Source organism: Aquamicrobium terrae, from assembly GCF_052978165.1.
The window spans coordinates 1290001-1734861 of the sequence record NZ_JBRKLZ010000001.1 but is presented as its reverse complement, the minus strand read 5'-3'; the positions used below and the strand labels follow the sequence as shown (position 1 = coordinate 1734861).

457 protein-coding genes, 5 tRNA genes, 3 pseudogenes and 2 riboswitches (2 of these 467 cut by a window edge) are annotated in these 444861 nt (G+C 65.8%); of the genes and pseudogenes, 245 read left to right on the top strand and 220 right to left on the bottom strand.

What is annotated here, in order from left to right; translation table 11 throughout:
* A protein-coding gene (locus tag ACVCNR_RS08745) for a LysE family translocator (RefSeq protein WP_447074435.1) crosses the window boundary here: on the top strand, positions 1–563 show its 3' portion. It extends 91 nt beyond the left edge of the window; the window shows 563 of its 654 coding nt (coding positions 92–654); its start codon lies beyond the left edge, outside the window; it ends in the stop codon at positions 561–563.
* Between the two features lie 90 nt (positions 564–653).
* Positions 654–1607 carry a DMT family transporter gene (locus tag ACVCNR_RS08740; protein ID WP_447074434.1) on the top strand — a complete coding sequence of 318 codons (954 nt, stop codon included), beginning with the start codon at positions 654–656 and terminating at the stop codon, positions 1605–1607.
* A gap of 97 nt (positions 1608–1704) precedes the next feature.
* On the opposite strand, the gene ACVCNR_RS08735 is transcribed toward ACVCNR_RS08740, so the two are convergent.
* Complete coding sequence (locus ACVCNR_RS08735; RefSeq protein ID WP_447074432.1) at positions 1705–3522, bottom strand: ABC-F family ATP-binding cassette domain-containing protein; 1818 nt, start codon at positions 3520–3522, stop codon at positions 1705–1707.
* A gap of 1 nt (position 3523) precedes the next feature.
* Positions 3524–4168, bottom strand: a complete 645-nt coding sequence (locus ACVCNR_RS08730; RefSeq protein WP_447074431.1) for a thiamine diphosphokinase — start codon at positions 4166–4168, stop codon at positions 3524–3526.
* 85 nt (positions 4169–4253) lie between these two features.
* Positions 4254–4367: riboswitch (TPP riboswitch) on the top strand.
* 42 nt (positions 4368–4409) lie between these two features.
* Here ACVCNR_RS08730 and thiB point away from each other — a divergent pair.
* The 4 genes from thiB to ACVCNR_RS08710 all read left to right on the top strand — a co-directional run bounded on the left by thiB (position 4410) and on the right by ACVCNR_RS08710 (position 9560).
* Positions 4410–5408, top strand: coding sequence for a thiamine ABC transporter substrate binding subunit (gene thiB / locus ACVCNR_RS08725; protein ID WP_447074429.1), 999 nt, complete (start codon positions 4410–4412; stop codon positions 5406–5408).
* Positions 5409–5586: 178 nt separating this feature from the next.
* Entirely contained in the window at positions 5587–7191 is a 1605-nt protein-coding gene (gene thiP / locus ACVCNR_RS08720; RefSeq protein ID WP_447074427.1) for a thiamine/thiamine pyrophosphate ABC transporter permease, read from the top strand.
* Positions 7188–7916, top strand: a complete 729-nt coding sequence (gene thiQ, locus ACVCNR_RS08715) for a thiamine ABC transporter ATP-binding protein (protein WP_447074425.1) — start codon at positions 7188–7190, stop codon at positions 7914–7916. Before thiP ends, thiQ begins: the two co-directional genes overlap by 4 nt.
* A 63-nt stretch (positions 7917–7979) precedes the next feature.
* On the top strand, positions 7980–9560 hold the full coding sequence (locus ACVCNR_RS08710) for a M48 family metalloprotease (protein ID WP_447074424.1): 1581 nt from the start codon (positions 7980–7982) through the stop codon (positions 9558–9560).
* Positions 9561–9625: 65 nt separating this feature from the next.
* Here ACVCNR_RS08710 and ACVCNR_RS08705 read toward each other — a convergent pair whose 3' ends face one another.
* Complete coding sequence (locus ACVCNR_RS08705; RefSeq protein ID WP_354199536.1) at positions 9626–9829, bottom strand: YdcH family protein; 204 nt, start codon at positions 9827–9829, stop codon at positions 9626–9628.
* A gap of 255 nt (positions 9830–10084) precedes the next feature.
* Between ACVCNR_RS08705 and ACVCNR_RS08700 the strand changes: the two genes are divergently transcribed.
* From ACVCNR_RS08700 to ACVCNR_RS08690, 3 genes are all read left to right on the top strand, one after another.
* The gene (locus ACVCNR_RS08700) at positions 10085–10264 is read left to right on the top strand and encodes a YdcH family protein (RefSeq protein ID WP_354199537.1); all 180 of its coding nucleotides are present in this window, start codon (positions 10085–10087) and stop codon (positions 10262–10264) included.
* Between the two features lie 457 nt (positions 10265–10721).
* Positions 10722–11978: a flavodoxin-dependent (E)-4-hydroxy-3-methylbut-2-enyl-diphosphate synthase gene (ispG, locus tag ACVCNR_RS08695; RefSeq protein WP_354199538.1), complete on the top strand. Its 1257-nt coding sequence runs from the start codon at positions 10722–10724 to the stop codon at positions 11976–11978.
* Between the two features lie 4 nt (positions 11979–11982).
* A complete protein-coding gene (locus tag ACVCNR_RS08690; RefSeq protein WP_447074422.1) occupies positions 11983–12834 on the top strand; it encodes a lytic transglycosylase domain-containing protein in 852 nt (283 codons plus the stop codon).
* A gap of 8 nt (positions 12835–12842) precedes the next feature.
* Here ACVCNR_RS08690 and ACVCNR_RS08685 read toward each other — a convergent pair whose 3' ends face one another.
* Positions 12843–15164, bottom strand: coding sequence for a response regulator (locus tag ACVCNR_RS08685; protein WP_447074420.1), 2322 nt, complete (start codon positions 15162–15164; stop codon positions 12843–12845).
* Between the two features lie 90 nt (positions 15165–15254).
* Positions 15255–16193 (bottom strand): polyprenyl synthetase family protein, encoded by a 939-nt coding sequence (locus ACVCNR_RS08680; RefSeq protein WP_447074418.1) that lies wholly within the window; start codon positions 16191–16193, stop codon positions 15255–15257.
* A gap of 141 nt (positions 16194–16334) precedes the next feature.
* Between ACVCNR_RS08680 and mtgA the strand changes: the two genes are divergently transcribed.
* Positions 16335–17051: a monofunctional biosynthetic peptidoglycan transglycosylase gene (gene mtgA, locus ACVCNR_RS08675; protein WP_447075665.1), complete on the top strand. Its 717-nt coding sequence runs from the start codon at positions 16335–16337 to the stop codon at positions 17049–17051.
* A gap of 133 nt (positions 17052–17184) precedes the next feature.
* Complete coding sequence (gene rpmF / locus ACVCNR_RS08670) at positions 17185–17367, top strand: 50S ribosomal protein L32 (RefSeq protein WP_056238174.1); 183 nt, start codon at positions 17185–17187, stop codon at positions 17365–17367.
* A gap of 153 nt (positions 17368–17520) precedes the next feature.
* Here rpmF and ACVCNR_RS08665 read toward each other — a convergent pair whose 3' ends face one another.
* From ACVCNR_RS08665 to ACVCNR_RS08655, 3 genes are all read right to left on the bottom strand, one after another.
* Positions 17521–17784: an ArsR/SmtB family transcription factor gene (locus ACVCNR_RS08665; RefSeq protein ID WP_447074416.1), complete on the bottom strand. Its 264-nt coding sequence runs from the start codon at positions 17782–17784 to the stop codon at positions 17521–17523.
* Between the two features lie 32 nt (positions 17785–17816).
* Entirely contained in the window at positions 17817–19142 is a 1326-nt protein-coding gene (locus ACVCNR_RS08660; protein ID WP_447075664.1) for an MFS transporter, read from the bottom strand.
* 72 nt (positions 19143–19214) lie between these two features.
* Positions 19215–19409, bottom strand: coding sequence for a DUF1192 domain-containing protein (locus tag ACVCNR_RS08655; RefSeq protein ID WP_354199544.1), 195 nt, complete (start codon positions 19407–19409; stop codon positions 19215–19217).
* Positions 19410–19578: 169 nt separating this feature from the next.
* Between ACVCNR_RS08655 and ACVCNR_RS08650 the strand changes: the two genes are divergently transcribed.
* From ACVCNR_RS08650 to ACVCNR_RS08630, 5 genes are all read left to right on the top strand, one after another.
* Positions 19579–20559 (top strand): NAD(P)H-quinone oxidoreductase, encoded by a 981-nt coding sequence (locus ACVCNR_RS08650; RefSeq protein WP_435521633.1) that lies wholly within the window; start codon positions 19579–19581, stop codon positions 20557–20559.
* Between the two features lie 136 nt (positions 20560–20695).
* Positions 20696–20836 (top strand): DUF1127 domain-containing protein, encoded by a 141-nt coding sequence (locus ACVCNR_RS08645; RefSeq protein WP_183825203.1) that lies wholly within the window; start codon positions 20696–20698, stop codon positions 20834–20836.
* 201 nt (positions 20837–21037) lie between these two features.
* Positions 21038–21706: a GntR family transcriptional regulator gene (locus ACVCNR_RS08640; RefSeq protein WP_354199546.1), complete on the top strand. Its 669-nt coding sequence runs from the start codon at positions 21038–21040 to the stop codon at positions 21704–21706.
* Positions 21707–21973: 267 nt separating this feature from the next.
* Positions 21974–22567: a biotin transporter BioY gene (locus tag ACVCNR_RS08635; protein WP_447074414.1), complete on the top strand. Its 594-nt coding sequence runs from the start codon at positions 21974–21976 to the stop codon at positions 22565–22567.
* Positions 22564–22995 carry a DUF1284 domain-containing protein gene (locus ACVCNR_RS08630; RefSeq protein WP_447074413.1) on the top strand — a complete coding sequence of 144 codons (432 nt, stop codon included), beginning with the start codon at positions 22564–22566 and terminating at the stop codon, positions 22993–22995. The genes ACVCNR_RS08635 and ACVCNR_RS08630 overlap by 4 nt, the downstream gene beginning before the upstream one ends.
* 15 nt (positions 22996–23010) lie before the next feature.
* Here the strand turns inward: ACVCNR_RS08630 and ACVCNR_RS08625 are convergent, their stop codons facing one another.
* Entirely contained in the window at positions 23011–25218 is a 2208-nt protein-coding gene (locus tag ACVCNR_RS08625) for an esterase-like activity of phytase family protein (protein ID WP_447074411.1), read from the bottom strand.
* A 233-nt stretch (positions 25219–25451) separates the two neighbouring features.
* On the opposite strand from ACVCNR_RS08625, the gene ACVCNR_RS08620 reads away from it, so the two are divergent.
* Positions 25452–26147 carry a DUF1013 domain-containing protein gene (locus ACVCNR_RS08620; RefSeq protein ID WP_447074410.1) on the top strand — a complete coding sequence of 232 codons (696 nt, stop codon included), beginning with the start codon at positions 25452–25454 and terminating at the stop codon, positions 26145–26147.
* A 60-nt stretch (positions 26148–26207) separates the two neighbouring features.
* On the opposite strand, the gene ACVCNR_RS08615 is transcribed toward ACVCNR_RS08620, so the two are convergent.
* The 6 genes from ACVCNR_RS08615 to ACVCNR_RS08590 all read right to left on the bottom strand — a co-directional run bounded on the left by ACVCNR_RS08615 (position 26208) and on the right by ACVCNR_RS08590 (position 29465).
* A complete protein-coding gene (locus ACVCNR_RS08615; RefSeq protein ID WP_354199598.1) occupies positions 26208–26618 on the bottom strand; it encodes a DUF6691 family protein in 411 nt (136 codons plus the stop codon).
* Entirely contained in the window at positions 26618–27046 is a 429-nt protein-coding gene (locus ACVCNR_RS08610; RefSeq protein WP_354199551.1) for a YeeE/YedE family protein, read from the bottom strand. The genes ACVCNR_RS08615 and ACVCNR_RS08610 overlap by 1 nt, the downstream gene beginning before the upstream one ends.
* A 13-nt stretch (positions 27047–27059) precedes the next feature.
* On the bottom strand, positions 27060–27404 hold the full coding sequence (locus ACVCNR_RS08605; RefSeq protein WP_447075663.1) for an ArsR/SmtB family transcription factor: 345 nt from the start codon (positions 27402–27404) through the stop codon (positions 27060–27062).
* A complete protein-coding gene (locus ACVCNR_RS08600; RefSeq protein WP_447074408.1) occupies positions 27401–28282 on the bottom strand; it encodes an MBL fold metallo-hydrolase in 882 nt (293 codons plus the stop codon). The genes ACVCNR_RS08605 and ACVCNR_RS08600 overlap by 4 nt, the downstream gene beginning before the upstream one ends.
* A 134-nt stretch (positions 28283–28416) precedes the next feature.
* A complete protein-coding gene (locus ACVCNR_RS08595; protein ID WP_447074406.1) occupies positions 28417–29247 on the bottom strand; it encodes a hormone-sensitive lipase in 831 nt (276 codons plus the stop codon).
* A 74-nt stretch (positions 29248–29321) separates the two neighbouring features.
* The gene (locus ACVCNR_RS08590) at positions 29322–29465 is read right to left on the bottom strand and encodes a hypothetical protein (RefSeq protein WP_447074405.1); all 144 of its coding nucleotides are present in this window, start codon (positions 29463–29465) and stop codon (positions 29322–29324) included.
* 40 nt (positions 29466–29505) lie between these two features.
* Here ACVCNR_RS08590 and ACVCNR_RS08585 point away from each other — a divergent pair, with 40 nt between their 5' ends.
* The 8 genes from ACVCNR_RS08585 to ACVCNR_RS08550 all read left to right on the top strand — a co-directional run bounded on the left by ACVCNR_RS08585 (position 29506) and on the right by ACVCNR_RS08550 (position 38138).
* Entirely contained in the window at positions 29506–31128 is a 1623-nt protein-coding gene (locus ACVCNR_RS08585; protein ID WP_447074404.1) for an AMP-binding protein, read from the top strand.
* Complete coding sequence (gene kynA, locus ACVCNR_RS08580) at positions 31125–31964, top strand: tryptophan 2,3-dioxygenase (protein ID WP_447074402.1); 840 nt, start codon at positions 31125–31127, stop codon at positions 31962–31964. The genes ACVCNR_RS08585 and kynA overlap by 4 nt, the downstream gene beginning before the upstream one ends.
* Positions 31965–32032: 68 nt before the next feature.
* Entirely contained in the window at positions 32033–33169 is a 1137-nt protein-coding gene (locus ACVCNR_RS08575) for an ABC transporter substrate-binding protein (RefSeq protein ID WP_447074400.1), read from the top strand.
* 197 nt (positions 33170–33366) lie between these two features.
* A complete protein-coding gene (locus ACVCNR_RS08570) occupies positions 33367–34287 on the top strand; it encodes a branched-chain amino acid ABC transporter permease (protein WP_354199558.1) in 921 nt (306 codons plus the stop codon).
* Positions 34287–35267 (top strand): branched-chain amino acid ABC transporter permease, encoded by a 981-nt coding sequence (locus ACVCNR_RS08565; protein WP_447074398.1) that lies wholly within the window; start codon positions 34287–34289, stop codon positions 35265–35267. The genes ACVCNR_RS08570 and ACVCNR_RS08565 overlap by 1 nt, the downstream gene beginning before the upstream one ends.
* Complete coding sequence (locus tag ACVCNR_RS08560; protein WP_447074397.1) at positions 35260–36009, top strand: ABC transporter ATP-binding protein; 750 nt, start codon at positions 35260–35262, stop codon at positions 36007–36009. The genes ACVCNR_RS08565 and ACVCNR_RS08560 overlap by 8 nt, the downstream gene beginning before the upstream one ends.
* A complete protein-coding gene (locus ACVCNR_RS08555) occupies positions 36006–36692 on the top strand; it encodes an ABC transporter ATP-binding protein (protein ID WP_354199561.1) in 687 nt (228 codons plus the stop codon). The genes ACVCNR_RS08560 and ACVCNR_RS08555 overlap by 4 nt, the downstream gene beginning before the upstream one ends.
* A gap of 507 nt (positions 36693–37199) precedes the next feature.
* Positions 37200–38138: a transposase gene (locus tag ACVCNR_RS08550; RefSeq protein WP_447073895.1), complete on the top strand. Its 939-nt coding sequence runs from the start codon at positions 37200–37202 to the stop codon at positions 38136–38138.
* A gap of 12 nt (positions 38139–38150) precedes the next feature.
* Here the strand turns inward: ACVCNR_RS08550 and kynU are convergent, their stop codons facing one another.
* The 4 genes from kynU to ACVCNR_RS08530 all read right to left on the bottom strand — a co-directional run bounded on the left by kynU (position 38151) and on the right by ACVCNR_RS08530 (position 42367).
* The gene (gene kynU, locus ACVCNR_RS08545) at positions 38151–39434 is read right to left on the bottom strand and encodes a kynureninase (RefSeq protein ID WP_354199562.1); all 1284 of its coding nucleotides are present in this window, start codon (positions 39432–39434) and stop codon (positions 38151–38153) included.
* A gap of 154 nt (positions 39435–39588) precedes the next feature.
* Positions 39589–40512 (bottom strand): ABC transporter permease, encoded by a 924-nt coding sequence (locus ACVCNR_RS08540; protein ID WP_354199563.1) that lies wholly within the window; start codon positions 40510–40512, stop codon positions 39589–39591.
* 5 nt (positions 40513–40517) lie between these two features.
* The gene (locus tag ACVCNR_RS08535; protein ID WP_354199564.1) at positions 40518–41297 is read right to left on the bottom strand and encodes an ABC transporter ATP-binding protein; all 780 of its coding nucleotides are present in this window, start codon (positions 41295–41297) and stop codon (positions 40518–40520) included.
* A gap of 83 nt (positions 41298–41380) precedes the next feature.
* Positions 41381–42367 (bottom strand): ABC transporter substrate-binding protein, encoded by a 987-nt coding sequence (locus ACVCNR_RS08530; RefSeq protein ID WP_447074395.1) that lies wholly within the window; start codon positions 42365–42367, stop codon positions 41381–41383.
* A 205-nt stretch (positions 42368–42572) separates the two neighbouring features.
* Between ACVCNR_RS08530 and ACVCNR_RS08525 the strand changes: the two genes are divergently transcribed.
* From ACVCNR_RS08525 to ACVCNR_RS08460, 14 genes and pseudogenes are all read left to right on the top strand, one after another.
* Positions 42573–43340, top strand: coding sequence for a GntR family transcriptional regulator (locus tag ACVCNR_RS08525; protein ID WP_447074393.1), 768 nt, complete (start codon positions 42573–42575; stop codon positions 43338–43340).
* Positions 43337–44305, top strand: a complete 969-nt coding sequence (locus ACVCNR_RS08520) for a pyridoxal-phosphate dependent enzyme (RefSeq protein ID WP_447074392.1) — start codon at positions 43337–43339, stop codon at positions 44303–44305. Before ACVCNR_RS08525 ends, ACVCNR_RS08520 begins: the two co-directional genes overlap by 4 nt.
* Positions 44306–44439: 134 nt before the next feature.
* A complete protein-coding gene (locus ACVCNR_RS08515; protein WP_354199568.1) occupies positions 44440–44964 on the top strand; it encodes a MarR family winged helix-turn-helix transcriptional regulator in 525 nt (174 codons plus the stop codon).
* A 163-nt stretch (positions 44965–45127) separates the two neighbouring features.
* On the top strand, positions 45128–47452 hold the full coding sequence (locus ACVCNR_RS08510) for a bifunctional salicylyl-CoA 5-hydroxylase/oxidoreductase (RefSeq protein WP_447074391.1): 2325 nt from the start codon (positions 45128–45130) through the stop codon (positions 47450–47452).
* Positions 47449–48225 (top strand): SDR family NAD(P)-dependent oxidoreductase, encoded by a 777-nt coding sequence (locus ACVCNR_RS08505; protein WP_447074390.1) that lies wholly within the window; start codon positions 47449–47451, stop codon positions 48223–48225. Before ACVCNR_RS08510 ends, ACVCNR_RS08505 begins: the two co-directional genes overlap by 4 nt.
* A 4-nt stretch (positions 48226–48229) precedes the next feature.
* The gene (locus ACVCNR_RS08500) at positions 48230–49072 is read left to right on the top strand and encodes an enoyl-CoA hydratase family protein (protein ID WP_354199571.1); all 843 of its coding nucleotides are present in this window, start codon (positions 48230–48232) and stop codon (positions 49070–49072) included.
* Positions 49073–49075: 3 nt separating this feature from the next.
* The gene (locus ACVCNR_RS08495; RefSeq protein ID WP_447074388.1) at positions 49076–50344 is read left to right on the top strand and encodes an acyl-CoA dehydrogenase family protein; all 1269 of its coding nucleotides are present in this window, start codon (positions 49076–49078) and stop codon (positions 50342–50344) included.
* Positions 50341–50790, top strand: a complete 450-nt coding sequence (locus ACVCNR_RS08490) for a RidA family protein (protein WP_447074386.1) — start codon at positions 50341–50343, stop codon at positions 50788–50790. The genes ACVCNR_RS08495 and ACVCNR_RS08490 overlap by 4 nt, the downstream gene beginning before the upstream one ends.
* Before the next feature lie 140 nt (positions 50791–50930).
* A complete protein-coding gene (relB, locus tag ACVCNR_RS08485) occupies positions 50931–51515 on the top strand; it encodes a type II toxin-antitoxin system RelB family anti-toxin (RefSeq protein ID WP_354199574.1) in 585 nt (194 codons plus the stop codon).
* A gap of 211 nt (positions 51516–51726) precedes the next feature.
* Positions 51727–52911 (top strand): acyl-CoA dehydrogenase, encoded by a 1185-nt coding sequence (locus ACVCNR_RS08480; protein ID WP_447075662.1) that lies wholly within the window; start codon positions 51727–51729, stop codon positions 52909–52911.
* 166 nt (positions 52912–53077) lie between these two features.
* A complete protein-coding gene (locus ACVCNR_RS08475; protein WP_354199601.1) occupies positions 53078–54076 on the top strand; it encodes an ABC transporter substrate-binding protein in 999 nt (332 codons plus the stop codon).
* A gap of 90 nt (positions 54077–54166) precedes the next feature.
* Complete coding sequence (locus tag ACVCNR_RS08470; RefSeq protein WP_354199575.1) at positions 54167–55234, top strand: ABC transporter ATP-binding protein; 1068 nt, start codon at positions 54167–54169, stop codon at positions 55232–55234.
* Positions 55231–56412, top strand: a complete 1182-nt coding sequence (locus ACVCNR_RS08465) for an ABC transporter permease (protein WP_354199576.1) — start codon at positions 55231–55233, stop codon at positions 56410–56412. The genes ACVCNR_RS08470 and ACVCNR_RS08465 overlap by 4 nt, the downstream gene beginning before the upstream one ends.
* Positions 56412–57179 (top strand): annotated as a pseudogene (locus tag ACVCNR_RS08460) (ABC transporter permease); the annotation flags it as partial. The gene ACVCNR_RS08465 and the pseudogene ACVCNR_RS08460, both read left to right, overlap by 1 nt.
* Before the next feature lie 49 nt (positions 57180–57228).
* Here ACVCNR_RS08460 and ACVCNR_RS08455 read toward each other — a convergent pair.
* The 5 genes from ACVCNR_RS08455 to ACVCNR_RS08435 form a co-directional block, all read right to left on the bottom strand.
* Complete coding sequence (locus ACVCNR_RS08455; protein WP_354199578.1) at positions 57229–57945, bottom strand: helix-turn-helix transcriptional regulator; 717 nt, start codon at positions 57943–57945, stop codon at positions 57229–57231.
* A 143-nt stretch (positions 57946–58088) separates the two neighbouring features.
* Positions 58089–58679: a DJ-1/PfpI family protein gene (locus ACVCNR_RS08450; RefSeq protein ID WP_354199579.1), complete on the bottom strand. Its 591-nt coding sequence runs from the start codon at positions 58677–58679 to the stop codon at positions 58089–58091.
* Between the two features lie 24 nt (positions 58680–58703).
* A complete protein-coding gene (locus ACVCNR_RS08445) occupies positions 58704–58979 on the bottom strand; it encodes a hypothetical protein (RefSeq protein WP_447074382.1) in 276 nt (91 codons plus the stop codon).
* A gap of 107 nt (positions 58980–59086) precedes the next feature.
* Positions 59087–60850, bottom strand: coding sequence for an SLC13 family permease (locus ACVCNR_RS08440; protein WP_354199602.1), 1764 nt, complete (start codon positions 60848–60850; stop codon positions 59087–59089).
* Positions 60851–60961: 111 nt separating this feature from the next.
* Complete coding sequence (locus ACVCNR_RS08435) at positions 60962–62875, bottom strand: propionyl-CoA synthetase (RefSeq protein WP_447074380.1); 1914 nt, start codon at positions 62873–62875, stop codon at positions 60962–60964.
* A 138-nt stretch (positions 62876–63013) separates the two neighbouring features.
* Between ACVCNR_RS08435 and ACVCNR_RS08430 the strand changes: the two genes are divergently transcribed.
* The 4 genes from ACVCNR_RS08430 (at position 63014) to ACVCNR_RS08415 (ending at position 65790) form a co-directional block, all read left to right on the top strand.
* A complete protein-coding gene (locus tag ACVCNR_RS08430) occupies positions 63014–63175 on the top strand; it encodes a hypothetical protein (RefSeq protein ID WP_447074379.1) in 162 nt (53 codons plus the stop codon).
* Positions 63176–63412: 237 nt separating this feature from the next.
* The gene (gene rplS / locus ACVCNR_RS08425) at positions 63413–63946 is read left to right on the top strand and encodes a 50S ribosomal protein L19 (protein WP_354199583.1); all 534 of its coding nucleotides are present in this window, start codon (positions 63413–63415) and stop codon (positions 63944–63946) included.
* 124 nt (positions 63947–64070) lie between these two features.
* Positions 64071–64868 (top strand): transporter substrate-binding domain-containing protein, encoded by a 798-nt coding sequence (locus tag ACVCNR_RS08420; RefSeq protein ID WP_447075661.1) that lies wholly within the window; start codon positions 64071–64073, stop codon positions 64866–64868.
* 106 nt (positions 64869–64974) lie between these two features.
* Positions 64975–65790: an amino acid ABC transporter permease gene (locus tag ACVCNR_RS08415; RefSeq protein WP_447074377.1), complete on the top strand. Its 816-nt coding sequence runs from the start codon at positions 64975–64977 to the stop codon at positions 65788–65790.
* A gap of 41 nt (positions 65791–65831) precedes the next feature.
* On the opposite strand, the gene ACVCNR_RS08410 is transcribed toward ACVCNR_RS08415, so the two are convergent.
* Entirely contained in the window at positions 65832–66545 is a 714-nt protein-coding gene (locus ACVCNR_RS08410; RefSeq protein WP_447074375.1) for a hypothetical protein, read from the bottom strand.
* A 93-nt stretch (positions 66546–66638) separates the two neighbouring features.
* On the opposite strand from ACVCNR_RS08410, the gene ACVCNR_RS08405 reads away from it, so the two are divergent.
* Both ACVCNR_RS08405 and leuC read left to right on the top strand, forming a co-directional pair.
* On the top strand, positions 66639–67196 hold the full coding sequence (locus tag ACVCNR_RS08405; protein WP_447074374.1) for a MarR family winged helix-turn-helix transcriptional regulator: 558 nt from the start codon (positions 66639–66641) through the stop codon (positions 67194–67196).
* Between the two features lie 248 nt (positions 67197–67444).
* On the top strand, positions 67445–68854 hold the full coding sequence (leuC, locus tag ACVCNR_RS08400; protein WP_447074373.1) for a 3-isopropylmalate dehydratase large subunit: 1410 nt from the start codon (positions 67445–67447) through the stop codon (positions 68852–68854).
* Positions 68855–68943: 89 nt separating this feature from the next.
* Here the strand turns inward: leuC and ACVCNR_RS08395 are convergent, their stop codons facing one another.
* Complete coding sequence (locus ACVCNR_RS08395) at positions 68944–69255, bottom strand: hypothetical protein (protein ID WP_354199588.1); 312 nt, start codon at positions 69253–69255, stop codon at positions 68944–68946.
* Between the two features lie 147 nt (positions 69256–69402).
* On the opposite strand from ACVCNR_RS08395, the gene ACVCNR_RS08390 reads away from it, so the two are divergent.
* On the top strand, positions 69403–70626 hold the full coding sequence (locus tag ACVCNR_RS08390; protein WP_447074371.1) for a GGDEF domain-containing protein: 1224 nt from the start codon (positions 69403–69405) through the stop codon (positions 70624–70626).
* Here ACVCNR_RS08390 and ACVCNR_RS08385 read toward each other — a convergent pair.
* Positions 70610–70981, bottom strand: a complete 372-nt coding sequence (locus ACVCNR_RS08385; RefSeq protein ID WP_447074369.1) for a hypothetical protein — start codon at positions 70979–70981, stop codon at positions 70610–70612. The genes ACVCNR_RS08390 and ACVCNR_RS08385 overlap by 17 nt on opposite strands.
* 358 nt (positions 70982–71339) lie before the next feature.
* Between ACVCNR_RS08385 and ACVCNR_RS08380 the strand changes: the two genes are divergently transcribed.
* The 6 genes from ACVCNR_RS08380 to ACVCNR_RS08355 all read left to right on the top strand — a co-directional run bounded on the left by ACVCNR_RS08380 (position 71340) and on the right by ACVCNR_RS08355 (position 76144).
* A complete protein-coding gene (locus ACVCNR_RS08380) occupies positions 71340–71735 on the top strand; it encodes a hypothetical protein (protein ID WP_447074367.1) in 396 nt (131 codons plus the stop codon).
* Between the two features lie 240 nt (positions 71736–71975).
* Positions 71976–72398, top strand: a complete 423-nt coding sequence (gene sdhC, locus ACVCNR_RS08375; RefSeq protein WP_447074366.1) for a succinate dehydrogenase, cytochrome b556 subunit — start codon at positions 71976–71978, stop codon at positions 72396–72398.
* Positions 72395–72790 carry a succinate dehydrogenase, hydrophobic membrane anchor protein gene (gene sdhD / locus ACVCNR_RS08370; protein WP_447074365.1) on the top strand — a complete coding sequence of 132 codons (396 nt, stop codon included), beginning with the start codon at positions 72395–72397 and terminating at the stop codon, positions 72788–72790. The genes sdhC and sdhD overlap by 4 nt, the downstream gene beginning before the upstream one ends.
* A gap of 3 nt (positions 72791–72793) precedes the next feature.
* Entirely contained in the window at positions 72794–74602 is a 1809-nt protein-coding gene (sdhA, locus tag ACVCNR_RS08365) for a succinate dehydrogenase flavoprotein subunit (protein ID WP_447074363.1), read from the top strand.
* Between the two features lie 11 nt (positions 74603–74613).
* On the top strand, positions 74614–75393 hold the full coding sequence (locus ACVCNR_RS08360) for a succinate dehydrogenase iron-sulfur subunit (protein WP_354199595.1): 780 nt from the start codon (positions 74614–74616) through the stop codon (positions 75391–75393).
* Between the two features lie 115 nt (positions 75394–75508).
* Entirely contained in the window at positions 75509–76144 is a 636-nt protein-coding gene (locus ACVCNR_RS08355) for a YceH family protein (protein ID WP_447074361.1), read from the top strand.
* A 101-nt stretch (positions 76145–76245) separates the two neighbouring features.
* On the opposite strand, the gene ACVCNR_RS08350 is transcribed toward ACVCNR_RS08355, so the two are convergent.
* The 4 genes from ACVCNR_RS08350 to ACVCNR_RS08335 form a co-directional block, all read right to left on the bottom strand.
* The gene (locus tag ACVCNR_RS08350) at positions 76246–77184 is read right to left on the bottom strand and encodes a transposase (protein WP_447074359.1); all 939 of its coding nucleotides are present in this window, start codon (positions 77182–77184) and stop codon (positions 76246–76248) included.
* Between the two features lie 369 nt (positions 77185–77553).
* Positions 77554–77991 carry an OsmC family protein gene (locus ACVCNR_RS08345; RefSeq protein ID WP_447074358.1) on the bottom strand — a complete coding sequence of 146 codons (438 nt, stop codon included), beginning with the start codon at positions 77989–77991 and terminating at the stop codon, positions 77554–77556.
* 166 nt (positions 77992–78157) lie between these two features.
* Positions 78158–78616: a YbaK/EbsC family protein gene (locus ACVCNR_RS08340; protein ID WP_354199775.1), complete on the bottom strand. Its 459-nt coding sequence runs from the start codon at positions 78614–78616 to the stop codon at positions 78158–78160.
* A 42-nt stretch (positions 78617–78658) separates the two neighbouring features.
* Positions 78659–79888 carry a ubiquinone biosynthesis hydroxylase gene (locus tag ACVCNR_RS08335; protein ID WP_447074357.1) on the bottom strand — a complete coding sequence of 410 codons (1230 nt, stop codon included), beginning with the start codon at positions 79886–79888 and terminating at the stop codon, positions 78659–78661.
* 402 nt (positions 79889–80290) lie between these two features.
* On the opposite strand from ACVCNR_RS08335, the gene tesB reads away from it, so the two are divergent.
* The 7 genes from tesB (at position 80291) to ACVCNR_RS08300 (ending at position 89398) form a co-directional block, all read left to right on the top strand.
* A complete protein-coding gene (tesB, locus tag ACVCNR_RS08330; RefSeq protein ID WP_447074355.1) occupies positions 80291–81157 on the top strand; it encodes an acyl-CoA thioesterase II in 867 nt (288 codons plus the stop codon).
* 299 nt (positions 81158–81456) lie between these two features.
* Positions 81457–81795 (top strand): P-II family nitrogen regulator, encoded by a 339-nt coding sequence (locus tag ACVCNR_RS08325; protein WP_354199778.1) that lies wholly within the window; start codon positions 81457–81459, stop codon positions 81793–81795.
* A 31-nt stretch (positions 81796–81826) separates the two neighbouring features.
* Entirely contained in the window at positions 81827–83164 is a 1338-nt protein-coding gene (locus ACVCNR_RS08320; RefSeq protein WP_447074353.1) for an ammonium transporter, read from the top strand.
* A 411-nt stretch (positions 83165–83575) separates the two neighbouring features.
* Positions 83576–84676 carry a porin gene (locus tag ACVCNR_RS08315; RefSeq protein WP_447074351.1) on the top strand — a complete coding sequence of 367 codons (1101 nt, stop codon included), beginning with the start codon at positions 83576–83578 and terminating at the stop codon, positions 84674–84676.
* A gap of 389 nt (positions 84677–85065) precedes the next feature.
* Complete coding sequence (locus tag ACVCNR_RS08310) at positions 85066–87726, top strand: DNA translocase FtsK (protein ID WP_447074350.1); 2661 nt, start codon at positions 85066–85068, stop codon at positions 87724–87726.
* A gap of 97 nt (positions 87727–87823) precedes the next feature.
* Entirely contained in the window at positions 87824–88504 is a 681-nt protein-coding gene (locus tag ACVCNR_RS08305) for an outer membrane lipoprotein carrier protein LolA (protein ID WP_354199781.1), read from the top strand.
* Between the two features lie 90 nt (positions 88505–88594).
* A complete protein-coding gene (locus ACVCNR_RS08300) occupies positions 88595–89398 on the top strand; it encodes an exodeoxyribonuclease III (protein WP_354199782.1) in 804 nt (267 codons plus the stop codon).
* Positions 89399–89511: 113 nt separating this feature from the next.
* Here ACVCNR_RS08300 and ACVCNR_RS08295 read toward each other — a convergent pair whose 3' ends face one another.
* The gene (locus ACVCNR_RS08295; protein WP_447074347.1) at positions 89512–89967 is read right to left on the bottom strand and encodes a cyclic nucleotide-binding domain-containing protein; all 456 of its coding nucleotides are present in this window, start codon (positions 89965–89967) and stop codon (positions 89512–89514) included.
* Positions 89968–90259: 292 nt separating this feature from the next.
* Entirely contained in the window at positions 90260–90943 is a 684-nt protein-coding gene (locus tag ACVCNR_RS08290) for a response regulator transcription factor (protein WP_354199784.1), read from the bottom strand.
* Positions 90944–91032: 89 nt separating this feature from the next.
* On the opposite strand from ACVCNR_RS08290, the gene ACVCNR_RS08285 reads away from it, so the two are divergent.
* Positions 91033–91629, top strand: coding sequence for a L,D-transpeptidase family protein (locus ACVCNR_RS08285; protein ID WP_447075659.1), 597 nt, complete (start codon positions 91033–91035; stop codon positions 91627–91629).
* 6 nt (positions 91630–91635) lie between these two features.
* On the opposite strand, the gene ACVCNR_RS08280 is transcribed toward ACVCNR_RS08285, so the two are convergent.
* The 5 genes from ACVCNR_RS08280 to tsaD are packed head-to-tail and all read right to left on the bottom strand — an operon-like array spanning position 91636 to position 95148.
* Positions 91636–92295: a class I SAM-dependent methyltransferase gene (locus ACVCNR_RS08280; RefSeq protein WP_447074345.1), complete on the bottom strand. Its 660-nt coding sequence runs from the start codon at positions 92293–92295 to the stop codon at positions 91636–91638.
* Entirely contained in the window at positions 92292–92717 is a 426-nt protein-coding gene (locus ACVCNR_RS08275) for an EVE domain-containing protein (protein WP_447074344.1), read from the bottom strand. The genes ACVCNR_RS08280 and ACVCNR_RS08275 overlap by 4 nt, the downstream gene beginning before the upstream one ends.
* A gap of 24 nt (positions 92718–92741) precedes the next feature.
* Positions 92742–93035, bottom strand: coding sequence for a YciI-like protein (locus ACVCNR_RS08270; RefSeq protein WP_447074342.1), 294 nt, complete (start codon positions 93033–93035; stop codon positions 92742–92744).
* 11 nt (positions 93036–93046) lie between these two features.
* On the bottom strand, positions 93047–94045 hold the full coding sequence (locus ACVCNR_RS08265; protein ID WP_447074341.1) for an NAD(P)H-dependent glycerol-3-phosphate dehydrogenase: 999 nt from the start codon (positions 94043–94045) through the stop codon (positions 93047–93049).
* Positions 94042–95148, bottom strand: coding sequence for a tRNA (adenosine(37)-N6)-threonylcarbamoyltransferase complex transferase subunit TsaD (tsaD, locus tag ACVCNR_RS08260; RefSeq protein WP_447075657.1), 1107 nt, complete (start codon positions 95146–95148; stop codon positions 94042–94044). Before tsaD ends, ACVCNR_RS08265 begins: the two co-directional genes overlap by 4 nt.
* A gap of 93 nt (positions 95149–95241) precedes the next feature.
* Here tsaD and hemC point away from each other — a divergent pair, with 93 nt between their 5' ends.
* From hemC to ACVCNR_RS08230, 6 genes are all read left to right on the top strand, one after another.
* Complete coding sequence (gene hemC / locus ACVCNR_RS08255; protein WP_447074340.1) at positions 95242–96189, top strand: hydroxymethylbilane synthase; 948 nt, start codon at positions 95242–95244, stop codon at positions 96187–96189.
* Entirely contained in the window at positions 96168–96905 is a 738-nt protein-coding gene (locus ACVCNR_RS08250) for a uroporphyrinogen-III synthase (protein WP_447075656.1), read from the top strand. The genes hemC and ACVCNR_RS08250 overlap by 22 nt, the downstream gene beginning before the upstream one ends.
* A 121-nt stretch (positions 96906–97026) precedes the next feature.
* Positions 97027–98424 (top strand): COG4223 family protein, encoded by a 1398-nt coding sequence (locus ACVCNR_RS08245; RefSeq protein WP_447074339.1) that lies wholly within the window; start codon positions 97027–97029, stop codon positions 98422–98424.
* Positions 98425–98427: 3 nt separating this feature from the next.
* Positions 98428–100143, top strand: a complete 1716-nt coding sequence (locus ACVCNR_RS08240) for a heme biosynthesis protein HemY (RefSeq protein WP_447074337.1) — start codon at positions 98428–98430, stop codon at positions 100141–100143.
* Positions 100143–100622, top strand: coding sequence for a tellurite resistance TerB family protein (locus ACVCNR_RS08235; protein WP_354199793.1), 480 nt, complete (start codon positions 100143–100145; stop codon positions 100620–100622). Before ACVCNR_RS08240 ends, ACVCNR_RS08235 begins: the two co-directional genes overlap by 1 nt.
* Positions 100623–100666: 44 nt before the next feature.
* Positions 100667–101377 carry a glutamine amidotransferase gene (locus ACVCNR_RS08230; RefSeq protein ID WP_354199800.1) on the top strand — a complete coding sequence of 237 codons (711 nt, stop codon included), beginning with the start codon at positions 100667–100669 and terminating at the stop codon, positions 101375–101377.
* A gap of 473 nt (positions 101378–101850) precedes the next feature.
* On the opposite strand, the gene ACVCNR_RS08225 is transcribed toward ACVCNR_RS08230, so the two are convergent.
* The 14 genes from ACVCNR_RS08225 to ACVCNR_RS08160 all read right to left on the bottom strand — a co-directional run bounded on the left by ACVCNR_RS08225 (position 101851) and on the right by ACVCNR_RS08160 (position 116531).
* Complete coding sequence (locus ACVCNR_RS08225; protein ID WP_354199794.1) at positions 101851–102432, bottom strand: CarD family transcriptional regulator; 582 nt, start codon at positions 102430–102432, stop codon at positions 101851–101853.
* Between the two features lie 406 nt (positions 102433–102838).
* Positions 102839–103177, bottom strand: coding sequence for a ferredoxin FdxA (gene fdxA, locus ACVCNR_RS08220; RefSeq protein WP_354199795.1), 339 nt, complete (start codon positions 103175–103177; stop codon positions 102839–102841).
* Positions 103178–103328: 151 nt separating this feature from the next.
* Positions 103329–103709: an RNA-binding S4 domain-containing protein gene (locus ACVCNR_RS08215; RefSeq protein WP_354199796.1), complete on the bottom strand. Its 381-nt coding sequence runs from the start codon at positions 103707–103709 to the stop codon at positions 103329–103331.
* Between the two features lie 21 nt (positions 103710–103730).
* Complete coding sequence (locus ACVCNR_RS08210; protein WP_447074336.1) at positions 103731–106922, bottom strand: helicase-related protein; 3192 nt, start codon at positions 106920–106922, stop codon at positions 103731–103733.
* Positions 106923–107038: 116 nt separating this feature from the next.
* Entirely contained in the window at positions 107039–108874 is a 1836-nt protein-coding gene (gene ilvD, locus ACVCNR_RS08205) for a dihydroxy-acid dehydratase (RefSeq protein ID WP_447074335.1), read from the bottom strand.
* Positions 108875–108919: 45 nt separating this feature from the next.
* A complete protein-coding gene (locus ACVCNR_RS08200) occupies positions 108920–109243 on the bottom strand; it encodes a 2Fe-2S iron-sulfur cluster-binding protein (protein WP_447074333.1) in 324 nt (107 codons plus the stop codon).
* Positions 109244–109305: 62 nt separating this feature from the next.
* Positions 109306–109689: a RidA family protein gene (locus ACVCNR_RS08195; RefSeq protein WP_447074332.1), complete on the bottom strand. Its 384-nt coding sequence runs from the start codon at positions 109687–109689 to the stop codon at positions 109306–109308.
* Complete coding sequence (locus ACVCNR_RS08190; protein ID WP_447074331.1) at positions 109686–110321, bottom strand: TetR family transcriptional regulator C-terminal domain-containing protein; 636 nt, start codon at positions 110319–110321, stop codon at positions 109686–109688. Before ACVCNR_RS08190 ends, ACVCNR_RS08195 begins: the two co-directional genes overlap by 4 nt.
* A gap of 110 nt (positions 110322–110431) precedes the next feature.
* Complete coding sequence (locus ACVCNR_RS08185) at positions 110432–111442, bottom strand: ABC transporter substrate-binding protein (RefSeq protein ID WP_354198054.1); 1011 nt, start codon at positions 111440–111442, stop codon at positions 110432–110434.
* Entirely contained in the window at positions 111439–112827 is a 1389-nt protein-coding gene (locus ACVCNR_RS08180) for an FAD-binding oxidoreductase (RefSeq protein WP_354198052.1), read from the bottom strand. Before ACVCNR_RS08180 ends, ACVCNR_RS08185 begins: the two co-directional genes overlap by 4 nt.
* Positions 112824–114071: an amidohydrolase family protein gene (locus tag ACVCNR_RS08175; protein WP_447074330.1), complete on the bottom strand. Its 1248-nt coding sequence runs from the start codon at positions 114069–114071 to the stop codon at positions 112824–112826. Before ACVCNR_RS08175 ends, ACVCNR_RS08180 begins: the two co-directional genes overlap by 4 nt.
* A 5-nt stretch (positions 114072–114076) precedes the next feature.
* Complete coding sequence (locus tag ACVCNR_RS08170; RefSeq protein WP_354198066.1) at positions 114077–114835, bottom strand: ABC transporter permease; 759 nt, start codon at positions 114833–114835, stop codon at positions 114077–114079.
* Positions 114836–114920: 85 nt separating this feature from the next.
* Positions 114921–115727 carry an ABC transporter ATP-binding protein gene (locus tag ACVCNR_RS08165; RefSeq protein WP_447074329.1) on the bottom strand — a complete coding sequence of 269 codons (807 nt, stop codon included), beginning with the start codon at positions 115725–115727 and terminating at the stop codon, positions 114921–114923.
* A gap of 3 nt (positions 115728–115730) precedes the next feature.
* Positions 115731–116531 (bottom strand): creatininase family protein, encoded by an 801-nt coding sequence (locus ACVCNR_RS08160; RefSeq protein WP_447074328.1) that lies wholly within the window; start codon positions 116529–116531, stop codon positions 115731–115733.
* A gap of 236 nt (positions 116532–116767) precedes the next feature.
* Here ACVCNR_RS08160 and ACVCNR_RS08155 point away from each other — a divergent pair, with 236 nt between their 5' ends.
* Both ACVCNR_RS08155 and ACVCNR_RS08150 read left to right on the top strand, forming a co-directional pair.
* Positions 116768–117727 (top strand): 2-hydroxyacid dehydrogenase, encoded by a 960-nt coding sequence (locus ACVCNR_RS08155; protein WP_447074327.1) that lies wholly within the window; start codon positions 116768–116770, stop codon positions 117725–117727.
* Between the two features lie 21 nt (positions 117728–117748).
* Positions 117749–118948 (top strand): NAD(P)/FAD-dependent oxidoreductase, encoded by a 1200-nt coding sequence (locus ACVCNR_RS08150; protein WP_447074325.1) that lies wholly within the window; start codon positions 117749–117751, stop codon positions 118946–118948.
* 41 nt (positions 118949–118989) lie between these two features.
* Here ACVCNR_RS08150 and lpdA (ACVCNR_RS08145) read toward each other — a convergent pair whose 3' ends face one another.
* The 6 genes from lpdA (ACVCNR_RS08145) to ACVCNR_RS08120 form a co-directional block, all read right to left on the bottom strand.
* Complete coding sequence (gene lpdA, locus ACVCNR_RS08145) at positions 118990–120654, bottom strand: dihydrolipoyl dehydrogenase (protein WP_447074323.1); 1665 nt, start codon at positions 120652–120654, stop codon at positions 118990–118992.
* Positions 120655–120665: 11 nt separating this feature from the next.
* A complete protein-coding gene (locus ACVCNR_RS08140) occupies positions 120666–121949 on the bottom strand; it encodes a 2-oxo acid dehydrogenase subunit E2 (RefSeq protein ID WP_354198039.1) in 1284 nt (427 codons plus the stop codon).
* 13 nt (positions 121950–121962) lie between these two features.
* Entirely contained in the window at positions 121963–124650 is a 2688-nt protein-coding gene (mdeB, locus tag ACVCNR_RS08135) for an alpha-ketoglutarate dehydrogenase (protein ID WP_354198037.1), read from the bottom strand.
* A gap of 181 nt (positions 124651–124831) precedes the next feature.
* Positions 124832–125299 (bottom strand): Lrp/AsnC family transcriptional regulator, encoded by a 468-nt coding sequence (locus tag ACVCNR_RS08130; RefSeq protein ID WP_354198035.1) that lies wholly within the window; start codon positions 125297–125299, stop codon positions 124832–124834.
* 630 nt (positions 125300–125929) lie between these two features.
* The gene (gene phbB, locus ACVCNR_RS08125) at positions 125930–126652 is read right to left on the bottom strand and encodes an acetoacetyl-CoA reductase (RefSeq protein ID WP_447074321.1); all 723 of its coding nucleotides are present in this window, start codon (positions 126650–126652) and stop codon (positions 125930–125932) included.
* 164 nt (positions 126653–126816) lie between these two features.
* Positions 126817–128004, bottom strand: coding sequence for an acetyl-CoA C-acetyltransferase (locus tag ACVCNR_RS08120; RefSeq protein WP_354198031.1), 1188 nt, complete (start codon positions 128002–128004; stop codon positions 126817–126819).
* A gap of 285 nt (positions 128005–128289) precedes the next feature.
* On the opposite strand from ACVCNR_RS08120, the gene phaR reads away from it, so the two are divergent.
* Complete coding sequence (phaR, locus tag ACVCNR_RS08115) at positions 128290–128892, top strand: polyhydroxyalkanoate synthesis repressor PhaR (protein ID WP_447074320.1); 603 nt, start codon at positions 128290–128292, stop codon at positions 128890–128892.
* Between the two features lie 99 nt (positions 128893–128991).
* Here the strand turns inward: phaR and ACVCNR_RS08110 are convergent, their stop codons facing one another.
* A complete protein-coding gene (locus tag ACVCNR_RS08110; RefSeq protein ID WP_447074319.1) occupies positions 128992–130185 on the bottom strand; it encodes a diaminopropionate ammonia-lyase in 1194 nt (397 codons plus the stop codon).
* A 106-nt stretch (positions 130186–130291) separates the two neighbouring features.
* Here ACVCNR_RS08110 and ACVCNR_RS08105 point away from each other — a divergent pair, with 106 nt between their 5' ends.
* The 3 genes from ACVCNR_RS08105 (at position 130292) to ACVCNR_RS08095 (ending at position 132893) form a co-directional block, all read left to right on the top strand.
* Entirely contained in the window at positions 130292–130792 is a 501-nt protein-coding gene (locus ACVCNR_RS08105) for an Lrp/AsnC family transcriptional regulator (protein WP_447074318.1), read from the top strand.
* A 66-nt stretch (positions 130793–130858) separates the two neighbouring features.
* A complete protein-coding gene (locus tag ACVCNR_RS08100; RefSeq protein WP_447074317.1) occupies positions 130859–131908 on the top strand; it encodes a dipeptidase in 1050 nt (349 codons plus the stop codon).
* A 127-nt stretch (positions 131909–132035) separates the two neighbouring features.
* Positions 132036–132893, top strand: a complete 858-nt coding sequence (locus ACVCNR_RS08095; RefSeq protein WP_354198021.1) for an RNA polymerase factor sigma-32 — start codon at positions 132036–132038, stop codon at positions 132891–132893.
* Between the two features lie 15 nt (positions 132894–132908).
* Here ACVCNR_RS08095 and trmD read toward each other — a convergent pair whose 3' ends face one another.
* Entirely contained in the window at positions 132909–133595 is a 687-nt protein-coding gene (gene trmD / locus ACVCNR_RS08090; protein WP_447074316.1) for a tRNA (guanosine(37)-N1)-methyltransferase TrmD, read from the bottom strand.
* Complete coding sequence (gene rimM / locus ACVCNR_RS08085) at positions 133592–134200, bottom strand: ribosome maturation factor RimM (protein WP_447074315.1); 609 nt, start codon at positions 134198–134200, stop codon at positions 133592–133594. The genes trmD and rimM overlap by 4 nt, the downstream gene beginning before the upstream one ends.
* A 100-nt stretch (positions 134201–134300) precedes the next feature.
* On the opposite strand from rimM, the gene ACVCNR_RS08080 reads away from it, so the two are divergent.
* From ACVCNR_RS08080 to ACVCNR_RS08070, 3 genes are all read left to right on the top strand, one after another.
* Positions 134301–135248, top strand: coding sequence for a tyrosine recombinase XerC (locus tag ACVCNR_RS08080; RefSeq protein WP_447074314.1), 948 nt, complete (start codon positions 134301–134303; stop codon positions 135246–135248).
* 45 nt (positions 135249–135293) lie between these two features.
* Positions 135294–136358 (top strand): TraB/GumN family protein, encoded by a 1065-nt coding sequence (locus tag ACVCNR_RS08075; RefSeq protein WP_447074313.1) that lies wholly within the window; start codon positions 135294–135296, stop codon positions 136356–136358.
* 150 nt (positions 136359–136508) lie between these two features.
* Positions 136509–136937 (top strand): hypothetical protein, encoded by a 429-nt coding sequence (locus tag ACVCNR_RS08070; RefSeq protein ID WP_447074312.1) that lies wholly within the window; start codon positions 136509–136511, stop codon positions 136935–136937.
* 65 nt (positions 136938–137002) lie between these two features.
* On the opposite strand, the gene lpdA (ACVCNR_RS08065) is transcribed toward ACVCNR_RS08070, so the two are convergent.
* The 9 genes from lpdA (ACVCNR_RS08065) to ACVCNR_RS08025 form a co-directional block, all read right to left on the bottom strand.
* A complete protein-coding gene (gene lpdA, locus ACVCNR_RS08065; protein ID WP_447074311.1) occupies positions 137003–138421 on the bottom strand; it encodes a dihydrolipoyl dehydrogenase in 1419 nt (472 codons plus the stop codon).
* An 82-nt stretch (positions 138422–138503) separates the two neighbouring features.
* Positions 138504–139022: a hypothetical protein gene (locus ACVCNR_RS08060; protein ID WP_447074310.1), complete on the bottom strand. Its 519-nt coding sequence runs from the start codon at positions 139020–139022 to the stop codon at positions 138504–138506.
* A gap of 11 nt (positions 139023–139033) precedes the next feature.
* Positions 139034–140293 carry a 2-oxoglutarate dehydrogenase complex dihydrolipoyllysine-residue succinyltransferase gene (gene odhB, locus ACVCNR_RS08055; protein WP_354198005.1) on the bottom strand — a complete coding sequence of 420 codons (1260 nt, stop codon included), beginning with the start codon at positions 140291–140293 and terminating at the stop codon, positions 139034–139036.
* A gap of 31 nt (positions 140294–140324) precedes the next feature.
* Positions 140325–143312, bottom strand: coding sequence for a 2-oxoglutarate dehydrogenase E1 component (locus ACVCNR_RS08050; RefSeq protein WP_354198003.1), 2988 nt, complete (start codon positions 143310–143312; stop codon positions 140325–140327).
* Positions 143313–143447: 135 nt separating this feature from the next.
* Positions 143448–144350 (bottom strand): succinate--CoA ligase subunit alpha, encoded by a 903-nt coding sequence (sucD, locus tag ACVCNR_RS08045; protein WP_447074308.1) that lies wholly within the window; start codon positions 144348–144350, stop codon positions 143448–143450.
* Between the two features lie 6 nt (positions 144351–144356).
* Complete coding sequence (sucC, locus tag ACVCNR_RS08040; protein WP_447074307.1) at positions 144357–145553, bottom strand: ADP-forming succinate--CoA ligase subunit beta; 1197 nt, start codon at positions 145551–145553, stop codon at positions 144357–144359.
* An 18-nt stretch (positions 145554–145571) separates the two neighbouring features.
* Positions 145572–146540: a malate dehydrogenase gene (gene mdh, locus ACVCNR_RS08035; RefSeq protein WP_354197997.1), complete on the bottom strand. Its 969-nt coding sequence runs from the start codon at positions 146538–146540 to the stop codon at positions 145572–145574.
* 253 nt (positions 146541–146793) lie between these two features.
* Positions 146794–148011, bottom strand: a complete 1218-nt coding sequence (zapE, locus tag ACVCNR_RS08030) for a cell division protein ZapE (protein ID WP_447074305.1) — start codon at positions 148009–148011, stop codon at positions 146794–146796.
* Between the two features lie 35 nt (positions 148012–148046).
* Positions 148047–148592: a protease inhibitor Inh/omp19 family protein gene (locus ACVCNR_RS08025; protein ID WP_354197993.1), complete on the bottom strand. Its 546-nt coding sequence runs from the start codon at positions 148590–148592 to the stop codon at positions 148047–148049.
* Positions 148593–148816: 224 nt separating this feature from the next.
* On the opposite strand from ACVCNR_RS08025, the gene ACVCNR_RS08020 reads away from it, so the two are divergent.
* The 5 genes from ACVCNR_RS08020 to ACVCNR_RS08000 all read left to right on the top strand — a co-directional run bounded on the left by ACVCNR_RS08020 (position 148817) and on the right by ACVCNR_RS08000 (position 153830).
* Entirely contained in the window at positions 148817–148978 is a 162-nt protein-coding gene (locus ACVCNR_RS08020) for a DUF1328 domain-containing protein (protein ID WP_354197992.1), read from the top strand.
* Between the two features lie 180 nt (positions 148979–149158).
* Positions 149159–150040: a diaminopimelate epimerase gene (dapF, locus tag ACVCNR_RS08015; RefSeq protein WP_447074304.1), complete on the top strand. Its 882-nt coding sequence runs from the start codon at positions 149159–149161 to the stop codon at positions 150038–150040.
* Positions 150040–151353 carry a tRNA (N(6)-L-threonylcarbamoyladenosine(37)-C(2))-methylthiotransferase MtaB gene (mtaB, locus tag ACVCNR_RS08010; protein WP_447074303.1) on the top strand — a complete coding sequence of 438 codons (1314 nt, stop codon included), beginning with the start codon at positions 150040–150042 and terminating at the stop codon, positions 151351–151353. The genes dapF and mtaB overlap by 1 nt, the downstream gene beginning before the upstream one ends.
* A 14-nt stretch (positions 151354–151367) precedes the next feature.
* Entirely contained in the window at positions 151368–153113 is a 1746-nt protein-coding gene (gene ftsY / locus ACVCNR_RS08005) for a signal recognition particle-docking protein FtsY (protein ID WP_447074301.1), read from the top strand.
* Positions 153114–153170: 57 nt separating this feature from the next.
* A complete protein-coding gene (locus tag ACVCNR_RS08000; protein ID WP_447074299.1) occupies positions 153171–153830 on the top strand; it encodes a septation protein A in 660 nt (219 codons plus the stop codon).
* Between the two features lie 25 nt (positions 153831–153855).
* Here the strand turns inward: ACVCNR_RS08000 and ACVCNR_RS07995 are convergent, their stop codons facing one another.
* From ACVCNR_RS07995 to ccmA, 4 genes are all read right to left on the bottom strand, one after another.
* Positions 153856–154431: a DsbE family thiol:disulfide interchange protein gene (locus ACVCNR_RS07995; protein WP_447074297.1), complete on the bottom strand. Its 576-nt coding sequence runs from the start codon at positions 154429–154431 to the stop codon at positions 153856–153858.
* Entirely contained in the window at positions 154428–154601 is a 174-nt protein-coding gene (ccmD, locus tag ACVCNR_RS07990) for a heme exporter protein CcmD (RefSeq protein WP_354197980.1), read from the bottom strand. The genes ACVCNR_RS07995 and ccmD overlap by 4 nt, the downstream gene beginning before the upstream one ends.
* A 91-nt stretch (positions 154602–154692) precedes the next feature.
* Entirely contained in the window at positions 154693–155358 is a 666-nt protein-coding gene (gene ccmB, locus ACVCNR_RS07985; protein WP_447074295.1) for a heme exporter protein CcmB, read from the bottom strand.
* A 183-nt stretch (positions 155359–155541) separates the two neighbouring features.
* On the bottom strand, positions 155542–156156 hold the full coding sequence (gene ccmA, locus ACVCNR_RS07980; protein WP_447074293.1) for a heme ABC exporter ATP-binding protein CcmA: 615 nt from the start codon (positions 156154–156156) through the stop codon (positions 155542–155544).
* 286 nt (positions 156157–156442) lie between these two features.
* On the opposite strand from ccmA, the gene acnA reads away from it, so the two are divergent.
* The 3 genes from acnA to ACVCNR_RS07965 all read left to right on the top strand — a co-directional run bounded on the left by acnA (position 156443) and on the right by ACVCNR_RS07965 (position 160792).
* Positions 156443–159133, top strand: coding sequence for an aconitate hydratase AcnA (gene acnA, locus ACVCNR_RS07975; protein WP_354197974.1), 2691 nt, complete (start codon positions 156443–156445; stop codon positions 159131–159133).
* A 166-nt stretch (positions 159134–159299) separates the two neighbouring features.
* Positions 159300–160076 (top strand): DUF1223 domain-containing protein, encoded by a 777-nt coding sequence (locus tag ACVCNR_RS07970; protein WP_447074291.1) that lies wholly within the window; start codon positions 159300–159302, stop codon positions 160074–160076.
* A gap of 332 nt (positions 160077–160408) precedes the next feature.
* Positions 160409–160792, top strand: a complete 384-nt coding sequence (locus tag ACVCNR_RS07965; protein WP_354197970.1) for a DUF2794 domain-containing protein — start codon at positions 160409–160411, stop codon at positions 160790–160792.
* 120 nt (positions 160793–160912) lie between these two features.
* On the opposite strand, the gene ACVCNR_RS07960 is transcribed toward ACVCNR_RS07965, so the two are convergent.
* From ACVCNR_RS07960 to ACVCNR_RS07945, 4 genes are all read right to left on the bottom strand, one after another.
* A complete protein-coding gene (locus ACVCNR_RS07960; protein WP_447074289.1) occupies positions 160913–161470 on the bottom strand; it encodes a GNAT family N-acetyltransferase in 558 nt (185 codons plus the stop codon).
* 106 nt (positions 161471–161576) lie between these two features.
* Positions 161577–162356: a Bax inhibitor-1/YccA family protein gene (locus tag ACVCNR_RS07955; protein WP_447074287.1), complete on the bottom strand. Its 780-nt coding sequence runs from the start codon at positions 162354–162356 to the stop codon at positions 161577–161579.
* A 234-nt stretch (positions 162357–162590) separates the two neighbouring features.
* A complete protein-coding gene (locus tag ACVCNR_RS07950; protein ID WP_447074285.1) occupies positions 162591–165143 on the bottom strand; it encodes an ABC transporter permease in 2553 nt (850 codons plus the stop codon).
* Positions 165140–165835, bottom strand: coding sequence for an ABC transporter ATP-binding protein (locus tag ACVCNR_RS07945; RefSeq protein WP_447074283.1), 696 nt, complete (start codon positions 165833–165835; stop codon positions 165140–165142). The genes ACVCNR_RS07950 and ACVCNR_RS07945 overlap by 4 nt, the downstream gene beginning before the upstream one ends.
* Before the next feature lie 64 nt (positions 165836–165899).
* Here ACVCNR_RS07945 and ACVCNR_RS07940 point away from each other — a divergent pair, with 64 nt between their 5' ends.
* Together ACVCNR_RS07940 and thpR are read left to right on the top strand one after the other, a co-directional pair.
* On the top strand, positions 165900–166556 hold the full coding sequence (locus ACVCNR_RS07940) for an arylesterase (protein ID WP_435521603.1): 657 nt from the start codon (positions 165900–165902) through the stop codon (positions 166554–166556).
* 117 nt (positions 166557–166673) lie between these two features.
* Complete coding sequence (thpR, locus tag ACVCNR_RS07935; protein WP_354197958.1) at positions 166674–167270, top strand: RNA 2',3'-cyclic phosphodiesterase; 597 nt, start codon at positions 166674–166676, stop codon at positions 167268–167270.
* Here the strand turns inward: thpR and ACVCNR_RS07930 are convergent.
* Positions 167216–167710, bottom strand: a complete 495-nt coding sequence (locus ACVCNR_RS07930; protein WP_447074282.1) for a low molecular weight protein-tyrosine-phosphatase — start codon at positions 167708–167710, stop codon at positions 167216–167218. The two genes, thpR and ACVCNR_RS07930, sit on opposite strands and share 55 nt — an antisense overlap.
* A 106-nt stretch (positions 167711–167816) precedes the next feature.
* On the opposite strand from ACVCNR_RS07930, the gene ACVCNR_RS07925 reads away from it, so the two are divergent.
* The 5 genes from ACVCNR_RS07925 to ACVCNR_RS07905 all read left to right on the top strand — a co-directional run bounded on the left by ACVCNR_RS07925 (position 167817) and on the right by ACVCNR_RS07905 (position 171230).
* Entirely contained in the window at positions 167817–168113 is a 297-nt protein-coding gene (locus tag ACVCNR_RS07925; RefSeq protein ID WP_354197954.1) for a 4a-hydroxytetrahydrobiopterin dehydratase, read from the top strand.
* A 91-nt stretch (positions 168114–168204) separates the two neighbouring features.
* The gene (locus ACVCNR_RS07920; protein ID WP_354197952.1) at positions 168205–168567 is read left to right on the top strand and encodes a YkvA family protein; all 363 of its coding nucleotides are present in this window, start codon (positions 168205–168207) and stop codon (positions 168565–168567) included.
* Between the two features lie 283 nt (positions 168568–168850).
* Positions 168851–169354 carry an invasion associated locus B family protein gene (locus tag ACVCNR_RS07915; protein ID WP_354197950.1) on the top strand — a complete coding sequence of 168 codons (504 nt, stop codon included), beginning with the start codon at positions 168851–168853 and terminating at the stop codon, positions 169352–169354.
* 158 nt (positions 169355–169512) lie between these two features.
* The gene (rlmN, locus tag ACVCNR_RS07910) at positions 169513–170745 is read left to right on the top strand and encodes a dual-specificity RNA methyltransferase RlmN (RefSeq protein WP_354197949.1); all 1233 of its coding nucleotides are present in this window, start codon (positions 169513–169515) and stop codon (positions 170743–170745) included.
* Complete coding sequence (locus tag ACVCNR_RS07905; protein WP_447074279.1) at positions 170742–171230, top strand: hypothetical protein; 489 nt, start codon at positions 170742–170744, stop codon at positions 171228–171230. The genes rlmN and ACVCNR_RS07905 overlap by 4 nt, the downstream gene beginning before the upstream one ends.
* Here the strand turns inward: ACVCNR_RS07905 and ACVCNR_RS07900 are convergent.
* The gene (locus tag ACVCNR_RS07900) at positions 171202–171843 is read right to left on the bottom strand and encodes a LysE family translocator (protein ID WP_354197945.1); all 642 of its coding nucleotides are present in this window, start codon (positions 171841–171843) and stop codon (positions 171202–171204) included. The two genes, ACVCNR_RS07905 and ACVCNR_RS07900, sit on opposite strands and share 29 nt — an antisense overlap.
* Positions 171844–171934: 91 nt before the next feature.
* Positions 171935–173200 (bottom strand): Glu/Leu/Phe/Val family dehydrogenase, encoded by a 1266-nt coding sequence (locus ACVCNR_RS07895; RefSeq protein WP_354197943.1) that lies wholly within the window; start codon positions 173198–173200, stop codon positions 171935–171937.
* A gap of 250 nt (positions 173201–173450) precedes the next feature.
* On the opposite strand from ACVCNR_RS07895, the gene ACVCNR_RS07890 reads away from it, so the two are divergent.
* Positions 173451–174677, top strand: a complete 1227-nt coding sequence (locus tag ACVCNR_RS07890) for an argininosuccinate synthase (RefSeq protein ID WP_354197941.1) — start codon at positions 173451–173453, stop codon at positions 174675–174677.
* 20 nt (positions 174678–174697) lie between these two features.
* Here the strand turns inward: ACVCNR_RS07890 and ACVCNR_RS07885 are convergent, their stop codons facing one another.
* Genes ACVCNR_RS07885 through ACVCNR_RS07875 form a run of 3 tightly spaced genes read right to left on the bottom strand, consistent with a single transcriptional unit; the run spans position 174698 to position 178347 of the window.
* Positions 174698–175759, bottom strand: a complete 1062-nt coding sequence (locus tag ACVCNR_RS07885) for an ABC transporter ATP-binding protein (RefSeq protein WP_447074276.1) — start codon at positions 175757–175759, stop codon at positions 174698–174700.
* Positions 175756–177336 (bottom strand): ABC transporter permease, encoded by a 1581-nt coding sequence (locus ACVCNR_RS07880; RefSeq protein ID WP_447074274.1) that lies wholly within the window; start codon positions 177334–177336, stop codon positions 175756–175758. The genes ACVCNR_RS07885 and ACVCNR_RS07880 overlap by 4 nt, the downstream gene beginning before the upstream one ends.
* Positions 177337–177342: 6 nt before the next feature.
* Positions 177343–178347, bottom strand: coding sequence for an iron ABC transporter substrate-binding protein (locus ACVCNR_RS07875; protein ID WP_447074272.1), 1005 nt, complete (start codon positions 178345–178347; stop codon positions 177343–177345).
* 190 nt (positions 178348–178537) lie between these two features.
* Here ACVCNR_RS07875 and ACVCNR_RS07870 point away from each other — a divergent pair, with 190 nt between their 5' ends.
* Together ACVCNR_RS07870 and ACVCNR_RS07865 are read left to right on the top strand one after the other, a co-directional pair.
* Entirely contained in the window at positions 178538–179320 is a 783-nt protein-coding gene (locus ACVCNR_RS07870) for a 3-hydroxybutyrate dehydrogenase (RefSeq protein ID WP_447074271.1), read from the top strand.
* 44 nt (positions 179321–179364) lie between these two features.
* Positions 179365–180480: a patatin-like phospholipase family protein gene (locus ACVCNR_RS07865; RefSeq protein WP_447074269.1), complete on the top strand. Its 1116-nt coding sequence runs from the start codon at positions 179365–179367 to the stop codon at positions 180478–180480.
* 12 nt (positions 180481–180492) lie between these two features.
* On the opposite strand, the gene ACVCNR_RS07860 is transcribed toward ACVCNR_RS07865, so the two are convergent.
* From ACVCNR_RS07860 to ACVCNR_RS07845, 4 genes are read right to left on the bottom strand one after another with little or no spacing between them, the layout of a single operon-like run.
* Positions 180493–181275, bottom strand: a complete 783-nt coding sequence (locus tag ACVCNR_RS07860) for an ABC transporter ATP-binding protein (protein WP_447074267.1) — start codon at positions 181273–181275, stop codon at positions 180493–180495.
* A complete protein-coding gene (locus ACVCNR_RS07855) occupies positions 181272–182273 on the bottom strand; it encodes a FecCD family ABC transporter permease (protein ID WP_447074265.1) in 1002 nt (333 codons plus the stop codon). Before ACVCNR_RS07855 ends, ACVCNR_RS07860 begins: the two co-directional genes overlap by 4 nt.
* The gene (locus ACVCNR_RS07850; protein ID WP_447074263.1) at positions 182270–183121 is read right to left on the bottom strand and encodes an ABC transporter substrate-binding protein; all 852 of its coding nucleotides are present in this window, start codon (positions 183119–183121) and stop codon (positions 182270–182272) included. The genes ACVCNR_RS07855 and ACVCNR_RS07850 overlap by 4 nt, the downstream gene beginning before the upstream one ends.
* A 35-nt stretch (positions 183122–183156) precedes the next feature.
* Positions 183157–185052 (bottom strand): TonB-dependent receptor plug domain-containing protein, encoded by a 1896-nt coding sequence (locus ACVCNR_RS07845; protein ID WP_447074261.1) that lies wholly within the window; start codon positions 185050–185052, stop codon positions 183157–183159.
* Positions 185053–185221: 169 nt separating this feature from the next.
* Positions 185222–185420, bottom strand: a riboswitch (cobalamin riboswitch).
* Between the two features lie 125 nt (positions 185421–185545).
* Between ACVCNR_RS07845 and purE the strand changes: the two genes are divergently transcribed.
* The 9 genes from purE (at position 185546) to cydX (ending at position 194995) form a co-directional block, all read left to right on the top strand.
* On the top strand, positions 185546–186043 hold the full coding sequence (gene purE, locus ACVCNR_RS07840) for a 5-(carboxyamino)imidazole ribonucleotide mutase (protein WP_354197923.1): 498 nt from the start codon (positions 185546–185548) through the stop codon (positions 186041–186043).
* A complete protein-coding gene (locus tag ACVCNR_RS07835; protein ID WP_447074260.1) occupies positions 186043–187140 on the top strand; it encodes a 5-(carboxyamino)imidazole ribonucleotide synthase in 1098 nt (365 codons plus the stop codon). Before purE ends, ACVCNR_RS07835 begins: the two co-directional genes overlap by 1 nt.
* Before the next feature lie 65 nt (positions 187141–187205).
* Positions 187206–187781 carry a tyrosine-protein phosphatase gene (locus ACVCNR_RS07830; protein ID WP_447074259.1) on the top strand — a complete coding sequence of 192 codons (576 nt, stop codon included), beginning with the start codon at positions 187206–187208 and terminating at the stop codon, positions 187779–187781.
* 232 nt (positions 187782–188013) lie between these two features.
* Positions 188014–188580 (top strand): GbsR/MarR family transcriptional regulator, encoded by a 567-nt coding sequence (locus tag ACVCNR_RS07825; protein WP_354197919.1) that lies wholly within the window; start codon positions 188014–188016, stop codon positions 188578–188580.
* Positions 188577–190340 (top strand): thiol reductant ABC exporter subunit CydD, encoded by a 1764-nt coding sequence (cydD, locus tag ACVCNR_RS07820; RefSeq protein ID WP_447074258.1) that lies wholly within the window; start codon positions 188577–188579, stop codon positions 190338–190340. Before ACVCNR_RS07825 ends, cydD begins: the two co-directional genes overlap by 4 nt.
* Complete coding sequence (locus ACVCNR_RS07815; RefSeq protein ID WP_447074257.1) at positions 190337–192031, top strand: amino acid ABC transporter ATP-binding/permease protein; 1695 nt, start codon at positions 190337–190339, stop codon at positions 192029–192031. The genes cydD and ACVCNR_RS07815 overlap by 4 nt, the downstream gene beginning before the upstream one ends.
* A gap of 68 nt (positions 192032–192099) precedes the next feature.
* A complete protein-coding gene (locus ACVCNR_RS07810; RefSeq protein WP_354197913.1) occupies positions 192100–193677 on the top strand; it encodes a cytochrome ubiquinol oxidase subunit I in 1578 nt (525 codons plus the stop codon).
* Positions 193678–193682: 5 nt separating this feature from the next.
* Complete coding sequence (gene cydB, locus ACVCNR_RS07805; protein ID WP_354197911.1) at positions 193683–194840, top strand: cytochrome d ubiquinol oxidase subunit II; 1158 nt, start codon at positions 193683–193685, stop codon at positions 194838–194840.
* 14 nt (positions 194841–194854) lie between these two features.
* Entirely contained in the window at positions 194855–194995 is a 141-nt protein-coding gene (gene cydX / locus ACVCNR_RS07800) for a cytochrome bd-I oxidase subunit CydX (protein ID WP_354197909.1), read from the top strand.
* Between the two features lie 35 nt (positions 194996–195030).
* Here the strand turns inward: cydX and ACVCNR_RS07795 are convergent, their stop codons facing one another.
* Complete coding sequence (locus ACVCNR_RS07795; RefSeq protein ID WP_447074256.1) at positions 195031–195501, bottom strand: Lrp/AsnC family transcriptional regulator; 471 nt, start codon at positions 195499–195501, stop codon at positions 195031–195033.
* Between the two features lie 106 nt (positions 195502–195607).
* Here ACVCNR_RS07795 and ACVCNR_RS07790 point away from each other — a divergent pair, with 106 nt between their 5' ends.
* The gene (locus tag ACVCNR_RS07790) at positions 195608–197080 is read left to right on the top strand and encodes an aminotransferase class V-fold PLP-dependent enzyme (RefSeq protein ID WP_447074255.1); all 1473 of its coding nucleotides are present in this window, start codon (positions 195608–195610) and stop codon (positions 197078–197080) included.
* 201 nt (positions 197081–197281) lie between these two features.
* Complete coding sequence (locus ACVCNR_RS07785) at positions 197282–197482, top strand: DUF1858 domain-containing protein (RefSeq protein WP_354197903.1); 201 nt, start codon at positions 197282–197284, stop codon at positions 197480–197482.
* A gap of 6 nt (positions 197483–197488) precedes the next feature.
* Here ACVCNR_RS07785 and ACVCNR_RS07780 read toward each other — a convergent pair whose 3' ends face one another.
* Positions 197489–198193 (bottom strand): Crp/Fnr family transcriptional regulator, encoded by a 705-nt coding sequence (locus ACVCNR_RS07780; protein WP_354197901.1) that lies wholly within the window; start codon positions 198191–198193, stop codon positions 197489–197491.
* A gap of 207 nt (positions 198194–198400) precedes the next feature.
* On the opposite strand from ACVCNR_RS07780, the gene ACVCNR_RS07775 reads away from it, so the two are divergent.
* The gene (locus ACVCNR_RS07775; RefSeq protein ID WP_354197899.1) at positions 198401–198844 is read left to right on the top strand and encodes a pseudoazurin; all 444 of its coding nucleotides are present in this window, start codon (positions 198401–198403) and stop codon (positions 198842–198844) included.
* Positions 198845–199010: 166 nt separating this feature from the next.
* On the opposite strand, the gene ACVCNR_RS07770 is transcribed toward ACVCNR_RS07775, so the two are convergent.
* From ACVCNR_RS07770 to ACVCNR_RS07755, 4 genes are all read right to left on the bottom strand, one after another.
* On the bottom strand, positions 199011–199910 hold the full coding sequence (locus ACVCNR_RS07770) for an SUMF1/EgtB/PvdO family nonheme iron enzyme (protein WP_447074254.1): 900 nt from the start codon (positions 199908–199910) through the stop codon (positions 199011–199013).
* 184 nt (positions 199911–200094) lie between these two features.
* Positions 200095–201213, bottom strand: a complete 1119-nt coding sequence (gene nirK, locus ACVCNR_RS07765) for a copper-containing nitrite reductase (RefSeq protein WP_354197895.1) — start codon at positions 201211–201213, stop codon at positions 200095–200097.
* Between the two features lie 235 nt (positions 201214–201448).
* Complete coding sequence (locus ACVCNR_RS07760) at positions 201449–203350, bottom strand: putative bifunctional diguanylate cyclase/phosphodiesterase (protein WP_447074253.1); 1902 nt, start codon at positions 203348–203350, stop codon at positions 201449–201451.
* A 137-nt stretch (positions 203351–203487) separates the two neighbouring features.
* Positions 203488–203563, bottom strand: a tRNA-Ala gene (locus ACVCNR_RS07755).
* A gap of 144 nt (positions 203564–203707) precedes the next feature.
* Between ACVCNR_RS07755 and ACVCNR_RS07750 the strand changes: the two genes are divergently transcribed.
* Together ACVCNR_RS07750 and ACVCNR_RS07745 are read left to right on the top strand one after the other, a co-directional pair.
* A complete protein-coding gene (locus ACVCNR_RS07750; protein WP_354197891.1) occupies positions 203708–203998 on the top strand; it encodes a YggT family protein in 291 nt (96 codons plus the stop codon).
* Between the two features lie 8 nt (positions 203999–204006).
* A complete protein-coding gene (locus tag ACVCNR_RS07745; protein WP_447074252.1) occupies positions 204007–204318 on the top strand; it encodes a DUF167 family protein in 312 nt (103 codons plus the stop codon).
* Between the two features lie 22 nt (positions 204319–204340).
* Here ACVCNR_RS07745 and ppa read toward each other — a convergent pair whose 3' ends face one another.
* The 5 genes from ppa to ACVCNR_RS07720 form a co-directional block, all read right to left on the bottom strand.
* Positions 204341–204874, bottom strand: a complete 534-nt coding sequence (gene ppa, locus ACVCNR_RS07740; RefSeq protein WP_354197887.1) for an inorganic diphosphatase — start codon at positions 204872–204874, stop codon at positions 204341–204343.
* A gap of 247 nt (positions 204875–205121) precedes the next feature.
* Complete coding sequence (locus ACVCNR_RS07735; RefSeq protein ID WP_354197885.1) at positions 205122–205628, bottom strand: GNAT family N-acetyltransferase; 507 nt, start codon at positions 205626–205628, stop codon at positions 205122–205124.
* 88 nt (positions 205629–205716) lie between these two features.
* On the bottom strand, positions 205717–206355 hold the full coding sequence (locus ACVCNR_RS07730; RefSeq protein WP_354197883.1) for a TPM domain-containing protein: 639 nt from the start codon (positions 206353–206355) through the stop codon (positions 205717–205719).
* Positions 206356–207165: a TPM domain-containing protein gene (locus ACVCNR_RS07725; RefSeq protein WP_354197881.1), complete on the bottom strand. Its 810-nt coding sequence runs from the start codon at positions 207163–207165 to the stop codon at positions 206356–206358.
* Positions 207166–207257: 92 nt separating this feature from the next.
* Complete coding sequence (locus tag ACVCNR_RS07720; protein WP_354197879.1) at positions 207258–207896, bottom strand: LemA family protein; 639 nt, start codon at positions 207894–207896, stop codon at positions 207258–207260.
* A 147-nt stretch (positions 207897–208043) separates the two neighbouring features.
* On the opposite strand from ACVCNR_RS07720, the gene ACVCNR_RS07715 reads away from it, so the two are divergent.
* The 5 genes from ACVCNR_RS07715 (at position 208044) to ACVCNR_RS07695 (ending at position 212679) form a co-directional block, all read left to right on the top strand.
* Positions 208044–208301, top strand: a complete 258-nt coding sequence (locus ACVCNR_RS07715) for a hypothetical protein (RefSeq protein ID WP_354197877.1) — start codon at positions 208044–208046, stop codon at positions 208299–208301.
* A 3-nt stretch (positions 208302–208304) separates the two neighbouring features.
* A complete protein-coding gene (gene pdxY, locus ACVCNR_RS07710) occupies positions 208305–209180 on the top strand; it encodes a pyridoxal kinase PdxY (RefSeq protein ID WP_447074251.1) in 876 nt (291 codons plus the stop codon).
* Between the two features lie 228 nt (positions 209181–209408).
* Entirely contained in the window at positions 209409–210053 is a 645-nt protein-coding gene (locus tag ACVCNR_RS07705; RefSeq protein WP_354197873.1) for a carbonic anhydrase, read from the top strand.
* A 76-nt stretch (positions 210054–210129) separates the two neighbouring features.
* Positions 210130–210543 (top strand): DUF4440 domain-containing protein, encoded by a 414-nt coding sequence (locus tag ACVCNR_RS07700; protein ID WP_447074250.1) that lies wholly within the window; start codon positions 210130–210132, stop codon positions 210541–210543.
* Between the two features lie 81 nt (positions 210544–210624).
* Positions 210625–212679, top strand: coding sequence for a M3 family metallopeptidase (locus tag ACVCNR_RS07695; RefSeq protein WP_447074249.1), 2055 nt, complete (start codon positions 210625–210627; stop codon positions 212677–212679).
* A 162-nt stretch (positions 212680–212841) separates the two neighbouring features.
* Here the strand turns inward: ACVCNR_RS07695 and ACVCNR_RS07690 are convergent, their stop codons facing one another.
* Positions 212842–213462, bottom strand: coding sequence for a TetR/AcrR family transcriptional regulator (locus tag ACVCNR_RS07690; RefSeq protein WP_447074248.1), 621 nt, complete (start codon positions 213460–213462; stop codon positions 212842–212844).
* A 73-nt stretch (positions 213463–213535) separates the two neighbouring features.
* Between ACVCNR_RS07690 and ACVCNR_RS07685 the strand changes: the two genes are divergently transcribed.
* Positions 213536–214819 carry an MFS transporter gene (locus tag ACVCNR_RS07685; RefSeq protein ID WP_447074247.1) on the top strand — a complete coding sequence of 428 codons (1284 nt, stop codon included), beginning with the start codon at positions 213536–213538 and terminating at the stop codon, positions 214817–214819.
* A 16-nt stretch (positions 214820–214835) separates the two neighbouring features.
* On the opposite strand, the gene ACVCNR_RS07680 is transcribed toward ACVCNR_RS07685, so the two are convergent.
* Positions 214836–215135: a hypothetical protein gene (locus tag ACVCNR_RS07680; RefSeq protein WP_354197071.1), complete on the bottom strand. Its 300-nt coding sequence runs from the start codon at positions 215133–215135 to the stop codon at positions 214836–214838.
* A gap of 212 nt (positions 215136–215347) precedes the next feature.
* Here ACVCNR_RS07680 and typA point away from each other — a divergent pair, with 212 nt between their 5' ends.
* From typA to ACVCNR_RS07655, 5 genes are all read left to right on the top strand, one after another.
* Positions 215348–217174 (top strand): translational GTPase TypA, encoded by a 1827-nt coding sequence (typA, locus tag ACVCNR_RS07675; protein WP_447074246.1) that lies wholly within the window; start codon positions 215348–215350, stop codon positions 217172–217174.
* A 292-nt stretch (positions 217175–217466) separates the two neighbouring features.
* Positions 217467–218081, top strand: coding sequence for a LysE family translocator (locus tag ACVCNR_RS07670; protein WP_354197075.1), 615 nt, complete (start codon positions 217467–217469; stop codon positions 218079–218081).
* A 116-nt stretch (positions 218082–218197) separates the two neighbouring features.
* Positions 218198–223000: an NAD-glutamate dehydrogenase gene (locus tag ACVCNR_RS07665; protein WP_447074245.1), complete on the top strand. Its 4803-nt coding sequence runs from the start codon at positions 218198–218200 to the stop codon at positions 222998–223000.
* Positions 223001–223289: 289 nt separating this feature from the next.
* On the top strand, positions 223290–223946 hold the full coding sequence (locus ACVCNR_RS07660) for a TerC family protein (protein ID WP_354197079.1): 657 nt from the start codon (positions 223290–223292) through the stop codon (positions 223944–223946).
* 333 nt (positions 223947–224279) lie between these two features.
* Complete coding sequence (locus ACVCNR_RS07655) at positions 224280–225662, top strand: MFS transporter (RefSeq protein WP_447074244.1); 1383 nt, start codon at positions 224280–224282, stop codon at positions 225660–225662.
* 37 nt (positions 225663–225699) lie between these two features.
* Here the strand turns inward: ACVCNR_RS07655 and purH are convergent, their stop codons facing one another.
* The 4 genes from purH to htpX all read right to left on the bottom strand — a co-directional run bounded on the left by purH (position 225700) and on the right by htpX (position 231727).
* The gene (gene purH, locus ACVCNR_RS07650) at positions 225700–227316 is read right to left on the bottom strand and encodes a bifunctional phosphoribosylaminoimidazolecarboxamide formyltransferase/IMP cyclohydrolase (protein ID WP_447074243.1); all 1617 of its coding nucleotides are present in this window, start codon (positions 227314–227316) and stop codon (positions 225700–225702) included.
* A gap of 98 nt (positions 227317–227414) precedes the next feature.
* The gene (locus ACVCNR_RS07645) at positions 227415–229139 is read right to left on the bottom strand and encodes a heparinase II/III family protein (RefSeq protein WP_447074242.1); all 1725 of its coding nucleotides are present in this window, start codon (positions 229137–229139) and stop codon (positions 227415–227417) included.
* Positions 229140–229289: 150 nt separating this feature from the next.
* Positions 229290–230684 carry an RsmB/NOP family class I SAM-dependent RNA methyltransferase gene (locus ACVCNR_RS07640; protein WP_447075655.1) on the bottom strand — a complete coding sequence of 465 codons (1395 nt, stop codon included), beginning with the start codon at positions 230682–230684 and terminating at the stop codon, positions 229290–229292.
* On the bottom strand, positions 230675–231727 hold the full coding sequence (gene htpX / locus ACVCNR_RS07635) for a zinc metalloprotease HtpX (protein ID WP_447074241.1): 1053 nt from the start codon (positions 231725–231727) through the stop codon (positions 230675–230677). The genes ACVCNR_RS07640 and htpX overlap by 10 nt, the downstream gene beginning before the upstream one ends.
* Before the next feature lie 104 nt (positions 231728–231831).
* On the opposite strand from htpX, the gene ACVCNR_RS07630 reads away from it, so the two are divergent.
* Both ACVCNR_RS07630 and ACVCNR_RS07625 read left to right on the top strand, forming a co-directional pair.
* Positions 231832–232044 carry a DUF1674 domain-containing protein gene (locus tag ACVCNR_RS07630; protein WP_354197091.1) on the top strand — a complete coding sequence of 71 codons (213 nt, stop codon included), beginning with the start codon at positions 231832–231834 and terminating at the stop codon, positions 232042–232044.
* Between the two features lie 276 nt (positions 232045–232320).
* A complete protein-coding gene (locus ACVCNR_RS07625) occupies positions 232321–233679 on the top strand; it encodes a TadE/TadG family type IV pilus assembly protein (RefSeq protein WP_447074240.1) in 1359 nt (452 codons plus the stop codon).
* 33 nt (positions 233680–233712) lie between these two features.
* On the opposite strand, the gene ACVCNR_RS07620 is transcribed toward ACVCNR_RS07625, so the two are convergent.
* Together ACVCNR_RS07620 and acs are read right to left on the bottom strand one after the other, a co-directional pair.
* Positions 233713–234450, bottom strand: coding sequence for an MOSC domain-containing protein (locus ACVCNR_RS07620; RefSeq protein WP_447074239.1), 738 nt, complete (start codon positions 234448–234450; stop codon positions 233713–233715).
* 9 nt (positions 234451–234459) lie between these two features.
* Positions 234460–236415, bottom strand: coding sequence for an acetate--CoA ligase (gene acs / locus ACVCNR_RS07615; RefSeq protein ID WP_447074238.1), 1956 nt, complete (start codon positions 236413–236415; stop codon positions 234460–234462).
* Between the two features lie 329 nt (positions 236416–236744).
* Between acs and ACVCNR_RS07610 the strand changes: the two genes are divergently transcribed.
* Positions 236745–237851 (top strand): branched-chain amino acid ABC transporter substrate-binding protein, encoded by a 1107-nt coding sequence (locus ACVCNR_RS07610; protein WP_354197098.1) that lies wholly within the window; start codon positions 236745–236747, stop codon positions 237849–237851.
* Positions 237852–237923: 72 nt separating this feature from the next.
* On the opposite strand, the gene ACVCNR_RS07605 is transcribed toward ACVCNR_RS07610, so the two are convergent.
* Complete coding sequence (locus tag ACVCNR_RS07605; RefSeq protein ID WP_447074237.1) at positions 237924–238601, bottom strand: YggS family pyridoxal phosphate-dependent enzyme; 678 nt, start codon at positions 238599–238601, stop codon at positions 237924–237926.
* 153 nt (positions 238602–238754) lie between these two features.
* Between ACVCNR_RS07605 and leuS the strand changes: the two genes are divergently transcribed.
* Both leuS and ACVCNR_RS07595 read left to right on the top strand, forming a co-directional pair.
* Positions 238755–241382, top strand: coding sequence for a leucine--tRNA ligase (gene leuS / locus ACVCNR_RS07600; protein ID WP_447074236.1), 2628 nt, complete (start codon positions 238755–238757; stop codon positions 241380–241382).
* Positions 241369–241947 (top strand): hypothetical protein, encoded by a 579-nt coding sequence (locus ACVCNR_RS07595; RefSeq protein WP_354197104.1) that lies wholly within the window; start codon positions 241369–241371, stop codon positions 241945–241947. The genes leuS and ACVCNR_RS07595 overlap by 14 nt, the downstream gene beginning before the upstream one ends.
* A gap of 60 nt (positions 241948–242007) precedes the next feature.
* Here the strand turns inward: ACVCNR_RS07595 and fsa are convergent, their stop codons facing one another.
* Positions 242008–242661, bottom strand: coding sequence for a fructose-6-phosphate aldolase (gene fsa, locus ACVCNR_RS07590; RefSeq protein ID WP_354197106.1), 654 nt, complete (start codon positions 242659–242661; stop codon positions 242008–242010).
* 90 nt (positions 242662–242751) lie between these two features.
* Between fsa and ACVCNR_RS07585 the strand changes: the two genes are divergently transcribed.
* From ACVCNR_RS07585 to ACVCNR_RS07545, 9 genes are all read left to right on the top strand, one after another.
* Complete coding sequence (locus ACVCNR_RS07585) at positions 242752–244935, top strand: primosomal protein N' (RefSeq protein WP_354197108.1); 2184 nt, start codon at positions 242752–242754, stop codon at positions 244933–244935.
* A gap of 22 nt (positions 244936–244957) precedes the next feature.
* Positions 244958–245659: an aspartate/glutamate racemase family protein gene (locus ACVCNR_RS07580; RefSeq protein ID WP_354197110.1), complete on the top strand. Its 702-nt coding sequence runs from the start codon at positions 244958–244960 to the stop codon at positions 245657–245659.
* Between the two features lie 67 nt (positions 245660–245726).
* Positions 245727–246122 carry an AGROH133_08824 family phage infection protein gene (locus tag ACVCNR_RS07575; RefSeq protein ID WP_447074235.1) on the top strand — a complete coding sequence of 132 codons (396 nt, stop codon included), beginning with the start codon at positions 245727–245729 and terminating at the stop codon, positions 246120–246122.
* Between the two features lie 234 nt (positions 246123–246356).
* Positions 246357–246917, top strand: a complete 561-nt coding sequence (locus ACVCNR_RS07570; protein WP_447074234.1) for a F0F1 ATP synthase subunit delta — start codon at positions 246357–246359, stop codon at positions 246915–246917.
* Complete coding sequence (atpA, locus tag ACVCNR_RS07565; protein WP_354197116.1) at positions 246917–248446, top strand: F0F1 ATP synthase subunit alpha; 1530 nt, start codon at positions 246917–246919, stop codon at positions 248444–248446. Before ACVCNR_RS07570 ends, atpA begins: the two co-directional genes overlap by 1 nt.
* Before the next feature lie 33 nt (positions 248447–248479).
* Positions 248480–249358, top strand: a complete 879-nt coding sequence (locus ACVCNR_RS07560) for a F0F1 ATP synthase subunit gamma (protein WP_447074233.1) — start codon at positions 248480–248482, stop codon at positions 249356–249358.
* Between the two features lie 71 nt (positions 249359–249429).
* Positions 249430–251070, top strand: a complete 1641-nt coding sequence (gene atpD / locus ACVCNR_RS07555) for a F0F1 ATP synthase subunit beta (RefSeq protein WP_354197120.1) — start codon at positions 249430–249432, stop codon at positions 251068–251070.
* 3 nt (positions 251071–251073) lie between these two features.
* The gene (locus ACVCNR_RS07550) at positions 251074–251268 is read left to right on the top strand and encodes a glutathione S-transferase (protein ID WP_354197122.1); all 195 of its coding nucleotides are present in this window, start codon (positions 251074–251076) and stop codon (positions 251266–251268) included.
* 5 nt (positions 251269–251273) lie between these two features.
* Positions 251274–251681, top strand: a complete 408-nt coding sequence (locus tag ACVCNR_RS07545) for a F0F1 ATP synthase subunit epsilon (RefSeq protein WP_354197124.1) — start codon at positions 251274–251276, stop codon at positions 251679–251681.
* 263 nt (positions 251682–251944) lie between these two features.
* Here the strand turns inward: ACVCNR_RS07545 and ACVCNR_RS07540 are convergent, their stop codons facing one another.
* The 3 genes and pseudogenes from ACVCNR_RS07540 to ACVCNR_RS07530 form a co-directional block, all read right to left on the bottom strand.
* Positions 251945–253231: an NAD(P)/FAD-dependent oxidoreductase gene (locus ACVCNR_RS07540; protein WP_354197126.1), complete on the bottom strand. Its 1287-nt coding sequence runs from the start codon at positions 253229–253231 to the stop codon at positions 251945–251947.
* A gap of 44 nt (positions 253232–253275) precedes the next feature.
* Positions 253276–253644: pseudogene (locus ACVCNR_RS07535) on the bottom strand (four helix bundle protein).
* Between the two features lie 41 nt (positions 253645–253685).
* Positions 253686–255107 (bottom strand): glutamine synthetase family protein, encoded by a 1422-nt coding sequence (locus tag ACVCNR_RS07530; RefSeq protein WP_354197128.1) that lies wholly within the window; start codon positions 255105–255107, stop codon positions 253686–253688.
* Between the two features lie 304 nt (positions 255108–255411).
* On the opposite strand from ACVCNR_RS07530, the gene ACVCNR_RS07525 reads away from it, so the two are divergent.
* On the top strand, positions 255412–257433 hold the full coding sequence (locus ACVCNR_RS07525) for a hydantoinase/oxoprolinase N-terminal domain-containing protein (RefSeq protein WP_447075654.1): 2022 nt from the start codon (positions 255412–255414) through the stop codon (positions 257431–257433).
* 254 nt (positions 257434–257687) lie between these two features.
* Here ACVCNR_RS07525 and yacG read toward each other — a convergent pair whose 3' ends face one another.
* From yacG to infA, 3 genes are read right to left on the bottom strand one after another with little or no spacing between them, the layout of a single operon-like run.
* Positions 257688–257906, bottom strand: a complete 219-nt coding sequence (gene yacG / locus ACVCNR_RS07520) for a DNA gyrase inhibitor YacG (RefSeq protein WP_354197132.1) — start codon at positions 257904–257906, stop codon at positions 257688–257690.
* Complete coding sequence (locus tag ACVCNR_RS07515; protein WP_447074232.1) at positions 257903–258538, bottom strand: Maf-like protein; 636 nt, start codon at positions 258536–258538, stop codon at positions 257903–257905. The genes yacG and ACVCNR_RS07515 overlap by 4 nt, the downstream gene beginning before the upstream one ends.
* Positions 258539–258559: 21 nt before the next feature.
* Positions 258560–258778, bottom strand: coding sequence for a translation initiation factor IF-1 (gene infA / locus ACVCNR_RS07510; protein WP_011579535.1), 219 nt, complete (start codon positions 258776–258778; stop codon positions 258560–258562).
* 417 nt (positions 258779–259195) lie between these two features.
* On the opposite strand from infA, the gene ACVCNR_RS07505 reads away from it, so the two are divergent.
* Positions 259196–260491, top strand: coding sequence for an NCS2 family permease (locus ACVCNR_RS07505; protein ID WP_447074231.1), 1296 nt, complete (start codon positions 259196–259198; stop codon positions 260489–260491).
* 105 nt (positions 260492–260596) lie between these two features.
* Here the strand turns inward: ACVCNR_RS07505 and ACVCNR_RS07500 are convergent, their stop codons facing one another.
* The 7 genes from ACVCNR_RS07500 to ACVCNR_RS07470 form a co-directional block, all read right to left on the bottom strand.
* A complete protein-coding gene (locus tag ACVCNR_RS07500) occupies positions 260597–261028 on the bottom strand; it encodes an NUDIX hydrolase (protein ID WP_354197138.1) in 432 nt (143 codons plus the stop codon).
* 1 nt (position 261029) lies between these two features.
* Complete coding sequence (locus ACVCNR_RS07495; protein WP_447074230.1) at positions 261030–261431, bottom strand: arsenate-mycothiol transferase ArsC; 402 nt, start codon at positions 261429–261431, stop codon at positions 261030–261032.
* Between the two features lie 46 nt (positions 261432–261477).
* Positions 261478–261963 carry a UPF0262 family protein gene (locus ACVCNR_RS07490; RefSeq protein ID WP_354197142.1) on the bottom strand — a complete coding sequence of 162 codons (486 nt, stop codon included), beginning with the start codon at positions 261961–261963 and terminating at the stop codon, positions 261478–261480.
* Between the two features lie 4 nt (positions 261964–261967).
* Positions 261968–263260: a histidinol dehydrogenase gene (hisD, locus tag ACVCNR_RS07485; RefSeq protein WP_447074229.1), complete on the bottom strand. Its 1293-nt coding sequence runs from the start codon at positions 263258–263260 to the stop codon at positions 261968–261970.
* A gap of 5 nt (positions 263261–263265) precedes the next feature.
* Positions 263266–263700, bottom strand: a complete 435-nt coding sequence (locus ACVCNR_RS07480) for a DUF2948 family protein (RefSeq protein WP_354197146.1) — start codon at positions 263698–263700, stop codon at positions 263266–263268.
* A 91-nt stretch (positions 263701–263791) separates the two neighbouring features.
* Complete coding sequence (gene murA, locus ACVCNR_RS07475) at positions 263792–265081, bottom strand: UDP-N-acetylglucosamine 1-carboxyvinyltransferase (protein WP_447074228.1); 1290 nt, start codon at positions 265079–265081, stop codon at positions 263792–263794.
* Positions 265082–265238: 157 nt separating this feature from the next.
* Complete coding sequence (locus ACVCNR_RS07470; protein WP_354197150.1) at positions 265239–265415, bottom strand: hypothetical protein; 177 nt, start codon at positions 265413–265415, stop codon at positions 265239–265241.
* A gap of 132 nt (positions 265416–265547) precedes the next feature.
* Between ACVCNR_RS07470 and ACVCNR_RS07465 the strand changes: the two genes are divergently transcribed.
* Positions 265548–265622 (top strand) — tRNA-Thr (locus ACVCNR_RS07465).
* A gap of 258 nt (positions 265623–265880) precedes the next feature.
* On the opposite strand, the gene ACVCNR_RS07460 is transcribed toward ACVCNR_RS07465, so the two are convergent.
* Positions 265881–265970, bottom strand: a tRNA-Ser gene (locus ACVCNR_RS07460).
* 548 nt (positions 265971–266518) lie between these two features.
* On the opposite strand from ACVCNR_RS07460, the gene rplU reads away from it, so the two are divergent.
* The 3 genes from rplU (at position 266519) to ACVCNR_RS07445 (ending at position 268193) form a co-directional block, all read left to right on the top strand.
* Complete coding sequence (gene rplU, locus ACVCNR_RS07455; protein WP_447074227.1) at positions 266519–267118, top strand: 50S ribosomal protein L21; 600 nt, start codon at positions 266519–266521, stop codon at positions 267116–267118.
* 90 nt (positions 267119–267208) lie between these two features.
* Complete coding sequence (gene rpmA, locus ACVCNR_RS07450) at positions 267209–267478, top strand: 50S ribosomal protein L27 (protein ID WP_354197172.1); 270 nt, start codon at positions 267209–267211, stop codon at positions 267476–267478.
* Between the two features lie 121 nt (positions 267479–267599).
* Positions 267600–268193: a GNAT family N-acetyltransferase gene (locus ACVCNR_RS07445; protein WP_447074226.1), complete on the top strand. Its 594-nt coding sequence runs from the start codon at positions 267600–267602 to the stop codon at positions 268191–268193.
* An 89-nt stretch (positions 268194–268282) separates the two neighbouring features.
* Here ACVCNR_RS07445 and ACVCNR_RS07440 read toward each other — a convergent pair whose 3' ends face one another.
* Positions 268283–269143, bottom strand: coding sequence for an endonuclease/exonuclease/phosphatase family protein (locus ACVCNR_RS07440; protein WP_447074225.1), 861 nt, complete (start codon positions 269141–269143; stop codon positions 268283–268285).
* Between the two features lie 108 nt (positions 269144–269251).
* Between ACVCNR_RS07440 and obgE the strand changes: the two genes are divergently transcribed.
* From obgE to ACVCNR_RS07400, 8 genes are all read left to right on the top strand, one after another.
* Positions 269252–270292: a GTPase ObgE gene (obgE, locus tag ACVCNR_RS07435; RefSeq protein ID WP_447074224.1), complete on the top strand. Its 1041-nt coding sequence runs from the start codon at positions 269252–269254 to the stop codon at positions 270290–270292.
* Between the two features lie 4 nt (positions 270293–270296).
* The gene (proB, locus tag ACVCNR_RS07430) at positions 270297–271430 is read left to right on the top strand and encodes a glutamate 5-kinase (protein ID WP_447074223.1); all 1134 of its coding nucleotides are present in this window, start codon (positions 270297–270299) and stop codon (positions 271428–271430) included.
* 20 nt (positions 271431–271450) lie between these two features.
* A complete protein-coding gene (locus tag ACVCNR_RS07425; protein WP_447074222.1) occupies positions 271451–272737 on the top strand; it encodes a glutamate-5-semialdehyde dehydrogenase in 1287 nt (428 codons plus the stop codon).
* An 86-nt stretch (positions 272738–272823) separates the two neighbouring features.
* Positions 272824–273414 (top strand): nicotinate-nucleotide adenylyltransferase, encoded by a 591-nt coding sequence (locus tag ACVCNR_RS07420; protein ID WP_354197281.1) that lies wholly within the window; start codon positions 272824–272826, stop codon positions 273412–273414.
* Positions 273415–273539: 125 nt separating this feature from the next.
* Positions 273540–273614: transfer RNA gene (locus tag ACVCNR_RS07415), tRNA-Glu, on the top strand.
* Between the two features lie 108 nt (positions 273615–273722).
* Positions 273723–274211 (top strand): hypothetical protein, encoded by a 489-nt coding sequence (locus ACVCNR_RS07410; protein WP_447074221.1) that lies wholly within the window; start codon positions 273723–273725, stop codon positions 274209–274211.
* 67 nt (positions 274212–274278) lie between these two features.
* Entirely contained in the window at positions 274279–274680 is a 402-nt protein-coding gene (locus ACVCNR_RS07405) for a DoxX family protein (RefSeq protein WP_447074220.1), read from the top strand.
* A 162-nt stretch (positions 274681–274842) separates the two neighbouring features.
* Positions 274843–275529: a hypothetical protein gene (locus tag ACVCNR_RS07400; RefSeq protein ID WP_447074219.1), complete on the top strand. Its 687-nt coding sequence runs from the start codon at positions 274843–274845 to the stop codon at positions 275527–275529.
* A gap of 83 nt (positions 275530–275612) precedes the next feature.
* On the opposite strand, the gene ACVCNR_RS07395 is transcribed toward ACVCNR_RS07400, so the two are convergent.
* Positions 275613–275951, bottom strand: coding sequence for a hypothetical protein (locus ACVCNR_RS07395; RefSeq protein ID WP_354197190.1), 339 nt, complete (start codon positions 275949–275951; stop codon positions 275613–275615).
* A 163-nt stretch (positions 275952–276114) separates the two neighbouring features.
* Here ACVCNR_RS07395 and ACVCNR_RS07390 point away from each other — a divergent pair, with 163 nt between their 5' ends.
* From ACVCNR_RS07390 to phoB, 7 genes are all read left to right on the top strand, one after another.
* A complete protein-coding gene (locus tag ACVCNR_RS07390) occupies positions 276115–279366 on the top strand; it encodes a response regulator (protein WP_447074218.1) in 3252 nt (1083 codons plus the stop codon).
* Between the two features lie 240 nt (positions 279367–279606).
* Positions 279607–280644 (top strand): PstS family phosphate ABC transporter substrate-binding protein, encoded by a 1038-nt coding sequence (locus ACVCNR_RS07385; protein ID WP_447074217.1) that lies wholly within the window; start codon positions 279607–279609, stop codon positions 280642–280644.
* A 78-nt stretch (positions 280645–280722) separates the two neighbouring features.
* On the top strand, positions 280723–282192 hold the full coding sequence (gene pstC / locus ACVCNR_RS07380) for a phosphate ABC transporter permease subunit PstC (RefSeq protein WP_447074216.1): 1470 nt from the start codon (positions 280723–280725) through the stop codon (positions 282190–282192).
* Positions 282189–283520 carry a phosphate ABC transporter permease PstA gene (gene pstA / locus ACVCNR_RS07375; protein ID WP_354197198.1) on the top strand — a complete coding sequence of 444 codons (1332 nt, stop codon included), beginning with the start codon at positions 282189–282191 and terminating at the stop codon, positions 283518–283520. The genes pstC and pstA overlap by 4 nt, the downstream gene beginning before the upstream one ends.
* A gap of 18 nt (positions 283521–283538) precedes the next feature.
* The gene (pstB, locus tag ACVCNR_RS07370; protein ID WP_354197200.1) at positions 283539–284360 is read left to right on the top strand and encodes a phosphate ABC transporter ATP-binding protein PstB; all 822 of its coding nucleotides are present in this window, start codon (positions 283539–283541) and stop codon (positions 284358–284360) included.
* 34 nt (positions 284361–284394) lie between these two features.
* Entirely contained in the window at positions 284395–285102 is a 708-nt protein-coding gene (gene phoU, locus ACVCNR_RS07365; RefSeq protein WP_354197283.1) for a phosphate signaling complex protein PhoU, read from the top strand.
* Positions 285103–285122: 20 nt separating this feature from the next.
* On the top strand, positions 285123–285812 hold the full coding sequence (gene phoB / locus ACVCNR_RS07360) for a phosphate regulon transcriptional regulator PhoB (protein WP_354197202.1): 690 nt from the start codon (positions 285123–285125) through the stop codon (positions 285810–285812).
* On the opposite strand, the gene ACVCNR_RS07355 is transcribed toward phoB, so the two are convergent.
* Positions 285791–287044, bottom strand: a complete 1254-nt coding sequence (locus ACVCNR_RS07355) for an ROK family protein (protein ID WP_447074215.1) — start codon at positions 287042–287044, stop codon at positions 285791–285793. The two genes, phoB and ACVCNR_RS07355, sit on opposite strands and share 22 nt — an antisense overlap.
* 233 nt (positions 287045–287277) lie before the next feature.
* On the opposite strand from ACVCNR_RS07355, the gene xylF reads away from it, so the two are divergent.
* From xylF to ACVCNR_RS07335, 4 genes are all read left to right on the top strand, one after another.
* The gene (gene xylF, locus ACVCNR_RS07350; protein WP_447074214.1) at positions 287278–288318 is read left to right on the top strand and encodes a D-xylose ABC transporter substrate-binding protein; all 1041 of its coding nucleotides are present in this window, start codon (positions 287278–287280) and stop codon (positions 288316–288318) included.
* A 325-nt stretch (positions 288319–288643) separates the two neighbouring features.
* Positions 288644–289960 (top strand): sugar ABC transporter permease, encoded by a 1317-nt coding sequence (locus tag ACVCNR_RS07345; protein ID WP_447074213.1) that lies wholly within the window; start codon positions 288644–288646, stop codon positions 289958–289960.
* An 11-nt stretch (positions 289961–289971) separates the two neighbouring features.
* Positions 289972–290772, top strand: a complete 801-nt coding sequence (locus ACVCNR_RS07340) for an ATP-binding cassette domain-containing protein (RefSeq protein WP_447074212.1) — start codon at positions 289972–289974, stop codon at positions 290770–290772.
* A gap of 93 nt (positions 290773–290865) precedes the next feature.
* Positions 290866–292479, top strand: a complete 1614-nt coding sequence (locus ACVCNR_RS07335; RefSeq protein ID WP_447074211.1) for a CHASE domain-containing protein — start codon at positions 290866–290868, stop codon at positions 292477–292479.
* A gap of 123 nt (positions 292480–292602) precedes the next feature.
* Here the strand turns inward: ACVCNR_RS07335 and ACVCNR_RS07330 are convergent, their stop codons facing one another.
* From ACVCNR_RS07330 to ACVCNR_RS07310, 5 genes are all read right to left on the bottom strand, one after another.
* Positions 292603–292851 (bottom strand): YMGG-like glycine zipper-containing protein, encoded by a 249-nt coding sequence (locus tag ACVCNR_RS07330; RefSeq protein WP_354197214.1) that lies wholly within the window; start codon positions 292849–292851, stop codon positions 292603–292605.
* Positions 292852–292962: 111 nt separating this feature from the next.
* Positions 292963–293265, bottom strand: a complete 303-nt coding sequence (locus tag ACVCNR_RS07325; RefSeq protein ID WP_447074210.1) for a hypothetical protein — start codon at positions 293263–293265, stop codon at positions 292963–292965.
* A gap of 168 nt (positions 293266–293433) precedes the next feature.
* Positions 293434–294483: a sensor histidine kinase gene (locus ACVCNR_RS07320; RefSeq protein ID WP_447074209.1), complete on the bottom strand. Its 1050-nt coding sequence runs from the start codon at positions 294481–294483 to the stop codon at positions 293434–293436.
* A gap of 155 nt (positions 294484–294638) precedes the next feature.
* Complete coding sequence (locus tag ACVCNR_RS07315) at positions 294639–294803, bottom strand: DUF1328 domain-containing protein (protein ID WP_082550044.1); 165 nt, start codon at positions 294801–294803, stop codon at positions 294639–294641.
* An 87-nt stretch (positions 294804–294890) separates the two neighbouring features.
* Positions 294891–295688 carry a response regulator gene (locus ACVCNR_RS07310; protein ID WP_354197221.1) on the bottom strand — a complete coding sequence of 266 codons (798 nt, stop codon included), beginning with the start codon at positions 295686–295688 and terminating at the stop codon, positions 294891–294893.
* A gap of 235 nt (positions 295689–295923) precedes the next feature.
* On the opposite strand from ACVCNR_RS07310, the gene ACVCNR_RS07305 reads away from it, so the two are divergent.
* Complete coding sequence (locus tag ACVCNR_RS07305; protein WP_435521584.1) at positions 295924–296115, top strand: NepR family anti-sigma factor; 192 nt, start codon at positions 295924–295926, stop codon at positions 296113–296115.
* A 3-nt stretch (positions 296116–296118) separates the two neighbouring features.
* The gene (locus tag ACVCNR_RS07300) at positions 296119–296667 is read left to right on the top strand and encodes a sigma-70 family RNA polymerase sigma factor (RefSeq protein WP_354197225.1); all 549 of its coding nucleotides are present in this window, start codon (positions 296119–296121) and stop codon (positions 296665–296667) included.
* On the opposite strand, the gene ACVCNR_RS07295 is transcribed toward ACVCNR_RS07300, so the two are convergent.
* Positions 296640–297041: a response regulator gene (locus tag ACVCNR_RS07295; protein WP_354197227.1), complete on the bottom strand. Its 402-nt coding sequence runs from the start codon at positions 297039–297041 to the stop codon at positions 296640–296642. The genes ACVCNR_RS07300 and ACVCNR_RS07295 overlap by 28 nt on opposite strands.
* Positions 297042–297194: 153 nt before the next feature.
* Between ACVCNR_RS07295 and ACVCNR_RS07290 the strand changes: the two genes are divergently transcribed.
* The 4 genes from ACVCNR_RS07290 (at position 297195) to ACVCNR_RS07275 (ending at position 299144) form a co-directional block, all read left to right on the top strand.
* A complete protein-coding gene (locus ACVCNR_RS07290) occupies positions 297195–297968 on the top strand; it encodes a Crp/Fnr family transcriptional regulator (RefSeq protein WP_354197229.1) in 774 nt (257 codons plus the stop codon).
* Between the two features lie 113 nt (positions 297969–298081).
* Complete coding sequence (locus ACVCNR_RS07285; protein WP_354197231.1) at positions 298082–298408, top strand: ElaB/YgaM/YqjD family protein; 327 nt, start codon at positions 298082–298084, stop codon at positions 298406–298408.
* Between the two features lie 13 nt (positions 298409–298421).
* Positions 298422–298883 (top strand): hypothetical protein, encoded by a 462-nt coding sequence (locus ACVCNR_RS07280; protein WP_447074208.1) that lies wholly within the window; start codon positions 298422–298424, stop codon positions 298881–298883.
* A gap of 81 nt (positions 298884–298964) precedes the next feature.
* Positions 298965–299144 (top strand): hypothetical protein, encoded by a 180-nt coding sequence (locus tag ACVCNR_RS07275; protein WP_354197235.1) that lies wholly within the window; start codon positions 298965–298967, stop codon positions 299142–299144.
* Positions 299145–299175: 31 nt separating this feature from the next.
* Here the strand turns inward: ACVCNR_RS07275 and ACVCNR_RS07270 are convergent, their stop codons facing one another.
* On the bottom strand, positions 299176–300078 hold the full coding sequence (locus tag ACVCNR_RS07270; RefSeq protein WP_354197237.1) for a diacylglycerol/lipid kinase family protein: 903 nt from the start codon (positions 300076–300078) through the stop codon (positions 299176–299178).
* Positions 300079–300317: 239 nt separating this feature from the next.
* Here ACVCNR_RS07270 and ACVCNR_RS07265 point away from each other — a divergent pair, with 239 nt between their 5' ends.
* From ACVCNR_RS07265 to ACVCNR_RS07245, 5 genes are all read left to right on the top strand, one after another.
* A complete protein-coding gene (locus tag ACVCNR_RS07265) occupies positions 300318–301727 on the top strand; it encodes a PRC-barrel domain-containing protein (protein ID WP_354197239.1) in 1410 nt (469 codons plus the stop codon).
* A 171-nt stretch (positions 301728–301898) separates the two neighbouring features.
* The gene (locus tag ACVCNR_RS07260) at positions 301899–302204 is read left to right on the top strand and encodes a GNAT family N-acetyltransferase (RefSeq protein ID WP_354197241.1); all 306 of its coding nucleotides are present in this window, start codon (positions 301899–301901) and stop codon (positions 302202–302204) included.
* Entirely contained in the window at positions 302201–302500 is a 300-nt protein-coding gene (locus tag ACVCNR_RS07255; protein WP_354197243.1) for a GNAT family N-acetyltransferase, read from the top strand. Before ACVCNR_RS07260 ends, ACVCNR_RS07255 begins: the two co-directional genes overlap by 4 nt.
* Positions 302501–302737: 237 nt before the next feature.
* Positions 302738–304021 (top strand): GNAT family N-acetyltransferase, encoded by a 1284-nt coding sequence (locus ACVCNR_RS07250; protein WP_354197245.1) that lies wholly within the window; start codon positions 302738–302740, stop codon positions 304019–304021.
* Between the two features lie 295 nt (positions 304022–304316).
* Positions 304317–304401, top strand: a tRNA-Leu gene (locus tag ACVCNR_RS07245).
* Positions 304402–304486: 85 nt separating this feature from the next.
* Here the strand turns inward: ACVCNR_RS07245 and ACVCNR_RS07240 are convergent.
* A complete protein-coding gene (locus tag ACVCNR_RS07240; protein WP_108606857.1) occupies positions 304487–305380 on the bottom strand; it encodes a LysR family transcriptional regulator in 894 nt (297 codons plus the stop codon).
* A gap of 228 nt (positions 305381–305608) precedes the next feature.
* Here ACVCNR_RS07240 and ACVCNR_RS07235 point away from each other — a divergent pair, with 228 nt between their 5' ends.
* The 5 genes from ACVCNR_RS07235 (at position 305609) to ACVCNR_RS07215 (ending at position 308990) form a co-directional block, all read left to right on the top strand.
* A complete protein-coding gene (locus ACVCNR_RS07235) occupies positions 305609–306343 on the top strand; it encodes an SDR family NAD(P)-dependent oxidoreductase (protein WP_052819068.1) in 735 nt (244 codons plus the stop codon).
* A gap of 13 nt (positions 306344–306356) precedes the next feature.
* Complete coding sequence (locus tag ACVCNR_RS07230; protein WP_052818859.1) at positions 306357–307124, top strand: SDR family NAD(P)-dependent oxidoreductase; 768 nt, start codon at positions 306357–306359, stop codon at positions 307122–307124.
* A 27-nt stretch (positions 307125–307151) separates the two neighbouring features.
* Positions 307152–307751, top strand: a complete 600-nt coding sequence (locus ACVCNR_RS07225) for an NADPH-dependent F420 reductase (protein ID WP_447074207.1) — start codon at positions 307152–307154, stop codon at positions 307749–307751.
* Between the two features lie 84 nt (positions 307752–307835).
* Positions 307836–308249, top strand: coding sequence for a nuclear transport factor 2 family protein (locus tag ACVCNR_RS07220; protein WP_052818858.1), 414 nt, complete (start codon positions 307836–307838; stop codon positions 308247–308249).
* Between the two features lie 108 nt (positions 308250–308357).
* Complete coding sequence (locus tag ACVCNR_RS07215) at positions 308358–308990, top strand: class I SAM-dependent methyltransferase (protein WP_052818857.1); 633 nt, start codon at positions 308358–308360, stop codon at positions 308988–308990.
* Here ACVCNR_RS07215 and ACVCNR_RS07210 read toward each other — a convergent pair.
* The 8 genes from ACVCNR_RS07210 to ACVCNR_RS07175 all read right to left on the bottom strand — a co-directional run bounded on the left by ACVCNR_RS07210 (position 308944) and on the right by ACVCNR_RS07175 (position 314051).
* Complete coding sequence (locus ACVCNR_RS07210; RefSeq protein ID WP_218142126.1) at positions 308944–309522, bottom strand: peptide-methionine (S)-S-oxide reductase; 579 nt, start codon at positions 309520–309522, stop codon at positions 308944–308946. The genes ACVCNR_RS07215 and ACVCNR_RS07210 overlap by 47 nt on opposite strands.
* Before the next feature lie 54 nt (positions 309523–309576).
* Positions 309577–310071, bottom strand: a complete 495-nt coding sequence (locus tag ACVCNR_RS07205; protein ID WP_447074206.1) for a Dps family protein — start codon at positions 310069–310071, stop codon at positions 309577–309579.
* Positions 310072–310269: 198 nt separating this feature from the next.
* Entirely contained in the window at positions 310270–310536 is a 267-nt protein-coding gene (locus tag ACVCNR_RS07200; RefSeq protein WP_447074205.1) for a hypothetical protein, read from the bottom strand.
* A gap of 166 nt (positions 310537–310702) precedes the next feature.
* A complete protein-coding gene (locus ACVCNR_RS07195) occupies positions 310703–310984 on the bottom strand; it encodes a DUF427 domain-containing protein (protein WP_052818854.1) in 282 nt (93 codons plus the stop codon).
* A 66-nt stretch (positions 310985–311050) separates the two neighbouring features.
* A complete protein-coding gene (gene grxC / locus ACVCNR_RS07190) occupies positions 311051–311323 on the bottom strand; it encodes a glutaredoxin 3 (RefSeq protein WP_052818853.1) in 273 nt (90 codons plus the stop codon).
* Positions 311324–311375: 52 nt separating this feature from the next.
* A complete protein-coding gene (locus tag ACVCNR_RS07185) occupies positions 311376–312641 on the bottom strand; it encodes a thiolase family protein (RefSeq protein WP_052818852.1) in 1266 nt (421 codons plus the stop codon).
* A 68-nt stretch (positions 312642–312709) separates the two neighbouring features.
* Positions 312710–313453: a ferredoxin reductase gene (locus ACVCNR_RS07180; protein ID WP_052818851.1), complete on the bottom strand. Its 744-nt coding sequence runs from the start codon at positions 313451–313453 to the stop codon at positions 312710–312712.
* On the bottom strand, positions 313446–314051 hold the full coding sequence (locus tag ACVCNR_RS07175) for a sulfite oxidase-like oxidoreductase (protein WP_052818850.1): 606 nt from the start codon (positions 314049–314051) through the stop codon (positions 313446–313448). Before ACVCNR_RS07175 ends, ACVCNR_RS07180 begins: the two co-directional genes overlap by 8 nt.
* Positions 314052–314656: 605 nt before the next feature.
* Between ACVCNR_RS07175 and ACVCNR_RS07170 the strand changes: the two genes are divergently transcribed.
* The 6 genes from ACVCNR_RS07170 (at position 314657) to ACVCNR_RS07145 (ending at position 318412) form a co-directional block, all read left to right on the top strand.
* Positions 314657–315670 (top strand): zinc-binding alcohol dehydrogenase family protein, encoded by a 1014-nt coding sequence (locus tag ACVCNR_RS07170; RefSeq protein ID WP_108606860.1) that lies wholly within the window; start codon positions 314657–314659, stop codon positions 315668–315670.
* A gap of 73 nt (positions 315671–315743) precedes the next feature.
* Entirely contained in the window at positions 315744–316175 is a 432-nt protein-coding gene (locus ACVCNR_RS07165) for a GlcG/HbpS family heme-binding protein (protein ID WP_004357630.1), read from the top strand.
* A gap of 62 nt (positions 316176–316237) precedes the next feature.
* Positions 316238–316528 (top strand): DUF1330 domain-containing protein, encoded by a 291-nt coding sequence (locus ACVCNR_RS07160; protein WP_011191344.1) that lies wholly within the window; start codon positions 316238–316240, stop codon positions 316526–316528.
* 151 nt (positions 316529–316679) lie between these two features.
* Positions 316680–317150, top strand: coding sequence for a peroxiredoxin family protein (locus tag ACVCNR_RS07155; protein WP_026227543.1), 471 nt, complete (start codon positions 316680–316682; stop codon positions 317148–317150).
* 3 nt (positions 317151–317153) lie between these two features.
* Positions 317154–317645, top strand: a complete 492-nt coding sequence (locus tag ACVCNR_RS07150) for a DM13 domain-containing protein (RefSeq protein WP_052819067.1) — start codon at positions 317154–317156, stop codon at positions 317643–317645.
* An 8-nt stretch (positions 317646–317653) separates the two neighbouring features.
* Positions 317654–318412, top strand: coding sequence for an MFS transporter (locus tag ACVCNR_RS07145; RefSeq protein WP_245327302.1), 759 nt, complete (start codon positions 317654–317656; stop codon positions 318410–318412).
* Between the two features lie 20 nt (positions 318413–318432).
* On the opposite strand, the gene ACVCNR_RS07140 is transcribed toward ACVCNR_RS07145, so the two are convergent.
* Positions 318433–319026, bottom strand: coding sequence for a TetR/AcrR family transcriptional regulator (locus ACVCNR_RS07140; RefSeq protein ID WP_052818849.1), 594 nt, complete (start codon positions 319024–319026; stop codon positions 318433–318435).
* A gap of 71 nt (positions 319027–319097) precedes the next feature.
* Between ACVCNR_RS07140 and bdcA the strand changes: the two genes are divergently transcribed.
* Together bdcA and ACVCNR_RS07130 are read left to right on the top strand one after the other, a co-directional pair.
* Positions 319098–319811 (top strand): SDR family oxidoreductase, encoded by a 714-nt coding sequence (gene bdcA, locus ACVCNR_RS07135; RefSeq protein ID WP_108606861.1) that lies wholly within the window; start codon positions 319098–319100, stop codon positions 319809–319811.
* Positions 319812–319830: 19 nt separating this feature from the next.
* Positions 319831–320484, top strand: coding sequence for an NADPH-dependent F420 reductase (locus ACVCNR_RS07130; protein ID WP_447074204.1), 654 nt, complete (start codon positions 319831–319833; stop codon positions 320482–320484).
* 313 nt (positions 320485–320797) lie between these two features.
* On the opposite strand, the gene ACVCNR_RS07125 is transcribed toward ACVCNR_RS07130, so the two are convergent.
* Positions 320798–321046 carry an RNA polymerase sigma factor gene (locus tag ACVCNR_RS07125; protein WP_197283317.1) on the bottom strand — a complete coding sequence of 83 codons (249 nt, stop codon included), beginning with the start codon at positions 321044–321046 and terminating at the stop codon, positions 320798–320800.
* A 138-nt stretch (positions 321047–321184) separates the two neighbouring features.
* Entirely contained in the window at positions 321185–322012 is an 828-nt protein-coding gene (locus ACVCNR_RS07120; RefSeq protein WP_447074203.1) for a HEPN domain-containing protein, read from the bottom strand.
* Here ACVCNR_RS07120 and ACVCNR_RS07115 point away from each other — a divergent pair.
* Complete coding sequence (locus ACVCNR_RS07115) at positions 321995–322822, top strand: MFS transporter (protein WP_245439687.1); 828 nt, start codon at positions 321995–321997, stop codon at positions 322820–322822. The two genes, ACVCNR_RS07120 and ACVCNR_RS07115, sit on opposite strands and share 18 nt — an antisense overlap.
* A gap of 30 nt (positions 322823–322852) precedes the next feature.
* Here ACVCNR_RS07115 and ACVCNR_RS07110 read toward each other — a convergent pair whose 3' ends face one another.
* The 8 genes from ACVCNR_RS07110 to ACVCNR_RS07075 all read right to left on the bottom strand — a co-directional run bounded on the left by ACVCNR_RS07110 (position 322853) and on the right by ACVCNR_RS07075 (position 328383).
* Positions 322853–323254, bottom strand: a complete 402-nt coding sequence (locus ACVCNR_RS07110) for a RidA family protein (protein WP_004099044.1) — start codon at positions 323252–323254, stop codon at positions 322853–322855.
* A 106-nt stretch (positions 323255–323360) separates the two neighbouring features.
* Positions 323361–323810, bottom strand: coding sequence for a hypothetical protein (locus tag ACVCNR_RS07105; protein ID WP_052819674.1), 450 nt, complete (start codon positions 323808–323810; stop codon positions 323361–323363).
* A gap of 89 nt (positions 323811–323899) precedes the next feature.
* On the bottom strand, positions 323900–324472 hold the full coding sequence (locus tag ACVCNR_RS07100; RefSeq protein ID WP_004099040.1) for a hypothetical protein: 573 nt from the start codon (positions 324470–324472) through the stop codon (positions 323900–323902).
* A gap of 94 nt (positions 324473–324566) precedes the next feature.
* Positions 324567–325535 (bottom strand): magnesium and cobalt transport protein CorA, encoded by a 969-nt coding sequence (locus tag ACVCNR_RS07095; RefSeq protein WP_052819672.1) that lies wholly within the window; start codon positions 325533–325535, stop codon positions 324567–324569.
* A complete protein-coding gene (locus ACVCNR_RS07090) occupies positions 325532–326236 on the bottom strand; it encodes a glutathione S-transferase N-terminal domain-containing protein (protein WP_003464969.1) in 705 nt (234 codons plus the stop codon). The genes ACVCNR_RS07095 and ACVCNR_RS07090 overlap by 4 nt, the downstream gene beginning before the upstream one ends.
* A gap of 140 nt (positions 326237–326376) precedes the next feature.
* Positions 326377–326916 carry a peptide-methionine (S)-S-oxide reductase MsrA gene (gene msrA / locus ACVCNR_RS07085; RefSeq protein ID WP_003464967.1) on the bottom strand — a complete coding sequence of 180 codons (540 nt, stop codon included), beginning with the start codon at positions 326914–326916 and terminating at the stop codon, positions 326377–326379.
* Between the two features lies 1 nt (position 326917).
* Positions 326918–327361, bottom strand: a complete 444-nt coding sequence (msrB, locus tag ACVCNR_RS07080; protein WP_004099035.1) for a peptide-methionine (R)-S-oxide reductase MsrB — start codon at positions 327359–327361, stop codon at positions 326918–326920.
* A 146-nt stretch (positions 327362–327507) separates the two neighbouring features.
* The gene (locus ACVCNR_RS07075) at positions 327508–328383 is read right to left on the bottom strand and encodes a LysR family transcriptional regulator (RefSeq protein WP_011191349.1); all 876 of its coding nucleotides are present in this window, start codon (positions 328381–328383) and stop codon (positions 327508–327510) included.
* 228 nt (positions 328384–328611) lie between these two features.
* Here ACVCNR_RS07075 and ACVCNR_RS07070 point away from each other — a divergent pair, with 228 nt between their 5' ends.
* The 3 genes from ACVCNR_RS07070 to ACVCNR_RS07060 are packed head-to-tail and all read left to right on the top strand — an operon-like array spanning position 328612 to position 331464.
* Entirely contained in the window at positions 328612–329844 is a 1233-nt protein-coding gene (locus tag ACVCNR_RS07070; RefSeq protein ID WP_052819671.1) for a bifunctional alpha/beta hydrolase/OsmC family protein, read from the top strand.
* Positions 329845–329876: 32 nt separating this feature from the next.
* Positions 329877–330461: a peptide-methionine (S)-S-oxide reductase MsrA gene (gene msrA, locus ACVCNR_RS07065; RefSeq protein WP_082178899.1), complete on the top strand. Its 585-nt coding sequence runs from the start codon at positions 329877–329879 to the stop codon at positions 330459–330461.
* The gene (locus ACVCNR_RS07060) at positions 330442–331464 is read left to right on the top strand and encodes a zinc-binding alcohol dehydrogenase family protein (RefSeq protein WP_197283330.1); all 1023 of its coding nucleotides are present in this window, start codon (positions 330442–330444) and stop codon (positions 331462–331464) included. The genes msrA (ACVCNR_RS07065) and ACVCNR_RS07060 overlap by 20 nt, the downstream gene beginning before the upstream one ends.
* Positions 331465–331860: 396 nt before the next feature.
* Here ACVCNR_RS07060 and ACVCNR_RS07055 read toward each other — a convergent pair whose 3' ends face one another.
* Entirely contained in the window at positions 331861–332355 is a 495-nt protein-coding gene (locus ACVCNR_RS07055) for a MarR family winged helix-turn-helix transcriptional regulator (protein ID WP_004099028.1), read from the bottom strand.
* Positions 332356–333128: 773 nt separating this feature from the next.
* Here ACVCNR_RS07055 and ACVCNR_RS07050 point away from each other — a divergent pair.
* Both ACVCNR_RS07050 and ACVCNR_RS07045 read left to right on the top strand, forming a co-directional pair.
* Positions 333129–333593: a YkgB family protein gene (locus ACVCNR_RS07050; protein ID WP_447075653.1), complete on the top strand. Its 465-nt coding sequence runs from the start codon at positions 333129–333131 to the stop codon at positions 333591–333593.
* A gap of 25 nt (positions 333594–333618) precedes the next feature.
* The gene (locus tag ACVCNR_RS07045) at positions 333619–334050 is read left to right on the top strand and encodes a DUF6314 family protein (RefSeq protein WP_447074202.1); all 432 of its coding nucleotides are present in this window, start codon (positions 333619–333621) and stop codon (positions 334048–334050) included.
* Between the two features lie 38 nt (positions 334051–334088).
* On the opposite strand, the gene ACVCNR_RS07040 is transcribed toward ACVCNR_RS07045, so the two are convergent.
* Complete coding sequence (locus tag ACVCNR_RS07040) at positions 334089–335048, bottom strand: YeeE/YedE thiosulfate transporter family protein (RefSeq protein WP_004099025.1); 960 nt, start codon at positions 335046–335048, stop codon at positions 334089–334091.
* Positions 335049–335074: 26 nt separating this feature from the next.
* The gene (locus ACVCNR_RS07035) at positions 335075–335674 is read right to left on the bottom strand and encodes a MarR family winged helix-turn-helix transcriptional regulator (protein WP_228722688.1); all 600 of its coding nucleotides are present in this window, start codon (positions 335672–335674) and stop codon (positions 335075–335077) included.
* 190 nt (positions 335675–335864) lie between these two features.
* Here ACVCNR_RS07035 and ACVCNR_RS07030 point away from each other — a divergent pair, with 190 nt between their 5' ends.
* Positions 335865–336761 (top strand): LysR family transcriptional regulator, encoded by an 897-nt coding sequence (locus ACVCNR_RS07030; protein ID WP_018429612.1) that lies wholly within the window; start codon positions 335865–335867, stop codon positions 336759–336761.
* On the opposite strand, the gene ACVCNR_RS07025 is transcribed toward ACVCNR_RS07030, so the two are convergent.
* From ACVCNR_RS07025 to ACVCNR_RS06880, 30 genes are all read right to left on the bottom strand, one after another.
* Entirely contained in the window at positions 336758–336994 is a 237-nt protein-coding gene (locus ACVCNR_RS07025; RefSeq protein ID WP_026227538.1) for a DUF2274 domain-containing protein, read from the bottom strand. The genes ACVCNR_RS07030 and ACVCNR_RS07025 overlap by 4 nt on opposite strands.
* Before the next feature lie 2 nt (positions 336995–336996).
* Positions 336997–338217, bottom strand: coding sequence for a TraB/TrbI/VirB10 family type IV secretion system protein (locus ACVCNR_RS07020; protein WP_018429610.1), 1221 nt, complete (start codon positions 338215–338217; stop codon positions 336997–336999).
* Positions 338214–339263: a P-type conjugative transfer protein TrbG gene (gene trbG, locus ACVCNR_RS07015; protein ID WP_011191356.1), complete on the bottom strand. Its 1050-nt coding sequence runs from the start codon at positions 339261–339263 to the stop codon at positions 338214–338216. The genes ACVCNR_RS07020 and trbG overlap by 4 nt, the downstream gene beginning before the upstream one ends.
* On the bottom strand, positions 339260–339943 hold the full coding sequence (trbF, locus tag ACVCNR_RS07010) for a conjugal transfer protein TrbF (protein WP_018429608.1): 684 nt from the start codon (positions 339941–339943) through the stop codon (positions 339260–339262). The genes trbG and trbF overlap by 4 nt, the downstream gene beginning before the upstream one ends.
* Complete coding sequence (gene trbL, locus ACVCNR_RS07005; RefSeq protein ID WP_447074201.1) at positions 339943–341307, bottom strand: P-type conjugative transfer protein TrbL; 1365 nt, start codon at positions 341305–341307, stop codon at positions 339943–339945. The genes trbF and trbL overlap by 1 nt, the downstream gene beginning before the upstream one ends.
* A 4-nt stretch (positions 341308–341311) precedes the next feature.
* Positions 341312–341701, bottom strand: coding sequence for a putative entry exclusion protein TrbK-alt (gene trbK-alt, locus ACVCNR_RS07000; RefSeq protein WP_447074200.1), 390 nt, complete (start codon positions 341699–341701; stop codon positions 341312–341314).
* 10 nt (positions 341702–341711) lie between these two features.
* On the bottom strand, positions 341712–342482 hold the full coding sequence (trbJ, locus tag ACVCNR_RS06995) for a P-type conjugative transfer protein TrbJ (RefSeq protein ID WP_018429605.1): 771 nt from the start codon (positions 342480–342482) through the stop codon (positions 341712–341714).
* Positions 342479–344935: a conjugal transfer protein TrbE gene (gene trbE, locus ACVCNR_RS06990; RefSeq protein WP_018429604.1), complete on the bottom strand. Its 2457-nt coding sequence runs from the start codon at positions 344933–344935 to the stop codon at positions 342479–342481. Before trbE ends, trbJ begins: the two co-directional genes overlap by 4 nt.
* A gap of 12 nt (positions 344936–344947) precedes the next feature.
* The gene (locus tag ACVCNR_RS06985; protein WP_018429603.1) at positions 344948–345229 is read right to left on the bottom strand and encodes a VirB3 family type IV secretion system protein; all 282 of its coding nucleotides are present in this window, start codon (positions 345227–345229) and stop codon (positions 344948–344950) included.
* The gene (locus tag ACVCNR_RS06980) at positions 345229–345561 is read right to left on the bottom strand and encodes a TrbC/VirB2 family type IV secretion system protein (protein ID WP_018429602.1); all 333 of its coding nucleotides are present in this window, start codon (positions 345559–345561) and stop codon (positions 345229–345231) included. Before ACVCNR_RS06980 ends, ACVCNR_RS06985 begins: the two co-directional genes overlap by 1 nt.
* Positions 345558–346541 carry a P-type conjugative transfer ATPase TrbB gene (gene trbB, locus ACVCNR_RS06975; protein WP_026227537.1) on the bottom strand — a complete coding sequence of 328 codons (984 nt, stop codon included), beginning with the start codon at positions 346539–346541 and terminating at the stop codon, positions 345558–345560. Before trbB ends, ACVCNR_RS06980 begins: the two co-directional genes overlap by 4 nt.
* A 169-nt stretch (positions 346542–346710) precedes the next feature.
* The gene (locus tag ACVCNR_RS06970; protein ID WP_018429600.1) at positions 346711–347145 is read right to left on the bottom strand and encodes a hypothetical protein; all 435 of its coding nucleotides are present in this window, start codon (positions 347143–347145) and stop codon (positions 346711–346713) included.
* Between the two features lie 8 nt (positions 347146–347153).
* Positions 347154–349139 (bottom strand): conjugal transfer protein TraG, encoded by a 1986-nt coding sequence (locus tag ACVCNR_RS06965; protein WP_447074199.1) that lies wholly within the window; start codon positions 349137–349139, stop codon positions 347154–347156.
* Positions 349140–349285: 146 nt separating this feature from the next.
* On the bottom strand, positions 349286–350440 hold the full coding sequence (locus tag ACVCNR_RS06960) for an epoxide hydrolase family protein (RefSeq protein WP_018429598.1): 1155 nt from the start codon (positions 350438–350440) through the stop codon (positions 349286–349288).
* An 89-nt stretch (positions 350441–350529) separates the two neighbouring features.
* A complete protein-coding gene (locus ACVCNR_RS06955) occupies positions 350530–352269 on the bottom strand; it encodes a relaxase/mobilization nuclease domain-containing protein (protein WP_018429597.1) in 1740 nt (579 codons plus the stop codon).
* A 244-nt stretch (positions 352270–352513) separates the two neighbouring features.
* Positions 352514–353275, bottom strand: a complete 762-nt coding sequence (locus ACVCNR_RS06950; protein WP_447074198.1) for a lytic transglycosylase domain-containing protein — start codon at positions 353273–353275, stop codon at positions 352514–352516.
* 3 nt (positions 353276–353278) lie between these two features.
* Complete coding sequence (locus ACVCNR_RS06945; RefSeq protein WP_018429595.1) at positions 353279–353626, bottom strand: DUF736 domain-containing protein; 348 nt, start codon at positions 353624–353626, stop codon at positions 353279–353281.
* Between the two features lie 45 nt (positions 353627–353671).
* The gene (locus ACVCNR_RS06940; protein ID WP_018429594.1) at positions 353672–354217 is read right to left on the bottom strand and encodes a S26 family signal peptidase; all 546 of its coding nucleotides are present in this window, start codon (positions 354215–354217) and stop codon (positions 353672–353674) included.
* The gene (locus ACVCNR_RS06935; protein ID WP_018429593.1) at positions 354214–354732 is read right to left on the bottom strand and encodes a DUF2840 domain-containing protein; all 519 of its coding nucleotides are present in this window, start codon (positions 354730–354732) and stop codon (positions 354214–354216) included. Before ACVCNR_RS06935 ends, ACVCNR_RS06940 begins: the two co-directional genes overlap by 4 nt.
* Positions 354729–354983 carry a hypothetical protein gene (locus ACVCNR_RS06930; protein WP_018429592.1) on the bottom strand — a complete coding sequence of 85 codons (255 nt, stop codon included), beginning with the start codon at positions 354981–354983 and terminating at the stop codon, positions 354729–354731. The genes ACVCNR_RS06935 and ACVCNR_RS06930 overlap by 4 nt, the downstream gene beginning before the upstream one ends.
* Complete coding sequence (gene parA / locus ACVCNR_RS06925) at positions 354980–355618, bottom strand: ParA family partition ATPase (RefSeq protein ID WP_018429591.1); 639 nt, start codon at positions 355616–355618, stop codon at positions 354980–354982. Before parA ends, ACVCNR_RS06930 begins: the two co-directional genes overlap by 4 nt.
* Positions 355619–355826: 208 nt before the next feature.
* Positions 355827–356714 carry a replication initiator protein A gene (locus ACVCNR_RS06920; protein ID WP_018429590.1) on the bottom strand — a complete coding sequence of 296 codons (888 nt, stop codon included), beginning with the start codon at positions 356712–356714 and terminating at the stop codon, positions 355827–355829.
* An 11-nt stretch (positions 356715–356725) separates the two neighbouring features.
* A complete protein-coding gene (locus tag ACVCNR_RS06915) occupies positions 356726–357007 on the bottom strand; it encodes a helix-turn-helix transcriptional regulator (RefSeq protein ID WP_447074197.1) in 282 nt (93 codons plus the stop codon).
* Between the two features lie 138 nt (positions 357008–357145).
* Positions 357146–357640, bottom strand: a complete 495-nt coding sequence (locus ACVCNR_RS06910) for a DUF2285 domain-containing protein (protein ID WP_018429588.1) — start codon at positions 357638–357640, stop codon at positions 357146–357148.
* On the bottom strand, positions 357615–357905 hold the full coding sequence (locus ACVCNR_RS06905) for a transcriptional regulator domain-containing protein (RefSeq protein WP_447074196.1): 291 nt from the start codon (positions 357903–357905) through the stop codon (positions 357615–357617). Before ACVCNR_RS06905 ends, ACVCNR_RS06910 begins: the two co-directional genes overlap by 26 nt.
* A 119-nt stretch (positions 357906–358024) precedes the next feature.
* Complete coding sequence (locus ACVCNR_RS06900; RefSeq protein ID WP_108609713.1) at positions 358025–358288, bottom strand: DNA -binding domain-containing protein; 264 nt, start codon at positions 358286–358288, stop codon at positions 358025–358027.
* A gap of 126 nt (positions 358289–358414) precedes the next feature.
* Positions 358415–358657 carry a helix-turn-helix domain-containing protein gene (locus tag ACVCNR_RS06895; protein ID WP_026227536.1) on the bottom strand — a complete coding sequence of 81 codons (243 nt, stop codon included), beginning with the start codon at positions 358655–358657 and terminating at the stop codon, positions 358415–358417.
* Positions 358658–358846: 189 nt separating this feature from the next.
* Complete coding sequence (locus tag ACVCNR_RS06890) at positions 358847–359176, bottom strand: DUF736 domain-containing protein (RefSeq protein ID WP_018429585.1); 330 nt, start codon at positions 359174–359176, stop codon at positions 358847–358849.
* Positions 359177–359751: 575 nt separating this feature from the next.
* Entirely contained in the window at positions 359752–360192 is a 441-nt protein-coding gene (locus ACVCNR_RS06885) for a hypothetical protein (protein WP_447074195.1), read from the bottom strand.
* Between the two features lie 144 nt (positions 360193–360336).
* Positions 360337–360504, bottom strand: coding sequence for a hypothetical protein (locus tag ACVCNR_RS06880; RefSeq protein WP_447074194.1), 168 nt, complete (start codon positions 360502–360504; stop codon positions 360337–360339).
* A 68-nt stretch (positions 360505–360572) separates the two neighbouring features.
* Here ACVCNR_RS06880 and ACVCNR_RS06875 point away from each other — a divergent pair, with 68 nt between their 5' ends.
* Positions 360573–360857, top strand: a complete 285-nt coding sequence (locus ACVCNR_RS06875; RefSeq protein ID WP_018429578.1) for a hypothetical protein — start codon at positions 360573–360575, stop codon at positions 360855–360857.
* Positions 360841–361401 carry a flavin reductase family protein gene (locus tag ACVCNR_RS06870; protein WP_018429577.1) on the top strand — a complete coding sequence of 187 codons (561 nt, stop codon included), beginning with the start codon at positions 360841–360843 and terminating at the stop codon, positions 361399–361401. The genes ACVCNR_RS06875 and ACVCNR_RS06870 overlap by 17 nt, the downstream gene beginning before the upstream one ends.
* 10 nt (positions 361402–361411) lie before the next feature.
* Here the strand turns inward: ACVCNR_RS06870 and ACVCNR_RS06865 are convergent, their stop codons facing one another.
* From ACVCNR_RS06865 to ACVCNR_RS06855, 3 genes and pseudogenes are all read right to left on the bottom strand, one after another.
* On the bottom strand, positions 361412–362347 hold the full coding sequence (locus ACVCNR_RS06865; protein WP_026227533.1) for a DUF2493 domain-containing protein: 936 nt from the start codon (positions 362345–362347) through the stop codon (positions 361412–361414).
* Positions 362348–362661: 314 nt separating this feature from the next.
* Positions 362662–363708, bottom strand: a complete 1047-nt coding sequence (locus ACVCNR_RS06860) for a DUF7146 domain-containing protein (RefSeq protein ID WP_018429575.1) — start codon at positions 363706–363708, stop codon at positions 362662–362664.
* Positions 363708–365588 (bottom strand): annotated as a pseudogene (locus ACVCNR_RS06855) (strawberry notch C-terminal domain-containing protein); the annotation flags it as partial. The gene ACVCNR_RS06860 and the pseudogene ACVCNR_RS06855, both read right to left, overlap by 1 nt.
* A 53-nt stretch (positions 365589–365641) precedes the next feature.
* Here ACVCNR_RS06855 and ACVCNR_RS06850 point away from each other — a divergent pair.
* From ACVCNR_RS06850 to ACVCNR_RS06840, 3 genes are read left to right on the top strand one after another with little or no spacing between them, the layout of a single operon-like run.
* Positions 365642–367189, top strand: a complete 1548-nt coding sequence (locus tag ACVCNR_RS06850) for a tyrosine-type recombinase/integrase (protein ID WP_026149763.1) — start codon at positions 365642–365644, stop codon at positions 367187–367189.
* Entirely contained in the window at positions 367183–368097 is a 915-nt protein-coding gene (locus ACVCNR_RS06845) for a tyrosine-type recombinase/integrase (protein WP_019053427.1), read from the top strand. The genes ACVCNR_RS06850 and ACVCNR_RS06845 overlap by 7 nt, the downstream gene beginning before the upstream one ends.
* Positions 368094–369110: a tyrosine-type recombinase/integrase gene (locus ACVCNR_RS06840; protein ID WP_019053426.1), complete on the top strand. Its 1017-nt coding sequence runs from the start codon at positions 368094–368096 to the stop codon at positions 369108–369110. Before ACVCNR_RS06845 ends, ACVCNR_RS06840 begins: the two co-directional genes overlap by 4 nt.
* On the opposite strand, the gene ACVCNR_RS06835 is transcribed toward ACVCNR_RS06840, so the two are convergent.
* The 3 genes from ACVCNR_RS06835 to ACVCNR_RS06825 all read right to left on the bottom strand — a co-directional run bounded on the left by ACVCNR_RS06835 (position 369100) and on the right by ACVCNR_RS06825 (position 373788).
* The gene (locus tag ACVCNR_RS06835) at positions 369100–370404 is read right to left on the bottom strand and encodes an Ivy family c-type lysozyme inhibitor (protein ID WP_447074193.1); all 1305 of its coding nucleotides are present in this window, start codon (positions 370402–370404) and stop codon (positions 369100–369102) included. The genes ACVCNR_RS06840 and ACVCNR_RS06835 overlap by 11 nt on opposite strands.
* 248 nt (positions 370405–370652) lie before the next feature.
* Entirely contained in the window at positions 370653–373196 is a 2544-nt protein-coding gene (locus tag ACVCNR_RS06830; protein WP_447074192.1) for a strawberry notch-like NTP hydrolase domain-containing protein, read from the bottom strand.
* A gap of 154 nt (positions 373197–373350) precedes the next feature.
* On the bottom strand, positions 373351–373788 hold the full coding sequence (locus tag ACVCNR_RS06825) for an antirestriction protein (protein WP_018429573.1): 438 nt from the start codon (positions 373786–373788) through the stop codon (positions 373351–373353).
* A gap of 240 nt (positions 373789–374028) precedes the next feature.
* Between ACVCNR_RS06825 and ACVCNR_RS06820 the strand changes: the two genes are divergently transcribed.
* Complete coding sequence (locus ACVCNR_RS06820) at positions 374029–374385, top strand: hypothetical protein (RefSeq protein WP_157632790.1); 357 nt, start codon at positions 374029–374031, stop codon at positions 374383–374385.
* A gap of 3 nt (positions 374386–374388) precedes the next feature.
* On the opposite strand, the gene ACVCNR_RS06815 is transcribed toward ACVCNR_RS06820, so the two are convergent.
* From ACVCNR_RS06815 to ACVCNR_RS06795, 5 genes are all read right to left on the bottom strand, one after another.
* A complete protein-coding gene (locus ACVCNR_RS06815; protein WP_018429571.1) occupies positions 374389–374622 on the bottom strand; it encodes a DUF6117 family protein in 234 nt (77 codons plus the stop codon).
* On the bottom strand, positions 374619–375020 hold the full coding sequence (locus ACVCNR_RS06810; RefSeq protein ID WP_018429570.1) for a hypothetical protein: 402 nt from the start codon (positions 375018–375020) through the stop codon (positions 374619–374621). Before ACVCNR_RS06810 ends, ACVCNR_RS06815 begins: the two co-directional genes overlap by 4 nt.
* A 97-nt stretch (positions 375021–375117) precedes the next feature.
* A complete protein-coding gene (locus ACVCNR_RS06805) occupies positions 375118–377262 on the bottom strand; it encodes a ParB/RepB/Spo0J family partition protein (RefSeq protein WP_018429569.1) in 2145 nt (714 codons plus the stop codon).
* Between the two features lie 175 nt (positions 377263–377437).
* The gene (locus tag ACVCNR_RS06800) at positions 377438–378631 is read right to left on the bottom strand and encodes a hypothetical protein (RefSeq protein ID WP_018429568.1); all 1194 of its coding nucleotides are present in this window, start codon (positions 378629–378631) and stop codon (positions 377438–377440) included.
* A 225-nt stretch (positions 378632–378856) separates the two neighbouring features.
* A complete protein-coding gene (locus ACVCNR_RS06795; protein WP_018429567.1) occupies positions 378857–379750 on the bottom strand; it encodes a LysR family transcriptional regulator in 894 nt (297 codons plus the stop codon).
* 89 nt (positions 379751–379839) lie between these two features.
* Between ACVCNR_RS06795 and ACVCNR_RS06790 the strand changes: the two genes are divergently transcribed.
* Positions 379840–380868: an NAD-dependent epimerase/dehydratase family protein gene (locus ACVCNR_RS06790; RefSeq protein WP_026227531.1), complete on the top strand. Its 1029-nt coding sequence runs from the start codon at positions 379840–379842 to the stop codon at positions 380866–380868.
* Between the two features lie 22 nt (positions 380869–380890).
* On the top strand, positions 380891–381391 hold the full coding sequence (locus ACVCNR_RS06785; RefSeq protein ID WP_018429565.1) for a hypothetical protein: 501 nt from the start codon (positions 380891–380893) through the stop codon (positions 381389–381391).
* A gap of 63 nt (positions 381392–381454) precedes the next feature.
* Here ACVCNR_RS06785 and ACVCNR_RS06780 read toward each other — a convergent pair whose 3' ends face one another.
* Genes ACVCNR_RS06780 through ACVCNR_RS06760 form a run of 5 tightly spaced genes read right to left on the bottom strand, consistent with a single transcriptional unit; the run spans position 381455 to position 384249 of the window.
* Positions 381455–381727: a hypothetical protein gene (locus ACVCNR_RS06780; RefSeq protein WP_018429564.1), complete on the bottom strand. Its 273-nt coding sequence runs from the start codon at positions 381725–381727 to the stop codon at positions 381455–381457.
* A 57-nt stretch (positions 381728–381784) separates the two neighbouring features.
* Positions 381785–382153: a type II toxin-antitoxin system RelB family anti-toxin gene (relB, locus tag ACVCNR_RS06775; protein ID WP_018429563.1), complete on the bottom strand. Its 369-nt coding sequence runs from the start codon at positions 382151–382153 to the stop codon at positions 381785–381787.
* A 1-nt stretch (position 382154) separates the two neighbouring features.
* Entirely contained in the window at positions 382155–382523 is a 369-nt protein-coding gene (locus ACVCNR_RS06770) for a type II toxin-antitoxin system RelE/ParE family toxin (protein WP_018429562.1), read from the bottom strand.
* Between the two features lie 12 nt (positions 382524–382535).
* On the bottom strand, positions 382536–382835 hold the full coding sequence (locus ACVCNR_RS06765) for a helix-turn-helix domain-containing protein (protein WP_018429561.1): 300 nt from the start codon (positions 382833–382835) through the stop codon (positions 382536–382538).
* Positions 382828–384249 (bottom strand): tyrosine-type recombinase/integrase, encoded by a 1422-nt coding sequence (locus tag ACVCNR_RS06760; RefSeq protein WP_447074191.1) that lies wholly within the window; start codon positions 384247–384249, stop codon positions 382828–382830. The genes ACVCNR_RS06765 and ACVCNR_RS06760 overlap by 8 nt, the downstream gene beginning before the upstream one ends.
* A 394-nt stretch (positions 384250–384643) precedes the next feature.
* On the opposite strand from ACVCNR_RS06760, the gene ACVCNR_RS06755 reads away from it, so the two are divergent.
* The 5 genes from ACVCNR_RS06755 to ACVCNR_RS06735 all read left to right on the top strand — a co-directional run bounded on the left by ACVCNR_RS06755 (position 384644) and on the right by ACVCNR_RS06735 (position 387603).
* The gene (locus tag ACVCNR_RS06755; RefSeq protein ID WP_354199053.1) at positions 384644–385231 is read left to right on the top strand and encodes a YqaA family protein; all 588 of its coding nucleotides are present in this window, start codon (positions 384644–384646) and stop codon (positions 385229–385231) included.
* An 18-nt stretch (positions 385232–385249) separates the two neighbouring features.
* A complete protein-coding gene (locus tag ACVCNR_RS06750) occupies positions 385250–385783 on the top strand; it encodes a disulfide bond formation protein B (protein ID WP_354199055.1) in 534 nt (177 codons plus the stop codon).
* Positions 385784–385893: 110 nt separating this feature from the next.
* The gene (locus tag ACVCNR_RS06745) at positions 385894–386487 is read left to right on the top strand and encodes an NADPH-dependent FMN reductase (protein WP_447074190.1); all 594 of its coding nucleotides are present in this window, start codon (positions 385894–385896) and stop codon (positions 386485–386487) included.
* On the top strand, positions 386484–387185 hold the full coding sequence (gene pyrF, locus ACVCNR_RS06740) for an orotidine-5'-phosphate decarboxylase (protein ID WP_447074189.1): 702 nt from the start codon (positions 386484–386486) through the stop codon (positions 387183–387185). The genes ACVCNR_RS06745 and pyrF overlap by 4 nt, the downstream gene beginning before the upstream one ends.
* 130 nt (positions 387186–387315) lie before the next feature.
* Positions 387316–387603, top strand: coding sequence for a DUF1330 domain-containing protein (locus ACVCNR_RS06735; RefSeq protein WP_354199061.1), 288 nt, complete (start codon positions 387316–387318; stop codon positions 387601–387603).
* A 98-nt stretch (positions 387604–387701) separates the two neighbouring features.
* Here ACVCNR_RS06735 and hslU read toward each other — a convergent pair whose 3' ends face one another.
* From hslU to hslV, 6 genes are all read right to left on the bottom strand, one after another.
* A complete protein-coding gene (hslU, locus tag ACVCNR_RS06730) occupies positions 387702–389012 on the bottom strand; it encodes an ATP-dependent protease ATPase subunit HslU (RefSeq protein WP_447074188.1) in 1311 nt (436 codons plus the stop codon).
* Between the two features lie 31 nt (positions 389013–389043).
* The gene (locus ACVCNR_RS06725; RefSeq protein WP_447074187.1) at positions 389044–390108 is read right to left on the bottom strand and encodes a hypothetical protein; all 1065 of its coding nucleotides are present in this window, start codon (positions 390106–390108) and stop codon (positions 389044–389046) included.
* Positions 390108–390707, bottom strand: a complete 600-nt coding sequence (locus ACVCNR_RS06720; protein ID WP_447074186.1) for a DUF2585 domain-containing protein — start codon at positions 390705–390707, stop codon at positions 390108–390110. The genes ACVCNR_RS06725 and ACVCNR_RS06720 overlap by 1 nt, the downstream gene beginning before the upstream one ends.
* Positions 390708–390846: 139 nt before the next feature.
* Complete coding sequence (locus ACVCNR_RS06715) at positions 390847–391383, bottom strand: GNAT family N-acetyltransferase (protein WP_447074185.1); 537 nt, start codon at positions 391381–391383, stop codon at positions 390847–390849.
* Between the two features lie 9 nt (positions 391384–391392).
* The gene (locus ACVCNR_RS06710) at positions 391393–391923 is read right to left on the bottom strand and encodes a GNAT family N-acetyltransferase (RefSeq protein WP_447074184.1); all 531 of its coding nucleotides are present in this window, start codon (positions 391921–391923) and stop codon (positions 391393–391395) included.
* On the bottom strand, positions 391913–392464 hold the full coding sequence (gene hslV, locus ACVCNR_RS06705; RefSeq protein ID WP_354199071.1) for an ATP-dependent protease subunit HslV: 552 nt from the start codon (positions 392462–392464) through the stop codon (positions 391913–391915). The genes ACVCNR_RS06710 and hslV overlap by 11 nt, the downstream gene beginning before the upstream one ends.
* 186 nt (positions 392465–392650) lie before the next feature.
* Between hslV and hisB the strand changes: the two genes are divergently transcribed.
* The 9 genes from hisB to coaA are packed head-to-tail and all read left to right on the top strand — an operon-like array spanning position 392651 to position 398409.
* Positions 392651–393250, top strand: coding sequence for an imidazoleglycerol-phosphate dehydratase HisB (gene hisB / locus ACVCNR_RS06700; RefSeq protein WP_354199073.1), 600 nt, complete (start codon positions 392651–392653; stop codon positions 393248–393250).
* A 2-nt stretch (positions 393251–393252) separates the two neighbouring features.
* The gene (locus ACVCNR_RS06695; protein ID WP_354199075.1) at positions 393253–393735 is read left to right on the top strand and encodes a DUF2628 domain-containing protein; all 483 of its coding nucleotides are present in this window, start codon (positions 393253–393255) and stop codon (positions 393733–393735) included.
* Position 393736: 1 nt separating this feature from the next.
* Entirely contained in the window at positions 393737–394387 is a 651-nt protein-coding gene (gene hisH, locus ACVCNR_RS06690) for an imidazole glycerol phosphate synthase subunit HisH (RefSeq protein WP_447074183.1), read from the top strand.
* Positions 394388–394397: 10 nt separating this feature from the next.
* Complete coding sequence (locus ACVCNR_RS06685) at positions 394398–394688, top strand: DUF1330 domain-containing protein (protein WP_354199079.1); 291 nt, start codon at positions 394398–394400, stop codon at positions 394686–394688.
* A 1-nt stretch (position 394689) separates the two neighbouring features.
* The gene (gene hisA, locus ACVCNR_RS06680) at positions 394690–395439 is read left to right on the top strand and encodes a 1-(5-phosphoribosyl)-5-[(5-phosphoribosylamino)methylideneamino]imidazole-4-carboxamide isomerase (protein WP_447074182.1); all 750 of its coding nucleotides are present in this window, start codon (positions 394690–394692) and stop codon (positions 395437–395439) included.
* Positions 395436–396272 carry an arginase family protein gene (locus tag ACVCNR_RS06675; protein ID WP_354199083.1) on the top strand — a complete coding sequence of 279 codons (837 nt, stop codon included), beginning with the start codon at positions 395436–395438 and terminating at the stop codon, positions 396270–396272. The genes hisA and ACVCNR_RS06675 overlap by 4 nt, the downstream gene beginning before the upstream one ends.
* Positions 396273–396291: 19 nt before the next feature.
* Positions 396292–397086: an imidazole glycerol phosphate synthase subunit HisF gene (hisF, locus tag ACVCNR_RS06670; RefSeq protein WP_354199085.1), complete on the top strand. Its 795-nt coding sequence runs from the start codon at positions 396292–396294 to the stop codon at positions 397084–397086.
* An 8-nt stretch (positions 397087–397094) separates the two neighbouring features.
* Positions 397095–397421, top strand: a complete 327-nt coding sequence (locus ACVCNR_RS06665; RefSeq protein WP_447074181.1) for a phosphoribosyl-ATP diphosphatase — start codon at positions 397095–397097, stop codon at positions 397419–397421.
* A 28-nt stretch (positions 397422–397449) separates the two neighbouring features.
* Positions 397450–398409: a type I pantothenate kinase gene (gene coaA / locus ACVCNR_RS06660; protein WP_354199089.1), complete on the top strand. Its 960-nt coding sequence runs from the start codon at positions 397450–397452 to the stop codon at positions 398407–398409.
* Between the two features lie 170 nt (positions 398410–398579).
* Here coaA and ACVCNR_RS06655 read toward each other — a convergent pair whose 3' ends face one another.
* The 4 genes from ACVCNR_RS06655 to ACVCNR_RS06640 all read right to left on the bottom strand — a co-directional run bounded on the left by ACVCNR_RS06655 (position 398580) and on the right by ACVCNR_RS06640 (position 401935).
* A complete protein-coding gene (locus ACVCNR_RS06655) occupies positions 398580–399191 on the bottom strand; it encodes an alpha-ketoglutarate-dependent dioxygenase AlkB family protein (protein ID WP_447074180.1) in 612 nt (203 codons plus the stop codon).
* A gap of 88 nt (positions 399192–399279) precedes the next feature.
* Positions 399280–399735: a peptidoglycan-binding protein LysM gene (gene lysM, locus ACVCNR_RS06650; protein WP_354199093.1), complete on the bottom strand. Its 456-nt coding sequence runs from the start codon at positions 399733–399735 to the stop codon at positions 399280–399282.
* Positions 399736–399806: 71 nt separating this feature from the next.
* The gene (gene arfB, locus ACVCNR_RS06645) at positions 399807–400244 is read right to left on the bottom strand and encodes an alternative ribosome rescue aminoacyl-tRNA hydrolase ArfB (RefSeq protein ID WP_354199094.1); all 438 of its coding nucleotides are present in this window, start codon (positions 400242–400244) and stop codon (positions 399807–399809) included.
* A gap of 80 nt (positions 400245–400324) precedes the next feature.
* Entirely contained in the window at positions 400325–401935 is a 1611-nt protein-coding gene (locus ACVCNR_RS06640) for a phosphoenolpyruvate carboxykinase (RefSeq protein ID WP_447074179.1), read from the bottom strand.
* A 13-nt stretch (positions 401936–401948) separates the two neighbouring features.
* Between ACVCNR_RS06640 and ACVCNR_RS06635 the strand changes: the two genes are divergently transcribed.
* The 6 genes from ACVCNR_RS06635 (at position 401949) to ACVCNR_RS06610 (ending at position 406074) form a co-directional block, all read left to right on the top strand.
* On the top strand, positions 401949–402224 hold the full coding sequence (locus ACVCNR_RS06635) for a hypothetical protein (RefSeq protein ID WP_354199097.1): 276 nt from the start codon (positions 401949–401951) through the stop codon (positions 402222–402224).
* Positions 402225–402258: 34 nt separating this feature from the next.
* The gene (locus tag ACVCNR_RS06630) at positions 402259–402960 is read left to right on the top strand and encodes a response regulator (RefSeq protein ID WP_354199131.1); all 702 of its coding nucleotides are present in this window, start codon (positions 402259–402261) and stop codon (positions 402958–402960) included.
* Positions 402961–402990: 30 nt separating this feature from the next.
* Positions 402991–404763, top strand: coding sequence for a sensor histidine kinase (locus tag ACVCNR_RS06625; RefSeq protein WP_447075652.1), 1773 nt, complete (start codon positions 402991–402993; stop codon positions 404761–404763).
* Entirely contained in the window at positions 404760–405233 is a 474-nt protein-coding gene (locus tag ACVCNR_RS06620) for an HPr kinase/phosphorylase (protein WP_447074178.1), read from the top strand. Before ACVCNR_RS06625 ends, ACVCNR_RS06620 begins: the two co-directional genes overlap by 4 nt.
* Before the next feature lie 146 nt (positions 405234–405379).
* Positions 405380–405781 carry a PTS sugar transporter subunit IIA gene (locus ACVCNR_RS06615; RefSeq protein WP_354199103.1) on the top strand — a complete coding sequence of 134 codons (402 nt, stop codon included), beginning with the start codon at positions 405380–405382 and terminating at the stop codon, positions 405779–405781.
* 17 nt (positions 405782–405798) lie between these two features.
* Positions 405799–406074 carry an HPr family phosphocarrier protein gene (locus ACVCNR_RS06610; protein WP_354199133.1) on the top strand — a complete coding sequence of 92 codons (276 nt, stop codon included), beginning with the start codon at positions 405799–405801 and terminating at the stop codon, positions 406072–406074.
* A 301-nt stretch (positions 406075–406375) separates the two neighbouring features.
* On the opposite strand, the gene ACVCNR_RS06605 is transcribed toward ACVCNR_RS06610, so the two are convergent.
* Positions 406376–406933 (bottom strand): HNH endonuclease, encoded by a 558-nt coding sequence (locus ACVCNR_RS06605; RefSeq protein WP_354199105.1) that lies wholly within the window; start codon positions 406931–406933, stop codon positions 406376–406378.
* A 127-nt stretch (positions 406934–407060) separates the two neighbouring features.
* A complete protein-coding gene (locus ACVCNR_RS06600; protein ID WP_447074177.1) occupies positions 407061–407702 on the bottom strand; it encodes a DNA-3-methyladenine glycosylase family protein in 642 nt (213 codons plus the stop codon).
* Positions 407703–407796: 94 nt separating this feature from the next.
* On the opposite strand from ACVCNR_RS06600, the gene gluQRS reads away from it, so the two are divergent.
* Positions 407797–408684, top strand: a complete 888-nt coding sequence (gluQRS, locus tag ACVCNR_RS06595; RefSeq protein WP_447074176.1) for a tRNA glutamyl-Q(34) synthetase GluQRS — start codon at positions 407797–407799, stop codon at positions 408682–408684.
* Positions 408685–408781: 97 nt separating this feature from the next.
* Positions 408782–409681 (top strand): DMT family transporter, encoded by a 900-nt coding sequence (locus tag ACVCNR_RS06590; RefSeq protein ID WP_447074175.1) that lies wholly within the window; start codon positions 408782–408784, stop codon positions 409679–409681.
* Here the strand turns inward: ACVCNR_RS06590 and ACVCNR_RS06585 are convergent.
* Positions 409648–410502, bottom strand: a complete 855-nt coding sequence (locus ACVCNR_RS06585) for a YihY/virulence factor BrkB family protein (RefSeq protein WP_354199113.1) — start codon at positions 410500–410502, stop codon at positions 409648–409650. The two genes, ACVCNR_RS06590 and ACVCNR_RS06585, sit on opposite strands and share 34 nt — an antisense overlap.
* A 74-nt stretch (positions 410503–410576) precedes the next feature.
* On the opposite strand from ACVCNR_RS06585, the gene ACVCNR_RS06580 reads away from it, so the two are divergent.
* The 7 genes from ACVCNR_RS06580 (at position 410577) to ACVCNR_RS06550 (ending at position 415931) form a co-directional block, all read left to right on the top strand.
* A complete protein-coding gene (locus ACVCNR_RS06580) occupies positions 410577–411416 on the top strand; it encodes an SDR family oxidoreductase (protein WP_447074174.1) in 840 nt (279 codons plus the stop codon).
* Positions 411417–411441: 25 nt separating this feature from the next.
* Positions 411442–411633 carry a twin transmembrane helix small protein gene (locus ACVCNR_RS06575; RefSeq protein ID WP_447074173.1) on the top strand — a complete coding sequence of 64 codons (192 nt, stop codon included), beginning with the start codon at positions 411442–411444 and terminating at the stop codon, positions 411631–411633.
* Between the two features lie 16 nt (positions 411634–411649).
* Positions 411650–412231, top strand: coding sequence for a cob(I)yrinic acid a,c-diamide adenosyltransferase (locus tag ACVCNR_RS06570; RefSeq protein ID WP_447074172.1), 582 nt, complete (start codon positions 411650–411652; stop codon positions 412229–412231).
* A gap of 34 nt (positions 412232–412265) precedes the next feature.
* Positions 412266–413036 (top strand): rhomboid family intramembrane serine protease, encoded by a 771-nt coding sequence (locus tag ACVCNR_RS06565; RefSeq protein WP_354199121.1) that lies wholly within the window; start codon positions 412266–412268, stop codon positions 413034–413036.
* Positions 413037–413247: 211 nt separating this feature from the next.
* Positions 413248–413997: an electron transfer flavoprotein subunit beta/FixA family protein gene (locus tag ACVCNR_RS06560; RefSeq protein ID WP_354199123.1), complete on the top strand. Its 750-nt coding sequence runs from the start codon at positions 413248–413250 to the stop codon at positions 413995–413997.
* Positions 413998–414020: 23 nt separating this feature from the next.
* The gene (locus ACVCNR_RS06555; RefSeq protein ID WP_354199125.1) at positions 414021–414950 is read left to right on the top strand and encodes an electron transfer flavoprotein subunit alpha/FixB family protein; all 930 of its coding nucleotides are present in this window, start codon (positions 414021–414023) and stop codon (positions 414948–414950) included.
* Positions 414951–415052: 102 nt separating this feature from the next.
* Positions 415053–415931 carry a 3-hydroxybutyryl-CoA dehydrogenase gene (locus tag ACVCNR_RS06550; RefSeq protein WP_354199127.1) on the top strand — a complete coding sequence of 293 codons (879 nt, stop codon included), beginning with the start codon at positions 415053–415055 and terminating at the stop codon, positions 415929–415931.
* 356 nt (positions 415932–416287) lie between these two features.
* Here ACVCNR_RS06550 and secA read toward each other — a convergent pair whose 3' ends face one another.
* Complete coding sequence (gene secA, locus ACVCNR_RS06545) at positions 416288–419014, bottom strand: preprotein translocase subunit SecA (RefSeq protein WP_447074171.1); 2727 nt, start codon at positions 419012–419014, stop codon at positions 416288–416290.
* 251 nt (positions 419015–419265) lie between these two features.
* Here secA and ACVCNR_RS06540 point away from each other — a divergent pair, with 251 nt between their 5' ends.
* The 6 genes from ACVCNR_RS06540 (at position 419266) to ACVCNR_RS06515 (ending at position 423493) form a co-directional block, all read left to right on the top strand.
* The gene (locus ACVCNR_RS06540; protein WP_354197653.1) at positions 419266–420174 is read left to right on the top strand and encodes a peptidylprolyl isomerase; all 909 of its coding nucleotides are present in this window, start codon (positions 419266–419268) and stop codon (positions 420172–420174) included.
* A gap of 154 nt (positions 420175–420328) precedes the next feature.
* Positions 420329–421570 carry a bifunctional glutamate N-acetyltransferase/amino-acid acetyltransferase ArgJ gene (argJ, locus tag ACVCNR_RS06535; protein ID WP_447074170.1) on the top strand — a complete coding sequence of 414 codons (1242 nt, stop codon included), beginning with the start codon at positions 420329–420331 and terminating at the stop codon, positions 421568–421570.
* A 5-nt stretch (positions 421571–421575) separates the two neighbouring features.
* Positions 421576–422343, top strand: a complete 768-nt coding sequence (locus ACVCNR_RS06530; protein WP_447074169.1) for a GNAT family N-acetyltransferase — start codon at positions 421576–421578, stop codon at positions 422341–422343.
* Between the two features lie 4 nt (positions 422344–422347).
* A complete protein-coding gene (gene mutT / locus ACVCNR_RS06525) occupies positions 422348–422761 on the top strand; it encodes an 8-oxo-dGTP diphosphatase MutT (RefSeq protein WP_447074168.1) in 414 nt (137 codons plus the stop codon).
* Positions 422762–422883: 122 nt separating this feature from the next.
* Positions 422884–423198 (top strand): hypothetical protein, encoded by a 315-nt coding sequence (locus tag ACVCNR_RS06520; protein WP_354197644.1) that lies wholly within the window; start codon positions 422884–422886, stop codon positions 423196–423198.
* Positions 423199–423316: 118 nt separating this feature from the next.
* On the top strand, positions 423317–423493 hold the full coding sequence (locus ACVCNR_RS06515) for a Flp family type IVb pilin (RefSeq protein ID WP_354197642.1): 177 nt from the start codon (positions 423317–423319) through the stop codon (positions 423491–423493).
* A gap of 68 nt (positions 423494–423561) precedes the next feature.
* Here the strand turns inward: ACVCNR_RS06515 and yihA are convergent, their stop codons facing one another.
* The gene (yihA, locus tag ACVCNR_RS06510) at positions 423562–424257 is read right to left on the bottom strand and encodes a ribosome biogenesis GTP-binding protein YihA/YsxC (protein ID WP_447074167.1); all 696 of its coding nucleotides are present in this window, start codon (positions 424255–424257) and stop codon (positions 423562–423564) included.
* Positions 424258–424496: 239 nt separating this feature from the next.
* Between yihA and ACVCNR_RS06505 the strand changes: the two genes are divergently transcribed.
* A complete protein-coding gene (locus ACVCNR_RS06505; RefSeq protein ID WP_354197638.1) occupies positions 424497–425771 on the top strand; it encodes a polyhydroxyalkanoate depolymerase in 1275 nt (424 codons plus the stop codon).
* A 139-nt stretch (positions 425772–425910) separates the two neighbouring features.
* Positions 425911–426531 (top strand): transglutaminase-like cysteine peptidase, encoded by a 621-nt coding sequence (locus tag ACVCNR_RS06500; RefSeq protein ID WP_435521594.1) that lies wholly within the window; start codon positions 425911–425913, stop codon positions 426529–426531.
* A gap of 51 nt (positions 426532–426582) precedes the next feature.
* Here ACVCNR_RS06500 and ACVCNR_RS06495 read toward each other — a convergent pair whose 3' ends face one another.
* Complete coding sequence (locus ACVCNR_RS06495) at positions 426583–427455, bottom strand: methyltransferase domain-containing protein (RefSeq protein WP_447074166.1); 873 nt, start codon at positions 427453–427455, stop codon at positions 426583–426585.
* A 197-nt stretch (positions 427456–427652) separates the two neighbouring features.
* On the opposite strand from ACVCNR_RS06495, the gene ACVCNR_RS06490 reads away from it, so the two are divergent.
* From ACVCNR_RS06490 to ACVCNR_RS06470, 5 genes are all read left to right on the top strand, one after another.
* On the top strand, positions 427653–428405 hold the full coding sequence (locus ACVCNR_RS06490; RefSeq protein ID WP_447074165.1) for a ComF family protein: 753 nt from the start codon (positions 427653–427655) through the stop codon (positions 428403–428405).
* 29 nt (positions 428406–428434) lie between these two features.
* The gene (gene grxC / locus ACVCNR_RS06485) at positions 428435–428719 is read left to right on the top strand and encodes a glutaredoxin 3 (protein ID WP_354197632.1); all 285 of its coding nucleotides are present in this window, start codon (positions 428435–428437) and stop codon (positions 428717–428719) included.
* A gap of 11 nt (positions 428720–428730) precedes the next feature.
* Positions 428731–429597, top strand: coding sequence for a carbon-nitrogen hydrolase family protein (locus tag ACVCNR_RS06480; protein ID WP_447074164.1), 867 nt, complete (start codon positions 428731–428733; stop codon positions 429595–429597).
* The gene (locus ACVCNR_RS06475; RefSeq protein ID WP_447074163.1) at positions 429594–430019 is read left to right on the top strand and encodes a DUF1178 family protein; all 426 of its coding nucleotides are present in this window, start codon (positions 429594–429596) and stop codon (positions 430017–430019) included. Before ACVCNR_RS06480 ends, ACVCNR_RS06475 begins: the two co-directional genes overlap by 4 nt.
* Before the next feature lie 157 nt (positions 430020–430176).
* On the top strand, positions 430177–431067 hold the full coding sequence (locus ACVCNR_RS06470; protein WP_354197626.1) for a DMT family transporter: 891 nt from the start codon (positions 430177–430179) through the stop codon (positions 431065–431067).
* A gap of 33 nt (positions 431068–431100) precedes the next feature.
* Here ACVCNR_RS06470 and ubiG read toward each other — a convergent pair whose 3' ends face one another.
* Positions 431101–431853 carry a bifunctional 2-polyprenyl-6-hydroxyphenol methylase/3-demethylubiquinol 3-O-methyltransferase UbiG gene (ubiG, locus tag ACVCNR_RS06465; RefSeq protein ID WP_447074162.1) on the bottom strand — a complete coding sequence of 251 codons (753 nt, stop codon included), beginning with the start codon at positions 431851–431853 and terminating at the stop codon, positions 431101–431103.
* Positions 431854–432054: 201 nt separating this feature from the next.
* Between ubiG and ACVCNR_RS06460 the strand changes: the two genes are divergently transcribed.
* The 7 genes from ACVCNR_RS06460 to ACVCNR_RS06430 all read left to right on the top strand — a co-directional run bounded on the left by ACVCNR_RS06460 (position 432055) and on the right by ACVCNR_RS06430 (position 443371).
* Positions 432055–433308, top strand: a complete 1254-nt coding sequence (locus ACVCNR_RS06460; protein ID WP_447074161.1) for an aspartate kinase — start codon at positions 432055–432057, stop codon at positions 433306–433308.
* A 75-nt stretch (positions 433309–433383) separates the two neighbouring features.
* On the top strand, positions 433384–435654 hold the full coding sequence (ptsP, locus tag ACVCNR_RS06455; protein WP_354197620.1) for a phosphoenolpyruvate--protein phosphotransferase: 2271 nt from the start codon (positions 433384–433386) through the stop codon (positions 435652–435654).
* A 117-nt stretch (positions 435655–435771) separates the two neighbouring features.
* Entirely contained in the window at positions 435772–436848 is a 1077-nt protein-coding gene (gene prfA / locus ACVCNR_RS06450) for a peptide chain release factor 1 (RefSeq protein ID WP_354197618.1), read from the top strand.
* A gap of 25 nt (positions 436849–436873) precedes the next feature.
* Positions 436874–437728, top strand: coding sequence for a peptide chain release factor N(5)-glutamine methyltransferase (gene prmC, locus ACVCNR_RS06445; protein WP_447074160.1), 855 nt, complete (start codon positions 436874–436876; stop codon positions 437726–437728).
* Between the two features lie 311 nt (positions 437729–438039).
* Positions 438040–438837: a DUF4167 domain-containing protein gene (locus ACVCNR_RS06440; protein WP_447074159.1), complete on the top strand. Its 798-nt coding sequence runs from the start codon at positions 438040–438042 to the stop codon at positions 438835–438837.
* 312 nt (positions 438838–439149) lie between these two features.
* Entirely contained in the window at positions 439150–441762 is a 2613-nt protein-coding gene (clpB, locus tag ACVCNR_RS06435) for an ATP-dependent chaperone ClpB (RefSeq protein WP_447074158.1), read from the top strand.
* 169 nt (positions 441763–441931) lie between these two features.
* Positions 441932–443371, top strand: a complete 1440-nt coding sequence (locus ACVCNR_RS06430) for a L,D-transpeptidase family protein (RefSeq protein ID WP_354197610.1) — start codon at positions 441932–441934, stop codon at positions 443369–443371.
* A gap of 53 nt (positions 443372–443424) precedes the next feature.
* Here the strand turns inward: ACVCNR_RS06430 and ACVCNR_RS06425 are convergent, their stop codons facing one another.
* Positions 443425–444861 carry the 3' portion of a M23 family metallopeptidase gene (locus tag ACVCNR_RS06425; protein WP_447074157.1) on the bottom strand. The gene runs 534 nt beyond the window's last position, so only the last 1437 of its 1971 coding nucleotides appear in the window; its start codon lies off the right edge, out of view — the gene reads right to left on this strand; the stop codon is at positions 443425–443427.

Genomic DNA, 444861 nt, shown 5'->3' with positions numbered 1-444861 from the left:
ACATCGTGGCACGCTCCATGGCGCAGGGACGCAAGGCCGGGCTGGTGTCCGACATCGGCATCCATTCCGCCACGCTGGTCCACGTCATGGCCGCGGCGCTCGGCCTTTCGGCGCTGCTTGCTTCCTCGGCTGTCGCCTTCTCGGTCGTCAAATATGCAGGGGCGGCCTATCTCATCTGGATCGGGCTGAAGAAGATCTTCGGCCGCGATGAGGAGGATGCCGACATCGGGGCGGGGATGAAGGCGCGCTCCTATGGGCGGCTGTTCCGCGACGGTTTCGTCGTCAACCTTCTCAATCCCAAGACGGCCTTGTTCTTCCTCGCCTTCCTGCCGCAATTCATCGAGGTCGAGCGCGGCCATGTGGCGATGCAGATCGCCTTTCTCGGCCTTGTGTTCACGCTGCTCGGCTTCATCAGCGACGGGTGCTATGCGCTGGCGGCCGGTGCGCTCGGCGAGCGGTTGCGGCAAAGCCGCGCCTATCTGCGCTTCGAGCGCTATGTCAGCGGCGTGCTGTTCATCGGGCTCGGCGTCAGCGCCGCCTTTGCCGGAAACAACCGCAAGTAGGATCGGCCCGTCGGGAATCGGGTCGAGCACGGCAAGTCCCTGTGGCATGGCTTCGGCCGGTGCGGCATGGTGGCCGTCATGAGGTGAGCGATGTCGAACGAAATTCCGGCCAACCGACCGATGACCCTGGCCGAGTGGGCGACACTTCTTTTCCTGTCGATCCTGTGGGGTGGGTCGTTCTTCTTCAATGCCGTCGCGGTGAAGGAACTGCCGGTGTTCACCGTGGTGGTCGGGCGGGTGGCCGTGGCGGCGGTGCTGATGCTCGGCCTGCTCAGGATCATGGGCCTGAAGCTGCCCGGCCAGCGGCGCATCTGGGCGGCCTTCTTCGCCATAGGTCTCCTCAACAACGCCATTCCCTTTTCGCTGATCGTCGGCGGCCAGCAGCACATCGCCTCGGGCGTCGCCTCGATCCTCAATGCCGCGACGCCGCTGTTCACCGTGCTGTTCGCCCATTTCCTGACGACGGATGAGAAGATGACGGGCAACCGGCTGGCCGGGGTGCTGGTCGGCTTTCTCGGGGTCGCCGTCATGGTCGGCCTCGACGCCGTGCAGGAACTGGGCAGCCATGTCACGGCGCAGTTCATGTGCCTGTCGGCCACCGTCTCCTATGCGCTGGCCAGCATCTACGGGCGGCGCTTCCGCGCCATGGGCGTGCCGCCGCTGGTGACGGCGACGGGGCAGGTGGTGGCGGCGAGCGTGCTGCTCGTTCCGGTGATGCTTTTGGTCGACCGGCCGTGGACGCTGCCGATGCCCGGCCTTGGCGCGCTCGGCGCAGTGGCCGGACTGGCGGTGCTGTCGACGGCGCTCGCCTATGTGCTGTTCTTCCGGCTGCTGGCCACGGCGGGCGCCAGCAATCTGGCGCTGGTCACCTTCCTCGTGCCGGCCAGCGCCATCCTGCTCGGCTTCCTGTTCCTCGGCGAAGTGCTTCTGCCGCGCCATCTGGCCGGCATGGCGCTGATCGGCCTCGGCCTTGCGGCGATCGACGGGCGGCCTTGGCGGGCGATGCGCCGGCGAGGTGCAGCCTCGGCTGCGAACAGGGGTTGATGCGTCGGTTCGTCGTCATTCCGGAAGCTTGCCGAGGATGAAAAAAACGGCGGCCAATCGCCACGCGACTGGGATGACGACGCGTGTTTGAAAGGGGCTACCCCTCCAGTTCCTCGCGCAGCATTTCCAGTTCCAGCCATTCCTCTTCCATCGCGGCCAGTGTCGCGCGTTCCTTGTCGAGGGCGGCAATGGTCTTCTGGAAGCCGACCGGATCGCGGTCATAGAAGCCCGGATCGGCGATCCGGTCCTCGAGCCGGTTGATCGTGTCGGTCGCCGCCTCGATCTTCTTCGGCAGGCTCTCCAGTGCGAATTTCTGCTTGTAGGACAGCTTTTTCGACGCGACCTTCGCCGTCTCCTGCGGCTTCGCGGCCGGCTGTTCCTCGTTGCCGGCGGTGCGGGTGCGCAGCTTGCGGTCGTCCAGCTTCGATGCGCCGCGCTGCGAAAGCATGTCGGAATAGCCGCCGGCATATTCGATCCAGCGCCCGTCGCCGTCGGGCACGATCACGATGGTCACGGTGCGGTCGAGGAAGTCGCGGTCGTGGCTGACGAGGATGACCGTGCCGGCAAAGCCCGCCACCAGTTCCTGCAACAGCTCCAGCGTCTCCATGTCGAGGTCGTTGGTCGGCTCGTCCAGCACCAGCAAATTGGCGGGGCGGGCCAGAACGCGGGCGAGCAGCAGCCGGGCGCGTTCGCCGCCGGAAAGCTCGCGCACCGGCGTGCGCGCCTGCTCCGGCTTGAACAGGAAGTCCTTCATGTAGGAGACGACATGGCGCTGCTCGCCATTGATGACGAGGCTCTCGCCGCGCCCGTCGGTGAGGTAGTGGGACAGCGTCTCTTGTGGATCGGCGGCATCGCGCTTCTGGTCGAGCGTGGCGATCTCCAGATTGACGCCGAGGCGCACGCTGCCCGTGTCGGGCGCAAGCTCGCCGGTCAGCATCTTGAGCAGCGTGGTCTTGCCGGCGCCATTGGGGCCGACGAGGCCGATGCGGTCGCCGCGCTGGATGCGGGTCGAGAAATCCCGGACCACGACCAGATCGCCGAAACTCTTGGAGATCGATTTCGCCTCGATCACCAGCTTGCCGGATTCGGCGGCGTCGCTGGCCACCATGGTGGCGGTGCCTTCCGCGCCCCTGTGGCCGGCGTGGCGCTGGCGCAGCGCCTGCAATTCGCCAAGGCGGCGCACATTGCGCTTGCGCCGGGCGGTGACGCCATAGCGCAGCCAGTGCTCCTCGCGCGCGATCTGGCGGCCGAGCTTATGCTGCTCGCGCTCCTCTTCCTCCAGAATCTTATCGCGCCATTCCTCGAAATGGGCAAAGCTCCGGTCCAGCCGCCTTGTCTGGCCGCGATCCAGCCAGACGGTGGCGCGCGAGACGCGCTCGAGGAAACGGCGGTCGTGGGAAATGACGACCAGCGCCGAGGCGGAACGGATCAGCTCTTCCTCCAGCCATTCGATGACATTGAGGTCGAGATGGTTGGTCGGCTCGTCGAGCAGCAGGATGTCCGGCTCCGGGGCCATGACGCGGGCAAGGGCGGCGCGGCGCGCCTCGCCGCCGGAAAGCTCGGCCGGTATTTCCTCGCCGGTGAGGCCCAGATGTTCGAGCAGATAGGTGGCGCGGTAGGGATCGTCGGCGGGGCCGAGGCCCGCCTCGACATAGGCGCGCACCGTGGCGAATCCGTCCATGTCGGGCGCCTGCGGCAGGTAGCGGATGGTGGCCGTGGGCTGGCGGAAGATCTCGCCGTCCTGCGCTTCGGCGAGGCCGGCGGCGATCTTCAGCAGTGTCGATTTGCCGGAGCCGTTGCGGCCGACCAGCGCGATGCGGTCGCCGGGGCCGACGGTGAGGTCGGCGCCGTCGAGCAGCGGCGTGCCGCCGAAGGTGAGGCGGATGCCGGCAAGGTTGAGAAGCGGCGGGGCCATGTCAGCCTTCCTTTCCGGCCAGCGGATGGGCGAGCAGCATGGCGCGGCCCTGTGCGAGTTCGACGCTGAGCGTGCCGCGAACCTCGTTCGACATGGTGAGCGACGAGCCGAACGGCACCGTGACCGAGGCCAGCTCCCATTTCGCGCCGCGCACGGTGAGGCCGGCCAGATCCGAAAAGCCGAGGATCGAAAACAGCGTGCCTTCGGCATAGTCGAAGGTTGCCGCCGCATGCGGCAGGGGCCGCCCTTCCTGCGTGCCGCTGGTCAGCAGCACGTCGACGCCCGTCTCGGCCAGCCGCAGCGCCAGCGCCAGATGCAGGAAGGCATGGTCGGCGCGGGCGCCGCCGAAGGCGCCGGCCAGCACCAGCGCGGTCGCGCCCTGTTCCAGCGCGATGTCCACCGCCAGTTCGCCGTCGGTGCTGTCCTTGTCGGAGGGGAATTGTCGCTTCGGCACCGTTTTCAGGCGTTCCGGCAGCACCGGGGGGGCGGAATCGAAGTCGCCCACCCAAAGCTCCGGCACGATGCCGAGGGTTTCGGCATGGCGGATGCCGGAATCGGCGGCGACGATGCGCGTTCCCGCGATCTGGCGGTCGAGGGCGGGGGTGCGGACAAGCTCGCCGCCGAGAAGGATGGTGTATCGGCTCATGGGACGAGGGCATTAGCAGCCCCGTCCGTGGAACGGAAGAGCGCCGCCTCTCTTGCGTCGCGGCGCGCGGGGGCCTATTTCTGAAAATGCTCTAACGGGGTGCCGGACGCGTCAACGCGGCCCGGCTGAGAGGCCTCAAAGCCAACCCGCTGAACCTGATCCGGCTTGTACCGGCGGAGGGATTAGAAGCTGTCGGACAGCCGGCGCCTCGACCCCCTGAGACGAAACCAAGGAGGCGCCGATGCGCACAGTGCTTTTATCCCTTCTGTCGGCTGCGGCCCTGTTGGCCGCCGCGCCCGCTTCGGCGCAAGGCAAGCTGACCATCTACACCTATGACAGCTTCACCGCCGACTGGGGCCCCGGCCCGCAGGTGAAGACGAATTTCGAGGCCGAATGCGGCTGCGAGGTCGATTTCGTCTCGGTGGCCGATGGGGTGGCCCTGCTCAACCGGCTGAAGCTGGAAGGCGCCTCCACCAAGGCCGACATCGTGCTCGGCCTCGACACCAACCTCACCGCCGAGGCGCGCGGCACCGGGCTGTTCGTGGCCCATGGGGCGACGCCGCAGGTGGATGTTCCAGGCGGCTGGAACGACGATATGTTCGTGCCCTACGACTACGGCTATTTCGCCGTGGTCTACGACACCGAGAAGCTGCCCAATCCGCCGGCCAGCCTCAAGGAGCTGGTCGAGGGCGACAAGGCGCAAAAAATCGTCATCCAGGACCCGCGCACCTCGACGCCGGGCCTCGGCCTGTTGCTGTGGGTGCGCGCCGTCTATGGCGACGAGGCGGGTGCTGCCTGGGAAAAGCTGAAAGGCCGCGTGCTGACGGTGACGCCGGGCTGGAGCGAGGCCTACGGGCTGTTCACCAAGGGCGAGGCACCGATGGTGCTGTCCTACACCACCTCGCCCGCCTATCACATGATCGCCGACAAGACCGAGCGCTATCAGGCCGTCGCTTTTTCCGAAGGGCATTATCTTCAGGTCGAGGTGGCCGGCATCACCATTGCCGGGGCGAAGAACCCGCTGGCCGAACAGTTCCTCGCCTTCATGACCGGGCCGGGCTTCCAGAATGCGGTGCCGGAAACCCAGTGGATGTACCCTGCGGCCAAGACCAGCAAGCCGCTCGACCCCGCCTTCGACAGGCTGGTGAAGCCGGCCAGGACCCTGCAATTCAACCCGCAGGAAGTGGCCGACAACCGCAAGGCCTGGGTGGACGAGTGGCTCGGCGCGATGGGCCGGTAGTCCACTTTTCGATGGCGTGCTTTCGTTCCTTTCCGGTCCCGTCTTCCCGACGCGTTATTGGCGCGGCGCGGTTGAGGGTTTTGCCGGCGGAAATGAGGCCTTTCATCTCCTTATTTTTACGCAATTCCGGACGGAAAACCGCTTCACACTTTTCCTGGAATTGCTCAATGGCCGCGCCATGACCGATTTCCGCATCACGGCCGGCATCGTGGCGCTGGCGGCGATCTCGCTGCTGATCGGCGGGGCGTTCGCCGGGCTGATCGTCGAGGGGGTGCGCGACCTGTCCGGCGCGGTTGCCGCCTTCGATCCGTATATGCTGAGGGTCGCGCGCTTCACGCTGTGGCAGGCGCTGTTGTCGACGCTGCTCTCGGTGGTTCCGGCGTTGTTCGTGGCGCGGGCTTTGGTTCGCCATCCGCATTTTCCGGGGCGCGGCCTGATCCTGCAACTCTTCGCCGTGCCGCTGGCGCTGCCGGCCCTCGTCGCGGCGCTGGGCGTGCTGGCGCTCTATGGCCGCGCCGGCTATTTCGCTGGCCTGCTCTCCGCGCTCGGCGGCGACACATGGCCGGGCATCTACGGGCTGTCCGGCATCCTCGTCGCGCATGTGTTCTTCAACCTGCCTTTGGCGACGCGGCTGTTCGTGGAAGCCCTCCAGACCGTACCGTCCGACCAGTGGCGGCTGGCGAGCCAGCTCGGCATGGGCGCGCGGGCCGGCTTCCGGCTGATCGAATGGCCGGTGCTGCGGCAGGCCCTGCCGGGCGCGGCCGGGCTGGTGTTCATGCTGTGCGTCACCTCCTTCACCATCGTGCTGACGCTGGGCGGCGGGCCGCGCGCCACCACGCTGGAGGTGGCGATCTATCAGGCGCTGCGCTTCGATTTCGACCCCGCCCGTGCCGTGGCCCTGACCGCCTTGCAGGTGGCGCTGACGCTGGCCATCGTCTTCGTGCTGACGCGGCTGGGGGCCAACACGGCGGCGGAGGCCAACCTGTCGGTGGCGCCGCGCCGCTTCGTCTCGGTCGGCGGGGGAGAGACGGCGCTCAACGGTCTCCTGATCGCACTGGCGCTGCTGTTCGTCGCCGGCCCCATGGCGGCGACGGTGGCGGCGGGCTTGCAGGCCGAGCTGGGCCGCCTCGTCCTGGAACCCGCGGTGCAGCGCGCCGCGCTGACCAGCCTCGTGCTGGCGCTGTTGTCGGCGCTGCTGGCGGCCGCCCTTTCCATGGCGCTGGTGATGGCAAGGCGGGCGCTTGCCCTGCGTGCCACCGGGGCGCGCCGGCCGCTGCTCGAATATGCCACCGATACGGGAGCCGGCTTCGTGCTGGTGGTGCCGCCGATCGTCGTCGGCGCCGGCTGGTTCATCCTGCTGCGCCATGTGGCCGATGTGTTCGCGCTGGCGCCGGTGCTGGTCGTCACCGTCAATGCGGTGATGGCGATGCCGTTTGCGCTGAGAGCCTTGCGCCCGGCCTATGATGCGGCGAGCGCCCGCCATGAGCGGCTGTGCGCGCAGCTCGGCATCGCCGGCTGGACGCGGCTTCGGCTGATCGACTGGCCCTCGCTGCGCCGGCCGTTGGCGACGGCGGCGGCCTTCGCCATGGCGCTGTCGCTCGGCGATCTCGGCGTGATCGCGCTGTTCGGCTCCGATGCGGTGCAGACCCTGCCCTATCTGCTGCTGGCGCGCATGGGCAGCTACCGCACCGCCGATGCGGAAGGGCTGGCGCTCCTTCTGGGGTTGGCCTGCCTCGCCCTGATGTTCCTGTCCAGCCGGCTGGCGAAGGAGACACGGCAATGACGCGCAGCGCATCATCCGGCGCCGAGGTGCGGCTGGACGAGGTGACGTTCAGCTATGGCGAGGCCGTGTTCGGGTTCGACGTGGCGTTCCGGCCCGGCTGCATCACCGCCGTGATGGGGCCGAGCGGATCGGGCAAGTCCACGCTGCTCAACCTCGTTGCCGGTTTCGAGACGGCGGCATCGGGGCGGGTGCTGATCGGGGACCGGGACGTCACCGCCGATCCGCCGGCGGCACGGCCGGTGTCGATGGTGTTCCAGGAAAACAACCTGTTCGCGCATCTCACGGTGGAGCAGAATGTCGGGCTCGGCCGCTCGCCGTCGCTGCGACTGAGCGATGCGGATCGCACGGCGGTGGCCGGGGCGCTGGAGCGCACCGGACTCGGCGGCAAGGGAAAACGCCTGCCGCGCGAATTGTCGGGCGGCGAGCGCCAGCGGGTGGCGCTGGCGCGGGTGCTGGTGCGGGAGCGGCCGGTGCTGCTTCTGGACGAACCCTTCGCCTCGCTCGGCCCGGCCCTGCGCGAGGACATGCTGGAACTGGTGGCCGGCTTGCAGGCCGAACGGGGCATGACGGTGCTGTTCGTCACCCACCAGCCGGAGGATGCGCGCCGCATCGCCCATGACATGGCTTTCATCGAGGAGGGAAGGGTGGCGGCGACGGGGCCGGTCGAGGAATTCTTCGGAGAGGGTGGACCGGAAGCTTTCCGACGCTATATCGGCGCTTCCTGAGCGCGATTGCATGGCCTTGCCCGGAAGCGGACATAATTTGCCATCAATGCGACATTAAGGAATATGGCAAGAGCGGTCGAATCGTGGCCGGCTGCCAATAAGGGGCACGGTCGCGGTCTGCGCCGCACGCGAGGAAAGGAAGCCCATCTGTCGTCCGTCCTGAACCCTGACCGGAGGCTGTCGTCGGCGCGGGCGCTCGCGCTGGCCGGTATCGTCGTGGCGCTGGCGGCCTGTCAGGCCATCGTGCCGCCGGACATGCAGGAATCGGCCTTCCGGCCTTCCGACAAGCCGGTGACGGTCGACAATGTCACCGCCAACAACAAGCTGGCGGAACTGGCACGGGCGCAGCACCCGCGCATCCTGGCGACCTATGGCGGCGAATATTCCGACCCCAAGCTGGAGCGCATGGTGGCCAAGGTGATCGGCGGCCTGACCACCGTGTCCGCCAACCCGACCCAGAACTACCGCATCACCATCCTCAACTCGCCCAATGTCAACGCCTTCGCGTTGCCGGGCGGCTATCTCTACATCACCCGCGGGCTTCTGGCGCTGGCCAACGATTCCTCGGAACTGGCGGCGGTGGTGGCGCATGAGATGGGTCACGTCACCGCCAATCACGGGTTGCAGCGGCAGCGGCTGGAGGCGGAAGAGGGGCTGGCCACCAAGGTCGTCTCCGACGTGCTGGGCGACAGCCCGACCGCCAAGGCGGCGCTGATCCGCGGCAAGCTGCGGCTGGCCCAGTTCTCGCGCAACCAGGAACTGGAGGCCGACGGCATCGGCATCAAGTCGGTGGGCGAGGCGGGCTACGACCCGTTTGCCGCCAGCCGCTTCCTGCAATCCATGTCGGCCTATACGGATTTCCGCTCGGTCAGCGGCGCCACCGACGCCAGCCTCGACTTCCTCGCCACCCACCCGAACACGCCGCAGCGCATTGAACTGGCGCTGCGCCATGCGCGGCAGTTCGGCCAGCCGGGCGTCGGCTCGCGTGACCGCGACAGCTACCTGGCCGGCATCGACGGGCTGCTCTACGGCGATACGCCCGACGAGGGCTATGTGCGCGGCAACACCTTCCTGCACCCGAAGCTCGGCATTTCGTTCTCGGTGCCGGACAACTTCATGATCGACAATTCGGCCACCGCCGTCACCGCGACCGGGCCGGGCGACATGGCCGTGCGCTTCGACGGGGTGACGCTCGACGCCAACCGCTCGCTGGGCGACTATATCCGCAGCGGCTGGGTCGCGGGCCTCGATACCTCGAGCGTGCGCGAGACGACGATCAACGGCAATCCGGCGGCCACGGCGCGGGCGCGTGCCGAAGGCTGGCAGTTCGACGTCACCGTCATCCGCGCCGGCAGCCAGGTCTACCGGCTGCTCACGGCGGCACCCGCCGCCAGCACCTCGCTGGACAGCGTGGCCGGCGTGGTGGGGGGCTCGTTCCGCATTCTCAGCCAGGCGGAACGGGACGCGCTGAAGCCGCTGCGCATCCGCATCGTCACGGTCCGGGCCGGCCAGACCATGGGCACGCTGGCCGCCCAGATGGTCGGCGTCGACCGCAAGCTCGACCTGTTCAGGGTGCTCAACGCGCTGGCGCCGGGAGCGACCCTTTCGGCCGGCGACAAGGTCAAGATCGTCACAGACAGATAGGTGTCGGCGCGGCCCCGCGCGCGGACTGGCCCGGCTTCAGGGCGGCCGTGCCGCCGGCTGCTTTTTCAGGCGATGATGTCGGGAATGATGCGGTCTTCGAGCGTACGCAGCTTGTCTTTCAGCGCCAGCTTCTTCTTCTTCATGCGCTGGATCTGCAAGGGATCGCAGCCCGTCGCCACCATGGCGTTTATCGCGGCGTCGAAATCGGCGTGGTCCTGCTTCAAACGCGCGAATTCGAGTCGAATCTCGGCCTGTTCCTGCTCGGACATTACCTACCATATGTAAATTTCGACGCCCGCAGCGCTGCCGCGGCGGGTATCCGATCGGGCGGGGAGCGGTCCGAAAACCACCCTCTGGCAAATCATTATCACATTTTGGTCCAAGGTGGAATGCAACGCTTATGCGTTCGACAACCGCTTCGGTTGATGGCACAGTGTCATGCAGCCGTCACACATGTGGGCCGGCAATGTAGGCGACAGGGGTGGCGGCTGCAGTCGAGGAAACCATGAAAGGGAGAACCAATCATGTCTCTTGCATCCCATCTTGACGAGCTGCAGAGGAAGCATAGCGATATCGAACGGCAGATCGATACAGCCATGCAGCACCCCTCCATGGACGATCTCCAGATAGCGGATCTGAAGCGGCGCAAGCTGGCCATCAAGGACGAGATTGAGAAACTCAGGACCCAACCCACCTCACATTGACTTCCCGCCGGCCTGGGGCGTCATGCGTCCTTCAGGATGCACTGGAACGCTCCGGCACTTTGATCGAGCATCGGAAACTCCGAAACCGATTTCCCTTTTCGGCCCGATGCTCTGCGGCCGGTGATGCGACAAATGACTTGTCGGCGGCATACTGCCGCCGGCTGGCATTTCCCGCTTTTCGCCAAATTCCAGGCTCATGAGGCAGTTCCGGAACGCCGTGCGACGCGGCCGAAGGACATGATTCGACATGGGGGCCGGCATTGGGCGCATCGGCGGCATTGACAAGACCGGCTCTCTCCTCCACCTCATGGCGGAGTTTCGCGTGCCTGTCCGTCGTGTCGGTCGGCCTCAATGCGCCCGCGTCGCGGCATCCGGCACGCAGATTTGATGCAGCAGGGCCTCTGACGTATCCGGCAGGATGCGCAACGCCCAGGAATACTATCAGAGGCAGCCGGGCATGACCGGGTACTATTCCTCTCCGTTCCCGCGCCGCGCTTCGGTCGGCGTCGATGTCGGCGGCGTCATGGTCGGCGGCGACGCACCTGTCGTGGTGCAGTCGATGACCAACACCGATACCGCCGATATCGACGGCACCGTCGCCCAGGTTGCCGCGCTGCACCGGGCCGGCTCCGAGCTTGTGCGCATCACCGTGGACCGCGATGAAAGCGCCGCCGCCGTTCCGAAGATCCGCGACCGGCTGGCGCGGCTCGGCATCGACGTGCCGCTGGTCGGCGACTTCCACTATATCGGCCACAAGCTGCTGGCCGATCATCCGGCCTGCGCCGAGGCGCTGGCCAAATACCGCATCAATCCCGGCAATGTCGGCTTCAAGGACAAGAAGGACAAGCAGTTCGCCGACATCGTCGAGATGGCGATCCGCTACGACAAGCCGGTGCGCATCGGCGTCAACTGGGGCTCGCTCGACCAGGAACTGCTGACCCGGCTGATGAACGAGAACCAGGCCAAGGGTTTTCCGATGACCGCCCAGGAGGTGACGCGCGAGGCGATCGTGCAATCGGCCATCCTGTCGGCGCATATGGCAGAGGAAATCGGCCTCGGCCGCAACCGCATCATCCTGTCGGCCAAGGTCAGCGGCGTGCAGGACCTGATCGCCGTCTATGCCGAGCTTGCAAGGCGTTGCGACCACGCGCTGCATCTGGGTCTCACCGAAGCCGGCATGGGATCGAAAGGCATCGTCGCATCGTCGGCGTCCATGGGCATCCTGCTCCAGCAGGGCATCGGCGACACCATCCGCATTTCGCTGACGCCGGAGCCCGGCGGCGACCGCACGCGCGAGGTGCAGGTGTCGCAGGAACTGCTCCAGACCATGGGCTTCCGCCAGTTCGTGCCGATCGTGGCCGCCTGTCCGGGCTGCGGGCGCACCACCTCGACCGTGTTCCAGGAGCTTGCCCAGAACATCCAGGAGGACATCCGCCGCAACATGCCGGTGTGGCGCACCAAATATCCGGGCGTGGAGCAGCTCAAGGTGGCGGTGATGGGGTGCATCGTCAACGGACCGGGCGAATCCAAGCATGCCGATATCGGCATTTCGCTGCCGGGTACCGGCGAGATGCCGACCGCGCCGGTGTTCATCGACGGCCAGAAGGCGGCCACGCTGCGCGGTCCCAACATCGCCGCCGATTTCGAGAAGATGGTTTCCGACTATATCGAGAACCGTTTCGGCATGGGGACCAGGGCCAAGGCAGCCGAGTAGCACCATGCGCCTGGCCGCGCCGCTGATCGCTGTCCTGATCGGCGCTGGTGCCAGCACTGCCGCGTGGGCCGATCCGCCGAAGCCGGCGCGGGAGCGGCTGATCGACCGGGTCTGCGACCTCATAGAATTCCATTCCGACCGTGCCGGCCTGCCGCGCGATTTCTTCGCCCGGCTGATCTGGAAGGAAAGCCGCTTCGATCCCAATGCGGTGAGCCCGGTCGGCGCGGAAGGCATCGCCCAGTTCATGCCGGGCACGGCGAAATTGCGGGGGCTGGCCGATTCCTTCGACATCGAGCAGGCGATTCCCGCCTCGGCCACCTATCTCGGCGAGCTGAAAGCGAATTTCGGCAATCTCGGCCTTGCCGCCGCCGCCTACAATGCCGGCGAGAACCGGGTGGCGCGCTGGCTGTCCTCCGGCGGTTTCCTGCCGCTGGAGACGGAAAACTACGTACTCGACATCATGGGCGAGCCGGCCGACAATTTTTCCGACAAGGCCTATGCCGGCAAGGTGCGGCCGCTGGATCCCGAGAGGGGGTTCGGCACGGCCTGCCGCAGGCTGCCGGTCTCGGCGCCGTGGACGGTGGCCATGGCCACGGTTCCGGTCAAGCCGTGGGGCGTGCAGGTGGCGGGCGGCTTCAACCGGGCCGTGGTCATCCGGCAATGGCAAAGGCTGGAGGGGCGGTTCTCGAGCGTGCTGGGCGGGCATGAGCCGGTGGTCAGCCGGGTGCGCTCGGCGCGCGGCCGGCGCGGCATCTATGCGGTGCGCATCGGGGCCGAAAGCCGCTTGGAAGCGGACGGCATCTGCCAGAAGCTGCGCGGCGCAGGCGGCGCCTGCGTGGTGCTGCGCAATCGCTGACCGTGCTGTCAGGCGGTTTTCGCGGTCACCGTCTCGCCCAGCCAGCTTCCGATCTTGGCCGCCAGCCGGTCCGGTGAAACCGGCTTGGGCAGGTAGTCGTCCATGCCGGCATCGAGGCATTTCTCGCGGTCGCCCTTGAGGACATGCGCGGTCACCCCGATGATCGGCACGCGCGCGCCGCTGGCGGCCTCCGCGGCGCGGATGGCGCGGGTCGCCTCGAAGCCGTTCATGTCGGGCATGGAGACGTCCATCAGGATCAGCCGGGGATTGAGCGCCCGGTGCATGTCGATGGCCGTGCGGCCGTTGCCGGCGATGCGGTAGCTGAGGCCGAGCCCGTTGAGGATCTGGCTGAACACGAGCTGGTTCACGTCATTGTCCTCGGCGATCAGGATGTCGATGGCGCCGCCGCTCAGGTCGTTGCCGGCCGCCGGCGCCAGCACCGGTGTCTCGGCGCGGCGCGGGGCGGGCGGGGCAGGCGGCGGCACCTGCTCGCGCACGAAATGGGCGGCGCCCTGCTGCATGCGCGCGTTCTGGATGGCGGAGACGATCGTGCCCAGCAGCACCGCCGAACGCGCCGGCTTGGTCAGATGCGCGGCGATGCCGTAGTCGATGATGAGGCGGGAAAAATCGACCTGATCGACGGAGGTCAGCAACACCACCGGGATGGCCGACAGGCGGCTGTCGCCGGCAATCGCCCGCGCCACGTCGGCGCCGTTCATGCCGGGCATCTGGTAGTCGAGGATGATGCAGTCGACCGAGGCGCCGATCTGGCAGGCCCGCTCCAGGAAGGCGAGGCCGACGGCGCCGCTCTCGGCCGCCGCGCAGTCGAAGCCCCAGCTGCGGAGCTGTTCGAGCAGGATGTCGCGGTTGACCGGATTGTCGTCGATGATCAGCACGCGCGCGCCGGTCACGTCGCCGGGCACCCTCTCGTCGTCGACATTCATGTCATGGACGGGCATGGGCACGCTGAACCAGAAGACCGAGCCGCGCCCGAGCTCGCTGCTGACGCCCATCTCGCCGCCCATCAGCTCCACCAGCCGGGCGCCGATGGCGAGGCCGAGGCCGGTGCCTTCATGGCGGCGGGTGGAGGAGGAATCGACCTGCGCGAACTTCTCGAACACGCTTTGCAGCTTCTCGGCCGGAATGCCGATGCCGGTGTCCTCGACGCTCACCTTGAGCATGGCGACGTCGTTGACGATCTCGCCGCTGACATCGACCAGCACATGGCCCTTCTCGGTGAATTTCACGGCGTTGCCGAGCAGGTTGGTGACGATCTGGCGGAAGCGGCCGGCATCGCCGACGACGAAGGGGGGCAGGCGCGGGTCGACGCGCACGATCAGCTCGAGGTTCTTTTCCGCGACGCGGGCGGAAACCAGCGTGGCGACGTCCTCCACCGCCTCGGCGAGGCGGAAGGGGGCCGGGCTCAGCGTCAACTGGCCGGCATTGATCTTGGAGAAGTCGAGAATGTCGTTGATGATGGTCAGCAGCGCATGGCCGGACTTCACGATCACGTCGGTGAAGGTTTTCTGGCGCGCCGTCAGGTCGGTATTGGCCAGCAATTCCGCCATGCCGAGCACGCCGTTCATCGGCGTGCGGATCTCATGGCTCATATTGGCGAGGAACTCGGACTTGGCGCGGTCGGCTTCCTCGGCCCGCTTCAGCGATTCCGCCGTCCTGGCGAAGGCGCGCCGGATCGCCTGTTCCATCGGTCGGAAGATCCACAAGGTGACGCCGGCCAGCGTCAGGGCGAAAAGCACCGTTCCCCACAGGAGCAGGTCGGAGATGCGCGCATCGGCCAGCCGCCGCTCGGCATCCATGGCGAGGCGGGCGCGCAACAGCAAGGGCTGCGCGAACAGCGTGTTCTGGTTGAGGACGTCACGATGGTTCCAGTCGTCGAGGGTCTTGGCCTGGGTCATCAGGGCGAGGTTGCGAGCCATGTCGCGCGCCGACCACATGAGGTCGCGGTTGACCGAGGCGGCGGCGATCGCATCCGCCGTGCCTTGGGTCAGGCGCGGCGACAGTGCCTCGATCTCGGCGGTGACGGCGTCGATGCCCTGCAATAGCTTGCGGGCATGGAGGCCCGCCGATCCGGTGAGCTCCTGCCTCGTGTCGGCACGCCAGACGCTGGCCGCGTTTTCGGCGAAGTTCGCCGCATTGTCGAGGCTGCCCGCGAACTCGGCCATGAGCGCGCTCAGCATGTCGACACGGTTGCGGTAGCTGTTGAAGTGATTGAGGGTTGCGATGAGGCCGACCACGGCCAGCGCCAGCACCATGAGGCCGGACAGATATCTTATCCGTACCGACCGGATGAATGACAAGTATTCCGGCATGCGCAGTCCCCAGCCCATCCACGCAAATGTAGCGGTCGGGATTACGCTCCATATACCATTAACAATCCGTTCCGGCCGGAACGGGCGTCCCTACCTGTCTCGCTGGGCGACGAAGCGCGCCGCCTGCTTCAGGATCGCGGCTCGTTCGCCATAGGGCTCGAGCAGGCTTGAGGCCTGTTCCACCAGTCCGTGAAGCTGGCGGCGGGCCCAGTCCGGGCCGTGCAGCGCGGCAAGCGTCGCCTTGCCGGCGGCGGCATCCTTGCCGGTCGCCTTGCCCAGCCGGCCGGCATCGGCGGTGACGTCGAGCAGGTCGTCGGCAAGCTGGAAGGCCAGCCCGATGGCAGAGCCGAACTCGGCCAGCCGCTCGCGGTCGCTTTCGGGAGCGCCGGCCACGATGGCGCCGGCCTCGCAGGCATAGCGGATCAGGGCGCCGGTCTTCATCGCCTGGAGGCGGATGATGCCGGCCTCGTCGGGCGCGTCGTGCTGGGCGGTCAGGTCGAGCATCTGGCCGCCGGCCATGCCGCCCTGCCCCGCCGCGCGGGCAAGGCCGCGCGCCAGCGCCAGCCGCGTCGCCGCCGGCAATGGTGCCGCGCCGTTGTCTGCCGCGTCGTCGCAGATGATGTCGAAGGCCAGCGTCAGCAGCGCATCGCCGGCGAGGATGGCGGCGGCCTCGTCGAAAGCCCTGTGGACAGTGGGCTGACCGCGGCGCAGGTCGTCGTCGTCCATGGCCGGCAGGTCGTCATGGATCAGCGAATAGCAGTGCACGCATTCCAGCGCCGCGGCGGCGCGCAGGGCCTCGATGTGACGGGCGCCGGCGCCGAACAGGGCGGCGCTTTCGACGACGAGGAAGGGTCGCAGGCGCTTGCCGCCATTGAGCACGCCGTGGCGCATGGCCGCCAGCAGCCGCTCGGGCCGGGCGATCTCGCCGGGCAGCAGATGCGTATCGAGAAGGCTCCGCAGCAGCGTCTCGACCTCCCGGGCGCGCGCGTCCAGCCGCATTTCGAAGGGGATTTCAGCGTTCGTATCCATGTTGGCGAGCGGTAGCCGACGCGCAGACATTGCGCAAGAAGCCAAGCACCTTTATGCGGGAAGGGTGTTGGCGGGAGCGACCGGGTGTCGGAACCGATCATAGAGCAGGAGACCGAGGGGCTGGTCCACCGGGGACAGAGCATGGTTTCGCGATCGAGGGGCAGGGCCGGGCGCAGAGGCTGGCTTCGCTCGCTCGTGAAGCTGGCGGTGCTCGTGGCGCTGGTGCCGGTGGTGCTGACGCTTCTCTACCTGCCGCCCTTCGTCCATCCGGTCTCGACCCTGATGGTCAAGGACCTCGTGACCTTCTCCGGCTATGACCGGCGCTGGGTGCCGCTGGACGAGGTGGCGCCGGTGCTGGCCCATTCCGTCATCATGTCGGAGGACGGCCAGTTCTGCTCGCATCCCGGCGTCGATCTCGCGGAGCTGCGCGCGGTGGTCAACGATGCCCTGGCCGGCGAGGGCGCGCGCGGGGCCTCCACCATCACCATGCAGACGGTGAAGAACCTCTTTCTGTGGCAAAAGCCGTTCACCACGCTGCGCAAGGGGATCGAGCTGCCGCTGGCGGTCTATGTCGACCTCGTCATGCCGAAGCGGCGGATCATGGAAATCTATCTCAACGTTGCCGAATGGGGGCCGGGCATCTACGGCATCGAGGCCGCCGCGCAGCATCATTTCGGCGTGCCCGCCGCCAAGCTGACGCGCCGGCAGGCCGCGCTTCTTGCCGTCACCCTTCCCAACCCGCAGGCGCGCAATCCGGCCAAGCCTGGGCCCGGCTTGCGCCGCCTGGGCAATCTGATAGAACGGCGTGCGGCGCGCTCGGGCGGCTATGTCGGCTGCCTCAAACCGTCGCGCAGCTAAAAAACTTGCTGCCCCCGCTGGCCAAAACGCTGCAGGCCGTGTATAGGCACGCCACTTTCATCTGGAATTTGGCCCGGCAGGCGGCCCTTGGACAAGGGCATGGCGGGCTGTTGAACACGAGCGGAGCATATCCATGGCCGTACCGAAGCGAAAAACCTCCCCGTCCAAGCGCGGCATGCGCCGTGCGGCCGATGCGCTCAAGGCGCCGACCTATGTCGAGGACAAGAATTCCGGCGAGATGCGCCGTCCGCATCACATCGACCTGAAGACCGGCATGTATCGCGGCCGTCAGGTGCTGACGCCGAAGGAAGGCTGATCTTTCAGCGCATTTTTTGCAGCCGGATGGACACGTTCGGCATTGCATGAATGCGGTTGGTTGAGATCGCCGACGAGTTCGAAGGCCGCCTCCGGGCGGTCTTTTCGTTTCTACAACCTGGCAGGCAGGTCGGTTCCCGCTATCGGGAACCCTTCAAACGGCCCAGAACTGGTCCAGCCACAGGTTGAGCTGGACGAAGCCGGTGTTGCTGATGCTGTAGACACGGCGGGTCCCGTCGGCCTGCGCCGTGACCAGCCCGGCATCGAGCAACACCTTCAAATGCTGGGAAACGGCCGGCCTCGAGACCGGCAGCCCGGACGCCAGTTCGGTAACCGTCTTCGGGCCACGCCGGAGTTCCTCCAATATATGGCGCCGGTTCGGATCGGCGATCGCCACGAATGCATCAGCAAGCATCATGGCATTAGTAGTGCGTCAAAGCCGCGGGATTCTCAACCATCGGTTTCATTTTTTGTGCGTGGGTCGAGGGTAAGCGACTGCGGCGTGATCGACCGCTCGACCGGCAGGGTGGTGAAGGCGTCGCGATCCTCGATCGGCACGGGAGCCCGGCGCCTGATGCGCAGCGCGGTGTAGCCGGCGATGCTGAGATGGGCCAGCGCGGTGGCCAGGAACAGGCTTTCGGGGCGCCACCACTCCATCATGGCGGCGGCGAACAGTGGCCCGATCATGGTGCCGAAGCCATAGAGGATGAGCAGCCCGCCCGAGACCTTGACGAAATCCTCCGCCTTGGCGTGGTCGTTGGCGTGGGCCACGGCGATCGAATAGAGCGTATAGGCGAAGGCGCCGTAGGCGCCGGTGAGGATCAGCACGAGCGGACCCAGGCGCGGCTCGAACAGGAAGACCAGCAGAGCGAAAAAGGCCGAGCCGGCCGCGGCGCCGGCCAACACGAAACGGCGGTCGGTGCGGTCGGAAAGCCGGCCGGCCGGAAGCTGCATGAAGGCCCCGGCAATGACGACGATGCTCATCATCAGCGCGATCTCGGCCGTCGAGATGCCGATGCGCGCGCCATAGACGGCGCCAAGCGTGCCCCAGGCGCCGTTGGCGACGCCGACCAGCAGGCAGCCGAAGGCGGCGACCGGCGAATTGGCGTAGAGGCCCTTGAGGTCGAGCGACACGTCCTGCAGGGGCTGGGGGTGCGAGGCGGTGGAAACGGCGGTGGGGATCAGCGACAGGCAGAAGAAGATGCCGGTGATCATGAACAGCGAGGCCGACCCGACGTCGCCCGCGGCGACGATCATCTGCCCGCCCATGATCGAGGCGTAGGTGACCATCATGTAGAGGCCGAAGACGGTGCCGCGATTCTCGTTGGTGGCCTTCTCGTTCAGCCAGCTCTCGATGATCATGAAGGCGCCGGCCATGACGAAGCCGGTGAAGGCACGCAGGAGGATCCAGGCATACTGGTCGATGATGAGGCCGGTGAGCAGGGCGATGATGGCGGCGCAGGAGGCGAAGGTGCCGAAGGCGCGCACATGGCCGGCGCGGCGCACGATGCGCGGGGCGAAGTAGCAGCCGAGCACGAAGCCCGTGGCCCAGGCCGTGCCCATCAGGCCGAGCGCGGCGGTGGAGAAACCTTCCATCTGCCCGCGCAGCGGCAGCAGCAGGCCATGCAGGCCGGAGGCGGCCAGCAGGAAGGCGGTGCCGCGCAGGAGGGACAGGATCGGTCTGTAGGCTGCAAGCATCTGGCGGTCCGGCGTCGAATCACGTCTGCTGACTATCACAGCGGATTGTTTCAGGCTTTTCGGCGGCGGTCTGCCCAGCCGGCGACCAAAGTGCGTCGCGATCCTTCAGGTCGACATGATGACCGGAACACGCTTTTTGCTGGAAAGGCCCTAGCTGCGGCGAAACAGCGCCTCCGCCGCCGAGCGGGTCGAGCCCTTGGCCTGCAATTCGGCCTCGATGCGGGCGATCTCGCCGCGCAGCGTGTCGATGCGCGCCCTCAACTCGTCCACCGAGAGCTTGCTCAGATCCTGGCCGATTTCATGCGGGCCGCTTTTCCTTGCCGGTTCATCGTCGAAGATCGCCATGACCGTTCCCCGAAAATCCTGTTGTCGCCGGCGCAAGCGGTTTGCCTGAGCCGGCAATCGGAATAGAAAGCCAAGCATAGATAGGGCAGTGGCGGCGTGCAAACAGGGGCGGCAGCGGCCGCGAGAGGGAGAAACGACCATGGCAACAGCGCATAACCTGCCGCAGACGATGACGGCGATCGCCATTTCGGAACCCGGCGGGCCGCTGGTGCTGAAGCCCGAGCGGCGCCCGGTGCCGCAGCCGGGATCGGGCGAAATCCTGATCCGGGTGCGGGCGGCCGGCGTCAACCGTCCCGACGTCGCCCAGCGCACCGGCGCCTATCCGCCGCCGCCGGGCGCTTCCGACCTGCCGGGACTGGAGGTGGCGGGCGAGGTGGCCGGGCTGGGCGAAGGGGTGGAACGCTGGCGCGTCGGCGACCAGGTCTGCGCGCTGGCGGCCGGCGGAGGCTATGCGGAATATGTGACCGTGCCTGCCGGCCATGCGCTGCCGGTCCCCGCAGGCTTCACCTTCAGCGAGGCGGCAGCGGTGCCGGAAACCTATTTCACGGTCTGGCACAATGTGTTCGAGCGCGGCGGCCTGAAGGCGGGCGAGACGCTTCTGGTGCATGGCGGCTCCTCCGGCATCGGCACCACGGCGATCCAGCTTGCCGCCGCGCGCGGGTCTCGGGTGATCGCCACGGCCGGCTCGGCCGACAAATGCGACATCTGCCTGAAGCTCGGCGCCGCGCGTGCGGTGAACTACCGCGAGGAGGACTTCGTCAAGGCGGTGAAGGAGGCCACCGAAGGCAAGGGCGCCAACGTCATCCTCGACATGATCGGCGGCGACTATGTCGACCGCAACTATGTCGCCGCCGCCGAGGAGGGGCGCATCGTCCAGATCGCGACGCAGGGCGGCGCCGTCGCCAGCGCCAATTTCGCCCGGCTGATGGCCAAGCGGCTGGTGCATACGGGCTCGACGCTGAGGCCGCGCAGCATCGAATTCAAGGCGGCGGTGGCTGCCGCGCTGGAGGCGGAGGTGTGGCCGCTCCTGGCCAGCCGCCGGGTGGCGCCGGTCATGGACATGATCTTCCCGCTCAAGGAAGCCTGGCGCGCCCATGAACGGCTGGAGAGCGGCGAGGCCATCGGCAAGATCGTGCTCGACGTGGCCTGAGCGCAACTCTCGCTTAACCTTTCATTTATGCTGCAATGCACAAACGCATTGCCGCTATGCAAAAGCGTCTGTTCAAGAATTGGGCAGAACTGCCTATATCAGCGTCATCGAATTCCTGAACGCTTTGGAGGCAAACATGAACCTGATTCAGTCTTACAAGAACTGGCGCCGCTACAACGAAACCGTTCGTGCGCTGAACCGCCTGAACACCCGCGAACTCAAGGATCTCGGCATCAATCGCGCCGACATCCCGTCGGTGGCTCGCGCCGCCCTCTGATCAAGAGGCGCATGCAAGCAGAACCGATGCTGGCGCGCCCATCGCGCCTCCGGTTCCAAGCCCGCTGGACCCAGTCCGGCGGGTTTTGTTTTTCTGCCCGCGAAATGGGCATTATGTTGCGCTGCACAAGATAGCGCCTTCCGAGCGCTGCCGGTATCCGGCTTATCGACATCGGCGCCGTCTCCCCCTTATCTATCGGCCATGGAATCGAGCAAGGACGACACCATTGCGGTGCGGATCGCCAAGGCGCTGGCCGAGCGCATCATCTCGGGCGCCATCGAGCCGGGGGCGCGGCTGCGGCAGGACCATATCGCCGAGGAGTTCGGCGCCAGCCATGTGCCGGTGCGCGAGGCGTTCCGGCGGCTGGAGGCGCAGGGCCTTGCCGTCAGCGAGGCGCGCCGGGGCGTGCGCGTCGCCGCCTTCGACCTCGACGAGGTGAAGGAAGTCGCCGAGATGCGCGCCGCACTGGAGGTTCTGGCGTTGCGCCATGCCGCGCCGCACCTGACCGCCGCCATCCTCGACCAGGCCGAGGAGGCGACGCGCGCCGGCGACCGTTCGCGCGACGTGCGCTCATGGGAAGAGGCCAACCGCACTTTCCACCGCCTGATCCTGACGCCCTGCGCCATGCCGCGCCTTTTGGCGACCATCGACGACCTGCATGCGGCCAGCGCCCGCTTCCTGTTCGCCGCCTGGCGCTCGGAATGGGAAACGCGCACCGATCACGACCACCGCGCCATCCTTGCCGCCCTGCGGCAGGGGCAGGTGGAAAACGCCGCCGCCATCCTTGCCCGGCATGTGCAGTGGATCGGCCAGCGGCCGGTGCGCATGCAATCGGGCGCCACGCGCGAGGTTTTTGCCATCGTCGGCTGATGATGGCCCGGCCGATTGGGCGCCGTTCCCGCGCTGGCGCGCACGCCTTCCGTTTTCGACCTGTCGTTCCTCGACTTCCCCGTTTTCCACGGCGGATCGCCATCTCATTGGTATGACACAGGAATTTCGAACCGAACGGCGATTTATCCGGGGCCCAAAATCTCTGTTTCGGCAGAGGCGGGCGGTGGAGGCTTGCCTCGCGGCCAAAAATATGGATTCGATGATAGATCAGAATCGAAAATTATCTATAATTCGGAGAACGAGCCCATGTCGCAACCCGCATCCCGCACCGCCGCGCCGGCCTTCAGCCCGCTCCGCCTGCAGGAACGTCCCTTGCTGTGGCAGGTGGCGGCCGTCGCCATCGGCACGCTGCTTCTGACGCTGTCGTCATGGATCGAGGTGCCGATGATCCCGGTGCCGATCACCATGCAGACCTTCGCCGTCACGCTGGTCGGCGCGCTCTATGGCTGGCGGCTGGGGGCGCTCACCGTTGTGGCGTGGCTGGCGGAAGCGGCCGTGGGCATGCCGGTCCTGGCCGGCGGCTCGGGCGGGCTTGCGCCCTTCGTCGGCCCGACGGCGGGCTATCTGTTCTCGTTCCCGATCGTCGCCGCCCTCGTCGGCTGGCTGGTCGAGCGCGGCTGGAATGCCAAGCGCGTGTTCCTCGCCTTTGCCGCCATGCTGATCGGCAACGGGCTGTGCCTGGTGCTCGGCGCGCTGTGGCTGGCCGGCATCGTCGGCTTCGAGAAGGCGATCGCGCTGGGCGTCACGCCGTTTATCGTCGGCGGCGTGCTGAAGTCAGCGCTGGCGGCGGCCACGCTCAAGCTGTTCCCGAGCGGAAAGGCGGAGCCGAAGGCCCCGTGACCATCAGGCTGCGGGCGCATCATCTCCTGTGCATGCTCACCTATGTCGGCAAGGGCTATACGCCTGCCTTCACGATCAATTACGACCGCATTGCCGAGCGATTGAGCCAGGGCGAGGAGATCGTGATCGTCGAGGGGCCGGACGATGTCTGCGCCCCGCTGCTGACAGAGGCCGAGCCGCATTGCTTCAATGACAGCGTGGCCGAGCGTGACCGGCAGGCGGCCCGCGATATCGGGGACCTGCTCGGCCGCCGGATCGGTGCGGGCGAGCGGATCGAACCGGACGCGATCCTGCTGGCGAAGCTGCGGGCCGGATTCGGGTCCGGCCTGACGCGCACCGCCTGCGCGGGCTGCGAATGGGCCGAGCTGTGCGGCGCCATCGTCGCCAACGCCTATACGGGCGTGAAGGTGGGCGGGCCGCCGTGCTGACGGCCCGCCTTCCGGTCAGTTCACCGCGGCGATGTTGCCGAGGCGGATGAACAGGGTCTCGCCGGAGGAGTCGTCGACGCCGTCATTGTCGGTGACGACGAAGGCCTCGCCGGTCTTGTCGATGGTGAAGCCCTCGACCTTGTCGACCACATAGCCGTTGGTGGCGGATTTGAGGTCGGGCAGCAGGTCGCGCACCAGCGTCTTTTCCACCAGCGGCAGCTCGCCGCCCAGTTCGGCCGGCCTGAAGCCGTCGAGCGAGACGGCGTAGACGCGTTTCACCTTGGCCGCGTCGCCGATCAGATTGTCGCGCTCGACGATGTAGAGCCTGCCGTCATGGGCGGTGATTTCCGACAGGCCCATCCAGCCGCTTTCGGCCTTTTCCAGCGGATAGCGCACCGCCGACCAGTCTTTTGCCTTCGGCTTGTAGGCGAGCAGCTTGACCTCGCCCTTGGGGTCGTCGCCCCATTCGCGCTGCACGGCGGCGATCAGCATCAGCTCGTCGCCTTCGCCCACGGTGGTGACGCCTTCGAGGCCGAAGCGGGTCTGGTGGGCGATCAGTTCGGCCGGCAGGGCGATCTCCTGCCTGATCTCGCCCTCGGCGTCGACGCGGAAGATGGCGTGCGGCACCAGCTTGGCGGCGTCGCCCTCATTGGCCAGCCAGAAGCCGCCCTCGCCGTCGGAGGCAATGCCTTCGAGGTCGAGCTTCTGGGCCGTATTGCCGCCGCGGGTGATGACGGTCTTGGCAACGATGCGGGCCGGGGTCTGGGTGGCGTCGATGGTGAAGATCGCCGGCTCGCCGCCATAGACCGAATCCGATACCGCATACAGCCTGCCTTGCGTCTCAGGGTCGGCGGCGAGGCCGGATAGCGCGCCCCAGCCGATCGGCAGGCCGTTGGCGTCGGGCTCGGACTGGAGCATCGGATAGGCGGCCTCGCCCTCGGCGCGCTCGAAGATCATGACATGCGAGCGGGCGCCGCCGTCCTCGACCAGGTCGGTCTCGTTGGCGGTGACGAAGAGGTTGCGGGCCGGCAGCGCCAGCAGACCCTCGGGGCCGATGCCCGATGGCAGGGCCTGGAGGAATTTCGGCTCCGCGCCGGTATCCTCGTAGACGCCGACCAGCGAGGCGCGCTCGGCGCCGACGAAGACCAGTTTCTGCTCGCCATAGCCATAGGTGCCGACCTCCATGCCTTCGGGCTCGATGCCCTTCTTGTTGCGGTGCTCGGGATAGTGGCCGAGCCGTGCCGCGATATGCTCGAAGCCGGCGCCGGATTCATGGAGCACTTCGCCGGCCTTGGAGAAGATGGTGAAGCCGCGCGAACCGCCCTTGTAGTCGCCCTCATTGGCAATGACGAGGCGGTCGTTGTCGAGCCACTTGACCGCATCGGGCTCGCGCAGCGCGTTCTCGACCTTGCCGGTGAAGGAAAGCCTGCCGTCCTTCTTCGTATCGACGTTTTCGAGCGTCACCGCTCCGGCCGAGAAGTGCGAGACGACCGCGCCGGTCTCGGCATTGACGATGGCGATGTGATTGTTCTCCTGCAGGGTCACTGCGATCTCGCCGGCCTCGTTGAAGTCGACGAATTCGGGTTCGGCGTCCTCGGGCGCGATCTCGGCAAGGCCGGTCAGCTCGACGGTGCGGATGGCGCCGCAATCGGGCATGCCGGCCTTCAGCGATATGATCTTCAGGTTGCCGGACGGCATTTGCGGGATTGCGCCGTCGTTCAGCTCCTCGTCGCGCTCGTTCTCGATGGCGACGGCGAGGAAGCGGCCGTCCTTGCTCAGCGCCACGGAGTCCGGCTGGCCGCCGAGATCGCAGGACGTCTCGACCGCCTTCGAGGCGATGTCGATGACCGACAAGTTGCCCGACGGCTCCTGCTTGCTTTTCGAGGTGTTGACGCCGGCCAGCACTTTTGCGCCGACCATCACGACCGAGGTCGGCTCGCCGTCGATCTTGACGATGCCGCCGGCCTTCGGCGCTTTCGGGTCGCTGATGTCGACGAAGCCGACGGCGCCCAGCGGGCTGTCGGAATAGACGAGCGTGTTGCCGTCTTCGGTGGCGGTGATGATTTCGGACGAGGTGGGCGTTGCCGGATCGGCGCCTTCGGGCAGGTTGGACGCGACCGGGAAGGTGGCGATCCGGTTGAAGACCTGGTCGGCGTGAGCCGGCAGCGATACGGAAGCGGCGAGTGCGGCCATTGCCGCGACAAGTGACGAGCGGGTGCGCATGGGACCTCTTTCCCTTCTGAGAAGATGCGTATTCCCTTTGTGCCACCGGTATTTCAGTGCGATGACGCTTCCACGACACTTGCATGACGATGCGCCGGCGGCGGTTTTCGCGCCGGATTTTCTTGCCCTCGGGCGCGAACGCGGTTATAGGGGCACGGATTTTCCCTTTTTCGGTGGCTTGTAAAACCACCGCCCGCGTAACGGGACGCGGGCGAACGAGAGGATTTTATTCGATGGCAAACACGCTTCTCATGCCGAAGGCGACGGCCGTCTGGCTGGTCGACAACACCGCGCTGTCCTTCGACCAGATCGCCCAGTTCTGCGGTCTGCACCCGCTCGAGGTGAAGGCGATCGCGGACGGCGAGTCGGCGCAGGGCATCAAGGGCATGGACCCGGTGATCACCGGCCAGCTCAGCCGCGAGGAGATCGCGCGCGGCGAGAAGGACCCGAACCATCGCCTGAAGCTTTCCGAGCCGAAGGTGCGGGTGCCGGAGACCAAGCGCAAGGGCCCGCGCTACACGCCGCTGTCCAAGCGCCAGGACCGCCCCAACGCCATCCTGTGGCTGGTGCGCAACCATCCCGAACTCAAGGATGCGCAGATTTCGCGTCTGGTCGGCACCACCAAGTCGACCATCGAGCAGATCCGCAACCGCAGCCACTGGAACTCGGCCAATCTGGTGCCGATGGACCCGGTGACGCTGGGCCTGACCTCGCAGATCGACCTCGACATCGAGGTGCAGCGCGCCTCGCGCAACCGTGAGCAACTGCCGCCGACCGGCGACACGCTGCTGCCGGCCTCGCTCACCGAGCGCCTGGACCCGCAGGCCGAAGCGCCGCGCGACGAGGATGCGGAGCTCGACGCCGATGCCGTCTTCGCCAAGCTCTCGGCGCTTAAGGGCGCCGACAAGGACGAAGACGACGAGGAATAGATCTCGCTCCCTATCCAACAAGAAGCGCGGGCCCCGACCCGCGCTTTTTTGTTTGTCGTTTCAGCGGCGGATGAGCCGCGTGGCGGCGATGCCGCAGGCCATAGCGGCCACGAAGATCAGGGCGGCGGGCTCGCCGAGCCCCAATGCCGGGATCGAGCCGCCGGGGCAGAAGCCGGCAATGCCCCAGCCGATGCCGAACAGGCCGGCGCCTGCCAAAAGCGGCAGGTCGATGTCCCTGCGCGCCGGCAGATGGAAACGCGCGTCGAGCAGCGGCGCCGGTCGCTTCAGCACCAGCCGGTAGCCGATGGCGGTGACGGCCAGCGCGCCGCCCATGACGAAGGCGAGCGACGGGTCCCAGCTTCCGGCGACATCGAAGAAGTTCAGCACCTTGGCCGGGTTGATCATGCCGGAAAGCGCGATGCCGGTGCCGAAGACGAGGCCGATCAGCAGCGCGACCAGGACGCGGGCCATCATATGCCTCCCAGAAGGTGACGCACGACATAGACGGTGATGCCGGTCGCGGCCATGAAGGTCAGCGTGGCGGCGATGGAGCGCGCCGACAGCCGCGCCATCCCGCACACGCCATGGCCGGAGGTGCAGCCGGAACCGAGGGTGACGCCGACGCCGACGAGCAACCCGCCGCCGATCAGCCACGGCGTTCCGGCCGGGCTGTCGAAGGGGATCGTGTAACCGGACAAGGCGATGAGGAGGGCAGGGGCGGCAACCGCGCCGACAAGGAAGGCGGCGCGCCAGCCCCAGTCGGCGGCCGGCGGCGGGAGGATGCCGCCGACGATGCCGGAAATGCCGGCGATGCGCCCGTGCAGGGCCATGAGCAGCACCGCTGCCAGGCCGATCAGCGCGCCGCCGGCGAGCGACAGGAAAGGCGTGAATTCGGTCATCTGCGCGGCTTTCTCACTGCGGCTGCGGGCACGGAACCTGGCAGAACAGGGCGTGCATGGTGTGGATGAAGGGCGCGATGCGCTGGTCGGCCAGCCGGTAGAATACCTGCTTGCCTTCCTTGCGGCTGACGATCAGCTCCGCCTCGCGCAGTTCGGCAAGCTGCTGCGACAGGCCCGGCTGGCGGATGCCGAGAAGGTCCTCCAGTTCGCGCACCGAGCGCTCGCCGTCGACCAGCGCGCAGCACACCAGCAGCCGGTCCGGGTTGGACAGCTTCTTGAGGAAGGCCGATGCCTCGTCGACATGGGCCTTGAGGTTGGCGGCCTCGCAGGACAGGGTTCCGGCAGCGGTCACGATCATCCCCATGGTGCGCCTTTCAGGAGGTCGAGCGGTATCTTGAGATAACGCGTTCCGTTGGCCTCCGGCTCGGGCAGGCGGCCGCCATTGGTGTTCACCTGCAAGGATTGCAGGATCAGCTTGGGCATCGGCAAGGTGGCGTCGCGCGCCTGGCGGGCGGCGACATAGTCGGCCTCGGTGAGATATTTCGACATGTGGGTGTTCTTCGCCTTTTGCTCGGCCACGGTCGATTCCCACAGCGGTTCGCGCCCGCCCGGCTGATAGTCGTGACCGGTGAAGATGCGGGTGTCGTCGGGCAGGGCAAGGATTGCCTGGATCGATGTCCACAGCGCCGAGGCGCTGCCGCCGGGAAAATCGGCGCGGGCGGTGCCGCTGTCGGGCATGAACAGCGTGTCGTGGACGAAGGCGGCATCGCCGATGACATAGGTGATCGAGGCCAGCGTGTGGCCGGGCGAGAACATGACGCGGGCCGGGATGGAACCCACCATGAAGGTGTCGCCGTCGGCGAACAGCCGGTCCCATTGCGAGCCGTCGGCGGGGAAATCGGGCCAGTTGTAGAAGCCTTTCCAGAGCTTCTGCACCTCGACGATCTTCTCGCCGATGGCGGTCGGCGCCCCGGTCTTCTGCCTGAGGTAGTGGGCGGCGGAGAAATGGTCGGCATGGGGATGGGTGTCGAGGATCCATTCGACGGCCAGCCCCCTCTCGCGGACGAAATCGAGGATGCGGTCGGCATTGGTGGAGGCGGTCTGGCCGGACTTCTCGTCGAAGTCGTAGACCGGGTCGATGATGGCGCATTTGCCGGTCGCCGGATCTGCCACGACATATTGCACCGACCATGTGCGCGGATCGAAGAAGGCGGTAACATCCGGCTTGTTGCTCATGCAGCGATTCCTCTGGCTTGCCGGTTGCTTGACCGGATCACATCTTGAAATCTGCATAAATACGATTGCAAAAAAATGCAATCGTTATTTCGCAAAAGAAGAGCCAGAGAGAGTGAGCCCGGAAAATGCGGCGGTCAGTCGCCAAGCAGGGTCCGGGTCAAGGCATGGTCCGGATCGGCGAGGCCGTCGATGACGTTGAAGTGATGCCGGTCGGGCTCGGCCACGGCGGCGGTGCGCGCGCCGAGGCCGGTCCAGATGTTGGCCAGCAGGGCGTTCTGGCGCAGGAACTCGGCCCGCTCGGCCCCGCCCACCCAGCAGGTGAGGCGGATGCCTTCGCGGGGCCGCAGCAGGGCCGGGCTCTCGGCCAGCGCCTCGCTTTCGTCGATGTGGAGCGTCTCGTTCATGCCGGTGCGCATCAGCGGCCGCAGATCGTGCACGCCGGAGATCGACACGACATGGCGGATGCGGGCCCGTAACGGCTCGGGCAGCGGCGCGCCGGCGCTTGCCATGCGCGATACCAAATGGCCGCCGGCGGAATGGCCGGTGAGCCGCAGCGGGCCGTCGATCTCGCCGGCTGCGAAGGCGATGGCGGACGCGATTTCGCGCACGATGCCGCCGATGCGAATGTCGGGGCAGAGCGTGTAGGAGGGCATGGCCACCGCATGGCCATGCGCGACCGGCCCCGCCGCCAGATGCGACCAATAGCTCTTGTCGAGCCCCATCCAGTAGCCGCCATGCACGAACACCACCAGCCCGCGCGGGGCGCTGTCGGGCAGGAACAGGTCGAGCCGGTTGCGGGGCGCCTCGCCATAGGCGAGGTCGAGCCTCGCCCGGCCCTGTGCCGCCAGCGCCTCGCGAAAGCTGCGCGCCGGCTCCACCCAGGCGGCCGGCCAGCGCTCGCCGCCCGCTATATGGGCGCCGTTGGTGTAGGCGTCGCTCCAGTCCTCGATATGGCGGCTCAGCATGCGTGTCTCCCCGGTCCGTTCGCTGTCGGCACAGCAAGCCGCGTCTGGCGGCTCGAAGTCAATTCCCAAGGCGATCAGCGTAGCGAAGAAACTTTAGGCTTGAAATAGTTTTCGGCCGGTGTCATTTTTTCTCCTGCGACCATGTCGTTGAACCCTTTCGGGAAACGCGCGTTGGGCTGGGAGAGGAACCGGCCCGGGAGCGCGGCGGTTTCCGCCATTACGGGTTCCGGTAGATGTCGCAGGGAGGATATCACGCTTATGCTTGGGCCTACGGCACATATCGACACCTTTACCCGTGACAACCTTCCGCCGCCGGAGCAGTGGCCGGAGTTCCTGCTCGACGGGTTCCGGTATCCAGAATATCTCAATGCCGGCTCCGAACTGACCGACCGCATGGTCGAGCAGGGTTTCGGCGACCATACCGCGCTGATCGGCAACGGGCGGCAGCGCACCTACAAGGAATTGTCGGACTGGACCAACCGCCTCGCCCATGCGCTGGTCGAGGACTATGGCGTCCAGCCCGGCAACCGGGTGCTGATCCGCTCCGCCAACAACCCGGCCATGGTGGCCTGCTGGCTGGCGGCGACCAAGGCCGGCGCCGTCGTCGTCAACACCATGCCGATGCTGCGCGCCGGCGAACTCGCCAAGATCGTCGACAAGGCAGAGGTTTCGCTGGCGCTGTGCGACACGCGGCTGATGGACGAGATGGTGGCCTGCGCCAAGGAAAGCCGCTTCCTGAAGAAAGTGATCGGCTTCGACGGCACCGCCAATCATGACGCGGAACTCGACCGCATCGCGCTCGGCAAGTCCGTGCGTTTCGAGGCGGTGAAGACCGGGCGCGACGATGTCGCCCTGCTCGGCTTCACCTCCGGCACCACCGGCGTGCCCAAGGCGACCATGCATTTCCACCGCGATCTCCTGATCATCGCCGACGGCTATGCGAAGGAAGTGCTCGGCGTGACGCCGGATGACGTGTTCGTCGGCTCGCCGCCGCTGGCCTTCACCTTCGGGCTCGGCGGGCTGGCGGTGTTTCCCCTGCGCTTCGGCGCCACGGCGACGCTGCTCGAAAACGCCTCGCCGCCGAACATGATCGAGATCATCGAGAAATACCGCGCCACCATCTCCTTCACCGCGCCCACCGCCTACCGGGCGATGATGAAGGCCATGGACGAAGGCGCCGACCTGTCGTCGCTGCGTGTCGCGGTCTCGGCCGGCGAGACGCTGCCGGGCCCGGTGTTCGAGGAATGGGTGCAAAAGACCGGCAAGCCGATCCTCGACGGCATCGGGGCGACCGAAATGCTGCACATCTTCATCTCCAACCGTTTCGGGGATATGCGCCCGGCCTCGACCGGCAGGCCGGTGCGCGGCTATGAGGCGCGCATCGTCGACGAGGATATGAACGAGGTGCCGCGCGGCACGGTCGGCCGGCTGGCGGTGCGCGGCCCGACCGGCTGCCGCTACATGGCGGACGAACGCCAGCGCGACTATGTGCGCGACGGCTGGAACCTGACCGGCGACTCCTTCATCCAGGACGAGGACGGCTTCTTCCACTTCGCCGCGCGTTCCGACGACATGATCGTCTCGGCCGGCTACAACATCGCCGGGCCGGAGGTCGAGGCGGCGCTGCTGGCCCATGACGATGTGGCCGAATGCGCGGTGATCGGCGCGCCGGACCCGGAGCGCGGCCAGATCGTCGAGGCCTATGTGGTGCTGGCGCACGGCAAGGCTGGCGATGCCGCCATGGCCAAGCTGTTGCAGGATCACGTCAAGGCGACCATCGCGCCCTATAAATATCCGCGCTCGATCCGCTTCCTCGATGCGCTGCCCAAGACGCAGACCGGCAAGATCCAGCGCTTCAGGCTGAGGGTGGAACGCCAATGAGCCAGCAACCCTACGATCCTTCCGCCGAAGGCGCGCAGATGTCGTTTCGGGGGCGCATGTCCTATGGCGACTATCTGCAACTGGAAAAGGTGCTGGATGCGCAGGCGCCGCTTTCTGATGCCCATGACGAGATGCTGTTCATCATCCAGCACCAGACCTCGGAACTGTGGATGAAGCTGGCCCTGCACGAGCTGCGCTCGGCCATCGCCTGTGTGCAGCGGGGCGAGGTGCGGCCCTGCTTCAAGATGCTGACGCGCGTGGCGCGCATCTTCGAGCAGCTCAACAGCGCCTGGGACGTGCTGCGCACCATGACGCCCAGCGAATATACCGAGTTCCGCAACGCGCTCGGCCAGTCGTCCGGCTTCCAGTCCTGGCAGTACAGGGCGATCGAATTCCTTGCCGGCAACCGCAACCTGGCCATGCTGGGGCCGCACAAGCATCGGCCCGAAGTGGTGGCGAAGCTGGAGGAAATCCTCGCCCGGCCCTCGCTTTACGACGAGGCGATCCTGCTGCTTGGCCGCAGCGGCTTCGACATCGGCGCCGATGGTGCGCGCAGCGACTGGCGCGAGACCCGGGCCGAAAGCGAGGCGGTGCTGGCGGCCTGGCAGGCGGTGTACAGGGAGCCGAACCGCTATTGGGAGCTCTATGAGCTGGCCGAGAAGCTGGTCGATTTCGAGGACTACTTCCGCCGCTGGCGCTTCAACCACGTGACCACGGTGGAGCGCATCATCGGCCTGAAGCGCGGCACCGGGGGAACCGGCGGCGTTTCCTATCTAAAACGAATGCTTGAGGTTGAACTGTTTCCCGAACTCTGGAAAGTTCGCACCCGGCTTTAGGGCATGATCCCGAAGGTTGGGGACTATCGAAAAACGTCTCTGGACGGGGAATCTGGGAGGAGAATGAAATGCGCAGCATAGTGACGGCGAGCCTGCTCGCCCTTTCGATGACGGTTGCGGGGCTGGCGCAGGCCGAGCCGGTGAAGATCGGCGTCATCACCACGCTGTCGGGCGGTGGCGCGGGCCTTGGCGTCGATACGCGCGACGCACTGGTGCTGGCGTTCAAGAAGGCCGGCAACAAGGATGTCGAGCTGGTCATCGAGGACGACGCGCAGAAGCCGGAACTGGCCGTGCAGATCGCCGAAAAGATGATCCAGAGCGACAAGGTCGACCTGATGACCGGCATCATCTGGTCCAACCTCGCCATGGCGGTGGTGCCGAACACGGTGGCGCAGGACGTCATCTATCTCTCGCCCAATGCCGGCCCGTCGGCGCTGGCCGGGGCCAACTGCCACAAGAACTATTTCAACGTCGCCTACCAGAACGACAATTTCCACGAGGCGATGGGCCAATACGCCAACCAGGACTACAAGAAGACCTTCATCCTCGCCCCCAACTATCCGGCCGGCAAGGATTCGCTGACCGGCTTCAAGCGCTACTACAAGGGTGAGCTGGCCGGCGAGCTCTACACGCAGGTCGGCCAGACCGACTATGCGGCCGAGATCGCACAGATCCGCGCCTCGGGTGCGGATTCGGTGTTCTTCTTCCTGCCGGGCGGCATGGGCATCGCCTTCATGAAGCAATATGCGCAGTCGGGCGTCGGCCTGCCGGTGCTGGGGCCGAGCTTCTCCTTCAGCCAGGACGTGCTGCCGGCCGTGGGCGACGCGGCGCTCGGCGTGAAGAATTCTGCGAGCTGGTCGAAGGACCTCGACAACGAGGCCAACAAGGAATTCGTCGAAGCCTTCCAGACCGAATATGGCCGCCTGCCGTCGATCTACGCCGCGCAGAGCTGGGATACGGCGAACCTCATCCTGTCGGCGCTCGCCAAGGCCAGCGTCAAGGACAAGGACGCCTTCCGCGCCGCCCTCAAGGAGGCGGACTTCAAGTCGGTGCGCGGCGAGTTCACCTTCAACACCAACCAGCATCCGATCCAGAACATCTATGTGCGCGAGGTGGTGAAGGAAGGCGACGTGCTGACCAACAAGATCATCGGCACCGCCTTCGAGAAGCATGGCGACGCCTATGTCGAGCAGTGCAAGATGTAGGTTTCTTTCTCCCTTGCGGGAGAATGAGTCGGCCCCTCACCCTTACCCTCTCCCCATTAAACGGGGAGAGGGGTTCTCCAACGCCACGGTCAGGTCTCCTCTCCCCGCATGCGGGGAGAGGATGCCGGCAGGCAGGTGAGGGGGCGGCGCAGCGTCACAAGCCGATCCATCGATAACCCACGCGGAACCCCTCGCTTTTGTCCATTGCCCTCATCATCGAACAGCTTCTGAACGGGCTCCAGCTCGGCGTCATGCTGTTCCTGATCGCCGCCGGGCTGACGCTGATCTTCGGCGTCATGGGGCTGATCAACCTCGCCCATGGCTCGCTCTACATGATCGGGGCCTTCGCCTGCGCGGCGGTGGCGGCGGCCACCGGCTCGTTCTGGATCGGGCTCGTCGCCAGCCTTGCGGCGGCGGCGGCCGCCGGTGCGCTGATGGAGGTGGCCGTCATCCGCCGCCTTTACGAGCGCGACCATCTCGACCAGGTGCTGGCGACCTTCGCGCTCATCCTCATCCTGTCGGAAGGTATGCGCTGGTTGTTCGGGTCCTTCCCGCTCTATCTCGACATTCCGCCGGTGCTGCAAGGCGCGGTGCCGCTGCCGGGCGGCGGGCAATACCAGCTCTACCGGCTGGCGATCATCGGCGTCGGCATCGTCGTCGCGGTCGGGCTCTATCTCTTGATTTCGCGCACCCGGCTCGGCATGCGCATCCGCGCCGGCGAAAGCGACCGCGAGATGATCGCGGCGCTCGGCGTCGACATCCGCACCCTCTACACCGTGGTCTTCGCGCTCGGTGCCGCCCTTGCCGGGCTGGCCGGCGCGCTGGTCGGGGCGCTGCAATCGGTGCAGGTCGGCATGGGTGAGCCGGCGCTGATCCTCGCCTTCGTGGTCATCGTCATCGGCGGCATCGGCTCGATCAAGGGGGCGCTGGTCGGCGCCGTGCTGGTCGGCGTGGTCGATACGATGGGCCGTTTCCTGCTGCCCAAGCTGCTGGCGCTCGCCCTGCCGGCCTCGCAGGCCAATTCCGTCGGGGCCGCACTTGCCTCGATGCTGATCTACATCGTCATGGCGCTGATCCTCGCCTTCCGGCCGCGCGGCCTGTTTGCGGGGCAGGCATGATGGCGGGCGTATCGCGCGAGACATGGATCAGCGCCGTGCTGGTCGCATTGCTGGTTGCCGTGCCGCTGGCGGCGACGGCGGCGGGCGAGCCGTTCTACGTCACGCTTGCCACCCGCATCGCCATACTGGCGCTGGCGGCGGTGGGCCTGAACATCGCGCTCGGCCTCGGCGGGCTGGTGTCGTTCGGGCATGCCGCCTTCTTCGGCCTCGGTGGCTATGTGGCCGGCATCTTCGCCGCCCACGCCTTCAACGGCGCCCCGCTGCCCTTCGGCTTCGCGGCCACCACGGCGATGCCGGTGATCTGGCTGGTGGCGATTGCGCTGTGCGGGCTGGTGGCGCTGCCCATCGGTGCGATATCGCTGCGCACCGCCGGCGTCTACTTCATCATGATCACGCTGGCCTTTGCCCAGATGATCTACTACTTCGCCGTCTCCTGGCCGGACTATGGCGGCGAGGACGGGCTGTCGATCTATGTGCGCAACAGCTTTCCCGGCCTCAATACGGCGCAGCCTCTGCCCTATTTCCTGCTTTGCCTCGGCCTGCTGGCGGCGGGACTGGTGCTGTTCTGGTGCATCCAGGGTTCACGCTTCGGCGCTGCGCTGGAAGCTTCGCGGCAGAACGCGACGCGGCTCGCCGCCGTCGGCATCACGCCCTTCGGCATCCGGCTCGCCGCCTTCGTCATCTCGGCCATGGTGACGGGACTGGCGGGCGCGCTGTTCGCCGACCTCAACCGCTTCGTCAGCCCCTCCATGCTGTCCTGGCACATGTCGGGCGAGCTGATCGTGCTCATCATCCTCGGCGGCAAGGGGCGGCTGTTCGGGCCGTTGGCCGGGGCCATGGTCTATGTGCTGTTCGAATATGCGCTGGGCGGCATCACCGAGCGCTGGCAGTTCTTCCTCGGGCTGATCCTGCTCGGCGTGGTGCTGTTCGCGCGCGGCGGTTTTCTGGGGCTTCTGGCCGGAAAGGCACGCCATGGCTGAGCCGATCCTGCAGCTCTCAGAAATCCGCAAGACCTTCGGGGCGCTGAAGGCCACCGACGGGGTGAGCCTCGACCTGCGCAAAGGCGAAATCCATGCGCTGATCGGCCCGAACGGGGCCGGCAAGAGCACGCTGATCCACCAGATCTGCGGGTCGATCCGGCCCGACAGCGGCACCATCCGCTTCCTTGGCGAGGACATGGCCGGGCTCGACATGGCGGCGCGGGTGCGCAAGGGACTTGGCCGCAGCTTCCAGATATCCTCGCTGGCCCCGGAATTTTCGGCGCTGCGCAATGTCATGCTGGCCGTGCAGGCCAGGCAGGGCTCGAGCTACCGCTTCTTCCGGCCGGTGGCGGGCGACCGCAGCCTGACCGGGCCGGCCATGGCCATGCTGGAACGCGTCGGGCTGGAGAAGCGGGCAAAAGTGCCGGCGGCGGAGCTGTCGCATGGCGAGCGCCGCCAGCTCGAAATCGCCATCGCTCTGGCGCTGGAGCCGAAGGCCTTTTTGTTCGACGAGCCGATGGCCGGGCTCGGGCCGGAAGGCTCGAAGCGGCTGACCGGCTTCCTAGACGGGTTGCGCCATGAAGCGCCGATCCTGCTGGTCGAGCACGACATGGACGCCGTCTTCGCGCTGGCCGACCGCATTTCGGTGCTGGTCTACGGCCGCATCATCGCCACCGGCACCGTGGCCGAAATCCGCTCCGATCCGGCAGTGCGGCGCGCCTATCTCGGAGACGCGGCATGAGCCTGCTTGTCCTCGACCGTGTCGAAAGTTTCTACGGGGCCAGCCAGGCGCTGTTCGGCGTCAAGCTGACCATCGAGGACGGCGAGGTGGTGGCATTGATGGGCCGCAACGGCATGGGCAAGACCACCACCATCAGCTCCATTCTCGGCCTCGTGCGGCCGCGTGCTGGCTCGATCCGCTTTGCCGGCAAGGAACTGGCCGGCCTGCGCCCGCATCGCATCGCGCGGCTGGGGCTGGGGCTGGTGCCGGAAGGGCGGCGCTGCTTCCCGAACCTCACCGTGGAGGAAAACCTGCTGGTGGCGGCGCGCGGCAGCGACTGGACGCTGGGGCGGGTGACGGAGCTGTTCCCGCGCCTCGGCGAACGGCGCAGCCAATATGCCAACACGCTTTCGGGCGGCGAGCAGCAGATGCTGGCCATCGGCCGGGCGCTGATGACCAATCCGCGCCTGCTGATCCTCGACGAGGCGACCGAGGGGCTCGCCCCGGTGATCAGGCAGGACATCTGGGCGGCGATCCGCAAGCTCAAGGCCGCCGGCCAGTCGATCCTGGTGGTCGACAAGACGCTGTCGGAACTGCTGCCGGTGGCCGACCGCTGCTTCGTGCTCGAAAAGGGCGTTACGGTGTTCGAAGGCACGCCGGATGCGCTGACGCCCGAATTGCAGGATCGCTACCTGGGGGTTTGACCAGCGCTCCGCGCGTCATCCCGGCCAAGGGAGCGTAGTGATCGCAAGCCGGGCTCCATGCCGGAACAGCAAGTGGTTATTCTGACAGACCGCGGCATGGATTCCCGACACTCTCCATTCACTTCGCTCATTTCGAGGCCGGGAATGACGGGAAAGTATAAGTACACTCGTCATTCTCGACGTTGGAGCGACCACAGGTGGCGGAAAGTGTCGGGAATCCATGCCTGAACCTTGAAGCGTCACGGAATGGATCCCGGACAGCCTGCCTTCGCTTCGCTGCGGCAGACTTCCGGGATTGTTTGATCGATATGGGGTAGGTTGAGCAGCGAGGCTGCGGGCCTGCAAACCCGCAGCCTCGGCGGCAGGCGACCGGTTCCGGGATCGGGCCGACACCCGACGTCATCAAGGTCTCTGCCGCCTTTGCACCCCCGCTTGGAGAGTTGATCGGGCCTCTGGCACACCACCACGCCCGCAAACAATCCGAAGCCTGCAAAGGATAGCACCGTCATGACCTTCCTGCACCATGCGCCCGTCCGCTGCCTCGGTGTCGATGTCGCCAGGGACCGGCTGGCCGTCGATGACGGCATCACGGCTGCGACTGTCGCCAACAGCCGCGCAGCCATCCGCTCGCTGCTCAGGACCAGCCGCCCCGATCTCGTCGTGTGCGAACCGACGGGCGGCTACGAGTTGCTGCTCCTGGAAGAGTGCCTGAGGGCCGGCATCGCCTGCCACCGCGCCGACACGCTCAGGCTCAAGGCCTTCATCCGCTCCTTCGGAACGCTGGGCAAAAGCGACGCCATCGACGCCGCGCAGATGGCCGCCTATGGACGCGAGCGCTGGACGAAGCTGCCCTTGTGGCAGGCGCCCGACGCCGACGAGAAGCAGATGCAGGCCCTCGTGCGCCGAAGGGCCGACCTGGTCGCATTCAAGGTTGCCGAGCAGAACCGGTCACGGGCACCCGGTGCCAGGGCGATGGCCGCCTCGTTTCGGGCCATGCTCGCAACAATCACCCGGCAGATCGCGGCGCTCGAGCGGGCGATCGCCGCGCTGGTGGCGCAAAACGCGGGCCTGCGCCACCGCGTCGCCATCTGCACCGGCATGAACGGCATCGGCACGGTCAGCGCCGTGACGATCCTCGCCCTGATGCCCGAGCTCGGCCATCTCCAGCGCCGACAGGCCGCAGCGCTGGCCGGCACCGCCCCGCACCCCAACGAGAGCGGCACAGCAAGGGGCCGGCGACGCCAGCGCGGCGGCAGACCGCAGGTCAGGACCGCACTCTTCATGCCGGCCTTGCGCGCCGCTGCCGGACAAGGCGAGTTCGCCGCCTTCTACGCGCGCCTCATCGCCAACGGAAAACCACCGATCCTCGCAATCGCAGCGACCATGCGAAAGATCATCATAACCCTCAACGCAAGGCTCAGAGACAATCAAAACCATCAGAGTTGATGACGAAGAGAGTTATGTCACCGCAGCGCGAACCGCGAAGCGCGGTTCCTTCCAGATGCCGCTTGACAGAATCTCTTCAAGGATGCCGACCGCATCCCACACGTCGCGATAGCTGGTGTAGAGCGGGGTGAAGCCGAAGCGCAGCGTGGCGGGGGCGCGGAAATCGCCGATGACGCCGCGCTCGATCAGCGCCTGCATCACCTCATAGGCGTTGGCATGGGCGAAGGACACCTGGCTGCCGCGCCGTGCCCGGTCGCGGGTGGTTTCCAGGGAAACCCCGTATTGCCCGCAGCGGGCCTCGACCAGCGCGATGAACAGATCGGTGAGCGCCAGGCTCTTTTCCCGCAAGGCCGTCATGTCGACCTCGTCCCAGATGTCGAGCGCGCCCTTCAGGGCCCGCATCGAGAGCACCGGCTGGGTGCCGCACTGGAAACGCTGGATGCCGGAGGCGCCGGCATAGCCGCGCTCCATGGCGAAGGGGCGGGCATGGCCCCACCAGCCGGAAAGCGGCTGGACGATGTCGTCGTGGTGGCGGCGGGCGGCATAGATGAAAGCCGGCGCGCCCGGGCCGCCGTTGAGGTATTTATACGTGCAGCCAACCGCGAAATCGGCCCCGACGGCGTCGAGTTCCACCGGCAGCGCGCCGGCGCTGTGGCACAGGTCCCAGACCGCCATCGCGCCGGCCTCGTGGATGCGCCGCGTCAGCGCCGCCATGTCGCGCAGCTCGCCGGTCTTGTAGTTGACATGGTTGACCAGCACGACGGCCACGCTGTCGTCAATCAGGTCCTCGATGGTGGGCGCATCGACGCCTTCCAGCTTCAGCGACGTGCCCGGACGGGAGGAAACGACGCCCTCGGCCATGTAGAGGTCGGTCGGGAAGGAACCGCCTTCGGCGACGATGACGCTGCGGCCGGGCCGCATGGCGAGGGCGGCATGCAGTGCCTTGTAGATGTTGATCGAGGTGGTGTCGGTCACCACGACCTGGCCTTCCGCCGCGCCGACCAGCCGGCCGATGCGGTCGCCGAGCCTGAGCGGCATGTCGAACCAGCCGGCGCTGTTCCAGGCGCGGATCAGGTCGTGGCTCCATTCCTGCCCGGCCGCCTTGCCGAGTTCGGCAAGTGCGGCAGAAGAGGCCGCGCCCAGCGAATTGCCGTCCAGATAGATCACGCCTTCCGGCAGCACGAAACGCGCGCGGAAGGCGCTGAGCGGGTCGGCCTTGTCCATCGCCCCGATGGCGGCCAGGTCGATGGCGGCCGGATCGATAGCGGCAGGATCGGCGGCGGAAACAGCGGACATGAAACCTCCTTGCGGGCGTGCCTCGGCGGGAGGCTTGCCCGGCTGTTGCGGTCGGGGCTGCCGGCGAAGCGCGGTGGCTTCGCCGGAGCGTTCTGGCTCTTGTCTTGACGCAATTCCGCGCGGGAAGCCGGATCCCGCTTTCCCGGGAATTGCCCTATTCGCGGAACGCTTCCTTGGCGGCGGCGGGGCCGCGCCCCCGCTTGAGGCTGGGCAGCGCCAGCATGGTCAGCACGAACAGGCCCGTCGCCAGCTTGAGGTCGGGCGGCGGCATGCCGGCGGCAAGGCACAGCGACACGAGCTGGTAGTAGACGATGGCGCCGACAAAGGGGGCCAGAAGCTGGCGCAGCACCGTCTGCTTGCCGGTGATCGCCTCGCCGATCATCAGCGCGGCCAAGCCGTTGATGAGCACGCCGATGCCCATGTTGACGTCGGCAAACCCCTGGCTCTGCACCATCAGCGCGCCGCCGGTGGCGGAGAAGGCGCCGGCCAGCCCGATGCCGCCGATGGTGGCGGCCCAGACGTTGATGCCCTGCGCCTCGGCCATGTCCGGGTTGGAGCCGACCGCGCGCATGGCGGTGCCCTTCTCGGTCTTGAAGTAGAAATAGAGCAGCGCGAACACGGCCAGAACCACGAGGCCGGCGACCACGATCTTCGAGGGTGGGAAGCCTGCCCGCAGGCCCGGCACCCAGTCATAGACGGTCGGGTTGCCGAATACCGACAGGTTGGAGCGGCCCATGATGCGCAGGTTGACGCTGTAGAGCATGGTCATTACCAGGATGCCGGCCAGCAGCGTGTGGATGCGGAAGCGCAGATGGATGAAGGCGGTGCAGCAGCCGGCGACGAAGCCCGCGGCGAGGGCGGCGGCGATGGCGGCCACTGGCGAGGCGCCGGCGACCAGCATGACCCCGCACACGCTGCCGCCGAGCGGGAAGGCGCCCTCGCTGGTCAGGTCCGGGAAGCTCAGCATGCGGAACGGGATCATGATGCCGAGCACGACGAAGCTCAGGATCAGGCTCTGTGCCAGCGTGACGGGAATGAGCGAGACGAAGCTCGACAGGGTGGTTTCGATGAAGCCCATTTTGGTCAGCTCGCCAGCAGCATGCGGTCGGTCTTGACGGAGAAATGGCCGATCAGGTCCACCACCGTGACGTTCTTCTTTTCCTCGCCGGCGATCTCCAGCTTCACCTTGCCGGCATCCAGCATGATGATGCGGTCGCCGAAATCGACGGCGTGCTGCATGTTGTGGGTCACCATCAGCGTGGTCAGCTTGAGGGAGGAGACGGTGCGGATCGTCGCCTGCATGACGATGTCGGCGGTGCGCGGGTCGAGCGCCGCCGTATGCTCGTCGAGCAGCAGCACGTCGGGCCGGTCGCTGACGGCCATGATCAGCGACAGGGACTGGCGCTGGCCGCCCGAAAGCAGTTCCACCTTGGTGTCGAGGCGGTTTTCGAGGCCGAGGCCGAGCACCGACAGGCGCTCGCGATATTCGGCGAGCCGGGCGGCGTTGAGGCCGGGGCGCAGCGTGCGGCGCCTGGCGCGCAGCTCGGCCAGCAGCATGTTCTCGGCCACGGTCATTGAGGCGGCGGTGCCGCGCATCGGGTCCTGGAACACGCGCGCCAGGCGGGCGGCGCGCTTGTGCACCGGCATGGCGGTAACGTCGTTGCCGTTGATGAGGACCTTGCCGGAATCGAGCACTAGCGAGCCCGAAATGGCGTTGAGCATCGAGCTTTTGCCGGCACCGTTCGAGCCGATGACGACCCCGAATTCGCCGGTGGCGAGCGTCAGGTTGAGATTGTCGAGCGCGACCTTCTCGTCGGGCTGTCCCCGGTAGAAGACCTTGCGCGCGGACCGGACTTCCAGCATCCGCTACTCCTGCGCGTTCTTGGAAGGCTTAAGAAAAAGGCGGCGCCTCCAGAGCGCCGCCATTTCCGGCGAAATTCTGCCCGTCAGTCGACGAAGCACTCGCAATTGTCGAGCGCGGCGGGGATTTCCAGACCGAACTCCTTGGCCGACTTCTTCGAGATCACCATGACATGGTCTTCGTAAGCCGGCTTGGACGGCGCGATGGACTTGGGGTCCTCGCCCTTGAGGATGCGCACGGCGATCTTGCCGGCGTTCTCGCCCACCTTGTTGTAGTTGACGGCGAAGCTTGCCGGCACCACGCCGTCGCGAACGGCGCCGTCGTCGGCGTTGACGATCGGGATGCCGGCCTGGCGGGCGGCGGCGGCAACGGCGGCGACCGCCGGCTGCAGCAGGTTGGAGGTGGGGACATAGATCACGTCGGCCTTGCCGGCGAAGGAGGCAACGCGCTGCTGGATCTCGTTGACGTTGTCGACACCGACGGCGACGATCTCGAAGCCGGCGTCCTTGGCCAGTTCGCGGGCGCTCTCGACCAGCGCGACGTCATTGGCCTCGCCCGGGTTGTAGGGGATGCCGAAGCGGGTGGCGTCGGGCATCAGCTCCTTGGCGAACTTCATCACCGCGGCGAGATCCTGAAGGTCGGAGGAGCCGGTGATGCCGTCCCCGCCTTCCTCCCAGGAGGGCGTCAGCTTGGCCGCGACCGGATCGGTGACGGCGGTGAAGACGATCGGAATGCCGGAGCCGGCGAGCGCCTTCTGGGCGATCTGGGAAACCGGGGTGGTGACGGTGTAGATCAGCTTCGGCTGTTCGGCCTGCAGCTTGGCGATCATCTGCGGCACCAGCGAGGCGTCGAAATTGGTGTGGCTTTCGGTGTAGACGACGTCCTTGCCTTCTTCATAGCCGGCCTCGGTAAGGGCCTTCTTGAAGCCTTCGATGGCGATGTTGAGCTGCGAATGCTCGCCGAAATTGGCGATGCCGATGCGGACCGGGTCCGCCGCCGCCGTCATGACACCAGCCAGCATGGCGCCGGCGACAACAATTCCGGACAGCCAGCCGGATTTCGACATGTTCATTGTAACCTCCCGAGACACAACCATCGGCGCTTTAATTCGCCTTGAGCGCGATCATACCGGCTTCGGAGGGCTTGTCAAACGCATATATATAGATCAGGCTGTTGCCCTTAATCATATATAATTTGGCTCTTTGGCCATTTCATATATAGTTTGCCGACGGGCGACCGGGGCGTGGCAGCGGCCAGCTACAGGTGCGGATGGCAGGATGCAGGAAGAAACCCACCCGAGCAAGACGGAGGCGGCCTACCGCCTGTTGCGGCGCGATATCCTCGCGACCCGCCTGAAGCCGGGCGCGCCCCTCAAGCTCGGCGCCTTGCGCGATGCCTATGGCGTCGGCTGGACGCCGTTGCGCGAGGCGCTGTCCAGGCTCGAGGCCGAGAAGCTGGTGACGGCCATTTCCAATCGCGGTTTTGCCGTGGCCCCGGTCTCCAAGGAAGAGCTGGAGGATCTGGCGCGGGCGCGCATGGTGGTCGAGCTGCCGCTGTTGCTGGAATCGATCGCCAATGGCGATGCCGAATGGGAGGCGGCGGTGGTCACCAGCCATTACCGCCTGTCGCGCTGCAAGATCGCGCCCGATGACCCGTCCGAGACTGCTGTCGACGAATGGGACGAGAAGCATACGGCGTTCCATGACGCCCTGCTGAGCGCCGCCTGCTCGAGCTGGCTGCTGCGCTTCCATTCGACGATTTCCGACCAGTTGCGCCGCCATCACCGCTTCCTCGGCCTGGCGCCCACGCTGCGTGCCGCCCAAGGCCGGCAGGAGGGCTACGAGAAGGCGGTGGCGGCGCTGCGCGAGGCGATGGGGATCGGGCATCACACGGCGCTGATGGAGGCCGCCCTCGACCGCGACATCGAAAGGGCGCGCAAGCTGATGGAAGAGCATATCGGCTATACGCTGCATGCCTATGTTCACGGCGAAACCGTGGATGCCCATGCCCTGCGCAGGACCAGAAGAGGGCTTGCAGCCGAATGAGCGATCCGCGGCGTCCGGCTTTGGCTGCGATCGAGGCGGCCAGAGAGCGGCTTGGCGCTTATATGCAGGCGACGCCGCTGGTGCCGCTGGGCCTCGAGCTGCCGGGCCGGCGCATCTTCCTGAAGCTGGAGACGCTTTCGCCGATCGGTGCCTTCAAGCTGCGGCCGGCGCTCAACGCGCTGCTGTCACGCGAGCGCGCGTGCTTGTCCGGCGGAATTGCGACGGTCAGCTCCGGCAACATGGCCTACGGCATGGCCTTCGCCGCCCACGCGCTCGGCGTGAAAATGGCGGCCTACATGTATGCCGGCGCGCCGCAGGCCAAGATCGACGGAGTGCGCGGCCTGGGCGGCGAGGTGCGTTTTGTCGGCATGGACGATTGGTGGCGCTACATCACCGGGGACGACCGCCCGCAGCTTGCCGAACTGTTCATCAACCCGGTCACCGATCAGGCGGTTCTCAACGGCAACGGCACCATCGGGCTGGAGATCGTCGAAGCCTTGCCGCATGTCGATGTGGTGTTCACGCCCTATGGCGGTGGGTCGATGACGACGGGCGTTGCCAGCGCCGTCAAAGCGCTGAAGCCGGCCGCGAAGGTCATTGCCGTCGAGGACGAGAGTGCCGCTCCGGTCGCGGCCGCACTGGCTGCCGGCCACATCGTCGACATCGAAACGAAGCCGTCCTTCATCAAGAGCATCGGCGGCCCTTCGCTCGTGCCGCAGCTTTGGCCCGTGGCCCGCGACCTGATCGATGGCGCGCAAAGTGTCAGCCTGGCGCAGGTGACGGACGCCATGCGCCTTTTGTTCTCGAAAACCAAGGTGGTGGCGGAAGGGGCGGGCGCTGCCTCGGTGGCGGCGGCACTTTGCAGCCCCCATGCGAAAGGTAATGTCGTGTGCGTGGTTTCGGGCGGCAATATCGACGCGGACGCCTATGGAACCGTGCTTGCCGGCAGCATTCCCCGGCCCTGATATGGCATCGACGCGTGATGGCTTGTCCCTCCCGGTCAATCGGCTCTACAAGGAGCCGGTGAATCTGGGAGCCCTTGAATCGGGGAGCCCCTGAAACTGGGAGCCTTGAATCCGGGAGGCTGACGACGCTCGACATGGACGACAGGAAGGACGGCGACAGCCAGGACGAATGGCTGGACGGGGAGACCAAAGTGCTGGAGGCGCCCGGCGACCACGGCGCCGAAATCCGGCTGTGGCTCAGGCTGCTCACCTGCACGACGCTGGCCGAGGCCGAGATCCGCCGGCGGCTGCGTGAGGAATTCGACTTCACCCTGCCGCGCTTCGACCTGATGGCGCAGCTCGAACGGGCCGAGAACGGCATGGTGCTGGGCGAGGTCTCCAAGCGCATGATGGTGTCGGCCGGCAACCTGACGGCGCTGGTCGAACGGCTGGCCGAGGTGGGCTATGTCAGCCGCACCGTCTCGCCGAAGGACCGCCGCGTGCAGATCATCGCCCTGACCGATGAAGGCCGCGCCGCCTTCCGCATCATGGCCGACCGCCATGGCGAGTGGATCGGCGACCTGTTCAAGGACCTGACCCGGCAGGACGAGACGGCGCTGATGGAGGCGCTCGGCCGGCTCAAGGGCTCGATCCGCTCCGCCCTTGCGGGCACGCAATAGCCGCATCCGCATCGGACCCAGGCCGCGCATGCCGTGCGCCGAAGCGGGAATTTTTGCGTCCCGCCAGAAAACTTTAAGCTTGAAGTTTTTTTCGGAATGCTCTTTCCTGTCAGGGTGACCGGTGCCGCGGGCGCTGCGCCGGGCCGATGACGGGAGGTGAAGCATGCGCATTGTCTGCATCGGAGGCGGACCGGCCGGTCTCTATTTCGCCCTGCTGATGAAGAAGCAGCATCCGCAGCACCACGTCACCGTGGTCGAGCGCAACCGGCCCTTCGACACCTTCGGCTGGGGCGTGGTGTTCTCGGACGCCACCATGGAATCGATGCGCCAGTGGGACCCGCAGACCGCTGCCACCATCGAGGACGCCTTCAACCACTGGGACGACATCGAGCTGGTGTTCAAGGGCCGCAAGATCCGCACCACCGGGCACGGCTTCGTCGGCATCGGCCGCAAGAAGATGCTCAACATCCTGCAGGAACGCTGCCTAGAGCTCGGCGTCGAACTGGTGTTCGAGCGCGACGTGCAGGGCGACGAGGAGTTCGCCGACGCCGACCTGATCATCGCCTCGGACGGCGTCAATTCGCGCATCCGCGCCAAATATGCCGATGTGTTCAAGCCGGACATGCAGATGCGGCCGAACCGCTATATCTGGCTCGGCACCGACAAGCGCTTCGACGCCTTCACCTTCGACTTCCGCCGTACCGAGCATGGCTGGTTCCAGGCCCATATCTACAAGTTCGACGACAACACCTCGACCTTCATCGTCGAGACCACCGAGGACGTGTTCAACGCCCACGGCATTGGCGAGATGGACCAGGACCAGTCGATCGCCTTTTGCGAGGAGCTGTTCGCCGAGACGCTGGACGGCGGCCGGCTGATCAGCAATGCCCGCCATCTGCGCGGCTCGGCCTGGCTGAACTTCGGCCGGCTGATCTGTGAGAAATGGAGCCATTTCAACGGCGACAGCCATGTCGTGCTGATGGGCGACAGCGCTCATACCGCGCATTTCGCCATCGGATCGGGCACCAAGCTGGCGATCGACGACGCCATCGAACTGACCCGCCAGTTCGACAGGTTCGGCCATGACGCGGCGAAGATCCCGGCCGTGCTGGAAGCCTATGAGGAGGTGCGCCGGGTCGATGTCGCGCGCATCCAGAATGCGGCGCGCAATGCCATGGAATGGTTCGAGGTCGTGGGGCATCGCTATGCCGACCGGCTTGAGCCGGAGCAGTTCATGTACTCCATGCTGACCCGCTCGCAGCGCATCAGCCATGAGAATTTGCGCCTGCGCGACAAGGACTGGCTCGAAGGCTACGAGCGCTGGTTCGCCACGCGCGCCGGTGCCCTGCCGGGGCCCAACGGCAGCGTGCCGCCGCCCATGTTCACACCTTACAAGGTGCGCGGGCTGACGCTTCATAACCGCATCGTCGTGTCGCCCATGGCTATGTATTCCGCCAAGGACGGCATCGCCGACGATTTCCACCTCGTTCATCTGGGCGCGCGCGCCATGGGCGGGGCAGCCCTCGTTTTCCCCGAGATGACCTGCGTGTCGCCGGATGCGCGCATCACGCCCGGCTGCCTCGGCCTGTGGAACGACGCGCAGGCGCAGGCGCTGAAGCGCATCGTCGATTTCGTGCATGGCCAGACGCCGGCGAAGATCGGCATCCAGCTCGGTCATGCCGGCCGCAAGGGCGCCACCAAGGTCGCCTGGGAAGGCATGGACGAGCCGCTGGAAGAAGGCGGCTGGCCGCTGTTTTCGGCGTCCGCCATCCCCTACCTGTCGCATTCGCAGGTGCCGGGCGCCATGACCCGGGCGGACATGGATCGCGTCGTGGCCGATTTCGTGGCGGCGACGCAGCGGGCCGCCGCCATCGGCTTCGACATTCTCGAACTGCACGCCGCGCACGGCTACCTGCTGTCCTCCTTCCTGTCGCCGCTGACCAACACGCGCGACGACGACTATGGCGGCAGCCATGAGAACCGCGCCCGCTTCCCGCTGGAGGTGTTCCGCGCCGTCCGGGCCGTGTGGCCGCAGGACAGGCCGATGTCGGTGCGCCTGTCGACCACCGACTGGCACGAGGGCGGCAACACGCCGGAGGATGCGGCGATTTTCGCCGAAATGTTCAAGGAAGCGGGCGCCGACCTGGTCGACTGCTCCAGCGGCCAGGTGGTGACCGATGACAGCCCGGTCTATGGGCGGCTGTGGCAGACCCCGATGTCGGACAAGATCCGCAACGAGGTCGATGTGGCGACCATCGCCGTCGGCGCGATCTCGGAAGCCGACCACGCCAATTCCGTCATCGCCGCCGGCCGCGCCGATTTGTGCGCCATCGCCCGCCCGCATCTGGCCGACCCGTCCTTCGTGTTGCACGAGGCGGCCAGGATCGGTTTTTCCGGCGTCGAGTGGCCGAAGCAATATCTGTCGGCGCGTACGCAATATGAAAACAATCTGGCCCGCGCGGCCGCCGAAGCGGCGGGCAAGAAATGAGCGCCCGACACGCCTTCGTCACCGGGGCCGGGACCGGCATCGGCCGCGCCAGCGCGCTGGCGCTGGCCGGCAGGGGTTTTGCCGTGTCGCTGGCCGGGCGGCGGGCCGGGCCGCTGCGCGAGGCAGCGGGTGAGATCGAGGCCGGCGGCGGTCGCGCGCTCGTCGTGGACGGCTTCGACGTGACCGACGAGAAGGCCGTCGCCGCCGGCACGGCGAAGGCGGTCGAGGCGCTGGGCGAGGTGGCGGTGCTGGTCAACTGCGCCGGCGAAGCGCCGTCCGCGCCGTTCGAGAAGACCGATCCGGCGCTGTGGAACCATGTCGTCGCGGTCAACCTCACCGGCACCTATCTGGTCACGCGGGCGCTGCTGCCCTCGCTGCGCAAGGTCCGCAACGCGCGCATCGTCAACATCGCCAGCACCGCCGGCATGACCGGCTATCCTTACGTCTCCGCCTATTGCGCGGCCAAGCACGGAGTCGTGGGGTTGACGCGGGCGCTGGCGCTGGAACTGGCGCGCACCGGCATCACCGTCAACGCCGTGTGCCCTGGTTTCACCGACACGCCGCTGCTCGACGCGGCCGTCGAGACGATCAGGGGCAAGACCGGCCGCAGCGGCGACGAGGCGCGCGCGACGCTGGCGCGGGCCAATCCGCAGGGCCGGCTGGTCGCGCCGCAGGAAGTGGCCGACGCCGTGCTGTGGCTGGCCGGCGAAGGCGCAAGCGCAATCACCGGGCAGGCCATCGCGGTCGCCGGCGGCGAAGTGATGGGAGGCTGAACCGATGACCAATGCCATGCAGGCCAAGCTCAAGCCGTTCAGGGACTATCGGCCGAAGCATTTCCGCTTCGAGACGGACGAGGATGGCCGGGTGGCCACCATCACGCTGAACCGGCCGGAGAAGAAGAACCCGCTCACCTTCGAAAGCTATGAGGAACTGGGCGACCTGTTCCGGGCGCTGGCGCGCGCCAGCGACGTGCGCTGCGTGGTGCTGGCGGGGGCGGACAACAATTTCTCCTCGGGCGGCGACGTGTTCGACATCATCGAGCCGCTGACCGGCATGAAGATGCCGGACCTCCTGGCCTTCACCCGCATGACCGGCGATCTGGTGCGCCAGATCCGCGCCTGCCCGCAGCCGGTGATCGCCGCCGTGGACGGCATCTGCGCCGGCGCCGGCGCGATCCTCGCCATGGCGTCGGACTATCGTCTCGCCACGCCGGAAGCGAAGACCGCCTTCCTGTTCACCCGCGTCGGGCTGGCCGGCGCGGACATGGGCGCCTGCGGCATTCTCCCGCGCATCATCGGGCAGGGCAGGGCGGCGGAGCTTCTGTTCACCGGGCGGGTGATGACGGCGCAGGAAGGCCACGACTGGGGATTCTACAACGAGATCGCCGCGCGCGACGGCCTGTTGAAGCAGGCGCAGGCCTTCGCTCGCCGGCTGGCCGACGGCCCGTGGTTCGCCCATTCCATGACCAAGAAGATGCTCGACCAGGAATGGTCGATGGGCATCGAGGAAATGCTGGAATCGGAAGCGCAGGCGCAGGCGATCTGCATGGCTACCGGTGATTTCCGTCGCGCCTTCGAGGCCTTCGCCGCCAAGGCCAAGCCGGATTTCAAGGGGAACTGAACCATGGCCGCGCATCCCCCAAGCCCGGCACCAAGCCCGGCCGCAAGCCCGGCCCCAAGCCCGGCCGCAAGCCCGGCCGCAAGCCCGGCCAAAGCGCCGCCGCGCGACCATCTCGACTGGCCGTTCTATGATGACGGGCATCGGGCTCTGGCGGCCGAGATCGACGCCTTCATCGCCGAAGGCGGCCTTGGCGCGATCGACCATCACGATGCCGACGCCGCCTGCAAGGCGCTGGTCAAGCGGCTCGGCGCTGCCGGCTTCCTGCGCCATTGCGTGCCGCTGGCCTATGGCGGCATGTCGCCCGACATCGACAGCCGCTCGCTGTGCATCTTGCGCGAGACGCTCGGCCATGAGGACGGTCTGGCCGATTTCGCCTTCGCCATGCAGGGGCTGGGCACCGGCGCGATCAGCCTTTCGGGCGGCGAGGAACTGAAACAGCAGATCCTGCCAAAAGTGGCGAAGGGCGAATTGATCTCCGCCTTTGCGCTGACCGAGCCGGATGCCGGATCGGACGTCGCGGCGATGAGTTGTGCTGCCCGCCGTGACGGCGACGCCTATGTGCTCGACGGCGAGAAGATCTTCATCTCCAACGGCGGCATCGCCGACGTCTACACCGTCTTTGCCCGCACCGGCGAGGCGCCCGGCACACGCGGCATTTCGGCTTTCGTCGTGTTCGCCGACACGCCGGGCTTCGTGATCGCCGAGCGCATCGAGACCATCGCCCCGCATCCGCTCGCCCGCATCCGCTTCGAGAGCTGCCGCATTCCGGCGAGCCAGCTTCTCGGCGCACCCGGCGAGGGCTTCAAGATCGCCATGCGCACGCTCGACATTTTCCGCCCCTCGGTGGCGGCGGCCGCGCTCGGCTTCGCCCGCCGGGCACTGGCCGAGGCGCTCGCCCATGCCGGCGCGCGCAGCATGTTCGGGGCGACGCTGGCCGACCTGCCGACGGCGCAGTCGACGCTGGGCGAGATGGCGACTTCCATCGATGCGGCGGCGCTACTGGTGGCGCGCACCGCCTGGCGGCGCGACGTGCAGAAGCTGCCGGCCACGAAGGAAGCCGCCATGGCCAAGCTGACGGCGACCGAGAACGCGCAATGGGTGATCGATCAGGCCGTGCAGATGTTCGGCGGTCGCGGCGTTCAGGTCGGCAACATCGCCGAGCGCCTTTATCGCGAGATCAGGGCGCTCAGGATCTATGAAGGCGCCACCGAGGTGCAGAAGCTGATCATCGGCCGCGAGCTGGTGAAAATGTCGAGACAGGAGTCGTCATGAGCGTGACCAAGCCCCAGGAACAGGCGCCGCCCGCAACCTCGCCCCTCACGCCCCATCGCATCTTGCAGCCCGAAGGCTGGGCCAAGCCGATCGGCTATTCCAACGGCATCGAGGCGCGCGGCCGCACCATCTTCGTCGGCGGCCAGATCGGCTGGAACGGGCAGTACAGGTTCGAGGCGCACGACCTTCCCGGCCAGATCCGCCAGACCCTGGAGAACGTGCTTGCCATCCTGCGCGAGAGCGGTGCGGGGCCTGAGCACATCACCACCATGACCTGGTACGTGACCGACCGGAAGGCCTATTCGGCCTCGCTGAAGGAGATCGGCGCGGCGTGGAAGGCCACCATGGGCCGCAACTTCCCGGCCATGGCCGTGGTCGAGGTCTCGGGCCTGATCGAGGACGAGGCGCTGGTGGAGATACAGGCCACCGCCGTGGTGCCGGACTGAGCCGGAACGGATGATGCGCCCGGCCCGCGCGGCCTGCCCCCGCGCGCGGCATGTCGAAATGACGTCATCACCTCTTTCCCTTCCCTCTGGTGTTCTATATTTTGACCAAAATGGAAGAAGCGACCGGGCTCGGGAGAGGGATGACAGACGATTTCGACATCGGCGCGCGCCTCAAGGCGCTGCGCACCGCCGCCGGCCTGTCGCAGCGCGAGCTGGCGGGGCGCGCCGGCGTGCCGCATGCGCAGATCTCGATCATCGAGAAGAACAAGTCGAGCCCGTCCATCGCCACGCTGCGCAAGATCCTCGGCGGGCTGGATGTGTCGATGTCGGATTTCTTCGAGGACGACCAGCGCAAGCCATACGGCCCGTTCTTCGGCGCCGACGACCTCAAGGACCTCACCTCGCGGGTGACGGCGCGTGCCATAGACCAGGGCAATGGCAGGCTTACGCTGCGGCAGATCGGCGACGCCAGGGCCTACAACCTGCAGATCCTGCACGAAATCTACGAGCCGGGCGCCGACACCGGCGAGGCCATGCTCCAGCATTTCTCGACGGAGGGCGGCTATGTGGTGGAAGGCGAGCTGGAACTGACCGTGGGCGAGGAGGTGCGCGTGCTCAAGGCCGGCGAATCCTACCTGTTCGACAGCCGCCTGCCGCACCGCTTCCGCAACGCATCCGATGCCGTCACCATCGTCATCTCGGCCTGCACGCCCCCCTACCTTTGACCAATGCCGCTCAATATAATGAGCGCGATGTTGCGCAGAATTTTGAACGATGCTAAGAGCCGTCACAGGGGTAAGATGACGGATGTCGCGGCAGTTATCTTGACGCAGGGGCGCGGGCTTCCTCAGTCAGTGATTTCCGAAACCAAGACCCGCAAGGCAGGCTGAGGAGGCGACCGCATTGACCGCTGAACACGGCAAGACATCTTCGAAAATGGCATCCTTCGTGTGGGACGATCCGTTCCTTCTCGAGGATCAGCTCAGCGAGGACGAGCGCATGGTGCGCGACGCGGCGGCGGCCTTCGCGGCCGACAAGCTCGCCCCGCGCATCGAGGACGCCTACATGGAGGAGAAGACCGACCCGGCGATCTTCCGCGAGATGGGCGAGGCCGGCCTGCTGGGCGTCACCGTGCCGGAGGAATATGGCGGGCTCGGCGCCAACTACGTCACCTACGGCCTGATCGCGCGCGAGGTCGAGCGCATCGACTCGGGCTACCGCTCGATGATGAGCGTGCAGTCGTCGCTGGTCATGTATCCGATCGACGCCTATGGCTCGGAGGAGCAGCGCAGGAAGTACCTGCCGAAGCTGGCCTCGGGCGAATGGATCGGCTGTTTCGGCCTGACCGAGCCGGATGCCGGCTCCGATCCGGGCGGCATGAAGACGCGGGCCGAGAAGATCGACGGCGGCTATCGCCTTTCCGGCTCCAAGATGTGGATCTCCAACTCCCCGATCGCCGACGTGTTCGTGGTCTGGGCCAAGCTGAAGGGTGAGGACGGCAAGGACGCGATCCGCGGCTTCGTGCTGGAAAAGGGCATGAAGGGGCTGTCGGCGCCGAAGATCGGCGGCAAGCTTTCGCTGCGCGCCTCGATCACCGGCGAGATCGTCATGGACGGCGTCGAGGTCGGCGAGGAGGCGCTGCTGCCCAACGTGTCCGGCCTGAAGGGCCCGTTCGGCTGCCTCAACCGGGCGCGCTACGGCATTTCCTGGGGCGTGATGGGCGCGGCCGAGGACTGCTGGCACCGGGCGCGGCAATACGGCCTCGACCGGAAGCAGTTCGGCAAGCCGCTGGCCGGCATGCAACTCTACCAGAAGAAGCTCGCCGACATGCAGACCGAGATCGCGCTGGGCCTGCAGGGCAGCCTGCGCGTCGGGCGGCTGATGGACGAGGGCAAGATGGCCCCGGAGATGATCTCCATCGTCAAGCGCAACAATTGCGGCAAGGCGCTCGACATCGCCCGCCTCGCTCGCGACATGCATGGCGGCAACGGCATCCAGATCGGCTACCATGTGATGCGCCATGCGCAGAACCTGGAGACGGTGAACACCTATGAAGGCGCGCATGACGTGCACGCCCTCATCCTCGGGCGGGCGCAGACCGGCCTGCAGGCATTCTTCTAGGAAAGACGGCCGGGCAGCTGCCCGGCCCTTTGCATTCGATGCGAATTGCTTGACAGTTTCGGGAGACGGTTTTTCGATCGGCAATCAGGGAAACGTGACCGCATAGGGAGGAAACATGCGTAAGCGAATTGGCATTCTGGCAATCGGCGGCCTGCTGGCCGCGGCGATGGGCGCGGCCGCGCCCGCGCAGGCGCGCGACCTCACGATCGTGTCGTGGGGCGGCAACTATCAGGACGGGCAGCGCGAAATCTATTTCAAGCCCTATGCCGAGAAGACCGGCAAGCCGGTGCTCGACGAAACCTGGGACGGCGGCTACGGCGTGCTGCAGGCCAAGGCGAAGGCCGGCAACCCGAACTGGGACGTGGTGCAGGTCGAGGTCGAGGAACTGGCGCTGGGCTGCGCCGACGGCATCTACGAGAAGATCGACTGGGCCAAGCTCGGCGGCGAGGACAAGTTCATCCCCTCGGCGGTGAACGAATGCGGCGCCGGGGCCATCGTGTGGTCGACGGCGATCGCCTATGACACAGAGAAGCTGGCCGACGGCCCGCAGTCCTGGGCGGATTTCTGGGACGTGCAGAAATTCCCCGGCAAGCGCTCGCTGCGCAAGGGGCCGAAATACACCCTCGAATTCGCGCTGATGGCGGACGGCGTGCCGCCGGCCGAGGTCTATGACGTGCTGGCGACCGACGAGGGCGTCGACCGCGCCTTCAAGAAGCTGGACGAGCTGAAGCCGAACATCGTGTGGTGGGAATCGGGCGCGCAGCCGCTGCAGTTCCTGGCCTCCGGCGAAGTGGCCATGGCCTCGGCCTATAACGGCCGCATCACCGGCATCAACCGCACCGAGAACCGCAAGTTCAAGGTGGTTTGGCCGGGCTCGATCTATGCCGTCGACAGCTGGGCGATCCTCAAGGACGCCGAGAACAAGGAGGCCGGCATGGACTTCATCGCCTTCGCCAGCCAGCCGGAGAACCAGGCCAAGCTGCCCCAGTATGTGGCCTACGGCCTGCCGGTGAAGGCGGCGGCGGAAATGGTTCCGGCCGAATACAAGGCCGACCTGCCGACCGAGCCTGAAAACATGAAGGATGCGCTGGCGATCGACGTCGATTTCTGGATCGACAACGCCGAAGCCCTGACCCAGCGCTTCAACGCCTGGCTGGCCCAGTAAGGCCGGCTTTCACAACGGCACGGGGCCGGCAAGGTCCCGTGTCCCGTCCCTTATCGCAGAGGGCTGCTCCCCGGGGAGCGGCGGTCGTCCTTGAGCCAGTCGAACATCAGATTTGAGAAGGTCAGCAAGTCCTACGGCACGCTGCGCGTCGTCGACGATCTCGACCTGACCATCGATCAGGGCGAGTTCCTCAGCCTGCTCGGCCCTTCCGGCTCGGGCAAGACGACCATCCTGATGATGCTGGCCGGTTTCGAGGCGCCGAGCGGCGGCACGATCTCGCTCGGCAGCCGGCGCATCGACCAGTTGCCCCCGCACAAGCGCAACATGGGCGTCGTGTTCCAGAACTATGCGCTCTTTCCCCATATGAGCGTGGCTGCGAACGTCGCCTTCCCGCTGGAAATGCGCGGCACGCCGCGCTCGGAGATCGACAGCAAGGTGGCGCGCGCGCTCGACATGGTGCAGCTCGGCACCATGAAGGACCGCCGTCCTTCTCAGCTTTCCGGCGGCCAGCAGCAGCGTGTGGCGCTGGCGCGGGCGCTGGTGTTCGAGCCCTCGGTGGTGCTGATGGACGAGCCGCTCGGCGCGCTCGACAAGCAGTTGCGCGAGCAGATGCAGCTTGACATCCGCGCGCTGCACAAGCGGCTGGGGCTCACCATCGTGTTCGTGACCCACGACCAGTCCGAGGCTCTGACCATGTCGGACCGCATCGCGGTGTTCAACCGCGGCAAGATCGAGCAGATCGGCACGCCCCGCGAAATCTACGACCAGCCGCGCTCGCGCTTCGTCGCCCAGTTCATCGGTGAGACCAATCTGGTCGAAGGCACGCTGGCCGAGGCCGGCGACACGGGCGCGACGGTGAAGCTGGAGGGCGGCGGAACGATCCGCGTCCAGCCTTCGGATATGGCGATGGATGCAGGCAGGATTCTCGTTTCGGTGCGCCCGGAGCGTATCCGTCTCGGGCCGGATGCGGCTTCGGAGAACAGCTATCCGGCCACCGTCACCGATGCCGTCTATCATGGCGACCATCTGCGCATCCAGCTCGACAACGGCGCCTTCGGTTTCGTGGCCAAGGCCGATCGCAGGACGGCGGAATTCAACCCCGGCGACAAGGTGGTGGTGTCCTTCGCACCGTCAGACTGCTGGATGCTGCCGACATGAGCGATACCTCGGCCAAGGGACGCCTCGGGGCATTGGCGCTGGTCGCGCCGCTGGTTCTGTTTCTCGCCATCTTCTTCGCCTGGCCGCTGGTCTCCATGCTCAAGGAGGCGGTGTCCGATCCGGTCGGCTCGCGCGCCTTCCCGCTCACCGCCGCCGTCGCCGGCGACTGGGACCGGCAGTCCGACCCGCCCCAGGAACTGCAGCAGGCCTTCATCGACGACCTGCGCGCCATCGACGACCAGCAATTGCTGGGCGATGCGGTGCGCCGCCTCAACAGCGCGCAGAACGGGTTCCGCACGCTGATGGGCCGCACCATGCGCGCCGTCGAGGAGCAGCCGCAAGGGCCGATCGACCTGGTCGAGGTCGACAAGCGGTGGGCCGATGCGCGGTTCTGGCGCGCGGTGGCCGATTCCACCAATCCCTATACCGACCGTTACCTGCTGGCGGCACTGGACTATGAGCGCGACGCCAGCGGCAGGATCGAGGCGCTGCCGGCGGAAGCCTCGGCCAACACGGCGATCCTGCTGCGCACGCTCGGTATCGGGGCGGTGGTGACGATCGCCTGCGCGCTGATCGGCCTGCCCTATGCGATGCTCGCCGTGTCCGTGGAGGGCTGGAAGCGCCAGCTCCTGCTCGGCGCGGTGCTGCTGCCGCTGTGGACCTCGCTTTTGGTGCGCACCGCGGCGTGGTTCATCCTGCTTCAGGAGCAGGGCCTGATCAACGACACGCTGATGTCGCTCGGCCTCATCAGCCGGCCGCTGCCGCTGATCTTCAACCGGCTCGGCGTGGTCATCGCCATGACCCATGTGCTTCTGCCCTTCATGGTGCTGCCGATCTATTCGGTGCTCCTGTCGATCCCGCGCAATTTGATGCCGGCGGCCGCCTCGCTCGGCGCGCCGCCGTGGCGGGCGTTCCTGCGGGTGCTGTTGCCGCTGTCGTTGCGCGGCGTGGTGTCGGGTTCGCTGCTCGTGTTCATGACCGCTATCGGCTACTACATCACCCCGGCGCTGATCGGCGGGGCGCAGGACCAGATGATCTCGTCGGTCATCGCCTTCTACGCCATCGGCTCGGCCAACTGGGGCATGGCGGGCGCGCTGGGCGCCATCCTGCTGGTCGCCACGCTGGCGCTCTATGCCGTCTACGGGCGGCTCTCCGCCGACCGCGCGGGGGGCCGCTGATGCGCGCGGCGAACCTCGTCAAGCTGCTGTTCGGCGTGCTCGCGGTGGTGTTCCTGGTGGCGCCGCTGGTCGCCATCCTGCCGCTCGCCTTCACCTCCAGCGTGTTCCTCACCTATCCCATCCCCGGCTATTCGATGCGCTGGTTCAACGAGCTGGCCAACGCCAATGTCTGGCGCATGTCGATCATCAACAGCCTCATCATCGGCACCGGCACGACGCTGCTGGCCGGCACGCTCGGCACGCTGGCGGCGCTCGGGCTGCGCAATGCCGGGCTGATCCTGCCCGGCCTGTTCCGCACCGCCTTCCTTCTGCCCATGGTGGTGCCGGCAGTGGTGCTGGGCGTGGGCATGCAGGTGTTCTTCGTGCATCTGGGCCTCGCCAATTCCTATGCCGGCGTCATCGCCGCCCACTCGGTGGTGGCTGTGCCCTTCGTCGTCGTCTCGGTCACGGCCTCGCTCGCCGGCATCGACCGGCGCGTGGAGCGGGCGGCGGCCAGCCTGGGTGCCGCGCCGTTCACCGTGTTCCGCCGCGTGACCCTGCCGCTGGCACTGCCCGGCATCCTGTCGGGCGCGGTGTTCGCCTTCGCCACCTCGCTCGACGAGGTGGTGCTGACGCTGTTTGTCGCCGGCCCAAACCAGCGCACGCTGGCGCGGCAGATGTTCTCCTCGATCCGCGAGAACATCAGCCCGGCGATCGCCGCGGCCGCGTTCCTGTTCATCATCGGCACGCTGCTGATCGCGGCGGTGGCGCTGCTGGTGCGGCGGCGCACCGAGCGGTTGAAGCAAGCAGGTGGTGGAGGTTTAAAAACGCGCCTCGCTACAGGCCGCTGGCGGTGGGGCCGGTGCCGTAGGTTTCGCGGTGCTCCACGGCGCGGTAGAAGTCGGCCAGCCGCTTGCCGGGCTCGGGCCGGAAGCTACGCTCGGCCTTGACCAGCGAGGTGATGCGGTCGATGCGGAAGGCGCGAAAGTCGTCGCGCATCTCGCACCAGGCGATCAGCGTCCACACCTTGCCCCAGAACCACAGGCCGAGCGGGCGGATGTCGCGCACCGTGGTGCGGCCGGCTTCGTCGCCATAGTGGAGGGTCAGCACCTGCCGCTTCTCCACGGCGCGCTCGATGATGTCGAGCGCCTCGCGGGCGCTGTCGCTCACCACCCAGAGCGGCGTGTGGATCTCGGTGCGGGAGATGCGGTCGCGCTCGGCCTGCGGCAGCACCGCGCCGATCTTGACCAGCGCCTCGTCCGCCGCACGCGCCATGGCGGCCCCGCCGAAGGCGCGCACCATGCGGGCGCCGGCGACCAGCGCCACGATCTCGTCACGCGTGAACATCAGCGGCGGAAGGTCGAAGCCTTCGCGCATCAGGTAGCCGACCCCCGCCTCGCCGTCGATCGGCACGCCGGTCGATTGCAGGTCGGCAATGTCGCGGTAGATGGTGCGCTCGGATACTTCCAGCCATGTCGCCAGCTTGTGGGCGGTGACCAGACGGCCGCCGCGCAAATGCTGCACGATCTGGAAAAGCCTGTCGGCCCTGCGCATGTGTCGCTCCCTCGGCGTTCGTGCCCCCGGCCGCCCCTGTCACCTGCTGACAATCTGCCCTCGCGCGGCCCTTGCCAAGCTTCTTTTGGCCAGGCGCCTTGTCACGGACGCCTTTTTGGCATGGCGCTGCTGACAGCATGGTGTCAGGAGATGTCGGCATGTTCGCGGCCGAACAGGGCGCGCATTTCGCCGATCTCGCCGCGCCTTTCGGGAAACAGGGCGGCCAGGAATTCGACGGCGAAGGTGCCGGGCGCCGAACCCGGTGCCGAAACGACCCGGCCGTCGGCCACCGCACGGGGCACGTCGCGATAGTTGGCGGCGCCGGCATAGCCAGGCAGATGGCGGGCAATCCAGCCGCGGCCGTTGCTGGTGTGGGCCGCGCTCTCGAACAGGCCGGCGCGGGCCAGCGCCAGCGTGCCGCCGCAGATGCCGCCGACCACGCCGCCGCGCGCGGCCACGGCTGTGAGCAGGGGGGCGACGTCGGGCGCATCGGCGCTCGCCCAGCCGTCGGAGCCGATCACGGCGATGGCATCGAGGTCTTCGTTCTCGCCCGCTGCCGCCGGCCGCTCGGGCGTCAGGCGGAAGCCGGCGATGGAGGTCACCGGCTCGCCGTCGGGCGTGAGGGAGACGGCCCGGGCGCCGAACCATTCGACGGCGGAGGCGGCCAGAAGGCCATATTCCCAGTCGGCGAAATGGGGAATGAAAAGAACGCCAAGCTTCTTGCGGTCAGGCATGATGCGGTCTCGCGGTCTATTTGCTCATGCCGGGCATTGTGGCGGGATCGAGGGCGCTATCCAAGCCTTACGATGCGGCCGCAGGGGCTGGGCCCCGACAGCGGCCTGCCTAGCCGCCGCCGGCGCATCGCCGTGCACGAGCTGGCCGTTTTCGTCGATATGCAGTTCCGGCCAGCCGATATCATCCCGGACTTCGGGGGGAAGGGCATTCAGCAGGCGGATGGTGCGTATCTCGCTGCGCCGGGTTCGTGCCAGTCGCACATAGTGCGCAAATGCGGAAAAAATGCCGGGGCTGGTCATGGCCGCTCTCCTTGCAAAAATGATGAAAGGCATCATCGCACAGGCCTGCTGACAGCCTTCTGTCAGCAACGGTCAGGGGGCCCGGAGAGAGGCCGGAAACCGTCCCGCTACAGCGGCCAGACCAGCATCAGCATGGGGACCGCGACAATGATGACCAGGAACGACAGCGGCAGGCCAAGGCGCGGATAATCGGAGAAGCGGTAGCCGCCGGGGCCCATGACCAGCGTGTTGCACTGGTGGCCGATGGGGGTGAGGAAATCGCAGCCGGCGCCGATGGCCACCGCCATCAGGAAGGCTTCCGGCCGGTAGCCGAGATTGGTGGCGAAGCCGGCGGCGATGGGCGCCATGACCAGCACGGTGGCGGCGTTGTTGAGGAAGGGCGTCACCATCATGGCCGCGACCAGGATCAGCGCCAGCGCGCCGTAGCCGGGCAGCATCTGGCCGAGATCGGCCAGCAGCGCGGCGAGCACGTCGGTGGCGCCGGTGGTGCGCAGCGAATCGCTGACCGGGATGAGCGCGGCGAGCATGACCAGGATCGGCCCGTCGACCGCGTCATAGGTTTCGCGCAGCGGGACGGCGCGAAACAGCACCATGGCCACCGCCGCCGCGAAGAAGGCGAGGGCGACCGGCAGCAGGCCGAGCGCGGTGGCGCCCATGGCCGCCACCAGGATCGACACCGGCACCAGCCCGCGCCGCACGCTGCCCAGAAGCACCTGCCGCTCGGCCAGCGGCAAAAGGCCGAAGTCGCGCAGGAATTGCGGCAGGGTCTGGCTGTCGCCGCGCAGCATGAGGATGTCGCCGAAATTGAGGGTGATGCTGCCGAGCCGCTGGTCGAGCCGCGCGCCCTTGCGCGAGACGGCGAGCAGGTTCACATTGAAACGGTCGTAGAGCATCAGGTGCTGGGCCGACCAGCCGATGAGGCTGGAATTCTGGGTGACCACGGCTTCGACGGCGATCGCTTCGGGATTGTAGGTCTTGTCGCGGCCGGCGCCGACATGCAGCTTGGCCTGCGCCACCAGGCGGTCGAGCGCTTCCTGCCCGCCTTCGATCAGCACGATGTCGTCCTCGTGCAGGATGGCGTCCGGCAGGGGCGCGATGCGCAGGCCCCCTTCGCGCAATATGGCGGTGATGGCGGCCTCGCCCGAGGAGATTTTCAGCAGGGCCGAGAGCGGCTTGTCGACGACGGTGGAATCGGCGGTGATGCGCGCCTCGGCCGAATAGTTCTCGATGTCGAGCGCGGCGTGGAGGTCGTTGTCGCCGCGCTCGCGGGCCGGCACCAGGAAATAGAACAGGGTGAGGAACACACAGCCCGCGGCGGTCAGCGCCAGGCCGACCGGGGTGAAGTCGAACATGGTGAAGGACGTGCCCGTCAGTTCCTCGCGCAGGCGCGAGACGACGACGTTGGGCGAGGTGCCGATCTGCGTCATCAGGCCGCCGAGCAGGGAAGCGAAGGCCATCGGCATCAGGAACAGCGAGGGCGAGGCGCCGGAGCGGCGGGCGAACTGGAAGGCGATCGGGATCATGATCGCCAGCGCCCCGATGTTCTTCACGAAGGCGGACAGGATGGCGACCGTCACCACCAGCAGCGCAAGCTGGGCGCGCACCGAATTGACGCCCGGCGCGTAGCGTTGCAGCGCATATTCCATGATGCCGCTGCGCGCCACGCCGGCGCTGACCAGCAGCGCGCTGCCGACGATGATGACGATGTCATCGCTGAAGCCGGAGAAGGCCTTGTCGAACGGCACCACGCCGACGGCCACGGCGGTGAGCAGCGACAGCGCTGCGACAAGGTCGTAGCGCAGGCGTCCCCATACGAAGGCGGCCATCATCAGGGCGATGACGGCGAAGGACAGGGTCTGGGGCAGTGTCAGCATGAATTTTCCCGAGCGGCACAGAAAAACGCCGCAGGGCGGCGTCGGGTTGCCGGCGAAAGGAAGATTATGCTGCCGCCCCCATGTCAAGCGGCATCGTTTTTCAGTGGCCTATTCCGCGCGCCCGATCCCGCGCGCCTTCAGCACCGCGTCGATCTCGTCCAGCACGGCGGGATCGTCGATGGTGGCCGGCATCTTCCAGTCCTGCCGGTCGGCTATCTTCTGCATGGTGGCGCGCAGCACCTTGCCGGAGCGGGTCTTGGGCAGGCGCTTGATGGTCAGCACCGTCTTGAAGGCGGCGACCGGGCCGATCTTCTCGCGCACCAGCGTCACCACCTCCTGCTCGATGGCGGCGGTGTCGCGGGCAACGCCCGCATTGAGCACCACGAAGCCGAGCGGCGCCTGCCCCTTCAGCGCATCGGCGACGCCAATGACGGCGCATTCGGCGACGTCGGGATGGGCGGCCAGTACCTCCTCCATGGCGCCGGTGGAGAGGCGGTGGCCGGCGACATTGATGATGTCGTCGGTGCGGGCCATGACGAACAGGTAGCCGTCCTCGTCGAGGATGCCGGCGTCGGCCGTCTTGTAGTAGCCGGGAAATTCGGCGAGGTAGGACTGGCGGAAGCGCTCGTCGGCCTCCCACAGGGTCGGCAGGCAGCCGGGCGGCAGAGGCAGCTTCAGCGCCACATTGCCGAGCGTGCCGGTCGGCACTTCGTGGCCGGCATCGTCCAGCACGCGGATGTCGTAGCCGGGCATGGCGACGCCCGGGGAGCCGTGCCTGACCGGCAGCAGGCCGAGGCCGACCGGATTGTGGGTGATCGGGGCGCCGGTCTCGGTCTGCCACCAGTGGTCGATGACCGGCACGCCAAGCCGCTGCTCGGCCCATTTGATGGTCTCGGGGTCGGCGCGCTCGCCGGCCAGGAACAGGGTGCGGAAGGCGGAGAGGTCGTATCTGCCGATGAACTCGCCCTTGGGGTCCTGGCCCTTGATGGCGCGGAAGGCGGTGGGCGCGGTGAACAGGGCGACGACGCCATGGTCGGCGATGACGCGCCAGTAGGTGCCGGCGTCGGGCGTGCCGATCGGCTTGCCCTCGAACATCACCGTGGTGCAGCCATGCAGAAGCGGCGCATAGACGATGTAGGAATGGCCGACGACCCAGCCGACGTCGGACGCCGCCCAGAACACCTCGCCCGGCTTGACGCCGAACTCGTTGTCCATGGTCCATTTCAGCATGACCATGTGCCCGCCATTGTCGCGCACCACGCCCTTGGGCTGGCCGGTGGTGCCGGAGGTGTAGAGCACATAGAGCGGATCGGTGGCGGCGACGGGCACGCAAGGCACCTCGGTGCCGGCGTCCTTCTCCCGCGCCACGGCCTCGGCGTAGTCTATGTCGCGGCCGGGGACGAGGTCGCAGGCAAGCTGCTCGCGCTGGAAGATGACGCAATGCTGCGGAGGATGGGCGCACAGCTCGATCGCCTCGTCGAGCAGCGGCTTGTAGGCGACGACGCGGTTCGGCTCCAGACCGCAGGAGGCGGAGACGACCAGCCTGGGCCGGGCGTCGTCGATGCGGGTGGCCAGTTCGCGCGCGGCGAAACCGCCGAAGACGACCGAATGGATGGCGCCGAGGCGGGCGCAGGCGAGCATGGCGACGGCCGCCTGCGGGATCATCGGCATGTAGACGATGACCCGGTCGCCCTTGGTCACGCCATGCCTGGCCAGCACCGCCGCAAGGGCGACGACCTCGCGGTGCAGCTCGGCATAGGTGAAGCTCTGCTTTGCGCCGGTGATGGCGCTGTCGTGGATCAGCGCGATCTGGTCGGCGCGGCCCCCGGCGACGTGCCGGTCGAGCGCGTTGTGGCAAGTGTTGCAGGTCGCGCCGGAAAACCATCTGCCGTAGACGCCGGCTTCCGCGTCGAACACCTTGTCCCAGGGGGTAAACCAGTCGATGGCGTTCGCGGCCTCGGCCCAGAATGCTTCAGGGTCCCGCTTCCATTCGGCGTAGACCTCATGATAACGCGATGCCATGCTCCTGGTCCCTCCCAATTCTCCTCGGCAGGTTTGTAGCCCTTGAGAGAGGGGGCGTCCATCTGACTAAGGGCCAATGGACGGCCTGCCGCAGGGATGGGCCTTTGACAGGAACGGAAGGGGCTGATCAAACGGGCCATGACCAAGATCCTCGCGCTCCTGATCCTCGCCATGATGGTGTTCCATCTCATCAAGCCGCTCGGTTTGCCGGGGCTGAGGCGGCGCGCCGACTTCTGGAAGCTGGCGGTGCTGGCGCTCGGGCTGATGGCGCTGGCCGTGGCGGCCGGTCACGGGCGCTGAGGACAGGGTGGGGGAAAGATAAGGTCGCGACCCCCGTGACAAAGCCTGCGGAATGGTGTATCGCCCCGGCCTGATCGGAGGAATGGGTCTTCCGGTCTGCGTCACCCGTCAATGAAAGACGGTGTAGCCGCCCCTGCCGAAGGTCTTCAAGGCTGACGGCATAGCCCAGCGGTGAAGGACTGCTGCGGCGAGAGCAGGGCGCTCTGGCTGTCGGAAGAACAAGAAGTGGATCTGAAGATGGATATCATCCGTCAGCTCGAGGCCGAGCAGGCCGCCAAGATCGAAGAAAAGCGCAAGCTGCCCGAGTTCCAGCCCGGCGACACCGTGCGCGTCAACGTGCGCATCACCGAAGGCAGCCGCACCCGCGTGCAGGCCTATGAGGGCGTCGTCATTGCCCGTTCGGGTTCGGGCCTGAACGAGAATTTCACCGTCCGCAAGATTTCCTACGGCGAGGGCGTGGAGCGCGTGTTCCCGGTCTACTCGCCGATGGTCGAGGGCGTCGACGTCGTGCGCCGCGGCAAGGTGCGCCGCGCCAAGCTCTATTACCTGCGTGACCGCCGCGGCAAGTCGGCGCGCATCTCGGAGAACACCGGCGTCCGCGCCCGCAAGCTGAACGAGGCCGAGCGCGAGGCGCTGAACGCCGAGAAGGCCCGCATCGAGGCCGAGAAGATCGCCGCCGCCGAGGCGCTGGCCGCCGAAAAGGCGGCGCAGGAAGCCGCCGAGAAGGCCGCTGCCGAGAAGGCTGCCGCCGAGGCCGCTTCGGCCGAGTAAGCAGCTTTTTGGCAAGAAATACCGGAAAGGCGGCTTCGGCCGCCTTTTTCGTTGGTTGCAAGGTGCGTCGCGCTGGATAAACTCCCCGCCTGAACGGGAGAGGAGCGTCATCGTGAAGCATCGCATGTCGAAGACGGGGCTTGTTCTGGCCGGCCTGGTGGCCGTGCTGATGATGCCGTTCGCAGCCGTGGCGCAGGGGCTGCCCGATCTCGCCGGCCGCAAGGTGGTGGTGGTGACGGAGAACGCCTATCCGCCGCTGCAGTTCATCGATCCCAAGAGCGGCGAGCAGAAGGGCTGGGAATATGACGCGATGGACGAGATCGCCAAGCGGCTCAATTTCGAGGTCGATTACCGCAACGCGTCGTGGGACGTGATGATCCAGGCAGTGGCGGACGGCCAGTACGACATCGGCATGGATGGCATCACCATCAATGACGAGCGCAAGGCCAAGGTCGATTTCTCCGACCCCTATATGCGCTCCGAGCAGTTCATGCTGGTGCGTTCCGACGAGAGCCGCTTCACCGACGCCAAGAGCTTCGCCGCCTTCACCGACGGGCTGATCGGCGCCCAGCCGGGCACGACGCCCTTCTACACCACGGTCTACAGCGTGCTGGACGGCAATGAGCAGAACCCGCGCATCAAGCTGTTCGAGACGTTCGGCGCCACCATCCTGGCGCTGATATCCGGCGACATCGACGCCGTGCTCACCGACGGCACCGCCGGCGAGGGCTATGTCGAATCCTCCGGCGGCGGCCTCAAGATGATCGGCGGGCCGCTCGGTTCCGAGGATTTCGGCTTCATCCTCGCCAAGGGCTCCGACCTGATCGCGCCGGTCAATGCGGCCATCGCCGACATGAAGGCGGACGGCACCCTGGAGAAGCTGACCGTCAAGTGGTTCCGCGACTACAAGATGGGCGAGTGAGCGGCGGCGCGGCAATGGCGGTGGCGTCGCGTTCGCGGCCGCCGCTCTGGCCGGGAAGGCGGGAAGGGGTGTAGGAAGCCTTTCCCGCATCAGCCCGAGCGTCTTCATGAAATCTCCCAAACGCGTCAGGAAAGCCGATTTCCCGTGGTGGCTGGTGGCGGCCTGCGCGCTGGCGCTGGCTGCCGGGCTGTCGATCGCGGTCAGCGACCTCTACGTGCAGGTCTTCGTCACCGTCTCGAAGGGCATCGGCATCACCGTCCTCGTCACGCTGGTGGCCTTCGTGCTGGCCTCGGCGGCGGGGCTCGGCATCGCGCTGATGGCGCTGTCGTCGTTGGTGTGGCTGCGGCAGGCGGCGCGGTTCTATGTCGAGATCATCCGCGGCGTGCCGATGCTGGTGCTGCTGTTCTGGGTCGCCTTCGTCGGCGCGCCGGCGCTGGTGGCGGCATGGAACGCCGTGACGCTGCCGTTGCAGGGGGCCGGCCTCGCCGAGCCGCTGATGGTGCGCGACGTGTCGCTGCTGTGGCGGGCGATCCTGGCGCTGGCCATCGGCTATTCGGCCTTCATCGCGGAAGTGTTCCGGGCCGGCATCCAGTCGGTCGATGTCGGGCAGGTCGAGGCGGCCAAGGCGCTGGGGCTGACGCGCATCCAGCGCTTCCGGCTGATCGTGCTGCCGCAGGCGATCCGCACCATATTGCCGCCGCTCGGCAACGATTTCATCGCCATGGTCAAGGACAGTTCTCTGGTCTCGGTTCTGGGTGTCGCCGACATCACCCAGATGGGCAAGATCTACGCCTCCGGCTCGTTCCGCTTCTTCGAGACCTACTCCATCGTCGCCTATATCTACCTGATCCTGACCGTCGGCCTGTCGATGGCGCTGCGGGCGCTGGAACAGCGCCTGCGGCGCGGCCAGGCCAGGGGCTGAGCCTGCGTCGCCTTCCGGTTGCGCAGGCTCGGCAGTTCAGGTCACTGCTTGACGATCCTGCCGGGCATCGACAGGTCGCCGGAGGCGATGTCGTGGACGGCGGTCACGCACAGGAGCGGCGCCTTGCCTTCCGCGTTGACCTGCAACTCTGCCGTGACGGCATCGAAGGAGACGTTCTCGCCATCCCTGACCGGTACGGTGACGCGCGCCGTCTTGCCCTGCAGGCTGGGCGACATGCCGGGGCTGTCGAGGGCGAGCGGCAGCATCGGGGCCGTCGGCGGCAGCACATCGACGCCGGGGGAGACATCGAGCACCTTGAGGCCGGCGCCGCAGCCGTCGTCCTTGCCCAGCACCACCCAGTGCGAGTGCCAGTCGGCGCCGTCATTGGCCGGGTCCCCGTCGCCGTTCTCGTCGAACAGCGGCGTGTCGTCGAAGTCCGGATGGGCGGTTATGGCCAGGGCGAGGATGCCGGACTTTTCCGCGAAGCCGACCGCAGAGGGATCGAAGCCGGTTGGCCACACATAGGCCGTCACCCTGGCGCCCTCCAGCTTGCCGGTCGCCTCGGGCTTTACGGATCCCGCCTCGCCGGCCACCTCCATCATGAAGGTCGAAAGCCGGCCGTCCGTCGTCGCGGACGCGGAGGTGATGTCGAAGGCGGCCGGCTTGGTCGGGTCGACCGCGCTCTTGATGTCATGCGCTATGGCTGGCGGGGCAGCGGCAAGCAGGGTTGCCGCAACGAGAATGGCGGGTTTCATGTGTCTCTCCTCCTATAGTATCGAGTCAATACTAATTGAGTAGCGCAACAGGCTCTGCATTGCAAGAATGGTATTGATACGATACCAAAGCCCATGGACACCGATGGCAAGACCGTGGAACTGATCGAGCGACTGGCCCGGCTGGTGACCAATGAGGGCCACGCGCACGGGCTGAAGCCGGTGCAGTGGGAGGCCTTGCGCTATCTGGCGCGCGCCAACCGCTTCTCGCGCACGCCCGGCGGCCTCACCGCCTATCTCGGCCTGACCAAGGGCACGGTTTCGCAGACCCTGATGACCCTCGAACGGGCCGGCCTGGTGGAGAAGACCGCCAATCCAGGCGACGGACGCTCGGTGCGCCTCGATCTCACCGCCGCGGGCGCCGCCATGCTGGACCATGACGGCATGGCGACGATCGGCAAGGCGCTGGAGGTTCTGCCGGAAACCGTGCGGGCGGACCTGCATGCGGGCGTCGCGGCGCTGGTCAGGTCGGTGCTCGATCTGAGGTCGGGACGGGCCTTCGGCATCTGCCGCGAATGCCGGCACTTCGCCGCAGACGCGCGGGGGCCCGGCCTCCATTATTGCCGGCTTTTGCAGGCGCCGCTCGAAGAGGCGGAGGCCGGCCAGATCTGCCAGGAGCAGGAGGCCGCCTGATCGGCAGCCGCGCGTCGATGCGGGCGATTGCCGTACCGGCAAAAGATTGATATTGAACGGGCGATGGAAGAACTGTTTGGAGACCCGTGCTACAAGGGTTTTGTGCTGCAGGACAAGAAGCGCCTGCCGGCACGGTTCTTCGCGTGGGTTTCGGGCTCGGCGACCAGCCGACTTCGCTAGAGCGCGCCTGATCGCCATCGGCCCGGCAACGGGCTTCTCCTGTTTTCCATATCGACGGATTTACGCAAATGAGCGCACCGCGCACCCTCTACGACAAGATTTTCGACGATCACGTGGTCGACCGCCAGGACGACGGCACCTGCCTGCTCTACATCGACCGCCACCTCGTGCATGAAGTGACCAGCCCGCAGGCCTTCGAGGGGCTGCGCATGGCCGGCCGCAAGGTCCGCCATCCGGAGAAGACGCTGGCCGTGGTCGACCACAACGTGCCGACCTCGCCTGACCGCGTCAATGGCATCAAGAACGAGGAAAGCCGCATCCAGGTCGAGGCGCTGGCCAGGAACGCCGCCGATTTCGGCGTCGAATACTATTCCGAGAAGGACCGCCGCCAGGGCATCGTCCACATCATCGGGCCCGAGCAGGGTTTTACCCTTCCGGGCATGACCATCGTGTGCGGCGACAGCCACACCTCCACCCATGGCGCGTTTGGCGCCTTGGCGCACGGCATCGGCACCTCGGAGGTCGAGCATGTGCTGGCCACCCAGACGCTGATCCAGAAGAAGGCGAAGAACATGCTGGTGCGCGTCGACGGGCAACTGCCCGAGGGCGTCACTGCCAAGGATATCATCCTCGCCATCATCGGCGAGATCGGCACCGCCGGCGGCACCGGCTACGTCATCGAATATGCCGGCGAGGCGATCCGTTCGCTGTCGATGGAAGGCCGCATGACCGTCTGCAACATGTCGATCGAAGGCGGCGCCCGCGCCGGCCTGATCGCACCCGACGAGACGACCTTCGCCTATGTGAAGGACAAGCCGCGCGCGCCCACGGGCAAGGCGTGGGACATGGCCGTGGAATACTGGAAGACGCTGAAGACCGACGAAGGGGCGCATTACGACAAGGTCGTGGAGCTCGACGCAGCCTCGCTGCCGCCGATCGTCACCTGGGGCTCGTCGCCCGAGGACGTCGTTTCGGTGACCGGCACGGTCCCCGATCCGGAGCTGATCGAGGACGAGAACAAGCGCAACTCCAAGAAGCGCGCGCTGGAGTATATGGGCCTGACCGCCGGCACGAAGATCACCGACATCGCCATCGACCGCGTGTTCATCGGCTCCTGCACCAATGGCCGCATCGAGGACCTGCGCGCCGTGGCCGCCGTCGCCAAGGGCAGACAAGTCAATCCGCGCGTCAACGCCATGATCGTGCCGGGCTCGGGCCTGGTGAAGGCGCAGGCCGAGGCCGAAGGGCTCGACAAGATCTTCATCGAGGCCGGCTTCGACTGGCGCGAGCCGGGCTGCTCCATGTGCCTTGCCATGAACGACGACCGGCTGAAGCCGCATGAGCGCTGTGCCTCGACCTCCAACCGAAATTTCGAGGGCCGGCAGGGCTTCAAGGGCCGCACCCATCTGGTGTCGCCGGCCATGGCGGCGGCGGCGGCCATTGCCGGCCATTTCGTCGATATCCGCGACTGGCAGTAAGGACGGTCAACGTGGTCAAGAAAAAGCCCCGCGCCATGCGCGGGGCTTTCTTCATTTCGGGATGGGTGCCGGGTCAGATTGCTGCCGGGTCAATCGGGGCGGCGCACGAACTCGTGATAGGAATCGCGGCGGCCGGGAACGTCCTTGCCGACCACCAGCGCCAGATGCGCCGCGTCGAACAGCCGGAACCATTCGTCCCATTCGACGAGCTCGTAGCCGCCGGCATTGGCGGGGCGCTCGGCCTGGCCCGTGTCGGCATAGGCGTGCTGGCCGAAGACCAGCCGCAGCATCGGCTGGGTTCCGGCTTCCGGGGATACGTCGACGATGGCCGGCGCGCCGGCGCGTGCCGCCGCCCAATCCCTGATCGTCTCGTGATCGATGAGTGTGACCGTTTCGGCCATGTCTGCCTCCTTCGCCCTGTAGGCGGATAACGCCGGCCCGGGGCCGGGGTTCCATGCCCGAGAATGGCACAAAATCCGGTGCGGAGCTTCCCGTTAACCGGTTTTTTGGCTGTCGTTGGGTAAACCGGGTATAAGAGGCGGGATCCTATGAGCGGCGCAAGTTTCATCCTGGCGATCAACTTGTTCCTCTCCGGCCTTCTGGCCGGGGCCTTCATGATGATCGCCGTTTACGATGCGCGTCGCATCTCGGCCCGCTGGCTGGTCGTTTCCAACCTCCTGTGCATGGCCTATCTGGTCGTCGAGTTCGGCATCCCCGCCTTTGACAATGCGCGCCTGCCGGTGGTGCTGGCCTTCGCGCTGTTCCTCGCCGCGACCATGGCCTACAATTTCGGCCTGGCCCGCAAATATGAGGTGGCGCTGGCCTGGGTGCCGATGGCGATGTTCTTCGTCGGCGCCAGCGTGTTCCTCTATTTCGCGCAGGAACTGCCGCGCCAGTCCACGGTTCGCATGATGGCCTATCAGGGGCCTTATGCGGCCATGCAACTGGTGGCGGCCTGCATCATATGGGCCTCCCGGCAGCGGCTGGAACTGATCGACCGGCTGCTCATGGGCACGCTCGTCGGCAGCGCCGCGCAATTCGCGGCCAAGCCCTTCCTCGCCCATGCGCTTGGCGGCTGGGGGAGCGCGCCGCAGGAATATCTTCAGACCGCCTATGCCATGGCCTCGCAATCACTGGGCACGGTGTTCGCCATGGCGGTCGCGGTGCTGACGCTGGTCGTGCTGGTGCGCGACGTGATGGCCGACGCCAACGCCCGCTCCGAGATCGATGCGCTGTCGCGGCTGTTCAATCGTAACGGTTTCATGACCCATGCCGACCAGGCGTTGCGCGAGGCGGCGCGCAGGGGCCTGCCGGTTTCGCTGGCGATCGCCGATCTCGACCATTTCAAGGAAATCAACGACGGTTTCGGCCATGCGGCGGGCGACCGCGTCATCGAGACGTTCGGCGGTCTTCTCGCCCGTTCGGCCGGGCGCGGCCATGTCGTGGGCCGCATCGGCGGCGAGGAGTTCGCCATCCTGATGCCGCAGGTCAATCTGGGCGGGGCGCGCCTGTTTGCCGAGGGCGTGCGCGGCGCCTTCAGCGACAGGCCTGTCGAAGGGCTGCCCCCAGCCCATCGCTGCACCGCAAGCTTCGGCATCGCCGAGATGCTGCCGCAGGAGCGGCTCGGCGACCTGATGCGGCGCGCCGACGAGGCGCTCTATGCGGCCAAGAAGGGCGGACGCGACCAGGTGCGCATTTCGCCGACGCCCCTGACGGTGCTGACCGGGGGAACGTCGTCCGATGCGGGGGTGAACCTCAACGGCAGGGGCTGAGTTCAGGCATCTCGCCGTCGGCAAGGCCGTACATATGGCTGCGGCCCTTGACGAAGACGGGCGGCCGGTAGCAGTCGGCCGACGCCCTTTCTTCCACCCTGTCGAGATAGATGACCTTCGGTTCGCTGGCTGCCGTGTAGGCAGCCATCTGCCGGGCCATGTGCCCCTGGCCGACGACGATGCGCTTGTAGCCGGCGGCGCTGTCGACCACGAGATTGCCGAAGGAATCGGCATAGACATGGTCGCCGTCCTGCCAGGCCGCGGCCGGCGCGGCGAAGCCGATGCACAGGACGGCCAGCGCGGCGAAACGGGCGACCGGCCGGGCCATGGCGGGCAGACGATGACTGTGGCGCATTGTTGCCTCCCTGAATGTGCGCCCCTTGCGCACGGACTTTGCTTCGGCTCAGCATTAACCATTTCTTAATCTTTGTTAAGATGCCCGGATGCGGCGCGGCGGCATCCGGAATTTCTGGCTGGTGCGATATGGATTGGCTCAAACTTCTGAAAGGACTGCGCATTTCGCGAAAATCCCGGGTTTTTGCGTCCGCAGGGCGATGCCGTACTTGATCCGCGGACATCGGCGCGGTTACATCGGGCGACATCCCGCAGGGGTGTTCGTGGTTCGGCTGCAGGCGATTGCCCCCGAATCGACTGCAACCGGAAGCCGATTTCGGGTTTGCTCCGTAGTTCCGCGCCCCCTGGAGGTGAAGCTGATGAATCTGTGCCGGATGGCGAAGGTGGCTGCCGCCTTGTTGCCGATCGTCTGCGCCGCCTGCGTCTCGAACCAGGGCGCGAAACCGCTTGAGGACAAGACGCTGATCGATCCGACCGATGGAGAGGGTTCGGCGGCCATGGCCATCGTCACCGAAAAGGAGACGGCGCAGCCCGGCACCGCCACCTACAATTGCGCGGACGGCAGCATGATGACCATCCGCAACCTGGGTACCGCGATCCGCATCCTCGGCCCCGACGGCGACGACGAGGAACTGCCGGCAGCCCCCGCCAACCAGCGCAGCCGCTACGGACTGGGCGTCGATGCCGTGGTGCTCGACGGGCGCGAGGCGCTGGTGGTGAAGGGCAGGCACCCGCCGCTCACCTGCACAAGATGAGTGTTTTGGTCAGGTTAAGTATTCGCGCGACTGATCTTGCATATCTTAATCGGTTGAAGGCTCGCCGGATTGATTACTCAGACTAAATTATGAATAGGAAACGGTTTTCCGGCTTTGACGCGGTGCAAAAAGAGTTCTAGAACGCCGCTATCCAAAGTCGCTTTCCAAGCTGGTCATGACGCATATGCGCCGGACTGTCCGTGCCGGGAAAGCCCAATGGAGGAGCCCAACGGGGGAGCCATGAGCCGTTCACCAGCCACCCACGCCCAGTCCAGACCACGGCCGCTGTCGCCGCATCTGACCGTCTACCGGCCCAAGATCACCATGACCATGTCGATCGTGCACCGCATCACCGGCGGCGCGCTCTATTTCGGCACGCTGCTGGTCGCGCTCTGGTTGATCGCCGCGGCCGGGTCGCGGGACACCTTCGACACCGTCAACTGGTTCTTCGGCACCCTGATCGGTCGGCTGATCCTGTTCGGCTACACCTGGGCGCTGATGCAGCACATGCTGGGCGGCATCCGCCATTTCATCTGGGATACGGGCGCCGCGCTCGACAAGCACACGGCCTCGAAGCTCGGATGGGCGACGCTGTTCGGCTCCATCGTGCTCACCGTCGCGATCTGGATCGTCGGCTACATGGTGCGGGGAGGCTGGGCATGAGCGGCTCTGGTAAAGACATGCGCACGCCGCTGGGCAAGGTGCGCGGCCTCGGCTCGGCCCATGAGGGTACCCTGCATTTCTGGCGCCAGCGCCTCACGGCGGTCGCCAACCTGCCGCTGTTCCTGTTCTTCGTCGGTTTCCTGGTCGTCATGAACGGGGCCGGCTACGACGAGGTGCGGGCGGCGCTCGCCCATCCCGCCGTGGCGCTGGTCATGATCGCCATGCTGTTGTCCGGCCTCTACCACATGCGCCTCGGCATGCAGGTCATCATCGAGGACTATGTCCACGGCGGGGGCTCCAAGCTGGCGCTTCTCATCCTCAATACTTTCTTCACGGCAGCGGTCGGGATCGTCTCGATCTTCGCCCTGCTCAAGCTTGCATTCGGAGGCTGACCGGTGGCCGCCTATACCTATGTCGATCACAAATTCGATGTCGTCGTCGTCGGCGCCGGCGGTGCCGGCCTGCGCGCCACGCTGGGCATGGCCGAGCAGGGGCTGAGGACGGCCTGCATCACCAAGGTGTTCCCGACCCGCTCGCACACCGTCGCCGCACAGGGCGGCATCGCCGCCTCGCTGAAGAACATGGGACCGGACCACTGGCACTGGCACCTTTACGACACCGTCAAGGGCTCGGACTGGCTGGGCGACACCGACGCCATGGAATATCTGGCGCGCGAGGCGCCGGCCGCCGTCTATGAGCTCGAGCACTACGGCGTGCCGTTCTCGCGCACCGAAGAGGGCAAGATCTACCAGCGCCCGTTCGGCGGCCACATGCAGAATTTCGGCGACGGCCCGCCGGTGCAGCGCACCTGCGCGGCGGCCGACCGCACCGGCCACGCCATCCTGCACACGCTCTACGGCCAGTCGCTGAAGCACCACGCGCAGTTCTTCATCGAGTATTTCGCGCTCGACCTCCTGATGGAGGAAGACGGCACCTGCACCGGCGTGGTGGCCTGGAACCTCGACGACGGCACCATCCACCGCTTCTCGGCCAAGATGGTGGTGCTGGCCACCGGCGGCTACGGGCGCGCCTATTTCTCCGCCACCTCGGCCCACACCTGCACCGGCGACGGCGGCGGCATGGCCGCGCGCGCCGGCCTGCCGCTCCAGGACATGGAGTTCGTGCAGTTCCACCCGACCGGCATCTACGGCGCCGGCTGCCTGATCACCGAGGGCGCACGTGGCGAGGGCGGCTATCTGGTCAATTCCGAGGGCGAGCGCTTCATGGAGCGCTATGCGCCGTCGGCCAAGGACCTTGCCTCGCGCGACGTGGTTTCGCGCTGCATGACCATGGAGATCCGCGAAGGCCGCGGCGTCGGCAAGAACAAGGACCACATCTTCCTGCATCTCGACCATCTCGATCCGGCGGTGCTGCACGAGCGCCTGCCCGGCATCTCCGAATCGGCCAAGATCTTCGCCGGCGTCGACCTCACCAAGGAGCCGATCCCGGTGCTGCCGACGGTGCACTACAATATGGGCGGCGTGCCGACCAACTATTGGGGCGAGGTGCTCAACCCGACCGCCGGCCAGCCGGACCGCGTGTCGCCCGGCCTGATGGCCGTGGGCGAGGCCGGCTGCGCCTCGGTGCACGGCGCCAACCGCCTCGGCTCCAATTCGCTGATCGACCTCGTGGTGTTCGGCCGCGCCGCCGCCATCCGCGCCGGCGAGATCGTCGACGCGAAGTCGCCGGTGCCGGCGCTCAACCAGGCGAGCTGCGACCGCATCATGGACCGCTTCGACCGGCTGCGCCATGCCGGCGGCTCGACGCCGACCGCCGTCATCCGCGAGCGCATGCAGCGCGCCATGCAAGACGACGCGGCGGTGTTCCGCACCCAGGAATCGCTGGAGAACGGCTGCAAGCGCATCTCGCAGATCTGGGGCGAGCTGAAGGATATCAAGGTCTTCGACCGCTCGATGATCTGGAACTCCGACCTGGTCGAGACGCTGGAGCTGGAGAACCTGATGGCCAACGCCATCACCACCGTCTACAGCGCCGAGGCGCGCAAGGAGAGCCGCGGGGCACACGCCCGCGAGGACTTCACCGAACGCGACGACAAGAACTGGCGCAAGCACACGCTGGCCCATCTCAGCCCCGACGGCAAGGTCACGCTCACCTATCGCCCGGTGCACACCGAGCCGCAGATCAAGCCCGAGGACGGCGGCATCGATCCGGCCAAGATCGCGCCCAAGGCGCGCGTGTATTGAGGATCTGAAAAATGGTCGAACTCACGCTCCCCAAGAACTCGCAGATCAAGCAGGGCAAGACCTGGCCGAAGCCGGAAGGCGCCACCAACCTGCGCGAATACCGCATCTATCGCTGGTCGCCGGACGACGACGAGAACCCGCGCATGGACACCTATTTCGTCGACATGGACGATTGCGGGCCGATGGTCCTCGACGCGCTGCTGTGGATCAAGAACAAGATCGACCCGACGCTGACGCTGCGCCGTTCCTGCCGCGAAGGCATCTGCGGTTCCTGCGCCATGAACATCGACGGCGCCAACACGCTGGCCTGCACCAAGGGCGCCGACGACATCAACGGGCCGGTCAAGGTCTATCCGCTGCCGCACATGCCGGTGATCAAGGACCTCGTGCCCGACCTCAACAATTTCTATGCCCAGCACGCCTCGATCGAGCCCTGGCTGCAAACGGTCTCGCCGGAGCCGGCGAAGGAATGGCTGCAAAGCCATGAGGACCGCGAGAAGCTGGACGGCCTCTACGAGTGCATCCTGTGCGCCTGTTGCTCCACCGCTTGCCCGAGCTACTGGTGGAACGGTGACCGTTATCTCGGCCCCGCCGTGCTGCTGCAGGCCTATCGCTGGCTCATCGATTCCCGCGACGAGGCGACCGGCGAGCGGCTGGACAATCTGGAAGACCCGTTCCGGCTCTATCGCTGCCACACCATCATGAACTGCACGCAGACCTGCCCCAAGGGCCTGAACCCGGCCAAGGCGATCGCCGAGATCAAGAAGATGATGGTCGAGCGCCGGGTCTGACCGGGGGCCGGGCAAGGGTTCGCGCCAACTGGTTTGCGCCCGCGCCCTGATCGTTTATAGCAGGGCCGCTGCCGGATTCCGGCGGCGGCCCTTGTCTTTTGCGGAGGTTGGTGTGGTGGACAGCGACGATTCCCTCATTCTCAGCGCGCTTGAAGCGCGCATTCTCGGCTGCCTCATCGAGAAGAAGGAACTGACGCCGGACGTCTATCCGCTGACCGCCAACGCGCTTCTGGCGGCGGCGAACCAGAAGACGGCGCGCGAGCCGGTCATGGCGCTGACGCAGGCGGATGTGCAGCGCGGCCTGAAGATGCTGGAGCAGAAGGGGCTGGTGCGGCAGATCTTTGCCTCGCGCGTCGAACGCTATGAGCATCTGATGGCGCAGAAATTCTCGCTGACCGTGCCGCAGACGGCACTGCTCGGCCTGCTCATGCTGCGCGGCCCGCAGACGGTGCATGAACTTCTGGCGCGCTCCGAGCGCATGGCCCGCTTCGCCTCCGCCGACGACCTGCGCGAGGAACTCGACATGCTGATCGGCAAGCGTCCGCCGCTGGTGCAGGAAATCGGCCGCGGTCCCGGCCAGCGCGAGGACCGCTACGCGCATCTGCTTTCGGGCGAGGTCGATGTCGCGGCCCTGGCAGTGGCTTCCGGCCCGGTCGTGGTGTCGGGCGATGCGGAACTCGAAGCGCGCATCGCGGCGCTGGAGGAGCAGGTGCGCCAGCTCACCGAACGGCTCGACGCGCTGGGGGCCTGAGCGTTTTGCAGATGGGTGGAAATATCCGGGTGGCTTGTTCCAGCCGATACGTCCGGCACTTTGCCGGGCGGGCACTTGTGCCGACAAACACCCCATCGTCATCAACTCTGATGGTTTTGATTGTCTCTGAGCCTTGCGTTGAGGGTTATGATGATCTTTCGCATGGTCGCTGCGATTGCGAGGATCGGTGGTTTTCCGTTGGCGATGAGGCGCGCGTAGAAGGCGGCGCACTCGCCTTGTCCGGCTGCGGCGCGCAAGGCCGGCATGAAGAGTGCGGTCCTGACCTGCGGTCTGCCGCCGCGCTGGCGTCGCCGGCCCCTTGCTGTGCCGCTCTCGTTGGGGTGCGGCGCGGTGCCGGCCAGCGCTGCGGCCTGTCGGCGCTGGAGATGGCCGAGCTCGGGCATCAGGGCGAGGATCGTCACGGCGCTGACCGTGCCGATGCCGTTCATGCCGGTGCAGATGGCGACGCGGTGGCGCAGGCCCGCGTTTTGCGCCACCAGCGCGGCGATCGCCCGCTCGAGCGCCGCGATCTGCCGGGTGATTGTTGCGAGCATGGCCCGAAACGAGGCGGCCATCGCCCTGGCACCGGGTGCCCGTGACCGGTTCTGCTCGGCAACCTTGAATGCGACCAGGTCGGCCCTTCGGCGCACGAGGGCCTGCATCTGCTTCTCGTCGGCGTCGGGCGCCTGCCACAAGGGCAGCTTCGTCCAGCGCTCGCGTCCATAGGCGGCCATCTGCGCGGCGTCGATGGCGTCGCTTTTGGCCAGCGTTCCGAAGGAGCGGATGAAGGCCTTGAGCCTGAGCGTGTCGGCGCGGTGGCAGGCGATGCCGGCCCTCAGGCACTCTTCCAGGAGCAGCAACTCGTAGCCGCCCGTCGGTTCGCACACGACGAGATCGGGGCGGCTGGTCCTGAGCAGCGAGCGGATGGCTGCGCGGCTGTTGGCGACAGTCGCAGCCGTGATGCCGTCATCGACGGCCAGCCGGTCCCTGGCGACATCGACACCGAGGCAGCGGACGGGCGCATGGTGCAGGAAGGTCATGACGGTGCTATCCTTTGCAGGCTTCGGATTGTTTGCGGGCGTGGTGGTGTGCCAGAGGCCCGATCAACTCTCCAAGCGGGGGTGCAAAGGCGGCAGAGACCTTGATGACGTCGGGTGTCGGCCCGATCCCGGAGCCGGTCGCCTGCCGCCGAGGCTGCGGGTTTGCAGGCCCGCAGCCTCGCTGCTCAACCTACCCCATATCGATCAAACAATCCCGGAAGTCTGCCGCAGCGAAGCGAAGGCAGGCTGTCCGGCATCCATTCCACGACCTTGCCGGCCAGAACAGCGACCAACCGTCACCTGCCGGCATGGATCCCGGCTCGCGGTCGCTGACGCTCCCTTGGCCGGGATGACGAGATGACAGCGGCTTCAGGCGAGCTTGGCGTCGAGCGTCACCTTGATGGCGCCGAGCGCCTTGGAGACCGGGCAGCCCGCCTTGGCCTGTTCGGCAAGCTCCTTGAATTTCGCCTCGTCGATGCCGGGCACCTTGCCGGTCAGTTTCAGCGCGCTTTCGGTGATCTCGAAACCGCCGCCGGCCGCCGGGCCGTAGGTGACGACGGCCTGCGCATCCAGCTCTTCGGCCGGCGTGCCGTTCTCGGCCAGGAAATGGGAAAGCTGCATGGCGAAACAGCCGGCATGAGCGGCCGCAATCAGCTCCTCGGGATTGGTGCCCGACTTGCCGGCCTCGTCCTGGAAACGACCCTTGAAGGAATAGGGCTGCCTGGCAAAGGCGCCGCTTTGCACATCGAGCGTGCCGGAGCCCTCGGTCAGGGAGCCTTTCCAGACGGCGGTTGCGTGACGGTTCATGACGGTCTCCTTCTTGTCAGACGGCAGGCGGTGCCTGCTCGGTGGAAGAGATAGTGCGTCCCGCCGGAACGGAAAGACAAGTGGCGGCTGGATTGAAACAGATGCAGCCAGGTCGAACGCCTTCCAGCGATCCCGAGAGCCGGTTCCCGCTTTTCAGGACCAGGGTCTATTGGCACACGTCGACCCATTCGGCGCCGGTGAGGGTCGCGAGCCGTTCGGTCGGCACGCGCACAGCCGCATTGGTGGCGCCAGCGGCCGGCACAACCTCGTCGAAGGCGCGCAACGAGACGTCGCAGTAGATCGGCAGCGGGGCGGGCAGGCCGAAGGGGCAGACGCCGCCGATGGGGTGGCTGGTCAGTTCCGTCACCTGCTCGGCCTCCAGCATGCGCGCCTTGGCCCCGAACTGGTCGCGGAACTTGCGGTTGTCGATGCGCGCCAGCCCTCCGGCCACGATCAGCATGGGCTGCTCGCCGGCCCTGAGGCAGATGGTCTTGGCGATTTGCGCCGGCTCCACGCCATGCGCCTCGGCCGCCAGCGCCACCGTCGCCGAACTCCGGTCGGTGACGATGACTTCAAGGTCGGGAGCATGGGCCTTGAAGAAGGCGCGTACGGTATCGAGGCTCATGTGGCCACCTCCTAAAACAGCAGGACTGGATGGAAAATCAGTTCAGATCGGCTCGCCCTTCAACAGCCGCGGCGTGTTGCCGGACAGGCCGGCCGCCTGGCGGATGAAGAAATCCTTCAGGCGCGGCAGGCGCTCGACGAGGCCGAGGCCGAAGTCGCGCGCCGCGCGCACGGGTGCGACGTCGTTGGAGAACAGCCGCGTCAGCACATCGGTGGTCACGCCCATCTGCACCGTGTCGAAGCGGCGCCATTGCTGGTAGCGCTCCAGCACGTCGAGGGCGCCGATGTCCTGGCCCAGCCGGTCGGCCTCGACGATCACCTCGGCCAGTGCCGCCACGTCTTTGAAGCCGAGGTTGAGCCCCTGGCCGGCGATGGGGTGGATGCCGTGGGCGGCGTCGCCGGCCAGCGCCACGCGCGGCGCGACGAAGCTGCGCGACAGGGTGAGGCCGAGAGGCCAGGCGCGGGGCTTGTCCTCGACGCGGATCTCGCCCAGCTCCAGCCCGAAACGGCGCTCCAACTCGGCCTCGAAGATCATCTCGTCGCCCTTGACGAGCCGCTCGGCCTCCTCGGTGCGCTCGGCCCACACCAGCGACGAGCGGTTACCCTTCAAGGGCAGTATGGCGAAAGGCCCGGCCGGGAAGAAATGCTCCACCGCGCGGCCGTTGTGCGGGCGCTCATGCGCCACGGTGCAGACGATGCCGGACTGGCCATAGTCCCAGTGCACGGTCTTGATGCCGGCCATGTCGCGCAGCTTCGAGCGCACGCCGTCGGCCGCCACCAGAAGGCGGGCGCGCAGCGTCGCCCCGTCGGCCAGATGCACGGTGATGCCGCCGCCGTCGGTCTCGAAGCCCTGCACGCCGACGCCCTGGATGATGTCGATGCCGAGTTCGGCGGCGCGCTCGCGCAGGGCGCGGTTGAGGTCGCAATTGGCGATCATGTGGGCGAAGGGCTCGCCCGGCGCCACCTCGCCGTCGAAGGTGAGGAACACCGGCCGCACCGGGTCGCCGGTGCGCGAATCGGTGATGATCATTTCGGTGATCGCCTGCGCCTCGGGCTCGATGCGGTGCCAGACGTCGAGCTGCTCCAGCATGCGGCAGGCGGCGGCGGCGATGGCCGAGGCGCGGCCGTCCTTCTGCCACACATCCGGCGGGGCGGCGTCGACCACCGCCACCGCGAGGCTCGGCCTTGCCTGCTTGATCGAGACGGCGCTGGCCAGCCCGACATAGCCGGCACCGGCGATCAGCACGTCGAGTTTCGATGATTGATCGGGCATTCCCGGCTCCTGCTGCGGCTGTCTTTTACCCATACCTACCAAATGCAGCCCGCCTGTTGGGAATTATTCCTCTGAATATCGGTATCATTCAGGCCGGTCTGCATTCTTTTGCGAAGGTTATCTCCATCCCTGACCTCTCTCCACAAGGGGGAGGCGAATCCGGCAGCGGCCCTGCCGGATCAAACATCGACCGTTTGGTCTGCGGCGATGATGCAATCGTCCCCCTTCCCCTTGTGGGGAGGGGGCAGGGGTGGGGATCACACCCAGGGAGAAACCGAGGCGAACCGCGAAGGAAGCGACATGGCATCCCCTGTCCTGTAAGCCATTAGCCTTGCCTCCACTTGACGGGCCGCCATGGCTGTTCGAAACCGGCTTCATCCTGATTGCGAAAAGGCGTGAATCATGACGGCGGCCATGGACGAGCTTCTTTCCATCCTCGACCTCGAGCAACTGGAGCACAATCTGTTCCGGGGCCGCAGCCCGGAAAGCGACTGGCAGCGCGTGTTCGGCGGACAGACCATCGCCCAGGCGCTGGTCGCCGCCCAGCGCACGGTCGAACCGGACCGGCACGTGCATTCGCTGCACGGCTATTTCATGCGTCCGGGCGACACCAAGCTGCCCATCGTCTACGAGGTCGACCGCATCCGCGACGGCGGTTCCTTCACCACGCGGCGCGTGGTGGCGATCCAGCACGGCCATGCCATCTTTTCGCTGGAGGCGTCGTTCCAGCACGACGAGGAGGGGCTGGAGCATCAGGTGCCGATGCCGCTCGACGTGCCCGAGCCGGACACGCTGATGTCGCAGAAGGAACTGATCGGTCGGTTCGGCGAGAACGTGCCGGAGGGCATCCGCCGCTACTGGGAGCGCCCGCGCCCGGTGGAGATGAAGCCGGTGATGCTCAAGCACTATACCAGCCGCGAGAAGCTGGAGCCGAAGCAGAACATCTGGATCCGCACCAGCGGGCCGGTGCCGGCCGACCGCGCCCTGCAATCGGCGGTGCTGGCCTATCTGTCCGACATGACGCTGCTCGACACCTCCACCTTCGCCCATGGCCGCGCCGTCTTCGACCGCGACATCCAGGCGGCCAGCCTCGACCATGCCATGTGGTTCCACCGGCCCAACGCGCTGGACAACTGGATCCTGTACACGCAGGACAGCCCCTCGACGCAGGGCGCGCGCGGCTTCACCCGCGGCGCGCTGTTCGCCCGCGACGGCACGCTGATCGCCTCGGTGGCGCAGGAGGGGCTGATTCGGTTGCGGAGGGGGTAGGGGTAAGGGAGTAGGGGAATAGGGCAGTAGGGGAGGCTGGCCGCTGTGCCGGCGCCTTTGCAGCCCGGCCGTGAGGGGACACCGGCTGTCGCATCAGCCTTGATTCTGTGCATGTCGACGAATCTGCCTAAAATTTAGGCTAACGCCGTATGCCCATCGGCGTCATGGGCGCCGGGTGGAAAATTTTATCCCTTTGAAATCAGCAGCTTGAGCTTCCGTTTGCGCAATTGGCATGGAGCTTGATTGGCCCTTTGTGCCGCCGGCCCGCGTCGGGCCGGTGCCAGCAGAGGGTGAAGCTGATGAAAATCGTGATGGCTGTCATCAAGCCGTTCAAGCTCGACGAGGTGCGCGAGGCGCTGACGGCGCTCGGTATCGAGGGCCTGACCGTCACCGAGGTCAAGGGCTACGGGCGCCAGAAGGGGCATACCGAAATCTATCGCGGTGCCGAATATGCCGTGAGCTTCCTGCCGAAACTCAAGATCGAGGTCGCGGTCGCCGGCGATCTTGCCGACAAGGCCGTCGAGGCCATCCGCGCCGCTGCCCGCACGGGCCAGATCGGCGACGGCAAGATCTTCGTCTTCGGCATCGATCAGGCCGTGCGCATCCGCACCGGCGAAACCGACACCGACGCCTTGTGAGCGGGCGCGGCGATTCACCATGGAGAGATCAATGAAGTTTCCTTCCACTTTCGGCCGTGCGGGCGTTCTGGCCCCGCTCGTCCTGCCGGCCCTCGCGCTGGCGGTGTCGGCGCAGGAGGCCGCGCCCGAGGCGGCTGCCCCTCCCACCTCCGCGCTCGACAGCGGCGACACCGCCTGGATGCTGGTGTCCACCATCCTCGTCCTGTTCATGATCCTGCCCGGCCTCGCGCTGTTCTATGGCGGTCTGGTGCGAGCCAAGAACGTGCTGTCGGTGCTCATGCAGTGCACCATGATCACCGCCACTGTCATCGTGGTGTGGGTGCTGTGGGGCTATTCCTTTGCCTTCGGCGGCGGCACCAGCCCCTATTGGGGCGGGCTCGGCAAGCTGTTCCTTATTGGTGTCGGGCCCGAATCGGAATCGGGCAGCATCCCGGAACTGGTCTTCGCCTGCTTCCAGATGACCTTCGCCTGCATCACTCCGGCGCTGATTGTCGGCGCCTTCGCCGAGCGGATCAAATTCTCCGCCCTGCTTTTGTTCGTGGTGCTGTGGGTGAGCCTCGTCTATTTCCCGATCGCCCATATGGTCTGGGATTCCAGCGGCCTGATCTTCGGCTGGGGCGCGCTCGACTTCGCCGGCGGCACGGTGGTCCACATCAATGCCGGCGTGGCGGCGCTGGTGGGGGCGCTGATGGTCGGCAAGCGCGACGGCTACGGCCGTGACAACATGGCCCCGCATTCGCTGCCGCTGACCATGATCGGCGCCTCGATCCTGTGGGTGGGCTGGTTCGGCTTCAACGCCGGCTCGGCGCTGGCCGCCAACGGCACCGCGGCGCTGGCCATGATCAACACGCTGACGGCCACCGCCGGCGCGGCGATCTCCTGGGCGGTCGTGGAAACGGTGGCGCGCGGCAAGGCCTCGATGCTGGGCGCGGCCTCCGGCATCATCGCCGGCTTGGTGGCGGTGACGCCCGCAGCCGGATTCGTCGGCCCTGTGGGCGCCATCGTGCTCGGCGCCGTGGCCTCGGCCGTCTGCTACTGGTTCGTCGCCGTGGTCAAGATCAGGCTCGGCTATGACGATTCGCTCGACGTGTTCGGCGTGCACGGCATCGGCGGCCTTGTCGGGGCCATCGGCACCGGCTTCCTCGCCTCCTCCTCGCTCGGCGGCGTCGGCTATGCGGAAGGTGTGTCCATGGCCGGGCAGGTGTGGACGCAGATCCTCGCCGTTCTGGTCACCATCGTCTGGTGCGGCGTCGTTTCGGCCATACTCTACAAGGTGGTCGACATCGCCGTCGGGCTGCGGCCCAGGCCGGAAGACGAAAGGCAGGGGCTGGACATCAGCGCCCATGGCGAGGTGGCCTATCACTCATAAACCACCACAGGGGAACATCCCGAAAGGGAGCATAAAGAAGTGGGTGAGTCGCGATCGTGTCGCGGCGTTCTTCGGGGCCGGCTCGTCCGGCCCTTCTTTTTTTGCTGATTCCGGTCCGATTCGAGGCCTCGGCCGCCCGGATTTTCCCCGCGCAAGGCCGCGATGGTTAACAAGTGGTTTCCGCGCCCGGCAAAATCGTGGCGTTTCTGCAACACACCTTTCGGATAGCAGCCGCAGAGGTTGTCATGGGTTGCGTTCGTTGTTGAACGCGGCGGCCCGATGGGTAATGTCGGTTTCGAAGGAGAGGCGCGGTGCGCGTCTTTTTCAGTAGTGGGGATGGGGCAGGGAACGCTGTCCTTCAGCAAAGAATAGCCCAGACCCGTTTTTGAACTTTTGACTGGAGGTCAGAAAATGAACATCAAGAGCCTTCTTCTCGGCTCCGCTGCGGCTCTCGTCGCAGTCTCCGGTGCGCGCGCCGCCGACGCTATTGTCGTGGCCGAGCCGGAACCCGCTGAATACGTCCGCATCTGCGACGTCTACGGCGCTGGCTACTACTACATCCCGGGCACCGAGACCTGCCTGAAGATCGGCGGCTATCTGCGCTATGACATCGGCATTGGTGACAACCACGGCCTGAGAAGCGTCGATAAGGAAGATGCCTTCAATGGCGTCGATCCTCTCGACGTTGACGTCAATGACACCTACTTCAAGCGCATGCGCGCCCAGATCACCCTGGATGCCCGTTCGGAGACCGAATACGGCACTCTGCGTGGTTACATCGCAACCTATTTGCAGCGCGATTCGTTCGAAACCAGCCGTACGATCGGCACTGATGTCTACGAGCCTTGGACGAATACCGGAACTGATGTGGTTCTTGAGCACGCCATCATTCAGCTTGGCGGCCTGACCATCGCCTACACCGACTCGCTGTTCGAGACGCTGACCGATTCGGCCGGCTCCGTCATCAACGATGATATCGGCGTCAACTACACCCCGGGCAAGACCCACCTGATCGCCTACACCTTCGACGCCGGCAATGGCTTCTCCGCTACGGTTGGCGTGGAAGAGGGTTCGGGCGACTTCACGCTTGACTCCTATGTCCCGCACGTCGTGGCTGGTGCCTCGTTCACGCAGGGCTGGGGCAAGATCGCCGGTGTTGTCGGCTATGATGCCGTTTACGGCGAAGTTGCCGGTAAGCTTCGCGTCGACGTCAGCGTCAATGAAGCTCTGTCGCTCTGGGTTATGGGCGGTCTGACCGACGGTGACAATGGCAGCTACTATGCGACTTGGGAAGGCGACTGGGCCATCTGGGGTGGTGGTCAGTACCGCTTCACCGAGAAGGCCGCTCTGGACGTCCAGCTTGCCTATGACGATGGCGACAACTTCGGCGCTGCCGTTGGCGTCAACTACGAACTCGTCCCGGGCTTCAACATCCGTCCGGAAGTCACCTATGCTGACTACGACGGCGACGACGGTTGGGGTGGTTACCTCCGCTTCCAGCGTTCGTTCTAAGATCGGTCTTACCGTCTGAACAGAAGAACCCGGCAGGCAACTGCCGGGTTCTTTCTTTTTTGTCGCCTTTCTCTCTCCGGCTGCTTCTTGGCTATCTTCCTTCGCGAGGAAGAAGAATTGGCATGGGCGTTTTTCCAGCTTAAGTTCCTTCCTCGGGGAAGAGGTGCCGAGCGTAGCGAGACGGTGAGGAGCCTTTACCCGTCGTCATCTGTGCTGTCCCCTGATCCCTCCTTACAAGGGGGCCGATAGGAGATGGGGCCTCTCAAAGGCGTCTTCTCCGCAGTCCGCGCTGCATGGTTAATGCGGCTTTAACCATCCCCTCGCTAGTTTGAGCCTCAGAGTCTGACCGGCAGTCATGCCGGCGCATCGCGACCGACGAGGATCAATTCATGCGTTCAGGGGCTACCGCACGGCTTGCGCTGGAAGAACCGGCCTATGGCGGCTTGCAGGCATTCGCGCGCCGGCAGGCCGGCCGGGCCACGGGAATCGCGCTGTTTTGCTTTGTCGCCTTCGGCGTCGCCAGCCTGGCGACGTGGAACGTCGCCGATCCCAGCTTCAGCCATGCCACCGACAATGAAGTCACCAACGCCATGGGCTATGCGGGCGCGGTGTTCTCCGATCTCGCCATGCAGTTCTTCGGCCTTGCCGCCGTCGCGGGGCTGGTGCCGGCCGTGGTCTGGGGCTTCCTTCTGTTTTCCGCCCGCGGCGTCGACCGTCTGCCGAAGCGGGCGCTCGGCTGGTTCGGCTTCTCCCTGCTTGCCGCCGCCATGGCCGGCTGCGTCACCCCGCCGCCGACCTGGCCGCTGCCGACCGGCCTCGGCGGCGTGTTCGGCGACATGGTTCTGAAAATTCCCGGCATGTTCATCGGCGGCTATCCGAGCGGGTTGTTCGCGACGGGTATCGCCATCGTGCTGGCGGCGCCGGCGCTGTGGCTGTTCGCCTATGGCTCGGCCCTGATCGCGCGCCGCAACGGATTCGCCGTCATGGAACCCGACGACGAGGAAGAGGTGGCCGATGCCGATTCGGTCCTGTTCGAGAAGGACGAGGACGAGGAGGACGGGCGCGGCAGCCTGCTGCTGGGCGTGCTCGCCCATTGGTGGCTGTCGGCCCGGGCGTGGATGCACCGTCATGCGCCGAAGCGCGCCGCGCATGACGACTATCTCGAGCCGCCGATGCAGCCGCGCGCCAGCGCCTGGCGCCAGGCGGCGGAACGGGTCGAATCGGCCGAGCTGGAAGAAATGCGCATGAGCCATGGCGGCCGCGCCCGCGTCGAGCCCGAATTCTTCGCCGAGATGGTCAAGCAGCAGCGCGCGCCCTCGCTCGATCCGCATGACAGCGATTTCTTCGACGATGGCGACGAAGGCGACCACTATTTTGGTGACGTGCCGCCCGCCCCGGGGCAGGCCACCCATGTCCAGTCCTTCCGCTCGCCGGAAGGGGCTGCGCGGGTGGCGGCGCCTGCTCCCCGGCCGGCGCCCGGGGCGCGCGTGCAGCGCGAGGCGCAGACCTCGCTGATCGGCTCGCACGCCTTTGAAATGCCGTCGCTGCATTTCCTGTCCAACCCGCCCAATGTGGTGCGTGACCCCAGCCTGTCGGCGGATGCGCTGGAGCAGAACGCGCGCCTTTTGGAAGGCGTGCTGGAGGATTTCGGCGTCAAGGGCGAGATCATCCAGGTTCGGCCCGGTCCGGTGGTCACGCTGTACGAACTGGAGCCGGCGCCGGGCATCAAGTCGAGCCGCGTCATCGGCCTGGCCGACGACATCGCCCGCTCGATGAGCGCCATCGCCGCGCGCGTCGCCGTGGTGCCGGGCCGCAACGCCATCGGCATCGAGCTGCCGAATTCCCGGCGCGAGACGGTCTACCTGCGCGAAATCCTCGCCAGCCGCGATTTCGAGACCAGCAAGGCCAAGCTGGCGCTGGCGCTCGGCAAGACCATCAACGGCGAGGCGGTGATCGTCGATATCGCCAAGATGCCGCACGTGCTGGTCGCGGGCACCACCGGCTCGGGCAAGTCGGTCGCCATCAACACCATGATCCTGTCGCTGCTCTACCGCATGACGCCGGAGCAGTGCCGCCTGATCATGATCGACCCGAAGATGCTGGAACTGTCGGTCTATGACGGCATCCCGCATCTTCTGACCCCCGTCGTCACCGACCCGAAGAAGGCGGTGGTGGCGCTGAAATGGACGGTGCGGGAGATGGAAGACCGCTACCGCAAGATGTCCAAGCTCGGCGTGCGCAACATCGACGGCTTCAATGCCCGCGTCGGCCAGGCGCAGAAGAAGGGCGAGCAGATCACCCGCACGGTGCAGACCGGCTTCGACCGCGAGACCGGCGAGGCGATCTACGAGACCGAGCATCTCGACCTCGAGCCGATGCCCTATATCGTCGTCATCATCGACGAGATGGCCGACCTGATGATGGTCGCCGGCAAGGACATCGAAGGCGCGGTGCAGCGGCTGGCCCAGATGGCGCGCGCGGCCGGCATCCACGTCATCATGGCTACCCAGCGCCCGTCGGTGGATGTCATCACCGGCACCATCAAGGCCAATTTCCCGACCCGCATCTCCTTCCAGGTGACGTCGAAGATCGACAGCCGCACCATCCTTGGCGAACAGGGAGCGGAACAGCTCCTGGGCATGGGCGACATGCTCTATATGGCCGGCGGCGGCCGCATCCAGCGCGTGCACGGCCCCTTCGTCTCCGACGACGAGGTCGAGAAGGTGGTGGGCCACCTCAAGCTTCAGGGCGTGCCGCAATATCTCGATGCCATCACCGAGGACGACGAGGACGACGACGAGCTTTCCGGCAAGGGCGGCTCGGGCGGCGGCGGCAATTTCGAGGATTCGGACGATCCCTACGACCAGGCTGTGGCGGTGGTGCTGCGCGACGGCAAGGCTTCGACCTCCTACATCCAGCGTCGTCTCGGCATCGGCTACAACCGTGCCGCCTCGATCATCGAGCGCATGGAGCAGGAGGGGATCGTCGGGCCGGCCAACCATGCCGGCAAGCGCGAGATCCTGGTGCCGACCGAGGAGGACAAGTTCTGACCAGCTTCATGGAACTTTCCGGCCCGGTCAAACTTAAGCCCAACTGAAAGCAGATACGGAATTTCGAAGGGCAGACGAGACGAGAGCGAGACGAACGATGAAACAGACCTTTGCCGCGATTGCCGACAGCACTCCCTCGCGCCGCCAGTTTCTTGGACTCGGACTGGCGTTCGCCGGCGCCGCCGCGCTCAATGTCGTGCCCGGCTTCCATCTGCTCGCTTCGGCCCAGGCCGCCGTTCCCGAGGCGGCGCAACGCATCGCCGACCATTTCTCGTCGGTGAAGTCGATGGCGGGCGAGTTCGTGCAGTTCGGCCCCAAGGGCGAACAGACCGGCGGCAAGTTCTTCCTCGAACGGCCGGGCAAGATTCGCTTCAACTATGAGGGGGCCTCGAAGTTCCGGGTGATCGCCGACGGCAAGTCGGTGGTCATCCTCAACCAGAAGCTGCGCACCTCCGACCTCTATCCGCTGTCGAAGACGCCGCTCAAGCTGCTGCTCGACAACCGCATCGACCTGTCGGGCGACAAGGTCCGGAGCGTCAAGCAGGAAGACGACCTCACCACCATCCAGCTTGCCGACAAATCGGTGTTCGGCAATGCCATGATCACCATGATGTTCGATCCGAAGACCTATGAACTGCGCCAGTGGACCATCACCGATGCGCAGGGCAAGGACACCACGGTGATGATCTTCAACGTGCAGGAAGGCGTGCGCTTCGCCGCCGACACCTTCGCCATCGACTATCGCGCCAACCGCGTGCTCAACAGCAAGGGTCCGTAAGGCGGCAGCACCTGTGGAAATTGTGACGGGGCGTGCGGCAAAGCGCGCCCCGGCTTGTTTTTGGGGCGCGGCGCTGACATGGTCCGCGCCATGTCGTTCGCCCTTGCCACCTGGAACATCAACTCCGTGCGCCTGCGCATGCCGCTGGTCGAGCATTTCCTGGAGCGGTACCAGCCGGACGTGCTGTGCCTGCAGGAAACCAAGTGCCCGGACGACCTGTTTCCGCTCAAGCCTTTCCGCAAGCTCGGCTATGAGCATTTCGCCATCCATGGCCAGAAGGGCTATCACGGCGTCGCCACCATCGCGCGGCGGCCGTTGGAGATTGTGGAGAAGCGGCGCTTCTGCGAGATCGAGGACAGCCGCCATGTCTCGGTGACGCTCGATGCCGGATCGCGGAAGATCCTGCTGCACAATTTCTACGTGCCGGCCGGCGGTGACGAGCCCGATCCCGAGATCAACCGCAAGTTCCGGCACAAGCTCGACTTCGTCGAGGAAATGCGCGCCATCCGCGCCGCCCATGACGAGGTGTCGGGTTCCATCCTGGTCGGCGACCTCAACATCGCGCCGCTGGAGCACGATGTCTGGTCGCACAAGCAATTGCTCAAGGTGGTCAGCCACACGCCGGTCGAGACGACCAGCTTCGAGGCGATGCGCGAGGCCGGCGAGTGGGTCGACCTGATGCGCCACGGCATTCCCTATGAGCAGAAGCTCTACACCTGGTGGAGCTACCGGGCGCGCGACTGGGAGGTCTCGGATCGCGGCCGGCGCCTCGACCATGTGTGGTCCTCGTCCAACCTGGTGCCCTATTTCGCCGGCTACGAGATCCTGCGCGAGGCCCGCGGCTGGGAGCGGCCGTCCGACCATGTGCCGGTGATTGCGCGGTTCGATCTCTGACAGGGCCGGATTTCGGGGGCGCAGGCTTTCTGTAGCCGTTTGCCCTGTTTGAAGGTTCCGGCATGGATCCCGGCTCACGCTCGCTTCGCTCCCTTGGCCGAGACTGGCAAGGGTCAGTCGTCGAAGCGGGGGGCCATGCCCTCTATCCGCGCGACCAGCCGCTTGAAGCGGTCGAGGATGCGGCCGTGCAGATGCACGGCGACGTCCGGATATTCCTCCAGGATGCGGCGGAACATGGGGCGGTTGAGCCGCAGCACCTGCGTGTCGGCCTGGGTATAGGCGCTGGTCATGCGGCGCGTGTCGGCGATCAGCGCCATCTCGCCGAGGATCTCCCCCGCGCCGGCCACGGCAATCGGGGTGCGGGCGGGATCGTCCTCGTGATAGAGGGCCACGCGGCCGGAGATGACGATATAGGCGCAGTCGGCCTCGTCCGCCTCGCGGTAGAGCTTGCGCTCGGCCTGCAACGCCGTCGTCTCGGCACCGAAGGCGAGCAGGCGCAACTGTTCCCGCGTGAAATCCGCAAAAAGCTCCACGCCAGACAGGATGCGGATGTCATCATCCAGCGCCATCAGCTATGTCCCCGTATCGACAGGCCGTTTTCCCCTTCTCCAGACGACCCGCCCCGAATCGTTATCGGTTAGTACACCTTAGAGCGCCGTGCGTCCTTTCGGACGCACAAAGGACGCTCTGACACTTTGATTGAGCATCGGAATAATCCGAAAGCCGACTACACTTTTCGGTCCGATGCTCCAGAGCGAGACGACTTTTCCTTGAATCGCCATCTCACCCCAAGTTTTTGTTTTTGACACATGATCTTGCGCGAAAAGTCTGCAACTTTTCGGGGATCATGCTCCAAATTGATTAAGGAACCAGCTTGTAGCCTCCACTTTCGGTGACGAGAATCTCGGCATTGGACGGGTCGCGCTCGATCTTCTGGCGCAGGCGATAGACATGGGTTTCGAGCGTGTGGGTGGTGACGCCCGAATTGTAGCCCCACACCTCTTCCAGCAGCACGTCGCGGGTGACGACCTTCTGGTCGGCGCGGTAGAGATATTTGATGATCGCGGCTTCCTTCTCGGTCAGCCTGATCTTGCCGCCGCGCTGGTCGATGAGCAGCTTCTGGCTGGGCTTGAAAGTGTAGGGGCCGACCGAGAAGGTGGCGTCCTCGCTCTGCTCGTGCTGGCGAAGCTGGGCGCGGATGCGGGCCAGCAGCACCGCGAAACGGAAGGGCTTGGTCACATAGTCGTTGGCCCCGGCTTCCAGCCCCAGAATGGTGTCGGAATCGGTATCGTGGCCGGTCAGCATGATGATGGGCGCCTTGAAGCCGCCCTTGCGCAGCATCTTCACCGCCTCGCGCCCATCCATGTCGGGCAGGCCGATATCCATGATGAGCAGGTCTATCAGGCCGTTGCGCACCGTCGATATGCCGCGCGCGGCGCTGGCTTCCTGCAGCACGTCGAATTCCTCGTAGAGCGACAGTTGCTCCACCAGCGTCTGGCGCAGGTCGTCGTCGTCGTCGACAATCAATATGGTCCGTGAGGTCATGGATCAGTCCGTTGCTCTTGGTACTCTGCGGCCACCAGTTGACCGATGCGGCTTTTTGCGGATGGTGACCGTTTCAATCGCCGATCACGCTGATTTGTTCCGTGGCCAGATCATACAAGAAAATACGCGGACGCAATGCCGCGACAGAAACTTTCCCCGGCAGCCTTGCCACCATGGTGGTGCGGGCGCGGCCGGGCAAGCCCTCGCAAGGGCTTTTGCAGGCCGGTCCGCTGGTGTTTGCCTGCGCGCTCGGCAAGGGCGGCATCACCTCCCGCAAGCGCGAAGGCGACGGCGCGACGCCGCTGGCCGCGATGCGCATCCTGTCCGGCTATTTCCGCAACGACCATTTCGCGGCGGCGCGCCGGACGCGCCTGCCGATGGCGGCGATCGAGGCCGGTCTCGGCTGGTGCGACGCGCCGCAGGACCGCAACTACAACCGCCCGGTGCGGCTGCCCTGCAAGGCGAGCCACGAGACCATGCGGCGCGCCGATCATCTCTACGACGCCTGCCTGGTGCTGGACTGGAACATCGCGCCGCGCAAGCGCGGCTGCGGCAGCGCCATCTTCTTCCATCTGGCGCGGCCGGGCTACACGCCGACCGAGGGCTGCGTGGCCATCAGCCGGCGCGACATGGTGCGGCTCTTGCCGCATCTGTCGCGGCGCACGGTTCTGAAGGTCGTTCGCTAGAGCCACCTAATTGCCGGTGAAGCGCCACACAGTGGTGCGCTTGACCTCGGCGTCCTCCAGCGCCCGCGTCACCGGCACTTCGTAGACGGCCAGTTTTTCCAGCCCGGATTTCGGCAGGTAGGAGCGGCCCGGATCGCCGACCAGGATTTCGGCGCCGCGTGCGCTGAGCGTTTCGAACCACGGCACCAGCCGGTCCGCGAAAGGCTTCTCGTAGAACACGTCGCCGGCCAGCACCAAGTCCCATCCCGCATCCGTGCCGATGAGGTCGGAACCGTCGAAGGCAATGGAAACGCCGTTGGCTTCGGCATTGAGGCGGATCGCCGTCTCGCAGAACGGATCGATGTCGGCGGCGGTGACCCGCGAGGCGCCGGCGTGCGCCGCGGCGATGGCGACGAGGCCGGAGCCGGAAGCGAAATCCAGCACGGTCCTGCCGCGCACGATTTGCGGATGGTCGATGACATGGCGGGCAAGGCCCTGTCCGCCGGCCCAGGCAAAGGCCCAGAACGGCGGCGGCAGGCCGATCTCGGCCAGTTCCTCCTCGGTGCGCTGCCACAGATCATGCGCCTCGTCGGCGAGGTGCAGGGCGATTTCCGGCACATGCGGGGGTGAAAGCAGTGCCGTGTTGGCGCGGATGAAGCGTTCAGCCGTCCGCGCCGTCAGCTTCATGGCGCGGGAACGAGGCCGCCCATGCGGCAGACTTCCTGCCACTCTTCGGGCGTAACCGGCTGTACCGACAGCCGGCCGAGGCGCACCAGCGCCATTTCCGACAGGGTCGGATTGGCCTTGATGTCGGCCAGCGTCGGCGGGTTGGGCATGTCGCGCACATAGCGGATGTCGACGCATTCCCAGCGCGGATCGTCGGTGGTGGTGTCGGGATGGGCAAGCGCGCAGACCTCGACGATGCCGACCACGTTCAGCCCCTCGTTGGAGTGGTAGAAGAAGCCGAGATCGCCGACCTGCATGGCGCGCATGTTGTTGCGGGCGGCGTAGTTGCGCACGCCGTCCCATTGCTCGCCCTTCTTGCCCTTCTTCTTCAGGTCGTCCAGGGAGAATTTGAACGGCTCGGATTTGAACAGCCAGTAATTCATGTCAGCCCCTCTCTCATCCGCTCGTCAGGCCGACGGCTTGTTGACGACCCAGTTCCACGCCCGCACCTCGACGCTGTCGAACAGGCCGGCGCCGGCATAGGGGTCGAGGGCGGCGAGGGCTTGCGCCTCGGCCTTGTCGGCCGCCTCGATGACGACGAGGCTGCCGTCCGGCTTGCCGTCGGCATCGAGGAAGGGACCGGCGAAGGCGAGCTTCTGGCCGGCGTTCAGCTCTTCCAGAAAGGCCAGATGGGCGGGGCGGGTGTCGAGGCGGATTTGCAGCGCGCCCGGCTTGTCCCTGCAGATGAGTGCGAACAGCATGTTCGAAGCTCCTAGATCTCGTTCTCGTGTTTCAACGGCCGCGTCATCAATGCTTCCACGGCCTGGTCGATGGTGACGGCGCCATTGAGCAGGGCGGCGACGGCCGAGATGATCGGCGCGTCGACGGCATGTTCGGCGGCAAGCCGGGCGGCGATCGCTGCGGTGGGCACGCCTTCGGCCAGCGGCCGGCCCTCGAGCGGCTCGCCGCGGCCGAGCGCCGCGCCATAGGCGAAGTTGCGCGACTGGGTGGAGGAGCAGGACAACATCATGTCGCCCAGCCCGGAAAGCCCCATCAGAGTTTCCGGCCGGGCGCCGAAGGCGGCGCCGAGACGGCGCAGTTCCACGAAGCCGCGCGTGACCATGGCGGCCTGCGCGCTGGCGCCCAGTTCCGCGCCGACCACCGCGCCGGCGGCGATGGCGAAGACGTTCTTCAGCGCGCCGCCAAGCTCGACGCCGGTGATGTCGTCGCTGGCATAGCAGCGCAGGTTCTGCGCGGAAAAGCGGGTGGCCAGATCCATGGCGAGCGCGTCGTCGCGGGCGGCGACCACCACCGCGGTCGGCAGGCCGCGCGCGACGTCGGCCGCGAAGCTCGGACCCGACAGCACCGCCACCGGATTGTCGGGCAGGATTTCAGCGACGATGGACGACAACAGGGCGCCCGTCTCGCGCTCGATCCCCTTGGCGCACAGCACCAGCGGGATGCCGGCCGGCATGTGCGGCTTCACCTCGCGGAGAACGGCGCGCAGCGACTGCGCCGGGGTCACCGCCAGCACGCAATCGGTGCCGCCGAGTGCCGCGCCGAGATCGGTGGTCGCGGCAATGCCGGTATCGAAGGCGATGCCCGGCAGATAGCGCGGGTTCTCGCCGCGGCCGATCGCGGCGCACATTTCGGCATCGCGCGCCCACAGGCTGACCGACTGGCCGGCCCGCAGCGCCGCGAGCGCCAGCGCGGTGCCCCAGGCGCCGCCGCCCAGAACGGCGGTGCGCGACGTTTCGGCTCTCTCGTTCATGCCTTGGCTCCCCGCCTGCCGGACCCGACCACCGGCGCCGAGACCTCGTCCAGCGGCCAACGCGAGCGCGGCACGAAGTCGAAGGCCCCGGTTTCGGCCATGTCGGCGTTTAGCCGCTCGATGCCCGCCCAGGCGATCATGGCGGCATTGTCGGTGCACAGCCGGTGCGGCGGGGCGACGAAGCGGAAACCGCTGTCGGCGCACAGGCGCTCCAGCGTTTCGTGGATGGCGCGGTTGGCGGCGACGCCGCCGGCCACCACCAGCGCCGGCGCTATTTTGTCCGGGTATTCCGCCCGAAAGCGCAGCAGGGCGCGCTCGACCCGGTCGGCCAGCGCATCGGCCACCGCTGCCTGGAAGGAGGCGCAGATGTCGGCCACGTCCTGCTCGGAGAGCGGCGCGATGGCCGCCGCCGCCTGCCGCACGGCTGTCTTGAGGCCGGAAAACGAAAAGTCGGGCTGGGCCGAGCCCTTCATCGGGCGCGGAAAGGCGAAGCGGGCCGGGTCGCCCCTGGCCGCCGCCTTCTCGACATTGGGGCCGCCGGGATAGGGCAGGGCCAGCATCTTGGCGACCTTGTCGAAAGCCTCGCCCAGCGCGTCGTCGATGGTCGTGGCCCAGCGGCGATAGTCGCCGACGCCGGCCACGCGCACGATCTGGGTGTGGCCGCCCGAGACCAGCAGCAGCAGATAGGGGAATTCGAGCCCGTCGGTGAGGCGTGCGGTGAGCGCATGGCCTTCCAGATGGTTGACGGCGATGAGCGGTTTTCCGGCAGCGGCGGCGATGGCCTTGGCGGTCATCAGGCCGACGATCAGCCCGCCGACCAGGCCGGGGCCGGCGGTGGCGGCAATGGCATCGACATCGGCCAGCGTGACGCCGGCATCCTCGAGCGCGGCCTCGACGATCCCGTCCAGCGCCTCGACATGGGCGCGCGCGGCGATCTCCGGCACCACGCCGCCGAAGGCCGCGTGCTCCTCGACCTGGCTCAGGATCACGTTTGACAGGATTCGGGGTGACAGGATTTCGGGGTGCGCCGACGCGTCGTCGAGCGCGACGACGCTTGCCGCCGTCTCGTCGCAACTCGTCTCGATGCCAAGCACGCGTATCAATTCGCCGCGAACCTCAAAGTTGCCCAGTGGCGCTTTCCCCGATAGGAGAAGGCCGACCACATCCGTCGCCGGGGTTACCATGGACCGCGTTTCATGCAAACCGTAATGAACAAGGGGCAGACCGTATTGAAGATAGGAACGCGCGCCAGCCCGCTGGCGCTGGCGCAGGCCCATGAGGCGCGCGCCCGGCTGATGGCGGCGCATGGGCTGGACGAGCAGAGCTTCGAGATCGTGCCGCTCACCACGACCGGCGACACCATCCAGGACCGGCCGCTGTCGGAAGCCGGCGGCAAGGGCCTGTTCACGCGCGAGCTGGAAGACGCGCTCTATGACGGGCGCATCGACATCGCCGTGCATTCCTCCAAGGATATGCCGACCGAGCTGCCGCCGGGGCTGGTGCTGCCGGTGTTCCTGCCGCGCGAGGACGTGCGCGACTGCTTCATCAGCCTCACCGCGCCGTCGATCATGGATCTGCCGCAGGGTGTGAAGTTCGGCTCGTCGTCGCTGCGCCGGCAGGCGCTGATCCGCCGCATGCGGCCCGACATCGACGTGGTGATGTTTCGCGGCAACGTTCAAAGCCGCCTGCGCAAGCTGGAGGAGGGCATCGTCTCCGGCACCATGCTGGCGCTGGCCGGCCTCAAGCGCCTGAAGATGGAACATGTCGCGACCGACATCATGCCGCTGGACGTGTTCCCGCCGGCGCCGGGACAGGGCGCGATCAGCATCGAACATCGCGCCGATGACGCACAGGTGGCGCGCATGCTTGCGCCGATCCACGACGCGGCGACGGGCCAGGCACTGGCCTGCGAGCGCGCCTTCCTCGCTGCCCTCGACGGCTCCTGCCGCACGCCGATCGCCGGCCATGCGGTGATCGAAGGGGATCGGCTGAGCTTCACCGGCCTCATCATCACGCCGGACGGCAAGACCTGGCATGAGATCGGCGCGGAAGGGCGTGCCGAGGAGGCGGCCGCCATCGGCGCCAGGGCCGGCGCGGATGTGCGCGAAAAGGCCGGCACGCAATTCTTCGAGGGCTGGTTCTGAGGCGCGTTCTGGTCACCCGGCCCGAACCGGGCGCCGCGCGCACGGCGGCCCGGCTCGCCGAACTCGGCTTCGAGCCGGTGGTGCTGCCTCTATCGCGCACCGTTTCCCTTGCCGTCGATCCCGGCTCCGTGCCGGCCGATGCCGGCGCGGTGGCGGTGACCAGCGCCAATGCGCTGCGCCATGCATCGCCCGACCTGATCGGCAGGCTTTCGCATCTGCCCTGCCATGCGGTCGGCGCGCGCACGGCCGAGGCGGCGCGGCGCGCCGGCTTTGCCGATGTCGTGGAAGGGCCGGGCGATGCCACGGCGCTTGCCGGGCGTATTGCCGGCATGGCTTCCGGCACGCTCGCCTATCTGTGCGGGCGGGTGCGCTTTCCCGGTTTCGAGGAACGATTGGCGGCATCGGGCGTTCGTGTCGATGCGCTGGAGGTCTACGACACGGTGACGATCGGGCACGACGATGAAAGCGTCCGCGAAGCGCTGGACGCGCGGCCGGTGGAGGCGGTGCTGCTCTATTCGGCCGTCGCCGCCGGGGCGATGCGCGGGCTTCTCCAGCGCGAGAGCCTGCGGCCGCTGTTCGCAGCGGCGGACTATTTCGCCTTGTCGGCGCGGATCGCGGCCGGCATGGGGAGCGAATCCGCCGCCATGGTGAACGTGGCCGAACAGCCTTCGGAGCCGGCCATGCTGGCGCTTCTGACGCAACGCCGGGAGAGATAAGATCGGGGGCGCGTCATCACACCGCCCCTTTTCACTGCCTTGAGGTGTGCTAGACCTCTAGTGAAATCCGACGCCCCTTTTTGAACTGCGATGGGGCGGCATGCAGAATTGGGGAGCCGGCATGGTCAAGACGCCGAAAACGCGCCATTCGAAAAGCAGTCGCGAGCCGGTGACCATCGATCTGGATGCGGATCAGGTGTCGCGGATCGCCAGGGACAAGGCGGCCGGGGAAGAGGCGACCAAGGCCGAGGCCACCCCGGAGCCGACCCCACCCGAGCAGGTTTCGCAAGAGGCCCCGCTGGCCGAAGAGCCCAAGGCGGAAACGCCTTTCGAGCCGCCGGCAGAAAGCCACGCGCAGGATTACAGTTTCAAGGAAGAACCCGCACCGCCGCCTGCCGAGGAACCGGCAAGGGAAGCGGATCGGCCCACGTCTTTCGAGGCCCAGCCGGCGCCGCCGCCCGAGCCCGCGCGGCGCGGCGGCATGGGCATGCTCGCGGCCGGCATCGTCGGCGGCGTCATCGCGCTGGCCGGTGCGGGTGCCCTGCAATATGCCGGGGTTCTCGGCGCTCCGGCCAATGGAGCCGCGAGCGGTGCAAGCAGCAGCCAGATCGCGGATTTGCAGGCGCAGATATCCGATCTTGCGGCGGCACGCGGCGAGGATGGCGCGACCCAGCAGGTCGAAAGCCTGTCGGCGGATGTCGGCCAGCTCAAAAGCGATCTGGCTTCCCTGAAAAGCGCGGTCGAGGCGGGTGCCGGTGCAGCCGACAATGGCGAGGCGCTGGCGGCACTGTCGCAGAAGGTCGAGCAGGTCGAGACGACCGTCAATGCGCTTGGCGAGGCCGCGCAGCCGGAGCCGGTCGACCTTGCCCCGATCAACGAGAAGCTCGCCGCCCTGGAACAGCAGGTGCGCGCTGCCGGCGAGACGGCGGAAGGCCAGCAAAGCCGTCTGGCGACGCTGGAGCAGTCGCTGGCCGCCGTGACCGGCAAGGTCGAGGAGCAGGCCGACCAGCCGAAGATCGCGCTGGCCATCGCCGCCTCGGCGCTGAAGTCGGCACTGGAGCGCGGCGCGCCGTTCAAGGCCGAGCTGGAAACCTTCGCGGCGATCTCGCCCGAGGCCCCGCAACTGGACGCCTTGCGCGCCTATTCGGAGAAGGGCGTGCCAACGCGCACCGAGATCGCCGCGCAGGTAGACGCGGCGGCCGATGCCATGGTGGCGGCGGACAATCCCGTCGACCAGAATGCCGGCTTCGTCCAGCGGCTGATGTCGAGCGCGGAATCGCTGGTCAAGGTGCGGCCGATCGGCGCCGTCGAAGGAGCCGGCGTGCCCGAGACGGTGGCGCGGCTGGAGGCGGCGGTGAACCAGGGCGACTATGCCAAGGCGCTCGGCGAATATGACGCCCTGCCCGAGCCGGTGAAGGCGGCGGGCGCGGATTTCGCGGCGACGCTCAAGGCCCGTATGGAGGCGGAGGCCGGGGTCGACGCACTGGTGGCCCAGACCATGACCGGGGGCGAAGGGTAAGACATGATCCGCATCCTGTTCTACCTGTTCGTCGTCCTCGCGCTCGGCCTCGGCTTTGCCTGGCTGGCGGACCGGCCGGGCGACATGGTCGTCACCTTTGGCGGCTATCGCTATCAGGTGAGCCTGATGGTCGCCGCCGTGGGCGTCGTCGCCGTCGTGGCCGCGACGATGATCGCATGGTGGCTGGTCAAGTCGATCTGGAACAGCCCCTATGCCATCGCCCGGCATTTCCGCGTGCGCCGGCGCGACCGCGGCTATCAGGCGCTGTCCACCGGCATGATCGCGGCCGGCGCCGGCGATGCCGTGCTGGCGCGCAAGAAGGGCAAGGAAGCGGGCAAGCTGATCAATGCCGACCAGGAGCCGCTGATCCATCTTCTGGAAGCGCAGACGGCGCTGCTGGAGGGCGACCACGATGCGGCGCGCCGCAAGTTCGAGGCGATGCTCGACGACCCCGAGACGCGCCTGCTCGGCCTGCGCGGCCTCTATCTCGAAGCCGAGCGGCTGGGCGACCGCAACGCGGCGCGCCACTATGCCGGCCGGGCGGCCGCCGCCGCGCCGCAGCTCGGCTGGGCGACGGAAGCGACCATCGAGGAGTTGGCGGCGCGCGGCCAGTGGGATGGCGCGCTGGAGCTGGTGGCGGCGCAGAAGTCGACGCGCCGGATCGAGCCGGCCGTGGCCAACCGCCAACGCGCGGTGCTGTTGACGGCCAAGGCGCTGGAACTGCTGGAAAGCGATCCGGCCGCCGCGAAAGCCCCGGCGCTGGAAGCCAACAAGCTGCAGCCGGAATTCGTGCCGGCGGCGCTGGCCGCCGCCAGGGTGCTGTTGCGCAACGACGACGTGCGCAAGGCCTCGAAGATACTTGAGGCGGCTTGGCGCGCGGGGCCGCAGCCCGAGGTGGCCGATCTCTACATCCATGCGCGGCCCGGCGATGCCGTGCTCGACCGGCTGACGCGGGCGCGCAAGCTTCAGGACATGAAGAAGAACAATGCCGAGGCTTCGCTCGCCGTGGCGCGCGCGGCCTTCGACGCCAAGGATTATCGCTCGGCACGGGCCGAGGCGGAGGCCTCCATCCGCATCGATCCGCGCGAGGGCGCCTATCTGCTGCTTGCCGATATCGAGGAAGCGGACACCGGCGACGAGGGCAAGGTGCGGCAATGGCTGGCGCGGGCGGTGCGCGCGCCGCGCGATCCGGCCTGGGTTGCCGATGGCGTGGTCGCCGAGCACTGGGCACCGGTGTCGCCGGTGACCGGCAGGCTGGACGCCTTCGAATGGCGTGCGCCGGTCGAGCGTCTGGGACAGCTGATTGACAGCGGCGATGCCCGGGAGAGTGCCCGGCCGACACCCGCCATTCCCGCTCCGGCGGTGGAGGAACGGCTTGTCGAAGAACGGCCGGGCGAGGTGGCCGAGGCGGAAATCATCGAGGCCAAGACCATGCCGGCGGCGACGACGCCCGTGAGCCCGGTTCCTGAAAAGCCGGCTCCTGAAAAGCCGTCTGCCGGGAAGCCCGACCCGGAAATCCCGGTGGTCGTCAAGACGCCGCCGAAGCCGGAGCCCACCCGGCCCGAGCCGGTGAAGCAGGCTGCGGCGACCAGGGTTCCGCCGCCGCCGGATGTCGAAAGCGCCCGCCGGCAGGATTTCATGCCGCGCCTGCCCGACGATCCGGGCGTCGACCCGGATGAGGAGCGCGAGCCCGAGACCGCGAGGTTCAAGCTGTTCTGATGTTCGATCGCTTTCTGTCTTTCCTGAAGGATATTCCCGGCGGTTCCGGCCAGCGCAACCGCGACGACGATCCGCGGGTGGCCGCCGCCGCGCTGCTCTATCACGTCATGAATGTCGACGGCGTGCGGCAGGATGCCGAATGGGAACGCTTCAAGGCGGTGCTCGGCGACAGCTACGCGCTGTCCGGTACCGAGCTGGACGAACTGGCGCTGGCCGGCGAGCAGGCCGACCGCGAGGCGGTCGATCTCTATGCCTTCACCAGCCTGCTCAAGCGCCATCTCGACATCGAGGAGCGCAAGGCTTTCATCACGCTGATGTGGGAGATCGTGTTCGCCGACGGCGAGCTGCACGAGCTGGAGGACAACACCGTCTGGCGCGTCGCCGAACTGCTCGATGTCGAGCGGCAGGACCGCATCGCCGCGCGCCGCAAGGTGGCGGCCAGCCTGCCGGATGCTGCGAAAATCCTTGATGAAGAATAGGCTTGGGCCATAATCGGCGAATCTTTGCCTGATTCTGCATCGTGATGCTTGCCAGAGCCCGCCCGAAGATACTGACCGTGCTGCATCAGGAGACGTCGAGCCCCGGCCGCGTCGGCCATATGCTCCTCGAGCGCGGCTTCGATCTCGACATCCGCCGCCCGCCGCTGGGCGATCCCCTGCCGGATACGCTGGACGGCCATGCGGGCGCCGTGGTGTTCGGCGGGCCAATGAGCGCCAACGATCCCGACGAGTTCGTCCGCCGCGAGACCGAATGGATGGGCGTGCCGCTCAGGGAGAACAAGCCCCTGCTCGGCATCTGCCTCGGCGCCCAGATGCTGGCCAAGCATATCGGCGGCAAGGTCGAGGGCCATGGGCGCGGGCTGGTGGAGATCGGCTGGTATCCGCTCAAGGCGACCGATCACGGCCGGCACCTGCTGCACTGGCCGGAAATGGTCTACCAGTTCCACCGCGAGGGCTTCACGCTGCCGGCGGATACCACGCTGCTCGCCACCTCCGAAACCTACCCCAACCAGGCGTTCCGTTATGGCGGCAATGCCTGGGGCATCCAGTTCCATGGCGAGCTGACGCAGGCGATGATGCATCGCTGGGTGGTGCACGGAGCGCATCGCTTCGTGCTGCCCGGTGCCCAGCCCGGCCGCGATCATCTCGGCGGCCGCCTGATCTGGGATATGCATCTCAAGCGCTGGCTGGGCGAATTCCTCGAGACGATCTTCGGCCACGCACCGGTGCGGTGAAGCATTTCAGGTTTCAGGTGGGCTTGCGCCTTATCTCCCTGCCTCCCGTAAACGGGGAGGAGGATGCCCCCATGGCGTTGCGGCCTTCTTCTTGCTTGGGGCGCCCCCACCCCTAACCCCCCAAGGGGGGAGGGGGACGATTTCGTCGATGTCGCTGCCACATTCTTGAGCTGCAATCTTCGACATGTGATGCCAAACGCCGACATCGCAGAATCCCCCTCCCCTTGCGGGGGAGGGGTTAGGGGTGGGGGTAATGCCCAGATGCGATAACCCTGCTGTGCCGGAGTGCGAAGGGTGCGCCGAGGGGCAATCCAGCCGGGACCGTGAAAGCCCCAGTCGCCGATTTTGCCCGGCAAAGAAAAACCGCGGGCCTTGCGACCCGCGGCTTGCTTGAATCCGGACGGTTCCTGGATGACGCATTTCCGAACGCAAAACCGTTTCACACTTTTGCTGGAATTGCTTCTGCCGATGGATCAGGCGGCTTCTTCCTGCTCGCCTTCCTCGTTGTCGGCCTTGGCGCCGCGCTTGGGACCCTTGTTGAGGTTCACCTCGATCAGGCGCACCGCCTCGGTCTCCGACATGCGGTTGACGGCGGCGATCTCGCGGGCCATGCGGTCGAGCGCGGCTTCATAGAGCTGGCGCTCGGAGTAGGACTGCTCGGGCTGGTTCTCGGCGCGGTAGAGGTCGCGCACGACTTCCGAGATCGAGATCAGGTCGCCGGAATTGATCTTGGCATCGTATTCCTGGGCACGGCGCGACCACATGGTGCGCTTGACGCGGGCGCGGCCCTGAACCACCTTCAGGGCGCGGTCGACATAGTCGGTCTCCGACAGCTTGCGCATGCCGATGGAGGTGGCCTTGGCCACCGGAACCTTCAGCCGCATCTTGTCCTTCTGGAAATCGATGACGAACAATTCCAGCTTGTGCCCTGCGACCTCCTGCTCCTCAATGGCTACGATCTGACCGACGCCATGGGCGGGATAGACGATGAACTCGCCGCTCTTGAACCCCTGACGCGTGGGAGCAGACTTCTTCTGCGGGGTGCTGGTTGCCATTACGCCATAGACTCCTTGTTGTGGCCGGCGACACGCCGACCGTACACAGTGGGGCCGGACCAGCCGGCATCTGCCGCGCAACAGTGAATTATCCGGGAAAAGCGGGGGGACCGTGGGGCGCTAAACGACCTCATGGTCCAGATTGCTCTGGTCCGGATTGGGAGATTCACCTTTCAGTGATTAGGGCGTTCGCGCCATCAATCGACGTTGTGTCACCGGCATGTTGGTTGATAGGTAACACAAAAAGTCGCAAGAATCAAGATTTTGCTGCACACGCTAACGGCAGTTGCCGTGCAGCGCAAGCATGCGTGCTATTCGAAAATGGGCAGCCGGGAAAATATTTGCCAAGCATGTCGCCCGAAAGTGAGAGCCGGTTTCGGGACAACCACCTGCGTAAAACAACAAGCTAGTCGCCTGCGCCCGGCTCGGCGGAGAAATACTTCTCCAGCTTGCCGGTCTGCCCGTCGAATTCCTCGGCCTCCGGCAGGGCGTCCTTCTTGACCGTCAGGTTCGGCCATTTGTCGGCATATTCGGCATTGAGCTGCAGCCACTGGTCGAGGCCGGGCTCGGTGTCGGGCCGGATGGCATCGGCCGGGCATTCGGGCTCGCACACGCCGCAGTCGATGCATTCGTCGGGATGGATGACGAGCATGTTCTCGCCTTCGTAGAAGCAGTCGACCGGACACACTTCGACGCAGTCGGTGTATTTGCACTTGATGCAATTGTCGGTGACTACATAGGTCATGCGAGGCTCCGTGCGTCCCCGGATATGCCAGTGTCGGGGCGCGTCATCGAGGGTGAGGTAACGCCTTTATCCAGCGCTTTCAAGCCGAAGCGCATGCGCTTTGGCGCCCCCAGCGGAATGGTTTTGCGCGTTTGCCCGAAATGGCGAGACGCTATTCCCGCCCGTGCAGCCTGTCGGTGAGACGGCGTTCCTTCTTGGTCGGACGGCCGCTTCCGGTGTCGCGCAAGGGCGCCTGCGCGTCCGGAATCGCCGCCTGCGACGGGGCTGGCGACAGGTCTTCATAGAGGGTGCGGGCCTCGGGCGCGGGGCCGCGGCGGGCACCGGTTTCGAGCACCTTCCAGACCAGGATGCGGCGGTCCAGCGTGATGGTCAGAACGTCGCCGGGCTTCACCGGATCGGAGGCCTGCGATGCTTTGTCGCGATTGATGCGCACCCGCCCGCTGACCGCCAGCTTGGCGGCGAGCGAGCGCGATTTCACCGCGCGTGCGAAGAACAGCCATTTGTCGAGGCGCTGGCGGTCGGCTGCAACCATCGTCCGACGCCGGCCCGCAGGCTACTTCTTGAGCTGGTCGCGCAGCGCGGCGAGCTTGGCGAAGGGCGAGTCCGGATCGATGCGGGCCGGTCGCTCCTCGCGCTTGCGCGGCTCGAACTTCGGCTTCGACGCGGATTTGCCGTCCGGCCGGTCGCCTTGCCGCTCGGGGCGCTCGCCGAACGGCTTGCCGCCCTTGCGGTTGCGATCGAAGCGGCGGTTGTCGCCGGCCTTCTGGCCGGGGGCACCGCCCTCGCGACGCTCGCCCCGTCCCTGCTGCTGGCCGCGCTGGCCCTGCCGGCCGCCGGGCCGGTGATGCTGGCGGTCGAAGCGGCCCTGGCGCCAGACCAGTACCGGCTTCGGCTCCTCGGCCGCTTCTGCCGGCTGGGGTTCGGTGGCGGCCCCGCTCGGCGGCTCCTGAACCGGTTCGGCCGCCGGAGCCTCGCCGGCCTCGGCCACCGGTTCCGAGGTTTCGGGCTCTGGCTCGGGCTGGGGGGCGTCGGCCTGTGCGGGCTGTTCCTCCTGCGCCATTTCCACCGGGGCCTGTTCGGCAGCGTCGGGAGTCGCCGTTTCGGCTTCATCGGCCTCCACAACGGCGGTGTCGGCCGGCGTTTCAGAGGCTTCGGGGACGGAAGTCGCATCACCTTCCGGCGCGGCTGCCTGCGTGGCCCCTTGGGCGGCCTGTTCGGCGGCCTTCGCCTCGGCAGCTTCGCGGGCGGCGGCATCGAACGCCTCGACCTTCGCCTTCACCTCTTCGGCCGGCTTCGGCTCGGCGCGGTAGCCGAGACCCTTGAGGATTTCCTCCATATCCTCGGCGGTGGCGCCGAGGATGGACATCATCGGCGGCGTGACCGTGAAGGTGCCGCCGTCGAAGGCGCCGTCGGGACGGGGCCCGAGGCCCGGCTTCCAGTTGATCGCCGGGCGGATCAGGTCGGCCAGACGCTCCAGAATGTCGACGCGCACGGCGCGGCGGCCGAGGCTGCGATAGCCGGCAAGCCGGTAGAAATTGCGGTCGAAGGCGGGATCGACGACCAGCGAGGTGCGGCCGGTGGCCAGCGCGTTGACCACGTCGCCGAAGCCGGCTTTTTCCTTGCCGTCGTTGTGCAGGGCCCACAGCAGCGTCACCAGACCGGCGGGCGCGGGCTTCAGCAGGGCCGGCACGAAGACGTGATAGGCGCCGAAGCGAACCCCGAGGCGGCGCAGGGCGGCACGGCCTTCCTGGTCCAGCGAGCGCATTTCCTCGGCGATGTCGCGACGGTTGAGAAGGCCGAGATTCTCGACGAGCTGGAAGGCGATGCCGCGGGCGATGCCCGAAAGCTGGTCGGCCGACTTCAGATCGACCAGCGGCTTCAGCAGGCTTTCGATCTGGAAGGCGACGAAGCGTTCGGCGCGCGCGGCGACCTTGTCGCGGGCCGGGCCGGTCAATTGTTCGTCGGCAAGCAGGACGAGGCGCGGGCGCAGCACGTCCTCGCCGGCCACCAGCGTGCCGATGGGCGCGCCGATCCAGCGCAGGACGCCGTCGGAGCCCAGCGCGATGTCGTTGTTGCCGGAGGCGGCGAAACGGTCGGCGCGGGTTTCGAACTCGGAGCCCAGCGCCTTCTGCGCGGCGGCACGCACCGCCTTGGCGGCCTCGCCGCCGGCGCTCTGGTCCGCGGTGAAGCGGAACCCCTGCAATTCCCCGACATGATGCCCCTCGACGAGGACCGTTCCGGCAGGGCTGATTTCGGCTTCAGACATGGTATTTTCTCTAAGGCGGCGCATGAGCACGGAAGTCCTGCGGTCTACGAAGCGTTTCGTCAACCGCTCATGCAGCGCATCCGACAATCTATCCTCGATTTCGCGCGTCTTTTCCTGCCAGTGTGCCGGATCGGCCAGCCATCCGGGCCGGTTGGACACGAAAGTCCAGGTGCGGATCTGGGCGATGCGGGCCGACAGCGTGTCGATATCGCCCTCGGTGGTGTCGGCGCGGCGCACCTGCTCGGCCATGTAGTTCTCATCGACATGGCCCCGCCGGGCGAGGTCCATGTAGATGGAGGCGATCAGGTCGGCATGTTGGGCCGGCGAGATGCGGCGATAGTCGGGCAGCGCGCAGGCGTCCCACAGCAGGGCCACCCGATCAGGCCTGCCGGCCAGCTTGCGGATCTCCTCGTCGCGGGAAAGATACTCCAGTGCCTGGGCATCGACGGCGGGCAGGGCGCGGGTCAGCCCTTCCACCGGCGCATTGGTCTCGATGGAACGGCGCAGCGCATCGAGGCTGGCGAAGTCGAAGGCAGCGGTGCGCCATTGCAGCACCTTCACCGGCTCGAAATCGTGGCTCTCGATCTTCTTGACCAGATCGTCGTCGAAGGGGTCGACGCGGCCGGTGATGCCGAAGGTGCCGTCGCGCATGTGGCGGCCGGCGCGGCCGGCGATCTGGCCGAGCTCGGCGGCGGTGAGCTGGCGGTACTGGTAGCCGTCGAACTTGCGGTTCTGGGCGAAGGCGACATGGTCGACGTCGAGGTTGAGGCCCATGCCGATGGCGTCGGTGGCAACCAGATAATCGACGTCGCCGTTCTGGTAGAGCGCCACCTGCGCGTTGCGGGTGCGCGGCGACAGTGCGCCCAGCACCACGGCAGCCCCGCCCTGCTGGCGGCGGATCAGCTCGGCGATGGCGTAGACCTCGTCGGCCGAGAAGGCGACGATGGCCGTGCGGCGCGGCAGGCGGGTGAGCTTCTTGGAGCCGGCATAGGCCAGATGCGACAGGCGCGGGCGGGTGACCACCGCGACGCCCCTGAGCAGCTTCTGCAAGATGCCCTGCATGGTGGCGGCGCCGAGCAGCAGGGTTTCCTGCCGGCCGCGCAGATGCAGGATGCGGTCGGTGAAGATGTGGCCGCGTTCAAGGTCGCCGGCAAGCTGCACCTCGTCGATGGCCACGAAGGCCGCGTCGGTTTCGCGTGGCATCGCCTCGACGGTGCAGACCGAATAGCGCGCGCCGGCGGGCTGGATCTTCTCCTCGCCGGTGACGAGCGAGACTTTCGCTGCGCCCACTTTCTCGCACAGCCGGGCATAGACCTCGCGGGCGAGCAGGCGCAGCGGCAGGCCGATGACGCCGCTTTCATGCGCCACCATGCGCTCGATGGCGAGATGGGTCTTGCCGGTATTGGTGGGGCCGAGCACCGCCGTCACGTCGCGTCCGGACAGGATAAGCGGCTGTTGTGTCTTGGGATGGATGTTCATTCGCCCGCAAAAGTCTCTGCAGCAGGGCATGCCCCTGGGCTGCGGCGTCTCCGACCCCAGACACATAGGCATTTATGTGCCCGGGTGAAAGGCAGAAGTTTTGCCGGGCGCGGCCGTTACTCCGGCAGTTTCCGGACGGCGCCCTTGTCTGCGCTTGTTGCGAAGGCGGCGTAGGCCTTGAGGGCTGTGGTGACGTTGCGGCGGCGTTGCTCGGCCGGCTTCCAGCCCCGGGCGTCCTGCTCGGCGCGGCGTTCGGCCAGCTCGGCCTCCGGCACGGCCAGGCGGATGGAGCGGTTTGGAATGTCGATCTCGACGATGTCGCCGTCGCGCACCAGGCCGATGGTGCCGCCAAGGGCCGCCTCGGGCGAGACATGGCCGATCGACAGGCCCGACGTGCCGCCCGAGAAGCGCCCGTCGGTGAGCAGCGCGCAGGCCGCCCCCAGCCCCTTCGACTTCAGGTAGCTGGTCGGATAGAGCATCTCCTGCATGCCCGGCCCGCCGCGCGGCCCCTCATAGCGGATGACCACCACGTCGCCGGCCTCGACCTCGTTGCCGAGAATGCCCTTGACCGCCGCGTCCTGGCTCTCGAACACTTTTGCGGGACCGGTGAAGGTCCAGATCTTCTCGTCGACGCCCGCCGTCTTGACGATGCAGCCGTCGACGGCAAGGTTGCCCTTCAGAACCGCCAGCCCGCCGTCTCTGGTGAAGGGATGCGCGGCCGAGCGGATGACGCCTTTCTCGCGGTCGAGGTCGAGGCTCTCCCAGCGCCGGTCCTGGCTGAAGGCCGTCTGGGTGGGAACGCCGCCGGGGGCGGCGAGGTAGAAGTCGCGCACCTTCTGGCTGTCGGTGCGCGAGATGTCCCAGTGCTCGATCGCCTGGCCCAGCGTCGCGGCGTGCACCGTCGGCTGGTCGCGCCTGATGAGGCCGGCCCTGTCGAGCTGGCCGAGGATGGCGAAGATGCCGCCGGCCCGGTGCACGTCCTCCATGTGGACGTCGGCCTTGGCCGGCGCCACCTTGCACAGGCACGGCACCTTGCGCGACAGGGCGTCGATGTCGGCCAGCGTGAAGTCGATCTCGCCCTCATGGGCGGCGGCCAGGATGTGCAGCACCGTGTTGGTGGAGCCGCCCATGGCGATGTCGAGGGTCATGGCGTTCTCGAACGCCCCCCTGGAGGCGATGGTGCGCGGCAGGGCGGTGGCGTCGTCCTGCTCGTACCAGCGCTGGGCCAGATCGACGATCAGGTGGCCGGCCTCGACGAACAGGCGCCGGCGGTCGGCATGGGTGGCCAGCGTCGAGCCGTTGCCGGGCAGCGACAGGCCGAGCGCCTCGGTCAGGCAGTTCATGGAGTTGGCGGTGAACATGCCCGAGCACGAGCCGCAGGTCGGGCAGGCCGAGCGCTCGATGGCCTTCACGTCCTCGTCCGAGACCTTGTCGTCGGCCGCCGCCACCATGGCGTCGACCAGGTCGAGCGCATGCTGCTCGCCCTTCAGCACCACCTTGCCCGCCTCCATCGGCCCGCCCGAGACGAACACGGTGGGGATGTTGAGGCGCAAGGACGCCATCAGCATGCCGGGCGTGATCTTGTCGCAGTTGGAGATGCACACCATGGCGTCCGCACAATGGGCGTTGACCATGTATTCGACACTGTCGGCGATGATCTCGCGCGAGGGCAGCGAATAGAGCATGCCGTCATGGCCCATGGCGATGCCGTCGTCGACGGCGATGGTGTTGAACTCCTTGGCCACGCCCCCCGCCTTCTCGATCTCGCGCGCCACCAACTGGCCGAGGTCCTTCAGGTGCACATGGCCCGGCACGAACTGGGTGAACGAGTTCACCACCGCGATGATCGGCTTGCCGAAATCGCCGTCCTTCATCCCCGTCGCGCGCCACAACCCGCGCGCCCCCGCCATGTTGCGGCCATGCGTCGTCGTGCGGGAACGGTAGGAAGGCATCAATCTCGTCCTTGGCTGTGAGCTATAGATTAAGGGTGCAGGCGATCATCCCTGCCGCTCGGGAACGCGGACCAGCAATCCCTGCATGTCGTCCGTCACCGTGATCTGGCAGGCCAGCCGCGAATGTTGCGGGTCCGGTTCATAGGCGAAATCGAGCATGTCGTGCTCCAGATCCGAGGAGGGGGGCAGTTTCTCCACCCATTCGGGCGCGACATAGATATGGCAGGTCGAGCACGAGCAGGCGCCGCCGCACTCGGCCTCGATGCCGCGCACGGCCTCGTCGCGGGCGGCCTCCATCAAGCTCATGCCGGCCGTGGCCTCGACGACGCGCCGGTTTCCGTCATGTTCAACGAAGGTGATCTGAACCATTGTCTTTCTCCCGCGATGCTGGAGCGTTTCCGCCTTGCGCAGCAATGCGCTTTTTCCCTGTTTCAGTGCGGCAGCAGCGCCATGGCCTCGACCTCGACCAGGAATTCCGGCCGGGTGAAGCCGGAGACGATCAACAGGGTCGAGGCGGGTTTTGTGGCAAGCCCGGCCACCAGCCGGTCGCGGACGGCCATATAGTCGGCCATGTGCTCGCGCCGCGTCACGAAGGCGGTGAAGCGCAGGACATGCGACAGGTCCGCCCCGGCCTCGGCAAGGATGGCCCGGATGTTGGAAAAGCAAAGCTCGGCCTGGGCCTCGACGCCGGCCGGGATCGTTCCATCGGCGGCGAGCCCGAGCTGGCCGGAGGTCACGATCAGCCGGCCCGAGGCCACGCCGTGCGAATAGCTGCCGAACGGCGCCGGCATGGCGGCGGGGGCAAGGGCCTTCATGGCTTTTCCTCTTCCTCTTTGGAATGAAGCCCGCAGCGTTGCAGGAAAAGCTGCGTCGCCTCGGCGACGATGCGGTCCGCATCGAGCGGCGAATGTTCCGGCTTGCCCATCAAAACGCGGGTCTGGGCCTCGTACTCGGCATAGTGCTGGGTCACCGCCCACATGTTGATCTGGAACAGCAGCGGGTCCACGGGCCGGATCTTGCCGCTGTCGATCCATTCCTGGATGACGCCGCTGGCCTCCTCGACGGCGCTCTTGAGATCGTTCCAGTGGGGCACCATTTCCGGTGCGCCGCGGGCGATCTCATTGGCGAAGAAGCGCGAGACGTCGGGATATTCCAGCGCATGCCGCACCTTGCGGTCGATATATTCGATGATCGCCAGCGCCGGGTCCTCGCGCGAGGCCGACAGGAAGAAGATGTCCTTCCACTGGGCGACGATCTCGCCGAGCACCTGCTGGTACAGCTCCTCCTTCGAGGAGATGTAGTAATGCAGCTGGGCCTTGGTGATGCCGGCCGTCTGGGCGATGGCCTGGGTCGAAGTCCCGGCCAACCCGTTGCGCGCGAATTCCTGGATCGCGGCATTGCGGATCGCTCCGTGGATTTCCTTCCGCTTTCTCTGGGCGCTGGTCATACGCTCCCCATGCATGCACAACGGTTCAGGTTCGGATCGATGCCGCGGCAGGCGCCGCGCCATCGATCGTCGCTTCGATTCGCGCATCCGGCCGCGCGGGGCGCATGCCCCTATTTGCCGGTCAGCGCGGCCTTGATGTCCAGACCCTTGCCATGGTTGACGAAGCGCATGTCGGCGACCTTGGACAGGTCGACGCTGCCTGCCTCGATGATCTTGCTTTCCACCGCCAGGTCGTAGAACCCCTTGATGCGGGCCTCGTCCATCGCCCCGATCCCCTTCTTTAGGGCGTCGCCCGAATCGATGATGCCCAGCCGTTCGAACTGTAGCATCTCGGCATCCAGCTTCTCGACGGTCATTTCCGGGTTGGCGGCGATGATGGCCTGATAGGCGGCGGTGCGGTCGCCGTAGAGATAGTTGTACCAGCCCTCGATCGAGGCATCGATGAAGCGCTGCACGAGATCGGGATTGGTTTCCACCAGCTCGCTGCGGGTCTCGATGATCGAGCCGTAGGTGCTCCATCCCTGGTCGGCCAGCAGGAAGACATCCACCTCGGCGCCTTCCTTGGCCGCATAGAGCGGCTCGGCGGTTCCATAGGCCTGCTGGACCATCTTCGGGTCGCTCAGGAACTGGGCGAGGTTGAAGCCGTAGGGGCGCAGCTGCTCGTTCTGGAAGCCGTGGCTGTCGACCATCCACTGCCAGAAGCTGAACTGGCCGTCCTTCGAGACGAGGACGGAAGGCGCCTTGGTCAGCGCGGCGAAGTCGGCATACTGGCCCTTGTGCGCCATGAACGCCTGCGGATCCTTCTGGAACAGGGCGGCGACCACGGTGGTCGGAATGTCGTTGCGTATGTTGTCGAACGCCAGGAGCAGATTGCCGCCCATCAGGAAGTCGAGCCGGCCGGCGGCCAGCATTGGCCGGGTGTTGACCTGCGGCCCGCCCATGCGGATCTCGACGTCGAGGTCGTATTTCTCGTAGGTGCCGTCCACCACGGCCTGGTAGAAGCCGCCATGGCCGCCCTGTGCCAGCCAGTTGGTGCCGAACACGACCTTGTCGGCGGCAAGGGACGGCCCGGCCGCGAGCATGAGCCCCAAAGCGGTTAAGAGGCTGGTGATGTGCTTCATGCGTGTTCTCCCATTTGGTTGTCGTCGACGCGTGCCATGTCGGCACTCCAGCCCCGGGTCTTGCCCGGGTTCATCAGCCCGTACGGATCCGCCAGCTTCTTGAACTCGATCTGCGTCTGGTCGATCTGCTTCATGCCGCCATCCTCGATGGTCACGACATGGGGGTTGAAGATGGTGCAGCCGTCCTTTTCCTCCAGCTCGGCGATCAGCCGGTAGGTCGCCGCCTCGCCGCGATAGCGCACCAGCGGCAGGGCGAAGATCTGAATCTCGCCGTCCATGCGGGCCATCTCGTGGTGCCAGTAGATCTCGTCGCCATAGCGGGCCATCTGGCGCAGGACCAGATCGGGATCGAAGGGGCGCGGATAGGCGACCTGCAGGTAGGTCCAACCCTTGTCGACCTTGAGGGCCTGCAGCGTGGTGTGGTTCCAGCCGCATTCATAGGCCGGCTGGAGGCCGGCGGCGCGGATTTCGGGCTTGCTCATGGCAAAGGAGATGCGGCCGCCGGCCGCCTCGGCGGCGGCGGTGAAGCGCTCCATCTCCTGCGGGGCGACCATGGCGAAGATCGCGTCCCGGTCGGCGGGGAACAGATCGCCCAGCTTGCTGTAATAGGGGGCGAAGCGGCGTTCGACCGCGGTCAGCAGATAACAGTCCATGCCCTGTTGCTGGGCGGAGCTGGCAAAGCGCAGCGCCTCGCCATAGCCGTCGAACAGGGCGGCGGCATGCACCCAGTCGGTGGCGCGGGTCAGGGCAAGGCCAAGCTCGACGACGATGCCGTTGGTGCCGTAGGCGTGCTGGACCTTCTGGATGTCCTCGCCGTGCAGCTCGATCAGTTTCGGCTCGGGCTCGACCGTGACCACCTTGACATAGGTGACGTTGCCGGGATCGCGCAGCATGCCATGGCGGAGCGAGCCGATGCCGCCCGAGCCGCCGGCGATGAAGCCGCCGATGGTCGCCATCTGCCGGGTCGAGGGATACATCAAGAGTTCCTGTCCGGTCTCGCGGGCGGCGTCGTCCAGCCGCGAGATGCGGGCCCCGGCCTCGACGTGGACATGGCCGCTGGTGATCTCGATCACCTTGTCGAGGCGGGTGAGGTCCATGACCACGCCGCCCTCCAGCGGCACGCACTGGCCGTAATTGCCGGTGCCGCCGCCGCGCAGGGTGAGCGGCACCCTGTGGCGGGCGACCAGCCCGGCGATGCGGATCACCTCGTCGACGCTCTGCGGCACCACGACGAGATCGCCGAGCTTGTCCTTGAGCTGGTCGTTGAGTATCGGACTGTACCAGAAATAGTCGCGCGACCGCGCGGCCAGGTAGTTCTCGTCGTCATGGAAACGGATTCCGTCCAACGCCGCCTTGAAGGCCGCCCAGTCGTGGCGTGCGCTCATGTCTGCTCTCCTTGATGGTGGTCGGCCAGGATGCGGCCGTCGCGCCAGACCGCCCGCGCGGCGCGGGGGCGGCTGATCGCGTCGGTGAGGTCGTCGGCATCCAGCCAGATGAAATCGGCGGGGCCGCCTTCGCTGACGCGCAGGCTGCTTCCCATCCAGTTGGCGGGGGTCTCGCTGATCGCATCGAGCCAGGCGTCGGGTTGCAGGTGGCCCAGAAGGGCGGCACCCCTGAACATGTCGCACAGATCGTAGTCGCCATAGGGGAAGAAGCCGTCGCGGACATTGTCCGAGCCGATCATCACCTTCATCCCCGCCGCCCGCGCCTCGTGCATGGGTGCCAGCCCGCGCAGGCGCGGGGTGCGCCCGCTTCCGGCATCCTGCAGATAGCTGTTGCAGCCGGGCAGCACCGTCAGGCCGACGCCGGCCTCGGCAGCCTGCCGAAGAAGATCACCGACCTCGCCCGGATCGCGCACCGACAGGGCGCAGCCATGGCCGCACAGGACCCGGCCGGCCAGCCCGCGTCGCGCGGTCTCGGCGACGATTGCGTCGATGCCGCGCGCGTCGGTGTCGAGCCCTTCGTCGACATGGAAGTCAAGCTCGAGGTCGTGGCGTTCGGCGAGGTCGAAGACATGGCAGAGCTTCGAGGCGAGATCGTCGTTGCGGTAGATGAAGGCGCCGAGGACGGCGCGGGCAGCCTTGACCTCGCGGGCGACCGCCTCGCCGATGTCGGCGAAAAGGTCGAGCGGGGTCAGCGATGCGAGCTGAAGCCGGACCCGGCCCTGCCATTCGCCGGCCAGTTCGCGCAGCACGTGCCATGCCGTGGGCGGCTCGGCCCCGTACCAGTCGAGATGGCTGCGCATCAGCGCGGTGCCGTGCCGGTAGGCCCGCGACAGCGCCTGCCCGGCGCGCCGGCGAAGATCGGCGTCGTCCCAGCCTGCGGCATCGGCCTTCATCATCTCGATGGCATGGAACAGCGAGGTGGCGCGTTCCGGCATGCGGGATGCGGTGAAGGTCTTGTCGAGATGGGTGTGGATGTCCGCCAGCAGCGGCATGACGAAGCCGCCGCCCTTTTCCGCCGACGGGGACAGGCCGGCAATGCGCCCGCCCTCGACGGCGATATCCCAGTGTCCTTCACGGCCGGCCAGGCGCAGGCCGGCCAAGTGCGGACCGGCACGCCCGGCGGTCGCCGGTTGCGAGGCGACCGGGCCGGTCGTGGCAAAAGTGGTTGGGCTGGCGTTGCGCATGGCGGCTACAGTTCCCGCTTGATTTCGCTCTCGTGCCAGTGACCGAGCACGGCACGCGACAGCCAGGCGGTGACGAGGAAGATCAGGATGCCCAGCACCGACACCAGAAACAGCGCGGCGAACATGCGCGGGATCTCGTTGCGGAAGCTCGATTCCAGGATGCGCGAGGCAAGGCCGGTGTTCTGGCCCGCGGTGCCGGCGACGAATTCCGCCACCACCGCGCCGATCAGCGACAGCCCGCCGGCGATCTTCAGCGCGGCCATGAAATAGGGAAGGGCCGAGGGGATCAGAAGGTAGCGCAGGCGTTGCCAGGGCGTCGCCTGATAGAGCCGGAACATGTCGCGCAGATTGTGGTCGGCGCTGCGCAGCCCGATGGCGGTGTTCGACAGGATCGGGAAGAAGGCCACGATCCAGGCGCAGATCAGCAGCGCGAAGAAGGTGTTGCTGACATAGATCAGGATCAGCGGCGCGATGGCGATGACCGGCGTCACCTGCAGGATGACGGCGAAGGGAAACAGGCTCATCTCCACCGTGCGCGACAGGGCGAACACCATGCCCAGAAGCACGCCGCCGACGATGGCGAGGCCCAGCGACAACAGCGTCAGCTTGACGGTGAAGGCCGCGCTCTGCATCAGGGTCGGCCAGTCCTGCACCAGCGTCCTGGCGATCAGGCTCGGCGCCGGGATCAGGTAGTGCGGCACCTCGTTGTACCAGACCAGGAATTCCCACAGGCCGAGCGCCAGTAGGATGGTCGAGACCGGCATGATGATGCGCAACTTGCGCTCGCGCCGTTCGCGCAGGATGCGGGGGTCGATGCCGGTGTTCGTGGCCACGGTGCCGGTTCCCTGTTCAATGGTTGATATCGACATGGTCCATGGTCCCTTCCAGCGCATTGCTGACCAGACGGCAGTTCTCGGTGTATTCGGGCGTCATCCGATGGGCGGCGGTGCGCTGATGGCCATCGGAGAGCGCGATGTCGTGCACGACCCGGCCGGGGCGCGCGGCCATGACGACGACACGGCTGGAGAGATAGACGGACTCGAAGACCGAATGGGTGACGAAGATCACGGTCAGGCCGTGCGAGCGCCACAGGCCGAGAACCTCGTCGTTGAGCTTGGACCTCGTCATCTCGTCCAGCGCCGCGAACGGCTCGTCCATCAGAAGCAGCTTCGGCCTGGTCACCATGGCGCGGGCGATGGAGACGCGCATCTTCATGCCGCCCGACAGTTCCCGCGGATAGGAATTGGCGAAATTGGCGAGGCCGACCATGGCCAGCGCCTCCTCGACGCGCGGCCGGGCCTCGGATCGCCTGAGCCCGTGCAGCTTGAGCGGCAGGTAGACGTTCTCGAAGACGGTCGCCCAGGGCATCAGCGTGGCTTCCTGGAATACGTAGCCGATGTCGTTGCCGTCGGAACCTTGTCCCGCCGGGTGCCCGTTGACCGAGATCGACCCGGATGAAACCGACAGCAGGCCGGCGACCATCTTCAACGCGGTGCTCTTGCCGCAGCCCGACGGGCCGAGGAAGCTGACGAACTCGCCCTTGCGGATCTGCAGGGACATGCCGCGCAGCGCGACGGTGCCGTTGCCGAACTGCTTGTGGACGTCCTTCATCTCGATGAGGACAGGGGCCTCAGGCCTGGAAATCTGGCAGTTCATCGCTCACCACTCCGGTCTGCTGTCGAGCCAGCCTGACGGCAGGCGGTCGATCTCGGCCATGGCCTCGACCAGCCTGCCGATGGCGTGGTCCAGCGTCGCCTCGCCTTTTTCGGCGGTGGCCAGATGGGCTTCGCCACAGGCGCCGGCGGTGCTGAGGTCTTGGGTCTTCCAGCCGGGCCTGGCGCCGCGCCCCAATCCGAGATGGCGGAACTTCTCGGCGAGGTCCTGGCCGCGGGAGCGGAAATCGCGCGCCGCATCCATGTTCACATTGGCGGGGTCGAGCGCCAGCATGACCGAGGTTTCCATGTCGCCGGCATGGATGCCGTGGCTGCGCTCGACATCGGAATAGAGGCCGTCGGGCATGCCGAAGCCGAACCAGTTGACCGCGAAGGCCAGCATGTCGTGGCTGACGCGCAATTGCCGGGTGACGATGTCCATCACCGGGATGTTGCCGCCGTGGCCGTTCAGCAGCACGAACTTGCGCACGCCGGAGCGCGCTACGCTGGCGCCGATCTCGGTGAGCACGCGGATCAGCGTCTCTGCCGTCAGCGTGAGGGTGCCGGGATAGTCGATGTGCTCGTCGCTCTTGCAGACCGACTGCGTGGGCAGGATCAGGACCGGGCTGGTTTCGGGCAGGGCCCTGGCAAGACGCCGGGCGACACCGTCGACGGTGCAGCTGTCCACCGACATGGGCAAATGCGGCCCGTGCTGCTCGATGGCTCCGATCGGAAGAACGGCGATGATGCGCTGGCGGTCGAGGGCGGCGAAGTCGCGGCTGGAGTAATCGGCCCAGAAACGCTTCATCGCGGGGCTCCCTTGCCGTGCTGGGCACCGCTGGGTGGCAATAATCCTATCATGATCTGTCCTCCTCCACGGACAGATAAACAAATTCATAGCAATTGGTCAAACTATTTGGTAGGATTTTTTAAAGATCCAGTAAATTATTGATTTTATTTGTTTTTCAATCTTTCCGGCAAAAGCGGTGGAGGCTGCGTGCCGGTACGGGGTCGCCAAAAGGGAGGCAAGATGGAGGAGAAAAGATGCGCCCGCGCCTGTTGATCACCAGGCCGCTGCCGGCCGCCGTCCATGACCGCGCCGGGGTGCTGTTCGACCTGACGATCCGGGATAGCGCCGGTCCCACCCGGCCGGCCGAGCTGGCGGATGCGCTGACGGAATATGACGCCATCCTGCCTTCGCTGGGCGATGTCTTTTCGCGCGATGTGTTCTCGGCCGTAGAAGCGCCGCGCTGCCGGATCCTGGCGAATTTCGGGGCCGGGGTGAACCATATCGACCTCGCCGCCGCCGCCGATGCGGAGATTGCGGTGACCAACACGCCGGGCGCCGTCACCGCGCCGACGGCCGATCTTGCCATGATGCTGCTGCTGATGAGCGCGCGCCGCGCCGGCGAGGGCGAACGTCTGGTCCGTTCCGGGCAATGGCGGGGCTGGCATCCGGTGGAGCTTCTCGGCGACGAGGTCGGCGGCCGGACGCTGGGCATCGTCGGCATGGGCCGGATCGGCCAGGAGGTGGCCCGCCGTGCCGCCGCCGGCTTCGGCATGGAGGTGCTGTTCCACAACCGTTCGCCGAAGCGTCCGCCGGGGCTGGAGGCCACGCAAGTGCCGCTGGACGAGGTGCTGGGCCGGTCCGACTTCATCGTCGTGACCCTGCCGGGCGGTGTCGGGACAAGGCATCTGATCGACGCAGAGGCGTTGTCGCTGATGCGGCCTCACGCGCATCTGATCAATGTCTCGCGCGGCGAGGTGGTGGACGAGGCGGCGCTGATCGAGGCGCTGCGCGAAAAGCGGATCGCCGGGGCGGCGCTCGATGTCTACGAGTTCGAGCCCGAGGTGCCGGCGGCCCTGCGCGAGCGCGACGACGTTGTGCTGCTGCCGCATCTGGGCTCGGCGACGCGATCGGCGCGCGAGGCGATGGGGATGACGGCGCTTGACAATCTGAAGGCCTTCTTCGGCGGCGGCGAGCCGGCGAACAGGGTCGCCTGAACAGGGGAGAGGAGGCAGGACATGACCCATATCGCGATACTGGGCGCGGGGCAGGCGGGTGCGGCGCTGGCGGCCAGGCTACGGGCGCTGAACTTCGAGGGGCGCATCACCCTCATCGGCGAGGAGGAGGCGCTGCCCTACCAGCGGCCGCCTTTGTCGAAGAAATACCTACTGAAGGAGATGTCGCTGGAGCAACTCCACCTGCGCCCGGAGCGGTTCTACGCGGAAAAGGACATCACCCTGTTGCGGGGGCGCAGGGTCACCGCCATCGACACGGCCGGCCGGCAGCTTCGCCTCGACGGGGAGAGCCTGGCTTACGACCAGTTGGCGCTGACCACCGGGGCCACGCCGCGCACGCTGCCGGCGTCGCTGGGCGGCGCCATGGCGGGCGTCTACGTGGTGCGCAATCTGGCCGATGTCGAGCGCATGGCGCCCGAGTTCGCGCCCGGGCGACGAGTGCTGATCGTCGGCGGCGGCTATATCGGGCTGGAGGCGGCGGCGGTGGCGGCCAAGCTGGGGCTGAAGGTGACGTTGGTGGAGGCGGCGCAGCGCATTCTCCAGCGCGTCGCCGCGCCCGAAACCTCGGACTATTTCCGGGCGCTGCACGCCGGGCAGGGCGTCGAAATCTTGGAAGGCATCGGATTGCAGAGGCTTGAAGGGGGTACGGCGATCTCGGTCGCGCTGTCGGACGGTTCGCGGCGCGAGGTGGATTTCGTCGTGGTCGGCATCGGCGTCATGGCCAATGACGGGCTGGCGGCGGCTGCGGGGCTGGCCTGCGAGAACGGCATCGTCGTCGATGCGCAGGGCCGCAGCAGCGACCCTTCGGTTTGGGCGGCCGGCGACTGCACGCGCTTTCCCTATCGCGGCGAGATGATCCGGCTGGAGAGCGTGCAGAACGCCATCGACCAGGCCGAGGCGGTGGCCGCCAACATGCTGGGCGCGGGGCAGGACTATGTGCCGAAGCCGTGGTTCTGGTCCGACCAGTACGACATCAAGCTCCAGATCGCCGGGCTGAACAGCAATTTCGATCAGGTCGTGGTGCGGCCGGGTGCCGGGCAGGCGTGCTCGCACTGGTATTTTCGCGAAGGCGAGTTGCTGGCCGTGGATGCGATGAACGATCCGCGCAGCTACATGATCGGCAAGCGCCTGATCGAGGCGGGGCGCTCGCCCCTGCCGGGGCAGGTGGCGGATGCCGGCTACGACCTCAAAAGCCTGATCTGACGGGCACCCGGCCACCGGCATTGCCGCTGCCGGGCTGTTCGCTACAGGTCGGTCAGCGTGCCCTCGAAGGCTTCGGCGGCAAAGCCGAGCGTTTCGGACAGCGTCGGGTGCGGGTGGATGGTCAGCGCGAGATCCGCCGCGTCGGACCCCATCTCGATGGCATGGCAGGCCGAGGCGATCAGTTCGCCCGCATTGACGCCGACGATCGCCGCGCCCAGCACCCGGCCGCTGTCAGGGTCGAGCACAAGCTTGGTCAGGCCCTCGCCGCGTCCCATCGACAGCGCTCGTCCGGACGCCGCCCACGGGAAGGTGGCGGTCTTCACCCTGCGCCCCTCCGCCTTCGCCTGCGTTTCGGTGAGGCCGGTCCAGGCGATCTCGGGATCGGTATAGGCGACGGAGGGAATGCAGCGCGGCTCGAACGCCGCCTTGTGGCCGCAGGCGACCTCGGCCGCCACCTTGGCCTCGTGCGTGGCCTTGTGGGCGAGCATCGGCTGGCCGACCACGTCGCCGATGGCGAAGATGTGCTTCTGGTTTGTCCGCATCTGCGCATCGACCGGGATGAAGCCCTGGCCGGTCACCGCCACACCCGCCGGCTCCGCTCCCAGTTCCGCGCCGTTGGGGCGGCGGCCGACGGCGACGAGGATGGCGTCGAACTTCGTTTGCCATGTCCCGGACGCATTCTCGAATGAAGCGGTGAGCACTTCGCCCGCCGTGACGGCGGTGACGCCGGTCTCCAGATATATGGCTTCGTAGCGGGCCTTGAGCCGGTTCGTCAGCGGCTTGACGATATCGGCATCGGCGCCGGGGATGAGCTGGCCCATGCGCTCGGCGATGGTGATGCGCGATCCCAGCGCATGATAGACCTGCGCCATCTCCAGCCCGATGATGCCGCCGCCGAGAACCAGCAGGCGCTGCGGCACGGCTTTCAGGTCCAGTGCTCCGGTGCTGTCGAAGATGCGCGGGTCGTCTGGCAGGAAGGGCAGCCATATCGGGCTGGAGCCCACGGCGACGATGGCCTGATCGAAGGTGAGGCGGCGCGGCCCGTCCGGCGTCGCCACCTCGACCTCGTGCGGCCCGGTGAAGCGCGCCATGCCCTGCATGGTGGTGACCTTGCGCCGCTTCGCCAGCCTGGCAAGGCCGCCGGTCAGCTTGCCGACGACGCTTTCCTTCCAGCCCCGCCCCGCATCGATGTCGATCTGCGGCGCGCCGAAGCTGACGCCATACGCCGCGCCCTCGGCCGCGTCGTCGACCAGCTTGGCGACATGCAGCAGCGCCTTGGACGGGATGCAACCGACATTGAGGCACACCCCGCCCAGGGTCTGCCGCGCATCGACCAGCGTGACCTTGCGGCCGAGGTCGGCGGCGCGGAAGGCGGCGGTATAGCCGCCCGGACCGGCGCCGATGACCAGCAGATCCACATGGTCGCCGCCTGCGGCAGCCGCTGCCGGTGTGGGAGCCGGCCGGTCGGCAAGCTCCTCCTCGATGCGCAGCGCCACGGTTCCCTGGCTGACGCGGTCGCCCACCTTCACCAGCACCTCGCGCACCACGCCGGCGCAGGGTGCGGGAATATCCAGAGTCGCCTTGTCGCTCTCCAGCATCAGGATCGGGTCATCGATCGCGATGCGGTCGCCGGGTCCGACCGGGACCTCGACGACGGTGACATCCTTGAAATCCCCGATGTCGGGGATGGCGATTTCTCTCGTCATGGCCGTTCCCCTCACAGGCTGATGCGCCGGAAATCGGACAGGATGTCCTTGACGAAGCCGAGGAAGCGGGCCGCCGCCACGCCGTCGACCGCGCGGTGATCCCAGGACAGCGACAGCGGCTGGATCAGACGCGGCTGGAAGGCTTCCCCGTCCCAGACCGGCTTGGTCGCCGAGCGCGTCATGCCGAGGATGGCGACTTCCGGCGCGTTGATGATGGGCGTGAAGTTCGTTCCGCCGATGCCGCCGAGCGACGAGATGGTGAAGGTCGCGCCCTGCATGTCGGAAGGCTTCAGCCGCCCGGCGCGGGCATCGGCGGCGAGATCGGCCATTTCGGCGGCGATCTCGCGCAGGCCCTTGCGGTCGGCGTCCTTGACCACCGGCACCACCAGCCCTTCGGGCGTGTCGGCGGCGATGCCGATGTTCCAGTATTTCTTCAGCACCATGTCGTCGCCGTCGAGCGACGAATTGAAGGCCGGATAGGCCTTCAGCGCCGCCACCGCCGCCTTGACCACGAAGGGCAGGATCGACAGTTTCGGCGCGCCGTCCTGCGCGTTGGCTTCCTTGCGGAAGGTCTCCAGATCGGTCACGTCGGCTTCGTCGAAATTGGTGACGTGCGGGATCATGATGGCGTTGCGCGCCAGAGCCGGGCCGGAAATGCGCACGATGCGCGACAACGGCTTGCGCTCGATCTCGCCGAATTTGGCGAAATCCACGCGCGGCCAGTCGGGCAGGCCGAGGCCGATGCCGCCATCCGTCGCGCCATTCGCGGCAGGGGCCTGCAAGGCCGCCTTGACGAAGCCCTGCACGTCCTCCCGGGTGATGCGGCCTTTGGGGCCGGTGCCATGGATGCCGGCAAGGTCCACGCCCAGTTCGCGGGCGAACTTGCGGATCGAGGGCGAGGCGTGCGGCGGCAGGCCGTCCTGTGCCGAAGGTGCCGGGCTTGCCGCAGCGGCGGGCGCCGGTGCCGCCGCGGCTTGCGGCACGGCTTCGGCCGGCGGTGCGGCAGCCGGGGCCGGTTCGGGCGCAGGCGCGGCAGACGCAGCCTCTGACCCCTGCCCGGCTTCTATCTCGGCCAGCAGCGTGCCCTCGCTCACCTTGTCGCCCATGCCCACATGAAGGGCTGTGATGCGCCCGCCGATCTCGGCGGGGACATCCAGCGTCGCCTTGTCGGATTCGACCACCACCAGCGTGTCGCCGGCGGCGATGGTGTCGCCGACCGCGACCGGCAGTTCGACGACCGGCACGTTACGGAAATCGCCCAGATCGGGAACCGCGATCTTCACCAGATTGCTCATGTCCGGCTCCTCCTCAGACGGTCCACGGGGCGGGCGCATCCGCCCGGATGCCGAATTCGGCGATGGCCTCGACAAGCACCTTGCGCTCGGCATGGCCCTCGCGCACCAGCGCCTCGATGGCCGCCAGCGCGATACTTTTGGCATCCACCTCGAAGAAGGCGCGCAGCGCCGTGCGGGTGTCGCTGCGGCCGAAGCCGTCGGTGCCGAGCGCGATGAAGCGCGCGTCGAGATAGGGCGCGATCATCTGCGGCAGGGCGCGCACATAATCGGTCGCCGCCACGATGGGCATGCGGCCTGACAACAGCCTTGCGGCATGGCCGATCTGCGGTTCCTCGGCGGCGGAGAGCCGGTTGGCGCGCTCGACCGCGCGCGCCTCCCGCGCCAGTTCCGTAAAGGAGGTGGCGCTGAAGACGTCCGAGGCGATGCCGAAGCGCTCAGTCAGCAGGTCGGCCGCCGCGATCACCTGCTGCATGATGGTGCCCGAACCCAGCAGCCGCACGCGGGTTTCCGCGCCCTCGTCGCCACGGCTGGCGAATTTGTACAGGCCCTTGACGATGTCCGCTTCCGCGCCCGATTGCAGCGAGGGCTGGGCGTAGTTCTCGTTCATCACCGTGACGTAGTAGAACTCGTCGGCCTGCTCCTCCATCATGCGGCGCATGCCGTGGTCGAGGATGACGGCCAGTTCGCCGGCGAAGGCGGGGTCGTAGGCGCGGCAATTGGGGATGGTCGAGGCGATCAGGTGGCTGGTGCCGTCCTGATGCTGCAAGCCTTCGCCCGACAGCGTGGTGCGCCCCGCCGTGGCGCCGAGCAGGAAGCCCCGCGCGCGCTGGTCGGCGGCCGCCCAGATCAGGTCGCCGATGCGCTGGAAGCCGAACATCGAATAATAGATGTAGAAGGGCAGCGTCGGCGTGTCGTGCACGCTGTAGGAGGTGGCGGCGGCGGCCCAGCTCGAGATCGCGCCGGCCTCGGTGATGCCTTCCTCGAGCAATTGCCCGTCCTTGGCCTCCTTGTAGTACATCATCGAGCCGGCGTCCTCGGGCTCGTAGAGCTGGCCCTTCGGCGCGTAGATGCCAACCTGACGGAACAGGTTGTCCATGCCGAAGGTGCGCGCCTCGTCGGCGACGATGGGCACGATGCGTGGGCCGATGCCCTTGTCCTTCAGGAGCCCGCCCATCATGCGCACGGCGGCCATGGTGGTCGACATCTCCTTGCCGTCGGCGCCGGTGGCGAACTTGCCGTAGCTGTCAAGCGCCGGCACCGCGATGCGCTTCTCGGGCGCCTGGCCGGGGCGGCGGGCGGGGATGGAGCCGCCCAATGTCGCGCGGCGCTCGCGCAGATAGGCCATCTCGCGGCTGTGCTCGGCCGGCTTGTAGAACTTCAGCCCCTCCAGATCGCTTTCCGACAGCGGCAGGCCGAAACGGTCGCGGAAGGCGACCAGCGCCTCCATGTCCAGCTTCTTGGACTGGTGGGCGGTCATGCGGCTTTCGCCGGCATTGCCCATGCCGTAGCCCTTCTTGGTCTTGGCGAGGATCACCGTCGGGCGGCCCTTGTGCGCCTTGGCGGCGGCAAAGGCGGCATGGAGCTTGCGGAAATCATGGCCGCCGCGCTTCAGCGCGTGGATTTCGGCATCGGTCATGTGGGCGACCAGGGCGCGGCTGGCCGGATCGGCATCGAAGAACTTGGCGCGGTTGTAGTCGCCGTCCTTGCTGCCGAGATCCTGATACTGGCCGTCGACCGTCTCGGCGAAGCGGCGCAGCAGCACCAGATCCTTGTCGCGGGCGAACAGCCCGTCCCATTCCGAGCCCCACAGCACCTTGATGACGTTCCAGCCGGCGCCGATGAACAGGCTCTCCAGTTCCTGGATGATCTGGCCGTTGCCGCGCACCGGGCCGTCCAGCCGCTGCAGGTTGCAGTTGACGACGAAGGTCAGGTTATCGAGGTTCTCGCGTGCGGCCAGCGTCAGGCCGGCGATGGATTCGGGCTCGTCCATCTCGCCGTCGCCGAACACGCCCCAGACGTGGCGGCCGGCGGTGCTGGCCAGTCCACGCCCTTCCAGATAGCGCATGTAGCGGGCCTGATAGACGGCGCTGATCGGGCCGAGGCCCATCGAACCGGTCGGGAACTGCCAGAAGTCCGGCATCAGCCAGGGATGCGGATAGGAGCACAGGCCGTTGCCGCCGACCTCCTGCCGGTAGTTGGCGAGCTGGTCCTCGCTCAGCCGGCCCTCCAGGAAGGCGCGAGCATAGACGCCGGGCGCGGAATGCGGCTGGAAGTAGACCAGATCGCCGCCGAAATCCTCGGTGCGGCCGCGGAAGAAGTGGTTGAAGCCGATCTCGAAGATCTCGGCTGCGCTGGCATAGCTGGCGATATGGCCACCCAGCTCGCCATAGGCCTTGTTGGCGCGCACGACCATGGCCAGCGCGTTCCAGCGGATGATCGAGGTGATGCGCTCCTCCAGCTCCAGATCGCCCGGATAGGAGCCCTGCTGCGCCACCGGAATGGTGTTGCGATAGGCCGAATAGGGCTGGCCCTTGGAAAAGACGCCATTGGCGCGGGCCACGTCGTCGAGCTGGCGCAGCAGGAACCCGGCGCGCTCGCTGCCCGAACTGGCGGCGACGGCGGTGAGGGCCTCGATCCATTCCTGCGTTTCGATGGGGTCGGTATCGGACTGGCCGCGCCGGTCCTGCTGAAAGTCGCTCATGCTGCCTCTTCCCAATGTTGCTGGCAGCAACTGTAACGGCGGGTACGGAAAATATGATGCCGAAAATGCTTTCAATGGAGTGTGTAACGGCATTGAGTGCCGCATTTCGCGCCATGCGTGGCATGAAATGCTGGACGGCCAGATAGTCTGGATGTTCGCCCGCCGCCTGCCTCCCGCGCGTTCAGACGGGCAGGGCGGTTTTGTACTTCACCTGCTTGAGCGCGAAGCTGGAGCGGATGTTGGAAACGCCGGGAATCTTGGTCAGTTCGTTGACGATGAAATGCTCCAGCGCCTTCATGTCCGGCACGATCAGGCGAACCAGATAGTCGCTGTCGCCGGTCATCAGGTAGCACTCCATCACCTGAGGGAAGGAATTCATCTTCTGTTCGAAGGTGCGCAAGGCCTGCTCGACCTGCTTTTCCAGCGTCACCTGAATGAAGACGTTGATCGACAGGTCGAGCGCTTCCGGATCGACCAGCGCGACATAGCCGCGGATGAAGCCGTCGCGCTCAAGTTGCTTGACTCGTGCGAGACAAGGTGACGGGGACAGCCCCACCCGCGCCGACAGTTCGACATTGGTGAGGCTGCTGTCCTTCTGCAATTGGGCCAGGATACGGCGGTCGGTGTCGTCGAAGGGGCGTCTTGGCATGTTGCGTTCCAATGTCAGGCATAGGCGGCATATTATTCTGGCATTGATGTCTGTGGCGGCGCAATGCACTGTTGCAACACGGTTTGCCGGTGAGGAATGACAGGTCATTTCAGCCCTGAGCGGGTGGTGGGGTATCCTGATTGCGCCGGTTTCGATGCCGTTTCGGGCCTGTGGAACGAGTCTGGAACGAGTCTGGAACGAATCGCTGACTCCTCCCGATTCATGGTTCGTTCACGGCTATATGTAGCTTTTTGCCGGATGGAGGCGGCTAGATGCTGAATCTTCCGAAGCGCCGTTTCGGCTGAATCTGGCGGAATCTGCGACATGGGCCGGCCGGGCTCGCCACGATGCGGCATCTTTCAACTTAATATATTGAAAAATAAGGAATTTCTTAATCTTCCTTAAGAATCTGCGAAGGCCTTGCCTGGGTTGCCGTTAACACCTCGATCAAAGACGGAACGAAACGGCGACGAATCGCTGATCGCAGAAGTTTCCCGTTTCGTTCGCTACCAGATGTTGTGGCTTGCACAGCTTGTCCACAGGCCGTGCACAGGCTGGATGTGGAAACGGCGCGGTTTGCCGCGCCGCGCCGTTAAGTCTTGCGTGCCGGATCGGCACAGTTTTTGACGATCAGGCGAGATATTGCCCGCCATTCGCCGTCAGCGTCGAGCCGGTGATGAAGCCGGCATCGTCGGAGGCGAGGAAGACCACGCAACGCGCGATCTCCTCCGCCTCGCCGAGGCGGCCGATCGGGATCTGGGCGACGATCGCCTCGCGCACCTTTTCCGGCACCGCCATCACCATGTCGGTGGCGATGTAGCCGGGGCAGATGACGTTGACGGTGATGCCGGCGCGGGCGCCCTCCTGCGCCAGCGCCTTGCTGAAGCCGATGTCGCCGGCCTTGGCGGCCGAATAATTGGCCTGTCCCATCTGGCCCTTCTGGCCGTTGATGGAGGAGATGGTGATGACGCGGCCGAACTTGCGGTCGCGCATGCCGGTCCACAGCGGATGCGTCATGTTGAAGACGCCATTGAGGTTGGTGCCGATCACCTCGTTCCACTGCTCGCGCGTCATCTTGTGGAACATGGCGTCGCGGGTGATGCCGGCATTGTTGACCAGCACCCCCACCGGGCCGAGGTCGGCTTCCACCTGGGCGATGCCCTCGGCGCAGGCGTCGTAATCGGCCACCGACCATTTGTAGACCGGAATGCCGGTCTCCTCGTTGAATGTGCGGGCGGCTTCGTCATTGCCGGCATAGTTGGCGGCAACGGAGTAGCCCGCATCCCTCAACGCTTTGGCAATGGCGGCGCCGATGCCGCGCGTTCCGCCGGTGACGATTGCAACCCTGCTCATGCTCTGGTCCTTCCGTGGTGATGCAGTAGGCGAGTGGTAAGGCAGTAGGTTAAGTAAGGCAGTAAGGCAGTAGGGCAGTAGGGCAGTAAGGCAGTAAGGCAGTAGGGAAACGGTCAGTTCGGGCTTCTTTACATATTGCCCTACTCCCCTACTGCCCTATTCCCCTAATTCATCCCCTCCAGGCACATGGCGACGCCCATGCCGCCGCCGATGCACAGCGTGGCCAGGCCTTTCTTCGCGCCGCGGCGCTTCATCTCGTAGACCAGCGTGTTGAGGATGCGGGCGCCCGAGGCGCCGATCGGATGGCCGATGGCGATGGCGCCGCCATTGACGTTGACGATATCGGGGTTCCAGCCGAGCCCCTTGTTGACGGCGCAGGCCTGGGCGGCGAAGGCCTCGTTGGCCTCGACGAGGTCGAGGTCGTTGACCGACCAGCCCGCCTTTTCCAGCGCCTTCTTCGAGGCCGGGATCGGGCCGGTGCCCATCACCGCCGGATCGACGCCGGCGGTCGCCCAGGAAGCGATGCGGACGATCGGCGTGAGGCCACGGCGCTGGGCCTCGGCCTCCGTCATCAACAGCACGCCGGCGGCGCCGTCATTGATGCCGGAGGCGTTGCCGGCCGTCACCGTGCCTTCCTTGTCGAAGGCCGGCTTCAGCTTCTGCATGGCATCGATGGTGGCGCCGTGGCGGATGTATTCGTCGTCCTCGACCACGGTGTCGCCCTTGCGCGACTTGACCGTCACCGAAACGATCTCGTCCTTGAACTTGCCGGCCTTCTGGGCGGCCTCGGCCTTGTTCTGCGACGCCAGCGCGAACCGGTCCTGCTCGTCGCGGGAAATCTGGAACTCACGCGCGACGTTTTCGGCGGTGATGCCCATGTGGTAGCCGTTGAAGGCATCCCACAGGCCGTCCTTGATCATGGTGTCGATCATCTTGTAGTCGCCCATCTTCACGCCGGCGCGCAGATGCTGGGCATGCGGCGAAAGCGACATCGATTCCTGCCCGCCGGCCACGATGACGCGGGCATCTCCGCTGGCGATCTGCTGCATGCCGAGGGCGACGGAGCGCAGGCCCGAGCCGCACACCTGGTTCATGCTCCAGGCCGAAGCCTCCTTCGGTACGCCGGCCAGCATCGCGGCCTGGCGGGCGGGGTTCTGGCCCTGGGCGGCGGTCAGCACCTGGCCGAGGATGACCTCGTCGACCTCGGCGGCGTCGACGCCGGCGCGGGCCAGCACTTCCTTGATCACGATGGCGCCAAGCTCATGTGCCGGCAGGTTGGCGAAGGCGCCGCTGAAGGAGCCCACGGGGGTGCGGGCGGCGCTGACGACAACGATGGCGTTGGAAGCGGACATGTTTTTCTCCGGACTTTTCAGGACGGCATTTCGACGGGTTTCCTTAACTTTTGTTGCCCTTTCCGAAACGCGAGTCAAACCGGAAATGCGGCCGTCACGCCGGCGCCGCCAGGCCGGCTCAGCAATGCTGCGCAGCATTTTGCACCGCCGTCGACCCGTTCATTTCTTCTGCACTGCACAAAATGACTTGGAGTCGCGTCTGTTTTGGGCCTATCCTGCAAGCAGTGGAAATCAGGCAGTAAGTGCTTGCTTACCAATGTGCCGAAGCTGATCGGGAGGACGCTGATGGCTGCGAAAGACGAACCGGTGATCATCAAGAAATACGCCAATCGCCGGCTCTACAACACCGGAACCAGCACCTATGTGACGCTGGAGGACCTGGCCACCATGGTCAAGCGCGGCGAGGACTTCACCGTCCAGGACGCCAAGAGCGGGGACGACATCACCCATTCGGTGCTGACCCAGATCATCTTCGAACTGGAAAACAAGGACGGGCAGAACATGCTGCCGATCCCGTTCCTGCGCCAGCTCATCGCCTTCTATGGCGACCAGATGCAGATGATCGTGCCGTCCTTTCTCGAACAGTCCATGCTCGCCTTCTCGAAGGAACAGGAGCGCTTCCGCGAGCAGATGAAGGATGCGATCGGCAAGTCGCCCATGGACATGATGAAGATGCCGACGCCGATGAAGGCGCTGGAGGAGCAGACACGGCGCAACATGGAGATGTTCCAGAACGCCATGCGCATGTTCACCGCCTTCCCGGCCGGTGCCGCGTCGCAGCAGGCGGACCCGCAACCGCGCAAGGAGACCGCGGAGCGGGGAGACGATCTTCAGGAACTGAAGGATCAGATCGCTGCGATGCAGCGCAAGCTCGACACGCTGTCATAGGCCGAGGCTGATATCCGGAAATGAAGCCGGCCGCCCTTTTGGACGGCCGGAAACAAGAGCTACAGGCGCGCGCCGGAGGCGGTGCCTCCGGTCGGCGCGTCATGCCGTTTCGAGCACCTTGTCGGGCGCGGTGCCGACGATGGCCTCGTAGCGGGCCTTGTCGGTGGCCGTCTCGGTGTTGATGAGGAAGATGCGCGCATTGCCGTCCAGGCCGAGCGCCGCCCTGGCTTCGGCGTCGCCGGCGGCGCGGATCAGCCCGGCAAGGCCGGCGCAGCCGCTTTCGCCGGCGACGATGGCCGGGTCGGAACCCTTCGGGCGCGCCAGGCGCCGCATGGTCTCGGCGGCGTCCTCCTCGCTCACCGTCATGAAGGCCTCGGCCTTGCGCGACAGCACCCGCCAGCCGACCAGCGACGGCTCGTAGCATTCGAGCATGGCCATGATGGTGGCCTCGCCATGCTCGACCTTGACCGGATGGCCGACGCGGGCGCTTTCCAGGATGCAGGCCGCCCGTTCCGGTTCGACGACGATGAATTTCGGCCGCTTGTCGCCGAACACGATGTCGAAATAGCCGGCCACGGCCGCCGCCAGCCCGCCGACGCCGGCCTGGATGAAGACATGGGTCGGCGGCTGCGGCAGGGCGCGCAGCGCTTCGCCCAGCATGGCCGTGTAGCCCTGCATTACCAGCGAGGGAATGCGCTCATAGCCCGGCCAGGACGTGTCGGAAACCACGGTCCAGCCGTTCTCCCGGCACACCCTTTCGGCCTCGGCGACGGAATCGTCATAGGTGCCCTCGACCCGGATCATCTCGGCGCCGTATTGGGCGATGGCGGCGACGCGCTCGTCGCTGACGCCCGAATGGACGAAGATCGCGGCCTTGGCGCCGACCATACGGGCGCCCACGGCCACCGACTTGCCATGGTTGCCGTCCGTCGCGCAGCCGAAGGTCATGGTTTCGGCGATTTTGCGCACCGCCGGCGATTGCAGGTCGGAAATATCGACCGGCTGGCCGAGCTTGCGGCCGGCTGCCTCCAGCACCAGCCGGATGACGGCATAGGAGCCGCCCAGCGCCTTGAAGCTGCCGAGGCCGAGCCGGAAGCCTTCGTCCTTGATGTGGATGGAGGCGACGCCGAGTTCCTTCGCGAGGTTGTCCAGCGCATGCAGCGGCGTCGGCTCGTGGTTGGGGCGATGCTGGAGGAAGCGCTCGACGGTGCGGGCTTCCTCGAGGCTCAGCGTCTCGGCATCGGCGGGATCGAGCGCCTTGTCATGGTCGGGGTGGGTGTTCAGGATCAGCATGGTTGCTCCTCGCTTCCGGGAGGCTGAAGTTTATTGCATCTACAGGGCTGGATTTCTTCTTTTCCTGCCGCCAGAATGCAAAAAACTCTCGATTTTGGGGACCGCCATGCCCGAACCGGCACCGGAAGGACTCGACCGCTTCGATCTGGCGATCCTCGCCATATTGCAGCGGGACAACACGGTGCCGCACCGGGTGCTCGGCGAGCGGGTGAACCTGTCGGCGGCGGCCGTGCACCGGCGTGTACGGCGCATGGAGGAAAGCGGCGTCATCACCGGCAATTTCGCTGCCGTCGATCCGGCCCGCGTCGGCCAGCCCATCACCATCGTGGTGGAGGTGCAGGTCGAAAGCGAGCGGCTCGACCTGCTCGATGCAGCCAAGCGCAGTTTCGCCGCCGACCCGGCCGTGCAGCAATGCTACTATGTGACCGGCGAGGCCGATTTCGTGCTCATCGTCACGGTCGCCTCGATGGCGGACTACGATGCGCTGACGCGCCGCCTGTTCTTCGAGAATCACAATGTGAAGCGCTTCCGCACGCTGGTGGTGATGGACCGGATCAAGGCCGGGCTTGCGGTGCAACTGCCGGACCAGAACCCGGAGCGAATCTGATAGTCTCCATCCCCGCACCAGACAATCCGGCCCCACACCAGACATTCCGGTAAGGACGACGCGCAAGTGACAGAATTGATACCCGTCTTCGACGGCCACAACGACACGCTGATGAAACTCTACGAGGCGGCGGAGCCGGACAAGGAAAAGCTGTTCGTCGAAGGCAGCCCGGCAAGCTGGCACATCGACCTGCCGCGCGCCCGCAAGGGCGGGCTGGCCGGCGGCATGTTCGCCATCTTCCCGCCGCCGCTGCAAAGAACCCGGCGCGGCAACGCGGCGCCGGGCACCGACGAACCGCTGGCCTCGGAACTCGGCCGGGCCGAGGCGCTGGACGCGACGGTGGCGATGGCCTCCATCCTGCTGCGGCTGGAGCGGGCCGGGGCGGTGAGCGTCTGCCGCAGCGCCGCCGATATCCGTGCCGCCATGGCCGCCGGCCGGCTCGCCACCGTGTTCCACATCGAGGGCGCCGAAGCCATCGACACCGACCTTGCCATGCTCGACGTGCTGCATGGCGCCGGCCTGCGTTCCCTCGGCATCGTGTGGAGCCGGCCCAACGCCTTCGGCCATGGCGTGCCGTTCCGCCTGCCGTCCTCGCCGGACACCGGCCCCGGCCTCACCGATGCCGGCAAGGCGCTGGTCAGGGCCTGCAACCGGCTGCGCATCATGATCGACCTGTCGCACCTGAACGAGAAAGGGTTTCGCGATGTCGCGGAACTGAGTGATGCGCCGCTGGTCGCCACCCATTCCAATGTCCATGCGCTGTGCCCGCATGCCCGCAACCTCACCGAATGGCAGCTCGGCGCCATCCGCGACACCGGGGGCATGGTGGGGTTGAACTTCGCCACTGGCTTCCTGCGCGAGGACGGCCGAATGGACCCGAACACCGGCCTCGATGTGATGGTCCGCCACATCGGCGCGCTGGTGGAGGCGCTGGGCGAGGATCATGTCGGCTTCGGCTCGGATTTCGACGGGGCGACGATTCCGGCTGCCATCGGCGACGTTTCGGGCCTGCCGCGCCTCATCGAAGCGCTGGCCGCCCATGGCTTTGGGCGCGAATTGATCGAGAGGATCGCCTGGAAGAATTGGGTGCGCGTCCTGGAGCGCACGATCGGATAGTCAACCCCTGGCTGTCATTCGGGCGGAACCAATCCGCCCCGCATCACGTTATGGCCGCGGTCCCGTACATGTCCGCAGTCTTGTCGCGGCATTCGGGCAGAAGTCGATCGGATGCCGGAAAGTCGCGATGATCCAGGACAGCATAGAACGCAATTTCATCCGCGCCGCCATGACCGCGCCCTATCTGGAGCGCGAGGAGGAGCAGGCGCTGGCGGTGAGCTGGCGCGAGCGGCACGACCAGGAGGCGCTGAACCGCATGACGGTGGCGCATATGCGTCTGGTCATCTCCATGGCGGCGAAATTCCGCAATTACGGCCTGCCGATCGGCGACCTCATCCAGGAAGGCCATGTCGGCCTGCTCGAGGCCGCGGCGCGGTTCGAGCCGGAGCGTGACGTGCGCTTTTCCACCTATGCCACGTGGTGGATCCGCGCCTCGATGCAGGATTACATCCTGCGCAACTGGTCGATCGTGCGCGGCGGCACCAGCTCGGCCCAGAAGGCGCTGTTCTTTAACCTGCGCCGGCTGCGGGCGCGGCTTTCCGCCGGTTCCGACACGCTTTCCAACGCCACCATCTATCAGGAGATCGCCACCACGCTCGGCGTGCCGGAAGCCGATGTCGCGACCATGGATTCGCGGCTTTCCGCGCCGGACAGCTCGCTCAACGCGCCGCTGTCGGGCGAGCCGGATTCGCTGGAGCGCATGGATTTCCTCGTCTGCGACGATCCTCTGCCCGACGAGGTGGCCTCGCAGGCCATCGACGTCGAACGCCGCACCATCTGGCTGAAGGATGCGCTGGGCGCGCTCAACCCGCGCGAGCTGCGCATCATCGAGGAACGACGCCTCAAGGACGACGGGGCGACGCTTGCCGAACTCGGCGAAGCCATGGGCATTTCCAAGGAGCGGGTGCGCCAGCTCGAGGCGCGCGCCATGGAAAAGCTGAAAGTGGCGCTGGTGGCGCGCAACCCGGAATTCATGGCCGCCTGAACCCGGCGGCGGCTTTTACTCTTCAGGCAGCAGGTCGGGGCGCCTTTCGCGGGTCAGCTTCTCGGCCTGCGCCCGCCGCCATGCCGCGATCCTGGCATGGTTGCCGGAGGTCAGCACCTCGGGGATCGTCCGGCCCTCGAATTCCTGCGGGCGCGTGTAATGCGGGTGCTCGAGCAACCCGCCTTCGAAACTTTCCTCCTCGCCCGACAGTTCGTTGCCCATGACGCCCGGAAGCAGGCGCACCACGGCGTCGAGCAGCACCAGTGCCGCCGGCTCGCCGCCGGAGAGGATGTAGTCGCCGATCGACACTTCCTCCAGTTGCCGGGCCTCGATCAGGCGCTGGTCGACGCCCTCGAAGCGGCCGCACAGGATGACCGCGCCGGGACCGGCGGCCAGTTCGCGTACGCGCTGTTGCGTCAGCGGCCGGCCGCGCGGGCTCATCAGCAGGCGCGGGCGCCGGTCGGAGGGCGGGGAAGCGTGGTCGATGGCGCGGGCCAGCACGTCGGCGCGCATCACCATGCCGGCGCCGCCGCCGGCCGGGGTGTCGTCCACGGTGCGGTGGCGGTCGGTGGCGAAGTCGCGGATCTGCACGGTCTCCAGCGACCAGGTGCCGGCCTCCAGCGCCCGCCCGGCCAGAGACATGCCCAGCGCACCCGGAAACATCTCCGGGTAGAGGGTCAGCACCGAGGCGGAAAAGCTCACCGGTTGCCTCCGGCATCCCTGGGGCCGCGCGGCCGGTCGGAGGCGTCGAAGGTTTCATCCTCTTCATCCGGACGGCCGTCCTCGTCGCCGTCGTCCACCAGCCCGGCGGCGACGGGATCGACGCGGACATAGCCTTCCGCGACCGACACGTCCGGCACGGCGGCCTGGGTGAAGGGAATGAGCACGCCCTTGCGGCCGCCGATCATCAGGTCGAGGATATCGCCGCCGCCGAAATTCTGCACCGCCAGCACCTTGCCGAGCACGGCGCCGGTGTCGTCGCGCACGTCGAGGCCGATCAGGTCGGCATGGTAGAACTCGTCCTCCTCCTCCGGCTCGGGCAGCACGGAGCGGTCGACGAACAGTTCGGTGCCGGTCAGCGCCTCGGCGGCGCTGCGGTCCCTGACCTCGGCGAAGCGCACGACGGCCACGTTGCCGGCGGGGCGGATGCTGGCGACCTGGAAGGAGCGGCCGTCCTGCGTGTAGAGCGGGCCATAATCGCCCAGCGCCTCAGGGTCGCCGGTGAAGGTCTTGACGCGCAATTCGCCCTTGATGCCATGCGGCGCGCCGATCACGGCCATCTGGACGGGGTTTTCGAGCTTGGCCATGACATTCGATCCTTGCAGTCTGGTGATGTCCTAGATCGGGGGCAGGGCCTTTTCAAGCAAGCTTCACCGCTTCCTAACCCGATCGGGTGAAGATGCGCGCATGAAGACACAGGAACAATTCCTCATTTCGGCCCGGCCGGACCTTCAGGCGGCGCGCGCCGAATGGCTTTCGGCGCTGGCCGGCGAGCGGCGGCTGTCGGCGCTGACGGTCGAGGCCTATGAGCGCGACACGCGCCAGTTCCTGCAGTTTTTGACCGGCCATTGCGGCGGGCCGCCGGGCATTGCCGATATTGCCGAGCTCAAGCCGGCGGACCTGCGCGCCTTCCTCGCCTCGCGGCGGGGCGCGGGGGCCGGGGCGCGCACGCTGGGGCGGGGGCTGGCCGGCATACGCTCGCTGCTGCGTTTCCTCGAGCGCCTGGGCATGGCGAATGCAGCGGGCGCTGCGGCCCTGCGCGCACCCCGGCAGCCGAAATCCCTGCCCAAGCCGCTGACCGCGCCCGACGCCAAGCGCGTGGTGGCGGCGGGCGAGCAGCTTGCCGAGGAGCCCTGGATCGCGGCACGCAACGCGGCGGTGCTGACCCTTCTCTATGGCTGCGGCCTGCGCATTTCGGAGGCGCTCGGCCTCACCGGCGGCGAACTGGCCGATGCGGGCGAAACCGTGCTGCGCGTGACCGGCAAGGGCGGCAAGACGCGGCTGGTGCCGCTGCTGCCCGTCGCCGCCAAGGTGGTGATGGAGTACCGGCGCCTGTGCCCCTATCACCTCGAAGTCGAACAGCCGTTGTTTCGCGGGGCGCGCGGCGGGCCGCTCAACCCGGCCATCATCCAGCGCGAGATGGTGCGTCTGCGCTCGGCGCTCAACTTGCCGGATACGGCGACGCCGCATGCGCTGCGCCATTCCTTCGCCACGCATCTGCTCGGCCGCGGCGGCGACCTGCGCACCATCCAGGAATTGCTCGGCCATGCCAGCCTGTCCACCACGCAGGTCTATACCGGCGTCGACACGGCGCGGCTGCTGGAAATCTACGAAGCTGCCCATCCGCGCGCCTGACGATCGGGTTAACGGTTTCGCCGCGATTTGACGGTAGGAAAGGGCATGACACGCACACTCGCCCTGGCCGACCGTACCGCCCTGTTCTGCCTCAAGTTGCTGGCGGGGCTGAACCTGCTGTTCTTCCTGTCCTTCCTCATCGTGCTGGCCATGGCGACGGGCAGGGCGCAGGCCGAGGCGATCGCCTGCGCCGGCGTCGACCTGATGGAAAAGCTCGAAAAGGACGACCCGGCCGCTTATGCCAAGGCGCGGCAGGAGGCGGACGCCGTGCTCAACGGCAAGGGCGTGCTGTGGAAGCTGGAGAAGGAGGGCGCCCAGCCGTCCTATCTGTTCGGCACTTTCCACCTGAGCGATCCGCGTGTCGTCACGCTGCCGGCGTCGGCGCAGGCGGCCTATGACGGCGCCGGCACGGTGGTAATCGAAACCACCGACGTGCTCGACCCCGCGCGGATGATGGCGGCCATGGCCAGTGACCCGGAACTGATGATGTTCACCGGCTCCGAGACGCTCACCTCGCAGCTCTCGGCCGAGGATGCCGAGGTCCTGAAAAAAGGTCTCGATGCGCGCGGGATCCCGCCGGCCAGCGCGGCCAAGATGAAGCCGTGGATGCTGCTGGCCATGGTGGCGGTGCCGCAATGCGAAGTCGACCGCCGGACCGCCGGCAAGGCGATCCTCGACGTCAGGCTCGCGCAGGATGCCACGGCGGCCGGCAAGGAACTGGGCTCGCTGGAGACGGCTGCGGACCAGTTGGGCGCCATGGCTTCCTTGCCAATGGAGTTCCACATGCAAGGGCTGCTGGACACCATCCGGCTGGGCGACGGCATCGACGACATGACGGAGACGATGATCCGGCTCTACCAGCAAGGCGATGTCGGCATGATCATGCCGATGTTCAACGTCGTCATGCCGCAGGCCGAGGATGCCGCCGGCTACGCCGCCTTCGAGGAAGCGCTCATCAACCGCCGCAACAAGGGCATGATCGCCAATGCCGGGCCGTATCTTGACAAGGGCAATGCCTTTCTCGCGGTCGGGGCCCTGCATCTGCCGGGGCCGGAAGGGCTGGTCGAGGGGTTTCGCAAGGCCGGCTATGCCGTGACCAGGGTGCCGTGAACCGGCCGGATGCCGGCCGGGCGACTGTTTTGCGCTGACGGCTCTTTGGGCGTTTTCTGCGCTTCCGGTGGCTGAAAAGGCTCCCGATGCAACCTGTCGGCGTTTCTTGCGTTGGTTTGGGTTGATTGATCCTTTTTTCAGGAGGACAGAATGGCCAATCCCAACACGCCGGGTCCGGACGATCCCCGTCCGCTCGATCCTCTCAACCCGGTGCCGCCGCATTCGACATCCGATCCGCGCCTCGATCCAGCTCCTCCTCCGCGCGGTGGCGGAAGCGGCTGGATCATCGCACTGATCGTCGTCGTGCTGGCGCTTGCCGCCTACTATATCTTCGCCGGCGGCGAGCAGCCGGCGCCAGAGGCGCCGCCACCCGCGGCCACCGAACCCGCGCCTGCGCCAGCCCCGGCCGAGCCCGCGCCAGCGCCTGCGGAGCCGGCTCCCGCGCCGGCCGAACCCGCCCCGGCTCCGGCCGAGCCTGCGCCTGCGCCGGCCGAACCGGCCCCGGCACCGACCGACAGCGCTCCGGCGCCCACAGAGCCCGCTCCGGCCGAACCTGCCCCCGAGCAGCCGGCGAACTGACGGCTTACCAAAAAACGGCCCGCCGATTGGCGGGCCGTTTCCTTATGGAATGAAGCGCCGGCCGGTCAGATATGGATCGGCTTGGCGAAGGTGGCGAGCGCCGCCTCCTTGACCGCCTCCGACATGGTCGGGTGGGCGTGGCAGGTGCGGGCGAGGTCTTCCGAAGAGCCGCCGAATTCCATCAGAACCGCCGCCTCGTGGATCATCTCGCCGGCGCCGAAGCCGACGATGTGAACGCCGAGCACGCGATCCGTCTCCTTGTCGGCCAGCACCTTCACGAAGCCGTCGGTGTGCTGCATGGCACGCGCCCGGCCATTGGCGGTGAAGGGGAACTTGCCGGACTTGTAGGCGATGCCGGCCTTCTTCAGCTCCTCCTCGGTCTTGCCGACCGAAGCCACTTCGGGGCTGGTGTAGACGACGCCCGGGATAACCTCATAGTTCACGTGGCCGGCCTGGCCGGCGATGATCTCGGCAACGGCCACGCCCTCGTCCTCGGCCTTGTGGGCGAGCATCGGGCCGGCCACCACGTCGCCGATGGCGTAGATGCCGGGCACGTTGGTGCACAGATGGCCGTCGGTTTTGACGCGGCCGCGCTCGTCCATCTCGACGCCGGCTTCCTTCAGGCCGAGCCCTTCGGTGTAGGGCTTGCGGCCGGTGGCGATCAGCACGACGTCGGCCTCGACGGTCTCTGCATCGCCGCTCCCCTTGGCCGGATTGACGGGCTCGAAGGTCACGGATGCGCCCTTCTTGGCCTTGGTCACGCCGGTGACCTTGGAGCCCAGCTTGAAGGTGAAGCCCTGCTTGCCCAGCATGCGCTGGAACTGCTTGGCGACCTCCCCGTCCATGCCGCCGAGGATGGTGTCGAGGAATTCGACCACGGTGACCTTGGCGCCGAGGCGGGCCCAGACCGAGCCGAGTTCCAGCCCGATGACGCCGCCGCCGACCACGACGAGGTTCTGCGGCACCTTGTCCAGCGCCAGCGCGCCGGTGGAGGAGACGATGACCTTCTCATCGATGTCGACTTCCACGCCGGGGATGCCGGCGACGTCGGAGCCGGTGGCGATGACGATGTTCTTCGTCTCGATCTCCTGGGTCTTGCCGTCCTCGCCGGCGACCGCCACCTTGCCGGCGGCGACGACCTTGCCGGTGCCGCGGAAGGTGTCGATCTTGTTCTTCTTGAACAGGAAGGCGATGCCGCCGACATTGGCCGACACGGTGGTGTCCTTGTGCGCCATCATCTTCCCGAGGTTCAGCTTCGGCGCGGGGATCTCGACGCCCAGCGTGTCGAAGGAATGGCCGGCCTCGGCGAACATCTCGGAGGCGTGCAGCAATGCCTTGGAGGGGATGCAGCCGATGTTCAGGCAGGTGCCGCCGAAGGTCTCGCGCTTTTCGACCACCGCGACCTTGAGGCCAAGCTGCGCCGCCTTGATGGCGCACACATAGCCGCCGGGGCCCGAGCCGATGACGACGACATCATATGCCATTTGTCCATTCCTTTCCTGCCGGCCGTTGCGGCCATTCCATTGAGGTCGCGGCGGCCGGACAGACGGCGCGCCGGTGAGAAAGCTATTCCTGGCAACCCTTCAGGGTGAAGATATCTCCGGGAAGCCGCGCATCGTCGACATCCTCGCCGAAGATGGAAGCCTGCCGCAATGTCGGGCCGAGATCGGGGAAGATCAATGTCTGCGGCGCGGGGGTGCGCTCGGCCGGGATCGTCCCGACTTTGCCGTCCTCGCCCGCCGCATAGACCGGGCCTTCCCAAAGCGTGCATTCGGCGATCTCATCGCCGGTCACGTCGCCCTCCGGGCACTGGTACATCAGCGACGCATAGGGGCGGGGCGTCTCCTCGCTCCACATGACGATGCCGTCGAGCTGGACGCCGATGCGCAGGTTCATCCGGAAGGTGTTGGTCACCACCATGGATTCCCCGGTCGGCCGGAAATCGAGACCGGCCGCGTCGGTCGCGTCGCCATAGACGGACAGTTCCATCGGGCAGGCCGCATGGGCGGCCGGCGCGGCGGCCAGCAGCAGGGCGGCAAGGCCGAGCAACGGGCCGCCCCGCCGGACAACAGGCTTCGCGGTCACGACCGCTGCCTTTACAGGTCCAGAACCAGACGCTCCGGATCCTCCAGCGTCTCCTTGATGCGGACGAGGAAGGTCACGGCCTCCTTGCCGTCGACGATGCGGTGATCGTAGGACAGCGCCAGATACATCATCGGGCGGATGACGATCTGGCCGCCGACGACCACCGGCCGCTCCTGGATCTTGTGCATGCCGAGGATGCCCGACTGCGGCGCGTTGAGGATCGGCGTCGACATCAGCGAGCCGTAGACGCCGCCGTTGGAGATGGTGAAGGTGCCGCCCTGCATGTCGGCGACCGAGAGCTTGCCGTCGCGCGCGGCGATGCCGAGGCGGCCGATCTCCTTCTCGATCTCGGCGATCGACATCTGGTCGGCATCGCGCACCACCGGCACCACGAGGCCCTTATCGGTGCCGACCGCCACGCCGATATGGGCGTAGTTCTTGTAGATGATGTCGGTGCCGTCGATCTCGGCATTGACCGCCGGAATCTCCTTCAGCGCATGGGTCACGGCCTTGGTGAAGAAGCCCATGAAGCCGAGCTTCACGCCGTGCTTCTTCTCGAACAGCTCCTTGTACTTGGCGCGCAGGTCCATCACCGGCTTCATGTCCACCTCGTTGAAGGTGGTGAGCATGGCGGCGCTGTTCTGGGCGTCCTTGAGGCGGCGCGCGATGGTCTGGCGCAGCTTGGTCATGCGCACGCGCTCCTCGCGGCCCTCGTCCTGGGCGGGGGACGGCGCGCGGGCGACGACCGGCGCTTCCGCCGGCTGCGAGGGCGCACCCTTGGCGATGGCGTCGAGCACGTCGCCCTTGAGCACCTGGCCGCGCTTGCCCGAACCTGCCACCTGATCGGCCGACAGCTTGCTTTCGGCCAGCAGCTTGGCGGCGGACGGCGCCGGCGGCATGGTGCGCTCCTCGATCGGGCCCTCGCCGGCGATCTGCGCCTGCTGGGCGGCGGCTTCCCTGGTGGTGGAAGCGGCGGTCGGGGCCGACGCCTGCGCCACGGCCACCTCCTGCTTCGGCGCGGGCGTGGCGCCCTTGCCTTCGCCGATGGTGCCCAGAAGCGCGTCGATGCCGACGGTCTCGCCTTCCTGGGCGGTGATCTCCACCAGCGCGCCGGCTGCCGGCGCCGGCACCTCGACGGTCACCTTGTCGGTCTCGAGCTCGACCAGCGGCTCGTCGACGGCAATCGCATCGCCGACCTTCTTGAACCACTTGCCGATGGTCGCCTCGGTGACGGATTCGCCGAGAGTGGGAACGCGGATTTCGGTAGCCATTGTGCCTGTCCGTTCTGCTTGTCTTGAATTGCTATTCGCCGAGCGCATCTTCGAGGAAGGCGGCAAGCTGCGCCAGATGCTTCGACATCAGGCCGGTCGCCGGGGAGGCGGCGGCCGGGCGGCCGGTGTAGCGCACGCGCTGGTGCTTGGCGTCGATATGGGCCAGCACCCATTCCAGATAGGGGTCGATGAACGACCAGGCGCCCATGTTCTTGGGCTCCTCCTGGCACCACACCATCTCCGCGTTGCGGAAGCGCGACAGCTCGGTGATCAGGGCCTTGGCCGGGAACGGGTAGAGCTGCTCGACGCGCAGCAGGTAGATGTCGTTGATGCCGCGCTTCTCGCGCTCCTCGTAGAGGTCGTAATAGACCTTGCCCGTGCACAGCACGACGCGGCGGATCTTCGAATCCTTCACCAGCTTGATCGGCTGGTCGCCCAGATATTGCGCGTCGTCCCACAGCAGGCGGTGGAACGAGCTTTCGCCCGACATCTCGGCGATGGTCGAGACGGCGCGCTTGTGGCGCAGCAGCGACTTCGGCGTCATCAGGATCAGCGGCTTGCGGAAGTCACGCTTCAGCTGCCGGCGCAGGATGTGGAAGTAGTTGGCCGGCGTCGTGCAGTAGGCGACCTGCATGTTGTCCTCGGCGCAGAGCTGGAGGAAACGCTCCAGGCGGGCAGAGGAGTGCTCCGGCCCCTGGCCCTCATAGCCGTGCGGCAGCAGGCAGACGAGACCCGACATGCGCAGCCACTTGCGCTCGCCCGACGAGATGAACTGGTCGAACACCACCTGGGCGCCGTTGGCGAAGTCGCCGAACTGGGCTTCCCACAGCGTCAGCGCCTTGGGCGCCGAGAGCGAATAGCCGTATTCGAAGCCGAGCACCGCCTCTTCCGACAGCATCGAGTTGATGACCTCGTAGCCGGCCTGTGCCGCCGAGAGGTTGTTGAGCGGAATGTAGCGGGTCTCGTCGCGCTGGTCATAGAGCACCGAATGGCGCTGCGAGAAGGTGCCGCGCTCCGAATCCTGGCCGGACAGGCGGATCGGGTTGCCGTCGAGCAGGATCGAGCCGAAGGCCAGCGCCTCGGCCGTGGCCCAGTCGATGCCGGTGCCGTTCTCGATCGCCTGGCGGCGGTTGTCGAGGAAGCGCTGGATGGTGCGATGCGCCTCGAAGCCCTTCGGCACCTCGGTCAGCTTCTTGCCGATCTCCTTCAGCGTCTTGACCGGAACGGCGGTCTTGCCGCGACGCAGCTCGTCCTGGTTGTCGGCGGCGCGCAGCCCCGACCAGGCGCCGTCCAGCCAGTCGGCCTTGTTCGGCTTGTAGCTCTGGCCGGCCTCGAACTCCTGCTCGAGGCGAGCACGCCAGTCGGCCCGTATGCGGTCGATCTCGTCCTGGGTGATCAGGCCCTCGGCGATCAGGCGATCGCCATAGAGCTGGACGGTCGTGTTGTGGGCGCGGATGGAGCGGTACATCAGCGGCTGGGTGAATGCCGGCTCGTCGCCCTCGTTGTGGCCGAAGCGCCGGTAGCAGAACATGTCGATGACGACCGGCTTGTGGAACTTCATGCGGAATTCGATCGCCACCTTGGCGGCGTAGACCACCGCCTCCGGATCGTCGCCGTTGACGTGGAAGATCGGCGCCTCGATCATCTTGGCGACGTCGGACGGATAGGGCGACGAGCGCGAGAAGCGCGGATTGGTGGTGAAGCCGATCTGGTTGTTGATGATGAAGTGCACCGTGCCGGCGACGCGGTGGCCGCGCAGACCGGACAGGCCGAGGATCTCGGCCACCACGCCCTGGCCGGCGAAGGCGGCGTCGCCGTGGATGAGCAGCGGCAGCACCTTGGCGCGCTCCTCCAGCGGCACGATCTCCTCGCGGCTGCGGCCGTAGAGCTGGTCCTGCTTGGCGCGGGCCTTGCCCATCACCACCGGGTTGACGATTTCCAGGTGCGAGGGGTTGGCCGTCAGCGACAGGTGGACCTGATTGCCGTCGAAAACGCGGTCGGACGAAGCGCCGAGGTGGTACTTCACGTCACCCGAGCCTTCCACGTCGTCCGGGGTGAAGGAGCCGCCCTTGAACTCGTGGAAGATGGCGCGGTGGGGCTTGGCCATCACCTGCGAGAGCACGTTGAGGCGGCCGCGGTGGGCCATGCCGAGCACGATCTCCTTCATGCCGAGCGCGCCGCCGCGCTTGATGATCTGCTCCAGCGCCGGGATCAGCGATTCGCCGCCGTCGAGCCCGAAGCGCTTGGTGCCCTTGTACTTGACGTCGATGAACTGCTCGAAGCCCTCCGCCTCGATCAGCTTGGACAGGATCGCCTTCTTGCCTTCGGCGGTGAAGGAAATCTCCTTGTCGGCGCCTTCGATGCGCTCCTGGATCCAGGCCTTCTCCTCCGGGTCGGAGATGTGCATGAACTCGACGCCGAGCGTCGAGCAATAGGTGCGGGTGAGGATGTCCAGCATCTGCCGGATGGTGCCGAACTCCAGCCCAAGCACATTGTCGAGGAAGATCGGGCGGTCGTAGTCGGCCTCGGTGAAGCCGTAGTTCTGGGGCGACAGCTCGTTATAGTCCTCGAGCGGCTTGGCGATGCCCAGCGGATCGAGATTGGCGTGGAGATGGCCGCGCATGCGGAAGGCGCGGATCATCATGATGGCGTGGACGGAATCGCGCGTCGCCTGATGGACGTCGGCATTGGTGAGCGGCGTGCCGGTCTCGACCGCCTTGTCCTTCACCTTCTTGCCGATGACCTTCTCGATCAGGCCCCAGTTGCCGTCGAGGGCGGAGACAAGCTCGCCATTGGCCTGCACCGGCCAGTTGGGCTTCTTCCAGGAAGCGCCCTCGGCGTTCTTCTTCACAACCGAGGCGTCGTCCTTCAGCGCGCCGAAGAAATCCTGCCACTCGGGGTCGACGGCGGACGGATCGTCCTGCCAGGCGGCATGGAGCGCCTCGATGTAATCGGCATTGCCGCCATAGAGGAAGGAGGTGAGAGAGAATTGGTCGTTGTTCTGGTCTTGTCTCGACATGTCGCTTCTTGAAGCCCTTTGCTTCAGCTCCTTGCGTTTACGGCTCGGCCGCATATGCCTGACGGTCTCGGCCGTCGCGAAATCCCTCTCCCCCTTGGCATTCGCGCCGGGCAGGAGAACCGCCCGGCGCGTCGATCAGCCCTTGATGGCTTCGACCAGGGTTTTCCCCAGTCGGGCCGGGGACGGCGAAACCCTGATGCCGGCCGCCTCCATGGCGGCGATCTTGTCTTCGGCTCCGCCCTTGCCGCCGGAGATCACGGCGCCGGCATGGCCCATGGTGCGGCCGGGAGGGGCGGTGCGGCCGGCGATGAAGCCGGCCATCGGCTTCTTGCGGCCACGCTTGGCCTCGTCGCGCAGGAACTGCGCGGCGTCTTCCTCGGCGGAACCGCCGATCTCGCCGATCATGATGATCGACTTGGTCTCGTCATCGGCCAGGAACATCTCCAGCATGTCGATGAACTCCGTGCCCTTGACCGGATCGCCGCCGATGCCGACGGCCGTGGTCTGGCCAAGGCCTTCGTTGGTGGTCTGGAACACCGCCTCATAGGTAAGGGTTCCCGAGCGCGAGACAACACCGACCGAGCCCTTGCGGAAGATGTTGCCGGGCATGATGCCGATCTTGCACTCGTCGGGGGTGACGATGCCGGGGCAGTTGGGGCCGATCAGGCGCGACTTCGACTTGTCGAGCTTCGCCTTGACCTTGACCATGTCCATGACCGGAATGCCCTCGGTGATGCACACGATCAGCTCCATCTCGGCCTCGATGGCCTCGATGATGGCGTCGGCCGCGCCCGCCGGCGGCACATAGACGACCGAGGCGGTGGCGCCGGTGCGTTCCTTGCCCTCGGCCACCGTGGCGAAGATCGGCAGGGTCTCGCCCTTGGCGCCGGTCCAGTTCTCGCCGCCCTTCTTGGGGTGGATGCCGCCGACCATCTTGGTGCCGTGATAGGTCAGCGCCTGCTCGGTGTGGAAGGTGCCGGTCTTGCCGGTCAGGCCCTGGACGAGAACCTTGGTGTCTTTGTTGATGAGAATGGACATCTGGGCTCAGTTCCCTTTCACGGCCTTGACGATCTTCTGGGCGGCGTCGTCGAGGTCGTCCGCCGAAATCACGTTCAGTCCGCTCTCGTTGATGATCTTCTTGCCCAACTCGACGTTGGTGCCTTCGAGGCGCACCACCAGTGGCACCTTGAGGCCCACTTCCTTGACGGCGGCGATGACGCCCTCGGCGATCACGTCGCACTTCATGATGCCGCCGAAGATGTTGACGAGGATGCCCTTCACGTTCGGATCGGCGGTGATGATCTTGAACGCCGCCGTCACCTTCTCCTTGGAAGCGCCGCCGCCGACATCGAGGAAGTTGGCGGGCTCGGCGCCGTAGAGCTTGATGATGTCCATGGTCGCCATGGCGAGGCCCGCGCCGTTGACCATGCAGCCGATGTCGCCGTCCAGCGCCACATAGGCGAGGTCGTATTTCGAGGCCTCGATTTCCTTCTCATCCTCTTCCGTGGTGTCGCGCAGCTCGACCACGTCGGCATGACGGAACAGCGAGTTGTTGTCGAAGGAGACCTTGGCGTCGAGCACGCGCAGGCGCCCGTTGGTCATGACGATCAGCGGGTTGATCTCGAGCAGGCTCATGTCCTTCTCGGAGAAGGCCTTGTAGAGCAGCGGGAACAGCTTCTTCCCGTCCTCGGCGGCGTCGCCGGCGAGCTTCAGCGCCTCGTTGATCTTCGCCACGTCGGCATCGGTGACGCCCGTTTCGGGGTCGATGGCGACGGTGATGATCTTCTCCGGCGTCGCCTCGGCCACGGCCTCGATGTCCATGCCGCCCTCGGTGGAAACCACGAAGGCGACGCGGCCGACGGAGCGGTCGACCAGCAGCGACAGGTAAAGCTCGCGGTCGATGTCGGCGCCGTCCTCGATGTAGAGGCGGTTGACCTGCTTGCCGGCCGGGCCGGTCTGCTTGGTCACCAGCGTGTTGCCCAGCATTTCCTTCGCATTGGCGACGACTTCCTCGACCGACTTGGCGAGGCGCACGCCGCCCTTGGCGTCGGGGCCGAGTTCCTTGAACTTGCCCTTGCCGCGGCCGCCGGCGTGGATCTGGCTCTTGACCACATAGAGCGGACCGGGAAGCTTCTTCGCCGCGGCTTCGGCCTCTTGCGCCGAGAAGATCGGCACGCCGTCGGCGACGGGGGCGCCATAGGCTTTCAGAAGCTGCTTGCCCTGATATTCATGGATGTTCATTTGCAAGCCTCTCCTTGGTTATTTCTGGGCGAGTTGCGGCGCGATGCCCGTGCAGGCCTCGGTGAGGCCCTGGACGGCGGCGACCGACTTTTCGAACATCGCCTGCTCGTCCTTGTTGAAGTCGAGTTCGATGATGCGCTCGACGCCGCCGGAGCCGATCACCACCGGCACGCCGACATAGGTGTCCTTGACGCCGTACTGGCCGTTGAGATGGGCCGCGCAGGGCAGGACGCGCTTCTTGTCCTTCAGGTAGCTCTCGGCCATGGCGATGGCCGAGGCGGCCGGCGCGTAGTAGGCCGAGCCGGTCTTGAGCAGGCCGACAATCTCGCCGCCGCCCTTGCGGGTGCGCTCGACGATGGCGTCCAGCTTGTCCTTGGAGGTCCAGCCCATCTTGACGAGGTCGGGCAGCGGCACGCCGGCAACGGTGGAGTAGCGCACCATCGGCACCATGTCGTCGCCATGGCCGCCCAGCGTCATGGCCGAGACGTCCTCGACCGAGACCTTGAACTCCTCGGCCAGGAAGTAGCGGAAGCGGGCCGAGTCTAGCACGCCGGCCATGCCCACGACATGGCTCTTGGGCAGGCCGGAGAACTTCTGCAGCGCCCAGACCATGGCGTCGAGCGGGTTGGTGATGCAGATCACGAAGGCGTTGGGGGCGTATTTGGCGATGCCGGCGCCGACCTGCTCCATGACCTTGAGGTTGATGCCCAGGAGGTCGTCGCGGCTCATGCCCGGCTTGCGCGGCACGCCGGCGGTGACGATGCACACATCCGCGCCCTCGATGCCGGCATAGTCGTTGACGCCGACATAGCGGGCGTCGAAGCCGTCGACCGGCGAGGATTCGGCGATATCCAGCCCCTTGCCCTGCGGGATGCCCTCGGCGATGTCGAACAGGACCACGTCGCCCAGTTCCTTCAGGCCGATCATATGGGCGAGGGTGCCGCCGATCATGCCGGAGCCAATCAGTGCTATCTTGTTGCGTGCCATGTCAGGATGAATTCCCTTTGCTGTGACGGCGCCGGGATGGCGTCGAGGTGGGCAGGCGGGATATGAGGGTCCCCCGCGAATTTTCGCCGCACCCCATAGCCCCGGTGTCAAAAAAATTCAAACGATTATTTCCGCTCCTGAAATTTCAATCGGTTAGAACAGGTTTGAATTACGTAAGCGTCAAAATTTTAACGTGTGTCCAGCGGCTGTTTCCGCATAGCAGGCGATTGTCACCAAAAGGTGACGGCACCGTTCAGGCACCTTCGGCCACCGTCGCGGTCCTTGGCGGCGGGGACGCGTCCGCGGTCGAGCCGTTGCGTTTTACCCAGGCGTCGCGCCAGTCGCGGCTCTGCATCTCGATGAGGCGCGAGGCGGTGCGGTCGAACTCGAAGGCTTCCGTGCCCTTGCGCCCGGCATAGAGGCCGGTCGGCGGCGCATCGGCGCTCATCACCAGACGCACCTGGTGGTCGTAGAGCACGTCGATGAGCAGGATGAAGCGCTTGGCCTCGTTGCGGCGGTTTTCGGCCAGCACCGGGACATGGTCGATGAAGATGGTGGAGTAGCGGGCGGCGATGGCGAGATAGTCGCGGGCGCCGAGCGGCTTTTCGCACAGGTCCGTGAAGCTGAAGCGGGCGGCGTCGCCGGCGGCGCGCGGCACCACCACGCGACGGCCCTTGACCGTGACGCTGGCCGGCGCGGTCGGATTGCCCTCGGTCATCGCCTCCCATGCGGCGTCGAGCGCCGCATCGGCGGCCGCGTCGGCCGGGGTGATGTAGACCGGCAGGCTGTTGAGCTTCTCCAGCCGGTAGTCGGTGTCGATGTCGAGGCTCAGCACCTCGGCATGGCGCTCCAGTATGGCGATGAAGGGCAGGAAAAGCTGGCGGTTGAGGCCGTTGTGGTAGAGATCGCGCGGGGCCACGTTGGAGGTCGCCACCAGCACCACACCATTGTCGAACAGGGCGGAGAACAACCTCGACAGGATCATGGCGTCGGCAATGTCGGTGACGGCGAACTCGTCGAAGCACAGCACCCAGGCTTCGTCGGCCAGCGCCCGCGCCACCGGCGGGATCGGATCGTCTTCCTTGACGGTGCCGTTCTTGCGCGCCTGCCGGTGCTTCTGGATGCGGTCGTGCACGTCGGCCATGAAGTCGTTGAAATGGGCGCGGCGCTTGGCACGGGCCGGGACCAACTCGAAGAACATGTCCATCAGCATGGTCTTGCCGCGGCCGACGCCGCCATGGATGTAGAGGCCGCGTATGCCGGCCTTCTTCTCGCGCTTGCGGGCGAACAGCCAGCCGAGGGCGCTCGACTTCTTGGCGAGCCGCTTGTCGGCGATCTCGTCGATCAGCACGTCGAGCCGGTCGGCGATGACGAGCTGGGCCTCGTCACGGCGCACCGCGCCCGTCTCGACCCGGTGCAGATAGCTCTGCCTGACGGTGGCGTGCGTCTGGAGGCCGTCACGCAGATGCATCTTTGCGGTCGCCCCTTTGCGGTCGCCCTTGCGGGTCAGCGGCTCAGCGCGATGGGCAGGCCGTTCGAGGTCTGGCCGTCGAAGCGGCCGCTGCCCGACGAGTAGAGGCGGGCCAGCGCGCCGCCGTCCTGATCGTAAAGGGTGAGCTGCTTGCCGGCCACGTTCCACGACTTGACGCCGTCGACCGGTGCGGGGCAGCGCAGCGGGCCGGCGCGGTAGCCCTGGCCGAACTTGGTCTGCGGCGTCGCCACCTTGCAGCTCTGGCCGCTGACATTGACCGTCCACACCCCGGCGACGCTGGCCGCCGTCAGGTCGGCCGCGCCGGCCGGCGCGCTGCCATCCGGCGGCAGCGCCGCGACCTGGGTGTTCTGCTGCGGGGCCGCCGGGAACTGCGAGGGATCGGCCGGTGCGCCGGGCCCGGTGGGCGGGGGAAGCTGATTGGAGGAAATGGTGCCGGAAGGCGACGGCTGGAGCGGTTCGGGCCGCACATTGTCCATGGAGGAGAAGCGTGAACTGGTGCAGCCGCTTGCCAAAAGGGCGGCGCCGATTGCCACGATCGCGCCCGTTTTCAAAAGTGCCATAACAACCTCCGCGGGGCCAGAACGGCGCCGTCCATGAATCCTGCCCCCTACCAATTCGGTGAAGGTGGCAGAATTTCAACGTCATATGGTTAAAATTGGGTTTGTTACAGAACTTGTTGTAATTTTGTCACGCGACGGCCGACCCCACCCGGCCGGTGCAAGACCCGGAACCTATTGGCATGCGGTGCATTTTCCAGCCGAAGCTTCATTCCGAGGGGTTCGCCATGATCAAATGGATTCTCATCCTGCTCATCGTCGCTGCCGCCGCCAGCCTGCTCGGCATGCCGGCGCTGGCGGGAGCGGCGGCGACCGGGGCGCGCATCCTGATCGGCATCGTGCTGATCATCTTCCTGCTGGTGGTGCTCGGCCTGTTCGCAGTGACGTGAGCCGCCGCAGGGCCGGTCCGCACTGGTAATTCCCGACCGTTTCCGCCATATAGCCCGCTAAAGCATGTCTCCCGAAAGCCGGCATCGGCTTGCGGGGACATGCGCGGAACGAAAAGCCGAAGCGCGGCAAGCGAATGTCCGTCCGCGGCGGCGCAAGGCAAGCTGGAAACGAAACGGAAAATGCCAGGCCCGGCACCCTTCGCCAAGATGAACGGCATCGGCAACGAGATCATCGTCGCCGACATGCGCGGCCGTGCCGATCGCGTGTCGCCGCAGGCGGCGCTGGCGCTGGCGGCCGACCCGGCCACGCATTTCGACCAGATCATGGCCATCCATGACGCCCGCACCGCGGGCACGGACAATTTCATCGAGATTCTGAACGCGGACGGCTCGTCGGCGCAGGCCTGCGGCAACGGCACGCGCTGCGTGGTGCAGACGCTGGCGGCCGAGACGGGCAAAAGCGTATTCACCTTCGAGACCGTGGCCGGCATCCTCAATGCGCGCCAGCATGAGGACGGGCTGATCTCCGTCGACATGGGCAAGCCGCGCTTCGGCTGGCAGGACATTCCGCTTTCGGAAGAGTTTCGCGACACGCGCATGATCGAATTGCAGGTCGGGCCGATCGATGCGCCGGTGCTGCATTCGCCCTCCGCTGTCTCGATGGGCAATCCGCATGTCATCTTCTGGGTGGACAAGGACGTCTGGTCCTACGAACTCGACCGTTTCGGGCCGATGCTGGAACATCACCCGCTGTTTCCCGAGCGCGCCAACATCACCATCGCGCAGGTGACCGGGCCGGATCACCTGACGATCCGCACCTGGGAACGCGGCGCGGGCCTGACCAGGGCCTGCGGTTCCGCCGCCTGCGCGGCAGCGGTTGCCGCCGCGCGCACCCGTCGCACCGGGCGCAGCGTTTCGTTGCAGGCGCCGGGCGGCCCGCTCCACGTCGAATGGCGCGACGACGACCACGTCGTGCTGACGGGCGCCGCCGAATGGGAGTTTTCGGGCAGCTTCGATCCAGCCACGGGTGCCTGGCAGCGCGATGAAGAGAGCGCGGCCTGATGAGCGACGGCGACACCACACAGGGTGCAAAGGGCCTTGAGGTCGTCACCTTCGGCTGCCGGCTGAACACCTACGAATCCGAGGTGATGCGCCGCGAGGCTTCCGCCGCCGGTCTCGGCGAACTGGCCGGTGGGGCGATCATCTTCAACACCTGCGCGGTGACGGCGGAAGCGGTGCGGCAGGCCAAGCAGTCGATTCGCAAGGCGCGGCGCGAGAATCCGGAAGCGCGCATCATCGTCACCGGCTGCGCGGCGCAGACCGGCCCGCAGGATTTCGTCGCCATGGACGAGGTCGATCTCGTTCTGGGCAACGAGGAGAAGCTGAAAAGCCACTCCTATCGCGCCTTGCCGGATTTCGGCGTCAACCTGTTCGAGAAGGCGCGCGTCAACGACATCTTTTCGGTGCGCGAGACGGCCTCGCATATGGTCGATGCCATCGAGGGGCGGGCGCGCGCCTTCGTGCAGGTGCAGAACGGCTGCGACCATCGCTGCACCTTCTGCATCATCCCCTACGGGCGCGGCAATTCACGCTCCGTGCCGATGGGCGCGGTGGTGGAGCAGGTCAAGGGTCTGGCCGGCAACGGCTATGCCGAGGTGGTGCTGTCGGGCGTCGACATGACCAGCTATGGCGCCGACCTGCCCGGCGCGCCGAAGCTCGGGCGGCTGGTGAAGGCGATCCTCGCCCAGGTGCCCGACGTCAAGCGGCTGCGCCTCTCCTCCATCGATTCCATCGAGGCCGACGACGAACTGCTCGAAGCCATCGCCACCGAAAGGCGGCTGATGCCGCACCTGCACCTGTCCTTGCAGGCGGGCGACGACCTGACGCTGAAGCGCATGAAGCGCCGGCATCTGCGCGCCGATTCCATCCGTTTCTGCGCCGAGGTGCGCAAGCTGCGCCCCGACATCGTGTTCGGTGCCGACATCATCGCCGGCTTCCCGACCGAGACCGAGGAGATGTTCCAGCGGTCGCTCGACATCGTCGCGGAATGCGGCCTCACCCATCTGCACGTCTTCCCGTTCAGCCCGCGCGAGGGCACCCCGGCGGCGCGCATGCCGCAAGTCCGGCGCGAGGTGGTGAAGGAGCGGGCGGCGCGGCTGCGGGCGGCGGGCGAGACCGCCTATCGCCGCCATCTGGATGTGCTTGCCGGCACCTCGCAATCGATCCTGATCGAGCGCGACGGGCTCGGCCGCACCGAGGGGTTTACCCTCGCCGCCATCGATGCCGGCCAGCCGGGCGAGATCGTCGAGGCGGTGGTGACGGGCAATGACGGCGCGCAGCTTCAGGCGGTGCCGCTCGCCGCGCGCGCGGCCTGATCCAAGGGGACGGAATGGCATTCGACTTCATCAAGAAGGTCTTTTCCTTCGGCAGGAAGGACGCGGTCGAGGAAAAACCCGACGAGACGGCCCCGCTTCCGCCGCTGAATTTCGACGCGCTGAAGCCGGCGCAGGGGAGGGCAGAGGGTGAGAGCGAGCCTGCGCCTTCGGAACCAACACCGGAAATCCGGCCGGAACCCGCACCGGAGACGGAACCCGTTCCGCCACCGGAACAGCCGGTAACCCCGGAGCCTCAACCGCAACCACCGCCGGCAGAACCGCAGGAGATTCCTCCGGAACCGGTCCGGCCGGAACCCGAACCGGCCAAACCCGAGCCGCCGGAAGTTCCCCCGGCACCCGCGCCTCAGCCCGATAAGCCTGAGATTCCCGCGCCCGCGCCGGAGGCTCCGAAGCCGCCGGCGGAAGTTCCCGCTCCACCGCCGCAGGAAGAGCCTGCCGCGCCGCCGGTCGAGGTCCCGGCCGAGCCCGAGCAGGTTCCGGCCGAAGTGCCGGTGGAAGTGCCGCCCTCTACCTTTATTTTGAGGGAAGGCGACGCCGAAGGCGCGGATGCCCCGGCGGAAGCGCTAGTGCCTGACACCTCCCACGAGGAGGGTGAGCCGGCCGCACCTGGCGAGATCGAGCAGGACATACCGGCTGCACCGGTGGAGGCCGTCGAGCCGCAGGCGGAAGTCGAGGTCTCAAGGAGAGACGAGGAACCTGAACCGGCCGCTGTCGCACCGCCGCCTGTCGAGATCGCCCCGGAGCCGAAGCCTGCCGCCGGCAGGGTGACGGTGACCAAGAAGGTCGAGCAGAAGCAGGAGGCGCAGCCGGCGCCGGTTGCGCGGAAATCCTGGTTCCAGCGCATGAAGGAAGGGCTGGCGCGGTCCTCGCGCGAGCTTTCCGGCAACATCGCCGGCGTCTTCACCAAGCGCAAGCTGGACGATGACACGCTTCAGGACCTGGAGGACGTGCTGATCCGCGCCGATCTCGGCGTCGAGACGGCGTTGCGCGTCACCGATGCGCTGGCGGCCAGCCGCTACGGCAAGGACGTCTCCGACGCCGAGGTGCGAGCGGTGATGGCCACGGAAGTGGAGAAGGTGCTGGGGCCGGTGGCCAAGCCGCTGGAACTCGACCTGTCGCACAAGCCGCATGTCATCCTCGTCGTCGGCGTCAACGGCACCGGCAAGACCACCACCATCGGCAAGCTCGCCGCCAAGCTCACCGAAGGCGGGCTCTCGGTCATGCTGGCGGCCGGCGACACCTTCCGTGCCGCCGCAATCGAGCAGCTCAAGATATGGGGCGAGCGCACCAATTCTCCGGTGATCGCGACGAAGCTCGGCGCCGATGCCGCCGGCCTTGCCTATGATGCCTTCGAGCAGGCCAAGGCGGCCGGCTCCGACGTGCTCATCATCGACACCGCCGGGCGCTTGCAGAACAAGGCCGAACTGATGGCGGAGCTGGAGAAGATCGTGCGGGTGCTCGGCAAGCTCGATCCGGAAGCGCCGCATACGGTGTTGCAGACGGTGGACGCCACCACCGGCCAGAACGCCCTCAACCAGGTCGAGATTTTCCGCAACGTGGCCGGCGTCAACGGGCTGGTGATGACCAAGCTGGACGGCACGGCGCGCGGCGGTATCCTTGTCGCCATCGCCGCCAAGCACAGGCTGCCGGTCTATTTCATCGGCGTCGGCGAGCAGGTGGACGATCTCGAACCGTTCTCGGCCGGCGATTTCGCCAAGGCCATTGCCGGAACGGGATAGAGCGCGGTATCGCGCAGGAAACGTGCAAGCGATCGATTTGACAGGTAGCGAGCCCCAATGAACCAGCCCCTCTTCGAGCGTGATCCTTCCGAAACCCGCAGTCGGGGCAAGGAAAGTATCAACCCCGTTCTCAAGCTGGCGCTGGAGCTGGGGCCGCTTCTGGTGTTCTTCTTCGCCAATTCGCGCGGCGAGTGGCTGGCCGGGAAATTTCCGCTGCTGGCGGATTTCGGCGGCCCGATCTTCATCGCCACCGGCCTGTTCATGGCGGCGACGGCCATCGCGCTGGCCGCGTCGTGGCTGCTCACCCGCACCTTGCCGGTGATGCCGCTGGTGTCGGGCATCGTCGTGTTGGTGTTCGGCGCGCTGACGCTCTATCTGCAGGACGAATTGTTCATCAAGATGAAGCCGACCATCGTCAACACGCTGTTCGGCGTCACCCTGCTCGGCGGGCTCGCCTTCGGCAAGTCGCTGCTCGGCTATGTGCTCGAATCCGCCTTCCGGCTCGATGCCGAGGGCTGGCGCAAGCTCACCCTGCGCTGGGGGGTGTTCTTCCTGTTGCTGGCGGTGGTCAACGAGATCGTGTGGCGGTTGTTCTCGACCGATTTCTGGGTTGCGTTCAAGGTGTGGGGCATCATGCCCATCACCATCCTGTTCACCATGAGCCAGATGCCGCTCATCATGCGGCATTCGCTCGACGAGGTTTCCGGGAAGAAATAGCTTTTCGGAAAGATCGCAACCCGCTTCAGGGCTGGGCGGCCAGCGCCTTCTCGATTTCGGGCATGAGCCTGCCCGTCACGGAAGCCGGCGTCAGCGGGCCGACATGCTTGTAGGCGATGCGGCCGTCCTTGCCGACGACGAAGGTTTCCGGCACGCCGTAGACGCCCCAGTCGATGCCGGCGCGGCCGTTCTCGTCGGTGCCGATCGCGGTATAGGGGTTGCCGAGCTCGGCCAGGAACTTCAGCGCGTTGGCGGGCTTGTCCTTGTAGTTCAGCCCGGTGACGGCGAAGCGCCCGTCGCGCGCCAGGTCCATCATCATCGGGTGCTCGTCGCGGCAGGGCACGCACCATGAGGCGAAGACGTTGACCAGCGTCACCTTGCCGGGGAATTCCTGCGAATCGAGGCCGGGCAGGTTCGTTCCAGGCAAGGGCGGCAGCCGCGTCGCGGGCGCCGGCTCGCCGATCAGCGCCGAGGGGATTTCGGAAATGTCGCGGCCGGACAGGAGCTGGGCGAGGAAGACGCCGCACAGGGCCAGGAAGATGGCCAGCGGCAGCAGCACCATCAGCCGGCGCGAAACGGGTTTCGGGGCTTGCGCGCTCATGGCTTCTTCGCTTGGCTGCGGTCGGAACGGCGGCGGATGCCGGCGGCTTCCAGCTCGGCCAGTTCCCGGCGGCGGGCGCGCTGGTCGAGCCATATCCAGCCGATCAGGCCGGCCAGCACCACGACGGTGATGCCATAGGCCGCCGCGACGTAGAGGTCGTGCGTGGTCACGGCCGCACCTCCTGCGCGCGCACGCCGATCCGGGACAGGTCGTTTCGCATAGCCATGGCTTTTCCTTAAACTTGGCCGCCCGGCCTTGCAATCAGTCGGAGCTGCGGCGTAACGCCAGTGCCGCGCCCAGCGGCCCGATCACCGCGAGGAACAGGGTCAGCGCCACCAGGATCAGGAACGGCTGGAGGAAGGGGGCGGGGTCCTCGACGGCGCCGTAGCTTGCCGAGACGCCGAAGATCAGCGCCGGGATGGTCAGCGGCAGCACGAGGATGGAGATCAGCAGCCCGCCGCGCGGCAGCGCCACGGCGACCGCGGCCCCGGCCGCGCCGATGAAGGTGATGGCCGGCGTGCCGGCAAGCAAGGTCAGCGCCGTGGCGCCGATCGCCAGCGGCTCCATGTTCATGAACAGGCCGAGCAGGGGAGCGGCGATCACCAGCGGCAGCACCGAGCCGGTCCAGTGGGCGAGGCATTTCACCAGCACGGTCAACGGCAGCAGGTGGCGGTCGGCCTCCAGCACCAGAAGGTCGAGCGAGCCGTCCTCGCGGTCGGCCTGGAACAGCCGGTCGAGGCCGAGCAGCGAGGCCAGCAGCGCGCCGATCCACAGGATCGCCGGGCCGATGCGGGCGAGCAGGTTGAGGTCCGGCCCGACGCCGAAGGGGATGGTGGCGATGACGGCGAGGAAGAAGACGATGCCGGTCAGCGCACCGCCGCCGACGCGCATGGAAAGGCGCAGGTCGCGCAGGTAGAGGGCTAGCATGAGGTGGTTTCCGCCCCGTACCCCCACCCCTTACCCCTCCCCACAGGGGGGAGGGGAGACGTCGACCTGGCCACCTTTCCAAAAATACCGATGCGACAGGCAGTTGCGGCGCAAAATTCCCCTCCCCCTTGTGGGGAGGGGTAAGGGGTGGGGGTCACGCCTTTGGACCGTATGGTCGGGTCTTTACCCATGTGGCACTTCCCCCATCTCCAGTGTTCGCACCCCTTCGAGCCCGAGCGGCAGGTGGGTGGCGGCGACGAGGATGCCGCCGGCCGCGCGGTGATCTTCCATCATGGCGGCGAGCCGCGCTTCGGACGCCTTGTCGAGCCCTGCGGTCGGTTCGTCAAGCAGCCAGACGGGCCGGTGGCTGATGAGCAGGCGGGCCAGCGCGGCGCGGCGCTTCTGGCCGGTGGACAGATAGCCGAAGGGCAGGTGGCCGATATGGCCGAGCCCCACCGCCTCCAGCGCCTCGGCGATGCCGAGTCTCGGCTCCCCCGCGAAGCTCTGCCAGAAGGCGAGGTTCTCGTTCACCGTCAGCGCCGTCTTCATGGCGTTGAGATGGCCGAGATAGTGGCAGGCGGCGGCCGGCGAGGGCCAGGCCTCGCCGCCGCCCTCGAGGCGGACCTGGCCTTGCGATGCCGGCAGGAGGCCGGCGACGACGCGCAGCAGGGTGGATTTGCCGGAGCCGTTGGGGCCGGTGACGACCAGCGCCTCGCCCTCTTCCAGCGCAAAGCCGATATCGGTGAACACGATGTCTCCCCCGCGTTCACCGCCCAGATTCTCGGCAATCAGCCGCATTCGCTCTCCTTTTCCGGCCCCGTGGCGGTGCAGCCTGGCGCTGCGTCAAAAATGCCCAAACACCGTCTAGAACTATTCCAGGATATTCTCTATATGCAGCTTACCAACCCCAGCGGTCGGGGAAGGCAAACCATATTGCGCCGAACCGGTGCGCGAGCCGCCTTGAACGGCCCGAGCGCTTGGGAGCGGACAGCGGAAATGGCCGTACCCGCACCTTTGCGCGTGATGAGCATGCCATCGGAGTCCGTTCCCCATCAGGCTGAACGACTTTAGGATGGGATCGCACGTGTCCAAATCTCTCGATAGCTTCAACTGCCGCCGCACGCTGACCGCTGGCGGCTCCGAATATGTCTACTACAATCTGGTCGAGGCCGAGAAGAACGGCCTTACCGGGGTTTCCCAGCTTCCCTATTCGATGAAGGTGCTGCTCGAGAACCTGCTGCGCAACGAGGACGGCCGCTCCGTCACCAAGGAATCGATCCAGGCCGTCGCCAGCTGGCTGACCGACAAGGGCACCGCCGGCGTCGAGATCGCCTATCGTCCGGCCCGCGTGCTGATGCAGGACTTCACCGGCGTGCCGGCGGTGGTCGACCTTGCCGCCATGCGCGACGGCATCGCCTCGCTCGGCGGCGATCCGCAGAAGATCAATCCGCTGGTGCCGGTGGACCTGGTCATCGACCACTCGGTCATCGTCGACGAATTCGGGACGCCGATGGCCTTCGCCCGCAATGTCGAGCTCGAATATGAGCGCAACGAGGAACGCTACAAGTTCCTGAAGTGGGGCCAGCAGGCGTTCCGCAACTTCCGCGTCGTGCCGCCCGGCACCGGCATCTGCCATCAGGTCAACCTCGAATATCTCGGCCAGGTCGTGTGGACCAACAACGAGGACGGCGAGACGACGGCCTATCCCGACACCTGCGTCGGCACCGATTCGCACACCACCATGATCAACGGCCTCGGCGTTCTGGGCTGGGGCGTGGGCGGCATCGAGGCCGAGGCGGCCATGCTCGGCCAGCCCGTGTCCATGCTCCTGCCGGAGGTGATCGGCTTCCGCCTGACCGGCAAGTTGAAGGAAGGCCTGACCGCCACCGACCTGGTGCTCACCGTCACCCAGATGCTGCGCAAGAAGGGCGTCGTCGGCAAGTTCGTCGAGTTCTTCGGCCCCGGCCTCTCCAACATGACGCTGGCCGACCGCGCCACCATCGGCAACATGGCGCCGGAATATGGCGCGACCTGCGGCTTCTTCCCCGTCGACGACGAGACGCTGCGCTATCTTTCCATGTCCGGCCGCGACGAGGCGCGCATCGCGCTGGTCGAGGCCTACTCCAAGGCGCAGGGCATGTGGCGCGACGACGGTTCGGCCGATCCGGTGTTCACCGACACGCTCGAGCTCGACCTCGGCGACGTGGTGCCGTCCATGGCCGGCCCCAAGCGTCCCGAGGGGCGCCAGGCGCTGGAGGACATCCCCGCCGGCTTCGCCAAGGCGATGGAGGCCGAGTACAAGAAGGCCGCCGAGATGCACAAGCGCTATGCGGTCGAAGGCACCGACCATGACCTCGGCCATGGCGACGTGGTGATCGCGGCCATCACCTCCTGCACCAACACCTCCAACCCCTCGGTGCTGATCGGCGCCGGCCTGCTCGCCCGCAACGCCAACCGCCTCGGCCTCAAGCAGAAGCCGTGGGTGAAGACCTCGCTGGCGCCGGGATCGCAGGTCGTGGCCGAATATCTGGAGAAGTCGGGCCTGCAGAAGGAACTCGACCAGATCGGCTTCAACCTGGTCGGCTTCGGCTGCACCACCTGCATCGGCAATTCCGGCCCGCTGCCCGGCCCGATCTCCAAGACCATCAACGAGAAGGGGCTGATCGCGGCCGCCGTGCTGTCCGGCAACCGCAACTTCGAGGGCCGCGTGTCGCCCGACGTGCAGGCGAACTACCTCGCCTCGCCGCCGCTGGTGGTGGCGCATGCGCTGGCCGGCACCGTCACCAGGGACCTGACCAAGGAACCGCTGGGCGAAGGCAAGGACGGCAAGCCGGTCTATCTGAAGGACATCTGGCCGACCACCGCCGAGATCCAGGAGTTCATCGAGAAGAACGTGACGCGCGAGCTGTTCGCCCGCAAATATGCCGACGTCTTCAAGGGTGACGAGAACTGGCAGAAGGTCAAGGCGCCGGAAGGCCAGACCTATGCCTGGGACGACAAGTCGACCTATGTGCAGAACCCGCCCTATTTCGCGGGCATGCGCGACGGCATCGGCAAGATCTCCGACATCAAGGGCGCGCGGGTGCTCGGCCTGTTCGGCGACAAGATCACCACCGACCACATCTCGCCGGCCGGCTCGATCAAGGCCGCCTCGCCTGCGGGCAAGTACCTGCTCGACCATGGCGTGAACGTTGCCGACTTCAACCAGTACGGCACGCGTCGCGGCAACCATGAGGTGATGATGCGCGGCACCTTCGCCAACATCCGCATCCGCAACCACATGCTGGGCGAGAACGGCAAGGAAGGCGGCTACACGATCCACTATCCCTCGAAGGAGGAGATGTCGATCTACGACGCCGCCATGGAGTACAAGAAGGAAGGCGTGCCGCTGGTGATCTTCGCCGGCGTCGAATACGGCAACGGCTCGTCGCGCGACTGGGCGGCCAAGGGTACCAACCTGCTCGGCGTGCGCGCGGTCATCGCCCAGTCCTTCGAGCGCATCCACCGCTCCAACCTGGTCGGCATGGGCGTCATCCCCTTCGTGTTCGAGGAAGGCACCTCCTGGGCCTCGCTCAATCTCAAGGGCGACGAACTGGTCGAGATCGACGGCCTGGAAAACATCAAGCCGCGCCAGAAGATGGCGGCCAAGATCACCTATGCCGACGGCACGGTGAAGCAGGTTCCGATCCTGTGCCGCATCGATACGCTGGATGAGCTGGACTACTACAAAAACGGCGGCATCCTGCAGTATGTGCTGCGCGACCTCGCTGCCTAATCCAGCTTTTCGCTGAACAAGGAAAGGCCGCCGGAGCCCTCCGGCGGCCTTTCACGTTTTATGTGATTTTTCTCACCGCAACGTGACTTTCCGTTGAGCGTGGCATCTGCCAAACAGGTCGGCAAACAAAACGAAGCCGGGCAAGCCGGCGGATTCGGACATCGCCATGCCAATCGGAACATCATTGCGGCTTAGCCTGATTGCGGTCGCATTGTCGGCATTTTGCGGCGCCGGCCTTGCCGCCGAGGCGGAACCGGGTTTCGAGAAGCCCGCCGGCGTGGTCGAACTGTTCACCAGCCAGGGCTGCAATTCCTGCCCGCCGGCCGACAAGTTCTTCGCCGAACTGGCCGGCAAGGACGATATCGTCGCGCTCGCCTATCATGTCGACTATTGGGACTATCTCGGCTGGCACGACACGCTGAGCAGCAAGGACAATACCGAGCGCCAATATGGCTATATGCGGGCCTTCGGCGGCCGTTCCATCTACACGCCGCAAGCGGTCATCAACGGCCGCACCCATGTCAACGGCGCCAATCGCGGCGCGGTGGGCGGCACGCTTTCCATGCTGAAATCGTCGGGCGGCGGCATGCTCGTGCCGATCCGGGTGACGCGCGACGACGAAAGCGTCGTCATCGAAACCGGGGCGGTCGAGCCGGGCGCGAATCTGCCGGAAACGGCGCATGTGGTGCTCGCCTATTTCGAGCTGCCGCAGACCGTGGAGATCGGCCGGGGCCGCAACCGGGGCCGGCAGATGACCTACTGGAATGCGGTTTCGTCCATGCAGACCGCCGGAATGTGGCATGGCAAGGCGCAGCGCTACGAACTGCCGGCCAGCGAAGTGCTCAAGAAGGGCGGCTGCGCGGTGCTGCTGCAGTCTGTGGCCAAGGACGGCCTGCCGGGACCGATCATCGGGGCAGCCTTCGTCAACAAGCCGAAACCATAATTCGGAGCGATTTCAAGGAATTGGTGCGGAGAACCTGGCCTTGGGAAAGCGAGGTTGGTTCGATCCGACTCAGGCCCGTGGGCGGGGGGCTTGGGGGTTACGAGCCAGTGCCGGACCGAACCGTCTCAGGCAACGAGGCTAGAGTCGTTTCACAATGGGGCGGGAGCACGGATAAAAAATGGCGAAAATGTGGCGCCGGATCACCAATTTCAACATGCTTTTACAAATGTAACCCGGAGCCTACGGAGGCCGTGGCATAGCCGGCATACTTGCAATTGGCGCCGGAAAGCGCGAACCTGCCGACAAAGCTGTTGCATTGCAAGGATTCCGGCATGAGCGAAGGCGGCGCAGGAGGAGAAGGAGACGCATCCGCAATACCTATTCCCCTGCACGAGGCGCGCCGCGAGCGCCTCGGCATGCCGGTGGCCTTCGACCGCCGGGAGCTCGACCTGATCCTGCGGCTCTACGGGCGCATGGTGGCGGCCAATGAATGGCGCGACTACGCCATCGACCATCTGGAGGACCGGGCGGTGTTTTCGGTCTATCGGCGCACCAGCGAGGTGCCGCTGTTCCAGATCGTCAAGGACCCGAAACTGGCCAGGCGGCAGGGCGCCTTCTCCGTGGTGGCGGCCGGCGGGCGCATCCTCAAGCGCGGGCACGAGCTGGCGCGGGTCCTGAACATCTTCGACAACAGGCTGAAACTGGTGAAGGCATAGGGGCGTTCAGCCGGACGATCGCGTTTGGCTGCGAAATGCGAACGCGGGCGGGTCCATTCCCGTCGGTCGGCGATCGAGTCCTCTGTATTCGGCAAGTCGCGGTCTGAAATGGACGAGGGTTCAGCCGTCCTTCAGCTTCCGCTCGGGCCATGAGTAGGGATCGGGCGGCCGCGCCGTCCCGCCGTTCATCTCCAACTGCATGAAGATCGTGTCCAGCCAGCGCCCGTGCTTGTAGCCGGACCCGGCCAGCACCCCGCTGTGCGCGAAGCCCAGTTTTTCATGCAGGCGCACGGAGGGGCTGTCCGGCCTGCCGTCGCCGATCACCGCCACGAACTGGCGAAACCCGAGGCGGCGCACCTCTTCGATGAGGGATTTCATCAGGGTCATGCCGATGCCGCGCCCCTTGGCTTCGGGCGCCATGTAGATTGAATCCTCGACGATGAAGCGATAGGCGGGGCGTGCCCTGAACGGGCCGGCATAGGCATAGCCGAGCACGGTGCCATCCTCGTCCGTGGCGACCAGAAAGGGATAACCCTTGGCGCGCAGCTCCTCATACCGGCTCCGCATCTCGGGGAGCGAGGGCGGCTCCAGCTCGTAGGTGGCGGTGCCGTTGAGGACGGCGTCGCGGTAGATTTCCGTGATGCGGGGAAGATCGGCCTCGGTCGCCGCGCGTATCATGAGTGTGTCCGGAACTGTGGAGGGCTGATCTTCTATACCGCTGCCCACGGCCAAAAGAAAAGGGCGGCCGTGAAGCCGCCCTTCGCTGTCACTGGTTCCGGCCGGTTCAGCGGCGGTCGCCCATGAACTGGAGCAGGAACATGAACAGGTTGATGAAGTCGAGGTAGAGCGTCAGCGCGCCCATGATCGACTTGCGGCCGGCCACGTCGGCGTCGTCGGCCTCGTAGTACATCTCCTTGATCTTCTGCGTGTCATAGGCAGTGAGGCCGGCGAAGATCAGCACGCCGATGGCCGAAACCGCGAAGGACAGGGCCGAAGACTGCAGGAAGATGTTGATGACCATGGCGATGATCAGGCCGAACAGGCCCATGATCAGGAACGAGCCCATGGCCGTCAGGTCACGCTTGGTGGTGTAGCCGTAGAGCGACAGCGCGCCGAAGGCGGCCGCCGTGGCGAAGAAGGTCTGGGTGATGGAAGCGCTGGTGTAGATCAGGAAGACCGACGACAGCGACAGGCCCACCAGGCCGGCATAGACCCAGAACGTGGTTTGCGCCGCGCCCACGCTCATCGACTGCACGCGGAACGACAGGAAGAACACGGCAGCCAGCGGGGCGAGGATCACCACCCACTTCAGCGGCGACGCGAAGATGGCGTAGCCGAAGGAGGTCAGCATCTGGCCGCTCGGCAGCGTGGCGACCGCTGCGGCCGGATTGTTGGTCGTGGCCAGCATGATCGTGGCAACGGCTGCGAGGCCGGTGATCAGCAGGCCCATGCCCATCAGGTTGTAGACGCGCAGCATGTATGCGCGCAGGCCCTCGTCGATGGCCATGTCGGCGCGGCCGTAGGGGGCCGTACGCGTCTGGTAATTGCGAAGGGGTTCAGCCATTGAAGTCCTCTGTTGCTTCTTGCCCCGTCGGGTGTCGGGCACATGCCCAGGCGCCGCTGGCGGGGCCTCCAGCATGCCTGCCCGAAATATGATGGTTCTTTTGGATTGGAACAAGACCCGTAACCCCCCGAAATGCTTCGTGAAGGCGGAAATCGCGCGTTTTTGATGGATGGAAGCGCAAAGATTACGCGGAATTAACCTCGCCGGGCACGGCGGGGCCCATGATTTCACCCATCACAGGTTGCGCAGCACGGGGGCTGCCTTGTGGCCCAGCACCCGCCATGTGCCGATCAGCCCGATGCCGACGGTCAGCACCAGCGCCAGCCCGATGGTGGCGAGGGCGACTTCGGCCGAGAACTGCGAGGGCAGTGTCATGATGCGGGTGACGACATACCAGGCCGCGACCCCGCCGGCGGCGAGGGCAAAGAGGGCGGTGGCGAGGCCGAGCAACATGTATTCCAGCGCAAAGGCGGAAATCAGCGTGCGGCGGGTGGCGCCGAGCGTCTTCAGCACAACCGCGTCGTGGATGCGGGCGCGGTTGCCGGCGGCCAGCGCCCCGGCCAGCACCAGCACCGACGAGATCAGCGCCACGCCGGCGGCGGCGCGGATCGCCGTGCCAAGCTCGCCGACAAGCTGGTTGACGATGTCGAGCGCGTCCTTGACGCGCACCGTGGTCACCGCCGGGAAGGCGCGGGTGACGGCGTTGAGGATGCGGGCGTCGTCCGCCACTGTCGCCGCGCTGTCGGAAAGCGTCGCCAGCCAGCTATGCGGCGCGCCGGCGAAGGTGTTGGGCGAGAACACCATGACGAAGTTGATGCCGAGCGTCTCCCACTGCACCTGCCGGAAATTGGCGATGCGGGCGGTGACGTTGCGGCCGAGCACGTTGACCGTCACCGTGTCACCGATGGAAAGGCCGAGTTCCTCGCCCTCCTGGGCCGAGAAGGAGACAAGCGGCTCGCCCGCATAATCCTTCGGCCACCAGCTTCCCCCGGTGAGCGAGGCGTTGCGCGGCTGCTCGGCCTCGTAGGTGAGGCCGCGGTCGCCGCGCAGCACCCATGCACCGGCCGGCGGAATGTCCAGCTCGCGCACGTCGGTGCCGTTGAGGGCGATGACGCGGCCGCGCAGCATCGGCACCTTGACCAGCGTGCCTTGCGGCGATTCCCGCGTGACCAGCGTGGAGAAGACATCGACGTCGGCGGCCTGGATGTCGACGAAGAAGAAGTTGGGGGCCTTTTCCGGCAGGCTGTCGGAGATCTGGCGGCGCAGATTGCCGTCGATCAGCGCCAGCGTGACGAGCAGCGTCAGCCCGAGCCCCAGCGCCAGCACCACGGACGGGGTGAGCGCGCCGGGCCGGTGGATGTTGCCGACCGCCAGCCGCAGCGCCGTGGAGTTGAGGCGCGGCGCCTTCCTTGCCAGCCATTGCACGAGGAAGGCCACCAGACGCAGCACGAGAAATGACAGCACCGTCGCCCCGACGAAGGTGACGGCGATGCGGCGGTCGTGCGCGGTGAAGACCGCCAGCGCGCCGAGCGACAGGGCGATGCCGGCCGCCGTCGCGATGTAGACGAGGCGGGGGCGGCCGCGGCCCTCGAAGCCGAGTTCGCGGAACAGGGCGGTGGCCGGCACGTCGCGGGCGCGGCCGAGCGGCAGGATCGCGAAGGCGAGGGTGACGAGGATACCGAAGGTGGTGGCGAGCGCGAGGGCGGCCGGGTAGATGCCGGCCTCGGCCGGCACCGGGATGATCGCCTGCAGCGCGCCGGAAGCGGCGAAAGGCATGAGGACGGCCAGCACCAGCCCGATGGCGATGCCGATGGCGGCGATCAGCATGGTCTGCACCAGATAGACGGTGAAGACAAAGCTTCCCGAGGCGCCGAGGCTCTTGAAGGTGGCGATCACGCCGCGCTTGCCGTCGAGATAGGCGCGCACCGCATTGGCCACCCCGACCCCGCCCACCACCAGCGAGGTGAGGCCGACCAGGGTGAGGAACTGCGAGAAGCGTTCGATATTGGCCGACAGCGCCGGCGCGGCGTTGGAGCGGGTGCGGATCGACCAGCCGGCTTCGGGGAAGGCCGCCCGCGCCTCTGCCTCCACCTGTTCGAGGCGGGTGTCGCTGGTGTCGGGCGCCAGCCGCAGCTTGTAGGAATGCTCGACCAGGCTGCCGGCGACGACGAGGCCGGAGGCGCGCAGGCCCTCCAGCGACACCAGCAGGCGCGGCGCGAAGCCGAAGCCCTCCGAGACGGCATCGGGCTCGCTCACCAGTTCGGCGCGCAACTCGAAGCTGGCATTGCCGAGCATGATACGGTCGCCGATCTTCAGGCCGAGGCGCTCGAACAGCAGTTGCGGCGCGGCCGCGCCGAAGCTGCCGGCCCTTTCGCCCAGAAGCGCGTCGCGATCGAGCGCCGGCTCGGTTTCCAGCGTGCCGTAGAGCGGATAGGCGTCGTCGATGGCCTTGACTTCGACCAGCGCCTGATCGGAACCGTCGGACAGGCGGGCCATGGAGCGCATGCTGGCGCTCTGCGACAGGTCACCGGCGGCGCGCAGGAAGGCGAGTTCGGCCGCCTCCGCCTCGCGCTGGTTGAGGCGGAAGCGCAGATCGCCGCCAAGCAGGGGCTGGCCCTGCGCGGCGACACCGTCGCCGATCGAGCGGGCGACCGAATTGACGCCGCCGATGGCCGCGACCCCCAGCGCGATGCAGGCGAGGAAGATGGCGAAGCCGGACAGGCCGCCGCGCATCTCGCGCAGCGCGAAGCGGAAGGCGAGAGCCAGCTGGCGGGCGGGCCTGGTCATGCGGTCGCCGTCAGCATGGGCTCGGCCTCGATGCGGCCGGAACGCATGGCGATGCGGCGCGAGCAGCGCGCCGCCAGCGCCGGGTCGTGGGTGACCAGCACCAGCGTCATGCCGCGTTCCGCGGCCTTGGAAAACAGAAGATCGGCGATCTGCCTGCCCGTCGCCTGGTCGAGATTGCCGGTCGGCTCATCGGCGATCAGGATCGGCGGGGAGGGTGCAAGCGCCCGGGCGATGGCGACGCGCTGCTGCTCGCCGCCGGAGAGTTCGCCCGGATAGTGGGTCAGGCGCTCGCTGAGCCCCACGGCCGCCAGTTCCTGCTCGGCCACCTTGAAGGGATCGGGATGGCCGGCCAGTTCCAGCGGCACCGCCACGTTCTCCAGCGCGGTCATGTTGGGAATGAGGTGGAAGGACTGGAAGACGATGCCGATGTTGCGGCCCCGGAAAGCGGCGATCTCGTCCTCGCTCCTGTCGTTCAGCGTCACGCCGGCGATGCTCACGCGGCCGTCATCGACACGCTCCAGCCCGGCCAGCACCATCAGCAGCGTCGACTTGCCGGAGCCGGACGGGCCGACGATGCCGGCGATCTCGCCCTGCCTGACGGTGAGGTGGATGTTCTTCAGCACATGGACCGACGATGCGCCTTCGCCGAGCGTCAGCGATACATTTTCCAGTTCGATGACGGCTTCTGTCAAAACGGATCGGTCCTATATGGAGGGGAAGCAGCAGGAAACGTCACGCACATATGGGGCCTAGGACATGGCTTTCAAATACAAGTTTTTGTGCCCTATCATGCTTGCGGGCATCATGTTTTTAGGCGCGGCGCTTTCGCTTGCCGCTCCGGCGCGGGCGGATGCGGTGCAGATCGTCGGTTTCGGCGACAGCCTGATGGCCGGCTACGGGCTGGGGCCGGGCGAGGGTTTCACCGAACAGTTGCAGGAGGCGCTGCGCGCCAAAGGCCACGATGTGGCGGTGGCCAATGCCGGCGTTTCCGGCGACACCACCAGCGGCGGGCTTGCCCGGCTCGACTGGTCGGTGCCGGACGGAACCGATCTGGTCATCCTCGAACTCGGCGCCAACGACATGCTGCGCGGCATCGACCCGGCGCTGGTGGAAGAAAATCTCGACCAGATGATCTCGCGCCTGAAGGCGCGCGGCGTCGACGTGCTCCTGGCCGGCATGCTGGCCGCGCCCAATCTCGGCCATGCCTATGGCGAGGCCTTCGGGTCGCTCTATCCCCGGCTGGCGCAGAAGCATGGCGTGGTGCTCTATCCGTTCTTCCTCGACGGGGTGGCGGCCGTGCAGGACCTGCTCAGCGAAGACGGCATGCATCCGAGCGCCGAGGGCATCCGCACGATCGTGGACAGGATGCTGCCGACCGTGGAGAAGGCGATCGCGGCGTTGCCGCAGGGTTGACGGGGAGGAACAGTTTCCCCCGCGGAATTTCCGTGGTGGAACAATTAGCTTGCTCCGCCGTCATATCGGTGTTTCGCTGACAGGTGAGAGCTTGATTCGAGGACAGGAGGCTATGCCATGCCGCGTCTTTTCACCGCCCTCGAAATTCCGCGCGATGCCGCGCTTTCGCTCTCGCTGTTGCGGGGTGGCCTTCCCGGAGCCCGCTGGATCGACGTCGAGAACTACCACATCACGTTGCGCTTCATCGGCGACGTCGAAGGCCATGTGGCGGACGACATCGTCGACGCGCTGGACCGTGTGCGCCGGCCTTCCTTCACGCTGACGCTGGCCGGCGTCGGGGCCTTCGGCCAGAAGAAGCCGCATGCGGTGTGGGCAGGCGTCGCCGCCTCGCCGGACCTGACGGCCCTTCAGGCCGAGATCGACCGCATCTGCCAGCGCCTCGGCCTGCGCGCCGATCCGCGCAAGTTCATGCCGCATGTCACGCTGGCCAGGCTGCGCAACGGCCATCCGGCCGATGTCGCCCGCTATCTTTCGGCGCGCGGCAATTTCGCCGCCATGCCCTTCAAGGTTGGCCGCTTCGTGCTGATGTCGTCACGCGATTCGGTTGGCGGCGGACCCTATATCGTCGAGGAAGCCTGGCCGCTGGCCGGCAACGGAACCTATCCGGCCAGCCGCGTCGACAGCGCTTCCGATGCCTCGCGGATCATGCGGTAGACCTTTTCGAAGCCGTCCGCATCGCCGCAATAGGGGTCGGGAACGTCGTGCATCGTTCCCAGCGCATAGTCCAGGTACAGATGGATGCGGCCATGCGCCTCGGCCGGTGCGATGCGCCGCAGGTTCTGCACGTTGGAGCGATCCATGCCGAGGATGAGGTCGAAGCGGCTGAAATCCGGCTCGGCGACGCGCCTTGCCGACTGGCCCGAAATGTCGATGCCGTAGCGGGCGGCGACCGCGATGGAGCGCGGGTCGGGCGCTTCGCCGGCATGCCAGTCGCCGGTGCCGGCCGAATCCAGCACGAAGCGGTGCGCCTGGCGCCTTTCCTCGACAACCGCGCCGAACACGCCCTCGGCCAGCGGCGAGCGGCAGATGTTGCCGAGGCAGACGAACAGGATCGCGCTTTTCGGCTCGGCGTCCGTTTTTGGTTTGGCGTCCATGGCGGCGGATCCTGAAGCACGTCGCATGTCGTTATCCCGAAACCGGTTCCCACTTTCGGGCGACATGCTTTATGTTTTCCCGAAGCGGATAACATGGAAGCAAGCCATGGCAAGAGAGAAACTGGCGCAGGATGTTCTGGAAGCGGCGCTCAAGGAGCGTCCCGACTGGAAAATGACCGATGACGGCAAGGCGATCGAGCGGCGTTTCGTCTTCCGCAATTTTTCCGAGGCCTTCGCCTTCATGACGCGGGTGGCGCTGAAAGCGGAGAAGATGGACCATCATCCCGAATGGTCGAACGTCTACAAGACGGTCGACATCAGGCTCACCACGCACGATGCCGGCGGCTTGACCGAACTCGATTTCGTGCTGGCGCGGCGCATCGATGCGATTTTCGGCGGCTGAGGCGCTGAAAATCTTGCAGGCGACAACCCGCCGCACCACATGATGCCCGAAGGCGGGCAGGCGGCCGGCCGGCGCAAGGAGACAAGGATACATGGCTGAAAGGACCGTTTTCGATCTCTTCGGCTTTGCGGACAAGCTGGGCGGCGAAAAGGAGGTGCGCGAGAAATTCTGGCGCACAGCCAAGCGGGCCGCGCGCCAGATTCCGTTCATGGAGGACGTGGTGGCCGCCTATTACTGCATGCTCGACAGGAACACCCCGCTCCGGGCCAAGGGCATCCTGATCGCGGCGCTGGGCTATTTCGTGCTGCCGACGGACGCCATCCCCGACATCATCCTCGGTTTCGGCTTCACCGACGACGTCGCGGTGCTGAGCGCGGCCATCGCGGCCGTGCGCGCCCACATCACGCCGGCGCACAAGGCCGCGGCAAAAGAAGCGCTCGCCGAAGATATCTGATCGCCGCCGGCGCGCGGCGTTGCCGGCAAGCGTGCCGATTTGGCAAAAAGTCAAATTCTTGCCTCTTTCCTCCATTCCAAGTCCCGCTCAGGGACGTCGTGCCGAGGCCAGCGGATGGGAAATTCGCAAGCGGACGCGCGGAGATGGCGGCGGTTAGCTATGGCGGAAGTGCTTTTCTTTGGCGGTCTTCACGCTTTGGTAACCCAGATTAAATCAAATTGAATGGATCGGGCAGGACGAGACGCCGGCCTGCTCCCACACCCTTTGGAATATGGGAATTACAATGCGCCGATTGATAGCTACAGTTTCTGGTCTGATCATGCTCGCCACCGCCTCGCCGGTCCTGGCCCAGCAGGCGACCAAGATCGGCCAGCACAATGCTTGGGGCACCTACAGCTACCAGGCTTCCGGCGGCAAGGTGTGCTATGTGCTGACCGTTCCCACCGACAAGCAGCCGCCCAGCCTCAACCATGGCGACATGTTCTTCTTCGTCAGCCAGCGTCCGGGCCAGCAGGTGAGCTACGAGCCGCAGTTCATCGCCGGCTATGATTTCCAGGCGAATTCCAAGGTGACGGTCTCCGTCGGCGACAAGTCCTTCACCATGTTCACGCGCGGCAAGTCGGCCTGGGTCGAGAACGCGGCCGACGAGCCGCAGCTTATCGCGGCGATGCGTGGCGGCGCCGACATGAAGGTGCAGGCCAAGTCCGGCCGCGGCAACGCCACCAGCTATGTATTCTCGCTGAAGGGCATCACCGCCGCGCTCAGTTCGATCTCGAACTGCAAATAGGGGTGCCGCATCAGGTAAGCGAAGGCCGGGCCCTCGGGTCCGGCCTTCTGCGTTTCCGGGTCGGAGCACATGACTTCGGCGCCGGCTTGTGCTATGCGGCGCCCTTCGCCGAAATCCGCTGCTGAAATCGGCCGCAAACCTCCTATATTGGGCCAGCCATGAGCCTTTCACTCGACCTCACATCCGCCGGCGCCCGCGATGCGCTGCGTGCTTCTCCCGCGCCGGAGAAGCCGACGCTGATCGGCCTGACGCGCGAGGAGATGGCCGAGGCGCTGGTCGGGGCCGGCATCGTGCCGCAAAAGCAGGCCAAGATGCGCGTCAGCCAACTCTGGCACTGGCTCTATGTGCGCGGCGTCTCCGATTTCGCCCAGATGTTCAACATCTCGAAGGAACTGCGGGCGGCGCTCGACCGCGCCTTCACCGTTGCGCGTCCGGAAGTCGTTGAGGAGCAGATCTCCAATGACGGCACCCGCAAATGGCTGTTCCGCTTCCCGCCGCGCGGGGCCGGCCGGCCGGTCGAGATCGAGACCGTCTATATCCCGGAAGAGGGGCGCGGCACGCTGTGCATTTCCAGCCAGGTCGGCTGCACGCTGACCTGCTCCTTCTGCCACACCGGCACGCAGAAGCTGGTGCGCAACCTGACGTCGGAGGAAATCCTGGCGCAGTTGCTGACCGCGCGCGACCGGCTGGGCGACTTCCCCGACACCGACACGCCGGCGGGCGCCATCGTGCCGGCGGAAGGGCGCAAGGTCTCCAACATCGTCATGATGGGCATGGGCGAGCCGCTCTACAATTTCGAGGCGGTGAAGAAGGCACTGCTGATCGCCTCCGACGGCGACGGGCTGTCGCTGTCGAAGCGCCGCATCACGCTTTCCACCTCCGGCGTGGTGCCGGAAATCTACCGCACCGGCGAGGAGATCGGCGTCATGCTGGCGATCTCGCTGCATGCCACCAATGACGATCTGCGCGACCTTTTGGTGCCGATCAACAAGAAGTACCCGCTCGAACAGCTCATCAAGGCGTGCCGCGAATATCCGGGCCTGTCCAATGCGCGCCGCATCACCTTCGAATATGTGATGCTCAAGGACGTCAACGACAGCCTCGACGACGCACGGGCGCTGGTGAAGCTGCTCAAGGGCGTACCGGCCAAGATCAACCTGATCCCGTTCAATCCCTGGCCCGGCACCAACTACCAGTGCTCGGACTGGGAGACGATCGAGAAGTTCGCCGACTACATCAACAATGCCGGCTACGCCTCGCCGATCCGCACGCCGCGCGGGCGCGACATCCTCGCCGCCTGCGGCCAGCTCAAGTCGGAATCGGAGCGCTTGCGCAAGAGCGAGCGGTTGGCGCTGGAGGCGATGATGATCGCCGGGCACGGCGAGGCTTGAGCGGCGTCCTCGCCGTCCTGCTGCGCTTCGCCGTGGTGCTGGCCGGCTATGCCGCCGCCTGCCTTGCCGCCAGCGCCTTCATCCATGTGCTGTTTCTCGGCTGGTCGGGCCTGGCGGAAGAGGAAACCCTGCCGGCCTTCACCACCGGCATGATGGTGTCGGTGCCGTTGCTAGCACTGTTCGTCGCCCATCTCAACTTCTGGCCGGCGGTCGTCGCCATCGCCGTTGCGGAGTTCCTCGGCAAGCGCGACTGGCTGTTCTATGCGCTGGCCGGCGGCTTCGTTGCGCTGGCTTTCGCCGGCCTGTTCCACCGCGGGGCGGAGTCCGGGGCCGGCTTCGGCGACACGGCCGTGCTGCTGGCGATGATCGGCGCCGGCGTCGTCGGCGGGCTGGCCTACTGGCTGACCGCGGGCCAATGGGCGCGCAAATGGCGCGGCGGCGCCGGCGAACTGCCGCCTACTTCGCCTGGGTCGTCAGGATCTTGAGCGCGAAGGCCGAGAACACGCCCGCGAACAGATAGTCGGTCACCCTTGTCAGGCGCGGGCTGCCCTTGAGCAGGGCGGCGAAGCGGTCGGCCGCGATCACCATGGATGCGGTGAAGGGCAGCGACAGCACGATGAACATCAGGCCGAGGAAGAACAGCTTGCCGGGCGCATGCGCATCATGCGCGGAGACGAACTGCGGCAGGAAGGTCATGAAGAACAGGATGATCTTCGGGTTGAGCAGGTTGATGCCGAGCCCCGTCGCCCAGTTGCGGGCCAGCGAGCGGGGCGCCCGGCCGCCGGTTTCCGGCGAGAAGGCGGAGCCGTGGCGGATCGCCTGGAAGGCCAGCCAGACCAGATAGAGCGCGCCGCCGATCTTGAGCGCGAGGAAGGCCTGCGGCGAGGCGACGATCAGGGCCGACAGGCCGAGCGCCACCAGCGCGGTGTGGAAGACGATGCCGGTCATGGCGCCCAGCATGCAGGCGAAGCCCGCCGCCTTGCCCTGCGACAGGGCCCGCCCGACGAACAGGGTCATGTCCGGCCCCGGCGTTATCGCCAGGACCACGGTGGCGATGGCGAACTGGACGAGCACGGTGGCGTCGGGGATGAACGGCATGGGCGAACCTGGCGACGGAGCATGAAAAGAAAAGGGCGCCGCATCGTGCGGCGCCCCCTTATAGCCCATCCGGTTTCCCGGTTCGAGTGGATCAGCTGTCGAAATAGCTCTGGGTGCCGTGGGCCTCGATGGCCTCGGCCAGGCGGCTCAGAGCATGGACATAGGCGGCCGTGCGCGGCGTGACGCCGCGGGACACCGACAGCTCCCAGATCGCCCGGCCCTCGCGCTCCATGATGGAGCGCAGCTTGGTGTGGATCTCGCCCAGCTCCCAGTAATAGCCCTGCTTGTTCTGCACCCATTCGAAATAGGAGACGGTGACGCCGCCGGCATTGGCGAGAATGTCGGGCAGGACCACGACATTGCGCTCGGCCAGGATCTCGTCGGCTTCCGGGGTCACCGGGCCGTTGGCGAGCTCCAGCACCAGGCGCGCCTTCACCGTATGGGCGTTGTGCTTGTGGATCATGTTTTCCAGCGCGGCCGGCACCAGCACGTCGCAGTCGACGCCCACCAGCTCGTCGGCGGCGATCGCCTGATGGCCGTTCTGGCCGGCCGTGTGGACGACCGACTGGTTGTTGTTCTTGGTGGCGACCAGGGTGTCGAGGTCGAGGCCGTCCGGTGCATAGACGGCGCCGCCGGAGTCGGAAACCGCCACGATGCTGTGGCCGTCGCCGGCGAGCAGCGAGGCGATGTGCTGGCCGGCATTGCCGAAGCCCTGGATGGCGATGCGCAGCTTGCCGGAAAGGCCGAGCTCCTTGGCCAGGTGGCGCACCAGATAGTAGCCGCCGCGGGCGGTGGCATCGCCGCGGCCGACCGAGCCGCCGAGCGCCAGCGGCTTGCCGGTGATGACGGCGGGCGAGCCTTCGCCGACGATCTGGCTGTACTCGTCGGCCATCCAGCCCATGATCATCGAATTGGTGTAGACGTCCGGGGCGGGAATGTCGCGGTCCGGGCCGATGATGCGCGAGAAGGCCTGGATGTAGGAGCGCGACAGGCGCTCCAGCTCGGCCTTGGAAAGCTGGCGCGGATCGACCTGAACGGCACCCTTGCCGCCGCCATAGGGCAGGTTCATCACGGCGCATTTGAAGGTCATCCAGAAGGCCAGCATCTCGACCTCTTCGGCCGTGGCGTCGGGATGGAAGCGGATGCCGCCCTTAGTCGGGCCGCGGGTGTCGTCATAGCGGCATCGCCAAGCCAGGAACGATTTTCGCGAGCCGTCGTCCATGCGGATCATCAGGCGCACTTTGGTGGTTTCGCGCGGATATTTCAGCTTCTCGATGACATCGGCGTCGACGTTCAGGTGCCTTGCGGCTTCGTCGAGACGGATAAGGGCGCTATCGAGAGGGCTGTCTTCCGGCATCATGAAATCCTGTCAGTTCGGGTGGTTGAGAAGCGGCCTGCCGGTCGCGGCGCCTGAAATGCACGAAATTGACGGGTTTCACAAGAAAAGGTTTCAGAACGCCTCCTCTTTGCGTCATTTTTGCACGGCCGGGCAAAGCCATCCGCCACCGGCAGGGAGTGCGGGCGCTTGTCCGGCGCTGCTTTCCTGCTATGAGTGCGCACGCAGTTTCGCGCCTCGCGCTCCCTTAGAACGAACACCGGAAACGCCCATGTCCAAGCTGAAAGACGTCAAGAAGGTCGTGCTCGCCTATTCGGGCGGCCTCGACACCTCCATCATCCTGAAATGGCTGCAGACCGAGCTGGGAGCGGAGGTCGTCACCTTCACCGCCGATCTCGGCCAGGGCGGCGAGCTGGAGCCGGCGCGCCAGAAGGCGGAGATGCTGGGCATCAAGGACATCCGCATCATGGACCTGCGCGAGGAGTTCGTGAAGGACTTCGTGTTCCCGATGTTCCGCGCCAACGCCCTCTATGAAGGCACCTATCTGCTCGGCACCTCGATCGCCCGGCCGCTTATCTCCAAGCATCTGGTCGCGATCGCCGAGGAAACCGGCGCCGACGCCATCGCCCACGGCGCGACCGGCAAGGGCAACGACCAGGTGCGCTTCGAGCTTTCCGCCTATGCGCTCAACCCCGACATCAAGGTGATCGCGCCGTGGCGCGACTGGTCGTTCAAGTCGCGCACCGACCTCATCGAGTTCGCCGAAAAGCACCAGATCCCGGTGCCGAAGGACAAGCAGGGCGAGGCGCCGTTCTCGGTCGACGCCAACCTCCTGCACTCGTCCTCGGAAGGCAAGGTGCTGGAAGACCCGTGGAGCGAGCCGCCGGAATATGTGCACCAGCGTTCCGTCTCGCCGTTCGACGCGCCCGATGCGGCGACCGAGATCGAGATCGAGTTCCTCAAGGGCGACGCGGTGGCGCTGAACGGCAAGAAGCTGTCGCCGGCCTCGCTGCTCGCCGCCCTCAACGATCTCGGCCGCGACAACGGCATCGGCCGCATCGACCTGGTCGAGAACCGCTTCGTCGGCATGAAGAGCCGCGGCGTCTACGAGACCCCCGGCGGCACCATCCTGCTCGCCGCGCACCGCGCCATCGAGTCGATCACGCTGGATCGCGGCGCCGGTCATCTCAAGGACGAGCTGATGCCGCGCTATGCCGAGTTGATCTACAACGGCTTCTGGTATTCGCCCGAGCGCGAGATGCTGCAGGCGCTGATCGACAAGAGCCAGGAAGAGGTCGAGGGCACGGTGCGGCTGAAGCTCTACAAGGGCAACGTCATCGTCACCGGCCGCAAGTCGGCAAAGTCGCTCTACCGCGACGATCTGGTGACCTTCGAGGACGACCGCGGCGCCTACGACCAGAAGGACGCCGAGGGCTTCATTCGCCTCAACGCGCTGCGCCTGCGTACGCTGGCGGCGCGCAGCCGCAACACGCGGTAAGGCCTTTCAGGTGGCGCGCATCAATCGAGCAGGTGCGCGCTGCCGCTGACCGTGAGGCGGGCGCTCGTGCCCACCTCCGGCGCGCCGGCCGCGGCACGGCGCAGGACAAGCGCGCCAGCCTCGCCCGCGCCATTGGCGACCCGCACGGAGAGCGTGCAGGTCGGCCCGCTGAACTCCGAGTCCGTTACGACAACATCCACGCCGCCCGCCGGGGCCGCGGCGCCGGCTTCGAGCCCGATCTGCTCCGGCCGCAGCAGGATTTCGGCCGCCTCATGCCGTACGGTGCTGTCGACGGGAACCACACCCAGCAGGCAATGGGCGCGGCCGTCCTCGATGCGGGCCGGCAGGATGATCGCCTCCCCGAGGAATTCCGCCACCATGCGGTTGCGAGGCCTGAGGTAAAGGTCGCGCGGCGTTCCCGCCTGGATGAGGGAGCCGGCGCGCATCACCGCCACCTGATCGGCGAAGGACAGCGCCTCGGCCTGGTCGTGGGTGACGAGGATGGTGGTGACGCCGGCCGCTTCCAGCACACCGGCGACCGCCTTGCGCATGGAGGCGCGCAGGCCCGTGTCGAGCGCCGAGAACGGCTCGTCGAGCAGCATCAGGCGCGGCTTGCGGGCCAGCGCCCGCGCCAGCGCCACGCGCTGCTGCTGGCCGCCGGAAAGCTGATGCGGACGGCGTTGCAGGAAAGCCTCGTCGAGGCCCACCAGCCGGACGAGTTCCGCGATCCGCGCCTGCCGGTCCGGCGCGTCGCGGGCGATGCCGAAGCCGATATTGGCGGCGATGGACAGATGCGGGAACAGCGCGCCATCCTGCGCGACGAGGCCGATGGGGCGCCGGTAGGCGGGCACGAAGGCATCGGGTCCGGCAAGCCTTGTGCCGTCCAGCTCGATGCTGCCCGCGTCAGGCCGCTCGAAGCCGGCGATGAGGCGCAGCAACGTGGTCTTGCCGCAGCCGGAGGGGCCGACGATGGCCGTGCGGCCACCGGAGGCGACGGCAAGGTCGACGCCGTTCACCGCGGCCACCTGGGCGCCGGAGGGGCCATAGCTCTTGCGCAGGCCGGAAAGTTCCAGAAAGCTCATTGTCCGGCCATCTTCTTCGATTGCACGTAAAGCAGCCATGTCAGCGGCAGCGAGGCCGCGACCATGATCAGCGCATAGGGGGCGGCGGCCGCATAGTCGATCTCGCCGCTATAGGCCCAGAAGGCGAGCGCCAGCGTGCGGGTGCCGTTTGGCGCCAGCATCTGGGTGGCGGTGAGCTCGTTGAGGATGCCGAGCGCCACCAGCGCCATGCCGGCGGCGGCGCCGGGCGCGGACAGGCGGATGGTGGTGGACCACAGCGCGTCGAGCGGCTTGCGGCCGAGGTTCATCGCCGCCTGCTCCAGCTCGACCGGGGCCTGGGCGATGGAGGCGCGCAGGCTGATGATGGCGCGCGGCAGGAACATCAGCATATAGGCGACGAGGATGGTGGCGAGGGTCTGGTAGAGCGGCAGTAGATAGCGCACCGTGAGCGTGACCAGTGCCAGCGCCACGACCACGCCCGGCAGCGCGCCGACCATGTAGTTGCAGCCTTCGAGAACGCGTTGCAGGCGGCCGGGCGCGCGGATCGACAGCCATGCCACGGGGATGGCGGCGAGCGTGGCGAGCAGCGCGCCGCCGAGCGCCAGCACCGTGGTGTGGCCGAGCGCTGCACTTATCTCGTCCAGGCGCCACACCTGAAGGCCGCCGGCCCACAGCCAGCGGGCGATGGTGTAGAAGGGCACGCCGAGCGACAGAAGCGTGACCAGTGCGAAGAGCAGCAGGCAGGGCCAGGTGGCGCGGCCGAGGCTGGCCGGTACAAGGCGGCGGGCCGCGCCGGAACCGACGCGGGCATAGCGCTCGTCGCCGCGCGCCAGCATTTCCAGCGCCAGCAGCGCGAAGCAGCAGGCGATCAGCACGCCGGCCAGCATGTTGGCGGCGGGGCCGTTGAAGGTGGACTGGAACTGGTCGACGATGGCGGTGGTGAAGGTGTCGAAGCGCACGAAGACGAAGAGCCCGTATTCGGCAAGCAGGTGCAGGCCGACCAGCAGCGCCCCGCCGCACAGCGCCAGTCGGAGCTGGGGCAGCACGACGCGGAAGAACACGCTCCATGGGCCGTGGCCGAGAGCCGCCGCCGCATCCTCCAGCGCCGGATCGAGGCGGCGAAGTGCCGCCGAAACCGGTAGGTAGAGGAAGGGGAAGTAGGCCAGCACCGACACCAGCACGCCGGCGCCGAGACTGTTGAGGCCGGGCACGATGCTGACCCAGGCATAGGAATGGATGAAGGCCGGCACGGCCAGCGGCGCGACGCACAGCCACGCCCACAGGCGCGCGCCGGGCAGGTCGCTGCGCTCGGTCAGCCAGGCGAGCGCCACCGAAAGTGCCGCGCAGGCGGGCACGGCCAGCACCTCGAGCAGCAGCGTGTTGACCAGAAGCTCGCCGACGCGCGGGCGGAAGATGAGGGCGGCGGCGGTTTCCCAGCCGGTCTGCACCGTGACCCACAGGATGAAGCCAAGCGGAATGAGCGCCAGCAGCGTCACCAGCACGGCGGCGAGCCCGATCCATGACAGGCGCAACGGGGCCGCACTCCGCCGGCTCGATGCCGACGCGGCAATCAGGGTGCTGTCGGCGGACGCCTGCATGAGGGCCTACAGCAGACCCGCGTCGGTCATCAGGTCGGTCACCTTGCGGGAGTTCAGCGTGTGTGGATCGATCTTCGGAGCCTGAAGGTCCTCCAGCGGCACCAGGCCGGCATTGGAAGCCTCGCCCTTGCCGACCGTGTATTCGTAGGAGGTGCCGTCGCGCAGTACCTGCTGGCCGGCCTTGCCGACGATCCATTTCAGGAAGGCCTGCGCTTCCTGCGGGTGCTTGCTGGAGGCGAGGACGCCGCCGCCAGAGATCGACACGAAGGCCCCGGGGTCGCCGTTCCTGAAATAGTGCAGCTCGACCTCGTTGCTGTTCTCGGCCGTGCGGGCCCGGTCACCGAACCAGTAGTAGTGATAGATGATGCCGCCGTCGATCTCGCCGGTGTTCACCGCCTTGAGCACGGTGTTGTTGCCGCGATAAGCCTTGAAATTGGCCTTCATCGCCTTCAGCCAGCCGGCCGTCACCTCCTCGCCCTTCAACTGCAGAAGCGCGCTGACGATGGCCTGGAAATCCGGCCCGGAGGGCGAGGCGCCCCAGCGGCCCTTCCATTGCGGATCGGCGAGGTCGAGCAGCGATTTCGGCAGTTGGTCTTCCGTCAGCTTCGTCTTGTTGTAGGCAAAGACGGTGCTGCGGGCGGCGATGCCGATCCACTGGCCGCTGGAGGGGCGATATTGGTCCTCGACCAGCGCCAGCGTGTCGGGATCGACCTGCGCGAACAGGCCGGCCTGCTCGACCTGCGTCATGGCCGGCGAATTCTCGGTCAGGAACACGTCGGCGGGCGAGGCCTTGCCCTCGGCCACGATCTGGTTGGAGAACTCGCTGTCCGATCCGTTGCGCAGCGTCACCTTGATGCCGGTGTCGCGGGTGAAACCGGCCGCCCACTCCTTGGCCAGGCTTTCGTGCTGGGCGTTGTAGACGATGATTTCCTTGTCCTGCGCCATCGCGGGCGCGGCCAGAAGCATCCCGGCAAGCACGCAAAGGACGGGGGCGGAAAGGATGGACGTCATGGAGGGCCTCTCAAGCGGAGCATTCCCGGACGAAGCGTGGAAGCTCATACATGATACTAGCAGTCAACATTCAAGCCGCAAAGAAGTCTCGACACATCGCTTTTTGACGCAGTTGGACTGGTCTTGGGCGCGGCGTCGATTATATTGCACTGCAACATTTTCCGTCACGGCATAGGCAAGGGGACCCGTCATGAACGCCAAGCGAACCGCAATCGTCACCGGCTCGACCTCCGGAATAGGGCTGGCCGTCGCCCGCGCGCTGGCGGCACAGGGCTGCAACGTCGTCGTCAATTCCTTCTCCGACAGGCCGGAGGATCATGAAGCGGCGGCGGCCATCGGCCGCGAGCACGAGGTCGAGGCGGTCTACATCAAGGCCGACATGTCGAAGCCCGCCGAATGCCGCGACCTCGTCTTGAAGGCCGCCGAGCGCTTCGGCTCGGTCGATATCCTCGTCAACAATGCCGGCATCCAGCATGTCGCGCCGGTCGAGGAATTCCCCATCGAGAAGTGGGACGCGATCATCGCCATCAACCTCTCCTCCGCCTTCCACACCATCGCAGCGGCGGTGCCGCTGATGAAACGGCAGGGCGGCGGGCGCATCGTCAACATCGCCTCGGCCCACGGGCTGGTCGCCTCGCCGTTCAAGTCGGCTTATGTGTCGGCCAAGCATGGCATCATGGGGCTGACCAAGACGGTGGCGCTGGAGCTGGCGCGCGAGCACATCACCTGCAACGCCGTTTGCCCCGGCTATGTGCTCACCCCGCTGGTCGAGGCGCAGATTCCCGACCAGATGAAGGCGCACAACATGGACCGTGACACGGTGGTGCGCGAGGTGATGCTGGAAAAGCAGCCGACCAAGGAATTCGTCACCGTCGAGCAGGTGGCGGCGACGGTGGTGTTCCTCTGCTCGGAGGCGGCCGCCCAGATCAACGGCACCCACGTCTCCGTCGATGGCGGCTGGGTGGCGCAGTAAGGACCCCAGCATTTTTTATCTTCACGGCTTCGGAAGGACCGCGCATGCCGGCCAACGGTGAAACTGCGCAGCGCAAGAAGATCAACATCGCCCTGCAAGGCGGCGGCTCGCACGGCGCCTTCACCTGGGGCGTGCTCGACCGCCTGCTGGAAGACGGGCGGCTCGACATCGTCGCCGTTTCCGGCACCAGCGCCGGGGCCATGAACGCGGTGGCGCTGGCCGACGGCTTCGTGCGCGGCGGCATGGAAGGCGCGCGTGCCAAGCTCGCGGAATTCTGGCGCGCGGTGGCGCGAAAGGGCCGCTTCAGCCCTGTGCAGCGGACGCCCTGGGACATGCTGTGGGGCAACTGGTCGGTCGAGAATTCGCCCGGCTATATCTGGTTCGACACCATGTCGCGGGTGGTGTCCCCCTATCTGGCCAATCCGCTCGGCCTCAACCCGCTGCGCGACGTCATCGAAGATGAGATCGACTTCGACAATGTGCGCTGCTGCGAGGCGATGCAGGTGTTCATCTCGGCCACCAATGTCGAGACCGGCCAGATCCGCGTGTTCTCCGATGGCGAGATCAGCACCGATACGGTGATGGCCTCGGCCTGCCTGCCGCAGCTTTTCCGGGCCGTCGAGATCGACGGCGTGCCCTATTGGGACGGCGGCTATGGCGGCAACCCGGCGCTGTTCCCCTTCTTCAAGGCGACGCAGACCGAGGACGTGCTTTTGGTGCAGATCAACCCGGTGCAGCGCGAGGGCGCGCCGACCAGCGCCGGCGAAATCCAGAACCGCATGGACGAGATCGCCTTCAACGCCGCGCTGCTGCGCGAATTCAGGGCGATCGCCTTCGTCAAGGAGCTGATCGCGGTCGGCCGCCTGCCGCATGGCGAATATCGCGACATCCGCATGCATCGCATCGATGCCGACGAGGCGTTCAAGGGCCTGTCGGCGTCGTCCAAGATCAATGCCGAATGGGCCTTCCTCGAATATCTGCGCGATCTCGGGCGCGATGCGGCGAGCGATTGGCTGGAAGCGCATTTCGATGCGGTGGGCGAGCGGCCGACGCTCGATCTTTCAGGCCAACTGGAAGACGGCATGAAGCCCCGGCCGTCGCCCGGCAGCCGGGTGAGCCGCTTCCTTGCCACGCGTAGGCGGCCGCCCGGCGCGGCCTAAATGAAGGGCCGATCAGGATTCGGGCGTGGCCAGATCGAGCGGATGCACGATCGGCGCGCCATCCGCCTCGCCGAACCAGGCTTCCACGCCATAGATGGCGCGCAGGCTTTGCGGCGTCAGCACGCTTGCCGGCGGTCCATCGGCCACGATGCGGCCCCTGTCGAGCAGGATCAGGCGCGAGCACCAGCGCGCCGCCAGCCCGAGATCGTGCAGCGAGGCCACCACGCTGCGGCCATCCGCGGCCAGGGAATCGAACAGCCGCATCAGGGCGATCTGGTGGGCGGGATCGAGCCCGGCCGTGGGCTCGTCGGCCAACAGCAGCGGCGTGTCCTGCGCCAGAGCGCGCGCGGCCAGCACGCGGGCCTTTTCGCCGCCGGACAGTTCGGTCGCGATGCGGTGGCGGAACGCTTCCACGTCCATGCGCCGCATGGCGGCGTCGACGATGGCGCGGTCCTTGTCGGTGAGCGCGGCGAAGCCCGGCCGGTGCGGCGAGCGGCCGAGCGCCACCACCATTTCCACCGGCACGGCCCAGGCGATCTCGCGCTCCTGCGCCAGATAGGCGACGCAGGCGGCGCGCTGGCGCGCGTTCATGGCGGCGGCGTCGGTGCCGCAGAGGCGCACCTGGCCTTGCGCGGGCAACAGGTTGAGCACCGAGCGCAGCAGGGTGGATTTGCCGGCGCCGTTGGGACCGATGAGGCCGATGAACTCGCCCGGCTGGACGGCAAAGCCCAGCCCGTGCAGCACCGGCCTGTGCCCGAGTTCCACGGAAAGGTTTTCGACCGAAAGCAGCGTCACAGCAGGCTCCTGCGGGTGCGGAAGACCAGCCACAGGAAGAAGGGCGCGCCGACGATGGCCGTCAGCACGCCGAGCTTCAGGTCGCGCTCTGGAGCGATGATGCGCACGAGGATGTCGGCGGTCAGCACCACGCAGGCGCCGCCGAGCGCGCTGGCCGGCAGCAGGCGCGACGGGCGCGCGCCGACCAGCGGGCGCAATATATGGGGCACCACCAGCCCGACGAAGCCGATGGCGCCGGCCACGGCCGTCGCCGCGCCGACGCTGGCGGCGGTGCCGAACACGGCGAGGAACTGCACCTTGCGCAGTTCGATGCCCATCGAGGCGGCGGTCTCGGAGCCGAGGGTCAGCGCATCGAGGGCGCGGCCGAGCGAGCCCAGCATCAGCCAGCCGACGAGCATGAACGGCGCCGAAAGCCAGACATGGACCATGGAGCGGTCTGTGAGCGAGCCGAGCATCCAGAACATGATCTCCAGCGCCGCGAACGGATTGGGTGACAGGTTGAGCGCCAGCGAGGTCATGGCTCCGGCAAAGCTGGTGACGGCGATGCCGGCGAGGATGACGATGAGCGCGCCGCCGCGCTGGCCGGCCAGCGCCTGCACCACCAGCACGGCCGCCACCGCGCCGGCGAGGGCTGCGAGCGGCAGGGCGAGCATAAAGGCGGCGGACAGGCCGGTATAGATGGCGAGCACCGCGCCCAGCGAGGCCGAGGCGCTGATGCCGAGCAGGCCGGGCTCGGCCAGCGGGTTGCGCAGATAGCCTTGCAGGGCGGCGCCGGAGAGGCCGAGCGTGGCGCCGATCATGCCGCCCAGAATGGCGCGCGGCAGCCTGATCTCGCGCATGATGAGGGCGACGCCGTCGGCCTTGTCGGAGAACAGCGCCTTCATGCTGTCTGCGAACGCGATGCCGGCCGGGCCGACCGTCAGCGACAGCAGGAACAGCGCCAGCGTGGCGGCGGCCAGCAGGGTTAGGAGCAGGGGATAGTGCCGGTCGGCGCTCATCGGCGCTCCTGCTTCGCCGCCGCGTCCTGCAGCATGAAGGCGGCATCGAGCGTGAAGGGCGCACCGCAGATCATCTTGGCCACCGGCAGGTCGATGGCGTCCTGCCGTGACAGGGCGCGAAATGCGGGATGGACGAGATTTTCCTGCGCCAGCGCGGGAGCCCCGTAGTCGCTGCTGGAACGGCCGATCAGATCGGGCTTCGCCATGATCAGCTGCTCCAGCGGCAGGCGCGTCGAGCCGGTGACGCCCAGCCTTTCGGCGATATTGACCAGCCCGGCTGCCGTGAAGATGTCGTTGGCCAGCGTGCCTGCGCCTGCCGTGTAGCTGTTCGGCTCGTAGAGGGCGATGGTGCGACCCGATGGCGCGCCGGCCCGGAGCCGTGCGAGGCCGTCATCCAGTTGCGCCACCAGTTCGGCGGCGCGCTCTTGCCGGTGCAGAAGCGCGCCGATGCGCCGGATGTTGTCGCGCACATCGGCGAAGGACCTGGCCGGGGCGAACTCCTCGACCCGGAAGCCGAGGCGGCGCAGCAGCCCGACCGTGGCGCGCGCGGAAAACGTGCCGGCCAGGATCAGGTCCGGCTCCATAAGGAAGATCTCCTCGGCCAGCGCGTGGTTGACCGCGAAGGCCCGCGCCTCGTCCGCCATGGCCGAGGCGCGCGGGTCGCCCGCCAGCGCCGAGACGGAATGGAGCTGGCCCGCGCCGGCGATCAGCATGGCAAGCTGGTCGGTGCAGACATTCATGGACACGATGCGGCGGGGGGTGGGCTCGGCCGCGAAGGTGGGCAGCGCCGCAGCCATACCCAGCACGGCGGCGACGAAACACGACAATGCTGTCCGCAAAATCATCATTGGCCGCGTTTCGCCGCTTGAGACATCGCCGTTGCCTAGAAGGACCGGGTGAAGCTCAGATTGAGCGTCCGGCCGGGTGCGCGGAAAGTTTCCTTCGTTTCATACTTCTTGTCGAAGATGTTCTGGGCAGAAAACTTAAGCTGCGACTTCTCGTCAATCGCGTAAATGGCGGAGAAGTCCGCCGTGATGTAGGAGGGAAGCCGCCTTGCGTTGAACTCGTCGGCGTAGCGTGACGAGACGTAGAGCAGATCGGCGGACAGGCTGAGGTCTTCCGTCGGGGTGTAGGTGAAGCCGGCACTGCTGCGGAAACGCTCGCCATAGGCGATGTATTTGCCGTGAGCGCCGGCGCTCCTGTTCAGGGGTTCGCGCACGTCCACCATCGCCCTTACGCTCCATTGCGGGTCGAAGCGGTGTTCCAGCTTGGCCTCGAAGCCGGTGACGCGTGCCCGGTTGATGTTGGAGGGTTGCCACGGACCGCCGGGATCGTTCGGGTCGATGGGGGCCCAGGCGATCATGTCGTCGGTATTGTTGCGGTACAGTGCCATGTCGAGTGTGGTCTGGTCGGCGATGCGCCAGTTCAGGCCGATTTCGTAGGAGCGGGATTCCTCCGGTTTGAGGTTCGGGTTGCCTGCATCGGGATAATAGAGGTCGTTGAAGGTCGGGGCACGGAAACCGGTCGAATAGGAGGCGCGGGCAACCAATCCATCGGTCAGCTCATAGCTTGCGCCGACATTGTACGTGGTGACGCTGCCGAATTGCTCGTTGTCGTCATAGCGCAGGCCGGTATCGACAGTGAGGCGCTCATACTCGAACGAATATTGGCCGAATACCGCGACAAGGTCCCGCTTCGTCTCCGCATAGGGCACCCCGGATACGGCGCTGTTCTTCACCGAGTCGCGATAGGCTTCGACGCCACCCTGGACGATATGGTGCGTGGCTCCGAGATCGAACTGCTTCTGGGTGGTCGCAAGCAGGCCGTAACGAAGCGTGTCGAAGTCGTCGCCGGCAACGCCATCCTGGGAAATGGAAGCGTAGTCGAGGGCTGTCGACAGTTCGACAGTCGAGGTCCAGCTCTCCGAATGGTCGAGCCGCGCGCCGAGCCGGCCGGAGAAATTGTCGGTGTGCGAGACGTTGCCGAACGGATCGTTGTCGAACTCGTTCCTGCCCCGCGTGTAAAGGCCGTCGGTGTAGATCGCGCCCGCCGCCATTTCCTTCGACAGGGAAAAATTGACCGAGCCTCTGGTGAAGCCGTCCTTGTCGAGGTCATGGCCGGGCGAGAGGCGGTAGTCGTAGCCTTGGGTGCCGAGGATGCTCGCGCCGAAGGAGTAGCGCAGGCCATCTTCGGTACCGCCTCCGACATTGCCCGATAGCGTGCCGCCCCAAGGGTGCATGATACCGGCCGTCACGCTGCCGCAGGCGCTTTTGCCCTCGGGACAGGGACCGCCCTGCTTGGTGATGATGTTGATGATGCCGCCAATGGCGTCGGCGCCATACTGCGCCGAATGGCCGCCTCTGGCGATTTCGATGCGATCGATGGAATCGAGCGGGATGCTGGAAAGGTTGAGTGTGCCCGCAGTGGCCGATGCGGCACGCACGCCGTTGACCAGTATGAGCGTCTGGGCCGCGCTGGCTCCGCGCAGCGACAGGCTGGAATCGGCGCCGAGGCCGCCATTCGATGTGGCGGTTATGCCCGGCTGGGTCTTCAGTAGGGAGAGCAAATCGAGCGCCGCCGATTTCCTGATCTCTTCTTCGCCGATCACCGTCACCGACGACGTTGAACGCTCGAGCGACGAAGCGCGCCGCAGCGGCGTGGTCACCACGATCGTGTCGAGCTGGATGGTGTCGTCGTCGCTGTTCGCGGATTGCTGTGCCCAGCCCGGGCCGGTCAGCGCCAGCGCGCATACGCCTGCGGCCAGAATTGTCGTTCTCATGGTCCTTACCCCCGAATGCCGGGCGTCTCGCGCCGGCGATTTCCACTTCAACCGCGGACCGGAAGGGCAGGGGGATCGCATGTTCCACCCGGCAGCCGTAAGGCACGCGGCAACACCTTGTCGTGTCACCGCAGCGGACGGCCGCGCCTGATCCCACCCCGTGATCAAGCATGGGTGACCGGAACCGGCAGGTCTCCTGACTTCCGCGTCGTCGCCTCCCGCCGCCTTCCCGGACCGTTGCGGCCCAGTGGCATATCGGGGAGAGGCTCGGCGGCTACAGTTGCGGGGGCAGTCGCGGCTTTGCCGATCGCTCGGCTGACCGTGTTCCCTTTTGATCCGTATGTGGAACCGATTCCAGGAGCGACGCTAACCACTGCCCGGCGGGCCTGTCAATTCCGGCAGCGGTGGCCAATGGTCCAGTTGCGGCATGGGTCGTCCTTGCGGGCCGGGGAAAATTCCGCTACGTCGCCGCTTTGCTGACGGGAGCAGGGCCTTGACCGACCACCAAGCCGATGTCGCCATCATCATGGGCAGCCAGTCCGACTGGGCGACCATGCGCCACTCCGCCGAAACGCTGGCCGAACTCGGCGTCTCCCACAAGAGCCTGATCGTTTCCGCCCACCGCACGCCGCAGCGGCTCTACGACTTCGCCCACGGCGCCAAGGCGGCCGGCCACAAGGTGGTGATCGCCGGTGCCGGCGGTGCGGCGCATCTGCCGGGCATGACGGCGGCGATGACGCCGCTGCCGGTGTTCGGTGTGCCGGTGGAATCGAAGGCGCTGTCGGGGCAGGATTCGCTGTTGTCGATCGTGCAGATGCCGGCCGGCATCCCGGTCGGCACGCTGGCCATCGGCAAGGCGGGGGCGGTCAATGCGGCGCTGCTGGCCGCCGCCGTCTTGGCGCTCACCGATGCGGCGCTTGCCGGACGGCTGGAAGCCTGGCGCGCGGCGCAGACGGACAAGGTTGCCCTCGAACCGAAGGATGATGCGTGATGCTGACGCCCGGATCGACCATCGGCCCCGGATCGACCATCGGCATCGTCGGCGGCGGCCAGCTCGGCCGCATGCTGGCCATGGCGGCCGCAAGGCTGGGCTACCGTATCGCGGTGCTGGAACCGCAGGAAGACTGCCCGGCGGCACAGGTCGCCAACCGGCAGATCGTCGCCGCCTATGACGATCCGGCCGCCCTGGCGGAACTGGCCTCGATCAGCGCCGTCGTCACCTATGAGTTCGAGAACGTGCCGGTGGAAGCGGCCGAGGCCCTGGCGGCGCGCGTGCCGGTGCTGCCGCCGCCGCGCGCGCTGGAGGTTTCGCAGGACAGGCTGGTCGAGAAGCAGTTCCTCAACGGCATCGACATCGCCACCGCGCCGTTCCTGGCGGTGGACGGCGATGCCGGGCTGGCGTCCGCCCTGCAGGCCTTCGGCGGCAGCGGCGTGCTGAAGACGCGGCGCATGGGCTATGACGGCAAGGGCCAGCGCGTCTTCCGAAACATGCTGACCGGCGGCTATGCCGGCGTGTTCGAGGCCATGGGCTCGGTGCCGCTGATCCTCGAGGGCCTGATTTCGTTCGAGCGGGAAATCTCGGTGATCGGCGCGCGCGGCGCCGACGGCAAGGTGAAGACCTACGCGCCGGCCGAGAACGTGCACCGCGACGGCATCCTGCGCAGCTCGACCGTGCCGGCGGCCATCGCGCCGGTGACGGCGACGGCGGCGCGCGACGCGACGGCAGCCATCCTGGAGGCGCTGGGCTATGTCGGCGTCATCGGCGTGGAGTTCTTCGTGCTGGACGACGGCTCGCTGCTGGCCAATGAGATGGCGCCGCGCGTGCACAATTCCGGCCACTGGACGGAAGCCGCCTGCACCGTTTCGCAGTTCGAGCAGCACATCAGGGCGGTCGCCGGCCTGCCGCTCGGCGAAACGCGCCGCCACAGCGATTGCGTGATGGAAAACCTGATCGGCGACGATGTGGCGCTGATGCCGCAACTGGTGGCGGAGCCCGACGTGATGGTGCATCTCTATGGCAAGGCGCAGGCGCGCCCCGGCCGCAAGATGGGCCATTTCACGCGCCTGAAAGACATGGTTGCCGACTGAGCACGCGCTTTTGTGCGGGCCAGTTCTTTTTCCTGTCGCAAATCCGTGCCAGGAATTGGCCGGAAATGTTGAGGGAGCCGACATTGGCTGGTTTGCGACGACTGCGGGTTCTCCTTGCCGTGCTGCTTGGCGCGCCGGCGCTGATGGGGGCCCACATGGGCGTGCAGCAATTGCTCGGCAATTTCCATGAAGTGATTCCGGGAGAATTCTACCGGTCCGGGCAGCCCGATCACGACGATGTCGCGCATTACGCGGAGCGCTACGGCATCCGCACCATCCTCAACCTGCGCGACGAGAAGCCCGATGCGGAGGCGCTGGCCGCGCGCGCCGAGGCCGAGCGGCACGGCATCCGCATCATCGACTATCCGATGTCCTCGGCGCGGCGCTTGCCCGTCGCCAAGGCGAAGGAACTGGCGGCCCTGATGCGCGATGCGCCCAAGCCGCTGCTGGTGCATTGCGACCATGGGGCCAACCGCACCGGGCTGGCCTCGGCCATCTACGCCGGCGCGGTTGCCGGCCACAGCGAGATGGCGGCCGAATTCCAGCTTTCGCCCTATTACGGCCATGTGCCGATCGAGGGCCTCGGGCGCTACGAGATGTATCGTTCCTGGGACCGCTTCGAGGAAACGATCGGCTTCTGAAGCCTTTTTGCAGCCAGACGGACTCGTCTGGCTAAGGCAAACGTGCTGGAACAGCGGGCAGCGTTCGCCGCAGCCCATGCTCAGGGCGTATTTCCCAAGAATGACAACAGGTTCGATCCCGATTCGGGGATCGGCGACCCTTCATCATGCGGGTGCGACATGCTGCCTGCCTTGATTTTTGTCATGTCTAGGCGTACTGAATTTTCAGAAATTTCTGAAATTACTGTGTGCCATGAATCTTCCTCCGCTCATCCAGTCCTTCGTGCTGCATTTCGGCGAAATGGGCAGCCGCTGGGGCATCAACCGCACCGTCGGCCAGATCTATGCGCTGCTCTATGTCTCGGCCGAGCCTTTGTGCGCCGACCAGATCGTCGACGCGCTCGGCGTGTCGCGCTCCAACGTCTCCATGGGCCTGCGCGAATTGCAGACCTGGAATCTGGTCGTGCTGCGGCACATTCCCGGCGACCGGCGCGATTTCTTCACCGCGCCCGACGACATCTGGCAGATCCTGCGCACCCTGGCCGAGGAGCGCAAGAAGCGCGAAGTCGACCCCACGCTGTCGATGTTGCGCGAGCTGCTCATGCAGCAGCCCGGCAGCGCGGAGGAACGCTTTGCGCAGTCGCGCCTTATGGAGATGAACGGACTCATCGAACAGCTCACCAACTGGTACGATGACGTGAAACGGCTCGATACGGAAAGGCTGGCGATGCTGCTCAGCCTCGGTTCCAAGGTGACGAAGCTGCTCGACGCCAAGGACCGCATCGTTTCCATCGGCCGCAAGCGCAAGGGACAGACTTGACTGCGCTCGATACAGCCATCGCCCGTCGCGCGGCTCCCGACCGGCCCGCTGCCGATGCATCCGCCCGCCCGGATCGTTCCGATGCGAGGCCCGGCAAGACGAGGCCGGCGGTGCGGTCGCCCGGCAGGCTGAGCATCGGCCTGCAGATCGCCGCTTCCTTTATCTGGATCGCGCAGGCGGGCCTGCTGGCGATGGCCGTCGGCGACATCGCCGCCGGCGGCGTCGCGGCTGCAGTGGTGGCACCGGCCGTCGCCGTCTTCGTGCTCGGCGTGGTGCGCGCGGTGCTCGACCGGGCCGGATCGCGGCTCGCCTTCACGGCTGCCCGGCGTGAGCTCGCCCGGCTGCGGGCCGAAGCCATAGCGGCGCTGGCGACGCGCTCGCCGCTCGATGCGTCGCGCCCGTCCTCCGGCTTCGTCGCCAGCACGGTGGCCGAGCAGGCCGAGGCGGTGGTGCCTTACCTGTCGCGTTTCCAGCCGTTGCGCTGGCGCGCCATGATCGTGCCGCTTGCCATCTTCGCCTGCGTGTTCCCGCTGTCCTGGGTGGCGGCGCTGATCCTTTTGGTCGCCATGCCGCTGATCCCGGTGTTCATGGCGCTGATCGGCTGGCGGGCCAGGGAGGCGAGCGAGCGCCAGCTTGCCAAGATGGGCGACATGAACGGCTTCCTGCTCGACCGGCTGCGCGGACTGGCCACCATCCGCAGCTTCGATGCGGTGGACAGCACGGCGGTCCGGCTGCGCCACGAGGCCGTTCTGCTGCGGCGCCGCACCATGTCGGTGCTGCGCATCGCCTTCCTGTCCTCGGCAGTGCTGGAGCTGTTCTCGGCACTGGGCGTGGCCATGGTCGCCGTCTATGTCGGCTTCCATTTTCTCGGCCAGCTCGAGTTCGGCGCTTGGGGCGACAAGCTGTCGCTCGGCCAGGGCGTGTTCATCCTGATGCTGGCGCCGGCCTTCTTCGAGCCGTTGCGCGACCTCTCCGCCGTCTGGCACGACCGCGCCGCCGGCGTGGCGGCGCTGGAGGCGCTCGAGAAGGTGATGACGGCCGGCGAGGCGATCGTGCCGGTCGATGAAACGGGGACCGGGCCGGCCGCAGCCGGCGGGGCGGCGTCCGTCACGCTCGACGAGGTGCATTTCCATCATGCCGGGCAGGGCCGGAAGGTGTTCGACGGGCTGTCGCTCGATATTCGGCCGGGCGAGCGCGTTGCTGTTATGGCGCCGAGCGGCGGCGGCAAGTCGACCCTGCTGGCGCTGATCGGCGGGCTGGCCGTGCCGCAGGCGGGCATCGTCCGCATCGGTGGCGAGCCGCTGCGCTCCGATACGGCGGGGCGGCTGCGCGCCGGCATGGCGTGGATCGGCCAGATGCCGCACATCTTCGCCGGCACGCTTCGGCGCAACGTCACGCTCGGGCGGCCGGACATCGGGCAGCGGGAAGCCGGCGCTGCGCTGGAAGCGGCACGGCTGGGCGCGGTGGCGCTTAGGCGCGCAGGCGCGGTGCTCGGCGAAGGCGGCGCCGGCCTTTCCGGCGGCGAGGCGCTGCGGCTGGCCATCGCGCGGGCGGCGGCGACGCAAGGTGCCGGCCTGGTGCTGGCCGACGAGCCGACCGCCCATCTCGACCGCCGCACCGCCGACGAGATCACCGACATGCTTCTGGAGGTCACCAAAGGCCGGACGCTGATCGTCGCAACGCACGATCCGGTGCTGGCGGCGCGCATGGACCGCATCGTCACGCTGGGCAATGTGCCAGCGGGAAGGGAGCGGGCATGAGCGGCATGCGGCACCTGCGCACCGTTCTGGCGCTGTTCTGGTCCGGCAACCGGCCGATGCTGGCCGCCGGGGCCGCGCTGGCCCTGACGACCGCCCTGGCGGGCATCGCCCTGCTTGGCCTCTCCGGCTGGTTCATCACCGCCACCGCGATCGCCGGTGCATCCTTGGCGACGGCTCTGGTCTTCGACGTGTTCGCTCCCGCTGCCGGCATCCGCTTCCTGGCGCTTGCCCGCACCGCCTCGCGCTATGGCGAAAGGCTGGTCACCCATGATGCGACGCTCCAAGTGCTGGCAAGGCTGCGCGAGCGCCTGTTCCGCGGTTTCGCCGGTGACGAGGCGGCGCGCAGGCTGGCGGCGCGGCCGGCACGGCTGCTGTTCAGGCTCACCGTCGATATCGATGCGCTGGATTCGCTTTACCTGCGCGTCGTCGTGCCGCTGGCGGCTGCCGTTGGCTCGGCCCTTGTCACCGCGCTGGTGCTGGGCCTCATCGCCCCGGTTCTGGGCGCGGGCATCGGTGGGGCGCTGATCGTGGCCGGGCTCGCGATCCCTGCCGCCGCGGCCGCCCGTGCGAAGAAGCCGGCGCGGCGACGCGCCCATGCGCTGGAGGTGCTGCGGGCGCGCACCATCGACCTGATGCGCGGCCAGTCCGACCTCGTCATGGCCAACCGGCTGGCGGCGCAGGCCGCCGCCGTCTCCGCCGCCGACGCGCGGCTGGCCGGGGCGGAGGATGCGCTGAACCGGATCGAAACCGGCACCGGCCTCGCCTTCGCCATTGCCGGCGCGGGGCTTGTGGCCGTCACGCTGGTCGCCGCCGCCATGCTGGCCGAAAACGGGGCCATCGGCGCGCCGGTCGCGGCCCTTGCGGTGTTCGTGGCGCTGGCCAGCCTTGAGCCGTTCACGGCGCTGCGCCGTGGCGCGCTGGAGTTCGGCCGGGTGCTGCTGTCGGCCCGCCGGCTGGGGCCGAAGCTGGAAGAAGCCGCCGGGACATTACCGCGGCCCTCCATGCCGTCGAACCTCCTCCACGCCGTCGAGATCGACGGTGTGACGGTGCGCTATGACGCTGCCGGGTGCCCGGTGCTCGCCGGCCAGTCGCTCATCGTCGGCAAGGGCGAGCATGTCGCGCTGATCGGCGCCAGCGGGGCGGGCAAGTCGACGCTGCTTTCCCTGATCGCGGGCGAGATCGCGCCGGAGGCGGGAACGGTCGTGACGCTGCCCGCCACACTGCTCACGCAGCGCAGCGAGCTTTTCCACGACACGCTGCGCGGCAACCTTGCCTTGGCGCGCGCCGATGCCGGCGAGGCCGGGATGCTGGATGCCTTGCATGCCGCCGGCCTCGGCCCGTTCGTGGCCAGCCTGCCCGACGGGCTCGATACCGTGCTCGGCGAGGGCGGCATCGGCCTGTCGGCCGGGCAGGCGCGGCGTCTGGCCCTTGCACGCCTGCTGCTGCGCGATACATGCGTGTGGCTGCTCGACGAGCCGACCGAAGGGCTCGACGGCGCGACGGCGCGCGACGTGATCGAGCGTCTCGATGCGCGCGCGCAGGACCGTGCCCTCGTGATCGTCACCCATGTCCGCCGCGAGGCGGAACTGGCCGATCGCATCGTGCTGGTCGAGGGCGGCCGGATCGTGGCCGATGCGGCGCGCGGCAGCGAGGGGCACGAAGAATTGCTCGGCCGGCTGCGGCCGGATTGAGCAGGTGATGACGGCGCCGGGTGAGTGCGCCGCACTAGCCAAGGAGGCCGGGAAAGCCGGACTTAGCCATGGAACTCGACATCGTCTCCCTGTCACGATTGCAGTTCGCGATCACCGCCCTCTACCACTTCCTGTTCGTGCCGCTGACGCTCGGCCTGTCGGTGCTGCTCGCCATCATGGAGACGGTCTATGTCATGACCGGCCGCGACATCTGGCGGCAGATGACCAAGTTCTGGGGTGTGCTGTTCGGCATCAACTTCGCCATGGGCGTGGCCACCGGCATCGTCATGGAATTCCAGTTCGGCATGAACTGGAGCTATTACAGCCACTATGTCGGTGACATCTTCGGCGCGCCGCTGGCCATTGAGGGGCTGATGGCCTTCTTCCTCGAGGCCACCTTCGTCGGCCTGTTCTTCTTCGGCTGGGACAAGCTGTCCCGGCTCGGCCATCTCGCCGCCACCTGGGCCGTCGCCATCGGCTCCAATTTCTCGGCGCTGTGGATCCTGATCGCCAACGGCTGGATGCAGAACCCGGTCGGCGCGGCCTTCAACCCGCAGACCATGCGCATGGAGGTCAACGACTTCTTCGCCGTGCTGTTCAACCCGGTGGCGCAGGCGAAGTTCGTGCATACGGTCTCGGCGGGCTATGTCACCGCGTCGATCTTCGTGCTCGGCGTTTCGGCCTGGTACCTCCTCAAGGGCCGGCACCTTGAACTCGCCAAGCGCTCGCTCACCGTCGCGGCCTCGTTCGGGCTGGCCGCGTCCCTGTCGGTGGTCGTGCTCGGCGATGAAAGCGGCTACCTCTCCACCGAGCACCAGAAGATGAAGCTCGCCGCCATCGAGGCGATGTGGAAGACGGAGCCGGCCCCGGCGGCCTTCACCGCCATCGGCTTCCCCGACCAGGAAGCGCGCAAGACCCATTATGCGGTCCATATCCCCTGGGCGATGGGCCTGATCGGCACGCGCTCGCTGACCACCGAGATCCCCGGCATCGAGGAACTGGTGCAGCATGCCGAGACGCGCATCCGCAACGGCATGATCGCCTATGGGGCGTTGCAGGAGATCCGCGCCGCCGGCAGCGATGCGGCGATCCCGGAAGCGGCGCGCGCCGCCTTCGAGGAACACGGCGCCGACCTCGGTTACGCGCTGCTGCTCAAGCCCTATCTCGACGACCCGACGCAGGCGAGCGACGAGCAGATCGCGCAGGCGGCGTGGGATACGGTGCCGAACGTGCCGACCCTGTTCTGGACCTTCCGCATCATGGTCGGCCTCGGCTTTTTCTTCATCGTCCTGACCGGCGTGTTCTTCTATCTCTCGGCGCGGCACCGGCTCGACCGCTATCCGTGGCTGCTGCGGGTCGCGGTGTTCGCCATCCCGCTGCCGTGGATCGCGGCCGAATGCGGGTGGATCGTCGCCGAGTTCGGGCGCCAGCCCTGGGTGATCGAAGGCGTGCTGCCCACCGCCGTGGCCGTGTCCAGCCTCGGCGCGCGCACGGTGCTGTTCACCATCGTCGGCTTCTCGCTGATCTATTCGGTGCTGTTCGTGATCGAGATGGTGCTGATGCTGGCCGCGATCCGCAAGGGACCGGAGCCCGATCATGCGCCGCGCGCCCGACTGGCGCCTCCTTCCCTCGCACCGGCGGAGTAGAAGACATGATCCTGCACGAACTCCTCGATTATCCGACCCTGAGGATCATCTGGTGGGCGCTGCTCGGCGTCCTCCTGATCGGTTTTGCGGTGATGGACGGCTTCGACCTCGGCACCGGCATGCTGCTGCCGTTCGTGGCCAGGACCGATGTCGAACGCCGCGTCGTCATCAACACGGTCGGCCCGGTCTGGGAAGGCAACCAGGTGTGGCTGATCCTTGGCGGCGGCGCCATCTTCGCCGCCTGGCCGCCGCTTTATGCGGTGTCCTTCTCCGGCTTCTATCTCGCCATGTTCGCGATATTGTTCGCGCTGATCCTGCGCCCCGTCGGCTTCAAGTTCCGGTCGAAGCGCGACAGCGTCGCCTGGCGCACTGGCTGGGACTGGGCGTTGTTCATCGGCGGCTTCGTTCCGGCGCTGGTGATGGGCGTGGCGGTGGGCAATGTGCTGCAGGGGGTGCCGTTCCGCTTCGGCACGGACCTGCGCATCTACTATGAGGGCACGACGCTGTTCGAGCTGCTCAATCCCTTCGCCCTGCTGTGCGGCCTGTTGTCGGTGGCGATGCTGGTCATGCATGGCGGTTCCTGGCTGGCGATGAAGACCAAGGACGCCGTGGCGGCGCGGGCCCGCCGGTTCGGCGCCGTGGCGGCGGTGGCGACCATCGTGCTGTTCGCCCTCGGCGGGTTGTGGCTATGGGCCGGCATCGACGGCTACCGCATCGCCAGCGCCGTGGTGACCGACGGCCCGTCCAATCCGCTCGCCAAGACGGTGGAGCGCGGGGCCGGCATCTGGTTCGAGAATTACGGCCGTCATCCGTGGATGATGATCGCGCCGGCGCTCGGCTTCCTTGGCGCGCTGGCCAATCTGGTGCTGCTGAAAAGCCGGCGCGAGGTGCTGCCGGAACTGGCCAGCGGCCTTTCGGTGCTCGGCATCGTCGCCACCGTGGGCGTGTCCATGTTCCCGATGATACTGCCCTCGTCGCTCGATCCGAACTCCAGCCTCACCGTCTGGGATGCCTCGTCCAGCCATCTCACGCTGTTCGTCATGCTGGTGGTGACGGCGATCTTCATCCCGCTCATCGTCGCCTATACGAGCTGGGTCTACCGGGTGCTGTGGGGCAAGGTGGACGAGAAGTCGATCAGCGACGGCAGCGGCCACGCCTACTGAGGAAGGAGAACAACATGTGGTATTTTTCCTGGCTGCTCGGCCTGCCGCTTGCCGCCGCCTTCGCGGTGCTCAACGCCATGTGGTACGAGCTGATGGACGATGCCGCCAAGGCGGCCGAGGCTGCGCCGCCGCCGGCCGCGAAGTCCGGCGACTGATCGGTCCGAAAGCCTGCAACTTTCAGGCTGATGCTCTATCGCACCCGCAGCAGGTCCACGGGGCGGCTGTCGATGATCGCCTCCATGGAGAAGTGGCCGGTGACGGTGGCCAGATCGAAGTCGGTGATGAGCTTCTGGTAGAAGGCGTCGTAGCCGGCCATGCCGCGGGTGACGACCTTGACCATGTAATCCCAGTCGCCGCCGATGCGGTAGAAGTCGATGACTTCCGGCAGCCGCTCGACATGCTTGCGGAAGCTGTCCGCCCACTCCTTGGAATGATGGCGGGTGCGGATCATCACCAGCACCGTCAGGTCGAGCCCCAGGGCCGCCAGGTCGATGTCGGCATGGGAACCGCGCAGGATGCCCTCGGCACCCAGCCGTTGCAGCCGCCGCCAGCAGGCGTTCTGCGAAATGCCGGCCCGTTCCGCCAGTTCGCGCTGGGACAGGCCGGCCTGCTGCTGGAGGCAGTTCAGGATTTTCAAATCTATCCGGTCGATTTTGCTCATATCTCGATCATATGACCCAATATTTAGATATTTGTGCATTAAACAGGTGAGGTTTCAACCAGAAATCCGCGTAAAATTCATCCCAATATTTCCTCGCGGAACAGGGATGGAGACAATGACGGCCTCGGCACAGTTTTGCGGCAGCCTGCTGGATCGCTTTCGGCAAAGCCTGGCGATGGAGGACATCGTGGCGGGGCTGCGCGCCGGCCTGATCGGGGCGGACGCCACCGTCGACGGGCCGTTCGGGCGCAAGCCGATGGTCTATGCCGACTATGTCGCTTCCGGCCGGGCGCTCAGCCAGGTGGAACGTTTCGTGCTGGAGGAGGTGCTGCCCTATTACGCCAACAGCCACACCGAGGCCTCCTGGTGCGGTGGCTTCATGACCCGGCTGCGGCGCGAGGCGCGGGCGGTCGTCGCCAGCCATTGCGGCGCGGGCGAGGACCACGCCGTCATCTTCACCGGTTCGGGCGCCACGGCCGGCATCAACCGGCTGGTCAGCCTGTTCGGCGTGGCCGATGCGGTGCGGGCCGGCAAGCGGGCGCGGGTCGTCATCGGCCCCTATGAGCATCATTCCAACATCCTGCCGTGGCGCGAGAGCGGGGCCGAGATCGTGGAACTGCCGGAGGGGCCGCAGGGCGGGCCGGACGTCGCCGCGCTCGAGGCCACGCTTCGCGAGCCGGGCGTGGCACCGACGGTCTGCGCCTTCTCGGCCGCCTCCAACGTCACCGGCATCGTCGCCGACGTGGCCGGGCTGACGAAGACGGTGAAGGCCGCCGGCGCGCTGATGGTGTGGGACTATGCGGGCGGCGGGCCCTACCTGCCGATGTCGATGACGGGCGATGGCGGCGCTTGTGTCGATGCCATCGTGTTCTCGCCGCACAAGTTCATCGGCGGGCCGGGGGCCTCGGGCGTGCTGGTGGTCCGGCGCGCCGCCACCGTGATCGACAGGCCGTCCCTGCCGGGCGGCGGCACGGTGCGTTTCGTCACCTCCGCCGGCCACGACTACAGTTCCAGCCTCGAGGCGCGCGAGGAGGCGGGCACGCCGAATGTCGTCGGCGACATCCGGGCGGCGCTCTCTGTGCTGGTCAAGGAGGCGATCGGGACGGAGCGGGCAGGGGAGCGCAACCGCGAACTCGCCCGGCGTGCCATGGAGGCATGGCGCGACGTGCCGAATCTCGAACTGCTCGGGCCGGCAGCCGGGGACAGGCTGCCGATCTTTTCCTTCCGCGTGCGGGACGGCAAGGGCGGCCATGTCCACCAGCAACTGGTGACCCGCATGCTGAGCGACCGGTTCGGCATCCAGGCGCGCGGCGGCTGTGCCTGCGCCGGCCCCTATGTGCTGCGGCTGCTGGGCATCGATGCCGCGCAGGCGGAGCAATTGCGGCAGGCGATCCTTGCCGGCGACGAGATGGCCAAGCCCGGTTTCACCCGGCTCAATTTCAGCGTGCTGCTCGATGACGCCAAGGTTGACTACCTCATCGAGGCGGTGAAGCAGGTGGCCGCCGATGCGCCGGATTACGAGCCGCGCTACGATTTCGATCCGGCCCGGGCGATCTTCTTTCCGCGCCTTTCGGCCTGAAACAGGTTTTCAGGAGAAGGCTTCTCAAGTTTGCGCGCGCGCAACGATCCTGCCTGCCCGATGCTTCATAATTAAAATACATCACCCGGAAGTGACCACCGGTTTCGGGACTGAAGCATGCATGGAAACACGGACCTGAAGCGGGCCGAGCGACGCTGAAAGATCGCCACGCGCTTCAGGCTTTGCAGGCGGTAGCGGATCATGAAGCGACATTTCGACCATGACATGACGATGGACGCCATCATGCGCCGGTGGCCGGGCACGATCCGGGTCATCCTCGGCAACGGCATGCTGTGCGTCGGCTGCCCGATCGCGCCGTTCCATACGGTCGCGGATGCGGTGCGCGAGCATGCGCTGGATGAGCAGACGCTGGTGGACGAGCTTTCCCGGGCGATGGAATGAGCCCGGTCAGCCCTTGCTGCCGCGCCCTTCCGCCAAGGCGAACAACTTGTGGGGCTCCACCACCGTCACCTTCTGGCGCCCGCTGCGGACCAGGCCCTTCTCCTCCCATGCGGTGAGAAGCCGGCTGACGGTGTGCAGCGTGGTGCCGGTCATCTCGGCGATGTCCTGGCGCGAGATGGGAAAGTCGATGAGGATGCCCTCGTCGGTCTTCCTGCCGGTCTGCTTGACCAGCCGCAGCAGGGCATGGGCCACGCGCTGTTCCACCTGTTCGGTCGCCATCTCGATCACGCGCTGCTGGGTCTCCTGCAGGCGCGCGCCCACGGTGCGGAAGGTGCCGGCGCCGAAATTGGGGAAGCGGGCGGCCAGTTCCGGCCACAGATTTCCCGGCCAGGCGAGCACCACGCAATCGACCACGGCGATGGCGGTGGCAGGGTAGGTGGTGCGGCCCAGCGCATGCGCTATGCCCATCAATTCGCCCGGGCTGATGTAGTGCACGGTGACCTGCTGGCCCTCGGGCGTCGTCTTGACGACGCGCACCCGGCCGTCCAGCAGCAGGAAGAAGGAGTGGGCTTCACCCTCCTGGTCGAAGACCGTATGGTCGCGGGCGATGCGCAGCGAGCGCGCCTGCCCGACGATGCCGTCGAGATCGGCCGGCTCTATGCCCTGGAAGAGGGGCAGTTCCGATATCAGGGAACGGTCCAGTCGGCTCAATGCTGCGTCTCCCAGCGTCGTTCGAACCCCGCGCCCGAACCGTTTCCGCTGCCGGCGCCACAATGTCACAGGCAATGGTGGCCGGGCAAGCCGCCTTAAAGGTGGCATTCCGGATCAAGTTTGTTCTACATCAACGTTATGGCCGCCCGCCGAGCCTAGACAGTGGCCAACGGTTCACCCCGTCAAGCAAGAAAAAAGGACAAGACCATGAGAAAGATCACCACCATCGCTGCCGCCTTCGCCGTTGCCCTTCTGGCAGGCGCAGCCCATGCCGCAGACCATCAGGTGCAGATGCTGAACAAGGGTGAGAAGGGCTCCATGGTCTTCCAGCCCGACTTCATCGTGGCCCAGCCCGGCGACACCGTGACGTTCGTGCCCACCGACAAGTCCCATGACGCCGAGAGCATCAAGGGCATGATCCCGGAAGGCGCGGAGCCGTTTAAGGGCAAGATCAACGAGCAGATCACCGTTACGGTCGAGAAGGAAGGCGTCTACGGCGTGAAGTGCACCCCCCACTACGGAATGGGCATGGTGGCGCTGATCGTGGTCGGCAAGCCCGTCAACCTCGAGGAAGCCAAGGCCGTCAAGCAGGTCGGCAAGGCCAAGAAGGTGTTCGCCGAACTGCTCGAGCAGGCCGCCGCCACGAACTGAGCGACTGCTGCGCTCTCGCGAAAAGGCCGGGTGGGACATCTTCCACCCGGCCTTTTCGTTGCCTGCAAGCCTACGACATCGGTAGTGCCGGGCCTGAATCACCGACCCCGGGAGTTTCGGCCGAAGCTCCCGGGGTCGGTTTTCCAAGCTGCGGGTGGTCAGGCTTCTAGAGCACGTCGCGACGCCACAGGGCGCGGAAGGCCGCGAGCCTGGAAGGACGTTCCTTGACCAGCCGGATGCCGAGATTGTCCGGGGGCAGGCCGGCCGCGCAGCCGCCGCTCTTGCCGTCGCGGATGAAGAAGGACATGTAGCCCCGGTGCCGGCCGCCGACGACGCGCACGCCGCAATTGTCGGTGCTGGCGTCGATCCGGCCGCGCTGGTCGAGCGCGGCGCGGCGGTAGCAGGTGCTGGTCCACTCCCACACATTGCCGGCCACGTCGTAGATCCCGTTCGAGTTGGGGCCGAAGTGACCCTGCGGCTTCGGCTGGGGATCGCTGCCGCGCGCGGCCTCGGCCTCGCTGAGGTAGCGGGCGATCCAGCGCGTGGCGGGGTTGGCGGTGTCCTCGATCTCCAGCGCCTTCTCGTCGAAGCGCTCGGCCGCCGCATAGGCCCATTCCTCGTCGGTGGGCAGGCGCCAGGTCTCGCCGGTTCTCTTCGACAGCCATTCGGCATAGGCCGTGGCGTCGCGGAAGTTGACGCCCGTCACCGGCAGGTCGTCGCCATCGGCAGGTGCCGGTGGCACCGCCTCGCAGGCGCCTTCGGTGACGCAGCGGGCATAGTCCCGGGCGCTGACCTGATAGGTCATGATCTCGAAGGCACGGCGGAAACGGACATGGTCGGCGGGCGGGTCCACGGGCCGCTCGGCATGCTGGAACTCGCCCGGCAGCCGGTAGGAGAGCTTGCCGGGGCTGACGGTCACGGTCTGCGGCGCAATGGTGGATATGGGGGTGGGCATGGGCGCAGGCGTGGCGATCGCCGCCACCGGCACATGCGCGGGAATGCGGGCGGCCAGAACCGCGGCCGGAATGGCCAGGGCGGCGGCTGCGAACAGGACATGTTTTTTCATGGTTGCGTCCTTGCCAGATCGTCATGCGTCTCGATCGACGCATGACAGGGTCTTTTCTGCTCATTTGGGTCCCGGGCTCTCTGCCCGGGACCCGGGAAGCCGGGGGTCCAAGAAAAAGGCCCGCCGGGAACGCCGGCGGGCCAGTCTGGTCAGGCGGTGGCCCGCCTCTCTGCCGCGCGGCAGCCTAGTTGGTCGGGATCGGGCCGGGAGCGGCGACCTGCATCATCAGGTCGTTGTCCCATTCGCCCTCGACCAGCACGTGGGCCGTCGCGCCGAGTTCCGCAGCCTCGATCAGGTTGTGGTTCACATAGGCGTAGATGCCCGGCTGCAGGAAGGTGTAGAGCGCAGCCCCCGCGGAACCGCCGCGGATGAACCAGGTCTCGAGGTCCCTGGCCGGCGGGTTGGAGAACTTGCCCTGTTCCCAGACATGGTCGCCGTGCCCGCCGATGAGGTGGGGCCGTGTATCGCGGTTAGCCTGGGCGTGGATGAACAGCACCGTCTCGCCGACCTTGGCCTTGAGCGCATTGTCGCCCGTCAAGGCTCCGACCTTGCCGTTGAACACGACGTGGGTCGGGATCAGGCCGCGCATCAGCTTGAGCGTGTCGTCATAGCTGTCTCCCAGCGACTCGTAGCGCTTGTAGTTGCCGCTCTCGTCGCGCGGGGCATAGAGGTCATGCTCGCCGATGTAGAAGATGCGGTCGTATTTCAGCGGCTTGCCGTTCTCGTCCTTCAGCCCGTCACGCGGCAGCACCATGATGGCGCCGCTCATGCCGGACACCACATGCCACGGGATCATGCCCGTCGGCGCGCAGTGATAGACGAAGGTGCCCGTGCGTGTCGCCTTCCAGCGCAGGACCGCCTGCTCGCCGGGGTTGACGTGGGTCAGTTCACCGCCGCCGAGCGCGCCCGTCGCGGAGTGGAAGTCGATGTTGTGCGGCATCTCGTTGGTCTCGGGATTGACCAGCGTGAGCTCGACATAGTCGCCCTCGTGCACGATCATCAGCGGGCCGGGCATGGAGCCCTCATAGGTCATGGCCTGCAAGGTGGTGCCTTCATTGTCGATCACCATGGGCTGTTCCTTGATGACCATCCTGAACTCGACCACCTTGGGTCCGCTCGTGGCGACCTGCTCGTGGGCATGGGCGAAGGGCGGCGGGACGAGATCGACCTTGACCCGCGGCAGGCTGGCGATGTCGCCCGCACGGGCCTGCGCCAGGGCGGGGGTCGCCACCATCGAGCCCAGGATTGCGGCCGCTGCCGCACCCGTGGCTGTACCCAGCAGTGCTTCGCGACGCGTCAACATGTTCTTATCTCCTTCTGGCATTGTGTTGCCTTTTGTTACAATCAGGAGGCTAGGCGCAGGCGGGTGACGGCTCTTTGCTGCAACGCAAACAATGTGTGCAGTGCGACAATTTGGCATGGGAAGCGCTGCGCCGTCAGCCGGGCGGCGGGCAGCCGGTGAAGCTGCAACGCATTCTTATATGTTTGTTTTTGCTGTTCTTTCGCGAGGCCTGCGGTGATGCCCGGCTTCGGAAGCCTCAGCTCGGCTGCGGCTGGCCTTGCCGCAAGGCCTGCTCCAGCGGCAGGGCGGCCGAGAACAGATAGCCTTGCGCGCAGGCGCAGCCCAGCGACTGGAGGATCTGCGCCTGGTCGGTCGTTTCCACGCCCTCGGCCATCACCTCCATGCCGAGCGTATGGGCAAGGTCGATGGTCGCCTTCATCAGGAGCCGGCTTTCCGCCCGGCATGTCAGATCCTTGGTGAAGCTGCGGTCGATCTTCACCTTCGAAATGCGCCCGTCCTTGAGCGAGGCGAGGGTGGAGAAGCCGGCGCCGAAGTCGTCGAGCGCGATGGAGATGCCGGCCTGCGCCAGCCGGGCGAGCTTTTCACCCACGCGTTCGGGATCGACCGGCGTTTCCTCGGTGATCTCGATCTCCAGCATGGAAGGCGGCAGGCCACGCGCGGCGAGGTCCTGGAGGATCATGCTGTCGATGTCGGCGGCCTCCAGCTCGCGCGGCGAGACGTTGATGGCGACGCGAAGGTCGGTCCGCCCGTCCCGCTGCAACTGCTCCATCATTGTGCAGCAGTTGCGGAACACGGTTTCGGTGAGCGATTGCAGCAGGCCGGTGGTGCGCGCGGTGGTGACGATTTCCGGCGGCGAGATCTGGCCATGCTCCGGATGCTGCCAGCGCAGCAGGCTCTCGAAGCCGACGATCTGCCGGGTGTCGAGCCTGACGATCGGCTGATACCAGCTCTGCAACTCCCCCGATTGCAGCGCGGCCTTCAAATCCCGCTCGATGCATTGCTGGCGGTTGAACGAACCCTCAAGCTCGGCGTCGAACATGCACAGCTCGTTTCGCCCGCGGTTCTTGGCCGTATAGAGGGCGAAGTCGGCCCGCAGCAGCATATGGGTGAGGCACGGACGCTCGGAGATGCAGATGCCGATGGAGGCGCCGACCTGCACGGAGTTGATGCCCGTATAGGGCCGGATGATGGCGGCGATGATCTGCCTGGCCAGATGCTCGGGGCTGGAGGGGGCGCTGGCGGCCACGAACAGCAGCGTGAATTCGTCACCGCCGATGCGCGCCAGCGTGACCCCCGGCGGCACCACGGCGTCAATGCGGCGTGCGATCTTCAGCAGCAGATCGTCACCGACGCGGTGGCCGTAGGTGTCGTTGACCGACTTGAAGCCGTCGAGATCGATCAGCATGGCCGTAAAGGGGCCTTGCGCCCGCTCGAGCCGGTTGACCGCCTGTTCGAGGCCGCGCCGGTTGAGCAGCCCGGTCAGCGGGTCTTCCCGGGAATTCTTCTCCATGTTCTCGGCATGCTGCCTGGCCTCGTATTTGAGGCGGCTGGTCTCGCGGAACCTCTCCTGCCCGAGGAAGGAACTTTTGGTCAGGCCGCCGAAGAACAGCACCACCGCGAAAGCCAGTATGTAGTCCTCCACCCCGCCCTGGATGACCATGCAGACCGTGACCGCGGCGAGCGGCGGCGCCATGAACAGGATGGGCAGCGCCGCATAGCAGGCGCTGTAGGACACCGCGCCGGCCGATATGCCGGCAAGGATGACCAGATAGACCGGCGCTTCCGGTACGGTGAAGGCTTCCGACAGGATGGCGACATGGGCCCAGGCGACGCCGCCCATGAAGGCGAGGACCATGTAGCTGTGCAGCCAGCGGGAGAGGCCGGCATAGTCCTGTTCCTGCTCCAGGGCTTCGCCGTGCGGTTGCCGCAGCGCCAGCACGATGCGCGCGCCGTTGATGAGATTGACGGCCACGAACCACAGGAGGGCGAACCAGTCGAACCCGGACATGAGCTTGACGATGAGGATGAGCACCGACAGGGCGGTGCTGATCGGCATGGAAATCAGCAGGCTGTTGCGCAGGTCGGCGAGCAGATCGCGCAGCACGCCCAGTTGCACTTCACTGTGTCTGGCTGGCATCGTGCCCGCACGCTTCATGAATCCCATTGCGCTCCGCAATAGGCCAGCAGGTTGAAGAACGCATTAACGGGATGACTAAAGGTCATCCGATCACCTTCTGCGGCGATGCGAAACGACGAATGCGGAAGAAGGAGAATTGGTGGAGCTGAGGGGGATCGAACCCCTGACCTCGTCATTGCGAACGACGCGCTCTCCCAGCTGAGCTACAGCCCCATCCAGAGGGATGGCGCATTTATGGGCCGAGGGCAGGGCCTGTCAAGCGAGCAATTGCGTCTTTCCCGCGCTCCTGCAACCGGCGGCGGGGACTTGCCCGGTCCGGCTGCAATGGCTACATGTCGACGACAATTGGAGACCTGCATGATCGCCCTCATCCAGACCCTCGTCCTGGCGCTCGATCTCTACTGGTGGATCATCATCGCCTCGGCCGTCTTTTCCTGGCTCTATGCGTTCAACGTCGTCAATCCGCGCAACCAGTTCGTCGGCACCATCGGCAACATGCTGTTCCGGCTGACCGAGCCGGCCCTGCGGCCGATCCGGCGCTTCATGCCCGATCTCGGCGGCATCGACATCTCGCCGATCATCCTCTTGCTGGCCATCTTCTTCATACGGCAGTTCCTGCTGATGAGCGTGGCGCCGCTGTTCCTCTAGGGCGCGCGGTGAACCTGCCCTGCAGGCTCCGCGACGACGGGCTCGATTTCTATGTGCGGCTGACGCCGAAAGCGTCGAAGGACGAGCTGTGCGGGGTGGAGACGGCCGCCGACGGCAAGGTTCACGCCAGGGCGCGGGTGCGGGCGGTGCCGGAAAAGGGCGCGGCCAATGCGGCGCTGGAAAAGCTGGTGGCCAGAAGCCTGGGCGTGCCGGCCTCCACCGTGGCGGTGGTGGCCGGGGGAACGGCGCGGCTCAAGACGGTGCGGGTGAGCGGCGCGCCGCAGCACTTGCAGCAGAAGCTGGCGCAGGCCCTGTCCTGATGGCAGGGCCCGCCTCAATATCTCACTTCGAGGCGCGGGCGCGCTCGATGCCCTCGAGGATCATCTGGCGGGCGCGGTCGACGCCGTGCCAGCCGCCGATCTTGACCCACTTGCCGGGCTCCAGGTCCTTGTAGTGCTCGAAGAAGTGCGCGACCTGATCGAGCGTGATCTGCGGCAGGTCGGTGTAGTCGAACACGTTCTCATAGCGCTTGGTGATGTGCGGGGAGGGCACGGCGATGATCTTCTCGTCCTCGCCGGCATTGTCTTCCATGATCAGCACGCCGATGGGGCGCACATTGATGACGCAGCCCGGCACCAGGGCGCGCGTGTTGCACACCAGCACGTCGACGGGGTCGCCGTCGCCCGACAGCGTGTGCGGCACGAAGCCGTAGTTTCCGGGGTAGCGCATGGGGGTGTAGAGGAAGCGGTCGACGAACAGCGTGCCGGCCTCCTTGTCCATTTCATACTTGATCGGCTCGCCGCCGACCGGGACCTCGATGATGACGTTGACGTCTTCCGGCGGGTTGTTACCGGTCGATATGGCGTCGATGCGCATGTCTGGGCCTCACTGACGTTGCTGAATTCCCGGAAGGCACCGGCAGGTGTCGCTGCGGGAATGAAGGTGGAAATCAGGGGTGGAGACTGCATTCGCTGACGAAGCAGCCCATCCTGGGGGTGGCAATAGCGGGGCTTGGCGCCGCAGGCAATGCGATGTGGCCGACAGTCTGCGGATTCGGCCGGAAAAAACGACGAAAACGGCGCGATTGCGGATGCGGGGACCGTTTGGAGATCGTCAGGCCGCCCTATTCCCAGACGAAGGCGATCTTCTTCAGGGCCTTGTGCTCGAACACCTCGACGCCCTCGGCGATGTCGCGGCCGCCGGCACCGGCATAGAAGGCGAGCGCGTTGTCGTTCTCCTCCAGCGCCCACACGACAAGCCCCTTGAGCCCATGGTCGGCGAGACGACGGCGGGCGGCGGCGAACAGGCGGCTGCCAAGGCCGATGCCCTGGTATTCGGGGCGCAGGTAAAGCTCGTAGATCTCGCCCTGCTGGGGAAGCTCGCGGGCACGGTTGCGGCCGATGGTGGCATAGCCGGCGATGACGCCGCCGATCTCCACCACAAGCACCGTGGCGGCGCGGCGGATGGCATTCGCCCACCAGTCGACGCCGCGGCGGTTGATCATCGAGGTCAGCGCCTTGTGGGGGATGATGCCGGCATAGGCGCCCCGCCAAGCCTCCAGGTGCACGCTGGCGATCGCGACGGCGTCGCGCGGCTCGGCTCTGCGGATGTCGATGGTCAAGGTGTTCATAGTTTCTTAACCATAATCCCCGGAATCGGCCAAAGGCAAGAGCGAGCCGGACATCCGGCGCATTCTTGCACGGCGGCCCGACGTGAGGTCAGATCTCGATCAGGTGATCGTCGAGTTCGTTCGCGTCGCCGGGCGAAACGGGGAAATGGACGGCGAGCACGGCGCCCACGGTCTCCACCGCCCGGACGAAGCCTTCGGCAAGGCGGTCCTGGCGGGCATGGGCGGTCAGGTCGTTCACCGTGTCTTCCCACAGGTCCGGGTCGACACGGCTGTCGATACCGACATCGGCGATGATTTCCGCATAGTGCTCGGCCAGCGAGACGAAGATCAGCACGCCGGTGCGGGCGGCGGTCCTGTGCACGTTGCGGCCGAGGAACTGGCGCAGCGCATTGTCGTGCGCGGCGCGATGGCGCATCTGCCAGGGCACGAGGTGGATGCGCAGCGCCGGCACTAGCCATAGCAGCGCAAGCACGGCAACGGCGGCGGCCAGTTGCTTCATGATGAAATGCGGCAGGCGGATCGACACCCACCAATATTCGGAGACGAAGGCGACGGCGAGGCTGGCCAGCAGGATGCCGATCATCGCCATGCAGGCGGCCGGGAAGAAATAGCCATCGCTCTGGCGGGCGACGACGCAGTAGATCTCGCCGTCGGTCTTCGCCTCGGCGGCGCGGATGGCGGCTGCGACACGCGCGCGGTCGGCCTCGCCTATGGGTCGTGTCGCCATCTACCAGCCTCCCGATGCGCCGCCACCGCCGGACGAACCGCCGCCGCCCGAGAATCCGCCGCCGCCGGAGGACCAGCCCCCGCCGCCCGACGACCATCCTCCGCCGGACCAGCCGCTGCCGCGCCTTGACCGGCGCGAGGAGCCGCTCCTGTTGACCTCGAACACCATGCCCAGCCAGCGATAGCGGCCGGGGCCGATCTTCTCGCCGAAGATCGGCGGCAGGATCGCCATGGCGAAGCCGCCGAAGAACAGGATCGCCCAGATGGTGATGAAGATGACCGGTATCCAGTCGTCGATGTCGCCGCTCCGCTGGTTGCGGGCGCCGCGTGCCTCGAGTTCCTCGGGATTGCCCTGGAGCACCATGATGATGTCGTCGACGGCCTTCTCGATGCCGCCGGAGAAATCGCCGGCGCGGAAGGCCGGCACCAGGTCGTTCTCGATGATGAGCTTGCTGTGCAGGTCGGTGAGCGTGCCCTCCAGCCCGTAGCCGACCTCGATGCGCATCTTGCGGTCGTCGCGCGAGATCAGCAGCAGGATACCGTTGTTCTCGCCGGCCTGGCCCAGCCCCCAGGCGCGGAACAGGCGGTTGGCGTAGGGTTCGATGGCCTCGCCGTCGAGGCTTTCGACGGTGGCGACGACGATCTGGTCCGAGCCCTGCCTTTCGAAATCCGCCAGCTTCTGCTCGATGAGGACACGCGTGGCGGCGTCCATCATGCCGGCCTGGTCGACGACGCGGCCGGTCAGCGCCGGCAGGGCAGCCGCCAGCGCTGCCATCGGCAGCAACAGGCCGACCAGCAGCACGGCTGCCATCCTCCGCCAGGCGGGAGGATGGGTTCGCACGAATGCGAGGGGATGCTGCCTCGTCACGTCCTGCCTACCGGCCCGGATTGCGCATCTGCGGCTCAGCCGCCCTGGCCGGTGCCGAAGTTCACCTGCGGGGCTTCCATCTTGTCCTCCGCCACGGTGAAGTTCTGGAACGGCTCGTTGGAGCGGAACCACAGCGTGGCCCAGATCACCGAGGGGAAGGTGCGCAGGGTGAGGTTGTAGTCGCGCACCGCCTGGATGTAGTCGCGGCGGGCGACGGCGATGCGGTTCTCGGTGCCTTCGAGCTGGGCCTGCAAGGCGAGGAAGTTCTGGTTCGCCTTCAAGTCCGGATAGTTCTCCACCACGGCGAGCAGCCGCGACAAGGCGCTGGTGAGGCCGGCCTGATTGTCCTGGAAGGCCTTGAAGGCCCCCGGATCGGAGAGGTTCTCGGGCGACACCGTCACCTGCGTCGCCTTGGCGCGCGCCTCGACCACGCCTTCGAGCACGTCGCGCTCGTGGCTGGCATAGCCCTTCACCGTCTCGACCAGATTGGGAATGAGGTCGGCGCGGCGCTGATACTGGTTGAGCACTTCGCTCCATGCCGCCTTGGCGTTTTCTTCCGCCGTGGGAATGGTGTTGTAGCCGCACCCCGCCAGCAGCGGCAGCAGGAAGGCCATGACCAGGAATGCCGGCAGGTTGCGCAGCGGGGAGGGGAGTGCGAGACGCTGGGCGAGCATGGAGGATGTCCCTCAACTGTGAATGGTGGACCAAGAAATAGCACAAAGAAGCGCGGAGAAAATGCCTGCCATGCGTCCTTGCCGTGCTATAGGCGAAAGACAGCGGCAATCGGCTCCGCAACAGGGTTGAGGCAAGGGTTCGAAGCCATGGCCACAGACAGGGACAGGCAGCGGGAGCAGGAATCGCGGCGCATCCTGAAAGGCGTCGCCGGCGAGACCGATCCTTCGGGCACGTCGCTTGCCGGGCGGGCCGCAAAAAGGGTGGGCGATCATCTGAGCGCCGCCGATTCCGATCCCTCCGACCGCATCGAGACCTGGGGCACGCGCATCGGTCGCGTGCTCGGCATGGTGATCATGATCGGCCTTGCCGTGTGGCTGTTCCGCCTCGTCTTCAGCAACGGATAAAGCATGACCTCACACCTTCCCGCGCCGAAGCCGGCGGTCATCGTCATTTCCAGCCATGTCGCGCGCGGCACGGTCGGCAACCGCGCGGCGGTGTTCGCGCTGGAGACGCTGGGCTTTCCGGTCTGGGCGGTGCCGACGGTGGTGCTGCCGTGGCATCTGGGGCACGGGCCGGGAACGAAGATCGTCGCGCCGCCGGAGCAGTTCGCCTCGCTCATGAAGGATCTCGAAGGCAGCCCTTGGCTGGGCGAAGTCAAGGGCGTGCTGTCCGGCTTCCTCGGAGATTGCCGGCAGGCCGAGGCGGTCGCCTCTCTGGTGCGGGCGGTGAAGGGGCGCAATCCCGACGCGCTCTATGTCTGCGATCCGGTGATGGGCGACCTGGACGGGCTCTATGTGCCGCAGGCGGTGGCCGAGGCGATGCGCGACCAGTTGATGCCGCTCGCCGATATCGCCACGCCCAACCGCTACGAGCTGGCATGGATGGCCGGGCGCGAGCTGGCCGACCTGCCGGCGCTGGCCGATGCCGCCCGGACCGCGCCGCCGGCGACGATGCTGGTCACCTCCTCGCCGGCCGCGGCCCGCGGCAGGGTCGGCAACCTTCTGGTCGACGACCGGCAGGCGCTGTTTGCCGAGCACGCGCTGGTGGACAACCCGCCGAACGGCGTTGGCGACCTCACCGCCTCGCTCTATCTGGCGCGCATGCTCGGGCAGGCGACGGCGGAGCAGGCGCTGCATTCCACCACAGCCTCCGTCTACGAGGTGCTCAGCCGGGCCGCGCAGCGCGGCAGCAACGAGTTGCAGATCGAGACGGACGCGCGCAGCCTGCTGCACCCTTCCGCCGATATCCTACTTCGCCGGCTGGAGCCGGTCGGCCAGCACTAGAGGAGCGGGCGTTCTGACGAATGCGGCCGCTGCTCTGGCTTGGTTTTCCAGCCGCTGCTGTGCAACGCCAGACGATTCCGTCTGGCTGCAAAATGCTCTAGCCGCGGCTTCCGGCACTTTCTTTGCCGAATCTGCGATTCTTCGTTGATCGTGGCGCCTTTTTGCCATTAGACCGGGCACAGCCCGATCAGGCTACCGCCATCCCAAACGGAAAGCACTCGCCCGGCCATGTCGCATCTTCCTGAGCACCTCCTCAACGGCTACCGCAGCTTCATGCAAGGCAGATACACTGCCGAGAGCGGGCGATATGCCTCGCTGGCCCGCGAGGGGCAGCATCCTGAGACCATGATCGTGGCCTGCTGCGACTCGCGCTCGGCGCCGGAAACCATCTTCGACTGCGGGCCGGGCGAGCTGTTCGTGCTGCGCAACGTGGCCAATCTGGTGCCGCCCTACGAGCCGGACAACGAGTTCCATTCCACCTCGGCGGCGCTTGAATTCGCGGTGCAGAGCCTGAAGGTGAAGAACATCGTGGTCATGGGCCACGGCCGCTGCGGCGGCATCAAGGCCGCGCTCAGCAGCGACAACACACCGCTTTCGCCCGGCGACTTCATCGGCAAGTGGATGAGCCTGATCGCGCCGGCGGCGGAAGCCGTGTCGGCCAGCACGCTGATGACCTCCAGCGAGCGCCAGACCGCGCTGGAGCGCATCTCGATCCGCTATTCGCTGGCCAATCTGCGCACGTTCCCGTGCGTCAGCATTCTGGAAGGCAAGGGGCGGCTGAACCTCTACGGCGCCTGGTTCGACATCTCCACCGGCGAATTGTGGGTCATGAACAAGGATACCGGCGACTTCGAGCGGCCGGAACTGGGCTGAGCCTTTCGCGTTACAGATAGAGCACGCCGTGTGAGGCGGCGTGCGCGATGTTCGTTCATGCCGGGAGGGAGAGGGCATGCCGGTCATGCGCATGGTGCTGGGGCTTCTTGCAGGCGCAGTCCTGCTGGCGGCGATTTCGGCGCGCGCCGATGAGGCGGTGATCGACCGCTGGTACGATGCGTTGCTCAAGGCCGACCGCGCGGTTCTGGCCGAATTGCTGACCGACGATGCGCGCATCAGCCTCGACGATCTCGATATCGTCCAGACCAAGGCGGAGTTCCTGGAGTCGATGGACGAGTGGGAGAACGCCGTGGCCGGCGGCACCATTCGCCATCGCCTGGAAAAGGAAGAGGACGGCGTTTCCACCGTCATGGTCTGCTACGACTTTCCCAACAACCGGATGCTGATGCAGGAGACCTTCGCCGTCAGCGACGGCCGCATCACGGCAAGCTCGCAGGCCGAAGTCGCCGACAATTGCGACGCCTACTGAGCCGGTGCCTGCCATGGTTGCACCGGGGCGGTGACAGGCCTACATCGGCGGTACGAGACTTCAACCGCCGAAAGCTGCTCCATGTCCCCTGAAAAGACCGTCGACCTTGCCGCTCATCCGCTCACGGCATGGAAAGGGCCGCTCGGCCTGCCCGATTTCGCCCGCATTGCGGACGACGATTTCAAGCCGGCGTTCGATGCGGCGCTCGCCGCGCACGAAGCCGACATCGACGCCATCGCCAACGGCAAGGCCGAGCCGACCGTGGAAAACACGCTGGCGGCGCTGGAGCTTTCCGGCCAGCCGCTGGAGCGGGTCTCGTCGATCTTCTGGTGCAAGGCCGGCGCCAACACCAACGAGACGATCCAGGCGCTGGAGCGCGAGATCTCGCCGAAGATGGCGCGTCACTTCTCGGCCATCTCGATGAACGAGAAACTGTTCGCCCGCATCGATGCGCTCCATGCGAAGCGCCACGAACTCGGGCTCGACGCCGAGACGCTGCGGGTTCTGGAAAAGAGCTGGAAGGGGTTTGTGCGCTCCGGCGCCAAGCTGGATGCCGAGGGCAAGAAGCGGCTGGCCGCCATCAACGAGGAACTGTCGTCGCTCGGCACCGGCTTCGGCCAGAACGTGCTGGCCGACGAGCGCGAATGGGCGCTGTTCCTCGACGAGGGCGACCTTGCCGGCCTGCCGGACTTCCTGAAAAGCGCCATGGCCGAGGCCGCCGCCCTGCGCGGCCAGAAGGGCCGCTATGCGGTGACGCTGTCACGCTCGATCTACGAGCCGTTCACCACCTTTTCCGAGCGGCGCGACCTGCGCGAAATTGCCTGGCGCGCCTTCACCATGCGCGGCCAGAACGGCGGCGCCAGCGACAACACGAAGGTGGTGCGCGACATGCTGAGGCTGCGCGCCGAGAAGGCGAAGCTGCTCGGCTATGACAGCTATGCGGCGCTGAAGCTCGACGACACCATGGCCAAGACGCCGAAGGCGGTGCACGACCTGCTCGACCCGGTGTGGAAGAAGGCGCTGGAGAAGGCCGCCGGCGACCAGAAGGAACTGGAGCGGCTGGCGGCCGGGGCGGGCAGCAACGAGGCCTTCGCGGCGTGGGACTGGCGCTTCTACCAGGAAAAGCTGCGCGCCGAGAAATTCGCCTTCGACGAGGCGGAGCTGAAGCCCTATCTCCAGCTCGACGATATCATCGCCGCCTGCTTCGACGTGGCCGGACGCCTGTTCGGCATCAGCTTCGAGGAAAGGACCGGCATCGCGGCCTGGCACGAGGATGTGCGCGTCTTCGTGGTGAAGAACAAGGACGGCTTGGAACGCGGCCTGTTCCTGGCCGACTATTTCGCGCGGCCTTCCAAGCGCTCCGGCGCATGGATGAGTTCGCTGCAATCCGGTTACAAGCTCGGCGAGGGCTCGACGCCGGTCATCTACAACATCATGAATTTCGCCAAGCCGCCCAGGGGCGAGCCGGCGCTGCTTTCGATGGACGAGGCCAAGACCCTGTTCCACGAATTCGGCCACGCCCTGCACGGCATGCTCACCGACGTGACCTGGCCGAGCGTTTCGGGCACCTCCGTCAGCCGCGATTTCGTGGAACTGCCTTCGCAGCTCTACGAACACTGGCTGACAGTGCCGGCGGTGCTGGAAAAGCACGCGCTGCATTACCGCGACGGCAAGCCGATGCCCAAGGCGCTGCTCGACAAGATGCTGGCGGCGCAGACCTTCGGAGCAGGTTTCGCCACGGTCGAGTTCACCGCCTCGGCGCTGGTCGACATGGCCTATCACGCGCGGCCGGACGCCCCGCAGGAACCGCTTCGTTTCGAGGCCGAAACGCTGGTGGGGCTGGAAATGCCGGACACCATCGCCATGCGCCACCGCACGCCGCATTTTTCCCATGTCTTCGCCGGCGACGGCTATTCGGCCGGCTACTATTCCTACATGTGGTCGGAGGTGCTCGACGCCGATGCGTTCTCCGCATTCGAGGAAACGGGAGACGCGTTCAACCCGGAACTGGCCGAACGTCTGCGCCGCAACATCTACGCGGCCGGCGGCTCTAAGGACCCGGAAGAGCTCTACACGGCCTTCCGCGGCAAGATGCCGTCGCCCGAGGCGATGATGGCGAAGCGCGGACTGGCGTAGGCCCGTACCGGTTCCTGTGCCGCAGGGGCCGCCGCGATGTTCCGGAATGGATCCCGGACAGCCTGCGCTTCGCTTCGGCTTCCGGGATGATGATCAAGGAAGCGAAGCGACCGCGAGCCGGGATCCATGCCGGAACCTCGACGAACGCCCGGCGGGGCAGGGCTAAGCGCCCGGCTTCACCACGCTCGCATCGATCAGCAGCGCCGCATTGCGGGCCACCGATCGCGCCGGGCCGCCGGCCCCGAAGAGCTGGCCTGAAATATAGGCGCCTTCGATCAGGAGAAGCAGGCCGTCGCCCAGCGTGTCGGCGTCGGCGGCACCCATGCCGCGCGCCATTTCGCGCAGGCGGCGGCGCAATTCGCGCTTGTTGTCCTCGCTGACCTTGCGGGCCGGATGGTCGGCTTGAGGATATTCCACCGCCGCATTGGTCATGCCGCAGCCCCGGTAGGACGGCGTTTGCGTGCGTTCCCCGACGCCGGTCAGGAAGGCGAGGATCTGGGCGCGCGGGTCGCCCGGATGGGCCGTTACCGCCTTGTCGAACCGCTCCCAGAATTCGCGGTCGTATCGCCTCAGATAGGAAGCGGCCAGTTCGTCCTTGGAGGAGAAGGCGCGGTAGAGGCTGGGCTTGGCGACGCCGGCCGTCCTGACGATCTCGTCGACGCCGATCGCCCTGATGCCCCGGCGGTAGAACAGGTCGCGCGCGACGTCGAGGATCTTCTCGGCCGCTGCCGGGTGGCGACCCCTTTCGGCCTCGTGGCCTTCAATTTTGTTGTCGTGTGCCATCAGCGAAGTTCACTTGACAATGTTACCGATCGGTACGTACAGCTTGCAGGGTTGAAACGTACCGGTCAGTTACATGATAGGCAGATCCGTTCCCTTTGGCCAGCGCTACGCTTTCGTGGTCGTCGCCGTCATCTTCCTGTGCCTGCTGATCGCGGCCGGTCTGCGTTCCGCCCCGGCGGTGATGATGCTGCCTCTGGAGGAAAGCCTCGGCTGGGGGCGCGACAGCATTTCCTTCGCCGCCGCCATCGGCATCTTCCTCTATGGCCTTGCCGGGCCGTTCGCCGCCGCGCTGATGGAGCGCATCGGCCTCAGGCGGGTGCTGCTGGCCGCACTGATCCTCATGTCGGGCGCTACGGCGTTCAGCCTGTGGATGACGCAGCCGTGGCACATGGTGCTGACCTGGGGCATCCTGTCCGGCATCGGCTCCGGCGCGGTCGCGACGGTGCTCGGCGCCACCATCGTCAATCGCTGGTTCAAGACCAATCGCGGCCTTGTCATGGGCCTGATGTCGGCGTCCAGCGCTTCCGGCATGCTGGTGTTCCTGCCGCTGCTGGCGGCGCTCGCGCAATCCGGCGGATGGCGGCCGGTGGCGCTTACCGTGTCCATCGCCACGGCCGCCCTGCTGCCGCTGGTCTGGTTTCTGGTGCCCGAGCGGCCTGCCTCGATCGGCCTGGTGCGCTATGGCGCCGCTGCCGATGACGCGCCGCCGGTGCCGCCCTCGGCGCGCGGAAATTTCTTCGTCCACACGCTGTCGACGCTGAAGCGGGCTGCCGGCACGCGCACCTTCTGGTATCTGTTCGCTACCTTCTTCATCTGCGGCTTCACCACCAACGGGCTGGTCGGCACCCATCTCATCGCCTTCTGCGGCGACATGGGCATCACCGAGATCCAGGCGGCCGGGCTGTTGTCGCTGATGGGCGTGTTCGACCTGATCGGCACCACCCTGTCAGGCTGGCTGACCGATCGTTTCGATCCGCGCAAGCTGTTGTTCATCTATTACGGCATTCGCGGCCTGTCGCTGATGTACCTGCCCTATTCGGGCTTTTCGGCCACCGCCCTGATCATCTTCGCCATCTTCTACGGGCTCGACTGGATCGCCACCGTGCCGCCGACGCTGCGCCTCTCAAATGAAGGTTTCGGCGATGCCGCCGGCCCGCTGGTGTTCGGCTGGGTGGTGGCCGGCCATCAGGTGGGGGCCGCCGCGGCCGCCTATTTCGGCGGCATCATGCACGAGTTGCAGGGCGACTACGAACTGGCCTTCCTGATCGCCGGGCTGACCGGCCTTGCGGCGGCCTGCATCTCGCTGCTGATCGATACCAGCAAGCCGGAATTCGATCCCGAACCGCAGCCGGCCTGATTGATCGAAGGCGGGTTCAGCCGGGGTAGCAGGAGAGGGGCACATTTGGCCACACTGCCTCGGCGCAGCCGGCCTCGCGCTGGCGCTTTTCGAAGGCGGCGCTGACCGGCCCGGTGACCATCGGGTCGACGCCGTCCGGCGCGTCGGAGAACAGCTGCTGGGCGGCGGTCACCGACAGCATCTTGTCCGCGCCGGTTTCCTTGGCCGTGGCCATGGAATGGGCGACGCCGCCCGCCAGAACGGCGGCCATGCACAGCGTGGCGAGGCCCAGCGCGATATAGTGGGGTCCGGTTCGCGATACAGTCGGCCTGGTCATGTCCAATCGCCTTTCGGAAAGGGCAGAAGGCACCCTTGGTTAACGAAAATTTATCGCATCCCGCCCCTTAACAAAGGGTAACCGGCGATTTCTTTGGCGCCCGCACTTTCGCAATTGCGAAAAAACCTGTATGAGCGCGCCAACCGAAAATGATGGCGCGGGCGGTCGACCCCGTTTCGGCCGCCGCCGTCAGCACCCCAGAGAAGACACCTATGAAGCTCCGTAACATCGCGATCATCGCGCATGTTGACCACGGCAAGACGACGCTGGTCGATGCGCTCCTCAAGCAGTCGGGCTCGGTCCGCGACAACCAGCGCGTCGCCGAACGTGTCATGGATTCCGGCGACATCGAGAAGGAACGCGGCATCACCATCCTCGCCAAGGCCACCTCGGTCGAGTGGAAGGACACGCGCATCAACATCGTCGACACGCCCGGCCACGCCGACTTCGGCGGCGAGGTGGAGCGCATCCTCAACATGGTCGACGGCGCCATCGTGCTGGTCGACGCCGCCGAGGGCCCGATGCCGCAGACCAAGTTCGTGGTCGGCAAGGCGCTGAAGGTGGGCCTGCGCCCCATCGTCGCCATCAACAAGATCGACCGGCCGGACGCCCGCGCCGACGAGGTCATCAACGAGGTGTTCGACCTGTTCGCGGCGCTCGACGCCACCGACGAGCAGCTCGACTTCCCGATCCTCTACGGCTCCGGCCGCGACGGCTGGATGGCCGCCAACCCGGAAGGCCCGAAGGACCAGGGACTGGCGCCGCTGTTCGACCTGGTGCTCGACCATGTGCCGGCGCCGAAGGTTGGCGACGGTCCGTTCCGCATGATCGGCACCATCCTCGAGGCCAACCCGTTCCTCGGCCGCATCATCACCGGCCGCATCGAGAGCGGCACGCTGAAGCCCAACCAGACGGTGAAGGTGCTGCACCATGACGGCTCGCTGCTGGAGACCGGCCGCGTGTCCAAGATTCTCGCCTTCCGCGGCATAGAGCGCCAGCCCATCGAAGAGGCGCAGGCGGGCGACATCGTCGCCATCGCCGGCCTTTCCAAGGGCACGGTGGCCGACACGTTCTGCGATCCGTCGGTGACCGAGCCGCTGGTCGCCCAGCCGATCGACCCGCCGACGGTGACCATGAGTTTCATCGTCAACGACTCGCCGCTCGCCGGCACCGAGGGCGACAAGGTGACCAGCCGTGTCATCCGCGACCGCCTGCTCAAGGAAGCCGAGGGCAGCGTGGCGCTGCGCATCGAGGAATCGGCCGACAAGGATTCGTTCTATGTGTCGGGCCGTGGCGAGCTGCAGCTTTCGGTGCTGATCGAGACGATGCGCCGCGAGGGCTTCGAGCTGGCCGTGTCGCGCCCGCGCGTCGTCATGCAGAAGGACGAGAGCGGCCAGCTTCTGGAGCCGATCGAGGAAGTCGTCATCGACGTGGACGAGGAGCACGCCGGCGTGGTCGTGCAGAAGATGAGCGAGCGCAAGGCCGAGATGATCGAGCTGCGCCCCTCCGGCGGCGACCGCCAGCGCCTCGTCTTCCTAGCTCCGACGCGTGGCCTGATCGGCTACCAGTCCGAGCTTTTGACCGATACGCGCGGTACCGCGGTGATGAACCGCCTGTTCAACTCCTACCAGCCCTACAAGGGCGAGTTGGCCGGCCGCACCAACGGCGTGCTGATCTCCAACGAACAGGGCGAGGCCGTGGCCTATGCGCTGTGGAACCTGGAGGATCGCGGGCCGATGGTCATCGATCCCGGCGTCAAGGTCTATCAGGGCATGATCGTGGGCATCCACTCCCGCGACAACGACCTTGAAGTGAACGTGCTGAAGGGAAAGAAGCTCACCAACATCCGCGCCGCCGGCAAGGACGAGGCCGTCAAGCTGACGCCGCCGATCCGCATGACGCTGGAGCGGGCGCTGTCCTGGATCCAGGACGACGAACTGGTCGAGGTGACGCCGAAGTCGATCCGCCTGCGCAAGCTTTATCTCGATCCCAACGAGCGCAAGCGCTTCGAGAAGCAGAAGGTGGCCGGCGCGGCTTGATTGCCGCTCACGGCCGCACCGCCGCTTTCGCGGCTGGTTCTGGCGAGGCTCGGCCCGAAACGACGTTCTGAACAGAAAAAAGCCCGGTGCCATTGGCGCCGGGTTTTTCTTATCGATTTAAGAGCAAGATCGCGTCTGGCCAGTACGCGGCAAATGGCTATGATGGCGCGCGTCGGCTGGGGGGCAATTCCAGAGATGGCGGAAACCGGTGTTCTGCCCGGAGTTGCGTGAAACAGGAGATTGAGCGTTTCCGTGTTCGCAGGAAGGCGGAAAGGCTCGCGGAGCTTGCGCAATGGACCTGACCTCTCTGTTCATTTTCGCCGCGGCGCTGTTCGTCGCCGCGGGGTCTCCGGGGCCATCGGTCGCGGCACTGGTCGCACGTGTCATTTCCGGCGGTCTGCGCGGCGTTCTCCCTTTCCTGCTCGCCATGTGGGTCGGCGAGGCCGTCTGGCTGTCGCTGGCGGTGTTCGGCCTTGCCGTGGTGGCGCAGACCTTCCATCTCGCCTTCCTCGCCCTGAAATGGGCGGGGGTCGGCTATCTGCTCTATCTCGCCTGGAAAATGTGGACGGCTCCGGTGGAGACCGGGGGCGGATCGCTGCCGCAGGCGGGTTCGCCGCTGAAGCTGTTCCTGACCGGCATGGCCGTCACGCTCGGCAATCCCAAGATCATGATGTTCTACCTGGCGCTGCTGCCGACCATCGTCGACCTCCAATCCGTCACCCTGCTCGGCTGGCTCGAACTGACGCTGACCATGGTGATCGTGCTGGTGGTGATCGACCTTTCATGGGCGCTGACGGCGGCGCAGGCACGCCGCCTGCTGAAGAGCCGGCGCGCGATGCAGATCGCCAACCGCATCGGTGCCGCGACCATGGCCGGCGCCGCCGCCGCAATCGCCGGGCGCTCGTAACAGGCATCACCCTACGTTCCAGTTCATAATTTCGATCGGTCCAGGGACCGTCGTCAAAAAGCAGCCATCTGCTACCATCATACAGCCGTTATTTCGCCAGGAGGGAAAAGCGTATCATGGCCATTCAGAAAGCCGAATCCGGCAAGCCGGCCACCGGCAAGGGCGGTGCGGCGGGCGCATCGGGCAAGAAGGAACGGCTTCTGGACTATCTTCTGGCGCGGGCCCCGGACGAGGATGTCGCGGCCTATGACCGGGCCGACCTGGAGCGCGCGGCGACATTGGCCGAAAAGGCGGTTGCCGGGCATCGCAAGGGCGAAAGCACGGTCTCGATTGCGCCCGATTCGGGCGTCTCGCGGCAGGGCCGCCCGGTGACGGTGATAACCGTCGTCAACGACAACATGCCGTTCCTGTTCGATTCCGTCATCGGCGAGATCAACGAGACGGTGGGCGAGGCGTCCTTCGTCACCCACCCGGTTCTCAATGTTCGCTACGGCGCTTCCGGCGTGGCCGAAATCCTCGGCGATACGGGCTCGCACAAGGGCGACAAGGACGGCGACCGGCTGAGCGTCATCCAGGTTCATGTCGGGCGCATGAGCGCCGAGGAGCAGGGCGCGCTGGCGGAAAAACTGGCCAGGACGCTGGAGCAGGTGCGCTCCGCCGTGCATGACTGGAAGCCGATGCTGGCCCGGCTCGACCAGGCGATCACCGAATTCCGCTATGCCCCGATCCCGCTGGACCGGGAGGCGGTGACCGAAGCCATCGCTTTCCTCGAATGGCTGCGTGACGACAATTTCACCTTCCTCGGCATGCGCGAGTACAAATACAGCGGCGGCGAGGAGAGCGGCACGCTGGAACTGGCCGACAAGGCGGGCCTCGGCATCCTGACCGATCCGGACGTGCTGGTGCTGCGCCGCGGCACGGAGGCGGTGACGACGACACCGGAAATCCGCGCCTTCCTGCATGGCCCCGAACCGCTGATCGTGACCAAGGCGAACGCCAAGTCGTCCGTGCACCGGCGCATCTATCTCGACTATGTCGGGGTCAAGACCTACACGCAGACGGGCGAACTGGCGGGCGAATTGCGCATCGTCGGCCTGTTCACCTCCACCGCCTATACGCGCTCGGTGATGAAGATCCCCTATCTGCGCTCCAAGGCGGGGACGGTGATCGAGAAGTCCGGCCTCAACCCGCACGACCATGCCGGCAAGGCGCTCATCAACGTGCTGGAAAGCTATCCGCGCGACGAGCTGTTCCAGATTCCGGTGCCGCTGCTGCGCAAGCATTCCGAAGCGATCCTCGGCCTCGTGGACCGGCCGCGCGTGCGCGCCCTCATCCGCACGGACCAGTTCGACCGCTTCGTCTCCGTGCTCGTGTTCGTGCCGCGCGACCGCTACGATTCGGAAGTCCGCGAAAAGATCGGCGCCTATCTCAAGACGGTCTTCGACGGGCGCGTGTCGGCCTACTATCCGGCCTTCCCGGCCGGCGGTCTGGCGCGCATCCACTTCATCATCGGTCGCTCCGGCGGCAAGACGCCCAAGGTCGAGCAGGCGACAATCGAGGCGGCGATCCGCGATATCGTGCGCACCTGGGAAGACGCGCTGCGCGAGGCGGCCGGGCCGGGGGGGGCCGATCCGCAGGTGGCGGCGATCGCCGGGCGCTTCCCGCAGAACTACCGCAACAGCTTCACGCCGGAGGTGGCGCTGGTCGATGCCGCACGCATCGCCACCATGGATGCCGGCAACCCCATCGTCATCGACTATTATCGCGACACCGGCCAGGCGTCCGAACAGGCTTCGCTGAAGATCTACCACCATGGCTGCCCGGTGGCGCTGTCGCAGCGCGTGCCGATCCTCGAAAACCTCGGCTTCCGGGTGATCAGCGAACGCACGTTTGAAGTCTCGGGCGACGACACCGACAAGGTGTTCGTCCACGACATGGAACTGGAGAGCGCCTACGGCAAGCCGGTCGACCTGTCCGACGGCGGGGCGCTGTTCGACGAGGCCTTCCTCGCCGTCTGGCACGGCGAGATGGACAATGACGGCTACAATGCACTGGCCCAGACCGCTGGCCTTGCGGCCGGCGAGATCCTGGTGCTGCGCGCCTATGGCCGCTACCTCCAGCAGGCCGGCATCCCGCAGAGCCAGGACTTCATCGCGGCGGCGCTGAACCGCTATCCCGAGATCGCGCGCGGGCTCTATTCGCTGTTCGTCGCGCGTTTCGATCCCGTCTCGCCGCAGGGCGACGAGGTGGCGGCGCGCCATCTCAAGGCCAAGATCAAGGATGCGCTGGAAGACGTCCCCAACATCGACGACGACACCATCATCCGCCGCTATCTCAACCTGATCGAAGCGACGCTGCGCACCAACCACTTCGTCAAGGACAAGCGCGAGCGCGGCCATTCGCTGGCCTTCAAGCTGAACCCGCGCGCCATCGACGGGCTGCCCGAGCCGCGGCCGTGGCGCGAGATCTTCGTCTACGGGCCCGAGGTCGAGGGCGTGCACCTGCGCTTCGGCCCCGTGGCGCGCGGCGGCCTGCGCCTGTCGGACCGCGCCCAGGACTATCGCACCGAGGTGCTGGGGCTGGTCAAGGCACAGCAGGTCAAGAACGCCGTCATCGTGCCGGTCGGCGCCAAGGGCGGCTTCTATCCCAAGCGCCTGCCGGCGAGCGGCAGCCGCGACGCGGTGTTCGAGGCCGGCCGGGCCGCCTATGTGAACTTCGTGTCGAGCATGCTGTCGATCACCGACAATATCGGCACCGATGCGGTCATCCCGCCGCAAGGCGTGGTGCGCCATGACGGCGACGACCCCTATTTCGTCGTCGCCGCCGACAAGGGCACGGCGACCTTCTCCGACACGGCCAACGCCATCTCCAAGGCCCACGACTTCTGGCTGGACGACGCCTTCGCCAGCGGCGGCTCGGCCGGCTACGACCACAAGGGCATGGCGATCACGGCGCGCGGCGCCTGGGAAGCGGTGAAGCGGCATTTCCGCGAGATGAACCGCGACATCCAGGCGACGCCGTTCACCTGCGTCGGCGTCGGCGACATGTCGGGCGACGTTTTCGGCAACGGCATGCTGCGCTCCGAACAGACGAGGCTGATCGCCGCCTTCGACCATCGCGACATCTTCATTGATCCCGATCCGGAACCGGCCTCCTCGTTCGCCGAGCGCCAGCGCCTGTTCGGCGTGCCGCGCTCGAGCTGGCAGGACTATGACAAGTCCAAGCTCTCCAAGGGCGGCATGATCGTGTCGCGTTCGCAGAAGTCGGTGACGCTGACGCCGGAAGCGGCGGCGGCCATCGGCATCGCCAAGACGGTGGCGACGCCGGTCGAGGTGATCCGCGCCATTCTGGCTGCTCCGGTCGACCTGCTGTGGTTCGGTGGCATCGGCACCTACCTCAAGGCCGCCGGCGAGACCAACCAGGAGGTGGGGGACCGCGCCAACGACGCCATCCGCCTCAATGCCGGCGAGGTGCGCGCCAAGGTCATCGGCGAGGGTGCCAATCTCGGCATGACCCAGCGCGCGCGTATCGAATACGCCCTCAGCGGCGGGCGCAACAACTCCGACGCCATCGACAATTCCGGCGGCGTCAACTGCTCGGACGTCGAGGTCAACATCAAGATTGCGCTGGCGGCGGCCATGCGCAAGGGCGCGCTGGAGCGGCCGGCGCGCGACAAGCTGCTGGCGAAGATGACCGACGAGGTGGCCGGGCTGGTGCTGGCCAACAACTACCAGCAGACGCTGGCGCTGTCGCTCGCCCGCCGGCGCGGCCTGGCCGACATGCCGCATCAGGCCCGCTTCATGGCGGCGCTGGAAAGCCGCGGCCTGCTCGACCGGGTGGTCGAGAATCTGCCCTCGGCAACGGTGCTGGCCGAGCGCGAGGCGCGCGGCGAGCCGCTGACGCGGCCTGAACTCGGCGTGCTGCTCGCCTATGCCAAGATCGTGCTGTTCAGCGACATCGTCGCTTCCGAGGTGCCGGACCATCCGCATTTCGAAGAAGATTTGATGAGCTACTTCCCGGACGCCATGGCCGAGAAGTTCGGCGAGGAAATCCGCAGCCACCGCCTGCGGCGCGAGATCATCACCCGCGTGCTTGCCAACGACCTCGTCAATCGCGGCGGCCCGTCCTTCGTCAACCGGCTGATGGAGACCACCGGCCGCAGCCCGGCCGACGTGATGCTGACCTTCGCGCTGATCCGGGAAGGGTTCGAACTGCCGGCGCTCTATGGCGAGATCGATGCGCTCGACAACCGCATCGACGGCGAATTGCAGCTCGGCCTCTACCAGACGGTCAGCCGACTGATCTATGTGAATTGCGGCTGGTACCTGAAGAACGAGACCGGCACGGGCGACCTCGTCCAGCGCATCGCTGCCCTGAAGCAGGCACGCGCGGTGCTGGAGCCGAAGTTGCGCGAACTGCTGCCGGCCATTTCGCGCGAGCGGGTGGAGGCGACGCACAGCGACCTTGTCGCGCAGGGCGTTCCCGAGCACCTTGCCGGACGGCTGGCGCTGGCGGAGTTCGCCGATCTGGTGCCCGACATCGTGCTCACCGCGCGCATGGCCGGCGCCGACATCGTTGCGGGCGCGCGGGCGTTCTTCGCGGTCAGCGAGGCCTTCCGCATCGCCCGCATCGAGGATGCCGCGCATGCGATCTCGCCGTCCGACTATTACGACCAGCTCGCCCTGTCGCGCGCCACCGACACCATCGACGCGGCGCGGCGCGGCATCGCCGTGGCGGCGCTGACCGGATATGCCGGAGCGGACGATCCGGTCGCTGCATGGCTGGACGCCGGCGGCGAGCACATCGCCGCCATCCGCGAGCGCCTGCAGGCGTTGACCGAGGGAGGCGACATCTCGGTGTCGCGCCTGTCGGTCGCCGCCGGGCTGATGAGCGATCTCTCGGTTCCGCGGGGCGCCTGACGGCGTTTCGCTGTCCGATTCATGAAGCAGCCGCCGGTCTGGAACGGGCCGGCGGCTTCTTATCGGACACAATTTCTCCTTGCGTTTCGAAAAGCGCTGACGTAGGCATGCGCCACCAGGCCGGGCCCCTCTGGCAGTCTCCATGACTGCGATGTCGGACTGGAATTCAATCCGGCGGCCTGGCTAAGATGTCTTCCACTCCAATCAGCAAGTGACGCTTTGCGCGGACTTCGGTCCGGCAGCGGTCGTTTGCGAGCCAGATCGCCCAAGCTGAACGCAAGGGTGCAGAATGACAGAATTTTTCACGCCTGAAGCCTTAACGGCCCTGTTTCAGGTCATCATGATCGACCTGGTGCTTGCCGGCGACAACGCCATCGTCATCGGCCTGGCCGCTGCCGGCCTGCCGAAGGACCAGCGCGCCAAGGCCATCCTCATCGGCATCATTGCCGCGACCGTGCTGCGCATCGGGTTTGCGGCCGCCACCACCCAACTCCTGCAGATCGTGGGCCTGCTGCTTGCCGGCGGCATATTGCTGCTATGGGTGTGCTGGAAGATGTGGCGCGAACTCCAGCAGAACCACGGCCATGAGACGCAGGCGGTCGAGGCGCTCACCGATGTGGACGTCGACAAGGACGGCACAGTCGCCGGTACCGCGCCGCGCAAGACCTTCGCCCAGGCGGCCTGGCAGATCATCATCGCCGACGTGTCCATGTCGCTCGACAATGTGCTGGCCGTCGCGGGCGCCGCGCGCGAGCACCCCGGCGTGCTGGTCTTCGGCCTGGTCCTGTCGATCGCCCTGATGGGCATTGCCGCAAGCTTCATCGCCGGCATTCTCCAGAAGCACCGCTGGATCGCCTATGTCGGCCTGATCGTCATCCTCTACGTGGCGGGCGAGATGATCTATCGCGGCACGATGGAGATACTGCCCTATCTTCAGGGAGCCTGACATCGATCCGGAGGCCGGGGCGGCATCGCCCCGGCCTTTTTGCCGGGCCGGCCATTTTTCCGTGCGAACGTGAAACCGTTCACATCGCTTCCGGTGCCGATCCGGTAATCCTTGTCTCGCCAGCTTGCGGACGGGCTATTCTGGCAAAGCCCCGCCTGAGGGGGGTAGTTGAGTTTCAGGCGGGGCTGTTCTTTTTTCCGGCTGTTGCCATGCAACGCCGCGGGCCGTCACCATCCTCTCCTCGTATTGCCCTGTGCCGCCACCGTCATTCATCTTTTGCACCATGATGAAAAACATGCAGACATGGCGCGCTGGCAGGCAAGTGGAGAGGGCATGACCGAAACCGATATTGGGGCGCGCAAGGCATCGCGTGCCGGCATCCGGGGCTGGATGCTGTTCGACTGGGCGGCGCAGCCCTTCTTCACCGTGGTCACCACCTTCATCTTCGGACCCTATTTCGTCTCGCGCATGGCGAGCGACCCGGCCGCCGGGCAGGCGGCCTGGGGCTATGGCGTCGCCGCGGCCGGCTTCGCCATCGCCATCCTGTCGCCGGTGCTCGGCGCCATCGCCGACCAGACCGGGCCGCGCAAGCCGTGGATCGGCTTCTTCGCGGCGATCAAGATCGCCTGCCTTTGCCTGCTGTGGCTGGCAATGCCGGGCTCAAGCCTGTTCTGGGTGGTGGCGGTGTTCTCGCTGGCCTCGGTGGCGGCGGAGTTCTCCACCGTGTTCAACGATTCCATGATGCCGCGCCTGGTGCCGAAGGAGGAGATCGGCCGCGTCTCCAACATGGCCTGGGGGCTTGGCTATCTGGGCGGCATGGTGGTGCTGATCTTCGTCGTGGCGCTGATGGCGGGCTCGCCGGAGACGGGCCTCACCATCGCCGGCCTCAAGCCGCTGTTCGGGCTCGACCCGGTGCTGGGCGAGGATGCCCGCGCCACCGGCCCGCTGTCGGCGCTGTGGTATCTGGTGTTCATCCTGCCGATGTTCCTGTTCACTCCCGATGCGGCGAAGGGCATACCCATCGCGCCGGCGGTGCGCAGGGGGCTTGCCGAGCTGAAGGCGACGCTGGGCGAGGTGCGGCAACGTCCCGGCATCTTCCGCTTCCTCGTCGCCCGCATGATCTACCAGGATGGCGTCAACGCGCTGATCGTGCTCGGCGGCGCCTTTGCAGCGGCGATGTTCGGCTGGTCGATCACCGAAATCGGCGTGTTCGGCATCATCCTCAACGTGGTCGCCATCTTCGGCTGCTGGGTGGCGGCGCGGCTCGACACCGCGCTCGGCTCCAAGGTCGTGGTGATGGTCGCGCTGGTGCTGCTGACCATAGCCACGGTGGGCATCGTCTCGACCGGGCCGGGCTACACGCTATTCGGCGCGCTGCCGCTTTCCGTCGAGGATCCGGGCGGGCTGTTCGGCACGGCGGCCGAGAAGGCCTACATCCTTTATGGCCTGCTGATCGGTGTCGCCTTCGGCCCGGCGCAGGCCTCGTCGCGCTCCTACATGGCGCGCAGCGTGACGGCCGAGGAAGCCGGCCGCTATTTCGGCATCTATGCGCTGGCCGGGCGGGTGACGAGCTTCGCCGCACCCTTCCTGGTGGCCACGGTCACGGCGCTCAGCGGCTCGCCGCGCCTCGGCATGGCGATGATCATCCTGTTCCTCGTCGCCGGCATGGCGCTGCTGGCCGGCACGCCCTATCCGGCTGACCGGAAAGAGCGTTGACGTCCTGCCCCCCGCCTTCGCGGCAGGGGCAGCATGATCAATGCCGGAAATGGCGGGTGCCGGTGAACACCATGGAGATGCCGTGCTCGTCGGCGGCGGCGATCACCTCGTCGTCGCGCATCGAGCCGCCCGGCTGGATGACGGTGGTCGCTCCCGCTTCGACCGCGGCCAGCAGGCCGTCGGCGAAGGGGAAGAAGGCATCGGAAGCCACGACGGAACCTTTCGTCAGCGGCTCGCCCATGCCGGCGGTCTCGGCCGCATCCAGTGCCTTGCGGGCGGCGATGCGCGAGGAGTCCACACGGCTCATCTGGCCGGCGCCGATGCCGACCGTGGCGCGGTCCTTCGCATAGACGATGGCGTTCGACTTCACATGCTTGGCGACGCGGAAGGCGAAGCGCATGTCGGCCATCTCGGCTTCGCTCGGCGCGCGCCGGCTCACCACCTTGAGGTCGAGATCGTCGACGACGGCATTGTCGCGGCCCTGCACCAGCAGGCCGCCGGCAACCGACTTGACCAGCATGCCGGCCGTGCGCGGGTCGGGCAGGCCGCCGGTTACCAAAAGACGCAAATTCTTCTTGGCGGCGACGATGGCCTGCGCCTCCTCGCTGGCCTCGGGGGCGATGATGACTTCGGTGAAGGTCTTGACGATCTCTTCGGCGGCTTCCGCGTCGAGCAAACCGTTGAGCGCCACGATGCCGCCGAAAGCCGAGACCGGATCGCAGGCGAGCGCCTTGAGATAGGCGTCCTTCAGCGTCGCTCCCTCGGCAACGCCGCAGGGGTTGGCGTGCTTGATGATGGCGACGGCGGCGGTGCGGGCGGGATCGAACTCGCCCACCAGCTCGAAGGCGGCGTCGGTGTCGTTGATGTTGTTGTAGGAGAGCTGCTTGCCCTGCAACTGGCGGGCCGTGGCGACGCCCGGCCGCTTGTCGCCGGTGAGGTAGAAGCCTGCCTGCTGGTGCGGGTTCTCGCCATAGCGCATGACGCTGTCCAGCCGGCCGCCGAAGGCACGCCAGGCCGGGTGCTCGATCTCCAGCGCCTCGGCGAACCAGCCCGAGATCGCCGCGTCATAGGCGGCGGTGCGGGCGAAGGCTTTTGCCGCCAGCCGCTTGCGGAAATCCAGCGACAGTGAGCCGGTGTTCAGCTCCATGGCGTTCAGCACGGCGGCATAGTCGTCCGGGTCGGTGACGATGGCGACATAGGCGTGGTTCTTGGCCGAGGCGCGCACCATGGCCGGGCCGCCGATGTCGATGTTCTCGACGGTGGCGGCATAGCCGGCGCCGGAGGCGCGCACCTCCTCGAACGGGTAGAGATTGACCACGACAAGGTCGATCGGCTCGATGCCGTGGGCGCGCATCGCCGCGACATGGTCCGCGTCGTCGCGGATGCCGAGCAGGGCGCCGTGGACGGAAGGATGCAGCGTCTTGACGCGGCCGTCCATGATTTCGGGGAAGCCGGTCAGGTCCGACACGTCGCGCACCGCAATGCCCGCTTCGGCGATGGCCTTGGCGGTGCCGCCGGTCGAGACCAGCTCGACCCCGGCTGAGGCCAGAGCGCGGGCGAAATCGACGAGGCCGGTCTTGTCGGAGACGGAGAGCAGGGCCCGGCGCACCGGCACCAGATCGGGAGCGGGAATGTTCTTGGAGGCGACAGCCATGCGCGCGGCCCTTCATGTTGCGGGAAGATGGCCGCGCCCTAGCACATGAGGGCGGCGAATCAAACGTGCGAATTGTTCCCGGACCGTCCTGTGCCGTATCAGCGGTGGAGGGCGGCCCCGGCCAGCCGCACCCTTTTCAGCCGCCAGCGCACCTCCGGCAGAGCCGAGGCATGGAAGGACAGCAGGAACTGGCGGCTGATGCGCGGGCCGGCGATCCCGGCGAAATAGATCGATTCCTCGACCTGCGGCGCGACGTCGGTGCAGGAGAACATCCAGGCATCGCCATTATCCGAAGCGAGCACGAAATGGCCCCCGGAATCGGTGAACAGGTTGATGTCGGGGTGGATGTGGAAGCGGATGGTGACCAGGTCCTGCCCGTCGTCGCGGGGGGGACTGCCGTCGCTTCGCAGGAAGCTGTCGCGGCCGACCAGGGTGCCGCCGCCGCTCATCAGGATCAGCTCGCGCTCATGCACAAGGCCGAAGCGCTGCGCATAGCCGTCATGGCGGGCGAGGAAGCCGTGCCGGTCGGGGCCGTCGCGGCGCTCGCAGTCGACATGCTGCGGCCCTCCGACCAGGGGCGAGCCGACAAGGCTCGACAGGCGCGAGGAATGGCTGAAGCGGGCCGAGGAGGTGTCGTTGAGCGTGGCCGTGGAATGGGCGGCGGTGGCGCGGGCCAGCGGCCGGAACTCCGGGTCGCCATAGGTGTCGACGCCTGCATTGACGATGAAATGGTGGCGGCCCGACGACAGCTCGAACGACAGGCAGCCGGCATGGGCGGCGCCCGCGACGTCGAGCGGCGGCGGGGCGCCGGTGTCGGCGATGACGGTGACGTCGCCGATCGACAGCCGCTCATAGCCGGAATGGGGCGCGTGCAGCAGCGGCGCGCCGGCCGTGTCGTCATGGCGCAATATGGCCGCGATGCGGTCCTGCACGGTGGCGCCCATGCCGTTGAAGCAGGCAAGGCTGCCGCCCTGGTGCTGGAAGAAGCGCAATGCCGGCAGCATGCGGTCTATGGCGCCCATCAGGGCGGCGGGCGGCTGTTCGGCCTGGTTGGCGTAGGTCTGGCGCAGCGGCAGAAGGTCGGCGAGGAATTCCAGAACCATCAGCGGATTGCGCGAGATATGGCCGCCATCGGGCAGGATCTGGCGGTCCAGTTCGTCGGCGAGATTGCGGCTGGCGTTGCGCAGCGCCGAGGCGGGAACCGGCAGCGAGAGGGCGGCGAAGGCCAGCGCGATGCGGGCGCGCAGGCGGTCCTTGCCGCCCGGCATCTCGCGGGCCATCGAGCGCAGATAGCGGATCTGCATGGCCAGCGACTTGAGGTAGGCGCGGTAGAAGGCAAGCTCCGCCCCTTGCAGCACGACGGAAGAATGCTGGAGCCAGGCAATGATGCGCTTGGCGGTCACGCCCGGCTCCCACGCGACACCGGAAATGTGGCTGCCATGCGCGGCGATCCAGTCCTTCACCAGCACCCGCGCATTGGCCGAGGCAAGGTCGGTGCTGGCGGCGCGCATGTGGCGTAGCCAGCGAAACCCGTGCAGGGAACGTTGCCAGCCCCGGTGGTGAACCTCGATCTTGAACGGCGATTCGCCGCCCGTCTCGACCAGCCGCCCCGAAAGCGGAAAGCGGCCGTAATAGATCTCCATGGCGATCTGCGGATCGGCCAGCCGCAGGTCCGGCGGGGCGATCAGCACCCGTTCGGGAGTGCGGCCGGAATAGCGCCAACGATAGGCCGGCCCGGCACGCAGATGCCGGCGCGCGTTACGCCAGAACGCCCGCGTGACCAGTGCCCACAGGCGTGTCATATCTGCGGCGGCGGGTGCCAATGCTGTTTCCGAGGCCTCAGTTTCACTTACAAACTATGCGATTCAATAGGTTATGCGAAGACGAATTCAAACCTGCACAACCGGGGCGGGTGCATTCTGTCCACATGCTTTCGTAAGTGGAGGCTTGCACAGGCGCGCAGGTGCCCGGCCTTAGCCGCGCTTCTTCAGCCTTGCGGCGAAGAAACCGTCCAGCCCCGACAGCGCGGGCGACCCCATGTCGAGCCCGGCGGGCGTGGTGCGCAGCATGCCCTCGGCCGTCACGAAGCCGGCGATGCCGGGGATTTCCTGCGGCGAGACCGGGTCCAGCTCTGCCCCGGGCGTGTCGGCAAGGAAGCCGGCGACCAGTTCCTCGCCTTCCAGCGGGTCGAGCGAGCAGTTGGAGAACAGGACGATGCCGCCGGGACGGATGAGGGTGAAGGCCCTGTCGAGCAACCGGCGCTGGAGGGCGGCCAGCCTGGCGATGTCTTCGGGCGTCTTGGTCCATGGCACGTCCGGGTGGCGGCGCACCGTGCCGGTGGAGGAGCAGGGCGCATCGAGCAGCACCGCGTCGAACAGCTCCGGCGGCGCAAAGTCCATCAGGTCGCTGTGGACGACAGTGGCCTTCAGCCCGAGCCGTTCGAGATTGCGGGCAAGGCGTTTCAGGCGGCTTTGCGAGGCATCGACGGCGGTAACGTCGGCATCGGCAAGGATGAGCTGGGCGGTTTTGCCGCCTGGGGCGGCGCACAGGTCGGCGACCTTGCGGCCGGCAATGTCGCCCATCAGCCGCGCCGGCAGGGCGGCGGCGGCGTCCTGCACCCACCATTCGCCATCCTCGAAGCCGGGCAGTTCGGTGACCGCGCTGTCGAGGCGCTCGACCCGCACCGTGCCGGTGGGCAGGACGATGCCGCCGAGACGTTCGGCCCACATCTGCGGCTCGGCCTTCACCGTGAGGTCGAAGGGCGTCTCGAGGCGGTGCGCGGCAAGGATGGCGCGCGCCTCGCCGATGCCGTAGGCCTGTGCCAGCCGCGCGGCGAACCAGTCCGGCGCATCGTCGGTGGCGGCAAGTGCTGTTCCGAGTTCCTGTTCCTTGGCGCGGGTCAGCGCGCGCAGGACGGCATTGACCAACCCGGCGAAGCGCTGGGTGCGCGGGTCCGACTTGGCGTGGGTGACGGCGAGGTCGACGGCGGCGCTGTCCGGCACGTCGAGGAACAGGATCTGGGCGGCAGCGATATGGAGAATGTGGGCAAGCGCCGTCGCATTGGCGGGCAGCGGCTTTTGCAGCCGTTTCGCCAGCAGCGCCGTGATGGTCGTGCGATGACGGAGCGCCGCGCCCAGCATGGCCCGCACCAGTGCGCGGTCGCGCATGTCGAGCGCCATATAATGCGGATGGCCGTGCTCGTTGTCGGTCAGCCCGTCGAGCGGCGTGCGGGCGTCGATGACCGCGCCGAGCAGCCGCACCGCCGCCTTGCGCGCGGCAAGGCCCGGCACCGAGGCCGGTGCCGGGTGGGGCCTGTTCTTGCTGGAGGGATGCCGCTTTCGCGCCGGTTCTGCCGGCTTCACGACCAGGGGCCTTTCGGCCCGGTGGGATTGCGGCCCCATGGGTTGGATTTCGGCTGCGGCTCGGCCGGCGGTTCGGCCTGGGGCTCAGCCTGGGAGCCGGCTTGCGAACGTCCGCCCCACGGGCCGGCATCCTGCTCTGCGGATGGAGGCGTGGGGCGGGGTGCATTGCGGGGAGCGGGCTGGCGCGCGCCGCCGCCGGAAGCTCCCCATTCGGCATCCATCGCCTGCAGGGCGGCGATGCGGTTGCCCGTGTCGGGGTGGGTGGAGAACAGATTGTCCATGCGCTCGCCGGAAAGCGGGTTGATGATGAAGAGGTGGGCGGTCGCCGGATTGCGCTCGGCATCCGGATTGTGGATCCGTTCGGCGCTGCGGGCGATCTTGTCAAGGGCGGAAGCCAGCCACATCGGCCGGCCGCAGATTTCCGCGCCTCGCCGGTCGGCGGCATATTCGCGGGTGCGGCTCACCGCCATCTGCACCATCATGGCGGCGAAAGGCGCCACGATCATCGCTACCAGCACGCCGATGAAGCCGAGCGGATTGTTGTTCTCGCGGTTGCCGCCGAAGAACAGGGCGAAGTTGCCGAGCATGGAGATGGCGCCGGCCAGCGTGGCGACGATGGTCATGGTCAGCGTATCGCGGTTCTGCACATGGGCAAGCTCGTGCGCCATCACGCCGGCGACCTCTTCCGGCGAAAGGCGCTGCAACAGGCCGGTCGTGGCGGCGACGGCGGCGTTCTGCGGATTGCGGCCGGTGGCGAAGGCGTTGGGCTGGGCATTGTCGATCAGGTAGACGCGCGGCATCGGCAGCCCGGCGCGCGAGGCAAGCTCGCGCACGATGGCGTAGTATTCGGGCGCATTGCGTTCATCGACCTCGACGGCCCGGTGCATGGCCAGCACCATCTTGTCGGCGTTCCAGTAGCTGAACAGGTTGGTCGCCGCCGCGATCAGGAACGCGATCATCATGCCGCCCGAGCCACCGATCAGATAGCCCACGCCCATGAAAAGCGCCGTCATGACGGCCAGCAGCATGGCGGTGCGCAATGTGTTCATCCGATACTCCCTGTGCCCTCACGCAAAGGGTCGATCCCTCGCGCAGGCTTCGCTATATGATGGGAAGCGAAAAGCCAGCTTTCAATCCATTTGGCAGGACGGACATGACGGATCAAGAGGGCAACGGACCGGCGGAAAGCCCGGAGCGCAAGGCGCTGAGCCCCGCGGCCGAGCGGGCGCTGAAGGAGGCGGCCGAGCGCCGCAAGGCCTATAAGGCGGCGGAGGCGGCACGTCCCAAGGAACTTGGCGGGCGCGGCGGCATGGAACCCGGCCGCTACGGTGACTGGGAAGTGAAGGGTCTGACCAGCGATTTCTGACGGCCGGTCTTCCTGACCCGTTTCGGCACGGTGCCGCCGTTCCGTTTCCGGACAGAGGCCGATGATCCGTCATTTCATGGTTACTGACCGGTAAATGCCGAATGGCCGGGAGGGCTCGCCGTTTATGCCCGGTTTACCATCGCCGGCAATCATATGATTTAGAAACAAGGGCTTGCGCCACGACCTTTGCCCCCCGGCGCCGGACAGGGCCGATCCGGCCGGAAACCTGCTTTGCCTTTCATGGCGGCTTCGAAGCCGTTTCAAGCGGAGGCAGCAATGAGACTTGGGGACATTCGCGACCGAATTGCCGGTTTCGGGCAGGATCGCAGCGGCAACTTCGCCATGATCTTCGCGCTGGCGTCGACGATGCTGGCGCTGGCGGTCGGTTTTGCCGTCGACACGGCGCAGCTCATGAATGCCAGGTCGGCGCTGCAATCGGCGGTCGACGCGGCCGTGACCTCCACTGCGCGCGACCTCACCACCGGCAATGTGACGGAGGAGGAGGCGCACGAACGGGTGATGACGTTCCTTGCCGCCAACAGCGCCGGCGGGATTCTCGCCCGGGACAGCATCGTGCTCGACCGTCTGGTCGTCGACCGTACCGCCAGGACGGTGACGGCGAGCGCTTATGTCGACGTGCCGCTCTATTTCCCGCTGTTCGGCCGGAGCAATGTGAAGCGCATCCACAATGAGGGAGCAGCCCTCTATTCCGACAAGCGCATCGAGGTCGTCATGATGCTCGACGTGACCGGCTCGATGAAGGCCAACACGCGCAACAGGACGAACAAGATCAAGGACCTGCGCGACGCATCGGCGGCAGCGGTCAACATCTTCCTCGACATGAACGCCGCCAGCAACGGGCGCGTGCGGCTCGGCCTCGTACCCTATTCGGAAGGCGTCAACACGGGCGTGCTGGCCCATACGGTGTTTCATGAAGCGGACGACAGCATTGGGAGCGCCGACGCCCCGCCCTCGCTCAACGCGCCGCGCGGCGTTGCCGCGAAGGACAATTGCTCGACGGAGCGGAAGAACGTGACGGGCAACGGCATCGACTATTCGGATGCGGGGCCGGTGACGGCCATGGTCAATCGCGACGACAGGCTCGTGCTGTGCCCCGCCGCCGCGCTGGTTCCCATGACCACCGACAGGAGCAGGCTGCTTGCCGCCATCGACGGTTTCCGGGCAGATGGCGGCACGGCCGGCCATATCGGCGTGCAGTGGACCCGGTATCTGCTGTCGCCGTCCTGGCGCTCGACGCTCGAGGCGGCGCAGCCCGGCTCCGGCCCGCTGAACTACAACGACAATCAGGCCAAGAAGATCGCCGTGCTGATGACCGACGGCGAGTTCAACGCCGGCTATGCGGGGGTACGGGCCCACGGTTCCACGCGTTCGGGGCAGGAGGCGCTTTCCACCAATGCGGCGCTGGAGCATTGCAAGCGGATGAAGGAGAACGGGATCGAGATCTTCACCGTCGGCTTCATGCTGGAGGACAAATATCTTGGCCTGATGCAGTCCTGCCCCACGCCGGATGCGGGCGGTATCCGGCATTTCTACCGGGCGGCGAATGGCGACGAACTCAAGGCGGCGTTCGAGGAGATCGCCGGCAATGCCGAGAAGCTTATCCTGACCAGATAGGCGGGGAAGGTTCCGAAACGGAAGAACCGCGCGTCAGTGCAGGCGCATGGCGTCGCCTAGGCGCAGGCGGGCAGGGCGCTCGACCCGGCAGTAGACGCCGAGATTGTGGGCGTTATGGCGCACCAGTGTGCGCAATATGCCCGGATCGTCGGGAATGCCTTCCTGCGAAATGATGGTGAAGCCGCAGCGCCGGCAGGGTTCGACGATGGTCAGTTCGAGGTCGCCGATGGACAGTTTGCGGCCGATCCATTCGGTTTCGGGGAAGCTGCCTTCGACCTCCGGCATGTCGACGAGGATGCTCGGCCGGAAGCGGCGGCGGTCCGGAATGCCGTCGGGGTGCAGCGCCTTCAGCCGCGCCAGCGAGGCGGTGGTGAGCAGGTGCACCGGCGCCTTTTCGTAGCGGGCCCGGGTGTGGGGGCCGCCATAGCCTTCCGGGTTCTCGCCCTCGAAGGGCAGGATCGCGGCCGTGAAATCGAGATAGTCCGAGATGGCGCGTTCGCTGCCGGGGCCGGGGGCTGGAAGCCACTCGCCCTCCGGCGTCAGGATGTGCAGGCGCCGCGCTTCGTCCAGCCTGGCCTTGATGCGGGGCGCCTTGTGCCATTTCGGCAGCCGGTCGGGACGGGCGATTTCGCCGTCGCTCGTGTCGATGAGACCGTAGCACCGGTCACCGTCGGCGCCGCCATGGCCGAAGTCGAGCGCGGGCAGGGCCTCGCCGCCGAGCGAGCTCGCCGGATAGCGCCACAGTTCCGCTACATGTCCGATATCGGCCATCGCTGCCTGTTACCCTGCTCTCTTGTTCTGCCTGTTGGCGATGAGGTCGTCGACGACCGAGGGGTCGGCGAGCGTCGAGGTATCGCCGAGCGAGCCGAAATCGTCCTCGGCGATCTTGCGCAGGATGCGGCGCATGATCTTGGCCGAGCGCGTCTTGGGCAGGGCCGGCGCGAACTGGATCTTGTCGGGCGCGGCGATCGGCCCGATCTCCTTGCGCACATGGGCGATCAGTTCCTTGCGCAGCTCGTCGCTGCCCGTCTCGCCCTCCATCAGCGTCACATAGCAATAGATGCCCTGGCCCTTGACGTCGTGCGGATAGCCGACCACCGCCGCCTCCGACACCTTCTCATGCGCCACCAGCGCCGATTCCACCTCCGCCGTGCCCATGCGGTGGCCCGACACGTTGAGCACGTCGTCGACCCGGCCGGTGATCCAGTAATAGCCGTCCTCGTCGCGCCGGCAGCCGTCGCCGGTGAAGTACAGCCCCTTGTAGGTCGAGAAATAGGTTTCCACGAAGCGGGCATGGTCGCCATAGACGGTGCGCATCATGCCCGGCCACGGCTCGGCGATGCACAGATTGCCCGAACCCGCCCCCTCGACCGTGTTGCCCTCATTGTCGACGATCTGCGGCACCACGCCGAAGAAGGGCCGCGTGGCCGAGCCCGGCTTCAGGTCGGTGGCGCCCGGCAGCGGGGCGATCAGGATGCCGCCGTTCTCGGTCTGCCACCATGTGTCGACCACCGGGCAGCGGCCCTCGCCCACCACGTTGAAATACCACTCCCACGCCTCCGGGTTGATCGGCTCGCCGACCGAACCCAGGATGCGCAGGCTGGTGCGCTTGCCCTTCTTCACCCATTCGTCGCCCGCTCCCATCAGGGCGCGGATCGCGGTCGGGGCGGTGTAGAAGATGTTGACCTTGTGCTTGTCCACCACCTGCCAGAAACGCGAGGCGTCGGGATAGTTGGGCACGCCCTCGAACATCAGCGTGGTCGCCCCGTTGGCCAGCGGCCCGTAGAGGATGTAGGAGTGGCCCGTCACCCAGCCGACATCGGCCGTGCACCAGTAGATGTCGCCGTCATGGTAGTCGAAGATGTACTGGTGGGTCATCGACACATGCACCAGATAGCCGCCGGTGGTGTGCAGCACCCCCTTGGGCTTGCCGGTCGAGCCGGAGGTGTAGAGGATGAACAGCGGATCCTCCGCCTTCATCGGCTCGGCCGGGCACGCGGGCGAGGCCTCCCTTGCCGCCTCGTCCAGCCACAGGTCGCGGCCCTCCACCCAGTTGACCTTGCCGCCGGTGCGGCGCACCACCAGCACCTTGCGCACCGTGTTGCCGGCCGCCGCCGCGATCTCGGCCGCCTTGTCGGCATTCTCCTTCAGGGGCACCTTGCGCCCGCCGCGCAGCCCTTCGTCGGCAGTGATGACCACGTCCGACTTGCAGTCGACGATGCGGCCGGCCAGCGAATCGGGCGAGAAGCCGCCGAACACCACCGAATGGATCGCCCCGATGCGCGTGCAGGCCAGCATCGCATAGGCCGTCTCGACGATCATCGGCATGTAGATGGTGACGCGGTCGCCCTTCTTGACCCCCTGCGCCTTGAGCACATTGGCGTAGCGGCACACCGCCTCGTGCAACTGGCGATAGGTGATCCGCTTGTCCTCGGAGGGATCGTCGCCCTCCCAGATGATGGCGACCTGGTCGCCGCGGGTGGCCAGATGCCGGTCGATGCAGTTGTAGGAGACGTTGAGCTCGCCGTCCTCGAACCACTTGATCGACACGTCGCCGTCGAAGGAGGCGTTCTTCACCTTCGTGTAGGGCTTGAACCAGTCCAGCCGACGCCCATGCTCGCCCCAGAAGCCGTCAGGGTCCGTCACCGAGCGCTCATACCACGACCGATACGTCGCCTCGTCAATCAGCGCGCCTTTGCGCCACGAATCCTGAACTCGGTGGATGGTCTCGGACATTCTCAGCTTCCCTCCGAAAAAGACTGCCCGCAGATCGGGCAAAATGCGGCCTCCTGCCGCGCGAAGTCGGGCGCATTATTAACATTGCGGGCACTACGGCAATATTAGACGTTCGATTGTCGATGCTTTGGGCCGCGACATTGTGCCGTTGACGGCGTCTTCGAGGACGCGCCGCATTTCTGGCCCAAGTGATGGAACCACCAATCCGGAAGGCCCTTTCCGGTGGGCGATTGCCAAGTCGCGGCACAGCCGCTATGCCTGAAAATCAGGACTTCGCCGAACCAGATCGGGTTCGCGCAAACGGGGTTCGGGTAACAGGGAGCAGAACCATGAAAAACAAGCTTTTGGCTGGCGTTGCACTGTTCGCATCGCTGGCATTCGCGTCCGGCGCGCAGGCCGATATCGTCATCGGCGTCGTGGCGCCGCTGACCGGGCCGGTGGCTGCCTATGGCGAGCAGGTGAAGAACGGCGCCGAGGCCGCGGTCGACAAGATCAACAAGGACGGCGGCATTCTCGGCGAGAAGGTCGTGATCAAGCTGGCCGACGATGCCGGCGATCCCAAGCAGGGCGTCTCGGCGGCCAACCTGCTGGTCGGCGAGAGCGTGCATTATGTGGTCGGCCCGGTCACCTCCGGTGTCGCCATGGCCGCTTCGGACGTGTTCGCCGAGAACGGCGTGCTGATGGTGACGCCGACGGCCACGGCGCCCGACCTGACGGCGCGCGGCCTGCCCAACGTGCTGCGCACCTGCGGCCGTGACGACCAGCAGGCCGAGGTTGCTGCGGCCTATGTCCTGAAGAACCTGAAGGACAAGAAGATCGCCATCGTCGACGACAAGGGCACCTACGGCAAGGGCCTGGCCGACGCGTTCAAGGCGGGCATCAATGCCGGCGGCGTGACGGAAGTCAGCCACAACTCGCTGAACCCGGGCGAGAAGGACCTGTCGGCGCTGGTCACGCGCCTGAAGTCCGACGGTGCCGAGGTGATCTATTTCGGCGGCTATCACCCCGAAGGCGGCCTGCTCGCGCGCCAGCTCGCCGATGCCGGCATCAAGGCGACGATCATCGGCGGCGAGGGCCTGTCGAACACCGAATACTGGGCGATCGGCAACGAAGCCGCTGCCGGAACCCTGTTCACCAACGCTTCCGACGCGCTGAAGAACCCGGACTCGGCTTCTGCCGTCGAAGTGCTGAAGGAAAAGGGCATCCCGCCGGAAGCCTTCACGCTCAACGCCTATGCCGCCGTTGAGGTGCTCAAGGCCGGCATCGAGAAGGCCGGCAGCGCCGACGACGCCACCGCGGTGGCCACGGCGCTGAAGGACGGCGGGGAAATCCCGACCGCCATCGGTAAGCTCACCTATGGCGAGAATGGCGACCTGACCTCGCCGAGCTTCTCGCTGTTCAAGTGGGAAGAAGGCAAGATCGTCGCTGCCGAATAAGCTTCGGCAGACTGGAATCGAAAGGGCCGGGGCTTCGTGCTCCGGCCCTTTTCAGTTGATCTTCCTTGGGGATCAACGGCTGCCGAAGATGGCCGAGCCGACCCGCACGCTGGTGGCGCCGAAGGCGACGGCCAGCTCGTAATCGCCCGACATGCCCATGGAAAGCTTCTCCACGCCGGCGGCGCGGGCGAGCTTTTCGAGCAGCGCGAAATGCGGACCCGGATTCTCGTCGGCCGGCGGAATGCACATGAACCCCTCGATGGCGAGGCCGTGCACCTCGCGGCAGCGCCCGACGAACGCGACGGCTTGCTTCGGCTCGATGCCGGCCTTCTGCGGCTCCGAGCCCGTGTTGACCTGCACATAGAGGCGCGGCGAACGCTCCTGCCTGGCGATTTCCTTGGCCAGTTCGGCGGCGATCTTCTCGCGGTCGACCGTCTCGATGACGTCGAAGAGCGCCACCGCCTCCCTTGCCTTGTTGGATTGCAGCGGGCCGATCAGGTGCAGTTCGATGTCGGGGAAATCCGCTTTCAGGGCCGGCCACTTGCCTTGCGCTTCCTGCACGCGGTTTTCACCGAACACGCGCTGGCCGGCCCCGATGACGGGGCGGATGGCGCCGGCGTCGAAGGTCTTGGAGACGGCAACGAGCGTGGCCGATCCCGGTTCGCGCCCGGCTTCCCGTTCGGCCGCGCCGATCTTCGCCTTCACCTGGGCGAGCCGTTCGACCGCATCGCCCGCAACCGCATTGTCCATGTCGAAATCCTGCCGTCCTGAAATGCCGATTTTGCCCCGTTGAGACGCCTTACGGTTGACGGGTCCCGCAAACCATGGTGAAGACCGGGGCATGTCCCCGCTGTCCGCATGCGTGCGGCAGCTTCCAGCATGCTTTTAAAAGAAAAACCGGTCATGGCAACCGAACGATACAATCCGCGCGCGTCCGAACCCAAATGGCAGAAGGCATGGGATGCCGAGAAGCTGTTCGAGGCGAAGAACGACGATCCCCGGTCCAAATATTACGTGCTCGAGATGTTCCCCTATCCGTCCGGGCGCATCCATATGGGCCATGTGCGCAACTATACGCTGGGCGATGTCGTCGCCCGCTACAAGCGCGCCAAGGGCTTCAATGTCCTGCATCCCTTCGGCTGGGATGCCTTCGGGCTGCCGGCCGAAAACGCAGCGCGCGACAAGGGCGTCAATCCGCGCGAATGGACCTACGCGAACATCGCGACCATGAAGGGACAGCTCAAGACGATGGGTTTTTCCTGGGACTGGTCGCGGGAGTTCGCGACCTGCGATCCGGGCTACTACCGGCAGCAGCAGCGGCTGTTCCTCGACTTCTGGAAGGCGGGGCTGGTCGAGCGCAAGGCGGCGAAGGTCAACTGGGACCCGGTCGACATGACGGTGCTCGCCAACGAGCAGGTCATCGACGGCAAGGGCTGGCGCTCCGGCGCGCCGGTGGAGCAGCGCGACCTGACGCAATGGTTCTTCAAGATCACCTCCATGAGCCAGGACCTGCTGGACGGGCTGGAGACGCTGGACCGCTGGCCGGAAAAGGTCCGCATCATGCAGCAGAACTGGATCGGCCGCTCCGAGGGCCTGCTGCTGCGCTGGAAGCTGGACCCGGCGACGGCGCCTGCGGGCGAGACCGAGCTGGAGGTCTACACCACCCGTCCCGACACCATCTTCGGCGCGTCCTTCATGGCGGTGTCGGCCGACCATCCGCTGGCCAGAAAGGCGGCCGAGGGCAACACGCAAATCGCCGCCTTCATCGACGAGGTCCACCATATGGGCACTTCGGTGGCGGCGCTGGAGACGGCCGAGAAGAAGGGCGTCGATACCGGCATCCGCGTCGTTCATCCCTTCGATCCGCAGTGGACCCTGCCGGTCTACGTGGCCAATTTCGTGCTGATGGACTACGGAACCGGCGCGGTCTTCGGCTGTCCGGCGCATGACCAGCGCGACCTCGACTTCGCCAACAAATACGGTCTGCCGGTCACGCCGGTGGTGAAGCCGGAGGGCGTCGATGCGGCGAGCTTCCAGATCACCGAGGAAGCCTATTCCGACGACGGCACGATGATCAATTCGGGCTTCCTCGACGGCATGAGCCCGGGCGAGGCCTTCGACGAGGTGGCAAAGCGCCTCGAAGGCACAGACTTCGACGGCCGGCCGCAGGGCAAGCGCAAGGTACAGTTCCGCCTGCGCGACTGGCTGATCTCGCGCCAGCGCTACTGGGGCTGCCCGATCCCGGTCATCCATTGCGACGCCTGCGGCGCCGTGCCTGTGCCGGCCGACCAGCTTCCGGTCGAGCTGCCCACCGATGTCGCCTTCGACAAGCCGGGCAATCCGCTCGACCATCATCCGAGGTGGAAGCATGTCGCCTGCCCGAACTGCGGCGGCGCGGCGCGGCGCGACACTGACACGATGGACACCTTCGTCGATTCGTCGTGGTATTTCGCCCGCTTCACCGACGCCAGGAACGACGAGGCGCCAACCGACCTCGCCTATGTCGACGGCAAGAACGGCTGGCTGCCGGTGCGCCAATATATCGGCGGTGTCGAGCACGCGATCCTGCACCTGCTCTATTCGCGCTTCTTCACCCGCGCCATGAAGGCGACCGGCCATCTCAACACGGTCGAGGAGCCGTTCGAGGGCCTGTTCACGCAGGGCATGGTGGTGCACGAGACCTACAAGGGCGCGCAGGGCTGGGTGACGCCGGCGGAAATCCGCATCGAGGAGGTCGACGGCCAGCGCAAGGCCCGCCTGCTTGCCGACGGCACCCCGGTGGCCATCGGCCCGATCGAGAAGATGTCGAAGTCGAAGAAGAACGTGGTCGACCCCGACGACATCATCGCCAGCTACGGCGCCGATACGGCGCGCTGGTTCATGCTGTCGGATTCGCCGCCCGAGCGCGACGTGATCTGGACCGAGGCCGGCGTCGAGGGCGCCCACCGCTTCGTCCAGCGCGTCTGGCGCCTGGTGTCGGATGCGGTGCCGGTGTTGAGCGATGTCGCGCCGAAGGCAGGGACCGAAGGCGACGCACTGGCCGTCTCGCGCGGCGTGCACAAGATCCTCAAGGCGGTGGGCGAGGACATCGAGCGGCTGCATTTCAACCGCGCCGTGGCCCGTCTCTACGAACTCACCAACCTTCTGTCGCCGCAGGTGGCGGCGGTGGGCGAGGGCAAGGCCGAGCGCGCCGGCGCGGTGCGCGAGGGGCTGGAGTTCCTGATCACCATGCTGGCGCCGATGATGCCGCATCTGGCCGAGGAGTGCTGGCAGGCGCTGCGCGGCGAGGGTCTGGTCGCCGCTCGCGCCTGGCCGGAATTCGACCCGGCGCTGGTGGTGGACAACGAGATCGTCCTGCCCATCCAGGTCAACGGCAAGAAGCGCGGGGATTTGACAATTGCCCGCGACGCAGACCAAGTTGCGGTCGAACAGGCGGTCATGGCCCTCGACTTCGTGCAGAAGGCGCTGGAGGGCAAGACGCCGCGCAAGATCATCGTCGTGCCGCAGAGGATCGTCAATGTCGTTGCCTGACACAGCCAAGCCGACGATGAAGGATAACGCCGGCCTTGGCCGTCTGCTGGCGGGGGCGGTGCTGCTGTCGGCGGCGCTGCTTTCGGCCTGCACGGTGCGCCCGCTCTATTCCAGCGCGCCGCTTGCCGTGGGCGGCCAGACGGTCGCGGTGGAGGAACTGGCGTCGATCTCGGTCAAGCCGGTCAGGACACGCTATGCGCAGCAGGTGCGCAACAACCTGATCTTCGGCCTCACCCACGGCAAGGGCGAGCCGGCGACGCCGGTCTATTCGCTCGATCTGGGCGTCACCGAGCTGGTGCAGTCGGCGGCTTCGATCCAGGTCACCAAGGATCAGGACGAACCCAGCGCCGGCATCGTGCAACTGACGGCCGACTACCGGCTGACGGAAGTTGCGACCGGCAAGGTCGTCGGGTCCGGCAGGCGGTCGATCTCGTCGTCCTTCGACCGCCCAAAGCAGGAATTCGCCACCTATCGGGCGCAGATCGATGCCGAGAACCGCGCCGCGCGCGAACTGGCCGAAGTGCTGCGTCTGGCCCTGGCCCAGGATCTCGCAAAGCGGAAATAACGATGGGCCGATCTGCGCCGCCGGTGCGCGTGGAGGCCCGGCGGCGCAGATTTGGTGCTATCAGCCGATCTTCTGGCCGGTCTTGGCCCAGTCGGCGAGGAAGGCTTCCAGCCCCTTGTCGGTCAGCGGATGCTTGACCAGCGAGCGCAGCACGGCCGGGGGGGCGGTGATGACATCGGCGCCGATCAGGGCGGCATCCTTGATATGGTTCACGGTGCGAACCGAGGCGACGAGGATTTCGGTCTCGAAGTCGTAGTTGCTGTAGATCTGGCGGATCTCGGAAATCAGGTCCATGCCCTCGATGCCGGTGTCGTCGAGACGGCCGACGAAGGGCGAGATGAAGGATGCGCCGGCCTTGGCGGCGAGCAGCGCCTGGTTGGCCGAGAAGCACAGCGTGACGTTGACCATGCGGCCTTCGGAGCGGATCGCCTTGCAGGCCTTGAGTCCGTCGAGGGTCAGCGGCACCTTGATGGCGACATTGTCGGCGATCCGGGCCAGCACCTTGGCCTCGGCCATCATGCCGTCATAGTCGGTGGCCGTGACCTCGGCCGAGACGGGGCCGGAAACGATGTCGCAGATCTGACGCGTCACCTCATCGATCTTGCCGCCCGATTTCAGGATCAGCGAGGGATTGGTGGTGACGCCGTCGACCAGGCCCATGTCGTTGAGTTCACGGATTTCCTTGATGTCGGCGGTATCGACGAAGAACTTCATTGTGGTCTCCTTGAAGATTCCGGCGTGCGGGGAGGGCACACGCGCTATCGGCCTTTGCTCTAGACCAAAGACGATGCAAGGTCACGCGCGATGAGCCAAGATTCGCCCTTTTCGTCCGCAGCACCCGTGCTGGTGCCCATGCCCGCAGAACGCCCCTACACCTATGCGGTTCCCGAAGGAATGCGCGTGGTGCCGGGGTCGATCGTGCGCGTGCCGCTGGGGCCGCGGCAGGTGGCGGGCGTCGTCTGGGACGGCGGGGCCGATGCGGTCGATGCCCGCAAGCTGCGGCCGATCGAGCAGGTGTTCGACTGCCCGCCGATCAACCGCGACATGCGCCGCTTCGTCGACTGGGTGTCGCAATATACGCTATCGCCGCCCGGCATGGTGGCGCGCATGCTTTTGCGCGCGCCGGAAGCCTTCGATCCCGAGCCGTGGACCGAAGGCATCAAGCTCACCGACCTGCGGCCCGACCGGATGACCGGCGCGCGCGAGCGGGTGCTGGCCGCTGCCGCCGATGGCTTTGCCTGGACGCGCTCGGGACTGGCCCATGCCGCCGGCGTGTCGTCCTCGGTGGTCGACGGGCTCAGGGAACAGGGCGTGTTCGAGACGGTGATGATCCCGCCGCGCCCGGTGGTTGCCGCGCCCGACACCGCCTATGCGACGGCGGCGCTGATGCCGGACCAGCGCGCGGCGGCGAACGATCTCCGGGCCGGTGTCGAGGCGGGCGATTTTCGCGTCACCCTGCTCGACGGCGTGACCGGCTCGGGCAAGACGGAAGTCTATTTCGAGGCGGTGGCGGCGGCGATTGAACAGGGCCGACAGGTGCTGATCCTGCTGCCGGAAATCGCGCTGACCCACGCCTTCCTCGAACGGTTCCAGAACCGTTTCGGCACCAAGCCGGCCGAGTGGCACTCCGACCTGCCGCCGCGCATGCGCGAGCGGGTGTGGCGGCAGGTGGCGGAAGGCACGGTGAAGGTGGTGGCGGGCGCGCGCTCGGCACTGTTCCTGCCGTTTCAGGAGCTTGGCCTGATCGTCGTCGACGAGGAGCATGACCCGGCCTACAAGCAGGAGGACCGCGTCTTCTACAACGCCCGCGACATGGCGGTGGTGCGCGCCCATATCGGCGGCTTTCCGGTGGTGCTGGCTTCGGCCACGCCATCCGTGGAAAGCCGGGTCAATGCCAGCCAGGGGCGCTATGGCCGCGTGGTGCTGTCATCGCGTTTCGCCGATGCGGCGCTGCCGGACCTGCGCACCATCGACATGCGCCGCTCGCCCCCGGCACGCGGCGGTTTCCTGTCGCCGCTGCTGCTGCAAAGGATGGCGGCGACGCTGGAAAAGGGCGAGCAGTCACTTTTATTCCTCAACCGGCGCGGTTATGCTCCGCTCACCTTATGCCGCGCCTGTGGCCACCGCTTCGGCTGCCCGGTCTGCTCGTCCTGGCTGGTCGAACACCGCTTTCGCGGCCAGCTCGTCTGCCACCATTGCGGCCACAGCGAAAGGCGGCCCGATGCCTGCCCCGAATGCGGCACGCTCGACCACCTCGTCGCCTGCGGGCCGGGTGTGGAGCGCATCGCGGAGGAGGTGGTGGCGCATTTTCCCGAAGCGCGCACCATCGTCCTGTCCTCCGACATCATGGGCGGCGTGCGGCGGCTGCGGCTGGAGCTGGAGGCCATCGCCAACGGCGATGCCGACATCGTCATCGGCACGCAGCTCGTCGCCAAGGGCCATAATTTTCCGAACATGACGCTGGTCGGCGTGGTGGATGCCGATCTCGGCCTCGCCAATGGCGATCCGCGCGCCGCCGAGCGCACCTTCCAGCTTCTCAGCCAGGTGACGGGCCGCGCCGGGCGCACCGGCAAGAAGAGCCTCGGCCTGCTGCAGACCTACCAGCCCGACCATCCGGTGATGCAGGCCATCGTCTCCGGCGATTCGGAGCTGTTCTACGAGCGCGAGATCGCCGAGCGCGAGCGCACCGGCCTGCCGCCGTTCGGACGGCTGGCCGGCATCATCGTCAGCGCGCCGACACGGGCAGAGGCGGAAGGGCACGCGCGTGGCCTGCGGCTTGCCGCGCCGAGCGCGTCGGATATCTTCGTGCTGGGGCCGGCCGAGGCGCCGCTGTCTCTGCTCAACGGGCGGCACCGCTTCCGGCTGCTCATACATGGCGAACGCCGCTCCGACATGCAGGGCTTCGTCAAGGCCATGCTGGCGGCGGGACCCAAGGTGCGCGGGCAGATCAGGGTGCAGGTCGATATCGATCCGCAGAGTTTCCTGTGAATTCTTCAGGAGGAGACAGGCAATGAAGACTATCGGCCTTCTGGGCGGCATGAGCTGGGAAAGCACGGCGATCTATTATCGCCTGCTGAACGAAGGCGTGCGGGCGCGGCTGGGCGGCCTGCACTCGGCGAAGCTGGTGCTGGTTTCGGTGGATTTCGCCGGGATCGCGGAGCTTCAGCATGCCGGCGACTGGCAGGGCGCGGGGCGGCTGCTGGCCGCGGCGGCGCGCCAGCTCGAAGCGGCGGGGGCGGAGTGCCTGGTGATCTGCACCAACACCATGCACAAGCTGGCCGGCGAGATCGAGGCGGCCGTCTCCATCCCGCTCCTGCACATTGCCGACGCGACCGCCGGGGCCATCCGGCGAACCGGGGTAAAACGGCCGGCGCTGCTCGCCACCCGCTTCACCATGGAGCAGGATTTCTACAGGCAGCGCTTGGCCGAGCGCCATGGCATCGACGTCGCGGTGCCGGACGAGGCCGGGCGCACCAAGGTTCACGACATCATCTATGACGAGTTGTGCCGGGGCACCGTGACATCGGATTCGAAGGCGGTCTATCTGAAGGAGATCGCACGCCTGCGGGCCGAGGAGGGGGCCGACGGCGTCATCATGGGCTGCACCGAGATCACCATGCTGATCGGCCAGTCCGATTTCGACATTCCGGTGTTCGACACCACGGCCATCCACGCCGAAGCGGCAATCGCCTTCGCGCTGGGTGACGCGTAGCTTGCGAATCTGTCATTTTGACGGGGGATGAAATCGCCGGCCCGTCCGGCAAAAGCGAGGGACCGCGATGCAATTTTCGTTTCCATGGCCAATGAGCCAGGGCGAATGGCTGGCTTGGACGAGCGCCGTCGTCACCGCCACGCTGGGTCTGCTCCTGTTTCTCGCGCCGGGCATCGGCTTCAGGCTCCTGCGCCTCCAGCCGCACCCCGACAAGCCGGAAGCGATCGCCGAGGGGCGCAGCCGTTTCGCCGGCTTCTATCTGGGGCTCGGCCTGTGCGCGGTGCTGCTCGCCCAGCCGCTGCTCTACATGGCGCTCGGCTTCTCATGGCTATTCACAGCTTTCGGCCGCATGCTCGGCATGATGAGCGACGGCGCCAACACGCCCTACAATTGGGCCGCCCTGATGCTCGATCTGCTGCTTGCGGCGCTTCCGCTGGCTTTTGCCTTCGGATTCCTGCCCTGAATCGCGGGCGCTGAAACGCATTCATCCAGAGGATGCGACAAAAGTGCCGGAATCCGCCGCCTTCCATGGATTGCGGTCTTGGGAGGCGTATGCTAGAGGGCAACCGACTTTCGGCTAGGGGAAGCGGAAGCCGTTCCCTTAGCTTCAAGAAACGTAAGCAAGGTCAAAGATTTAGCCAGAGTTCCCGCTCGCGCCAACAATCTGCGGCCTGTCAGACATGAGAAAAGACGGACCGTGGCCAAAACGTCCTCGCCAATCTCCGCCGTTGCCGAACGCTACGCCAGCTCGCTGTTCGAGCTTGCTCTTGAAGATAAATCCGTCGCCAAGGTCGAGGCCGCGCTCGGCAGCTTCGAGGCCATGCTGGCCGGCAGCGCCGACCTGCGCCGCCTGATCGAGAGCCCGGTTTTCGCCGCCGACGAGCAGGAGCGCGCCGTCTCGGCGATCCTCGACAAGGCGAAGATCGGCGGCCTCGCCGGCAATTTCCTGCGGGTCGTCGCCCGCAACCGTCGCCTGTTCGCCGTTCCCGGCATGATCCAGGCCTTCCGCCGCATCGCCGCCGAGCATCGCGGCGAGGTGTCGGCCGACGTGGCCGCCGCGCATGCGCTGACGGCGGCCCAGCAGAACGAACTCAAGGCCGCGCTCAAGAGCGTTGCCGGCAAGGACGTGGTCATCAACGTCACCGTCGATCCGAGCCTGCTCGGTGGTCTCGTGGTCAAGATGGGCTCGCGCCAGATCGATACGTCGCTCAAAACCAAACTCAATTCGCTCAAGCTTGCACTTAAAGAGGTCGGCTGATGGACATCCGCGCCGCGGAAATCTCCGCAATTCTGAAAGACCAGATCAAGAATTTCGGCAAGGAAGCCGAAGTTTCCGAAGTTGGCCAGGTTCTGTCGGTCGGTGACGGCATTGCCCGCGTCTATGGCCTCGACAATGTCCAGGCCGGCGAGATGGTCGAGTTCCCCGGCGGCATTCGCGGCATGGCGCTGAACCTCGAAGCCGACAATGTCGGCGTCGTTATCTTCGGTAACGACCGCGACATCAAGGAAGGCGACACCGTCAAGCGCACCGGGGCCATCGTCGACGTGCCGGTCGGTCCCGAGCTGCTCGGCCGCGTGGTCGACGCACTGGGCAACCCGATCGACGGCAAGGGCCCGATCAAGGCCAAGGAGCGTCGCCGCGTCGATGTCAAGGCGCCCGGCATCATCCCGCGCAAGTCGGTGCACGAGCCGATGTCGACCGGCCTCAAGGCCATCGATGCCCTCATCCCGGTCGGTCGCGGCCAGCGCGAACTGGTCATCGGCGACCGCCAGACCGGCAAGACCGCCATCATCCTCGACACCATCCTGAACCAGAAGGCCATCCACGACAGCGGCCCCGAGTCGGAAAAGCTCTACTGCGTCTACGTCGCCGTCGGCCAGAAGCGCTCGACCGTCGCGCAGTTCGTGAAGGTCCTGGAAGAGCGCGGCGCGCTGGACTACTCCATCATCATCGCCGCCACCGCTTCCGATCCGGCTCCGCTCCAGTACCTGGCGCCGTTCACCGGCTGCACCATGGGCGAGTATTTCCGCGACAACGGCCAGCATGCGCTGATCGGCTATGACGACCTGTCCAAGCAGGCCGTCGCCTACCGCCAGATGTCGCTGCTGCTGCGCCGCCCGCCGGGCCGCGAGGCTTATCCGGGCGACGTGTTCTACCTGCACTCCCGCCTGCTGGAGCGCGCCGCGAAGCTGAACGACGACAATGGCAACGGCTCGCTGACCGCCCTTCCGGTCATCGAGACGCAGGCCAACGACGTGTCGGCCTACATCCCGACCAACGTGATCTCGATCACCGACGGCCAGATCTTCCTCGAGACCAACCTGTTCTTCCAGGGCATCCGCCCGGCCGTGAACGTCGGCCTGTCGGTGTCGCGCGTCGGCTCCGCCGCCCAGATCAAGGCGATGAAGCAGGTCGCCGGCTCGATCAAGGGCGAGCTTGCCCAGTATCGCGAAATGGCCGCCTTCGCCCAGTTCGGCTCGGACCTCGACGCCGCCACCCAGCGCCTGCTCAACCGCGGTGCGCGCCTGACCGAGCTGCTCAAGCAGCCGCAGTTCTCGCCGCTCAAGACCGAAGAGCAGGTCGCGGTGATCTTCGCCGGCGTCAACGGCTATCTCGACAAGCTCGCCGTCGCCGATGTCGGCCGCTTCGAGCAGGGCCTGCTGTCGCATCTGCGCACGGTCGGCAAGGAAGTTCTCGACGGCATCCGCAAGGAAAAGGCGCTGTCGGACGATCTGCGCGCCAAGCTCAAGGCCGAGGTCGACGCTTTCGCCAAGACCTTCGCCTGACCCGGATCGCACGCGGACTATAGAGTTTGAAGCATGGCGTCACTGAAAGACCTTCGTAACCGCATCGCCTCGGTCAAGGCGACGCAGAAGATCACCAAGGCGATGCAGATGGTCGCCGCGGCGAAGCTGCGTCGTGCCCAGGAGGCTGCGGAGGCCGCGCGCCCCTATTCGGAGCGCATGAGTGCCGTCCTGGCCAACATCACCCAGGCCATCGGCGCGGGCGGCGAAGCCCCGGCGCTGATGACCGGCACCGGCAAGGACGACGTGCATCTGCTCGTCGTCTGCACGGCCGAGCGCGGCCTGTGCGGCGGCTTCAACTCGCAGATCGCGCGCTTCGCCCGCGATCACATCCGCAAGCTTCTGTCCGACGGCAAGACGGTCAAGATCATCTGCGTCGGCAAGAAGGGCTTCGACATCCTGCGCCGCGACTATGCGCAGCTCATCATCGAGCGCATCGACCTGCGCGAGGTGAAGACGATCGGCTTCGCCAATGCCGACGCGATCGCCAAGAAGGTGATCGGGCTGTTCGAGCAGGGCCAGTTCGACGTCTGCACGCTGTTCTACTCGAACTTCAAGTCGGTGATCAGCCAGGTGCCGACCGCGCAGCAGCTCATTCCGGCCGCCGCTCCTGCCGAAGCCGAAGCCGCCAACGGCAGCGCCGTCTACGAGTACGAGCCGGAGCCGAGCGAGATCCTTTCCGACCTGATCCCGCGCAACATCTCCGTCCAGGTCTTCCGCGCGCTGCTGGAAAACGCAGCCGGCGAGATGGGCGCCAAGATGAGCGCCATGGACAATGCGACGCGCAATGCCGGCGACATGATCAACAAGCTGTCGATCACCTACAACCGCCAGCGGCAGGCGCAGATCACCAAGGAACTCATCGAAATCATTTCGGGCGCCGAGGCGCTCTAGCATGCGGCGTGAAGGCCGGTCGCCTTCACCGGAGCATGTGACAACAAACGGACGAAAAAGGGCTAGAGACGATGGCGAAAGCAGCGACCCCCAAAAAGGCGACCGCTAAGACTGCAGAAGCTCCCGTGAAGGCGGCCGCGGCAAAGGCGGCGCCCAAGGCGGCAGTGAAGGCTGAGGCTCCCAAGAAGGCTCCTGCAAGGGGTGCCGCGGCGAAAGAGGCGGCCAAGCTGGTGGCCGAAGGCAAGCCGGGCAAGGTCGACACGCGTGGCACGACGGCGAGCTTCAATCTCGCCAAGGGCCCGAAGGGCAAGGTTCGTCAGGTCATCGGCGCCGTTGTCGACGTGCAGTTCGAAGATCATCTCCCGGCCATCCTGAACGCGCTCGAGACCGAGAATGTCGGCAACCGCCTGGTTCTCGAAGTCGCGCAGCACCTCGGCGAGAACACCGTGCGCTGCATCGCCATGGATGCCACCGAAGGCCTGGTGCGCGGTCAGTCCGTGGCCGACACCGGCGCGCCGATCTCGGTGCCGGTCGGCCCGGGCATGCTCGGCCGCATCATCAACGTCATCGGCGAGCCGGTCGACGAAGCCGGCCCGATCACCGCCACCGAGCATCGCGGCATTCACCAGCCGGCTCCGGAATATGTGGACCAGTCCACAGAAGCGGCGATCCTCGTCACCGGCATCAAGGTCATCGACCTGCTCGCGCCTTACGCCAAGGGCGGCAAGATCGGCCTGTTCGGGGGCGCCGGCGTCGGCAAGACCGTTCTCATCCAGGAACTGATCAACAACATCGCCAAGGCGCATGGCGGCTACTCGGTGTTTGCCGGCGTCGGCGAGCGTACCCGCGAGGGCAACGACCTCTATCACGAGTTCATCGAATCGGGCGTCAACCAGAAGGGCGGCGGCGAAGGCTCCAAGGCGGCACTCGTCTACGGCCAGATGAACGAGCCGCCCGGAGCCCGCGCCCGCGTCGCGCTCACCGGCCTGACCGTCGCCGAATATTTCCGCGACCAGGGCCAGGACGTGCTGTTCTTCGTCGACAACATCTTCCGCTTTACCCAGGCGGGTTCGGAAGTGTCGGCCCTGCTCGGCCGCATTCCCTCGGCGGTGGGCTACCAGCCGACGCTGGCCACCGACATGGGCGCCCTGCAGGAGCGCATCACCACCACGACCAAGGGCTCGATCACCTCGGTGCAGGCCATCTACGTGCCGGCCGACGACCTGACCGACCCGGCGCCGGCGACCTCGTTCGCCCACCTCGACGCGACCACGACGCTGAACCGCGCCATCGCCGAGAAAGGCATCTATCCGGCCGTCGATCCGCTGGACTCGACCTCGCGCATGCTCGACCCGCTGATCGTCGGCGAGGAGCACTACCAGGTCGCCCGTGACGTGCAGCAGACGCTGCAGCGCTACAAGTCGCTGCAGGACATCATCGCCATCCTCGGCATGGACGAACTGTCGGAAGAGGACAAGCTGACGGTGGCCCGCGCCCGCAAGATCGAGCGCTTCCTGTCGCAGCCGTTCTTCGTGGCCGAGGTGTTCACCGGCTCGCCGGGCAAGCTGGTCGCCCTTGAAGACACGATCAAGGGCTTCAAGGGCCTGGTCGCCGGCGAGTACGATCATCTTCCGGAAGCTGCCTTCTACATGGTCGGCGGCATCGAGGAAGCCGTGGAAAAGGCGAAGAAGCTGGCTGCCGAAGCTGCCTGATCCATGTCGGGTCGGGAGCTGCGGCTGGAGGACGCGGTCAACGAAACCTGCCCATGGTCGGGCAAGCCGATTTCGGCGGACTCGTTGACCGTCTACAAAGGCCACACGGTCGGTTTCTGTAATCCCGGCTGCCGGGACAAGTTCGCAGCGGCGGTCTCGCATTTCGAGGCGTCGCTGCCCGAGGCACCAAAGGCATAGGCATCATGGCTGAAGCTTTCCAATTCGAACTGGTCTCGCCGGAGCGTCTGCTCGTCTCCGAGAAGATCGAATCGGTCGTCATTCCGGCAACGGAAGGCGAGATGACCGTGATGGCGAACCACGCTCCGGTCATGACCACGATCAAGCCGGGCGTCGTCACCGTGAAGACGGCTGCCGGGCAGCAGGAGCGCTATGTGGTGTTCGGCGGCTTCGCCGACATCCTGCCGGCCGGCTGCACGCTGCTGGCGGAATCGGCCGTGGCCGTGAAGGACCTCGACCGGGACGATATCGCCCGCCGCGTCCAGGACGCCAGGGAAGATGTCGCCGACGCCAAGGACGATGCCGCGCGCACGCGGGCGGAGCAGTATCTGGCCCAGCTTACCACGCTGCAGGGCGCCCTTCAGGCCGCTTGATCCGGCCGAAAAAAACCTATGTGAAAAAGCGGGCTCGCCCGGCTTTTTTCATGGCCCCATGCCGCCTTCACAAGCGGATTGCTTCGGCAAAGTGGCCATGGCCAGCCAAAAATGCAGAACCCGCGCCCTTTGGTGAGGCGCGGGTTGTTGCCTGGGTGCTCGCGCACCGCGGTACTCGATACACGTGCCGCAGGTCCGCGACAATGCGGGGCAGTGGTGAAGATTGGTTTAACGGGTGCGAGGGTCCCGGCCAATGCGTCCTGTCAGATCCGGTCGCGCAGGGCGTACCAGTTGAGCGCCAGGAACAGCAGCGGGCCCCGCAGGCGCCGGCCGCCGGGGAAGGAGGGTATCTTCAGTTCCTCGAACAGCTTCAGCTTCTCGCGGTTGCCGGCGACGGTGTCGGCATAGAGCTTGCCGACGAAATTCGACAGCATCACGCCATGGCCGGAATAGCCGCCGGCCGAGATGACATTGGGCATCACCTCGCGCACGAAGGGCTTGCGCGGCATGGTGATGCCGACATAGCCGCCCCAGCCATGGGTGATCTCGACATCCTTCAGCGCCGGATAGATCTCGGCGATCTGCCTGCGGATATGGATGTGGATGTCGCCGGGGTCGGACACGGCATAGATCTCGCGGCCACCGAACAGCAGCCGGCCGTCCTTCGACTTGCGGAAATAGCGCACCACGAAGCGCGAATCGTCCACCGACTCTCCGCCCGGAATGACCGGACTGTCGGCGCCCAGCGGCACGGTCGCGCCGATGAAGGAGCCGATCGGCATGATGTGCGCGGCGCTGACCGGTTCCAGCGTGCCGCCATAGGCATTGGTGGCGATCAGGCACTTCTGTGCCGTGATGGTGCCGTAAGGTGTCGTCACCCGCACCTTGCCGCCGGTTGAATCTATGCCGGTGGCCGGCGTGTCCTCATGCACGTGCGCGCCGGCTGCGGCGGCCACGCGGGCGGTGCCGATGACCAGCTTGAGCGGGTGGATATGGCCGGTGCCGGTGTCGCGCACGCCGCCGAAGAAGCGATCGGAGCCCAGTCGTTCCGCGGTTTCCCCGGCATCCATGAAGGCGATATGCGGATAGCCAAAACGGGTGGCCATCAGCTCGGCATGGGCCTTGTAGTCGTCGACATAGCGCTTCTTGTGCGCCACAGACATCTGGCCGGGCATGTAGTCGAGGTCGATGCCGTTTTCCTGAGCGAAGTCCAGCAGGTGCGACTTCGCCTCCTCGGCAAGGTCGAACAGCGCCTTGGCGCGGGCAAGGCCATATTCGCCTTGCATCTCCTCGGGCCAGGCGCGCTGGCCGGTGCCCATCTGGCCGCCATTACGTCCGGAGGCGCCGTCGCCGAACCGGTGCGCCTCGATCAGCACGACATTCGTGCCGGCCCTGGCCAGATGCGCGGCAGCCGAGAGCCCCGTGAAGCCGCCGCCGACGATCACGACATCGCAGTTTCGGTCTCCATCCAGCCGGGGATATGCGGGCCTTTCACCGACGGTGTCTTCATACCATGAGCGGCCGGGTGAAATTGGGGATTGATAGGGCATTGTGATTACAAGGGAGTACGGGATAGGGCAGTAGGGCAGTAGGTTTAGCTGTCAGATAGCCTGCGGATCAGCAGGCGCAGCAGTTTGCCGACACTTTCGCTCATAGTCATGAGCGGATCGATGTCCTTATCTGTGGCAATTCCCACGCGCCCGGCAAGAAGCAGATGCGTTTCAAACTCCTTGAGCGATCACTGTGCAATCCTGAGAAACTGTTGGTAGGAGCCGTGATTTTCGCGCCCGAAACCCTCGGCAATGTTTGCCGGAACAGAGGACGCGGCACGACGGAGCTGACTTGTAAGACCATAAAGTTCTTCCTTTGGCCAAGCCTTGGTAATGGTGTAGGCCGCAGCGGCAAGATCCATGGCCTGTTGCCAGACGACGAGGTCGCGATAGGAGTTGATCCCGGCCTTCATGCCTGCGACTTTCCCCCTACTGCCCTACTCCCCCTGACCTCCTAGACATTCAACAACAGATACTCCCGCTCCCACGGGCTGATGACTTCCATGAAGGTCTCGAACTCGGCCCGCTTGATCGCGGCATAGGTGGTGGCGAAGGTCTTGCCGAGGAGGGCGGCCAGTTCTTCGTCGTGCTCGAACAGGTCGACGGCCTCCAGCAGTCCGCGCGGCAGGTCGATCTCGTCCTCGTTGGCCGTCGTCACCACGGGAGGCTCGGCCTCCAGGCGGTTGGTCATTCCGATCAGGCCGCAGGCGAGGGAAGCTGCGACCGCAAGATAGGGATTGGCGTCGGACGAGGGGATGCGGTTTTCGACGCGCCGCGCCGCCGGGTCGGAACGCGGCACGCGGAAGGCGGTGGTGCGGTTGTCGTAGCCCCATTTGTTGTTGACCGGCGCCGAGGCGGCCTGGGTGAGGCGACGGTAGGAATTCACATAAGGCGCCAGCATCACCAGCGCGTTCGGCACATGCTTCTGCATGCCGCCGATGAAGTGGAAAAAGTCTTCGCTTTCGGCGCCATCCGGGGCCGTGAAGATGTTGCGGCCGGTCTTCTTGTCGATGATCGACTGATGGATGTGCATGGCCGAGCCGGGCTGGCCCTGGATGGGCTTGGCCATGAAGGTGGCGTAGATGTTGTGCTTTAGCGCCGCCTCGCGGATGGTGCGCTTGAACATGAACACCTGATCCGCCAGCTCGATCGGGTCGCCGTGGCGCAGGTTGATCTCGAGCTGTCCGGCGCCTTCCTCGTGGATGAGGGTGTCGATCTCGAGGCCCTGGCTTTCCGAGAAATGATAGATGTCGTCGATCAGCTCGTCGAACTCGTTGACGCCGGCGATCGAATAGCCGGCGCCGCCGCCGATGGCGCGGCCGGAGCGGCCGACGGGTGGGGTCAGCGGATAGTCGGGGTCGGGGTTCTTGTGAACCAGATAGAATTCGATCTCCGGCGCGACCACGGGCTTCAGCCCGCGCTCGTCGTAGGCGGCGACGACGCGCTTGAGCACGTTGCGCGGCGTGAATTCCACCGAGCGCCCGTCCTGATGCACCAGATCGCAGATCACCGCGGCGGTCGGGTCTTCCTCCCACGGCACCACGGTCAGCGTCGAAAGGTCGGGCACCAGTTTCAGGTCGCCGTCATCCTCTGGATAGACGAAGCCGTTGCCGTCTTCCGGGTAGCCGCCGGAAATGGTGGCCATGAACACGGCGGACGGCAGGGCGAGCGAGGTGTTGGAGGTGAACTTGTTCGACGGCATCATCTTGCCGCGTGCGACGCCGGCCTGGTCCGGCGTGATGCATTCGATATCTTCGATGCCGCGCCACTCGAGCCAGGCGCTGACTTCCTTCCAGTTCTTCACCCCACGCAGGTTCTTGACGAAAGCTGGGGTGCGGGCACGTTTCGAGCGAACTTCCTTCTTGGCAGGCGGCATCAATCACCAAATGAGACAATGTTGCCGGAGTATGCCGCTTCGCCGCGAGGAAGGGAAGGGGGCTTTCTGCACCGGAAGATGGCGACCGGTTTGCGACGCCGATGTCGCTTATCGGGAGCCGTCGGCGGGCGTGCGGGCCTAAATTCGCTTGCATTGGACGGCAGCCGGCGCGATTGCTCGGCCTGTCGTCCATGGCGGCCCGTGCGCCGCCGACAATTTGCAGGTCTGCCGTGCCATCGTCCCTTCCTTCCCGTCTTCCGCTCTCATCCCTCGATGCCGGTGCAATGCCGGGGCAGGCGTGACCGTGTTGCCGCCGAACAGGCCGTCAAGCGGCGCGCTCTATCTGGGTATCGATACGGGCGGCACCTACACCGACGCGGTGCTGTGGTCCGAAGAGGCCGGGATCGTGGCCAAGGCGAAGTCGCTCACCACGCGTCACGATCTGGCGGAGGGCATTTCGGGTGCGGCCGATGCGGTGCTGGCCGAGTCCGGCATCGAGCACGGCGCGATCAAGCTGGTGTCGATGTCGACCACGCTTGCCACCAATGCCTTGGTGGAAGGGCAGGGCGGGCGCGTGGCGCTGGTGATGATCGGTTTCGGCGCGGAGGACCTCGCCCGCAACGGCCTGTCCGGCGCGCTCGGCACCGATCCGGTGATCTTCTGCCCCGGCGGCCACGACGTGCACGGCAATGCCGCCGAATTGTCGCTGGAGGCGCTGGAAGCGGCGCTGCCGGAACTGGAGCGGTCGGTCACGGGCGTGGCGGTGGCGGCCTATTTCGCGGTGCGCAACCCCGAGCACGAGATTGCCGCGCGCGACCTCATCCGGGCGCGCACGCGGCTGCCGGTCACCTGCTCGCACGAGCTGACCTCCAAGCTCGGCGGGCCGCGCCGGGCGCTCACCACCCTGCTCAATGCCCGCCTCATTTCCATGATCGACCGGCTGATCGCCGCCACCGAAGGCTTCCTGGCCCGGCGGGAGATCCAGGCGCCGCTGATGGTGGTGCGCGGCGACGGCGCGCTGATCACCGCGGATTTCGCCCGCACCCGGCCCATCGAGACGATCCTGTCCGGACCGGCCGCCAGCCTTGTCGGCGCGCGCCACCTGACCGGGTTCGACGATGCGGTCGTCTCCGACATCGGCGGTACCACCACGGATGTGGCCGTGCTCGATCAAGGCCGGCTCAGGCTCGACCCGGAAGGAGCGACGGTGGGCGGCATGCGCACCATGGTCGAGGCCGTCGCCATGCGCACCTTCGGCCTTGGCGGCGATTCGGAAGTGACGCTGCGCGACCATGCGCTGGCGACGCGGATCGAACTTGGGCCGCGCCGGCTGGTGCCGCTGTCATTGGCGGCGGTGCGCCATGGCGAGGTGGTGGACAAGGCGCTTTCCCGGCAGTTGCTGCAGCCCGCCGCCAGCCGGCTGGACGGCCGCTTCGCCATGCGCACCGGCGTGCCCGAAAGCGCTGCCTCGGGTCTCTCCAACACCGAAACGCGGCTTTATGCGCAGATCGCGGACGTTCCTGCCGCGCTCGACCGCCTGCTGGTCTCCACCTCGCAAGTCGCCACGCTCAACCGGCTGGTGGCGCGGGGGCTCGTGCATATCGTCGGCTTCACCCCGTCGGATGCGGCCCATGTTCTGGGCCGGCAGGCGAACTGGAACGCGGCGGCGGCGTGGCTCGGCGCCGAGCTGATGGCGCGCCGACGCAACGGCATGGGCCAACCGGCGGCGGACACCGCCGAGGGGCTCAGCGAGCTTGTGCTGGCCGCCGTGACCCGCCGTTCCGCCGAAATGATGTTCGAGACGGTCTTTGCGGCCGACGGGCTGGAGGAGGAGGCGCCGGTGACGCATGCGCTGGTGCAGCGGGCGCTCGACGGCAACCGCGGCATGGCGCGCCTGTCGATCGCGCTCGACCGGCCGGTGATCGGCCTCGGTGCTTCCGCCCATCTCCACTATGCCGGCCTGCCTTCGCTGGTCGGCAGCGCGTGCGAGATCGCCCCCGACGCCGATGTCGCCAACGCGCTGGGCGCCGTGGTGGGGCAGGTGCGCATGTCGGCCGAGGCGCGCATCAGCCAACCGGAGCCCGGCGTCTATCGCGTCAATGCCGGCGAACTGCTGGAGGATTTCGAGACCGAGGAGGAGGCGATGGCGGCAGCCGAACAGGCGGCCCGCGCCATTGCCGTCGAACTGGCCGGTCGGGCCGGCACCGACCATGCCCGCATCGACGTGAGCCGCGACATCAGGGATGCGGTGATCGAGGGCGAGCGCAGCCTGGTCGAGGCCTTCATCGTTGCCACCGCCGCTGGGCGTCCGCGCGTGGCGAGTTGATGTGGCAGGGCTGTCGCACTTGGCGCTACCCCCCACCCCTAACGCTACCCCCACCCCTAACGCTACCCCCACCCCTAACCCCTCCCCACAAGGGGGAGGGGATTCCGCGACGGCAGCGATTGGAACTGCATTGAAGATTGTAGCGGCGACACCGGCGAAATCGTCCCCCTCCCCCTTGTGGGGAGGTGGGGTATGATGACGCGCGGATGGCCTTGCCGTTTGCGGCGGGCGGTTCCATCTGAACCTGAATTGTGTCAGTCCTGCCTGTTGCCGCTGTCCGGCACGTCGTCGGCGTCTTCCTCGTCGTCGCGCACCGGGATGACATAGGCGCCCTTCAGCCAGCGATTGAGGTCGATGTCCTTGCAGCGCTTGGAGCAGAAGGGATAGGTATCGCGGGCCGAAGGCCGGCCGCATTCGGGGCAAGGCCGCTTTGGCCGCAGAGGTGTGACCTGTGCCTTGGTGTCGCCGGTCATGACACGCCTTGGGCCGGCCATCCGGCGCGGGTGTCGAAACCCTCGCCGGCAAGCAGCGCCACGGTTTCGTAGAGCGGCAGCCCGACCACGCTGGTGTAGGAGCCGATCAGCTTGACCACGAAGGAGCCGGCCAGCCCCTGCACGGCATAGGCGCCGGCCTTGCCGCGCCATTCGCCGGAGGCGACGTAGCGGTCGATGTCCTCGCGCGGCAGGCGCCGGAAGCGCACCCGTGTCTCGACCAGCTTCTGGCGCAGCTTGCCGGATGGGGTGGCGAGGCAGATACCGGAATAGACCCGGTGCGAGCGGCCGGACAGCAATTGCAGGCAATAGACGGCGTCGTCGATGGTCTCCGCCTTGGGCAGGATGCGGCGGCCGACGGCCACCACTGTATCGGCGGCCAGCACATAGGCCGGCGGCGCGTCCGCCTCGGCCTTCAGCGTGGCGAGAGCCTGCTCGGCCTTCTCCTTCGCCAGGCGCTTGGCCAGCGAACGCGGATGCTCGGCCCGCAGCGGCGATTCGTCGATGTCGGTCGGCAGAATGCGGTCAGGCTCGATGCCCGCCTGCTGCAGGAGCAGGATCCTGCGCGGCGAAGCCGAGGCAAGCACCAGCGTCTGCGGTTTGCTCCCAGCCATGCTTGCCTGCCCGGACGACTTTTACTTGAAACGGTAGGTGATGCGGCCCTTGGTCAGGTCATAGGGCGTCATCTCGACCAGGACCTTGTCACCGGTCAGCACGCGGATGCGGTTCTTGCGCATGCGGCCGGCGGTGTGGGCGATGATTTCGTGATCGTTTTCGAGCTTCACCCGGAACATGGCGTTCGGCAGCAATTCCGTCACCACGCCCGGAAACTCGAGGACTTCTTCCTTCGGCATTCGATACCTTTTCTCGGGTGATGATCCGGGACGTCGCCCGGATTTTGCGCGGAACCTATATGATAAAGCCGGCTTTGTGAACACGCTAATCGGCGCAGGCGCCAAATGCGTGCGCGCCCGGTGACGGGGAGATTCGCTGCCTCTCGCGGCCACGACCAGCGGTGGAAAATGGCGGTTTCCATTTCGACCGAGCGTTTACAAAAACGATAAACAGCTTTGAGCGAAATTCAGGTAGTTGCCACTTGAACCATCAAGGCAAGGGGCAGATTGTGCGCCGGATCGGGCAGGAGGAACCGGGCCGAACCACGGGAGGGCAGACTAACGCAAGGGAAGCGTTTGTCCAGTCTTGTGTGTCGGGCTTCTTGAAGGTTCATCCAGCCATCACTCGAAAGCCCGTCAGGAGAGGGAGGAGCACAAGTGCTCGAAGCATATTTCAAGATCAAGGAAGAGGGATCGTCGATCCGCACCGAAATCATTGCGGGCATCACCACCTTCCTGACGATGTCCTACATTATTTTCGTCAATCCGGAGATCCTGTCGACGACCGGCATGGACCGCAACGCCGTGTTCGTGGCCACCTGCCTTGCCGCGGCGCTCGGCTCGGCGATCATGGCGTTCGTCGCGCGCTGGCCGATCGGCATGGCGCCGGGCATGGGCCTGAACGCCTTCTTCGCCTTCACCGTCGTCGGCGCCATGGGCTTCACCTGGCAACAGGCGCTGGGCGCGGTGTTCATTTCCGGCGTGATCTTCCTGCTTTTGACGGTCACCGGCGTGCGCCGGTGGCTGGTGGCGGGCATCCCGCATTCCATGCGCAGCGCCATCGCGGCCGGTATCGGCCTGTTCCTGGCCATCATCGCGCTCAAGAGCTCGGAGATCGTGGTCGCAAATCCGGCCACCTTCGTCGGCCTCGGCGATCTCACCCAGACCGGTCCGCTGCTGGCGATCGGCGGCTTCTTCATCATCGCGGCGCTGGATGCGCTGAAGGTGCGCGGCGCCATCCTGATCGGCATCCTGATCATCACCGTGCTTTCGATGATGCTGGGCGTCAGCCAGTTCGGCGGCATCGTGTCCCTGCCGCCGTCGATCGCGCCCACTTTCATGCAGCTCGACGTGCTCGGCGCCCTGCATGCCGGTCTGGCGCATGTCATCCTGGTGTTCGTGCTAGTCGAGATCTTCGATGCGACGGGCACGCTGATCGGCGTCGCCAAGCGCGCCGGCCTGATGCCCGAGGGCAAGCCCAACCGTCTCGGCCGCGCGCTGATGGCCGACAGCACCGCCATCCTGGCCGGTTCGGTGCTGGGAACCTCCAGCACCACCGCCTATGTCGAGAGCGCCTCGGGCGTGCAGGCCGGCGGCCGCACCGGCCTGACCGCGCTGGTCGTCGCCCTGCTGTTCCTCGCCGCGCTGTTCTTCTCGCCGCTGGCCGGCGCAGTTCCGGTCTATGCCACGGCCCCGGCGCTGCTCTATGTCGCCTGCCTGATGATGCGCGAACTGCTCGACGTCGAATGGGACGAAATCACCGAGGCCGCTCCGGCCGCGCTGACGGCGCTGATCATGCCGTTCACCTATTCGATCGCCAACGGTCTGGCCTTCGGCTTCATCTCCTATGCGGTGCTCAAGACGCTGACCGGACGCTACAAGGACGTCCATCTGGCCACCTGGCTGGTGGCGGCCCTGTTCATCATCCGCTTCGTGATGGTGGGCGGCGAATAGTCCCGTCCTGACGAATCGACCGGAAACCGCCCGCAACACTCTGTTGCGGGCGTTTTTCTTTGGGCCGATCCGCATGGGCGGAAGCGTCGGGTGAGGGGGCCGGATTTATCCGGCCGCGTGCCGCTCCAGCCTTGCCCTGATGAGCGGCAGGATCAGGTCGCGCGACAGGGGCGCCAGCTCCAGGTCAGGCGGGTCGAACGGATCGAGCCAGCACAGTTGCGCGATCTCCGCCTGTGCCTCCACCGGCGCGTCGATCTCCACCAGGAAGGTTTGCGCCTCGACCTTGCGTCCCGCCTCGTTCGCGGCTGGGGCCGAGAAGCAGCCGAGATATTCGGCGCTGCCCGCATCGATCGTCAGGCCGAGCTCTTCCTCAAGCTCGCGGCGCAGGGCGGCCAGCGGCGCCTCGCCCGCGTCGATCTTGCCGCCGGGCTGCATGAAGGAAGAAGTGCCGCGCTTGCGCACCAGCAGCGTCCTGCGATCCGGACCGATCAGGGCAGCCGCGGCGATGCGGATGGTGTCGGCAAGGAGGTGGGTCACGTCAGGCAGGCTCCACGAAGCGTTTGGCGATTCGCTCCTTCAAGTGTTCGCGCACATCGCGATAGGCCGCCAGCCGCTGCTCGCGGGTTCCGGTGATCGAGGTCGGGTCGAAGGTCGGCCAGTATTCCACATCCACCGCCATGGTGCGGGTGAGCTCCATCGCCATATGGTGGGCCTGCGGCGACAGGGTGACGATGAGGTCGAAGAAGGCGTCCTCGACCTCGTCCATCGCACGCGGCTCGCGCTCGCCCAGCGACAGGCCCTCCTCTTCGAGAACCGCATCGACGAAGGGATCGCGCTCGCCGGCATGGACGCCGGCCGAGGCCACGAAGATGCCGGACGGCAGCATGCGGCGCGCCAGCATCTCCGCCATGGGGGAGCGCACGGCGTTCATCCCGCACATGAACAGGATCGAGCGGGGTTTGGAGGGGGAGGGCACCTCGCTCAGGTCAGCCTCGCCAGTGCAGCACGCACACGAGGGTGAACAGCCGCCGTGCGGTGTCGAAATCGACGTCGATCTTGCCGGCCAGCCGGTCCTTCAGCGTTTGCGAGCCTTCGTTGTGCAGGCCGCGCCGGCCCATGTCGATGGCTTCGATGTGGCTGGGCGACGCCGAGCGGATGGCGTCGTAATAGCTTTCGCAGATCATGTAGTAATCCTTGACGATGCGCCGGAACGGCGTCAGCGACAGGATATGGGTGACGACGTCCGAGCCGTCCTCGCGGGTGATGGCGAACACCAGGCGCGAATCGACCAGCGACAGCTTCAGCTTGTAGGGCCCCGGCGTGCTGTCGTTGACCGGCCGGAAGCTGTTTTCCTCGATCAGGTCGAAGATCGCCACGGCGCGTTCGTGCTCGACGTCCGGCGTCGAACGGCCGATCGTCTCGTCGAGCTCGACGTCGATCAGCCTGTCGCGCTGGGGGTCGAAGTCCGCCATACCGCTACATGTTCAATCGGATGGCGACAGAGCGGGCATGCGCGTCGAGGCCTTCCGCCGTGGCCAGGGCGATGGCGGCAGGCCCCAGCGCGCGCAACTGCTCCGCGCCGAGCTTGAGGATCGAGGTGCGCTTGACGAAGTCGAGCACCGACAGGCCGGAGGAAAAACGGGCCGAGCGCGCGGTGGGCAGCACATGGTTCGAGCCGCCGACATAGTCGCCGATCACCTCCGGCGTATGGCGGCCGATGAACACGGCGCCGGCATTGCGAATCCGTCCGAGCAGGCTTTCCGCGTCGTCGAGGGCCAGCTCCAGATGCTCGGCCGCGATGCGGTCGATCAGCGGGATCGCCGCCTCGAAGTCCTCGACGAGGATGACGGCGCCGAAATCGCGCCAGCTCTGCGCGGCGGTCGCGGACCGCGAAAGGCTGCGCAACTGGCGCTCGACCGTCTCCTCGACGGCCTTGCCGAAGCCGGCATCGTCGGTGATCAGGATCGACTGGGCCGACGCGTCATGCTCGGCCTGCGCCAGCAGGTCGGCCGCGACCCAGTCGGGGTCGTTGGAGGCGTCGGCCACCACCAGCACTTCCGAGGGGCCGGCGATCATGTCGATGCCGACGGTGCCGAACACCTGCCGCTTGGCGGCCGCCACATAGGCGTTGCCGGGGCCGACGATCTTGGCGACCGGACGGACGGTCTCTGTGCCATGGGCCAGCGCCGCGACGGCCTGCGCCCCGCCGATGCGGTAGATTTCGGTAATGCCGGCGAGATCGGCCGCCACCAGGACCAGCGGGTTGATGGTGCCACCGGACGCCGGCACCACCATGACGATGCGCTCCACCCCCGCCACGACGGCGGGCATGGCGTTCATCAGCACCGAACTCGGATAGCTGGCGGTGCCGCCCGGCACATAGAGGCCGACCGATTCGACCGCCGTCCAGCGCGAGCCGAGCTCGACGCCGAGCGGGTCGGTGTAGCGGTCGTCCTGCGGCATCTGGCGCTGGTGATGCGAGCGGATGCGATCGCGCGCCAGCTTCAGCGCCTCGATGGTCTTCGGGTCGGCCTTGCCGTAGGCCGCCTCGATATCGGCGCGGGAAACGGCGATGCCCAGCGTCGCCAGATCGGCGCGGTCGAAGCGCAGCGTATAATCGAGGAGGGCGGCATCGCCTTCGGCTCGCACGCGGGCGATGATGTCGCGCACCACGGCATCGACATCCGCCGACACCTCGCGCTTGGTGGACAGGAAGGCGGCGAAACGCCGCTCGAAATCCATGTCCGATTGTCTCAGCGTAAGGGCCATGCGGGTCAGATCCTGTGGGCGGGGCGCGACGAGGCCTGCCAGGCGCCGCCGGTGTCGGCGAGGCGGGCTTCCACGCATTCGACGTCGAGCATGATGGCGCCGCCGCCGGCGAAGACGAGCTCGACGATGCCGGCCGGCTTGCTCGTGGGCACGAAGGAGACGGCGAGCAGCGACAGCACCTCTTCGGGCTTGTCGCGGGCGATGCCGGCGGCCTTGGCGCCGAGCACCCGGTCGAAATGCAGCACGCTTTGCCGGCGCTCGTTGTTCCTGCGCAGGAAACCGGGCTTCCTTTCCCAGGCGAAACGGTTCATCGGCAGGACGAAGCGGCGGACGGACGGCAGATATTGCAGGTCGCGCACCTTCATCACCGCGTCCTGCACATGCGCCGAAATGACGTTGAGGTCCTGCTCGTCGAGCGCGATCAGCTTGAGTTGATCCATGCCGGTTTCGCACCTGCGAAGGGTTGTCGTGGATCCTTGTGTTAGGCTGTCTTGCGAGCCTGTGCAACCGCGATGCGGACCGGAGCCCGCATCAGCCGGTGATGCGTTCTATGGTCGCGCCGCAGCCGGAGAGCTTTTCCTCCAGCCGCTCGAAGCCGCGGTCGAGATGGTAGACGCGGTTGACGACGGTTTCGCCCTCGGCGGCCAGTCCGGCGATGACCAGCGACACCGAGGCGCGCAGGTCCGTGGCCATGACCGGCGCACCTTTCAGCTTCGCCACGCCGTCGACGATGGCGGTCTGGCCGGACAGGGTGATGTGGGCGCCGAGCCGGGCCAGTTCCTGCACATGCATGAAGCGGTTCTCGAAGATCGTCTCGGTGATGTGCGAGCGGCCCTTGGCCATGGTCATCAGGCCCATGAACTGCGCCTGCAGATCGGTCGGGAAGCCGGGGAAGGGCTCGGTGGTAATGTCCACCGGCTCGATGCCGGCGCCGTTGCGGTAGACGCGGATGCCTTTGTTGGTGGTGGTGATCTCGGCGCCGGTGCGGGCGATGGTGTCGAGCGCGGTTTCCAGCAGGTCCGGGCGCGCGCCCTCCAGAAGCACGTCGCCGCCGGTCATGGCCACGGCCATGGCATAGGTGCCGGTCTCGATGCGGTCGGGGATGACGCGCACGCTGGCGCCGTGCAGCTCATCCACGCCCTCGATGGTGATGGTTTCGGTGCCGGCGCCGGAAATCCGCGCGCCCATGGCATTGAGGCATTCGGCGAGGTTGACGACTTCCGGCTCGCGGGCGGCATTCTCCAGAACGGTCTCGCCGCGGGCGAGGGAGGCGGCCATCATCAGCACATGGGTGGCGCCGACCGAGACCTTGGGGAAGCGGTACCGGTTGCCGCGCAGGCCCTTCGCCGTCCTGGCCAGCACGTAGCCGCTCTCGACGTCGATGTCGGCGCCGAGCGCCTGCAGGCCGTCGATGAACAGGTCGACCGGCCGGGTGCCGATGGCGCAGCCGCCCGGCAGCGAGACCCTGGCCTCGCCCATGCGGGCCAGCAGCGGGCCGACGACCCAGAACGAGGCGCGCATCTTCGACACCAGCTCATAGGGGGCGGTGGTGTCGACGATGCTGGCGGCGGTGAAGTTGACGGTGCGCGAATAGCCTTCGGTCTGGCTGTGGCGGCGGCCGTTGACCGAATAGTCGACGCCGTGATTGCCGAGGATGCGGATGAGCTGCTCGACATCGGCCAGATGCGGCACGTTCTCCAGCGTCAGCGTCTCGCGCGTCAGCAGCGAGGCGATCATCAGGGGCAGGGCGGCGTTCTTGGCGCCGGAAATCGGAATGTTGCCTGAGAGCCGGTTGCCCCCGACGATCCTGATGCGGTCCATGAACATGCCTCTCCCCGGCGATGGCCGGTCTGGGATGTGCCGCGCCGTGCTTCGGTCGGTGGGCGGGCTTCAATCGGTTGAAGCGGTCCGTCTACCCCATAGGCGGCCGCCGTTCAAGAAAATGCGCGGGCGCCCGCCCGCGGAAAGTCGTGCCGGGTCAGCCCTCCGGCTTGGCTTGCGCGGCCTCGATGCCTTGCGGGCGCTGGTCGGCGTCGCCGGCACGGCGCGCCCGGGTCTGGGCCTTGCGCTTTGCGAGATTGGTCCGCAGCGCCTCGGCCAGACGCGCCTTGCGCGCGTCTTCCCCCTTGGCGGCGGTTCCTTTCCGGTCCTTCATGCGTGCGTCCCCGACGGCTGGATGCAGCCCCATGAATATGGCAAGGGCATGTCCGAAACAACGTCTTTCAACAGGGTGTTTATGGCCTTGCACTCGGCCAAACGATGTGGCAGAAGTCCGCCGCATCCGGTCGCTGCCGTAGCTCAGTGGTAGAGCACTCCCTTGGTAAGGGAGAGGTCGAGAGTTCAATCCTCTCTGGCAGCACCATTTCCTTCCCAAACAGTCCGAAGAACGGCGATTTCGATATCGCCGGCAATTGCGTTGAACGCAAACTCAGCGGCAAAGTCCCTGTGCGATAACGTCTCTGCCGATCTTCATCTTGGCTGGGTGCGAGACGGAGCCGGCAGGAAATCGCGGCCCTGATGATATGGTCGGCGGATGTGGGTCGGCTTTGCATCGAAGTGCACAAAGACATTGTGCCATCGCGCAGGGGTTGCCGCAAAAACTTCGGATGTCGGGATTTTATGGCGGAGAAGGAGGGATTCGAACCCCCGATACCCTTGCGAGTATGCCGCATTTCGAGTGCGGTGCATTCAACCACTCTGCCACTTCTCCGCAACTGTGGTCGGCCGGTGCCGGCGGCGCACTAGATAACGGCAGTCGCGCTCCGATACAAGGCCAAATAAAGCCTCGGCGCCAAGGTTTCTCCTCCTTCCATGCCGATACCCGGATTTGTCCCGCAACGGGCGGGCGAGAGGGGCAGGGCTGAGATGGACGCGCAGTCTCGCAGGTGCGGCGCGTTTTGGGGACATATATAAAGAGAGGCGCGCCTGGGAAGGGGAAATGCGCTCCCGGCGCGGCGGGCGATGCCGCCGGATCGGCAATGGCCGGGTCGACAAGGGACGGGTCGACAAGGGGGACGGGTCGACAAGGGACCGGGCCGACAGCGACGCCGGCGGCAAGCCGATGTTTTCCTTGACTTCATCTCGACCATCGGCTAGGGACGGCGCGCAATCGGCGTGGGCTCGACCCGCGCCGCTTGTTTTATTGAACCCGCAGACTGACAAAAAGACGGCCGATCCGCCGGTTCCGGCATGCAGCGTCCGAAAGGACGAGCCGGAACTACAGGGTCACAAGGCCGACCGAACAGCGAAAGGCAAAAAATGTTCGCAGTCATCAAAACGGGCGGCAAGCAGTATCGCGTGGCCGCCAACGACGTGCTGAAGATCGAGAAGGTTTCGGGCGAGGTCGGCGACATCGTCGAGATCGGCCAGGTGCTGGCACATGGCGAAGGCGACAATGTCGTCATCGGCGCGCCGCTCGTGGAAGGCGCCACCGTCGCCGCCGAGATCGTGGAGCAGGGCAAGGCCCGCACCGTCATCGCGTTCAAGAAGCGCCGCCGCCAGAATTCGCGCCGCAAGATCGGCCATCGCCAGCTTCTCACCACGGTGCGGATCTCCGAGATCCTGACCGGTGGCGCCAAGCCGTCGAAGAAGGCCGCTGCCAAGGCCGAGGCGAAGGCCGAAGACAAGGCCGCCGCACCGCTGTTCAAGGCGCCCAAGGGCGAGCCGGACGACCTGACCGCCATCAAGGGCATCGGCCCGGTGGCTGCCGAGCAGCTCAAGGAGCAGGGCATCACCACCTTCGCCCAGATCGCCAAGCTGTCCGACGCCGACGTCGAGAAGATCGACGGGGCCATGCCGTTCAGCGCCGACCAGATCAAGGACTGGCGCGAACAGGCCAAGGAACTGGCGAAGAAGTAACGGACTTTCCGTCCGGATCGGACTTGAAACGGACGCCCTGCGCGTCCATAAGGATTGCAAGCGCCTGAAACGGCGCAAAGGAGCATCAAGATGGCACACAAGAAAGCTGGCGGTTCGTCGCGCAACGGGCGCGACTCGGAGTCGAAGCGCCTTGGCGTGAAGAAGTTCGGCGGGGAATCGGTGATTCCCGGCAACATCATTATTCGTCAACGCGGCACCCAGTGGCATCCCGGCACCAATGTCGGCATGGGCAAGGATCATACCCTTTTCGCTCTTGAGGCAGGTGCCGTGTCGTTTGCGAAGAAAGCCAACGGCCGAACCTACGTGTCGGTAAACCCGATGCCGAAGGCCGCGGAGTAGCCGGTTTCCGCACTACAACACCGGCGCCCCATCTCGGGAACCGGTGTCTGGCCAGACCAGAAAAGGATCAGGGGAGATGGGTCGCCATCTCCCCTTTTTCTTTGCCTGGAGGGACTGAGCCATGGTCGTCGAGAAGGAAGACTTCGAAGATTACTACGATTTGAGAATAGACTGCCCGGTGCTGGTCACCGAGCGGCTGGTGCTGCGCGCGCCGCATGAGGAGGACGTGGAGGACCTTGTCGCCCTGGCCGACAACCGCCGCGTCGCCGAGATGCTCGGCCGCATGCCGCATCCCTATGGCGAGACGGAAGCGCGCGCCTTCGTCGCCAACAGCAAGCTCACCGGCCTGGGCGGCGCCGTCTATGCGCTGACGCTTGCCGACAACGGCGCGCTGGTCGGCTGCGCCGGCCTGACCCGCAACGAGCGCGGGCTGGAACTCGGCTACTGGGTCGGCGAGCCCTTCTGGGGGAAGGGCTATGCCACCGAGGCGGCGCATGCGCTGGTCGATCTCGCCTTCCGGGCGACCGACATCAACGCGCTGCACGCCTCCTGCCGGGTCATCAATCCGGCCTCGCGGCGCGTCATTCACAAGTGCGGCTTCCAGTATGCGGGGCAGGGCATGCTGAACTCGCTCGTCGCCGGCAAGGTGCCGATCGAGCGCTACCGCCTCGACCGGCGCACCTGGTCCAGCCTGCGCTCCTGGGCGCGCAGTTGATGTCACATCGACATGACGCCGATGGCTTGTCTCCTGGCATGAGCATCGGATTATTCCGAAAAGCGGATCCCACTTTTCGGTCCGATGCTCTATTCGATCACCGTCCACACCGGCTGGTGGTCGGAGCCGTCGGCGTCGTTGTCGATCCAGCAGTCCCGGACGCGGCCGGCAAGGCCCGCCGTGACGAAGCAGTAGTCGAGCCGCGAATGCTTGCCGGCGCCCGAAAGATCGGTCCAGCTCACGCTTCCCTCCGGGGCGGGACCGGCAAGGCGCGAGGCATCGACCGGGTGATGGGCGACGATGCGGCGGCCGAACAGCGTGTCGGGCGCGCCGGTCATCTCGGCATATTCGGGCTCGTTCGGGCGCATGTTGAAATCGCCCATGAGCACGAAGTCGTCGGGGCAGGGCGGTTCGGGAAAGCCGTATTCGCCGGCGCCGGTGATGGCGCCGCCTTCCATCGGATAGGCATAGGCGCGGTCCTTCAGGTGGCGGATCTGCATGATCCGCTCCTCGGCGCTGACGTGGTCGAGATGGATGCTGTAGATGCGCAAGGGGCCGAGCGGCGTGACGATCAGCCCTTCCAGGGCGGCGCGCTGCAGATTGGCCTTGTCGTAGGTGCGGCTGCGCGGCAGGAACAGGTTGCGGCAGGAGACGATCGGCCAGCGCGACAGAAGCATGTTGCCGAACTGGAACCGCATTGCCGGTTTCGGCGGGTTCGGCACCAGCGCGCCGAAGTCGATGTCCATCGCCGCGCCATAGACATGGTGATGGTCGGGCAACAGCGCGGTGAGCCCGGCCACCATGTCGATGCCGCCATTGGTGGGATAGTTGCGGGTGACCTCCTGCAGGGCGATGATGTCGGCCCCGGCAACGCTTTCTGCGATGCGCTCCAGCCCCACCTTGCCGTCGCGTCCGACGCCGAACTGCACGTTGTAGGTCACCAGCTTCATTCAATTCCCCCTTGCCACCTGCAGGAATCGGCCTCGCACTTCGCCGCACCTTAGGCTAGTGAAGGGCACTTTCATGAAACGCAATAGCAGCGAAAGCGGCACAGTCCGATGAAATTCCTCGATCAGGCCAAGGTTCACATTCGCTCCGGCGACGGCGGTGCCGGCGCGGTGTCGTTCCGCCGCGAAAAATTCATCGAGTTCGGCGGGCCGGACGGCGGCGACGGCGGTCGCGGCGGCGATGTCTGGGCCGAGGCCGTCGACGGGCTCAACACGCTGATCGACTACCGCTACCAGCAGCATTTCAAGGCGCAGACCGGCGTGCACGGCATGGGCCGCAACCGCACCGGCGCAAAGGGTTCGGACGTGGTGCTGAAAGTGCCGGCCGGCACGCAGATTTTCGAGGAAGACAACGAAACGCTGATCTGCGACCTGACAGAACCCGGCCAGCGCTTCCTGCTGGCCAAGGGCGGCAATGGCGGCTTCGGCAACCAGCACTTCAAGACCTCCACAAACCAGGCGCCGCGCCGTGCCAATCCCGGCCTGCCGGGGGTGGAAAAGAGCGTCTGGCTGCGGCTGAAGCTGATCGCCGATGCCGGGCTGGTGGGGCTGCCCAATGCCGGCAAGTCCACCTTCCTCGCCACGGTGACGGCGGCGAAGCCGAAGATCGCCGACTATCCGTTCACGACGCTCTATCCGGGCCTCGGCGTGGCGCGCGTCGATGCGCGCGAATTCGTCATCGCCGACATTCCGGGACTGATCGAGGGCGCGCATGAAGGCGTCGGCATCGGCGACCGTTTCCTCGGCCATGTCGAGCGCACCCGGGTCCTGCTGCATCTGGTTTCGGCGCAGGAGGAACATCCGGGCAAGGTCTACAAGACGGTGCGGGGCGAACTGGAAGCCTATGGCCATGGGCTCGCCGACAAGCCGGAGGTCGTTGCGCTCAGTCAGGTCGATACGCTCGACGCGGACGAGCGCAAGAAGAAGCTCGCGGCGTTGAAACGCGCCGCCGGCACGACGCCGCTGCTGCTTTCGGCGGTGACCGGCGAGGGCGTCGAGGCGGTGCTGCGCGCCCTGATGGCCGTGGTGGAAGAGACGCGGGCGGAGGCCGCGCCCAGCGGCAACGACATCGACGACCGCTGGAAAGCCTGATTGCATGACCGCTCTTTCGCTGAAGGATTATCGCCGCATCACGGTCAAGATCGGCTCGGCCCTGCTGGTCGACCGCAATACGGGGTTGAAGCGCGGCTGGCTGGCCTCGCTGGCCGACGACATCGGCGCGCTGGCGGCCAACGGCGCTGAAATCCTCGTCGTGTCGTCGGGGGCCATCGCGCTCGGCCGCACCATGCTCGGCCTTGGGCGCCGGGCGCTGAAGCTGGAGGAAAGCCAGGCGGCCGCCGCCGTCGGCCAGATCGCGCTGGCGGGTGCATGGGCCGAAGCGCTGGGCAGGCACGGGCTGACATCGGGCCAGATCCTGCTGACGCTCGGCGACACCGAGGAGCGGCGGCGCTATCTCAATGCCCGCGCCACCATTTCGACGCTGCTCAAGATGAAGGCGGTGCCGGTCATCAACGAGAACGACACCGTCGCCACTTCCGAAATCCGCTATGGCGACAACGACCGTCTGGCGGCGCGCGTCGCCACCATGATGGGGGCCGACCTCTTGGTGCTGCTGTCGGACATCGACGGGCTCTACACCGCCCCGCCGGCGCTGGACCCGGATGCCGAGTTCATCCCGGTGGTCGAGCGCATCACGCCCGATATCGAGGCGATGGCCGGCGCGGCCGCCTCCGAACTGTCGCGCGGCGGCATGCGCACCAAGCTCGATGCCGGCAAGATCGCGACCGGAGCGGGCACGGCGATGATCATCACCGCCGGCACGCGCCAGTCGCCGCTGATGGCGATCGAGCGCGGCGAGCGCGCCACGCTGTTCAGGCCGAGCGCGCATCCGGTCAAGGGCTACAAGACCTGGATCGCCGGCCAGCTCGAGCCGGCCGGGCGGCTGACGGTGGACGACGGCGCGGTGAAGGCGCTGTTGTCCGGCAAGTCGCTGCTGCCGGCCGGCGTGCGGCAGGTGTCCGGCAATTTCGCGCGCGGCGACACGGTGGCGATCCTGGCGCCCGACAGCCGCGAGATCGCACGCGGTCTGGTTGCCTATGATGCGGCCGATGCCGTAAGGATTGCGGGGCTGAAGACGACGGAAATCGAGGCCGTGCTCGGTTACGAGGCGCGCTCGGCGATGATCCATCGCGACGACCTCGTCGTGAACGGCAACGGATTTGAAATCTAGCTCTGGTCGGAGTTCGGGACATGCTGAACATGAATGAAGGTTCCCGTCAGGACACCGTGGCGCTGATGGCCGAGCTCGGCCGTAAGGCGCGGGCCGCCGCCCGACCGCTGGCCATCGCCACGGCCGAGCGCAAGCATGCGGCGCTGGTCGCCATGGCCGAGGCCATCACCCGGCGCGAGCAGGAAATCCTCGATGCCAACGCCCTCGACATGGCCAATGGCGAGGAAGCCGGCCTGTCATCGGCCATGCTCGACCGGCTGAAGCTCAACGCGCAGCGCATCCGCGCCATTGCCGACGGCATCAGGGCGATTGCCGAGCTGCGCGACCCGGTGGGCGATGTGATCGCCGAATGGGACCGTCCGAACGGGCTCCACATCGAGCGCGTGCGCACGCCGCTCGGCGTCGTCGGCGTCATCTATGAAAGCCGGCCGAACGTGACAGCCGATGCCGGCGCGCTCTGCCTCAAGGCGGGCAATGCGGTGATCCTGCGCGGCGGCTCCGATTCGCTGAATTCGTCCGGCGCTATTCACGCCTGCCTGGTCGAAGGCCTGAAGGCCGCCGGCCTGCCGCAGGACGCCATCCAGCTCGTGCCGGTCAGCGACCGCGCCGCCGTCGGCGAAATGCTGAAGGGGCTCGGCGGCAGTATCGACGTCATCATCCCGCGCGGCGGCCGCAGCCTGGTCGAGCGCGTGCAGAGCGAGGCGCGCGTGCCGGTGTTCGCGCATCTGGAGGGCATCTGCCACCTCTATGTCGACAGGTCGGCCAATCTCGACATGGCGGTGAAGCTGGCGGTGAACGCCAAGATGCGCCGCACCGGCATTTGCGGTGCGGCCGAGACGCTGCTGGTCGACCGGGCGGTCGCATCCACCCATCTGGTCCCGGTGCTGGAAGCCCTGCGCGACGCCGGTTGCACGATCCGCGCCGACGACGAGGTGCGGGCCGCATTCCCCGATGCCGAACCGGCCACGGAGCAGGACTGGCGCACGGAATATCTCGACGCCATCATTTCGGCGAAGCTGGTGGACGGTGTTGCCGGCGCCATCGGGCACATCGAGACCTATTCCTCGCACCACACCGAGGCCATCGTGGCCGAGGACGCGGCGGCGGTCGAAAAATTCTTCAACGAGATCGATTCGGCGATCCTCCTGCACAATGCCTCGACCCAGTTCGCAGACGGCGGCGAGTTCGGCATGGGGGCCGAGATCGGCATCGCCACCGGCAAGATGCATGCGCGCGGGCCTGTAGGGGTCGAGCAACTCACCTCCTTCAAATACCGGGTGCGCGGATCGGGGCAGGTGCGGTCTTGACCGTTCCGGCACGGCCTTAGGCCCGGCGACCAGGAGGAGGCGGGGAACCCATGCCCGAACAGCCGGTGCAGGCCGCCTATCTGCGCATGCCGCATGTCGAGAAGGGCATGCAGATCGGCTTGTTCGGCGGTTCCTTCAATCCGCCGCATGCCGGCCATGTGCTGGTGGCCGACATCGCGCTGCGCCGGCTGGCGCTCGACCAGCTCTGGTGGATGGTGACGCCCGGCAATCCGCTGAAGAGCACGCGGGAACTGGCGCCGCTTTCCGAACGCCTCCGCCGCTCGCAAGCCATCACGCCCGACCCGCGCATCAAGGTCACCGCCTTCGAGGCGGCGCATCACGTGCGCTACACGGCCGATACGCTGGCGCTGGTGCGGGCCCGCAACCCGGGCGTCGATTTCGTCTGGATTATGGGCGCCGACAGCCTGCGCGATTTCCACCGCTGGGAGCGCTGGCGCGAGATCATGCTGACCTTTCCCGTCGCGGTCATCGACCGGCCCGGCGCGACGCTCTCCTTCCTGTCGTCGATCGTCGCCAAGACCTTCGACTATGCGCGGGTCGACGAGGCGGACGCGCCGCTTCTGGCGCGCATGAAGGCGCCGGCATGGACCTTCATCCACGGCCCGCGCTCGACGCTTTCATCGACCGCGATCCGCAACGGCGATTCCGGAAAATAGGCGGCCCGGCTGGCGCTTGCCGCAATTATCCGCGCCTCATTCGACTTCTTCCGAAGCATTGTGAGGAAAAGGGATTGTCCCTGTTGCTTTTTCCAATCCGGCAGCCTATATCGCGGACCTCGGCTGCGCCCATCGTCTAGCGGTCAGGACGGCGCCCTCTCACGGCGCAAACAGGGGTTCGATTCCCCTTGGGCGTACCAATCTTTTTTCCCGCAAATGCTGTCTGTTTCCGCCTGTCAAGGCGTGCCTTGGCATAGGCAGGTTTGCTACGCTGCCAGCCGCCACAGATTCGTTTGCACGGGTACGTCATGAGCAAGGCCGTCACTTCCTTTGTCCTGATCGCCGTTCTGGGCGGCCTGCTGATGGTGCTCAGCCTTGCCGTCGCGCGCCATGACTATCCGTTCGGGATGGTCGGCGTGCGCCGGCTCGAAGGCATCGCCTCGCCCCAGAACTTCGTGCCGCTGGCTGCGCTCTATTTCTTCAGCGCCATGCTGATGATGATCCTGCCGCTGAAGGCGGCGAGCATGGTGCTGGTCAATGCCGCTGACGCGCTGATGTGGACGGCGATCGCATTGTTCGCGGCGATCGTCGGCTGCGTGCTGGCGCGCTGGGCGTTCGGCCAGTCAAGCATAGTGCGCGTCCTGTGGGACTGGCGCTTCCTGTTCGCGATGGCAATCGTCGGCTGCCATCTGGCGCTGAACGCGCTGCGCCGCAACGTTTTGTTGCGCAGCCTCGCCTTCGCCGGCTTTGCCGCCCTGACGCTCGCCTGCCTTTTCTGGGACTTCACCCTGCGCTGAAAGGGCACTTGCCGGCTGCGTGGCGCGATGATCTTATGCGGACCTCGATGGGCAACGGGGGACTTCGATGCCGCAGATCATCAATGCAATCCTGAATGCCGGCTGGTTCGGCTATCTCGCCCGCATCGTGCTGACCTTCATGTTCTGGTCGAGCGGCCTTTCCAAGCTGATCGATTTCAACGCCGGCGCCGGCGAGATGGTGCATTTCGGACTCGAGCCCGGCTGGCTGTTCAATCTCGCCACCATCATCGTCCAGATCGGCGGATCGCTGCTCATCATCTTCAACCGGTGGACCTGGCTGGGCGCCGGGGCACTTGCCGTCTTCACCGTGGCGACCATTCCGATTGCCCATAACTTCTGGGCGATGGAAGAGCCGTTCAAGACGATCGAGTTCCTTCTTATGATAGAGCACATCTCGGTCATCGGCGCGCTGATGGTCGTCGCCTATGCCTCCGTGCGGAAATCCTGACATCGGGCACGTGCTCCATAGTTGTCCGCGGGCCGACCTCAAACGTTAAAATTGATTCATCAATATTACCGCTTCGTTGATAAATGAGGCGAACAATCCTCCCTGCAGCAAAGGCTTCCGGGCTGTCGGCAGCCATGCTGGCATGATGCAAGGAGGAAGTTCATGTCCATATCGAGATCGACAGGAATGCTGGCGAAGCTGGCTTGTGCATCCGTTTTTGCCGTGGCGCTGGCCTTGCCCGCGCAGGCGCTGGATATCGGCGGCAGAGGGTTGGGCGTCAGCGTCGACGGGCGAAACGGCGGCCTCGGCGTGGGCGTGTCGGTAGGCGGGTCCAAAGGCGTCAATGCCGGTGTCGGGGTAGGCGCCAGCAAAGGGCTCGGCGTGGGTGTCGGCACTTCGGTTGGCGGCAAGAACGGGGTGAATGCGGGGCTTGGCGCCAATGTCGGTGGCAAGAGCGCTGTTTCGGCCGGACTGGGTGCCTCGATCGGCGGCAAGGGCGGCGTCAATGCCGGACTGGGTGCCAATGTCGGCGGCAAGGGCGGTATCGGAGCCGGCGTGGGCGTCGGTGTCGGCAACGGTATCTCCGCCGGTGTCGGCATCGGTGTGGGAACCGGGCCGGGCACCAGGCCGGGCACGCCGGGAACCCCCGGGACACCTGGAACTCCAGGAAATCCGGGCACTCCGGGAACCCCGGGCGTGAATCCCGGCGTGTCCGGCGTGGTGGCCGGGATGTCGGCGGGCGAGGTGCGGATGCTGCGCAAGAGATGCGTCGACATCCTCGGGAATCCGGGCGCCTACGATGCCCAGTTGGCCCAACTGTGCCGGATCCTGCAGGTGGCGGCGCGCTAGACCAGCGCGCACCGGACCAAGGCCGTCGTCAATCGGAAGCGGAAGGCCGCCCCTGCCGGGCGGCCTTTCCGATTCGGGCTCGGCTACTGGCACACCATCCGCACGCGCCCGCCGGTATCCTGGGCCGGGCCGCAGGAGACCGTCGTTCCCGCAGGTTCGGTTACGGGTGCCGCATTGGCGCTTGGCGGAGCGGTCCGCCTTGCCGGCGCTGCCGGCTGATAGCGGGGCGCGACGACCGGGAAGACGTCGGAGCCGCTGTGCACCGGTGGCGTCTGCGTGCCCGAGGAGCCCTTGTCCCAGATGCGGCGGGCGTCGATCTGCCTTGGAATCACCACCGTGCCGTCATCCGTGCGCGCGCAGCCGGCACCCGTGAGGAGAAGCCCGGAAACGACGACAGGCGAAAGGCGCGCGAGCTTGAACATGGCCTGATTCCGATAACGTGGGTGGCAGTCGTTGGCAATGCAGGTCCTATCCTGCCACGGAAGCCGGGTCGCGACAGGCCTGCTTGCCATATGATTAGCAGACGGTTAAGCCTTGTCACCAGCATCCCGATGGCGCGCATGCGGGGTGCCCGGCGGGGATCAGATGGGCAAGGCGCACGAGCCGATCGAGCAGGCAAGCTCCGAAGAAGGCTGGCAGTGGGCAACCGATGCCGAGCTGCGCTTTTCCTGGCTCTCGGACAACTACCATGCCGCCACCGGCATCGCGCCGGACACGGTGATCGGCCGGTTCCGCTTCGACTTCATGGAGCAACTGCGCCACGGCAGCCGGACAGCGATGGCGCATCTGAGCGACCTGCAGGAGCGCCGGCCGTTTCGCGATTTCGTCTACGAGCTGAAGGACGGCTCGGCGCGTTGTCGGTGGATTTCGACCAGCGGCGACCCGCAGTTCAATGCCGACGGCAGCTTTGCCGGTTATCGCGGCCGGGCGCGCAACATCACCGCCATCGTCGCACAGGCACGCGACCTGCTGCCGGCGCCCTCGGCCGTGGTGCGGGAGGCCCGGCAGGCCATGGCGGCGCTCAACGCGATCAGCGACGCGCTGTGCCTTTATGACGAGAACGATGTTCTCGTGCTCCATAACGATGCGCTGCTCCAGATCTATTGCGGGCTTGCCGACGTCATCCGACCGGGCATCACATATGGCGAAATCCTTGATGCCGGCCTGCAGCGTGGGCTGTGGGACACGGACGGGCTCGACCGGGGGAGCTGGCGCGAAAAGGTGCTCGCCGCCCGGCGCAACGCGTCGGGCGAGCCGCTGTTGATCCGCTTTTCAAGCGGCCGCATCATTCTGCAACGGTCGATCAGCACCGATACCGGCATGCTGATCGCCACCTGCGTCGATGTGACGGAACTGGAAGGCCACAAGGCCGATGCGCTCAGTGCCGAGGCGCGCAGCCACCAGTTGCGCATCGACCTCGAACGGACGGTGGACATGCTCGACATGGCCATCGTCATCGTCGACGAAAAGCTCAATGTCGAGCTCGTCAACCGGGCGTTCTGGAGGCTGTGGAACGTGTCGCCCGACGCGATCGGGGCCGGCTGCCCGTTCCGCGACCTTATGGAAGCCGATCGCCACACCGGCGTCTATGGCGTGGAGGCGCATGTCTGGGAGGACTATGTCGCGCGCCGTCTGGCCGAAATCCGGGGTGGCGAGGTGGCGCCGCGCGAATTCCGGCGCGCCGACGGCTGCACGCTGATCTATTCCGTCGTGGCGCTTTCGGGCGGGCGGCGTCTGATCTCCTACTATGACGTCACGGCGCTGAAGGACCGCGAAAGGGCGCTGCGCGAAAGCATGCGCGAGAACGAATTGTTCCGCAGCCTGATCGACAACGTGCCGGTGTCGATCTACGCCAAGCATGCCGACCTCAGGCAATTCTACGTCAATCGCGGCTGGATCGAACTGACCGGCATTGCCGCCGAAGAGGCGGTCGGCAAGACCGACATGGAACTGTTCGGCGTGGACGGCCAGGAGATGACCGACAGCGACCTGGCCGTGCTGCGCACCGGCCAGACGCAGGAAAGCGAGGAGGTGGTGGTTGCGGCCGACGGGACGGTCCGCCACCAGTTCGCGCGCAAGAGCGCCATGACCGCCTCCGACGGGTCGCTCTATCTGATCGGCTCGACCACCGACATCACCGAGCTGAAGCTGCGGGAAGCGGAACTGGAGGAGGCGCGCCGCCGGGCCGAGCTGGCCGACCGCGCCAAGTCGGAATTCCTGGCCAATATGAGCCATGAGATCCGCACGCCGATGAACGGCGTGCTCGGCATGGCCGAACTCCTGTCGAAGACCGATCTCGACCAGAAGCAGCGGACCTTCGCCGACATCATCGTCAAGTCCGGCCATGCCCTCCTGAACATCATCAACGACATCCTCGATTTTTCGAAGATCGATGCCGGGCAGATGGTGCTCGACCCGGCGCCGTTCCCGTTGAACGAGGTGATCGAGGACGCCATGGCCCTGGTCACGGCCCATGCGCGGGAAAAGGACGTGGAACTGGTGATCCGCGTCGAGCCCGACCTGGGGGACCAGTTCGTCGGGGATGCGGGGCGCATCCGCCAGGTGCTGCTCAATCTCCTCGGCAACGCCGTCAAGTTCACCGACAGCGGCCATGTGCTGGTCGATGTGTCCGGACAGGATGCGGACGGCCGCACGAGGCTGCATTTTGCGGTGACCGATACGGGCATCGGCATTCCGGCCGACAAGCTTGCGCTGGTCTTCGACAAGTTCAGCCAGGTCGACGGCTCGTCGACGCGCCGGCACGAGGGCACCGGGCTCGGCCTTGCCATCTCCTCGCGGCTGGTGGCCCTGATGGGCGGCGAGATCGGCGTGGAAAGCGTGGAGGGCAAAGGATCGACCTTCTGGTTCGAGATCACGCTCGACAAGGCCGGCGCCGGGACCAGACGCGCCCCGCCGGTGGACGTGACCGGCGCGCGCATCCTCATTGTCGACGACAATGCGGTCAACCGCGCCATCCTGTCGGAGCAGATGCAGGCCTGGGCGTTCGATTCCTGTGCTGCGGCCAACGGCATGGAAGGCCTGAAGGTCCTGGAAGCGGCGGCCGCGCGCGGCATCGGTGTGGAGTGCGTCGTGCTCGACTACCAGATGCCCGGCATGAACGGCCCCGACGTGGCGCGCGCCATACGGGGCACGCCGGCGCTTGCCGACACACCGATCGTGTTGCTCACTTCGGTCGATCATTCGGTGTCCGACCCCCAGTGCCGCGATCTCGGCATCCATGCCCATCTGACCAAGCCGGTGCGTTCGTCGGCGCTGCTGGAGACGGTGGTCGATGCGATCCAGCGCCATCGGGGCAGCGCCTCCCATGCGGAGGCGCAGGAGCCCGAGGAGGCGCCCGATGCAGCGAATACGGGGCCCGTGCGGCCATCGCCCGTTGTGGAGGAAAGGCCGGTGCGGGACGGGGGCCTCGATATCCTGGTGGCCGAGGACAACGAGGTGAACCAGCTCGTCTTCACGCAGATCCTGTCCGAGAGCGGCTACAGTTTCGAGATCGTCGCCAACGGCCAGCTTGCGGTCGGGGCGTTCCAGAACCTGCGGCCGCGCATGATCCTCATGGATGTCTCCATGCCGCTGATGAACGGCTACGAGGCGACCAGGCGCATCCGCCAGATCGGGGGCGTCGACGGTCCGCATGTGCCGATCGTCGGGGTCACCGCCCATGCGCTCAAGGGCGACCGGGAGCGGTGCCTCGAATGCGGCATGGACGACTATCTGCCGAAGCCGGTCAGTCCCCGGGCTCTGATGGCCAAGCTGGAACGCTGGCTCGGCCGCGCGCCGGGTGCCGGACAGGCGCAGCAGGAAACCGGGCGCGGCTAGGGCGGCAGCAAAGCGCCGCGGCGGCGGTTATGGTTTTGCCAAAAAACCGGATTCCACTTTCTCTTCCGATGCTTCAGCCCAGGGCCTGCCGCTCCGGTCGAAAGGCCGGCGCCGGCGGTCTTCGCAAAGCTTAATCGGACTGACACCAAACTGTCATGCGACTGTAATAAACGGGGTCTATTGGCCAGACCGGGCGCTAAGGAAGCGCTGCCAGAGACCTTGCGAACAGGAGCAGGCCACATGAAAAGATACGTTCTCACCGCGTCGGTTGCGGCGCTCGCGCTGGCCGCCACGGCCGGCTTCGCCTCGGCGCGCGACCAGATCCAGATCGCCGGTTCGTCGACCGTTCTTCCCTACGCCAAGATCGTTGCCGAGAACTTCTCGGAAGCCTTCTCCGACTTCAAGACGCCGGTCGTGGAATCGGGCGGCTCCTCCGGCGGCCTCAAGGAATTCTGCAAGGGCGTCGGTGAAAACACCATCGACATCGCCAATTCCTCGCGCCCGATCAAGGAATCGGAAGTCAAGGCCTGCGCCGATGCCGGCGTGACCGAGATCCAGGAAGTGCGCATCGGCTATGACGGCATCGTCTTCGCCACCGACATCAACGGTCCCGACTGGGCCCTGACCGCGCAGGACATCTACAAGGCGCTGGCCGCGCAGGTCGTCGTCGACGGCAAGCTGGTCGACAACAAGGTCGCCATGTGGAACGAAGTGAACCCGGCGCTGCCCGACTGGGATATCGCCGCCTACATTCCCGGCGAGAAGCACGGCACCCGCGAAGTCTTCGAAGAGAAGCTGATGACCGAGGGCTGCAAGGCTTCGGGCGCGCTCGACGCCATCAAGGCCGCCGGCGCCGACGACAAGGCCGCCGCTGCCGCCTGCATCGCGGTGCGCAAGGACGGCAAGGCCGTGGACATCGACGGCGACTACACCGAGACGCTCGCCCGCATCGACTCCAACAAGACCGGCGTCGGCGTGTTCGGCCTCGCCTTCTACGAGAACAATGCCGACAAGCTGAAGGTCGCCACCGTCGAGGGCGTGGCCCCCTCCGTCGAGACCATCGCGAAGGGCGAATATCCTGTGTCGCGGCCGCTGTTCTTCTACGTGAAGAAGGCGCACCTCGATGTCGTGCCCGGCCTGAAGGAGTATGTGAACTTCTTCCTCGCCGACGAGATGGTCGGCCCCGACAGCCCGCTGGCCGAATACGGCCTGGTGTCGGCGCCCGACGCGGAACGCGACGAGCAGCGCGCGGCCTTCGAGGCCGGCAAGACCATGTAACGATCCGGCGCGGGGCGCGCCTGCCGCGCCCCGCTCCCTTTCAGGTGTGCAGCGAATAGAGCCAACCGGATACACTTCATGAGCGTTTCCTGGGTCCTTGCCGTCATCCTCGCCATAGGCGTCGCGGCTTATCTCGTGGCACGGCTGCGGGCGACGCGGCTGGAGCCTCAGGCCGGCGTCAAGCAGCACTCGCTGCCCGGCTACCATGGTTCCTATGCGCTCATCCTGGCGATCTTTCCCGCCGTCATCTTCTTTGCCATCTGGAAGGTGGCGAGCCCGCTCTACATCGACGGCGCGGTGTGGCGCAGCCTGCCCGACCAGGTGCGCACCGCCTCCGACGTGAACCGCTCGCTCACCACAAGCACCGTCTACACCATCGGCACCGGGTTACGCCGTCTCAACACCGGCGAGCTGGAGCAGGTGCGCTCCGGACAGGCTGACCTCAAGGCACTGTTTGCCACCAAGGGCGTGGCGATGGCCTCCAATGGCGAGGCCTACATGGTCCCCGCCGCCGAAACCTACAATTCCATGACCGATGCCTCGGTGCGCTATTCGGGCATCATTGCGGTGCTTCTGTCGCTGGCGGGCGCCTGGCTCGGCCTGTCCGGCATCACGCTGCGCCGCCGTGCCCGCAACAATGTCGAGCGGGTCATGCTGTGGGGGCTGATCGGCGCGTCCACCGTCGCCATCCTCACCACGGTCGGCATCGTGCTGTCGATGCTGTTCCAGACGCTGGCCTTCTTCCAGTCGGTGCCGCTGTCCAACTTCTTCTTCGGCACGGTGTGGGACCCGCGCTTCGCCGCCGCCGGCTCGGGCGGCGCGACCGGCCAGTTCGGCCTCATCCCGCTGCTGGCCGGCACGCTCTACATCGCGCTGGTGGCGATGCTGTTCGCCGTGCCGGTCGGCCTGTTCGCCGCCATCTACATGTCCGAATACGCCTCGCGGAAGGTGCGCTCGGTGGTCAAGCCGGTGCTCGAGGTGCTCGCCGGCATTCCTACAATCGTCTACGGTATCTTCGCGCTGGTGACGGTCGGCCCGCTGCTGCGCGACATCTCGGCAGCCCTTGCCGGCGGCCAGCCCCTCATCATGGCGCAGAGCGTGCTTACCGCCGGCCTCGTCATGGGCATCATGCTCATCCCCTTCGTGTCGTCGCTGTCCGACGACATCATCAGCGCGGTGCCGCGCGCCCTGCATGACGGTTCGCTGGGGCTCGGCGCGACGCGCTCCGAGACTGTGCGCAACGTCATCCTGCCGGCGGCGCTGCCGGGCATCGTCGGGGCGCTGCTGCTCACCGCCTCGCGCGCCATTGGCGAGACCATGATCGTGGTGCTGGCGGCCGGCGTCGCGGCCAACCTCACCATCAACCCGGGCGAGGCGATGACGACCATCACCGTCAAGATTGTCAACCAGCTCACCGGCGACCTCGAATTCACCTCGCCGCAGACGCTGGTCGCCTTCGCGCTCGGCATCACGCTGTTCGTCATCACGCTCGGCATGAACGTGCTGGCGCTCTACATCGTGCGCAAATATCGGGAACAGTACGAATGACCGACATCCCGTTCGATCAAGGCGCGGTTGCGGATGCGGTGGCGCCGCCCCGCCGCGATATCGGCCTCAAGCGCCGCTACCGCGCCGAGCGCCGGTTCCGCCTCTACGGCCTTGTCGCCATCGGCATCGGCATCTTCTTCCTGGCGGCGCTGCTGTTCACGGTGATCCGGGGCGGCTACACCGCCTTCTGGCAGACCTCGATCAGCCTGCCCGTTACCTTCGACGCCGATGTGATCGATCCCGACGGCAAGCGGGCCAGCGATCCGGCCGTGTTGTCCACCGCCAACTATCCGCTGCTGGCGCGCAATGCGCTGGCCGCCAGGCTCGGCATCGATGTCGAGGCGCCGGAGGCGAGGGCCGATCTGCGCCTGCTGTCGGGCATGATCTCGCAAGGCGTGCGCACGCAACTGCGCAACATGGTCATCGCAGACCCCTCGATCATCGGCACCACGCGTGACGTGTGGGTGCTGGCCGCCGCCGACGTCGATTCCGCCCACAAGGGCCAGATCGATCTTTCGGTTCCCGAATCGCGGCGCAAGGTGAAGGACAAGCAGGTCGGCTGGATGAAGACGCTGAGCGCCGACGGCGCCATGGTCGAGCGCTTCAACCGCGGCCTGTTCACCTTCGGCGCCTCCAGCCGGCCGGAGACGGCGGGCATGGGCGTGGCGCTGATCGGCTCGCTCTACATGATGCTGATCGTGCTGGTTCTGGCGCTGCCGATCGGCGTCGCCGCCTCCATCTACCTGGAGGAGTTCGCGCCGAAGAACCGGTGGACCGACCTGATCGAGGTCAACATCAACAACCTCGCCGCGGTGCCGTCGATCGTGTTCGGCCTGCTCGGCCTTGCCGTGTTCGTCAACTTCGCCGGCCTGCCGCGTTCGGCCTCGCTGGTCGGCGGACTGGTGCTGACGCTGATGACGCTGCCGACGATCATCATCGCCACCCGCGCCGCGCTCAAGGCGGTGCCGCCATCGATCCGCGCCGGCGCGCTTGGCATCGGCGCCTCCAAGATGCAGACCGTGTTCCACCACGTGCTGCCGCTGGCCGCACCCGGCATCCTCACCGGCACCATCATCGGCCTGGCGCAGGCGCTGGGCGAAACCGCGCCGCTGCTGCTGATCGGCATGGTGGCCTTCGTGGCCGACTATCCGGCGACGCCGATGGACCCGGCCACCGCGCTGCCGGTGCAGATCTACATGTGGGCCAACGAGGCCGAGCGCGCCTTCGTGGAACGCACCTCCGGCGCCATCATCATCCTTCTGCTTTTCCTTGCCGCGATGAACCTGGCCGCAATTCTGCTGCGCCGGCGCTTCGAACGGCGCTGGTAGATCAAGGAAACAACACCCGTGAACATCATGAGCGAAGCAAGCATCGAAACCGCAGTGAACGACAGGACGGCCGCCGCCCCGGAAACCGTCAAGATGCGGGGCGAGAAGGTCGGCGTCTTCTACGGCGACAAGCAGGCGCTGTTCGACGTGGACCTTCTGGTGCGCCAGAACCAGGTGACGGCGCTGATCGGCCCGTCCGGCTGCGGCAAGTCCACCTTCCTGCGCTGCCTCAACCGCATGAACGACACCATCGACAACGCCCGCGTGGTCGGCAGGATCACGCTGGACGGCGAGGACATCTACGATCGCAACATCGACGTGGTCGAGCTGCGCTCGCGCGTCGGCATGGTGTTCCAGAAGCCGAACCCGTTCCCGAAGTCGATCTACGAGAACGTGGCCTACGGGCCGCGCATCCACGGCCTTGCCCGCAGCAAGACCGAACTGGACGCCATCGTAGAATCGAGCCTCAAGCGGGCCGGCCTGTTCAACGAGGTGAAGGACCGGCTGCACGAGCCGGGCACCGGCCTGTCGGGCGGCCAGCAGCAGCGCCTGTGCATCGCGCGCGCCATCGCCGTGTCGCCGGAGGTGATCCTGATGGACGAGCCGTGCTCGGCGCTCGACCCGATCGCCACGGCGCGCGTCGAGGAGCTGATCGACGAGCTGCGCGAGAACTACACCATCGTCATCGTCACCCACTCCATGCAGCAGGCGGCGCGCGTCTCGCAGCGCACGGCCATGTTCCATCTCGGCAATCTGGTCGAGGAGGGGCCGACGGAGAAGATGTTCACCAACCCCGACGACAAGCGCACGCAGGACTACATCACCGGCCGTTTCGGCTGAGTGCGCTGGCGTTCCAACAGATGAGGATTGGATGATGGGTGCCCATACGGTGACCGCCTTCGACGACGATCTGCAGGAGATCGAAAGGCTGGTGCGGGACATGGTCAGTCTGGCGCGGTCGATGGTCGACGAGGCGACGCAGAGCCTGATCGTTCCCGATACGGCGCTGGCGCAGCGCGTCGTTTCCGAGGATGCCGTCATGGACAGCTTGCAGCGCACCCTGGACGACCGCGCCATCACGCTGATCGCCAAGCGCCAGCCGATGGCGCAGGACCTGCGCGCCGTGGTCGGCGCCATCCGCATGGCCGGCGATCTGGAGCGGATCGGCGACCTCGCCAAGAACATCGCCAAGCGGGTCGATGCCGTGGGCAAGTCGGCGATGCCGCGCGGCCTCGCCCGCTCCATCGAGGACATGGCCGAACTGGTGCTGGAGCAGGTGCAGGGCGTGATCGACCAGTATGGCGCGCGCAACCCTGAGGAACTGGTGCGGCTGCGCGACGAGGACGAACTGATCGACGTCAAATACACGTCGGTGTTCCGCGAATTGCTGACCTATATGATGGAGGATGCGCGCAACATCACCGCCTGCACGCATCTGCTGTTCTGCGCCAAGAATCTGGAACGGATCGGCGACCATGTGACCAATATCGCCGAAAATGCCTATTATGTGCTGACCGGCGAGCAATTGCCGGCGCATCGGCCGAAGCAGGACGAGACCGGCGTGCCAGTGCCGGCGGCCTGAGTGTTTCGAGGAGACGAGGCATGATCGCACCCCGCATCATGGTGGTCGAGGATGAGGAGCCGCTGGGCGTGCTCCTGCGCTACAATCTCGAGGCCGAGGGCTATCAGGTCGAGATCGTCACGCGCGGCGACGAGGCCGAGTTGCGGTTGCAGGAAAACGTGCCCGATCTTCTGGTGCTCGACTGGATGGTGCCGGCGATCTCCGGCATCGAACTGTGCCGGCGGCTGCGCATGCGCGAGCAGACCGAGCGCCTGCCGATCATCATGCTGACGGCGCGCGGCGAGGAGAGCGACCGGGTGCGCGGCCTCTCGACCGGGGCCGACGACTATCTGGTCAAGCCGTTCTCCATGCCCGAGCTGGTGGCGCGGGTGAAGGCGCTGCTGCGCCGGGCCAAGCCCGAGGTGCTGTCCTCGGTGCTCAAGGTCGGCGACATCGTGCTCGACCGCGAGCAGCACCGCGTCTACCGCAAGAAGAGCGAGATCAAGCTCGGCCCCACCGAATTCCGCCTGCTGGAATTCATGATGCAGCATCCCGGCCGGGTGTTCTCGCGCGGGCAACTGCTCGACAATGTCTGGGGCGAGACGATCTATATCGACGAGCGCACGGTGGACGTGCATGTCGGGCGGCTGCGCAAGGCCGTCAACACCGGTCGCATGCCGGATGTCATCCGCACCGTGCGCGGTTCGGGCTACGCCATCAGGGAAGACTGAGACGAGTCGGCGCCTTCCGTGCCCGACCTGCCCGAGGCGAAGATCTGGTGGTCGACATGGGTCAGCGCCCGCATGGCGCAGCCTTCGCGCAGCAGGGCGATCTGGTCGGGCTCGATGCTGAAGCTGATCGAGCCCGAATGATGGCCGCCGGCGGTCCTGGCGATCGCCTCGCGCAGCGCCGGCTCGATCAGGTCGAAGGCGGCCGCGTTCAGTCCGACCAGCGCCACGGGGGCGGGGTCGATGAGGGCGAACAGGCTGCCGAGACCGAAGCCCAGCGCCTCGCCGGCGATGCGGAAGGCCTGGCGCTCGGGCCCGTCCTGCGCGCGGGCGGCGTCGGCCAGCGCCCGCATTTCCGCCTCGTCTATGTCGCCGCGCGGCTCCTCGCTCTCGTCGTGGCCGCTGGCGTTGCGCCAGATGGCGTAGCTGCCGGCATAGGCCTCGATGCAGCCGCGCCGGCCGCAGCGGCAGAGCGCCCCGTCGGGGCGGTGGACCATATGGCCGAACTCGACGCCGGACGAATGGGTGCCGGTGAACATCGCCCCCTTCAGCACCAGCCCCATGCCGATGCCGTGCGACAGCAGGATGGCGATGAAGTCGTCGCGATAGCGTTGGGGGTCGCGCCAGCGCAACGCCTCGGCCATCATGTTGGAGTCGTTCTCCACCGTCACCGGCACGGAGAACTCGGCTTCGAGCAGGTCGGTGAAGGGGATGTCGGTGTGCGGCGTGATCGGGGACCACAGCATGGAACGGCCCTGCGCGTCGGTGATGCCCTGTATGGCCAGCACGATGCGCAGCACCGGCCGGCCCTCGCGCGCCTTGTGTTCGAGCCGGCGGCGGAGCATGGCCACGCATTCGGCGATCAGTTCGTCGCGGGGGAGGGCGCGCGTGTCGAGGCGGCGCTGCTCCTCCTCCAAAAGGTTGCCGGCATAGTCGAGGCTGACGGCCGCCAGGCTGTTCAGCGACAGCATCAGCGTGACGACGCATGCCGCCAGGGGATGGAGCGCAAGCCCGACCTGCGGCCGGCCGCGCTTGAGGGCAGGCGGCTCCTGCCGCGTTTCCAGCAATATGCCCTCGGCGATCAGGTCGGACGAAATGGCCGAGATGGTGGAATGGCTGAGCCCGGTGATGGCGGCGATCTCGGTGCGCGAGACCTGTCCGCCGCGCCGTGCGGCAGCGATCACCATGGCGCGGTTGCGCCGGCGCAGATCGTCGTGCCGCATTCCAACGGTCATGGCCTTCGAACTCCTCCCGTCCTGCTTGCCGCCCATAGCAGGCAGCCAAGTGTGTCAGAAGCGCCGGGTGCTGTCATTATTTAATTCGAGTTTCGAAATAAATAGCCCGACGGCGACGAAATCCGTTGACACCGTCCCGTCCTTGCGCCACACTTTTTTCGAGGCTCGAAAAAAGTCTCCAGTCGGCTTAACGGGTCAGATCAGTGGCGCCCGCTGGGCGCAGGGAGGAAATCATGAGGAAATTCACGGCCGCCATTCTGGCAGGGGCCGCCTTGTCGCTGACGCTTGTCGCCACCGCGCAGGCCAAGGACAAGGTCATCGGCGTTTCCTGGTCGAACTTCCAGGAAGAGCGTTGGAAGACCGATGAGGCGGCGATGAAGGCCGCCATCGAAGCCGCCGGCGACAAGTATATTTCGGCCGACGCGCAGTCGTCGGCCTCCAAGCAGCTCACCGATGTCGAAAGCCTGATCAGCCAAGGCGCCAATGCGCTCATCATCCTGGCGCAGGACGCCTCGGCCATCGGCCCGGCTGTGCAGAAGGCGCTCGACGAGGGCATCCCGGTGGTCGGCTATGACCGCCTGATCGAGAACAAGGACGTCTTCTACCTCACCTTCGACAACAAGGAAGTCGGCCGCTTGCAGGCCAGCGAGGTGTTCAAGCTGAAGCCCGAGGGCAACTACGTCTTCATCAAGGGCTCGGGCGCCGATCCGAACGCCGATTTCCTGTTCTCCGGCCAGATGGAAGTGCTGAAGGAGGCCATCGATTCCGGCAAGATCAAGAATGTCGGCGAGGCCTATACGGACGGCTGGCTGCCGGCCAACGCCCAGAAGAACATGGAGCAGTTCCTGACCGCCAACGACAACAATGTCGATGCGGTGGTGGCCTCCAATGACGGCACCGCCGGTGGCGCCATCGCCGCGCTTCAGGCGCAGGGCCTTGCCGGCTCGGTGCCGGTTTCGGGCCAGGACGGCGACCATGCCGCGCTGAACCGCATCGCGCTCGGCACCCAGACCGTGTCGGTGTGGAAGGACGCGCGCGAGCTTGGCAAGAACGCGGCGCAGATCGCCAGCGAACTGGCCGACGGCAAGGCGATGACCGACATCGCCAATGTGCAGGACTTCACCACGCCGGGCGGCAACACCGTCAAGTCGGTGTTCCTGACGCCGGTCGCGATCACCAAGGACAATCTCAACGTCGTCATCGATGCCGGCTGGATCACCAAGGATGCGGTCTGCACCGGCGTCGCGGCGGGCAGTGTCGCTGCCTGCGACTGAGCCGTTCCGGTTTCGGAAGCGCCGGGATTCCGGCGCTTCCGCCCTGAATGCGGCCATCTGCCGTGGCGTGCCCGGCATGAAATCCTCGAACTTCGAAACCGATGAGAGAAGCCGGGCGCCTTGCCGATCCGGCTTGCAAAACCGCTATGCACTTTTGCTGGAATTGCCCTGGATCGCCGTGCGTCCATCCGGACGCACAAAGGACGATCCAAATTATTGATAGAGCATCGGAATCACCGAAAACCGGATTCCACTTTTCGGTCCGATGCTCTAGCATGACCGTGCGGCGCATTTGGCGGCCTGTCCTGGCCGGCGGGAGGAACCCATGAACGATGCGACCTCAGCGACGACGGCCGACCGGGCGCGGGAGGCTGATCTCGGCCTGCTCGGCCGCTTCCTCAAGGCGACGGAACTCGACACCCGCATGCTGGGCATGCTCGGCGCGCTGGTGCTCATCTGGATCGTGCTGCATTTTCTTTCCGGCGGCCTGTTCCTGACGCCGCGCAACCTGTGGAACCTGTCGGTGCAGACCTCCTCGGTGGCGATCATGGCCACCGGCATGGTGCTGGTCATCGTGCTGCGCAACATCGACCTGTCGGTGGGCTCGATGGAGGGCATCGTCGGCATGATCATGGGCGTCCTGCAGGCGCAGATCCTCATCCGGGTGATGGGATTTCCGCTCGGCGATCCATGGATATGGGTGATCGCGCTTGCCTGCGGCATCCTCGCGGGCCTGCTCATCGGCGCGTTCCAGGGTTTCATCATCGCCTATCTCGAGGTCCCTGCCTTCATCGTCACGCTCGGCGGGCTGCTGATCTGGCGCGGCGCCGCCTGGTGGGTCACCAGCGGCCAGACGGTGGCGCCGCTCGACGCCACCTTCCAGCTCATGGGCGGCGGGCCGATGGGCTCGATCGGGGCCGGCTGGAGCTGGGCGGTGGCGGTGGCCGGCTGCCTCGGCGTCGCCTTCCTGATGCTCAACGGGCGCAGGCAGCGCAAGCGCTTCCGCTTCCCCCTGCGGCCGGTCTGGGCCGAAGTGCTGCTCGGCGGCGTCGCCTGCGCGGCGATCCTCGGCGCGGTGTGGGTGGCGAACTCCTATCCCTGGCCGGTCGGCATCGTGCGCCGCTACGCCGAGGCGCGTGGCATCGAGGTGCCGGAAGGCGGCCTGTTCATCGCCCATGGCATCGCCATTCCCGTGCTGATGGCGGTCGCCGTCGGCATCGTCATGACCTTAGTGACCAACCGCACCCGCTTCGGCCGCTATGTCTTCGCCATCGGCGGCAATCCGGAGGCGGCGAACCTCGCCGGCATCAACACGCGCTGGGTGACCATGAAGGTGTTCATGATCATGGGCGTGCTGGTGGCGATCAGCGCCGCGATCTCGTCGGCCCGCCTAAATGCCGCGACCAATGCGCTGGGCACGCTGGACGAGCTTCTGGTGATCGCCGCCGCCGTCATCGGCGGCACGTCGCTGGCCGGCGGCTCGGGCACCATCATCGGGGCCATGCTCGGCGCATTGCTCATGCAGTCGCTGCAATCGGGCATGGTGCTGCTCGGCATCGATTCGCCGTTGCAGAACATCGTCGTCGGCGCCGTGCTGGTCATCGCGGTGTGGCTCGACACCGTCTACCGCAAGCGGGTGTAGGAGGAACGACCATGGCGGAAGCCGCAAACAGCAGCGCCGTGCCGCTCATCGACATGCGCAACATCTCCATCGCCTTCGGCGGCATCCGCGCCGTCGACGACGCCTCCGTCGACCTCTATGCCGGCGAGGTGGTGGCGCTGCTCGGTCACAACGGCGCGGGCAAGTCGACGCTGATCAAGATCCTGTCGGGCGCCTACAAGCGCGATGCCGGCGAGATCTTCGTCAATGGCGAGGAAGCGGTGATCAACAATCCGCGCGACGCCAAGAAATACGGCATCGAGACGATCTACCAGACGCTGGCGCTGGCCGACAATGTCGACGCCGCCGCCAACCTGTTCCTCGGTCGCGAGCTGATGACGCGGTGGAACACGCTGGACGACGTGGCGATGGAAGCCGAGGCGCGCAAGGTGATGGGCCGCCTCAACCCGCGCTTCCAGCGCTTCAAGGAGCCGGTGATCAAGCTGTCGGGCGGCCAGCGCCAATCGGTGGCGATCGCCCGCGCCATCCTGTTCAATGCCCGCATCCTCATCATGGACGAGCCGACGGCGGCGCTGGGGCCGCAGGAGACGGCGCAGGTCGGCGAGCTTGTGCGCCAGCTCAAGGCCGACGGCATCGGCATCTTCCTCATCAGCCACGACATCCACGACGTGTTCGATCTCGCCGACCGGGTCTGCGTGATGAAGAACGGCCAGGTAGTCGGAACGGCAAGGACCCAGGACGTCACCAAGGACGAGGTGCTGGGCATGATCATCCTCGGGAAATGCCCGCCGGGCGCCATCCCGGGGCCGGGGGCGCTGAAGATAGCGGCATGAATGCAACAACGTGACCAGCCCGGGCACGCGCCAGCTTGTCAAGGCGCGCGGACTTGCTAGAAATGCAGTCCCAGGCAAGGATCGCGTAGCCAGTTGAAGAGACTTTTCCCGCTTCTGACGTTTCTGGCCGTTGCGCTGATCAGCATGGTGATGGCGGGCTTCGCCTATTTCGCCACGCAGGAAGCGACACGGATCAAGTTCGAGGCGACGGTGGACGACGCGATCTCGCGCATCGACACTCGTCTCGACCTGCATTTGACCATGCTGCGGGCCACCCAGGCGTTCTTCGATGCCCATGGCAACCACGTTTCCCGCAACGAGTTCCAGGCTTTCATCTCGGCGCTCGATGTGGGGGTGAATTTCCCCGGTCTGCGTGGCATCGGCTTCCTCCAGCTTGTCCGCAAGGGAGACGAGGAACTTGCCGAGCGCGCCATCCGCCAGGAACAGGGGCTCGACCGCAAGGTCTATCCGGAATCGACCCAGCAATGGCGCACCCCGATCCTGATGTTCGAGCCGCTCAAGCCGTCGAGCGATTCGGTGATCGGCTTCGACATGTTCAGCGAGCCGGCCCGCCGGGAGGCCATCGAGGCGGCGATGAAGGACGACGCGCATCACGCCACCGGGCCGGTCATGCTGGGCGGCAACAGCGGCGTCGAGCCCTATCCGGGCTTCATCGTTTTTGCCCGGTTGAAGCAGGATGCCTCGCCGGGAACGGTCGCGACCAGCACGCCGGTCACGCAGGGCTTTCTCTATGCCGCCTTCCGCGCCAACGAACTGTTCCAGTTGGCGCTGCGGCGCATACCCCTGCTGCCGGTCCATGTCGAAATCTACGACGGCGAGGTCGAGCCGCAGCGGCTGATGTTCAGTTCCGCCACCCCGGCGGCCACCACCCTCGGCGGGATCGTCGATACAAGGCGGATGAATGTCGCCGGGCGGCAGTGGATCCTGCAATTCCAGCCGACAAGCGCGTTCTCGCCGCCATCGTCGCGGGTCATCCCGGTCATGCTCGGTCTGTTCGGGCTGTTGCTGGCCGGGGCCATTGCGCTCGTCGCCCGCTACAAGGAGCGCGCCTATCATGCGGCCGAGCAGCTTCACGAAACGGCGGAAAAGAGCCTGCTGGAAAAGGACCTGATGCTTCAGGAGATGAAGCACCGGATCAAGAACCTCATCACCCGCATCCTCGCCATCGCCCGGCAGACGGCGTCGCGCGCCACCGACGTCAAGGAATTCTCCGATTCCTTTGCCGCGCGCCTTCAGGCGATGGCCGCCTCGCAGGACATGCTCACCCGCTCGCGCTGGCAGAAGGCGGACCTCAGCGAACTGCTGCGCATCGAGCTCGGCCAGGTGTTCGGCAAGGACCTGCCGGACGGCCTGCTGTCCGGCCCGCAGGTCCTGCTGGACGAGACGGCGACGCAGGCGCTGGGCCTCACCTTCCACGAGCTGGCCACCAATGCGCTGAAATATGGCGAGGCCGGGCATTCAGTGGATGCGCTGAAGGTCGAGTGGCGGATGGAGCGGCTCGACCGGAAACGGATGCTGGTCCTCAACTGGCGCGAATCCGGGCAGGAGGGACTTGCCGAGCCGGCAAGCACGGGCTTCGGCACCAAGCTCATCGATATGAACATCACGCGCGAGCTGAACGGCTCCATCGAGCGCCGCTTCCTGCCCAGCGGCCTGCAGGTCGAGATCAGGATTCCGCTGAAATAGGCGGGTCCGAACGCCGCCCACCTTTTTCCGGCACCGCCGGCTGGAAAGCCTGGTGACCGTGACAGGGCCAAAAAAGAAGGCCGGGATGCCCGGCCTTCCTTGTTGTCCTGTTCGTTGCCCCGATCAGTTGCAGCGGGCGGTGTAGATGCGGCGCGTATCGGGGTCGCGATACTGGCAATAGCCGTTGCGCAGGTTGCGCACCAGCAAGCCGGATCCGGCGCCAACCGCCGTACCGATCAGGGCGCCCCTGCCGCCGCCGGCAATGCCGCCGATGACCGCACCGGCCGCCGCGCCGACGCCCACATCCTGTTCGGTGGTCGTGCAGCCGCTGAGGGCCGCCAACGCCGCAACGACGACGATGATCTTCCGCATTTAGTCACTCCTCTCGCTTCAATGTCCCTCGCCTCGTGGCGATCACATGCCGATTAACACACTACCGTCAAGGTTGTGCCAGCGATTTCCCTTGCCGGCAACATGGGCTTTTCAAGGGCGATGACCGTTGGAGGCAACCTGCATGCCGCCCTTTTCGACCGTCGCTTCCAGCGTGCCGTTCGGATGCACGTGCCAGACGATCTCGGCATATTCGTCTTCAAGAGCCGGATCGACCGCGATGCAGGTGCCGAAGACGCGCTCCGTACGCTTCGAGAACGCGTTCAGGGCCGGCTGCTTTTCTGCAGCGCACTCCTCTACGGTTTCGAATACGGTGGTCGGGGCCGGCAACTCCGCGCATTGCGAAAGGTCACCCGAACACCCGATGATCAGCAATACTGCAGCAATGTGTTCCATGGCGTTGTCCTCTGGACAAGGAAACGCACAGGGTGACCCAAGGTTCCGGTCCTGCGAGCCTGCCCAAGGGTCTATGGCGTATCGCCCAATAGTCGGAACCGATCCGCCAATGACCTCAGGTCGTGGAAACAAGAGCCCCAAACGGAGAGCGTCAAGCCGCTCCGGCGCTCAGTCGGCCTCGAAATTCCCGCTTGGAATGAGCAGCCGATATTCGAGCCGGTCGTCGACCAGTTCGAGCGATGCCTGGCCGTTGAGCGCCGCGGGCACGACGCGTTCCAGCGTGACGCGCCTGAAATCCCGGTTGGGCGGCAGCTCGCTGCCCCGGTCAAGCCGTTCGACCCATGACAGATGCAGGGATGGGCTGTCCGTCGCATCGCCGCCATCCGCCATTTCCGAGCGCACGTTGATCTTGCCGCCGGGATGCGACAGGGCCCCGTGTGAGAGCGAGTTCACCACCAGCTCATGCATGGCAAGGCCGATATGGAGCGCGGCATTGGGGTTGAGATAGGGGTTTATGCCTTCGAAGTGCAGCTCGCTTTCGTTATAGGCCGCGTTGTGGCCGAACTGCCCCTGGATCAGCTCGCGCAGCTCGGCACCGCGCCAGTTGGAGGAGGTGACGAGGTCCTGCGAGGCGGCCAGCGATTGCAGCCGGCCCTGGAAGCTGGTCAGGAAGTCGGAAATGGTCTCCGAATGCCGGCCGGTCTGGCTGGCAATACTCTGGATGATGGCCAGCAGGTTCTTGGAGCGGTGGCTGACCTCGCGCAGCAGGGCGCGCAGGCTCTGTTCGCGGCGCTTGCGCTCGGTCGTCTCGACCTTGGTGGTCATGACGCCGCGGACGACGCCTTTCTCGTCGTGATCGGGATCGACCCAGATCTCGAACCAGCGCAGCCCGTCGTCGCCGGGGGCGTTGATCTCGAAGCGGTGGGCGTTGCCGGTGGCGATGGCGTCCTCCCGCGCGGAGATGATGCGGGAAGTCTGTGACGGCGGCAGGATGGTGTCGCCCTCGGCGCCTTGCATCCAGGGGGCGGCCATGTTGCGGGCCCACACGGTCCTCAGGTCCCTGTCCTGATAGAGGACGGACACGCCGGCGTTGCGCAAGGCGTGGAGCAAAGCCCTGCCGAGCTGGGATTCGTCGCGTAGTGACGGGTCTATGACCTCGTCGCTTGCCTTGGGGTCGCTCACCTGGGGTGGTGCCCTGGAATCGGTTTTTGAACCCATTTTATCTACTCTCTGGGTACCGGCCGTACGACACGCCTAATGAGATTCCGTCAAAAATGCGTTCCGCCGGACAGCGCTTCATTGCAAAGCACTGCCCGGCGGCGGCTGGAAACCGGTTGAGGGGGGCGGTTTCCAGTTCTCGGAAAACCGTTCGTTCATGCACGCCTGAAAATACCGGCCAGCAGCGATATCACCAGGAAGGCCAGGAAGATGAAGAACAGGATCTTGGCGATGCCGGCCGAAGCGCCGGCAATGCCGCCGAAACCGAGCGCGCCGGCTATGATGGCGACGACGAGGAATACAAGCGTCCAGTAAAGCATTGATCGAACTCCTCTTTATCTTCTCTGGCACATTCGCCTGAAAAAACGCCGCCTCACGGCAATGGTTCCGCAGTTGCCGGAAAAATATCAGGCGGCGGCCTTTGCCTGCCGGTCGAAGAACAGGGCCTGGCTGATCAGGGCCTTGACCATGTCCGGGTTGAACGGCTTGGTCACCAGGAAGGCGGGCTCCGGGCGTTCGCCGGTGAGAAGGCGCTCGGGGAAGGCGGTGATGAAGATCACCGGCACCGGCGTGGCGGAGAGGATCTCGTTGACCGCATCGATGCCCGAGCTGCCGTCGGCGAGCTGGATGTCGGCCAGGACCATGCGCGGATGCGACTTTGCGAACATGCCGACCGCCTCGGCATGGGTGCGGGCGATGCCGACCACGCGATGGCCCAGGCTTTCCACCATTTCCTCGATGTCCATGGCGATCAGCGGCTCGTCCTCGATGATCAGGATGTCGGTCGCCACCTGCCGCGAAATCTCGCTGCTCGCCTCGGCCAGCAACCGGGAGAACTCGGCTTCGTCGAGGTCGAGGATCTCGGCCGCCTGCTTTTCATCGAATCCCTCGACGGCGACCAGCAGGAAGGCCTGGCGCGGGCGCGGGGCCAGGGCGTTGAGATTGGCGGCCGCGTTCTGTTCCCAGTCGGGAAGGGCGGATTGCTCCTGCGGAATGCGGATCGCCACCGAGGTGAACATGCGGGCGAAGATCTTGTAGAGGGCGATGCGGTCGCTGGAGGCCTCGGGGAAAATGCTGGTGTCGGCGATGATCGCCTCGAGCATCGCCGCGACCAGCGCATCGCCGCTTTCCTGCGAGCCGGAGACGGCACGCGAGAATCGGCGCAGGAAAGGCAGGTGCGGGGCAATTGTAGCGGACAGAGTCACGATGTACGTCTCCCTCATATGACGCGTTGCATGAAAAGCCGGATGCAAGGGTTTGCAAGGCCTGAGGCACAAAAACACGCTGCAATGCAAAAAGTTCCAGCCTGGATGGAACTAAATTGGCTAAGGGACGTTTGCGGCTGGATCGATCAACGCGGGGGCTGCGCTTGTTTCGTTTCGTGCGAGGGCGTGATGGGACAGGCGATCAGGGTATGGGACAGAAGGCAGAATGAAAACATTGGACAAGAACACGACGGCCAGCGCTCCGGGGCGCGAGAGCCGTACTGCGGACCCGCTCGGGCCAAATTCCGAAATCGGCCGAAAGCTCAAGCAATATTACGACGACCTCGTTCATGACGAGGTTCCCGATCGTTTTGCGGAATTGCTGGGCCAGCTCGAGCGAGCCGAGACGGCTCAGGACAAGGACTGATGCATGGCCGTGACCGCAGGTTTCAAGGACGATCTGCTGAAGGCAATCCCCAGTCTTCGGGCCTTCGCCGTGTCGTTGTCGCAGAATGTCGACAAGGCGGACGACCTCGTACAGGAAACGCTCGTCAAGGCTTGGGACAAGCATGAGAGCTTCCAGCCCGGCACCAACCTCAAGGCCTGGCTGTTCACCATCCTGCGCAACGAATTCTATTCCCAGATGCGCAAACGCGGCCGCGAGGTGCAGGACACGGACGGCATCATGACCGCGCGGCTGGCCGTCCATCCGGCCCAGCACGGGCAGCTCGATCTGGACGATTTCCGCAGCGCGCTGGAGCAGCTTCCGGAAGACCAGCGCGAGGCCATCATCCTCATCGGCGCCTCGGGCTTTTCCTACGAAGAGGCGGCCGAGATCTGCGGTTGTGCCATCGGCACCATCAAGAGCCGCGTCAGCCGGGCCCGCTCGCGCCTGCAGGAGATCATGCAGATTTCGGGCGAGGAGGATTTCGGGCCAGACGCAATTTCCACTCAGGTGATGACGTCGCCGGCCGACTGAGAAGGCGCGGCCCTGTGGGCCGCCGCCAGCGCCCTTACCAGATCGTCACCGGAATAGGGCTTTTCCACCAGCTCGACATATGGGAAGCGCACCCTGATCTCGTCCGTCATCATATGGCCGGAAGCGAAGATGAAAGGGATGCCCTGCTGTTGCAGGCGGGCCGCGAAATCCAGGGTCGGCACGCCGTTGATCATCAGGTCGACGATGGCGGCGTCGATCCCGTCGGTGAGGCTGCCATCGCCGAGTTCCGCATGCCGCCCCGCGATGGAGACTTGCGCGGCGCCGTGGTCGAGGCAGATCGTCTCGACATCCAGAGCGATCAGATATTCATCTTCGACCAGAAGAATGTGCAGACCGTCGAGCGGGGTGGCCACGGGCAGGTACTCCCTCAAAGGAGGGCACTCATGTCTGTTAGGGGGGCTGTTGTCATTTAAAAATGACATAGGATCGTCGGTATCGGGGCGGATTGTCGGTGTGGGGCCGGAACTTTCCGGGCTGCGGTCGATTTCAGGAGGATGAAGGCGGAAATGGGGAACGAGAGCGGGGAGCTTTTGCCGGAAACGGGGTCGGCACGGCGTTATCCATGTGAAGAATGCCCTTTGAGGCCGCTGCCGGCGTTTCGCGCGTTCGAGCCTGAGGAGCTGGAGTTCATCGCCCGTTTCAAGCGCGGCGAGCTGGTCGTCGACCGGGGGGCGACGGTGCTGGTCGAGGGCAGCCACAGCCCGCATCTCTATACCGTGCTGTCGGGCTGGGGCTTCCGTTTCAAGCTGCTGCCGGATGGACGCCGCCAGATCCTCAACTATGTCATGCCGGGGGACCTGATCGGCCTGCAAGGCAGCATCATGGGCGAGATGCAGCATTCGGTGGAAGCGCTTTCGGGACTGATCCTGTGCGTGTTCGAGCGCGACAAGCTGCTGGAACTCTACAGCAAGCATCCGGGCCTCGCCTATGACATCACCTGGCTCGCTTCCCGCGAGGAGCGGATGCTGGACGAAAACCTTTTGAGCGTCGGCCGCCGCAGCGCGATCGAGCGCGCGGCCTATCTGCTCGCCTTCATTCATGAGCGGGCGCGCGCCGGAGGGCTGGGAACGCGCAGCCGGGTGGCCATTCCCATCACCCAGCAGCATATCGCCGACACGCTGGGCCTGTCGCTGGTCCACACCAACAAGACGCTGCGCAAGCTTGTCCAGCGCGGTGTCATCGAGTGGCGCGACGGCGGCTGCGAGGTAGTTGACCTCCAGAAACTTCTGTATATTTCCGGCTGGGAGGGGCTGGACGAAGGCAAGCGGCCGCTCGTTTGAGCGGGCAGGCAGCCGGGTGTCGCAAGGAAGGCGGGTCTGCGGGCAACGAGGCTGGAACCTTGGCGCATGCCCGGCGTTGTGATCCCGGCTACACGAAACACAAGGAGTTGATCATGGCCGCAGCAGCCGGAAAATCCGCAGTCGACAACAAGACCAATCCCGATCTCGAAGCCGACATCCGCCAGTTGAAGGCCGATATCGAGAAACTGGCCAAGCAGCTTGCGGAAACCGGGGAGCATGGTTACGGCACCGCGCGCAGGGCTGCGGTTCAGGGCGTCGAGCAACTGCGTGTGCAGGGCGAGGCGGCCATGGACAGCCTCAAGAGCAATGCCCGCGACCTGGAGGAGCAGGTGCTTGCCAGTGTGCGCGAGAAGCCGGTGACGTCGCTCGCCATCGCGGCCGGCGTCGGCTTCCTGTTCGCCCTCCTGTCGCGCCGCTGACGGCGTCAGGCTCATGGGGGCGTTGCTATCGTTGATCGCCGGTTTCGCCTCGGGCGAGACCGCTGCGGCGTTGCGGCGTGCCAGGCTTGCAGCCATCGCCTATGGGCTGGCGGGTGTTGCGGCCCTGTGCGGCATCGGCTTCCTCATCGGCGCCCTGCATATCTGGGCTTCGGCGCGTTATGGCGTGCTGGAGGCGACACTGGGCTTCGGCATCGGCTTTCTGGTCATTGCGGGGCTGATCCTGCTGATCTTTCGTCTCGGCGCGGGCTCGCGGGCCCGCCGCCGCAGACGCAGGCGCACCGCCGACATGACCGCGCTCGGCGCCACGGCGGCGCTGGCCGCGCTGCCGGCCCTGTTGCGCAGCCGCGCCGGGCCGGGGCTCGTGCTGGGGCCTGCCTTCGCCCTGCTGGCCTATGCCATCTATCGCGAGAACGCCAGGCCCCGGCGGCCACCCATGGACACCGAGGAGGATTGAGCCGGGAGCGCAGGAACCTTCGCTTCCGGATGCCGTTGACCTTGCGATAGCCGGTTACGGCCGGGACTCAAGGAGACGATGATGGCCAGGATATTTCCCGAGCAGAAAGCCAAACAGGGTCGCAGCGGCTGGCGTGTGCTGGTCATCCTGATCTGCGGCGTCGTGCTTGCGCTGGTGGCATGGGGCGTGGCCGAACTGGTGGTGCCGGGAGACGAGGCGCCAACTCCCACCCAGACCGAGACGGCTCCCGCCGCTCAGTGATTGGAGAGGCCGGACACCTGCTCTCGCCGCATCAGGCCTCGGCAGGAACGAGGACGTTCAGCGCCTTGGGGTGGATTTTCAGTTCGGTTTCCTTGTCGAGGTCGACAAGCTCGCCATCCATCGCTGCATAGGGCTTCTTGCGTGAGTGGCGGATTTTCAGGACGACATGGTCTGTCTGGTGGATTTCCACATGCTCGTTGTCGCGCCATTTGCCGCGCGCCACGTTGAAGGCGAATTTCAGCACTTCGCCGCGCTCGCGGGCGACCGTCACATATACGCCCAGCGTGCCGCCGGCGGGGTCGTCCGCATAGGGCAGGTGGCCTTCGCCGAACAGGTTGTTGGTGATGCCGATGGCGCTTGCATGCGCTTCCAGTTCCGCCTCGCCGATGAGCAGCGTGACGTCCATTGCCGGGGGATCGACCAGCGTGGTCCAGGCCGCCTTGAACGAGGCGCCGATCTTTCCCAGCCGCGAACCGAAGTCCATCTTGTCGCGCAGGTGGATCATGCGCGCATGCATGCCGATAGAGAACTGATGCACGAAGGGCTTGCCGTTGGCGGTGGCCATGTCCACCGGCCTGATCCTGCCCGTGGCGAAGGCCGCGACCGCGCCGTCCAGCGTCTGCGGGATGCCCAGGCCGCGCGCGAACAGGTTCATGGTGCCGGCCGGCAGCACCGCCAGCGCCTTCTTCTTGCCCATCAGACGCGCGGCGGCGGCCGAGATGGTGCCGTCGCCCCCGCCGGCAAGGACCACGTCGACGTTGCGCTTCCTTACAGCCTTGTCGAGGGCGCCGGGCATATCGGAACCGGACGCGATATCGATTGCGATGCTGTGACCGGCCGCCTTCAGCGTCCCGGTCATGCGCTCGCAGAAACCGTCGAGATCGGTCGTACGCAGGGTTCCGCCGTCCTTGTTGAGCACTGCGGCAAATCGCATGGTCGAAACCTCTGGCAACTGAACAAGCCTGCCCGCCGGAAAGACAAGTGCCCGCCAGAACGGCGCGTTGCGTGTTTGGTTCCCTCAATGTGCTTGAATTTCACAAGAAAAAGAGCGGCCCATCCCCGGAACAAGAGCGGTGACTACACGTTTCTACTCAGCAGGCACGCTGCGGGTCTCCGAGATTACCGCGGCGGTGCGAAGGTCGATTGACCAGAACACACACGAGGAGAGATGACATGATCCGCAAGCTTCTTGCAACGACAGCGCTGGCGTCGCTGATTGCCACCGGTGCGTTGGCGCAGGAGACGACCGCGCCGGCGGACACAGCGCCCACGACGACCGAGCAGCCGGCCGCGCCAGTGGTGCAGGCCGACGGCCACCTGGTTTCCAATATCATCGGCGAGACCGTTTATAACGGCACCGCAGACGATGCCCAGAACATCGGCAAGGTCAGCGACCTCGTGTTCGACAAGGATGGCAATGCCGTCTCGGCGATCATCGGGGTCGGCGGCTTCCTGGGCATCGGGGCCAAGGATGTGGCTTTCGACTACGACAAGCTGCAATGGGCTGAAAAGAATGGCGACCGCTGGCTGATCGCGGCTGTGACCAAGGAGGAGCTGGAAACCCAGCCGGCTTTCGACTCCACGCCCTACAAGCCGGTGACGCCGGCGGCTGAAGCGCCTGGCGTGGCTCCCACGGACGGCACCGCTTCGCCCGACGGCACGGCTGAGGCGCCGGCCACCGACATGCAGACGGCACCGGCGGAACCCGCCCCCGCCGTCGAGCCCGTCGAGGGCAATCTCGCTTCGCTGATCATCGGCGAGAGCGTCTACAACGGTACCGGCGACGATGCGCAGGATATCGGCAAGGTGAACGATGTGGTGCTGTCGAAGGCCGGCCAGGCCGAGTCGCTGGTCATCGGTGTCGGCGGCTTCCTCGGCATCGGCCAGAAGAACGTCGCCTTCGATTTCAACAAGGCGGAGTGGGCCGAGCGTGACGGCGATCGCTGGCTGGTCGTCGAAGCCACCAAGGAATCGCTCGAGGCCCTGCCCGACTTCGACCGTCGCGGCTATGATCCGGCCCCGGCCGCATCCGCCGAGGCTACCGACACTCCTCCGGCCGTGACCCCGACGACCGATGCCCCGGCGACGACCGAGGCGCCGGCGACAACCGATGCCCCGGCGACAGATACGGCCGCCAACCCCGAGGCGCAGCCGGATGCAACCACGCCGGTCGCACCGGCCGCTCCGCAGACGACCGAGGCGCCGACAACTCCGGATGCTGACTCGACCGGGGCGATCGACAAATCGACCCTGACCGAAGTCCAGATGACCGACATGACGGCCAACGACCTCAACGGCACCACCGTGTATGGCGCCGATGACGCCCAGGTGGGTGAGATCGGCGACGTGGTGCTGACGCCCGACGGTCAGGTCGACGCCGTGATCGTCGACGTCGGCGGCTTCCTCGGCGTCGGCTCCAAGCCGGTGGCGGTCGGTATGGATACGTTCAAGGTGATGGCCGACAAGGACGGCAAGAAGTATCTGTACACCGAGTTCACCAAGGAACAGTTCGAGGCGCATCCGGCCTATGATAAGGACACCTACGCCGCCAACCGCGACCAGCAGCGGATGATGGTTCAGTAACCGGTGTTCCATACCTGACGAGAGACTGGACCCGCGCCGCCATGGCGCGGGTCTTGTCGTCGGAAGCGCTCTGGACATGATGGGTCTGCCCGTCCAACTTGACCGCGCGGCTGGAAGCGTATTCCCGTAGAGCCGTTTCCTGTCCGTCCCGGCACTGCAAGGAGCATTTGCATGAACGACCAGCTACCCCAAATCGAGCTAGAAGAGAACGGCCCGAAAGGCCGCTATGTGCTGCACGGACTGGACGGTGCCGAAGCCGAGATGACCTTCACCAGAGTGGGCAAGCAACTTATCATCGACCATACCGGCGTGCCGGATGCCTTTCGCGGCCAGGGTGTGGGCGCGCGGCTGGTCGCGCGCGCGGTGGAGGATGCGCGCGCCGCCGGCCAGAAGATCATCCCCCTGTGCCCGTTCGCGGCGGCCCAGTTCCAGCGTCATCCCGAATGGGCGGACGTGCTGAAGCAGCAAAGGCAATGACGATCATGGAAACCGAAATCCGCAAGGCCGAAGACGGCGGCAAGGGCCGCTATGTCCTGCCCATGCCGGGCGGCGAGGAGGCCTATCTCACCTATGTGCGCAGCAGCCCCGACCACATATTGATCGACTACAGCTTCGTGCCGCCCTCCGCGCGCGGCAAGGGCGTCGGGGCGCGGCTCGTCGCCCATGCCGTCGAGGACGCAAGGGCGAACGGCATGCGCATCACGCCCGTCTGCGGTTATGTGGCCGCCGAATTCCGCCGCCATCGCGAATGGGCCGATGTTCTGGCCGCATAGCGAGGCCGTCGCCCGTTTCTGTTGCAGGCGCCGCACCGTTTCTTAAGGTGTTGGACCCTAGACAGGTTCAGGATCGACTGGTCCTAGCGCGTGCAACTGGGAGATCGAGAGGGTGCGCTGTCCCATGGCCATGGCAGCCGACCGCGTCCCCGGACGAGAGCCGGGGCGGCCGGCGTCGTGCGTCTCCCGCAGTGACCGCGCGGCGGAAGCCGGCCACGTCCGGGCAAGGGGTGCCTAGTGGCCGCCGCTCCCCTGATCGAGGAAACCAGCGGCGGGCCTGCCGGTACGCTGGTTTCGGAACTGGCCGGGCTGGCGCGCGAAGGGGTGGACCCCGCCCAGCTCGAACTCCTGACCAGCCGCCGCCCGCAGCGAACGCTGGCTATCTATCCGGCGACGGCCGGCTTCGAGCTTGTCGAGGAATTGGACCATCTCGGCGCGCGCACCATCGAGCCCAACATCTTCTTCAACCCGCGTTTCTTGGCGCCGGCCATGCCGCGCCTGGAAGACCGCGAGGTGAGGCTGGCGGTGATCCGCGACGGCGACGAGTTCCGCTCGCGGCTGCGGCTGCTGGTCCCGTTTTCCATCGAGCGACCCAACGTGCCGCTGGGGGGGCCGGTCATGCGGGCCTGGTCGAACCCGTTCGGGCCGGTCGGCACGCCGCTGGTCGACCATGACGATCCGCTGGGGGTGCTGGAAGACCTGTTCGCCATGCTGGCGCGCCCGCATCTGCGCCTGCCCAGGGTCATGGTGCTGCCCGACATGCGCCTCGGCGGGCCGATGGCGCGGGCACTGCGGTCCGCGGCGGAGGCGCTCCAGCTTACCCTGATCGTGACCGGCGAGGCCGGGCGCCCGGTGCTGCAAAGCGATCTCGACGGCGAGGCCTATCTCAAGGCGTCGCTGCGGGCGCATCATTTGCGGGAGTTCCGGCGCTTGCGGCGCCGGCTGGAGGAGACGGGCAAGGTCATCCATCAGGTCGCGCGCGCGCCCGATGAGGTGCGCCCGGCCATGGAGAGCTTCCTGGCCCTGGAGTCGGCAGGCTGGAAAGGCCGCAAGGGCACGGCGATGACGGTCGACCGCTATCAGGCGGCCTTTGCCCGCGAGGCCGTGCACAGGCTTGCCGAACGCGACATGTGCCGCATCCATTCGCTGATGCTCGACGGGCGGGTCATCGCCAGCCTCGTCGTGTTCGTCGAGCAGGGCGTCGCCTATACGTGGAAGACGGCCTATGACGAGAGCCTTGCCACCTTCTCGCCCGGCACCCTGCTGATGCTCGACGTTACCCGCCAGCATCTGGAAGACCCCAATATCGACTTCACCGATTCTTGCGCGGTGCCCGACCACCCGGTGATGAGCCGGCTGTGGGCCGAGCGGCGGCAGATGGGAACCTTCATCATCGGGCTGACGCCGGCGGCCGACAGGGCCGCACGTCAGGCGGCCTCGCAGATGCATCTCTATAGCGAGGCGCGCAAGGCGGTGCGCGGCCTGCGCAACCGGGCCCGCAGCCTTATCCGCAAGGGATGATCCGCCGGGAAGCGGCGGGCGCAGGCCGCAAGATTTTCCGGTTGTCGGCCCCGGAACCTATTGAGCATGTCCCTCGCCTTGTGTATGGGGCAGTCGGATGCCCCATTGGCGGAATTGGTAGACGCGGCGCACTCAAAAAGTGGTTTGTCTACCAATCCACAGAAAAACACGATGAATTGAAAACGTCGTGTTTTCAGGGGTTTGAGAAGGAAGGAAAAGTGGCTGGCGATATTCGGTTTTCGCTCTAGGTGCAGTATAGGTGCAGAGAGCGTCGGCTAGAATCGGCGGCAAATGTGCGGGTGTGGTGGAACTGGTAGACGCGCCGGATTCAAAATCCGGTTCCGAAAGGAGTGTCGGTTCGATTCCGACCACCCGCACCATTCTTAAATCAGGTCAAACTCAGCAGGCTATCGCGGCGGACCGGCGGCGGTGGGTCGTTCGCGTTCGACGGAGACCTGCCGGGTATCAATCGTGCGATATGAGCCCCGCGAGAAGCGGCGCGTAGGCGGCGAGCCTGCGGGATACGAACTCAGTGAAGAGCCGCACGCGCTTCGTCTTGCGCGTCTCCCCCTGTGTGAGAAGCCAGAGCGTCCCGTGCATGGGCAGGTCGGTGCCCGGCACTCTCACCAATAGAGCGTCGGCATCGCCGACGAAGCACGGCAGTTTCGTCATCCCGATCCCTTGCTGCGCGGCTACGATCTGCGTCTCGGCGTCCGGCGTCCTGAACGGAACTCCCGTGGTGTGAACCTCTCCCTCGCGCGCCCAGACCGGGAGTCCATGATTGTCTATGACGATCCACCGCATGGGATCCGGCGCGCCCGCACGCCACGCGGCTAGTCGATCGCGAGACATGTAGACGCCGCTGAACAGCTCCGGTCCCTTCAGGCCGTGAAGATTGAGCGGCAGGGTCTTGCGGTCGGCGACAATCCGGATCGCGACGTCGGCCTCTCGGTTGGTCAGGTTTGCAAGCTCGCCGGACGACGAGATTTCCATCTCGATGTCAGGATGCATACGCGCGAAGTCGGCGAGATCCGGCATGAGCAGGTGTGTGGCGAGGAACGGCGGCAGCGCCACCCGCAAAAGCCCGCGCGCGCTCTGGTCACGACCGAAGACGCGCGTCTCCAGCCGGTTCGACGACGCTTCCATCTGCTCCGCGAGTTCGAGGACCTCCTCGCCCGCTTCCGTCAGCCGGTAGCCCGAAGGCAGCTTTTCGAACATCTGCGCCCCCAGGCGTCCCTCAAGCTGGGCGATGCGTCGCAACACCGTCGCGTGGTTCACCCCCAGGTGCTTGGCGGCGGCGCGCACTGAGCCTCCGCGCGCGGCGGCAAGAAAGTAGCGAACGTCATCCCAGTCGATCATGGTGCATTTCCGCGCCGCGTGGCGCGGCTTCCGAAGTTCATTCTAACACAGTAAGCTAGAGGGCGCGCGATCGTCGTGGCGCTTTATGGGCTAGCCGGATCGTTTTCGCACCACCGATGTGCGCGATTCCGCACTCACCGCCTACCTCCGGCGAACCCATGTTGTGGGTCTGGGGGAACCTCCCCGCACAGCCATAGACCCGACACGGCGAAACGAAGGATGCATGACATGAACAGACTGAATGGAAAGACCGCCGTGATCACCGGCGGCGCTACTGGCATCGGCCGCGCCGCAGCGAAGCGCTTCATCGAGGAAGGCGCCTTCGTCTTCCTATTCGGCCGCCGGCAGGAAGCGCTCGACGCCGCTGTAGCCGAGCTTGGGCCCAATGCCCGCGCGGTGGCGGGCTCGGTCTCCGATGAGGCCGACCTCGACCGGCTCTACGCGGCGGTCAAGGCCGAGCGCGGAATCCTCGACATCGTCTTCGCCAATGCCGGGGTGGGCAGCCAGCTTAAGCTCGGCGCGATTACCGCCAAGCACATTGACGAAACCTTCGACGTCAATGTGAAGGGTACGATCTTCACGGTCCAGAAGGCGTTGCCGCTGATGGGCGAAGGCGGCTCGATCATCCTGACCGGATCGAGCGCCGGCACCACGGGCGCCCCGGCGTTCACCGCCTACAGCGCAAGCAAGGCGGCCGTGCGCAACCTGGCCCGGACCTGGGCAGAGGATCTCAAGGGCACCGGCATCCGGGTAAACGTCCTGTCGCCCGGGGCCATTGCGACCGAACTCGCGACCGAGGCGCTCGGTAAGGACGGCCTGAAGGCCTACGGCTCAATGACTGCGTTTCAGCGCATGGGCGCTCCGGCAGAACTAGGGGCGGCGGCAGCCTTCCTCGCATCGTCGGACAGCAGCTTCATGACCGCCAGCGAGGTCGCCGTCGACGGCGGCCTGGCCCAACTCTGAGGAGGAAAATAAAATGACACAATCACTAAAGGGCAAAACAGCTCTCGTTACCGGGGCATCACGGGGCATTGGCCGCGCCATCGCCGAACGTCTTGCAAAGGACGGTGCGACGGTCGCGCTGAACTACAACGCCAGCAAATCCGGCGCAGACGAGGCGGTCGTGGCCATCCAGAAAGCTGGAGGGACTGCGTTCGCGATCCAGGCGGACCTCGTTGACCCGGCGACCGTCCCGGCCTTGTTCGAGAGACTCGACGACGAGTTCACCAAGCGGAACGGAAGCAAGGCCCTCGACATTCTGGTCAACAACGCTGGCAATGCCGGCTGGGTCGGCTTCAACGACGCGACGCCGGACAGTTGGGACACTCTGATTGCGGTCTACGCCCGGGCGCCCTTCTTCATCGTTCAGGCCGCCCTGAGTCGTCTCGCCGATGGCGGACGCATCATCAACATCTCTTCCGCCGCCGCCACGAAGCCGGTGACAGCCGCGCCGATCTACTCGATGGCCAAAGCGGCCATCAACAATCTGACCCATGCGCTCGCGTCCGAGCTGGGACCGCGCGGAATAACCGCGAACGCCGTCGCGCCGGGATTCACGCGGACAGACGCGAATGCTGCCTTCCGAGAAAATCCCGAACTCGTAAAGGCAATCGAGGCCCAAATCGCGCTGGGACGCTTCGGCGAGCCTTCGGAAATCGCCGCCGTCGTGGCGTTCCTGGCGTCCGATGACGGCCATTGGGTAACCGGCCAGACGATCGAGGCGAGCGGCGGCTACAGGCTCTGACAGCACCGAAAATCAAAGGAGAATGATATGAACTACGCAATCATCGGCTTCGGCGAGATCGGCCAAACCCTCGCCAAGGCGTTTGCTCGCAAGGGCATCGCCGTATCCGTGACCACCACGCGCGACCCGCAAAGCTTCGCGTCGGCAGCGACGGCGATCGGACCCGGGATCACCCCCACGACGCTCGCGGAGGCGGTCAAGGCGGACGTCATCTTCTTGGCCGTTCGTTTCCAATCGCACCCGGATGTCGCGAAAGCGCTCCCCTCCTGGCAGGGGAAGATCATCGTCGACGTGACCAATGCCTACGGCGTGCCTGATGAGGAACTGGGCGGACAGCCGTCCGCAAGGGTCGTCGCGCGGGCCTTCACTGGAGCAAAAGTGGTCAAGGGCTTCAACCATCTGGTTGCGGCCGTCCTCGACCAGTCCCCGGCCGTACATGGTGGCAGAAGAGTCGTATTCCTGGCGAGCGACGACGACAATGCTGCATCGCAAATCGGTACGCTCGCGGAAAATCTCGGCTTCGCACCGATCAAGCTTGGCGGGCTTTCGGAAGGCGGGCTGCTCGTCCAGGCGCACGGAAATAGCTGGGGTCATCTGATCTTCAAGGACCTGGTCAAGTTCGGCTGACGAACAGGACGTACCCACCGGCAGGGGCACGATGCACGGATCGGATCGAGCGCGATGCGGTCCGTGCGAAATGGAGAAATTCCCATGAGCATTGAGAAGAACGTTCAGACCGTGAAGGACTTCTTCGCCGCGATCGGCCGCGGCGACAGGAAGGCACTGCTGGCACTAGTCGCCGAAGACATCGAGTGGATCATCCCGGGCGAAGACTGGCCGCTGGCCGGCATACACCGCGGACATGCGGGGCTGGCGGATTTGCTTGAGACCTCATCCAAGTCGATAGAAACGTCCACAGAACCGCGAGAGTTCGTGGCGCAGGGAGATCGAGTCCTGGTCGTCGGTTTCGCCAGGGGGAAGATCAAGGCCACGAACAGAACGTTCGAGGATGACTGGATCTTCGCCATCACGGTCCGAAACGGCAGGCTGACCAGCATCCGGGAATATGTCGATACGCAGGCACTGGCTCGGGCCGCGCAGGTGGACGCGTCCGGGCCGGCATAGCGCTGACCATCTGCGGCCATCGCATCGGAGCATACGGTGGATCAGCCTTGCATCGCCTCTCGCACCCCGCGCGCCCTCGTCGACTGCTCAAACGTAAAGGAGAGCCCGATGTACGACCAATCCAAGCTATCCGAATTAATCCGGTTCGCACGCGTCGATGCGGGCTGCACCGTCATCGACGTTTACCCAGGCGACGGCGACTGGACCCGCCTCTTCTCCGACGTCGTGGGACCCGAAGGACGGGTCTACAGCTTCGTGCCGGCCGAAGTCGCCCACTTCAAGAACGATCCGGTCGGCAGCATGCGGACGCTTGCGAAGGAGCCGGGCCGAGAGAACGTCGAGGCCGTCTCGGCGGACCTCGTGGCGATGCCGAAGGCCACGCAGCCCGCGGATGTCCTGTGGCTGCACCTGTTTTACCACGATCTCCACACCGCGCTGATCCAGGACAAGGGCGCGACGGCGGCCAACTTCAATCGAGCCGTCTACGAGCGGCTTAAGCCGGGTGGGTCCTACGTCATCGTCGACCACGCCGCCGCCGCTGGGTCGGGCACGAGCGACGCCCAGTCGCTGCATCGGATCGATCCCGCGTCCGTCCGCGAGGAGGTCGAGGCGGCCGGCTTCGTGCTGGACGCGGTAAGCACCATACTCGCGAACGAGGACGATCCGCACTCGATCAAGGTGTTCGATCCCTCGATCAAGGGCAAAACCGATCGCTTCGCCTATCGGTTCGTGAAGCCCTGACAGGCCCCGGCTCCGACTTCATGTCGATCTCCCCGACAGTCGGCTTCGCTTCAGGGAGCGCCAGTTCCGAAAAGTGCCGTCGGATATGATCCAGCTTGGGATCGATGTAGCGGCGGCAGAAGGGCCTGCTCGGGTCGGTTCGATAGTAGTTCTGGTAACGCTCGTCCGACGCCCTGAAACCTTTAAACGGGAGGACCAGGGTGTGCACCGGCTTGCCCGACGCGTCGGTGAAGCGGTCGATCGCCAGTTCGGCCTCCGGCCGCTGGCTCTCTTCAAAGATGTAGATCGCGCTGCGGTACTTGCTGCGAGGTGAGCGGGCCCTGGCAGCGGAATGCGTTCTGAGATGCACCTCGGACAGCGTCGCCAACGGAACAACCGATGGATCGAAGGTGACGATCACCCCTTCTGACCAGGTATCTGCCGGCGCGTCCGACTGGACAAAGCCCTGGTCGACCTGGGCGACGCCGCGCAACGCCTGGAACACTCCTTCTGTGCACCAATGGCATCCCCCTCCAAAGCCGGCCTTCGCCATCATCACCTCCCACGCCCAGACGTCATTCCTGACGTAGGTTTGCCCTGCGCAGTGCTAGCGGCTGATTTCGAAGAGGAACCACGCACGGCGCTCAGCCTCGTCCGTCCAGGCGTCGATCAGGCCGGAGGTCGCATTATCTTTCGCCTTGTCCGCGACGTCTTTTGCGCGACGAAACGACTCGACCATGTGGAGATTGTCCGCCCGGAGTTCGGCCAGCATGTCCTGCGGCGTCACGAACTCCACATCGTTGTCCTTGATGGTCTGGTGGCGCGCGATATCGCCGATCGATCGAATGGTGGTGTTGCCCGTCTTTCGCGCGCGCTCGGCGATCGCATCGGTGGCGGCGAGGATCTCTGCGGCCTGCTCATCAAGAAGCAGGTGATAGTCCCTGAAGTAGGGTCCGGAGACGTGCCAATGGAAATTTTTTGTCTTCAGGTAAATCGCGTAGCTGTTCGCCAGAATGATCTTCAGAGCGTCGGCGACAGTCATTGTCGCGCATTCGTCGAGATCAGAAGGTGTCGGAAGGGCGAAGGCACTGTTGTTCGTCATCGCTTAGACTTTCTTAATCTTGATTACACGGGAGCCGGCACCGATTCCCCCACGGATGGCGATTTATGGAAGATGAATTCATCGCCAGACGAAGTCCAATGATCAGCGGCTATAGTTTCGATGCCTTTGAGCGACATGCGCAATCGTAGGGGGCGGACGTCGCAGGCGGACCGGTCGACCGGGACCTCTACCAGTCCGTCAGGGGTCCGGTCGGAAATCCAGCACGAACGCGACGACCTTTTCGGCGGACATCTCGCACGGCTTCAGCAAGGTTCGATTTGATGCAATGCGATAGAGGTTGAAGCTGACAATGTCGGTTCCGGCCAACTCCCTGGCGAACAGGCTGTTGCGGCGTCCATCTTCGGATCGCCGGACAGTCATGCCGAAACGCCGGCCTTCGTAGGCGCCGTCGCTGTATCCCTCCGCAAGCTTGGCGAAAGCGGCATCGAACCCGGCATGCTCCATCTCAATCCACCCGTCTTGATCCGGCAGAGACGCAAGGATTCGACGCTGTTGGCGCCGAACGGCCCGGGGCAGTGTCCTTCAGCCGAGCCGTTTCGGGATGGGCGGAAGATTTTAGATGCCGGCGCTTGCACAGGGCCATCAGCGAAGCCGCCGCCTGACCGGTCTGCTATGCAACGTCCACGCCCTTCCAGAAAGCGACGTGATCCCGAATGCCCTCGGCTTCCGGCGTCGGATCGGGATAGGTCCAGGCCGCGTTCGCGTTGAGCGCATCGCCCACACGAACATGGAAGTAGCGCGCGGTGCCCTTGATCGGACAGACGGACGTGTGCGGGCTCATCTCAAGCAGGCCAAAATCGACCGCCGACGGTGGGAAGTAGTGGTTTCCCTCGACGACGACCGTCTCGTTGCTTGTGGCGATGGTGGCGTCATTCCAGATAGCTGAGACCAACGGACTCTCCTTTCCCGTTCAAAAACCGGCGCGGGGTCATGGGGTATCTGCCCGGGCCGCGCCCCCTCAGTTGGCGCGCGGCGTGCGCCCGAGGAGTTTGTCGAGTTCGCCTCTGACATCGAGCTCGAAAAGCTCGTCGGAGCCACCGACATGCGTGCCGTTGATGAAGATCTGCGGCACGGTGTTTCGACCCGACGCTTCCGTCATGGCCTGCCGGTGAACCGGATCCGCCTCGATATCGAGTTCCTTCCATTGCACGCCCTTCTCCTTGAGGAGCGTCTTCGCCCGGCGGCAGAACGGGCACCAATTCGTGCTGTACAGCAGCACATCAGTTGTCATATCGCGTCTCCGACAGTTGGAAGCGGATCGCTGTCATGGCGTTGATCTACCGTCAGCCGCGTTCGAGGAGGGCGACTGTGCCTTGACCGCCGTCGGCGCAGATGCTGACGATTGCGCGCGATCCGGGCGGCATGGCCCAAAGTTCCTTCACCGCCTGGCTGAGGTCGCGCGCGCCTGTAGCGCCGAACGGATGGCCCAGGGCGACCGAGCCTCCATTGGGATTGACGCGGTCCCAGTCGAAATCGCCCATAGCCGCCTGGACACCGGCTGTCGCGCGCACCCACTCCCGATCGGTGATGGCCGCGACGTTCGCCAGGACCTGGGCTGCGAAGGCTTCGTGGATTTCCCAGAGTGCGATGTCGGAGAAGCTGAGTTGATGCCGCGCGAGCAGGCGCGGAATGCCATAGGAGGGCGCCATCAGCAGGCCCTCGGTGTGGAGATCGACGGCAGAGATCTCGTAGTCGACGAGCCGGGCGTAGGGGGTGCCCTCCGGGAGTCTCGCCACACCGGCTTCGGTGGCAATCCAACACCCGGCGGCTCCATCCGTAATCGGTGAGCTGTTGCCAGCGGTCAGGGTTCCCCTCCCGCTGTCGCGATCGAAGGCGGGCTTGAGTGCGGCCAGCCGTTCGGGCGACGTATCGGCGCGCGGGTTCGCATCGCGCGCCAGCTCTGGCAGCGAAATCACGAGATCGTCGAAGAAGCCACGTTCCCAACCAGCGACTGCCCGCTGGTGGCTCTTGAGCGCCCAATCATCCTGCGCCTCGCGCGAGACTCGCCAAGCCTTAGCGGTCTCTTCCATATGATCACCCATCGTCCTGCCGGTGATCCGGTTGGCCCAGCCCTTCGTGGGAAGCACGTAGTCGCGTGGGGTAAGAGACTGGAGGGCGGCAAGCGCGGCCATCGCATCCTGCGCAAAGAGGTCGGTGAGCCGCTTCGATGCCTCGGCCGTCAGGGCGATTGACGGGCGGCTCATGACTTCGGACCCGCCGACCATCGTGAGGTCCGTTCCTCCGCCCAGCATCCCTGCCGCGGCGAAGGTCGCCGTCATGCTGGTAGAGCATGCTAGGACGACGGAAAATGCCGGAACACTCGGAGTTAGCTTGGCGTCAAGCCAGGTTTCGCGAGCAATGTTGCTCCAGCCCAGGTTTGGGATCACGGTTCCCCAGACGAGGAGATCAGGCTCCGCCTGCGCCGCCATCGCCTGCACGACAGGCACGGACAGAGAGATGGCATCGTAGGCAGCCAACGCGCCTCCACCGCGGCCGAAAGGCGTCCGAAGGCCGGCGGCAACGAAGACGGGTTCGGCAAAGCGGCTCATGATGATCTCCAAAATTAATCCGTGGGCTGCACGTCCACGATCGGCGGGACGCGAAGTAGCTTGCGCCGCTAGCCGCCGTAGCGCTCGGTTTTGACAATGGAGGGGTCTAGGCCGGCCAGCAGCGCGCCCTCGGTCGCGATGTTGACGAATCCGTTGGACCCGCAAACAAAGACTTGTGTGGGCTTTCGGGGAAGCCGAGCCAGGATTTCCTGGACCATCGCGCCGTCGATCCGTCGCGCAAAGTCCGATGGGCGGATCGGTTTCTCTCGCGTAATTGCCAGCGCCAGGACGAATGCCGGATCGCTGACTTCGATGGAATGAAGCTCTTTTGAGAAGAGAACGTCCTCAGCGGTTCGTGCGGACAGGAGCAGCGCTGTCGGCACGACCTGGGCCAGCGCGCGGCGCTGCCGGATCATTGCCATCAACGGCACGAGGCCCGAGCCTGCCCCGATCAGCAGCACTGGGTCTATGGCAGGTTCAGGCCATAGGAAATGGCCGCCGAGCGGACCACGAAGCTCGATTTCGTCGCCGATCGCTGCGACATCGTGAAAGAACGGCGAAACTTCGCCATCCGGCAGGCGCTCGATAGCGAGTTCGACGGTCGGAGACGAGATTGCCGAAGACGCGATCGAGTAACTGCGCATCGCACTGTAGCCATCGGGCGCGGTCAGCCGGACATCGACGTGCTGCCCTGCGATGTGCGCGAACGGTTTGCTCAACCGCAGGAAGAAGCTCTTGATACTCGGGGTTTGATGAACGATTTCATCGATTACGCATGGCTGCCACGCGATTTGCGCGCCGTTTTCAGTCATTGGTGTATCGTTGCTCGCGCCACGGATCGCCGTAGATGTGATAGCCGCGCAGCTCCCAAAATCCGGCCTCGTCACGCGTTGTGAATTGCAGCGCGTTCACCCATTTGGCGGACTTCCAGAAGTAAAGGTGCGGAACCAGAAGACGCGCCGGCCCTCCATGATCGCGGGGAAGCGGTTTGCCCGCATAGTTGAGGGCGACCATCGCTTTCCCGGAGAGAAGATCCGCCAGCGGGACGTTTGTCGAGTAATTATCGTAGCAGTGCGCCAAAACGAAATCGGTGGGCCGATCGAGCCCTGCATCTACAAGGATGTCTTCTACGAGTACGCCCTCCCACGCGGTATCCAGCTTGGACCAGGACGTGACGCAGTGAATGTCTCGGGTCATCTTGGTCTTGGGTAGGGCGTTGAACTCGCTCCAGTTCCACACTTTGACGGGCTTCGGACCGATCTTGACGGTGAATTTCCAATCGGAGGGCTCCACGCTCGGCGTTGGCCCGGCCGTCAGAACAGGGAAATTCTCCACGAGATGCTGACCTGGCGGAATCCGATCGGACTGGTCGCCGCCTGAACCGCGGCCGGTGAAACCTCTGGTGACCATAGCGAAACCTCCTTGCTTGTCACGACAGACCAGAACCGGATTCAGCTCGGAACTCTGTAAAAAAGACCTTTGCACGCACAACCGCCGAACGAGCCAATTCACTCAAACTCAGATACCGGATGCTCTATTAGCATAGAAAAGTGTTGGATCATTTTGAGTCGTGGTTATTGCGTGTAGACTATAGCGTCAGGCCGGCATGATTTCCCAATACCCTGTGGCTATAATTTTGATAGCCTTACAGCGGCACTACAGGCGCATCTCCGTTGGCGGATTTCGACCGGACGCCGTGGCTTGCCAGCGGTAGTGTGAGCTCGGGGGCGAGATCGCCCCTGCCAATGCTACCGCTGAGAGGTCGAATCCTCAACCGCTTGGGCGCTTATCGCCTCAATCCGGATCTCACCCGCCGAGCCGCAATAAACCGCTACTATCGATAATCTTCTGAATCCGGCTCAGAGGTATGGAAACTATGTCGTGCCGCTATTGGATATGTTGCGCCCATACCGTCATAGTCTGACCACGCGAAATCTTTAAATCCTGAGTATAGTTCGAAATAATTTTCGGTCTGATCGATCAAGACTTCAGGATACAGAAAGCTGGAGACACTGATGAAAGCCGTTGGTTACAAGGTTCCGGGACCCATCGCCGAGGACGCCGCGCTGGTCGACATCGATCTGCCTCGGCCTGTCGCTGCAGGATACGATATCCTGGTTGAGGTCAAGGCCGTCTCCGTCAATCCGGTCGATTACAAAATCCGCAGCAGCACGCCGCCCGCCGATGGCGACTGGAAGGTGCTCGGATGGGATGCGGCCGGGATCGTGCGCGAGGTCGGCCCCGACGTGACGCAGTTCGCGGCAGGCGACGAGGTCTATTATGCCGGATCGCTCATAAGGTCCGGCACCAATGCGCAGTTCCATCTCGTCGACGCCCGGATCGTCGGTCGTAAGCCCGCGTCGCTCGACTGGGCGGAAGCGGCGGCGCTGCCGCTCACGACGTTGACGGCATGGGAAGCGATGTTCGACCGCCTGGATGTGACAAAGCCTATCCCCGGTGCGGCGCTGGCGATCCTCATCATCGGTGGTGCGGGCGGGGTCGGGTCGATCGCCATCCAGATCGCGCGACAGCGCACGGATCTCATCGTCATCTCCACCGCCTCTCGGCCGCAAACCCAGGAGTGGGTTAAAGGGCTTGGGGCTCATCATGTCATCGACCACTCTCGGCCGCTCGCGCCACAGATTGCCGAGCTCGGCATCGGCGCTCCCGCTTTCGTGTTCTCGACCACGCATACCGAGCAGCATGTCGCCGACATCGCCGAACTGATCGCCCCGCAAGGACGGTTCGGATTCATCGACGATCCCAAGGCACTCGACGTCATGCTGTTCAAGCGCAAGGCAGTGTCGATCCACCACGAGCTGATGTTCACACGGTCGCTCTACGGCACGCCCGACATGGATGAGCAGGGCAAGATCCTCAATTCGCTGGCGGTGCTGGTGGACGACGGCAAAATTCGCACGACGCTAACCGAAAAATTGTCGCCAATTAATGCCGCCAATCTGAAGACGGTGCACGCACTGATCGAAAGTGGCGCGGCAAGAGGGAAGATTGTCCTCGAAGGCTTCTGATGACTGCCACCGCCGAACGTCTTTTCTAACCTCAAGAACGCCGGACGGATTATGCCACGGCGAAGGAAATTCCATGACGAAATCCATTGCCACCGCCTCGATCAACCGCGAAACCGCCGTCGCCCTCATCGATGCTGCGATCGCCGCGGCACGTACAATCGGCATCCCGGCTGCGGTCGCCGTCGTCGACGCCACCGGTAACCTGCGCGCGTTCGAGCGCACTGATGACGCGCCGTTTCTCACCGTCGATGTTGCCATCGACAAGGCTTGGAGTTCCGCCTCGTTTGGGTATCCGACCCATGTCTGGAACGACTATGTTTCGAACGATCCGAAAGTGGCGCCGCTGGCCTATCGCCCCCGGATGGTCGCTGTCGGCGGAGGCTATCCGATCCTGGAAGACGGGAAGTTGATCGGCGGGATCGGCATCTCCGGAGGCAACTATCAGCAGGATCAGGATGCGTGCGTCGAGGCACTCACGAAAATCGGGTTCGAGCTGCCAGCCTGACGACTTTAAGGCCATCGCCAGCGGCGGTGGCCTGCAGATCCGACCTTATGAAAGACTTTAAGATGGAAGCGTTCGTCGTCTTCACCCGCGAAGAAACCACCGATCCGGAAGAACTCGCAACCTATTCTGCAGGCGTCGGCCCATCGTTCGATGGCCACGACGTAACCTTTCTCGCCGCTTATGGCGCGATGGAGCATTTGGAGGGGCCGCCCGTCGAAGGGGCCGTAATTTTGCGGTTCCCGACGATGCAGGCCGCCCGTGATTGGTATCATAGCCCCGCCTACCAAACCATCGCTGCGCACCGTTTTGCCGGTTCCCGCTATCGCGCCTTTGTCATTGAGGGGCGGCGGTGACACACCGACGGAAGAACGGCGGCGCTGGCCACGAGGTATCTGTCGGCGAACTCGCATCCTACAACCTGTAGGGGATCAAGGCGGTGAGGTTCGCGTGCCATCGCCACACGCGACCACTCATCGGACTTCTGCATCGGAATTGGAGGATCAGATGAGCGTCGACGAACGACAAGCCCCCGAGCTGCGGGTGCAGAGATGGATTGGCGTGGATGGAGAAAGCATCGCGCCGCTCAAGCTGTCGGATCTCGGCACCGGCCCGAAAGTCCTCTTCGCCTTCCAGCACTGGTGCCGTGGCTGCCATTTGCATGGATTTCCGACGCTACAAAGGTTGCATGGTGCATTGAGCGCCAAGGGCGTGGGCTTCGCGGTGATCCAGACCGTCTTCGAAGGAGCGGATGAGAACACCTTCGAGAAGCTGCGCGTGAACCAGCTCAAGTATGCGCTTCCTGTCGCGTTCGGTCACGACGAGCCACCTGCCGGCGCGACGCTTCCCACCTTCATGGAGGACTACCGCACGCGGGGAACGCCCTGGTTCTCCGTGATGGACGCTGGCGGCCGCATCGTATTCTCGGACTTCCATCTCGACGCCGATCAGCTCGTGAAGGGACTGGAGCTGGTGTAACCGATGCGGCGCTGGGTCATCCTGATTGCCACCCATCTCGCGATGCTCGCCATGGGCTTCGCGGGCGGTGTCTACACGCTGCCGATCCTGACCGCTCCCCAGGCCCCGGACGCGGCGGCCTTGCGGACCATCTCAGCCGAGACGCTCTACGCAGGGCGTCTGGCCCGCGATCTCAAAGGCAGCGACCTGCTTCACTGGGGGGAAGGCGAGATCCGGGTCTCGCGCGACCGTATCGCCCATATCGGGCGCCTCGCCCCTGGTCCCGACTACAAGCTCTACCTCGCACCACGTTTCGTCGACACGAAGGAGGCCTTTCTCCTGATCAAGGACAGATCAGTCCGCGTGGGCGACGTGAAGACGTTCAACGGCTTCATCGTCGAGGTGCCTGCCGGCATCGATGTCCGCGACTACAACACGGTCGTCATCTGGTGCGAAGCATTCGACCAGTTCATCAGTGCGGCAGAGTATCAACCCTCACGTCAGGCCCGAGAATGAGCCCGGCGATGGATACCATGAGGTCGGCGGGCAAGCGCGGCCTCGTTCTCGCGCCGGTGGCGGCGCTGCTGCTGAGCGTCGCCGCTCTGCTGCTGGGCAATGGCCTGCTGAGCACGCTCCTGATCGTGAGAGCCGGCCATGAGGGGTTCTCGACCGGCGCGATCAGCGCGATGATGTCCTTCTACTTCGCGGGTTTCACGATCGGCGCGCTCGTGTTGCCACCGATCATCGTCTCCGTGGGACATGTCAGAACCTTCGCCGGCTTCGCGGCGATTGCCTCGATGACCGCCCTTCTCCATGTGGCGTTCGTGGAGCCGATCGCCTGGATGCCGCTTCGCCTGATTACCGGCTTCGCCTACGCGGGCATGATCCTCGCAACGGAGAGTTGGCTCAACGCCCACGCATTGCCATCCACGCGCGGGCAGCTCCTGTCGATATTCGGAGTTGTCTCTATGGGCTCATGGGCAATCGGGCAGGCGTTACTCAAAATCCAGTTCCGAGAGGAGTGCCGGTTCGACCCCGGCCACCCGCACCACGGAATGTTCGATCCCGGCCATTGGCCGCTTTTGACTCGTTTCGGACCTTCAGCATGTCAGCTTCGCGTCCGCACGATAAGCCGCAGTGCCCGGGAGCTTTCAGTCTTTTCTGGAGGAGTGCGCATTGCCCATCGGCCATATCCAGGTGTCCAAGTCGGATGGCACGCAAACGCTGAAGCGGCAGCGCGACGCGGTGTTCGCGACCAACCTTTCCGGTCGATAACGTCCTGATCATTTGCCGAGTTTGCAGATTAACCGCGAACCACCTGCTCAAGACCAGCCCCGGCGAGCCGGGCGGCGGCGAGCAGGCGATCGAGATCGTGCCCGTTGCGAGCGCTGGCGGACAGGCCGGCCATGACGGTGCTCATATAGTCGGTCACGCGCTCGGCCTGATCGGGATGGCGCGCGGCGACGAAGCGATGGATCGCCCCCTCCGCCGCCGCAAGGAACGTTCCGGCCGCCTCGCGTGCCTCGCGGTCGGTGCAGCGCACCCCCTCGATAACGAGGCATCCCGCCGCGTCCGGATCGGCGGCATAGCGCCGCGCCGCCGCTTCCAGCACCGCGACGAGGCATTCCGCGACCGGGAGATCGGCTTTCAGCAGATCGAACAGCGGGATCGCGCCGGTGCCGGCATAGCGATCGAGAATGCGGCTGTAGAGCTCGGCCTTGCTGCCGAAGGCGGCATAAAAGCTCGGCGGGTTTATCCCGATCGCCTGGGTCAGGTGCGCGATGCTGACGGAATCGTAGCCACGCGAATGGAACAGCCGCTGGGCGGTCGCGACCGCTTCGTCCGGGTCGAACAGGCGCGGTCTGCCTCGTGCACGGCGTATTTTTGTTTGAGCCACTACAAATACCTTGACGAATGTTTCGAACCGTTTATGTAGCGGGTCGTAAGTTATTGATCAAGGAGAGTCCGATGGGTGCGTTTGAGGCGAAATCCGTTCTCGTGCTGGGTGGCAGTCGGGGGATCGGCGCGGCGATCGTTCGGCGTTTTGTGGCCGATGGCGCGAATGTGACCTTTACCTATTCCGGCTCGCGTGACGCGGCCCACGCGCTGGCGGCCGAAACGGGCAGCACTGCTGTCGAGACGGACAGCGCGGATCGCGACGCGGTGATCGCGCGCGTGAAGGACAGTGGCGCGCTCGACGTGCTGGTCGTCAATGCCGGAATCGGTATTTTCGGCGATGCGCTGGAGCAGGATCCGGACGCAATCGACCGGCTGTTCCGGATCAATATCCACGCGCCCTATCATGCCTCGGTCGAGGCCGCGCGCCAGATGCCCCAGGGCGGCCGGATCATCGTCATCGGATCGGTGAACGGCGACCGGATGCCCGTTCCCGGCATGTCCTCCTACGCGCTCAGCAAGTCTGCGCTGCAAGGGATGGCGCGCGGGCTGGCACGCGACTTCGGGTCCCGCGGGATCACGATTAACGTGGTGCAGCCCGGCCCGATCGACACCGACGCCAATCCGGCGGACGGACCCATGAAGGAGCTGCTGCACGGCTTCATGGCGATCAAGCGCCACGGCCGGCCGGAGGAAGTCGCGGGCATGGTGGCGTGGCTCGCCGGCCAGGAGGCGGGGTTCGTTACGGGCGCCATGCACACCATCGACGGCGCGTTCGGTGCCTGATCCGGCGGCGCGAACGCCGATGACCACCATCGGCATCATCGGCGCAGGCGAGGTCGGCAGCCAGATTGCCCGCGCCGCCATCGCCAACGGCTATCGGGTGGTCATCGCCAACTCGCGCGGGCCCGAAACCCTGGCCAGGCTGGTCGCGGAGCTCGGGCCGTCTGCCCGCGCCGCGACCGCTGCCGGTGCGGCGGAGGCGGGAGAGTTCGTCGTGATCGCGGTCCCGCTCAAGCTGGTCAACGACATGCCCGTGGCGCAACTGGCGAACAAGATCGTGCTCGACACCAACAACTATATGCCGTGGCGCGACGGGCGCTATGCCCTCGTCGATACCGGCGCGAAGACCGAGCACGAACTGCGGCAGGACCAGCTGCCAACGTCCAAGGTCGCGAAGGCGTTCACGCATATCCAGGCGCCGCGCCTGTTGCTGTCGGCGCGGCCCGCTGGCACGCCGGGGCGGCACGCGCTGTCGGTGTCGAGCGACTATCCCGAAGCGGTGGCGCTGGTCACGCGACTGTACGACCAGTTCGGCTTCGACACGGCGGACAACAGCCCGCTTAGCGAGTCCTGGCGTAGCGGTCCGGGTCAGCCCGCATGGCACGCGCACGACCATCAAACGCGTCCCGAGCTGGTTGCTAACCTTGCCAAGGCGACACCGCTCCCACCGAGATAGGGCAGGCGGCCTCTGCCCGACCACAGCGCCCTATGCCTACGAGGTCTTCGCCGTTCTCGCCCTCGCCGGGCATCACGTTCATGTCGGCCTGCGCCTGCCGCGGTCAGTATCGCCGAGAGGCCAGCAGCGATCCGCGATCACGCCGACAAGGCCTACAGTGTTCGACTGAAAACCGGGGTCTGTGTGAAGAGCGGAATATCGCCTTTCAACCAAGTCGGTAATGACCGCTGCTGGCGCAGAGGCGACCGCTAGCGATTGAAGCGCGGCTCGCCATCGACAGATTGCAGCCGCACCATCCTAGTCCGTGATGCACCTAGCCAGAGGCTTCGGAGAAGACAGCTTGGTCTAGTGCAATGAGCGCTTCGCTAAGCCTGCTCTCCACCATAATGATATCAAGGTCGAGGTGATGTGCGATCTCAGCGTATGAAAGCCCTGAAATCCTGTTGAGTAAGAAAACGTCCCTCATAGGCTCGGGCAGAGCGGTGACGGCGGTAAGGAGTTTGCGCTGGTCGCAATTGATCGCCTCCTGCGGTGCCTGGAATTCCACTTCTGCCTGCGACAATCGCTGTCTCGTAAAGGGTGTCCGAAAGTTTCGTCTCCGCATGTTCACATCTCCCGCGTTGTGAATTTGCGGGCGTTCGCTATCGACCGCGGTCTGCTCACCCCTGAAATTGTCTCGGTCGACAGCCTCGCTGGTTCCCTAACGCCGATCATCTGCCCCGTCTGTCGTAGGGATCTTCACGAGTTGGTCCCGGGAACTGTTTAATCCGTCGATCCACCTGTCACACGCGTCGTTGACGAGGTCGGACAAATACTCGACCTGCTCGATCATCCAAGCAGCTTCGCTGGCAGCGACCCGATAGTGCCGGTTATATCTGGACTTGTTATAGGCAGCACGAAGCAGCTCAAAGCACCTGCGATCTTCTTTGGTCTCAGTCGGCCACACGACGCGAAGCTGCTCACTCGCAAACTCGGCAAGCTTCCGCAGGTCGACGATGTTATGGGTGTGTGGGGTGCGCCCTAGGAGCACCAACAAGGCGATATTGTAGAGTCGTTCGGTGGCTTGATGCAGGTCGAACGCGGCCTTCCGGAACCAGCCATTCGCGGCAGACAGCTTCGCTGATCCGAGGAACTCGGCAACAAGCGCGAAGCCTTCCGCTCGGTGGCGGTCGGCCTGTGCAACTACATCGAGCGCCGCCACCGCGTTGCAGTCGGGCCAAACGGTAGGGTCCGCATCATGCAACACAACGCACTCTTCCATGATGTTCTGGAAGTATCGATTTCCCTGGTAAATCTCGTTGCTGAATCGCTCGAAGCTCAGGATCGTGAGCCGCACAGGCGTTCTGAGGTGTTCTCGATTCACCGAAGCGAACAACAGGCTCCTTTCGCATTCAAGCCAAAACTCCCCGACATCCGCCAGCCTTTCGCTGCTGACCAGGACCAGGAGGTCATAGTCAGCGAAGTACCTGCCGCCGGGGTCATCGACCCATGCACCCGATGCATATGGCCCATGCAGCAACAGCTTCAAAATCTGACCATCTCGGACATCGCACCGCCCGCCGACGTGACATTGTTCCTCATCGTGTCGCTGCTGATATCAGCGGCGGTGGTTCCGATCACCTTGCTGCCCATTCATCCGCCGGCCCAGGTGGAACAGGAATGGGTCGCGTTGAGGGACCTCGTCCTCGTATCACCTCTCGCTGCGGCTGGCGCTTTCCTGGCCGGCCTGGCTATCGGTGGTTTCTGGGGCATGGGCGGGAACTTCGCACAGAGCATCGGCCTCGATGTGGGCGGTATCTCCGCCTTCATGGCTGCGGTTCTTGGTGGAACGCTCGCCTTCCATTGGCCACTCGGTTGGCTTTCGGATCGAGTGCCCCGGAATCTTGTCATCGCCGGTGCGGCGCTGGCGTCCGCAGCGTCTGCCATCGGCGTAGCGTTGGCGGTGGAAGCGCCTCTGCCGCTGCTCCTTGCGGCGGGTGCGCTGTTTGGCGGCTTTGGCATCCCGATTTATTCGTTGTGTCTCGCCGTCGCAAACGACGATCTTCCGGCCGGTCGGCTACTCGGCACCGCGCGCGGGCTTCTGTTGCTCAACGGGATCGGGACAGCCGCTGGCCCCTTAATAGGAGCAGCTGCAATGAATATCGTCGGCCCTGGCGGCCTGTTCCTTTATGCGGCGGCGTTGCTCGCGCTCCTGGCAGTGCTGGCCATCGCCCGCAGGCAGCCGAGGCGCGCCAACCAGGCCAAGGCGGCCCCCCGTTCTCCGAGCACGCCGATGATAACCGGATCTCTCGATACGATGATCTGCATCGAGAAGCGGGCGCAGGGCGTGCGGGATTAGCGCGGCACGGCGCCTGCACGAACCGCGGGGTCAGGCGATGATAGCTGTTACGCGAATTTCGATACGCATGGTTGGAAGCCCCAGCGCTTCGATTCCCAACTGCGTCCAGATTGGAGCGCGGTCGGGCATGTAGTGGCGATACAGCTTGGCCATTGTTTCGTTGATCACGGGAGGGAAACCACCGACGTGATAGGAATTGACGTGGACCACATGCGGCCAGCGTGCTCCGGCGGTCGCGAGCGTCCGTTCCACGTTCTTGAACGCCTGCTCGATCTCTTCCTCAATCGACTCCGGAATGACGAGATCGTCGTTCCATCCGCCCTGTCCGGAGATCTCCACGCGGTCACCAATGCGCATTGCCTGAGAATAATGAAGCGCGTCATGCAGGCGCGTCCCGTATCCGGGGGTGATGAAGAATGAAGGTGTTGTCATGAGTTTGCCTCTGATGAGCCAGGTCAATGCGGTTGCAAGTGACCGTATGCATGCAGAAAGAGATGCAGGGCGTTCGGCACTAGCGCGCCGGCTGCGGTGGAGGGCTTTATTCCACGTCTTCTACGGTGAGGTCCCGGCCGTTGAACTGCACGGTCTCCCCGGCTCGGGCACCCTCGATCGCTTCGAAGATCGGCGCCATCGTGGAAATGCCCATGAGCTCACGCCCCTGACAGGTAAACTTGCTCGTTGACACCGCGATCACAAAGTGGCGGCCGGACAGCTTGACGACAGCGCCTTCGCCGACGGCCAACTTGGGGCCGAAATCGATCGTCCTGAGCTTTTCGAGTTTATCCGCATAGTCATGGAGCGTGTCATCGAGCGCTTCAGCGAAGTCGCTCGCGACCTCGGCCTGAGCTAGTTCGTCGTTTTCGATCGGTTCGCTCCGGTCGAGCCGAGCGGTAGAGACATAGTCCAGGTAGTTCTCACGAGCACTGTGCAAGGCTGCGGTCTCCAGCGAGAGCATCGTTTGTCGGATGTGGTCCTTGTTCCAGTCCATAATCACCTCCTAATTTGCGATGTGTTTAAAGTTCAGCTTGCAGATGTGTAGCGCCCGGAGGTTAACCTCCCCCGGGCTAGGCGACACCGCTATTCGTCGCTGATGACGTCTTCGCCCTGGTATGGAACTCGGATCAGCCGAGGATCTCGAATGATACTCGTGACGAGCCAGACATATTCCTGCTCGGCAGTATCGAAGCCGAGGATGCTGAAGGATTGGCCGAAAGGGCATGGCGGGAAGTCTGGAAAGCCCTCGCGCAGAACGTAGCGCTCGGGATCGCTGTGAAACTCGCTCTTGTAGACTTTCCGTAGTCCGTGCTTGCTCGGCGCGTCCTGGTCACCTGCCGGTGCTGTTTCCCGATGCGCCACAAGGCGCTCGGACAAGTCGCGGGGGCAGATTTCGTGGAACACGTCGAAGGCGTCGATCAACAGGCCTTTATGCTCTGTCGCCGGATCGGTGATCGCGTAGATGTTGGAGGCATCTTCGCCGTCGTCCCCGCTCTCGAGGCGCAACGCCGCATCGACGCGAATGCTGCATGCATCGAGGGTTGACCCTAGTTCGAGATCGACGAGATTGCCGTCCTTGACGCGGTATTCGCGGTCATAGCCTTTGGCGATGAATGACTGGACTGCTTCTAGAACGTCGGTCACCTGGGAGGTCATGGAAGTACCTTCATCTTGAACTGGATTGGACACGCTCGCGCACAAAGCGCGCTGCGACTCGGCAGCGGACGGAGAAGCTCGCGAAGTGCGTTACTCATAGCCACTTGGCCTTCTTGAAGCGCACGAACAGGAGAAGGCAGAACACCGCTATCACTCCGAGCACGACGAAGTAGCCATATGGCGTGTCCAGTTCCGGCATGTGCTTGAAGTTCATGCCGTATATTCCGGCGATCGCCGTCGGGACCGCCAAGATCGCCGCCCAGGCCGCGAGCTGGCGGGTGACCACACCGATCCTTTGCGCTTCCAGAAGGCTGCTGGCCTCAAAGACCGTGGACAGGACAAGCAGGAGGCCGTCGACCATGGACTGCACGCGGTGGACATGGTCCGCGACGTCGTGGAAATATGGTGTCATTTCGGCGCTGATGCAGGGAAAGTGGCCGCGAACGAGCTTTCGCACCAGCTCGGCCATAGCCCCGAGCGTGCGCTGGAACCGCGTGAGTTCGGACCTTAGTTCGAAGATTCGCGCCACCTCTTCTGGCCCGAGGAAATCGTGCAGCGACCGTCGCTCCATCGCCAGGACGTCGTCCTCGATCATTTCGAAGATGGGCAGATACTGGTCGACCACGCGATGCAAGATCGCGTGCAGCACATAGTCGACACCCTTGCCGAACTGCGTCGGCGATGCCTCGAGTTGCTCCCGAAGTTTGCCCAGCGCTCCGGCATTGCCGTGCCGCACGGTGATAAGGTGATTGTGACCGGTGAAGATCGCCATCTTGCCGTAGCTGATCCGGTCGCCGACCAGCTCGGCGGTCTGCGCGACGACGTACAACTCATCGTTGTAGACCTCGAGCTTGGGCGGGCACAGCGGGTGCATCGCGTTGTCGATCGCCAACGGATGAAGATTATATGTCCTTTGGATCGCGAGTAGTTCCTCGGGGGTGGGTTCGCTAAGCGCGATCCAGCAGAAGCCCGAGCGACTCTCGCCCAACTTGACGTGCTCATCGAGCGCGATTTCGCGAACTCGCTTGCCTTCGTTGTAATAATAGGCGGCGATGATGCTCATGCTGGCCTCGCGGGAATGTGGAGGCCACGCTGGACGGCCGGTCGAGCCAGCCCGCGTCCAAGCCATGCGCGGACGTTCGAAAAGCTGCTGAGGCCAAGGATGTCACCCGCAGCGTAGAATTCCACCAGCGCATTCACCCAGCCGAGCGTCGCGATGTCCGCGATCGAATAGTCGTCGACGATCCAGTCGCGGCCTTCCAGCCGGCGATCCAGAATCCCCAGCAGACGCGTGGATTCGTCGATAAAGCGCTGTTGCGGCCGCTTGTCCTCATAGTCCTTGCCGCCAAATCGCAGGAAGAAGCCGAGCTGACCGAACATCGGCCCGATGGCCGACATCTGAAAGAACACCCACGCTAGGGTCTCGTAACGCTGGCCTGGTTCGGTGGAGATGAACTGACCCGTCTTGTCGGCCAGATAGAGGAGGATCGCACCGGATTCCCATAAGGCGATGGGTCTACCGTCAGGGCCAGCCGGATCGATGATCGCCGGTATGCGTCCGTTCGGGTTCAGCGACACGAACGCCGGATCCTTCGACTCGTTGTTCGAGATGTCGATCAGGTGGGGCTCGTACGCCAGGCCAGTCTCCTCAAGCATGATCGAGACCTTGACGCCATTGGGCGTAGGGGCTGCGTAGAGTTGCAGGCGATCGGGATGGGATGCCGGCCAGCGCTGCGTGATCGGAAAGGACGAGAGGTCTGGCATAAATCTGCGATCCTGGTGTTGCGATGGCGACTGACTGGAACGAGCCGTCACTCTGAAGTAGGGTTCGATGACCGCGTCGCTGAACGACGCGGTCACGAAGATTGCGGACCGGACCGGCGCAGTGGCAACGGCAGTGAAGCCTATTCCGCCGCGGTCCCGGCCGCTGGCTGTACGTCGTCAACCTTTTGGCGCTTCGGAAGCACCCAGCCGGGACGGACGAAGTGGCAGGTGTAGCCGCCCGGGCGCTTCTCCAGATAATCCTGGTGATCGGGCTCGGCCTCCCAGAACTCGCCGACCGGCTGGACCTCGGTCACCACTTTGCCATCCCACAGCCCCGAGGCATCCACATCGGCGATCGTATCCTCGGCGACGCGCTTCTGCTCCTCGTCGACATAATAGATGCCCGATCGGTAGGAGAGCCCACGATCATTGCCCTGGCGGTTCAGCGTCGTCGGATCGTGGATCTGGAAGAAGAATTCCAGGATGTTCCGGTAGCTCGTCACTGTCGGGTCGAAGACAATCTCGATCCCCTCGGCATGCGTGCCGTGATTACGATACGTGGCGTTCGGAATATCGCCGCCCGTGTAACCCACACGGGTCGAGATGATGCCGGGCCGCTTGCGGATCAGATCCTGCATGCCCCAGAAACATCCTCCTGCGAGAACAGCGCGCTGATGCATGTTAAGCCTCCTCTACTTGATCGAGATATTCACCGTATCCCTCGGACTCCATCTCGTCGCGCGGGATGAAGCGAAGGGACGCAGAGTTGATGCAGTAGCGCAGACCGCCGCGGTCGGAAGGACCGTCCGGGAACACGTGGCCCAGATGGCTGTCGGCGTGTACCGACCTGACCTCCGTCCGGACCATGCCGTGTGCACTGTCCCGCACCTCGTTCACGTTTGCCGGAACGATCGGCTTGGTGAAGCTGGGCCAGCCAGTACCCGAATCGAACTTGTCCGTTGAAGCGAACAGCGGCTCTCCCGACACTATGTCGACGTAGATGCCAGGCTCCTTGTTGTCGTTGTGCTCACCCGTGAAGGGCCTTTCGGTCCCCGAATCCTGGGTAATCCGGCGTTGCTCGGGGGTCAGGCGGTCAACTGCTGCCTGTGACTTCTCAAACTTCATGATAGTCTCCAATACTTAATCTAGAGAGCTCGACACGCTGTCATTTATCTTTGCAGTCATTGCGCCGACTATCGCAGTGCGCCCCAGATTTATCCAATACGCTGCGCGTATAGTTTCCATAGCGCCGAAGCTCTTCACGTCGTGATTCAGTTCCACTCGTACCGGGCTGCCAGCTGCGCGATGTTCCGTATCTCGACCGTTGCCGTGGAGCCGGATACTGTCGCGATCACGACTTCGCGCTCCAAGACAAATCCGTCGATCGGCCGAGTCACGAGGCCTTGCACGGTCGGCGATCGTTCCGGAAGAATGCATATGGCGTGGCCGTCAGCGACGACCCGTTGCACCCAGTCCTCGCGATCTGATCGAAAGCGAGGTCGCATGAGCAAGTCCCGTCGCGCGAAGTGATCGAGGATCCGATCGCGAAACTCGCATTTCAGGCGATCGACGAATGGAAACTCGAGCAGGTCTTCGCCGCGCACGATCTCGTTGGCCGCCAAGGGATGGTTTGCAGAACAGCCGAGCACGAAGCGCTCCCGAAATAGAGGATGCACATCCAGCTTGCGTTCCGGTCTTGTTTCACGCGGCATGATGCACGCGTGGTATTTTCCTGAAAGCACCTCCGATGTGTCCTCGTTCGACTGGAGCGAGTGCAGCTTAATTTCGATGGATGGCATCTCCGCCAATGCGCTCTCGAAGAATGCCGTAAATTCCTTTGGTCCGACGGTGGGCGCGACGGCGACATCCAGCACGCGGTGCCCCCCCATCGCCCAGTGCTCCGAGTGATTGCGAACGCTCTTCATCGCGACCACCATGCGCCGGAATTCTGCCTCGACGTCATGGCCAAGGCCAGTCAGGCGGCTGTTCTTCCCGTCGCGATAGATCAGCGGCCCGCCAAGCTCATCTTCCAAGCGGCGGATCGCGCGGGTCAGACTTGGCTGTGACACACCGCTCAAGCGAGCGGCCGCTGTGAAATTCAGCGTCTCGGCCAAGTTGATGAAATAGCTGACTTGATTGAGTTCCATAGTCCTTTGGCCCACGCGCCTGACTGATACCTCTTCCGTGAGACCGCCTTTGGAAAGCAGGTCGCAGAAGTATGCTTGGCGCATATAATCATGGTATAGGGGCTTGTCTATATGCGCCAGACATATAAATGATAGCCTGAGATGACGATTACCGGTTGGCGGTGCGCTCCGCTCAGCTCCGTCGAAGGTTCTGAGAGCGCAACCGCCAAGCCGCGTGCTGGAGGTTTGATGGACATGGCAGGAAGATCATTTACGTTTGTCAGTGGGGCTGGCTCTCCGCTGTCCGGGCACCTCGAACCGCCGGAAGGGACGCCGCGGGGCTGGGCGATCTTCGCCCACTGCTTCACGTGCGGGAAAGACAGTCGCGCCGCTGTTCACATCTCGCGCGCGCTGTCGCGTGCGGGCATCGGGGTCTTGAGGTTCGATTTCGCCGGGACCGGGATCGGCGGTGGGACGGGAGAACCTGTGAACTTCGCGTCGGACGTCGAGGACCTTCGGGCCGCCGCAAAGGCGATGGCGGCGGCGGGCATGTCACCGTCCCTCCTCGTCGGGCACAGCCTGGGTGGCACCGCTGCGATCGTAGCCGCCGCCGACATGCCTGATATTGCGGCGGTAGCGACGATTGGTGCGCCGGCCGACCTTCAGCATATCTTGCGCCTCTTCGGACCGAATGATCTGGACACCATCGCGAGCGAGGGCGAGGCCTCGGTGGAGATTGCCGGTAGGCCCTTCCTCATTCGCCGAGGGTTCCTTGAGGCGGTTGAGGGGATCGACGTCGAGAAGGCCATTGCCTCCCTGCGACGGCCGGTGCTGGTCATGCACTCTCCGCTGGATCAGGTGGTCGGCATCGACCACGCGTCGCGCATCTTCGTCGCGTCCAGGCACCCTAAAAGCTTCATCTCGCTCGACAACGCGGATCACCTTCTCACCGACGTCGCGGACGCGAACTACGCCGCGGCCATGGTGGCGGTTTGGGCGAGCCGCTTTCTCCCACCACTCAGCGCGGATCTTCCGCAGGTCGAGGTTGCGGAGGGCGTCGTCGCCACCGAAACTCTTGCAGGGACGTTCCAGCTCAAGGTCCGCAGCGGCGAGCACACTCTGTTCGCCGACGAGCCAGCATCGGTCGGTGGCCTCGGGACCGGACTATCTCCCTACGAACTCGTATCTGCCGGCCTCGCAGCCTGCACGGTGATGACGATGCGTCTCTATGCGAACCGCAAGGGCTTTCCGCTCGAACGGGCGAGCACGACCGTGCAGCACGAGAAGGTGCCGGACATGATGCCACCCGACCGGTTCACCCGCACCATTGTCCTCGATGGGCCGCTGAGTGATGATCAGCGCGCTCGGATCCTCGCGATCGCTGATCGATGTCCCGTCGATCTGAGTCTCATCCGGGGTTCGGACGTGCAGACCGAGCTCTTGAGCGCCAGTCAGGCTGCGGATCCCGCGAGGCTGGCTTGACCGTGGCGCACACGGAGGAGGGCGAACGGACTGTGAGCCAATCGCCTACCGGCAATAGGGCGGCCGCGACAGAGCGAGCAATTCTAGCAGGCGGCTGCTTCTGGGGCATGGAGGATTTGCTGCGCCGAGCCAGGGGAGTCATTTCGACGCGTGTCGGTTACACAGGCGGAGAAATGCCTGATCCGACCTACGCGAGACATTACGGCCATGCGGAAGCAGTGGAAGTGACCTTCGACCCTTCCGTTCTCGCCTATCGCTCGCTCTTGGAACTCTTCTTCCAGATCCATGACCCCACGACCTACGAGCAACAAGGCAGCGATGTCGGTCCGAGCTATCGATCGGCGATTTTCTACACCACCGAAGTGCAGAAGGAAGTCGCCCTCACAACCATCGCGGAAATCGAGGCATCAGGAAGCTGGCCTGGCCCGGTCGTGTCGGAGATCAACCCAGAAGAACCCTTTTGGGAGGCGGAGCCAGAGCACCAAGAATACCTGGTGCGCTATCCTGGGGGCTATAGCTGCCACTTCGTGCGCCCGACCTGGCGGTTGGACCGCTCAGACGAACGCCCAGCTGTATACTTGACAAAAAGAGTTGATGATGACCGAAACCGTGACTAATCAGGCCGCCTGGCAGAAAGCGCCGAGGCAGCCACTGAGGATCGGTGTCACCGCTCTGCCGCATCTGGCGGCGAACGAGATATTGATCCGCAACGCGGCCATCGCGATCAACCCACTCGACTGGATTCTGCAGGACGTCGCGCTTTTGCCATGGCTCGACTATCCCGCGATTCTCGGCAGCGACGTCTCCGGTGAGGTCGCGGCGGTCGGTGGCGCGGTCGAGCGGTTCAAGGTCGGCGATCGAGTCATCGGACAGGCGGTCGGGACAACCGTAAATCAACCTGCGCAGGGTGCGTTCCAGCACCACACGATCGTGCTGGACCACATGGCGGCGCCGATCCCCAACAACATGGCCTTCGCTGATGCGGCAGTCCTCCCGCTTGGCCTTGGCACCGCCGCAAGCGGGCTCTACGGAAGGACACAGTTGGCTCTCGCGCCACCGTTACACTCGCCGACCGCGCGTCCAGAGGTCGTTCTGGTCTGGGGTGGATCGTCGAGCGTTGGCTGCAACGCCATCCAGCTCGCGGTGGCGTCGGGCTACAGGTGCGTCGCCACCGCTTCGGCGCGCAACGCCGGCCTGTTGAAGGAGCTGGGTGCAAGCGAGGTTCTTGACCACTCGAGTCCAGCCATCGTGGAAGACGTGATTGAGGCAATGCGCGGGCGCAGTCTCGCTGGAACGCTTCACGCGACCGGTCACATGAAAGACTGTTTTGCCGTCATTGCGAGATGCGAGGGCTCGCGCCGCGTGGCAGCGACGCTGGCCCCGCCCGACGAGCGTCCATTTGGAGTCGAGGCGACGCACATCTCCGGGACGAGCCTCAAGGATGACGAGGTTGGTCCAATGATCTACCGCGAATTCCTGCCGCAGGCTCTCGCGGCGCGCACGTTCGTCCCCGCCCCTCCGGCGAAGGTCGTGGGCCAGGGCCTTGAAATGCTCCAGGCTGCCTTGGAAGCCCTGAAGGCGGGTGTATCCGCAGCGAAAATCGTCGTTACCCTGCCTTGAGTGACCAGCCAGGCGGTTTTTCGCGTTCGCAGTCTGAGGTGGCCCGCACTTTGCCGATTGGGAAGCTCTACCGGGAAAACGCGCTTGGGACGCGCGCTGCGCTCCTGCCGGAGCATGCGTTCCCGAAACCTGTTCCCGACTGCTTTTCCCCGAAACTACCTATCGGACATAGAGAAATGGGAATGCAGCGAGTGGTTTGAACGGCCGCTTCCGAAACCGCGTTCCGATCAACTGAGCGGCTAAAAGTGGGGCGATCACCGACATATTAGAATGAGACCGCCATGCCCGATCGGCCGGCTTGACGCGTAGCCAAAAGAATGCGGCTGATGGTAGGCTCGCTGGCATTATGAAGCCCCGCCATCTGAGCAGCGTTGAGCTGCCGCAATTGCGAGTCTCCTACGCGTCGTCGTTCTTCTCGCGGTCCACACCTCGCTCATGCAATTCGGCATCGACGGGGCAGTTCGTGCAGCCCTCGTAGCAGCACAAGCGGCAGATGCGGTATGACTGCTCGAGGTTTTCCAAGCGATTTCGGAGAACGCGTTCAGCGATGTCCGATAAGGTTTTCAGTTCGTCTGGATTAAGGATCGATAGCCCTTCGGCAATCACTTGATCGCGCGAGGCCAGGACCTCGTCGCTCGCGACCTTGCCAGTTGGAGTAAGATAGAGGGATCGCGCGCGCCCGTCTGTCGAATGCTCCCTACGCTCGATCAATCCCTCGCTTACCAATCTATCCACCAGGCGAACAGTTCCAGCATGTGAAAGGCCCACCCCGATCGCAAGCATACGGATCGAGAGCCCGGGCTTGTGCGCGAGCAACGCCAGCGCTGAGGCGGCGGGTCCAGCTTCCGGCGCCCGCGATGAACTAGCGCGAACGATGTCGTCGCTGATCATGAGTGCGAACGCCCCGAAAATGTTTCGATCTCGAGGTCCATCCATTGCCACATCTATATGTGCGCGGAGCATAGACAGCAAGCCATACCGTGGTCCTCTTCCGCCGCGCGGCTTGTGGAAAATGTCCTGTTTTAAAAGGGTTTCGGAGGATTTCGACTGATCGAGCGCGCCGAAAAAAACGGGTCCGGCTCGCTAAGGCCGCGGAACCGTTGATACCTGGCGGCTATAGGGCAAGCCTTTTCGCTCGGAATCGCCGTAGGTCGCGCCTGAGAATCACTCCGCGTCAGCGCTGTCATCCAGGCCGCGCAGGTGCAGATCAGCGAGACCTCGCTTGCCCCCGGCGTCGCACTTCCATCGTGTCACCGCGCGCGATCACGATTGTATCAATCCCATTGAGGAACAGTCCGTGCTCCACGACGTCGGGGATTGCGGCGATCGCTGCTACGATTTCGGCCGGCATGGTTATCTCGTCCAGGGCCGCGTCCATCCGTACAGGCTGGACGTTTGCCAACGGGCTATAGGCCCACCCGGAGCGCCAGCCCCATCAAGTCAAAATCCCGCAAAGGTCGCGCGTTTGCTGGGTAAAGGCATCGCCGATGAGGATGGCTTCGTGAGGCAGCGAAGCGCGAGCCAGCCGCTCGACATATCTCGCTTATTAGTATATGCGTCGCGCATATACTGCTACGCCTGCCCGAAGCACGTAGACGACGTTCGTGACGTTCCCACGGGACCACTGTTGAGGAATTTTAGATGAGCATTTTCGACCGTTATGAATTTCTTGTCCCCGAGCACGGTCGGAGGATCTTGGCCTGCTTAGATGGGCTCTCGTGATCGTATTTCTGTGGTTCGGCGCGATGAAGTTCACAGCGTACGAGGCCTATGGTATCGCCCCGTTTATCGAACACAGCCCGATCATGAATTGGCTCGGCATGTTCGGGACGCAGGGGCAAAGCTATTTCATCGGCGTTATCGAGTTATCGACCGGTCTCGTTCTGATCCTTGGTGCATTTCGTCCACTCTTCTCTGCGCTAGGCGCACTAATGTCAGCTGCGACCTATCTGATCACGCTGACCTTTTTCATCACCACTCCAGGTGTCGCGGAGCAGACTGCCGGCGGCTTTCCTGCGATTTCGGCTGCACCAGGGCAGTTTCTACTGAAGGACGCAGTTCTGCTAGCGGCGTCCCTCGTGCTGCTGCGTGCTTCGGTCCGCCACAGAGGGGCGCTTGTGCCCTCGTGACTGTGGTCCTCTCGTGACGGCGGGCGTGGAAATCCTGCAGAACCTCCGCGGGGCACGGATGCTCCGTCGCGATATCGAGCCCGGAGGCGCTCAGCTGCATGGCGACGCGGTCTTCGCCCGTTTCGGCGAAGGCGCGCTCGCTTATCGAGAGAGCGGCATTCTCACACTGGCAGATGGCAGAGTATTCTCCACGTGCCGGCAGTATCGCTATCGCTTGAGCGAGGACAGTGTTGTCGTCGAGTTCGCAGACGGACCTCATATCGGGACGCAGTTCCTCAGCTTGAGTTTCTCGCGGACGGATACCGGGTTGGAAGCGAGTGGTGTCTATGCCTGCGGAGACGACACCTACCATGCAACCTACAGGATTCTGGGGCCGGCGGCCTTTGAAGTGGTCATCATGGTCCAAGGGCCTGCAAAGGCATACGAGCTAGTCAGCCGATATTCCCGGTCGGGATAAATGCTCATGTCAGGAGGGCAAGTCCTCTGTTGCCCTTATCATGGCCGTGAAAGGCAGCGCCGGAATAACTTACCACGCGCTGCAAATCCGAAGACGATTGTCGTCGTCATCAGAAGGTAGGCGACTATCCCACCAGGTGAAAGAGTCGGAACCGCTGCGAGGATCAACCCATCATTCCCGCCGGGTATGAGCGCTATTCCGATACCCATCAATGTGCCGCCGACGACAGATCGCAGAATGCCATTGGCTGTCGGCAGTTGGAGACGCAGATTTCCTTGGCGAAAGGAGGCGGTAAGGGCGCCTGCGATCGAAGAGATCACCGCAGTGAGCGCGACCTCGCCGGCCGGCGACATTCTGAGAGGAAGGGCGCGTTGAATCACGTCTGCGAAGGTCCAGGCCGGCGAGAGTGCATATAGAAGTCCGCCAGTGATACCGAGTCCAATCATCGAAGCGCCGAACGACCAACCCGGCTTTGTTCGCAGAACGCTCTTCGTGGAAACGAAAACGAGTGCCAGCACGAGCACAACTAGGAAGGCTAGGAGAGTAACGAGGCCTGTTGCGCTCGGTTTGGAGATTAAGCTTGGCCATGTTGAATCGTAGCCGAACCTGCCATGGTCGGCAGCCAAGATACCAATCGTTAATCCCAAGGGTAGAGCTAGAAGTCGCATCTCCCCATCCCCAAGCCGCGCCAGCGATCCGAGCAGGCATGTGTCATTAATGAGTGCGCCGAGGCCGAAGGCGATGGCGCCGATGAGCAGGAGGAAATTGATGCTGGTCGAGGGTGCGAGTGTTGCGCCCAGTGTTCCCGTCCAGACTATCGGGACCGCAACCAGGCCTGCCGCTGCCGACGCTGCGAGAAATCCGACGAACATTTTCGGCGGCTGTCTTCTGTGTAACTCATGAGCGGCCACCACTAAACAGGTTCCGCCTTGGTTCGCCGCATATCCGAACCCGAAGGCAAGTACGCATAGAAGAAGTTCGAGCGCAAACGATCCCATTATATCAAGCCTGCCTGATCATATCGTCAGCCTTCTGATGCGACGTTCCAGCGTGGCGAGCGCCCCGGCTTAGCTTTACCACGGGAAGGCGCGATCCTGCTGTAGCCGCACAGATGGCAAAGGCTGACCGAGCCATCTTTGTCGAAGCCGTTTGCCACAAGGAGCCGCTCCGACAGCATGCCTAGAATGTCGAGGTCATTGGGCGACAGGGGCGAAATACATTCGGAGATCACCTGCTCCCGTGCCTTGAGCAAGGCGTCCGTTATCTTCTTCCCCGAATTGGTGAGGTGAATGAAGCGCGCCCGCCTGTCGGTGATTTGTCTTCGTCGTTCCACCAACTGTTCGCGCTCGAGCCTATCGATCAATCGCACCGTCCCGGCATGAGAAAGCCCAATCGAGGTAGCCAAAACGCTGATCGGCAGTCCGGGCTCCATGCTGAGTAACACCATCACGGCGGTCCCCGGGCCGCTTGGTGAAAACGAGGCCGAGACACTGGCGATGCTGTCTGCAACCGCCAACGCGAGTGCACCTAAATGGTACTTGGCGACCTCAGGCTCCATACCGCAAGAATATATGCTTCGCGCATAGACTTCAAGCGTGTGAAAATGTATGACCGCCGCATGCATCTATGACAGATTCGGACATGGTCATGCTCATTGAGGGGCTCAGCTCGGATTCCACATCTGAGATCAACGGACGTGCTCGTTCCCCAGGCGCTAGCGGGGGTGGGCTCGATGAAAGTGGACGTGCATGGGTGCCGCTCACCGGGCGCAGGCGGTTCGCCGATGAGACCGCCGGTATGATCGGACGGGTCTCATGCCCGACCTGACTCTTGATCTCCGATACCTGAAGTACGCCGTTCAGGTCGCCGAGGCCGGCAGCTTCCGCCGAGCGGCGGAGCGCCTATCGATATCGCAATCCACCGTCAGCCGACGTGTGCAGCTGTTTGAGCGCCAACTTGGCTTTTCTCTCTTCAAGCGTACGCGAGCGGGGGCAGGGCTGACTCCAGAAGGTGAGCGCTTCCTTCAACAAGCGGTGGTGGGAGCGCGCTACCTTCGTAACGCCGCAACGGAGATCCGCTCCGCGCGGAAACTCAAGACCGGGCTCGTGAGGTTTGGAATGCTCGAAGCGTTTCCGGCGTGCCCGATCATCGACATTCTCGCGGCATTCAGAAATCGACATCCGACGATCGAGGTAAAGCTTGAGGAAGGCACTTCAGAAGAAAACTCTTTGGGGGTGAAGCGCGGATTACTGGACGCAGCAATCAGCCTGAGTGCGAGCAAAAGTCCTCAGTTCCAAGTTCGACGTCTCTGCGAACCAGATCTGTTCGTGGCATTGTCCCCGCTTCACGAGTTGGCAGCACGGCCAGAGCTGTCGTGGGAGGACATTTGTGACGAAGTCTTCCTCGTTCGCTCGGATGGCGCTGGGCGTGAGCTCGCTGGCATACTCCGGCGCATGGTGGGCGCCGGAGACGGAGCGGTTCAACTCTCGATCCAACAAGTCAGCCGAGAAACCCTGCTGACGATGGTCGAACAGGGCTTCGGCTTGACCATCACCAGCGTGATCTACCGGCCGGATATCGCGTTGATCCCGCTCCCATCGGCGCGGGCGCCGACGGCCGCTATAATTTCTTCCAGTGACAACGACAACCCGACTCTGCCGCTGCTGCTGAAGTGTTTCGACACCCCCTCTAGAGCGGGGACCACGGATTAATCGGCGCTCCCCGGCGTCAACGTTCGCCTGGCTTTGGCGAAGCCACGGTCTGTCGCGATGAACCGTTGTAACATCGGGACGATTAACCGAGCTGGGTCAACAGCGGACTGACCTTGCTCTCGGCCCAATAGGTGGGCGTAGTCAACAAGGTCCTGGTGGAGAGCTGCAGGTAGCTCGACCTGTACCTTAAGCGGCTTGTCGTCCGCGATGGGGCCTAGCTTAAGCTTCGACATCATCACCCTCCATATGGCTCCAGTACCAAGTCTCGCGTCACGATAACGCGCACGGGAAATCCGGGCCGAATAGTGATCGTGGGCGCGACGTTGAGCTGACGCCTCACAATCTGCTGCCCTGCGTCGTTGATGGTGTCCTGCCCACCGTTCCGGATCGCCTGAACGAGCCGATCGTCGTTGTCGACCGCGAGTTCGGCGCCGACGCTCAGCAGTGTCGACAATCCCGCAGCCTTGGCCAGATCCCACCAATGGTAATCGACGCCATCCTGAAGCCCGGCGAACCCTTCAGCGTCAGCACCAGGCTGGCGCTCGAGAACGATCGAGCGCCCGTTCGGGAAGACGAGCCGAGTCCAGACGAGCAGGACTCGGCTCTGGCCGAACTGCACGTTGTTGTCGTACTGCCCGACCACACGAGTGCCTTGCGGCACAAGCAAGATACGGCCGGTTGGGCTGTCGTAGATGTTTTCGGTGACCTGCGCGGTGATCTGGCCGGGTAGATCGGATCGGATGCCGGTGATCAGCGCCGCGGATATCACTGCTCCCGCCTGAAGGACGTTCGGCGATACTGGCGCAGCGACGCGATCGGGCGCAACCGTCCTGCGATCGGCCGCGGCGTTCAGAAACGCGTTCTGCCGGTCCTGCGCCGAGGGCGTGGCGGGCGGCGGAGCGAGGCCAATGCTCGCCAAATCCGGCACCGGCGCGAGCGCTGGGGCAGCTCCCGCAGCAGCGGGTGTGCCCCGGCTTTCCGATCCGGAGAAGAGACGGCTGGTGCGCGCGGTCTCGATTTCCTGAAGGCGGCGCTGCTCTTCCGGGCTGATGCCGGGATTGGGCGTGGCCGTCCCGGGTGTGGGCACCGGCTGTCCGCGATCCTGGGTACTAAGGATCGGCCGGCCGAGGTCACCGGGAAGAGGGGGACCGAGCTGTGGCACGCCACTGTAATCTCGCGGCAGGCCGGCCAGTCCGTCAGCGGTCGAGCGGTTCTCGGTCGAATAGAGTTCGTCGTTCGGCCGACCGGCGTCGCGGGTCTGAAGCGCGTAGATCAGCGCACCTCCGAGCCCGACGCTGGCGACAAGACCGAGGCCGGCGAGAACCTTCCGCGACAACCGGGTGACGCGGGGCGGTTCGGCCCGCAGCCGCATCGGCGCAGGCCCGACCGGCTCGCCGGTCAGGGGCTGCGCATCGTCGTCCGGCACTTCCTCAATCCGGGGCGGGTTCTCGCTCACGAGGTCGGCCTCCCGTCTGTGCGGACGATCCTGACGCGCTTCTGCTCGCGGCCGGAGCCGAAGCGAAGTTCGGCAGCCGCGAACAGACGATCAACGATCATGTGGTGGCCGCGAACGCGATAGTTCACGAGCTCAGAGGTGTTGCCCTCGGGGCCGACGACGAAGAGTGGCGGCATCTCGCCCTGACCGATGCCGCGCGGAAACTCGATAAAGACCTGGCGTCCGTCGTCGAAGGCGCGCAGCGGCCGCCACGGCGCACGGTCGCCCTCGATCGCATAGCGGAAGTTGACGTTCGCGAGATCGACGCCGCTCGCCACCGGCTGGGCCGCCTGCGCCTCGGCGTTCTGACGGCGCAGCGCAATGAGCTGGTCTTGCGGATACTGCCATGAGACCGACGCCATATAGGTGCGCTCTGTCGAGCGCAGCTCCATGTGATAGGTGCGCATGTTGGTGTTGATGACGAGGTTTGTCATCAGGTCGGCGCGGGTGGGCTTTACTAGGATGTGGATCTGGCGCGTTGCCCCCGATCCGCTCTCGGTGTCGCCGATGATCCAGCGCACTGTGTCGCCGGCGGCCACCGGGCCTGCGCCGACAAGCTGCTCCCCGGGTTGGAGCGCGATGTCGGTGATCTGCCCGACGGCGGTATAGACTTGATAAAGCGCCCCTTGAGTCCACGGGTAGACCTGCATCGAGTTAATGAAGCCGTCGCGCACCGGCTGGACTCGTGCCGCCTCGTTTGCCTGGTTGACGCGAGCGGTCGGATTAGAAGGCTCCGGGGCACGCCGCGTCTCCTCCACACGCTGCAATTGGCCAGGCAGCGGCAGCGGCCGGGGCAGCTCGACCACGGTGACCGGCGCGGGTGGATCGACGGTCTGCACCGCCGGAGCCGCATTGTCGTAGGAAATCTCCGGCGGCGGATTGGTGGTCGCGCAGCCCGCGAGCGCGGTCGCCGCTAGCAGAACGACCGGGAATGCGGCTCTACGGAGAGCCGGGAGTACGTGTGTGTGTGAAGCCGGGTTTCCGGCTTTACGGAAATACGGCTTCATTGCCCAAGCTCCCGTGACCAGTTGATGGCGTTGACGTAGATGCCGAGCGGGTTCGCCCTGAGCCGGTCGGCGTTTCGGGGGATCTGCACGACGATCGTCAGGATCGCGGTCCAGCGCGTGGTCTCGGCGAGCTGGCCATTTTCGTATCGGCGCTCGACCCAGGCGACGCGGAAGCTGTCCGGGGACGCGCGGATGACGCTGGAGACGTCGACAGCGACCTGCTGCCGGCCGACCCGTGTAAAGGGGTCGTTGGAGCGGGCGTAGTCATTGAGCGCCATGGCGCCGCGGTCAGTCGTGAAGTCGTAGGCGCGCAGCCAGTTCTGCCGGACGATGATCGCATCGGCCGGAATGCTCCGGACCTGCTCGATGAAGCGCGCCAGGTGGAAGGCAATCTGCGGATCGGTCGGACGATAGTCGGCCTCGGCGGGCGCGACGGCCTGCGCCTGACCGATGCGATCGACTTGGACCACCCAGGGTACGATCGTCCCGCGTGCTGACTGCACGACGAGCGCGGTGGCGAACCCGGCCGACAGGATCAGCGAGCCGAACGCCATCAGCCGCCAGTTCTTGGCCTGCACGCGCGAGGCGCCGATGCGCTCATCCCAGACCTGGGTGGCGCGCTGATAGGGCGTCTCGGGCTCGGGGGCCTTGCCATAATGGGTAGAGGGTCGTTTGAACATCAGCGATCGCCTTCGGAAAGATTGATGGAAGAGCCGCCGCCGTGGGCATCACCTGAGCGGACGGCATGGGCCGTGGCCTGGACGGCATGGGTCATGTGCTGGGATCGGCGCATCCGCTGCGCCCAGGCCGGCGGACCGCCTGCGTTTGTGGAACCCGCGGCAGCGGCGCCATCACCGGCCGCGTCACCGCCGATCGAGCCCATGGTGGAAGTGCCGCCTGTCGCCTCGAAGGCGGCCTTGCCGCCAGCGTTGAAGCTTGAGCGCATGCTTTCAGCGGCACGCGATGCGGCGCGGCGCAGGGGCGAGACGGCGGCGCTGCCGCCGGCACGGGCGACCCCGCCGAGACCGGAAGCGACGCCGGCCGCGCCGGACTGCCCGGCTGCGCCAAGGCTGTAAGCGGTGGACGCGCCGCCAGCGATCGCAGCACCGCCACGAGCGGCGGCGGCCGCACCACCGGCCAGCGCAGCGCCACCCGACGCGGCGGCGCCGACGGCGCCAGCGCCGAGCGCGACTATGCCGCCTGCGGCCAGGCCAGTGCCGACTGCGGCGCCGGCGCTGAGCTGGGGACCGCCGGAGACGATGCCGCTTGCAATACCAGGCCCGAAGATGCCGAGGCCGAGCAGCGACAGCGCGGCGAGCACGATCGCCATCGCCTCGTCGATCGTCGGGTTCTGGCCGCCGAAACCGGATGTGAATTCTGAGAAGAGTGTCGAGCCGATGCCGATGATGACGGCGAGCACCAGCACCTTGATGCCGGAGGAGATGACGTTGCCGAGGACGCGTTCGGCCATGAAGGCGGATTTGCCGAACAGGCCGAAGGGGATCAGCACGAAGCCCGCGAGCGTCGTCAGCTTGAATTCGATGAGCGTGACGAAGAGCTGGATGGCGAGGATGAAGAAGGCGAGAAGCACCAGCGCCCAGGCCAGGAACATGCAGGCGATCTGGATGAAGTTCTCGAAGAACGACCAGTAGCCCATGAGGCTGGAGATGGAATCGAGCAGCGGCCGTCCGGCGTCGAGCCCGGTCTGAGCGACCTTTCCAGGGCGCAAGAGGTCGGCCGTGGTGAACCCGGTGCCGCTGGCCTTCAGGCCGAGGCCGGCGAAGCTCTCGAAAATGATCCGGGCGAGGTTGTTCCAATTGCCGATGATGTAGGCGAACACGCCGACGAACAGCGTCTTCTTCACCAGGCGGGCCATGATGTCGTCGTCGGCGCCCCAGCTCCAGAACAGCGCCGCCAGTGTCACGTCGATGACGATCAGGGTGGTGGCGATGAAGGCGACTTCGCCGCTGAGCAGGCCGAAGCCGCTGTCGATGTAGCGGGTGAAGACCTCAAGGAAATGGTCGATGACGCCGGTGCCGCCCATGATGTTATCTCGCCTCGTCGAGCTGCGGCGGCGCGATCGGTGCGGCGGGCTCGAAGGCCGGCTGATCGGTGCGGTCCGATTGGGGTGTGAGAGTGTTTCGCGGCGCTGGCGGCATGTCCGGCAACCGCTCGGCAGGTCGCGCGCCGGGCGCGAGGAAACGGTTGCGGTTTTCGGCCCAGGCCCGAAGGCACGCCGGATTCCTCGATCCCGCTTCGCCGAGCACCTGGCAGCGGATCAGCTCGTTGCGCAACGGATCGCCCCGCGCTTCGGTGGTACGGTTGGACGGCCACGCCTCCCGCACTTCCTCTTTCCGGTTCATCTCGATCGCGGTCGCAGTGATCGCGACGGCCACGAACACGACAGCGCCAAGCCGGGCCAGCATCTTGCCGTCCATAGCCGCGCCCTCAGTTGCCGTTCGGGAACATGCGGGCGTTGCCGGGCTGATAGCCGGTGCCCGGCGTCAGGAACCGTCGGCGCTGTTCGCGACCCTGTTCGGCCGCAGCAGATCGCTCGGCCTCTGACAGGCTTTGCGCCCGGCCGTTGGCGGCGACGACAGCGGTGAGATCGGCAAGCTGCTGCGCTTGCAGGGCGAGAAGCTGGTTGCCGGCCTGCGTCGCCTGCAGCGCTCCCGTTGCGCCCTGGCTCTGGCCGACCAGTGACGACATCTCGGCGCGGTTGGTGTCGATGTTGCCGACCACGCCGGCCTGGACGCGCATGGCGTCCTGCAGGCCGCCGACCGTGTTCTGCCAGCGCTCCCGCGCCTGCGCCACCAGCGCCTGGTCGGAGGCGGACATGGAGGCGTTGCCGTAGGTCGACGTGAACGCCTGGTCGATGCGCTGGACGTCGTAGGCGATTCCCTGCGCCTGTTGCAGGAGCTGCTGGGTGCGCTGAACCGACTGCTGAAGCTGCTGGAGCGAGGAGTATGGCAGGCTGGCGAGGTTGCGGGCCTGGTTGATCAGCATGGTCGCTTCGTTCTGAAGCTGGGTGATCTGCTGATTGACCTGCTGGAGCGTGCGCGCCGCCGTCAGGACGTTCTGCGCATAGTTGGTCGGATCGTAGACGATCCATTGCGCAGCGGCGGGGGTGCTGAGGATCGGCGAGAGCGCGATTGGCGCGGCAAGCAGCGCTGCGGTGAGACGCAGCGCAAGCGAGCGAGATTGAACAGAACGGGTCATGGGCGTGTCTCCGGTTCGGCTTGGGGGATGACGTTGGTGAGGTCGGCGATGAGGTCCGCCGCCCAGCCGAGTCGGTTCTCGGCAAGCCATTCGGCAAGGAAACCATCCGTGCCGCTGCGGGCATGCACCTCGGCGATCAGCGCCTGGTGCTGCTTTGAGGACGCGGCGCAGAGCGCCAGCGCCACGTCCGACAGGCCCAACTCGAACAGCCGATTGCCGCGGCGCGATTGGCAGTAATAGTCGCGCTTCGGCATCGCCCGCGCGAGGATCTCGATCTGGCGATCGTTCAATCCGAACCGGCGGTAGATGGCAGTGATCTGCGGCTCGATGGCGCGCTCGTTCGGCAGCAGGATGCGGGTCTGGCAGCTTTCGATGATGGCCGGCGCTATCGCCGAGCCGTCGATGTCCGAGAGCGACTGCGTGGCGAAGATGACGCTGGCGTTCTTCTTGCGCAGCGTCTTCAGCCATTCGCGGAGCTGACCGGCGAAGCCCTCGTCATCCAGGGCAAGCCAGCCTTCATCGACGATCAGCAGCGTCGGGCGACCGTCGAGGCGGTCCTCGATGCGGTGGAAGAGATAGGCGAGCACGGCGGCGGCAGCCCCGGTGCCGATCAGCCCTTCAGTCTCAAAAACCTGCACATTGGCTTCGCCCAGATGCTCGGCCTCGGCGTCGAGCAGACGGCCATAGGGACCGCCGACGCAATAGGGTCGGAGCGCCTGCTTGATATCGTTGGATTGCAGCAGGACGGACAATCCCGTCAGCGTGCGCTCGGCGACGGGCGCCGACGCCAGCGAGGAGAGCGCCGACCAAAGATGCTCCTTCACCTCGGGCGTGACGGCCACGCTCTCGCGCCCCAGGATCGCGATCAGCCAGTCGGAGGCCCAGGCGCGCTCGGCGACATCGTCGATGCGCCCGAGCGGCTGAAGAGACACGCTGTCGTCTGAGCCTTCGGTGAGGCCGCCGCCAAGATCGTGCCAGTCTCCGCGCATGGCGAGCGCGGCGGCGCGGATCGATCCGCCAAAGTCGAAGGCGAAAACCTGCGACTGCGGATAGCGCCGGAACTGCAGCGCCATCAGCGCCAGCAGCACCGACTTGCCGGCGCCCGTTGGCCCGACGATCAGGGTGTGGCCGACATCGCCGACATGGATGGAAAGCCGGAACGGGGTCGAGCCTTCGGTTCTGCCGTAAAGCAGTGGGGGTGCATCGAAGTGCTCGTCCCGTTCCGGTCCCGCCCACACCGCCGACAGCGGGATCATGTGGGCGAGATTCAAGGTGTTGATCGGCGGCTGCCGGACATTGGCGTAGACATGGCCGGGCAGCGAGCCGAGCCAGGCGTCGACCGCGTTGATCGTCTCGGGCATGGCGGTGAAGTCGCGGCCCTGGATGACCTTCTCGACCATCCGCAGCTTTTCAGCTGCGATGCGCGGGTCCTCGTCCCAGACGGTGATAGTCGCCGTCACATAGGCTTGGCCCGCATAGTCGGCGCCCAGCTCCTGCAACGCCATGTCGGCGTCGGCGGCCTTGTTGGCCGCATCGGTATCGACCAGCGCAGAGGCCTCGTTGGTCATCACCTCCTTGAGGATGGCGGCGATCGACTTGCGCTTGGCGAACCACTGACGCCTGATCTTCGTCAGCAGCTTGGTGGCGTCGGTCTTGTCGAGCAGGACGGCGCGTGTTGACCAGCGATAGGGAAAGGCCAGCCGGTTCAGCTCATCGAGGATGCCGGGCGTGGTCGCGGTCGGGAAGCCGACAATGGTGAGGATGCGGACATGTGCGTCGCCGAGCCGGGGTTCGAGCCCGCCGGTCAGGGGCTGATCGGCCAGCAGCGCATCGAGATACATCGGCGTCTCGGGCACGCGGACGCGGTGCCGCTTGGTCGAGACGGTCGAATGCAGATAGGTCAGCGTCTCGCCGTCATCGAGCCAGGCGCATTCCGGCATGAAGGCGTCGATGAGCTGAAGGATGCGATCGGTGCGGTCTGCGAAGCCGCGCAGGATCTCGTGCGCATCGACGCCAGCGTGATCGCGACCCTCATAGAGCCAGGTCTCTGCGCGCGCCGCGTCTTCGGCCGGGGGAAGGTAGAGGAAGGTGAGGAAGTAGCTCGATTCGAAGTGCGCGCCGGCTTCCTCGAAGTCGGCTTTCCGCTCGGCGTCAACCAAGGCCGACGCGCTGTCGGCGAACACGCTGGCCGGATAGGTCGCGGCACCATGGCGCTGCGCCTCGACGAAGATGGCCCAGCCGGAGCCCAGGCGACGGAAGGCGTTGTTGAGGCGCCCGGCGACCGCGACTAGCTCGGCCGGAACGGCACTGTCGAGGTCGGGTCCGCGAAATCTTGCGGTCCGCTGCAAGCTGCCGTCCTTGTTCAAGACGATGCCTTCGCCGATCAGAGCGACCCAAGGCAGGAAGTCGGCGAGACGGGTATTGCGGTTGCGATATTCGGCAAGGTTCATCATCGGCGTTCCTCCTCAAACCGACAGGTGGCCGGGGATGCGCAGATGCTTGCGCACGACATCGACGAACTGCGGATCGCGCTTGGCTGCCCAGACGGCCGCGAAGTGGCCGAGAGCCCAGAGGCCGAGACCGACCAGCCAGAGGCGCAGGCCGAGGCCGAGCGCTGCCGCCAGCGTGCCGTTGAGGATGGCGAGCGAGCGCGGCGCGCCGCCGAGCAGGATGTGCTCGGTCAGCGCCCGATGGACCGGGACTGAGAAGCCTGCCAGCTCGCCATGATGATCCGCGCCGTTGGCCATCAGACGAGCGCCCCGCCGCCGAACGAGAAGAACGACAGGAAGAAGCTGGACGCGGCGAAGGCGATCGACAGGCCGAAGACGATCTGGATCAGCTTGCGGGCACCGCCGGAAGTGTCGCCGAAGGCGAGCGTCAGGCCGGTGATGATGATGATCATCACCGCGATGATCTTGGCGACAGGCCCCTCGATCGACTCGAGGATGGATTGCAGCGGTGCTTCCCAGGGCATGGAGGAACCGGACGCGTGCGCGGCGGGCGCCATCGCCAGCGAGACGAAGGCGACGGACACCGCCGTAGCGATATGCCGGCGGATGCGCAGGGCGTGCTTAATCATGACGGGTCTCCTGTAAGGGGCTGGGTTGCGGGGGTGACGCGGTAGTCGCCGCCGGGGCCGAGCCCCTCGATGCGGGCGAGTTCGGCGAGGTGGCGCGATGCGCCACGGCCGGACAGCACGGCGATGAGATCAATCGTCTCCGCAATCAGCGCGCGCGGGACGGTGACGACGGCTTCCTGAATGAGCTGCTCCATGCGACGAAGCGCGCCGATAGCGGTGCCGGCGTGGATGGTGCCGACTCCACCGGGGTGGCCGGTGCCCCAGGCTTTCAGCAGATCGAGCGCCTCGGCCCCGCGCACCTCGCCGATCGGGATGCGGTCTGGGCGGAGGCGAAGCGAAGAGCGGACGAGATCGGAAAGTGAGGCGATGCCATCCTTCGTCCGCATGGCGACAAGATTGGGCGCGGCGCATTGCAGTTCGCGCGTGTCCTCGATGAGCACGACGCGGTCGGAGGTCTTCGCGACTTCGGCCAGCAGCGCGTTGGTGAGGGTCGTCTTGCCGGTGGATGTGCCGCCGGCAACGAGGATGTTACGGCGGTCGGCGACGGCTTGGCGCAGCGTCTCGGCCTGACCTGCGGCCATGATGCCGGCGGCGACATAATCGTCGAGAGTGAACACGGCGACAGCGGGCTTGCGGATTGCGAAGGCTGGCGCTGACACCACGGGGGGCAGCAGCCCCTCGAATCTTTCCCCCGTCTCGGGAAGCTCGGCCGACACACGCGGGGCTCCGGGATGAACCTCGGCGCCGACATGATGGGCGACGAGACGGATGATCCGCTCGCCGTCTGGAGGCGACAGCAGCTCACCCGTATCGGAAAGCCCTTCGGAAAGCCGGTCGACCCAGAGCCGCCCATCGGGATTGAGCATCACCTCGACGATCGCGGGATCTTCCAGAAAGCGGGCGATCGCCGGCCCGAGGGCCGTGCGCAGCATGCGGGCACCGCGAAGGAGCGCTTCCGATTTCTGGTGAGTTGCCGCCACGTCGTCCCCGTTCTCTTGCGGGACCGCGACATGCGGCCCTGGATCGGGGATGAGTAGAAGAGGCAGAAATTAGGGCCTGACAACAACCGTGCTGTGGTCGTCGTACTGTGGCGTACAAATACAGGGAAACGGCGGAACGCCGGAATACTTGTGGTAGGCGCGGTCGTGATTAATCCGCGTCGCGCGCGGGCGCGATGTCTTCCGAAATCTCCTGGCGAAGCTTCGGCCCGTGAGCGAGTCGCCGGCCGAGGGCGGTGACGAACGCCTCGTAGCGCTCGCCTGCTTTCGAGCGTGCCGCAGCCTGTGCGGGCTCCGGCAGCGGCGGGTTTGTCGTCAGCCAGAAGCGGATGAACACGGCCAGCGTTTCGACGCTGATTCCGAGATCGCGCTCCATCCGCGCCATTCGCCGGTCGATCTGGTCGAGCCGCTTCGTCGTCGCCGCCTCCTGCCGTTCGGTAGCGTCCGGCGACAGGAAGGAGGCGATGCCCGCTTCCGCAATCAGCGATAGGGATTGATCACGCCGGGTGGCATGCGCGGCGAGCGCCTTCATGACGTCCGGTTCGAGATACACCGATAGCCGCTGCTTTTTGGGAGGCTTTGCCATGGTACCTCCTAAAGCTCGATGCCGTCGCCGGGATCGAGCGACGCCTGGCGTGCGACCTGGCGCATGGTCTGATTCATGCGCGAGAGACGTGCGGCGTCCTCATCGGCGTCGTTGCGGGGATCGATCTCGAACTCGTTCTCGATGGGTTGCTTGGGCTCGACGGGTTTTGAGCGGCTCAGCTCCGGCTGGTGCCGGCGCTCGGAGTCGGTCGTATCCTCGTCCTCCGATCCGTCGCCGCTAGTGGCCGCTGCTATCACCGGCGTCGCCGGAAGAGGCAGCGTGCTCCAGTCGTCCGGTCGTGCAGTGGTCGGCTTGACGAGATTCGGCGGCGGCAGGATGCGCTCCTGAAACCGGCGATCCTCATAATATCGCGCCTTCTTCGCGCGGATCGGCGGGGTGCCCGCCACCATGACGATTTCGTCGGATGGCGGAAGCTGCATGATCTCGCCGGGCGTCATCAGCTGCCGGGCTGTCTCCGAGCGCGAGACCATCATGTGACCGAGCCAGGGCGACAGGCGATGACCGGCATAGTTCTTCATCGCGCGCATCTCGGTCGCGGTGCCGAGCGCGTCGGAGACACGCTTGGCGGTCCGCTCGTCATTGGTCGCGAAGCTGACGCGGACATGGCAGTTGTCGAGGATCGAGTTGTTCGGCCCGTAGGCCTTCTCGATCTGGTTCAGCGACTGGGCGATGAGGAAGGCTTTGAGGCCGTATCCCGCCATGAAGGCGAGCGCGCTCTCGAAAAAGTCGAGGCGGCCGAGGGCCGGGAATTCGTCGAGCATCAGGAGAAGCCGGTGGCGGTTGCCCTTCGCGTTCAGATCCTCCGTGAGCCGCCGGCCGATCTGATTGAGGATCAGACGGATCAGCGGTTTGGTGCGGTTGATGTCCGACGGCGGCACGACGAGATAGAGCGTCGTCGGATGTTTGCCGCCGACTATGTCGGTGATGCGCCAGTCGCAGCGGCGTGTGACCTCGGCGACGACGGGATCGCGATAGAGGCCGAGGAACGACATAGCGGTCGACAGCACGCCCGATCGCTCGTTGTCGGATTTGTTCAGCAATTCGCGGGCCGCACTGGCGATCACCGGATGGGGGCCGGCCTCGCCGAGATGGGCCGTCCTCATCATGGCGGCGAGCGTCGAGTCGATTGGCCGCTTCGGGTCGGAGAGGAATGCGGCAACGCCAGCCAGGGTCTTGTCGGCCTCGGCGTATAGGACGTGCAGGATGGCGCCGACTAGCAGTGCGTGGCTGGTCTTCTCCCAGTGGTTCCTCTTCTCCAGCGAGCCTTCCGGGTCGACCAGGATGTCGGCGATGTTCTGAACGTCGCGGACCTCCCATTCACCGCGACGGACCTCAAGCAACGGATTGTAGGCGGCGGACTTCGCGTTGGTCGGATCGAACAGCAGCACGCGGCCGTGCCGGGATCGGAAGCCCGCCGTCAGGGTCCAGTTCTCACCCTTGATATCGTGGACGATGGCGGAGCCCGGCCAGGTCAGCAGCGAGGGCACGACCAGGCCGACACCTTTGCCCGATCGCGTTGGCGCGAAGCACAGCACATGCTCGGGGCCATCGTGGCGGAGATAGTCGCGCTCGAACTTGCCCAGGATGACTCCATCCGCGCCCAGGAGGCCGGCGGCACTCACTTCGCGAGCAGCGGCCCATCGGGCGGAGCCGAAGGTCTCGGCATTCTTGGCTTCTCGCGCGCGCCAGACTGACATGCCGATCGCGACGGCGATGGAGATAAAGCCGCCGGACGCCGCGATGTAGGCCCCCTCGATGAAGATCGGCGGCGCATAGGCATCATAGAAGTACCACCACCAGAAGAAGGCCGGCGGATAGTAGATCGGCCAGCCCCCCAGGTCGAACCACGGAAGTCCGAGCTGCGGTTGGAAGCCGAGCCGATAGGCCGTCCATTGCGTCGCCGCCCAGGTCGTCATCAGTACGATCAGGAAGACGGTGAGGATCTGGCCCCAGAGGATTTTGGTCGCCGACATGACCCTCCTTCCAAGAAAATACGCGGAGGATCAGGAGATACTTGGGCAGAAATCAAGCCAGCATTAGCAGAGATCGCAATATCGGCGCCTGTATCGTACAATTCGGATGCCTAGCTAGGTGGGCGTCTCAGCTTCTTGAGCGAGTGTTATTGCCTCAAAGGTCTGAAGAAAGCACGGATGTCCTCAGCCAACAACTGCGGCTGCTCCATTGCCGCGAAGTGACCACCCTTCGGCATTTCTGTCCAGCGGACGACGTTATGGCAACGCTCCACCCAAGACCGCGGCGGCATCGGCAACTCGCGTGGAAACAGAGCCACGCCGAGAGGTGGTTGGACGCGTTCACTCGGCCTGAAGTGAAGCGGCTGGAGGCTATTCTCCTTGTAGACCCGAATCGAGGCGTCGACCGTACCGCTGAACCAATAGAGCGAGATGTCGGTAAGCAGCGCGTCAAGACTGAAGACCTGCTCGACGTCCCCGTCGCAGTCGCTCCACCCACGGAATTTCTCGACGATCCATCCTGCGAGACCGGCAGGTGAGTCATTCAGGGCATAGGCCAGTGTTTGCGGTTTCGTACCATGCATGTGGGCGTACGCACCTTCTGCGGCGGCCCATGCGGCCGCAGTGTCGAGGAACGATTGTTCTTCAGCAGTGACAGGTGGAAGCCCTTCACCGAGCGGCGGCCGATAGCCCCCAGAAATATAGTTGAGATGAAAGCCGACGACTGACTGTGGAAAACGATGCGCCAACCAAGTTGAAACGCCCGCACCGACATCGCCGCCCTGGGCGCCAAAGCGACCATATCCTAAACCACTCATAAGGGCGAACCACAGTTCGGCGATGCGTGATGATCCGAAGCCTGATCGATCCGGCGCCTGCGAAAAGCCATAACCGGGCAGTGATGGGACCACGACATCAAACGCATCAGCCGGATCGGCACCGTGCGCACCGGGGTCGGCCAAGAGCGGGATGATCCTCTCCATCTCGACAAAAGATCCCGGCCATCCATGGGTCAGGATCAGCGGGAACGGCGCCGGCCCAACCCCTCGTTGATGAACGAAGTGGATCGAGAGGTCATCGATGCTCGCCAAGAACTGCGGGAGTTGGTTAAGCCGAGCCTCCTGCGTCCTCCAATCGAACTGCTCCTGCCAGTAACCCATAAGACGCCGCATGAAGGCTAGGCTGCTGCCATCGTCCCAGCTCACGTCATCGAGCGACCGGGGCCAGCGAATGTGACGGAGGCGTTGCTTGAGGTCCGCAATCATACTTTCTTCGACGTGTATTTTGTATGCTTGGATGTCCATGGTTCCACCTCAAGGTTTTGGCGTCACCGTTACTATGAACCGAGGGCTGCGGACAGCTGTGCGCCGCAATCGGTAAGAGTGAGCGTCGTTCAAAGGCCGAGGCCGCGGTTGCGGCCGAAGCTCCAGTCGACGCCGCCCGCGCCGCGCGACACGCCGGAGACGTGCTGACCGATCTGACGTTCGAGGGATAGCGACCAGGGCACGAGTTGGAAGCCGAGGCCGTCGTCGATCATGGCGAAGCGGCCCGACGCGAGCGCGAAGCGCTGGCGGTAGGTGCCCGCCACATACTCACCCGTTGCGGCCTTCGAGAATTGCCGGCCGGTCTCGGCCGCGAGCTTCTCGCCGAGGGCGTCGACCTCGCGCTGCCGAAGTGTGTCGATCAGCCCGGGGGAGAAGCTGACGCCGCGCGTCTGGCGCTCGGCGAGGCCTTGGCCGACGAGGTGCTCGGCACGGCGGTCCATCGCCTGGCGAACCTCGGCGCCGAAGCCGCCGCCGCCGAGCGGAACGGGATCGCGGGCGATCGCTTGCCGGTCGAGCCAGGTGGCCCCGGTCGCATGGACCTGCCGTTCGATGTCGAGATCGGAGCGGACGGCGAGCGCGACCCGTCTGCGTCCCTGCGCGTCGTCGAATTTGCGCAGCTCGACGATCGAGCCCGGCGCGCTATCGCCGGCCGCGTCGAGGTCGGGCAACTTGATGTGATGGGTTCGTCCGTCCGTGCCATCGACCACGGCATAGGCCGTGCCCTTCAGCTCATCGTCGAGACCACGATCGACCAGCCGGCCGACGACAGGATCGTTGAGGCTCTCGCCGGCGAGCACATAGCTGGCGGCGCCGCGCTCGATACCGCGTTCCGTCAGGCCGCGATGAATGCGTTTGATGATGTCGCCACGCTCGCCCAGTTCGCGCAGCGTCGCTTCGGCATTCTCCGATACGACCCATTGGCCGGGGCCGATCTGATCCGCAAGGCCGAGTGTCTCCAGCTTCCGCAGCCGGCCGACCTTCATCGCGTGGAACTCGTCGGGCTGGCGATCGGGATGCGGGGCGAGATCGACGACGCCGGTGCGATAGGCGTCGCGCGAAAGTTGGCGGTCGAGATTGGTCCAGCGTTCCGACTCGATCTGGCGTTCGAGATTGCGGCGTATCTCGTGATCGGTGCGCGGCCCCAGCTCTTGGGTGACGAGATCCTGCGCGCGGGCGCGCATGCCTTCCTTGATGTAGTCGCGCGAGATGACGAGGTCCTGGCCGTCATCGGTGTGTCCCCGCAGGATGATGTGGACGTGCGGATTATCCGTGTTCCAGTGGTCGACACCGACCCAGTCGAGCTTCGTGCCGAGGTCTTTCTCCATCTGCCCCATCAGGTCGCGGGCATAGGTCTTGAGGTCGGACATCTCCGTCGCGTCCTCGGGCGAGACGATGAACCGGAAATGATGCCGGTCATCCTGGGTCCGCTCGGCGAAGGCCTTGGGATCGGCGTCCTCGGTCTCGGGACCGAAGAGCCGTGCCTTCTCTCCATCCCGGGTGACACCCTCGCGCCGCAGGTAGTTGAGGTGCGCGCTGAGCGGCGCGGCCCGAGCGGTATGACGGACGACACGCGTCTTGATGACGACGTTGCGCGATCGGCTGGTGAGCAGCCGGTTGGCCTGGACGGTCGCTCGCTGGCCGCGACCGAAACGCGAGCGGTTGCCCGAGCTGATCTTGCCGGACCGCGAGACGCTGCCGCCGGCGCGCTGGGCGGCCGCCAACGCCTGGGCGATGAAGGGCCGCGCCTGCTGAGCCCGGGTCGAGCGGATGCGGCCTGGCCGGATGCGGAAATCGTCCTCGCCGCTCATGGCTGCGGCCCCGCACATCGCGCAAACGCGCGGAAATTCTTGGCGAAACGGCGAATGCGCAGGCTGCGCCGATCAGGCGCACCTCGCGAAGACGCGCCATAAGTCTCTGAAAACACACGACCGCACCAAGCCGCACCTCGCGCGCTTTTATCTCGCCATCGTGCGGTTGTGTTGCCTGCTCTCCCTCCTCGGACCGCCATCCTTCCGCCAGAGCACGCTATTCCACGAAATGCTGCGAACACCGTCATCGCGGCCCCCCATCGCCGTTTCGGGCGACAAACAGGCCCCCGGGTTGCGGAGCGATGGGTGTGGCTTCGCGCACCGGAGTTACAGCCGGAGCCTCGTTCGAGGCGCGATCGGCGGGTGTCGGAGCAGCGGTCGCGGCGCGCTCGGACTGCACGATGAACAGCGGCGCGCGTGTCCAGGCGTTGGGATCGGCCGCCGCGACCGTGACGGGAGCAAGGGCATCTGTACCGCTGATAATGGGCGCGAGCGCGGCGACATAGGCGCGGGTTTCAGCGGGCAACGGACGGCCAGCAAGATACTCTTCATAGCGGCCGGGACCAGCATTATAGGCCGCGAGAAAGCCCGGCGAACCGTAGCGGTCGTGCATCTCGCGCAGGTAGGCGGCGCCTGCCAGAATGTTGTCGCGTGGATCGTAAGGATTCGCGCCGAGCCGGTGACGGACGCGCAGATCGGCCCATGTGGCGGGCATGATCTGCATCAATCCCATCGCGCCGGCCGAAGAGATCGCTCGCACATCGCCAGCGCTTTCGACGCGCATGACGGCGCGTATCCAGTGCTCGGGAATGCCGAACCGTTGCGCGGCCTCGGCGATGAACGCGGCGTAGGGATCGACGCGAGAGGGGCGCTCGGCCGACACGGTCTGCGCATTCGCGGTGGCGCAGAGCGGCGCGGATAGCAGAAGGCCGGAAAGGAGAAGGGCGGCTGTGCGCCGGGCGGTTTTCGACCGCCCGGCGACAGCTTTGGGGAGCGGGACCGACATCGTTCAGTCCCGCTCGGCGCGCTTGGGCGGACGGTTCCAGTGCAAGCCCCAGGCGGACTTGTCGTCGGCCGACTGGAAGAGGTTGGCGCGGATCGGATGACCGAAGGTCGGATCGTCGATCTGCAGCGAGACGTAGTCGCCGGCCTTCTCGCCGGTGCGCTTCCAGCCCGCGCCAATCTCGGCGCCGGTTTCGTTGTTCATGCTGTCGAGAACATGGACGCGGAAGTCGGGTGCGTTCTCGGCATCGGACGGTTCGGCCGGAACGATGATGATGTCCTGGTGCAATGACAGCGTCATCAGGTGGCCGATGAAGCCGTCATTCTCGCGCGTGAATTGGCCGATGAGGGACATTGGTTTCTCCTTGGCTGTGCGGTGGATGGGGTCATGGGCGTGCCGTCACCGCGTCGGCGCGCGCCAGACGAAGCGGTCATCGCCGTCCTCGTCGGTGTAGAGGGGGGTGGCCCGGCCGATGACCGAGCTGGCGGGGAGCGGGCCGAAGTAACGGCCGTCGAGGCTGTCGCGGACCTGCCAGTTCATCAGGAACAGTTCGTCGTCGGCGATGACGCGGCATCCCTGCCAGATCGGCAGTTCGCGGCCCCGCCGGTCGCGGTCGAGCGCACCGCCGATGGCCTGGCCATCGACGGTGATCGTGTGGCCCGATCGGCACACCCGTTGACCGGGCAGACCCGCGACCCGCTTCAGCAGCGGCACGCCGCGCGGCAGATATCCGCCATCGGCAAGGAACGTGGCGATCGGCTCCGGCGCCGCTACGGCGACGAGGTCGGTCGCTTCCAATCCGTCGCTGGCGCTGATCGCATAGAGGCCGATCGGCGTGCTCGCGGAGGCATTCCAGATCAGCTTTGGCGCGAAGGAGACGATCGACAGGACGCCCATCAGCGTCACCGCGAAGTACGTCGTCATGACGTATCCAAAGCGGCTCATGGCATGATCCTCCGGCGCAAGAGGAAGGCGCGATGCTGCTGCGCGTCGTAGGCGCGCGGTGTTTCACCGGCCGTCAGACGGTTGTGAACGTGTCGCCAGTGATCGGGCGAAACGTCGATCGCTTCGATGCCCCGCGCCTCGATCGCATCGATGAGCTGGAGCACGCGCTCGACCTTCGGCCAGCCATCGGCGCGCAACAGGATGTCGCCGCCGGGGCGCACGAATGGCAGGGTCTGGCAGCGCTCGCCCGCACCGACGGCGCGCACGATGTCGAGCCGAGAAAGTGCGGTGCCGTAGTCGTTGGAGGTCCAGCGAACGAAGGCGAAAACACTGTCCGGTGCGAACGACACGACGCGTCGGCGGCGGTCGAGGATCTGTTCGGCGATCTCGCGGCCGAACCTGATCCAGAATTCGATCTTCTTCTCGACCCATGTCAACTCGACATGGGTCAGAGCATCGGCCGCTGGCGCTGGCGGCAAGCCGCTGCGCAGCGACGGGTCGGCGACACCGATCATCGCGGCTCTCCTTCGCTGGTGGGGAACTCGCGCTCGAACAGCGCGCGCAGCATCTCGGCGACCGTCTGTCCGCGCTGGAAGGCGGCAATCTTGATCCGGCCGCGCATGTCGGCGGTGACGTCGATCGTCAGCCTGGCGGTGAAGTCGGCGGCGGCCTCCACGCGGCGCGATGGATGGTCTGGCGCCTTGATCCAGCTTTCAGGATCGGCCGGGCGGGACGCGAAGCTGCGTTTCGGGGACCGCTCGCTCATGCCCCGATCCTCGTGACTTCGGCGGCGAGCGCGGTGATCTCGCGGGCGGCGGGCGATGTCTCGTCCTGCTCGGCCGCGAGCCGTCCAGTCTGCACGACATCGGCGAAAGCGATGCGCTGACCGATCGTGGTGAGGAGCGGCGGGGGATCGTGTTCCGCGAGCGTCTCGGCGGTTTCGCGGGCGAGGATCGTGCGGGCCGCGCAGCGGTTCAGCACGAACCGCGCCTTGAGGTCCGGTCGATAGATCCGCGCTTCGCTGAGCAGCGTCAGCATCTCGGCCGACGCCCAGCCGTCGAGCGGTGACGGCTGCACCGGGATCAGTACAAGATCGGCGGCGAGCAGTGCCGAACGCATCAGACCGGCGACACGCGGCGGTCCGTCGATGACGACATGATCGACGTCGCGGGCCAGCTCCGGCGCTTCGCGGTGGAGCGTGTCGCGCGCCAGGCCGACAACACCGAACAGCCGCTTCAATCCCTCCCGGCCGCGCTGCTGCGACCAGTCGAGCGCCGAGCCTTGCGGATCGGCGTCGATCAGCGTGACGCGCTGCCCATGCCGAGCCCATTCACCGGCGAGATGGAGGGCGAGCGTCGTCTTTCCGACGCCGCCCTTCTGGTTGAGGAACGCGACGATCATGACGGTCTCCCGGCGATCGGGGACTCGTCCACAGCGGTCGCAAAACGCGTTTGCGTTAGAAAGATTCCGTAGGAATCTAGGTTAGATAAGTTACGGGGCTCGCAAGCTGCTGATTCAGCGCGAGGAATCGACGATTCCGGTCCCCGATAGCACGAGAGTCCGGTCCCCGATGGCACGATAGCGCCGGTCCCTGATAGCACGAGATGATTCACAGCTTATCCCCAGGTCGAGTTGTCGAGCGGCGGTGGCGGCGCGGGATGCCGAGCGCGTCAGGATCGGTGGGTACGAAGGACAGGATTTCGGGGCCGCCGAGGCACTGCTCGATGGTCAGGCGATAGCCCGGCAGCGGCTGGCGGCGGACGATGTCGCGCAGGTCGTAGGCGAAATGCTTGAGCGGTGAGAGACTGCCGGACTTCGCGTGCAGATGCGGGAAATCGAAGCTCCAACCGTGCTCCTGCTTGCCGCCGTGCTTGCGCACGAGGCGGTAAAGCCAGCGCTCCAGCCCGCCGGTCAGACGGAAATAGTTGCGGTCGATCGTCAGGACGAGCGCGTCATCGAGGACAGCGGCGTAGAACCAGTCCGGCACGATCAGTTCGAGCCCGAGCGGGCGGCCGCGGTGATCGGCTCGCTCCTTCCATTCGTTGATCCAGGAGAAGCGGTGCATCCGCCGCTCGGTCGGCTGGCGGATTGAGGTCGCTATGGTGGTGGACTGGAGGCGGTCGAGCGCGGCCTTCAGCCGGTCGTAATCGCGCAGCGAGACACCGCGTCCAATGAAGTTCAGAATCTCGTAAGGCGTGGTCGCCATCAGGCGTGACGGGCGCAGGCCGACGTCACGGGCCTCGACGATTTGCGAGGCCGCCCAGATCAGAACATCAGCGTCCCAGATCGTCGCCATGCCATGCTCGGGCACGGCTTCGACACGGATTTTCACCGAACCCGCCTTGAAGTCGATCGGCGTCAGGCGCTTCGACTTGGCAAGCGAGAAGAACGGATAGGCCATGAGGTCCTGCGCGTCGCGCGGCGCGAGATCGCCGGGCAGCGCCCGGAACAGATCGAGCTGCGCACGCTCGTCGTGCTGTGTGTGACGGGACGACATGGCGTGTCGTCTCAGCGCGGCTGGCGGCCGGCGAAGCGGCGATCCGACGGCTCCTGCCGCTTGGCGGGGAGCACCGTGCCGCGCGGATCAGAGGTCGAACTGACGAGGCCGCCATCGGCCCACGTCTGGAGATCCTCTATGGCGTAGACGACTCGGCCGCCGAGCTTCCTGTAAGACGGGCCGGTGCCGTAGGTGCGGTGCTTCTCCAGTGTGCGCTCGGACAGTCCGAGGAAGCGAGCGGCCTCCTGCGTGCGCAGGTAGCGTGGCGGGATGCCGGCGGTCGTATCGGCCATTGTCGAGCCTCCGTGGTCTCATCGGGGGCCGCTGCCGTCAGGCGGCGGTTCGAGAGCACGGTGGCGTGAAGGCGGTGGGTCGGACGATGTCGGAGATAGGAATCTAGTTTCGACACGCCGCAGGCGGTCGATGGCGGGCTATGATCGGCGGGGTCGGCGCAGGAGGGAGCGGTAGCCGCCTTCAACGAGTTTCACGCCGTCGCGCGCCAGCCGGATCGTGATTTCGCGCAGCGCGTCCCCGGCCCAGGAGGCGGCGTCGATTCTATGACCGGGGAACAGAACCTCCCCGATCGATCGATATGTCGCGCCAGCACGACGTCCATCGACCGCACGCAGCATTTGGCGCGCGCGCTCGCGGCGCTGCGGCGTCATTCGAGGGTCGTTCGGGACGCGCTTGCCTTTGATCGCGCTCCAGAACCGGGTCAGCGCGGTCTGTCGATCCGGTGTGAGGTCATCGAACATGACCATCGCCGCGAGCGGGTTCTCGTCCTGCGGGTCCGCGAGCGTGACGTCATACTGCTCGCCGCGGATATCGAGCCTGAGATGAGCAGGGTCGTGCTGGAATATGGTACGGAGGCGTAACTCGTCGGCAGTGATGGAAAACCCTTCAGGGCGCGGACCTGCGGCGAACATTATTGCCGACGGATCGACTTGAGGGGTCCAAAAAATCTGCTGGGCATGAGCCGCGATGAGAGGGTCGGCGCCGAAATCGCAACCCCCATAGGTTCGCAAATTCTTCGGCCGTTTCGAGTGAGAGTCGGCCGCTGGACACAAGCTCCTGATAGGCTTTCCGGTAGTCGGGGTTTCGGCGCAGGAATTCCCAGGAAAGGTCACCCGGAGTTAGATTGTCGATATAGTTGTAGGCGGTCTCAGACCGCCAACTTTCATCTTCGGACATCCTCCACCGCCTCCGCGAAATTATGACGCAACGCGAGTCAAGCAGCGGTCACGATCCCAAGTTGAGCGTGGCGTGGGAAGAACGAAGTCGGATCAACGTGATGCAGGTTCTGCATCACCTCAATGGAGGCGGGGGCCGAGAAGCTCGCAAAAGCCGTTCTCGGTCATCCATTTCGCGCGAGCGAGGTGAGCGGCATGAATTTTCGCTGCGCGGTTGGGGTCCGCTGCGGGATCGAGGCCGAAGAGAAGCTCCACGACTTCCTCCCAGGTCGCGCCGTCCGCCTCGGCGTCGAGCAGCCTCAGGTACAGCTTCAGATGCGCCTGGTCATAGGCGGTGAGCGCCGCGCCGAGCGGCGGTTCGTCCAGATATTCTGCGTTGGTCACGATGAGCCCCACGAGTCATTCGTATCCAATTTGGAGCGGTTTGTTAACCGTAATGATATCCCGCGCCACACAGCCGCGGTTTGACGCAAAATCAGGATGGTCGGGCGGGTTCGCCCGAAAAAGTCGTCAAGGGTTGTCCTTGTCACCAACCAGCATCACTCCCACGCTTTGGCCGGAGTTGAGCAGGACGATGCCACCGCCTTCAAAGGCTCGACGGACCTGATCGCGTGTTGATTCATACACCTCGAGCCCGCTGTCGGATTCAAGGCGCTTCAACGCGGTCAGTGATACCCGGGCCTTGTCAGCGAGCGTCTCCTGTGTCCAGCCGAGCAACGCGCGTGCGGCCCGTGATTGTCGGGCGGTGATCATGCATGATCACCTCCCACTCGGACCTACGCGTACGCCAGAACTACGGCTATAATAGTCGTTCTTGCTAGGAAAGACCAGCGGTTCTGGCTTTAGCGGGCGCGATTCCGGTGTCCAGAACCAGAGGTGATTCGCTCCACCGTCAGGCGTTTGGCCCCGCCCGGATTGTCCGGGCGGGGCGTCGCGCTGGCCTTACTCGCCGTTGCGGCGGCCGCTAGGGCGGGACCAGATGAGGCTGAAGCCTTCGCCTTCCTCGTCGTCGAAGAGGTTGGCGTAGATCGGGGCATTGAAGCTGGGATCGTCGAGCTTCAGGCCCAGATAGGCGCGCCCCTCGTTGGAGGTCTTGGACCAGGCGGCGCCGATCTCGGCGCGGCCGACGAAGACGCGGTGGCTGGGGGCGTTCTCTCCGGTAGCGCGGGCCTCGGAGACGATGCGGACGTTCTTGGTCTGCAGGCTGAGGGTGACGATTTCGCCGGTGTACTCGTTGTTGCCGGTCTTCTTGAAGGTGCCGATGGTCGCCATGGTAGTTCTCCTTGAACTCTGTTCCGAGCCCGCACCATTGCGGCCTCGATGGCGATCGACAGGCCGGAGGCGATTGACGGCGCACCCCGCAGGGGCCTGACAGCAAAGGAGGGGCTTTCTTGGCTCGCGAGGAATGACGGCGCAGCCGGCAGGGGAAGAAAGTTTCGACGCCGCTGTTGCGGCATAGGCGATCGAGGCGCAGCCGACCTTCGGCCAGATCAGCCCATTGAAGAGGCCGTTTGGAGCGGTCGACCTGACAGAGACGCATCACAGGAGAACGTGGCGACCGTCCCGGACCGATAAGACCGTGACCACGCCGGACACCGCGGTTCAAACCAGCTCCGCCAGACGCTACGTGCCGCCGACTCCAGCCCGTCGCACACGGGATCGCCTCCTCCCGGCACTCGCACCGTCGGTGCGCTGTCACGGCATAGCCCGCAACACTGTCACCGGGGGCATGGCGCGTCAGTTGGGCTCGCCGGCGATCCGATCAACGCGATTACAAACGACCCTGCCGACGGGGAGCGCGACACGTAAGACATCAACCCGCCGTCCTGCCGCCGCCGGCAACGATGTCAGGCGCGCGCGACGTTCTGCCCGGTTGGCCCGGGCGCGGCCATCGCTGTCACGCGGATCAGCGCCGTGGCGCCAACGGCGATTGCCCCGATGACGGAGAAGATGATCTGCCAGGTGTCGGAGGGCATGGTGTGTTTCACGATGCCATGCGTCGCGTGGTAGCCGGCGAGCGCCGCAGGCGCGACGAAGGCAAATGCGATCGCGAGCCGTATCCAGAGCGGACGAATGAAGGCGAGCAGGAACTGGCCGAGGCCGAGCGTCAACGCGGCGGCGACGAGGCCGACGAGGATCGCGCCGAGCCAGCCGGCGCCAGTGCTATAGGCCCATGTGCCGGCGCTGACGCCAGCAAAGAACGGCAGCGCGAAGACGGCCAGCGTGAACAGCAGCCAGCACAGAGCGCCGATCGCCGCGATGCTGGAGAGGATGCCGATGAAAACCATGGTGGTGTTCTCCGTGAGATAAAGGTCTGACGGTCGCGCCTCCACCACCACCACGGCGCGTTGCCAGTATAGCCGAAGAGAAGGCAGGACGGGAGCGGAAATCCCATGGGATCTCCGCTTGCCGCCGTGACGCCTTGCCCGTGGTCAGCGGGCGAAGGGATCGACCTCGTGAACGATGGCGGCGAAATCGCCGTCATATTCGCCGGCGGGCATGACGCCCATGGTGCCGTCGCCGGCCTGGAAGATGACGATGGAGACCATGAGGGTGGTGGCGAGGCTGAAGGCGAAGGCGTGAGCTTGATCGAGGGACATCTGACCGGCTCCTGTCTTGGAGGCGGGAGACCATCTCCCGCGCGACAGGCGCCCGATGTGTCCGCCCGATGGCCGCAATCACCGCGCAGGCAAAGCCGGAGCGGCGGCACGCTTTGCGTAGTCCGACCCTTTACGGGTTGATGGCGTCAGGCCAGCGGCTGGACCAAGGATCAGCGCAATGGAAGCGGGTGATGGTTTTCCGCCATGACCGGGGCCATGATGGGATCGCCCGTTCAATGCTTTCGCGCCGAAGCATCGTCGCCATGCTGCCGGTCGTGATGCTGCCGACATGGGCGGGTATGGTCGTGCAAAGCCCAACAGCTGAAGAGGACGCCCGTGCCGAAGTTGCCTAAGAAGATCGACTTCCCCGTCGGCCAGGTGCGGCGCTATCTGGAGCCCGGCCCGATCGTGCTGGTGTCGTCGAAGTGGCGGGGCGCGACCAACATCATGACGCTCGGCTGGCACACGATCCTGGAATTCTCGCCGTCTCTGGTCGGCCTGATGATCTCCGGCGGCAATCACAGCCACCGCATGATCCGCGAAAGCCGGGAATGCGTGGTCAACCTGCCGACGACGGCGCTGACCGATACCGTGGTGGGGATCGGCAACACGTCGGGGGCCGAGGTCGACAAGTTCGCAAAGTTCAATCTCACGCAGCAGGAGGCGAGCAAGGTCGATGCGCCGTTGATCGGCGAATGCCATGCCAGCTTCGAATGCCGCCTTCACGACGACGCGCTGGTCGACAAGTACAATTTCTTCATCTTCGAGGTAGCGAAGGCGCATGTCGCCACGTCGCCAAAGCATCCCGAGACGCTGCATTACACCGGCGATGGCGTGTTCGTGGTGTCCGGCAAGGTCATCAGCCGCAGATCGCTGTTTCGACCCGAGATGCTGTGAGAGGCGGCGCTCACGCGCCACCTCCCTTCGGGCGGAAGTCGAACAGCGGGATGCCGAGCTTCCTCGCCTTGTCGGCGAGATTGTCCTGAATGCCGGTGCCGGGGAAGACGATGACCCCGATCGGCAGGATGTCGAGCATCTGATCGTTGCGCTTGAACGGTGCGGCCTTGGCGTGTTTCGTCCAGTCGGGTGCGAAGCCGACCTGCGGCACCTTGCGGGTGTCGGCCCATTTCGCCGCGATCTTCTCGGCACCCTTCGGTGACTTGCCGTGCAGCAGCACCATGTCGGGGTGCTTGGCGTGGACCTGATCGAGCTTGGCCCAGATCAGGTGGTGATCGTTGAAGTCGAGCCCGCCGGTAAAGGCGATCTTCGGACCGGCGGGCAGCAGCACCTGATTGTCGGCCCGCTTCTTGGCGGCGAGGAAGTCGCGGCTGTCGATCATCGCCGAGGTCAGGTTGCGATGGTTGACCATCGATCCGCTGCGCGGTCGCCAGTTCGATCCGGTGTGGCGCTCGTAGTGCTCGGCGGCCTGGTCGCGCATCAACTCGAACGCGTTGCGGCGTTCGATCATGGTCTGGCCCTCGGCCGTCAGGCGTTCCAGCTCGACGGCCTTCACTTCGCTGCCGTCCTGTTCGCGCTGGCCGCGGCGCTGCGCCTGCTCGTTGTCGTCCAGCTCGCGCTCGATCCGTTCGTTGGCCCGGTGGAAGACGTTGACCGTCGACCAGAGGAGATCGTCGAGGTCGGGCTCGAGGCGGGTGTCCTCCAGAGTGACGATCAGGGCGTCGAAGATATCGGCGATGGCGCCGGCGACATGGTCGCCTTCCGGAAGCGGTCGGGGATCGGGTTCATCCGTGAAGGGACGGTAGCCGTAAAGCTGGAGTTCGCTGAGAACATGGTCGGTGGGTGAAGAGGCGTGGTGCGGTTCGTAGTCGTCGTGCTCGCTCATGGGATGCTCCGTCGGTTCGACCGCGACCCTCGCGGCCTTCATGGCGACGAAAGCCGGCGGGCGGGCCGGACCTGCATCCGCAGCGGAGCGGAGGGCCGGAGCACAGCGGAGGATGACGAAGGCGGGCTATTTTGCCTCGCGATGGAAAGCGGCTCTCGGCCGCGCCGGAAAATAGTCCGCCGCAGGCATTGCGGGTCCGGGCCGTTTGCTGGCCGATCGCCCTCTCGAAGGCCGGGGCGCGGTTCTCTCCGACCTGGGGATCATCCGAGCGATGCCGACGACGGTGCTCCCGCCGCCTGCATTCTCCTGCCGGCCTATGCCGCCAGCGCCATGAAGCGTGCGACGTCCTGTGGCGCGATCTGAACCCGTGCCGCTGCCCGGAGACTGTCCAGACCCGCCAAACGGAGATCCTCGTTGAAGTCGCCCAAGGTTGGAGACACCACGACCGCCTCGATCCCGGCCGCGTTCGCCCGTTCGATCAACGTCGCCATCGCACCGTCGCCGGCCGGATCATTGTCGCGGGCGATGTAGAACCGGCGCAGCGTGTCGGGGAACAGGATGGCCGAGAGATGTGCCGCCGAGAGTGCCGCCGCCATCGGCATGGTGGGCAGCGCCATCCTGAGCGACAGCATCGTCTCGATCCCTTCGCCCGCCGCCATCACTTCGCCCGCTACGCCGAAACGGACGGCATGGCCCAGGAGGTCGCCCATCGCCCGTCTCGGCGTGTCGATCGGGGCCTTGTCCGATCCGTCTGGGGCGAGCCAGGTGCGATGCGCGCCGGTCTGACGCCCGTCGAGATTGGTGACCGATGCAATCATCGCCGGCCAGGTCTCGGTCGGAGAGTGCTCGTCAGGCCGGTAATAGCAGCGGGGATGAAAGCGCAGGCTTCCGGTTCCGTGCAAATCCGTAATGCCGCGTGTGCGGAGATACGTCTTTACGAGTGTGCCCGAAATCGGTTGCGCCATGGCAAAGAGCCGCCGTGCCGCTTCCGGTGATCCGGCTGGTGCAGGTGTCTTGCGCTCGCCGTCATGCGGACGGTCCGGTTCGGGATGCGGCATCGACAGGAAGGTGCGCGCCTCATCGGCGACGTCCTTGAAGTCGTTCAGGCCGCAGCTCTCGCGGATGACGTCGAGGAGATCGCCATGCTCACCGGTTGCGGCGTCGGTCCATTTGCCGGCGGCGCCCTTGCCGGTCTCGCCGCCCTTCAGCCGCACGAACATCGAGCGGCCGAGTGTGTTGCGGACATCGCCGACAAGCCAGTAGCGGCCCTCGCGATGTCCCGCGGAGAGATAGTGGCGGCACACCGCCTCGGCCTGTCGGCCGAGACGGATCGCCAGTTCGGAAGCGTCCTGCCGTGCCATCACGCCGCCTCCCGCTCGCCGATGCGTTCGACCGGGTGGCGCTCCAGCACCTTGGCGAGGATGGCCGCCCCGGTCGTATCGGTCGGCACGAACATCCGCAGCTTCCACGAGATGATTTCGTGAAAGAGGCCATAGGCCCGCAGGCGATCACGCATGGGGTCGGTGAAGCCCGACAGCTCGATGCGGTTGGCGCCCATGACCCGGACGCGGCGAAGCTGAAGACCCTCGGTCAGATCGAGAATGGTCTTGCCGTCCATCAGCGCCATGAAGGCGTCGTCCGGCGTCAGGGTCGACGTGCCGGTGGCGAGCGCGCCGGCCACCCATGCGGGGGAGACGCGGCGACCGACGATGCGCTCGCCGTCGTCTGTCTGGAGTCGATAAACCCGAGTCGATTCGTTCGGAAGCCGCTTCCAGATCGGCAGCAATAGCCCGCTGACGACATGAATGGTGCTATCGGCATATTCCGGCACCTCGGCGGCCTCGGCATCCCATGCCGCAGTGAAGGCGATCTGCTCCGCCTGCACCCAATGGGTCTCGTCCATCATCCTGATGGGGACGTTGTGCGCCTCCATCGGCCGGATCAGCCGCACGCGCCGTTCGATCTCGCCATCGTCCAGCATGATGCTGGTGGTCGGTATCTGCACGGCGGCGCGGCCCGAGCGCTCGTTGATCAGCAGCCTCGCGCCCGGGTCATCGAGATGGCCGAGCGCCGCGGCCAGCGTCACGGGACGGTTGCGCTGGCGCTGGGTGATGGTCAGCAGCCGGGCCTCGGCGCCGGTGCCGGGATGAACATGGATCGTCCGGCGATCGGTGACGATGAAGCTCTCGGCCTGTAGCGTTTCCAAGCCGACGTCGTAGCTGCCGGAAGCGATAGCGCCTTCTATCTTGGCGTTCAGCAGCCGCTCGAACGCCGTGAACAGGACGCCCTGAAGTTCGATGGTCAGCGCCAGCAACCTGTTCAGGAACGTGGTGATCGGCGGCAACTCATTCTTGATGCCGGTGGAGTCCATCAGCGACAGGCCGGTGGCATCCTCGAACATCTGGAGCGAGCACCCCTCGACTTTGCCGCGCACCAGCAGCAGGTAGAGCTGCCGCAGCGCGTCGCGGGCGTAGTGGCTTTCCAGATTGTCCTCGGGCCGGAACAGGCCTTGGCCGCCGGTCTGGCGCTGGCCGCGCGTGATGGCGCCCAAGGTGTCGAGGCGGCGGGCGATGGTCGACAGGAACCGCTTTTCCGCCTTCACGTCCGTCGAGATCGGCCGGAACAGCGGTGGTTGCGCCTGGTTGGTCCGGTTGGTGCGGCCCAGGCCCTGAATGGCGGCGTCGGCCTTCCAGCCCGGCTCCAGCAGATAGTGGACGCGCAGGCGCTGGTTCCGCGCCGACAGATCGGCGTGGTAGCTGCGCCCGGTGCCGCCGGCGTCGGAGAAGATCAGAATGCGTTTCTGATCATCCATGAACGCCTGCGTCTCGGCCAGATTGGCCGACCCGGCGCGGTTCTCCACGGCGAGGCGGTCGATGCCGCCGGGGCTGGTCATGGAGTCGGCACCCGACTTGCGGACGATGCGGCGCGAACGTCCCGTCACCTCTGCTACGACATCGGTGCCGAAGCGCTGGACGATCTGGTCGAGCGCGCCGGGGACGGGTGGCAGCGAAGCGAGCCTCTCGATCAGGCGGTCACGACGGGCAACGGCGTCGCGGCTTTCGACCGGCTGGCCCTCGCGAAACACCGGCCGCGACGACAGGTTGCCCTCGCTGTCGGTGAAGGGCTCATAAAGCTGCACCGGGAAGGAATGGGCGAGGTAATCCAGAACGTATTCTTTGCAGTCGCAGTTTATGTCGAGCGTGGTGGCGGGAGGCGCAGGTTTCCTTCGGTTTTCCATGATTTCACTCCAGATAATTACGGTTCCCTCGACCTCAACAAGTCGAAGGAACCAACATGCGATCAAGATCATCATTGCCGTTTCGAGCGGCCCCGCTCCGGGTCGAAGACCCGCCCAGTCACGGCACCCTTCTCACCACATTCCTCTCCTCTCAGTCGCTCGACGAGAAGTCAGGCTGTGCGGTTCTGTATGGCGCGGCGGTCCGCCATTTCCTGCATTGGCTGGGCCTGCATAGGATCGCCATCCGCACGATTGACGATCGGGCTGTCCGGCGGTTCGAAAAGCATGGGTGCCGGTGCCACCGGTATTCGGCGCAGCAAGCGCACTACAAGGCTGACCAAGCAGCAAGGGTCAGGCGCTTCGTCCGGTTCCTGGAAGATCAAGGCTACGTCGAAGTCGACGACGGGATCGACGATCTGCCACGGCACCTCGCCGACTATTCCGATGCGATCGATCGCCTGCAACTTGCCGAGGGACCGGCACAGGCCTATCGGTCCGAGGCCGAGCATTTCGTGGCCTGGCTTCGCATGGCGCGGCGCCAATGGATCGATATCGATGACACGATCATCGACCACTATGCAGCGCATGATTGCCGATGCCCGGTCTGGCGCAAGCGGGGCAAGTTGGTCGCAACGGGCACCAAGCGGCGGCGGCGATGCGCACGGCACTTCGTCGAGTTCCTGCGAGGCCGGGGCGCCATCCCATTGGTTGAACCGGTGGCGGACGATGACCCGCACATGTCGGCTTACTTGGCATGGCTCAAGCAACACCGCGGCGCCACGGACGAGACGATCCGGCGCTACCGGACCGATATCAGACGGCTCATGCCAATGCTGGGCGAGCCTTCGCAATGGGATGCCGCCGGACTCAGGAGCGCATTCCAACGACGAAGCAAGGAGACGCCGGGGTCGGCATCGCTGCTCGTCACGATAATGAGGAGCTACATCCGGTTTCTGGTCGTGCGTGGCGAGTGCCGGCCGGCATTGTTGCATGCAGTTCCATCAGTACAGCGCTACCGCCTTTCGACGCTGCCGCGCCACGTCGACCCGGCAACGATCGAGAGGATCATTGCGGCCTGTCCGACAGATCGTCCGGTGGAAGTCCGGGACAAGGCCATCATTCTCCTGCTCGCCAGGCTCGGCCTGCGGGCTGCCGATATTCAGAACATGCGTCTCGACGACATCGACTGGCGATCCGGCCACCTGACGGTCAAGGGCAAGACGCGTCGACCGGACCGCCTGCCATTGCCGCAGGATGTTGGCGACGCGATCCTGGCATATCTTGCGGCAGCCCGCCCGAAGGCCGCCGAAGAGCATCTGTTCCTGCGTGCACAAGCACCGTTTCGGCCATTCCGCTCGTCCGCTGAGATAGCGGGCATCGTCGCTCGTACGCGCGACCGCGGTGGGATCGAAGGAGTGCCGACCGGGTCGCACATATTCCGGCATTCGCTTGCCACCAACCTGCTGCGCGCGGGCGCAGGCCTGGAGTCCGTCGGGACCATCCTGCGTCACAGCTCGCCCGAGACCACTGCCATCTACGCCAAGGTCGATCTGCCGATGCTCATGAAGATCGCGCAGCCCTGGCCGGGAGAACAGTCATGCTGAACATCCACATTTCCAGATACGTGGCGCTGCATCGCAGCCTCGGGCTGAAGTTCTCTGAACAGGAACGCATGCTGCGCCTGTACGCCGCCTACGCCGGGGGTTTCGGCGATCGGCACACTCAGGTCCAGCGCATCTACGACTGGTGCCATACGTCGAGCTCACAATATGTGGCCCGCCGGAGGTTCGACACCGCACGTAACTTCAGCCTTTTCGCTCACGCCGAAGATTCAGGCCACGAAGTTCCGCCTGCCGGCGTCTTCGGTCGGGGCAAGCGGCCACGCCCGACGCCGACCATCATTGAGCCGGACCAGGTGCGGGCGATCATGACTGCTGCATTGGACGTTCCACCCCAAGGCACGATCAGCCCACACACGTACCATTACCTGTTCGGGCTGCTGGCGGCGACAGGTCTCCGGATTTCCGAGGCCCTCGCATTACAATGCAAAGATCTGGTCGAGGATGGCCTGATCGTCCGCAACGGCAAGTTTGGCAAGCAGCGGCTGATTGCCTTGCAGCCATCGACGCGCCAAGCACTCGAAGCCTATCTCGCCCTCCGCGAGAAGCACGCGGCCAGGGGCAACGACCTGTTCGTCACTATCCGGGGACGGGCACCGCACAAGGTGCGCGCCCACGTCGTGTTCGTCAGATTGGCCCGGCAGCTCGGATATCGTGGACCAACCGGTACGGCGGGCATGCGACTCCACGATCTGCGGCACACCTTCGCTGTCCGTTCCCTTGAGTCCTGCCCACCTGACAGGGAGGCCATCGCTCACCACATGGCCGGTCTCAGTGTCTATCTGGGGCACGCGTCGGTCGCCAACACGTACTGGTATCTCGAGGCCACTCCGGTGCTGCTGCGCGACATTGCGGCTGCGAGCGAGCAGCTTTACCGGGGAGAGGCGGCATGACGGCGCTCGCTCCGCATCTCTCGGCATACCTGCGTGAGCATCTGCCACGCGAACGTGCTGTCAGCCCGCACACAGTGAAGACTTATGCCAACTGCTTCGTCCTCCTCGTTCAGTTCGCTGCCGATCGGCTGAAGCGTCGGCCGACCGATCTTGAGATCGAGGATCTCGGCCCCGACATGATCATGGCCTTCCTGGACCATGTAGAGACCGGCCGCGGCAGCTGCGTGCGGACCCGTAATGGCAGGCTCGCTGCGATCCGGTCCTTCTTCCGGTACATCGAGTATCGGATTCCGGCCTGCCTGGATCTGGCCCTCCGCGTCAGATCGATCCCGACCAAGAAGACCGACAAGGCGCTGATCGACTACCTCGACCGGGCCGAGATCAAGGCTTTGCTCGATGCCCCGGATCCCCGGACACGCCTTGGCACCCGCGATCGCGCGATGCTGCATCTGGCCTATGCCGGCGGGCTGAGAGTGTCGGAACTCGTAACGCTGCAGCTGCGCGATTTCCCGGACCGCTCCCTGTCCACCGTGCACATCATGGGCAAGGGTCGGCGTGAACGGGTCCTGCCGCTCTGGAAAGAGACCCAGTTCGTATTGCGCGCGTGGCTTGCGATACGGCCCGACGCGCAAGCTGCCGAGATATTCCTCAATGCCAACGGGCAGCCCATGACCCGCGACGGATTTGCGTTCCGTTTGGCCGAGCACGTCAAGACCGCGGCAACGAAGCAGCCGTCGATCCTTGGCAAGCGGGTTACGCCGCACGTGCTGCGGCATTCCTGTGCGATGCACACGCTCGCGGCGACCGGGGACATTCGCAAGGTTGCATTGTGGCTCGGCCACGCCAGCATCCAGAGCACCGAGACCTATTTGCGCGCCGATCCCGAGGAGAAGCTGCAAATCCTCGCGGCTCACGGCGCACCCGCCATCAGGCCCGGGCGCTTCAAGCCGCAAAGCGACGATCTACTATCAATGCTTCAGGAAATACGTGCAGGAGGTCATGTCAAAATTTGACACAGGTCCGCATCGCAGTTCGAAGCGCCAGTGGCGCTCCCGCCAACAAAGCTTCGCCTTCGAGGCGGCCGTTGATGCGTAGCATAACCGAACCGTTTTGACGGAGAAGCATCGGAATGAGTTGGGAACCAGTGAGGTTGGCCTGCCAAAACGTGCTCTGAGCGTTCGCGCGGCCGGTCGGAATGTCAATTAATCGACCAGCAAAATTCCATGTAACCGTAACGCGCGGCACCGTCGCGGGCTTGTTAAGGAGCATGGCCATCATGGGGCGGTTGCCTTCACAAAACAGGCTAAACGACTTGATGTTTGGCGAAGCAGCTACATCGACATAGGCCATTGGGGCGCGACCTTGGACCGGCACGACCTCCCAAGCAGTCCCAGGCAGCGGCACTGCGTCCTCAGGTGGGCTGTCCATAAGCAGGCGAGCAATGTCCTGGGGCTCGGGCAAGCGGCCTCCTTGAGGCGCATAGACCGTCAACTTTCCCTTTTCCCAAAGGCCAATTTGAACAGCACGGCGATTTGCATCAAGCAAAACATAGGCTTGCTCTACACCGCCTTGATGCGGCGCATTTCCCGTAACCCAATAGAGAGATCCTTGTCGTTGGAGACCGGATATCGCCGAAAGATTGCTGGCCAGCAGGTCTATTTTGCGGCCCAAACGCGAACGTATCGCGTCAGCTATCGGACCACTTGTCAAAAGATCTATTCCGTTGGGATCGGAATCACTTTGGAATTTTCCTATGGAACTCGCAAGATTGGTCCAGGCTAGCGGCGTCGGTTTTCCCAAGACTGGCCTTGCTTGCAGAGGTGCTTTTGAAGCAGCAGATGCCGGCCCAGACCCCTTGCACAAGAGCAGTGGGGATTGCGACACGAGCGCTGACTTGAACGGATCCAGGCGCTGTCCAGGCGCGACGTCTGCTTCAAGGCGGACTACGCCTCGCTTTTCGTCGTCATTGACCGTCAAGATCACGCGTCCGAAATCGTTGGCATTGACAGGAAAAGGAAAAAAGACCGCGCTAACGCCTTCATAGGTCGGGCCAAGAAACGAAGCCGCGTACTCAAACCGGGTGCTTTTTACAGTCTGACCAGACGCTTTGAAAGTAAAGCCGGTTTCGTTGATCTCAAGGCTCGCCCCTCGAGAGCAATCGCCACGCGGCGCATACGAGCCATAGCTTCCTTCGAGATCCATGCCTTTTAATGACGTCAATGTCACTGCGCCTGCGACGCCGGGCAAGCCCAGAAAAATCCCTGCGAGAAAAACGATAATGGGGCGCTTGGGCAGTTTGTTCGGCATGGCAGATCTCCATGGCGGACAGCCTTGCATCGGGACCTCGATTGAAAGCGACGAACGACTGCCTCGGGGATTTTCTACAACCTGCACCATTCCAGCGGTGCCGACAATCCTAACGGCCCCAGCATTCAACCTTGTCAGGCAATTATCTGGAGTGAAATCATGGAAAACCGAAGGAAACCTGCGCCTCCCGCCGCCACGCTCGACATAAACTGCGACTGCAAAGAATATGTGTAATGTTGAGCTCAACATTACACATACTCGCGCGGGGTGATGTCCACCCGGACGTCGTTCCATTCCTCGGTGGGGATCTCCGCGAGACGGCGCTCCATCAGGGCTTCGCCGGTCGACACGATCTGGATCACGGCGGCATGGCCGTCGACTAGGTCCTGCTCGATCGAGCGGATCAGGGTGGGCGTCTTCATCGAGGTCAGCAGATGGCCGAAGAAGCGCTGCTTGGCGGATTCGAAGGCCGAGCGGGCGGCGGATTTGGCCTGGCGGTTCAACGTGCCGCCGTCGCCAGTGATGTTGGCGGCCTGCATCGCCGCATCGAGATTGTTATGAATGACGGCGAAGGCGCCGGCATAGGCGTCGTAGATGCCGGTCTGCTCGGGGGTGAGCTGGTGCTCGACCAGTTCGTATTCGACGCCGTCATAGGACAGTGAGCGGGCCGTGTAGAGACCGAGCGAGCGCAGGTCGCGGGCCAGCACTTCCATCGCCGCGACGCCGCCATCCTCGATCGCCTCGACGAATTCGGCGCGGGTAGAGAACGGGAAGTCCTCGCCGCCCCAGAGACCGAGGCGCTGGGCATAGGCGAGATTGTGGACGGTGGTCGCGCCGGTCGCCGAGACATAGACGACGCGCGCATTCGGCAGGGCGTGCTGGAGCCGGAGGCCCGCACGGCCCTGCTGCGAGGCGGCGACGTCGCCGCGTTCGCCTTTTCCACCAGCGGCGTTCTGCATGGCGTGGCTCTCGTCGAAGATGATCACTCCATCGAAGTCGGAGCCCAACCATTCGACGATCTGCTTGACGCGGGAAAGCTTTTCGCCCCGGTCGTCGGACCGTAGCGTGGCATAGGTGGTGAATAGGACGGCTTCCGAGAGCGTGATGTCCTTGCCCTGCGGGAAGCGCGACAGCGGCGTGACCAGCAGGCGCTCCATGCCGAGGGCCGACCAGTCGCGCTGGGCATCCTCCAGCAGCTTGTCGGATTTGGAGATCCACACCGCCTTGCGGCGGCCCTGCATCCAGTTGTCGAGGATGATGCCGGCCGACTGGCGACCCTTGCCGGCGCCGGTGCCGTCGCCGAGCATGAAGCCCCGGCGGAAGCGCACGGCGTTCGGCGCATCGTCGGGCGCGGCCGAGACGACGTCGAAGGTTTCGTCGAGCGTCCATGATCCCGCGAGGAAGTCGGAGTGCGCCTCGCCGGCGTAGATGACGGTTTCGAGCTGCGCGTCGGAGAGAAGGCCGTCTGTGAGGACGTTGGCGGGCAGCCGAGGCCGGTAGCTCGGTTTGGGCGGCGGGACCGAGGCCATCGCCACGGATTGGACCAGCTTGGTCGGATGGGCCTGAGCACCGGGAATGCGGATCGCCTGCAATCCGTATTCTTCATAGATCGCGTCGGTGATCCGGCCTTCTTCGGCGGGCGTCCAGTCCACGGTCTCATAGGCGAGTTCGATCCCTTCGGGCTCGATGGACGCGGGCGTGGCGGGACGTGCAGCGGTGGTGCGAGCGAGGTATCCGCGAACGGTCCTGGGCGTGGCGGCGGACGCCGAGGTTGTCACTGGCGGGAGGGTTGCGGTCGGACGCGGGGGAACCTGCGTTTCGATCCAGCCGAGCAGCGTGTCGACGTCGGGCGCGATGCCGGGCGATCCCGGGAAAGCGCCCGGATTGGCGGCCGGGATCTTGTCGATCACGGTCAGACGGGTGTCGATGGTCGTGCCATGCTTGGCATAGACCGAGCCGTCCACGGCCGCGGTGAAGACGACGCGGCCACGCTCCTGAAGCCGGGCGAAGGCCTCGCGCCACGCTGGAAGGTCGGGGCCGAAGTTGGCGCCGGTGATCGCCACCAGCCGCCCGCCTTCGGCGAGCCGTGCCAGTGCTGAAGCGACATGGCGATAGGCGGCGTCGGCAACGCGGCCGGAGACGTTTGCCATGGCCGAGAATGGCGGGTTCATGAGCACGACGGAGGGGACAGCGCCCGGCGTGAGATGATCGTTGATCTGGGCGGCGTCGAAGCGCGTGACGGCAACGGCCGGAAACAGCGCAGCGAGCAGATCGGCTCGGGTCTCGGCCAGTTCGTTGAGGAGGAGCGTTCCGCCGGATATCTCGGCCAGGATGGCGAGCAGGCCGGTGCCAGCCGAGGGCTCCAAGACAATGTCGCCAGCAGTTATGGAGGCGGCCGCCACGGCGGCGAGACCGAGCGGCGCCGGCGTCGAGAACTGCTGAAGCGCCTGCGATTCTTCCGAACGCCGCGTATGCGTCGGCAGGAGCCCGGCGATCTTCCCAAGAGCGGAGAGACGTGCAGCCGGAGATGCGGCTTTGCGGAAAAGCGCCTTTCCGTATTTGCGCAGGAAGAGGACTGTCGCGACCTCGCAGGCCTCATAGGCGGCCTTCCAGTCCCAGGCGCCGCTGGTGTCGGATGCGCCGAAGGCTTCTTCCATCGCTGCACGGAGGATCGCGGCGTCGATGCGCTGGCCGCGTTCGAGATAATCGAGAAGCTGTTGCGCCACCGCGAGGATCGGGGACGCACGGGTGACGGGCGCGGCCGGAAGGGCCACGGGAGACAAAATGTTCATGGGAGGAACCTCGGGAGAGCGGAAGGGACAAGCCCGGCGGCGCTCTCTCTCGACCGCCCGGACTCGACCCGTCCCGGCCGTCCTCTTCCTCTGATCCGCCGACATAAAAAAAGCGCCCAACCGTGAGGCCGGGCGCTGAGGGAAGCAGCCGATTTCAGTCGATCGCCTGGAAGATCTCCGCGGATTCCGGATGGTCCGCGGCGTGGTCGTAAAGGCGGCCATATCCTTCCGACATCGCGTCGACCGGATACTTGAAGGAGAGATGGGAGAAGGCGAAAAGCGTCGCGATGATGCCGGCGGCGTCGGCCGATACCTCGCCCTCATAGCCGTTGGTATCGCAGACGATCTGAAAGCGGGGCTTCGAGGTCGGCGCGAGGTATAGGGGCCTCCCGTCGCGCTCATAGAAGTCCCAGAGACCGCCGCGATAATCGAGCGGGCTGAGGCGCTCCATCAGGTGATAGACGGTCATCTCCGCCACAAGGACATGCTGGCGGCCGAAGAGCAGCGGCAGGAAGCCCATCCGGCGAGCCTCCGGTACGAGGGTGACAGCGCGCGCTGGGGAACCGTCGGTGGTGTTTATAATGTCGGGCATGAGGATTTCTCCGGAGAGCGGATCGGGACGAGCCGGCGGCGCTCTCTCTCGACCGGACCGGCTCGAACCCGTCCCGGCCGTCCTCTCACTCTGGCGCGCGGCATGACCGATTGATCGCGCGGACTTCCGAGGTGGGATGCGCGGCGCTACATTCCTTCATCCAGCACATGGCGAAACGCGGCCTCGGCGATCGGGGACGCATGTCCGCCCGACCTAGCGAGGCCCCGGAGGGAGACGGTGATGAAGGGTAGTGTGATCGGCATGGTGGCCGCAGGATGCCTCGTAGTGGGCTTTGGGGCGGGATTCGCGCTCCGCCCGGTGATCGCGCCCGGTGGCGCATCCGCCGCGGTCGCGGGCGTGGCGCAGCCGACAGAAGAAGAGGCCATCGCGGCCGTCCGCCGCCATCGCCTCTTCACGGGGACGTCGCTGGCAAATGCGACACTCAAGCTTGGTGATTGTTCGCCGGGCGGTGTCGGACCCGGCGTGACGTGCATGACGCAGCTCACGATGGATACGACCCGGGCGAACGCCACGCCCCAGAACCGTCCGGTCGGCTTCGCGCGCGTCAACGGTCAATGGGAAGTGGCCGTCTGGTAGAGTTCAGACAGCCGTTTCATCGCCCGTGTCGGGCGGAAGGTAAGCGTCATAGGGATTGCCGTCCGCCAGATGGCCGAACGGCGTGAACATATAGTCGCCGCCGTCACGGCCGACGGCACAGATGACATAGCGCGGCTCGCCGGTCGCGGCGTCCGTGCATTCCATCAGCGCCAGGTCGCCGCTTTCCGCTGCGCGAAGCAGGGTCTGGAAGTTGGCGCGCGCGTGATCGGGAATCATCGCGCACCTCCCTCAGCGAGCCAGCGGCCGGTGCTGATCCATTGGATCGTGCGGCCAGTTGAGAGGTCGAGCAGATGGGCACCGCCGGAGAAGCCATCGATGACAGGGTCCGAGGCAATGCCGGCCCACTGAAACCCCCAGGTGCCGGTGAGCGCGAACGTCTCGGCGCAGCGGGTGACGAAGGTTATCAGTAATTGCGGATCGGCGGTGCCTGGGTCGCGAAGCCAGAGGCGTGTCGCGCCATGCTCGGGCGTCAGCGAGAGCAGGAACGGCTCGGCGGGCGGGTCTTCGCGACCGTTCTCGGCCATCAGCGCGGTGTAGATGTCGAACGCCTGCGCGACATTGGCGACTGAGCCGACGTCGAGCAGGCAGGAGAAGCGGGTGAGATGTTCGGCCATATCAGGCTCCTGAAACGAAAAGAGCCCGGCGCTGGGCCGGGCTCTGAGCGGATGGGATTGGAAGTTGCGGAGCGGCCGAAGCCGCCCCGCGAGCCGCTCATTCGGCGGCGACGAGGCGACGTTCGTCGTCCTCGCTATCGGCCTGCGGTTCCGAGTCATCGTCGGTGCTGAGAAAGTCAGGCAATTCGGCCCCCTCGGCTTCTTCGCCTCCGTCCGCGTCCGATGCCGGATCGCCGTCAACGTCGGCAACCCGAAGCGGCTCAGGCACCCAACCGCTGTCGGCCAGGAGACGCTCGGCCTCCTTGGCCATGTCGCCCTTTTTCAGATGGGCGATAAGCTCGGCCGCCCGTTCGCCGGCGCCTTCGCGGACGGCTTCTAGGATGCGCGGCTTGGTGACACGGTTGAGGTAGTTGCCGAAGGTCGGGCGCCAGCCGGCTTCGACGATGTCGAGGCCGGTCGCGCGCGTCAGCCGGTCGGCCTGCGCGAGCCTCATGTCGAGCGTATGCTGCGACACGCCGCCCGCGCTGTGCGGGTTCGGCCGCTCATAGAGCGCGTTGACCCCATAGCTGACGCAGTGCGCCAGCAGAGCCATGCGGCTGGCATCGTCAAGCGCGGCGAGCCAGTCCCAGAGGGCGTCGTCGTCCTTCGGGATGTCGGCGGCCCAGGCGTCGTGACGCTCCTGCACGGCTCGCGCGGAGGGGCTGTCCTTCAGCGTCTCGTCCTGAACGGGGAAGAAGATATGCTTCATCCCCGCCTCCATGGCGCCCGTGTACATGCGGGTCATGAAGTTGTCCGAGACCAGCTTGTGGAGAAGCGCCGTCATGGCGATGTGCGGGTTGTCCGCGACGGCATTGCGCAGCGCGAGGGTGCGGTAGGCGGTCAGCTCGACGACGAGACGTTCGGGCAGCGGCTTGATCCCGTCGTCGTCATCATCCTCTTCGGGGTCGACTGGCTGGCCCCCGATGGTGATGACGGCGCGCTGCACCGAGGGGCTCGCGGTGCCGGCGGATTCGGTGTCCGTCTCCGAGCCCTCCTCGCCATCGGTCCGGACCTGAGGCACATCCTCGGGCCGAACGAAGCCGCGATCGACCGAAAGCGATCCGTCGGCGTCGATGCTGACGAAGACGCCGGCGATGGCGATGTCGGCCGGGTCGAAGTGCTCGGGGCGATCGTCGAACGCGGCCAGAGCCGTCTCGATCTCGCCCATACGCTCGTCGATCTCATCGGGCAGTTCGTCGGCGTCCTGATATTCGGCTTCGAGCCTGGTCTGCTCGGCGGTGAGCGCCTCGATGGTCGCCTGTTCCTCGGCCGATAGATCGAGCGGCGTGCCGGGGACCTCGTGCAGGCCGCGCACCGCGTCGTAGGGGAAGCTGACCGCGACCTCGATCCACTTCCAGCCTTCAGTGGCGATCACCTCGGCCTCGGCCTTCAGCTTCTCGGCGACGAGTCGATCGAGAAGCCCGACGTCCTGCAGCCAACCGCCATCATCGGCCTGGAAAAGATCGCGCATGACGATGCCGCCAGCCGCCTCATAGGTGTCGATGCCGAGGAAGACGGCACGCTTGTCTGACGCGCGCACCGTGGTCTCGGTCAGCATGCGCCGGATCTGGTAGGGCTCCTTCGACCAGGCGTCCTTGATCGCGTCCCAGACCTGCACCTGACGTTGGTGGTCTTCGGAGACCGTGAAGGCCATGAGCTGCTCCAGCGTCATGCCATCGTCGGCATAGACGTCGTGGAGGACGGGCGAGACCGTTGCGAGGCGCAGCCGCTGCTTGACCACGTTGACGGGCACGAAGAACGCCGCCGCAATCTCTTCTTCGGTCATGCCTTTGGTCAGCATGTCGTGGAAGGCGCGGAACTGATCGAGGGGATGGAGCGGCGCGCGCTCGATGTTCTCCGCCAGCGACACCTCCTCGGGGAGGATGGCGTCGTCGCGATCGCGGACCACGCAGGGCACGGGCGCGACCTTGGCGAGACGCTTCTGCTTCACCAGCAGTTCGAGCGCGCGGAAGCGGCGACCGCCAGCGGGCACCTCGAACATGCCGGTCTCGTTGCCTTCGGCGTCAACGACTGGAAAGACGCTGAGACTCTGGATCAGGCCGCGACGAGTGATCGAGGCTGCCAGGTCCTCGATCGAAACGCCGGCCTTCACTCGCCGGACGTTGGACTGGCTGAGCACCAGCTTGTTGAAGGGGATGTCGCGCGAGGACGACAGGATGATCTTCTGAACGGCAGTAGCCATCGGGATTTACTCCGCGACGGGCGGCCGAGAGACTCTCTCTCAACCTCCAACCCGTCACGAAGCGAAGCGCCGCCCTCTTCCTCTAAAGGGGGCAGCGCCACGGACCGGCAAACCAGAAAGGCACGGAAGCGCAAAGCCGGAGACGCGGAAAACCGCATCCCCGGTTTCGCGGAAATCAGGCAGCTCGATCGAGTAGCTTCTTGGCCTTGCCCTCCATGTCGAGGCGGGCGTCCTGATGCGGCTTGTCGCGCGCGACGGCGGTGATGCCCTGCACGAAGTCGAAGATGGACTCCGGAGGGCGGCCTTCCTCCGCCAGCACCCTGTCGATGATCTTGCCGGTCTCGGCCTTGGAGAAGCCGCGCCGACGCAGGAAGTCAGTGCGGTCTTCGTCCGTCCTGGCGACGATCCGCTCGCGGGCCGCCTTGATGCCGTTGACGAACGGCAGGGGCGAGGAGTTCGCGAAGTTCAGCAGCGCCGGGGCCGCCTCGTGCGCAAAGCGATTGGCGGCATATTTGGAGTGGCGGATGGTGATTTCCTCGAAATCCTCCACGCCCCACAAATTGCGGTTCTGGCAGACCGCCCGGAGATAGAAACTCGCCATTCCGAGCGTCTTGGCGCCGACCTCGGAATTCCAGCAATAGAAGCCCCGGAAATAGAGGTCGGGCGATCCGTCCGGCAGTCGGCCGGCCTCGATCGGATTCAGGTCGTCGACCAGGAACAGGAAGACGTCGCGATCGGAGGCGTAGAGCGTCGTCGTGTCCTTGGTGATGTCGACGCGGGGATTGTAGATGCCGGTCGACCAGTCGAGCACGCCCGGGACCTTCCAGCGGGTGTCGCCCGTGCCGTTGCCGGCGATGCGCTGCACGGCCTCGACCAGCTCGTGGTCGAAGATCCGGCCGTAGTCCGGGCCGGTGACGGCGCGAAGCTCGACGCGGCCGTTGTCGGTTTCGAGCGTCTTGATCTGCTCGGCCCGATTGGAGGTCAGGCCGTATTGCAGGTTGATGCCAGCGAGGGCGGCGGGGAGCTGCCGCAAATAGGCGGCGGGCGCTCCGACCAGGCTGGCGAGTTGGCCGAACGACCAGTGCGTCGGCGCGATGGGAGTGTCGGTGCCCGGGAGGATGAGCGCCAGCCGCTCCGGGTCGTCGCGGTTAGCCTCTACATGGACGAGTGCGCTCTCTACCACGCGCGTCCGGCTGCGTTCGGCGCGATCGCTAACCGCACGGCCCAGCTCGGTCAGGGACAGGTAGCGCTCATCGGCGGGGCGAGAAAACCATTCCGACGAGACGCGGCCGATCCGCTCCCCTCGGCTGACATCGACCTTGTAGCCGCCGTTCAAGTCACGGCGGGCGTCGAGAACCTGCATGTTCATGGACCAATCTCCATGACGGGCGTCGGAGACTCTTCTCCAACCCTCAACCCGTCACGGAAAACCGATCCACTCTCTCACTCTCAGCGGGGCGTTGCGGGGCAGCCGCCCCGCAGAAGGGGTCGGCCGAGACCGTTGGCTTTGGACGCAGGGGAAGGCTTTCCCCTCCGAGGCCAAGCTTAACTGCAAGTTTGGCGATTGGGCACACCAGCGGTTCGTCTATGGCGATTATGAGACGCGGCCGCCATAGACCTCGAACGCGTCCACCAGATGGTCGAACAGCGCCCCGACACGCGGCAAGCGGCGCAGATTCTCATGCGTCACGATCCAGGTCGGCAATTGTGGAAGCTCAATGTCGGACAGAACGCGTTGCAGTTCGGGATAACGCGCAGCCGTCGGTATCTGAGCGACGGCGATGCCAAGGCCGGCGCGCGCGAGCGCAAGCTGCGCGGGATGACTGTCCGTCCGGGCGATCCAGCGGATGTGCGCGGGATCTCCGATCCGTGCCGCAACGGCGAGATCGCCTCGGTTGCGGTCGGGCCCGATAAACAGATGATCGCCAATCTCGGCTCTCGAAGCGGGGCGGCCATAGGTTTCAAGATAATCGCGGTGAGCGAACAGGCCGAGTGGGATCGAAGGCACCTTTTTCACCACGAGGGCGGATTGCTCGGGCGGGTGCATCCGCACAGCGACATCCACCTGCTGGTCGAGCAGGTCGGCGCTGGCATTGCTGAGTTCGAATTCGACCGTGAGCTGCGGATGCTTGTCGCGCAGGCTGCGAAGCATGGGAGGCAGGACTTCCTGTCCCACGAATTCGGAGACGCTGAGCCGGACCCGACCCGCGGCCGCCGCTGAATCGGCGGACGCCGCGCGCAGCATGGCCTCCGATGCATGTGCCATGGCACGGGCGGGCGCAGCCATCGCCTCGGCTGTCGGCGTGGGCACCAGTCCATGCACTGACCGTGTGAACAACGCCGTGCCCAGCGCAGCTTCCAGCCCCTCGATGCGCGCGCGCACCGTCGGCTGCGACAGCCCCAGCCGGCGCGCCCCGGCCGACAGGCTGCCCGTCTCCATCACCGCCAAGAAGGCGCGCTGATCATCCCATCCCACGTTCTTGCTCATAAAATTCTTATAGGCTGATAGCCAAAAGCTGGCAATTTCCTTGTGATCAGTTCTGGCCGAAGCTCTCTCCATCGAAAAGGAGATCACTCATGGTTCACACTGTTTCAGCAAACGGGGTCCGCAGGACTGCCCTTGTGCTAGGCGCCACAGGCGGCATTGGGGGTGCGATCACTACCCAGCTCATCCGGGATGGATGGCAGGTTCGCGCCCTATGCCGCGACATCGAAGCGGCGACGTCCGGCTGGCGTCATGATTGCCCGGCGCCACAATTCGTGGCGGGCGACGTCATGGATGAAGCCGCTGTCGTGCGTGCCGCCACCATGCAGGACGGCGTCTCAGCCATCGTGCATGCGGTCAATCCGCCGGGCTATCGAAACTGGTCATCGCTCGTGCTGCCGATGATCGACAACACGCTGGCGGCCGCCCGCGCGGCGGGTGGCGCCCGCATCGTCCTGCCCGGTACGGTCTATAATTATGACCCGGCGCGCACGCCCGTGATCGACGACAACACGCAGCAGAATGCGCGTACAAAGAAGGGCGAGACCCGCATCGCGCTCGAACGCACGCTGGTGCAGGCCGCGCCGGAAGTTCCGTCGCTCATAGTAAGGGCGGGAGACTTTTTCGGGCCGGCGGCACGAGCAAGCTGGTTTGCACAGGCGATGGTGAAGCCGGGGCAGCCGGTGCGGAAGTTCATCAGCATGGCGCCCGGCGTTCCGCATGCCTACGCCTATCTGCCCGATCTTGCGGCGGCCTTTGCCGGACTGCTGTCGATCCCCGAGCGGTTGCGGCCTCACGAAACGGTTCAGTTCGCCGGTCACTGGGATGCGACAGGCACGCAGATGCGCGACGCGGTCCGCCGGGTCGTCGGCAAGAACGTGCCCGAGCGCGCATTCCCATGGTGGATGATGCGTCTTGCGGCCCCCTTTGGCGGGTTCCCAAAGGAAGCACTGGAGATCGAGCCGGTCTGGAAGCATCCGATGCGCCTGGATAACGGACGTCTCGTGGACCTGCTCGGCACAGAGCCGCATACGCCCCTCGACCATTCCATCGCGGCGACTCTGGGCGACATGGGCTGCCTTGACCGCCCGCACCAGGGCGCTGGCTTTGCCTTCGCCTGACACTCACTGAAAGGAGACAGAGATGACCTGGAAGACCTATCTGATTGCGCAGGCGCTTGGCGTCGCGGCGTTCAATGCCCTCTGCAACGCGGCCTATACCGCCTATCTTTGGCGCGCAGAGCCGGTGCTGCCTCTTGACCTCATCGGTGCGGACCTTGCCATGACGCCGATCTGGATCGGCCTGCTGTCGGTGCTGCTGGGCACACCGTTCATCAGGAAGGCGCTTGCGGACGGGCGGATGATGCGCGACGCGGGGCTTCGCGCTCCTCCGCTGGCGACCTTGCTGCCGCGCAATCTGGTTGTCCGCGCGATCGCCGCAGCCAGCTTGTGCGCCGCGATGTTTGCCCTGCCGCTGGCGCTGGTTCTGCCTTGGCTTGGCGATGGGCTGCTCACGCAGGTCACTGCAATCGGCAGCAAGGTGATCATCACCATCGTGTCCAGCCTAATCATCGTGCCGTTGGTTGCCTATGCCACGATTGCAGATATGCCGGCCACAAAGGTCGCGCACGTTTCACGTAGCTGACTTCAGCCAGTTGGCGGATTGCCCAGGCTTTCCGACGCTTTCTGGGTCACGCGTCATGGCGGGCTAAAGGTCTTTAATGGCATCGCCGAAATCGGCATTCCGCTCGATATCCTCAGCCATGCCGAGGGCGGCCGTCGCGTCGCCACCCAGCCTTACTTGTCGGCCATCGTCCGCCGTGGCCACAATGAGGACCGCGCCGCCTGCCTGAGCTGCCGCGCGCAATTCGGCAGCGATCATGCGAGCCCGATCCGGTGCAAAATCGTAGATCGCCCGATCGGCCCGAACGACCAGGACCACCCTCCCGGTGTCGAGGTCATGCGAGATACCGACTGTCATAGCGCGATCCGCTGGACGTCTGCCGGCACCAGGGAAGGACTGATCGACGACATGGCCTTACCGCGAGGCAACAGCTTTGCGCCGGGCAACGCCGGACTTACCAGTCGGCTCAACCACATCGCCGAGGTTCTGGAGTGTGAATGCCGGGCGGGTCGGCAGCTTCACGATCAGTTCCAGCTTTCCACCGATCGCCTCGACATAGCTGCGAAGGGTGGAGAGGTACATGTCCGCCTGCTTCTCGATCTTCGAAACTGAAGGCTGCTTGATGTTCAGCGCCGTCGCGATGTCGGCCTGGGCCTTGCCGGCGATCTGGCGCAGCTCGCGCAGGCCTTCGACTTCCTGCTTGAGGATCTGATAGCGCGCCTCGATCTCCGCCTGCTCATCCGCGGGGAGTTCAGCGATGAATTCGTTCAGGCTCCGTGCCATCTCACTTTCCCTTCTTTGCGGATTTCAGGTTTTCCAGATGGTCGGAAAACCGTAAATCCGCTTTTGCGATCAGGCTCCTGTAGAAGCGCTTCTGGCTTCCGCCCGACTTGTCGCCGGCCACGAGCACGATCGCGTTTCTCTCAGGGTCGAAGGCGAAGGCTGCTCGCCATTCGCCATCGGCCGCCTCGAACCGCAGCTCCTTCATATTGGCGTGTCTGGACCCCTTGAGCGTGTCTGCGTGGGGTCGGCCAAGCTGCGGGCCGAAATCGGCGAGCAGCTTGGTGGCGGCGACCAGCGCGATACGGACGTCTCGCTCGAAGGCCAGAACCTCGTCCTCAAAGGCCGAATGCAATCTGACTTCCCAAGTCATATAGCCTCCAGGCTATGCGAAGTCAATGGGAAGGATGCGCGGCGCGGCCGGCGACGCCGTGGTCACGCGACGGCAACTTTCAGCCCAGGCATCGAGATCGTCGACCGCGTAGCGGACCCATTTCCCGAACTTATGGAAGATTGGCCCGCCACCCAGCGAGCGGTAGCATTCCAGCGTATGCGCTTCGAGGGCGAGGTAGCGGGCAGCCGCCTCGGTATCGACGAAGCGGATCGGTCCGGCGTCATCGACGAACCTGGCGCGACGCAGGATGTCGGCCGTTGGCCACCGACGCTGCTGGTTGGCGTCACGCATGGTTCGCCTCCTTTGGCTCGTCGCGCTTGGTGCCAGGAGGGACGGCGCGGTTCTCCCCGGAGCGATGTCGGAACGGCCGATAGTTTCCGAGCTTGGTGCGCGAATCGTACTGGCCGTCCTCATAGCCGAGAGGTTTGCCAGTCGCGGTCAGCACCGGCTCGATGACCTCGATCTCTGGCGCCACCGAAGGCACTTCCACAACCTGAGCCGGCGCAGGGGTGGAAGGCGGGCTCGCCAAGTGACCGCCAAGCAAAGCCTGCCGTCGCTGGTTCACCGCTTCCGCCGCAGCGCGAACCGGGTCGTCCTCGGTGTGCACGTACTTCATGAACATCGTCACCGTCTTGTGGGCGGTGAGCGCCATGCCGACCTTCACGGGTATGCCGGAGTTGGCGATGTCGGTCGCCGAGCGATGCCGGATGCCATGCGTTCCGATATGCGGGAGCCCGGCACGCTCAAGGATGCGGCGCCAGCCCTGATAATAGGTGTGCTTCGACATCGGCAGGTTGGGGTCGAAGACGGACGGGCAGACGAAAGGCGATTCTTCAAGGAGCGGTGCGGTCTCGAAGAGCCGCTGCGCTTCGGCGCTCATGGGCTTGGACATGCCACCGGTCTTGCTGTCGGGCCAGACCACGCGCCGGTTGTCATAATCGACCCACGACCATTCGAGCTGGAGGATCTCCGACATGCGCGCCGCGAATTCGAACTGGAGCCGAATGGCCAGCAGAATGAAGGGATGCTCAAGCCCCTCCGCCTCGGCACGCGCAAGATACGCGAAGAGCTTCTTCATCTCGCTGTCGGTGATCAGCCGGGTCTTTCCCCGTTCCGGGAACTTCGGGACTTGGCGGCAAGGGTTCGACCCGTCGGGGCGCATGCCCCAGACCTCGGCCATGTTGAACATCTTCCGCACGGCCGCCAGGACGCGGTTCGCATTCGTCGGCTTCGTCGACATCTTCTTCATCAGGTTCGAGATGTCGGCGCGGGTGACGTCGGGCACCTTCAGTTGGCCGAGCACCGGGATGATGTAGCGCTTGCCGTAGCCACGGTTCGAATGGACGGTGGACGGCTTGTTGCGGCTCTCCGAGTAGTCGGTGATGAAGCGGTCGAAGAGTTCTTTGACCGTGGGCGCCTGACGAGCCGTAGCTCGCTCGGCGCTGGGATCGACGCCGCGGCGGACTTCGGCCAACCAGTCCTGGGCGATCCCTCGGGCCTGCTCGACGGTGATCTCACCGTAGCGGCCGATAGCGGGCTTTCGGCGCTGTCCATTGTGGGCGACATAGGCCACCATGAAGATCTTGCGGCCGGCGGGCGTGACCTTGACAAGGAACCCGGGTATCGTCGTATCCCGGAGTTCGTAATCGCGCTCCTGCGGGCTTGCGGCGTCGACAGCGGTCTTGGTGAGTTTGATTTTGGGCATTCCTAACCTCCGATGAGGTCGGTTTTCAGGTGCAACATAGGTGCACCTAGAAAGCCAACCGTGGCGTACATCCGGTTAGGTATGGGTGACTCGATATCCGAAAAAAGCTAGTGCTGACAGTCGGTTATCGGGAAAACGGATACCCCCGGATACACAAAGGATAGGGCATCTGGGGTCTCTCAAAATGCGTTTCCGAGAGGAGTGCTGGTTCGAGTCCGGCATGGGGCACCATCATCTCCACGGTTTCGAACCGGGTCGCGCGGCCTTGACGGCGCGCTGTTCGCCGTTGCCGTTCGGCGGGAATCGACCTGCCGCATCAAGTGATCGTGATCGGCGGCCATTGTGTGGCCGCGTTTTTCTTCTTATGCATGCGGCGCGCAATTCGAGGGCCTTCATGCTTCGCGGACTCTACGACTGGACCCTGTCGCTCGCGGCAAGGAAATCGGCCGAATGGTGGCTGGCCTTCATCGCCTTCGTGGAAAGCTCCGTATTCCTGGTGCCGGCCGATGTGCTCTACCTGCCGATGGCGCTGTCGCGGCCGGACCGGGCCTATCGCTATGCGCTGGTCGCGACCGTGGCGTCGGTGCTCGGCGGCATCGCCGGCTGGTTCCTCGGCCACTATGCCTATGAGGCGCTGGCGAGGCCGGTCCTGGAATTCTACGGCAAATACGAGCAGTTCGAGGCGCTGCGCCTGTCGTCCGGCATCGGCTTCATCATCCTGATGCTGATCACCTCCGGCCTCGCCCACCTGCCGCCGATCAAGGTGGTGACGATCCTGTCGGGCGTCATCGGCGTCAACCTCCTGCTGTTCATCGTGCTCGCCATCGTGGCGCGCGGGGCGCGGTTCTTCTTTCTTGCCTGGCTGCTGAGGCGCTATGGCGAGCCGATCCGCGAGTTCATCGAAAAGCGGCTGGGCACCATCGCGGCGGCCGGTGCGGCTGCCCTAATTCTGCTTTACGTGCTGGTCAGATATGCGCACTGACCGTCAGGAATGCACTCCATGACCGATACCGCCATTTCCGCCGGGCAACGCCGGCCGCTTTACACGGCTCTCTTCCTTGCCTTCGCCATGGCGGCCACCGTCGGCACCGCGCTCGGCTTCCAGTACATAGGCGGCTACATTCCCTGCAAGCTCTGCTACGAGCAGCGCATTCCCTATTATGTCGGCGTGCCGCTGATGCTTCTGGCGGCGCTGGCGGCGTTCCTGAAGCTGCCGGCTTGGATCGTGCGGACGCTGCTCGCCGCAGGCGGGCTGCTGATGGCCTACGGGCTCTATCTCGGCGTCTATCATTCCGGCGTCGAATGGCGCTGGTGGCCGGGGCCGACAGACTGCGTGAACATCGCCGCTCCCGTCGACACCGGCGGCAGGGGCGTTCTCGATGCGCTCGACCAGTTCGTGCCGCCCTCCTGTGACGAGGCGGCGCTGCGCATATTCGGCCTGTCCATGGCCGGCTGGAATGCGATTGCCAGCCTCGGGCTTGCCGCCATCGCCTTCTGGGGGGCTTTCCGGGGAGCTTCCGCGCAGGGCAGGTGATGGGGCGGGTGCCGTCCCTGTCCGCGTGTTCGGGCGCCGGATTCGCCCACAAACCGAATTCCACTTTCCGGCTCCATGTTCTATAGCTTCCCCGACAACCGGGGAGATCCATGCCAGCCACGCCACGCATACTCGTCTTTGCAGGATCGGTGCGCAGCGGAGCCTTTAGCGGCAAGACGGCAGACGCGGCGCAAAAGGCGCTTGCCCTCCAAGGGGCGGAGGTGACGCGCATCTCGCTGCTCGATTATCCGTTGCCCATCTACGACCAGGACCTCGAAAAGGAAGAGGGCATTCCCGAGAGCGCCATGAAGCTGGCGCGGCTGTTCGCCAGCCATGACGGGGTGCTGATCGCCACGCCGGAATACAACGGCTCCGTGCCGCCGCTGCTCAAGAACACCATCGACTGGCTGAGCCGTGTGCGCCGGGACGGCGACAAGGCGCTCAAGCCCCTGACGGGCAAGGTCGTCGCGATCTGTTCTTCGTCGGAAGGCCAGTTCGCGGGCATCCGCGCCATCAACCATCTGCGCGCCATATTGCAGCGCTGCCAGATGGAGGTGACCATGCCGGAATGTTCGGTGCCCCGCGGCGGCGAGGCCTTCGACGACAAGGGCGACTTCCGCGACGAACGCCTCCAGCAGACGATGGAGCGCGTGGCGAGCGCTCTCATCGAACAGAGTGCACTTACAGCAGGGATGCAAAGATGATCGAAGCCCGCGAGATGAAGGACCGCCTGATCGTGGGCCTCGACGTGCCCACGATGGCCGAGGCCGGGCGGGTGGTGCGCGATCTGGAGGGCGTCGTCTCCTTCTACAAGATCGGCTACCAGCTCGCCTTTGCCGGCGGTCTGGATTTCGCCCGCGAACTCGCCGACTCGGGGATAAACGTGTTCCTCGACATGAAGCTGCTCGACATCGACAACACCATCGCCAAGGGCGTGGAGAACATCGTGCGCATGGGCGTCTCCATGCTGACGCTGCATGCCTATCCCAAGGCCATGCGGGCGGCGGTCGAGGCGGCGCGTGGCAGCGATCTGTGCCTGCTCGGCGTCACCGTGCTGACCTCGATGGACGAGCAGGACGTGATCGAGGCAGGCTATGAACTCGATCCGCATACGCTGGTGCTGCGGCGCGCCGAACAGGCGCTGCAAGCGGGCATGGGCGGCATCGTCTGCTCCGCCAATGAAACGGAGGCCGTGCGCCGCATCGTCGGGCCGGCCATGGCCGTGGTGACGCCCGGCATCCGCCCCGCCGGAGCCGATCATGGCGACCAGAAGCGGGTCGTCACGCCGCGCCAGGCCATCAGCAACGGTTCCAGCCATCTGGTCGTGGCCCGCCCGATCGTCGGCGCACAGGACAGGCGCGCGGCGGCGCTGGCGATCCTCGAGGATATGCGCGCCGCCTAAAGCGCGTCGCGATCTTCCGGATTCGCTCCTTACGCTTTAAGTTGTTGTTTTTACGCATGTCGTTATCCCGAAACCGGTTCCCACTTTCGGGCGACATGCTTTAACCCCGGATTTCATCAGGAGGACCGTCATGGCCAAGGGATACTGGATCGCACGGGTCGATATTCGCGATCCCGAGCGCTACAAGGACTATGTTGCCGCCGCCAAGGTGGCCTTCGAGCGGTTCGGGGCGAAGTTCCTCGCCCGTGGCGGCGAATATGAAGTGGCCGAAGGACCGGGGCGGGCCCGAAACGTCATCATCGAGTTCGAGTCGCTGGCCATCGCGCATGATTGCTATCACTCGCCCGAATATCAGGTCGCGGCTGCGATCCGTCAGCAGGTGGCCGATGGCGAGATCGTGCTGGTGGAGGGCGCCTGATCAGGCGGCTTCCAAGCTTATCAAAAGAAGATGCCGCAGGCGGGACGCTCCGGCCTGCGGCATTTTCCTTTTCGTCGGTTGGGTAAAGCTCGTCGCGCCTACAGGATAAAGCGCGACAGATCGGTGTTCCGGGACAGGTCGCCGACATGCTTCTGCACATAGTCCGCGTCGATGGTGACGGTGGTGCCGTCGCGGTCCGGGGCGTCGAAGGAAATATCGTCCAGCACCCGCTCCATCACCGTCTGCAGGCGGCGCGCCCCGATATTCTCGACCGTGCCGTTGAGGTCCACGGCGATGCCGGCCAGCGCGTCGATGGCGTTGTCGGTGAACTCCAGCGTCACGCCCTCGGTCCCCATCAGCGCCACATATTGCTTGATGAGGCTGGCTTCGGTTTCCGTCAGGATGCGCACGAAGTCTTCCTTCTCCAGCGCGCGCAGCTCGACGCGGATCGGCAGGCGGCCCTGAAGCTCCGGCAAAAGGTCGGACGGCTTGGAGACGTGGAAGGCGCCGGAGGCGATGAACAGGATATGGTCCGTCTTCACCGGCCCGTATTTCGTCGCCACCGTGGTGCCTTCGACCAGCGGCAGCAGGTCGCGCTGCACGCCTTCGCGCGAAGGGCCGCCGGAAACGTCGGAGCGGGCGGCGATCTTGTCGATCTCGTCGAGGAAGACGATGCCGTCATTGGCGGCCGATTCCAGGGCCTGGCGCACCACCTCGTCCTGATCGAGCAGCTTGTCGGATTCGTCGGCGATCAACAGGTCGTAGGATTCCTTGACGGTGGTCTTGCGCAGCTTGGTGCGCTTGCCGCCCATGGCCTTCGACAGCATGTCGTTGATGTTGAGAACACCGATATTGGCGCCGGGCATGCCGGGGATCTCGAAACCGGGCATGCCGCCGGTGCCGGTATCGGCCACCTCGACCTCGATCTCCTTGTCGTCCAGCTCGCCCTCGCGCAGTTTCTTGCGGAAGGAATCGCGGGTCGCCGGCGAGGCGGTCTTGCCGACCAGCGCCTCAAGCACGCGCTCCTCGGCGTTGAGATGGGCGCGGGCCTTGACGTCCTCGCGCATCTTCTCGCGGGTGAGCCCGATGGCGACCTCGACCAGATCGCGCACGATCTGCTCCACGTCGCGGCCGACATAGCCGACCTCGGTGAACTTGGTGGCCTCGACCTTGACGAAGGGCGCATTGGCGAGCTTCGCCAGCCGGCGTGAAATCTCGGTCTTGCCGACGCCGGTGGGGCCGATCATCAGGATATTCTTCGGCATCACCTCTTCGCGCATCTGGCCATCAAGCTGCTGGCGCCGCCAGCGGTTGCGCAAGGCGATGGCCACGGCGCGCTTGGCGTCCTTCTGGCCGATGATGAAACGATCGAGTTCGGAAACGATCTCGCGGGGGGAAAAATTGCTCATAATCGATAACTCATGAAACGGCGGGTGCCGCTTATGTATGAGATGGAAGCCTGCGTACAAGGGCAACCGGCAACAGGGCCAGCAGCCTGCGGCGCAGCCCATGCCAGCCGGCGCTGAGCAGCAGCACCAGTGCGCCCAGCACGAGCAGGGTCAGCGGCACCACGCTTTCGCTGAGGCCGATCTGCCTGACCAGCGAGCCGAAGGCGATGCCGGCATAGGAAAGGCCGGAGACCAGAATGGCGCGCCGGTCCACCAGAACCGCCACCAGGGCGAGGCCGACGAAGATCGCCAGCACGCCCAGCGACGCGGCCATGGTCAGCCCGCCGGTTCCGATCAGGCCGCTGACCAGCGGATGGACGACCAGCGGTGCCGCCAGCATATGCAGCCAGAAGGCGATGTCAGTGCGGCGTGACTGGCGCAGCGGATCGCTGAGGTCGAAGCGCATGGCAAGCGCGAAGACGCCAAGGCCGCAGGCGAACAGCAGAGGCCGGAGGAACCGTTCGGCGAAATCGGGCGCGACGCTGACCACCAGCGCCAGAACGCTGGCGACCAGCGCGGCCACGCCGGCGGCGAAGGTGATGGGGATGCGGAAGCGCAAGTAGTGAAGCGCCGTCGCGGCGATGGTGACGAGGCCGGCGGCGACGACGGGCCAGCCTTCCTTTTCAAGCGTGGCGAAGTTGAGGGCCTCGGAATCGGCCGCGACAACCAGCGTGGCCGTGAAGACCGAGGCTGCATAGACGAGCAGCAGCACGATACTGGGCAGCGCCATGCGGCGCTTGCGCGTGAAATATTCGGCCAGCAGCCAGCTTGCCAGCGCCACGGTGAAGCCGGCTCCGGTCCCGCCGACCCATTCCATCGCGAAATAGGACAGTGCGCCGAGGAAGAGGGCAATGCCGATGGTGACGAAGATGTCGCCGAAGCCGTTGATGAAGCGGAATTTCTCGTCGTCGGCGGGAGCCGTGGCCGGGATGCCGGTGGCGGTGTTCTCCAGATAGCGCAACATCTCGGCCTGCCGGAGCGTCAGCACACCCTGGGCGATGGCGCGCTCCAGCGTATCGCCGGAGATGGCCGTCTTGTCCGATATCGTGGCCGCCATCACAGCCCTCCCTGCCACGTCTTCACCGATTCCAGCGGATAGACCAGCATCAGCACGTTGAGGGTCAGGTTGTCGCGGATGAGATAGCCGACGACCAGTTCGAAGGCGATGGCCAGCACCACGGTGAGCCAGACGGGCAGGCGGGCGGCGAGGAAGAAGCCCAGCACCATGAACAGCGTGTCGAAGACCGAGTTGACGATGCTGTCGCCGAAATAGTCGAGCGAGATGGTCGCCTCGCGATAGCGGTTGATGATGATCGGGCTGTTTTCGAGGATCTCCCACGCGGCTTCGAGCAGGATGGCGAAGGACAGCCGCGTCCACACGGTCGAGCGGCGGAACAGCGCCCAGAACAGCAGGTAGAACAGGAAGCCGTGGATGACGTGCGAGAAGGTGTACCAGTCGGAAATATGCTGGGAGTTCTCCGGGCTGACCACCACGCCGTGCCACAGCTTCACGTAGCCGCATTTGCAGATCCAGATATGGCCCATGAGGCGCAGGATCGCGGCCTGCGCGGCAACCAGCAGCGCTGCCGCCAGCACGCCCGCCTTCCAGTCCAGCCCCCAGGATGCGCGTTCGTGCGGTGCGGTGAGTTGAGCCAAGTCGTGTCCCCTTCGCGGCGAATCATCCTGCCTGTGCCGACAAGAACACATAGCGCGGCGATTTGAAGGGGAAAGTTTCAGCCGGCCGTGCGGATGTCCGTGCCGGCGCACGCCTCAGGAAGTGCGGTCCCGGCGAAGGTCATTCGCTTCCGGCTGGGGGAATCCGGTAGATCACCGCATCGTATTTCGGCTTCGTCTCGCGGGCGACGACCTGTCCGCCAAGCGCCTCGGCAATGCGCCGGCTGGGCAGGTTCCGCTCCGCGACCGGATAGCGGAAAGCGGCAAGCTCGAGGGTCGCGGTCGCCCATTTCGCCACGACCGTCACCGCTTCACGCCCATATCCGTGGCCGTGCTCCCGTTCGCTGATCCAGATGCCGAGCTCGGGTTCCGGGGTTTGCGCATGGTGCAACCCGGCAAGCCCCAGGAACCGGCCAGAGGGCCGGTGGCGGATGCAGAAGGTAATGTCGCTACCTTCCGCGATGGCGGGTAGCCATGCCCGCCAGATGGCATCGAAGGCGTCGCGCGAGGGCGGCGGATCGAAGCCCATGAAACGTGTCAGGGTAGGGGTGATCGCCGCAAAGGCCTCGTCCGCATCCGCGGCCGAGAAGGGGCGCAGGCAAACGCGCGGGCCGATGAGATCGGAGATGGCCATGGTGCCGGTCCCGTTCGCTGTCATCCGGCCGGCTCAGTCCTCTTCGTCGGCGTCGAGCGCCATCAACAGCGCGGGCCCGTACTGGCTGGTGCGCTCGCCGAGCACCCGGAAGCCGGCCTTCTCATAGGCGCGGATGGCCCTGTGGTTCTTGGGATCGGGATCGATGACGACGCGCGGCGCGCCCTCGTCGAACAGGTCCTGCGCGAATTGCGCGAGGATGGCCGAGCCGTGGCCCACGCCCAACAGTTCCGCCGGGCCGATGGAGATGTCGAGGCCGAGCGTGCCGAAGGGCTGATCCGCATAGGGGTGGTCTTCCTCCAGATGCGGATCGTAGGCCTGCAGATAGGCGATGGGCCTGCCGTCGAGTTCCACGATCAGCGGCTCGACGGACACGCTGTCCATGGCTTCCCGGATCGAAGCCAGCGACGCTTCCGTGCCGTCGGTCCACCATTCGGCCACGTGCGGTGCTTCCAGCCAGCGCCGCAGCAGCGGCAGGTCGCCTTCGGTGACGGCGCGGAAGCTGTAGCGTCGCTCCGGCTCAGGTTGCCCCGGTTCAGGCAGCATCGAGGGTTTCGATCACGAAGCTGTGGTTGGTGTAGACGCAGATGTCGGCGGCGATTTCCATCGCCTTGCGGGCGATCTCCTCGGCATCCTTGTCGGTGTCCATCAGGGCGCGGGCGGCGGCCAGCGCATAGTTGCCGCCGGAGCCGATGGCCATGACGCCGTGCTCGGGCTCCAGAACGTCGCCGGTGCCGGTCAGCGCCAGCGACACGTTCTTGTCGGCCACCAGCATCATGGCTTCCAGCCGGCGCAGATAGCGGTCGGTGCGCCAGTCCTTGGCCAGTTCCACGCAGGCGCGCGTCAACTGGTCGGGATATTGTTCCAGCTTGGCCTCAAGCCGCTCCATGAGGGTGAAGGCGTCGGCGGTGGCGCCAGCGAAACCGGCGATGACGTTGCCGCCCTTGCCGATGCGGCGCACCTTCTTGGCGTTGCCCTTCATGATGGTCTGGCCGAGGCTTACCTGCCCGTCGCCGGCGATGACCACCTTGCCGCCCTTGCGCACGGTGATGATGGTCGTGGCGTGCATGGTCAGTTCATTCGACATTTGGAGCTCCGATGTCGCGCCGGCCCTTCATCTGAAGCGAGCGGCGCATTACGAGATGTTTCGCCTGCTTATTTATGTCGCCGCCACGCGATTGCAAACGCCGCTTTGCCAACTGGCAATCGCCCCCTCATGCTGCTAGAAGGCTTGCGTTTTCCAGTTTGCCCTTGAGGATAAGGGGAAGGGTTCATGGTCGAGCGTTCCGCCGAGGTCAGCCGCAAGACGAAGGAGACCGAGATCACGGTCTCGCTCGATGTCGACGGCGCCGGCAAGTCCGACATCTCCACCGGCGTCGGCTTCTTCGACCATATGCTGGACCAGCTTTCGCGCCATTCGCTGATCGACATGACGGTGCGCGCCAAGGGCGACCTGCACATCGACGACCACCACACGGTCGAGGACACCGGCATCGTCATCGGGCAGGCCCTGGCCAAGGCGCTGGGCGAGCGGCGCGGCATCATGCGCTATGCCTCGATCGATCTTGCCATGGACGAGACGCTGACCGGCGCCGCCGTCGACGTTTCCGGCCGGCCGTTCCTCGTCTGGAACGTCGAATTCTCGTCGCCCAAGATCGGTACCTTCGACACCGAACTGGTGCGTGAGTTCTTCCAGGCGCTGTCGCAGCATGCCGGCATCACGCTGCACGTCACCAACCACTACGGTGCCAACAACCATCACATCGCCGAAACCTGCTTCAAGGCGGTGGCGCGGGCGTTGCGCGCGGCGACGGAGCCCGATCCGCGCCAGCCGGACGCCATTCCCTCCACCAAGGGATCGCTGAAAGGGTAGCGATGGCCAGCCATGTCGTGATGCTGCCGCCCGACGGCAGCCCGCAAAGCCGGGCCGAGCAGGCGGTGCTGCTGCGCGACGGTTTCTCGTGGCCGGCGTTCCTCGTGCCGCCGCTGTGGCTGTTGTGGCACCGGCTGTGGGCGGAGGCGATCATCGCCTTTCTGGTCATGGGGGCGTTCACCGGTTTCGGCGAAATGGCCGGCATGGGCTTCGCCGGTTCGCTGCTGGGGCTGCTGGTTTCCATCTATGTCGGGCTGGAAGGACAGGCGATGCGCGTTGCGGCGCTCCGCCGCCGCGGATTTCGCCAATGGGGCGTGGTCGAGGCCGGCAATGCCGACGAAGCCTATATGCGCTATGCGCATGAGGCGGCCGCCGAACCTGACGAACCGGAACCCGCCATGGCCATCGTTCCGGCAGAAACCGCGGGGCAGCGCCCGCTAAGGCCTGCGCCTTCGCTCGGCCTGATCCAATACGGCAGAAACTGACATGCGCGTCGCCATCATCGACTACGGTTCGGGCAATCTGCGCTCGGCGACCAAGGCTTTCGAGCGGGCGGCGCGGGAAGCCGGCATCGCGGCGGACATCGAGCTGACGGCGGATGCGGATCGCGTGCGCGGCGCCGACCGCATCGTGCTGCCGGGCGTCGGCGCCTATGCCGATTGCGCCGCCGGCCTGCGCGCCGTCGAAGGCATGTGGGAGGCGGTCGAGGAAGCGGCGATCGCGCGCGCCCGGCCGTTCCTCGGCATCTGCGTGGGCATGCAGCTTATGTCCGAGCGCGGGCTGGAAAAGACGGTCACGCAGGGCTTCGGCTGGATCGCCGGCGACGTGAAGGAAATCGCACCGTCCGATCCTGCGCTCAAGATCCCGCAGATCGGCTGGAATACGCTTCGCGTGACGCGCGACCATCCGCTGTTCGACGGCATTCCGACCGGGCCGGACGGGCTGCATGCCTATTTCGTCCATTCCTACCACCTCGATGCACGGAAGCCCGAACAGGTGATCGCACTGGCCGATTACGGCGGCCCGGTGACGGCCGCGGTGGCGCGCGACAATCTCGTTGGAACCCAGTTCCACCCCGAGAAGAGCCAGACGCTCGGCCTGGCGCTCATCGCCAATTTCCTGCGCTGGAAGCCGTAAGGAGGCGGACATGAGCAAGAAGGGCTACTGGATGGCGATGGTGGATGTTCGCGATCCTGAACACTACGGCAGATATATCGAGGCGAACGGAGCGGCCTTCGCCAAATACGGTGCGAAATTCCTGGTGCGCGCCGGGCGTTTCGAAAACCCCGAGGGCCCTACCGGCAACCGCCATGTCATCGTCGAGTTCCCTTCCTACGAGGCGGCGCTGGCCTGCTACAATTCGCCCGAATACCAGGAAGCGCTGAAGCACAGGCTGGCCGGTTCGGTCGGCAAGGTCGTCATCGTCGAGGGAGCCTGATATGATCCTTTTCCCCGCCATCGACCTCAAGAACGGCCAGTGCGTGCGCCTCAAGCTGGGCGACATGAACCAGGCGACCGTCTACAACAACGATCCGGCCGCGCAGGCCCGCGCCTTCGAGGAGCAGGGCTTCGAGTGGCTGCATGTCGTCGATCTCAACGGCGCCTTCGAGGGGCAGAGCATCAATGGCGCGGCCGTCGAGGCGATCCTCAAGACGACGAAGAACCCGGTGCAGCTCGGCGGCGGCATCCGCACGCTGGCGCATATCGAAAGCTGGCTGGACAAGGGGCTGGCCCGCGTCATCCTCGGCACCGTGGCGGTGCGCGAGCCGGAGCTTGTGAAGGAAGCCTGCAAGGCATTCCCCGGCAAGGTGGCCGTCGGCATCGACGCGCGCGGCGGAAAAGTAGCGGTCGAGGGCTGGGCCGAAGCCTCCGAACTCGGGGTCACCGAACTGGCGAAGAAGTTCGAGGGCGCGGGCGTGGCGGCGATCATCTACACCGACATCGACCGCGACGGCGTGCTGGCCGGCATCAACTGGACCTCGACCATCGATCTGGCCGAGGCGGTGTCGATCCCGGTGATCGCCTCAGGCGGGCTCGCTTCCATCGCCGACATCGTGCGCATGACCATGCCCGATGCGGCCAAGCTCGAAGGCGCGATTTCCGGCCGTGCCCTCTATGACGGACGCATCGGTCCAGCCGAGGCGCTCGCCATTTTGCGCGAGGCGCGTGAGCGGCGGACGGCACAATGAAGCTCTCCCTTGTCCTTGCCCCCTATGACAGCGGGCACTACCAATCCGGCTTCGGCCAGGGACCGGACGCGCTCGTCACCGGCGGGCTGGTCGAGGCGCTGACGCTGGCGGGCCACGATGTCGACGTCGAGGACATCGGCAAGGTGGGCGGCGACCAGCCGCGCGAGATCGCCACCGGCTTTGCCGTGTGCCGGGCGGTGGCGGGCAGGGTCGATGCGGCGCTGGAGGATGGCCGTTTCCCGGTGGTGCTGGCCGGCAACTGCCTCACCACCGTTGGCGCGGTGGCTGGAGAACAGGCCGATTCCATTATCTGGTTCGACCAGCACGGCGATATCAATACGCCGGAAACCTCCGTGCACGGCTTCCTCGACGGCATGGCGCTGGCGATTGCGCTTGGCCTGTGCTGGAAGCCGATCGCGCACACGGTTCCCGGCTTTAAGGCGATCGACCCGGCCCGCTGCCTGCTGGTCGATGCGCGCGACCTCGATGACGACGAGCGCAAGCTGCTCGACGCGCTGCCCGTGCTGCGTTCCACATGTACGAGCGCCGTCGAACAGGCGGGCAAGCTGAACGCGGCCGGCGCGGTGCGCACGCATCTGCATATTGACCTCGACGTTCTCGATCCTGACATGTTGCAGGTGAACCGCTACACGACGCCCGGCGGCCCGGACCCGAACGAATTGGGGAAGATCGTCTGCGGCATCGGCCGCTCCATGCCGATCAGCGGCGTCACGCTCTCGGCCTATGACCCGGCCTTCGACCCGCAGGGCGACGTGCCGCCGGTGGCGGGCCATCTGCTGGTCGACCTGCTCGCGGCGCTTGAACGCATCTGATGGACAAGGAATTTTCCGCATGACTCTCAAGGCCCGCGTGATCCCTTGCCTGGATGTGAAAGACGGCCGCGTGGTGAAGGGCGTCAATTTTGTCGATCTGGTCGATGCCGGCGATCCGGTGGAGGCCGCCCGCGCCTATGACGCGGCCGGGGCCGACGAGCTTTGCTTCCTCGACATTACCGCTTCTTCCGACAACCGCGAAACCATTTTCGACGTGGTGGCGCGTACCGCCGAACAGTGTTTCATGCCGCTGACCGTCGGCGGCGGCGTGCGGCAGGTGGCCGATATCCGCAAGCTGCTCCTGGCCGGCGCCGACAAGGTGTCGATCAACACGGCGGCGGTGAAGAACCCGGAATTCGTGGCGGAAGCCGCCGACAAATTCGGCAACCAGTGCATCGTCGTGGCCATCGACGCCAAGAAGGTCAGCGGCGAAGGCGAGGCGGACCGCTGGGAGATCTTCACCCATGGGGGACGCGAGAAGACAGGCATCGATGCCGTCGAGTTCGCCCGGCGCGTGGTGGACCTTGGCGCCGGCGAAATCCTGCTCACCTCCATGGACCGCGACGGCACCAAGGTCGGCTACGACATCGCGCTGACGCGGGCGGTGGCCGATGCCGTGCGCGCCCCAGTGATCGCCTCCGGCGGCGTCGGCAATCTCGACCACATGGTCGCGGGCATACGTGACGGCCACGCGACGGCGGTGCTCGCCGCCTCGATCTTCCACTTCGGCACCTATTCCATCGCCGAAGCCAAGGCGCATATGGCCGCCGCCGGCATCGAGGTTCGACTCGACTCCGGCCCGGATCGGCACTAAACGGCGCCATGGCCAGTTTCTCGCTCTCCGACCTGGAAGCCACGATCCGCGAACGGGCGCGCTCGGGCGATGTGGAATCGTGGACCGCGCGGCTGTTCGCCAAGGGCATGGACAAGGCCGCCCAGAAGCTCGGCGAGGAAGCCGTCGAAACGGTCATCGCCGCGGTCAAGGGCGATACCAAAGGCGTCATTTCGGAAAGCGCCGACCTTCTCTATCATTGGCTTGTCGTGCTGGCGATCGCGGGCGTTTCCCTCGACGATGTGCTGGCCGAACTCGAGCGGCGGACCGGGCAGTCGGGCGTCGCCGAGAAGGCATCCCGGAGCCAGCCGGGCTGACGCCCGAAGCCGAGGGGCAGGAGACGCGATGGATCAGCTTGCGCCGACCGCACAATATTCTCCCTACCTGTTCTTCTCGGCGCAGGAATGGTCGAAATTCAGGGCCGATACGCCGCTGACCCTGACCGGCGAGGAAATCAACCGGCTGCGTTCGCTCAACGACCCGGTCGACCTCGACGAGGTGCGCCGCATCTACCTGTCGATGTCGCGCCTGCTCTCCGCCCATGTCGAGGCGAGCCAACTTCTGGCCGAGCAGCGCCGCGTCTTCTTCAACGGCAAGACCACGACCAAAACGCCGTTCATCATCGGCATCGCCGGCTCGGTCGCGGTGGGCAAGTCGACGACGGCGCGCGTGCTGAAGGATTTGCTGGCGCGCTGGCCTTCCAGCCCCAAGGTCGACCTGATCACCACGGATGGCTTCCTGCTGCCCAACGAGGTTCTGCGCCGCGAAGACCTGATGGAGCGCAAGGGCTTTCCCGAAAGCTACGACGTCGGCGCGCTGCTGCGCTTCCTGTCGGCCATCAAGTCCGGCGAGAAGGACGTGCAGGCGCCACTCTATTCGCACCTGACCTATGACGTCATTCCGGGCGCCTTCACCACCATCGACCGGCCGGACATATTGATCTTCGAGGGTCTCAACGTCCTGCAGCCGCGCCACCTGCCACCGGATGGCAAGTTCGTGCCCTTCCTGTCGGACTTCTTCGACTTCTCGATCTATATCGATGCCGACGAGAAGCTGATCCACGACTGGTATATCGCCCGCTTCATGCGGCTGCGCGAAACCGCCTTCCGCAACCCGGATTCGTTCTTCCACCGCTATTCGCAGCTTTCCGAAGGGGCGGCGCAGGCGATCGCCGAGGGGCTGTGGATGAACATCAACCTGAAGAACCTGCGCGAGAACATCCTGCCGACGCGCCCGCGCGCCGACCTTATCCTGCGCAAGGGCGCCGACCATCTCGTCGAGGAAGTGGCGCTCCGGAAGCTGTAGGGCCTTTGGGTTCTGCCGGAAACGGCCCCTCATCCTTACCCTCTCCCCGCAAACAGGGAGAGGGGGCCACCAGCGTTGCGGACAGCATCCTTCTCCCCGCTTGCGGGGAGAAGGTCCCGGCAGGGGGATGAGGGGCGATTTGGTCCGGACCTGAAAGGCCCCAGTTCAGCCTACTCACTCACGCGGCGCAGGGTCAGGTTGATGCGGCCGCCATTCTTCAGAAGCGGCGAGGTCCGCGGGTAGATGCGGTCGACGCCGTGATAGGCGAGGCGGCTTTGCCCGCCCAGCACCAGCACGTCGCCGCTCGCCAGCCGGAGCGACGCGGTCGGGCCGCCGCGCTCGGCGGTGCCGACCCGGAAACGGCAGTCGTCGCCCAGCGAGACCGACACCACCGGCGCGGAAAAATCGGATTCGTCGCGATCCTGATGCAGGCCCATGCGGGCGCGCTCGTCGTAGAAATTGACGAGGCAGGCCTGCGGCGGCTTTTCATGGCCGGCAACGTCGCGCCAGATCGCCAGCAGCGTTTCCGGGATCGGCGGCCAAGGCTCGCCGGTGACCGGATGGACGGGCTGGTAGCGGTAGCCGCGCTCCTTGTCGGTGACCCATCCCAGTTCGCCGCAATTGGTCATGCGCACGCTCATTTCCTTGCCGGTGCGCGGCATGGCCGGCACGAACAGCGGCGCGGCCTGCACGATCCGCCTGATCTCCTCGACCAGCCCGGCCTGCTGCGACGGCGACAGATAGAGGGGAAAGTGGCGGACGCCTTCTGGCAGAGCGGACATTGACCTGTTCCTGATCGGCAGACATTGGAATGCCAAAAAACAGAACGGCGACCCGAAAGCCGCCGTTCCTTCAAAAAATCCTCGAATCTCAGCCCAGATCGGGAATGCGCAGTACCTGGCCGGGATAGATCTTGTCGGGGTGGGTCAGCATCGGCTTGTTGGCCTCGAAGATGACGGTGTATTTCGAGGCCTTGCCCTTGCCGTAATGGGCCTCGGCGATCTTGGAGAGGTTGTCGCCCTTCTTGACCGTGTAGAAAACCGCTTCCTTGACCGTGGCGTCCGGAGTCGCCACCGTCAGCTCATCGGCCTGCACCTTGGAGACACCCAGCGTATTGCCGACCGCGATGATCGCCTTTTCGAGCGCCGACTGGTCCGCGACTTCGCCCTTCAGCACCGCCGTGTCGCCGTTGACCTCGATCTTGACGTTGTCAGTGCCGAGCTTGTGGGAATCGAGTTCCTTCTTCAGCGCATCCGCATCCGGGGTTTCGTCGTCGCCAAAGCCGAGCTTGGCACCGACGTTCTTCACGAAGTCGAAAATACCCATTGTGGTCTCCTTCTATCAACCGATGTGGTATTCGCAGTTAGCAAGTAAACATGGAAGAGACGGCGGGATTTTCAATCGTTTTCGATCCTGCCCCGCAATTTCTTCACCACCGAGCGGCCGGCCTTGGCTTTCAGGCGGCGCTCCACCGAGCCTTTGGTGGGTTTCGTCTTCTTGCGCGGCGGCGGTGGCGGCTCGGCCGCCCGGGCGACGAGTGCGGCCAGCCGCTGGCGGGCATCGGCGCGGTTCTGCTCCTGCGTCCGGAAACGGGCAGCCTCGATGACGATGACGCCGTCCTTGGTGGCGCGCTGGCCGGCGAGCCTGATCGTGCTTGCGCGCACGCGCTCCGACAGGCCGCGCGCATTGGCGGCGTCGAAGCGCAGTTGCACGGCGGTCGCCACCTTGTTGACGTTCTGGCCGCCCGGTCCGGAAGCGCGGATGAACACTTCCTCGAGCTCGTCGTCGTGGATGACGGCTTCCCTGCCGATGATGATGTCGTTCTCGGTGCCCATGGTGCAGTCATGCGGCCTGAAAGACAAAAAGAAAAGGCCCGATCGGGACCGGGCCTTTCTGCTGTCGGGTTCTCTAAGCCTTATTCGGCGGCTTCCTGAAAGTGGGGAGCCGCGCTCCTCACCGCGGCGTCGACGTGGCTCTCGAACTTGCCGAAATTGTCGATGAACATGCCGACCAGCTTGGCCGCCTGAAGGTCATAGGCCTGCTTGTCGGCCCAGGTCGAGCGCGGGTCGAGGATCGACGGGTCGACGCCCGGCACCGAAACCGGCACTTCGAAGCCGAAATTGGGGTCGGTGCGGAATTCGACCTGCTTGAGCGAGCCGTCGAGCGCGGCCGTCAGCAGGGCGCGCGTCGCCTTGATCGGCATGCGGCTGCCGACCCCGTAGGCGCCGCCGGTCCAGCCGGTGTTGACCAGCCAGCAATCGACGCCGTGCGTGGCGATCAGTTCGCGCAGCAGGTTGCCGTATTCCGAGGGGTGGCGCGGCATGAAGGGCGCGCCGAAGCAGGTGGAGAAGGTCGCTTCCGGCTCGGTCACGCCGCGCTCGGTGCCGGCCACCTTGGCGGTGTAGCCGGACAGGAAGTGGTACATGGCCTGCGCCGGGGTGAGCTTCGCGATCGGCGGCATCACGCCGAAGGCGTCGGCGGTCAGCATGATGATGTTCTTCGGATGGCTGGCCTGGCCGGTGGCGCTGGCGTTGGGGATGTAATCCAGCGGATAGGCGCAGCGCGTGTTCTCGGTGCGCGAGCCGTCGTCGAAGTCCGGCACGCGCCTGTCGTCGAGGATGACGTTTTCCAGCACCGTGCCGAAGCGGCGCGTGGTGGCGAAGATTTCCGGCTCGGCCTCGGCCGAGAGGCGGATGGTCTTGGCGTAGCAGCCGCCCTCGAAATTGAAGATGCCGTGCGGGCCCCAGCCATGCTCGTCGTCGCCGATCAGCGTGCGCTTCGGATCGGCCGAAAGCGTGGTCTTGCCGGTGCCGGAGAGGCCGAAGAACACGGCCGCATCGCCGTCGGGGCCCTCATTGGCCGAGCAGTGCATGGGCATGACACCCTTGGCGGGCAGGACGTAGTTGAGCGCGGTGAATACCGACTTCTTCATCTCGCCGGCATAGCGGGTGCCGCCGATCAGCACGATCTTGCGGGTGAGGTCGACGGCGATCAGCGTCTCGCTGCGGCCGCCATGGCGGGCATTGTCGGCGCGGAAGGACGGCAGGTCGATGATCGTCATTTCCGGCACGAAGCCGGCAATCTCCTCGTCGGAAAGACGGATCAGCAGGTTGCGGATGAACAGCGAATGCCAGGCGAATTCGGTGACGACGCGGGTCGGCAGGGCCAGCGAGCGGTCGGCGCCGCCGATCAGGTCCTGCACGAACAGGTCGCGGGTCGAGGCGTGGGCGAGGAAATCGGCATGGAGGGCATCGAACTGCGCCCGCGTCATGGCGTTGTTGTTGTCCCACCAGACGTGATCCTCGGTGTTCTCGTCGCGGACGACAAACTTGTCCTTGGGCGAACGGCCGGTGTACTGCCCGGTGTCTGCCACCAGCGCGCCATGTGCGGTGAGCTGGGCTTCGCCGCGGCGGACCGCCTCCTCGCAAAGCTCGGCCGGCCCGAGATTGAAGTGCACCTTGCCGGAGGTGCGAAGGCCGAGTGCATCGAGCCCGAGTGCAGGATTGCGTTTGCCGATTTCCGACATGGAAGTCCTTTCAATGTACGCGGATGCAAAGGATGCGGGGCCGTCGCTGCCGAGGCCTTTTCCGGTGAGAACCAGAAAAAACAAACAATATCAAATCATTAATCGATTTAAAAAATTTGAAAGTTGTTTAAATCGTTTAGATGTGGGAAAAGTGCAGGGCTGCTGGCGGGATGCCCGGGCACCGGGTTTGGTCGACGCCGGCTGCAAGGGTGTGCGGCAGCACGGCGCGGTTGAATGCACGCGCCACATTTTGTACCTAATTTGTCCTGCACAAGCCCTTCTGCTTTGAGAAGGGACAGTCGCCCATGAGGGAGCCGCTCGAAATGGCAACGATCGCGCTTGTCGACGACGACCGCAACATCCTGACCTCGGTCTCCATAGCCCTGGAATCCGAAGGCTACCGGGTCGAGACCTACACGGACGGCGCGTCGGCGCTGGAGGGGCTGGCCGCCCGTCCGCCGAACCTCGCCATTCTCGACATCAAGATGCCGCGCATGGACGGCATGGAGCTTCTGCGCCGCCTGCGCCAAAAGACCGACCTTCCGGTCATCTTCCTGACCTCGAAGGACGACGAGATCGACGAATTGTTCGGGCTCAAGATGGGCGCCGACGACTTCATCCGCAAACCCTTCTCGCAGCGCCTTCTGGTCGAGCGCGTCAAGGCCGTGCTGCGCCGCGCCGGCGCCCGCGAAACCGCCGCCAAGACGCCGAACCAGCAGACCCGTTCGCTGGAGCGCGGCCAGCTCGTCATGGACCAGGAGCGCCACACCTGCACCTGGAAGGGCCAGCCGGTGACGCTGACGGTGACCGAATTCCTTATCCTGCACTCGCTGGCACAAAGGCCGGGCGTGGTGAAGAGCCGCGACGCGCTGATGGATTCGGCCTATGATGAACAGGTTTATGTCGACGACCGTACCATCGACAGCCACATCAAGCGGCTGCGCAAGAAGTTCAAGGCAGTGGACGAGGACTTCGAGATGATCGAGACGCTGTATGGCGTCGGCTACCGCTTCAAGGAAGCGTAAGGCGGCAACGGGGGCCGCAGGGCCATGGCCATGGAAGCAGAGCTGAAGAAGCCGGCGGGCGCCGCGAGACGCCCGGCCCGCCGTCTTTCGGTGCTGTCGCGCGTGACGGTGCCGATCCGCCGCTTCCTCGGCCATCACTTCTTCTCCAGCCTCACCAGGCGCATCCTGTTTGTCAACCTGGCCGGCCTCGCGGTGATGGTGACGGGCATCCTCTACCTCAACACCTTCCGCGACGGCCTCATCGACGCGCGTGTCGAAAGCCTGATGACGCAGGGCGAGATCATCGCCAGCGCCATCGCCTCCTCGGCCACGATCGAGACCGATTCGATCAGCATCGACCCGGAAAAACTGCTGGAACTCCAGGCCGGCGAGAGCCTGGCGCCGAGTTCCGACCAGCTCGACAACCTCGATTTCCCGATCAATCCCGAGCGCGTCGCGCCGCTGCTGCGCCGGCTGATCTCGCCGACCAAGACCCGCGCCCGCGTCTACGACCGTGACGCGGTGCTGCTGCTCGATTCGCGCCGGCTCTATTCGCGCGGCCAGATCCTGCGCTACGACCTGCCGGCGATAGACGGGGACCAGCCGAACATATTGGAGCGGGTGGAGAAGTTCGTCTTCGACCTGTTCCGCAACCGCGACCTGCCGATCTACCACGAGCAGCCGGGCGGCAATGGCGCGGCCTATCCCGAGGTGATGAAGGCGTTGACCGGCAGCCCCTCGACCATCGTGCGCATTTCGGAGAAGGGCGAGCAGGTGGTGTCGGTGGCGGTGCCGATCCAGCGTTTCCGGGCCGTGCTCGGCGTGCTGATGCTGTCCACCGAAGGCGACATCGACAAGATCGTCGCGGCGGAACGCAAGGCGATCCTGCGCGTGTTCGGCATCGCGGCGCTGGTGACGGCGCTGATGTCGCTGCTTCTGGCCTCGACCATCGCCAATCCGCTGCGCCGGCTGGCGGCGGCGGCCGTGCGGGTGCGGCGCGGGGTCAAGAGCCGCGAGGAAATTCCGGATTTCTCCGACCGGCAGGACGAGATCGGCAACCTTTCCATTGCGGTGCGCGACATGACCAATGCGCTCTATGCCCGCATCGAGGCCATCGAGAGCTTCGCGGCCGATGTCAGCCATGAGCTGAAGAACCCGCTGACCTCGCTGCGCAGCGCGGTGGAGACGCTGCCGCTGGCCAAGTCGGACTCCTCGCGCGCCCGGCTGATGGAGGTCATCCAGCATGACGTGCGCCGGCTCGACCGGCTCATCACCGACATTTCCGACGCCTCGCGTCTCGACGCGGAGCTCGCCCGCGAGGATGCCTCCGGCGTCGACCTCAAGAAATTCCTCACCGACCTCGTGGCGGTGTCGCGCGAGGCCTCGCGGCACAAGAAGCCGGTCGACATCCAGCTCCATGTCGCGGCGCAGCCACAGGGGGCCAAGGGCTATCGCGTCAGCGGCCATGAGCTGCGGCTGGGGCAGGTCATCACCAACCTGATCGAGAACGCGCGCTCCTTCGTGCCGGACGACCACGGCGTCATTACGATTTCCCTGGAGCGGTCGGGCAATTCGCACATCATCACCATCGACGATAACGGGCCGGGCATCCGTGCCGATGCGGTCGAGCGCATCTTCGAGCGCTTCTATACCGACCGTCCGTCCGGCGAGGCGTTCGGCCAGAATTCCGGCCTCGGCCTGTCGATCAGCCGCCAGATCATCGAGGCGCATGGCGGCACGCTGACGGCGGAGAACATTCCCGGCGGCAAGCCGGGAGAGGCGCGCGGCGCGCGCTTCACCATCACCTTGCCGGTGGAGCCGTGAGCGCTTCCGGCCCCGCCGCCGGCCGCACCAACATCCACGCCACCGCTGTCCTGGCCGGCGATCGCGGCATCCTGATCACCGGACCGTCGGGCGCCGGCAAGAGCACCCTGGCAATCGCCCTGATCGGGCGCCTGCGCGCCGGCGGGCGCTTTGCCCGGCTGGTGGCCGACGATCAGCTTTTCGTGAGCGGTCATGGCGGACGGCTGGTCTGCCATGCGCCGCCCGCCATCAGCGGCCTGGTCGAGGTGTTCGGCCTCGGCCCGCGCGAACTGGCAAGCGAGCCCGCCGCCGTCATCGACCTGGTCGGACGGCTGGTGCCGGCCGGCGCGGTGGCGCGCATGCAGGAGGAGGCGAGCGAGGTCATCGCCGGCTGCCGGGTGCCGCGCATCGACCTGCCGGCCGGGGATGTGATTTCGGCCGCGCAAATGCTTATATCGTGGCTGAGACTGCCGCCTTTCAGCGGAAATTGATGCTGCGGTGCGGCAAAATGGCTCGCTATGGTGCACTTTAGGGCTTGTCAACGCGCCGCGTCTCGACAAGATAGCGCACCCAACGCCGCCGGGGTGGCGAGTATAAAAAGCGCTTGTGAAGGGGCCATGACGGGAGCCATCCAACGATGATCGGACTCGTGCTCGTCACGCACGGTCGACTGGCTGACGAGTTCCGCAACGCGCTGGAACATGTCGTCGGCCCGCAGGACCATTTGGCGACCGTGGCCATCGGCCCCGATGACGATATGGAACAGCGCCGCCGCGACATCGTCGGGGCCGTTGCCGAGGTGGACACGGGCGCCGGCGTCATTGTGCTGACCGACATGTTCGGGGGCACGCCCTCCAACCTTGCCATCTCGGTAATGGAGGCCGGCCGCACCGAGGTGATCGCCGGCATGAACCTGCCGATGCTGATCAAGCTGTCGAGCGTGCGCAAGAACGACGACATGCCCGTGGCGCTGGAAGAGGCGCAGGCGGCCGGGCGCAAATACATCAACGTTGCCAGTCAACTGTTGGCCAGCAAATGAGCGGCGGACTGGACGACATGGAAGAACTGGCGCGCGAGGTGGAGATCGTCAACCAGCGCGGCCTGCATGCCCGGGCCTCGGCCAAGTTCGTCCAGATGGTCAGCGGGTTCGACGCCGTCGTCTCGGTCGAGAAGGACGGCATGCGCGTCGGCGGCACCTCGATCATGGGCCTGATGATGCTCGCCGCCAGCCCCGGCTGCTCGATCCGGGTGCTCGCCAGCGGCCCCGACGCGGAAGCCGCGCTCGACGCGCTGGTGGAGCTGATTTCCAACCGCTTCGGCGAGGAAGTCTAGAGCGCGTCGCGATCTTCCAGGTTCGCTCCGTGCCGGTTGATAACGTAACCCGATCCCCATCATAATTCCGGAAGCCGCAGCGAAACGAAAGCTGTCCGGGGTCCATTCCGTGACTTTGAAGGTTCCGGCATGGATTCCCGACACTCTCCGCTCCCTGCGGTCGCTCCAAGGTCCAGAATCCATCCCGAAACCTTGCCGAGGATGGAAAAAGCGGTGGCCAAGCCGTAAGGCTACGTCTCCCGCCTTTGGGGATGATAGGCAGGACAGAATCTGAAGGGCTCCGGCGAAGGCAGGTCGCGCCTCAGGGCTCCAGCTCGACATCCCAGTAGAGAAAGTCCATCCAGCTTTCATGCAGATGGTTGGGCGGGAACAGCCGGCCGTTGTTGTGAAGGTCCTGGACGGTGGGGCGGTAGGGCTTCTGCTGCGGCCACATCCGGGCCTGCGACGGAAGCATGCCCCCCTTGCGCAAATTGCAGTGGGAACAGGCGGCGACTATGTTCTCCCACGTCGTCGTGCCGCCACAACGACGTGGGATCACGTGGTCGAAGGTGAGATCCTCTGCCGTGTTGCAATACTGGCAGCGGAAACGGTCGCGCAGGAACACGTTGAAGCGGGTGAAGGCGGGATAGCGCGACGGCTTCACATAGGTCTTGAGGCTGACCACGCTCGGCAGCTTCATGGTGAAGCTGGGCGACGAGATCGCATGCTCGTATTCGGCGACGATGTTGACACGGTCGAGGAACACGGCCTTGATGGCGTCCTGCCACGACCACAGCGACAGGGGATAATAGCTGAGCGGGCGATAGTCCGCGTTCAGCACCAGTGCGGGAAGCCCATCCGGGGATACGGCGACCGTCACTTGCCCAGTCTCCTTTCCGTCTGCTCGACGCCGCGGATACTGTACGCCTCCCATGACAGGGATGTGAAGCGGATTGTGAGGCCGCAAACCCCTCAAACACGCGTGTTTGAAGCGTTTTCTTGAGGCTTCAGGCCGGCGGCGCGGCCTCGCGGCCCCGCAACTCGCGATAGTAGGCCCAGAACAGGCGCGCCGCGACGCCTCGCCAGGGGCGCCATGATTCGGCCAGACGCAGAAGTTCCTTCTCGGCGGGGCGCGGGTCGATAGCCAGCGCATGGCCGACAGCGGTTTGCAGCGCCACGTCGCGGGCCGGAAAGATGTCGGGATGGCCGGCGGCAAACAAAAGGTAGCAATCGGCCGTCCAGGTGCCGATGCCGGGAATGGCGGTGAGCAGCCGGTGGGCCTCGCCGGCATCGAGCTGGCAGAGCCCGTCGAGGTCGAGTCCCTGCGCCACCGCGGCGGCCGCGGCGAGCAGGCCGCGCTGCTTGGGACGCGACAGGCCGGCGGTGCGGAAGGTGTCCTCGCCGGCTTCCAGAACGGCTTGCGGCGTCAGCGGATCGAGCAGTCCGGTCAGGCGGCCGAAGATGGCGTCGGCGCTGGCGCGCGAAACCTGCTGCGACACCAATATCGAGGCGAGGCTGCGGAAACCGGGCTCCGAGAGGCGCAGCGGCACCTCGCCGGCCTTCGTCCTGACCGTGGCGAGGCGCGGGTCGAGCGTGCACAGCGCGTCGAGGCCGAGCGCGATGTGGTCAGTCGTTTCGATGCGTTGCATATGCCGTCGATGCCCTGCCAGGGTGGCTTGTATCCGGTGATGGCCGAGAGTAGCAATCGCCGCAAGAGCCGAACAACCCGATTGCCGCCACAGGATGACAGGATCGACCTTCCGCTTCGCGCCGAGCCCCAATGGCGAGCTGCATCTGGGCCATGCCCTGTCGGCGTTGCTCAACAGCGATCTGGCGAAGGCCCATGGCGGCAGGTTGCTTCTGCGCATCGAGGACATCGATCTCACCCGCTGCACCCCTGAATATGAGGCCGGCATCCATGAGGACCTGCGCTGGTTGGGCATCGGGTGGGAAGAGCCCGTGCGGCGCCAGTCCGAGCATTTCGAGGACTATGCGCAGGCATTGGCGCGGCTCATTGAGGAAGAACTGGTCTACCCGGCCTTCATGAGTCGGGGCGAGATCAGGGCCTTCATTGCCGGTCAGGACAAGGCGGGGCGAGACTGGCCGCGCGATCCGGACGGCGCGCCGCTCTATCCGGGGCTCGACAAGTCGCTGGGAACGGCGGAAAGGCAGCGGCGCATCGGGGACGGCCAACCCTTCGCCTGGCGGCTGGACGTGGCGGCGGCACTGGCGCGTCTTGACCTGTCGCCGGGCCGCCCTCTGGAATGGCGGGAGTATGACGACGACGATCTTGGGCGGTTCCGAACGGTTGCGGCCGATCCTTCCGCCTGGGGCGACGTCATTCTGGCGCGGCGGGAAATCCCGACCAGCTATCACCTGTCCGTCGTCGTCGACGATGCCTTGCAGGGCGTGACCCATGTGGTGCGGGGCCGAGACCTCTACCATGCCACCGCGATCCAGCGCCTGTTGCAGGAACTGCTCCGCCTGCCGGCGCCGGCCTATCGCCATCACCGCCTGATCCTCGATGCGGAAGGGCGCAAGCTGTCGAAGAGCCTCGGGCACACCGGGCTTGCGGCGCTGCGCGCCGACGGAAAAACACCCGGCGACATCAGGCGACTCGTCGGCCTGTGAGCCGATGGCCCACCGGTTTTCCTTTGCCTGTCCGGTCCGGGGGCATTAAGGCATGCGGCCTGACTACGGGCGACCCTCCCGCCCGGCTGAAAGGTTCATGATGAAGCGGTTCATTCCCCCACTCTTCGTCGTCCTGTGGGCGACCGGCTTCATCGGTGCGCGCTACGCCATGCCGTGGGCCGAACCATTCACCTTCCTGAGCGGACGCTTCGTCATCGCGGCGGCCTTCTTTGCGCTCCTGCTGCTCGTGCTGGGCTCGCAAAGGCTGCCGCGCAACACCGTGCTGCACGCCATCGGGGCCGGGGCGCTGATGCACGGCGTCTATCTGGGCGGGGTGTTCTGGGCGATCCACAAGGGCATGCCAGCCGGACTTTCGGCGCTGGTCGTCGGCCTGCAACCGCTGATCACGGCGGTGATGGCGGGGCAGGTGCTCGGCGAGAAAATCCTGCCGCGCCACTGGCTGGGCCTTGCCATCGGGCTGGTCGGGGTGGTCACCGTGCTGTGGCCGAAGCTCGGGGTCGCCGGCAGCGGCATCACCGCCGCCACGCTGGAGGCATCGGTGCTTGCCGTCGTCGCCATCAGCGCCGGCACGATCTGGCAGAAGCGCCACGGCTCCGGCAGCGATCTGGTGGCGGGCACGTTCTGGCAATATGTCGGCGGCGCGGCCGTGGCGGTGCCGGCCTCGCTGCTGTTCGAGACGCGGGCCGTGGTGCTCAACGGCGAACTCGTCTTTGCCATGGCCTGGCTGGTGCTGGTGCTTTCGGTGGGCGCGATCTTCCTGCTGATGATCCTGATCCGCGACGGCGAGATGGCGAAGGTCGGCTCGCTGTTCTACCTGGTGCCGGCGGTGACCGCGCTGATGGCATGGGCGCTGTTCGGCGAGAGCCTGACGCCGGTGCAGATCGTCGGCATGGCCGTCACCACGCTCGGCGTCGGGCTGGCCACGGCCCGCGCGCCGGGCCTTCAGGCACCGACGCGGGCGCGCGCTTCCAGATAGCGGCTGATGGCGGCGTTCAGTTCTCCGCCGAGGATGAAGATCGCCGAGATGATGTAGAGGAAGACGACGGCGATCATGATCGAGGCCAGCCCCGCATAGGTCGAGGCATAGGAGGAGAAATTGTCGATATAGGTGCCGAACACCACCGAACCGACCAGCCAGGCGACGAGGGTGAAGCCGATGCCGGGCAGGATCGACAGCAGGCTGCGGCGCCCGGCAGGCAGCCAGAAATGCACCGCGAACAGCCCGCCGATGATCACCGTGGCGGCGATGGCGTAACGCCAGAAGGTGATGGTGCCCATATAGGGGCCGATCCATTCCAGCCGTGCTTCGGCAAGGCGGGCGATCAGCGGCGCGAACACCAGAAGCACGCTGATGGCGAAGAAGACGGCCGACCCGATCAGCACGAAGACGAGGCTCTGCACCCGGCGGTGGATGATGCCACGGTTCTCCGTCACCCGGTAGGCGCGGTTGAGCGAGGTGCGCAGCGCCTCGATGCCGTTGGAGGCGAAGAAGGCGGCGAGCAGGACGCCGTAGGTGAGCAGGTCGGTGCGCTGCACTGTGAGCACGTTCAGCACTTCGCGCGCGATGGGCTGGGCGATCTGTTCGGGCCATGTGTCGAACACCAGATGCACCGCGGTATCGGCGAAAGCCTGGGCGCCGAGGAAGGATGCCAGCGTGGTGGCGAAGATCAGGAACGGGAACAGCGCCATCAATGCCGAGATGGCCAGATGACTGGCCATGGCCCAGCCGTCATCATAGTTGAAATGCCCGAGCGCGTCATAAAGAACACGTTTGACGGCTACGATCCTGCGTAACAATGGCCCGTCCCGTGATTGAATCGAGGCCGCGAATATGGGAAGGGTTGGCCCCGAAAGACAAGCCCCAGGGAAGAATGACCGGTCCTGCAGCACAGTCGCCCACAATCATTGTGACCGGGGCATCGTCGGGCATCGGCGCCCATTGCGCCCGCGCTCTCAAGGCGGACGGCTGGCGGGTTTTCGCCACGGCGCGCAAGGATCAGGACATCGAAGCGCTGCGAAACGACGGGTTCGAGGCGTTCTATCTCGACTATCGCGAGCCCGAATCGATCGAGGCGCTGGTGGAAGCGGTGATGGAGCGGACCGGCGGCCGGCTCGATGCGCTCTACAACAACGGCGCCCATGCGCAGGCCGGCGCGGTCGAGGACCTGCCGGTGGAGGCGCTGCGCGAGCAGTTCGAGGCCAACGTCTTCGGCTGGCATGACCTTACCCGCCGCGTCCTGCCCGCCATGCGGGCGCAGGGCCATGGAAGGCTGGTGCACTGCTCGTCAATCCTCGGCCTGATGCCGGCGCGTTTGCGGGGGGGCTACTGCGCGTCCAAGCATGCGGTGGAAGGCCTGATGCTGGCTCTGCGCCAGGAACTGGAGGGCAGCGGCATCCATGTCTCGCTGATCGAGCCGGGACCGGTGCGCTCCAATATCCATCGCAACGGCATGACCTGGTTCCTGAAGCATGTCGATTACGGCAATTCGCACTATCGGGACGATTACCGGGCCCAACTCGAGCAGGTGCGCGAGGCCAACGATAAGGTGCGGGCCGACCCGGCGGTCGTCTATCGGGCGCTCCACCATGCGCTTGTGTCGCGGCGCCCGCGGCCACACTATGTGGTAACGGTGCCGGCCAGGATCGGGGTGCTGATGAAGCGCCTGCTTCCTGCGGGCGTGCTCTACCGCATCCTTTCCCGAACCGCCTGACAGAAGACAAACCGGACATATTCCCATGGCAACCGTATTCAACGTCATCGCCGTCATCTTCATGTTTGCCGTGGTCGTGGTTCTGGTCCGCGGTCTCGTCAACATGATGCGCGGCGGTTCGGGCAACACTTCCAACAAGCTGATGCAGGCGCGCGTCATGCTTCAGTTCGTGGCGCTGGTGTTTCTCCTGCTCGCGCTCTATCTGACCGGCAGGTAAGGGATCGGGAGGTTTCATGGTCCGGCTGAACAAGATCTACACCCGCACCGGCGACGGCGGCACCACCGGGCTCGGCACCGGCGAGCGGCGGCTGAAATGCGACCAGCGGGTGGAAGCCTTCGGCGCGGTCGACGAGGCCAACGCCTGCATCGGGCTCGCCCGGGTGCACACGGGCGCGGCCCATGCCGAGATCGACGCCATGCTCGGCCGCATCCAGAACGATCTGTTCGACCTGGGGGCCGATCTTGCGACGCCGGACACCGGCAAGAAGCTGGACTACGAGCCGCTGCGCATCGTCGCCTCACAGGTGACGCGGGTGGAGCAGGACATCGACCTCCTCAACAAGAACCTGTCGCCGCTGCGCTCCTTCGTGCTGAATGGCGGCACGCCGGCTGCGGCCGCGCTGCATCTGGCCCGCACGGTGGCCCGCCGGGCCGAGCGCGAGATGGTGGCGCTGGCGCAGCAGGAAGGCGAGCACGTCAACCCGGAAGGCATCCGCTACATCAACCGCGTCTCGGACCTGCTGTTCGTGGCGGCGCGGGCGGTCAATGACAACGGAAATGCCGATGTGTTATGGGTGCCGGGCAAGAACCGCTGAGCGATTTCTCTGAGCCCGTGCCGGCAGGAGCCCCATGTTCATTCCGCTGCATGACGCCAACAGCCTGCACCACATCAAGCTCCAATATGTCACGATCGGCCTGATCGCGCTCAACGTCATCGTCTATTGCACCACGCGGCTGGCCGGCGAGGACTTCTCCAACGCCGCCATGCTCGGCCTCGGCTTCATCCCCTCGGTGATCTACGACAACGCCGAGCTCGCACCGCAATTCGTTGTGGTGCCGGAGCAGTGGAGCTACCTCACCTATTCGTTCCTGCACCTCGATATCCTGCATCTGGGCGGCAACATGCTGTTCCTGTGGGTGTTCGGCGACAATGTCGAGGACGCGATGGGGCATTTGCGCTTCCTTGCCTTCTATCTGCTGTGCGCGGCAGCGGGCGCCTTCGTGCACGGGATGGTGGCGCCGGAATCGCAGGCGCCGCTGATCGGTGCCTCGGGCGCCGTGGCCGGGGTCGTCGCCGCCTATCTGCTGCTGCACCCCCGGGTAAAGGTGTGGATCCTCGCCTTCGGCCGCATTCCGCTGCGTGTGCCGGCCTATCTCGCGCTGGCTGCCTGGATCGCCCTGCAATTCGTCATGTTCCTCGGCTTTGCCGAGGACCAGATTTCCTGGGCCTGCCATGTTGGGGGCATTATTGCGGGGGCGGTGCTCCTCCTGGTTTTCAAGCGCCGCGACGTGCCGCTGTTCGACCGGGAGGTGGTTCTGCCGCGCAGCGTGGCGGTGGAGCAGAAGAGCGCGCTCGAACCCGTGGACAAGGAACCGGCGCCGCGCTGGGGCAGGCAATAGGATTGCGGCAATTCAAACGATTTTGTTTGCACTGCACATATTGACGGGTCTGGAGCCCCAAACTACGGTTCCGGCCGCCTGGGGAAGCCCCTCCGCCACTACAGGCGCCGAATACCACGACATGGCGCTGGAAAATGTCGGCTTTGGACAATTTTGACAGGGAAAGCGCTGCTATTGCGCATCCAAGGAAATCTCGAGAGGTGAGTTAGCGATGAAAGTTCTCGTGCCCGTGAAGCGGGTTGTGGATGCGAATGTCAAGGTTCGGGTGAAGGGCGACGGCTCGGGTGTTGAGCTTGCCAATGTGAAGATGGCGATGAACCCGTTCGACGAGATTTCGGTGGAGGAGGCGATCCGCCTGAAGGAAGCGGGCAAGGTCGAGGAGATCGTGGTGGTGTCGATCGGGCCTCAGCAGGCGCAGGAGACGCTGCGCACGGCGCTGGCCATGGGCGCCGACCGCGCGATCTTGGTCAAGGTGGACGAGGCGGTGGAGCCGCTGGGCGTGGCCAAGGTGCTGAAAGGGGTGGTCGAGGCCGAAGAGCCGGGCCTGGTGATCCTCGGCAAGCAGGCGATCGACGACGATTGCAACCAGACCGGCCAGATGCTGGCCGCCCTTCTGGGCTGGGCCCAGGGCACCTTCGCCTCGAAGGTGGAGATCGACGGCGACAAGGCGAGGGTGACGCGCGAGGTCGACGGCGGCCTGCAGACGGTGGAGTTGAAGCTGCCGGCGATCGTGACCACGGACCTGCGCCTCAACGAGCCGCGCTATGCGTCGCTGCCCAACATCATGAAGGCCAAGAAGAAGCCGCTGGACGAGAAGAGCCCGGCCGATTTCGGCGCCGACGTCGCCCCGCGCCTGAAGGTTCTGAAGACCGAGGAGCCGGGCGGGCGCAAGGCGGGCGTCAAGGTCGGCTCGGTGGCCGAGTTGGTCGACAAGCTGCGCAACGAAGCCGGCGTTCTCTGAGCGAAGCGGAAAGGGATAAAACCATGGCAATTCTTCTCATCGCCGAACATGACAACGCCTCGCTGTCGGACCAGACCGCCAAGGCGCTGAGCGCGGCCTCGCAGATCGGCGGCGACGTCGACGTGCTGGTCGCCGGCAAGGGCGCCAAGCCCGCCGCCGATGCCGCCGCCAGGCTCAAGGGTGTCCGAAAAGTGCTGCTGGCCGAAGCCGACGAGTTGGCCGAGCGCCTGGCCGAGCCGTTCGCGGCGCTGGTCGTGTCGCTGGCCCCCGACTACGACACCATCGTCGCCCCGGCGACCTCGTCGGGCAAGAACGTCGCCCCGCGCGTCGCCGCCCTGCTCGACGTGGCGCAGGTCTCGGAGATCGTCGAGGTCGTCTCGCCCGACACCTTCAAGCGTCCGATCTATGCCGGCAACGCCATCCAGACGGTGCAGGCGAGCGAGCCGAAGAAGGTCATCACCGTGCGCACCGCCTCCTTCCAGGCCGCGCCGGAAGGCGGCTCGGCCGCCGTCGAGACCGTCAACGCCGCCGCCGATCCCGGCGTGTCCTCTTTCGTGGAGAACAGGCTGTCGGAGAGCGACCGTCCGGAGCTGACCTCGGCCCGCATCATCATCTCGGGCGGCCGCGCGCTGGGCTCGGCCGAGAAGTTCCAGGAGGTGATCCTGCCGCTGGCCGACAAGCTGGGCGCGGCCGTCGGCGCTTCCCGTGCCGCCGTCGATGCCGGCTATGCCCCCAACGACTGGCAGGTCGGCCAGACCGGCAAGGTGGTCGCCCCCGACCTCTACATCGCCTGCGGCATCTCCGGCGCCATCCAGCATCTGGCCGGCATGAAGGATAGCAAGGTCATCGTCGCCATCAACAAGGACGAGGAAGCCCCCATCTTCCAGGTCGCCGACTACGGCATCGTCGGCGACCTCTTCACAGTCCTCCCAGAACTCCAAAAGGCGCTTTGACCGCGACACGCAGAGCGTATTAAACTGTTGCGGACGGGGTAGACGAAGTCGCCCCGTCCTTTTAGTTTGCACTGCACAAATTTCAGTCAGACGGGGTCAGGAATGAGCAAGATCGGAACGGTCGGCATCGTCGGAGCGGGCCAGATGGGCGGAGGTATCGCCCATGTCTCGGCTCTGGCCGGCTACGATGTGCTGGTCTACGACATCTCGGCCGACCGCATCGAGAAGGGCTTGGCGACGATCAGCGGCAACATGGCGCGGCAGGTGTCGTCGGGCAAGCTCGAGGAAAAGGCCCGCAAGGATGCGCTGGCGCGCATTTCCGGCGCCCAAGCCATGTCCGACCTTGCCGCCGCCGATCTCGTCATCGAGGCGGCCACCGAGGATGAGACGGTCAAGCGCAAAATCTACGCCGAGCTTTGTCCGCAGCTCAACCCGACGGCGATCCTCGCCACCAACACCTCCTCGATCTCCATCACGAGGCTGGCGGCACAGACCGACCGCCCGGAGCGTTTCATCGGCATTCATTTCATGAACCCGGTTCCGGTCATGAAGCTGGTCGAGCTGGTGCGCGGCATCGCCACGGAGGACCAGACCTTCGAGGCGGCCAAGGCCTATGTGAACAAGCTCGACAAGACGATCACCGTGTCGGAGGATTTCCCGGCTTTCATCGTCAACCGCATCCTGCTGCCGATGATCAACGAGGCGATCTACACGCTCTATGAGGGTGTCGGCTCGGTGGAGGCGATCGACACGGCGATGCGGCTCGGGGCGAACCATCCGATGGGCCCGCTGCAGCTTGCCGACTTCATCGGCCTCGACACCTGCCTGTCGATCATGCAGGTGCTGCATGACGGCCTGTCGGATTCCAAGTACCGACCGTGCCCGCTGTTGGTGAAATATGTCGAAGCCGGCTGGCTCGGCCGCAAGACCGGGCGGGGCTTCTACGACTATCGCGGCGAACATCCGGTGCCGACGCGCTGATTTTCATCTGCCTGCAGCGGACAGGGCCGCCGCATATTGCTCTGGCAAACACGTCATCGTCATCCCGGAAGCCGGCTTTAGCGAAGCGGGGGTAGGCTGTCCGGAATTCATTCCGGAACCTTGAGACGTCACCGCATGGATCATGGCTTCCGGTCGGCGACGCTCGTCTTGGTCGGGATGACGAAATGACAAGCGCTTTCAGGCCCACCCGTCAAATCTGAACACTGCCCTTTGTGGGGAGGGGACGGGGATGGGTAATGCCGGATGCGATGACCCTGCGGTCGCGCGAATCGAAAAGCCGACCGGAGGTCGAGCCGGTCGGCTTTCTGATTTGTGCTGAAACGGGCCCTGGCCGGTCAGGCGAAGGTCCCGTGGCAATGCTTGTACTTCTTGCCTGAGCCGCAAGGGCAGGGCTCGTTGCGGCTGACCTTGCCCCATGTCGCCGGGTTGGCTGGGTCGCGGTCCTCGGGGGCGACGACCGACGTCGCCTCGGACCGGACGAGAACCGCCGAATCGCCGAAATCGTCCTCGCCGGTGGTGGCGTCGATATGCTGGCCGTGCACCTCGGGTGCCTGCGGGGGCGGGGCGTCGGCCGCCTGCCGGACCAGCTCGACGCGCATGAGCTGCGCGGTGACGGCCTGGCGCAGGTTGCCGAGCATGGCCTGGAACAGTTCGAAGGCCTCGCCCTTGTACTCCTGCAACGGATCGCGCTGGGCGTAGCCGCGGAAGCCGATCACCGAGCGCAGATGGTCGAGATTGACGATGTGCTCGCGCCACAGGTGGTCGAGCGTCTGCAGGACGATCGAGCGCTCGACATAGTTCATCACGTCGGGGCCGAAGCGCTCGGCGCGGTCCTTGGCGGCGGCGTCGACAGCCTCGGTGATGCGCTGGCGAATGTCTTCCTCGGCGATGCCCTCTTCCTTGGCCCAGTCCTCGACCGGCAGGTCGAGGTTGAGATACTGGGCGATCTCGGCCCTCAGGCCGGCCAGGTCCCATTGCTCGGGATAGGCATTCTCGGGAATGGCCTTGCTGACGATCTCCTCGATGACGCCCGTGCGCATCTCGGCAATGGTTTCGCCGAGGCCCTCGCCGTCCATCAGTTCGAGCCGCTGCTCGAACACCACCTTGCGCTGGTCGTTGGCGACGTCGTCATATTTCAGGAGGTTCTTGCGGATGTCGAAGTTGCGGGCCTCGACCTTGGTCTGGGCCTTTTCCAGCGCCTTGTTGATCCAGGGATGGATGATGGCCTCGCCTTCCTTCAGGCCGAGCTTCTGGAGCATGCCGTCCATGCGCTCGGAGCCGAAGATGCGCATCAGGTCGTCCTGAAGCGAGAGGTAGAACTTGGAACGGCCCGGGTCGCCCTGACGGCCGGAGCGGCCGCGCAACTGGTTGTCGATGCGGCGCGATTCGTGGCGTTCGGTGGCGAGAACGTAGAGGCCGCCGGCGGCCAGCGCCTGTTCCTTCAGCCGTGCCACGTCCTCGCGGATGGCCTTCTCGCGCACCTCGCGCTCGGGCCCTTCGGGAATATCGGCTAGCTCTTCCTCGATGCGCATGTCGGCATTGCCGCCGAGCTGGATGTCGGTGCCGCGGCCGGCCATGTTGGTGGCGATGGTGACGGCGCCGGGCTTACCCGCCTGGGCGACGATGGCCGCCTCGCGCTCATGGTGACGGGCGTTGAGGACCTCGAAATCCTTCAGCCCTTCCTTCTTCAGCCGGTCGGCCAGATATTCGGATTTCTCGATCGAGGTGGTGCCGACCAGGATCGGCTGGCCCTTGGCCCGCGCGTCCTTGATCTCCTGGACGATGGCCTTGTACTTCTCCTCGACCGTGCGGTAGACCTCGTCGTCCTCGTCGATGCGCTGCACGGGCAGGTTGGTCGGGATTTCGGTGACTTCCAGCCCGTAGATGTTGCCGAACTCCTCGGCCTCGGTCAGCGCCGTGCCGGTCATGCCGGACAGCTTCTCGTACATGCGGAAGTAGTTCTGGAAGGTGACGGAGGCCAGCGTCTGGTTCTCCGGCTGGATCTGGACGTGCTCTTTGGCCTCCAGCGCCTGGTGCAGGCCTTCCGAATAGCGGCGGCCGGGCATCATGCGGCCGGTGAACTCGTCGATGATGACGATCTCGCCGTCCCGCACGATATAGTCCTTGTCGCGCTGGAACAGGCTGTGGGCCTTCAGCGCGTTGTTGACGTGGTGGACCATGGCGACGTTCTCGACGTCGTAGAGCGACTCGCCCTTGAGCAGGCCGGCGGCGCGCAGCATGCCCTCCAGCTTCTCGGTGCCGTCCTCGGTGAAGATGGCGGTCTTCTGCTTCTCGTCGACCTCGTAGTCTTCCGGCTTGAGCTGGATGATGAAGGTGTCGACGGTGTTGTACATCTCCGAACGGTCCTCGAGCGGACCGGAGATGATGAGCGGCGTGCGCGCCTCGTCGATCAGGATGGAGTCCACCTCGTCGACGATGGCGTAGTGGTGGCCGCGCTGGACCATCTGGGCGCGCTCATATTTCATGTTGTCGCGCAGATAGTCGAAGCCGAGCTCGTTGTTGGTGGCATAGGTGACGTCGCAGGCATAGGCCGCGCGCCGTTCCTCGTCCGACAGGCCGTGCACGATGACGCCGACCGTGAGGCCGAGGAAGCGGTGGAGCCGGCCCATCCAGTTGGCGTCGCGCGAGGCGAGGTAGTCGTTGACGGTCACGATATGCACGCCCTTGCCGGCAAGGGCGTTGAGATAGGTCGGCAAGGTGGCGACCAGCGTCTTGCCCTCGCCGGTGCGCATCTCGGCTATGCCGCCATTGTGCAGCACCATGCCGCCGATCATCTGCACGTCGAAGGGGCGCATGCCGAGCACGCGCCGGGATGCCTCGCGCACGGTGGCGAAGGCAGGAACCAGAAGGTCGTCGAGGGTCGCCCCGTCGGCAAGCTGCTTGCGGAATTCGTCGGTGCGGGCCCTGAGCTGATCGTCGGAAAGCGCCTTGAGTTCCTCCTCCAGGGCGGCTATCGCCGCCACGCGGGACCGGGTCGCCTTGATGCGCCGATCGTTTGAGGAGCCGAAGATCTTACGGGCGAAACCGCCAAGACTGACCATGAAATGGTCCTTTCGATTGCAATCCTGAATAGTTCGGCAGGTGCCGGATTGCCCGTCATACCCGCCTTTGCGCGTAGGCAATACCATAAACCGCCCGGAAAACGGTTATGGACGCAAAGTCGTGGGACAGATAAGAGTGGCCACCACCGATGTCAACGGCGCTCTTTTTCACGGGAATGCGCGGAATTCTGCCACATTTTCGCTGACTGAAAGTGCTTAACCTGTCCGCAATCTCCACCGGAGTTTCTTTCATGTCATTTTCGTACCGACGCGTTACGCTCGCCGGCCTTGGCCTTGCCGTGAGCCTTTCGGCTCTGGCGGTGGCGCCGCTGGCGGCCCAGGAGCAGGCGCCTGCCGCCCAGGCGACCGAGGCGGCCAAGCCGGTCGATCCCAAGGCCGTGGTGGCGACGGTCGACGGACAGCCGATCACCGAGGCCGATCTGGAGCTGGCGCAGAGCGAGTTGGCGCAGCAGTTCGCGCAGTTGCCCGAGGCGCAGCGCCGGGCCGCGGCCCTTTCCGCCGCCATCGAGGTCAAGGTCCTGTCCAACAAGGCGGTCGCCGAGGGTCTCGACAAGGACGAGGACTTCCAGCGCCGTGCCGCCTTCCTCCAGCAGCGCGCCCTTCATGGCGAGCTCGTCGAGAAGGAAGTCGTGGGCAAGATCACCGACGAGGAGATCCGCGCCCGTTACGACAAGGAAATCGCGGCCGCCCCGCCGGTCAACGAGGTCCATGCCCGTCACATCCTGGTGAAGACCAAGGAAGAGGCCGACAAGATCGTCAAGGAACTCGACGGCGGCGCCGACTTCGAGAAGCTGGCCAACGAGAACACCACCGATCCGAGCGGCAAGACCAGCGGCGGCGATCTCGGCTATTTCGGCCCCGGCCAGATGGTGCCGGAATTCGAGAAGGCGGCCTTCGCCCTCGACGTCGGCAGCTATGGCAAGGAGCCGGTGCAGACGCAGTTCGGCTGGCACGTCATCAAGGTCGAGGACAAGCGCGCCAAGCAGCCGCCGGCCTTCGACGCGGTCAAGGAGCAGGTCAAGCAGTTGCTGATCCGCGACAAGTACTTCGCCGTGGTCAAGGACGCTCGCGCCGCCGCCAAGGTCGAGATCCCGGATGCCGATCTGAAGAAGGCCGTGGAAAGCGCCGACGGCGAATAAGCCGCCTTTGCAGGCTGAATGAACGAAACAGAGGCCGGTCCCCGCGACCGGCCTTTTGCATTGGAGCCGCCTTGCCGGCCTTCAAACGCCTTGCGTGACGCCGCGCTATGGGGCAAATCCTCCCCCATTCGACCCTTCATCCAGCCGAGGCCACATGTCCGCCGCCGTTTCTCCTCTCGCTCCCAGGAAATACCCGAAAATGCCGGCCATCGAGGGCGTGCGCATGGCGACCGCCGAGGCCGGGATCAAGTACAAGGGACGCACCGACCTCCTGGCCATGGTCTTCGATCCGGGCACCGCGGTGGCGGGCGTGTTCACGCGCTCCAAATGCCCGTCGGCGCCGGTCGATTTCTGCCGTGAGAACCTTGCCGGCGGCAAGGCGCGGGTGCTCATCGTCAATTCCGGCAACGCCAATGCCTTCACCGGCAAGAAGGGCCGCGAGGCCACGTCGATGACCGGCAAGGCGGCGGCCAAGGCGGCCTCCTGCACGGAAGGCGAAGTGTTCCTGGCTTCCACCGGCGTCATCGGCGAGCCGCTCGACGCCGGCAGGTTCAGCCATCTGCTGGAGGGGCTGGTGCGGGATGCGCGTCCGGACCTGTGGAAGGAAGCGGCCAGCGCCATCATGACCACCGACACCTATCCCAAGGTGGCGACGGCGACGGTGAAGCTCGGCGAGGCGGACGTGACCATCAACGGCATCGCCAAGGGGGCGGGCATGATCGCCCCGGACATGGCCACCATGCTCTCCTTCGTCGCCACCGATGCGCCGATCGCCGCGCCGGTTCTGCAGGCGCTGCTGTCCGGCGGCACGGCCAAGACCTTCAATGCGGTGACGGTCGATTCCGACACCTCGACCAGCGACACGCTGCTGCTGTTCGCCACCGGCGCGGCGGCAAAGCGCGGCGCGCCCGCCATCGACGATGTGAAGGACCCGCGCCTGTCGTCCTTCAAGCGGGCGCTGGGCAAGATCCTGAAGTCGCTGGCCCTGCAGGTGGTGCGGGACGGAGAGGGCGCGCGCAAGCAGATCGAGATCACCGTCGAGGGCGCCAAATCGGCGCGCTCGGCCAAGCGCATCGCGCTGTCCATCGCCAATTCGCCGCTGGTCAAGACCGCCGTCGCCGGCGAGGACGCCAACTGGGGCCGCGTGGTCATGGCCGTCGGCAAGGCCGGCGAGCCGGCCGACCGCGACCGCCTGTCGATCTGGTTCGGCGACAACCGCCTCGCCCATGAGGGCGAGCGGGACCCATCCTACTCGGAGGAGGCGACCTCGGCCTACATGAAGCGCGACGAGATTGCCATCCGTGTCGATCTCGGCATCGGCCGGGGCAAGGCCACGGTATGGACCTGCGACCTGACCAAGGAATATGTTGCCATCAACGGGGATTACCGGAGCTGAGCGCCTTGATCCATCCGAGCGAGCGACTGGCCGCGGTGCGCCGCTACGAGGCGGCGGGGTTCCGCGCGTGGCCGGCCGCCGCCGTCCACTATGACGGCACCTGGGTGATCAGGCTCACCGCCGGCCATCCGGCCAAGCGGCTCAATTCCGTCAATCCGCTCGATCCCGGCGACGTCGCCAGCATCGCCGATCGCGTCGGGCGCGCTGCTCGCCGCTTCGAGGCCTATGGCCGGCCGCTGACCTTTCGCGTGTCGCCGCTGTCCGGCCCGGAGCTTTCGGCCCATTTCGACGCCGAGGGCTGGTCGCGCTTCGACGAATCGCTGGTCATGCGCCTGCCCTTGGCCGAGGCCCCCGTCGATCAGGCCCTCGACCAGATACCGCTCAAGGATATCGGCCGCTTCGTCTCCGCCGCGCTCAAGGTGCAGGGCGCCGACCTTTCGCTGCGGGCGGGGCTCTCCGAACTGATCGGGGCGATCCAGCCGGAAACCGGGCTGTTCGCCATGGAGCGCGGGGACGAGCCCCTCGCCACCATGATCTGCGTGCATGACAGCGATCTTGTCGGCCTGTTCGAGGTGGCGACGCATGTGGCCGAACGGCGGCAGGGCCATGGCCGCAAGCTGCTCCTGTCGGCCCTCAAATGGGCGCGGCTGCGCGGCGCGCGCGAGGCCTGGCTGCAGGTCGAGGCGGCCAACGAACCGGCGCTGGCGCTCTATGGCTCGCTCGGCTTCACCGAGGTCTACCGCTACCACTACCGCCGCCCTCCCGGAGCCTGAACGCGTGACCGACAAGCCGAGACGTCTTTTGCTGGTCAGCGCCTGCGCGCTCGTCGATGCCGACGGGCGGGTGCTGATCGCCCAGCGGCCGGAAGGCAAGCAGCTTGCCGGCATGTGGGAGTTTCCCGGCGGCAAGGTGGAGGCGGGCGAGACGCCGGAGGAATGCCTGGTGCGCGAACTGCGGGAGGAGCTCGGCATCGAGACGCAGATTCCCTGCCTTGCGCCGCTCACCTTCGCCAGCCACACCTATGAGGATTTCCACCTGCTGATGCCGCTCTATGTCTGCCGCCGCTTCACCGGCACGCCGCAGCCGCACGAGGCGCAGGCCCTGAAGTGGGTGCGGCCGCGCCAGATGCGCGACTATCCCATGCCGCCGGCCGATGCGCCGCTGATCCCCTTCCTCATCGACCTGCTGTAGCGGCGATGCCGCTTTCCCGCCGTCTTCGTTAACGCAAGATTAAGCATGTCCTGAAAAACTGGACATGGCTTCGGGCCTGCAAGGGCCTGGTCGGCCGGGGGCAATGTTCGGGGGAGGCCATTTTGAGTCTCGACAACGATTGGAAGCCGGCGCGCGCCCGGCGTGGCGGTCCTGCGACGCGGGCCGGGATGGGCATCTTGCGGATCACGCTGCTTTTCGGGTCCGCCATCGTGGCGCTCGCCCTGTTCGCCACCTCCTATCTCGCCGACCGCACGCCGGAGCAATGGTCGAGAACGGGGCAGGGCGGGCTCGACTTCATGTCCACCGGCTCGGTCTCGCGCGGCAGCACCTACACGCTGCGGCGCAGCGTGCTGCAAACCTCGCCCTCGGCGGTGTGCGTGCTGCGGGCGGACGGTTCGCAAAGCGGGGATTGCTGAGCGGTTAAGGCGGCTCCCCGGCGGCGGGATCGGGCCGCTTCACGAGCTGTTAAGCCTGTTGCGTTAACCTTCCTTAATGCTTGGCGGCTAAGCCTGTGCCAAAGAAGGGAATTGGCACATGGCGAGACTGATCGGGCAATTCCTTGGCAACAGGCAGGGTACGGCAGCGATCGAATACGGGCTCATCGCAACGCTGATCTCGATTGCCATCGTCGTGGCTGTCGGCGGTGCCGCCGATCAGGTGGTGGCCTTGTGGGATTCCAACAACAGCCACATCGCCGAAGCCTTCGAATGACAAGCGCCGGCACTTCCTGACCGGGCATCGGACCGGTCAGGAAACCGGCTTCCCCTTCAGGCTCCGCTCTATTTGCCCTCGGCGCACTGGATGATGGCGGCGCGCAGTTCCTCCAGCCCCGCCGCTTTTTCCGACGAGGTGGCGAGCACGGCCGGAAACGCCGCCGGGCGCTTGCGGATTTTCGCCAGCGTTTCCTCGATCAGGCGCGGCACGCCGGCGGCCTTGATCTTGTCGGTCTTGGTCAGCACGATCTGGTAGGACACGGCCGCCTTGTCGAGCAGCGACAGCACCTCCTCGTCATTGGCCTTGATGCCGTGGCGGGCGTCGATCAGCACATAGACGCGCTTCAGGGTCACGCGTCCCTTCAGATAGTCGAAGACAAGCTTCGTCCACTCATCGACCTGCTCCTTGGGTGCCTGCGCATAGCCGTAGCCCGGCATGTCGACCAGTGCCAGCGGCGGCAGGTCGTCGCCCTTGCCGGAAAAGCCGTCGGGCACGAAATAGTTCAGCTCCTGCGTGCGGCCGGGGGTGTTGGAGGTGCGGGCAAGGCCCTTCCTGCCGACCAGCGCGTTGATGAGCGACGACTTGCCGACATTGGAGCGGCCGGCGAAGGCGATCTCGGGCGGACCCTCCGGCGGCAGGAATTTCATGGCCGGCACGCCCCGGATGAACACCCAGGGGCGGGTGAACAGGGCGATGTCGAGGCCGGAAGGCACGGGTTTGGCGGCGCTGGTCTGGGCGCTTGTCTGGTCGGGGCCGGTCATGAGGTGCCTTTCGCGATAGCCGGGCAGGGAGCCGCTTATAGGCGGCGCGGACGGACGCGTCCAGAAAGGCATGAAGGCGGCCCATCTTAGCCGGCGGGTGAAATTTCGATGTTCCCACAAGATTTTGGGATGAAGTTGCATCAAATATTGCGTTGCAGCAATATGTTGTTAACTTGGCCGCCCGACATTGATGGTCCGGCATAGCCGTCCTCATAGGTCGTAGCCAGTAAGGACCCTTGATGTTCTACCAGCTCTACGAACTGAACCATGCTGCATTGCAGCCCGCCCGGGCCTTTGCGGACGCCATGCGGGCGCTCTACTCCAACCCCCTCAATCCGTTCTCCGGCACCATGTGGGGGCGGTCCGTCGCCGCGACGGCGGAGCTGTTCGAGCGCACCACCCGTCACTACGGTAAGCCGGAATTCGGCATCCACGAGACGAAGGTGGACTGGACGAGCGTCGATGTCACGGAGAAGGTCGTCTGGTCGCGGCCCTTCTGCGATCTGCTGCGCTTCGAGCGGGACCTGCCGGCCGGGCGCCGCCCTGATCCCAAGATCCTGATGGTCGCGCCGATGTCGGGGCACTATGCGACGCTGCTGCGCGGGACGGTGGAAACCATGCTGCCGCACGCGGATGTGTACATCACCGACTGGATCGATGCGCGCATGGTGCCGGCCGCCGACGGCAGCTTCGATCTCGACGACTACATCGACTATGTCATCGACATGCTGCATTTCCTCGGGCCGGACACGCATGTCATGGCCGTCTGCCAGCCTTCGGTGCCGGTTCTGGCCGCCGTGGCGGTGATGGAACAGCGCGGCGACCCGCTCGCGCCGGCCTCGATGACGCTGATGGGCGGGCCGATCGACACGCGCCGCAGCCCGACCGCCGTCAACGTGCTGGCGCAGGAGAAGGGGCTCGACTGGTTCCGCGAGAACGTCATCATGGATGTGCCGTGGCCGGCGCCCGGTGTCGGGCGCCAGGTTTATCCGGGTTTCCTGCAACTGTCGGGCTTCATGAGCATGAATCTCGACCGCCACATCATCGCCCACAAGGATTTCTTCATGCACCTCGTCAAGAACGACGGGGACAGCGCCGAGAAGCACCGCGATTTCTATGACGAATATCTGGCCGTGATGGACCTGACGGCCGAATTCTACCTGCAGACGGTCGACACCGTCTTCATCCGCCACGCATTGCCGAAAGGCGAGTTGATGCATCGCGGCGTGCGGGTCGATCCGGCTGCGATACGCAATGTCGCGCTGCTCACGATCGAGGGCGAGAACGACGACATTTCCGGCCTCGGCCAGACCCGGGCCGCGCACGATTTGTGCGTGAACCTGCCGGCCGCCAAGCAGGCGCACTACATGCAGCCGCGTGTCGGCCACTACGGCGTGTTCAACGGATCGCGCTTCCGGGCCGAAATCGCCCCGCGCATCCTCGATTTCATCGCCAGCAACCGCAAGGCCGACGCCGCTGCGAAGCCGCGCCTGGTGCGCTCCGACCGTTCCTGACCCGTCGTCCCGACTGTTGCACATTCGCCGCGGTCGGACGCCGTCGGTAACCATGATGTGACGCAGGCCATCTCCCGAATTGACACGAAGTGTAAATCGCCGTTAACGTTTCGTTAACAAACAGGGGCGAGCGGGGACGATGACTTCCTCACCGGCTAGGCTGCGCTTGCGCGCCATCATCACAGGCATGACTGCGCTGGCGGCGCTGACCGCTGGCGTGCCCGCAGCGCTTGCGGGGCCGATGGCCACGGGCGGGATCACCTCGCAGCCCATCGGCCACTATGAGTTCTGCAGGGCCAACCCCTCCGAATGCTCGGTTCGTCCCGTCGACAGGGGGCCGGTCAAGATGACGCCGGAACTGTGGCAGATGCTGGTGGAGGTTTCCGCCAAGGTCAACGCCGCCGTCAAGCCGATGAGCGACCTCGAGATCTACGGCAAGGACGAGGTCTGGACCTATCCCGACAAGGGCGTGGGCGACTGCGAGGATTATGTGCTGGAAAAGCGGCGCCAGCTTCAGGCGCGCGGCCTGCCGCTGTCCACGCTGTTGATCACCGTCGTGCGCAAACCCGACGGCGAGGGCCATGCGGTGCTGACGGTGCGCACCAGCAAGGGCGATTTCGTGCTCGATAATCTGCGCGATGACGTGCGCTCATGGAACCAGACCGGCTACCGCTTCCTCAAGCGGCAGGCCGCGGACCACACCGGGCGGTGGGTCTCGATCCGTGACGACCAGCAGGTTCTGGTCGGATCGGTCCGGTAGGCGTATCGGCCTTCACTTTTCGCTGCTCCGGAAGCTGCCAGTAGACACCGCTTATTGCTTGGTGGGGTTCTCCAGCGCCTTGGCGAGCGACATCTTGGCGCTGCCGGGCTTGAGCGGCTTCTGCTGGGAGGGGTCCGGTGCCCAGCCCGACAACCACACAATCGGGAAACTTGCCCGGATGCGCCCGTCCGGATCGGAAAAGCGCTCGGCATAGATTTCCGCCGCGCAGGCGAACAGGGCGCGCGTGCCCGGACGCCGCGAGCGGTCGACCAGCGCATTGGTCTCGCCCATGGCGCGCAAATCCGCCATCAGCGCGAACATGTGGTCGTAGCGCACGGTCATGGTCTCGATGTCGGCCACCGGCAGGGCAAAGCCCGCGCGCTGGAGCAGGGCGCCGGCGTCACGCACGTCGACGAAGGGGCTGACGCGCGGGCTGATGCCGCCGTAAAGCTCGGTTTCGGCGGCCAGCAGGCTTTCGCGCAGTTCGGCCAGCGTGCCGGCGCCGGCCATGGCGCCGAGGAACAGCCCGTCCGGTTTCAGCGCGCGCCTGACCTGCACCAGCATGCCGGGGATGTCGTTCATCGTCTGCAGGGACAGCAGCGACACGGCAAGGTCGAGGCTCTGCGGCTCGAACGGCACGGTCTCGAAGGGGGCAAGCAGGGCATCTGCGTCCCCGCCGAAGCCGGCATCGCACTCGACGCGCACGATCTGTTCGGTCTTGCCGGTGCCGGTCACGGCCTCCATTGCCGCCGGTGTCTGGCAAAACAGCACGGCGGCCTTGCCGAAGCGCCGGCCGACCGCCGAGAGGCGCTCGGCCAGATCGTCGGCCACGCGCCGCATCAGGAAGTCGTTGCCGGCCTGCGGGCGGGCGAGTGCCCTGCGCTTGTGCGCCAGCCACAGGGAGGTGTCGAAGAGGGTCTGCACCGCGTGTTCCGCTTCCGGCTTCTTCTGCCAAAGCGCGTCGCGATCATTCGGATTCGCTCCTTGCGCCTTAAGCTGTTGTTTTTACGTATGTCGTTCTCCCGAAACCGGTTCCCACTTTCGGGCGACATGCGCTAGGATAGGCTCTGGCCTTTCAGGTGGCCGATTGGAGGGGGGAGATCAAGGGGCTTGGCCGAACCATGCTCGAATGGCCGGCGCGGATGATGTTCCCCCCGGTCTGCGCCGGCTGTCGCCGCCAGGTCAGCCGGCCGGGCGTGCTGTGCGGTGCCTGCTGGCCGCGTCTCACCTTGCTGGAGCGGCCGTGGTGCCCGGTGATGGGCACGCCCTTCGCCCACGACATGGGCGATGGCTTCCTCTGTGCGGAGGCGATTGCCGATCCGCCGCCCTTCGAGCGGGCGCGCGCCGCCGTGCTCTATGACGGGGTGGCGTGCGACATGGTGCGCGGCCTGAAATACCACGACCGCACCGACCTTGCGCCGTGGATGGCCGAGTGGATGCTGCGCGCGGGCGGCGAACTGCTCGCCGAGGCCGACATGATCGTGCCCGTTCCGCTCCACTGGCGGCGCTTCTTCAGGCGCAAGTTCAACCAGTCCGCCGAACTGGCGCGCGCCGTGGCGCGGCTCTCTGGCGTGCGCTTCGAGCCGTCGGTGGTGCGGCGGGTGCGCCAGACGCGGCCGCAGGTCGGGCTGGAGCGCCGGGAGCGCGAGGACAATCTGCGCGGCGCGTTCCGGGTGGAGCCGGAGGGCGCCCTTGCCATCGCCGGGCGCAGGGTGGTGCTCGTCGACGACGTCTACACCACCGGCGCCACCGTGCGGGCGGTGACGCTGGCGCTGAAGAAGGGCGGGGCGCAGGCGGTGGACGTGCTGACCTTCGCACGCGTGCTGCCGGGCGGCGAGGGGGACTTCCGGCCCGTCGTGTCAGCGCTTATATAAGCCGCATAACGAGACAGGATTGTTGACCAATGGTCGATGTAACCATCTATACGCGGGCCATGTGCGGCTATTGCACGGCGGCCAAGCGCCTTCTGGAGCGCAAGGGCGTTGCCTATACCGAGCATGACGCCTCGTTCTCGCCGGAACTGCGCCAGGAGATGATCTCCCGCGCCAACGGCCGCACCACCTTCCCGCAGATCTTCATCGGCAAGACCCATGTCGGCGGCTGCGACGACCTGCATGCGTTGGAAGCCGAGGGCAGGCTTGATACACTGCTTGCCGAGGATCGGTCCCACAGGGCGCTTGAAAGGTGAGGTAGCTGGCGATGGCTGTGTTCAAGGCGGCGGTGGTGCAGATGCGTTCGGGCATGGACCCCGAGCGCAACGCGACGGATATGGAAGCGCTGGTGCGCGAGGCTGCCGGCCAGGGCGCCACCTATGTGCAGACCCCGGAGATGACCGGCGCCATGGTGCGCGAAAAGGAAGACCGCGCCCGGCTGTTCGTCGCGGAAGAGCGTGACGTCACCGTCGCGATCGCGCGGCGCCTGGCCAAGGAACTGGGCATATTCCTGCATATCGGCTCGACCGCGATCCGGCGTGACGACGGCAAGAGCGCCAATCGCGCGCTGCTGATTTCGCCGCGCGGCGAGACGATCGCCACCTATGACAAGATCCACATGTTCGATGTCGATCTCGACCATGGCGAGAGCTGGCGCGAATCCGCCGCCTATGAGCCCGGAACGCGGGCGGTGACGGCGGATGTCGACGGCGCGACCCTGGGGCTGGCCATCTGCTACGATTTGCGTTTCCCTCAGCTTTTCCGCACCGAGGCGCTGGCCGGGGCCGAGGTGCTGACCGTGCCTGCCGCCTTCACCCGCCAGACGGGCGAGGCGCACTGGCATGTGCTTCTGCGTGCCCGGGCCATCGAGAACGGCGCCTTCGTGATCGCGGCCGCCCAGGGCGGGCAGCATGAGGACGGACGCGAGACCTTCGGCCATTCGCTGATCGTCGATCCGTGGGGCCGCATCCTGGCCGAGGTCGATCACGACCGGCCGGGCGTGGCGGTTGCCGAGATCGATCCGGCGCAGTCCGCAGCGGCCCGCCGGAAAATCCCCAATCTCAAGAATGCGCGGGAGTTCACCCTTGCGGCCGTCGTCACCGGTGGCGGGCATCTGGAAAGGACGGGGTCTTGATCCGCTTTTCCCTCGTCTGCGAGCACGACCACGAATTCGAGGCCTGGTTCCGCAGCGGTGACGACTTCGACACCCAGAAGAAGCGCGGCTTCATCGACTGTCCGTCCTGCGGTTCGTCCAAGGTGGAAAAGGCACTGATGGCGCCGGCCGTCTCGACCTCCGCCAAGCAGGAGAAGATGGCGCTGGCCATGGGCGAGGCGCAGCGCCGGGCGCTCGAGGAGATGAAGGCACTGGCGGCGAAAGTGCGCGAGAACGCCGATTATGTCGGCGACAAATTCGCCGAGGAGGCCCGCAAGATCCATTTTGGCGAGGCCGACGCGCGCGGCATCTATGGCGAGGCGACGCTGGAGGAGGCCAGGGACCTGGCCGAGGACGGCGTCGAGTTCATGCCCATCCCGGTATTCCCGGACGACAGGAACTAAAGCTGTCGCGCGGGGAACCGGTTTCGGAATAACGACCTGCATAAGAACAACAGCTTAAGGCGCAAGGAGCGGATCTGAAGGATTTGGGGCTGGCCCAATCACCGCCGCCGTTGCTGACGCATTTGCAGGGTGTGGCGCGCGGGTTAGCTTCCTCTCCATGAAAGCGATCTGGGATTCGGCGTTCGGCCTGCTGGCGATCACCGGCGGCCTGCTCGGCCTCAGCCTGCCGCTGGGCAAGATTGCCGCGGGGGCCGGCGTGCCGGCCATCATCTGGGCCTTCGTCATTTCGCTGGGCGCAGGCGGCGTGCTGCTGCTTGCCCTGCTCCTGAAGCGCCGCACATTGGCGATGACGGCGCACCGCCTGCGCTATTTCACGATTGCGGCGGCCATCTCCTACGCGCTGCCCAATCTGCTGATCTTCTCTGCCGTTCCGCGTCTTGGCGCCGGCTATACCGGCATCATGTTCACGCTTTCGCCGGTCATCACGCTGGGCTTTTCCATCCTGCTGGGTGTGCGACGGCCCAATTTCCCGGGCATCGTCGGTATCGTCGTCGGCTTCGCCGGCGCCGCCATGGTGGCGCTGGCGCGTGGCGATGCCGCGCAACCGACCGATGCGGCGTGGGTGTTGATCGGCCTGCTCATTCCCGTGCTGCTCGCGGCCGGCAACATATACCGCACCATGGACTGGCCGCCGCACACGGGGCCGATAGAGCTTGCCGCGGGCAGCCATCTGGCCGCGGCGGCCATGCTTCTGGCGGGGATCGTGCTGCTGCCCGGCCTTGCCGCCTTCGCTCCGCTCGGCCAGGTGCCGGGCGTGACGCTGGCGCAGGCGGCATCCGCCGCCGCCATGTTCGCCTTCTATTTCCGGCTGCAGGCGGTGGGCGGGCCGGTCTATCTCAGCCAGATCGGCTATGTCGCCGCCGCGATCGGCCTGTTTGCCGGCACGCTGTTCCTCGGCGAGCACTATCGCTGGCAGACCTGGGCCGGCGCGCTGCTGATCGTCGCCGGGGTGGCCATCACCACCAAGGCGCAGGCCTCGGACGGATGAAGGCGTCCGAAGGCGTTCGGGGGAAGGCGGGCGTCAGTTCGCCTTCTGCTTTTCCGCCAGCACCATGTAGTTGACGTCCATGTCCGTGGAGCGCTGCCAGCGGTCGGCCAGCGGGTTATAGACCACGCCGGTGCGGTCGATGACCGACAGGCCGGCGCCGGCCAGCGCGCGCTCCAACTCGTCCGGCCGCACCAGCTTGCCGAATTGGTGGGTGCCGCGCGGCAGCCAGCGCAGCACATATTCGGCGCCGATGATGGCCAGCCCCAGCGCCTTCAGCGTGCGGTTGATGGTGGCGACGAACATGATGCCGCCGGGTTTGACCATCTCGCCGCATTTGCCGATGAACAGGTCGATGTCGGAAACGTGTTCCACGACCTCCATGTTGAGCACCACGTCGAATTTTTCGCCGGCATCGGCAAGGTCCTCGGCCGTGGTCGCCCGGTAGTCGATCTCGACGCCCGATTCGGCGGCATGTAGCCTGGCCACCTCGATGTTGGTGGCGGAGGCATCGGCGCCGACGACCTCGGCGCCCAGCCGTGCCATCGGCTCGCACAACAGGCCGCCGCCGCAGCCGATGTCGAGGATGCGCAACCCCTCGAAGGGCCGCGCCGCATGCGGGTCACGGCCGAAGCGCTGGGCAATCTGATCGCGAATGTAGGACAGGCGCACGGGATTGAATTTGTGCAGCGGACGGAACTTGCCGTTCGGGTTCCACCATTCGGCGGCAAGTGCCGAAAAACGTTCAACTTCTCCGGAATCGATGGTCGATCGTCGGGTGTCGGACATGTCCTTGTCTCCGTGAAGCTTTACGAAGTCGGGGTTGAGGGCGCGAAAGTCAAGGCGGCATTTGCAGCGAATCGCGGCAATCGCTTGCACGAAAAGCCTGTTTTGGCTAAGGAGACCCCGCATCGGCACAAGGGGGATCGCCCTCGTGCCAGACCGTCCATTTCGGGCCTTCGGCCCGGCATTCAAAGGCATTCCGCTCCCATGGCGCGTATCGTGATGAAATTCGGCGGGACTTCGGTCGCCGACATCGCCCGCATCCGCAATGTGGCGCGGCACGTCAAACGCGAGGTCGACAGCGGCCATGACGTGGCCGTGGTGGTTTCGGCCATGGCCGGCAAGACCAACGAACTGGTCGCCTGGACGCGCGAAGCCTCGCCCATGCACGACGCGCGCGAATACGACGCCGTCGTCGCTTCCGGCGAGCAGGTCACCGCCGGGCTCCTGGCCATCACCTTGCAGAACATGGGCGTCAACGCCCGCTCCTGGCTCGGCTGGCAGATCCTGATCCACACCGACAACGCCCATGGCGCCGCTCGCATCAAGGATATCGACGGCTCCTTCCTCATCAAGCGCTTCGGCGAGGGGCAGGTGGCGGTGATCGCCGGCTTCCAGGGCCTGGCGCCCGACAACCGCATCTCGACGCTGGGCCGTGGCGGTTCGGACACCAGCGCCGTGGCCATCGCGGCCGCCGTCAAGGCCGACCGCTGCGACATCTATACCGACGTGGACGGCGTCTACACGACCGACCCGCGCATCGAGCCCAAGGCACGCCGACTCGACCGCATCTCCTTCGAGGAAATGCTGGAAATGGCCTCGCTCGGCTCCAAGGTGCTTCAGGTGCGCTCGGTGGAGCTTGCCATGGTGCACAAGGTGCGCACCTTCGTGCGCTCGTCCTTCGTGGAGCCCGATGCTCCCGGCATGGACGATCTTCTCAATCCGCCTGGAACGCTTATTTGCGACGAGGATGAAATCGTGGAACAGCAGGTCGTCACCGGTATTGCCTACGCCAAGGACGAAGCGCAGATCTCGCTGCGCCGCGTCGCCGACCGTCCGGGCGTCGCCGCCGGCATTTTCGGGCCGCTGGCCGAGGCCGGCATCAATGTCGACATGATCGTCCAGAACATTTCGGAGGACGGCAAGTTCACCGACATGACCTTCACCGTGCCTTCGGGCGATGTCGGCAAGGCGCTGGCGGTGCTGGAAAAGGTGCGCGACACCATCGGCTTCGACGCCATCCAGCACGACGAGGGCATGGCCAAGGTGTCGGTGATCGGCATCGGCATGCGCAGCCATGCGGGCGTTGCCGCGACCGCTTTCGAGGCGCTGTCGCAGAAGGGCATCAACATCCGCGCCATCACCACTTCGGAGATCAAGATCTCGATCCTGATCGATGGACCCTACACGGAGCTTGCAGTGCGTACGCTCCATTCCGTATACGGTCTGGACAAGAGTTAAGGGCCGCGGGCCCGGCAGCGGGCCTTATCCGGCGCGCGGGACCGGGCAGCGCGGCCATTGGAGGAAGACGCCGCTATGCGTGAAACGGCGGTCGGCCCACGTGTTCTGTTGAAACGGCTGCGCGAGCTCATGCAGGAGCCGCTGGAGCCGCAGGATCGGCTCGACCGGATCGTGCGCGACATCGCCTCCAACATGGTGGCCGAAGTCTGCTCCCTCTACGTGCTGCGCGCCGATTCGGTGCTGGAGCTCTACGCCACCGAAGGTCTCAACCCGTCCGCCGTCCACCTGGTGCAACTGCGCCTCGGGCAGGGCCTGGTCGGCACCATCGCCGCCAGCGCGCGGCCGCTCAACCTGTCGAACGCGCAGGAGCATCCGGCCTTCGCCTACCTGCCGGAGACCGGCGAGGAGATCTACAGCTCCTTCCTCGGCGTGCCGCTGCTGCGGGCCGGGCGCACGCTCGGCGTCCTGGTCGTCCAGAACAAGACCATGCGCACCTATCGCGACGACGAGGTCGAGGCGCTGGAGACGACCGCGATGGTGATCGCGGAGATGATTGCCACCGGCGATCTCGCCCGCCTGTCGCGACCAGGCCTCGAACTCGACCTGAAACGCCCGGTTTCCTTCGGCGGCGTCTCCTTCAACGACGGCATCGGGCTTGGCCATGTCGTGCTGCATGAGCCGCGCGTCGTCGTCACCAACCTGTTCAACGAGGACAGCGAGGAGGAGGTGCGGCGGCTGGAAACGGCGCTCGGCTCGCTCAGGCTGTCCATCGACGACATGCTGGAGCGGCGCGACGTCGCCTTCGAGGGCGAGCATCGCGAAGTGCTGGAAGCCTACCGCATGTTCGCCAACGACCGCGGCTGGGTACGGCGCCTGGAAGAGGCGATCCGCAACGGCCTGACCGCCGAAGCGGCGGTCGAGAAGGTCCAGAGCGACATGCGCGCGCGCATGATCCACATGACCGATCCCTATCTGCGCGAGCGGATGAGCGATTTCGACGATCTCGCCAACCGGTTGCTGCGCCAGCTCATGGGGACGGGGCCGGAGGACATCGCCGCCGCCCTGCCCAAGGATGCGATCATCGTCGCCCGCTCGATGGGCGCGGCGGAACTGCTCGACTATCCGCGCGAGAAGCTGCGCGGGCTGGTGCTGGAGGACGGCGCGGCAACCAGCCATGTGGTGATCGTGGCGCGCGCCATGGGCATCCCCGTGGTCGGGCAGGTCAAGGGCGCCGTCTCCATGGCCGAGAACGGCGATGCCATCATCGCCGACGGCGAGGAGGGAGCGGTCCATCTGCGCCCGCAGGCGGACCTCGAAGCCGCCTATGCCGAGAAGGTGCGCTTCCGCGCCCGGCGGCAGGAGCTTTACCGCGAATTGCGCAACAAGCCTTCGATGTCGAAGGACGGCGTGCAGATCGACCTTTTGATGAATGCCGGGCTGATGGTCGACCTGCCGCAACTGGTCGAGTCGGGCGCGGCCGGCATCGGCCTGTTCCGCACCGAATTGCAGTTCATGGTCGCCTCGACCTTCCCGCGCGCCGAAGCGCAGGAGCAGCTCTATCGCGACGTGCTCGATGCGGCGCGGGGCAAGCCGGTCACCTTCCGCACCATCGATATCGGCGGCGACAAGGTGCTGCCCTATTTCAAGAACAACACGCAGGAAGAGAACCCGGCGCTCGGCTGGCGCGCGATCCGCCTGACGCTCGACCGGCCCGGCCTGCTGCGCACGCAGATCCGCGCCCTGCTCAAGGCCGCCGGCGGGCGCGAGCTGAAGCTGATGCTGCCGATGGTGACGGAGCTCGGCGAGATCGCGCAGGCGCGCGAGATCATCGACCGCGAGGTGCGGCATCTGTCGCGTTTCGCGCATCTCTTGCCCAACAGCCTGAAGCTTGGGGCCATGCTGGAAGTGCCGTCGCTGCTGTTCCAGCTCGACGAGCTGATGAAGGCAGTGGATTTCGTCTCCGTCGGCTCCAACGACCTGTTCCAGTTCGTGATGGCGGTGGACCGCGGCAACACGCGGATGGCGGACCGGTTCGATCCGCTTTCGGTACCGTTCCTTCGCGTGCTGAAGACCATCGCCGATGCCGGCAAGCGCAACCATACGCCGGTGACCTTGTGCGGGGAACTGGCCGGCAAGCCGATCTCGGCCATGGTGCTCATCGGGCTCGGCTTCCGCTCGATCTCCATGTCGCCGGCCTCGATCGGCCCGGTCAAGGCCATGCTGACGGAACTGCCGGTGGGCGAACTCGAGGCCTTCTTCGAGGACAATCTGTGGGCTCCGGCCAACGACATTCCGATGCGGGCGCTGTTGCAGGCCTTTGCCGACGATCGCTCGATTCCGCTTTAGAGCGAGATGACTTCTCCTTGAAAAGCCATCTCGCTCTAAACTTTTGTTTTTGAACCATGATCTTGTCCGAAAAGTCTGCAACTTTTCGGGATCATGCTCTAGGGCCCCGATACCAGCATGAGCATTCTACCCCGTGATCGGATGGATCAGGTCGTCAAGCGTTTCGAGATGCTCGAAGCGCAGATGGCGGCCGGGCCGGAACCCGAAGCCTATGTGAAGATGGCGTCGGAATACTCCGAACTGCAGGACCTCGCCGGAAAGGTGCGCGCCTTGCGCGGCGCCGAGCGGGAGCAGGCGGACCTTGCCGGCCTTTTGGCCGACAAGACGACCGATGCCGAGATGCGCGAGCTGGCCGAGGCGGAGCTGCCGGAACTGGAAGAGCGCATCGAGGGGCTGGAGCGTGACATCCAGATCCTGCTGCTGCCCAAGGATGCCGCCGACGAGAAGAACGCCATCCTCGAAATCCGCGCCGGCACCGGCGGCGACGAGGCGGCGCTGTTCGCGGGCGATCTGTTTCGCATGTACGAGCGCTATGCATCCGCGCACGGGTGGCGCTTCGAGATCATTTCGGCGAGCGAGGGTGATGCCGGCGGCTACAAGGAAATCATCGCCAGCGTTTCCGGCAAGGGCGTGTTCGCGCATCTGAAGTTCGAGTCGGGCGTGCATCGCGTCCAACGCGTGCCCGAGACCGAGGCGCAGGGACGCATCCACACCTCCGCCGCCACCGTGGCCGTGCTTCCCGAGGCGGAGGAGGTCGATATCGACATCCGCCCCGAGGACATCCGTATCGACACCATGCGCGCGTCGGGCGCCGGCGGCCAGCATGTCAACACCACCGATTCGGCCGTGCGCATCACCCATCTGCCGACCGGCATCATGGTGGTGTCGGCGGAGAAGTCGCAGCACCAGAACAGGGCGCGGGCCATGCAGATCCTGCGCGCGCGCCTGTTCGACATGGAGCGCAGCCGGGCCGACGAGGAACGCTCCGAATCGCGCAAGTCGCAGGTCGGCTCCGGCGACCGTTCCGAGCGCATCCGCACCTACAATTTCCCGCAGGGGCGGGTGACCGACCACCGCATCAACCTCACCCTCTACAAGCTCGACCGGGTGATGATGGGCGAAATGGACGAGATCATCGATGCGCTGATCGCCGACCATCAGTCGAAGCTGCTGGCCGACATGACGGAAGGCTGAGATCCGGAACGGACATGGTGCATCCTTGACCCTGGCGGAACTTCTCGGCGCTGCGCGGCGCAAGCTTGCCGAATCAGGCGTCGAGGACGCCGCCCTCGATGCCAGGCTGCTGGTCGAGCACTTCACCGGCACCAGCCGCAGCGATGCCATCGCGCGGCCGGATAGGACGATCGATCCGCGGACGGTCGCGGAGGTGGAGGCCGCGCTGGCGCGCAGGTGCCGGGGCGAGCCCGTCCACCGCATCCTCGGCTTTCGCGAGTTCTATGGCCTGCGCCTGTCGCTGTCGGTCGAGACGCTGGAGCCGCGTCCCGACACCGAGGTGCTGGTGGATGCGGTGCTGCCTTTCATGCGCGATGTCGCATCGCGGGAAGGCGAATGCCGGGTGCTGGACCTTGGCACCGGCACCGGGGCCATCGCGCTTGCCCTGTTGGCCAATGTGCCCGGGGCGGTGGCGACGGGCGTCGACATATCCGACGACGCGCTGGCGACCGCCGCCCGCAACGCCGTCGATCTCGGCCTCGCCGATCGGTTCCGGCCAAAAAAATCCGACTGGTTCGCGGAAATTTCGGGTCGCTACCATGTAATCGCCTCAAACCCTCCCTATATCGGGTCCAACGAGATCGCGGCCTTGCAGAAAGAGGTACGGCTGTTCGATCCCCTCCGGGCCCTCGATGGCGGAGATGACGGGCTGGAGCCTTATCGGATCATCGCGGCGGGCGCCGCCTCGCACCTGGAACAGGGCGGGCGGGTCGCCGTTGAGATCGGCAGCACGCAGCGGCTGGAGGTCGGGTCCATCTTCGCGGATGCGGGTTTCCGCCTCGTGCGGGCGCTCAGCGATCTGGCCGGAAACGACAGGGTTCTTGTGTTCGCAACTGCGTGAAGAGCTTGACCCCGCGACGAAATAACGCTTGGCAAGGTCTGCAAATATAGATAGGGTCACCTCAACCGGATGAGTTGAAGCGGGCAGATCTTCCAGAGATTCGGTTCCCTTGGACATAGCTGCCTTTCGCGCAAATGGCGCTGAATGCTTCGCGGGGAATCGTCCGGCAAGTGTTATGTGACCGGGATAAGGTGGCACGTGGCGCCAACGCAATCGATGCGGGCGAACACCGGCGGGATGGCAGATCGGCAGGTCCTGTGAACACTGCCGCCGCGATAGGTTTTTCTTGATTTCCAACTGAAGAGACTCGGATGAGGCCACAACAGCAGAACAGGCGTATGCGCGGTCGCAACAATGGCGGCAACAACAATAACAACCGCAAGGGACCGAACCCGCTCAGCCGCAACTACGAGAGCAACGGACCGGACGTCAAGATTCGCGGCTCCGCCCAGCAGATCGCCGAGAAATATGCCGCGCTTGCCCGCGATGCCATGAGCTCCGGCGACCGCGTGATGGCCGAGAACTATCTCCAGCATGCCGAGCACTACAATCGCATCATTGCCGCCGCCCAGGCGCAGATGCCGATCCAGAACGTGCAGCCGGCGCGTGACGACTTCGATGACGACATCGACGAGGAGCGCGACGAGGCTGAAGCGGCGGCCAACGGCAACGAGGCGCATGCCGTCGCGGCCGGCAACGGGTCCGGTCCGCAGCCGGTGATCGAAGGCGTTCCGGCCGAGGTGGCGCTGAACACCGAAACCGCGAGCGAGAATCGCGGCAATCGCGACGGAGGCAGGGGCCGGGACCGCATGAACAACGGCCCGCGTGGTGAACGCGGCGAGCGTCGCCCGCGCGAAACCCGCCAGAAGGATCGGGAAGAGGCCGGGGAAGCCATGCCCGCCGAGGCGGCAGACGCCGCGCCGGCAGAAGAGGCACCCGCCCAGCCGGCCGAGATGAACCCGGCCGCCCTTGCCGCTGCGGCGGAAGGGAAGGAAGCCGAGGCCGAAGCGCCGCGCAAGCCGCGCCGCCCGCGCAAGCCGCGTGTCGCCAAGGACGCCGGTGAAGCCGGCTCCGCCGAGGAGCCGGTGGCTGCGGCGTCGGAAGGCTGACCGGGGCATTTCCCAGAAAACCAATGTGGACGGCGCGGAGCGACCCCCGCCGTTTTCGTTTGGGCCGGACCGGCGAAACAGGCCCGCATTGCGCTGTCCTGCTGCCGGCGCCGGGGTACTCCTTTCGGGCAAGCGGACTTGAGTGCGGCGAAAAGGCCGATAAAATTCCTTTTGCTGCTGTTGTCGGCTCCTTGAGAGGGGCTGTTGCGTGCCCCATATCTGTGAGGAATTGAACCTGGCTCGATCGGGTGGGTTCGTCACCGCAATCTGATCCGGTGCCGCGAAGCGGGCCGGTGACGGAAGGAGACAGATATGAATCTTGAGAAATATTCCGAGCGCGTGCGCGGCTTCATCCAGTCCGCGCAGCAATATGCGCTCAACCGCAATAACCAGCAGTTCACGCCGGAACACGTCCTGAAAGCGCTGATCGACGACGACGAAGGCTTCGCCGCCTCGCTGATCGAACGCGCCGGTGGCCGCCCGCGCGATGTCGAACTCGGCGTCGATGCCGCGCTGGAAGCGCTGCCGCGCGTCGAAGGGGGCAACGACCAGCTCTATCTGGCGCAGCCGCTGGCCAAGGTCTTTTCCACGGCCGAGGAACTGGCGAAGAAGGCCGGCGACAGCTTCGTCACCGTCGAGCGCCTGTTGCAGGCGCTGGTGATGGAGAAGTCGGCCAAGACCTCCGACATCCTCAGCAAGGCGGGCGTCACCCCGCAGGCGCTCAACCAGGTCATCAACGACATTCGCAAGGGCCGCACCGCCGATTCGGCGTCCGCGGAACAGGGCTATGACGCGCTTAAGAAATATGCGCGCGACCTGACCGCCGACGCGCGCGCCGGCAAGCTCGACCCGGTCATCGGCCGGGACGACGAGATTCGCCGCACCATCCAGGTGCTGTCGCGGCGCACCAAGAACAACCCGGTGCTGATCGGTGAGCCGGGCGTCGGCAAGACGGCCATCGCCGAAGGGCTGGCGCTGCGGATCGTCAATGGCGACGTGCCCGAATCGCTGAAGGACAAGCAGTTGATGGCGCTCGACATGGGCGCGCTGATCGCCGGCGCGAAATATCGCGGCGAGTTCGAGGAGCGGCTGAAGGCGGTGCTCAACGAGGTCACCGCCGCTGCCGGCGGCATCATCCTGTTCATCGACGAGATGCACACGCTGGTCGGGGCCGGCAAGGCCGAGGGCGCCATGGACGCCTCCAATCTGCTCAAGCCGGCGCTGGCGCGCGGCGAACTGCACTGCGTCGGCGCGACCACGCTCGATGAATACCGCAAATATATCGAGAAGGACGCCGCGCTGGCCCGTCGTTTCCAGCCGGTGTTCGTGGACGAGCCGACGGTGGAGGACACGATCTCGATCCTGCGCGGCCTGAAGGAGAAGTACGAGCAGCACCACAAGGTGCGCATCTCCGACTCGGCGCTGGTTTCGGCCGCGACGCTGTCCAACCGCTACATCTCCGACCGCTTCCTGCCCGACAAGGCCATCGACCTTGTCGACGAGGCGGCGTCGCGGCTGCGCATGCAGGTCGATTCCAAGCCCGAGGCGCTGGACGAGATCGATCGCCGCATCATGCAGCTCAAGATCGAGCGGGAGGCGCTGAAAGTCGAGAAGGACGAGGCGTCGAAGGACCGGCTGGCCAAGCTGGAGAAGGAACTCACCGACCTCGAGGAGGAATCGTCCGGGCTGACCGCCAAGTGGCAGTCGGAGAAGCAGAAGCTCGGCCTCGCCGCCGACCTGAAGAAGGAACTGGACGAGGCCCGCAACGAACTGGCCATTGCCCAGCGCAAGGGTGAGTTCCAGCGTGCCGGCGAACTTGCCTACGGCAAGATCCCCGAGCTGGAGAAGAAGCTTACGGAAGCCGAGGCCCATGACGGCAATGGCGGCGGCATGGTCGAGGAAGTGGTCACGCCCGACCACGTCGCCCATATCGTGTCTCGCTGGACGGGCATTCCGGTCGACAAGATGCTGGAAGGCGAGCGCGAGAAGCTGCTGCGCATGGAAGACGAACTGGCCAGGCGCGTCGTCGGCCAGGGCGAGGCGGTGCAGGCCGTTTCGAAGGCGGTGCGCCGTGCGCGCGCCGGCTTGCAGGACCCGAACCGGCCGATCGGCTCGTTCATGTTCCTCGGCCCCACGGGCGTCGGCAAGACCGAGCTGACCAAGGCGCTGGCGAGCTTCCTGTTCGACGACGAGAACGCCATGGTGCGCATCGACATGTCGGAGTTCATGGAGAAGCACTCCGTGGCCCGGCTGATCGGCGCGCCTCCCGGCTATGTCGGCTATGAGGAAGGCGGGGCGCTGACCGAAGCGGTCCGGCGCCGGCCCTATCAGGTCGTGCTGTTCGACGAGATCGAGAAGGCGCATCCGGACGTGTTCAACGTGCTCTTGCAGGTTCTGGACGACGGCCGCCTGACCGACGGGCAGGGCCGCACGGTGGACTTCCGCAACACGCTGATCGTCATGACCTCGAACCTCGGCTCGGAATATCTGGTCAACCTGACGGAAGACCAGGATGTCGACCTGGTGCGCGAGGAGGTGATGAACGTCGTGCGCGGGCACTTCCGGCCGGAATTCCTCAACCGCGTCGACGAGATCATCCTGTTCCACCGCCTGCGCAGGCAGGATATGGGCCGGATCGTCGAGATCCAGCTCAAGCGGCTGGAGAACCTGCTTGTCGACCGCAAGATCCATCTGGACCTCGATGCCGATGCGATCGAGTGGCTGGCCCAGAAGGGCTACGACCCCGCCTATGGCGCGCGGCCGCTCAAGCGCGTCATGCAGAAGGAGTTGCAGGACCCGCTGGCCGAGAAGATCCTCGGCGGCGAAATCCTCGACGGTTCCACCGTCAAGGTGACCGCGGGCTCCGACCGGCTGAACTTCCGCAGCAAGCCCGGCACGGGCGCGGAAGCCGTCAAGGCGGCGTAGCCCGGCGCAAACAAAACCGATAAAGATGATGGCCGCAGCGATGCGGCCATCTTCATGCCCGGTTCATCTTCGAAATCTATCGTGATTGGCTGTTTCGCGGGCAATGTGGTCCGCAAACATTGATTCGCCCCGGAGCGGGCGGCTGGAAAGCATGGAGAGCTTTGCCTGCATGTCGCACATTTTCCTGTCCGTTTCGGCACTCGCCGCCGTGCTGTTTTCCGCCGATGCCATGGCATCGCGCGGAGGCAGCCTTGCCGAATCAGGCGCCAGGCCCCCCGTGCAGGCCGAATCGGCACAGCCCGCCCCGGTGCAACTCGCCCAGATGGGCGATTTCGAAGTCTATTTCGACGGCAACGGCAACCGGGTGATCGTGGACAGCTTCACCGGCGAGGTGGTGGCGATCGAGCCGCCGGACATGCGCAGCGATCGTCGCGCATTGCGGCGCCAGCAGGCAAGGCGGGCGGAGCGCCAGGAGCGCTATTATCTCGACGATCCCGATGACATGGAGCGCTTCCTGCAAAGGCAGCGGGAGGAAGAGGCACGGGTCTACGATCCCTATTCGGGCGGCCTTTACGAGGAGTTTCCCGAAGCACCACGCGATATCTATCGCGATCCTCCCCGGGAGCCGCCGCCAACCGCGAATCCGTCGCAGATCGAACGCCGCAAGCTCGAGGAGGCGTCCCTGGAGCCGGCGAACCGCGCGCCCGAATCGGCTTCCAACCCGGTGACGCCGGGCACGCGGGTCGATTCGTCCCTGTCGCTGGGCGCGCGCGAGGACATCGCCGCCCTTCAGGTGCTGCTCGACCGCGCCGGCGCGTCGCCGGGCGTCATCGACGGGCGGTTTGGCTCGAACGTGGAAAAGGCGCTGGCCGCCTATCGCGAGCTCACCGGCCAGACGCTGCGCTCCACCGACGCCATTGCCATCACCCAGGCGCTGGCCGAAACCGGCGGCGACGCATTTTCGCACTATGAGATCACGAACCAGGACGTCGCCGGCCCCTACATCGCTTCGGTGCCGGAGGACTACAGCCACAAGGCGCAGCTCGACCACATGTCGTTCACCTCGGTCACCGAGGCGCTGGCCGAGCGCTTCCACATGGACGAGGCCTATCTCAAGGCGCTGAACCCGGAGGCCAATTTCAACCGGCCCGGCACCATCATCAAGGTTGCCAATTTCGGCCGGCTGGTGTCGACGCCGGTGGCGCGAATCACCGCCGACAAGGCACGGAAGCAGGTGCGCGCTTATGACGAGAGCGGCAAGCTGGTCGCGGTCTATCCCGCCACCATCGGCTCGGCCGCGACGCCTTCGCCCTCGGGCGTGCATGCGGTGACGCGGATCGCGATCAACCCGAATTACACCTACAACCCCAAGATCAACTTCAAGCAGGGTGAAAACGATAAGGTGCTGACGATCCCGCCCGGGCCCAACGGGCCGGTCGGCTCGATCTGGATCGCCCTCGACAAGCCGACCTACGGCATTCACGGCACGCCGGAACCGTCGAAGATCGGCAAGACGGAAAGCCATGGCTGCGTCCGCCTGACCAACTGGGATGCGGCCGAGCTTGCCAAGCTGGTGAAACCGGGTGTGACGGTGGAGTTTCTGGATTAGGGCAGTAAGGCAGTAAGGCAGTAAGGGAACAGGTGGCTCGCTGCTATCCTGCCCTAGCCCCCTTCTCCGACCTTCGCGCTTGCGACCTTGAGCGTGTTGCGGTCCTGCTGCTTCAGCAATTCGTCGATGCGCGTGCGCTCGCGCTTGAAAGCGGTCAGTTCGTCGCCCTTCAGCACCTTGCCCACCGGCAGGCGCACCCGCATCGGATCGACCTTGGTGCCGTTGACGATCAGCTCGTAGTGGAGATGGGGGCCGGTCGACAGGCCGGTCGAGCCGACATAGCCGATAATCTGCCCCTGCCGCACCCGCACGCCCGGGGCGATGTTCTTGGCGAACGCGCTTTGGTGGTTGTAGGAGCTGACATAGCCGTTGGCATGGCGAATCATGATCTGCCGGCCATAGCCGCCGGCCCAACCTGCCTTCTCGACCACGCCATTGCCCGTGGCGATGATGGGCGTGCCGCGTGGGGCGGCCCAGTCGACGCCGGTGTGGACGCGGGTGTAGCCGAGGATGGGGTGCTTGCGGCCGCCGAAGCCGGACCGGAACTTGCCGGTGGGAACCGCCTTGCGCAGCAGGAACTGTTGGGCGCTGCTGCCGTTCTCGTCGAAATAGTCGAACGAGCCATCTTCCGTTTGAAAGCGGTAGAAGTTGCGGGTCTGGCCGCCGATGCTGGCCGAAACATAGAGAAGCTCGGAGTTTTCCGAGGCCTCGTCGTCGCTGTCGGGTTGCGAGAACAGCACCTCCAGCCGGTCGGTCGGGCTGGTGCGCGACTGGAAGTCGACATTCGAGGCGAGCAGCTTGACCAGGCGCTGCGTCATTTCCTTCGACATGCCATAGGAATAGGCGGCGCGGTAGATGCCGTCATAGATGGTGGGCAGGTTGCCGCGCGTCTGCACCGGCGGCGAATCGTCGAAAGCGGTGAGCAGTTCGGGATTCGGCTCCGGTTCCTGCGCCGGCACATACTGGCCGTCATCGCTGCGGGCGATGGTCACGATGTGCCTTGTCTTGTCGTAGACGCCGGTGCGCACCACGGTCGGCACTTCGTCCCGAATCTCGATGCCGACGCGCAGCACGGTTCCGGCCTTCAGGGCAGGGGCGTTGAGCAATTTGGCGATCGCGCCCGCCATGCCCTTGGCATCGTCGCCGTCATAGCCCGAATCGGCCAGCGCCTCGGCGATCCGGCGATCCTCGCGGAAGGGGATGATCTCCTCGGCGAAGACCGGCGCCCGGAGTTCCGCCTCGGTGTCGGGGCGCGGCGCGACCGACACGTTTTCCGATACGATGCGCACGCCATAGGAGCCGGCAAGGCTCTGGGTAAGCTGGTCGCCGAAGCGTTGCGGGTCGACATAATGCAGGGAGGCGACCTGGATGGCGCCCTCGGACAGGTCGGCGGCGGCCTCGCGCACCACCTTTTCGACCTCGTCGGCGGAAAGTCCGCTCTTCTCGTCGAAGGCGGCGGTGGCGATCGGGAAATCGACGGTCTTGAGGCT

Coding starts and splice junctions, on each gene's coding strand:
- ACVCNR_RS06785 (WP_018429565.1), top strand. CDS start 380,891: ATGACCTGGAAGACCTATCTGATTGCGCAGGCGCTTGGCGTCGCGGCG.
- ACVCNR_RS06460 (WP_447074161.1), top strand. CDS start 432,055: ATGGCGCGTATCGTGATGAAATTCGGCGGGACTTCGGTCGCCGACATC.
- hslV (WP_354199071.1), bottom strand. CDS start 392,464: ATGTCGAATGAACTGACCATGCACGCCACGACCATCATCACCGTGCGC.
- ACVCNR_RS06755 (WP_354199053.1), top strand. CDS start 384,644: ATGCTTCGCGGACTCTACGACTGGACCCTGTCGCTCGCGGCAAGGAAA.
- ACVCNR_RS07870 (WP_447074271.1), top strand. CDS start 178,538: ATGAACGCCAAGCGAACCGCAATCGTCACCGGCTCGACCTCCGGAATA.
- ACVCNR_RS07515 (WP_447074232.1), bottom strand. CDS start 258,538: ATGGCTGGGAGCAAACCGCAGACGCTGGTGCTTGCCTCGGCTTCGCCG.
- ACVCNR_RS07160 (WP_011191344.1), top strand. CDS start 316,238: ATGGAAGCGTTCGTCGTCTTCACCCGCGAAGAAACCACCGATCCGGAA.
- argJ (WP_447074170.1), top strand. CDS start 420,329: ATGTCCGCCGCCGTTTCTCCTCTCGCTCCCAGGAAATACCCGAAAATG.
- ACVCNR_RS07235 (WP_052819068.1), top strand. CDS start 305,609: ATGAACAGACTGAATGGAAAGACCGCCGTGATCACCGGCGGCGCTACT.
- ACVCNR_RS07240 (WP_108606857.1), bottom strand. CDS start 305,380: ATGATCGACTGGGATGACGTTCGCTACTTTCTTGCCGCCGCGCGCGGA.
- ACVCNR_RS07075 (WP_011191349.1), bottom strand. CDS start 328,383: ATGGAACTCAATCAAGTCAGCTATTTCATCAACTTGGCCGAGACGCTG.
- ACVCNR_RS08165 (WP_447074329.1), bottom strand. CDS start 115,727: ATGAACTGCCAGATTTCCAGGCCTGAGGCCCCTGTCCTCATCGAGATG.
- hemC (WP_447074340.1), top strand. CDS start 95,242: ATGCAAACCGTAATGAACAAGGGGCAGACCGTATTGAAGATAGGAACG.
- ACVCNR_RS07285 (WP_354197231.1), top strand. CDS start 298,082: ATGGCCGCAGCAGCCGGAAAATCCGCAGTCGACAACAAGACCAATCCC.
- trbG (WP_011191356.1), bottom strand. CDS start 339,263: ATGAAGCCGTATTTCCGTAAAGCCGGAAACCCGGCTTCACACACACAC.
- ACVCNR_RS07225 (WP_447074207.1), top strand. CDS start 307,152: ATGAACTACGCAATCATCGGCTTCGGCGAGATCGGCCAAACCCTCGCC.
- thpR (WP_354197958.1), top strand. CDS start 166,674: ATGCCGCGTCTTTTCACCGCCCTCGAAATTCCGCGCGATGCCGCGCTT.
- purH (WP_447074243.1), bottom strand. CDS start 227,316: ATGGCTGTCGCCTCCAAGAACATTCCCGCTCCCGATCTGGTGCCGGTG.
- ACVCNR_RS08110 (WP_447074319.1), bottom strand. CDS start 130,185: ATGCTGATCCTGAACACCCACCCCGACCATGACAAGGCGCTCGATCCC.
- ACVCNR_RS06590 (WP_447074175.1), top strand. CDS start 408,782: ATGATGAAGCGGTTCATTCCCCCACTCTTCGTCGTCCTGTGGGCGACC.
- ACVCNR_RS07610 (WP_354197098.1), top strand. CDS start 236,745: ATGAAAAACAAGCTTTTGGCTGGCGTTGCACTGTTCGCATCGCTGGCA.
- ACVCNR_RS07490 (WP_354197142.1), bottom strand. CDS start 261,963: ATGGCGGACTTCGACCCCCAGCGCGACAGGCTGATCGACGTCGAGCTC.
- ACVCNR_RS06440 (WP_447074159.1), top strand. CDS start 438,040: ATGAGGCCACAACAGCAGAACAGGCGTATGCGCGGTCGCAACAATGGC.
- ACVCNR_RS07495 (WP_447074230.1), bottom strand. CDS start 261,431: ATGTGCGGGATGAACGCCGTGCGCTCCCCCATGGCGGAGATGCTGGCG.
- yacG (WP_354197132.1), bottom strand. CDS start 257,906: ATGACCGGCGACACCAAGGCACAGGTCACACCTCTGCGGCCAAAGCGG.
- ACVCNR_RS08645 (WP_183825203.1), top strand. CDS start 20,696: ATGAACCTGATTCAGTCTTACAAGAACTGGCGCCGCTACAACGAAACC.
- trbL (WP_447074201.1), bottom strand. CDS start 341,307: ATGGGCGGCACCGGCGTCATCGACCATTTCCTTGAGGTCTTCACCCGC.
- ACVCNR_RS07760 (WP_447074253.1), bottom strand. CDS start 203,350: ATGCCAGCCAGACACAGTGAAGTGCAACTGGGCGTGCTGCGCGATCTG.
- ACVCNR_RS07170 (WP_108606860.1), top strand. CDS start 314,657: ATGAAAGCCGTTGGTTACAAGGTTCCGGGACCCATCGCCGAGGACGCC.
- ACVCNR_RS07895 (WP_354197943.1), bottom strand. CDS start 173,200: ATGCCGGAAGACAGCCCTCTCGATAGCGCCCTTATCCGTCTCGACGAA.
- relB (WP_354199574.1), top strand. CDS start 50,931: ATGACAGACGATTTCGACATCGGCGCGCGCCTCAAGGCGCTGCGCACC.
- ACVCNR_RS08680 (WP_447074418.1), bottom strand. CDS start 16,193: ATGGATACGAACGCTGAAATCCCCTTCGAAATGCGGCTGGACGCGCGC.
- ACVCNR_RS07960 (WP_447074289.1), bottom strand. CDS start 161,470: ATGATACGCGCGGCGACCGAGGCCGATCTTCCCCGCATCACGGAAATC.
- ACVCNR_RS07695 (WP_447074249.1), top strand. CDS start 210,625: ATGTCCCCTGAAAAGACCGTCGACCTTGCCGCTCATCCGCTCACGGCA.
- leuS (WP_447074236.1), top strand. CDS start 238,755: ATGGCAACCGAACGATACAATCCGCGCGCGTCCGAACCCAAATGGCAG.
- trbJ (WP_018429605.1), bottom strand. CDS start 342,482: ATGACCCGTTCTGTTCAATCTCGCTCGCTTGCGCTGCGTCTCACCGCA.
- ACVCNR_RS07770 (WP_447074254.1), bottom strand. CDS start 199,910: ATGAAAAAACATGTCCTGTTCGCAGCCGCCGCCCTGGCCATTCCGGCC.
- ACVCNR_RS08120 (WP_354198031.1), bottom strand. CDS start 128,004: ATGTCCGCTTCCAACGCCATCGTTGTCGTCAGCGCCGCCCGCACCCCC.
- ACVCNR_RS06945 (WP_018429595.1), bottom strand. CDS start 353,626: ATGTCCCTCATCGGCCAATTCACGCGCGAGAATGACGGCTTCATCGGC.
- ACVCNR_RS08080 (WP_447074314.1), top strand. CDS start 134,301: ATGAAGACACAGGAACAATTCCTCATTTCGGCCCGGCCGGACCTTCAG.
- ppa (WP_354197887.1), bottom strand. CDS start 204,874: ATGCGCATCGACGCCATATCGACCGGTAACAACCCGCCGGAAGACGTC.
- ACVCNR_RS08615 (WP_354199598.1), bottom strand. CDS start 26,618: ATGGCCCGCGTCCTGGTCGCGCTGCTGATCGGCCTCGTCTTCGGCACC.
- ACVCNR_RS07200 (WP_447074205.1), bottom strand. CDS start 310,536: ATGGAGCATGCCGGGTTCGATGCCGCTTTCGCCAAGCTTGCGGAGGGA.
- ACVCNR_RS08200 (WP_447074333.1), bottom strand. CDS start 109,243: ATGGTTCAGATCACCTTCGTTGAACATGACGGAAACCGGCGCGTCGTC.
- ACVCNR_RS07585 (WP_354197108.1), top strand. CDS start 242,752: ATGAGCCAAGATTCGCCCTTTTCGTCCGCAGCACCCGTGCTGGTGCCC.
- ACVCNR_RS06750 (WP_354199055.1), top strand. CDS start 385,250: ATGACCGATACCGCCATTTCCGCCGGGCAACGCCGGCCGCTTTACACG.
- ACVCNR_RS06710 (WP_447074184.1), bottom strand. CDS start 391,923: ATGCTGCCTGAACCGGGGCAACCTGAGCCGGAGCGACGCTACAGCTTC.
- ACVCNR_RS06610 (WP_354199133.1), top strand. CDS start 405,799: ATGGAAGAACTGGCGCGCGAGGTGGAGATCGTCAACCAGCGCGGCCTG.
- ACVCNR_RS07605 (WP_447074237.1), bottom strand. CDS start 238,601: ATGGACAATGCGGTTGCGGGCGATGCGGTCGAACGGCTCGCCCAGGTG.
- ACVCNR_RS08525 (WP_447074393.1), top strand. CDS start 42,573: ATGCAGGAAGAAACCCACCCGAGCAAGACGGAGGCGGCCTACCGCCTG.
- ACVCNR_RS08625 (WP_447074411.1), bottom strand. CDS start 25,218: ATGCGCACCCGCTCGTCACTTGTCGCGGCAATGGCCGCACTCGCCGCT.
- ACVCNR_RS07955 (WP_447074287.1), bottom strand. CDS start 162,356: ATGGCTGAACCCCTTCGCAATTACCAGACGCGTACGGCCCCCTACGGC.
- cydX (WP_354197909.1), top strand. CDS start 194,855: ATGTGGTATTTTTCCTGGCTGCTCGGCCTGCCGCTTGCCGCCGCCTTC.
- ACVCNR_RS07790 (WP_447074255.1), top strand. CDS start 195,608: ATGGAGACAATGACGGCCTCGGCACAGTTTTGCGGCAGCCTGCTGGAT.
- ACVCNR_RS08230 (WP_354199800.1), top strand. CDS start 100,667: ATGCTTGCCAGAGCCCGCCCGAAGATACTGACCGTGCTGCATCAGGAG.
- ACVCNR_RS06515 (WP_354197642.1), top strand. CDS start 423,317: ATGGCGAGACTGATCGGGCAATTCCTTGGCAACAGGCAGGGTACGGCA.
- ACVCNR_RS07690 (WP_447074248.1), bottom strand. CDS start 213,462: ATGGCACACGACAACAAAATTGAAGGCCACGAGGCCGAAAGGGGTCGC.
- ACVCNR_RS08150 (WP_447074325.1), top strand. CDS start 117,749: ATGACCCATATCGCGATACTGGGCGCGGGGCAGGCGGGTGCGGCGCTG.
- ACVCNR_RS06810 (WP_018429570.1), bottom strand. CDS start 375,020: ATGGCCGAACATCTCACCCGCTTCTCCTGCCTGCTCGACGTCGGCTCA.
- ACVCNR_RS08685 (WP_447074420.1), bottom strand. CDS start 15,164: ATGCCGGAATACTTGTCATTCATCCGGTCGGTACGGATAAGATATCTG.
- ACVCNR_RS07995 (WP_447074297.1), bottom strand. CDS start 154,431: ATGAGCGCGCAAGCCCCGAAACCCGTTTCGCGCCGGCTGATGGTGCTG.
- ACVCNR_RS07730 (WP_354197883.1), bottom strand. CDS start 206,355: ATGGCGACACGACCCATAGGCGAGGCCGACCGCGCGCGTGTCGCAGCC.
- ACVCNR_RS07420 (WP_354197281.1), top strand. CDS start 272,824: ATGCCGCATGTCGAGAAGGGCATGCAGATCGGCTTGTTCGGCGGTTCC.
- typA (WP_447074246.1), top strand. CDS start 215,348: ATGAAGCTCCGTAACATCGCGATCATCGCGCATGTTGACCACGGCAAG.
- ccmA (WP_447074293.1), bottom strand. CDS start 156,156: ATGCGGCTGATTGCCGAGAATCTGGGCGGTGAACGCGGGGGAGACATC.
- ACVCNR_RS06880 (WP_447074194.1), bottom strand. CDS start 360,504: ATGTCCCTCGATCAAGCTCACGCCTTCGCCTTCAGCCTCGCCACCACC.
- ACVCNR_RS07580 (WP_354197110.1), top strand. CDS start 244,958: ATGAAGACTATCGGCCTTCTGGGCGGCATGAGCTGGGAAAGCACGGCG.
- ACVCNR_RS06665 (WP_447074181.1), top strand. CDS start 397,095: ATGGCCAGTTTCTCGCTCTCCGACCTGGAAGCCACGATCCGCGAACGG.
- ACVCNR_RS07390 (WP_447074218.1), top strand. CDS start 276,115: ATGGGCAAGGCGCACGAGCCGATCGAGCAGGCAAGCTCCGAAGAAGGC.
- ACVCNR_RS06615 (WP_354199103.1), top strand. CDS start 405,380: ATGATCGGACTCGTGCTCGTCACGCACGGTCGACTGGCTGACGAGTTC.
- tesB (WP_447074355.1), top strand. CDS start 80,291: ATGACGGCGGCCATGGACGAGCTTCTTTCCATCCTCGACCTCGAGCAA.
- ACVCNR_RS07385 (WP_447074217.1), top strand. CDS start 279,607: ATGAAAAGATACGTTCTCACCGCGTCGGTTGCGGCGCTCGCGCTGGCC.
- ftsY (WP_447074301.1), top strand. CDS start 151,368: ATGGCATTCGACTTCATCAAGAAGGTCTTTTCCTTCGGCAGGAAGGAC.
- ACVCNR_RS07795 (WP_447074256.1), bottom strand. CDS start 195,501: ATGAGCAAAATCGACCGGATAGATTTGAAAATCCTGAACTGCCTCCAG.
- ACVCNR_RS06770 (WP_018429562.1), bottom strand. CDS start 382,523: ATGACTTGGGAAGTCAGATTGCATTCGGCCTTTGAGGACGAGGTTCTG.
- ACVCNR_RS07970 (WP_447074291.1), top strand. CDS start 159,300: ATGCCAATCGGAACATCATTGCGGCTTAGCCTGATTGCGGTCGCATTG.
- thiP (WP_447074427.1), top strand. CDS start 5,587: ATGACCGATTTCCGCATCACGGCCGGCATCGTGGCGCTGGCGGCGATC.
- ACVCNR_RS08510 (WP_447074391.1), top strand. CDS start 45,128: ATGCGCATTGTCTGCATCGGAGGCGGACCGGCCGGTCTCTATTTCGCC.
- trbK-alt (WP_447074200.1), bottom strand. CDS start 341,701: ATGGACGGCAAGATGCTGGCCCGGCTTGGCGCTGTCGTGTTCGTGGCC.
- ACVCNR_RS07830 (WP_447074259.1), top strand. CDS start 187,206: ATGTTGAGGGAGCCGACATTGGCTGGTTTGCGACGACTGCGGGTTCTC.
- ACVCNR_RS08600 (WP_447074408.1), bottom strand. CDS start 28,282: ATGAGCAACAAGCCGGATGTTACCGCCTTCTTCGATCCGCGCACATGG.
- ACVCNR_RS06500 (WP_435521594.1), top strand. CDS start 425,911: ATGACTTCCTCACCGGCTAGGCTGCGCTTGCGCGCCATCATCACAGGC.
- ACVCNR_RS07070 (WP_052819671.1), top strand. CDS start 328,612: ATGGACATGGCAGGAAGATCATTTACGTTTGTCAGTGGGGCTGGCTCT.
- xylF (WP_447074214.1), top strand. CDS start 287,278: ATGAGGAAATTCACGGCCGCCATTCTGGCAGGGGCCGCCTTGTCGCTG.
- ACVCNR_RS07205 (WP_447074206.1), bottom strand. CDS start 310,071: ATGACGAACAACAGTGCCTTCGCCCTTCCGACACCTTCTGATCTCGAC.
- ACVCNR_RS07090 (WP_003464969.1), bottom strand. CDS start 326,236: ATGCCAGACCTCTCGTCCTTTCCGATCACGCAGCGCTGGCCGGCATCC.
- ACVCNR_RS06985 (WP_018429603.1), bottom strand. CDS start 345,229: ATGGCCAACGGCGCGGATCATCATGGCGAGCTGGCAGGCTTCTCAGTC.
- ACVCNR_RS06490 (WP_447074165.1), top strand. CDS start 427,653: ATGCTCGAATGGCCGGCGCGGATGATGTTCCCCCCGGTCTGCGCCGGC.
- ACVCNR_RS08480 (WP_447075662.1), top strand. CDS start 51,727: ATGGCATCCTTCGTGTGGGACGATCCGTTCCTTCTCGAGGATCAGCTC.
- hisB (WP_354199073.1), top strand. CDS start 392,651: ATGGTCGAGCGTTCCGCCGAGGTCAGCCGCAAGACGAAGGAGACCGAG.
- ACVCNR_RS07315 (WP_082550044.1), bottom strand. CDS start 294,803: ATGCTTTACTGGACGCTTGTATTCCTCGTCGTCGCCATCATAGCCGGC.
- ACVCNR_RS06815 (WP_018429571.1), bottom strand. CDS start 374,622: ATGATTCCCGATCACGCGCGCGCCAACTTCCAGACCCTGCTTCGCGCA.
- ACVCNR_RS06915 (WP_447074197.1), bottom strand. CDS start 357,007: ATGGCCGATACGACCGCCGGCATCCCGCCACGCTACCTGCGCACGCAG.
- ACVCNR_RS08535 (WP_354199564.1), bottom strand. CDS start 41,297: ATGCTGGAAGTCCGGTCCGCGCGCAAGGTCTTCTACCGGGGACAGCCC.
- hisF (WP_354199085.1), top strand. CDS start 396,292: ATGACTCTCAAGGCCCGCGTGATCCCTTGCCTGGATGTGAAAGACGGC.
- ACVCNR_RS06800 (WP_018429568.1), bottom strand. CDS start 378,631: ATGAACATGCAGGTTCTCGACGCCCGCCGTGACTTGAACGGCGGCTAC.
- obgE (WP_447074224.1), top strand. CDS start 269,252: ATGAAATTCCTCGATCAGGCCAAGGTTCACATTCGCTCCGGCGACGGC.
- ACVCNR_RS08185 (WP_354198054.1), bottom strand. CDS start 111,442: ATGAAGCACATCACCAGCCTCTTAACCGCTTTGGGGCTCATGCTCGCG.
- mdeB (WP_354198037.1), bottom strand. CDS start 124,650: ATGAGCGACTTTCAGCAGGACCGGCGCGGCCAGTCCGATACCGACCCC.
- ACVCNR_RS08565 (WP_447074398.1), top strand. CDS start 34,287: ATGGCGGGCGTATCGCGCGAGACATGGATCAGCGCCGTGCTGGTCGCA.
- pdxY (WP_447074251.1), top strand. CDS start 208,305: ATGACCTCACACCTTCCCGCGCCGAAGCCGGCGGTCATCGTCATTTCC.
- leuC (WP_447074373.1), top strand. CDS start 67,445: ATGAGCGCACCGCGCACCCTCTACGACAAGATTTTCGACGATCACGTG.
- rimM (WP_447074315.1), bottom strand. CDS start 134,200: ATGGCCAAGCTCGAAAACCCCGTCCAGATGGCCGTGATCGGCGCGCCG.
- ACVCNR_RS07560 (WP_447074233.1), top strand. CDS start 248,480: ATGGCGTCACTGAAAGACCTTCGTAACCGCATCGCCTCGGTCAAGGCG.
- mtgA (WP_447075665.1), top strand. CDS start 16,335: ATGGTTTCGCGATCGAGGGGCAGGGCCGGGCGCAGAGGCTGGCTTCGC.
- ACVCNR_RS07265 (WP_354197239.1), top strand. CDS start 300,318: ATGATCCGCAAGCTTCTTGCAACGACAGCGCTGGCGTCGCTGATTGCC.
- ACVCNR_RS07480 (WP_354197146.1), bottom strand. CDS start 263,700: ATGGATCAACTCAAGCTGATCGCGCTCGACGAGCAGGACCTCAACGTC.
- ACVCNR_RS06735 (WP_354199061.1), top strand. CDS start 387,316: ATGGCCAAGGGATACTGGATCGCACGGGTCGATATTCGCGATCCCGAG.
- rplU (WP_447074227.1), top strand. CDS start 266,519: ATGTTCGCAGTCATCAAAACGGGCGGCAAGCAGTATCGCGTGGCCGCC.
- trbF (WP_018429608.1), bottom strand. CDS start 339,943: ATGTTCAAACGACCCTCTACCCATTATGGCAAGGCCCCCGAGCCCGAG.
- ACVCNR_RS08650 (WP_435521633.1), top strand. CDS start 19,579: ATGACGGCGATCGCCATTTCGGAACCCGGCGGGCCGCTGGTGCTGAAG.
- ACVCNR_RS08335 (WP_447074357.1), bottom strand. CDS start 79,888: ATGCCCGATCAATCATCGAAACTCGACGTGCTGATCGCCGGTGCCGGC.
- ACVCNR_RS06835 (WP_447074193.1), bottom strand. CDS start 370,404: ATGCCGAACAAACTGCCCAAGCGCCCCATTATCGTTTTTCTCGCAGGG.
- ACVCNR_RS07925 (WP_354197954.1), top strand. CDS start 167,817: ATGGCAAGAGAGAAACTGGCGCAGGATGTTCTGGAAGCGGCGCTCAAG.
- fdxA (WP_354199795.1), bottom strand. CDS start 103,177: ATGACCTATGTAGTCACCGACAATTGCATCAAGTGCAAATACACCGAC.
- ACVCNR_RS07880 (WP_447074274.1), bottom strand. CDS start 177,336: ATGCAGGCGTCCGCCGACAGCACCCTGATTGCCGCGTCGGCATCGAGC.
- ACVCNR_RS08390 (WP_447074371.1), top strand. CDS start 69,403: ATGAGCGGCGCAAGTTTCATCCTGGCGATCAACTTGTTCCTCTCCGGC.
- ACVCNR_RS07345 (WP_447074213.1), top strand. CDS start 288,644: ATGAACGATGCGACCTCAGCGACGACGGCCGACCGGGCGCGGGAGGCT.
- ACVCNR_RS07185 (WP_052818852.1), bottom strand. CDS start 312,641: ATGAGCCGCTTTGCCGAACCCGTCTTCGTTGCCGCCGGCCTTCGGACG.
- arfB (WP_354199094.1), bottom strand. CDS start 400,244: ATGGGCACCGAGAACGACATCATCATCGGCAGGGAAGCCGTCATCCAC.
- ACVCNR_RS06470 (WP_354197626.1), top strand. CDS start 430,177: ATGAAAGCGATCTGGGATTCGGCGTTCGGCCTGCTGGCGATCACCGGC.
- ACVCNR_RS08595 (WP_447074406.1), bottom strand. CDS start 29,247: ATGCTGAGCCGCCATATCGAGGACTGGAGCGACGCCTACACCAACGGC.
- ACVCNR_RS07815 (WP_447074257.1), top strand. CDS start 190,337: ATGAGCGGCATGCGGCACCTGCGCACCGTTCTGGCGCTGTTCTGGTCC.
- ACVCNR_RS08350 (WP_447074359.1), bottom strand. CDS start 77,184: ATGACCTTCCTGCACCATGCGCCCGTCCGCTGCCTCGGTGTCGATGTC.
- ACVCNR_RS07680 (WP_354197071.1), bottom strand. CDS start 215,135: ATGACCAGGCCGACTGTATCGCGAACCGGACCCCACTATATCGCGCTG.
- rlmN (WP_354197949.1), top strand. CDS start 169,513: ATGAGCCTTTCACTCGACCTCACATCCGCCGGCGCCCGCGATGCGCTG.
- ACVCNR_RS08610 (WP_354199551.1), bottom strand. CDS start 27,046: ATGACCGAATTCACGCCTTTCCTGTCGCTCGCCGGCGGCGCGCTGATC.
- ACVCNR_RS07655 (WP_447074244.1), top strand. CDS start 224,280: ATGACCGAAACCGATATTGGGGCGCGCAAGGCATCGCGTGCCGGCATC.
- ACVCNR_RS07735 (WP_354197885.1), bottom strand. CDS start 205,628: ATGAACACCTTGACCATCGACATCCGCAGAGCCGAGCCGCGCGACGCC.
- ACVCNR_RS08345 (WP_447074358.1), bottom strand. CDS start 77,991: ATGAACCGTCACGCAACCGCCGTCTGGAAAGGCTCCCTGACCGAGGGC.
- ACVCNR_RS07850 (WP_447074263.1), bottom strand. CDS start 183,121: ATGATGATTTTGCGGACAGCATTGTCGTGTTTCGTCGCCGCCGTGCTG.
- msrB (WP_004099035.1), bottom strand. CDS start 327,361: ATGAAGTTTGAGAAGTCACAGGCAGCAGTTGACCGCCTGACCCCCGAG.
- thiQ (WP_447074425.1), top strand. CDS start 7,188: ATGACGCGCAGCGCATCATCCGGCGCCGAGGTGCGGCTGGACGAGGTG.
- ACVCNR_RS08705 (WP_354199536.1), bottom strand. CDS start 9,829: ATGTCCGAGCAGGAACAGGCCGAGATTCGACTCGAATTCGCGCGTTTG.
- ACVCNR_RS08225 (WP_354199794.1), bottom strand. CDS start 102,432: ATGGCAACCAGCACCCCGCAGAAGAAGTCTGCTCCCACGCGTCAGGGG.
- ACVCNR_RS06865 (WP_026227533.1), bottom strand. CDS start 362,347: ATGAGCGAGCACGACGACTACGAACCGCACCACGCCTCTTCACCCACC.
- hslU (WP_447074188.1), bottom strand. CDS start 389,012: ATGAGCAATTTTTCCCCCCGCGAGATCGTTTCCGAACTCGATCGTTTC.
- ACVCNR_RS07230 (WP_052818859.1), top strand. CDS start 306,357: ATGACACAATCACTAAAGGGCAAAACAGCTCTCGTTACCGGGGCATCA.
- ptsP (WP_354197620.1), top strand. CDS start 433,384: ATGCGTGAAACGGCGGTCGGCCCACGTGTTCTGTTGAAACGGCTGCGC.
- ACVCNR_RS08265 (WP_447074341.1), bottom strand. CDS start 94,045: ATGAACGAGAGAGCCGAAACGTCGCGCACCGCCGTTCTGGGCGGCGGC.
- ACVCNR_RS08280 (WP_447074345.1), bottom strand. CDS start 92,295: ATGAAGCTGACGGCGCGGACGGCTGAACGCTTCATCCGCGCCAACACG.
- ACVCNR_RS06780 (WP_018429564.1), bottom strand. CDS start 381,727: ATGACAGTCGGTATCTCGCATGACCTCGACACCGGGAGGGTGGTCCTG.
- lysM (WP_354199093.1), bottom strand. CDS start 399,735: ATGGGTATTTTCGACTTCGTGAAGAACGTCGGTGCCAAGCTCGGCTTT.
- sdhC (WP_447074366.1), top strand. CDS start 71,976: ATGAGCCGTTCACCAGCCACCCACGCCCAGTCCAGACCACGGCCGCTG.
- ACVCNR_RS08195 (WP_447074332.1), bottom strand. CDS start 109,689: ATGAAGGCCCTTGCCCCCGCCGCCATGCCGGCGCCGTTCGGCAGCTAT.
- ACVCNR_RS08235 (WP_354199793.1), top strand. CDS start 100,143: ATGTTCGATCGCTTTCTGTCTTTCCTGAAGGATATTCCCGGCGGTTCC.
- ACVCNR_RS06560 (WP_354199123.1), top strand. CDS start 413,248: ATGAAAGTTCTCGTGCCCGTGAAGCGGGTTGTGGATGCGAATGTCAAG.
- ACVCNR_RS07625 (WP_447074240.1), top strand. CDS start 232,321: ATGAGACTTGGGGACATTCGCGACCGAATTGCCGGTTTCGGGCAGGAT.
- ACVCNR_RS08190 (WP_447074331.1), bottom strand. CDS start 110,321: ATGACCAGCGCCCAGAGAAAGCGGAAGGAAATCCACGGAGCGATCCGC.
- msrA (WP_003464967.1), bottom strand. CDS start 326,916: ATGCATCAGCGCGCTGTTCTCGCAGGAGGATGTTTCTGGGGCATGCAG.
- ACVCNR_RS08295 (WP_447074347.1), bottom strand. CDS start 89,967: ATGGCGCTGGATGATGACATCCGCATCCTGTCTGGCGTGGAGCTTTTT.
- lpdA (WP_447074311.1), bottom strand. CDS start 138,421: ATGGCATATGATGTCGTCGTCATCGGCTCGGGCCCCGGCGGCTATGTG.
- ACVCNR_RS07355 (WP_447074215.1), bottom strand. CDS start 287,044: ATGACCGTTGGAATGCGGCACGACGATCTGCGCCGGCGCAACCGCGCC.
- sdhD (WP_447074365.1), top strand. CDS start 72,395: ATGAGCGGCTCTGGTAAAGACATGCGCACGCCGCTGGGCAAGGTGCGC.
- ACVCNR_RS07940 (WP_435521603.1), top strand. CDS start 165,900: ATGGCTTTCAAATACAAGTTTTTGTGCCCTATCATGCTTGCGGGCATC.
- ACVCNR_RS08450 (WP_354199579.1), bottom strand. CDS start 58,679: ATGCCTGACCGCAAGAAGCTTGGCGTTCTTTTCATTCCCCATTTCGCC.
- thiB (WP_447074429.1), top strand. CDS start 4,410: ATGCGCACAGTGCTTTTATCCCTTCTGTCGGCTGCGGCCCTGTTGGCC.
- ACVCNR_RS08310 (WP_447074350.1), top strand. CDS start 85,066: ATGCGTTCAGGGGCTACCGCACGGCTTGCGCTGGAAGAACCGGCCTAT.
- phoU (WP_354197283.1), top strand. CDS start 284,395: ATGGGTGCCCATACGGTGACCGCCTTCGACGACGATCTGCAGGAGATC.
- ACVCNR_RS07685 (WP_447074247.1), top strand. CDS start 213,536: ATGATAGGCAGATCCGTTCCCTTTGGCCAGCGCTACGCTTTCGTGGTC.
- ACVCNR_RS07725 (WP_354197881.1), bottom strand. CDS start 207,165: ATGGCAGCCGTGCTGCTGGTCGGCCTGTTGCTGCCGATGGCAGCGCTG.
- mdh (WP_354197997.1), bottom strand. CDS start 146,540: ATGGCACGCAACAAGATAGCACTGATTGGCTCCGGCATGATCGGCGGC.
- ACVCNR_RS08730 (WP_447074431.1), bottom strand. CDS start 4,168: ATGAGCCGATACACCATCCTTCTCGGCGGCGAGCTTGTCCGCACCCCC.
- ACVCNR_RS08180 (WP_354198052.1), bottom strand. CDS start 112,827: ATGAGCGCACGCCACGACTGGGCGGCCTTCAAGGCGGCGTTGGACGGA.
- ACVCNR_RS07720 (WP_354197879.1), bottom strand. CDS start 207,896: ATGCTCGCCCAGCGTCTCGCACTCCCCTCCCCGCTGCGCAACCTGCCG.
- ACVCNR_RS06630 (WP_354199131.1), top strand. CDS start 402,259: ATGGCAACGATCGCGCTTGTCGACGACGACCGCAACATCCTGACCTCG.
- ACVCNR_RS07400 (WP_447074219.1), top strand. CDS start 274,843: ATGTCCATATCGAGATCGACAGGAATGCTGGCGAAGCTGGCTTGTGCA.
- ACVCNR_RS07330 (WP_354197214.1), bottom strand. CDS start 292,851: ATGCGGAAGATCATCGTCGTCGTTGCGGCGTTGGCGGCCCTCAGCGGC.
- ACVCNR_RS08475 (WP_354199601.1), top strand. CDS start 53,078: ATGGGCGCGGCCGCGCCCGCGCAGGCGCGCGACCTCACGATCGTGTCG.
- ACVCNR_RS06765 (WP_018429561.1), bottom strand. CDS start 382,835: ATGCGTGACGCCAACCAGCAGCGTCGGTGGCCAACGGCCGACATCCTG.
- ACVCNR_RS06840 (WP_019053426.1), top strand. CDS start 368,094: ATGACGGCGCTCGCTCCGCATCTCTCGGCATACCTGCGTGAGCATCTG.
- ACVCNR_RS07060 (WP_197283330.1), top strand. CDS start 330,442: ATGACCGAAACCGTGACTAATCAGGCCGCCTGGCAGAAAGCGCCGAGG.
- rplS (WP_354199583.1), top strand. CDS start 63,413: ATGGATATCATCCGTCAGCTCGAGGCCGAGCAGGCCGCCAAGATCGAA.
- ACVCNR_RS06845 (WP_019053427.1), top strand. CDS start 367,183: ATGCTGAACATCCACATTTCCAGATACGTGGCGCTGCATCGCAGCCTC.
- ACVCNR_RS06580 (WP_447074174.1), top strand. CDS start 410,577: ATGACCGGTCCTGCAGCACAGTCGCCCACAATCATTGTGACCGGGGCA.
- parA (WP_018429591.1), bottom strand. CDS start 355,618: ATGATCGTCGCGTTCCTCAACCAGAAGGGCGGCGTCGGAAAGACGACG.
- ACVCNR_RS06930 (WP_018429592.1), bottom strand. CDS start 354,983: ATGAGCGAGCGGTCCCCGAAACGCAGCTTCGCGTCCCGCCCGGCCGAT.
- ACVCNR_RS07405 (WP_447074220.1), top strand. CDS start 274,279: ATGCCGCAGATCATCAATGCAATCCTGAATGCCGGCTGGTTCGGCTAT.
- infA (WP_011579535.1), bottom strand. CDS start 258,778: ATGCCGAAGGAAGAAGTCCTCGAGTTTCCGGGCGTGGTGACGGAATTG.
- secA (WP_447074171.1), bottom strand. CDS start 419,014: ATGGTCAGTCTTGGCGGTTTCGCCCGTAAGATCTTCGGCTCCTCAAAC.
- ACVCNR_RS08605 (WP_447075663.1), bottom strand. CDS start 27,404: ATGATCGTGACCGCTGCCGGAACCCTGTCCTGCGAGGCCGCCAACCTC.
- ubiG (WP_447074162.1), bottom strand. CDS start 431,853: ATGTCCGACACCCGACGATCGACCATCGATTCCGGAGAAGTTGAACGT.
- ACVCNR_RS06830 (WP_447074192.1), bottom strand. CDS start 373,196: ATGAACATTTTGTCTCCCGTGGCCCTTCCGGCCGCGCCCGTCACCCGT.
- ACVCNR_RS08590 (WP_447074405.1), bottom strand. CDS start 29,465: ATGGCGGAAACCGCCGCGCTCCCGGGCCGGTTCCTCTCCCAGCCCAAC.
- hisD (WP_447074229.1), bottom strand. CDS start 263,260: ATGGCCCTTACGCTGAGACAATCGGACATGGATTTCGAGCGGCGTTTC.
- htpX (WP_447074241.1), bottom strand. CDS start 231,727: ATGAACACATTGCGCACCGCCATGCTGCTGGCCGTCATGACGGCGCTT.
- kynU (WP_354199562.1), bottom strand. CDS start 39,434: ATGTCCGCTGTTTCCGCCGCCGATCCTGCCGCTATCGATCCGGCCGCC.
- cydB (WP_354197911.1), top strand. CDS start 193,683: ATGATCCTGCACGAACTCCTCGATTATCCGACCCTGAGGATCATCTGG.
- zapE (WP_447074305.1), bottom strand. CDS start 148,011: ATGCATCTGCGTGACGGCCTCCAGACGCACGCCACCGTCAGGCAGAGC.
- ACVCNR_RS06820 (WP_157632790.1), top strand. CDS start 374,029: ATGAAGGGTAGTGTGATCGGCATGGTGGCCGCAGGATGCCTCGTAGTG.
- ACVCNR_RS06935 (WP_018429593.1), bottom strand. CDS start 354,732: ATGATCGGTGTCGCCGACCCGTCGCTGCGCAGCGGCTTGCCGCCAGCG.
- ACVCNR_RS06675 (WP_354199083.1), top strand. CDS start 395,436: ATGAAGCTCTCCCTTGTCCTTGCCCCCTATGACAGCGGGCACTACCAA.
- ACVCNR_RS07530 (WP_354197128.1), bottom strand. CDS start 255,107: ATGCCGCCTGCCAAGAAGGAAGTTCGCTCGAAACGTGCCCGCACCCCA.
- ACVCNR_RS07040 (WP_004099025.1), bottom strand. CDS start 335,048: ATGGGATCGTTTGCGCTCGAACTTCTTCTATGCGTACTTGCCTTCGGG.
- ACVCNR_RS06625 (WP_447075652.1), top strand. CDS start 402,991: ATGGAAGCAGAGCTGAAGAAGCCGGCGGGCGCCGCGAGACGCCCGGCC.
- dapF (WP_447074304.1), top strand. CDS start 149,159: ATGCCAGGCCCGGCACCCTTCGCCAAGATGAACGGCATCGGCAACGAG.
- ACVCNR_RS07965 (WP_354197970.1), top strand. CDS start 160,409: ATGAGCGAAGGCGGCGCAGGAGGAGAAGGAGACGCATCCGCAATACCT.
- ACVCNR_RS07665 (WP_447074245.1), top strand. CDS start 218,198: ATGGCCATTCAGAAAGCCGAATCCGGCAAGCCGGCCACCGGCAAGGGC.
- ACVCNR_RS06430 (WP_354197610.1), top strand. CDS start 441,932: ATGTCGCACATTTTCCTGTCCGTTTCGGCACTCGCCGCCGTGCTGTTT.
- ACVCNR_RS07340 (WP_447074212.1), top strand. CDS start 289,972: ATGGCGGAAGCCGCAAACAGCAGCGCCGTGCCGCTCATCGACATGCGC.
- ACVCNR_RS08455 (WP_354199578.1), bottom strand. CDS start 57,945: ATGCGCAGGGCCGACAGGCTTTTCCAGATCGTGCAGCATTTGCGCGGC.
- ACVCNR_RS07035 (WP_228722688.1), bottom strand. CDS start 335,674: ATGCATGCGGCGGTCATACATTTTCACACGCTTGAAGTCTATGCGCGA.
- ACVCNR_RS06795 (WP_018429567.1), bottom strand. CDS start 379,750: ATGAGCAAGAACGTGGGATGGGATGATCAGCGCGCCTTCTTGGCGGTG.
- ACVCNR_RS07100 (WP_004099040.1), bottom strand. CDS start 324,472: ATGACCTCCCAGGTGACCGACGTTCTAGAAGCAGTCCAGTCATTCATC.
- hisH (WP_447074183.1), top strand. CDS start 393,737: ATGCGCGTCGCCATCATCGACTACGGTTCGGGCAATCTGCGCTCGGCG.
- prfA (WP_354197618.1), top strand. CDS start 435,772: ATGAGCATTCTACCCCGTGATCGGATGGATCAGGTCGTCAAGCGTTTC.
- ACVCNR_RS07425 (WP_447074222.1), top strand. CDS start 271,451: ATGCTGAACATGAATGAAGGTTCCCGTCAGGACACCGTGGCGCTGATG.
- ACVCNR_RS08025 (WP_354197993.1), bottom strand. CDS start 148,592: ATGGCACTTTTGAAAACGGGCGCGATCGTGGCAATCGGCGCCGCCCTT.
- hisA (WP_447074182.1), top strand. CDS start 394,690: ATGATCCTTTTCCCCGCCATCGACCTCAAGAACGGCCAGTGCGTGCGC.
- ACVCNR_RS07825 (WP_354197919.1), top strand. CDS start 188,014: ATGAATCTTCCTCCGCTCATCCAGTCCTTCGTGCTGCATTTCGGCGAA.
- ACVCNR_RS06640 (WP_447074179.1), bottom strand. CDS start 401,935: ATGTCGGAAATCGGCAAACGCAATCCTGCACTCGGGCTCGATGCACTC.
- ACVCNR_RS08160 (WP_447074328.1), bottom strand. CDS start 116,531: ATGAAGCGTTTCTGGGCCGATTACTCCAGCCGCGACTTCGCCGCCCTC.
- ACVCNR_RS07575 (WP_447074235.1), top strand. CDS start 245,727: ATGCAATTTTCGTTTCCATGGCCAATGAGCCAGGGCGAATGGCTGGCT.
- relB (WP_018429563.1), bottom strand. CDS start 382,153: ATGGCACGGAGCCTGAACGAATTCATCGCTGAACTCCCCGCGGATGAG.
- ACVCNR_RS08325 (WP_354199778.1), top strand. CDS start 81,457: ATGAAAATCGTGATGGCTGTCATCAAGCCGTTCAAGCTCGACGAGGTG.
- ACVCNR_RS07215 (WP_052818857.1), top strand. CDS start 308,358: ATGTACGACCAATCCAAGCTATCCGAATTAATCCGGTTCGCACGCGTC.
- ACVCNR_RS08385 (WP_447074369.1), bottom strand. CDS start 70,981: ATGCGCCACAGTCATCGTCTGCCCGCCATGGCCCGGCCGGTCGCCCGT.
- ACVCNR_RS08620 (WP_447074410.1), top strand. CDS start 25,452: ATGGCAAACACGCTTCTCATGCCGAAGGCGACGGCCGTCTGGCTGGTC.
- ACVCNR_RS07110 (WP_004099044.1), bottom strand. CDS start 323,254: ATGACAACACCTTCATTCTTCATCACCCCCGGATACGGGACGCGCCTG.
- ACVCNR_RS08360 (WP_354199595.1), top strand. CDS start 74,614: ATGGTCGAACTCACGCTCCCCAAGAACTCGCAGATCAAGCAGGGCAAG.
- ACVCNR_RS06725 (WP_447074187.1), bottom strand. CDS start 390,108: ATGGCGGCCACGATATCGGACAAGACGGCCATCTCCGGCGATACGCTG.
- pstC (WP_447074216.1), top strand. CDS start 280,723: ATGAGCGTTTCCTGGGTCCTTGCCGTCATCCTCGCCATAGGCGTCGCG.
- ACVCNR_RS08315 (WP_447074351.1), top strand. CDS start 83,576: ATGAACATCAAGAGCCTTCTTCTCGGCTCCGCTGCGGCTCTCGTCGCA.
- ACVCNR_RS08300 (WP_354199782.1), top strand. CDS start 88,595: ATGTCGTTCGCCCTTGCCACCTGGAACATCAACTCCGTGCGCCTGCGC.
- ACVCNR_RS06825 (WP_018429573.1), bottom strand. CDS start 373,788: ATGCCCGACATTATAAACACCACCGACGGTTCCCCAGCGCGCGCTGTC.
- ACVCNR_RS07155 (WP_026227543.1), top strand. CDS start 316,680: ATGAGCGTCGACGAACGACAAGCCCCCGAGCTGCGGGTGCAGAGATGG.
- clpB (WP_447074158.1), top strand. CDS start 439,150: ATGAATCTTGAGAAATATTCCGAGCGCGTGCGCGGCTTCATCCAGTCC.
- ACVCNR_RS08735 (WP_447074432.1), bottom strand. CDS start 3,522: ATGGCCCCGCCGCTTCTCAACCTTGCCGGCATCCGCCTCACCTTCGGC.
- ACVCNR_RS08050 (WP_354198003.1), bottom strand. CDS start 143,312: ATGTCGAGACAAGACCAGAACAACGACCAATTCTCTCTCACCTCCTTC.
- ACVCNR_RS08420 (WP_447075661.1), top strand. CDS start 64,071: ATGTCGAAGACGGGGCTTGTTCTGGCCGGCCTGGTGGCCGTGCTGATG.
- ACVCNR_RS06905 (WP_447074196.1), bottom strand. CDS start 357,905: ATGTCCGAAGATGAAAGTTGGCGGTCTGAGACCGCCTACAACTATATC.
- ACVCNR_RS06885 (WP_447074195.1), bottom strand. CDS start 360,192: ATGGTTTTCATCGGCATCCTCTCCAGCATCGCGGCGATCGGCGCTCTG.
- ACVCNR_RS08465 (WP_354199576.1), top strand. CDS start 55,231: ATGAGCGATACCTCGGCCAAGGGACGCCTCGGGGCATTGGCGCTGGTC.
- ACVCNR_RS07930 (WP_447074282.1), bottom strand. CDS start 167,710: ATGGACGCCAAACCAAAAACGGACGCCGAGCCGAAAAGCGCGATCCTG.
- ACVCNR_RS08500 (WP_354199571.1), top strand. CDS start 48,230: ATGACCAATGCCATGCAGGCCAAGCTCAAGCCGTTCAGGGACTATCGG.
- ACVCNR_RS08000 (WP_447074299.1), top strand. CDS start 153,171: ATGAACCAGCCCCTCTTCGAGCGTGATCCTTCCGAAACCCGCAGTCGG.
- ACVCNR_RS07260 (WP_354197241.1), top strand. CDS start 301,899: ATGAACGACCAGCTACCCCAAATCGAGCTAGAAGAGAACGGCCCGAAA.
- ACVCNR_RS08270 (WP_447074342.1), bottom strand. CDS start 93,035: ATGCTGTTCGCACTCATCTGCAGGGACAAGCCGGGCGCGCTGCAAATC.
- ACVCNR_RS06890 (WP_018429585.1), bottom strand. CDS start 359,176: ATGGCGACCATCGGCACCTTCAAGAAGACCGGCAACAACGAGTACACC.
- ACVCNR_RS06850 (WP_026149763.1), top strand. CDS start 365,642: ATGCGATCAAGATCATCATTGCCGTTTCGAGCGGCCCCGCTCCGGGTC.
- ACVCNR_RS08320 (WP_447074353.1), top strand. CDS start 81,827: ATGAAGTTTCCTTCCACTTTCGGCCGTGCGGGCGTTCTGGCCCCGCTC.
- sucD (WP_447074308.1), bottom strand. CDS start 144,350: ATGTCCATTCTCATCAACAAAGACACCAAGGTTCTCGTCCAGGGCCTG.
- mtaB (WP_447074303.1), top strand. CDS start 150,040: ATGAGCGACGGCGACACCACACAGGGTGCAAAGGGCCTTGAGGTCGTC.
- ACVCNR_RS07095 (WP_052819672.1), bottom strand. CDS start 325,535: ATGAGCATCATCGCCGCCTATTATTACAACGAAGGCAAGCGAGTTCGC.
- ACVCNR_RS06635 (WP_354199097.1), top strand. CDS start 401,949: ATGTACGCGGATGCAAAGGATGCGGGGCCGTCGCTGCCGAGGCCTTTT.
- phaR (WP_447074320.1), top strand. CDS start 128,290: ATGGCTGCGAAAGACGAACCGGTGATCATCAAGAAATACGCCAATCGC.
- ACVCNR_RS06715 (WP_447074185.1), bottom strand. CDS start 391,383: ATGACAGCGAACGGGACCGGCACCATGGCCATCTCCGATCTCATCGGC.
- ACVCNR_RS07300 (WP_354197225.1), top strand. CDS start 296,119: ATGGCCGTGACCGCAGGTTTCAAGGACGATCTGCTGAAGGCAATCCCC.
- ACVCNR_RS07325 (WP_447074210.1), bottom strand. CDS start 293,265: ATGGAACACATTGCTGCAGTATTGCTGATCATCGGGTGTTCGGGTGAC.
- ispG (WP_354199538.1), top strand. CDS start 10,722: ATGACCGGGTACTATTCCTCTCCGTTCCCGCGCCGCGCTTCGGTCGGC.
- ACVCNR_RS08585 (WP_447074404.1), top strand. CDS start 29,506: ATGCTTGGGCCTACGGCACATATCGACACCTTTACCCGTGACAACCTT.
- ACVCNR_RS07440 (WP_447074225.1), bottom strand. CDS start 269,143: ATGAAGCTGGTGACCTACAACGTGCAGTTCGGCGTCGGACGCGACGGC.
- ACVCNR_RS08140 (WP_354198039.1), bottom strand. CDS start 121,949: ATGAGCAATCTGGTGAAGATCGCGGTTCCCGATCTGGGCGATTTCCGT.
- pyrF (WP_447074189.1), top strand. CDS start 386,484: ATGATCGAAGCCCGCGAGATGAAGGACCGCCTGATCGTGGGCCTCGAC.
- ACVCNR_RS08710 (WP_447074424.1), top strand. CDS start 7,980: ATGGCAAGAGCGGTCGAATCGTGGCCGGCTGCCAATAAGGGGCACGGT.
- ACVCNR_RS08560 (WP_447074397.1), top strand. CDS start 35,260: ATGGCTGAGCCGATCCTGCAGCTCTCAGAAATCCGCAAGACCTTCGGG.
- ACVCNR_RS08210 (WP_447074336.1), bottom strand. CDS start 106,922: ATGAACATCCATCCCAAGACACAACAGCCGCTTATCCTGTCCGGACGC.
- ACVCNR_RS08395 (WP_354199588.1), bottom strand. CDS start 69,255: ATGGCCGAAACGGTCACACTCATCGATCACGAGACGATCAGGGATTGG.
- ACVCNR_RS07165 (WP_004357630.1), top strand. CDS start 315,744: ATGACGAAATCCATTGCCACCGCCTCGATCAACCGCGAAACCGCCGTC.
- ACVCNR_RS08410 (WP_447074375.1), bottom strand. CDS start 66,545: ATGAAACCCGCCATTCTCGTTGCGGCAACCCTGCTTGCCGCTGCCCCG.
- ACVCNR_RS07620 (WP_447074239.1), bottom strand. CDS start 234,450: ATGGCCGATATCGGACATGTAGCGGAACTGTGGCGCTATCCGGCGAGC.
- ACVCNR_RS07030 (WP_018429612.1), top strand. CDS start 335,865: ATGCCCGACCTGACTCTTGATCTCCGATACCTGAAGTACGCCGTTCAG.
- ACVCNR_RS08105 (WP_447074318.1), top strand. CDS start 130,292: ATGCCCGAACCGGCACCGGAAGGACTCGACCGCTTCGATCTGGCGATC.
- ACVCNR_RS08700 (WP_354199537.1), top strand. CDS start 10,085: ATGTCTCTTGCATCCCATCTTGACGAGCTGCAGAGGAAGCATAGCGAT.
- ACVCNR_RS08240 (WP_447074337.1), top strand. CDS start 98,428: ATGATCCGCATCCTGTTCTACCTGTTCGTCGTCCTCGCGCTCGGCCTC.
- ACVCNR_RS08665 (WP_447074416.1), bottom strand. CDS start 17,784: ATGATGCTTGCTGATGCATTCGTGGCGATCGCCGATCCGAACCGGCGC.
- ACVCNR_RS06600 (WP_447074177.1), bottom strand. CDS start 407,702: ATGCAACGCATCGAAACGACTGACCACATCGCGCTCGGCCTCGACGCG.
- ACVCNR_RS07775 (WP_354197899.1), top strand. CDS start 198,401: ATGAGAAAGATCACCACCATCGCTGCCGCCTTCGCCGTTGCCCTTCTG.
- ACVCNR_RS08070 (WP_447074312.1), top strand. CDS start 136,509: ATGGCCAATCCCAACACGCCGGGTCCGGACGATCCCCGTCCGCTCGAT.
- ACVCNR_RS07890 (WP_354197941.1), top strand. CDS start 173,451: ATGTCCAAGCTGAAAGACGTCAAGAAGGTCGTGCTCGCCTATTCGGGC.
- ccmB (WP_447074295.1), bottom strand. CDS start 155,358: ATGCTAGCCCTCTACCTGCGCGACCTGCGCCTTTCCATGCGCGTCGGC.
- ACVCNR_RS06540 (WP_354197653.1), top strand. CDS start 419,266: ATGTCATTTTCGTACCGACGCGTTACGCTCGCCGGCCTTGGCCTTGCC.
- ACVCNR_RS06550 (WP_354199127.1), top strand. CDS start 415,053: ATGAGCAAGATCGGAACGGTCGGCATCGTCGGAGCGGGCCAGATGGGC.
- ACVCNR_RS08690 (WP_447074422.1), top strand. CDS start 11,983: ATGCGCCTGGCCGCGCCGCTGATCGCTGTCCTGATCGGCGCTGGTGCC.
- proB (WP_447074223.1), top strand. CDS start 270,297: ATGACCGCTCTTTCGCTGAAGGATTATCGCCGCATCACGGTCAAGATC.
- ACVCNR_RS07595 (WP_354197104.1), top strand. CDS start 241,369: ATGTCGTTGCCTGACACAGCCAAGCCGACGATGAAGGATAACGCCGGC.
- ACVCNR_RS06895 (WP_026227536.1), bottom strand. CDS start 358,657: ATGATCACCGCCCGACAATCACGGGCCGCACGCGCGTTGCTCGGCTGG.
- ACVCNR_RS06570 (WP_447074172.1), top strand. CDS start 411,650: ATGGTCCGGCTGAACAAGATCTACACCCGCACCGGCGACGGCGGCACC.
- ACVCNR_RS06790 (WP_026227531.1), top strand. CDS start 379,840: ATGGTTCACACTGTTTCAGCAAACGGGGTCCGCAGGACTGCCCTTGTG.
- ACVCNR_RS06575 (WP_447074173.1), top strand. CDS start 411,442: ATGGCAACCGTATTCAACGTCATCGCCGTCATCTTCATGTTTGCCGTG.
- ACVCNR_RS07845 (WP_447074261.1), bottom strand. CDS start 185,052: ATGAGAACGACAATTCTGGCCGCAGGCGTATGCGCGCTGGCGCTGACC.
- ACVCNR_RS06950 (WP_447074198.1), bottom strand. CDS start 353,275: ATGTCGGTCCCGCTCCCCAAAGCTGTCGCCGGGCGGTCGAAAACCGCC.
- ACVCNR_RS08170 (WP_354198066.1), bottom strand. CDS start 114,835: ATGCCGGTCTCGACCATCCTACTGGCGCTCGGCCTGTGGGAATTCCTG.
- nirK (WP_354197895.1), bottom strand. CDS start 201,213: ATGTTGACGCGTCGCGAAGCACTGCTGGGTACAGCCACGGGTGCGGCA.
- ACVCNR_RS06980 (WP_018429602.1), bottom strand. CDS start 345,561: ATGATTAAGCACGCCCTGCGCATCCGCCGGCATATCGCTACGGCGGTG.
- ACVCNR_RS06965 (WP_447074199.1), bottom strand. CDS start 349,139: ATGTCGGCGACCAAAATCCTCTGGGGCCAGATCCTCACCGTCTTCCTG.
- ilvD (WP_447074335.1), bottom strand. CDS start 108,874: ATGCCTTCCTACCGTTCCCGCACGACGACGCATGGCCGCAACATGGCG.
- ACVCNR_RS07210 (WP_218142126.1), bottom strand. CDS start 309,522: ATGGCGAAGGCCGGCTTTGGAGGGGGATGCCATTGGTGCACAGAAGGA.
- ACVCNR_RS07715 (WP_354197877.1), top strand. CDS start 208,044: ATGGCCACAGACAGGGACAGGCAGCGGGAGCAGGAATCGCGGCGCATC.
- ACVCNR_RS06955 (WP_018429597.1), bottom strand. CDS start 352,269: ATGAGCGGCGAGGACGATTTCCGCATCCGGCCAGGCCGCATCCGCTCG.
- ACVCNR_RS06805 (WP_018429569.1), bottom strand. CDS start 377,262: ATGGCTACTGCCGTTCAGAAGATCATCCTGTCGTCCTCGCGCGACATC.
- ACVCNR_RS06565 (WP_354199121.1), top strand. CDS start 412,266: ATGTTCATTCCGCTGCATGACGCCAACAGCCTGCACCACATCAAGCTC.
- coaA (WP_354199089.1), top strand. CDS start 397,450: ATGGATCAGCTTGCGCCGACCGCACAATATTCTCCCTACCTGTTCTTC.
- ACVCNR_RS07290 (WP_354197229.1), top strand. CDS start 297,195: ATGGGGAACGAGAGCGGGGAGCTTTTGCCGGAAACGGGGTCGGCACGG.
- ACVCNR_RS06745 (WP_447074190.1), top strand. CDS start 385,894: ATGCCAGCCACGCCACGCATACTCGTCTTTGCAGGATCGGTGCGCAGC.
- ACVCNR_RS06480 (WP_447074164.1), top strand. CDS start 428,731: ATGGCTGTGTTCAAGGCGGCGGTGGTGCAGATGCGTTCGGGCATGGAC.
- atpD (WP_354197120.1), top strand. CDS start 249,430: ATGGCGAAAGCAGCGACCCCCAAAAAGGCGACCGCTAAGACTGCAGAA.
- ACVCNR_RS06695 (WP_354199075.1), top strand. CDS start 393,253: ATGGCCAGCCATGTCGTGATGCTGCCGCCCGACGGCAGCCCGCAAAGC.
- ACVCNR_RS08505 (WP_447074390.1), top strand. CDS start 47,449: ATGAGCGCCCGACACGCCTTCGTCACCGGGGCCGGGACCGGCATCGGC.
- ACVCNR_RS08380 (WP_447074367.1), top strand. CDS start 71,340: ATGAATCTGTGCCGGATGGCGAAGGTGGCTGCCGCCTTGTTGCCGATC.
- ACVCNR_RS07700 (WP_447074250.1), top strand. CDS start 210,130: ATGCCGGTCATGCGCATGGTGCTGGGGCTTCTTGCAGGCGCAGTCCTG.
- ACVCNR_RS07630 (WP_354197091.1), top strand. CDS start 231,832: ATGACGGATCAAGAGGGCAACGGACCGGCGGAAAGCCCGGAGCGCAAG.
- gluQRS (WP_447074176.1), top strand. CDS start 407,797: ATGACAGGATCGACCTTCCGCTTCGCGCCGAGCCCCAATGGCGAGCTG.
- ACVCNR_RS07900 (WP_354197945.1), bottom strand. CDS start 171,843: ATGCCGTTCATCCCCGACGCCACCGTGCTCGTCCAGTTCGCCATCGCC.
- rpmA (WP_354197172.1), top strand. CDS start 267,209: ATGGCACACAAGAAAGCTGGCGGTTCGTCGCGCAACGGGCGCGACTCG.
- ACVCNR_RS07280 (WP_447074208.1), top strand. CDS start 298,422: ATGGGGGCGTTGCTATCGTTGATCGCCGGTTTCGCCTCGGGCGAGACC.
- ACVCNR_RS07855 (WP_447074265.1), bottom strand. CDS start 182,273: ATGAGCGCCGACCGGCACTATCCCCTGCTCCTAACCCTGCTGGCCGCC.
- ACVCNR_RS08550 (WP_447073895.1), top strand. CDS start 37,200: ATGACCTTCCTGCACCATGCGCCCGTCCGCTGCCTCGGTGTCGATGTC.
- ACVCNR_RS08290 (WP_354199784.1), bottom strand. CDS start 90,943: ATGACCTCACGGACCATATTGATTGTCGACGACGACGACGACCTGCGC.
- acs (WP_447074238.1), bottom strand. CDS start 236,415: ATGTCCGAGACCATCCACCGAGTTCAGGATTCGTGGCGCAAAGGCGCG.
- ACVCNR_RS08415 (WP_447074377.1), top strand. CDS start 64,975: ATGAAATCTCCCAAACGCGTCAGGAAAGCCGATTTCCCGTGGTGGCTG.
- ACVCNR_RS07445 (WP_447074226.1), top strand. CDS start 267,600: ATGGTCGTCGAGAAGGAAGACTTCGAAGATTACTACGATTTGAGAATA.
- ACVCNR_RS08515 (WP_354199568.1), top strand. CDS start 44,440: ATGGACGACAGGAAGGACGGCGACAGCCAGGACGAATGGCTGGACGGG.
- ACVCNR_RS08530 (WP_447074395.1), bottom strand. CDS start 42,367: ATGAACATGTCGAAATCCGGCTGGCTGTCCGGAATTGTTGTCGCCGGC.
- ACVCNR_RS06505 (WP_354197638.1), top strand. CDS start 424,497: ATGTTCTACCAGCTCTACGAACTGAACCATGCTGCATTGCAGCCCGCC.
- phoB (WP_354197202.1), top strand. CDS start 285,123: ATGATCGCACCCCGCATCATGGTGGTCGAGGATGAGGAGCCGCTGGGC.
- ACVCNR_RS07320 (WP_447074209.1), bottom strand. CDS start 294,483: ATGGGTTCAAAAACCGATTCCAGGGCACCACCCCAGGTGAGCGACCCC.
- yihA (WP_447074167.1), bottom strand. CDS start 424,257: ATGACCGGCCCCGACCAGACAAGCGCCCAGACCAGCGCCGCCAAACCC.
- ACVCNR_RS07920 (WP_354197952.1), top strand. CDS start 168,205: ATGGCTGAAAGGACCGTTTTCGATCTCTTCGGCTTTGCGGACAAGCTG.
- ACVCNR_RS08215 (WP_354199796.1), bottom strand. CDS start 103,709: ATGGTTGCAGCCGACCGCCAGCGCCTCGACAAATGGCTGTTCTTCGCA.
- ACVCNR_RS07470 (WP_354197150.1), bottom strand. CDS start 265,415: ATGAAGGACCGGAAAGGAACCGCCGCCAAGGGGGAAGACGCGCGCAAG.
- ACVCNR_RS07055 (WP_004099028.1), bottom strand. CDS start 332,355: ATGATCAGCGACGACATCGTTCGCGCTAGTTCATCGCGGGCGCCGGAA.
- ACVCNR_RS07705 (WP_354197873.1), top strand. CDS start 209,409: ATGTCGCATCTTCCTGAGCACCTCCTCAACGGCTACCGCAGCTTCATG.
- ACVCNR_RS08435 (WP_447074380.1), bottom strand. CDS start 62,875: ATGGCATCGCGTTATCATGAGGTCTACGCCGAATGGAAGCGGGACCCT.
- ACVCNR_RS07785 (WP_354197903.1), top strand. CDS start 197,282: ATGAAGCGACATTTCGACCATGACATGACGATGGACGCCATCATGCGC.
- ACVCNR_RS06760 (WP_447074191.1), bottom strand. CDS start 384,249: ATGCCCAAAATCAAACTCACCAAGACCGCTGTCGACGCCGCAAGCCCG.
- ACVCNR_RS07025 (WP_026227538.1), bottom strand. CDS start 336,994: ATGTCGAAGCTTAAGCTAGGCCCCATCGCGGACGACAAGCCGCTTAAG.
- ACVCNR_RS07750 (WP_354197891.1), top strand. CDS start 203,708: ATGATCGCCCTCATCCAGACCCTCGTCCTGGCGCTCGATCTCTACTGG.
- ACVCNR_RS08305 (WP_354199781.1), top strand. CDS start 87,824: ATGAAACAGACCTTTGCCGCGATTGCCGACAGCACTCCCTCGCGCCGC.
- ACVCNR_RS08575 (WP_447074400.1), top strand. CDS start 32,033: ATGCGCAGCATAGTGACGGCGAGCCTGCTCGCCCTTTCGATGACGGTT.
- ACVCNR_RS08175 (WP_447074330.1), bottom strand. CDS start 114,071: ATGCGCAACGCCAGCCCAACCACTTTTGCCACGACCGGCCCGGTCGCC.
- ACVCNR_RS08275 (WP_447074344.1), bottom strand. CDS start 92,717: ATGAATTACTGGCTGTTCAAATCCGAGCCGTTCAAATTCTCCCTGGAC.
- murA (WP_447074228.1), bottom strand. CDS start 265,081: ATGGACCGCATCAGGATCGTCGGGGGCAACCGGCTCTCAGGCAACATT.
- ACVCNR_RS07660 (WP_354197079.1), top strand. CDS start 223,290: ATGACAGAATTTTTCACGCCTGAAGCCTTAACGGCCCTGTTTCAGGTC.
- ACVCNR_RS07255 (WP_354197243.1), top strand. CDS start 302,201: ATGACGATCATGGAAACCGAAATCCGCAAGGCCGAAGACGGCGGCAAG.
- ACVCNR_RS06920 (WP_018429590.1), bottom strand. CDS start 356,714: ATGTCGTCCCGTCACACACAGCACGACGAGCGTGCGCAGCTCGATCTG.
- ACVCNR_RS08740 (WP_447074434.1), top strand. CDS start 654: ATGTCGAACGAAATTCCGGCCAACCGACCGATGACCCTGGCCGAGTGG.
- ACVCNR_RS06940 (WP_018429594.1), bottom strand. CDS start 354,217: ATGAGCCGCTTTGGATACGTCATGACGACGTACTTCGCGGTGACGCTG.
- ACVCNR_RS08555 (WP_354199561.1), top strand. CDS start 36,006: ATGAGCCTGCTTGTCCTCGACCGTGTCGAAAGTTTCTACGGGGCCAGC.
- odhB (WP_354198005.1), bottom strand. CDS start 140,293: ATGGCTACCGAAATCCGCGTTCCCACTCTCGGCGAATCCGTCACCGAG.
- ACVCNR_RS06875 (WP_018429578.1), top strand. CDS start 360,573: ATGGCCGCAATCACCGCGCAGGCAAAGCCGGAGCGGCGGCACGCTTTG.
- ACVCNR_RS07145 (WP_245327302.1), top strand. CDS start 317,654: ATGGATACCATGAGGTCGGCGGGCAAGCGCGGCCTCGTTCTCGCGCCG.
- ACVCNR_RS07270 (WP_354197237.1), bottom strand. CDS start 300,078: ATGCGATTTGCCGCAGTGCTCAACAAGGACGGCGGAACCCTGCGTACG.
- ACVCNR_RS06910 (WP_018429588.1), bottom strand. CDS start 357,640: ATGTTCGCCGCAGGTCCGCGCCCTGAAGGGTTTTCCATCACTGCCGAC.
- ACVCNR_RS07130 (WP_447074204.1), top strand. CDS start 319,831: ATGACCACCATCGGCATCATCGGCGCAGGCGAGGTCGGCAGCCAGATT.
- ACVCNR_RS07915 (WP_354197950.1), top strand. CDS start 168,851: ATGCGCCGATTGATAGCTACAGTTTCTGGTCTGATCATGCTCGCCACC.
- bdcA (WP_108606861.1), top strand. CDS start 319,098: ATGGGTGCGTTTGAGGCGAAATCCGTTCTCGTGCTGGGTGGCAGTCGG.
- ACVCNR_RS07865 (WP_447074269.1), top strand. CDS start 179,365: ATGCCGGCCAACGGTGAAACTGCGCAGCGCAAGAAGATCAACATCGCC.
- ACVCNR_RS06685 (WP_354199079.1), top strand. CDS start 394,398: ATGAGCAAGAAGGGCTACTGGATGGCGATGGTGGATGTTCGCGATCCT.
- ACVCNR_RS06655 (WP_447074180.1), bottom strand. CDS start 399,191: ATGTCCGCTCTGCCAGAAGGCGTCCGCCACTTTCCCCTCTATCTGTCG.
- ACVCNR_RS08130 (WP_354198035.1), bottom strand. CDS start 125,299: ATGCCAAGACGCCCCTTCGACGACACCGACCGCCGTATCCTGGCCCAA.
- ACVCNR_RS08245 (WP_447074339.1), top strand. CDS start 97,027: ATGGTCAAGACGCCGAAAACGCGCCATTCGAAAAGCAGTCGCGAGCCG.
- ACVCNR_RS08495 (WP_447074388.1), top strand. CDS start 49,076: ATGGCCGCGCATCCCCCAAGCCCGGCACCAAGCCCGGCCGCAAGCCCG.
- ACVCNR_RS07180 (WP_052818851.1), bottom strand. CDS start 313,453: ATGACTGAAAACGGCGCGCAAATCGCGTGGCAGCCATGCGTAATCGAT.
- atpA (WP_354197116.1), top strand. CDS start 246,917: ATGGACATCCGCGCCGCGGAAATCTCCGCAATTCTGAAAGACCAGATC.
- ACVCNR_RS07105 (WP_052819674.1), bottom strand. CDS start 323,810: ATGGACTGGAACAAGGACCACATCCGACAAACGATGCTCTCGCTGGAG.
- ACVCNR_RS08540 (WP_354199563.1), bottom strand. CDS start 40,512: ATGGGCTTCATCGAAACCACCCTGTCGAGCTTCGTCTCGCTCATTCCC.
- kynA (WP_447074402.1), top strand. CDS start 31,125: ATGAGCCAGCAACCCTACGATCCTTCCGCCGAAGGCGCGCAGATGTCG.
- ACVCNR_RS08430 (WP_447074379.1), top strand. CDS start 63,014: ATGACCAAGATCCTCGCGCTCCTGATCCTCGCCATGATGGTGTTCCAT.
- ACVCNR_RS07395 (WP_354197190.1), bottom strand. CDS start 275,951: ATGTTCAAGCTCGCGCGCCTTTCGCCTGTCGTCGTTTCCGGGCTTCTC.
- ACVCNR_RS06970 (WP_018429600.1), bottom strand. CDS start 347,145: ATGGCAAAGCCTCCCAAAAAGCAGCGGCTATCGGTGTATCTCGAACCG.
- ACVCNR_RS07950 (WP_447074285.1), bottom strand. CDS start 165,143: ATGACCAGGCCCGCCCGCCAGCTGGCTCTCGCCTTCCGCTTCGCGCTG.
- ACVCNR_RS07550 (WP_354197122.1), top strand. CDS start 251,074: ATGTCGGGTCGGGAGCTGCGGCTGGAGGACGCGGTCAACGAAACCTGC.
- ACVCNR_RS07885 (WP_447074276.1), bottom strand. CDS start 175,759: ATGAGCTTTCTGGAACTTTCCGGCCTGCGCAAGAGCTATGGCCCCTCC.
- ACVCNR_RS07410 (WP_447074221.1), top strand. CDS start 273,723: ATGAGCAAGGCCGTCACTTCCTTTGTCCTGATCGCCGTTCTGGGCGGC.
- lpdA (WP_447074323.1), bottom strand. CDS start 120,654: ATGACGAGAGAAATCGCCATCCCCGACATCGGGGATTTCAAGGATGTC.
- ACVCNR_RS08445 (WP_447074382.1), bottom strand. CDS start 58,979: ATGACCAGCCCCGGCATTTTTTCCGCATTTGCGCACTATGTGCGACTG.
- ACVCNR_RS07835 (WP_447074260.1), top strand. CDS start 186,043: ATGCTGACGCCCGGATCGACCATCGGCCCCGGATCGACCATCGGCATC.
- ACVCNR_RS08640 (WP_354199546.1), top strand. CDS start 21,038: ATGGAATCGAGCAAGGACGACACCATTGCGGTGCGGATCGCCAAGGCG.
- ACVCNR_RS08340 (WP_354199775.1), bottom strand. CDS start 78,616: ATGAGCCTCGATACCGTACGCGCCTTCTTCAAGGCCCATGCTCCCGAC.
- ACVCNR_RS06960 (WP_018429598.1), bottom strand. CDS start 350,440: ATGGACATCCAAGCATACAAAATACACGTCGAAGAAAGTATGATTGCG.
- trbE (WP_018429604.1), bottom strand. CDS start 344,935: ATGATGAACCTTGCCGAATATCGCAACCGCAATACCCGTCTCGCCGAC.
- grxC (WP_052818853.1), bottom strand. CDS start 311,323: ATGACAACTGATGTGCTGCTGTACAGCACGAATTGGTGCCCGTTCTGC.
- ACVCNR_RS07875 (WP_447074272.1), bottom strand. CDS start 178,347: ATGACGTCCATCCTTTCCGCCCCCGTCCTTTGCGTGCTTGCCGGGATG.
- ACVCNR_RS07275 (WP_354197235.1), top strand. CDS start 298,965: ATGGCCAGGATATTTCCCGAGCAGAAAGCCAAACAGGGTCGCAGCGGC.
- fsa (WP_354197106.1), bottom strand. CDS start 242,661: ATGAAGTTCTTCGTCGATACCGCCGACATCAAGGAAATCCGTGAACTC.
- ACVCNR_RS07670 (WP_354197075.1), top strand. CDS start 217,467: ATGGACCTGACCTCTCTGTTCATTTTCGCCGCGGCGCTGTTCGTCGCC.
- ACVCNR_RS08635 (WP_447074414.1), top strand. CDS start 21,974: ATGTCGCAACCCGCATCCCGCACCGCCGCGCCGGCCTTCAGCCCGCTC.
- ACVCNR_RS08405 (WP_447074374.1), top strand. CDS start 66,639: ATGGACACCGATGGCAAGACCGTGGAACTGATCGAGCGACTGGCCCGG.
- ACVCNR_RS08095 (WP_354198021.1), top strand. CDS start 132,036: ATGATCCAGGACAGCATAGAACGCAATTTCATCCGCGCCGCCATGACC.
- ACVCNR_RS07810 (WP_354197913.1), top strand. CDS start 192,100: ATGGAACTCGACATCGTCTCCCTGTCACGATTGCAGTTCGCGATCACC.
- ACVCNR_RS07115 (WP_245439687.1), top strand. CDS start 321,995: ATGCAGCAACAGCTTCAAAATCTGACCATCTCGGACATCGCACCGCCC.
- ACVCNR_RS07540 (WP_354197126.1), bottom strand. CDS start 253,231: ATGCCCTATCAATCCCCAATTTCACCCGGCCGCTCATGGTATGAAGAC.
- sucC (WP_447074307.1), bottom strand. CDS start 145,553: ATGAACATCCATGAATATCAGGGCAAGCAGCTTCTGAAAGCCTATGGC.
- ACVCNR_RS06555 (WP_354199125.1), top strand. CDS start 414,021: ATGGCAATTCTTCTCATCGCCGAACATGACAACGCCTCGCTGTCGGAC.
- ACVCNR_RS08075 (WP_447074313.1), top strand. CDS start 135,294: ATGACACGCACACTCGCCCTGGCCGACCGTACCGCCCTGTTCTGCCTC.
- ACVCNR_RS08020 (WP_354197992.1), top strand. CDS start 148,817: ATGATCAAATGGATTCTCATCCTGCTCATCGTCGCTGCCGCCGCCAGC.
- ACVCNR_RS07175 (WP_052818850.1), bottom strand. CDS start 314,051: ATGGTCACCAGAGGTTTCACCGGCCGCGGTTCAGGCGGCGACCAGTCC.
- ACVCNR_RS08655 (WP_354199544.1), bottom strand. CDS start 19,409: ATGGCGATCTTCGACGATGAACCGGCAAGGAAAAGCGGCCCGCATGAA.
- ACVCNR_RS08155 (WP_447074327.1), top strand. CDS start 116,768: ATGCGCCCGCGCCTGTTGATCACCAGGCCGCTGCCGGCCGCCGTCCAT.
- ACVCNR_RS07220 (WP_052818858.1), top strand. CDS start 307,836: ATGAGCATTGAGAAGAACGTTCAGACCGTGAAGGACTTCTTCGCCGCG.
- ACVCNR_RS06860 (WP_018429575.1), bottom strand. CDS start 363,708: ATGGCACGGCAGGACGCTTCCGAACTGGCGATCCGTCTCGGCCGACAG.
- ACVCNR_RS07545 (WP_354197124.1), top strand. CDS start 251,274: ATGGCTGAAGCTTTCCAATTCGAACTGGTCTCGCCGGAGCGTCTGCTC.
- rpmF (WP_056238174.1), top strand. CDS start 17,185: ATGGCCGTACCGAAGCGAAAAACCTCCCCGTCCAAGCGCGGCATGCGC.
- ACVCNR_RS07150 (WP_052819067.1), top strand. CDS start 317,154: ATGCGGCGCTGGGTCATCCTGATTGCCACCCATCTCGCGATGCTCGCC.
- phbB (WP_447074321.1), bottom strand. CDS start 126,652: ATGAGCAGGGTTGCAATCGTCACCGGCGGAACGCGCGGCATCGGCGCC.
- pstA (WP_354197198.1), top strand. CDS start 282,189: ATGACCGACATCCCGTTCGATCAAGGCGCGGTTGCGGATGCGGTGGCG.
- grxC (WP_354197632.1), top strand. CDS start 428,435: ATGGTCGATGTAACCATCTATACGCGGGCCATGTGCGGCTATTGCACG.
- ACVCNR_RS08520 (WP_447074392.1), top strand. CDS start 43,337: ATGAGCGATCCGCGGCGTCCGGCTTTGGCTGCGATCGAGGCGGCCAGA.
- ACVCNR_RS08490 (WP_447074386.1), top strand. CDS start 50,341: ATGAGCGTGACCAAGCCCCAGGAACAGGCGCCGCCCGCAACCTCGCCC.